Here is a 461,373-nt window from a genome sequence, read left to right on the forward strand (position 1 = left end):
AGCCAAAGCCAAATGCTTGCCTTGTATTCTTGGTAGATATAGATTAACCCGATGACGGTTCCGACCACATCTAACACTTGGTAAGTGTCGGCTTCTTGGAAGTATTGGATAATGTTGCTTAGCATTTAGCTTTCTCTTATTACATAAACAACCTCCCTTCGAGGCTATCGAAGAGAGGTTGTTTCGTTCTTAAAACCTCAATGTAACGTTGCCCATCATCGTAAATCCTGCCATTGGCATGAAGCCAATCTGATAGTAACGCTTGTCGTTTGTGTATTTATACTTTCCGCTTACTGCACTGTAAACCCAGCCACTTGCAGCATAATGGCTGTTGAAAATGTTGTTGAAGTTAAGCCCGAACACCACTTCTTTCAGCCAATTCTGTTTCTTGCCTGTTTTCAAGGCATAGCTGAGGTTTATGTCTGACTGCGAAAAGGCAGGAAGCGAACGGTCTTTATTCTCTGAGTTATCCAAGTATTGGCGACTCACAAAGTTCGTATGCCAAACCAATTGTGCCCCTTTATAGTGAAAATTCATAAAGCCATTGAGAATAGCCGAAGGCGAGAAAGCAAGCGTAGAGTTGTCGTAATGCACTTTCAAAGGATTCTTTTTATTGTCCCAATTGTCCACAAACTCATTGAAATCCTTAATCTTGTTGATGCTCAAAGCTGCATTTCCTTCAAGTGTAAACCACGATGTAGCATTCCAACCTGCCGATAGTTCGGCTCCCATACGGTAGGAATCTTTTACGTTTGTTGTAAGATTTTCGCCTATATCGCTCTGTTCGCCGGTCTGAACAAACTGGTCTTTGTAGCCCATATAGTAGAAATTAGTACCTGCGTACCAGTTGTTGCCCGTGTATTGGTAGCCCAATTCAACATCGAACAAGTGCTCTGCATTTGGTGCAGGATACTTTCCGTTGTCTGTAAAGTTGTTTCGTTCAGGCTCACGGCTTGCGTATGCCATAGAGAAATAAGCCTTATGCCCACCATTGTTATAACTAATGCCTGCCTTTGGGTTCACAAAGTTGTAGCTTTCGTTAATGTTTAGCAACTGGTTTGTGTAAGTACCATTTGCTAATTCGTAGAACTTATCGTTCTTTCCAGTAGCTTTATAGTTCACGTGACGATACTGTACGTCGGCAAACAAACTCCAGTAGGTGTGCAAATAGTAGGTTGCTTTCGCAAAAGCACTATAGTCGTTCTTGTCGCCATCGGAGTCATAGTACTTTAACCCCGTGAAGTTCTGCACCTGACCTTTATTGGAAACGTATGTAAGATAACCGAAATGGTTGCCTCGGAACTGCTGTAAGTTGATGCCACCGAGTACGTCCCACCTGTCGTTCCTGTAGTTTACGTTGTACAGAATGCCGTAAGTGTGTTGGGTTAAGCCTTTCTTTCTTACGAAGTCGCCGCGCTTAATGTTCTTTCCATTCGCATCGGTTGCTGTCAAACCGAACTTGCTGAACTTGTTGTTTGGGCGGAACTCGCTATAATATCCGTATCCGTAAGTGTAGTGCAAGGCGATGTTGTGCGACCAAGAAAGGTTGGGCTTCCATACTGCCGAGAGTATGTTGTGGTTCTGATAGAAGTTGTCGGTCGTCTTCTTCCAATAGCTTCCATCGTCCATTTTGTAGCGTTGTGTCTGGTAGTTTCCATTAGCATCGGTTGGGAAAGTCCATTTGTTGTCGTCGAATACCAAGCTTTCGTAGAGCGGATTAAAGCGTCCCAATCCACGTTTGTACAGGTCTTTGTAGGTTTTAATGTCCTTTCCCATCAGTGTAGCATCGTCGTTTCCCGCCACAACACCACTCCATGCCTGTCCTGTTTTCTCGAAATTGCCTATGTTCTTGTATCTTATCTGGAAGTTATCGCCCACGTATGTCAAGCCACCGTAGTAGGAACCCGACCTGCCTGCCGTACCATGGAGATACCCATCGGTAGCTGTTTCGTGGTAAGAACCATCGAAAACCAAATGATTACCGAGCAATCCCGTTGAGAAACTCACGCCCGTGTTGTATGTATTGTACGTTCCGAACGAGCCACTCACCTCTGCCGAAGGGCGATAGTTGGCCGTTGCCGTTGCCAAAGAGATGGAACCGCCAAACGCTCCGTCGCCATTGGTCGATGTTCCGATGCCTCTTTGAATTTGTACACTACCCATCAGTGCGCCGTAAGAGTTCATATTCGCCCAGAAAACGGTCTGGTCTTCAGGCGAATTGAGCGATACGCCGTCGAGCGTAATATTGATTCGGCTGCCACCTGCACCACGAATGCGCATGGCCGTCGTGCCCGTTCCGAGTCCATTCTCGCCCCAAGCAAATACGCCGGGGGTGTGTGCAAAGAGGAAAGGCAGTTCGCGCCCGGTCTTTGAGAAGTTCGATAGCTCTGTCTTTTTAATGTTTGCAACGGCAAACGGAGCATTCTTCGGTGCTCTGACCCCTGCAACAATCACCTCTTGAAGTTCATGGCTTGTCAAAGTATCAGCCTTTTGAGCTTGTGCACTCACAGCAAATGTCAATGCTGTGAAGACCAATAGTTTTCTCATGTTATGTGTTTTGATATAATAAAACAGAAGGGGAGTATCCCTACGACGGCATTACCCGTATCAGGTTCATGGGTCTATTCTCAGCAAGTCCAAACGAACAAGCACCCCTTAGTTATCATTCTGATAACCGTTGCAAAGTTACTACATTTGCATGGAATAGCCAAAGAAAGGCAGAACAATCGCTTTTTTCGTGGAATTACTGTTCTTTTTACATTTGTCGTAGTGTTTGTTAAGGACAAGTATTGTATTGTCTGGTAGAATATTCCTGCTTGTGTATTACAAAACCTATTATTTTGCATTCCAAAAGCGTAGGTTTTGCACGGTAAAAGCGGCTCTTTTGCACTGCAAAACAGCCGTTTTCGCAACGTCAAAACGCAGTTATCACTTTTTAACGGGATTATCTTTACAAAGTTAAACGGAAGAGCCCTTACGATTTAGATAAAAAAGACACCTCAAGCAAATGGGGTGTCTTTTGTTTTATTGTGGAGTAAAGTTACTTCTTCTTTGGTTTTCTTCTTGCCCAACCTTCCTCTGAGAAATCGGGTATCTCACCTTTTAATTTGGTATCGTGCTGGAAGAACTGTCGCCAATCGCCTGTATCGCCTGTTTCTTGCTGTGTTTGTGCGTTGCCTTTTTGCTTGCTTCCACGTTCTTGGCGGGTGCTATTAGAACGACGCTTGTTAGTCTCTTCGTTGCTTCGCTTGCTTCTTCTTTCGCCGGTGCTGCGGCCGTGTCCGCCTTCTTCGGCATCGTTGCAACGCACTTCACGCTTCTTGTAGGTGGCGCCGTTAAGGGCTTTCATCACCTTGGCAGCGTCTTTCTCCGGAACTTCTATGTAAGAGAACTTGCCCAGTAAATCGATGTGTCCCACTGCTTGGCGACCGTGTACGTTCTTGTTTATGAACTGCATGACTTCGCCGGGGTAGAACCCGTCGTCTTTTCCAAGATTAATGAACAAACGCTTGTAACCAGCTTCAGGAGTGCGTGGCCCCTTTCGGTTGCGCTCTCCACGACTGCTGCGGCTGCCGCGTTCGCTTTTTCGGTCGCCACGTTTGCCCGATGGTTTCTCTATCTCGGGTGCATTGGCGTAGTAATCCAAGAAGCGATTAAAGGTCATACTGATGATTTTCTTGATAATGTCTTCTTTGTCGACGTATTCGAAATGGCGGTTGATTTCCTTCAGGAAAGGTTCTATTTCCTCTTCGTTTACGTCTACTTTCAGAATTTGGTCCATCACCTTGTAGAGTTGTTTACTGCAAATTTCCTTTGCAGAAGGCAGCGTTCCGTCTACAAATTCCTTCTGAATGGTTTTCTCGATTGCCTTCACCTTGTGGCGTTCGCGCGAATGAATAATCGAAATAGACGTACCCTTCTTGCCTGCACGACCTGTACGACCGCTTCGGTGGGTGTAGCTTTCAATGTCGTCGGGCAATCCGTAGTTGATGACGTGGGTCAAATCGTCTACGTCCAACCCACGAGCAGCAACGTCGGTAGCCACGAGGAATTGCACATTGTGCTGGCGGAACTTCTGCATTGTCAGGTCGCGTTGCTGCTGGCTAAGGTCGCCGTGCAAGGCTTCAGCGTTGTATCCGTCACGAATGAGCTTGTCGGCAATCTCCTGTGTCTCCACCTTCGTACGGCAGAAGATAATGGCGAATATGCTTGGATAATAGTCTACGATGCGTTTCAGTGCCAGATACTTGTCTTTTGCGTGTACCATATAATATATATGGTTCACTTTCTCGGCTCCTTCGTTGCGGCTGCCCACTACAATTTCCTTGTAATCGTGCAGATAGCTTTTGGCTATCTTCTCTATTTCCCGGCTCATTGTAGCAGAGAACAACAACGTGTTGCGGTCTGACGGGACGCCCTCGAATATGGCATTGATGCTTTCAGAGAAGCCCATGTTCAGCATTTCGTCAGCTTCGTCGAGCACAACATTGCATACAGCGTCCAATTTAGCAACACCGCGTTTCATCAGGTCGATAAGACGCCCAGGAGTAGCCACAATGATTTGTGCGCCCTTGCGAAGCTGGCGACTTTGCATTTCAATAGATGCACCACCGTAAACTGCGACTACGTGCAGACCGTCGATATACTTGGAGAAATCGGAAAGGTCGTCAGCAATCTGCAAACAGAGTTCGCGTGTCGGACTGAGAATAAGTGCCTGGGGTTCTTTCTGTGTTGGGTCTACTTTCTGCAAGACTGGTATTCCATATGCTGCCGTCTTGCCTGTACCCGTCTGTGCGAGTGCTATAACGTCGTTACCATTACCCAACAAATAAGGGATAACTGCTTCCTGGACTGGCATCGGTTGTTCAAAACCGAGCTCTTCAATGGCGCGGCGAATCTCTTCGCTGACGCCTAATTCTTCAAATGTTTTCAAATTAATCCTTGTTTATAAAAGTCTGAACAGACCACACATTAAAAAATAATGCCACCTAAACACATCATAACTAAGTGTCTAACTCTAAATTCTTATAAGTTTTAGATCTGTAATCCCTCAAACTTCTGTCTATTATTACTCGTTCACACAATTAAGTTGTCAGCCAGCCATAATAGACAACATTCTGTTTGAACGCTGCAAAGGTACTGAAATAATTCGATATATGATGTTTTTGATCGTTTATTATGCTTCTTTTATGTAAAAGTTGTATCTTTGCATCTTACAGATGAACATAGAAGAACATATTAAGGAATGGAGATAATAAAGTTTCGCCCTATACTGAAACAAGTACTATGGGGCGGCAACAAGATAATACCTTTCAAGCAACTCAATGTCGAAATGGACCAAGTAGGCGAGAGTTGGGAAGTGTCTGGCGTGAAAAACAATGAGAGCATTATTGCCAATGGACAATATGAAGGCATGAAACTCAACGACCTGGTGGCTCTGTTGAAAGGCAACCTTGTTGGAAAAGAGAATTATAGGCGTTTCGGCAATGAGTTTCCATTGCTCGTAAAGTTTATCGATGCTAAAAAACAGCTGTCCATACAAGTGCATCCTGACGATGAACACGCTGTAAAGAACGGACTGAAGCGGGGAAAGACAGAGATGTGGTATATTATGGAAAGCGCACCCCATGCAACCTTGTTGAGCGGATTAAAGCACAACATAACTCCCCAGGAGTATAAAACAATGGTGGAAAACGAAACCATAATCGATGCTTTGTGCGAATACAAAGTGCGTGAAGGCGATGTGTTCTATCTGCCTGCAGGGCGCATTCACTCTATAGGCGCAGGCACATTCTTGGCAGAGATACAGGAAGCAAGCGACATTACTTATCGTATTTACGACTTTAAGCGCAAAGACAATGATGGGAATTACCGACAGTTGCACACCGAGAAAGCTGCAGGGTGCATTGATTATAATGTAGAAGACGACTATCGGGCAAAGTATAAGCCTTGCAAGAACAAAGGAATAGAGCTGGTGCGGTGTAAGCATTTCACGACATCAGTCTACGACCTGGACGAACCTATGCAGCTCGACTATAGCCAGCTCGATTCGTTTGTGGTGCTGATGGCACTGTCGGGTAAATGCATACTGAGCACGGGCAGGCAAGATGTGGAACTAAGAGCAGGCGAAACAGTACTTTTGCCTGCAACAACGCAAACAGTGAACGTGTCGGGGACAGTGAAGTTCCTGGAAACTTTCGTTTAAGACTTTGCACAGGTGCACGAAATGCTGAATATCGGATAGAGATTACTTATAACGCAACAACTATGGAAATAATAGACAATGTGAATGGAGAAAGACACCGTCAGGGACGAATTGAGGTAATCTGCGGGAGTATGTTCTCGGGCAAAACGGAAGAGCTAATCCGCAGACTTAGGCGTGCTAAGTTTGCAAGGCAGAAGGTAGAGATATTCAAGCCGGCTATCGATGTGCGCTATTCGGAAGAAGATGTCGTGAGCCACGACAAGAACGCCATTCACTCTACTCCTATCAATTCGTCGGGAAACATATTACTGTTGGCTTCCGACATAGATGTTGTAGGCATAGACGAGGCACAGTTCTTGGACGAAGGACTTGTAGACATTTGCAACCAATTGGCGAACAATGGCGTAAGAGTCATAGTTGCCGGGCTCGATATGGATTACAAAGGCGTTCCGTTCGGACCTATTCCTGCGCTCTGTGCCATTGCCGACCAAGTAACGAAGGTGCACGCCATTTGCGTTAAGTGTGGTGCGCTTGCTTACGCCAGTCATAGATTAGTGCCCGACGAACATAGGGTAATGATAGGCGAACAAGCCGAATATGAGCCCTTGTGCAGGGAATGCTATCAGAAAGCATTGAAAGAAGAAGCGGTAAGGAGAAGCAGGCAGGCTTAAAGGAAGATAAAGAAAAAACTCGATAAAGGAAGTATTATGTTTGACGAGAAGATTACATTCGACAAGTTTATACGTTGGTTCTTGGTTGCGGCTTTAATATTTGCCGTGTTCTATGTGCTGAATTATCTTAGCCACGTACTGTTGCCCTTCTTCATAGCGTGGTTCATTGCCTACCTTTTAAATCCGGTTGTCAAGTTCGTGCAATACAAATTGCGAGTTAAAGTGCGGGCAATCGCTGTCATCATAACAATGCTGTTGGTTGTAACAGGCATCTCATGTGTTGTCTATGCGATAGTTCCGCCTATGATAGACCAGGCAGAAAGGCTGGGCGATGCCGCCAACAAGTACGTGCTGCATACTGCCAACGGTAACCGCATAATGGTAATGGTGCGCGAATGGATACAGGAATATCTGCCGCAGATACGCCATTATCTCAACAGTGCAGATTTTACAGCTACGATAAAGAATTCCATACCAAAGCTGTTTTCGTTCTTAGGGCAGACAGCGAGTATTGTCATCAGCATAATAGCATCGTTTATTACGCTGTTGTATCTGTTCTTTATCCTGCTCGATTACGAGCGCCTGGTCAAAAACTTCATACGCATCTTCCCGAAGGGACAACGACCCTTCTGGACCGACCTGATGCAAGACGTAGAAGTAGAACTGAATAATTATATTCGTGGACAGGGCTTGGTGGGGCTCACCATGGGAATTCTGTTTTGTATCGGCTTTACCATTATCGACTTTCCAATAGCCATCGGCATGGGAATACTGATAGGCGTGCTCACCTTAATACCCTATATGCACGCATTGGCATTCATTCCCATGATATTTCTTTCGCTGATTAAGGCAGTCGATACGGGGCAGAACTTCTGGGTTGTATTCGGAACGGCAACGTTGGTGTTTGCCATTATCCAGCTTATTTGCGACCTAATTGTAACGCCGAAGATAATGGGAAAAGCCATGAACCTGAACCCAGCCATTCTGTTGCTCTCCCTTTCAGTCTGGGGTTCGCTGTTGGGCTTCATTGGCTTGATAATAGCCCTGCCGCTAACCACCCTTATCATTGCCTACTGGAAACGCTATGTAACGAAAGAAGAGAAGGTAGGCGAGGTAGGCATGGACGGCAAATTGCAAGAATAGGGAAAGGTAAACTGCTTTTATTTCCATTAAATATTCAGGGTCAGATTTCTTTTAAAGGTATGAGGAGATGTCTGATCTAAGAATACTGACATACCTACGTGAAATCTTTAGGAAGATGCCTAAAGTGTTTCTTCTATACATCTTTATTATTCAAAATCTAACGTGAGTTCGGCGAATTGCCAATGCACGAGTCCATCGTTTTCCAATCATCAGAATACCGTTGCTCACGGTGCCGGAGAACAGCCGTGTCTATCTGTTCCGTAACGGCATCTGTCGTAACCCCGTAGCGACTGTTGCCGTAACCCCGTAGCGACGATTGCCGTAACTCCGTAGCGACGATTGCCGTAACTCCGTAGCGACAATTGGCGTAACCCCGTTGCGATTTTAGGACTTGTTCGGAAGAGGGCTATTGGCTGAATCCCTATCATCTTTATTTCGTCGGACACACGTTATTTTATATATAAGGCAAACGTTTGTGTGTTTCATATTATTATTGTACTTTTGCACCTAAAAGATTAAATTAAAAGAAATAAAGATGAAAGCATTTGTATTCCCCGGACAGGGCTCGCAGTTTGTAGGTATGGGCAAGGACCTATACGACAACAACCCTTTAGCAAAAGAACTTTTCGATAAAGCCGACGAAATTCTTGGTTTCAAGATAACCGATATAATGTTTGCAGGAACGGACGAACAGTTGAAGCAAACCAACGTAACACAGCCTGCAGTGTTCCTCCACAGTGTTATCTCGGCACTTTGCTTGGGCAACGAATTCAAGCCCGACATGGTGGCAGGACACTCTCTTGGCGAGTTCTCGGCATTGGTAGCAGCAGGCGCATTGTCGTTTGAAGACGGCTTGAAGCTCGTTGCCTTGCGTGCAAACTGCATGCAGAAGGCTTGTGAGTTGAACCCTGGCACCATGGCAGCCATCATAGGCGTAGCCGATGAAAAGGTAGTAGAAATTTGCAAACAAGTTACCGATGGTGGCAAGATGGTTGTTGCAGCCAACTTCAACTGCCCCGGTCAGTTGGTTATATCAGGCTCTAAAGAAGGTATCGACGAAGCTTGCGCACTGTTGAAGGAAGCTGGTGCCAAGCGGGCATTGCCTTTGAAGGTGGGCGGAGCGTTCCATTCGCCCTTCATGCAGTCTGCAAAAGACGAGTTGCAGGCAGGTATCGAGGCTACCAATATCGCATCGCCTAAGTGCGCTGTATATCAGAATGTAGACGCCAAGCCGCACACCGTTGCAGACGAAATAAAGGCAAACCTTATTGCACAGCTTACATCGAGCGTTCGTTGGACAGAAAGCATACAGAACATGATAGCCGATGGTGCAACCGAATTTATTGAATGCGGTCCCGGAAAGGCTCTCCAAGGCATGATAGGCAGAATAGACAAGAACGTGAATGTCCACGGAGTGGAATAACAAAGTGCAGCAACTGCAGTTCACGGCAGTGCTGTTCCTCCCCCAATAGTTTTCATGTAGGGACACAAACTCTTGTATTTCCTGTTGCTTGGCTTGTAGAAGGTCAGCTTAAAAAGCCTAAGGAGGCGTAAGGAAATATGGGGAATTGTGTCCTTTTTATTCTATCAGATATAAGCCAAACCTTATGAAATTAGTAATTTACCAAGTGTTTACACGCACCTTTGGCAACAAGAACAGCAACAGAAAGCCAAACGGTACGCTTGCAGAAAATGGTGTTGGAAAGATGAACGACTTTGATGATGCAACGTTGCAGCAGATAAAATCGCTCGGTGTAAATACCATTTGGTACACTGGCATTATACGCCATGCCACCTGTACCGACTATTCTGCTTTCGGTATTCCACGTCAGACACCGCGTGTTGTTAAGGGTAAGGCTGGTTCGCCCTACGCCATTACCGACTATTACGACATCGACCCCGACATTGCTGATAATGTTGCGGAACGTATGAGCGAGTTTGAAGACTTGGTAAAACGCACCCATAAGGAAGGGTTGAAGGTGATTATCGACTTTGTCCCTAATCATGTGGCGCGCGAATACAAGAGCATGTGCAAGCCAAAGGGCGTGAAGGATTTGGGCGAAACCGACGATATGGGCAAGCATTTCGATGCGAATAACAACTTCTATTATTGTCCTAACGAGCCTTTAGACACGTCGGCTATACCGCTTCCCAATGGTATAGAGGCTGATGATTCAAACAAAATAACGGCTGAATACACTGAGACGGTGGCACGTTGCACAGGTAACGACAGGTTCGATGCACACCCACAAGCCAACGATTGGTACGAAACGGTCAAGCTGAACTACGGTGTTGATTATTGCGATTGGGGCGGACGCAGCACCCATTTTGAACCAATACCCGATACTTGGCACAAGATGACCGACATGTTGCTGTTCTGGGCGGCTAAAGGAATTGATGGTTTCCGCTGCGATATGGCAGAGATGGTGCCCCATGAGTTTTGGAAGTATGCCACCGAAAAGGTAAAAGCGCAATATCCCCACATCATTTTCATTGGCGAAGTGTACGACCCTAACCAGTACAGAACGTATCTTGCAGCAGGCTTCGATTATCTTTACGACAAGGTAGGCATGTACGATTGCTTGCGCGATGTGATGTGCGGGCATCGTCCGGCAAGTGATATTACACGGCAATGGCAGGCTACCGACGACATTCGCGAGCATATATTGTACTTCCTTGAGAACCATGACGAGCAGCGAATAGCGTCCGACTTCTTCTGCGGAAATATGCAAAAAGGTATTCCCGCACTTATTGTTTCAGCCTTGTTCCAGTGTAATCCGGTGATGATTTATGCTGGACAGGAGTTTGGCGAGCGGGGAATGGACGGAGAAGGCTTCTCAGGCGTAGACGGTCGCTCTACCATTTTCGATTATTGGAGCGTAGATGCCATTCGCAAAGGGTTCTTTGAGCGTAGCGAGTTGTCGGCAGAACAACTGCAATTAGAGAAGAATTACCGCACTATATTAACACTCTGCAATAGCGAGAAAGCTGTCAGAGAGGGCAAAACGTTCGACCTTACGTATGCCAACGAGGCTAACGAAAGCTTTGATAGTAGTAGGTTGTTCGCCTTTCTGCGCAGTTCGGGTAATACTACTTTGCTTATCGTAGCCAACTTTGGCGAAACAGAGGCTCATGTTCGTGTGAATATCCCTTCCCATGCGTTCGATTATATGGAGCTGAAAGAGGGCAAGAAAGATATGGTTGATTTACTTTCGGGGAACTATCAGACAGCTACCTTACAACGTGATGGTGCTATCGAGATGATTGTTCCTGCGCTTAGTGGACGAGTTTATAAGTTTTAGATTATGGAATTAGACGACTATACATTCAATGCGCATAACAAAGAGGAGTTCCCTCCTGCCCATACGGCTGAACACCTTCTTAACCAACTTATGGTAAGAATGTTCGGAACAGAACGTAGCAAAAATGCACACATTGAACGTAAGAAGAGCAAAATGACCTTCGTGCTCGAACAAAAGCCAACGCGAAAAGACGAGAAAGCCATAGCGGACGAGATGAATAGGCTGATAGATGCCGACCTTCCTGTTACTTATGAACTTGTGGAACGCACCCATTTGCCCGAAGGCGTAACACTCGAACGTTTGCCGGAAAATGCTTCCGAGAAAATAAGACTCGTCAGGATAGGCGATTACGATGTGTGCCCGTGTATCGGTAAGCATGTCCGTTCTACAAGGCAGATAGGCAAGTTCGAACTTTTGGGTACGAACTGGAACGAGCATGACCATTTGTTTCGTGTGCGGTTTAAAGTAATACCCTAATCCTTTAAATTAATAATTCCCTATGATTAGTAAAGACAGCATAGAGTCTGCCTACTGCTTTTTGCATCAGAAATATCGTGTTTACGAATTTTCTAAAAGCGAAACGCAGCGCGACGACATAGAAATTGCCATTGCATCGTACGTAGAAGAGATGAACAAAGAACTCTATGCACAGCTTGCGAAAGGTAGAGAAGAATTTCTTTGTAACCACACAACTTTTGCTGCTGACATGCAAGAAGCTATTAACGAATTAGAATCACGATTATAAACATGAACTTCGACAAGATACAAGACGATGCACGAAGAGCAGAACTCGTGCGGATTATAGAGCACTCGGTGGAACGATTATCACTTGCTGAACTCGAAGCACTGTACTATGACTTAGTATCAAAAGACTATATTCGATAAGACAACGTGGATAAAACGAACAGAGAAATACTCAATCTTGCGCTTCCGTCAATAGTTAGTAACATTACTGTGCCCCTCCTGGGTCTGGTAGATTTAACCATCGTAGGTCATATAGGCAACGAAAACTACATCGGAGCAATAGCCATAGGTTCTATGATATTCAATATTATGTATTGGATATTGGGCTTTCTGCGCATGGGGACAAGTGGAATGACGTCGCAGGCATACGGCAGAAAGTCTTGGGAGGAGGCACTGCGCGTGTTGCTCCGTGCCTTAACCATAGGTGTAAGTATGGGTATGGTCTTTATTATTTGTCAATCTGCCATAGAATGGGGCATGGTTCGTGCAATGAATACTCCAGAAAGCTCTTTGCCACTGGTTCGTTCTTATTTCCACATTGTAATTTGGGGCGCGCCTGCTATGCTCGGCTTATACGGGCTGACAGGCTGGTTCATTGGTATGCAGAACACCAAAATACCTATGTTTATTGCCATTGTACAAAACATAATTAATATTTTTGCTTCACTGATGTTTGTCTTTGGTTTTGGTTGGAAAATAGAAGGTGTTGCTACAGGTACGCTTATTGCACAATGGAGCGGTTTCCTCATGTCATTATTTTTTGTACGTCGTGGACTTGGAAATAAAACATTCTATGAGTCGTCTGCCATTGTGCAGCTTTCCATTTCGCTTTTTAAGTCTACACTTACTCGCACAGGAGCATGGCGACGCTTCTTCGTTGTAAACCGCGACATATTCCTTCGTACGCTCTGTTTGGTAGCTGTTAATCTCTTCTTCACAAGTGCAGGTGGGAAACAAGGGGCACTGATACTCTCTGTAAATACGTTACTGATGACAATGTTCACTCTCTTTTCGTACTTTATGGACGGCTTCGCTTATGCTGGTGAAGCATTGAGTGGTAAACTCTATGGAGCGAACGACAAATCTGGTTTTCTAAAAATGGTGCATCGCTTGTTTCTATTTGGCGGTGCTATGGTAGTTTTGTTCACGTCTGTTTATGTTTTCGGTGGTATTGACTTTCTGCAACTTCTTACCGACGATGACTTTATTATCTGTTCATCTTTACCTTATCTTGTTTGGGCTTGTCTTATTCCACTTACGGGTGTAGCAGGTTTTATTTATGATGGTATATTTATCGGTATGACCGAAACGAAAGGAATGCTCGTCTCTTCTGCCGTTGCAATGTTTTGTTTCTTTATTTTCTATTATGTGGCTGAACCTTTTTGGGACAACAATGCCTTATGGATTGCTTTTCTTATATTCCTTTCACTCCGTGGAATTTTTCAATTCTTTTGGTCAAAAAAATATCTTTTCAGTCGTTTCCGTTCGTCCAAAGAATAGTCGAACAAAAATTCAACATTAATAAAATAATAAGGAATGGAAGTCAAAATTGTTATTATCCTCAAAATATAATCCTATTTTACTCATAAAGTCACCTTAGTTTACGGTATAATCCACAGATTTTAGGTGTCTACAGTCCATAAAATGTACTCCCCCTCCACTGTAAGTCGTGAGATTTCACGCAACAGAACAGAGACAGGAAAATACGTGTGGGACAAGGCTGATGACATCGCAGTCAGTCGTTCAAGGCGTATACCAGGGACAGGCGTATCTCGGAAGCATTACGGTGACGTGTCAAGCAGCTCATAACGGACGAGCAATGGTCTCCCGGAAAAATATCGGGGCTAGTTGGTAACTGCCGCCATAAGATGACATACCACTGGAGACACTCGAAAGTGAGAGAGACCAAGGCGACCAATATAAAGAATCGTGTAAGCATACATGAGCGTCCAGCAGAAACGGATGGTAAACGTTTTGGCGTCTGTGAAATGGATCTCATTGTTGATAGCAACAATAATGCGATTCTAACGGTGATAGAGAGAAGCGCCAATTTCCTCCTTATGGCAAAAACTTAAGGAGGGAAAGAAGTCTATGCCCCTTGCAAAGACTGTATGGAGGCTTTTACTACCATATAAAGGAGACAATCTAAAAACAATCACGACTGATAACGGAAGTGAGCTTGCCGCCCATGAGTGGATTACAGATAAACTCGGCGTCTCTGTATTCTTTACGGACGCTTATTGTTTATGGCAGAAAGGAGCTGTAGAAAACACCAATAAACTTGTAAGACAATACATTCCAAAAGGAATGAATATAAGTAGGGGAATCGATAAAAAAATTGCTTCTATTCAAGAGAAAATAAACAGAAGACCAAGGGAAAAACTGAACTTTTCGACACCAAAAGATGAGTTCTTCAGGGTTTATTCTTTATTTTGCACTTGCTGGTTGACTCTATAAAATGTTCATAAGGAATGAAAATAAATAAAAACTTCATGAATAATTTGGTGATACAGAAAAAAAGCTATACTTTTGCACTCGCTTTCAGGAAGGAAGTTTGGTAAGATCCGCTAGCTCAGCTGGTAGAGCACAACACTTTTAATGTTGGGGTCATGGGTTCGAGCCCCATGCGGATCACAGAATAAAGAGGGTTTCGGTAACAAGACCCTCTTTATTTTGTGGTATTTCATAATACTATAAGCAGGTTCTAAAAATTATCTTTGATGAATTTTTCTTTTTTTAGGCGAGTAGATTTTGCTTTCTTCTAGAAAGTGCATGGTGGACTATGCACTTTCTAGAAGAAAGCAGAAAAAATGTCGCATAAAAGCCAAAGGACACAAAAAGTTGACTGATTTATAGTAATAGTATGCCTACGTAGAATTTTAGAATATGCTTATAGCTTATTATTTTAATCTTAGTTTATTCTTTATGATTCAAAGATAATTTTCTCTTATTCATCATCTATTGTCTTTAGGTGGCTCACATATTGTAGGTTTGTTGAAGATTAATAATGACAACAAAATAAAGAGAAGAGATTATGAAATTCGAAAAAGGAAAAATTTTCAATGCCAACGAATTGGTAGATTACGCTGATGGTGGTATAGTAAGCAAAGAGTTAATTCATAACGCCTTTCGATGCATTTATTCAAGTAATAGATGGAGAGATAATACTCAATGTGGAGGGTACAGACAACTACATTAAGACTGGAGGAAGCTATTACTTTTGTAGCCAAATGGGGAAGGAAATATCCAATATTATACAATATTGATAAATCTGGGTAAAATCTATACAGAATAATGAGATAGAAGACAAGTATATTCGTTAGTTTTTCGTAGAAAAATAGTAGTTTGTATAACTTCCTTTTGCATAAGGATACTTAGGTTTCAGCCCCTTAGACAACAATGTATACAGCTTATAGGCCTCGGCGTAATATCGAGGGCGAAGACTATCAATAGGATAATATTCCGAAATCAATTGTATAAATTTCGATAGGTTTCTATCCAATAAATAATTATTTAGTTGATAGTGCACAGAACGTGCAGTTGCTTTATTTATGATACAGTCGGGCAATAGCATTGAATGGACTTTACCTGGACGCAGAACATCTTTACCACCAAGTAATCGATATTCGTAAAGACTATCAGGCAGGTGTCCTTCACGTGCAACACAATATATCGTCAGCATTGTTGTGGCAGAGTCTACATTTTGCATCCGTTGTATATTACGTAAAGCAGAGTTATACTGTCGGTTCAACACCAAAGCCTCTATTTTCATTTTTTCATGGAAGATTCTGTCAGAATTGCTATAAAGACCTACCATCAAGAAGAGAAGATTCATTATTCCGAGGTTTATCCACAATAATTGAGAGGCAAAACCAACGTTACGTAGTTCGGGTTCGTACGGCTCATAACGCCGCATACTGAATGCTATTATAAAATATAAAACTAACAGCAATGGGGCAAGCCAAATCCAAGTATCCCATATTGTCGATATTGGACCATTAGAATTTATAGAAGTAAGAATTGTCAGGAAGAGAATAGAGGGGAAATAGGTTGAGGCATGTCCGCGTTTATTAAGTTTCAACACAGAATAAACACAGACTTGGAGGAGCTGTAACACAAATGTTATCAAACCTGCACCCAACCACGACACATAATGTGTTTGTCCATTAGATGCTACAAGTTGAGTATAGGAGAGTATGTCGGTCTGATAGAAATACAAATAACAGAATGTGAAAACACAAAATGTTATAGCACAACATATACGCATTGACCTATTCTTTATCTCCATTGGCATTATTTTTTCTTTCGTAAAACTAATGCACTTCGAGCTGGTATATAGAGTTTCAGCCACCCTTTACCATCTTTCTCATAGAGAGGATCAGCTAAAGTCATGTGCTTAACGTTTTCATCGACAAAACCAAATCCGCCATATTCCCACGAATCTGTATTCAACACTACATTATAAGTTCCATTAGGAACAAGGAAACCATAATCGGAGAATGAATGTGTAGGCGAGAAATTGAAAACAAATATCAGTTGATTACGACTAAACGCCAAGATTTGGTCTGTGTCGTTATGCCATATCTCTTTCAGTGGTGTATCGTTAAAGTGTGGCTCGCTCTTTATAACCTCCAGCATTTTCTTGTCAAAATCGCCAAGATAGTGATAGCAGAGTTCCTTGTTGTCTACCAAATTCCATTGACGGCGTGCGTATTTATAGCTCCAGCCATTGCCCTCTCGGGGGAAATCAATCCATTCTGGGTGTCCGAATTCGTTACCCATAAAGTTTAAATACCCACCATTGATAGTACCGGCAGTAACCAATCGTATCATTTTGTGCAATGCGATACCACGTCTCACCCTATCGTTCTCGTCGCCTTTCTTGAAATGCCAATACATATCGGCGTCTATTAAGCGGAAAATTATAGTCTTGTCGCCAACCAAGGCTTGGTCGTGCGACTCGCAGTAAGATATTGTACGTTCATCGCTACGTCTGTTCTTTACTTCCCAGAATATAGATGAGGGTTTCCATTCCTCGTCAGGCAGTTCCTTTATTGTTTTTATCCAATAGTCAGGAATATTCATTGCCATTCGGTAGTCGAATCCATAACCGCCATCTTTAAACTTTGCAGCCAATCCTGGCATTCCTGAAACTTCTTCGGCAATTGTTATGGCATGGCTGTTAACTTCATGTATTAGGCAGTTTGCTAACGTTAGGTAGCAGATGGCATTGTCGTCTTGATGTCCGTTGAAATAATCGGCGTAGTTGCAAAATGCCTCGCCTAAGCCATGGCTGTAATACAACATGGACGTTACACCATCGAAACGGAAACCATCGAAATGATACTCTTCAAGCCAGAATTTGCAATTAGACAGGAGAAAGTGCAGCACTTCGTTCTTGCCATAATCGAAACAAAGTGAATCCCATGCAGGGTGTTCGTGGCGTTCACCAGGGTAAAAATACTGATTAGGGTCGCCGGCAAGGTTTCCTAATCCTTCTATCTCATTCTTTACAGCGTGCGAATGAACAATGTCCATGATGACTGCCAACCCATTGGAATGTGCCTCGTCGATAAGTTCCTTAAGTTCTTCGGGAGTACCAAAGCGAGAGCTGGGAGCAAAAAAAGAACTTACATGATAGCCAAAACTTCCATAATAAGGGTGTTCTTGAATCGCCATGATTTGAATGGCATTGTAGCCTTCGTCTACAATTCGGGGTAATACATTTTTTCTAAATTCAATGTAAGTACCAACTTTCTCTGCATCTTGCCCCATTCCAATGTGACATTCATAAATAAGAAGTGGAGCTCTGTTTGGTTTAAAGGTTTTATGTTTCCATTGATATTCTTCTTCAGGAAACCATACTTGAGCAGAGAAAATCTTTGTTCCTTCATCTTGAACAACTCGTTGTGCCCATGCGGGAATACGTTCACCTTCTCCTCCATTCCAAAACACATACATCTTAAACAAATCGCCATGGTGTATTTTATCTTCATCAAGTATTAGTTCCCAGTCGCCGGCAGTACCTTCTATCCTTTTGCATTGATATTCTCTGCTGCGCTCCCAATTATTAAAATCGCCTATTAGATACAGATTTGTAGCATTGGGAACCCATTCACGGAATATCCATTTACCATTTGTTTTATGCAATCCGTAGTAATTATATCCATTGGCAAAATCTGAAAGAGTTTGCTTACCTTCAAAAGTTAGTTCCTTAATACGTTCTACAGCATGGTTATGTCTACCACAAATAGCTTCATTGAAAGGAACTAAATAGCTATCATTCTTTACTATACCCATCAATTGTGCGTTATCTTCTGCTCTTTTTGCAGCTGTTATTTTATCCTGAATCTTCATAACCATTTATTTTTACTATTAATTATTGTGTCGGATACCATTCTCGTAATAACCTTGTGCAACTATTTTACCATTGCAATCAGTTTCGGTAAACTTTCCATCACGCATATCATTTCTATAAGAACCTTCAAAACGTATCCCTTTTTTATCTTGTTCTATGGCTGCTCCATTACGTTTTCCATTACGATACATACCACGGAATTTGCTTCCATCTGCATAATGAATTATGATTTGCCCATCCATATAGCCATTACGAAACTGCCCCTCAATAATATCTTTATTCTTTTTGGTAAGTTTTCCTTGTCCACTTTGCAAACCATTTTCCCAATTTCCAACATAAACATCGCCATTCTTCCATATCATAGTTCCAAGTCCAGACTTTGCTCCTTTTAAGAATCGCCCTGTATACTCTTCGCCATTTTTATAATGCAATTTTCCTTGACCTGTTCGTTCGTCATCAAGATAATCACCTTCGTACACATCGCCATTACTAAACTTATATACTCCTTTTCCGTTACGCAGGTCATTCTTCCAATCTCCATTATATTCTTCACCACCACGATAAATATAAATACCTTTACCTTCTTTCATATTATTGTTCCAATCACCTACGTATGCAGTACCATCTTTCCAAACAAAACGGCCGTGCCCATTTTTTACATCATTCTTCCACATTCCATCGTAATATGCACCGTTAGCAAATGTATAACGGCCTATTCCGTTCCGTTTATCCATTACCCATTCCCCATCATACACATCACCATTATAATAACGCATAATTCCATGCCCCTGCTGATAATCCTTATACCAAAGACCATCATACACATTTCCATTCTTAAATGTAAAAACGCCTCTACCATGCTGTTGGTCTTGAAACCATTGCCCAGAATATTTCTCGCCATCTGAAAAGATATAAGTGCCTTCCCCCTGACGCTTACCTTTTACAAATTCACCTTCATAAACGTCACCATTTTTGTATTGAATCTTGTTACGTTCAGGTAATTTGCCTGTTATAACTTTTTCTTTGTTCTGAGTGTCTTTTCGTAAAACTGAGGAGTTTACTTCTCCGTTTTGTGCCACAAGAAAGGAAGGCATAACGGAAAAAAATATCACAATATATAAATTCTTCATTATATTCACAATTACCTTTAATTGCAAAGATACGTTTTTAAAATGGCTTCTCCAAGAATCTAAACTCTTTTTTTATTATTCCTCCAACATGTAACCATTATATACTTGGAATATACCGATAGTACGAAATCTATAATTACATTTGTTTTTAAGTTTAATAATTGTCTATTCATGACATCTACTTTCATTTCTTGATAGGTGAGATGCTGTTCAGAAAAGAGTTTATATACAGCTTCTTTCGCACACCACACTGTTAATAAATCAGACGTTAATGTATATTTTTCGTCCGACCGTAAAAATCTTTGAGCAATCTTTTGTATTCTATCCGAATGGTATTCAATATCAATTCCGACTTGTAAATGCTTTGACAAAAGAATAGCAACAAAACCCTTTGTGTGTGATATACTTATGTTATATCCTTTTATAAAAGGTTTCCCATCTTCATTATGAATTAGAACGACATCGTAGCCCAACATTTGTCTGAGCAATTCAATTTCACCTTGTTTCTCGGCCTCTCTCCCTATCGCTATCTCAAGAACACCTAATACAACATCTTTAGCAGGATAGTTAATACTGCTTCTCATCTCGTAAAATAGTTACCTTTATTTTGCTAATACGAAGATTTTCGATAGCCATTATTTCGAACAGGAAGTTTTTATATTTTAGCTTTTCGTGCAAGATAGGAAACTCTCCTTTTATCTCAAGTAATAATCCCGCCATAGAATCAGCATCACCTTGAATATCTTCAAACATTTCATCATCTATGTCCAATACTTTTGTAAAATCGCCTATAGATGTCTTCCCCTCAAATACGTATTCATTGACTGATAATTTCCGATAAAAAGATTTATCTTCATCAAATTCATCATTTATCTCACCAACAATTTCTTCGAGTATATCTTCTAATGTAACAAGTCCACTAGTACCACCAAATTCATCGACGACAATTGCGATATGCATCTTATTTTCTTGAAATTCACGCAATAAATCATCAATTTTCTTAGTTTCTGGAACGAAGAAAGGAGGACGTATCAAACTTTGCCATCTGAAATTAGTTGGCTTTGTTAAGTATGGGAGAAGATCCTTTATATATAAGATGCCTCGAATGTTATCTTCATTATCTTGGTAAACAGGTATTCGTGAATAGTTATTTTCTACGATACATTTCAAGACCTCGGCATAGTTAGAACGTATATTGAGATCTATAATGTCTTGTCGTGACGTCATAATCTCCTTAACTGTTTTATCAACGAAACGAATGATACCTTCAAGCATATCTTGTTCACCGCTTATTTCATTCTTATTGGTCAATTCCAAGGCTTGCTCTATCTCATCCATAGAAAGTCTTCGTGTCTTTTTTTTCAGAACCTTTTCAGCGAAAGAACTGCTACACATCAGCACATTCTCAATGGACCAAAAGATTCGACGTGCAACTAATATTCCATTAACGGCATAACGGCAAAACTTTAGAGGATTCATACTGCTATACACCTTTGGCATTATTTCTCCAAAGAGTAGAAGAAGAAAGGTAAGAAGAATAGTAGCACAGAGTATTTCAACCCAAGCGACTTTAAATACTACAGTTTCGCGCAATACGAATCCAGACAACATAACTATCGTAACATTTACCAAATTGTTTAGAATCAGAATAGTGGCCAATGTACGTTCACTATCGTCTCGAAGCATTTGAATATTCTTGTCTGCCTTACTTTTTTGTGGATCAAGTTCTTCTATATCATTAGGAGACAAACTGAAGAATGCTATCTCGGAACCACTTGCAAAACCAGAAACATAAAGAAGCAAACAAACTAATATTGCAGCAAAAACAACTCCTACTGTAGGAGTATGAATTTCTACAGAAGAAGTAATAAATGTAACTAAATCATCCATTAAAAATGGTTATTTGAAATTTTCTATTTCTCCCACTGTTGGTAATGAATCTCCATTATCAACACTAAAGATTTCGTTCGTCTTAGATGCCGCTAACCATTCTAAAGAATCTGCATAAATCTCTGTAATTTGCCGACGTATACCTTTCTTATCATCATAGTTTCGGTATCGTACCCGTCCTTCTACATACAGTTTATCACCTTTGTGAATGTATTTCTCTGCATACTTGCTCAAATTTTTGAACAATACAATCTCATGCCAATCAGTATGATCGGGAATCTTTGTTCCATTTGGTAAAGTGTATCCTCGTTCTGTTGTTGCCAAAGAGAAAGATGCTACAGATTGATCTATATCATAATAATGCACTTCTGGCTCTTTCCCCACATATCCTATCAACATTACTTTATTCATAGTAGAGAAAATGATAATTGACAACCACGCAAAGATAGGTTGTTATTTCCACATTCCAAGATATCTGAAATTAAAGTTTTTACCTTTAGCAGATGGAAACTGACTACGCGAATCAACACGGTCTCGCAAGTAATCAACAATACGATTATAACAATCGATACCCGAAATAGACTTACATTGTGCAACAAATATCGTATCTCGATATTCGTATTTGCCAGTTGCGACAATATATACTACACGCTTAAAATTTAAAGTACCTTCGTACCACCCATCACGTTCTTCATTAAGGTGCATTATAGTTGGATTCTCTTTTTTCAAAGCCATCCCCCCCAGCCTGATAGCCTTCTTTTGTTTAAAATCAAGCATCGTCTGAGCTTCGGTCTTTATAATAATAAAGTAGACACGCGGGCGTACCTTATATCTCTTAGGATAGTAAACATCGCTTTCAGCATACAATCGTATATCATCTTCCAACTCCGGTGTAAGTTGAATATCAGGAATTGAAGCCAAAAAATCTAAAGCTTCTTCAACATTATATACTAATGCCTCATTATTGAAATATCTTAAATATAAATTCATTTAGCTGGTGTTAGAATGTTTCTCTAAAAAACAAGAGCGGAAAACGAGACTCGAACTCGCGACCCCAACCTTGGCAAGGTTGTGCTCTACCAACTGAGCTATTTCCGCAGGCAAATAAATATTTCTCATCCAGAGAAATTATATCTATATAAGTGAAGAGGAGGAGACTCGAACTCCCACGAAGCAATTTTCACTACCCCCTCAAAGTAGCGCGTCTACCAATTCCGCCACCTCTCCAAATACATTTATATAAGTAGTAGTGCCCAGAACAGGACTCGAACCTGCACGTTATAAACACACGCACCTGAAACGTGCGCGTCTACCAATTCCGCCACCTGGGCTTTTGAGAACAGGTCTCTATCTACTTACATCAAAATTTCAAACAAGAGCGGAAAACGAGACTCGAACTCGCGACCCCAACCTTGGCAAGGTTGTGCTCTACCAACTGAGCTATTTCCGCAAAACTGACATTTCGCCAAATGCCTTAAATTGTCGGGGCGACAGGATTCGAACCTGCGACCACCTGGTCCCAAACCAGGCGCGCTACCGGGCTGCGCTACACCCCGTTGAAATCTAATAGATGACCTATTTCCGATTTGCGAGTGCAAAGATACTGTATTCTTTTTGTTCCTCCAAATTTTACTACATTTTTTTCGGATTTTTTATGTAATACAATACTCTTACGACTATATCTTGAGCTTTTAGTGTATTAGGAATACAATATTAGATGAGGTTGGGAATATTAACGGACATTCTGAGAACTCATTAATTCCGCACCATTTTTTGTTATAAATCCAATTATTTGGTAGACAAAAAATTCCAAACACTTGACTGTATCAGAACTCTCACATATTTTGTGATTTAAAATTAGAGCAAACACGTGAACATAGTCTTCGATCACCAGGTCATTCCCTGCAAGAGATACGATACCTAATATCCCTACAAGTAAGAAATATGAATATTTTTTTCTGAAAGGATACAATGGATGTCATCTTCATGGTTAAGGGGAGGTATATCTGTATGAACAGAGAGATTTGTCCTATCGAGTTCAATATTCTATTATTTTAGAGCAGCAGAACTTCTATAAAGATCTCTATCCGTATTTGAAATGTATGTGAAGGACCTGTCTGCAGAATTAAGAATATATAGGAAAGCGTATATGGATAAATCTATATTGGTAAGTATTCTTAGCTAATCGTATGGTTTTATGGAGATCGATATATAGAAGAAAGAAAAGTAAGCCGAAAAACTATTCGTTTACTACACCACAATGGGGGCAACGCCCTTTCCTGTGAAGACGGGAGCCGCAGTTTCCGCACTCGTAGGCGTCGCTGCTCTTCTTGAACCAAACCCGAATGCCATAATAAATGTAGACCAAAAGCAGCAAGTATCCTATATAATATAAGGTGAGAACCGAAAAAACAATATAGTTTACCGCACAGATGGCTGCCAAACCACACAGATACATAAAAGCATCGCCCGAACGAAGCAATCGGCAGACATCGTCGAAGGCAGCAATGCCTATCAGCAACATTGCCCAGACAAGCAATAAGAAAATATTTAAAAGTATGGGTTGCGAGAACGGATTGAGCGATGGGTGGAAGTAAAACTCCCGCCACGTTTCAGGAGCAAAGAGCTGAATGCTGGCATAGAAAGTCGCTGACGTCGCTACAATGATAGCCAACAGCGTTGGATAAAAAGAGTTTATATCGTTGAAATGCACAATGTTGGCATTGCGTTTCATAATCTTCCGCATCAGATAACTAACACCAATCAATGAAATAACGACCAAGAAAATAAGCAAGTGGGTGTTTGAAAACAGAGAAATGAACTGCGATATGGGTGTATCGGGGTCTACCTTCTTCAACAGTTGCTTCTCTCTTGCCCAACCAAAGGCGTAATCTTCCGTGGCAACACGCACCCAAACCGAGTCGATACTGTCGTTCGGAAGAATGCGAATATCAGCTACCACCAACGATTTACCCTTCGCTACAGCAAACGAATCGGTTTCAAGGTTGTTCACTACTTCCTCTGGCTGTTGCCTTAAAAGCATCAGGGAGTCTTTGCTTACTACGAAATTGAACCCTTCAGAATAATGATGCTTCACACGGAAAGCAAACGAATCCATCTTTGTCGTAGTGCCAGACCACTCTATGCTATTATCCGTTTGCTTCGTCAAATCAATCGAATCGTGGTTCGGAAGTATGCGCCGAGAAATCTGTGCTTCCTGAATACTGTCGGGAAGACGGAAGTTTGAAGGTGTTTTCTTGTGGTAGCAACTTGTAGAAGCAAGCGAAAGAAGAAGCAACAGAACCACTGCTCCGAAAGAAACATACATCTTTCGGAGGTTCTTTAATGGCTTGCTATGTTCAAATCGTTGTTTCATTCGGTCGTTATTCAGCGTATATATTCATCTGACAGTCCTTGCAATCGAACTCCAAACGGAAACGTCGCTTGTCGCCAAGTTCCAAGAACAGTGGCTCTTTCCACGTTGGTTTCTTGCCACCGTGCACCACGCAATAGCCCAACGAATAGCGAATGCAATGGCGGCACTGCATAATGAGTGCCTCATCGTGCATGGGTTTCGTGTCCATACACTCGAAAGCAGACTTTACGTTCGTTCCCTGTTGCTCGTAAAATGCCCTTGCCGCACGGTTGGAAACGTTATACAAGTAGGGAAAACGCTTGTATTGCGACGGATTTACGTATTGAAAAGCTGCCACATTGGTGCTGTCCGAACCGTGCTTTTTCAGCGTGTCTGCTTCTTCGACAAACAACGATTGGCGTGCAAAACTTTCGATGGCACTGCGCCTTAACTCCGCAAGCACGCTGCTCGGAACGAAATATCGGTCGGCATTATCGTTTATTTCCACTCCCTCGCAAGCATAAATGGTATTGCCCAACTTGGTGAGTTGGCGGACGATGTTGTCGCGCTGTAGCTTCTTAGCCTCCTGATGTTCAAACTGAACGGTAGCCTTTGCTTCTACCTTTGGAACACCGACGCCACTTAAACGAACCGTCAGCGAATAGCCGTCGGGGGTTAATCCAAACTCCATATCAATGGGTAGAAGGCGTACTGCCGACTGTCCGGCAAGTTCTTTCTCGAAGGCTTGGTCTTGGTTTCTATACAAACCCATACCCGCCTTCAAGCCTTGCGGCATCTTGTAAGGGTACAATCGGTTGCCCACAGCCTTGTTCACACGGAATCCTTCCAATGCTTTCACCGTTCGTCCTTCGCGGTTGGCCTGTCGATTGATGAAGCACAGACCGTCGCCATTGGCGAAACTTGCCGTCGTAGAAACATTAAACGAGTCGCGGCGTATTTCCTTTACCTTGCCAACATACTCTCCCAATGCCTTCGGCGTATTGGGCGAGAAGATGCCTTGCTGACGTCCATCGGCAAAATAATGGGTATATCCACGATTGAAAGTTTTGTTAAGGTCGGGTGTGAAGTTGCATTCCACTCTTCCGAACGATGCGCGTCGGAACTCGTCGGGGTGCTTTGCTATAATGGCGTTCAAACGTTGGTTGTATGCCGACACAACATTCTTCACATAATTAATATCCTTCAGTCGCCCTTCTATCTTGAAGGCACACGCTCCCGAACGCATCAATGCCTCAAGATTGTCTATCTGGCTCATATCTTTCAACGAAAGAAGATAACGCTGATGCTCTATCGTCTTGCCGTCGGAATCTTTCAAATCGAATGCCATTCTGCAGAATTGGGCACACGCTCCACGATTGGCTGAACGGTCGAAACAATATTGAGAAGCATAGCAAATGCCACTGTAACTCACACAAAGTGCTCCGTGCACAAAGGCTTCCAGCTCTACTTCTGGCACAGCCGTATGTATATCGGCTATCTCTTGCACCGACAACTCTCGTGCCAATACCACTCGTTCAAAGCCCAAGGAAGCGAGCCAACGCACCTTTTCGGCGGTTCTGCTATCGCACTGTGTACTGGCATGCAGCGATATGTTGGTCTTTAGCTGTTCCTTGCAAGCCTTCAACAGTCCCATATCCTGAATCAACAGAGCATCGACCTTAGCTTTTTCCAATTGGCGAACAAGCTGCAACATATCGTCCATCTCGTTGTCGTAGATGATTGTATTCACCGTTACATGTACCTTTGCACCAAACTGGTGAGCATAATCGCACAACGCTGCTATGTCTTCCACACTATTGCCAGCCGATTGCCTTGCACCAAACTTAGCTGCACCAATATAAACGGCATCTGCACCATGGTCTATTGCTGCTATTCCCCAAGCCAAATTCTTGGCTGGAGCCAACAGTTCTATTGTTCGTGTCTTATTATCCTTGCTCTGCATTCCAATGCGCAAAGATAGCTAATAAATAGGAAAGAAGGCATAAGACTACGGTAAAAAATATAATTTAACGAATACTTTACCCTGCTTTCCAGGAAAAACGTCCGTACTTTTTTCAGAAATGCACAATGTTTTTGCAAATAATTGAATGCCAGACAATTGTATTCATCGCATCAGTCGTTGCCTTTACAGCAGAGGCTATGTGCCGTAAAAATTGTATGTAGTGAATGAATTCTTCCGGCAAATGCTGTTCGACTATAGGATTGCATGTGTGTTTTCTGTAATAAAAATTCAGGCTAATTTTATCGATGGACAAAGGAATGCCAGGTGAAAAACTATTCTGGGAGAATAGCCTCCTTGCTACTTGATAGCTTGTTCAATTCCTTTCTGAAGAAATAATGGTAGAACATGCCAGCTGTAGTTAAACCAAATGGAAACGCATACCATATTCCTTGTATTCCAAAATTAAGTTTTATACCAAGCAGGAAACCCATGGGCAGGCTAATCAGGAAAAAGGCTACGAAGGCTGTAGGCACGAGTGGCTTTACATACGAAAGACCGCGCATTGCATTGCCGTACGCACATTGCAGGCCGTCGCCTATTTGGTAAATCATCAAGGGCCATATCAGTTGTGCTACCATCTGGCAGACATCTTCGTTGTCGGTAAAGATGACTCCCATTCTGTTACGATAGATAAAAACAGGAATGGCAACGATAAAGGCTATCAACATAATGAGATGGAAGCCTGCCGCCGATGACAACTGCACGGCTTTATAGTCGCGTTGCCCCGTGAAATAGCTCACACGTATAGCAACGGCAGCTCCCATGCCATAGTAAACCATATAGAAAAGTTGCGAAATGGAAAGCATGACCTGATGGGCTGCCAGTGCTTCTGTTCCAATCCAGCCTACCATGACAGAGCTTAGGCTGAAAGTTGCCGTCTCCATGCCCATTTGCAGGCTTAAGGGAAAGCCTATCCGGAGAAAGAATATAAGGTCGGCACGATTAATGGACTGTTTAAAGAAGCCGTGGTGATATATCTTGTATCTTTTAGATGTGAAGAATATAATAGTAATTGCGATTGCCATCAGAATGCGTGAAGCCATGGTAGATATTCCTGCTCCGTACAATCCTAATTCGGGAAATCCTGCCTTGCCATATATCAAGACATAATTGCCCACAATGTTGAATACGTTCCCGCCCAGCATAATCCACATTGGGATTTTAGTATCGGTTGTTCCGTCGAACAGCTGTTTGAAGGTATTGAACCAAGAAAAGAAAGGTAGCGATATAAGATTTACAATGAAGTAGGGACGCATTAAGGGAAGTAATTCTTCTGGCTGACCCAATTTTTCAAGATTTAAATAAAGTAAGAACATTGCAGCCACAAGCAAAACTGCTAACAGCGTGTTTACTAATAGAGCATTCTTAAGTATTCCGCCAATCTTGTTGTTCTCTTCCCGCCCATAAAGCGAACCGACAATAGGAGTTAAACCGTATGCAAAGCCCATTCCCAAAACTAAAACCAATACAAACATATTGTTTACGAAGGCAGCAGCACCAAGTTCGGTGGTACTGTGCTGTCCAATCATGAGCGTATCGGCAAGTCCAAGAATAATCGTTCCTATTTGTCCGATAATGATAGGCAGACCTAATTGTGTAAGCGACTTGTAGTGTGTGTAGTAGGGTTTAAGAACTGTGTACATAATTTGTTCCCTGAATGTTTCTGAATAGTTATTTTGTTTTGGCTCTTTTTTCAAATTCAACTCTTATGTTTTTGTATCCCATCGCCTTTAGCATTTTCTCGAATTGTTGTTGTGCGTTGTTTTCTGCTGTGGCTATATTCCCTTTAGTGAAACAACGTTTTAGCATTTTCCGGTAAGCTATGTTATATAGTTTCTCTTTATCGGCTTCCGACCATGAACCACTTTCGAAGAATGGTTGCGTACGTGCCTCGTCTATGAAGTTGCGGTCTAATAATTCAACATTAGGCAATGTAGCAACAACAACAGTGTCGTTCTCCACATGTAGCCATTGTGGCTTGGCTTTGTGTAAATCTATTCCTAAGCGTAATGTCCCATAATAAATACGAACCAATTCGTGATCTACAAAGATGCTTTTCCGTACTGTATCAACAAGTTCTTCGTCGTTGATTGCAAGAAATTCCCATTGTCCTATGCTCTGAATAGATTGAATTTGTTGCGGTGTAACATCTATTCGTTGGTCTACATTCACCGATAAGGAATTTGTATTGGTAATCCATTTCACAAGTGCAATGCCAATTCCAATGAGCACTGCAATGCCAAGCACTTGTAACCAGAAGGTTTTGAATGTTCTCTGCACGAACTTTTGTATCTCGTTACTCATCTTTCTTATTGTTCTGAATAGTTGAATTTTCAATGAATCGTGTAATATCAGCCAATGTAAACTGCTTGCGGAAACTTATGGTAATGTTCTTTTGGTCGTACCCAAGCATTTTCAGCATCGGAATTAGTTGTCTGGCTGCACTCTCTTGTGCATGCTCTATAATTCCCATCTGTCCGATAGAACTAATAATCTGCTTTCTGCCTTGCCGCTCGTAGTTCGTTAGTTCGGCATCGGTGAAGTTATGGCGCATGAACGGCACAAACTCTTTCATTCCTTTGTGGTCTATCTTTGTACTGGTAAGAACAATACGCGGGTCGGGCAGAATAATCGTAATCTTCCCATTGCCGTCTTTCTTCACGTTTTCTTCGTTAAAGTCAGAGAAGTCTATATATGCCTTCACAACAGCATCGAGTGGTATTGCTACACGTCGGTCGCCGAATGGAAGGTTTATGGAAAACTTCTTGTTAAAGAATGTTCCTTCTGCTTTAACTTCGTCGGTGTGCGTTATAATTTTGTGTATTCTATACTCTGAAGTGTACAGACGAGAGCTTTTTTGCACCCGTTCTACCAACATTGGAATTGTATCTATTGCCTTGGAAGCATCTGGTGCTTCGCTTTTCTTGCTGCACGACATGAGCAAGAATAAAGCTAAAATGAAATATGCCAAGCTACTTTTCATAACCGTTAGTTTAGTGGTGCAAAGTTACTATATTTTTGTTGTATAGGCAAATTAAACGATTTGTTTACTTGCCGAAGGCTATTAATATGGAAATAAAAGTGTAGAATAATAAGATATTCACTTTGTCTTTATAATCTTCTTCCTCTTTTTGCTATATTTGCAGGCGCAAATAAAAACTTATGTTTATGAATAATATGAAAGAAGAAACAACCGATGCTATGAAAGAAACAACAGACAAAGTTGTACACGAAAAAGAAATAGGAACAGCCGAAAGCATTGAAACGATTAAAAATGTAATGGAAAGTGCTGAAAGTGCTGATGGTATTGACCGAAGATTGCCACGATTTCTTGCAATTTGGTCTGCCTTATCACTTGTTCTGTATTCAATAAGCTACTTCGTAGGCTCTTGGATAGTTTATTTGTATTGTGCTGCACCTTTAATTGCATGGAGTACGTTCGGCTTTACCTATATTCGAAAGAAGAAAAGACTTGTAACCTACAATGTTGTAGAACGCAGAATGTTAAGCGTATGGACCTTTATTGCTTTAATAACACCCTTTCTCTTAGTGTCTCTTAAATACGAAATCAGCAACTTTTTTCCATTTTCTTTTACAGTCTTCAGCATTGCCTTGGCAGGTTTGTGTCTCAGAATGGTGGAGCGCACAAATAACACAAGTGTAAGTTTGTATATAATATTTGCATACTATGGACTGCTTCACCTAATCGATGGGGATTTCGATTTTAGTTTTCAAGCTAAAATCCTGTCACCTTTATTTCTACTATGTGTACTTATCGATAGTTTTAACAACGTCAGCGATATTTCTTATAAGGGACGGAACAAGAAGCAATAAAACAAACTGAATAGCCAATTATAATGTAACGTGAGTTCGATGAATTCAAAACAATGCAAGTTGTGTATCAATAGTCCTTTGCAGATTTATGCACGGCTTCTTTGGAAACAGACAATAGGCAGCAATAGCCCCTAATAAGTTGACGATGAAATTGTCAAAGCATCTATGTCTGGAGTGTTCCACTTGTGCAATGTTCTTAAGTTCATCATTCACCGTTTCTATAATGGCTCTTTTTCTGAGTAAAAGTCTGTCTGAAACACTCATTAAAGCTCCTTTCATGTTACTTTTCAATTTGGTAATAAGTTGTATTCCGTCAACAAAAAGCCTTTGAAAGAGGTTCTTGCCGATGTATCCCTTGTCACCGACTAGCTTACCATATATAAAATCTATGAATGCTTTGTACTCCAAAGGTTTACGGTCATCAGCATCTCCCGGCGTTATCATAAAGTTGAGAAGCTCTCCTTTCTCATTGCAAATCAAATGCAACTTGAAACCGAAGAACCAACCCATGGAGCATTTTCCTCTTTGAGCTATGCCTTTGAAAACCTTGTGAATATGTATTCTTTGGTTTTTGCAGACACGCAGTGGTGTGCTGTCAACGAAGCTTATGCCCGTACATTTGCCCAACAGGACCTTCTTGATAAACAAGGTTAAGGGTAGGCTACCTCCCTTTCCAATTCTACTAAACGGTTATAAGAAACAACATTGGAAAACAGATGGTGAAGATGCTTGCATACTTTTTCAAGATAGAAATGTTTAAAGCAGCGATAACCGGAGCCGTGGAAAAGAATCATTATCAGCATGACTTCAGCCTTTGACATTGTAGAATTTCGATGATATTTTCTTTTTTCAGTAGCTTTTAACGTATATTTTGCTGTCATTGCATCAAAAAACTTGCAGAAGTCATCTGCCATACAAAAGATTTCAGTAACTTTGTCTTCGGTGATCATAGCGATTTTTGTTTGTAATTGTTTGTATGTTAGCGCCTTAAAGTTACAACAAATTTCGCTAATCACCAAATTTATAGGCACTTACAATTCGTCGAACTCACGTTGCCTTAACTGAAATAGTTTATAATTTCACCGAAAGCTTCTCTCACATCTACCCAAACAAAAAAGCAATAATAATACAGAGGAGCAAGTATTGCGAATACTAAAACATTAAATGCTGCTAAACGCATATCTTTCTCCTTCAATGTTCTCGAACATATAATATAGTTGTTTTAAAACTCCAATAGTCCGTTAAAATTTTGTGGTTTGCGAATCTTTCGTCCTTAAGCTAACAGGAATTGTGGCAGAAAGAAAACATGACAGGTCTCTGAAAAAGAGATGATTAGGTAACAAAATATAACATAATAAAATCGGCTATCTCATTGAATTTCAGTAACTTTATAGATGTAAAAAGAAACATAAAGTTTATGCTGATAACCAACTTGATTAGTCGATATATGAGGCTCTGCAAAGCAGCATTTAGTGCTGAAGATGGAGCAAAGTTAAACAAAAGTATTCAAACAACCGTCATGGAAATGCTTTTTCTTTTGATGGTCATCCCAAGGAGATGCAATTTCACGCAGATGGGACGCTATGGAAAGCGTGTCGAGCAATGTTATCGGCAGACGGTAGACGCAGCGTGAACTGGCTTGAAATGAACATGTGGCTGAGTGCTTTCGCCTTCAAGCAGGGTAAGGGTCGCAATGCCATCGTCATTGATCCAAGCTTCATCAAGAAGGCTGGGAAGCATACCCATACGTGGGTACGTTCTGGTCGGGCTGTGCAGGTGCGGTAAAGCACGGTCTTGAGATCCTCGGCATCGGTGTGATAGACGTGGACTTGCATGAGTGTATGATGCTCAAGGCTGTGCAGGCCACATTGGAAAAAGGGGAGGAGAAAAAAGAGATGAGCCTGTACGACTGGCATGCCAAGGTATTGGAGGACGACAAGGTAACCTTACAGCGTATCTGCAAGGTTCTTGTCGCCGACTCAGCCTTCTCCAAAAGGCCTTTCATCGACAAGGTAATGAAGATGGGATTCCATGTTGTGAGCCGCTTGCGTCACGACGCAGCCTTGTTCTACACATGGGACGGGGAACCCACGGGAAAGCCCGGCCGTCCCCGTGTCAAAGGTGACAAGATTGACGTGAGGAACATCGACATATCCAAAGGCAATGAGCGTGATTTAGGAGAGACCGAAGGCAAAGCCTATGCGCTCAAGGCATGGTGCAAGTCCTTGCACAGGGTCGTGTCGCTTGTCATCCACGAGTTACCTAATGGCAGTCGGCGCTTGTATTTCTGTACGGATGAGAGCATGGACGGACGCGATGTGGTGTAGTACTCCACCACACGTTTCCAAGAGGAGTTTTGCTTTCGCGAGGCAAAGCAGTTCCTAGGTCTTACCGATTGTCAGGCACGCGACAAGAGAAAACTTGAGTTTGCTTTCAGCTCTTCATTGACAGCACTCAATGTGGCGAAAATCATGTGCAAGGAACTTGGTACGTCCATCGGTCGCCTTAAAGCGCAGATGGTCAATGCCTATTACGCACAACGAATTATTGACGTGTTCGAGAAAACCCGAACACGCCATTAAATAAAGAAAGGATAAATGATATATTGAGTTTCGCTGCTGAAGCAGCATAATATTTAACGGACTATTGGTTCTACGAATTGCAATTATTTGTAAATACGGCAAATGTTTGTATCCCGCTTATGGAGTGTGAAAGCGGTCTCAGGCAAGATGAAACAACCAATAAATTTATCGAACTCACGTCAGTTTAAATACTGTACACCATATTATATATAAAACTATACGAACGGTTAAGCGTGGGTTAAGTTGTAAAATAACATCAACCGACGACTCGGGATTTGGCAGAACGATGGAATAGCTGTACCTTTGCACGCATGATAGATACATCTTCATTTCAAGGGAAAACGGCTAGATATTACACCTTAGGGTGCAAGCTTAACTTTTCTGAAACAAGTACTTTCGCTCGTATGCTGCGCGACATGGGCGTACGAGAAGCAAAGAAAGACGAAGTTGCCGATATATGCCTTATAAATACTTGTTCGGTAACAGAAGTTGCCGACCATAAATGTAGACAGGTTATCAACCGTATGGCAAGACAAAACCCTGGTGCTTTTATCGTGGTAACAGGCTGCTACGCACAGTTAGAGAGCGAGCGGGTTGCCAACATTCCGAACGTAAACTTGGTGTTGGGAAGCAATGAGAAGGCAGACTTAATACAATATCTTAGTAATGCATGGAACAACTTCGACGGACAGCCACAACCGGGAAGCTATCATTCGGTAAAGACAAAAGACATTGTGAAATTCCAACCCAGTTGCTCCAGAGGTAACCGCACGCGCTATTTCCTGAAAGTTCAAGATGGCTGCAATTACTTCTGCACTTATTGTACCATACCTTTTGCCCGAGGTTTCTCGCGTAATCCTAATATAAGATCGTTGGTAAAACAAGCAGAGGAAGCTGCAGCAGAAGGAGGAAAAGAGATAGTATTGACGGGTGTAAACATTGGCGACTTTGGCAGAACGACGGGCGAAAGCTTCTTGGATTTGGTGAAAGCCTTGGATAAAGTAGAAGGCATTGAACGCTTCCGGATAAGCTCGCTCGAACCAGACCTTATTGATGACGAACTTATAGAATTTTGTGCACAATCGCGTTCCTTTATGCCGCACTTCCATATACCATTACAAAGTGGGTCAGACAAAGTGTTGAAACTAATGCACCGACGTTACGACACTGCGCTGTTTGCTCACAAAATAAATTTTATAAAGACAATTATGCCCGACGCTTTTATCGGCGTAGACGTAATGGTGGGCTGTCGAGGCGAAGAACCGAAGCTTTTCGAAGAGTGCTACAACTTTATATCGTCGTTGCCCATCACACAACTCCACGTATTCCCTTACTCTGAACGGCCGGGTACATCGGCTCTTTCCATTCCATACGTGGTAGACAATAGGGAAAAGAAACGTCGTGCCCAGCAGTTGTTACAACTGTCCGACAGAATGACACGCAATTTCTATGCGGAACATGTCGGGCGCGAGGCAGAAGTGTTGTTCGAGAAGGCTGTACGAGGGAAAGCAATGCACGGATTTACAAAGAACTATATTCGCGTCGAACTTTCGCCTGCCCAAGTAAAAGAGACATTCGACAATCAGATTATGCGAGTACGTCTTGGCGAATTTAACTTCGATAAATCAGCATTAAAGATAGAACTATTATGAAGGTATCCATTGTTATTTTAAATTGGAATGGCAGGGCTATGTTGCAGAGATATCTACCTTCGGTGGTACGGTATTCGCAAGACGAAGCCGAGGTTATAGTAGCAGACAATGCTTCGACCGATGACTCTCTACAGTGGTTGGCAAACGAGTTTCCGCAAGTAAGAACCATTGTGTTAGACCAGAACTATGGTTTTGCCGGTGGCTATAACAAAGCTTTGAAACAAGTAGAGAGCGAATACTATATATTGCTGAACAACGATGTAGAAGTAACACACCACTGGCTAACAGAACTGATAGAAGAAATGGATGCTCGGGAAATGGTTGCCGCCTGCCAGCCCAAATTGCTTTCGGTTAACAATAAAGATGCTTTTGAATATGCAGGGGCTGCTGGTGGCTTTCTGGATAAATATGGATATCCATATTGTCGAGGAAGAATCTTCGATAAGGTGGAAGAAGACGACGGACAATACGATACAAACTCTGAAATATTCTGGGCAACAGGGGCTTGTCTTATGATTCGTTCTAAAGACTATTGGTCTGTAGGAGGGTTCGACGAACGTTTCTTTGCACATAATGAGGAGATTGACTTATGCTGGCGGTTACAGCTTAAGGGAAGAAAGATATATTGTTTTCCTACAAGTTATGTATTTCACGAAGGTGGAGGAACATTGCCTAAATCGAATTCGAGAAAGACATTCCTGAATTTCCGTAACAATTTAACAATGTTATGGAAGAATCTTCCTGAAGGAGAACTGAAGTCGGTAATGCGCACAAGATGTTTTTTAGACTATATCGCAGCTTTACAAATGCTACTGCTAAAGTCTGATTGGCGCGACTGCTTAGCCATAATAAAGGCAAGAAGAGCTTTCAGGAAATGGAGAAAATCGTTTGAACGTACCCAACAACAAAGTTATGAGGATAAGCGTACCCATTACTCTATTCTATGGCAATACTACGCAAAGAAGAAAGATACATTCGAGAAATTAGAAAAAGAATAGGCGCAAAGAAGTACCACAAAGACATATAAAGAAAGGTTAGCAATGCCCATATTTTATATTTTTTAGCTAATTAGTTTGCAGATTAAATATTTTTAAGTACTTTTGCACATATACAACGGATTAAATTAGTTAGAGGAAAAGTAGTGAGAAGAGTTTATTATATATTGTTTGCATTGTGTATAGCTCTAACAAGTTGCCACATGAAACTAACTTCTGAAGAGGAAGACAATGGTAATATTGTAGAAATAGAACGTTACGACCGCTTAGAATATCGTTATTTGACTACGGGCGATTTCTCTGCTTTGCAACAAATGAACACAGAATACCCAATGGAGACACGCACGCTTATAGAAGATGTTATAGAGCTTGGCAGTGCTACCGATCCTGATATAAATGCCAAGTTCCTAAAGTTTTATCAAGATACTACATTGCAGGCGCTTATTGCTTCTGTAGAGTCGGAATATGCAAATGTCGACGATTTGAACGAACAACTTAGCTCAGGCTTTAAATATTTGAAACATAAATTGCCCAATATAGAGGTACCGCGTATCTATGCGCAAATTTCTGCATTAGACCAAAGTATTGTGGTAGGAAATGGTACAGTAGGCATTTCGCTCGACAAATATTTAGGCGAGGACTTTCCACTCTATCTTAAATACTACACTCCATTGCAAAGACAGCAAATGACGCGCGACCATATTGTTTCCGATTGTCTGTCGTTTTATTTAATGAGCATCTATCAATTGAAAGATTTCGATAAGCGTCCTCAATTAGAGCGCGACCTCCATATAGGAAAGATTCATTGGGTAATAAATCAGGCTTTAGGACATCGTATCTTCAGAACCAAATACGTTGTGGCTGTAGAAAACTATATGCAAGAACACCATAATGTATCGTACGATGAACTTTTAAGAATTACCGACTTCTCTAAGTTTAAGATGTCGTAGTCAGCAGGTGTCCATAGAGACTATGTTGTCAGCCCCATTAAACGTGTTGAAAACTTCAGATATCTCAAACTTGCAAATGAGATGTCTGTCTCGCTCGTTTCAGATATCTGTCCCGCTCAAATGAGATTTCTGTTTTTTCGCTCACACAAAGCCGTTACCTTTTTTGCTTAAAGAATTGTTGCATCAGCTGTTTACATTCTTCTTCACGGACACCCTTTGTTACGATGGTTCGTTTATGAAGTGCTTGCGGAGCAAAGGTCGAATAGCCTCGCTTCTCGTCGCTGCAGCCATAGACAATGCGCTTGATTTGCGACCAACCCAATGCACCGGCGCACATAACGCAAGGTTCTACCGTTACATAGAGCGTACAGTCTTGTAGGTATTTTCCGCCTAATTCATTGGCAGACATTGTTATGGCTTGCATCTCCGCATGTGCAGTAACATCGGTCAAAGCTTCTGTCAGGTTGTGTGCACGTGCAATAATTCGGTCTCTGCACACTATCACGGCACCAACGGGAACTTCTCCTTTTCCGAATGCCTCTTCCGCCAATACCAAGGCACGCCCCATATAAAACTTGTCTTTCTCTATTTGTTCTTCGCTACTCATACATAATTATCTATTGCTTGCAAAATTACGATATTAATTCTATAATTGGGAAAAAAGCTCTACCTTTGTAGTCCGATAAGGATAGACAAACTGTTTATTTATTATTTCAACAACCTATCATTTCCGAATAAGATGGCATTACACAACGAAACAGGTAAATGGGGCGAGCAGTTGGCGTGCGAATATCTTATGCACGAGGGCTACAGAATTGTGGAAAGAGACTGGAAGTGCGGTAAGCGCGATATAGATATTGTTGCTATTGAAAACGATGTTTATGTCTTCGTTGAAGTTAAGACACGTAGAAACGAGCGTTTTGCCAACGCCGATGAGGCTGTAACGCCACAGAAAATACGCTCTGTTTCCATTGCTGCTAACGCATACGTTAAAAGTCATAATCTCAACAGAGAACTACGTTTCGATATTATAACTATTGTAGGCACACCCGACAAATACGAAATTCGCCATGTTAAAGATGCCTTTCTGCCATTTGTATGACAGAAGAATGTGGAACATTAACAATGTATTTACTTCAATGAACATTATCCATAAGATACGAGCAGCTTTCCAAAGGGAAAAGGAGTCTACCACTAACGTTGTACGATTGGAAACCATTGGCAGTACCAACGACTTTCTGAAAACTTATACGCCCCTGGAAGGGGAGCAGATGACTGTGGCTGTGGCTGATTTTCAGACTGCTGGACGTGGGCAAGGAGCGAACTGTTGGGAGAGCGAAGCTGGCAAGAACCTGTTGTTTTCTGTGCTTTTACACCCAGTTGAAGTGCCTGTTGCCTGTCAGTTTCTGTTGTCGGAATATGGCGCATTATCGTTGCGAGAAGCATTGACAGACTATGTGGACAAGGGTAGCATTACGCTGAAATGGCCGAACGACATATATTGGAACGACAAAAAGCTAAGTGGTACGCTGATAGAAACCAAGTTGAGCGGTGGCAGGATAAAAGACTGCGTGTTTGGTGTGGGACTGAACGTGAACCAAACAGAATTTAAAAGCGATGCTCCCAACCCCGTTTCGCTTTGTCAGATTTTAGGCAAAGAGGTGAATAGGGAAGACCTTTTGCAAAAGATTATAGCCTCGTTTGAACGAAACTACGAGTTGATTCGCAGTGCGAACTATGGCGCAATCTCGGCAATGTATCACGAAGCATTGTATCGTTCAAAAGGTTTTTACCCTTACGAAGATGCGGACGGAGTATTTGAAGGGGCTATTGTGGAAGTTGAGGACGACGGACACCTGATACTTCGCGACCGCGAAGGAATGATAAGAAGTTACGAATTTAAAGAAATAAAGTATGGCAAGATTTAAAAGAATTCTCTTGAAGCTTTCAGGCGAGAGCTTAATGGGCAAGCAAGGATACGGCATTGATGCGGAACGCCTTGAAGACTATGCACGCCAAATAAAAGAAATACAGGAAATGGGCGTGCAAATCGGTATCGTTATAGGTGGTGGTAATATCTTCCGTGGACTGACAGGCAGTCAGAAAGGCTTCGACCGAGTAAAGGGCGACCAGATGGGTATGTGTGCAACGGTGATTAATTCGCTCGCATTGAGTTCTGCGCTGGGTGCTTTTGGCGTGAAGTCGAAGGTGATGACGGCAATCCGCATGGAACCTATTGGCGAATTTTACAGCAAATGGAAAGCAGTTGAAGCACTCGAAGATGGTTACGTCTGCATCTTCTCGGCAGGTACGGGCAACCCTTATTTTACTACCGATACGGGTTCGAGCTTGCGTGGCATCGAGATAGAAGCCGACGTAATGCTGAAAGGTACGCGTGTAGATGGCGTTTATACGGCAGACCCAGAGAAAGACCCTACGGCAACGAAGTTTACCGAAATAACTTACGATGAGATATACAATAAGGGTTTGAAGGTAATGGACCTTACTGCCACAACAATGTGCAAGGAAAACAATCTTCCTATCTATGTGTTTAATATGGACATTGTCGGCAACTTGAAGAAAGTAATCGACGGCGAGGACATAGGTACGCTGGTACATAATTAAGCTACAAAAGACAACTAAAAGAGATACGCCTTATACAGGTTGGGTTCTTCGCACAGAATCCAACCTTTTTTCGTATCGTTCAGACGATTAGAGAGCTCCGTAAGGTCGGGTTCTATAAATTATTTTTGTTAGTGCGAGTCCGTCGGTAAATCCCTTCCGAGTAACTGTCAGAACGGCAACGGAGTTACTCCTTTCGTCGCAACGGGGTTACGGCAATTGTCGCAACGGGGTTACGGCAAACACCGCTTTGGAACACCTGTAAACACGGCTACTTGGCGCTGCCGTAACACCTGTTTCTGGTTCAACCGGACCGAAATAGAAAAGGCACCAAGCTGTATCAGCCCGGTGCCTTTGTGCGTTTTTAATTGTATTGCCAATTAAAGCAATGTCTTGAACTTTTCGTCGAGCTTGTCTTTAGATGCAGCTCCCACAAACTTGTCTACCAATTCGCCATTCTTGAAGAATAGGATTGTAGGAATGTTGCGTACTCCATAATCGATGGCAATGTCGTCGTTATCTTCTATGTTGCACTTTCCAACGACAATCTTGCCGTCGTAATCGTTAGCCAATTCGGAGATAACCGGACCTATCATCTTGCAAGGCCCGCACCACGTTGCCCATAAATCAACTACCAATGGCAATTCGCCATTCTTATAACTCTCGAAGTTTTCGGTTGTAATTTCTACTTCCATGTCTTTTAGATTTTTGTTAAACAATTATATTTTAAATACCGTTTATTCTCCAAACACTGTGCCAACTTTCTTGGTTTGTCAGTTTATCTTGTATTCCATATTCTCTTCGCTGGCAATAAAGTCGAGCAATGTGCGGTCTATGTCAATACCTTTGTTGCGATAGTGAAGCGTTACCGAAGCCTGGTCTGCCGTATGCAGTTCAATGTAAAGTTGCGTATCGCCTTCGTTTCGTTCCACCAGCGTAACAAGTTCGGAAACTGTCCGGTCGTCAACTGCCGATGTGTCCATCATTATCGTAAACCGTTCCAGTCGGTGCTTCTTTACGTCGTAGAGCTGTTCCACGTTCTGCACCTTTAGTTCGAACAAGTTGCTGTTGCGATAGCGGGGCTGACATTTTGCCGTTATAAAGATGGTGTAGTTTTCTTTCATCAGTCCGTTCCACCGTGCCCAGTCGTCGCCAAAGAGTGCAAGCTCGCCCGAACTCTTGAAGTCTTGTAGGGTAACGATGCCGAACGGCTTGCCCGTTTTCTGCGAAAAGCGCTCGCTCACGGCAGTTATGATTCCTCCGAACGTAATTTCGTCGCGCTCCGATAGCTTTTCCAAGTCGGCTCCTCGTCCAATCTCTTCAATGTGCGTATTACATATATTCTTCATAATCACGCTGTAATCGTCTAACGGGTGGGCGGAGAGATAAATGCCAATCAGTTCGCGTTCGTAGTTCAGTCTCTCTACACTTGGCCAGCGCACAACCTTCGGAATAGTGGGTTGCGCTATCTCGATTGCATCGTCGCCACCGAAGAGGGAGTTTTGCATTTGCGCCTTTTCTTGTTGAAATAGTTGTCCGTACTTAATTAGCGAATCGAGGAAGCATATGCCTTTGGCATTTACACCAAAATATTCTTCTCGCTGTAACCCGAGCCCATCGAAGCTGCCACTCTTGACTAAGTTCTCGAAGGCCTTTCGGTTTACATTGCTAAGGTCTATGCGTTCAACAAAGTCGAATATGCTTGTGTAAGGTCCATTCTTTTCCCTTTCGTCCACGATTGCCATGGCTGCACCTGTTCCCATTCCCTTGATGGCTGAAAGCCCAAAACGAATGCCCCCTTTCTTGTTCACGCTGAAACCTATCTGACTTTCGTTTACGTCAGGACAAAGAGTTGGAATCTTGAGTGCCTTGCACTCTTCCATCAGTTTCGTTATTTCGGTTATCTGACTGAAGCGGCGTGTCATTAAGGCAGCCATGAACTGTGCGGGATAATGCGCTTTCAGGTAAGCAGTCTGGTAAGCAACCCACGAATAGCAAGTGGCATGCGACTTGTTGAAGGCATAGCTGGCGAACTTTTCCCAGTCGCCCCATATCTTTTCCAACACCTCGGGGTCGTGTCCGTTAGCCTTTCCTTGTGCAAGAAACTTAGGTTTCATCTGGTCTACAATGGCTTTCTTCTTTTTCCCCATTGCCTTGCGCAGGGCATCGCTCTCGCCACGGGTGAAGTTTGCAAGCTGGCGACTCAGCAACATTACTTGCTCCTGGTAGACCGTAATGCCATAAGTGTCTTTCAAATACTTCTCCATGCAGGGAATGTCGTACTTAACCAGCGACGGATCATTCTTGCGTTTGATAAAGTCTGGAATGTAGTCCATAGGTCCCGGGCGATAGAGCGCATTCATTGCGATAAGGTCTTCGAACACAGTTGGGTGCAATTCGCGCAGATACTTCTGCATTCCCGCCGATTCAAACTGGAACGTCCCCACAGTTTGCCCTCGCTGATAAAGCTGATAGGTAAGTTCGTCATCAATCGGAATGTTATCGATATCGATTACATCGCCAGTGGTCTGCTTTATTATTTTGCAGGCTTCTTTAATCTCGGACAGCGTTTTAAGACCGAGGAAGTCCATCTTTATAAGTCCTGTTGTTTCTATGACGTGCCCATCGTATTGCGTTACAGGGACTTTCTTCTCGGGGAAATCGGGGTCGGAAGCCGTAGAGACAGGAACCCAGTCGCTGATAGGGTCGCGGCAAATAATGAACCCACACGCATGAATGCCAGTGCCGCGCACCGTTCCTTCCAGCATCTTCGCATACTTTATGGTATTTCGTTCGCGTGCATCTTCACTCACTTCAGCTTCCTGCAGCAGTGGCGTACAAGCAATGGCATTCGTCAAATTCATCTTCATACCATCGGGAAGACGGTCTGGGATAGCCTTGCAAAGTCGGTTTGAGATTTCTAAAGGCAGACCTTCTACACGTGCAACGTCTTTAATAGAGTTCTTGGTTGCCATTGTAGAGTACGTAATAATGTGTGCACAATTCTCCGCACCATACTTATTAATTACCCATTGCAACACCTTTCCGCGTCCATCATCATCGAAATCGGTATCAATATCGGGCAGATTTACACGGTCGGGATTTAGGAAGCGTTCGAACAGCAAGTCGTATTTTAAGGGATCTATACGTGTTATTCCTAAACAATAAGCCACCACCGAACCTGCTGCCGAGCCACGCCCAGGTCCTACCATTACGTTAAGTTCGTGGCGGGCAGCATTAATGAAGTCTTGAACAATAAGGAAGTAGCCAGGGAATCCCATAGTCTTCATGACGTGTAGCTCAAACGTTATTGCTTTCTGAACGTCTTCCGGGATAGGGTCGCCATAGAGTTTCTTTGCGCCATCGTGCGCTAACTTTGACAGGTAGTCGGCTTCGAATTTGATACGATAAATCTTTTCGTAGCCTCCTAAGCGGTCTATTACAGCTTGTCCGTTCTCTGGAGAAAGTTGATTTTCGCCATTCTCGTCGGTCGTAAACTCGTCGTAAAGTTGTTGTTCGCTAAATCTCTTGCGCCATATCTCTTCTGTTCCGAAGCTCTCAGGGATAGGGAAGAAAGGCATGATAGGACCATTGTCTATGCTATACATCTCTACTTTGTCAAGTATCTCCAAAGTATTGCTTAGCGCATCTGGTAAATCTGAGAACACGTCGTTCATCTCTTCACGCGTCTTAAACCACTCTTGCTTCGAGTAGCGCATTCGCGTGGGAGAATTCAATTCTTCTTGTGTAGAAAGACAAAGTAGGTGGTCGTGAGCCTCAGCAGTCTCTTTATCTTCAAAGTGGCAGTCGTTAGTGCACACATATTTAATACCATATTCCTTTGAAAATTGCAACAGCACACGGTTTACTTTCTGTTGTAAAGGAAAGGCCTCACGGTTAGCCATCAATGTCGGATCTTTCACTTCATGACGTTGTAACTCCAGATAGAAGTCATCGCCGAAAATCTTTTGATACCATTCTACGGCTTCTCGGGCAGCATTTATATCACCTTTTAATATATTACGTGGTATCTCACCTGCCAAACAAGCAGAGCAGACAATTAAGCCTTCATGGTATTTTTCTAAATCAGCACGGTCAGTACGTGGGCGATAATAAAAGCCATCTATCCAGGAACGTGATACCAATTTTATAAGGTTTTTGTAACCCTGATAATTTTTTGCTAATACTATAAGGTGGTAACCAGAGTTGTCGTGCATGTCTTTCACCTTATCTTGCTTACGCCTCCTTGCCACATACATTTCACAACCGAAGATTGGCTTAAAAGGTTCTTCTCCGTTCTTCTTCCGCTTTTTATTGATATTCGCACAATAATCAGAAAATTCTTTTATTCCGAACATCACACCGTGATCGGTAATGGCCATACCTTTCATGCCATTATTAATCGCTTTGTCAACAAGATGAGTTATCTTAGACTGACCATCAAGCACCGAATAAAATGTATGTACGTGTAAATGTACGAAATCTTCCATTGTCTATTATCTTCTATATACTGCTGTTTTCTTTGGGCTTTCAAAGATACTACATATGCACGACATACCAAAAGAATAAGAGTAAAAATTTGTGAGGGTTATAAAAAATATTTATCTTTGCATTCGTTAAAAACCACACTCTCACAGAATGGGAAGAATAAAGAGGAAACTCAAGAAGATAAGATTACATCACGAAGGCACAGACCAGCTTCTATATGGAGGTATCGGCATAGGGCTGATAGCTCTTTTACTATGGTTTGGCATAGATTCTAAGATACCTTTCTGGATATTTAGCGCCATCTTTGGAACTGTCTATTGTATTGTTTTAAACTTTTATCGCTGTCCTATCCGCTATTTTGATGGCGAAGATACCGAGAAGATTGTAGTAGCTCCAGCCGATGGACATATCGTTGTTATAGAGGAAGTAGAAGAGAATAAGTATTTCCACGAACGTCGTATCATGGTCTCCATCTTCATGAGTCTTTGGAACGTACATGCCAATTGGTTTCCTGTAGACGGAACAGTAAAGGCTGTTAAACACTTCAACGGTAACTATCATAAGGCATGGCTGCCAAAAGCAAGTGAGGAAAATGAGCATGCCGACATTATAATCACAACTCCTGATGGCAGAGAAATCCTATGTCGACAGATTGCGGGTGCAGTTGCGCGCCGCATTGTAACTTATGCCAAAGAAAACGAAGAATGTTTTATCGACGAACATTTGGGCTTTATAAAGTTAGGTAGCCGTGTTGATGTCTTCTTGCCAATAGACTCTGAAATCTGTGTAAAGATGGGACAATCTACCGTAGGCGACCAAACAGTTATAGCAAGACTTAGCTAACCAACAAAGATATATTGAATATGGCTATTAAGAAGCACATTCCCAACACTATAACTTGCTGCAATCTTGTATCAGGTTGTGTAGCCATTGCATACGCTTTCAGTGGCAAAATAGAACTGTCATTTACTTGGATTATCATAGGTGCAGTGTTCGACTTCTTCGATGGAATGTCTGCACGCTTGCTAAAGGTAAGTTCTCCGATTGGGAAAGAACTCGACTCGCTTGCCGATATTGTTACGTTTGGTGTGGCTCCATCTACAATTCTTTTCAGCAAACTAAGTGTAATGCCCTATCCAGACTTGCTTGAGCCATTACGCAGCATACTTCCTTTCACTGCATATATTATGGCTGCATTCTCAGCATTGCGCTTGGCAAAGTTCAATCTTGACGAACGACAAGCGCTCGGATTTATCGGATTGCCAACTCCTGCCAATGCTCTTTTCTGGGGTTCGCTTATTATTGGGGCAGGCAATAAAATGGATTCCTCTCCGATTATGTGCCTTTTCATAATTGCAGGAATTTTCTTAAGCTCATGGTTAATGGTTTCCGAAATTCCTATGTTCGCACTTAAATTTAAAGAGTGGAGTTGGAAAAACAATCAGGTTAAATATATTTTCTTGCTGACTTGTATTCCTTTAGTTGCAATATTCGGGATTATAGGGTTTGCCATTATCATTGCCTGGTATGTTGTGGTATCGTACCTTATAAAGAAATAAATATTAATACGTCCTGACTTCGAACTGGATTCATAAATAAGAAACTATGATTCTTTTAAAGTTTATCTTCCTTATATTTATTGCGTTCCTTGTTGTTTTATTCTCTATAGCCTTTAAATTCTATAAGGTTATAACACGTACACGACGTAGATTTCGCCCTGAAAATACGGAAGAAGGAGTAAACATTAACGGTAACACCGTAGTAGACCGTCGTCCGGAGTCTGAGCGCAACAGAAAGATAATAAGCGATGATGAAGGTGAATACGTCGATTTCATAGACAGCGATACCTCTACAGATAATAGTAAGCACTAACAAGGTATTATACAACCGATAGAAAGACAGAATGATATAGATGCCTATCACATCTTTATTGTTCTTTAAAGAAACGCCCAATAAGTTCTTTACGACCATTATTGAGCGTTTTTTGTATACAGCTAATAAATCAATGGGTGTGTCAAAACGCTATGAAAATAGGGATATTGCCAATATACTGGTCGTTAAATATAGTTATCTGTAACTATATTTGCCACTTAGACGGAATTTCATTATCTTTGCGAAATACAATTAATCAATAGTTACCTACTAACATTTAAAGCGATGAAGAAAGTTACGACAAAAGGTATGTTACTGCTAATCTTGCTTTTCTTGGCAGGAATAGTGCAGTTCACACAAGCACAGGAAATTGTTTTGAAAACACAATTAGAGACCAATCCAGCAAAATCAGCATTGTTTAAACTCAAAATCAATGCGCCTAAAGGAAGTACATACAATATAGACTATGGAGACGGAACAGAAGCAATAACGAAAAAAGGTAGCGGATATAATGAATATATGGACCATCATTTTGCCGACATGGCAAAGGTAAAAGAACACGAAGTAAGAATATGGGGAGCCAATTTCACAGAATTTATGGTTATCAGCAACCAGAAAGTAACTGAAATAAACTTAACGGACTGTACAGAATTAATCAATTTCTCGTGTGCAAATAGTAAGTTAAAGAAACTCGATCTATCGAAATGTGAAAAACTGAAGAAAGTAATTTGCAATGCCAACGAAATAGAAAAACTACTTATTCCCAACAATGTTACGTGGTTAGACTTCAAGCTAAACAGGCTCGCACTTGCCGATTTCCCCAAGAAAAACGGTATGTACACCTATGGACCGATGCGTCCTGCCTATCTGTCAGCCGATAAAATAAATGGACTGACAGTAGACCTGACCGACTTCTTAAAATACAACGAGACGACCTCCACCTTTCAATGGTATCGCTATAACGGCAAAGGCAACGATGCCGACCCGGCAATGCTGATCGATCCACAAACCTATAAGGAAAAAAACGGAGTATTCACTTTCAATCAGTCTTTTGAAAAAGAGATTTATTGCGTTGTTGCCAACACTGAACTACCACGCCTGAACAACATTAACGACCATTACGGCATTATGCCGATAAAACTAAATGGCAAACCGAAAGAATTGGAACAAGTACACGCTGCTTTCGTTACCGACAAGTTTACTACCGATGGACTGCCGTTCGAACTAACGTTGTCTGCCCTAAAAGACAACAGTCCATGCAACATAAACTGGGGCGACGGTGTGATTGAGGAACTTGTTTTAAACAAAGAAGCAAAGGTTGTTAAACACAACTTCATCGATGCCAAGGTAGATAAACAACATTTGGTACAGATAGAATGTGTCGATATTGATTTGGTAAAACTTCCCGAAGTATGCGGGCTTATTCGCTTTGAAGCCTGCAATGCCGACAGTCCTGTGAAACGATTGGTACTCGACAATAACCGCATTGCAACGCTCGACCTTACTTACTTCAAGCAATGTGAAGAAATATCTGCCAATGGTTGTTATGCCAACGAAATAAAACTACCTGTAACCGCAACCTTAAGGAAGCTGTCGTTGAACGGAAACAATATCACACAAATTGCGCTTAGTGGATACAAGAAAATGGAAGAACTAAGTTTAGAACGAAACAAACTCACGGAAATAGACATCAGACAGCTCAACAACCTAACGAAAGTAAATATCGAATACAACAAAATCAGCAATTTAAAACTGAACGGCGATTATGCTAAACTATCAGAAATGAAATGTGGGCATAATGCCATTCCAATGTATATGTTGCCCGAAAAGAAGAATATGACCGTGTATATGTATGCTCCACAAGAATCGTACGATATACCAGAAGCACTGATTAACGGATACACTGTAGACCTTTCAAGGTTCAATAACCTGAAGGGCGTAACCGGCAATCCGCAGCCTACGACGTATATGTGGCTCACAACCGACAACTCATCAACACCGATTATAAAAGCATTACACTATGACGAGAAAGACGGTATATTTACTTTCAAGCTTCCGGAGACTACAAAAATGTATTGCAGCATGCAGACTTCAGCATTTCCCGATTTAGCTTCAGAAGCACAGAACTACCATACAAAGCCAATTACAATGAAGGCTGTAACTAACAACATCGGCAATATAGAAGACAATAAAGCTGGAATAAGAATCTGTCAGTTAGCCAATGCTGTAACGGTTTCTGCAAAAAGCGACACAACCATACATATATATAATGTGCAAGGCAAACACATAGCAAGTCGCAGTATAAAAGCCAACGAGTTTGTTACAATACCACTACCTGAAGGAATCTATATTGCAAAGGTACAAGGCATGAAGTATATGAAGTTTATCGTATCATAAAAGATTGTAAGCAGATGTTCAAAAGCGAAGTGAAACTCAAAAGTTGGATAAATAGCTTTTAAGTTTCACTTCTTCTTTTATAAACGAAAGGAAAGACTATACAACTGTAAATGTTTTTCGTAAGTGTACTTATCTTTTAACTTGCTATTTATCAATATATTGCAAAACCTAATGTATTGCATTCCAAAAACAGTTGTTCTGCGTTCCGAAACAGGTTCTTTTACGATGCAAAAGAGCCTGTTTCGGAACGTAAAAAGGTAGTTATCGCTTTTAAATAAAATTATTTTTACAAAACTAAAGATGATAATACGCTGGAGTCGGATAAGCCAATCGTGAAAGGAAAGAGCCATTTAAACGAAAAAGTGCAAAGGTCTATGGAACGAACCTTTGCACTTTTTATTGTCGGGATGACTGGACTCGAACCAGCGACCACTGGTCCCCCAGACCAGCATTCTAAACCTACTGAACTACATCCCGCTTGGAATTAACGATGCAAAATTAGTTACTTTTTGAGAGATTAGCAAACTTTTAGAGTTATTTTTCTGCGTTCCCGACTTTTATTTGTATTTTTGTATAATAAAAAGAGAACTTCTGATAGCCATAAAAAACGGCAGGAATATTTAACGAATAGATAAAATGCAATACAAAATAACACCTCCAACGCATATTGAAGATACCATTCAGCTTCCCGCATCGAAAAGCATCAGCAACCGCGCACTGATTATCCATGCGCTCGCAGGCGGAAACATTATGCCCGAAAACCTTTCTACTTGCGACGACACAGCTGTTATAGCACGTGCTTTTAAAGATAATCCATACGAAATAGACATTATGGCAGCAGGTACGGCAATGCGCTTTATGACTGCCTATCTGTCTGTTACAGAAGGTGAACACGTGCTGACGGGAACCGAACGAATGAAGCAACGCCCTATAAAAATACTGGTTGATGCGCTGCGTTCTCTTGGAGCAGACATTCAATATGTAGGCGAAGAGGGTTTCCCACCATTGCGAATCAAAGGTAAGAGACTGACAGGAGGGAGCATAGAAGTAGCAGGAAACGTTAGTTCGCAATATGTTTCGGCGTTGCTAATGATTGGACCGACATTGGAAAAAGGGCTTGAACTGAAGCTTTTAGGCAATGTGATTTCGCGCCCTTACATCGATCTTACACTGAACGTAATGCACGAATATGGAGCCGACGCAGAGTGGACAGATATAGATACGATTACCATTCGCCCCAAACGCTACGAGGAGCGAAGTTACACGATAGAAAACGATTGGACGTCAGCCAGCTATTGGTATGCCATACTCACCTTGCTGAACGACCGTAAGTCGTACATTCGCTTTACAGGACTAAAGAACGGATCACGTCAAGGAGACTCTGCCATAAAGTACATATTCTCTTTATTAGGTGTAAAAACCTGTTTTGCTGACAAAGAAATGGACGAACTTACAGATGTAACCATCACCCAAAAACCACAGAAATTGCCTCGTTTGGAATACGATTTTAAGAACCAACCCGACTTGGCACAAACGCTAATGGCACTTTGTCCCATTATGAATATCCCCTTTAAGTTCATGGGTTTAAGTAGCTTGAAACTAAAAGAAACCGACCGTATCGAGGCCATGAAAATAGAAATGGCAAAGTTAGGATATGTATTACACGACACAAATGATTCGGAAATGTCGTGGGACGGCGAGCGCTGTGAAGTGTCTGACCCTATCGTAATAGATACCTACAAGGACCATCGTATGGCAATGACCTTCGCCCCATTAAGCATTAAGTTGGGCGAATTATTCATTAATAATCCTGAAGTAGTTTCAAAATCGTATCCTCATTTCTGGAACGATTTGCAAAAGGCAGGATTCATAATAGAGGAAATAAAGTAAAAGCGGAACGAACGGTATATGAACATTATACTAATAGGCATCTTGGTTATAGTAGGAATGGGCGTAATAGTTGGCGCATCAACATTGATTAGCCGACATAACAGTACTGAACCTGATGTTGTTGCACCCGCAGTGGGAGACTGTGCTACTTGCAGCGGCATCAACGACGACTGCGAACAAACGTGCATGATGGAAGCTGCCACGAAGGAAGTGGAATATTACGACGACGAAGAACTCGACCGTTTTAAAGGAAAAGAGTCAAGCGAGTACACCGACGACGAAGCCGAAGAGTTCTCGGAAGTACTCTACACCATGCGTCCCGATGAGGCTAAAGGTTGGAACAGAAGTCTGATTCTTCGTGGAATCAATGTCCCCAACCAGATAAAAGACGATCTAATAACAATGATAGAAGGTTGATAAACAAGAAAACACAATAAGTAATCGGCTTAAAAGACAATAAAAACGGACTTTCGATAGTTTATTAATACGTGAAGTTAAGATACGAAAAATATATTTATATCACATTCATAGTAGTATTTGCTGCCTTGATAGCAAGTTGTTCTACAAAGAATAACACCTCGCAAACACGATGGTGGCACGCTTTCCATGCCAAATACAACACATATTATAATGGTGCACAAGCCTACATTGACGCATCGTTGGAGAAAGAGAATGGCAACAAAGACAACTTCACGGAGCTAATTCCACTTTACACCGTAGGCAACAAGACAAGCAGGGAATTAGGAAAAAGCAACTTTGAGCGTGCCATTGAAAAAGCAGAAAAAGCCATTGCGCGCCACAGCATAAAGAAAAAGCCGGAATGGAACAAATCAAGGCGCAAGACGGAAAAAGACATTGAATGGCTGTCGCGCAGAGAATACAATCCGTTCCTTTGGAAAGCGTGGATGCTAATGGGACGTTCGCAGTTTCATAAAGGAGCTTTTGAAGAGGCTGCCACTACTTTTGCGTATATGAGCAGGCTCTACCGAACACAGCCAGCCATTTATGGCAAGGCGCGTGCGTGGCTCGCAAAGTCGTACATAGAGGCAGGTTGGCTTTACGATGCAGAAGATGTAATCCGCAATATGCAGCGCGATTCAATAGATTGGCGTGCTGTTCGCGAATGGGATTACACCTTTGCCGACTATTACATACACACGGGCGAACTCGAAAAAGCCGTTCCCTACCTGCGCAGGGTCATTAAACAGGAAATGCGACGCAAGCAAAAAGCACGCGAGTGGTATCTTATGGGACAAATTCAGGCTGCTCTTGGCAACAAAGACGCAGCTTACAACGCTTTTCAGCACGTCATTCGTTCCAATCCACCCTACGAGTTGGAGTTTAATGCACGCGTTGCAGCAACCGAAGTAATGGCAGCAGGACAAGCCAAACAAATGGTAAGCCGCCTGAAACGTATGGTTGCTTCCGACAAGAACAAGGAGTATCTCGACCAAGTATATTATGCAATGGGCAATATCTATCTTACCAACAAAGATACAACAAACGCCATTGCGGCCTATGAGCAAGGCAACAAGAAATCTACACGTAGCGGAATAGAGAAAGGAGTATTGCTTTTACGCCTTGGCGACTTGTATTGGGCAAAGGAAAAGTTCAGCGATGCCCGCCGTTGCTATAACGAAGCCCTTGGTTTGTTGGACAAAGACCGCAAAGACTACGAACAATTGTCGGAGCGTGCAAAGGTTCTCGACGAACTGACACCGCACACCGAAGCGGTACACCTGCAAGATTCGCTGCAATATCTTGCGAAATGCCCCGAAACTGAACGCTTTGCAGCTATCGACAGAGTAATAAACGAGCTTAAAAAGAAAGAAAAAGAAGAACGAAACCGCCAAGCTGAACAAGAAGCTGCTCAACAAATGGCGCAGAATGGGGGTATTAATGCCGATAACGATAACCCTCTTAGACGTTCTGCCGTTCCTAACAAACAAGGGCAAGATGCCACGTGGTACTTCTATAACCCTATGGCGGTGCAACAAGGTAAGGCTACTTTCCAACAATTGTGGGGCAAACGCGAGAACATAGACAACTGGCAGCGTATTAATAAAACGGTTGTTGGTAAAATAAACAATACTACAGAACTTACCGATGCACAGCGCGACTCTATCTCAAAGGAGGAAGCAAGGTTGGATTCGATAAGTAATAAAAAGGATTCGGTGCAAAACGACCCGCATCAACGGGCATACTATTTGGCGCAAATACCATTTACAGCTGAGCAATTGGCAGCAAGCAACAAAATACTTGAGGCTGGTTTGCACCATTCTGGTGTGATTTTCAAAGACCGTTTAGATAACCTTCGCTTAGCCGAAAAGGCTCTGCGCCGTGTCAGCGACAACTATCCTGACTACGAACAGATGGACGATGTGTACTACCATCTCTACTTATTGTATATGCGCAAGAGCCAATCTGCCATTGCAAACAGTTACATAGACAAATTAAAAGCAAAATTCCCGAAGAGTCAATGGACGGCTGTGCTTACCGACCCATACTTTAAAGAGAACGCAAAATTTGGCGAACACATTGAAGATTCGCTCTATGCGTCTACCTACGAAGCATTCAAGAACAATCGTTTTGGCGAAGTTACTGCCAATAAACGCATTTCCGACGAACGTTTCCCTATGGGAGCAAACCGCGATAAGTTCTTGTTTATCGGTGGATTGAGCAAGCTTAACCAAGGCGATGTAAATGGTTGCATAAACGAAATGAAGACTGTTGTTGAGAAGTTTCCACAAAGTCGCATCAGCGAAATGGCAGGAATGATTGTCAATGGCGTAGAGGCTGGAAAGAAAATCCGCAACAGTAAATTCGACCTTGGTGATGTTTGGAATTATCGCACCAATGTCTTGAACGATAGCGACAGCATTAAACAAGTGAAGTTCTCGCCAGACAGAGACATCGATTTCAAGTTCCTTTTGGTGTACAACCCCGACTCTTTATCTGAAAACAAGCTGTTGTTTGAAATGGCAAGATTCAATTTCACAAGTTTCTATGTACGCAATTTCGATATAGAAATAGAAGATATTGAAGGTCTGCACCAAATGAAGCTGTCTGGATTCAGAAGTTTCGACGAGGCTTTCCAATATGCACGACAACTCTTTAATAATAAGAATGTAACGGCGCAGCTAAGCAAAGACACGAAAGCCATTATTATTAGCGACAAGAACTTGCAGCTAATTGGGACGTCGTTCAGCTATAAGGATTACGAAGACTTCTATGCAAAACACTTCGCACCATTGCAAGTAACGAAGCGTTACCTGCTTTCTGAACCTGCCGAAGTGGCAACACCACGTGAGAAAGAGCGTGATTTGCAAGAAGAAATAGAAAGCAGGAACCCGACAGAAACCGACCTCAATGCACGCAAACAAGCATTAGAGCCCGTAGATAATGGTATGACGATACCGCTCGAGGAGGAAAAAACGACCGAAAACAAAGGTGTTGCTCCGACCGAAATGGTTGTTCCTATTGAAGAAACCGAAAAGAAGGAGGAGCCAAAGAACGTCATTGACAATACGGAAATGGTAATTCCGACAGAGGAAACTGCAAAGAAAAAAGAACAAAAGAACACTATTGACAATACGGAGATGGTTATTCCAATAGAGGAAACCCCAACTCAGAAGTCGCAACCAAAGCCGATTGAACCTAAGAAAGAGGAGAAACCAGCCAATAAAGACAACCAAAAGGTTGCGCCAATAGACAATAATGTTATGGAAATTCCATTGGATTCTGAAACCGTTTTGCCTAAAGATACAGTCGGTACTCCTACCAACAAGCCGAAGACAGCAAAGGCAAAGGACAGCGAGAAACCATCGGAAAAGAAGAAACAACAGCCTGCAGAGAACACTCAAAAGGCTCAAAAACCTGCTGAAAAGAAAGAACAACCGAAGAAAAGTAATACAGATGGCCCTGTAATATACTTCGACGACGATGTTAAACCTGTGGAAAAGAAAAAGAAAGAACCACAGAAGCAACAGCCACTCGATTACGATTTCGACGATGAATACTACGATTTAGGTGGTTTTTAGTGAAAGCTGAAACATAAGCCAAAAGGTATTCAGGCAGCATTTAAATAAACAAAGAAAGGATACAAGCAAGATATGAGCAACGGACTTTTATTATGGGTAGACGACGAAATAGAACTTCTCAAAGCCCACATCATATTTCTCGAGAAGAAAGGATACGAGGTCGTAACTGTCAGCAACGGTGCCGATGCGATAGAACAATGTCGCACACAAACGTTCGACCTTGTACTTCTTGATGAGCAAATGCCCGGTCTGTCAGGACTTGAAACCCTGCAGAAGATGAAAGAAATACAGCCTGCCACGCCCATTGTCATGGTAACAAAGAGCGAGGAGGAAGATATAATGAACCAAGCCATCGGCGCAAAGATAGCCGATTACTTGATTAAGCCCGTCAATCCCAGTCAGATCTTGCTGACATTAAAAAAGAATATCCACCGCAGAGAGATTGTTACCGAAGTTACACAAACAGGTTATCAGCAGGAATACCAACAGCTTGCAATGCAAATAAGCGACTGCCGAGACTTCAACGATTGGGTAGAGGTCTACAAACGATTGGTGAAATGGGAATTGGAACTTAGCAGTGCAGACAGCAATATGACCGAAATGCTCACTATGCAGAAAGAAGATGCCAACAACGGTTTTGCTAAATACATTGCCAAGAACTATCTCAACTGGGTAGCACCAAACGATGGAAAGGGCAAGGAGAAAGCATCTCGCCCCCTTATGAGCCCCGATATTTTCAAAAGCCGTGTATTTCCGATGATAGACAAAGGCGAGAAAGTCTTTTTAATCGTAATAGATAATCTCCGCGTAGACCAATGGCGCATCTTGTCGGAAGAACTCGCAGAGTTGTTCGATATAGACGAAGACTTTTATATGACGATACTGCCGACGGCAACCCAATACGCTCGCAATGCGATATTCAGCGGGCTTATGCCACTTCAGATTGCCCAAATGTTTCCCGACTTATGGGTAGACGAGGACGAAGAAGAAGGCAAAAACCTGAACGAGAAGCCACTCATTCAAACGCAAATAGACCGCTATCGCCGCCACGATAAGTTCTCTTACCATAAGATTTTCGACTCAAACGGTGCAGAAAAGTTTATGCAGCAACTTAATAATCTGCAACAAAACGACTTGAATGTATTGGTTGTAAACTTCATAGATATGCTTTCTCACGCTCGCACAGAGATGAAAATGATTCGCGAATTGGCGAGCGACGAAAGTGCCTACCGTTCTTTAACACTCAGTTGGTTCAGACACAACGTCCTGTCCGATGTATTCCGAGAGTTGGCAAAGTCTGATTATAAAATCATTCTGACCACCGACCATGGCTCTATCCGTACAACCAAGCCTGTAAAAATCATTGGCGACAGAAACACAAACACCAATCTTCGATACAAATTGGGCAAGAACCTGAACTATAATTCAAAAGAAGTGTTCACCATTAAAGCCCCACAGCAGGCGCAACTTCCTGCTCCAAACCTTAGCACAAGCTATGTTTTTGCAACGGGCAACAGCTTCTTTGCCTATCCGAACAACTACAACTACTATGTGTCGTACTACAAAGACACGTTCCAACACGGTGGAATTTCCATCGAGGAAATGATAGTTCCAATCATAACGCTGACACCCAAAAGCGTCAAGCTTACACAGAACACCAAAAGATAACAAACAATGGAAATCAAAATAGAAAGTCTTGCAACCATTCACGAGGCTGCAAAAAAGTTTATAGACAACATCGGCAACAACAAAGTATTTGCCTTTTACGGTAAAATGGGAGCTGGAAAAACGACCTTCACCAAAGCCATTTGCGAAGTCTTAGGTGTGGAAGACGTTATTACTTCGCCTACTTTCGCCATCGTAAACGAATATACCGACGGCAAGGGCAGCCCTATTTACCATTTCGACTTCTATCGCATCAAGAAGTTGGAAGAAGTCTACGATATGGGCTATGAAGACTATTTTTACAGCGGAAACCTTTGTTTATTGGAGTGGCCAGAGCTTATTGAGGACATTATGCCCGAGGATACCGTTAAAGTACAGATAAAAGAACAGCCTGACGGAACCCGCTTAGTTTCATTTTAACCCATGATGTCAGTCCTCTTTGAACTAAGAACTACTATCTCATCGAGAAAACTTTTCCATCGTTCCCCCTCATTTTTCAAAGTCTCTGATGAATTGTTTTTTACTAACACTGAATAACAGCATACGCACCAAAAGTCCATTATGACTTAATTTTTTTGATAAGTCTTGAATACAATAGTCCGTTAAAATTTTGTGGTTTGCGAATCTTTCGTCCCTAAGCTAACAGGAATTGTGGCAGAAAGAAAACATGACAGGTCTCTGAAAAAGAGATAATTAGGTAACAAAATATAGCATAATAAAATCGGATATCTTATTGATTTTCAGTAACTTTGTGGGTTGAAAAAGAAACATAAAGTTTATGCTGATAACCAACTTGATTAGCCGATATATGAGGCTCTGCAAAGCAGCATTTAGTGCTGAAGATGGAGCAAAGTTAAACAAAAGTATTCAAACAAACAAACGTCATGGAAATGCTTTTTCTTTTGATGGTCATCCCAAGGAAATGTAATTTCACGCAGATGGGACGCTATGGAAAGCGTGTCGAGCAATGCTATCGGCAGACGGCAGAGCGCAGCGTGAACTGGCTCGAAATGAACATGTGGCTGAGTGCTTTCGCCTTCAGGGAGGGTAAGGGTCGCAATACCATCGTCATTGATCCAAGCTTCATCAAGAAGGCTGGGAAGCATACCCCATACGTGGGTATGTTTTGGTCGGGCTGTGCAGGTGCGGTAAAGCACGGTCTTGAGTTCCTCGGCATCGGTGTGATAGACGTGGACTTGCATGAGTGTATGATGCTCAAGGCTGTGCAGCCCACATTGGAAAAAGGGGAGGAGAAAAAAGAGATGAGCCTGTACGACTGGCATGCCAAGGTATTGGGGGACGACAAGGTAACCTTACAGCGTATTTGCAAGGTTCTTGTCGCCGACTCAGCCTTCTCCAAAAGGCCTTTCATCGACAAGGTAATGGAGATGGGATTCCATGTTGTGAGCCGCCTGCTTCATGACGCAGCCTTGTTCTACACATGGGACGGGGAACCCACGGGAAAGCCCGGCCGTCCCCCGTATCAAAGATGACAAGATTGACGTGAGGAACATCGACATATCCAAAGGCAATGAGCGTGATTTAGGAGAGACCGAAGGCAAAGCCTATGCGCTCAAGGCATGGTGCAAGTCCTTGCACAGGGTCGTGTCGCTTGTCATCCACGAGTTACCTAATGGCAGTCGGCGCTTGTGTTTCTGTATGGATGAGAGCATGGACGGACGCAATGTGGTGGAATATTACACCACACGTTTCCAAGAGGAGTTTTGCTTTCGCGAGGCAAAGCAGTTCCTAGGTCTTACCGATTGTCAGGCACGCGACAAGAGAAAATTTGAGTTTGCTTTCAACTCTTCATTGACAGCACTCAATGTGGCGAAAATCATGTGCAAGGAACTTGGCACGTCCATCGGTAGACTTAAAGCGCAGATGGTCAATGCCCACTATGCGCAACGAATTATTGACGTGTTCGAGAGAAACCCGAACACGACATTAAATAAAGAAAGTATTAATGAGATATTTAGTTTCGAGGCTGACGCAGCATAATATTTAACGGACTATTGGTATAAAGCATTTTCAAAAAACGCCTTTTCCACAAGATGGTTCAAGCACTTTAGCTTCCTTTCGCAAGTTCAACATAGAACTGCAATCCCAAGTGTAGGTTTAGCTTAATAATCTATACCTGAAAACACCGAGGGGTTTGGGGCGAGCAGCTCCCATGAGTGGAAAATCAACAAGCAATGCTTAAAAATAAAAAAGAGACCTCTGTCTCCCAAAGATTAATTAATTTTGCATTGCAATGTACAAACAATTAACCTCGGAGCAAAGGTACACAATTTCTGTACTACTCCAAAATAGAACGAAACAAAAAGAGATTGCCAAAGCGATAAATGTAAGTCCAAGTACAGTGTCTCGTGAAATAAGACGTAATAGTGGAGCCAGAGGACGCTATAATTGGGAAACAGCCCAAGCAAATGCAGTACAAACAAAGCGTAAACAGCCAGGCAATCATTCAATCAGTAAGGATGTCATGGAAGAGGCAAAGCATCTTCTTGTTACCGAGCAATGGTCTCCGGAACAAATATCCGGTGTATTGGCCAAGGACGGCAAGTATATTAGCCATGAGACCATATATCGTATGATACGTAAGGACAAGGCAGAAGGAGGAACATTATATAAACACTGTCGTCACAAGCTGAAGCGTCGCGCCAGACCTGTTGGTGGCAGGCGCATATCCATACCCAATAGAACAAGCACCAGTGAGAGACCTGCTGAAGTTGACGGAAAACGCTTTGGAGACTTCGAGATGGACACGATTGTTGGAAGAGGAAATCATGGGGCCATCGTGACACTGATAGAGCGCAGTACAAACATGCTGTTTATGAGAAAACTCAAAAAGGGGAAAAATGCCAAAGACCTGGCACGCACTGTAATACATTTGCTGTCTCCATTCAAAGAGCATGTCAAGTCTATTACAACTGACAACGGTACTGAATTCGCTTGTCATGAAATGATAGGCAAAAGCCTTGGTGTCACCATCTATTTTGCTGGCCCATACGCTTCATGGCAGAAGGGGGCTATAGAAAATGCTAACGGACTGATTAGACAATACGTGTCAAAAACTGAAACATTTGAACATGTCAGCCATCAACAAATCACAAAGTATTCAAAGAAAATTAACATCAGACCAAGAAAGAAATTAGAATTTAAAACACCACATGAGTGCTTTTACGAACAAATTAAGTAAATTTGCACTTACTTGTTGAATTCACGTATTATTGAACGGGATGGAAAAAGTTCATAAAACAAAAATTGCAATTTGGCTAATATGTGCCATTATAGGATTCACTGTAATTCCTATAATACCCGTATTAGTATACGATTTTTCGTGGATTGTAGTGACAATTGTAGCATTAATTCTCTTTTTTGCTCTTTTCTCTCTTTTTGATATCCGCTATACTATCCATAATAACATCCTCTCTGTTAAATGCGGTATGTTATCAACCACCAATTATGACATAAATCAAATAAGAAAAATAAAAGACACAAATTCTATTCTTGCTGCACCGGCAGCCTCGCTAGATCGAATAGCAATATATTTCATCCAACAAAAAACACCTCTTATTATTTCACCAAAAGACAAAAATGGTTTCATAAGGAATCTACAATCTATAAATCCCAATATTGTATATAGTAACGATAAATGAAAATACGAATTACACTTCTATTAAAGGAAAAGTGTATACTCTTAGCATTACAATGATTGGGAATTTTTATATGTTTTCAAAAGACTGTAAAGTAACGTGAGTTCGACGAATTGTAAGTGCCTATAAATTTGGTGATTAGCGAAATTTGTTGTAACTTTAAGGTGCTAACATACAAACAATTACAAACAAAAATCGCTATGATCACCGAAGACAAAGTTACTGAAATCTTTTGTATGGCAGATGACTTCTGCAAGTTTTTTGATGCAATGACAGCAAAATATACGCTAAAAGCTACTGAAAAAAGAAAATATCATCGAAATTCTACAATGTCAAAGGCTGAAGTCATGCTGATAATGATTCTTTTCCACGATTCCGGTTATCGTTGCTTTAAACATTTCGGCGTAATGGACATTTGGTAGGCTGAAACCTCTCAAATGTCCTTTATTTATTACCTTTGCAGCATTTGAAAGCTTATGAATAAAAAACTGTATATTCTGTAACAGTTCAAATGTTAAAAAGAATGGTCATCGGCGTAATGTCCAAATGTACTTTTGCAGGGATTGTGGCAGGCAATTTCAAAGTGGTCAGCGTATAGACAATGTGTGTTTATGGAGTGACTATCTGACCGAGAAGCGAACTATTTCTGAGCTTTCCACTCTTCACAAATGCTCAGAAAGAACCATACGCCGTAGGCTAAGTTCAGTGGCAGACAGCTTCACTCCCATCTATCCTGAATCTGCAACAATAATACTGGACACGACCTACTTCCCCAAGACCTTTGGTGTGATGCTCTTTCAAGATGCCGCATCAGGCAGGATACTTCATCGTAGGTTTGTCAGGAACGAGACCAACAAGGAATACCTTGAGGGACTCAGATGCATTAAGGAGGGTGGAACTCGGATAAAGGCAGTGGTGTGTGATGGACATGTCGGGCTTTTACAAGCTGTAACATCCTGCCCTGTGCAGATGTGTCAATTCCACCAGTTGCAGATAGTCAGAAGGCTTCTTACCAACAATCCGCATTTGCCAGCAGGCATCGAGCTGCTGGCATTAATGAGAAGCATGTTCTCTATTGGGAAAGAAGAATTCACATCAGGCTTTGATAAATGGTGTGACGAATGGAAAGAGTTCCTTGATGAACGAACTCTACTAATCTCAGGCAAGACAACCTATACACATAGAAGGCTGAGAAGTGCAAGGCGTTCGGTAAAGACACACCTTAAATGGCTCTATACGTATGAAGAATATCCTGAATTAGAGATACCCAATACAACAAATCTATTGGAAGGATTCAACTCACAACTTAAAAAGGCACTGCGTAATCATAATGGAATGAAGGAGGTTAATAAAAAGAAGTTCATAGATGGGTTCCTGAATATAAAAAAGTAGGCTGGAATTACCAGCCTACCAAATGTCCATTACTAAAATACGAGAGGTTTTCAGCCTACCAAATGTCCATTACGCCAACATCTATCTTGAAAAAGTATGCAAGCATCTTCGCCATCTGTTTCCAAAAGTTGTTTCTTATAACCGTATAGTAGAATTGGAAAGGGAGGTAGCCGTACCCTTAACCTTGTTTATCAAGAAGGTCCTGTTGGGCAAATGTACGGGCATAAGCTTCGTTGACAGCACACCACTGCGTGTCTGCAAAAAACAAAGAATACATATTCACAAGGTATTCAAAGGCATAGCTCAAAGAGGAAAAAGCTCCATGGGTTGGTTCTTCGGTTTCAAGTTGCATTTGATTTGCAATGAGAAAGGAGAGCTTCTCAACTTTATGATAACGCCGGGAGATGTTGATGACCGTAAACCTTTGGAGTACAAAGCATTCATAGATTTTATATATGGTAAGCTGGTCGGTGACAAGGGATACATCGGCAAGAACCTCTTTCAAAGGCTTTTCGTTGACGGAATACAACTTATTACCAAATTGAAAAGTAACATGGAAGGAGCTTTAATGAGTGTTTCAGACAGACTTTTACTCAGAAAAAGAGCCATTATAGAAACGGTGAATGATGAACTTAAGAACATTGCACAAGTGGAACACTCCAGACATAGATGCTTTGACAATTTCATCGTCAACTTATTAGGGGCTATTGCTGCCTATTGTCTGTTTCCAAAGAAGCCGTGCATAAATCTGCAAAGGACTATTGATACACAACTTGCATTGTTTTGAATTCATCGAACTCACGTTAAGGTAGTTTTTTACTAATATATCTTTGGAAAAAACAAATGAAAAAACGATGAAGACGAAAGAGACAGTTAGAATTCTACCAGATGTAGATACAGATGGAGTGATGGGATTATAGCTGCCTATGAAGAGTTTCTCTTGTATAAATTAATAGTTTTGGATCATTACAAAATAAAGATTCAAAACTATTATTATATTTCATAGAATTTTTAATTATAAATTCAAAATTTTTAATTATAAATTCAAAATTTTTAATTACAATTTTTTATTTTCTAATAATAAATTCTGCGAGTCATAATAATAATCTTCTGAAAGGAGTATGAAAAAAGCATCTCTGTTGTGGAGATGCTTTCTTTTTTGTTGTGGGTAGTGATGGATTCGAACCACCGAAGCTATAAGCAGCAGATTTACAGTCTGCCCCATTTGGCCACTCTGGAAACTACCCTTTAATGTGGGCGTTGACGGATTCGAACCGCCGACCCTCTGCTTGTAAGGCAGATGCTCTAAACCAACTGAGCTAAACGCCCCTGCTTTTTGTAAGCGGGTGCAAAAGTAAGGATATTATTTGAACCTTACAAGTTTTATCAAACTTTTTTCAGAAGTTTGTATTTAGAACTTTAGCTATGCCTTTAAATAGAATCTTTTGGTTGTGCAGATTTAGTGCTTGAAGATTTTTGTCCAGAAGATAAACCTATACCATCGAGTAATTCGTCTACAACCGAACCAGCCATCTCTTTTATTTTATCTTGTGCAGGATCTATAACCTTTTCTTTCAATAATTTCTCAGCATCTTTTTGAAAGTCAGATTGAACATCTATTTTTGTTTTCTTGTAATATTTCTCTGCAGCTAATTTTAGCTGGTCTTTATTTAGCGTAAATATGTGGTTGAGTACACCCACTGAAACTATATAGCTTTTTCCGCCAATGTTGATTTTCCCTACCGAACCAACAAAGTAGTTGTCGACACTCACCAAGTTGTCCATTGCACCATTTATAATTCTCTTTGTAAAAACATCGTTAAACGTTTGCAATGCTTTTGCGGTTAATTCATCGGTAGTATCTGTAACAGCTGAGGTTTCTGCATCGTTTATAGTAGAAGTTACGACATCAGACAATACACGTTTATGGTCATCGGCTGGAGGGCAAGTGAAAATCAAGAGAAAAATAAGTGCCACAAACGAGATAAGAAACCCAACCAGGCACCCATAATGTTTTTTAGGTTTCTCCTGAATAGGTCTTTCTATGTATACATTCTCTATTGGTTGCGCTTCTACGTGGGGAATATCGTTGAAAGGAGTACCGGTTACAACAGGCTCCTCTTCTAATTTATTGATTTTGTCATTTGCATTTCCCATTAGAATGGGACGCAGTTCATCTATTTGCCATGCAGGTTGCCATTCATTCGAATTTGAAGCCATCACCAATGTGGTTGCTTCTACTTTGCGCTCAGCAAGTTCTTTTAAACTATATGGACCTTGTTTCTTGTTATCTACATTAATATAATATTCCATTTCTTACAATCTTATTTTCTTTACATTAAAATTTATAAGTTGCGAAATTATACAATATTTTTAGATAGACAAAATTTTAGTTGCTTTTTATCTGTTAATGATTTCCATTAGATTATAAAAACTATGAACTACAAAAAAAATACACTTTTTCTTTGTCATTATTTGTCTTATTTATTATCTTTGCATATATTTATTTCGAAAAGAACACATATATAACATAATGTTTGAGAATTTAAGCGATAGACTTGAGCGCTCCTTTAAAATATTAAAAGGAGAGGGAAAGATTACAGAAATAAACGTAGCAGAAACGTTGAAAGATGTTCGTCGTGCATTGTTAGATGCCGATGTCAATTATAAAGTTGCAAAATCGTTTACCGACACCGTAAAGCAAAAAGCTTTAGGAATGAACGTTTTGACAGCCGTAAAGCCAGGACAGCTTATGGTGAAAATCGTTCACGATGAGTTGGCAAAATTGATGGGCGGGGAATCTGTCGGGCTAAAAATAGAGAATAAACCAGCCATAATCCTAATGAGTGGATTGCAAGGTTCTGGTAAAACCACGTTTTCTGGTAAATTAGCCAATCTGTTAAAAACAAAAGAACACAAAAAGCCATTGCTTGTAGCTTGCGATGTATATCGTCCGGCTGCTATTCAGCAGTTAAAAGTTGTAGGCGAATCGGTAGACGTTCCTGTATATAGCGAACCCGATAGTAAGAATGTGAATGCTATAGCAGAGAATGCTATTAAGCAAGCAAAAGCCAATGGGAACGATGTCGTTATTATTGATACTGCCGGTCGTTTGGCTGTTGATGCTGAAATGATGAACGAGATAGAAAGCCTGAAAGAACACGTAAGTCCTGATGAGATCTTATTTGTAGTGGATTCTATGACGGGTCAAGATGCGGTAAACACAGCGAAAGAATTCAATGACAGATTGGACTTCGATGGTGTAGTACTTACAAAACTTGATGGTGATACGCGTGGTGGTGCTGCATTGTCTATTCGTACGGTTGTAACAAAGCCAATAAAGTTTATTGGTACTGGTGAGAAAATGGACGCATTAGACGTTTTCCACCCTACAAGAATGGCTGACCGTATATTAGGTATGGGTGATGTCGTTTCGCTTGTAGAACGTGCTCAAGAACAATTTGACGAAGAAGAAGCGAAAAGACTTCAAAAGAAAATACTGAAAAACAAATTCGATTTTAACGATTTCTATAACCAGATACAGCAAATTAAGAAAATGGGTAACCTGAAAGATCTTGCTGCAATGATTCCTGGTGTGGGAAAAGCTATACGTGATGTAGATATTGACGATAATGCCTTTAAAGGAATAGAAGCAATCATACAGAGTATGACACCAAAAGAAAGAACCAGTCCGGAAGTGCTGAATAATTCTCGGCGTCAGCGTATAGCAAAAGGATCAGGTACCAATATACAAGAGGTAAACAGACTCATAAAACAATTTGAACAGACACGTAAAATGATGAAAATGGTTACGGGATCTAAAATGGCAGGAATGATGGGCAAGATGAAAAATATGCCCGGTATGCCAAAGATGCCTAAACTATAAATCAAATACGAATAATATTATAAAACCTACATTCAAGACCTTATGAATTATAAACTTATTGATGGAAAAGCCACCGCAACGGCTATTAAAAAGGAAATTGCGGAAGAAGTACGTAAAATTGTTGAGGCTGGTGGAAAACGACCACACCTTGCAGCTGTACTCGTTGGACACGATGGCGGAAGCGAAACTTATGTAAAAAACAAAGTGTTAGCTTGTGAAGCCTGCGGTTTTAAATCTTCGCTGATTCGTTTTGAAAGCGACGTTACAGAAGAGGAATTGCTCGCATGTGTGGACAAGTTAAATAACGACGATGATGTCGATGGATTTATTATGCAGCTTCCATTGCCAAAACATATCGACGAACAAAAAATAATAATGGCAGTGGACTATCGTAAAGATGTAGATGGATTCCACCCAATTAATGTTGGCAGAATGTCCATTGGCTTACCATGCTTCATATCAGCAACACCATTAGGAATGCTAACCCTACTTCAGCACTATAATATTCCAACATCTGGGAAGAAATGCGTTATCCTCGGAAGAAGCAATATTGTTGGCAAGCCAATGGCACAACTTATGATGCAAAAACAGTTCGGAGATGCTACAGTTACTGTGTGCCATTCACATTCAAAAACATTAAAAGAAGAGTGCTTGGCAGCCGATATTATTATAGCGGCTATTGGTAAACCTGAATTTGTTACAGCCGATATGGTAAAAGAAGGTGCTGTAATACTTGATGTAGGAACAACCCGTGTTCCCGATTCTTCTCGGGCAAGTGGTTTTCGATTGACAGGAGATGTAAAGTTCGATGAAGTTGCACCAAAATGTTCTTATATAACGCCAGTTCCAGGTGGAGTAGGTCCAATGACAATATGTTCTTTAATGAAGAATACACTTGCTGCAGGAAAGAAAGAATACTATAAATAGGAATTTTTCTAATGAAATAGATATAATTAAATAAAAACAACGCGAATAGATTTTGCCTAATAATTTATTATAAAACAACTATAAACGAAAGGAGGATTTTTATGACTGCGGAAGATTTTTTCCGACAGGGCAATGAATACAGAAAGAAAGGCGATTTAAAGAAAGCAATGAATTGTTACTTAGAGGCAATAGAGCTCGACCCAGAGTCTCCTGCCTTAGAAGCAAAGAAAATGTTAGAAGACATTTTCAATTTTTACAACAAGGACGCTTATAATCCTTAAAAATACAAGAACAATGAGCAAGATTAAAGGAGCAATTGTCGTTAACACTGATAGATGTAAAGGCTGTCAATTGTGCATTATTGCCTGTCCTAAAGATGTAATTGACATGGCTCAAAAGCAAGTTAATGCCCATGGATATACATACGTAGAACCTGTACACGCTGATTTATGTGTTGGATGTGCAGCTTGTGCTGTAGTATGTCCTGATGGCTGTATCACTGTATACAAAAAAAGAGTGGAGGAATAAGAATGGCAGAACAAGAAGTAACATTAATGAAAGGCAACGAAGCCATAGCGCACGCTGCAATACGTTGTGGTGCAGATGGATATTTCGGCTATCCTATTACTCCGCAAAGTGAAATAATTGAAACATTAGCACTGTTGAAGCCATGGGAAACAACAGGTATGGTAGTTTTACAAGCTGAAAGCGAAACCTCTTCTATCAATATGATATATGGAGGTGCTGGTGCTGGAAAACGAGTATTAACATCTTCATCTTCACCAGGTGTGGCTTTAATGCAAGAAGGAATAAGCTATATGGCAGGTGCAGAACTTCCTGGTGTTTTTGTTAATGTACAACGTGGAGGACCAGGATTAGGTACAATTCAACCAAGCCAGAGTGATTATTTCCAAGCAACAAGAGGAGGAGGGAATGGAGACTATAATGTCATAGTATTAGCTCCTAATTCTGTTCAGGAAATGGCGGATTTTGTAGATTTAGCTTTTGAATTAGCATTTAAGTATCGTAATCCTGCAATGATTCTTTCTGATGGGGTAATTGGTCAAATGATGGAAAAAGTAATTCTGCCTCCGATTAAACCACGTCGTACAGAAGAAGAAATAGAAAAAGAATGCCCATGGGCAAGTATGGGACGTAAGGGCGGACGTACTCCAAATATCATAACATCTCTCGAACTGAAATCTGAGGTGATGGAAAAAAGAAACCTGCACCTACAAGAGAAATATAAAAAAATAAAAGAAACAGAAACGCGCTTCGAAACAAGTCAATGTGAAGATGCTGATTATCTGATAGTAAGTTTTGGTAGTGCTTCTCGTATAGGAGAAAAGGCTGTGGAATTAGCACGTGAACAGGGTTTAAAGGTTGGATTATTCCGTCCCATAACTCTGTGGCCATTCCCAAGTAAGGAGCTTGTTGAAATCTCTAAAGGAAAGAAAGGTATATTGGTAAGCGAAATTAATGCAGGACAAATGGTTCAAGATGTTAGACTTGCAATTGATGGAACACTACCAGTAGAACATTTTGGAAGATTGGGTGGTATAGTTCCAGAACCGGAAGAGATTGTTAAAGCACTAAAAGATAAACTCGTAAAATAAAAACGGAGGAATGCCCAATGGTAGAAAATAATATAATTTCACCTGAAAATTTGGTATACGAAAAACCCAAACTAATGAATGACACGACAATGCATTATTGTCCAGGTTGTTCACATGGTGTTGTGCATAAGCTTGTCGCAGAGGTTATTGCCGATATGGGTATGGAAGAAAAAACAATTGGCGTAAGTCCAGTCGGTTGTGCTGTATTTGCTTATCGTTATCTTGATATTGATTGGCAAGAGGCTGCGCATGGAAGAGCGCCAGCTGTAGCTACAGCCATTAAACGACTTTGGCCAGACCGTTTGGTTTTTACTTATCAAGGAGATGGAGATTTAGCCTGTATAGGAACAGCTGAAACAATACATGCACTCAATAGAGGAGAAAATATAACAATCGTCTTCATAAATAATGCCATTTATGGTATGACTGGGGGACAAATGGCACCTACAACGCTGTTAGGGCAAAAGACGGCAACTTGTCCCTTTGGTCGAGTTCCAGATATACATGGTTATCCACTTAATATGACAGACTTAGCAAGTCGATTAGATGGAACTTGTTATGTTACTCGTCAAAGTGTTGATACTGTCGCATCTATAAATAAAGCAAAAAAGGCTATTCGTAAAGCTTTCGAAGCGAGTATGCAAGGCAAAGGCAGTTCACTTGTTGAAATTGTAGCTACTTGTAACAGTGGATGGAAACTTAGTCCTGTAAAAGCTAATGAATGGATGCGTGAAAATATGTTCCCACATTATCAAAAGGGAGATCTTAAAGATGAAACGGGAATGTAACTTAATTTAAAGCATTCACATTATGAAGAAAGAAATAATAATTAGCGGTTTTGGAGGACAAGGTGTTCTCTCCATGGGAAAGATACTGGCTTACTCAGGACTTATGGAAGATAAGGAAGTAACATGGATGCCTGCTTACGGACCTGAACAACGTGGCGGAACAGCCAATGTTACAGTAATCGTAAGTGATGAACGTATTTCGTCTCCAATCTTGAGTAAATATGATGTAGCAATTGTGTTAAACCAACCTTCGCTCGAAAAGTTTGAGCCAAAGCTTAAACCAGGTGGAATACTTATATATGATGGCTTCGGAATAGGAACGCCACCTACTCGATCTGATATAAAGGTTTATCGTATTGATGCAATGAACAAGGCAGCCGAGATGAAAAACTCGAAAGTGTTTAACATGATAGTACTCGGTGGATTACTCAAAGTTTGCCCTGTCGTGAGTTTAGATGGTTTAAATAAGGCTTTGTTTAAAACTTTACCTGAGCGTCATCACCATCTTATACCTTTGAATATGGAGGCAGTAGAATCTGGTGGAAGTATCATTCAAGAAATTAAATAATAGGATATATAATTTCAAAAGACGTAAAGGAGATTTGTAGAAGTTCTGCAAATCTCTTTTTCTATGGTCATAATGATATCAAAAGATACCCTATAGAGAATATGCCCCCATCTACTGCCTTAGTTCATGATGGTAAGGGCAAAGAGGAAGATTATTATTCCTCAAATAATCTTACAGATAGAATGAAAATGAGTTTTTTAATATCCTTATAATGTTTAGAACCAGTTTTATTGCTACTTAAAAAATAGATAAATAAATGTAGTTTTTGGCAAATTGACCATGCACGACATAAAAAATTGGTTTTTTACGCACTTTTTGGGGAAAATATTTGGTTATATGCATATTTTTCTATTACTTTGCACCGTAATATAAAATTTTATTTAAAAGGGTATTAATAAATTTTCAGAGAAATGAAAAAGTTAGGTTTATTGTTCGCTGCCTCAATATTCGCAGCATCTGCATCTGCACAGACAGTTGCAGAAAGTAAGACTTTCGACAACATTTACATTGGAATTAATGGTGGTGTCGCTACTAAGACAACTGGACACAAATGGTTGAGTGATTTAAACTCAAATGCCGGTCTCCGTCTTGGTCGTTATTTTACTCCTGTATTTGGTTTAGCTGTTGAGGGAAATGCTTATTTCTCTAACAAACCTTGGCATTCAACTGGTACTGTTGTACGTGCTACAAATGTTAGCTTACTTGGTACTGTAAACTTGAGCAATTGGTTTGGTGGTTACAAGGGTGAACCTCGTGTATTCGAAGTTAGTGCTCTTTACGGTCTTGGCTGGATGCATGTATTCACAAACAACAAACAGTTTGAAAAAGACACAGAATATCAGCGCAATCGTATGACTTCTAAAGCTGCTCTTAACTTTGCATTCAACTTTGGTGCTGAGAAACAATGGCAGATTTATGTTGAGCCATCTATCAACTTTGCTTTCTTGGGTCAAGCTACAAAGAAGATGGATGTTATCGATCCAGCTCATCCAGCAAATCCAAAACGTGTTGATTATGCAGTAGACTATCGTTACAAGGCATCAACTAATGCAGGTCAGCCCGCTTACAATATCAACAATTCATTCGTTCAGTTGAATGCTGGTATCATTTACAAGTTCAAGAACTCTAACGGTACACACAACTTTACAATTGTAACTCCACGTGATCAAGCTGAAATTGATGCACTTAATGCACAGATTAATGAACTTCGTAACCGTAAGCCAGAAGTTATCACTAAAGAAGTTGAAGTTGTTAAGGAAGTACCTGCAGTTAAGGAATTCACAGTTTCTGACCTCGTATTCGTAACATTCGCTCAAGGTAAGTACAATCTGACAAAAGAAGCAAAAGCTGCTCTCGATAATATTAAAGAAGGTAGCCATGTTCAAGTTGTTGGTACTGCTTCTCCAGAAGGTTCTGCAGCACTCAACCAGAAGTTATCTGAAAAACGTGCGACAGTAGTTGCTAACTACCTTTCTGGTCGTGGCGTAATTGTAGACGAAGCTACTGGTAAGGGTGTTCAAGGTGTAACTTCTAACCGTCTTGCAGTTGTTTACGTAAAATAAGCAAATAAATAAAATAATTAAATTTTAGATTACACAATTAATCCTCAGTACGAAAGTACTGGGGATTTTTGTTTTACATAGTGGCTGATAAAACTATCTAAACTATGTATAATAATGGTTGCGATTAAAATCTCCAAATTTTATAATTATAAAAATGAAATCTGTAATTATAAAATAAGATTTTATTATTATATTTTTACTGAAACCTAATTCTCTTTTTGCTGGCTTTTATTTAGCACGAATATATTTTTTATAAAATCATCTTCTCTATTCTTCTATAGTTTCTATGTTAGTGTGATCCATAATCTTGTTTAAATAGATTATTTTTAATTTTTCGTATAAGATTAAATTAATATATACGCTATGCAAATTTTCATAAGAATATCATTATTTTTGCAAGAGTATATAATTAATAGAATATCGGATATGAATAACTTACCAAAGATAGGCAAATATCATTTTGTTGCAGAGCCGTTTCATTGTGATTTCACAAAGCGTTTATTTATTGGGCATTTAGGAAATAATCTTCTAAATGCGGCCGACTTCCATAGTAATGACAGGGGATACGGAGTAAACTATTTAAACACAATAAATAAGACATGGGTACTAAGTAGGCTTTCTATAGAATTAGAGAGAATGCCTGCCATTTATGAAAATTTTATTGTGGAAACCTGGATAGATAGCGTGATGCGTTACTTTACCAATCGTAATTTTAAGATAGCAGACGATGAAGGACGTGTGTATGGATATGGAAAAAGCATTTGGGCTATGATTGATACAGCTACGCGACAACCTGTAGATATTCTGAAAACAAATGGTGAAACCATTTCTAAATATTTAGAAACTGAGTATGTAAATCCGATAAGAAAGTCTCCGAGGGTGAAATTGGATACAGATTTAAAACTTCAGAAGTCTATACTTGCTACTTATAGTGATATTGATATTAATGGACACGTGAATTCGATAAAATATATAGAGCACATATTAGATCTTTTTCCTCTCGACCAGTACAAAAAGTACAGGATAAAGAAGTTCGATATTGCCTATATAATGGAATCGTATAATAATGAGAAGTTAAACTTCTATACCGATATAGATAGTATAACCGAATGTAATAATACAGTGTTTATTAGAGTTACAAAATCGGGTTCTGAAGATGAAAAAGAAGTGTGCCGATGCCAAATCACATTTGGTTAAATAAAAGTGTATAGAAAGGGAAGATAAATATAATAACTTGTCAATATTCATTTGGATTGCATATATGCAAAAGAGAAATGTGTGTTCACAAAAAGTCTTTCAATGAATTTATTATAAAATAATGCGAAAAAATCGCAATAAAGCATTTGGAATTTTTGTATTTCCCCAATTATTCATTATATTTGCAAATAGAATAAATACACATTATTAATCTAAATTTTATGAACGACAACAAAGTTATGGACCGCGCAGCGGACAATATCAGAATTCTTGCAGCTTCCATGGTGGAAAAAGCTAAGTCTGGACACCCTGGAGGAGCTATGGGAGGAGCTGATTTTATAAACGTTCTTTTCTCAGAATATCTGATATTTGACCCAGAACAACCAGATTGGGCAGGTCGAGATAGATTTTTTTTAGATCCTGGACACATGTCTCCAATGTTGTATGCGGCGTTAGCACTTCAAAATAAATTCACAATAAACGAATTGAAGGATTTTCGTCAATGGGGTTCTCCAACTCCGGGACATCCTGAGCGAGATGTTAAACGAGGAATTGAGAATACATCAGGACCATTAGGACAAGGGCATGCTTTTGCTGCAGGAGCTGCTATTGCAGAAAAATTTCTTGAAGCCCGATTAGGCAAAGAAGTTATGCAACATAAAATTTATGCCTATATTTCTGATGGTGGTATTCAGGAAGAAATTTCGCAAGGGGTAGGGCGCATAGCTGGCAATTTAGGTTTGAACAATCTAATAATGTTCTATGATGCCAATAATGTTCAATTGTCTACCAAGTGCGATGAAGTAATGAACGAAGATACTGCTGCTAAATATAAGGCATGGGGTTGGAATGTTCTAACTTGTAATGGCAACAATGTAGATGAAATTAGGAAGGCACTTGATGCAGCATTAACCGAAAAAGAACGCCCGACCCTTATTATAGGAAAAACAATTATGGCTAAAGGTGCACTTATGGCCGATGGGACAAGTTATGAACACAGTATAAAAACACATGGTGCACCACTTGGTGGAGATGCATATATAAATACTGTCAAAAACTTAGGTGGTGATATTGACAATCCGTTTAAGATTTTTCCAGAAGTAGCTGAGCTTTATGCTAACCGTTTAAAAAAGTTGAAAGAAATTGTGGCTAAGCGTCATGCAGATGAGCAAGAATGGGAAAAATCTAATCCTGAAAAGGCTGTTTTATATAAAGAATGGTTTAGTGGTAAAGCACCAAAAATCGATTGGACGGTCATAGAACAAAAGAAAGATATAGCTACACGTGCAGCAAGTGCAACTTGTTTGGGTCTGCTTGCAGAACAAGTTCCTAATATGATATGTTCATCTGCCGACCTTTCTAATTCGGATAAGACTGATGGATTTTTGAAAAAGACGAAAGATATTGTACGCAACGACTTCTCTGGTGCATTCTTTCAGGCAGGTGTTAGTGAATTGACAATGGCATGTATGTGTATTGGCATGATGTTGCATGGTGGAGTTATTACTGCAATGGGAACTTTCTTTGTTTTCTCAGACTATATGAAACCTGCTGTTCGTCTTGCTGCATTAATGCAAATACCAGTGAAATTTATTTGGAGCCATGATGCTTTCCGCGTAGGCGAAGATGGACCAACACATGAACCTGTTGAACAAGAAGCACAAATTAGATTAATGGAAAAGCTTCAGAACCATGCCGGAAAAGATGCTTTACGTGTTTTCCGCCCTGCCGATTCAGAAGAAACAACTATTTGTTGGGAAATGGCTATGGCTAATATAGATACTCCCACAGCTTTAATACTTTCACGCCAGAATGTAACCAATCTTCCTGAAGGTAATAACTACGAATTGGTACGAAAAGGTGCATATATAGTAAAAGGTTCAGATGAGAACTATGATGTAATTCTTGTTGCAAGTGGGTCAGAAGTTTCAACTTGTATTGCTGGAGCTGAACTTTTAAGAGTCGAAGGAGTGAAAGTACGCATTGTAAGTGTTCCATCAGAAGGTTTGTTCCGTCGTCAATCAGAAGAATATCAAGAAAGTGTTCTTCCAAAGAATGCGAGAATTTTCGGTTTGACAGCAGGACATCCTGTAACACTTCAAGGACTGGTTGGTGCAAATGGTACTGTTTATGGTCTGAATAGTTTTGGTTTTTCAGCTCCATACAAAGTTCTTGATGAGAAATTGGGCTTTACTGCTCAGAATGTTTATGAACAAGTTAAATTATTTTTAGCATAATACTAACCGAGCCTTGCAGAATTTCTGTGAGGCTCCTAACGACTTTAACGCTTATGGAAATTAAAACAGTAGGTATTGCCTGCGATCACGCTGGCTTTCCATTAAAAAAATTTGTTATTCAGTATCTTGAAGAACATAAACTGCCTTATAAAGATTTTGGTTGCAACAGCGACTTAAGTTGTGATTATCCAGACTATGCTCACCCACTGGCAGAAGCGCTTTCAAACGGAGAAGTATATCCTGCCATTGCTATTTGTGGTAGTGGTGAAGGTATGACAATTACACTTAATAAGCATGAAGGAGTAAGAGCAGGTTTGGCTTGGAATAAGGATGTTGCAGAACTTATTCGCCAACACAACGATGCAAATGCGCTTGTTTTGCCAGGTCGTTTTGTTGATAATAAGACTGCTGCGAAGATAATGGATGCTTTTTTCAAGGCAACTTTCGAAGGTGGGCGTCATGAACGGCGTGTGCAGAAGATTGATATTGCAAAATAAGAAGCTGTGTTAGTAATTTTAAAAAGAGAGTTTCTTCCAATTAGAAACTCTCTTTTTTATATCATTTATGTTTATAAAGTCATCAGATATTCTTTCTGCTATCTATATGTGAATTATAAGAATCGTCGAAAACTGCATTTACTGTATTAATTTCCAAGAAAGTGGTAACACCACCTTTGCCCATTCTCCCTGAAATATAAGCTATTTTATCGTTAGGTGCTATGTATTTTCTTTGACGTAACATTCGTAAAGCTGCTTTGAAAAGTTCGTGTTTCGACTTTTTCTCTTGTTGATATATTGGGATTAGTCCATAGCTGAGATTCAACCAACGTTGCAATTTATCGTGATAACAAATTGCCAATACAGGATTCGGACCACGAAAAGCTGCTAAATTACGTGCTGTTTTACCAGTGTCGCCATCTGTTATAATGCCTTTTACTCCCAGATGTTCGGTTGCTTCAATAGCACATTTGGCTAAAAACTCTCGTTGTCCCATATCATCGTTCAATGGAATCTTCAAAAATCCTTCACGATGTGCGTCTTTCTCTGCGCGTTCGGCAATAGTTGCCATTGTGCGGCAAGCTTCAATTGGATATTTTCCGTTCGCAGTTTCGCCACTCAACATCAATGCATCGGTGTAACCATAAATAGCATTTGCAATATCGGTTACTTCTGCGCGGGTAGGACGCGGGTTGTTTATCATTGTGTGAAGCATTTGTGTCGCAACAATTACGGGTTTGCGCTTTGCAATACATTTTCTGATTATGCTGCGTTGAATACCAGGAATTTGTTCTATTGGGACTTCTATTCCTAAATCTCCTCGTGCAATCATTATTCCGTACGATGCATCTATAATTTCATCGATATTATCAACACCTTCTTGATTTTCTATCTTCGAAATTATTTTTATATCCGAATTGTGTTCGTCTAAAATATCTTGGACTGCTTTAACATCGGCTGCAGAACGAACAAAAGAGTGGGCGATGAAATCTATGTCGAGGTTGATGGCTAACTTTATGTTTGCAATGTCTTTTTCGGTCAAAGCTGGCAAATCGATATGGACGCCTGGCACATTTACGCTTTTCCGTGCGCCTAACACCCCATCGTTCATCACTTTTGCGGCAAGCATTGGTCCATCGCTTTCAATAATTTCCATATCTATTGCACCATCGTCGAACAATAGGTGGTCGCCAACTTTAACGTCGCTCGCTATATCTTTATAGGAAAGATTTATAAGATCATGAGTAGATTCCACATCCGGGCGTCCGAATATCTTTATTATTTCTCCTGTTTTGTAGGTTATAGGTTCAGCTACACTTGTTGTTCTTACTTCTGGACCTTTCGTATCGATAAGCAAGGCTATGTGAGGTGAAACTGCGCGCGTATTTTTTACGATTTTCTTTATACCGTCTGCCGGTGCATGGGCTGTATTCATACGAACAACATTCATTCCCGAGAAGAATAGTTTACGTAGAAAATCGACCTCACATCTAAAATCGCTGATAGAACATACTATTTTCGTTTGTTTCATATTCCGTGTTGTTTGTTTAGTTAGACATTACCGTAAAAAGGATATACAAAAAGATTGATGCAATAGTTAAGGTGGCTGCAAATATAAGAAAACAAAGTATTGCTTTCTTTCCTATATTGCTAATTTGGAACTTTTGTTTTTTCTTTTCAGCATTTTTGGAGGACAGTAATGGTACAGCAATTGTAGACTCTGTTCCACAGAAAGGGCAATTACACTTTACTGTAACTCCTTCTTCTGCCTGAATACTGTATTCTCGTTTGCAGTTCTTACATTTTACCTGAAAGTAACGTATTGCCATATTTTATCTTGCATCGTCTATTAGAAATTTGTTGCCTACTATTTTTAATTTAACAAGTCGTTGGTCGGTTGTTCCATTTTGCGATAACCGTACTTTGTACCAATCTTTTTCATAATAAGAAACTCTTAAGTTGCGAATTAGCTCGTCTGCATTTTCTAATCCTGAGAGTGTGCCGAATAATCCCCACCAAGCCGATTGTTTATCTAAATCGAAAGCATTTTCGTCGTCTCCGTAAAGAATACGTTTACAGTTATTGGTCAGATACGGCTCGTATTGTGTAACATCTGCCCCGGAAAGTATTGCGTTTAAGTAGAAGGAACGAAGAAAAGTACAAGCCATTGTCTGTATTCGCTTTTGTTTCTGAGCTAAGGCTAATTTTGTCTGCAACATTTCTCGCACCTTCATTACTGAATCACGATGATGTTGCCGCTCAATTCTTACAAGTTCTCTTTGATATTGCTGATACCAACTAAAGGAGAGAAAGGAACCAATCAGGAGTATTGCAAAAAGCAAAGTGAAAATTATTTTTCTCGACCATTTATTGCTCTTGCTTGCAGGTTGTTTTTTCTCCTTGTTCTCGTAGGAGGACTTTTCCTCTTTGTTTTGTGAACTTGTATCCTGGGGTTCAAGGGTTTGTTTTTCTGTTGTAGAAATTTGCTTGTCAGGTATCAGTATAGCCAGTTTCTGTCCACAATATGGACAGACCGAAGTGGTTCGAAGCACATTGTCTACCGAGATTTTAAACTTCTTTCCGCACCTTTTACAAGTTACTTGATAGAGCATTTTTATTTTCTTGCAAATTTAATACTTTTATTTTAGATAATAAAATATTTTTTCTTATTGCCATAAACTTTTTATGTAAACACTTTGGCTGAGTAGTTACGGAAAAACGACAAGAGACCTATATGGATATAGGTGGACACATTTATAACGAATAGATAAATATGTAGAAGTTATGAGTAAAAGTACAAGTATAACAGCGAAGAAGAAAGGTTATTTATCACTGATAAATTTACCATGATATGCTCCTAAAATTTTATAATTAAAATCCACAAGGTTTATAATAACAAAATAAAAATTTATAATTACAGATTTTTATTTTGTTATTATAAATTTTCACAAGCTCTTCAAAGTCCAAAATAATCTATTATCGCGATGTTAAAGATAATTTTGAACTTCTCCATAGAGCCATATCTCTGTAAATCAAACCATAAGAACTGAATTTTTCGTTGTCTTTTTGATATTTCAAGTAGTGAATACTAAATTATAAACACCTACTCGACATGATTACAAAACGTTAAAAAAAGACAATAGCTATGAAATATTTTGAGAAACAAAGAATTATAACTATATTTGTCAATAATAGAGAAAATGCATATTATATTAACCTAACAAAAGAAAAATATGAGAAAGACTTATAAATTTGTGCTGACGCTTTTTGCCATAGTTTATGCACTCAATGTTTCAGCGCAAATTAGTGTAGAGATAAATGTGAAAAATGCTAACAACGAACAACTTGTTGGGTCGGAAATCTCTGTAACTGCAGGCGATTCTACCATATCGTTCGCCATCATGTCTAATCCTAACTATACCATGAAATTACCGTCTGCCGGTTCTTACGAAATATCTGTTGCACATTTGGGGTATGCCCCTTTCAACCTAAACAAGTATTTTTCTAAAGACAGTACTTTGTCGGTAGTATTGGAACCTTGTGCTGTAGATTTAGAGGGGGTAGTTGTTCAAGGAAAAGGACCAAGAAAAATAACCGCTACAGGAGAAGTTTTCCACCTTTCACAAAAAGCTAAAAAAAGTGGTGATCCTTTCCGGGCACTTTCCGAAATACCATTGCTAAATGTAGATATAATTAACCAGAAAGTTACAACAAATGCCGGCGACCCGTTATTGGTCTTAGTAGATGGACACCTGCAAAATTCGGGAATAAGCCCTATAGACCCTAAATTTATAGAGAACGTAGAAATATCCGAAGTTGTAAGTGCAAGATATTTAAAAATGGGCGTGAAGAAAATTATCAATATCAGACTGAAAAAAAACCGTCCACTCTATGCTTATACAGACATACGCACACGGCATGACATTCCTTTACGCGAGGGTTTTGGTGGAGCTAATTTTGAATTTGGAAAAAAGAAATTTGCCGTTTCCGGTTCGGTTTTCTACAATTATCTCCATAAAGACAAATCAGATTTTGAAAGAGAAGAACAATCTCCAAGTGTTTCGCGCATCTTGAAAGGAGAAAAGATAGATGGAAAACATGCATGGGAGAGCAGCGTTATGGCAAAATGGGTTCCAAATAATGCCGATTACTTTTCGTTTGCCATAAAAACGCTCGCACAGAATAGCAGCATTTCCAGAAATTTGGAAGGACAATATATTAAAAACCAGAGTTTCCAACTTAATTCTGACTTCCAAAACAGAGACAAGACAGATGGGGTTCTGGGTGGTATTTACCATGAACACACTTTTAAAAACGAAAGTGTGCTCACCACGTTCTTTCAATATAACTACTGTATTTCTAAAATAAACGAAACACTGAACGAAAACTTTAATAATACTTACCAAGAAACAAATTATGGAGAAAAGACTGCAAGAAACCAATATACACTATCGGTGGACTTTGACACACAAGAGAAATCGTTTGGTGATATAAATATAGGTAACGAACTTGAATATACTCTCGACAAGAATAAAGACGTCTTGGCTATACCACCTGTCTCTGTCAATGTTACCAGATGGAGCAACTACACATATTTAGGCTACACCAATAGCTGGAAGAAATTATTCTATATGGCATCTATAGGTCTGGAGCATTTAGGCGTGAAAGTATTAGAACATACCCACACTTGTTGGCGTCCACGTATATCAACAAGTTTCTCTTTACAATTACCACGTCGACAATCGCTGCGTTTAGCTTACAATTTAGACAACAGTTTGCCTTCGTCAGATATGCTTTTTACCTTCGATAATACTTTAAATCCGATGTTGCATTTAGAAGGCAATCCATATCTCATACCCGAACAGAAGCATAGTCTGAGTTTGTACTACAACAAAGACTTTAAAAACGTCAGAGCCACAATATATGCTTTGCACAAACAAGAGGTAAATATTATAGAACCATATATTTATAGCAACGGTCAGATACAAATACAGTCTTACAAAAACAACGGAACTTACAAAGAAAGTAGAATTGGTGCAAGTGCGCGATATGGCGGAAAAGACCTTACACTATTCTTAGCCGCATCGCATGAATGGAAGAACTTTAACGGTCAAGGTGTAAAAACTTCTGTTGGCATAAATGGATATGTACGTTGGGATTTCGGCAATTTCTTTATTTACTCGCGTCTTGGGTGGAAAAATCGAGATTACACCCCTATTTCAACCATAAAATACGAAAATCCGATAGAAGCACACATACAAATAGCTTGGCAAGCCACAAAACAAGTATATGTATCTGTAGGATTGCCTTACTTCTGGGGAAAGAAAAGTCAGATTACCACAATAGACCAATCTGTTTACAAAAGCTGGCAACGCGATTGTTTCAGAAGTATGAGTTTACGCCCATGGATATTAATTTCATGGACTTTAAGAAAAAATGCAAAAGAAGCTATTCCGAATAAAATGCCCGATCTATAAATATATACTCGTATGCTTTTTCCGAAGTAAAACAAATGGACAGGAAATCAATATTACTGAAATCAGCACTTATAGACCCTGAGCAAACACTTTTGCCCAGGGTTTTATTAAGATTATTGATGTCCGATAAAACTTATAAATAAGCATATTCGGTGCTGTTTTTCTATTCTTATGAATCTATCTGTTAGTGAATTTGCTGATAAAATCGTCTTCCGAAATAATGTCTATTCCAAGTTGTCGTGCCTTTTGGTTCTTGCCCGACGTACTGTTTATATCGTTGTTAATAAGGTAGCTTGTTGATTTCGATACGCTGCCTGTAACTTTTCCGCCTTGACTTTCTATATAGCCCTTCAGCTCGTTTCGGTTCTTGTAATGGTGCACATCGCCTGTGATAACGAAGGTCAATCCGTTGCAAAGAGTTCCCTTCTGGTTTGGTACAGCTTCTTTAATCTGGAGTTCTACGAGCAGATGTTCCACTGTTTCTTTATTCTTTTGGTTCTGGAACCATTTCACAAAACTTGTACTTTTCTCTGGTCCAATACCCGAAATGGTAGAGAATACGGTGAAATCGGTTGTGGTTTGTGCTATCTTGATGAGTTCGGTCAGTGGATATGCCGAAAGTAAACGTGTGCAAACATCTTGTCCAACGAGTGGAATAAACAAGGCATATAGAAAGTTTTTAGCTTCAACCGTTCTTGCTTTCTCTATCGACTTCAGCAAGTTCGACACGCTCTTATTGCCAAATCCTTCCATTGTGCGGAGCTCTTCGGCATGTTCATTTAAGTGGAAAAGGCCGGCATATTCTTTTACCCAACCAAGATTAATGAACTTTTGTACGGTTTGTTCGGAAAGTCCATCGATATTTACACCTTCTTTCGAAACAAAGCGTGCAAATTTCTTTAGTTGTTTTGCAGTGCAGTCTGGGTTGGTGCAATGCAAAGTCTTGGTAGCACTGCTTTCACTTTCTATTATTTCTGTGTCGGCTTTGCATACTGGACAAGTATGTGGAATGGCGAACAAACCAATGGTTTCAATGACGTTGATGACTTTTGGAATAATCTTATTAGATTTTATTACTTCTATTTTTGTACCTTCGCCACCTATTCCGAGACGTTCGCATTCTGATATATTGCAAAGACTTGCCCGTTTGACGGTTGTTCCTTCCAAGCTTACAGGTTTGAAAACTGCAACGGGCGAAATTGTAGAAGCAGCACACGACCATTCAATATATTCCAATTCGGTTGTTGCACTTTCATCTTTCCATTTAAAAGCATAGCCAGCACGCGTTGCATGGTGTCCTGTAATATTGCCAGAAGCAGCATAAATAGTGTCGTCGTACGAGATAACCAAACCATCAACGGGATAGTCGAAAGTGTTTAGCTTATGTGTCCACTCTTGAATTACCTTTTCTAAGTTTTCTATAGTGGGGTTGGATACTTGTTCGTGCTCTACGGTTTTAAAGCCTAAGTTTTCTAAGAAACCCATTCTGCTTCCCCACGATACAATATCCTCATCGGTATGAACCAATGTAAAAGGTATCCAATGAATGTGTCGTGATTTTACTTCTTCTACATTCTTTAATGTCAATGAACCCGAAGCGAGGTTGCGCGGATTAGCATATTCTTCGCCCATTTCCATGTTAAACACATTGAAATCGGTGTAGCTTATAATAGCCTCGCCACGTATGACAATATGTCCTGTGTTCTTTATTCTCGGCAGAATGCCTTCAATTGCACCTGCTAAATGTGTAATATTGGTGCCGATATGACCATCGCCGCGTGTTACGACTTTCGATAATCTACCATTATCGTAGGTAACAACCAAGGTCAGACCGTCTAATTTCCATGAAAGCCAAATAGGTTTTCCTTCTGCCCATTTTGCGAGATCGGCTACGCTTTTTGTCTTTGCAAGTGAAAGAGCCGGATATTCGTGCTCTTCTTTTTCGCCTGCAATGTTGTCGGCACTTACATTAATGGTAGGCGAATCGGGCAGGGTAGTGCCGGTTTCTTCTTCCATACGTTTAAGTTCGTCGAAAGTAGCGTCCCATTCGTGATCCGACATTATTTCAGCCTGACCATTATAATATGTATCTGAAGCCTGATTGAGTTTATCAACAAGCTCACGCATTATAGCTAATTTGTCTTCTTGCATGTCATTCATTTATATATAAAGTAAGAGCCACCGTCGCTCTCGCAAAATCTTTTTATAAGTTGTTGAACGAATTCTGCATTTTGTCTTACCAATGCTTCATTCCCGTCATATCCGTTAATTAGAACCAACAGGTGATTGGTGTTGATGGTTATCTTTGTACGTTCATTATCAGAAGTTGGAGTTCCTACACCGCCAATTCCGTCTCGATATACAGGCAATCCTTGAATATTTATCATTCCACGACCAATGCCCTCATAAGGTTCTCCTTCTTTTCCAATGCCCAATTCGAGCGTATTTCCAACGAACTTGTCAGCATCAAAACCGCCAAGACTGTAGCCATATTTCATAGAAGCAAGATTGATAAGATCTACTAATGTATCTATCTGGTAAAGAGTCTTTCCTTGCAAGATACGTCTGATTAAAGCTTCGGCAGCCGGGCGATAGCGTGAAGGGTCTTTACCACAAATGCGATAAATGCGACGAGTAGCAGCAATACCCGATATTTCTTTTAGTGTTTCAATGGTAAGTTTGTTTTTAAATTCCTCTCCAAGCGTATTTATTTCGTTCCAAAGATCCTGACAATATTGCGAGTTTTTCACTTTTGCTTCAACACAAGCACCAATAAAATTGGGACATACATTCTCTATTTCGTTGCTTACTATTATTTCCATATCTTCTTTATAAGTTTTTTATCGGCAGCTGTCCATTCCAAAGAATCGAATTCTTCTATTCCCAGCCACTTTGCATCGAGATGAACAAAGAGTTTAAAGTTGTAATCGCGTGCCATGCAATCGTAAGCCGTAAGAATAATATTGAAATCAGGATATTCGTAGGTTATGCTTCCTAATTTACCACCAACGTATATGTTCCAGTCCATTTCTTCTTTTATTTCCCTACGCAGTGCATCGTATTCATTCTCATCGGACTTTACTTTTCCACCGGGAAATTCCCAATGTTCGGCAATATAAGTCGGACCGGTTCTTAGTCGTTGCGTGCAAAGAAACTTGTCTTCTTTATGAATAACTGCACAAACAACTTTTATAGTTCTTTTTTCCATCTTGCCATTATTTTGCTACAAATGTACTACAAATAAACTAATATCTAATGACTTTTGCAAAAATATACTGTTAAAGACTTTCCACATCATATCTTTTGTATACCTTTGTGGGCGTTTTTGTGAATACACAATTTAATAATTACTAATAAAAGAATAAGAGGAAATGTCTACTTTAACAATCGCGATTATTGTCGTCTTTGTTCTTGGCTATGCAATGATAGCCATGGAAAGCTTAGTGAAAATAGATAAAGCTGCCATAGCTTTGTTGATGTTTGTATTTTGTTGGACGCTATACATGTTCGATCCTGCTCCATTCGTCCAATTGATGCATGCTGGCAATGTCTCGGAATGGACAGGACACGTAACAGGCTTTGTCAATAAACTCATCATAGACCATTTAGGAGATACTTCCACAACTCTGTTCTTCTTGATGGGGGCAATGACGATTGTTGAAATTGTTGACCAGAATGGCGGTTTCAATTGGGTAAAAGGGGTTATGCGAACAAAGTCTAAACGGGCATTGTTGTGGCGCATAGCCTTCATGACTTTCTTCTTGTCTGCAATTTTAGACAACCTCACCACGAGTATCGTCATGATAATGATACTTCGTAAACTCATTTCAGACAAACAAGACAGAATGGTTTATGCAGCACTGGTCATTGTAGCTGCCAATTCTGGAGGTGCATTCTCTCCAATTGGAGACGTTACAACTATTATGTTGTGGAATGCAGGCACGATAACTGCAGCGGGAGTTATCAGTGAAATATTTATACCATCTGTTGTTTCCATGATAATTCCTGCATTTATTCTGCAATACATGCTAAAGGGCGAGCTGTCCCTTCCAGCTAATTCAGAAGCGGGAACTTCGGAAGTCGGAGAGTTTGGAAGCAAAGAACGAAAGATTGTATTCATAGTTGGAGTTGGTGGCTTGTGCTGTGTTCCCATCTTTAAATCAATTACTCATCTTCCTCCATTTGTAGGGATTATGCTTGTCTTGGGATTATTGTGGACCGTAACCGAATTGTTTTACAGACATTTACATCGTGTAAAGGGCGACGGCGTAAGTTTTGCAAAACGAGTAACAAGCCTTCTTTCTCGTATAGATATGTCGACTATTCTTTTCTTCCTTGGAATTCTGATGGCAGTTGCATGTCTGGAAGAGATTGGCGTGCTGATGAATCTTGGCAAGTCGTTGAATGTAGTATTCGATGGAAATCATTATGCCGTAACAGGGATTATAGGTGTGCTGTCGTCTATAGTGGATAATGTACCTTTAGTTGCAGGAAGTATGGGAATGTACCCAATTCAAGCTATGGGCGACATGGCGGTTGATGGAATATTCTGGCAGTTGCTTGCATATTGTGCTGGTGTTGGAGGCTCGATGCTTATTATCGGCAGTGCAGCAGGTGTCGTAGTTATGGGATTAGAGAAAATAACCTTTGGCTGGTACATGAAGAAGATCACCTGGATAGCCTTTGTTGGTTATATAGCAGGTATTCTTTCTTACTATCTTATTCGTACATTCATATTCAAGACTCCATTGTAAATAACATAAGTCCGGCGAATTATTCGGGCATAGAGTTACTGTGCTTCAAGCATCAGAATGCCGCTGTTTACGGTATCTGAGGACAGTTGCTCATGCCTGTTTCGTAACGGCATTTGTCGTAACCCCGTAGCGATGATTGCCGTAACTCCGTAGCGACGATTGCCGTAACCCCGTAGCGATGATTGCCGTAACCCCGTAGCGATGATTGTCGTAACCCCGTAGCGACGATTGCCGTAACCCCGTAGCGACGATTGCCGTAACTCCGTAGCGACGATTGTCGTAACTCCGTAGCGATTTTAGGAGCTGTTCAGAAGAGGAATATCATCGGTTCCGCATCATTTTAATTTCATCGGACTAACATCAAATGGTAAAGGAAAAAGAAACAGGAGAGAGACCGTCGTCGCAAAGTTAAATTAAACTTCGCTGAAGGTCTTTCTCTCTTTTTATTAATCTGAAGTCTTTCTTTTCTGGATATATCTTTCTATCCAATTCAAAATATCTCTTAACAAAAAAAACTTTTCCTGAAAACACCGCACAAACGAAAAAGATTTGTGTATATTTGCAACGGAAGAATCTATTATCCTTAACGGGAATAGAAATCTCATAACCATTATACAACAACAATTAAAAACAAATCAGATTATGGAAATACCATTTGCCGAATCTTGGAAAATCAAGATGATCGAATCGATTAAGAAAAGTACGCGTGAAGAAAGGGAACAATGGCTAAAAGAAGCACACTACAATGTGTTCCAGCTGAAGGCAGAGCAAGTTTACATTGATTTACTTACCGATAGTGGTACAGGTGCAATGTCCGACAAGCAATGGGCTGCCATGATGTTGGGCGATGAAAGCTATGCAGGAGCCACGTCGTTCTATAAATTCGAAGAAACAGTACGAAGAATCCTTGGAATGAAATATGTTATTCCAACCCATCAAGGACGTGCTGCCGAGAATGTTCTCTTCTCGCATCTTGTAAAAGCAGGCAACGTTATCCCTGGAAATGCACACTTCGATACGACAAAGGGGCATATAGAAAGCAGAAAGGCACATGCAATCGACGTTACAACTGATGATGCAAAAGATACTCAGAAAGAAGTTCCTTTTAAAGGTAACGTCTGTTTGAAGAAACTTGAGAAAGTTTTGCAAGAGAATAAAGGCAATGTCCCATTTATGGTGCTCACTGTTACCAATAACACAGTGGGAGGTCAGCCTGTCAGTATGAAGAATATAAAAGAAACCTGCGCACTCTGTCATAAATACGGCGTACCCGTTGTCATGGATTCCGCTCGATTTGCAGAAAATGCTTATTTCATAAAGATGCGTGAAGAAGGCTATGCCGATAAGACCATCAAAGAGATTGTACTCGAGATGTACAAAGATGCTGATGCTGCTACAATGTCTGCAAAGAAAGATGGCGTAGTAAATATGGGAGGCTTTATTGCTACCAATAACAAAGATTGGTTCGAAGGAGCAAAAATGTTCTGTATCCCAATGGAAGGTTATGTTACTTATGGCGGAATGAGTGGGCGCGATCTTAATGCGTTAGCACAAGGATTAGAAGAAAATACGGAGTTCGACATGCTTCAGACACGTATCCACCAAGTAGAATATTTGGCAAAGAAACTCGATGAATATGGAATTCCTTACCAGCGTCCTGCCGGAGGGCATGCTATCTTTGTAGATGCAAGCAAAGTTCTCACTCACGTTCCAAAAGAAGAATTTCCGGCACAGACATTAACCTGCGAACTTTATCTTGAAGCAGGTATTCGTGGCGTGGAAGTTGGCTATATGCTTGCAGACCGTGACCCTGAAACTGGTGAGAACCGTTTTGGCGGACTCGATCTTCTCCGTTTGGCAATTCCTCGTCGTGTATATACCGACAACCACATGAACGTTGTAGCTGCTGCCTTAAAGAACGTATTCGACCGTAGGGAAAGCATTACCCGTGGTGTCGCAATAGAATGGGAAGCCCCGTTAATGAGGCACTTTACCGTTCAGTTGAAACGCCTGAAGTAATATTTGTTTGTTCAATGTAATATAAGTTTTAATCAACTTAAAGCTAAACGAAAGATTAGGAGATGTCTATCATACTGGAATGATAGTTCTCTGAATAGTTAAAATCTTGGAAATAGTTAAGCCAGAGGGCTGTAATTGTAGCGTAATGGACATTTGGGTAGGCTGAAAAGCTCCAGATGTCCTTTATTTGTTACCTTTGCAGCATTTTAGCCGACAAAGCAAAAGCAAAGGTAGACTACTGGCAAGCTGTAGAAGACGAACGGCAGCGCAACAGCTTTGCGAAGCCGTAGGAATGGATTACGATGCACTGAGCATGTATATCATTAAATCATTACCTTTAACTTTTTTTTGTTTTTCACATTTATAGTTTATACCGAAAAAGCCCTAACTTTGTAGAAATTTAATCAGTATATTGTGACTAAAGACATAGTCAAAGATAAAGTCAGAGGCATACTCGACAGCTATCTTGAGACAAACAACTACAGAAAGACTACGGAAAGATTTGCCATTCTTGATGCGGTCTACGATATGCAAAGACACTTTTCACTCGAAGAGTTAGGAAAGAAGATGTCTAAAGATAACTTTAGGGTTTCGCGCGCAACACTCTACAACACCATGCGGCTCTTTATAGAGTTGCGTTTGGTTGTGCGTCATCGCTTTATAGGGCAGACCAAATATGAGGCTTGCTACAATAACGACGACCACATTCATCGAATATGTACCGTTTGTGGTGCTGTAAAGGAGATAGAATCGACACCGATAACGGAGGCTATTGCCGAAACAAAGTTTACACGTTTTCGCAAGGACGGCTTCTCCTTATATATATATGGCGTCTGCTCACGTTGTCAGGCAAAGCTCTCACGCGAACGTAAAAAAGTAAAAAACAAGATAAAAACTAATGGAAACAGGTAAAGTTGATGTCCTATTGGGATTACAGTGGGGCGACGAAGGAAAGGGAAAGATAGTCGATGTGCTTACACCGCGCTACGATGTTGTGGCACGCTTTCAAGGAGGGCCTAATGCAGGGCACACTTTGGAGTTTGAAGGCGAGAAGTATGTGTTGCGCTCTATTCCCTCTGGCATCTTCCAAGGTGGAAAGATAAACATCATTGGCAATGGAGTTGTGCTTGCGCCAGACTTGTTTATGAAAGAAGCAGAAGACTTGGCTGCATCGGGACACCCACTCTTTGAACGACTTTACATTTCCAAGAAAGCCCACCTTATCATGCCTACCCACAGAATATTGGACAAGGCAAGCGAAGCTGCAAAAGGTAAGGAACTTGTGGGAACCACTGGTAAAGGCATCGGTCCTACCTATACGGACAAGACGAGCAGAAACGGTCTGCGTGTGGGCGATATACTAAACGACTTTGAGAATAAATATTTGAAGCACAAGGAACGCCACCTTAAATTGTTGAGCTCAATGGGTTGGACAGACTTTGAAGGCTTTGAGGAAACCGAAAAGCAATGGTTGGAAGGTGTGGAATATATGAAGAACTTCCGCTTTGTCGATTCGGAACACGAGATAAACCATACACTTCGTGCAGGCAAGCGCATTCTTTGCGAGGGTGCACAAGGCACAATGCTCGATATAGACTTTGGTTCTTATCCTTTCGTTACTTCGTCTAACACCATTTCCGCAGGTGCTTGCACGGGCTTGGGTATAGGGCCAAACAAAATAGGTAACGTGTTTGGCATTATGAAAGCGTACTGCACTCGCGTTGGTTCAGGACCTTTCCCAACCGAACTCTTCGACGAAACAGGCGACAAGCTGTGCGACTTAGGACACGAATATGGTGCCGTTACTGGCAGAAAGCGTCGTTGCGGTTGGATAGACTTGGTGCAACTGCGCTATTCGATAATGGTGAATGGTGTAACAGAGCTCATTATGATGAAGAGCGATGTGCTCGATACATTCAACACTATCAAGGCTTGCGTTGGCTACGAACTGCCAAATGGCGAAACCACCGACAAGTTACCATACGATATCAGCAACGTGAAGCCAATTTACAAAGAACTGAAAGGTTGGAATACAGATATGACACGACTCACAGACGAAGCACAGTTCCCAAAAGAATTTAGCGACTATGTGAAGTTCCTTGAAGACTTCTTGGAAACAAGAATTGGTGTTATCTCAATAGGTCCAGACCGAGAACAAACTATAATAAGAAAATAACGACGATGGCAAATAAACCTTCTATCCCAAAGGGAACGCGCGATTTCGGTCCCGATGAGATGGCAAAACGAAATTATATATTCGATACCATAAAGAGCGTGTATGCGCTTTATGGTTTTCAACAGATAGAAACGCCCGCAATGGAAACGCTCCAAACCCTGATGGGAAAGTACGGAGAAGAGGGCGACAAGTTGCTTTTCAAGATTTTAAATTCAGGCGATTTCCTTAAAAGCACTACCGATGAGGAACTTTTAGCACGCAATCCGTTGAAGTTGCAGACCAAGCTTTCAGAGAAAGGATTGCGCTACGACCTTACTGTTCCCTTTGCACGATATGTTGTAATGCACCGCGAAGAGTTGCAAATGCCTTTCAAACGCTATCAGATACAACCCGTTTGGCGTGCCGACCGACCACAAAAGGGGCGTTATCGTGAATTTTATCAATGCGATGCCGACATTGTTGGTTCAGATTCCTTGCTCAATGAAGTGGAGTTGATGCAGATTATCGACACCGTTTTCACCAAGTTCGGAATCCGAGTACAGATAAAAATAAACAACCGCAAGATACTTTCGGGTATTGCAGAAGTCATTGGCGAGCAGGAAAAGATTGTCCAAATCACAACAGCCATCGACAAACTCGACAAGATAGGGCTTGAGGCAGTGAATGCCGAACTTGAAAAAGAAGGATTGTCAAAGGCTTCCATAGAGAAGCTGCAACCTATAATACAGTTAAGTGGCAGCAACGACGACAAGCTGAACACGATAGCCGAAGTGCTTGCAAATAGCGAAACAGGACTAAAGGGAGTAGAGGAGATAAGATACATTCTTGATGTTTTGAAGCAAATAGAGCTGAAAAATGAAATACAACTCGACTTGACTTTAGCGCGCGGACTGAACTATTATACAGGCGCAATATTTGAAGTGAAGGCTTTGGACGTTGAAATCGGTTCCATTACAGGTGGCGGACGCTACGATAATCTTACGGGAATATTCGGAATGCCTAACCTCTCGGGCGTTGGTTTCAGCTTTGGTGCAGACCGTATCTACGATGTTCTCAACACGTTAGACCTTTATCCGAAAGAAAGTATCAGCGATACCCAACTGCTGTTCATCAACTTTGGCGATAAGGAAACAAGCTACGTGTTGCCGTTTGTGGCGAAAGCACGACAGGCAAATATAAGAACGGAGATTTTTCCCGATGCTGCAAAGATGAAGAAACAAATGGCTTATGCAAATGCAAAGCACATTCCGTTTGTTGTTCTTGCAGGCGATAACGAAATAGAACAAGGCAAAGTTACTTTGAAGAATATGAATACAGGCGAGCAAATACTCGTTTCGCCCGACGATTTAATAGAGAAAGTAACATCAAGCAACCCTTGAGTCAAGGGGCATAAGATTCTGTAGTACGAAAAGTCGCCTGCTGTTTCGTGCTACAGAACTTATAACTTACAGAAATACAAAGAGCCGATTCTCAATAAGAGAGTCGGCTCTTTGTGTTTTGTTAGCTATAATAGCAACAAACGCATTTGAAGGAAAGTGGAAGAAAGATTAAATAGACTCGTAGCCTCTTGTATAGTTTTTCTTCAGCAAGTCTTTCAAAGACAGTTCCTTGCCACCATCGTGTTCGTATGCTTCGCGCATCTCTTCATATCCTTCTTCTTCCTCTTTAGAGTGTGTAAACTCTATTGCTTTGCTTTTTGCTTCTGCTATTGCCCAACCGATTATTGCAATTACGAGTAAGGCAATCAATCCTATTATAGGTGTTGTCATAATGCTACGTTTTTATTATTTATAGTGCAAAAGTACGTTAAGTTTACCAAAACACCAAATTTTCAATAACTTTTTGTACCTTTGTCTCACATTAGAAAGAAACTATAAACGACAAGATGACGAGAAAAGAACGCTATAACTACATATTGGATTATTTCAGGAAGAACGTTGGCGAAGTATCTACCGAATTGATGTTCGGTTCGGCTTTCCAGTTATTATGCGCAACTTTGCTTTCGGCACAATGCACCGACAAACGCATAAATGCCATTACTCCCGCATTGTTTGCCAAGTTTCCCGATGCGAAAGCTATGGCTGCTGCCGAAGTAGAAGACGTTTTCGAGCTTGTGCGCAGCGTTTCTTACCCAAATTCAAAGGCAAAACATTTGATTGAAATGGCACGTATGGTTGTAGATGCATACGGTGGCGAAATACCTTCAGACCCTAATGAATTGGTGAAACTGCCCGGAGTAGGGAGGAAAACCGCAAATGTGTTGCAGGCAGTATGGTTCGGAAAGCCAACTTTGGCAGTAGACACGCACGTCTATCGTGTCAGTCATCGGTTGGGATTGGTGCCTGCCGATGCCAACACACCACGTAAGGTGGAAGACTATCTGATGCGCAATATCCCTCTAAACGAGGTGTCTTCAGCCCACCATTGGATACTCCTGCACGGTCGATATATCTGCAAGAGCCTGCGTCCGATGTGCGAAAAATGCCCATTTGAGTTTTTCTGCCCGAAGAATATGGATAATAGCAAACTAAATAAGTAGACGAAAATGAATACAAAAATAATATTGGCATTTTTAAAGAACATAGCTGCCAACAATAATAGAGAGTGGTTTCAAGAACATAAGTCTGAATATGAAGCCGTAAAAAAGGAGTTTGAGGCAGGCGTTAAAGATGTTATAACAACCTTGACGACAATTGACAGCGAGATAGCCCACCTGAAAGTAAAGGATTGTACCTATCGTTTCTATCGTGATACACGCTTCTCGCCCGATAAGAGTCCGTACAAACGACACTTGGGTGCCTTTATCTGCGCAAAGGGACGAAAGGCTTTGCGAGGTGGCTATTACATTCATTTAGAACCGAACAACTGCTTGGTTGCGGTGGGCTCGTATTGGTTGCCAACCAACATACTAACCTCGTGCCGCAACGAAATAATGGCGAATATCGACCAATGGCGCAAGATTGTCGAAGACGGAAAGTTTATAAAGACTTTCGGTTATCCCAACGACGGACAATGGGAGGACGATGCTGTATCTAAGAAAGGTTTTGGTTTGGCAGCTTTGAAAACAATTCCGAAAGGTTTTCCACGCGACTATGAGTTTGCTCAATATCTTCGTATGAAAGACTATTGCTGCTGGGTGAAAGTCCCCGACAATTTCTTTGAAGGCAACGAATGGAAGGAGAAGCTAATCGAAATAGCTAAAACAGGAAAGCCAATGATGGATATGATGAACAACGTAATAGATGATTACGAGTAAATTAGACGTGTCTGTATCTCATATAATAATCACACAAAATGAGGTCAATAAATATTGTTAATATAACAGACGAGTTCTAAATTTATATGGATTCGTCTGTTTTCGTTAAATGCAATTTAAACGTTTTCGGAATATTATTTGTAATTCTAAGAGAAAAATCTTATATTTGCACACGTATAATAAACTATCGCCCTGAACATATATAGGAATAATGAAAAGAACAGCAAAGATGCTCCGTCATGCTATGCAGTATTTACTAAAATCGAATGTTAGTATAGGTATGATTGATTTGCTTTTTAAGTTACCTTTTTATATATTCAGAAAACATTTTAGATGTTTTAAAGATGTTTACATACCTGTTCCTCGTAGATTTATTGAAGGATTTAGCTTTAATGCAGAAAGATTTTATCCCAATCTCTGTTATAAGAGTTAAAGATATAACCTTTTGTTCTGGCATTGTATATTTAAGAAACATAGTAAATATTAATAACCCTAACGTCCCAGTCTCTGTAAGACGTTCTCTCTAATGGAGAGTTAAGGAGAGACATTGAAAAAATAATGAAAAACAATCTATTAAAAACTACTTGTGCAGTTTTTAGTTTACTGTTTACTGCACTTTTTGCTTTACCGCAACAACTGCATGCGCAGAGTAAAGAAGCTTATGTTGAGAAAAACTTGGACAAGAAAGTGATGACTTTCTATTACGACAATCAGAAAAGTAGTAGGAAAGGTATTGTTTATAGCATCAACGAAAAGCAAAAAACCGACAGTGGAACCGAGATTCCTGCTTGGGCTGGTAATTCTCAAGATGGAGAAAAAACTACAACTACAGTCGTTTTCGATGAGTCGTTTAAAGATTTTCGTCCTGTAAGCACCGATTATTGGTTTGCTCAGTACACAGTATTAAAAGAGTTTAAGGGAATTGAGAACTTAAACACAACAGATGTAACTAACATGTCGCACATGTTTTATCATTGCGATGCTTTACCTTCTGTTGATCTTTCGCACTTTAACACAGCGAAAGTTACCGATATGAATTCTATGTTCTCAGAATGTGCTTCGCTAACTTCGCTCAACCTCTCCACATTCGATACTAAGAATGTTACGGATATGAACTCTATGTTTAATTTCTGCGCTAGCTTAACTTCGCTCAATCTTTCTAAATTTAATACTGAGAAAGTTAAAGACATGCGAGCTATGTTCTTTTGCTGCACTGGATTGACTTCTCTCGATCTTTCTAAGTTCAATACAGAAAACGTAACAGATATGGGGGTAATGTTCTTTTATTGCAAAGGCATTACGTCGCTTAATCTTTCAGGCTTCAACACGGCGAAGGTTACTAACATGAAAGGAATGTTCTCTGGTTGTAGCGGACTTACTTCTTTAGATGTTTCTAAATTCAATACGGAAAATGTAACAACAATGAACGGTATGTTTGCAAGTTGTGTAGCACTTACCAAACTTAATTTATCAAGCTTCAATACAGCGAATGTTACCGATATGAATGGCATGTTTGCAAACTGTTCAGAGCTTGCCGCTTTAGACCTTTCTAATTTTAATACGGCAAACGTAACAGATATGACATCTATGTTCTCTGCTTGTACAGTACTTGCAGAACTAAAAGTTCCGAACTTTAACACGGAAAAAGTTGTTAGCATGTTTGGTATGTTTGCAAATAATAAAGCACTTACTTCGCTCGACCTCTCAAGTTTCAACACTCCAGAAGTAACAACTATGAAAGGTATGTTTTCCGGTTGCTCTGCATTAACTTCACTCAATATATCTAACTTCAATACTGCCAAAGTAACCGATATGTATGGAATGTTCTTCTCGTGCGAAGCACTACCTTCTCTCGATCTTTCCAATTTCGATACCGAAAAAGTAACCGATATGTACGGAATGTTCGCATATTGCAAGGCAATGAAATCGTTGAAGCTATCGAGCTTTGATACAAAGAACGTAAAAAACATGTCGTTTATGTTCTTCTATTGTTCTTCACTTCCAACACTCGATCTTTCCGGGTTCAATACAGAGAATGTAACCGATATGGGGGCTATGTTTAAGTATTGCCTTGAAATGGAAAAGATAGATGTATCTAAGTTCAATACAGAAAAGGTAACGAATATGCGCGGAATGTTCTCTGGCTGCAGAAAAATAACTTCTCTCGATCTTTCTCATTTCAATACGGAGAATGTAACCAACACAAACACAATGTTCTTTTCGTGTGATGCAATTACTTCGCTCAATCTTTCAAGCTTTAAGTTAGAGAAAGTAACCGATATGGGTTCAATGTTCTTTGCTTGCGAAGAAATGAAGACCATTTATTGCAACTACACATGGAAGTGTGCAGAATCTACAAGCATGTTCGCTTATTGTTCAAAGCTGAAAGGTGCTGTAGCTTACGATGAAAATAAAGTTGATGTACAAATGGCTAATCCTGAAACAGGATATTTCACCAAGAAGACACCAAGTGGAATTGAAAAGTCTGTAGATACTACCGATGCTAAGATTGTAGACATCTATTCGCTCGATGGCAAGAAGCACTCAGAATTGCAAAACGGAGTAAATATTGTTAGAATGAACAATGGTAAAATACAAAAAATAATGAAGTAAAAAAATAACAAATAAAGCCACCTCGCTCTTTTGCAAGGTGGCTTTATCATTGTACAGAATTTTAAATAGACGGCAATGATTCATAAAAAGGGACAAAACGACTTGTTATAATCTATCTTTCTCTTTATTGCCAGCACCCTTTCCTTTATATTTAGATTTAATGGTGTTGAAACTATAAGTTAATGTACATTCAATGGAACGAGTATTAGAGAACTTTTCCATCTCAATCTCTCGAACTCCACTATAAAGTGTGAAACAATTTTTACGAGCACTATTAAATATGTCGTTAATCATTAGCTTCATTTTCCAATTTTTCCCCAATTGTTTCATTAAGCCTGCATTAATTTGCCAAGTCTGCGCCATATCCATATTCTCTGCATTGCCTTTACTGCGCCAACTAAGATCAGCATTCAGCATACAAGTTGGTGTTAAAGAAATAATATTATTGAATTTAACAATGCCCATAAATCGATTGAAAGACTTTGTTTCTCCTTTATACATTTCTTTATAGAATGGAACAAACATTCCTACCATTAGAGCTGGATAATAACGCTTGAATTGTGGCGATACTTGCAATCCTATTTGTAATTCTGTCATTTTGTATTCAGAATTCATATTTTTAAATAAAGTAGCATTACCGTTACCATAATTCATTGCAGACGTAACTATCTTATCTGTTGTGTGTGCATAATTAAGCATAAGCATTGCCCAGCTATATTGTATATTGCACGAGATGTTATCTACGTATGATGGACGAAGATTTGGATTGCCACTTTGATAAAGATATTTATTTATATACGATACTCTCCCACCAAGTTGCGAATACAAAGGACGATTATATTTCTTAGTATAACTCAACTGTACCATTCCTCTGTTTATTGGCACCATCATCATTATTGTTGGAAAGAGTTTATTGTAGACACGAGATTGTTCCTCTATTTTTTGTTTGTTTTCATAGTAATTATTGTTTATATGTTCATAACGAACACCAATTTGGAAGTCTATCTTACCCAGTCGTTGCATCATTTCTATATATACGGCTGTGTTCATTTCCTTTATCAATGGGTTATTAGATGGAAGAACATTCCCTATATTCACAAAATTTTCATCACGATGGCTATCAGATATTTCAGTCCCTAAGTTTATTTGCCCTTTCAAAAAGGGGTGAGATAAATGGAACTCTCCAGCTAACATACGAGAAGAAATCTTATCCGTAGAAGTTATCGTCCGATTACTTATATTAAGATGAGTTTCGTTAATATTCTCATTACCTTTCGCATACTTCCATAATACATCAAAGGTAGTGTTTAAAGTCCATTTACCTATCTGATTGGTATAATATGCATCTATATTATGTGTAGTTATTTTGGCATTATTGTAGTCTACTACATTGTTATCATCGTCCAAAATATTGTTTATCCACGATTGTGTATTATATAACGAACAAAAATCCGTCGGATTATGAGAAACTTTATAGAACAATCCAAAAGCATGAACAGGCGAAATGGAATAATTAAATCCTAATCTGCCATCATACACTTTAGAAGTACCCTTTTGGTTCATATCAACATTTTGTGTATATTGCGATGCGAGCCATGTGTTCTGCAAATTGTAACTACTTCCTTTCGATTTTTTCCTCGAATATTCCAAATCGGCGAAGATATCGAGTTTATCAAGACGATAGTTTGCATTGATTATCTCTGAACCATTCAGATAGTCGCAATAGTTTAACTTCGTGGTGCTATCAAAAGCAAGACCTTCACCGGGTGCTCTTTCAGCCGTAATACGTATCACAGCATTGACAGTTGCATTGTAACGAGCACCAGGATTCATAACAACTTCCACCTTTTTAATTTTGTTCGATTTAAGTTGTTCCAACAAATTGTCATTATTCACCTTTCTCCCATTAATATACACTAAGGGCTTTCCTTTTCCGAATACTGCTATACCTTTAGAAGTTGTTACAATTCCAGGTAAACGCCCTAAGACATCGTTGGCATTACCTAAGTTTTCAAGAATGGTTCCTTTTATGGAAGTAACCAAAGCATCGCCTTCTACACGTGTTATCGGCCTGCGCAATGCAACTTCAACTCCTTCTAAGTTTGTTACTGCCGATGAGAGTGTTACAGATAATGGAGTGTTAGGCTTTGCATTTATTATTTGGTCGTTATATCCAATTCGCGAAATCTTTAATAATCCTTTTGATACCTTTGAAAGGTTGAACTTTCCTTCTTCATCTGTCGTTACTCCTGTAACAAACGAAGAATCGTTGGCATTAAGTAAAGCTACATTTGCAAAAGATATAGGCTGCTGTTTATTATCAACAACCTTGCCATAATAATTTTCTTGTGCCTGCATCGAAAGAGTTAATATATATAGAAAGGCTGTAATAAATAAATTTCTTTTTCCCATTACTGTTATTTTTGATTGTTTTGTTTTCTGATGCAAAGGTAAAAAAAAATAAGCCATTCTGTCTTTCTTGTAAAAAAAATCATTATCAGAAATTAAAAAAGTCTCAAAAACAAGAATTGTATAGCAATAATGCGAGGAAGAAAGCTTCTGACAACAAAAACATATATAGAATTGTGGAAACTCTATAGTTTAGGCGAAAAATAAGATTTAGACTAAAAAACAAACAGAGCATGTTGCTCAGCTTACAAGCAAAAATATCTGCAAATATTTTGATTTCTCCTTTTTTGTATGTATCTTTGCATTCGCTTTTGGCCGATATGGCTCAGTTGGTAGAGCAACGCATTCGTAATGCGTAGGTCCCCGGTTCGAGTCCGGGTATCGGCTCTTTGAAAAGAGATGCTACAAAAGCAAAGTTCATAATAACAAAGTTATTAAAATACATACAAGCGGAATTAGCACATCGGTAGTGCACGGGCTTCCCAAGCCTGGGAGGCGGGTTCGATTCCCGTATTCCGCTCATTCCTTTAATTCTTTTCCATTTCACTAATGCCACTAAAAATGTACGGATTAAAAATTAAAAATGTTCTATAAATTCCACGTAGCGGAACATAATTGTTATAACACCATTCACTCTTTGTGTCTTTTGCTTTTATGTGCATATTTCGCTTTCCTTTTCAGTCGCATAGCCCGATATGCTCTTTTGAAGGGAGAGTAAGAACAACTCACCTAAAAATCAAGAATCCAATAAAGGTAATTTATAGAGCCTGCTAAATAAATTAACTCCACTTGAACTGACTTGTATTGCTCCTTTTCTCAATATAGCTAAAATAGGCTTCTTGAATTCTCATTTTTACTCCGTGCCCCTTAGAATATTCTTTTGTAGGGTTTATGTATTATGGCCTATTTTTTTGTGGTTAGTCAAAGAATCCTTGTCTTGATACATTAATTCAACAACGGCATTCTTGTCATTGTCGATAATCCGGAAAAAACTAACGTCCTTTTATTGGATACCAATGTATTCCAATGAATTGCTGCTGATAAAAATAAAGTTTGCTGTGGTACTTTACGAAAATATTGCGTATCTTTGCAATAGTTAATTAAAGAGAAAACAGAAAAAGATAGATGCTGTCAATCGAAGGATTAAAAGTTGAGTTTGGTGTAAAACCACTCTTTCATGATGTCTCTTTTGTTGTAAACGACCGCGACCGTATAGCGTTGGTGGGTAAGAATGGTGCAGGAAAGTCTACAATGCTTAAAATACTTTGTGGTTTACAACGTCCCACAGCAGGTGTTGTGGCTGTTCCGAACGATACGACTATCGGCTATTTGCCGCAGGTAATGAAACTGTCGGACGATACTACGGTAAAGGACGAGACACGTAAGGCATTTGCAGATGCTACCAAAATGAAAGAAGAACTGGAGTGTATGCAACAAGAAATGGCTGAACGTACCGACTACGAAAGCGAAAGTTATACCGAACTGGTAGAGAGGTTTACGCAGGAACACGAACGCTTTATGCTGCTTGGTGGTGAGAATTACGAAGCAGAAATAGAACGTACGCTTGTCGGTTTAGGTTTTGAACGTACCGACTTCGACCGTCCCACATCTGAATTTTCGGGTGGTTGGCGTATGCGAATAGAACTGGCGAAAATACTTTTACGCCACCCTGATGTATTGTTGCTTGATGAGCCAACCAACCATTTGGATATAGAATCAATACAATGGTTAGAGCAGTTTCTTGTTCAAAGTGCAAAAGCTGTGGTGTTGGTGTCTCACGACCGTGCCTTTATAAACAATGTAACGAATCGCACATTAGAGATAACTTGCGGTAGGGTAGAAGACTATAAAGTGAGGTACGATGAATATCTTGTTTTACGTAAGGAACGTAGAGAGCAACAACTGCGTGCATACGAAAATCAACAAAAGGAGATTGCTGATATAAAGGCCTTTATAGATAGATTTCGTTATCAGGCAACAAAAGCAGTTCAGGTGCAACAACGTATAAAGCAGTTGGAAAAGATAGTGCCGATAGAGGTAGACGAGGTGGACAATTCGGCCATGCGCTTAAAATTTCCACCTTGCTTGCGAAGTGGCGATTATCCTATTATCTGCGACAATGTGCGCAAGGAATATCCGTCACGCCTCGTGTTCGAGAAGGTCGACATGACCATTAAGCGAGGCGAAAAAGTTGCTTTCGTAGGTAAGAATGGAGAAGGAAAGTCTACCCTTGTAAAGTGTATCATGAACGAAATCCCCTTCGATGGTAATCTAAAGATAGGGCACAACGTACAGATTGGATATTTCGCACAAAACCAAGCCCAACTCTTAGACGAGAACCTGACTATATTTGAAACCATCGACCAAGTAGCAAAAGGTGAGATGCGATTACGTATCAACGACCTTTTAGGTGCCTTTATGTTTGGTGGAGAAATATCTGAAAAGAAAGTTAAAGTGCTCTCGGGTGGCGAGCGTTCACGCTTGGCAATGATAAGATTATTGCTCGAACCAGTGAATCTCTTAATACTCGACGAACCTACAAACCACTTGGACATAACTTCAAAGGAGGTTCTGAAAGAAGCGATTAAGGCTTTCGACGGGACAGCGATTATCGTCTCGCATGACAGAGAGTTCCTCGATGGCTTGGTAAGCAAGGTATATGAATTTGGTGGAGGCAAGGTGCGTGAGCATTTAGGTGGAATTTACGATTATCTGCGTGCCCATAATGCCGAAACAATACAAGAAAGTTTGAGTAAGACAAGTACGAATACTGTTGCTTCCATATTAGAAAACACTGCCAATGCGAAGCAAGAAGCAGTTGCCCAATCTGCATTGGGTGCAGTATCGTATGCAGAACACAAGGAACAACAAAAGAGAATTAGAAAGACACAGCGTGCTGTAGAAGATTCGGAAAAGAAGATTGCCAAGATGGAAAAGCGCAAAGCTGAACTTGACGAATTGTTGATGTCGGCAGAGAATGCATCAAATATGAAACTCGTTACCGAATACACCGACTTACAACGCCATTTAGACAAGGAGAACGAACAATGGCTTGCACTTTCCGAAGCATTGGAAGCATTGCAGAATGAATAAGAAAGAGAATTTATAATTAAATAATAATTGACGAACCTTGTTCGCCTACATTCACTTTGAACGTGCATTATGCAAGCAAAAGATGATGTGACGAGCGGTTTAAACTAAGAACATTTAAAATGAACATTAAGACAATCTTACCAATGATGATGATTGCTACGGTTCCTATGACTGGATTTGCACAAAACCAAGCAGGAATTAAGGAGAGCAATCTCGACAAATCGGTACGTCCTGCCGACGATTTTTACCAGTTCGCAACAGGCGGTTGGCAGAAAAACAATCCTTTGCCTGCTGCATACTCGCGTTATGGTTCGTTCGACCAGTTGGGCGAAAACAATAACAAGCGTATTAATACCATTCTTACAAGTCTGCTAAAGACGAAAGCAAAAGCAGGAAGTGTGGAGCAAAAGCTGAGCGATTTCTATAAACTTGCTATGGATTCTGTGCGTAGAAACAAAGAAGGCGTTGCGCCTGTAATGCCATTGCTCAGCGAGATGGAGGCTGCGAAAACTTTAAATGCTCTCCACGCTATTCAGTTGAAATATGCAAGTCAGAGCTACGGAATGCCAATAAGGTATGGCTTTGGAGCTGACGAAAAGAATGCGAAGATGAACATTCTAACAATTAACCAGAGCGGACTTACGTTAGGTCAAAAAGATTACTATCTTGATAACGATAAGGCTACAACCGATATACGTAATGCCTTTAAGCAATTCGTGGTAAATATGTTTAAACTCTTTGGTTTCTCACAAGCCCAAGCCGAAACAAAGAGCCAATATATTATGCGTTACGAAACTGCCATTGCGTTAATTTCCAAGAGCAGAACTGAACTTCGCGATTCGAAAGCCAACTACAATAAGATGACCTTGGCAGAGTTTAAAGCGAAATATCCTAATATTCGGTTAGAACAAATGCTGAATGCAGATGGTGTAAAGTCTGATTATATACAAGAGATGGTTGTTGGACAGCCAAAGTTCCTGACAGGCGTAGACAAACTAACTGAAACAGAAACTGCCGACGAGCTTCGTGCTCGAATGGAATGGGAGGTTATTCTTGGTGCTGCAAACTATCTCAGCGATAATGTCCGTGCTGAATACTTTAACTTCTTTAGCAAGACAATGCGTGGAACAAAGCAAGACTATCCACGTTGGAAACGTGCTACGCAGCAAGTAGAAAGTCAGATGGGCGAAGCACTTGGCAAGATATATTGCGAACGCTATTTCCCTGCAAGCAGCAAACAACGTATGGAGCAACTTATTAAGAATCTCCAGACAAGTTTAATTCAACGTATTAAGGACCAAAGCTGGATGAGTGAGGAAACAAAGCAGGCTGCGCTCGATAAGTTGTCTACTTTCTATGTTAAGGTGGGATACCCTAATAAGTGGCAAGACTTAACCCTTCTTACAATCGATCCGACAAAGTCGTATTACGATAATGTTATGAGCTGTCGCAAGTTCTGGCACAAGGTGAATCTTGATGAGACTGCAGGCAAGCCAGTGGATAAGGACAAGTGGTATATGACTCCACAGACGGTAAATGCGTATTACAATCCTACCACCAACGAGATATGCTTCCCTGCTGGCATTCTTCAATACCCATTCTTCGACCCTAAGGCAGACGATGCCTTCAACTACGGAGCCATCGGTGTTGTGATTGGACACGAAATGACACACGGCTTCGACGATAATGGGCGGAACTACGATAAAGATGGAAACATGCGCGACTGGTGGGCAAAAGGCGATGGCGACAAGTTCAAGGCACGCACAACACCATTCGGTCAGTTCTTCAGCAATATCAGTGTGCTGCCCGACCTCAAGGCAAACGGAAATCTTACAATGGGCGAAAATCTTGCCGACCATGGTGGCTTAATGGTTGCTTATAATGCACTGAAGAATGCTATGAAAGGTAAGAAAGCACAAAACATTTATGGCTTTACTCCCGAACAACGTTTCTTCCTTGCATACGCTGGTGTGTGGGCTGCAAATATAACAGAAGCAGAAATACGTAACCGTACCAAGAGCGACCCTCACTCGCTGGGAGAATGGCGCGTGAATGGTGCTTTACCACACATTGATGCCTGGTACGATGCATTCAACGTAAAGCCAGGCGACAAACTTTACTTGCCAAAAGAGCAACGTCTCGACTTATGGTAAGTTATGGATAATAGTCTTTTATGATGTAGACCCCGAAAGTAGATTGATGCTTTCGGGGTTTTTAAGTGTTCACTTTCCGATGCAGAAGTGCTTAAAGATATTGTGCAATGTCTCTTGTGGTGTAATTTGATTGCCTGTAATCTCGGCGAGTATGGAGATGGTGTCTTTCAGGTCTTCAGAAATTAGGTCGCCGCTGAGGTTCATAGCCATTGCATCTTGTACTTGTTGCAGAGATGCGTGTGCACGGGTGAGTGCATCGTAGTGTCGGGCATTGGTAACGATGGTTGTGTTCTCTGTAATCTCTGGCAGGTCGGCTACTTTGTATATTAATGCTTCGAGCTGGCCGATGCCCAAGTTATATTTGCCTGATATGCTGAGTTCGTAATAGTTGAAATCTGCATTGTGCCTTTCTTTCAGTATAGAATTGGTTAGGTCGTCTACTTTGTTATGTACAAGAATTAAATGCTTGTCGGCACATTGAGCGAATATCTCTTCTTTTTCACTATCGGTAGGATTTTTGTCTACAACCCATAACACTATTTGTGCTTTCCGGAGCGTGACGTATGTACGTTCTATGCCTAATTGCTCGACTTGGTCGGTGGTCTTGCGTAGTCCTGCGGTATCAATAAAGTGGAAGTCTACACCACTGATGGCGATAGTATCTTCTATGACATCACGGGTGGTTCCGTGAATATTGCTTACAATGGCACGTTCGTCGTGAAGCAGGCAATTGAGCAGGGTAGACTTTCCTACATTTGTTTTGCCAATGATGGCTACTGGAACACCTGTTTTGAGTGCTTGCCCCATTTTGAAAGAGCGGGCAAGTGCGGTTACTTTGCTGTCTGTTTCCTTGACAAGGGCAATTAGTTCGGTACGGTCGGCAAACTCTAATTCTTCGTGGTCGGAGAAGTCGAGTTCGAGTTCGAGCAGCGAGTTTATTTTGAGTAGCTGACTGCGCAATTTTGAAAGTTCTGATGAGAAGTGCCCTTTCAGTTGCGATAGCGCAAGTTTATGCGAAGCTTTGTTGGTAGATGCTATAAGGTCGGCAACAGCTTCGGTCTGCGAAAGATCCATCTTTCCGTTCAGATAGGCGCGCTGGGTGTATTCGCCAGGTTTTGCTTGTCGGCAATTGTTCTCTATAAGTCTGTGGAGCACTTGTTCCATTATATATGCTGAACCGTGGCACGATATTTCTACTGCATCTTCGCCCGTGTACGAATGGGGAGCTCGCCAGATGGACACAACCACTTCGTCTACGGTTTGCTGTTTCTCGTCGAGTATTTCTCCATAATGCAAGGTATTGGCTGGGGCGTTCAGTATTGTCCGCGAGAAAATGGAGTCGACTATTCTGATGGCATCGCTGCCCGAAACTCTGATTGTTCCTATCGCACCTCCCGGTTGTGTTGCTATTGCACAGATGGTTTCGGAAGGGTTGAGAGGATTGTTGTATGCTTGCATTATGGAGAAAAATAAAAGTATTGTTGTGTGAATGTCTTAGGCGGTGTGTAACCTCTTGCGGCGAAAGGCTTCTGAAGGTTAGATTCTTTCAAGCACTTTCTTTATCAGTCCGTCAATAGTGTTCTTATAGCCAGAGTTGGCTTCTTTCTGCATGCGGTTGGCAATTACCATGCAGCAAGTTACGGCTTTGTGCCCCATGTGTTGTGCCAAACCTGCCAATGCGCTGCTTTCCATCTCGAAGTTTGTTATTTTGTACCTGTTATATTCGAACTTTACTATTTTTTCGTTTAGTTGCGGATCTGCCAGTGGTATGCGCAATCGTCGTCCTTGTGGTCCGAAGAAGCCTCCGCAGGCGATGGTTACACCGCGCACCATATCGTCTTGTGCTATTTGTTCTAACAGTTCTTTATTGGCGTCTGCCACGTATGGATTTCCTAATTGCGGATTCCAGTTTACTTGCTTTTTGAATTCCTTCTCGAAGGCAACATCTAATTTATCGCGATTTGCATAGTAGTTGAGCAATCCGTCGAAGCCTATGCTCTTTTCCGATGCAATGAATGTGCCTATTGGCGTGTTGGGTTGGAGTCCACCGCAGGTTCCGATACGCACTAAGGTTAGTGGCCGTAGTTTGGCGTTTTCTTTTCTTGTTTCAAAGTTAATGTTGGCTAAGGCATCTAACTCGTTGAGAACGATGTCGATGTTGTCGCACCCAATGCCTGTGCTTACAATGGTTATCCGTTTTTTCTTGAAGTTGCCCGTTATGGTTCTGAACTCTCTATTATTGGCTTCGCATTCTACACCGTCGAAATGCGATGCAACCAAGGCAACTCTTCCCGGATCACCTACCAGAATAACTTTGTCTGCCAGCTCTTGTGGTTTTAAGTGAAGGTGGAAAATACTTCCATCTTCGTTAATAATCAACTCTGATGGGGCAAAATAATTCTCTTCCATAATCATAAGATTTAGTAAATGTCTTTTTATTGTGTCCTACAAAGTTACATCTTTTTATAAAGAAAGAAGACTTAATACTTGTTTTTTTCTCTTTTAGTCCGTTTTACTTCGACTGATATGGCGATTACAGTCTTTCCCATATGTCAATTTGCTCGAAGTTTATATATTTAGTACTGTTTGAGTATAGAGTTTCTTGCAAAAGTTTATAAGTTTTTCCTAATAGCCTATAAGCTTTCTTGACTAAGTGTAGTGTTATTCTTCGCAAAGTCCACGAACTTCGTTCTGGTTGTCCGTAAACTTATGCGATAAACGAAAAGGAGTTAAAGATGACTTAAACAGTCGGTCTTTAACTCCTTCTAATATTGTATGTTATGTTTCCTATTCTTTCAGCAGAGTGTTTGCCATGTTAAGTGCTGCTCTTCTGCCGTCGCCCATAGCGAGGATAACTGTGGCACCGCCGCGTACAATGTCGCCGCCTGCATAGATTTCGGGGATAGAACTCTGCATGTCGTCGTTCACTGCGATTGTATTCTTTCGTCCTAATTCCAGCCCTTCGATAGAGTTTGGCACAAGCGGGTTAGGCGACACACCTACTGCAACAACTACTTGGTCGCACTCTATGGTAATGGTCTTGCCGGTAGTTTGTGGTCTGCGGCGTCCGCTTTCGTCCGGTTCTCCAAGTTCCATAACGTCGAGAACAGCCCCACAAACACGTCCGTTTTCATCGGCAAGATATTCTTTCGGGTTGTGCAGCGTAAGGAAGTTGATGCCTTCTTCCTGTGCATGCTTCACTTCTTCTACACGTGCCGGCATTTCTTCCAACGAACGACGGTAGACAAGTGTTACTTCGGCACCAAGGCGTTTTGCTGTGCGGCACGAGTCCATAGCAGTGTTTCCACCACCCACAACAACAACTTTCTTTCCAATAATGATTGGCGTGTCGGTGTCCGGGTTGGCTGCGTCCATTAAGTTTACACGGGTAAGATACTCGTTGCTTGACAGAATGTTGATGCTATTTTCGCCTGGAATACCCATGAAGTTAGGCAAGCCTGCACCCGAACCTACAAAGATTCCCTTGAAACCGTTTTGTTTCAGTTCTTCCACACTGATGGTTTTGCCGACAATCGTGTCGGTTTGGAAATGAACTCCTTGCTTTCTTAAGTTTTCGACTTCCACCTCGACAATCTTGTTTGGCAGGCGGAACTCCGGAATACCGTATTTGAGCACACCGCCAATTTCGTGCAATGCTTCGAAAACGTAAACCTCAAATCCGCGTTTAATCATATCGCCGGCAAAGCTAAGTCCCGAAGGACCTGAGCCAATAACGGCTACTTTCATGCCATTAGAGGGAGCAAGCTCGGGTAACGTAATGTTGCCACTCTCGCGTTCATAGTCGGCGGCAAATCTTTCAAGATAGCCAATAGCCACAGCAGGTTCTTTCATCTTTAAGTGAATGCAACGGCTTTCGCACTGTTTCTCTTGCGGACAGACACGACCGCAAACTGCCGGTAGGGCAGAAGTGTCTTTCAATACGCGTGCAGCATTAAGGAATTGTCCGCGTTCGATGTTCTTGATGAAACTTGGAATGTTGATGTTTACGGGGCAACCTTCCACGCAAGTAGGTTTTGCGCAGTCGAGACAGCGTTGAGCTTCACGCATAGCCATTTCTTTTGTAAGCCCTTTGTTCACCTCTTCCAAACGTGTCGTCGCACGGTAAACAGGGTCAAGCTCCGGCATCTGCACTCTTTCGATGGCTGTACGCTCTTTCGGTTTCATGCTCTTGCGCAATTCTGTACGCCATTCTGCGTTGCGATCGACAAGTTCAGAGAACTCCTGTTTTGTTTCTTCTGCGGGAGTCAATGCTGTCTTTGCTGTGCTTTCAGCAGTTTCTACTTCTATATGATGATGCCCAATCTGGTCTTGCTTCCTTTCCATTTCTTTGCGTTCCACACTTTTAAAGGTGCCCATACGCTTGAACATCTCGTCCCAATCGACAAGGTCGCCATTAAATTCAGGACCATCAATGCAGACGAACTTTGTTTTTCCACCAATGGTAAGACGGCATGCACCACACATACCTGTTCCGTCCACCATAATTGTATTCAATGAAACGTCGTTTGGAATGCCGTATTTCTTTGCCAGCAACGAGGTAAACTTCATCATTACAGGAGGACCGATAGCCAGTACCTTGTCTACTTTTTCACGTTGAAGAACTTCCTCTACACCAACGGTTACAACGCCTTTCTTACCCATACTTCCGTCATCGGTCATGATAATAACCTCGTCAGAGTATTTGGCAACGTCATCAACCATAATCACCAATTCTTTTGTGCGACCTGCCAACACGGAAATTACGCGGTTGCCGGCTTTCTTTAAGGCTGTCAAAATAGGGAGAATGGCTGCGATACCGATACCGCCACCGGCGCAAACCACCGTGCCATAGTTTTCTATGTGCGATGCCTGCCCTAATGGTCCGACAATGTCGAGCACTTCGTCGCCCGGTTCGAGCTGGCACAATTTGGTAGAAGAGAGTCCTACTTCCTGTATTACCATGGTGAGAGTGCCTTTTTCAGGGTCGGCTTTAGCAATGGTATAAGGCACGCGTTCGCTGTTTTTGTCTACGCGTACAATTACGAAGTTACCTGCCCTGCAACTGCGTGCTATGAGCGGTGCTTCTACAACGATGCAAAAAACCTTTTCGGAAAATTGCTCTTTGCTGATAATCTTGTTCATGTTTTAAAGGTTAAGTTGTTTATAGATTCTTATTTATTATAACTCTCTATTGTGTTTATGTCTCTGTTGTTGCCTGAAGCAACCCTAACTTACACTTTCGATTTGTTCTTGTCTGAAGTCGAGTAGGAGTTGTCTCTGACATTAATAGTATTGCCGAGTGAAAGACAGTGCCATCTCAACTTCCGACAAAGAATATTCTTTACGATCTAAGCACAATGATTAGAAGTTTTTGTCGTCGAGCATTTCAAATCCGCAATAAGGTACAAGTACCTTTGGTACTCTTATTCCTACAGAGGTCTGATTGTTTTCCATTATGGCTGCAACAATGCGAGGCAAAGCCAATGCCGAACCATTCAGTGTATGACACAGCTCTATTTTCTTATCTTCAGCACGGCGATAGCGACAATGCAGACGGTTTGCCTGATAACTTTCAAAGTTAGAAACAGAGCTAACCTCCAGCCAACGCTCCTGTGCAGCACTCCATACTTCGAAGTCGTAACAAATAGCAGAGGTAAAGCTCATATCGCCACCGCACAGTCGGAGAATGTGGTAGGGGAGTTCCAGCTTCATCAACAGATGCTCAACATGTTCCAACATTTCGTTCAATGATTGGTAAGAGTGTTGCGGAGTGTCTATGCGCACAATCTCTACCTTGTCGAATTGGTGTAGTCGATTGAGTCCACGTACGTCTTTTCCGTAGCTCCCAGCCTCGCGACGGAAGCATGAAGAGTAGGCGCAACGTTTGATAGGGAGATCTTTCTCGTCGAGTATCTCATCGCGGAAAATATTCGTAACGGGTACTTCTGCCGTTGGAATTAGGTAGAGATCGTCCACTTCTGCATGGTACATTTGTCCTTCCTTATCGGGCAACTGCCCTGTTCCTAATCCTGAAGCCTGGTTGACAACCAATGGAGGTTGTACTTCTAAATATCCACTTTTGCGAGCCTCGTCAAGGAAGAATGCTTCCAAGGCACGTTGGAAACGCGCCATCTTCCCTATGTAAATAGGAAAACCTGCCCCTGTGATTTTAACACCAAGCTCGAAATCAACGAGGTTATACTTCTCGCATAAATCCCAGTGGCAAAGTGCTTTACCCTCGAAAGTTGGCTTTTCGCCACCTTCTTTTACTACAACATTGTCGTTAGCATCTTTACCTTCGGGCACATCTGCATTGGCTATATTGGGGATAGTGAGCAGCAAGTCGGTCATATCGGCTTGTGCTTTCTCCATGTTGGTTTGCAAGTCCTTATCGGCAGCCTTTAGTTCAGCTACCTTATTCTTTATTTCGTTCGCCTCGTCTTTCTTGCCTTCTTTCATTAATCCACCAATTTGTTTTGAAAGAAGATTTTGTTGTTGCTTATTGTTATCGAGCTTTTGTTGGTATTCACGACGCATTCTATCGTATTCCAATACCTTCCCGATGGTCTCTTTGGCATTATCGAAGTGCTTCTTTTCAAGACCTTTTATTACACGTTCAGTTTCCTCACTGATGAGCTTTAATGTAAGCATACGTCTTTGTATATTTTATATTCTATTTTGACAACAAAGTTACAAAAAAATATCTTATCGACAAGGATTTTATTCAAAGTTTCCTAAAGTGTTCATAATAATACTGGAAAGCCAGCAAGACTTGTGTAAAAATATGGAGACAATGCTGTCTTATTTGATAAATGGTTTTCTCTTTTGTTGTTTGTGCCGGCTGATGAGAAAATCCGTAGTTTTGTAAAGATAATTTCTTAAAGACAAATAATTACGCTTTGGTGTTGCGAAAGCTGCCCTTTTGCGATGCAAAACCTATGCTTTTACCGTATAAAACAGCCACTTTTGGAATGCAAAACAATATGTCTTGTAATACGTTGATAAAGAGATTAATACGCAACAGATAGATTTGTGGAAAAGATTTACAATTTTTGACTGCTGTTTTATCTAACTAAAGGTATGTGGATAGCAATGGAGTAGGGAAGTGAAAAGTAGTTTCTATTCAGAAGGTAGAATGTGTCTGTGCTAACCTCAGCTGCTATTGTTATAAACAGAAATCCATTCACAACACCTCAAAAGTGTTATGAATGGATTTCTCTATTGTATGCGCTACCTGTCAGACAGAAAGCGTGTATGTTCTTATTGGCTTACTCTATTACTACCAATGGTTCGTCTTCGAGTACAGCTTGACCAACTTTAACAACGATGGCTGTAACCTTGCCGTCCTTTTCAGCTTCAATGCTGTTTTGCATCTTCATAGCTTCGAGCACAAGAACAGTGTCGCCTGCTTTAACTTCCTGACCTACGGTAACTTCTATTGAAGTAATAGTGCCGGGGAGCGGAGCCTTTATGGCATTTGAAGCATTGAAGTTTGCTGGTGTTGCTGCACCTTCAGCCTCGTTTTCAGTAGTGGGTTTACCTAATTCTACCTTTTTCTTTTCAGGTTCAGCAGGTGCTTCCATCTGAACCTTATATTCCTCACCATTTACCGTGATGTCAGCAACATTGTCGTCGCCAACGCTGTTTATAACGACATTATATTCTTTGCCGTCAATCGTATATTTAAATTCTTTCATTTTGTCTTATGGTTTCTTTGTCATAATCTCGAACTTGGCATTCCACATTGTCTGCTTTGGCTTTATTGTGATAATGCCTGGTTCTACATCGTGAACGTTATTGCCTGCATACTCATAGAGCGCCATGGCAATTGCAGCGTATATATTATTGTTCATTTATAGATGTTTTTTATAAAGGGAACTTACAATTACATTGGCATACAACCATGCTTCTTGGCTGGCAACTCTTGCTTCTTGTTTGCTAATTGTGCAAGACCGCGGCAAATACGGAAACGTGTGTTACGTGGTTCGATAACATCGTCGATGTAGCCATATTGAGCTGCCTGATATGGATTTGCAAACTTTTCGGTGTATTCTTCTTCTTTTTCAGCAATGAATTGTTTAACATCGCCTCCACTCTCCTTTACCTGTTTTACTTCTTTTCCGTAGAGAACTGCAACTGCGCCCGATGCTCCCATAACTGCAATCTCGGAACTTGGCCAAGCAAAATTAAGGTCGGAGCGCAATTGCTTGCAACCCATAACGATGTGAGAGCCACCATAGCTCTTGCGAAGGGTGATGGTTATCTTTGGTACGGTTGCTTCGCCATAAGCGTAAAGCAACTGTGCACCGTGTAAGATAACTGCATTGTATTCCTGGCCGGTACCAGGAAGGAAACCTGGAACATCTACTAATGAAACGATAGGAATATTAAAGGCATCACAAAAACGTACGAAACGTGCACCCTTACGGCTTGCATTGGCATCGAGAACACCTGCGTAAGCAGATGGCTGGTTAGCTACGATACCTACGCTCTGACCGTTGAAGCGTGCAAAACCAGTAATAATGTTTTTCGCGAATTTAGGTTGTACCTCGAAGAATTCTCCATTGTCGGTTATAGCCTTAATCACCTTATACATATCGTATGCCTGATTAGGGTCGTCAGGTATAATTTCGTTCAACAGATCTTCCTTGCGGTCGATAGGGTCGGTGCATTCTACGCATGGAGCTTCCTCACGGTTGTTGGAAGGAATGTAAGAAAGCAGGGTCTTGATGATGTCCATTGCTTCTTCCTCGGTCTTGGCAGTAAAACTTGTTACTCCGCTTTTTGTAGCATGGACACTTGCACCGCCAAGATGTTCTGCATCGATATCTTCTCCCGTTACTGTTTTTACGACTTTCGGTCCGGTAAGGAACATGTAACTTGTATCTTCTTTCATCAAGATGAAGTCGGTGAGCGCTGGAGAATAGACGGCTCCACCTGCACAAGGACCAAGAATGCTTGATATTTGAGGAATGACACCCGAAGCAAGAATGTTACGCTCGAATATTTCTCCGTAACCTGCCAGAGAAGAAATACCTTCCTGAATACGTGCACCACCGGAGTCGTTCATACAGATTACAGGAGCACCATTTGTCATGGCCATATCCATAATCTTGCAAATCTTCTGTGCCATCGTTTCTGACAAAGAGCCGCCATTTACTGTAAAATCTTGTGCGTAGACATATACGAGACGTCCATCAATAGTAGCCGAACCAGCTACTACGCCGTCACCAAAATATTGTTTCTTCTCCATACCGAAGTTATGACAACGATGGAGTTTGAACATGTCATACTCTTCAAAGCTACCTTTGTCTACCAACATTTCAATGCGCTCGCGTGCAGTATATTTACCACGAGCGTGTTGTTTTTCGATAGCTTTTTCGCCACCGCCCAGGCGGGCTTGCTCTCTTTTGGCTACGAGTTCCTTTATTTTTTCTGTTTGTTTACTCATAATGTATTTATTTCTCTTAATAATCTGAACAATATTATGGTGGATTAGTTATCCGCTAAATCGATGCAAAAATACGAAAAAAAGCCCACTTACAATAAATAAGGCTCTTTAAAGTTTGTTAAGGTGTCGTATAGAATTGACAAACATCTTCTAATTATGTTTTTGTATATTTATTATGATGAGACAGGTTTATCCACGAAAATAGTTTGATGGTAATACGTTGAAGCAAAAATCCGTTATTTTCATTTTGATACAAACTGCAAAGTTTAACTATTCATAATCTATAAAAAAGCTAAATCAAGGTATTACAGAGTTAAGGTTGTAGAAAAAACTACAAATTATAGCTTGTTATGGAAAAAGTAATTGGCGATTTAAGAAGATTATTGTAACTTTGTCTCAAAATTGTTTAACATAAATGGCACATAGAAGTTTAGATCAATTAGACAGAAAGATTTTACGCCTTATAGCAGAAGATGCACGTATACCTTTCTTGGAAGTAGCGCGCGAATGTAAGGTTAGTGGTGCAGCAATACACCAACGGATTCAGAAATTAACAAACTTGGGTATACTTAAAGGTTCTCAATTTATAATCGATCCAGAGAAAATAGGTTATGAGACTTGTGCATATTTGGGGCTGAATTTGAAAAATCCAGAAAAATTTGATGATGCAGTAGAAGCTTTAAAGAAAATCCCAGAAGTTGTAGAATGTCATTTTACAACTGGCGAATACGATTTGTTTATTAAACTCTATGCTCGAAACAACCATCATCTTTTAAACATTATTCATAGCAAACTTCAAGCTTTGGGTCTGTCTCGGAGCGTTAGTTTAATTTCATATAATGCTGTGATAGATCGTCCTCTTCCAATCAACAGTCTTGCGGTAGGGGGTGCAATCTGATTTTTCAGAGATTAATACATAATATATCAGGTACTTTTTATCATAAAAATAGTTTGAATAAGCTTTTATATTATTGATAAGGAGTGCTTGAAATATTTCTTTATAATTTATCGTTTTATGAAGAAATATCCAACTTTATGCTTCACCTTTCTTTTTGCGGAATGTGCATAAAGTCTATAAGTTCCACACTTTAATTTTGTTATATTTATTACCTCAGCGTTCGAAGGAATAGAATATATTTTTGCAATAGTAGTACCTACAAGTGATTCTATGCTAAAATAGCTTATATCCATCTCGTTTGTATTTTTCAATAAAGTTAGATTTTTGCCATCGTTTGCGAGTAATTTGCTTTCAATATCTTTAGAGACGAGTTTACTTTGCAATGCGTTGCTCTCGTTTCCATACCTGTCCATCGCAGTAATGGCATAAAATTGTTGTTTTGCTCCTTTATGAATGAAAGAAGTTCCTTGAAACCTTGAAACAATAAGATTATGTGGATTTTTTATGTCTACAGGATAGTTGTTGCTCATATAAATATTATAATAAGGTGAATTTCCCCTCCATTCTATTGTTTTTGTTCCTTGTGTACCAATTGATACTACCAACGAATAGCCTCGACTAAAGTTCGGAGTTTCAGGTTTATTTTTTCTTATCCAAGTTAATGCGGGGGTAAGTGAGGGGGTAGCATTAAATCGTTTTTCAAAGTTATAGATTCCTTGTAAGTTTTCTAACAAGAATTTGGATCTGAAATGTGCATGCCCCATTCCCAACCATCTACTCACATACATTTCTCTACTTAGTTCAGTAAAACTCAAATTGCCTTCTTTGGGATCAAGAAAATAAGTTCCAAGTCCTGAAACGATATCGTGCCCATTAGAGTTTTCCACCCAGTCGGCACAAAATGGATAATAATTATCATCACGCCAATATTGCATCGGGTATAACTGATCCATTATTCTTGTTTTAACCCACAGTTGGGCATCTTGCGAAACACGGTGCTTGGCATTGTAATTTTTTGAAGAATATCTGCTCAAATCATCATATTTGCCAATAGGCGAACAAGAAATCTTGACCCACGGTTTAAGTGCTTTCACTCTTCTATAAACCTCTTTAACAATGTTCGTAACATTTTCTCTACGTGCTTCGGGAGTATCTCCATTTTTATATGTTGGATACGGCCAACCATCGGGATACCTTATATAATCCAAATTAATACCATCAATATCATAATTTTGAGTTATTTCTGCACAAATCTCACCTAAATATCTCGCGAACTTAGGATCACCAGGATTTACATAAGCTCCCGTTGAGAAGTTTTTTATGCCAAATCCTTTCTTTTTCATCTCTTTACAACCTAAAGAATTAGAAGCACCAACTGGCATTGCAGCAATCCATGCATGTATTTCTAATCCGCGCTTATGACATTCTTCAACAGCAAATGCTAATGGGTCGTAGTTGGGAAGTCCGTTCTCTGTACCAGTTAAACATTTGTCCCAAGGTTCAATGTTAGAAGGATATATTGTAGCTGCACGCACGCGAGTTTGCAACAAGACTGTATTAATGTTGGCTGTAACATATTTATCTAAAAGTTCAGTAAGCTCTTCTTTCTGTTTTCGTATACCTTCTTCAGAGTTTGCTAAAGTTTTAGGCCAATCAAGATTACTTAAAGTAGTTAACCAAACTGCGCGAGTCTCACGTTTCCTTATAAAATTTGTGTCCCAATTCGGATATATATCATTTTTTTGTGCAAAACAAATTATTGTAAACCAAATTAATAATAAGAATAATATAAATCTATTTTTATTCATGTCTTCTTAAACTTTGATTATAGCAAAAACCATATCCAATTGTAAATGCACTACAAAGATATATAATAATTTTTGTAATTCAAATAAATCTGTTACCTTTGTCAGTGAAATTCAATAATAAACAAACTTTATATTTTTAACAATCAGATTTATATGATGAAGAAGCTATCATTCCTTTTATTAAGCTTAACATTCTCATTGTGTATTCACGCACAATTCCAGGAAGGTAAGGGCTATATAGGAGCCTCATTGACGGGGTTAAACTTACATTATAATGGACACGATAAGCTTAATGTTGGTCTTGAAGCCAAGATAGGCTATTTGGCATGGGATAATATTATGTTGTTGGCCAATGTAAGTGCTGAACATAATGGCTCGGAAGCAGTCGCAGACCATATTTCTGTCGGTGCAGGAGGTCGTTATTATATTACTCAAAATGGTTTATATTTAGGTGCAGGGTGTAAGTTTTTGCATGCTAACCATAGTTATAACGATATGATGATAGGAGCTGAAGTAGGCTATGCGTTTTTTATAAATCGTTCTGTAACAATTGAACCAGCTTTGTACTATGACCATTCCTTTAAGGATTCAAATTATTCAACAGTAGGACTGAAACTTGGTCTTGGTATCTATCTTTTCGACGACTAAGTTTGTATAACGAAGAGTTAATATGCAGCAATTCCCTTCTCAACTACTTGAAAAAGCTGTTGAAGAATTTTCCAACTTACCAGGGGTAGGCAGAAAGACTGCCCTTCGATTTACTTTGCACTTATTGCGTAAAACAAAAGAAGATGTAGATGATTTCACAGAATCTATTTCTACAATGCGGCATAAAATAAAGTACTGCCATATTTGCCACAATATCTCTGATACCGATACATGTTCTATCTGTACAAATCCACATAGAGACACTTCAACAGTATGTGTTGTAGAGAATGTACAAGATGTACTTGCTATAGAAAACACACAACAATACAATGGATTATATCACGTATTGGGTGGAATAATTTCTCCGATAGAAGGTATTGGTCCAAGCGACTTGGAGATAGATTCACTTGTAGAAAGAGTGAAAGCAGGTGGAATTAATGAAGTTATCCTAGCCTTAGCAAGTACAATGGAAGGGGATACAACAAACTTTTACATATCACGCAAACTGAAAGATTTAGATGTAAAGCTAACAGTAATAGCCCGTGGTATATCTGTTGGGGACGAATTAGAATATACTGATGAAATTACGCTCGGAAGAAGTATTTTAAATAGGACTATAATGAATACTTAAAACTATGAGACAGACACGAAAGACACTTCTAACATTATTAATATTTTTCTTGTTTCTATTAATTGGGATCATTAGCCTATATGAATCAGCAATTCTTTTACCAGGAAAACTTTCTGGAGATAAAAGTATTGTTTATGTACAAATGATTATGCAACTTTCAACATTGGCTCTAATACCAACTGCACTTTATTTGTTTAGGATTCCATATATTAATAAAAATATAACCAGTCCAAATTCGTGGAAAGGATTCTTAAGGTGGAGTTCCGTTCGGCTCTGTCTCCTTTGTATCCCGGCTATATTCAATATTCTTTTCTATTATTTGTATGGAGAAGAAATAGGATTCTTTTATCTCGCATTAATCCTGACAATTAGCATCTTCTTTATATTCCCGACAAATCATAGATGTAAAGAAGAAAGGATATCCAAGAAAGATAAAATGAATATGTAATAGGATAAACCATGAAATTAAGTATCGTAATTGTAAGTTATAATGTAAAATATTATCTTGGACAATGTCTTTTGAGTGTCAAACGTGCCATTGAAGGTATTGATGCCGAAGTTATAGTCGTTGATAACCATTCTAAAGATGGCTCTGTAGAATATATTAAGAAAATATTCCCATGGGTAACTTGTATTTCCTCGTTACATAATTTAGGATTTGCGCGAGCTAATAATCTTGCCATGCAACAAACGAATAGTGACTATGTCCTGTTGTTAAACCCAGATACTTTCATTGGAGAAAATACAATAAACGATACTTTAGGCTTTATGGATAACCATAAAAGCATAGGAGGTTTAGGGGTTACGATGCTTACAACCATTGGGCAACGTGCAAAAGAAAGTCGTAGAGGCTTTCCCTCCCCTTTGGTCTCATTTTATAAAATGATGGGATTATGTGACCGTTTTCCCAATCACCCCAAATTCGGGCATTATTATATGAGTAATATGTCTTGGGATAAACCTGGGAAAATAGAAGTAATTAGTGGTGCTTTCTTTTTAATTCGACATGCTGCATTAGACAAAGTAGGTTTGCTCGATGAAGATTTCTTCATGTATGGTGAAGATATTGACTTAAGCTATAGACTTTTAAAAGGAGGGTTTGAGAATTGGTTCTTCCCTACTAAGATATTACATTATAAAGGAGAAAGTACACAACGTTCAAGTTTTCGATACGTTCATGTCTTTTATGCAGCGATGTTAATCTTTTTTCGCAAGCATTATAGTAGTATGAGTTTCTTGTTAAGCATTCCCATTAAGATAGCAATTTATTTGAAGGCAACAAGTTCTTTGTTTCAAATGCTTTGTAATAAATCTCGCAAACTCTTAGGTTTTATTCCGCATCCACATATAATAGGGCCGAATTATATTTTTATAGGAAATAAAAATAATATTGATCGTTGCAGGGAAATCGTTAAGAATAGAGGGGTTACGGGGAAATATGTTATAGGCAATAAGCATAATCTCCCCAATGGACATCTTGATAAGCAAGAACTGATAGAACCCAAAATCTTGAATTATATAGTTTATGATATGGACGCCTATTCATATGAAGATGTTCTCTCTATTTTTGCTGTCCAACCGCAGAATAATGTCCACATTGGAACTTATAATCGACACACCGATTGCGTCATAACGGAAAATGAAATTCTGAAATAATGGAAATAAAAAAGATAAATCTTCGGGCAATGGAGCCAGAAGATTTAGAGTTTCTTTATGAAATAGAGAATGATGAAAGAATATGGAACATCAGCACAACGAATGTTCCATATAGTCGTTATGTACTTCGAAACTATATAGCTAATGCCAAGAATGACTTCTTTGCAGATAATCAAGTTAGACTAATAATTGAAGATAGTGCAAAACGGAATATAGGAATATTAGATTTGGTTAACTACGACTCCCGACACCAGCGTGCAGAATTAGGGATTGTTATCTTAGAAGAATTTCGTGGTAAAGGATATGCTTATGCAGCTATTCAAAAGACAATTGAACATGCACGGGAATATTTTCACCTTCACCAGATTTATGCGTTCGTCGATGTCAATAATGCAGATTCTATTAAATGTCTTAGATCCGTAGGGTTTCAAGAAGAGGCTTGTCTAAAAGATTGGCTTTTCAAAGAAACAGAATATCATGATGCTTATGTAATGCAATTTTTTTTATAAAAAACAACCATACGTTTGGTTATAATAAATAAAATTACTATCTTTGCACTCGCTAAACAGAAATGTAGTTTGTGCACGTAATTAGGTGCGTTAGTTCAGATGGTTAGAATGCCTGCCTGTCACGCAGGAGGTCACGAGTTCGAGTCTCGTACGCACCGCAACTATTTTTGGTTTAGTACGCATTGGTGCGTTAGTTCAGATGGTTAGAATGCCTGCCTGTCACGCAGGAGGTCACGAGTTCGAGTCTCGTACGCACCGCTTTAAGTGCTCTGAAAATAGCGTCAGGGATTTCTAAGGAAAATTGTAAATATCATAACTTCAAGGAGTTATGATATTTTTGTTTTATATCACTTCATATTCTCAGAGACCAGTAGATTTTTAGTGAGGTAAACATACAACTTCATAAGTCTAAAATGAAAGAAACTCTTGTCCATATTTTCTCTTAGGTTAGCCTTAAAAAGTTTTCTCACAAGCCTTCATCTTGTACAGCCTTAAGTTTCTTGTCAAAATATATGGTACATTCAAGTTTATAAATTTTTAATTTATAGTGGTTTATAGGTAACTATTCAGCGATAATAAACATTGAATATCAAAAACTTATAAACTTAACATTCTGGCAAAAAGGTTCGAAATGACATTCTTTATTAGAATTTGTCTGTATCTATTTATATAACTTGCTGATAATTAATAATAGTTTATACACCTTATCGCTGAATAGTTACGTTTATAGTAAAAGTGAGGGGTAGTTAAGTTGTTAAATTAGTACTGGTGCAATAAAATTGCACGGTAATTAAATATCATCAAAAAGAGATCGTTCTTTGACATATTGATTATGAGATGGAAGAGGGTCTTGCTCCGTTATAAGCTCTTTCAAGTTTACTTTTTCAAGTACTGAAATTCTTATTAAAGTAGCCACCTCTGTTATTGAATATGGGCTTTTGTACTCATGCTTCATCTTGGCAATTAGAAGATATGTGATAATTGCAACCCACAGATGGGTGCTTACCGCATTCTTTGAAAATCCCCATAAAGTCTTGACAACAATATTTTGTTTGATCCATTTGAAGAAGACCTCAATATCCCATCTGTGTCTATAGAGATTTGCAATTTCTAATGCTTCAATCTCAAAGTTATTGGTTATGAATTCGACTTCTTTACCGTTGACTGCATCATAGTAACACACTTTTCGGATATGTTCAGGATATAGCTTTCTGGATTTGCATGTAGTTAGGCGTATTGTAAAATCGCCTCTTACTCCAGTGCTTACATCAAAGTCTTCTTTGTGGTCTACAATCTCATATCGCATGTTGTCTTTTGGACGGCAAATCCAAAATGCACCAGCCTTATGAAATCTGTATAATGCATCAAAGTCCACATATGCCTTATCCATCATATAAAATGCAAGTGGCTCTGGCTCAATCCTATCCAGTTCGTTACTGTCATGCCATTTGCCGTCTGTAATATGAATGCTGGCAGGAATGCTTCCATGTAAATCAAGTAATGTGTGCATTTTAACTGCTCCCTTACTGTATTTACCCAAAGCCCAGGTTGCAAGCACTATGCTTGTTGATATTGTTGTGGAGTCTAAAGCATAAAGTACATTGTCAACAGATACCTCTGACAATTTTGTCTCTGAATACAATGGACGTACTTGTTCAATGAGATATTTGCCCAGTTCCTCGTATATGTGATAGTTGCGGTTCTCATTGGCTCGAGATAACGAAGAATGAGTGACTGTTTTGCGAATTCCTAAATGATACAATATATTATGATGTGCTGTCAGGCACATACATATGTCTCTTAAGGAATCACAGCCAGTAATCTGACCGAACAATAAATGTAACAGATGATTATAGCTGTTTAATTCTCTTGAATGTCTATCACCTTTATATTTCGTGACAAGTTTATCAAACTGGTAACGAGGAACAAAGTCTATGACTTGAGAGAATATGTACTTTCCAATATTCATAATCTTGCAGATTTAGGCTGCAAAATTACTCTTACCATTTCAAATCAAAAAAACTAAGAACGTTATAACTGATTAAATATCAAATCAATATAGAAGTGGCTTCAATTTTATTGCACCACCAGTATTGTTAAATAAACAATGCGTCAGTCCAGGTAAAATTGTCTTATAGGAAAATAGTCTTATAAGACAATTTTGAGAGAATACGCAGCAAGTATAAAATACTCACGCATTTCTCGGCAATTTAATTGTAAGTAAAAAGGCTTTGTGTTGGCATATTAAGAAAATATTATTACTTTTGCATCTGTTCTGAAAAACTGCAATATTAGCATGATACATAAGTCAGATATTCTTGTCATAGGCGGGGGCATAGCCGGAATGAGCTACGCCCTTCGCGTTGCAAATAGCGGTAAGGGCAAGGTTGTATTGGTGTGTAAAACCACGCTCGACGAAGCAAATACAACGAAAGCGCAGGGCGGTATAGCCTCTGTTACCAACTTATCGATAGACAATTTCGAGAAACATATAACCGATACGATGGTGGCTGGCGACTTTATTTCCGACCCGCAGGCGGTGGAACACGTTGTTCGCAATGCCCCTCAAGCTATCAGCGACCTTGTCGGCTGGGGCGTAAACTTCGATAAGAACAACGAAGGCGCATACGATTTACACCGTGAAGGCGGACACAGCGAGTTTCGCATACTTCACCATGCTGACGATACGGGAGCCGAAATACAACGCGGACTTATGGCGGCAGTGCGCAGCAACGAGAATATTACGGTGCTCGAAAACCATTATGCCGTAGAAATCATTACGCAACATCATCTCGGAATTGAAGTAACACGCCGTACACCGAATATAGAATGTTACGGTGCGTACATCTTGAACCCTGCCACGCAGAAGATAGACACCTATTTAAGCAAGGTTACGCTTATGGCAACTGGCGGTTGCGGAGCTGTCTATGGCACAACGTCGAACCCGAGCATAGCCACTGGCGACGGTGTGGCAATGGTGTATAGAGCGAAAGGAACCGTTGCCGATATGGAGTTCGTGCAGTTCCACCCTACGGTGCTTTACAATCCGAAAGAAACCCGTCCTGCTTTCCTGATAACCGAAGCGATGCGTGGTTATGGCGGTATTCTTCGTCTGCCCAATGGCGACGAGTTTATGCAGAAATACGATGAGCGACTTTCGCTCGCTCCCCGCGATGTAGTGGCAAGGGCTATCGACCACGAAATGAAGATACACGGACTTGCCTACGTCTGCCTCGATGTAACGCACAAAGATGCCGACGAAACCCGAAAGCACTTTCCGCACATCTATGCAAAGTGCCTTAGCTTGGGTATAGACATAACCAAGGAGTATATTCCAGTGTGTCCAAGTGCCCACTATATGTGCGGTGGCATAAAGGTAGACCTGAATGGCGAAAGCACCATAAAGCGACTTTATGCGGTTGGCGAATGTGCCTGCACGGGCTTGCATGGGGGCAATCGTCTGGCAAGCAATTCGCTTGTAGAGGCTGCTGTCTATGCTAAATCAGCCGCAGAACACACGCTTGACGTTATCGACGACTATCAATTCAACACCGATATACCCGAATGGGACGATGCTGGCACACTCTCTAACGAAGAACGAGTGCTGATAACGCAGAGCGTAAAGGAAGTGGGCGAGGTCATGAGCAACTATGTTGGCATTGTGCGCAGCAACTTACGCTTGAAAAGAGCTTGGAGCAGACTCGACCTGCTTTACGAAGAAACCGAGCAACTCTTCAAGCAAGTAAAGGCCACAAAGGATATTTGCGAACTGCGAAATATGATAAACGTAGGTTATCTGATAACCCGTCAGGCTATAGCACGCAAGGAAAGCCGTGGCTTACATTATACAATAGACTATCCGAAACACGCCAACGACCCGCAAAAGAAAGATTAACTGTTAGGAAATACAATAAATATTATAAGACATGATTGATAAGAAATGGAGCGAACAGGGCTTTATTGACGAACCGATACCTGCCAATATAGATGTAAAGACCGAAATAAAACGTATGTGTAAAGAGAAGAATGCCGTGATAATGGCACATTATTACACAGACGCAGAAGTGCAGGACTTGGCTGATTTCGTAGGCGACAGCCTTGCCCTTGCGCAGAAAGCAGCCACTACCGATGCCGATATTATCGTAATGTGTGGCGTGCATTTCATGGGCGAAACCAACAAGATACTTTGTCCCGATAAAACTATTCTGGTGCCAGACCTTAACGCTTCTTGTTCGTTGGCAGAGAGTTGCCCAACCGATACATTCGAGAAGTTTGTGAAAGCTCACCCCGACCACACCGTGATAAGCTATGTAAACACTACGGCAGCAACAAAATCGCTCACCGATGTTGTCGTTACCAGTAGCAATGCGTGCCAAGTTGTGGAGTCGTTTCCTAAAGATACAAAGATTATTTTCGGTCCCGACAAGAACCTCGGAGGCTACATCAATAGTATCACAGGTCGCAATATGCTGCTTTGGGACGGTGGTTGCCATGTGCACGAACGCTTTTCTGTGGAAGGCATTAAGCAGCTGAAGCAACAACACCCCGATGCAAAGGTATTGGCACACCCCGAATGTACGGGCGAAGTAGCTGCACTTGCCGACAAGGTGGGCAGCACGGCTGCTTTGCTGAAGTTCAGCATCAACGACGATGCACAAAAGTTCATTGTCGTTACAGAAGTGGGCATACTTCACGAAATGCAGAAGTCTGCACCACAAAAGACCTTCATTCCTGCGCCATCGAACGAAGAACCGCGTGCCTGCAACGAATGCAACTACATGAAACTCATTACAATGAGGAAACTGTACAACTGCATTAAGCACGAATGGCCTACGATAGAGGTAGACCCTAAAATTGCGGAGAAGGCTGTGCGCCCTATCAATAAGATGTTGGAAATATCAAGGAAACTTGGTTTGTAGTACGCTGCAATCCGTTTTCCACCTTATTTATATAATAACGATATGTTACAAGTAGAAGAATTAAACGATAGATTAATCGACCTTGCCTTTAGCGAAGATATTGGCGATGGCGACCATACAACCCTTTGTTGCATACCTGCCGACGCTATGGGCGAAAGCAAATTGCTGATAAAAGAAGAGGGAATATTTGCCGGAGTAGACATTGCAAAGCGTGTTTTCCATCGCTTCGACCCCGAACTCGTGGTGGAAGTGTATATCGAAGACGGCGCACACGTAAAGCCCGGCGATATTGTTATGAGCGTAAAGGGGCGCGAACAAAGTCTTTTGCAGACAGAACGCTTGATGCTCAACATACTCCAGCGTATGAGCGGCATAGCCACAATGACTCACAAATACCAGCAAGCCCTGATTGATGCAGGCACAAAGACACGTGTATTAGACACCCGCAAGACCACTCCGGGTATGCGTATGCTTGAGAAAGAAGCAGTTTATATCGGCGGAGGCACAAACCATCGCATCGGTCTTTTCGATATGATACTCCTAAAAGACAACCATATAGACTTCTGCGGTGGGGTTCACAATGCTATTTCGCGTGCAAAAGCCTATTGCAAGGAGAAAGGCAAGGACTTGAAAATAGAGTGCGAGGTGCGCAACTTCAAAGAACTCGACGAGGCATTGGCAGAAGGCTGCGACCGAATCATGTTCGATAACTTCACACCCGAAGACACTCGAAAGGCAGTAGACATCGTTGCAGGACGCTGCGAAACGGAATCGAGTGGCGGAATAACCTACGAAACCATGATACCATACGCAAAAGCAGGTGTCGATTTCATATCTTTTGGCGCACTCACACATAGCGTAAAGGGATTGGATATGAGTTTTAAAGCTGCAGGAAGCGATAAGCTTGTAGTGAAATAACATATAATAGGTATTAGGAAATTGTGCAAATGGCAATTTCTAATGATAGAAGATGGTAGCGTAGAATGCGGAAACATTTTGCACTACCATCTTTTTTGCGTTTTACTAACTTTGTTTAGGTGTTTTGCTGCGATTTCTTTAATGAATGTAAAATAAAAATATTAAAGTCCGTTTGTTACTTCTTTTCTTGTAGAAAAAGCTGCGCCAAAGCTAACAAACCACTACTTAAAAGTAGGTATTTTGCAAGAACCCCTATTTTTAGGTATTGCACGGAACAAGGAAACTCTCTATCTTTGCAAACGTAAACAAAACAAACGTAACAAAATATCAATACGAATATGAAGAGTACAATAGTAGTTTTCGGTTCATCAACCGGTACATGTGAGAATATTGCAAACACCATTGCAGAGAAATTGGGTGTAGAAGCTATCAACGTTGCAGATTTTTCTGCTGATACCATTGCCAATCACGACAACCTAATCCTTGGTACTTCTACTTGGGGAGCAGGCGAATTGCAGGACGATTGGTACGATGGCATAAACGTTTTGAAGAATGCTGATCTTTCTGGCAAGACTGTAGCAATTTTCGGTTGTGGTGACAGCGAATCTTATTCTGACACGTTCTGCGGTGCAATGAAAGAGATCTACGATGCTGCCCAAGGTGCAAAAATCATAGGAAGTGTACCTACTGAAGGCTACACGTTCGACGATAGCGATGCTGTTGTAGATGGTGAGTTTATTGGTCTTGCACTTGACGATGTTAATGAAGACGATAAGACAGAAGGCAGAATTGATGCTTGGTTAGATAGTATTAAAGGTTCTCTTTAAAGAAAGCCTGATTGTATCTGAACATTCATAGGCATAACATTAGGTATGGCTACTGATATGAAAGTTTTATTGAACCATATTTATGAGTTCAAAAAGGGAGTGCGTCAAATGGTGTTGTATACTTTCAACAAAAAGTACCAAGACTTTGTAGTTGCACGCCTCCACAGTCAGCAGATACCTTATATTATTCAGCCAGTAGGAAACAATAGTTTGAATTTGTTCTTTGGTCGTAAAGAATGTTTAGATGCAATCCGCTTGTTTATCACCAAACCACTGAATCAGCTTTCGCCAGAAGAGGATTTCATTCTCGGGGCAATGTTAGGATATGATATCAGAGTGCAGTGTGAACGTTATTGTGAAAGGAAATGTCGCACATGCAGTCAGGTACAATAAGAAAATAGTAATGGTAGAGACCATGCTATATACTAAATAAAAATCTTGTTCGCGAAATAAAATTATTTCATAATGTTTTTGTATAGGATTAAGGCTGGCTGTGAAGTCAGCCTTTTCTTTTGCCTTTTCTCTTCCACAAATAAGTTTTCATATTCTGTGTTGTCAATTAGGAATCCCCATTTTGTCACATTATTAGAGCAATTTAGGCAGTATGATGTTTTAGAACAAAGTTACCATATTTTCGAGAGAAATACATTCTTTTTGTAAAAATGACCTCTACGGGAATTTATAATAATGTTTTAGCGTTATGGAAGTGGCTGTTTTACGATGTGGAACAACCACTTTTACCATGCAAAACAGGCTCTTTCGGAACGCCAAACAGGCTCTTTTGCATTGCAAAACAATAGGTATTGTAATACATTGGTGAGCAGATAGTTGAGTAATAGCTATGTTTGTAAAAGGTATTTGCATGTTTATTGCCTTGTTTTCGTTCATAAAGTAGGCTTTTTCGATGGGAGTTCTATTATGCATAGTGTGTCTTTGTATACCCACTTGTGGGATATGAACGCATACAACTCGTGGGGTACAAAAGTCCTTTATGTATGTATAAACAAACAGCAAATTGCTCAAAGGAATGTAGCTTAGGCTTCGGTAGTCTGTCGAAGTATCTCATCGCGGCACTCTTCCATAAGCCACTTGGGGGTACTGGTGGCTCCGCAGATGCCAACGGTGTGTACATTCCTGAACCATTCCATGTCTATCTCGTCGGCACTCTCCACTTGGTGCGAGTTAGAATTCACACTTAGACATTCGTGGAACAGAACTTTTCCGTTAGAACTTTTCCGTCCGGCAACGAAGAGAACAAGGTCGTGCTTTGCAGCAAACAACGAAATGTTCGGCATTCGGTTAGCTACCTGCCGGCAAATAGTATCGAAGCTGCGAAATTTGGCGTTCTCGAAAATATGTTCCTGTATATATTCGATGATACGATGAAACTCGTTCAAGCTCTTCGTTGTCTGTGAATAAAGATATATATCGCGGTTGAAATCGAGTTGCTGCACATCTTCAAACTTTTCTATCACAATGGCGTGGCTATGCGTCTGACCCACCAAACCCAATACTTCGGCATGTCCGGGCTTGCCAAAGATAACGATTTGTGATGCGGTTGCTTTCTTCCTATCTTTCAACTCCGTTTCCAAGTCTACCTTTTCAAGGTCGCACGCAACGCTATTGCCGTTTTTTTCGTATTGATTCTTTATGCGTCGCTGCAACGCCAACACCACAGGGCAGGTGGCATCGATTATCTCTATGTTGTTCTTCCGTGCCAACTCGTAGGTTTCGGGAGGCTCGCCGTGTGCCCGAAGCAACACTGTTGCATTGTGAAGTTCGCGCAACTGGTCGTGGTTAATGGTTATCAGCCCACGCTTGGCAAGCCTTTCCACCTCCATACTGTTGTGTACTATATCGCCAAGGCAATACAACTGCCTCCCTTTTTCTAATTCTTCTTCGGCTTTTTTAATAGCAGTCGTAACACCAAAGCAGAAACCGCTGCCCTCATCTATTTCAATTTGAAGCATTATTGCTATTCACTTTTACTTTAATTGCTCCTTCGCGACCTGTATATTCAGGCGCATAGGCGCATTGTGCAGTGCACGTTCCCGACTGGTAAACGCCTTCACGGTCTACAAAATATTCTGTTTCCACAACGTGAGTTCCTTTTGCCATCATGTCGAAATAATAGTTTGTGCAGTAATCTTTCGGTGCTATGTAGTAGCCACCGTATTGGTATCCGCTGGTTTGCGATACAGGCTCAAGACACGCAGGACGCTTGTCGGAAACCTGAACAAAGTCGTAGTCACGGTCTGCCACAATCGTAATGCGTATCACAACCTTATCGCCGACCTTGGCCTGAACGCCATTTGCTGACTTCTTATCGCCGTTTTTCACAAACAATTCGCGCTTTACGGTAAGTCCTGCGTTGCTTGCCTTTATCTCTGTAACAGGCTGGAAGAACTGTGCATAGACTGCTCCCCAGCTTGTTCCACTACTTGTTTTCTCTACGGTGAGCGTGTTTGCAACTTGCTTGCCTTCGCTTTCGTTATGTGAATTGACTGCTACTGGCTGTGTTACCTTCACATATCCCAAGCCTGCAGTAGCCTTTGGAAGTTCCATAACCTTTCCGTCGAGTTTCAAAACGCTCGCTTCACCATTGTCCATTGTCCACTGTCCGTTGTTCATAAATGCCCAAATAGCATTTACAGAGTTTACTGGCGTATCCCAAGCCTGCGTCCGTTTTGACTGTAAAAGCCAACGTTGCAAGTCTTCTACCGTCTGCTTGTCGGTGGGAGCAATCGTCTTGAACGATTCTATCGCAGCCACTTGCGTTGGTATCTTATAGTCGAACCAGCTGTAATAAGCTTTCTTTGTATCGAAATATCTGCCCATTTCTTCCTTGTAAACAGTGTATTCTTTGATGCTTTGCAAGTATTCCTTAGCCTTTTGTATCTGCTTATACTGCTGCAAGATAACCGCCGTATTAGCCTTGCCATATATCGTTAAATCTACAGGTTTCTTTGATAACAGGTCGATAAGATAGGTTATATCTGCTGTTGTCTTGCGTTTTGCCAATGCATTGCTGTACAAATAGTCGCAAAGCGCATCAGATGGGAAGATGTTCTTATATCCTTTGCGTTGCAGACGCTTCATCTCTGCAACACGTCCAGCCACTTCTTTGTCTAAGAAAGCAAATGCAAAACGTAGCATATCTTCGGTTTTCTCATCTTTTTCGCCCATCAACACGTTCAAGCGGGTCAGGGTTTTCACCACTTCAATCGTCATATAGAAGCTACCTGGCATATTCTCCCACCAAGAGAAAGAACCATCTGGGTTTTGTAATTCAGTTAGTGCTTCAATAGTAGACGACAAGTTATACTTTATCTGATTCTCGTCGAAGAAACGCACAAGCATTTGTTTCTGCTCTCTTTCGTTCTTTGCTTCCATTACCCAAGGTGTTTCTTTAAGAGCAAACTCTTTCAAGTCTTGGTTCTTTTCCAACGCTGACATCAATGAGGTTTCACTTCCTTGTTCGCTTCTCCAGCTTTCAATAGTTTGTCGTATCTTAGGAGATGTCTTTAAAACTTTACTTGCTAAGCTGTTGGCATAGTAAGCTGACACCAAGCTAATAGCGTTATGCTCAGTCGCATCTGCAACAAATGGCAAGGCTTGTACCATCAACCAGTTTGGATTATTGGTATATTCAACCGTCAATCGCTGGTCTGTGGTGTTTGTTGGGAACAGTTTTGTAAGGTCAATACTCTTCTCTCCTGCCTTGTTTTGCGTAAACGGATAAGTGTTTACTATGTATTCGCGATTTGGAAGTACTGCCAAATATTGCTGTTCTCCGTCAGAATAATCATCGCCACTGGCAATGATGCGCACAATAAGTATACCATCGTTGGCAACAGAGAGTTTGTTAGCACCTTCTTCCGACAGCAAACTTGCTAATGAGAACGTTGCCGTTGTTGTTCCGTTCGCCTCTAAAGCGTAGTCTTTGCTTTCGGTGTAGAGAATCTTCTCAGTTTCAGCATCAAGTATTTCCATAGTAGCCTTGCCATTGACAGCTTTATCTGACGAATTAAAAATACGTGTCGATAGCATTGCTTCGTCGCCCATACGAACAAAACGAGGCATATTGGGCTGCACCATTACAGTCTTTTTAGCTACCACTTCATCGGTTAGCATACCATAATTTATGTCCTTATCGTGTGCAAGACCGATGAAGCGCCAGGTAGTAAGACTTCCTGGCAACGTGAATTTAATGCTTACATTTCCGTTGGTATCAGTGTTCAGACGTGGATAAAAGAATGCTGTCTCATTAAGATTTTCACGCAATTGGACATTATTAGAACCTCTTTTTCCAGGGACAGAGGTAGAGTCGGCAACAGCATAGGCTACATCAGCCTCCTCACGAACATCGCTATCCTCTTTTATAACGGGTGCAGTGAACTTAACAGTTCCCCTTTCAGCCTTTATCCCAGGAGCCTTTCCTTGTAGCGCTTCATTTAGTTTCATAGGTTCCATCTTTACAAATTCCTTTGTTTCTGCTGCAAAACGGGTTCCTCGAATGAATAGTTGATTAAAACTTAAACCATTTACAAAGCGTGCATCGAATCTTGCAAGAGATAGTGAAGATTCAGTTAACGACTTGTAGTTTGCTACTTCATAGAAGTCTAAGATTGGGAAATTGAAGCTGCTCCACTCTATATAGGCTGGGAGATTATTAGTGTATGAAGAAGAAAAGTCCCACAAGTGCTCTGCAATTTGGTCAAGACTCTTGTCGTAAAGTGTTGCCATAAGCTGCGCCTTTGCTGGCTTTCCGTCGGGATAGCATACATTAAGCGTCCATTCTTCTTTCTGTCCAGGCAACAATAGATTACGGAAGGTAGTCCACTTCACATTTAGATGTCTGTCTGGCATAGGACGTCCAATGTTTTCATTATGCGTGTATAGCTTGCCATTCTTTACCCATGCAAGATTCAAAACAATGCCATCGCCATACGCTTCCTTATATGTTAGCTTCCAAGTGGTAAGACTATTGCTTTGATTAATAGCCCCGCTGTCAATCACTTTATCACCAGAGAAGATGGAATAAACAATGTGTTGGTCGGCATCGGTGGCTCCAAACTGCACATAAACAGGCTTTCCATCACTTGGGAACTTGTTTCCGCTTATATAGAACCAATCGTGTGTCTCTACAACAGGACGCTTGTCGTCCATTGAGAACACTACAAATTCTTGCTCTAATGTATCGTTTTCGCAAATAGCTCGCAACAAATATCGACCTGATTGCAACGGTTTCAGGTCTACAACCTTATTGGCTTCTACTGTTGTATACTTGCCAAATGATGGAGTTTTATCCTTATAAGATGCTATAGCATAGCGCACGTTTCCGTCAATAGCCGTACCTGCAGCATTCAGATAAGAGAACTTAATCTGGCGTAAACTATCTTTCAGCACTTTGTCGGGCATATCGCTTGTTAGCATTGCAGGCTTTGTACCTAATGGTAGCGATGTACTTGCAGAGCGGGTCTCGCCTGCAAGGTCGGTAACATCGGCATCTACATCGAAACTGTAAAACCTTGCTGACTGCCAATTGCTGCGCTTTCTTGTCTTCTTACTATTCTTTTCGTCAGGGAATATAAAGGGTAATGTGATTTCGAAGTCGCCCTTTTCGTCGGTTACGGCTTTACCTTCGTAAACCAAATCCTCATTTTCTGTATCATACCAACACCATAATGCGGCACGACGATTGACAGTGTACAGAACATTTGCACCTTGAACAGGCATACCCGAATAAGTTTTTGCATGTCCTTTCAGTTTTATGGTATCGCCAATAGCGTATTTTTCTTTATATTCGTCTACATCTACCGTGAATGTAGGACGCTTATATTCTTCTACTTTAAAGTTCACAAAGCCACTTCTACTATTTGCATAGATACCGAAGTCGCCTGTAAGTAAGTTTTTAGGTAGTTCGAAATCAGCAGAAGCAGTACCAAACTCATCTGTAACAACCTCTTTCCAAGTTATATCTTCATCGTTTGCGTCTCTTAATATTAGACTTACACTTTTATTTGCAAGCGCTTTACTCTTCAAAGTTTTATTATCTTGACTATAAACAACGACCGAAGCATGCACAGTTTGTCCAGGACGATAAATTTCTCTATCGGTAAATAGGTCGTAAATCTCTTCATACGGAGTTGTAATCTCATATTCATAGTTTGTTCTAAGACCAGAATAGGGACATGCTTTGTCGGTATTTGTAGACACATACACCTCGTCTGGAACACCTTTTAAATAACTGTAGTAAGCTTCTCCGTGTGCATTGGTCTCAACAAATTTTACAGTGGCTGGCTTGCCGTAGGGACCTTCTATTGTCAGTTTTATCTTTGCATTCTGCACAGGTTGTCCTGTTGTTGAATTAACCACGACATATCGTACCTTAGAATTTGGCTGTTTTTCTGCAATTAGATATAGGTTGGTAACATAATACAGCTCATATTGCGGAGCTAATCGCTTGTTTGATGAAGTCAGTTCCAACAAATAGACGCCCTCCTCTAAGCTTGGAAGTTGTAGCGAGTCCTCGATTTCCTCGTAAGGAGCATACGGTGGATAACTACGCTTGACAATTTTCGTGGTAGCAGGCTGTAGTTTTGCTTTTATCTTTGCTAAATCTGGGTGATAGATAGGGGTTAATTTGTTATCGCCCGTCAGTGTAGTGCGTGTTATTTTCAACGTCAAGTCGTTGATATTCCTTACCTTAATGTTTTCTATAGTCCGTTCTTTATGGGGTATCCCCACATTCTTCTCAGTCCACATCTTAACCATTGGCGCAGTGAGACGTTCATGTTCGTTGCGCAGATAGTTTATTCCTTCCCATGTTCCCCAACGTTTCACGGCATCGTCTATATATTCGATGCGCTGCTTTGCACTAATTTCTTCAAAAATAACCAAGTACTTATACTTCGCCACAGCCACGCTCCCACATATGGGCAAATCGCCATAACGTGCTATGAGCGAGTCTAAGGCTGCCTTGTTATTAGCGTCTTTCACATTCAGATAAGCACTGTAACAAGCAGCTTCGCGGTTACCGACTGACGAATAATATTTATCCGCCTTGTCATATTGTTCAGATTCGAACGCAATAACGTGGAGAAGGTCGTTCTTAAATATGGCATCGTTCTTTCCACCTTTTATCAATGGGGCATATTTACTATATTGTACGTCTGCCAACAAGGCTGGATTAGCCATTGCTTTATCGAAATAAGTGGTGCTCGAATTATCTTCTGCATCGTCACTATCGAAGAGTTTGCCTAATGCACAGCAGTAAACGGCGTGCAATATCTTGTCGGTTTCCTCTGTTTTATCACAGAGTTCCTTCAGGCGAGCCTTTTCCGTATCAACCGAATCGGGCGAGATTTGTGTCTGCAAACTTGAGGTTAGCAACTCAGCTGCCAACAAGTTACCGTACGATTTCTCTCTTTGCGCCTTGCCAACAATCTTCTTTAAAACAGTCAATTGTGTCTTGGGCAAGTCTTTTCCCCGTGCTACGTCTACTTGTTTCCACAATTCGCCGTAGCTCTGTGCAGACAGATTGAATGACACCATAAATAATAATGTAAGTACAGTTAATAGTTTTCTCATAACCTTCTTTGCTTTAGAAATAACTAAAAAATACATACGGGCAGTTACTTTGAATGACAGGAACGTAACTAACCACGCTCCTACAACATCTTTGCTCTTTGTTGCACCGCGATTTCTCTGCTTGTAGGAGGCGTGGTTTATCACGTTCCTATCCGCAAGGAGCAAATCTTTAACATGCTACAAAGGTACGCCTTTTATGTTGTAAAAAACGAGAAAGTTGGTTTTTTCATTATGTAAAGTGGTATTTTTAATAGTTTTTTATATCTTTGCCAAAAGAAAATGTCCCACTTACATTGCATTATTGCAATTCTAAAATAACACTATAAACAATGGTATATACAAATATTTTTCTTATTTTAGCTGTAGTGCTATGCGTAATATTATTGGCAAACCGAACAAAAATATTGAAGAGCAGGACGCAGAGACATGTTGATCCACTGCCTTGCAAACCTTTAAGCATTAATGAAGCAGAGAAACTCTATGCCGATGGAGAACTTCTTTGTCGTTCAGGGTATCTGCACTACCAGTTAGACTTTGCTAATGCTATTCCGAAAGAGGAATTGGGAGTTTTCGTTGGTTATGCAAAGGACGATTCGAAACAAAAAGGACGCATCTGTGTTTACGACAATCAACACGTTCAACGTGGATATATAGACGGCCAGAACGAACTCTACTACACGCTTTCGGTTCGTAAGCAGGCATTTGTATATGGTGTTTTGCTACACAACGAAGCCCATGGATACCATGGTGAGGTGTGTATAAGAGTAAAATAAATAAATCTATTTAAATGTTAGTTCGACGAAATTAAAATGATGGGGACCGACGATATGCCTCTTCTGAACAGCGCCTGAAATCGTAACGGAGTTACGACCATTGTCGCAACGGGGTTACGACAGTTGCAGTAACGGAGTTACGACGAATGCCGTTACGGAACAGATAAAAACAGCTGCATTCTGATGCTTTTGAAGCACAATGAATCCATGCGTTGATAATGGCTCAGTAGAAAATAGGTGACGACAAAAGCAAGATTACTTTTGAAGCCAATCATTATTTATCGCTGCACATTATTATATATAACGACATCAGCACACCAGAAGAATGTTTGATGTGCTGATGTCAAAAAGTGCAATCCGTAGCAAATGTGTTTAACAGATTGGAATGAATAGCGAAGCTGGGGAGTTGTTAGAAAGTCCACTTTGCAGCAATTGTTGGAATGGCGTAAAACTTGTTGTGCTTGCCCTTGTTGTTCCAAACAAAATTATTGCTGATTTCAACTTCTGAACCTAAAGAGAGGTTTATGCCCTGCATACCTTTCAGTGTGTTTAAATTAAACCAGAATTGTGGCTCAGATATTAAAATAAGTTTTCCGCTTACATTTGGGTCGTACCATAAGTCGCAGAAACCATTGAAAGAGCATAAGCCTTTTGCAAAACTCAATCCCCAGACTTCGGTAAGCTGGAAACCACTAAATGGGTGCTCGCCTGTAGTTTTATTCTTGAAATAATATTTGTACATAAGCTGCACACTGAAAGTTTTTGAGAAATCTTTATTTGCCCAGTTCCAGGCGCCACCAAGAAGTGCAGCATGTTGAAACCGATTTCCATAATATCCAGTTGCAAGTTCGCCGGTAGCAGCGCCACCATTATATTCTATATGGGCTGCCCAATGCTTGTTTTTAGTAACAGAAAACTCTCGTGCAATTTCCCAATAGGCACCTACCGCCCCATCGTTTTTATAATCGATATCGGTAAACAAAAAGGTAGAGCCCCATTTATCGGGCTTGAACATTTCTACAGTGGTGGTAACAGCAGGGCGATTACTTAAATCGTCAGAGAGATTATGACCAAGGTCATAGTGCAGTTGCACGTTTTGAGCCTGAACACTGCCGAAAGTTGCCATACAAGCGATGGCGAAAGAGAAAATCTTTTTCATAAGTATTTTAGTTTGTGATAGAATTTGCTGCAAAGTTACAAAAAAATCTTAATGCTTACATTCTTTCATTAAAAATATTGCTAACTTTGTGCTTACAATATGAGAATAGACATAATAACGGTATTACCCGAGATGCTTGCAGGCTTTGTGCATGAAAGTATTTTGGCACGGGCAGCAAAGAAAGGATTGGCAGAAATACATTTGCATAATCTTCGTGATTATAGTAAGGACAAATGGCGTCGTGTTGATGATTATCCTTTTGGCGGGCAGGCAGGAATGGTGATGCAGATAGAACCAATAGACCGGTGTATAAGTGCCTTGAAAGCAGAACGCGAATACGACGAAGTAATATTTACATCGCCCGATGGAGAACTGTTTAATCAGAAAATGGCAAACGATTTGTCATTAGGGGGTAACCTTATTATATTGGCAGGACATTATAAAGGAGTGGATCAGCGAGTAAGAGAACATCTGATAACAAAAGAGATTTCGGTAGGCGATTTTGTTCTGACAGGTGGAGAATTACCGGCAGCTATTATAGCAGATGCAGTAGTTCGCATTATTCCAGGTGTGATTGGCGACGAACAAAGTGCATTGTCTGATTGTTTTCAAGACAATATGCTGTCGGCACCTATTTATACTCGCCCAAGGAGTTATAAAGGGTGGGAGGTTCCCGAAATATTGTTGAGTGGACACGAAGCTAAAATAAGTCAATGGGAATTTGACCAGGCCATGGAGAGGACAAGACGTTTGCGCCCCGATTTATTAAGGTAGTCTTATTTATTAATCAACTTCCGAAGGTCTATAGACTTACAGAAGTCTTCACCAATATTAAACCCTTCTTTATAAAGAGCTTCCAGCTTCCCTACATCTTTCTCCATTCTTCCAACTTCAATAGGTTTAATGGGACGCAATACTATTATATCACCTTGTTTTTCGTGTTCGTCAATCATATCTAATTGTTTGTTGTAAGCTTCTATTCTATGACTTAATACTACACGTAAACGCGGATAGTTCTTATAGACGAACCTTGGTATTTTCAAATCTTTACTATTATCGCGCCAACCTTTATTGCGCGTGGAAACAACAACATTTTTGCCATGTCCCATTTCTATGGCACGCATAAGTGGAATAGAATCAATAATTCCACCATCGAGCATGGGCTCCCCATCAACTTCTACAATCTTACTAACGTATGGAAGGCTACTTGAAGCACGTGCAATTTCATTCAGTCTGTGTTTATTGCCATTACGTTCTTGTAAATACTCACTTCTTCCCGTTTTGCAGTTTGTTGTAACCATTTCGAAAGTATAACCCAAATTTATCTTCTCGAAATAGGTATCATAGTCGTAAGGGATAAGCTCGTAAGGAAATCGTTTATAAAGAAGTTCGGGATCGAAAATACAACCTTGTGTAACGAGATGGCGTAATCCTATATAATCGTATTTTGCCAATAAATCAATGTTTGAGGCTCTTGCCCTGCGTGGTTGTCGACTGATATATGAAAGACCGTTACAAGCTCCGGCAGATACCGCAACTGTATATTTAAAATATAAGTCGCATTTCATAAATGCATCTAAAACACCAGAGGTGAACACTCCTCGCATGCCTCCTCCTTCTAATACTAATCCTGTGTTTATGTCGATTTCCATTAAAAAACTTATAAAAACTATGCAAAGATACTGAATTTATGAGAAATATTATTATCTTTGCAGCTAAACTAATATATGAAAGCAATATGTTTAGTAAAGAAACGTACATAGCTCGCCGTGCAGAACTTAAAAAGCTTGTAAAAGACGGCATTATACTCTTGTTTGGAAACAACGAGTCTCCAGTAAATTCACCAGCGAATGGGTATTCACCTTTCCGCCAAGATTCGTCATTCTTATACTATTTCGGACAACAACGCGACGGACTTGTTGGCGTGATAGATATCAATGAAAATAAAGAAATATTGATAGGGAATGATATTGATATTGAAGATATCGTATGGTTTGGAAGTGTTGATTCGGTCAAAGAATTAGCCGCTCAGGTTGGAGTAAATAATTCTGCTCCTATGAGTGAATTGGCTAAAATTTGTGAGAAGGCAAAATCTTCTAATCGAAAGATACATTTCTTACCTCCTTATCGTGCCGATATTAAGATACAAATTTGCGATTTGCTTGGTATCCATCCTAATCAGCAGAACGAAGAAGCAAGCCTTGAGCTTATTAATGCTGTCGTAAAAATGCGTTCTGTTAAGACTGCCGAGGAAATAGAAGAACTTGAGCGTGCTGCTGTTATTGGTTATAAGATGCATACAACTGCAATGCGCATAACGAAACCTGGACTTACTGAAAAGTATGTAGCAGGACAAGTAGAAGGTATAGCTAATTCCTATGGCTCAATGGTATCCTTCCCTGTAATATTTTCACAGCACGGTGAAATTATGCATGGCAATCCTTCTATGGCAAAATTAGAAGATGGTAGACTTGTTTTGTGTGATTGTGGTGGGGAGACGATGAGCCATTATTGCTCTGACAATACACGAACATTCCCTGTAAATGGTAAATTTACACAACGACAACTCGATATATATAATGTGGTTGTAGAAGCACACGATGCAGCTCTTAAACTATCGAGACCAGGAATGAAATATGCTGATGTGCATTTTGCAGTCTGCCGCATTATCTTTGAACGTATGAAGGAGTTAGGTTTAGCAAAGGGAGATACAGATGCAGCTGTGTCTGCCGGAGCACATGCTATGTTCTTGCCCCACGGTTTAGGACACATGATGGGACTTGATGTCCACGATATGGAAGCTTTAGGGCAAATATATGTGGGTTTCGATGCAGAGACTCGTCCTAATCTCGAACAATTTGGTACTAATTGTTTGCGTATGGGACGTCGTTTACAAGAAGGTTTTGTTGTAACTGACGAACCTGGAATTTATTTTATTCCTGCACTTATTGATGAATGGCGTGCTAAAAAACATTGTGCCGAGTTCTTGAATTTCGATAAACTCGATACATATAAGGACTTCGGTGGTATTCGCATAGAAGACGACATACTTGTTACTGCTGATGGATGTCGGTTCATAGGAAAAGACCGTATTCCTTATTATGCAAAGGATATAGAGGCATTTATGAATGCTTAATTCAGAAAATAAATCAATATTATTAACAACTTAAATTTTTAAAAGAGAACCAGAGTATAAACTAACTGGTAGCATTTGAGAATTATGAAAAAGACTTTAGTGCTCGCACTTTTCGCTGTTTTTGCGATTGGTGCTAACGCAGCTCCTAAAAAAGCTGCAAAGAAAGTAGACAACAGTCCTGTCTTTACAGTGATTAAGGAAAATCCTATCACAAGCATTAAGAACCAAAACCGTTCAGGTACGTGCTGGGATTATTCTACATTGAGCTATTTTGAAGCAGAAATCCTGAAAGCAACGGGTAAGACTTACGACCTTTGCGAGAGTTTTGTTGCAAACAAAACTTATATGGATCGTGCTATTCAAGTAGTTCGTATGCATGGTGATGCACAATTTGCCCAGGGTGGTTCTTGCTATGACCCTCTTTATTGTCTTGAGAATTATGGTATTTGCCCAGAAGGAGCAATGCCTTTCCCAGGTTCTTTAACAGGTGATTCTTTATTTAACTTTAATGAATTCTTCTCTGTAATGGAACCATACGTAAATGCTGTGGCACGAAATAAGTCAAACAAGATTTCTAATCAGTGGAAACAAGGTCTCCAGGGAATTATTGATGCTTATCTTGGTAAATGTCCTGAGAAGTTTACATACGATGGTAAAACCTATACTCCAAAGCAGTTTGCTTCAAGTCTCGGTTTGAATTGGAAAAACTACGTAACGATAACATCTTATACTCACCATCCATTCTATACCTCATTTGCTGTTGAGGTACAAGACAACTGGCGTATGCCACAATCTTACAATGTTCCTATGGACGAAATGATGAAGATTATAGACAATGCTGTTATGAATGGCTATTGCGTGGCATGGGGTGGCGATGTTAGTGAACCAGGATTTACACGCGATGGTCTTGCATATATGGTAGATGGAAAGAAGGTTCAGAGCCTCCAAGGTAGTGATATGGCACGTTGGTTGGGTCTTTCTCCTGCAAAGCAACGCAGCCTCATTGATGAACTTGGTGCAAAGGTTCCAGAAGTAACTCCTACACAGAAGATGCGTCAGGACCGTTACGATACATGGGAACTTACCGACGACCATGGCATGCTTATCTTCGGTATTGCCAAAGACCAATTCGGTAAGGAATACTATATGGTCAAGAACTCTTGGGGCGAGACTGGCAAATACAAAGGTATTTGGTATATGACCAAGAACTTCATTGCGGCAAATACAATGGACTACATGGTTAATAAGAATGCCATTCCTTCAGATATTCGTGCAAAGTTGGGCCTGTAATTAAAAGACAGTCATTGCACCTTGTTAAAGCCTCATCAAGGCTTTAATATGGTAATATAGAATTAAAAAAGCGTAAGTCTTTTTGAGGCTTACGCTTTTTTTTGTACCTTTACAAGCAGAAATAAAGACAATAAAGATGCAATTGAAATGGAACTACACACCATCTACATCTGAACAGACTAATGCAGCAATAGAATTAGGCGAGAAACTCAATATAGGTCCAATCCTTGCTTCGTTACTTATAAGGCGTGGGATAACTACAGAGAGTGCAGCAAAGCGATTTTTTCGTCCGCAACTTTCTGACCTTATCGACCCTTTCTTAATGCGAGATATGGATATTGCAGTTGATAGATTGAACGATGCAATGGGGCGTAAAGAGCGTATTATGGTCTACGGGGATTACGATGTAGATGGTTGTACAGCTGTAGCATTGGTGTATAAATTTTTACGACAGTTCTATTCTAATATAGATTACTACATTCCTGACCGCTACGATGAAGGGTATGGTGTGAGTAAGAAAGGAATAGATTTTGCAAAAGAAACAGGGGTAAAGCTTATTATCATACTCGATTGTGGTATAAAAGCTGTTGAAGAGATTAATTATGCAAAGGAACAAGGTATCGATTTTATTATTTGCGACCATCATGTTCCAGATAATAACATGCCTCCGGCTGTAGCTATATTAAATCCGAAACGTGCTGACGACAGCTTCCCATTCAAGGAATTGTGTGGTTGCGGCGTAGGTTTCAAGTTTATGCAAGCCTTTGCAAAGAACAACAACATACCGTTTTCGCGTCTTATTCCGCTGCTCGACTTCTGCGCAGTGAGTATTGCTGCCGACCTCGTTCCCGTTGTAGGCGAAAATCGTATCCTTGCTTTCCATGGCTTAAAGCAACTAAATCAAAATCCCAGTGTAGGATTACAAGCCATAATAGATATATGTGGACTTACGGGAAGAGAAATCTCGATGGGTGATATTATCTTCAAGATAGGTCCACGTATTAATGCCAGCGGTCGTATGGAGAACGGAAAGGAAAGTGTAGATCTGCTTGTGGAACGCGATTTGGCTGCTGCGCTGTCGGAAGCGAAGCACATTGACAAGTACAATGACAAGCGAAAAGATGTGGACAGGCAGATGACAGATGAAGCCAACCAGATTGTTGAGCGGCTTGAGAGCCAGAAACATCAAAACAGCATTGTGCTTTATGACGAGCATTGGAAGAAAGGCGTCATTGGCATTGTAGCTTCTCGCCTCACGGAAATTTACTATCGTCCCACCATAGTCATTACTCGCGAAGGCGATTTAGCCACAGGTTCGGCACGAACTGCAGCAGGTTTCGACCTCTATGCTGCTATAGAAAGTTGCAGCGACTTGCTCATCAACTTTGGCGGTCATACCTATGCGGCAGGTTTAACATTGAGATGGGAGAATGTAAAAGATTTCCGAGATCGTTTTCAAAAGTATGTTGATGAACATATAGAACCTCATCAAACAGAAGCAACATTAGATATTGATGCCATTATAGACTTTAAGGATATTACCAAAAAGTTTCATAGCGACCTAAGACGGTTTGCACCGTTCGGTCCGGAGAACGTGAAACCGTTATTCTGCACGAAGGAAGTATTCGATTTTGGTACCAGCAAAGTTGTTGGTAGAGAGCAAGAACATATTAAGTTAGAGCTTGTTGATTCAAAATCGAACAATGTAATGAATGGCATCGCTTTTGGACAAAGTCGTTCTGCACGCTATATTAAGTCGAAACGTTCATTCGACATCGTTTACACAATCGAAGATAATGTGTTCAAGCGTGGTGCTGTTCAACTTCAGATAGAGGGTATTCGCCCCTCTGAAAACGAATAGGCAGGTAAACTCAGCTGGGCAACAGTCGTGTTATGACTTACAAAGAAATTCTTCATAAATATTGGAATTATCCTGATTTCCGAGGTATTCAGAGCGAAGTTATAGAGAGCATAGGTGCCGGAAAAGACACGCTGGGACTGATGCCTACGGGTGGAGGCAAGTCCATAACGTTCCAAGTACCTGCATTGGCAAAGGAAGGAGTGTGCATTGTCATCACTCCTTTAATCTCGTTGATGAAAGACCAAGTAGACAATCTTTGCCACCGACACATCAAGGCAGCGGCAATACATTCTGGTTTATCACGCGATGAAATAGTCTCAACACTCGAGAATTGTATTTTCGGCGGTATAAAAATACTTTATATTTCTCCTGAACGTATTGGGTCTGAGCTGTTTCAAGCAAAATTAAAACACATGAAGGTCTGCTTTATTACTGTAGACGAGGCTCACTGCATCAGTCAATGGGGGTATGATTTCCGTCCTTCTTATCTTGAAATCATAAATGTCAGAAAACTACTTCCCAATGTCCCTCTGCTTGCACTTACTGCAACGGCTACTCCAGAAGTTGTTAAAGATATTCAGTTGAGATTAGGATTTGCCAAAGAGAACGTGTTTCGAATGAGCTTCGAGCGAAAGAATCTTTCTTATGTTTTGCGCACGACGCAAGAAAAATTCAATGAAATGCTTCATATTTTACAGTCCGTAAATGGTTCTGCCATTGTGTATTGCCGGAGTAGGGAACGTACGAAAGAAGCTGCTGAGTTCTTAGTTAAGAACGGAATCTCTGCTACGTGGTATCATGCAGGATTAGAAAATGTAGATAAAAACAAACGCCAAAATGAGTGGCAAGCTGATGAAATACGTGTTATTGTTGCTACTAATGCTTTTGGAATGGGTATCGATAAAGCTAATGTTCGTTTGGTTATACATCTTGATCCACCTAATTCAATCGAAGCCTATTTCCAAGAAGCGGGGCGAGCAGGTAGAGATGGTGGAAAATCGTATGCAATTTTACTCCATACCCCTGGTAACGATGAGCGTAATTTAAAGAAGCGAGTAAAAGAGAATTTCCCTACAAAAGAGGACATACGTACTATTTACGAACATTTAGCGTACTTCTATCAGATAGGTGTAGATAGTGGGAGAGATACTACTTTCGAGTTTCCCATCGATAAATTCTGCATTTATTTCCATCATTTCCCCATCCAAGTAAATGCCGCTTTGCAGATATTGAAACTTGCAGGGTATATTGATTATAATCCAGATCCAGATACTAAGGCTCGCATTCGTTTCATTTTAGCGCGCGATGAATTATATAGATTAGGAGAACAAACAGGTGAAGAGGAAACAGTAATTTCTGCTTTATTGCGAAATTATCCAGGTTTGTTTACAGATTATCGTTATGTTGATGAAAGCTATATAGCAGATGTGGTCGGGTTGGATAGAAATCAGACTTATCATATACTACAAGACCTCAGTCGGAGACGAATTATAAATTTTATTCCACGTAAGAATATCCCCATAATAAAATATCTCCAAAATCGTGTTGATAGTGAGAAATTAGAAATCCCGAAAGCTATCTACGAAGATAGAAAAGAAAAATTTGAAAAACGTATTGTGGCTATGATAAGTTACATCCAAAACAATTATATATGTCGTAGTCGACAACTCTTACGCTATTTTGGAGAAAAACGAAGCGTAGATTGTGGCTACTGTGATGTTTGTTTAGCCTATAAAGGCGAGGATAAAGAATTGAAAAGAATGTTACGAGCTTCCATATTCAATCTATTATCAGATGGCAAGAAACATCATGTTACCGAATTAAAGTGCATGGACGGTACTGCTTCCGTAACGAATCAAGACACATTGCGAATAGTTTTGAAAGAACTTATTGCCGAAGAATATATATACATGGACGGAAGTTATCTTTATTGGAATTCCAAATAGGCACCTTCTCTTGAATTAAAACAGCTATGACAAATATGACATATATTACTGACAATATTGACAGTAATCCTTCTTTTGATAGAGTCTTACAATATTATGCCATATAATATATCTTATCTTTTCATCATTTTCTTGAGTATCTATCTCTATATAGGGATTCTTTAAATAAGTAGAGGTGGGACTGTGAGAAAAATAACAGAATTCTTTTGCAAGAGTTTCATAATTACCAGGTTTCCACATATTTATGTGTATTTTTTAAAAGAACCTGTTTTGTGAGGTGAAAGGGTGCGTTTTATCGAACAAAACACATCTTTTGGATTGATGAGAACGACTATTTTGCTTTATCAAATAGTTTGTACAATGTTTTCATTGTATTATTTTTATTAGGCATTCTTTTTGGCACAGTTTTCGTATAACCACTGACGAATATACAATAAGAAGTGTTTATGTATACGAGAACATTCAAAAAACTTTAAAATAAATAATTATGAAAATTAAACCATTAGCAGACAGAGTGCTTGTTCTTCCTATCGAGGCAGAGCAGAAAGTAGGTGGAATTATTATTCCCGACACAGCAAAAGAAAAGCCACAGCGTGGCAAGGTGGTTGCTGTTGGTAACGGTACAAAAGACGAAGATATGATTTTGAAGGTCGGCGACGAAGTTTTCTATGGCAAGTATGCCGGTACTGAAATCGAAAACGAGGGTGAGAAGTATCTTATGATGCGACAAAGCGACGTTCTTGCTATCGTAGAATAAGAAACAAAAGCGAGGATTTTCTGTGCATTTACACCTTATTATATATAGAGTGTGGCTGTATGGGAACGTCGCAACAAACAAAACATAGAGAAAAAGAACATATAAAATAAGATAAACAAAATGGCTAAAGATATTAAATTCAACAAAGATGCCCGCGAATTGCTTAAAAGCGGTGTAGACCAACTTGCCGATGCTGTAAAAGTAACATTAGGTCCTAAGGGGAGAAATGTAGTTCTTGGAAAGAAATTCGGTGCTCCTCAAATCACAAAAGATGGTGTTACGGTAGCAAAGGAAATAGAACTTGAAGACAGTTTCGAGAATGCCGGTGCACAGCTCGTTAAGAGTGTGGCAAGCAAGACTGGAGACGATGCCGGCGATGGTACGACAACAGCAACTATCTTGACACAGGCTATCGTTACGGAGGGTTTGAAGAATGTGGCTGCCGGTGCCAATCCAATGGACTTGAAGCGCGGTATCGACAAGGCTGTCAATGAAGTTGTAGGCTTCATTAAGAATAATGCCGAAATTGTTGGCAACAACTACGACAAGATAGAACAGGTGGCAACCGTAAGTGCCAACAATGACCCTGAAATAGGTAAGTTGCTTGCTGATGCTATGCGCAAGGTATCAAAAGACGGTGTCATCACCATTGAAGAAAGCAAGACTCGCGACACCAATATTGACGTTGTTGAGGGTATGCAGTTCGACCATGGCTATCTTTCAGGCTATTTCGTAACAGATACGGACAAGATGGAAGTGCTCATGGAGAATCCATATATCCTTCTTTACGACAAGAAGATTTCTAACGTGAAAGATTTCTTGCCTATCTTGCAGCCTGCTGCCGAGAGTGGTCGTCCATTGTTAGTTATCGCAGAAGATGTCGATTCAGAGGCTTTGACCACATTGGTAGTAAACCGTTTGCGTGGCGGATTGAAGATTTGCGCTGTTAAGGCTCCAGGATTCGGCGACCGTCGCAAGGCTATGCTCGAAGACATAGCTGTACTCACAGGCGGTGTTGTTATCAGCGAAGACAAGGGATTGACACTCGACAAGGCTACACTCGAAATGTTGGGCTCAGCTAAGAAAGTAACTGTTTCTAAGGATTTCACAACAATCGTAGACGGTGCAGGCTCTAAAGAGAGCATTGCAGAACGTGTAAACGCTATCAAGAGCGAAATTGCAAATACAAAGAGCCAGTACGACAAGGAGAAACTTCAGGAACGTTTGGCAAAACTTGCCGGTGGTGTTGCAGTGCTTTATGTGGGTGCTAACTCTGAAGTTGAGATGAAAGAAAAGAAAGACCGTGTAGACGATGCACTCTGTGCAACTCGTGCAGCAACCGAAGAAGGTGTTGTTATAGGTGGTGGTACTACTTATATTCGTGCGCAAGAAGCATTGAAAGACCTCAAAGGTGATAACCCTGACGAGCAGACAGGTATAAATATTGTCTGCCGTGCCATAGAGGAACCGCTTCGTCAGATTGTTTCTAATGCCGGCGGAGAGGGTGCAGTAGTTGTCAATAAAGTACGTGAAGGCAAGGGCGATTTCGGTTACAATGCTTGTTGCGACAAGTACGAAGACTTGCGTGCGGCAGGTGTCATCGACCCAGCCAAGGTGGCTCGTGTTGCTTTGGAGAATGCAGCTTCAATCGCAGGTATGTTCCTCACGACAGAGTGTATTGTTGTTGATAAACCTGAGGAAGCTCCTGCTGCTCCAATGAATCCTGGTATGGGAGGTATGATGTAAGTTGCTTGATAAGCAGAAGAATAAGAGATAGACTGTAATTTCTTCTATTCAGATTTCTCTTAATCAATAAAGATGAAAACCCTGTCAGAAACTTTTAATGGAGTCTGACAGGGTTTATAAATGGTTTTATAATTTTAAATATAAAAAGAGTTTAGATAAAATAATCTAAACTCTTTGTGATTCCGGCGGGATTCAAACCCACAACCTTCTGATCCGTAGTCAGATGCTCTATTCAGTTGAGCTACGGAACCAATCTTCTCATTGCATTTCTCAGAACAATTATATTGCTTCCTTAATTGCGAGTGCAAAGGTACGACTTTTTATTATTACTGCCAAATTATTCTTATATTTTTTCATTATAAAATTAATCTTCATCTCGTAAAACGGGCAATTGGATATGATAATACACAGCCACAAAACGAATTAGGACAATTAGGAGAAATGTTGCAATGACAGTGAAAGTGATACTGAAATTTAATATTAATAGTATGTAATAGAGTATACCACCTGCAACACTTGCGATTGCATAGATTTCTTTTTGGAGGATAACGGGCTCATTATTTAATAGGACATCGCGAATAACACCGCCGGCAACTCCTGTAATACAGCCCATAACAATAGCAACCCAGAAAGGAAATCCGAATGTTAGGGTTTTCTGCATTCCTGCAATTGTAAAGAAAGCTAAACCCAAGGTGTCAAAAACAAACCATGTATTGTTTAGTTTCTTCATACGTTTCCTTAATATTATAGCCAGGAATAAGGCAATGGCAGTAACACACAAATAACGAATGTCGGTTGTCCAGAAAGGTTTAACACCTAATATAGTATCGCGAATAGTTCCGCCACCTATAGCTACTGCAAATCCGCATACATATCCTCCAAACCAGTCGAAATGTTTTTCTGCTGCATGCCTTATACCTGAAATAGCGAAAGCCAATGTTCCTAATCCTTCAATAAGTTCTAAGAGAGCACCAGCGAACTGTGGGTCGTTGAATGTCATAGTTTGTTTTTGTGCGATGTTAAAAAAATAACGTCTTAATTGTTTACAACATTCTGTGGACTACCTGCTATAAACATTCTAATATTTTCAACGCAAATATCCATTAATCGTTGGCGTGCTTCTAACGTAGCCCATGCAATATGTGGTGTAATATAAGCATTTGGCTGTTTTATTAATGGGTTATCTTTGCGTGGAGGTTCCTGTTCCATAACGTCAGCACAATATGCTTTTAGGTGTCCTTCTTCTAATGCATTGGCAACGGCCTCCTCATCAACCAGTGCACCTCGTCCAGTATTTATTAAAATTGTACCAGGTAGCATTTGTGCTAACGCTTCTTTATTGATCATACGTGTGTTTTCTTTTGTTAACGGACAATGGAGTGTAATGATATCTGCAGTATGATAGAGTCCTTCTAATGTAGTTTTACGAACCCATTCTGGCAATTCATTGCTACTTTTGCTTGTATAAGCCGAGATATCCATGCCTAACATGTGTCCGACCCATGCGACTTTTGTTCCAATATGTCCTAATCCAACTATCCCCAATGTTTTTCCAGCAAGTTCGAAGAGAGGTTCGTCCCAATAACAAAATGTTTTTTTTGAACTCCAAATGCCTTTACGTGTTTGACAAGCGTAATGGTCAATATGGGTTGCAACGTTTAATAAATGAGCGAAGACAAACTGTGTAACACTATCGGTACTGTATGCAGGAATATTTGTTACTACAACACCGTGTTCCTTGGCTGCTTGTAAATCAATATTATTATAACCAGTAGCCAATTCTCCGATGTATTTTAGTCTGGGTAATTGTTCGATAATTTGTCTTGTCATATTTATTTTATTGACAAGAACAATCTCTGCATCTTTAGCTCTTTCAATAATTTGATTATCCTCAGAATAATCATAAAATGTGAATTCTCCTAATTCTTTTACGCCGTCCCATGAGATATCTCCAGGGTTAGCTGCATAACCATCTAAATCTACTATTTTCATTTTCTTTTATTTTTTGTATCTGTCTCCCCAACATTGTAATATCCATTGATAGTATTTGTCTTCTTGTGGCGAATGTTGTGGGTGCCAAAAACGTTTGTCTGTAAGCATATCTGGCAAATACTGTTGTTCTATGAAATGTGCTGGATGTTCATGAGGATTTTTATATCCATCATGATAACCCAACGATGCCATTAATTCTGTAGGAGCATTGCATAGTGGAAGTGGAACAGGTTGATTTCCACTGTTACGAACTTCTGCTAACGCTGCACCTATTCCTTGATAAGTTGAATTGCTTTTTGGTGATACAGCTAAGTAAACTGCAACCTCGGCTAAAGTAATTCTGGCTTCAGGCCAACCTATTTTCATCACACTATCGAAAGCCGCATTTGCCAAAAGTAAAGCATTGGGATTGGCTAATCCTATATCTTCTGCTGCACTAATAATCAATCTACGGGCAATAAATTCAGGATCTTCCCCTCCTTCTATCATTCTTGCCATCCAATAGAGTGTGGCATCAGGATCGCTTCCTCGAATCGATTTGATAAAGGCAGAGATAATATTATAGTGCATTTCTCCATCTTTATCGTATGCAAGAGGTGTTTGTTGTAGACATTTTGTAACACGTTCGTTTGTAATAACAATATCGTTATTCTGTTTTGATGCATCAATTGTAAGTTCGAAGATATTTAATAACTTTCTGGCATCACCGCCACTATATCGTAATAAAGCTTCGGTTTCCTTAAGCTCAATGTTCTTTTTTTTGAGATAGGTGTCTTGCGTAATTGCGTTCGTAAGCAATTTAAGCAGCTCTTCTTTATTTAAGCTTTTAAGAACATAAACTTGGCACCTTGATAATAATGGCTTAATAACCTCAAAAGAAGGATTTTCGGTAGTTGCGCCAATAAGTGTAACTATGCCTTTCTCAACAGCTCCAAGCAATGAGTCTTGTTGAGATTTGGAGAAGCGATGTATCTCATCAATAAATAAGATAGGTGAAATTGAATTAAAAAATCTTCCATTTTTAGCTCTTTCTATTACATTACGTACATCTTTTACACCACTCGCAATAGCCGATAAAGTATAAAATGGAGTTTCAAGTTTATTTGCAATAATTTGTGCTAAAGTTGTTTTCCCTACTCCAGGAGGACCCCACAGAATGAATGATGGAACATGCCCTGAATCTATCATATTCCTCAGGACTGCATTTTTCCCCACTAAATGACTTTGCCCAACATATTCATCAAGCGTGTGTGGACGCATTCTTTCTGCTAATGGTTCCATTCTGTTCATTATATATGATGTATGCAAAGATAAGAATTCTATTTTATTTTCACAACCACTTTGATTGATTTTTCGTTACATATATATTTTTACTAAAATTTTCTTGCAGATTTAGTTTTTAGTATTTAATTTTGCACCACTTATCTATAAAAAAGGTTGTAATAAAGAAAAGACATGAAGCAACAAAAAAAATCACTTTCATTGAAGAATTTAACAAAATCTACAGTTTGGAATATTCAAGAGAATGACGTATTCAGATTGTGGTCTCAAGCAGAACGTGATGCAGACCTAAAAGATAATGAAAACCATTATCTCGATATTATTAAAAGCGCTTTTACTATCGAAGAGATAAAAGTAGATAAAATAGAAGTAATAGATAAATATGAAGAACGCGGCTACAAAGTAGGTCAGGTACGATTAGATGACGGCGTTGTCGTAAAATGGGCGATAAAGAAAAAAACTATTAATCGTATTTCAGACCTCACAAAAGACAATATACATCATATTTCAGCAAGAAAACTTATAGAAGTTCTCGAAAGAAATTTCGGTGGTGGCTGGGATAGTTTACCAAAAAATGTACAAGATATTATTTTGAGTGCTTTTGAAGTAACAACAACTACACTGCCAACTACTCGATTGAGACAAAAGGGTGGATTGTATGAAAAGAAGGTTTCGGCAGGATATGAAGTCCTTGAAATAAATAAAGGGGGATGGACAGAAGCAATCTTTGTGAAAGAAATTGCTGAAACTCCAGACGCAGGCGATATAGAACCTGATAATACAAATGAGAGAATTCCTGAAGGGAAAGAAGATGATTTTGATGATGTAGAAGATGATGAATTTCCTAAAGATAATGATGGAGATAATGACGACGAAGACTTCGATGACGATAATTTTATTGAAGAGAGTTATCGAACAACTTTTGAGACTTCCCCAGAAGATTTAGATATACAGGCAGAAGATATAACAGACGACGGCTTTTAAATTTTGAAGCCCATATATTAATGTGTCCGATAATGTATTGTAATAATACTTTTCCCTCCTAATAATTCAATTCAAATCGGTTATTGGAATTGTAGAAGAAGCACTTTTCCAATAACCGATTTGCTTTAATGCCAGTCATAGAAAATTAATATGTTGCAATGTATATATCAGATGCAATATAAGTGTTGAATGATTGGGATATTATTTTTATTAAAATGCAGATGATTTTTAATTATAAAATTAAAAATTATAATTACAAATTTTTATTTTTCTATTAGTACTGGTGCAATAAAATTGCACGGTAATTAAATATCATCAAAAAGAGATCGTTCTTTGACATATTGATTATGAGATGGAAGAGGGTCTTGCTCCGTTATAAGCTCTTTCAAGTTTACTTTTTCAAGTACTGAAATTCTTATTAAAGTAGCCACCTCTGTTATTGAATATGGGCTTTTGTACTCATGCTTCATCTTGGCAATTAGAAGATATGTGATAATTGCAACCCACAGATGGGTGCTTACCGCATTCTTTGAAAATCCCCATAAAGTCTTGACAACAATATTTTGTTTGATCCATTTGAAGAAGACCTCAATATCCCATCTGTGTCTATAGAGATTTGCAATTTCTAATGCTTCAATCTCAAAGTTATTGGTTATGAATTCGACTTCTTTACCGTTGACTGCATCATAGTAACACACTTTTCGGATATGTTCAGGATATAGCTTTCTGGATTTGCATGTAGTTAGGCGTATTGTAAAATCGCCTCTTACTCCAGTGCTTACATCAAAGTCTTCTTTGTGGTCTACAATCTCATATCGCATGTTGTCTTTTGGACGGCAAATCCAAAATGCACCAGCCTTATGAAATCTGTATAATGCATCAAAGTCCACATATGCCTTATCCATCATATAAAATGCAAGTGGCTCTGGCTCAATCCTATCCAGTTCGTTACTGTCATGCCATTTGCCGTCTGTAATATGAATGCTGGCAGGAATGCTTCCATGTAAATCAAGTAATGTGTGCATTTTAACTGCTCCCTTACTGTATTTACCCAAAGCCCAGGTTGCAAGCACTATGCTTGTTGATATTGTTGTGGAGTCTAAAGCATAAAGTACATTGTCAACAGATACCTCTGACAATTTTGTCTCTGAATACAATGGACGTACTTGTTCAATGAGATATTTGCCCAGTTCCTCGTATATGTGATAGTTGCGGTTCTCATTGGCTCGAGATAACGAAGAATGAGTGACTGTTTTGCGAATTCCTAAATGATACAATATATTATGATGTGCTGTCAGGCACATACATATGTCTCTTAAGGAATCACAGCCAGTAATCTGACCGAACAATAAATGTAACAGATGATTATAGCTGTTTAATTCTCTTGAATGTCTATCACCTTTATATTTCGTGACAAGTTTATCAAACTGGTAACGAGGAACAAAGTCTATGACTTGAGAGAATATGTACTTTCCAATATTCATAATCTTGCAGATTTAGGCTGCAAAATTACTCTTACCATTTCAAATCAAAAAAACTAAGAACGTTATAACTGATTAAATATCAAATCAATATAGAAGTGGCTTCAATTTTATTGCACCACTAGTATTTTTCTATTATAAATTTTGAGCGATGCATTCCGTCTTGTCTTTCACACAATAAAATAGATTGATGCGGATGCGGAAAAGTTTTATCGGGCGCAATGAAAGTTTTTCTTTGTTCTCCTTTGTTTTTATGGAATATTTTAGTTTCTATTAGAAAAAACAGTATATTAAGTGGAAGTTCATTAGTTTTTTATTATCTTTGCAAGTTGTAAATTGATTCCTTTCTTACAGGAACAATAAATATAAAAGAATAATCGTGACTGAGACAAAGTACATTTTCGTAACAGGCGGTGTCGTTTCCTCACTTGGGAAGGGAATAATTTCATCGTCTATTGGAAAACTTCTTCAAGCAAGAGGTTACAATATTACTATCCAAAAGTTCGATCCTTATATCAACATAGACCCGGGAACATTAAATCCGTATGAGCATGGAGAATGTTATGTTACAGTTGATGGTATGGAAACAGATCTTGATTTGGGGCATTATGAAAGATTTACAGGCATTCAAACCACAAGAGCCAATTCTATGACTACAGGACGCATTTATAAAAGCGTCATTGATAAAGAAAGACATGGAGATTATCTTGGGAAAACAATTCAAGTTGTACCTCACATCACAGATGAGATAAAACGGAATATCAAGCTGTTAGGGAAAAAATATCATTACGATTTTGTTATTACAGAAATAGGCGGAACGATAGGTGATATAGAATCTGCACCTTTTCTTGAAGCTATTAGACAAATGAAATGGGAATTGGGTAAACGTGCCATTAATTTGCACCTTACATACGTTCCTTATCTCAGTGCTGCTGGTGAACTGAAAACAAAGCCGACACAGCATAGCGTAAAAGAATTGCAAAGCGTAGGTATCCAACCAGATATATTAGTATTACGTACCGATAGACATCTTGATAATGATATCCGAAAAAAGGTGGCAGCTTTCTGTAATGTAGATTTAGACTGCGTTGTACAAAGCGAGAATATGCCAAGCATATACGAAGTTCCTGTGAATATGCAAGCGCAAGGTCTTGATGCTGCTATTTTACGTAAGTGCGGAGAAGAAGTGAAACCTGCTCCAACATTAGGACCATGGAAAAAATTCCTTGATAAATTGCGTAACGCTACGGAAGAAGTGCATATAGGACTTGTAGGAAAATACGACTTACAAGATGCTTATAAGAGTATTCGTGAAGGACTCTTACAAGCAGGAACCTATAATGACCATAAAACCATACTTCATTTTGTGAATTCTGAGCATCTAACAGAAGCAAATGTAGCTGAAAGATTGAAAAATCTTGATGGAGTTGTTGTATGTCCAGGTTTTGGACAACGTGGCATCGAAGGAAAATTAGTAGCTATAAAGTATACCCGAACGAATAATATACCAACCTTCGGTATATGTTTGGGAATGCAAATGATGGTAATAGAGTTCGCACGCAATGTTTTAGGATATAAAGATGCTAATTCGCGCGAAATGGATGAAAAGACAGAACATAATGTTATCGACATTATGGAAGAACAAAAGAATATTACCAATATGGGGGGGACAATGCGCCTTGGTGCTTATGAATGTGTATTGCGACAAAATTCCCGTGTATTTAATATTTATAGGCAAGCATGTATTCATGAACGACACCGTCATCGATATGAATTCAATAATGATTTTGAAAAAGAATTCGAAGAAAATGGAATGATGTGTGTTGGACGCAATCCTGAAAGCGATCTCGTAGAGATTGTGGAAATACCATCTTTAAAATGGTTTATTGGCACACAATTCCACCCAGAATACCAATCTACTGTACTTAAACCGCACCCACTTTTCCTCGATTTTATTAAGACAGCAATAGAAAATAAGAAAAAATAGAAAATGGATAAAAATACTATCACTGGGTTTGTACTCATCGCTCTCGTTCTCTTCGGCTTTGCATGGTGGCAAGCCCCTTCAGATGAAGAAATTGCTCAACAACGTGTTGAATTTGTAAAAGATTCTATTGCAAATGCTCGAAAAATAGCCGAACAGAAAAAGGCAGCTTCTAAAACTGTAAATAAAATAAATGCAGCTGATACAGATACAACTTCTTTATTCTATACAGCAACGAAAGGTGTAGCGAAGGAAATTGTGCTACAAAATTCTAAGATTGCACTTACGTTCGATACAAAGGGCGGAGTTGTAAGAAAAGCAATAATAAAAGGTTATAAAGGACATAATGTTGCAAGTAAAGATCGTAAGAACGATAAAAATTATGTAACCCTCTTTAATGGAGCTGATCAGAATTTGAATTTCATTTTGGCTACTAAAAACCAAAATATTGAAACACAAAATCTTTATTTTACTCCTTCTAACTTGACGGATTCTACGCTTACATTGACAGCTGCAGCAGGTAATGGTAAGACTTTCGTCATGGATTATAAACTAACCAATAATTATATGTTGCGTTTAAGTGTGAAGGCAACAGGAATGAATGGTTTGTTCAATCCTGGAAAAAATCAATTGGTTGTAGACTGGCAAGATAAATGTACACAACAAGAACTTGGACACTCTTTCGAGAATCGCTATGCAACAATCACTTATAAAAAGTCGGAAGGTGGTACTGAACATCTAAGTGAAGCGCAAGAAGATGATAAGAAGACAGAAAATATGCTTGATTGGGTTGCATTTAAAAACCAATTCTTCTCAGCTGTAATAATCTCTAAAGATGGTTTTTCTACGGGAAGTGATCTTAAAAGTACACCTTTGGCGAAGGAAACACACTATCTGAAATTATATCAGGCAAATTTAAATACAACGTTCGATCCCACTGGAGTAAAAGCATCAGAGTTTGAATTTTACTTTGGTCCTAACGATTTCCGTTTATTGCAAGGCATAGATAAAGAAAGTCATTTTGGAAAAGATCTTGAAATGCAACAATTGGTAAACCTTGGCTGGCCTTTATTCCGTATTATCAATCGTTGGTTCACAATCTATGTGTTTGACTGGTTAAGCAAATTCTTCCCTATGGGTGTTGTATTAATCCTCATTACATTGCTTTTGAAGTTTATTACTTATCCAATGGTGAAAAAGAGCTATATGAGTTCTGCAAAAATGCGTGTACTGAAACCAAAGCTTGAAGAAGCAACAAAACAATATAACAAACCTGAAGACCAGATGCAGAAACAACAGGCTATGATGCAAATGTATTCTGAATATGGAGTAAGTCCGTTGTCGGGTTGTTTGCCTATGCTCATTCAGATGCCTATTTGGATTGCGATGTTCAATTTTGTTCCAAATGCAATACAGTTGCGTGGAGAGAGTTTCTTGTGGATAAACGATTTAAGTACATACGATCCTATTATTTCTTGGAATCAAAATCTGTGGTTAATTGGAGACCATCTTTCATTAACCTGTATTCTTTTTTGCTCTGCTAATATTCTTTATTCTTGGTTTACCATGCAGCAACAGAAGGATCAAATGGTTGGTCAACAAGCAGATCAGATGAAGGTGATGCAATATATGATGTTCCTTATGCCTGTGTTCTTCTTCTTTATGTTCAATGATTACTCTTCAGGTTTGAACTTCTATTATTTTGTATCATTGTTTTTCTCTGCTGCCATTATGTGGACCTTGCGCAAGACGACAAACGACGAGAAGTTGCTCGCCATATTGGAAGCCCGACGCGAAGAAAACAAGAAAAATCCGAAGAAAAAGAGCGGATTGGCAGCACGTATGCAGGCTATTCAAGAGATGCAACAGAAACAACAAGCAGAATTAGAACGCAGAAGACAGAACCTAAATAAAAATAAATAACTAAAATTATGAACAAAAATGTTTCAATTGCTATTACAACTGCACTTGTTATGAATTGTGGAATTGTAAATGCCCAAGAAGCGACTAACATCGGAAAGCATAACATAACACTTAGTAAAAATGTTATGACTCCCGAAACATTGTGGGCGATGGGAAGAATTGGAAATGCACAAGCTTCCCCTGATGGCAATAAAATTGTTTACCAAGTAGGTTACTATAGTGTGAAGGAAAATAGAGGACACCAAGTAATCTGTGTAATGGATTCCGATGGAAAGAATGTACGTCAGCTTACAACATCTGCAAAAAGCGAAGTAAGTCCTACATGGTTAGATGACCATACCATAGCTTTTCTTCTCGATGGACAAATTTGGTCTATGAATTCAGACGGTTCTTATCGTAAAAAGCTTTCATCTTCAGATATAGAAATAGAAGGATTCCGCTTCTCTCCAGATAGGAAGAAGGTCCTACTTATAAAGAGTATCCCTTATTATGGTACAATTAAGAAAAATCCTTCCGACCTTCCAAAAGCATCTGGTCGTCTTATAACCGACATGAATTATCGTCATTGGGATCATTATGTAGAAACTATTGCACATCCGTTTGTTGCAGAAATTACTGCCAATGGTATTAGTAAGAACGATGTGGATATTATAGAAGGTGAACCTTACGAAAGTCCGCTTGCTCCATTTGGTGGGATAGAACAATTCGACTGGAGTAAAGATTCGAAACAGATAGCCTATACTTGTAGGAAAAAAGAAGGTGTAAAATATGCTGTATCAACCGATGCTGACATATACCTTTACAATATAGACACAAAAAAAACGGTGAACTTATGTAAACCTGCAGACTATGTTGCGCCAGAAATAAACATGACGAAGTCGCTTCGTAATCAAAAGGTAAATCATCAAGATGGTGATTTCAATGTCGGTTACGACGTTAATCCTAAGTTCTCTCCTGATGGAAAGTATATTGCATGGCAGAGTATGAAGAACGATGGATATGAAAGCGATCGTAATCGTCTTTGTGTTTATGATTTCAGTACGGGGAAGAAAACCTATGTTACAGAGAAATTTGACTCTAACGTAGATGACTATGTTTGGGCTCCAAATTCAAAGGAACTTTATTTTATAGGTGTTTGGCATGGTACTGTAAATGCTTATCAAACTAACTTAAAAGGCGAAATTAAGCAATTAACCGATGGACAGCATAATTATGTCTCAATTGCGCTATTAGGCGATAAGGGAAGGAAATTGTTAGGCTTACGTCAAAGCATAAAACAGGCTACTGAGATATTTTCCATAGTACCTGCAAAGAAAGATAAGCAGAGTGAACAAATACAGTTGAGTTTTGAAAATAAACATATTTATGATCAGCTTGCACTTGGAGAAGTTAAACCACGTTGGGTAAAGACTACTGATGGGAAAGATATGTTGGTATGGATTATCACTCCTCCTCATTTTGACCCGAATAAAAAGTATCCAACTCTTCTTTTCTGTGAGGGAGGTCCACAAAGCCCAGTATCACAATTCTGGAGCTATCGTTGGAATTTCCAGATAATGGCAGCAAACGGATATGTAATTGTTGCACCAAACCGTAGAGGATTGCCTGGGTTTGGTAGTGAATGGAATGAAGAAATTAGTGGAGATTGGACAGGTCAATGTATGAAAGACTATCTATCAGCAATAGACGATGCTGCAAATAATCTTCCATTCGTAGATAAAGATAGATTAGGTGCTGTAGGTGCTTCGTTTGGTGGGTTCTCTGTTTATTATTTGGCAGGGCATCACAACAAACGCTTCAAAGCGTTCATTGCTCACGACGGTGCTTTCAACCTCGAAAGTATGTATACTGATACTGAAGAAGTCTGGTTTAGTAATTGGGAATATGATGATGCATATTGGAATAAGGACCGTACAGCTGCAGCAACACGTACATATGAGAATAGTCCCCATCTTGATGTTGATAAATGGGACACTCCTATTCTTTGCATTCATGGAGAGAAAGATTATCGTATTAATGCAACGCAGGGTATGGGAGCATTCAATGCTGCACGCTTACGTGGTATTCCTGCCGAACTGTTACTCTTCCCAGACGAAAACCATTGGGTATTGAAACCACAGAATGGAATATTATGGCAACGTACTTTCTTCAACTGGCTCGACCGCTGGCTAAAGAAATAAAAACGAAATGAACTTTTATCAATAATAACCTCAATTCCGCAGCATAAAATCTTTTAAGAAATCCAAGTGCCTGAGAAACAAAGTCCTCAAAACACTTGGATATGTCAGAATTTTCACCTAATCTTAGTGCAACAAACATAACAAGTAAGCAAAAATCTGACATGACAAAGGTAGCAATTAAAAACGAGAATATCACTTCTTTCGGAGGAATTTATCACATTATGGATGTTTTTTCAAAGTTGGGCTTTGAAAAACTTACCGAATCCGTGTTGGGCAGACGCGGAAGCAGTGGCAAGGCATTCAGCCATGGAAGCATTTTCGGCTCTCTCTTCTTCAGTTACCTTTGTGGTGGAGAATGCCTTGAGGACATCAATGCGCTTATAGGGCAGTTCAAGCAGAGGCCTGACACGCTATTACCCGGTGCCGACACCGTGGGACGTGGACTGAAGGAGCTTGCCGAAGAGAACATTATCTACAAGAGCGAGACATCAGGCAAGTCTTATAGTTTCAATACTGCAGAGAAGCTGAACACCTTACTTTTACGGATGATACGTAGAATGGGGCTTATAAAGGCGGGCAGTCATGTTGACTTGGACTTTGACCACCAGTTTATTCCATCCCGCAAGTTCGATGCAAAGTATTCCTACAAGCAGGATCATGGTTATTTCCCAGGCTGGGCTTCCATCGGGGGCATCATAGTCGGAGGTGAGAACCGTGACGGGAACACCAATGTGAAATTCCATCAGGAGGACACGCTCCGTCGCATTATGGACCGTGTGACCTCCGAACTTGGTGTTGTGATAGAGCATTTCCGTGCCGACTGCGGGTCGTTCTCGAAGGAAATCATCCAGACCGTAGAGCCGCGCTGCAACACGTTCTATATACGTGCTGCCAACTGCGGCAGCCGGTGTGAGGACTTCCGCCAGCTGGAAGAATGGAAGAGCGTTGAGGTTGGTTATGAGAGGTGCGATGTCACCTCCGTCAGCATGGACGACCTCATCGAAGGAAAGTCATACAGGCTTGTCGTACAGCGTACTCCCTTGAAAGACAAGCACGGCAGGGAACAGACGGATATGTTCGGAGTGATATACACATACCGCTGTATCCTTACCAACAACCGGACATCTACCGAGAAGGACATCATTACATTCTACAATGAACGTGGAGCGAGCGAAAAGAACTTCGACATACAGAACAATGACTTCGGCTGGGCACATCTGCCATTTTCCTTTATGGCTGAGAACATGGTTTTCATGATGGTTACCGCCATGCTGAAAAACTTCTATCTCTATCTCGTCCGTCATATCAGCGAGAAGGTCAAGCCATTGAAAAAGACAAGCAGGCTGAAAGCCTTTATCCTGCATTTTGTCAGTGTACCAGCAAAATGGGTACGAACAGGAAGGCGGAACGTTCTGAACCTATATACAAATAAAGCATACTACTCTGAGGTATTCCTTGAATAAACAGCATGTCTTTGTGGTTCTCACATTCCCCATTGGTTTGGGTGGGGGATTTCATGTCTATGCAAGAACCAAAAATCCCAGAAAATCCCCATATCAATGGATAGAGCCCAAAAATGTCACTTCAATATATAAAAGTACCTCACAAGGAATAATGCTGCGGAATTAAGCGTATATTATGACAGAACAAATTAAAAAAACACTTAGAGATTCTGCTGCTGCACGTTGGACAGCTCTTTTACTCTTATCACTCGCAATGTTCTGTTCCTACATCTTCGTAGACATTTTGTCGCCTATCAAAGACTTGATGCTCTCTCAAAGAGGTTGGGACTCAACAGCATTCGGAACAATGCAAAGTTCTGAAACATTCTTAAATGTATTTGTATTCTTTCTTATCTTCGCAGGTATTATTCTCGATAAGATGGGTGTTCGCTTTACAGCTCTTCTTTCTGGTGCTGTAATGCTTACGGGTGCATGTATTAAGTATTATGCTATCAGCGAAAGCTTCATGAGTAGCCAACTTGAAGTTTGGTTTACTCAACATTTAAATCATATTCCTTTGTTCGAACAGTTGGGAGTATCTCCTTTCTATGAAGGCATGCCTGCTTCTGCAAAGCTCGCAGCCATCGGCTTTATGCTCTTCGGTTGTGGAACGGAAATGGCTGGTATCATGGTTTCGCGTGGTATTGTGAAATGGTTTAAGGGAAAAGAGATGGCGCTCGCAATGGGTTCTGAGATGGCACTTGCTCGTTTGGGTGTTGCTACTTGTATGATTTTCTCACCTTTCTTTGCTAAATTGGGTGGCAATGTAGATGTCTCTCGTTCAGTAGCTTTCGGTGTTGTTCTTATCTGTATTGCTGTAATGATGTTCGTTGCTTACTTCTTTATGGACAAGAAGCTCGATTCTCAAACAGGTGAGGCGGAAGAGCAAGAAGAGCCATTCAAGATTAGCGACCTTGGACAAATTCTTACGAGTATGGGCTTCTGGTTGGTATCTTTGCTTTGCGTGCTTTATTATTCAGCAATCTTCCCATTCCAGAAGTATGCTGTAAACATGTTGCAGTGTAATCTTACTTTCACTCCTGTCGATAAAGAATCTTTCTGGGCTTCAACCGAAGTTACCATTATTCAATATGGTATAATGTTGGTTGTTGCTATCACGGCATTTATGTTCAACTTTATGAAGAATAAGAGTATTAAGTACTCTATACTTTGTGTTTCTATTCTTTCTCTCATTGCCTATTGCTATATGGGTTACATGCGCCAGTCTGCCGAGTCTATCTTTGCAGTGTTCCCATTGTTGGCAGTGGGCATTACACCTATTCTTGGTAGCTATGTAGACCATAAGGGTAAGGCTGCCTCAATGCTTATTTTGGGTGCTTTATTACTCATTAGCTGCCACCTTACATTTGCATTTATCCTTCCAATGTTTAAAGGACATGCCATTGGTGGTGTAATAGTTGCTTATTTAACAATTCTTGTTCTCGGAGCCTCTTTCTCACTTGTTCCTGCTTCGTTGTGGCCAAGTGTTCCAAAGCTTGTCGATCCAAAGATTATAGGTTCTGCTTATGCACTTATCTTCTGGATTCAGAACATTGGTTTGTGGTTGTTCCCATTGGTTATTGGTAAGGTGCTCGACAACTCGAATGTCGGTATTACTGATCCAACGAAGTACGATTACACCAATCCGTTGCTCATGTTGGCCGGTCTTGGTGTTGCTGCATTGGTTATTGGTCTTATTCTTAAGGCTGTAGACAAGAAGAAAGGTCTTGGCTTGGAATTGCCAAACATTACCGAATAAGTATTTCTGAACTCTATAGATAAAAAGATTGGGTTGTATTGGCTCAATCTTTTTTCTTATCAATGTTGTTGATGCCATTTGCTTCCTAACATCATCGGCTACTATATAAAGGAATGCGATGCTCTTTATCAGTGGTAAAAATACGCTTGAAGGTTGTTTGTCTTACTAAATTATTGTATTTTTGCACAGCAATATTAATGTCCTAATTATAAAACGATAGTGTAAAAGAATGAAAATCTACAATCAGCGAGAAGCACAGCAGCGCATCAACCAACTTGCAAGAGCTGACAAACCATTTGTTTTTATTATTAGCTACAACCAGCAACAAGCGTATATAGAAGAGGCAGGACACGTTGATTCTTCTGAAATGCTTTATGCTTTCCCTGCGATAAACAATGTTCCCAAAGACGAATCTATAAATAAAAATCCTGTTGAATGGCGTTTCGAAGCACCCAATAGGGCGGAGTATCAGCGCAGTATAGAATACGTGAAGGCTAACCAGCGTAATGGGAACTGCTATTTGGCAAACTTAACCTGCAAAGTTCCTATCCATACTAACTTGACGATGCGGGATATATTCCTGCTTTCCACCGCCAAATATCGCTGTTGGGTTAAAGACAAGTTCGTATGCTTTTCTCCAGAGATATTCGTCCGCATTGATGGCGAAACGATTCATTCCTTTCCCATGAAAGGCACCATTGCTGCCAGTGTGCCCAATGCAGCCAACGTGTTAATGAACAATGCGAAGGAAGCGGCAGAGCATGCAACCATCGTAGACCTGATACGAAACGACTTAAGCATTGTTGCCACCAAAGTAAGCGTAGAGAAGTATCGATACATCGACAAGCTAACCACAAATAAGGGCGATATTCTGCAGACAAGTTCCGAAATAGTGGGGCAGCTTCTTCCACACTATCGTGCGAACATTGGCGACCTGCTGTTTAGCCTGCTGCCTGCCGGTTCAATTACCGGTGCACCAAAGCCCATGACAACTCGCATAATTGCAGAAGCCGAATGCCATGAGCGTGGATTCTACACGGGAATAATGGGATATTGGGCAAATGGAAATCTTGATAGTGCCGTAATGATACGTTTTATTGATACCGACGGAAAGCAACTCTTCTACAAAGCGGGAGGAGGAATTACGGCACAGAGCAACGATGACGACGAGTATAACGAAATGATAGAAAAGGTATATGTGCCAATTTATTGAGACAATGTGTGTGGAGCAGGGCCGAATAATTAACCTCGGCTACCATCTGGCACGAGTAATGCGCACACGAAAACATTTTTGGAATATGCAGACGCCAATCCCTGTAAACAAGCTTTTAGCCATTGCAGCCACACAGACTGAAAAGGCAAAGCTACGTTTTGAATACGATGGCGACAACATATACAACCTTTCTTGTACACCTTATAATATAAGAAAGGTGGAAACACTTAGGTTAGTAGCCGATGACGACATAGAGTACACCTATAAAAGCACCGACAGAAACGTGCTGAACCTTTTGAAAGCACAAGCTGGCAGAGCTGACGAAATAATTATTGTAAAACGAAACCACATAACCGATACGTCTTATACCAATATTGCTTTTTTCGATGGCACGCAGTGGATAACTCCTTCTACACCTTTACTTAATGGCACACGGCGTGCCCAACTGCTCGATGCAGGACGTCTGATAGAACGAGAAGTGTGTGCCACCGACCTAAGTTCGTTTCAATCTATATCGCTTATCAATGCAATGATGGATTTGAACGAACTTGTATTGCCTATATCAAGCATTGTGGGTTAATGTAAGTTTACTATCTTTTCCTATCTTATAAAATCACTTATATCTTGTTTCTTCCCCATTATTGTTATTACATATAGATTTTTTCTTCTACCTTTGCACTTGTCAATAATCTCACATTGTAGAACAATAAAACTATTGCGATACAGCTCATAGTGTTGCACATAATGTTTAAGAAGAATTATTGGAGTATTTAGCACAATCAGATTAGTAGGTACTTTTTATAAAGGGAATAAAAGCTTAACAAACAAGCGACACTCTTAAAGTAAACTACATAATATAAGAATATGATAAGATTAGTACAACAAATAAAGCAGAACCTTTTTGATGGTTACGACAACAATTGTTGGGATAAAACATTCGTGGTTTGTGGTAAGGAAATAAGGTTACTTGATATATACAACAATCCGTTGTGGAAGTTGAAAGATAGAATAAGTATAAACGACTTTAACACAGTGGTTACTTCGGAAAACTTAAAGTCAGATAATTTTGTTATCGATTCGTATGAAACGTCCGAAGGTTTAAGTACATATTATCTGTTCAATAATACTCTCCTCTATATATTCTCTTTCGTAGAATGGCAACCAACACGGTTCATCTTGAATATAGAAAGTATTTGGGAGATAAGGTAAAATCATTTTATTGCCCCTTTAGAATACAATACTTATAATTCATTTATTATATCTTTCTCCACATTCTAAGAAAGAAGGTTTACACACGAGATATTTTCTAATTCTATTGATATAATAAAAAATCATAATTCTCATTCAAATATTATGATATAACCCCATAATGGTTGTAGTTTTTTGTGATATCTAATTTGCTACTGATAGATATCTGAGAAGAACGCGATAGATATCTAAGACGAGCGTTACAGATATCTGAGATAAGAGTGGCAAAAATCTGACAGCTTTTCTAAACTTCTGAGGTGTTCTATTTGATTTGTGAGTAGAAAGTAGACACTATTTATAATTTCTCCACCCATATTCTACAGAGCCTTTATAATACCTATATAATGCATTCAATCGAACTAAATACTTTGTGTTTTGTCAGAACAGTTCATATATTGTAGATTCGACCTTGTTGTGCAGCCAATCTCTTTGCAAAGTTCTTGTTCGGACAGTTTTTTTTCAGTAATTTTGCACCGTTACATACAAATAGATGGTAATGACCATCAGAACTTAACTTTTAAATTATGGCTTCGCAAAGCCCATCTATGATGATGAAACGAATACAATCGACTCTTTTTGGTGTTTTGGTGTGTGCAACGTCGTTTGCTCAATATGTATCGCCAACAATAAAGGATACAACAAAGGCAGGCATTCTTAAAGATATCAACTATAAGGTGGAGATGCAGGGCAGCTTCTCTAACACTAAAACACCGCTGTGGTTGAATGCCAATAAATATGGACTTAGTTCGCTTGATAAGACAAATGGGTATATTCGTACAGCCGTTTATCGCTCCTTGTCTGCCGATAATGAACGCAAGTGGGGCTTGGGATACGGAGTTGATGTAGCAGTTCCTTTAAATTACACCAGCCATTTCGTAGTACAACAAGCCTATGTTGAAGGGCGTTGGTTGCACGGTACACTTACCATTGGTGCGAAGGAACAGCCAATGGAACTGAAGAATAACAGTCTAAGCTCGGGTTCACAGACGTTGGGCATTAATGCACGCCCGGTTCCGCAAGTTCGTTTGGCACTGTCCGACTATTGGACGCTGCCTTTTGGCAAAGGTTGGTTGCACTTGAAGGGACATATTGCCTACGGAAAAATGACCGACGATAATTGGCAACACGACTTTACCAAGAGGCAGAGCAAATATGCCGACGATGTGCTTTACCATTCCAAGGCAGGTTATCTTAAGCTTGGCAACGACGAAGTGTTTTGTCCTTGGTCGTTAGAGGTAGGTTTGGAAATGGTTTCTATGTTTGGCGGAACAGCCTATCGCCCTGTTGCAGGTGGCGGAATGGAAACTTTAAAAGGCGAGACAGGACTGAAAGCATTCTGGAAAGCATTTATGCCGGGTGGGGCGGATATTGGCGAAACCACGTATCAGAATGCAGAAGGAAACCAGTTGGGGTCGTGGGTAGCCCGTTTAAAGTACGAAGGAGAGATGAACAGCTATGCGCTCTATGCCGATAAATATTTTGAAGACCACTCGGGAATGTTCTTCTTGGACTACGATGGCTATGGAACGGGCAGCGAATGGCAACAGAAGAAGAAACACAGATATCTTACTTATGGCATGAAAGACTGGCTGTTAGGTTTCGAATATCATCGCCGCTCGGACAGTTGGCTGAATGCAGTAGTGTTAGAGTATATCTACTCCAAGTATCAAAGCGGTCCAATCTATCACGACCATACAAAGACCATTGCCGACCATATAGGCGGAAACGACGACTATTACAACCATTACATTTATCCCGGCTATCAGCATTGGGGACAAGCAATGAGCAATCCGCTCTATCGTTCGCCTATCTATAATAAAGACGGTAGGATAGCTTTTACCAATAACAGGTTTGTTGCATACCATCTTGGATTGTCTGGTACGCCCAACCAATATGTCAATTGGCGAATGTTGGCTTCGTGGCAAAAAGGTTTAGGAACCTATACGGAACCTTATTCTAAGGAACGCAGTAACATGAGTCTGTTAGCTGAGATAACTTATAAGCCGCACAGTATATCTGTATCGTGGCTGAACGGGGTGGATATAAAAGCGGCATACGGAATGGACTTCGGCTCCATTCTCGGCGGCATTAATTATGGTTTCCAACTAACAATAACCAAGACGGGTTTGCTTAATTTATAAAGAACGATATGAAGATAAAAAACATACAATTAGTGTTGTGCTCTTTAGTGGCAATGTTCTGTATTTCGGCTTGTTCTCTTGAAAGCGATAGCAAGGCAGCAGGCGATTTGGCAGGAATGTGGCATTGTGTTTACATAGATAAAGGTGCAGCAAGTGCAGATTTGAAAGACCAGAAAGTATATTGGTCGTTCCAGGGAGATTTATTGTTGTTAGAAGACAAGACGGGCAATCATAGTAGAATATTGTTTCGTTTTAGCAAGAATGGCAAAACCTTGGTTCTAAAAGAACCTTATCGTTACGACCGTGAGAATGGCGATGAACTATTAACTACGCCCTCGCTCTTAAACTTCTATGGCATTGACGCTCTGTCCATGACATTCACCATTCAGCAGTCGGAAAATACAATGGCACTTGTAAACAACAATGTAACGTTGCATTTCAAACGGTTCTAATGCACGTCATACTTGTGTTCTACTTGTCTTCTTGAAAAGGCTGTTTGTTGTTGCGCTTGATAATAGGGTTCAGCACAGACACGTTGAGCAGAACAAAAAGTGCAATGTCTATCAGAATAATGATAGTTGGACTTACCCAACAGAATAGCATCGTGTTTAGAATAATAAATGCAATGGCAAGTGTTAAGATTGCAATTAATGCCTGGTGTTGCGTAAGTCCTGCTCGCATAAACTTGTGGTGAATGTGGTTTTTGTCTGGGTGGAATATGCCATGACCGTGCATTATTCTTACAATAATTACACGGCAGACATCGAATATTGGTATAATGAGTAAGGTTATTGAGAGGAGAATAGAACCTTTCCGGTAAGCCATTACGTTTGGATTAACCATACAGAACTTTACAAGCAATACGCCAAGTATATAACCTAAAGTGAGCGAACCTGAGTCGCCCATGAATATTTTCCTATTCTTTTCTAACTTTCCAAAGATGTTATAATAAAGGAAAGGCACTAAGACACCCATCAAGCCGGCTATCAGTATGCAGTAAATCCACATTCCTTCTATGAGGAAACAATAAAAGAATCCTCCTAAAGCTATAAACGACAAGCTGGCAGAAAGTCCGTCAATACCATCTATCAGGTTGATGGCATTCATAATAAATACCAATATAAAGACTGTTAGCGGTGCTCCCACCCAAAAAGATATGCTGTGTATGCCCATGAAACCATACAAGTTATTTATGAAGAGCCACGATATCGGAAGCAGAGACGAGACAAAGATCTGTACAATAAACTTCTTTCTTGCCTTTACGCCAAAGATATCATCGATAAGTCCTGTAACGTAGATAACTGCTAAACCCACTGCAAAATAGGTGGTCCACGGACTAATCTCTATTTTCTTGCCGTTGTAGGCAAACGACCATACAAGCAGCGCAACAATGGTAGCAGCAAGCATGCTGGGCAGAAAGGAAACTCCACCTAATCGCGGAATGGCTTGTCTGTGCACCTTTCGCGAGTCGGGAATGTCGTATAAGTTTCTGTTCTTGCAGAAGTTCAGAATGCGAGGAATGAAGGCAAAGCCGCACGTGATACTTAAGCTGAAAGCAATAAGGCTAACTACTATATAGATGTATATGTTCATGTTACTATTAAAAACTCTTTACAGGTTTAATTACATAACACGTTTTTTCGGCTTTTATTGCCTGTAATATAAAATTAATGGTAAAACATTAAAATATTTTTTAACCTTGTGCGTTATAAGAGCAATAACTGGAAAACAGCAGACAACAAGAATGAAGATATCTATCATAACAGCAACATACAATAGTGCAGCAACTATTGCCGATACAATTAACTCCGTGTTAAGTCAGGATTATTCTGACATAGAGTATTTGGTAATAGATGGAGGTTCGTCTGATGCTACCATAGAAATAGTGAAAGCCAATGCACCCAAGTTCGGTGGGCGTCTCCGTTGGATTTCAGAAAACGACCATGGAATATATGATGCCATGAACAAAGGCATAAGAATGGCAACAGGCGATATTGTGGGTATTCTTAATTCTGATGACTATTACACAAGCAACGATGTATTGTCTACCTATGCAAATACCTTTAAAACAAGCAAGGTAGACGCTGTTTATGGAGACATTCATTTTATACGCGACGGACAACCGCACAAAGTTGCACGCTACTATTCTTCTAAAATATTCCGTCCGACATTGTTAAGATTTGGCTTTATGCCTGCTCACCCTTCTTTCTATGTACGGCGTTCTGTTTACGAACAAGCAGGATTTTACAGTCTTGATTACAAGATAGGAGCAGATTTCGAAATGATGGTACGTTTGTTCAGAAAGTATCGCATAAGCTATAAATACATTCAGAAAGATATGGTAACGATGCGTATGGGAGGTGCAAGTACGAGTGGGGTAGGCAGCCATAAACTTTTACTGAAAGAAGATGCACGAGCTTGCAGAGAGAACCGCATCTATTCTAACACATTCCTAATCTCTCTAAAGTATTTCTATAAGATATTTGAGTTTAAAATTTAGAACTTTTCAAGTTTTTTGCAGGCAGCCACAAGACGATTGTTCTCGATTTCGTTTCTGATGGCTATTCTGATATAATTCATATCTGTAAGCGATTGCTTTTTGTTACAGTCCTTGATTAATATTGCATAATCTTTTAATAAACGTTTTGCAACTTCGGTTGAAGTGTATGGAGGTTTTACCTCGCAGAGGAAGTAGTTAGCTTGCGAAGGAATAACCCTCAACCAACTAATTTCTTTCAACAGTTTGGCAAAGCGATTGCGTTCAGCAACGAGAGACTCGCAAGCTATGTCATAATCGCTACGATACTTATTGAAGATTTGCATATAAAACTCTGCAAAGGAATTGATGTTCCAAATGCTTACATCCTTTTTGATAAAATTGATAACTTCTGTATCTGCACTTGCCAATATTCCTAAGCGTAGTCCAGGTACTCCGTAGGATTTGGAGATACTCTTCATAACAAAAAGATGCTTGTACTTTTCCAGTGTCTGATTGTTGAGGAGCGAATTGTAGTAGTAATCATCAGAGAAATCTACAAACGATTCGTCCACAATAAGTCGTATATTTCTTTTTGCCGTCCACGCTGCAAGTTCCAATACCTCATACTTTGGGATAAAGTTACCCGAGGGATTGTCTGGATTGATAAGCAGCAATGTTTGAATACTTTTGTCTGCAAAAAAATTTTTAAGGTTCAAAGCATTATAAGAATAATCCTTGTTGTCAGGGACATAACTTATTATATCTCCCTTACGATAGCGATTAGGATATTCCTCAAAAGTTGGAAATACAACTCCGATTTTACCTTTCGTGGTCTCTATTAAACTTTTGATGAGTTCAGCAGCTCCATTACCCACAACGATGTACTCTTGGTTTACACCAAAATATTTACCAGCAAGCAATGAATTCACTCCCATTCCCGATGGGTATTCCGTTACAAGAGTATCAAAGTTGGCACGTATCTCATCTAACATCCGCTTAGGTGGGAAATAAGGATTTACAAGATAGCAGAAATCTAATAATTTTGGAAAACGCCAATAACCACCGTAACGTTTATTCATTTTGGTAAGCTGTTCCTCATCATTAGCAAAAATGGTTTCTGCTATATCTTTGTCCTGAATGTCGTCAATCTCATACCATCTCTTATTTCCAATAGGCAGTGCCTTAACATCTTGCGAATTAAGAAAAGCTATTACGCGTAACACTTGTTCATAATACTCATTATTTCCTTGTGCTTCGCAGTAAGCATTTAAGAAAGGAATATATTTGCGAGTAACGAACTCTTTGCTAAACTTATAGATATTTACCGTTTTGTAGTAAGAATTGACATCTCTAAAACTAAATGCTTGCGAATTAATAAAATTGATAATGTTGTATTCATTATCAATCTGCACAACAGTTCCGTCCATCCACGATTCCCATTTAGCCACCAATGCGAGATTAGGATAAGGACTCTCAATTGCCATTCGCAAAATACTCTCCTCATATATTAAGTCAGACTCTAACAGAAGTGTGTCATCTTCCTTCATTTTTTCTTTAGCAAGAGCAAGCGAGTAAATATTATTTGTTTTATCGTAAATAGGGTTATGAATAAATTCAATTTTGAGGAATCTATTGTATCGATTACCTATGTATTTTATAAGATTGTCAGCTCCATATCCCACAACAACTATTACTCGATTTATGTTGAGCGTGGACAATTGTGTTAATGTTCTGTCGATTAGTCGTTCACCATTAATAGGCAGCATACATTTCGTATTGTTCTTAGTGTATTCTCCTAATCGTCTGCCCATTCCAGCTGCTAATATAATTGCTTGCATAAGTTTAATATATAGTTACTTATTTAATGTTGCGTATGCTTTTTGCTTAAAGAAGGCTATTCGTTTTTTACTTTTAATGTCTTGAATAGTTTCTGTTACCATATGTGGCAATAGTGCCTTGATGTATTGAATAGTAAAGGCTTTTATCCTATCCAGCTTGTTCATTTTAAAATTAAACATAGAAATAGGAGTACGCCAATTGTTACCATAAAGAAAGTCTAATAAAGCCTCACTCTCTTTAGGCACAGTGTATAATTCTCCTTGAAACTCCATTTGCATTGTGTTGTTGATATATTTTACTTCGCAAAGTTCACATATACAAGTAGATAGCCTTCTATCTTCTGCATAGGGCGTAAAAAAGTAAATATCAATATATTCTCCATTACGTATTATAGACATAAACCCCCGTCTTTCAAAGCGTGCAACTTCAAAACCGTTTTCCCTCAATATAAAAAGGATATCCTTAAAATGTTCTAAGTCTGAAATAGGCATTACTATATCAATATCTTCGTCATGAGATATAAAATCGTGTTCTCTTACAGCACCTAAAAGTGTACCAAAAAAAAGTATAAAATCTAAGTTATACTTATTACATATACGTTTCAACAATGAGAGATTCTCTTTTGCAATCTCTTTGTTAATGGGTTTTATTCCAGGATAAATAGGTACAAACTTGTATATATAATTACCTTTGGATGTGGAAATATGTAATTTCATATTTTTGTTAATTGTTTTATCGTCTTAACCATTTCTTGAGTTTTGTTTTAAGACAGAAAGGGATAAGTTGTAATATAGAGTTTCTAAATGTATTGTTGTTCTTATAAAAACTATATTCAAAGTCTTCGTAAGGTACAATATATTTAGGATGTTGTAATGGAAAGTCTATTTCACTATTTGTTTTATATTGGTCAGGGATTATAGATACAGTAGTATGTGTGGCACCTTCTCCAAATCCAATATTACTAATAAGGCTTATTTTAGGGTAAATACTTAATTGATTATAGGCTGCCATTGTAAAATACCACTGCCAATCCCAAGCACTGACATAGTTTTGTTCAATGGCCTTAATACGATATTTCCAATAATGCGTATCTTTCCCGTTATACCCATTATTTTTTATGATTGATTCAAAATAAGGACTATTTTTCCATTCCATATTTAAATCCATTTTTTCCCACGCACGCTTCCAAGTAGCCCATCCATTTGTAGATTTGAATCTACTAAACCCATACGAGTCTGGAATATCAACATTTTTAATGTAGTTAGCTGCATCAATCATTGCAATGCGTTCATCATGTTCATATCTGTGTAAAAGCTCTTCTGCAAAAGGGAAAAAAGAACTTTGCAGAACACAGTCGTCTTCTATAATAATACCTTTGTCTTCATTTTTAAAGAACCAGTTAATAGCGGTGTAAACACCCATACAGCAGCCTAAGTTTTTAGCTCTGAATAGTGTCTTAACTTCGCATTGCCAATCTATTTGTTGCAGAATAGCATTTCTGGTCTCCTCTACCAGTATATTTTCTCTTTCTACATTTTTACGTGCACCATCACAAGCTATATACAATTTGTTTGGTTTTACTTGTTTTATTCGCTCAAAACTTTTTAGTGCAGTGTCTTTACGTCGAAATATTATGAATAAAATAGGTATGTTATACATAGTGTTTCAATTATTAAAATACAGATGACTTAATTGCTTCGAGAAACTTATGACCATATTTGAGATCAGGCTCTACGTAGTTACCTTCTCCCCATTCGTTCCACGAACGAAGAAATAGTATCCTATGCTCATCTGGCTTATTTTTTATTACTTCTAATGCTTTTTCAATATGCTTTTTAAAGTTTTCAGGAGTTGAATTGATATAAACTCCTTCGTGTTTTCCTGCTCTCGGAGTTCTATCCCATTGTGGCATAATAGTAGGATATACGTTATCCCAGCTATCTTCGGGGGCAAAGAAATGTTTTGTTACTTTTGCAAAATTATACTTAAACGTGGGAAGCCAGGAGATCTTTTTATGTAAAACAAATTGTACCGTTCGTGTGATTTTGCCTATGGCAAGCATCTCTCCTCTTGATTTTCCGAATGAATTTAACCCATCAAAACCCAATGAGAACATTTGTTTATAAACTTCTGCACTACTTTTAGTATTGGGCAATACTCTTTTTATACTACCATCTTCAAGTCTTTTCATTGTTGAAGTATTGTTGCATATAGCAACAAAATGAATTCCTTTTAATCCATTTTCTTTTGCTAATTCTCTCCAAAGGGTAATGAACCTTTTTATATCTTTAAATGAATACGGATCGAATATCACGAATAAAGGTTTTCCATCAACAGTGATATATCGATGGTCTTTAAAAGCAGGTAATACAGTGTGGAAGTGTTGTTTATAATCCTCTTCACCAGGATATAACTGTTTTGCTATCATTGTAGGCTTACCATTGTTCTGCCATGTCTTTGTTGTCCAATCATGGTTTGCCCAAGCTAAGCAGAAAGGGAAATCAGGTTTGCCGGACTTTAAAACTTCTTGAAAAGGTCGTTCCAATAGTCGCTTGCCATTTCCAAACCAATAATGCCAATAACAAAAGCCTTCTATTCCAGCTTCTTTTGCCATTCGTGCTTGTTGTTCTCTTACTTCGGAGAGACGCAAATCATAAAACCCCAAATCAGCAGGTATTCTTGGTTGATAGTGCCCCTTAAACTGAGGTTTAGCACTTGCGACATTTGTCCATTCTGTAAAACCTTCACCCCATGAAATGTTATTTTCAGGGATAGGGTGAAACTGTGGTAAATAATATGCTATAATCCTTGCTTTCATTATTTTTTTTTATTTTTTAAGAGGAAACTTCTTGAGCAGTGCCTCATGATATTTTAAATAATAATAGAGCATCCCCAGCGCTATTATTCTTAAGTTTCCAGTATCTGAATACGAAAATAAATACATTCCTCCTTGCGCACTTATGCAAACAGTGAAATATAAAAGTAGTAGTTGGTAAAGTTTAACTTTATTATTATTTATCTTGTTCTTCTGAAAAGAATCGATAACGAAGAAATTGAAAACTATAAATATTATCACTGCGAAGAAAGGACCAAAGTCGATGGTGAAATCACCTACAAATGTAGAAAAGACTTCATCGTTTATTTTTAGATTTGAATAAATTTCTCTGCGTTCAACATAATTCATTGAAGTTTTAGAATCGACTAATCGTTTGAAAAGATTGAGGGTTCTATCTCCGTATCTAATTCCATTGTCGTCTAAACCGTGATTGTTAAAATATATATTTCCTTGTCCGATATACCAATTGATGAAAGCAGCAATTCCACCTTTCTCTGAACCAAAGCGACTAATGGTAATAGCAGCTACAGGCAATGTAATGACAACGATGAAAACTATTCCGACTTTCTTTATAAACTTATTGAGTCTTTTTGAAAGATATTGTTTAAACAAAAAATATCCACAAATAATAGTCAGGAAAGCTAATGCAACTCCGCTTCGTTGTCCTCGCATAATAGGTATGACAAGATTAATGATATTAGCAAATAGAAGACCACAAATAATCTTGTAATTCTTTTCTTGCATTGTCATAAAATAAAATAGTAAAAAGATACTTATGTCAGAAAAAGAATTAAAGAGAATAGCTGGTATATTGCGGATAGCTCCACCTGCATTTGACGCATTATCTATTTGCTCCATATAGGCATCTCTACCAGCTTTAGCATCTGTAAAGATTGACATTAAGCCATTTTGGAAATCAGAAATAATTCCTGGTAAATTCAAGATTGCAACGACAATAATGATAATCGCTATGATTTGCAGAATATTCGACTGTGGATATTCTATACAATTAGTTGGATGTATGTGATGATAAATTGCAGGAGATAGAGCTATCATCATCATGGTATATAAGTATAAATATGGGAAAAGTTTCAGGGGTTCATAGTTTGTGAATTGCAATATAGAATCATCATTAATCGTCATAATAGAAAAAAAAGCATAGACGATATACATTACGATGATAAAGCTGCCAGCATCAAAGATCTTATTTTTGCGTTGATACCAAATCAACGTTATTACCCATAGCAGTATGAGAAATGCAGATAGTATATAATTACTTTCAATTACCGACATAAGCGTTTTTTTATAAACGAATTAACGTAACTATATAGAACCTTCTTCTCTGACTTGTTAGTTCCTAACAGTAATGCAAATACAATAAAGAAAGTTGGAGAATACAGGAAAACAAAAAGTATTCGTAGAATATTGCTCTCAATGTTCTGTTGTAGTAGGTAACAGCTTCCAGCTCCCAATGCCAATATTACTACTCCGGGAATAATTAAAGTTGTAATATAAGAGCCTATAGAGAACTGATGATAATATTTGCGTAAACAAAATAGCCTTATAATATGTGCAAGTGCTGATACAGCTATCATTGAAATAAGAGCAAAGTAAGATGGTAAATGCAGTGTAAAGAAGATCCACGAAATGGGTAAGCATAAGAGTGTAATACTCTCAACTTTTAAGTGGTATTCCTTAACTTTGCCTGTTGCTTGAATAATTGTTGTAATCGGATTATTCATTGATAAGCACACTATATAAATAATAATGAGGCGGGCAAATAAAGTGAAGTTGTGATCTGTAATATTCAACCACCAACTCAAAATGTTTGGCATTTCTAAAATGATGGGTGTACCAATAGCTAAAAGAACATAGAGTATAAGTTTGTTGCCAACAGAAAAGAGCTTGTTAAGGTAGATGAAATTTTTCTCAGCATACGCTTTTATCATTGCTGGACGCAAAGGAATGATAATGCTATTGCACAATGCTCCAAAAGCATTATTAATTTGTAAAGCGACACCAAATGCAGCATTTATTGTTGCACCAAAGAAAATATTCAGCAAGATAATATTTCCTTGCTGCATTCCGATATTAGCAACATTGCCAAATAGTGTCCAACCAGAAAAAGAAAGTAACTCTTTATATAGTTTACGGTCAGTGGTTTTGTGGTAATGACATTCTTTATAGTGTGTTTTTCCATACCACATATATATCGTGAAAATAATGATACTGCTAATTAACAGACACATACCATAAAAAGAAAGGTTATCTATCATAAACTTTCCAATAAGTGCGGCTGACCCTAATCTAAGTAAACATTCTATGGTGGATACAATAGCATATACACTTATATTTTCCTGAGCGAATATGGCTGCAGTATATGGAATCTGAAATAAAGAAAAGATAAATGTAAATATGGTAAACTGATACAACCATATAACAGCTACCATTCTTGCAGTTGGGATTACTAATTGGGTGTTAACGAACCATAAGCCAACAGTCTCAAATATGAAGATTATAAGAACAGAAAGCAAGGCAATGATATTAATGCACGATGAATAAATTTCTGTTTGTTTTTGAATATCATTTTTCCCGATATAGAAAGAAAAGAACCTCTGAACAGAAAGTGAGAGTACACCTGTTAAGAACGATGCAATTGTTACTACTCCCGCTATTGTATTGAAGATACCATAATCTTCAATACCTAACCTTCTCATAATTACACGTACAATATAAAGGTTAAGAAGTGTAATAACCAACATGCGAACAAACAAGAATAATGTGTTCGATGCTATGTTTTTTGTTCTTGTTGTTTCTTTTGTATCGGGCATATTGAAGTTAATGCAGTATATCCCTTATGACATAAACTGATAAAATAATAAAAGCAGATATAAACATCTCGAGTACAAATGATACCCTCTTAGGTCCTGAAGGTTTCACAGGGACTTCTGCTCCCTGAATTGTTGTAAAAACAGGTGTACGTTCTTGTAGTTTAGCATCGGCAGCTTTAAGTTGTGCTACAAGAGTAGTATAGGTGTTATACTTCAGTTGCATGTCATTTTCTAAATCATTTTGTTTCAGCTTCACACTTTCCAATACAACATCCATATCGGCATCACTTATTTTACCATATTCCTTACGAACTTTTTCATAGTCTCGTTTGGCTTGATTTACGAGACTTTGATAATGTTCTACATCGTTTCTTAACTTTCTTGTTCTATATTCAATAATATATTTCTGCAACTGTGTCCTTGTAGCATCTGCAAGCATTTTTGCTACCATAGGGTCTTGTGCTACAGTTGCAATACTTATAATACCTGTCTTTTTGTCGGTACTAATTTTTATGTTATCTCTCATTCCTTTCACAAGATCGTTGTCCGACTTTGAAAGTTGGTAAGGATTAAATTTTTCTGGAGCAAAATTATTGGTATTCTTCGGTGCTAACTTCTTTAATACCCATATATATGTTTTTTGCCACCAAGTTATTTTTGTATGATATTTAAGATAATTGTAATAATCAGTATTGAGTTTCTTGTCGATAGTCTGTATTTTTACTTTAAATAGTGCAGTTGCGAAACCATTATCCTTCATCAAATCGGGATACAACAATGGAGAAATGGCATCGGTACTCTTTCCTGTTGGTAAATCGAAGCCAAACGAAGATGCAATATCTCCTAAGGCACCAGCATCTGCCATAGAATTCATTTCTGGTGCCATGGCTGTTTCGCTTGTGTATGTTCTTGGTACACAAAGAATGATATAAGATGATAATGCGATAACAATTGGCAATGTTATAAAGAATAGTTTCTTATGTTCTCTGATTCTTTTAAACACCAATCGTAGATCTATTTGTTTTACCTTTTCTTCGTTTTCCATTAACTCGATATTTTTATATATGGTAGTTATTTAAACTGAACGATTTTTACTTCAAAATATTGGCAAGTGTTGCCAGTACAGCAGCCATACTTGATGTACTTGAGCCGATGGTCATAAGTTCTGCAAGACTCATTCTTGCACGTGATTTGCTCGGAACAATGATTTCACAGCCAGGTCGTACCTTTGCATTGTGTCCAACTTTTGCGAGCGTACCATTCATATATAATATGTAAGTACGGCTCTTTTTTGCATCGGACGAGAATCCGCCGGCTTGATCTATGTAATAAGCTACATTTTTGCCTTCGCGATAGCTTACTGTATTCGGATACATTACTGCACCATTTATTTTTACTGTACCATTATATTGTGGAATAATTATACGGTCGCCTTCACGAAGAATAAGATCGGCGTCACTTCCTGGAGAAGCTAAAGCTTTATCCAATTCGATACCCACAGGATAAGTTTCTGGTATCTGGAACTTTTTCATTAAAGAATCTTGCGTTTGTTGTGAAGCTTGTAAAATACCTGCTGCGTTTGAACTCTTGGCTGCAAGATCAAGGAAACTCTTATTTTCTTGTTCCATTTGCATTTTGTAAACAGCCTCCATGCGCATTTTCTCAATCTTATTTGGTTTACGTTCTAATCTTGCCCCTTGAATATAAGCTAAATTAGTTGCTCCACCTGCTGCTTTAAATATATCTGTTAAACGAGTATTGCGTCCTGTAAGAGAATAATTTCCTTCAAACAAAACTTCTCCTTCAATGCTAACATTCTGCTGTTTTGTAGTACCGGGACTTTTACGAACAAATACCTGATCGAAAGGTGCGAGAATAAATCCAGGCTGACCATCTATAACAAAACCATCTTTTAAACTGAAGGTGAAACTTTGAGCGATAATGGAGTCGGAAGTTGTTGCTTCTGGATTTACTATTCTTCGAGACACATCTACTCTTACTGTAGATGCCGTTTGTTTTAGTCCACCTGCTTGCAAAATGAAATCTTCTAATGTTTCGTTGTCAGCATATTTATATCTACCAGGATATAGCACTTCTCCATGAATAGTCAATATTCGTTCTTCTTGCACGTCTGTTCTTGTTGGTACAAACAAAACATCTTCATTTTGTAGTGGGATATCTGCTGCTTTACCGAGTAAAATTCCTTCTACATCAACAGAAATGACCTCTAAAGTCCGGTCAGCCTTCATACGGTGCATAACTGCATGTGGTCCGAATGCAACTTCTGTTAGTCCTTCTGCTGCTTCAACCAAGTCGCGTACAGTATTTATTTGTCCACCCACTTCATACATGCCTGGACGGAACACCGCACCTTTTATCTCTACCATGTTTTCATATCTTGGTATAACGGAATCTACGCTAACAGAGTCTTCATCGGCAAGTTTAAAACGGTTCATATCAAACTCACTTACATTATATATCGAATATTGACGACCAGTTTTTCTTCTTACACGGACAGATTTTGTATAGGCATCACCAGCAAAACCGCCTGCATAATTAATGAGCGCCCCTAAATTTTCGTTACGTTTCATTTCGTAATACATAGGGCGTTTTACTTTTCCACTTATATTAACAAGAACTTCGTAGGCATCTACAGCAATAACATCGTTATCAGCCAACCGGACGTTTCCTGTTAATTTCCCACGTTTTAAGAAGTCGTATATATCCACAGTGCTTATAAGTCGTCCTTGTCTATAAACCTTAATGTTACGAAGCGTACCAAGGTCTGTAATACCTCCTGCCATATACAAGGCATTAAATACGGTGGTGAAAGCCGACAAAGTATAAGTTCCAGGTGCTTTTACTTCGCCTACTACATTGACCATAATGGTGTGTGTTTGTCCAACTGACAGTCTTATCTTCGAGTTGCTATAACGGTTTCCTAATTTAGCTCTAATTCTATTATTTGCTTGTCTTACGGTCAGTCCGCTTACTTGAATAGGTCCGAAACCTTCTATTGTAACATTTCCATCAGGGGCTACGGTAGTATCATACGATTTCTGTGATGCTCCATAGATATCAATAAATACAGCATCTCCTGGTCCTAAACGATAATTCGCAGGAAGTGCCATGTTCATATTAGGTTCAAACGATAAATATTTATTATTGAATATATCGCGTCCCCAGACTTTCTTCTTCTTTTTCTTTAATTGCTTTAAGAGATTTTTATACATTGTAGCCGTATCTTGCGGCATCCAGTCGTCCATTTCCTCTTGTATTAAGAGAAAGTCCTTATCGTCTTCATCGTATGTGTTAGGGTGATTATTCGTACCGTCTATTCGTTTATCTGAATATTTCTTTGCCTCATTTTCTGAATCTTCGTAATCTTGCATTGTTTTCTCTGCAATCTTTCTCTTATCCATTCCTGGGCGTATCTGTCCATTATTCTTTCTACTTCTGTCAGTACTGCCATCTTTACTTGATGCATTGCCCAATGACGAGTTACCTTTCTTCATTTTTTCGTAGGTATCTCTAACTCTTCTAATTTGAGAAATATCTACACCATTCTGCATCAACTTTGTTACGATTTGTGTTTGTGATGTTCCCTTGTTATGCTCTTTCACTATGAACTCCATGACTTGCGTATCGGTCATGTTTGATTGTGCATAGGTGTTTAATGCACTTAGCATTATGAAGAATAAGAGGACGAATCTTTTCATATCTTTTTAAAATTTATTTCCACTTACGATATTTACGAATGTTTTAATAATTATTTTGAAGTCTAACCATAATGAACGTCTTTCAAAATAACTTATATCCATCTGAAGACGTTTCAGCATTTTCTCCATTGTGTCGGTGTAGCCATTATACAGCGTGGCTTCAGAAGTTAATCCGGGTCTCATATTATAAATAATAGGGTAGAGATCTGTATGCTCCATAATTTTATCTATAAAATATTTACGTTCCGGCCGTGGTCCCACCAAAGACATATCTCCCACCAATACATTCCATAATTGTGGTAATTCGTCAAGATGATGTTCACGAAGAAATTGCTCGAATGGGGTAGAGTTCTTATAATTTGTTTTTGAAGTTAGTTGCGGTATATTACTTTCTGTTTTATTGCTAATTGTACGGAATTTGAGAATAACAAATGGTTTACCCTTATATCCAATACGTGCTTGACGAAAGAATATAGGACCATTCCTCTGACACTTCATTAGGACTGAAATAATTACGAATATAGGAGAAAGTAAAATTAACCCCAAAGCAGACATAACGAAATCTAAGGCTCTCTTTACACCTCGTTGTATGCTACCCATGGCATCGGTTTGTGTTGCTTTACTCATTATTATTCGATTCTTATTTCGGTCTTATTCAAAGTTTTTCTGAACACTCTTTCTTGAAAGAGCATCAAATGTAAGTAGCAATAATTTAGAGTGCCACTTAGATATATAAACTCTGTTTTTTGAAATTTGTTGCAAAGATAATGCTTTTTTCTTAAATACTTTTATTTTTTGTGTATCTTTGCACAAGAAAAAAATCGACATTGCGTAAAATAATCCATATAGATATGGATGCTTTTTTTGCTTCTGTGGAGCAAAGAGATAATCCAGCATTAAAAGGTTTGCCTTTAGTAATATGCCGTGATCTTCCTCGCAGTGTCGTTACTACGGCAAGTTATGAAGCGAGAAAGTATGGAATACATTCTGCCATGTCATTAGCACAAGCAAAAAGTCGTTGTTCTCATCTTGTTATAATTGAACCTCATTTTCAAAAATATAAAGAAATCTCACAGCAAATCCATAATATTTTCCATAACTATACCGATTTAGTAGAGCCTGTTTCTTTAGATGAGGCTTTTCTGGATGTAACTTATAACAAGTATGGAATAAAGTTAGCTGTTGATTTAGCAAAAAAAATAAAAGAAGAGATATTTCATAAGACTAATCTGACTGCTTCTGCAGGTATCAGCTACAATAAGTTATTAGCAAAAATAGCTTCTGATTATCGGAAACCCAATGGTATTTTTACCATACACCCCGACAAGGCTTTGGACTTTGTAGGAAATCTACCTATAACTCAATTTTGGGGAATAGGACCTAAGACTGCAAGAACAATGTATAAGATGGGAATTTACAAAGGTGAACAATTACGTAAAGTCTCACTTGTACATTTAACACAAGTTTTTGGAAAAATGGGTCCCGTGTTCTATAATTTTGCTCGTGGCATAGATAATAGGCTGGTAGAGGCTTTTCATGAACGTAAATCTATAGGATGTGAAGAAACTTTTTTGGAAAACCTGAATACAGAATCTCAAGTAATAATAGCACTATACCATATTGTTATAGAGTTGGTTAAACGAATCAATAAAAGTAATTTTGAAGGACATACTTTATCATTAAAAATTAAATGGGACGCTAAAAATCAAGTTTCACGGAGTATAACAACCGGTAAGTTATTGAAAACGAAAAATGACATTCTACCTTTAGCTAAATATCTTTTACGCCAGACAGGATACCGCCATCGTACAATTCGTCTACTTGGTCTCTCCGTAAGTGGCGATACTTCGGATAAATTGGAGGAAGGATTTTTGAATTTTAAAGAATAGTATCCTTTCTCTACTTTTGTAATGATATGAAGAATAATAGCCATCACTAATACATTAATATGCTCCTAAAAAATTTATAATTAAAATTCACGAGATTTGTAATAACAAAATAAAAGAATATAATTACAGATTTTTATTTTGTTATTAAAGTTTCTTATAAGCTATTTTCAATGCGTAAAAGTTCTATTGTTACGTTGGTAAAGGGAATGAGGATTATGCTCTTATCTATATACACAACATACACAATTAAGCTTTTAACTGTATAAATTTAATCCCTATTGCCTATTTGATGATTAATAAATATTAAAACAAGAATAAGCCTATATAAAAAAGGTAGTTTTTAAAATAAAATCATTATCTTTGCAATCAAACATATAATGTGTATGAAAAGAAGAATATATACTTTTTTATTTGCTATAACCTTTCTAAGTTTTGCTTTGCCAACAACGGTGAAAGCCCATACTTCGTTAGAGATGATAGAACAAGATATCCATAACGTTTCTATTTCTGTTTATGGATCTGTTCTCCGTATTGAGGGCGCAAACGACGAGATGTTACAAATATATAATGTAACAGGGGTATGTGTTATGAGTATTAGAGTAGACGGGCAAGACAAACGCTACAATCTAAGTTTGCCAAAAGGGTGTTATATTGTAAAAGTGGGTAAGGTCGTTCGTAAAATTTCTATACGATAGATCTTGTTTGTAGTGACAATTCTTCGCCTGTGGTGCGCAAAATAGAAGAAGCAAAACTCCTGAAAGCATTAACAGAGCCCCAAACACGTTGTAAGGCATTTACTTTATTGGTAAGCGAGTATAGCAAACCTTTGTATTGGAAAATACGAAGTCTTGTCTTGTCGCACGATGATACAGACGATATTCTTCAAAACACTTTCTTGAAAGCATGGAAAAATATAGAAAGTTTTGAAGGAAAGTCAAAGATATCTACGTGGCTATATAGTATTGCGATTAATGAATCGTTTAGTTTATTGCGTTCCAGAAAAGAAACCGTTGATATAAGTACTTGTAATAATGGTATTAGTAATTCGCTTTTGGCAGATTGTTATTTCGATGGTAACAAAGGGCAAGCTATACTACAAGAAGCCATCTCGACTTTGCCAGAAGTGCAACGAACTGTTTTTATAATGAAATACTATGACGGTTTAAAATACCCCGAAATACATGAAATACTTGGTACAAGTGAAGGAGCTTTAAAGGCATCTTACCATATTGCAGTAAAGAAAATTTTGCAGTACATAAAAGAAAACGAATAAAGTTTTCTGCGGGCAGATTAAACTAAAACACATTAGACACGTCAAACCATCAGTAACAAACAGAACAAGGAGTATTAATTGTGGAAGAGTTGGAAAAAAAAATACTTTTAAAGTTTGGAAACAAACGACCATTTAAGGTTCCTGAAGACTATTTCAACAATTTGGAAATACGAGTGATGTCGCAAATAACAACAAAAGCAACAGAAATCAATGGGGACAAACAACGTGATAGAAAAAACTATTTTACTTCTGCCAGACATTTGCGCCCATTAATAATTGCAGCATCTTTTATCGGACTGATTGTTGTTGGTGTGGCTACACAGAATATTTTTCAAAAACATGATCAGGCAAAGAATATTCATGATACAGATGTTGCTTCAACAGCAACTGCTGCAAAAGATAGGTCTGCAAATACTGAATATTTAGATGCTGCTGCTGAATATATGATGATTGATAAAGATGATGTGTATTCATATTTAGCAGATAATTAATTAATGCAATGAGACCGTATAATATATTGATAATGAAAAGGATATTGATAGTTTTTATAGTATTTGTCAGTGCCACCAATTTGTTAGCACAGCATAAGTTCAATCCTAATAAGTTTAAAGTAGAGATACATCAATATATTGTAACCTCGGCTAACTTAACAGAACAAGAGTCGGCAAAGTTGTTGCCTATTTATGATGAAATGATAAGTAAACAACGTGTGTTGCACAAACAATTGCGTAAACTACAAAATAGTAATCTGCAAAACAATAAGAATGCTAAAAGTGTTATTCTAAAAATAGACGACTTGCTTATACAAATAAAGCAGATAGAAAAAGCTTATCATTTAAAGATGTTGCGTGTAATTCCTGCGATTAAATTAGGCGAAGTATTAAAGGCAGAACGATATTTCCATAAACAATATTTTCGTAATGCTGCACAAAAAAGATAGTTGCTTCTAATCAAACAATAATAAGTAGAATTTATTAATCCATTTAGATTTAATCCATAAAATTTATGATGAAACCATATCGTTTACTCTTTGTAAGAACAACTCTTATTTTGTTTTTACTGTTTATAAGTAATTTTTCTTTCTCTGCGAATCTTCCTAAAAAACGTCAATTCAGAGGTGCCTGGATCCAATGTGTTAATGGTCAGTTTCAAAATCTTGGAACTGAAAAAATGCAACGAACACTTATTTATCAGATGGATAAATTACAGCAATTGGGTGTTAATGCTATAATTTTTCAAGTCCGTGCCGAATGTGATGCACTTTATCCCAGTAAATTTGAACCATGGAGCAAGTTTTTAACAGGAAAACAAGGTAGTGCTCCTTCTCCCTATTGGGATCCTTTACAATGGATGATAGAACAATGTCATAAACGTGGAATGGAACTTCATGCATGGATAAATCCTTATCGGGCAAAAACAAAGGGAACTACACAACTTGCTTCTAATCATATTGCAGTACAACACCCGGAACGGGTTTTTGATTATGATGGATTAAAAATTCTAAATCCAGGTATTCCTGAAAATAGAGATTACATCTGCAACATAGTAACAGATATTCTACAACGTTATGATGTAGACGGCTTACACATTGACGATTATTTCTATCCTTATCCAGTTGCAGGACAACGTATTCCTGATGTAAAAGAATTTAGTCGTTATGGAGGAGGCTTTGGTCGCATTCAAGATTGGCGTCGCGATAATGTAGATATATTTATAAAACAGCTTGGAGAAACTATTCATAAAGTGAAACCTTGGGTCAAATTTGGAGTATCGCCATTTGGAATATACAGAAATGAGAAAAGCGCCCCCAATATAGGAAGTAAAACAAATGGTCTACAAAACTATGATGACCTTTATGCAGATGTTTTGAAATGGGTGAATAACGGCTGGATAGACTATTGTGTCCCGCAAATTTATTGGGAAATAGGAAATAAAGCTGCCGATTACAAGGAACTTATTACATGGTGGGATCGCTACGCCTCAAATCGTCCTTTATATATTGGTGAAGACGTTTTACGTACTGTTAAATACGCAGACCCACAAAATCCAAATTCTCATCAATTACCTGCGAAGCATAAATTGCACGAACAATCTCCAAACGTTCAAGGAACAGTTTTGTGGTATGCAGCAGCTGTAGTAAATAATCCTGGCAATTATGCAAAATTATTGCAGAATAATTATTGGCATTATCTGGCATTGCAGCCATTAATGCCTTTTATAGATGATAAAGCTCCTAAGAAACCACGTTCATTAAAAGTGAGCTGGTTTGATGACGGTTGTTTATTGCATTGGAAAGCTCCGAAAGGGAAAGGCTGGGAAAACGAAGCTTACAAATATGTTGTTTATCGATTTGGACCAGATGAAGAAATTGATTTAGATAATCCTATGAAAATTGTAGCTATAACTTATCAGCCTGCACTTCGATTGAATTATAATGGGGGAGAAACTAAATATACTTACGTAGTTACTGCACTCGATAGAATGAGTAATGAAAGTGTTGGGAAGAAAAAGAAGATAAGACTCTAATTAATGTCAAAGCAACTGCATCAATTCAATCTTTCTTGATTTTGCCTATACGCAGAGTTGTATCTATCTTTTAAAGGCACGTTCTATAAATTCCACGTGAGGAATAATTGTTATAATAATATTCACTCTTTGTGTCTTTTTGCTTTTATGAGGAAAGATAAAGCAGAAGTGATATAAAAAAAGATAAACTTTAAAGATATTGGTCTCTTTTTCATCAGAAAGTTGTACCTTTGTCTCGTATTGATTTATAGAAACTAATTTGTATTATGGTTAAAATCACTTTTCCAGACGGGTCTGTTCGTGAATATGAACAGGGGGTAACTGGACTTCAAATTGCAGAGAGTATTTCACTGGCTCTCGCTCGCAACGTTGTATCTTGCGGGGTTAATGGTGTGACAACTGAGTTAAACCGCCCAATTAATGAGGACGCAACGATAGCTTTGTATAAGTTTGAGGACGAAGAGGGAAAGCATACTTTCTGGCATTCTTCTGCACACTTATTGGCAGAAGCTTTAAAAGAACTTTATCCAGGTATTCAATTCGGATTTGGTCCTGCAATTGAAAATGGTTTTTTCTACGATGTACAACCTGCCAACGGACAAGTTATTTCTGAAAGCGATTTCCCTAAGATTGAACAGAAGATGCTTGAATTGGCAAAAAAAGATTTAAAGATTGTTCGTCGTGATGTTTCTAAAGCAGATGCAATTAAAGAATTTTCTGCTGATGGGCAGGAATATAAAGTTGAGCACATTGTTGAAGATCTTGACGATGGTACAATCTCAACCTATTCGCAAGGTAACTTTACCGATCTCTGTCGTGGTCCTCATCTTATGTCGACAGGTGCAATAAAAGCAGTTAAACTAACAAGTGTGGCTGGAGCATTTTGGCGTGGAGATGCAAAGAGTGATCAATTGACACGTATTTATGGTATTACCTTTCCTAAAAAAAAGATGCTTGACGAGTATCTTGCAATGTTGGAAGAGGCGAAAAAACGTGACCACCGTAAGATAGGTAAGGAAATGGAACTCTTTACATTCTCGGAAAGAGTAGGTAAAGGACTCCCCATTTGGTTACCAAAAGGAACGCAGCTTCGTCTTCGTTTACAAGAAGTGCTTAGGAAGTTACAGCGTCCGTATCATTATCAAGAAGTTATCACACCAGGAATTGGCGGGAAAAATCTTTATGTAACATCAGGACATTATGCCCATTATGGTAAAGATTCATTCCAGCCTATTCAGACACCGGAAGAAGATGAGGAGTATATGCTCAAACCTATGAACTGTCCACATCATTGTGAAGTTTTTTCATATAAACCACGTTCTTATAAAGAATTACCATTACGTATTGCAGAATTTGGAACGGTATTTCGTTATGAAAAAAGTGGAGAATTGCACGGTTTAACCCGTGTGCGTACTTTTACTCAAGACGATGCTCATATTTTTGTTCGCCCAGAACAATTACGGAAAGAATTCGAAGATGTTATTGACATTATCTTAAAAGTATTTGCTACGTTTGGTTTCAACGATTATGAGGCACAAATATCACTTCGCGATCCAGCTGATAAGGAGAAATATATTGGTTCAGATAAAGTATGGGAGGAAAGTGAACGAGCTATAAAGGAAGCCTGCAAGGAAAAAGGATTAAACGCACGAATTGAAATTGGCGAAGCTGCTTTTTATGGCCCTAAACTCGACTTTATGGTTAAAGACGCTATTGGACGTCGTTGGCAATTAGGAACAATTCAAGTAGATTATAATCTGCCTAATCGATTTAAATTGGAATATACAGCAGAAAATAATACGAAAGAAACTCCAGTAATGATTCACCGTGCTCCCTTTGGCTCGTTAGAACGTTTTACAGCTGTTCTTATAGAGCATACAGCAGGACATTTCCCATTGTGGCTGACTCCTGACCAAGTAGCTATTCTGCCTATTTCAGAGAAGTATAATGAATATGCACAAGAAGTAAAACAATACTTTGATGCACATGATGTACGTGCTTTAGTTGATGAACGCAATGAGAAAATAGGACGGAAGATACGCGATAATGAACTAAAACGCATTCCATATATGGTAATCGTTGGAGAAAAAGAAATGGAAGGTGGATTGGTCTCTATGCGTCAGCAAGGTGGTGGAGAACAAGCAACAATGACCAAGAAAGACTTTGTACGTCGCATTCAAGAAGAAGTTGCCGAACAAACGAGAAATTTAAATTAGACACCATTTAAATAATAAGATGAATTTTCAATTTAAATAAAATATGAAATCGAGATATAAATTTCTATAAACTTCATCGAATAATCAATAGAAGTCTACAGAAATATGTATCTCGTTTCATCTTATTACAGAGTCTCATCTTTTTTGTGAAAGAATGAATTTCTGAGGCTCCATTTTACAAATAATATTCAAGAATTTAATTGCAAATAAAGCAAACTACTGCTATCTTTTATAGAATTTATATATAATTCCGTGTAACACAGAAAAAAAGTTGCGTAAAAATTGACTTTGACAAAAAAAATATTTAAATTTGCAAGAGAATCAGCTTAACAGTAACTTATCTAAATTAGCTATTATGGGAAAGTATAATATTACAGGAAAAAAGGAAAAGACTGCAACATACCGTGGTCTAGTAAGTCCAAAATTAATGGAAGAGTTAAAAGATCAAATTCTGAATATAATACTCTTTCAACAGAGGTATCGGGATAAAAACTATTCCGCAAAGCAACTTGCGGAAGATTTAGAAACCAACACAAGATATATCTCTGCGGTTGTGAATGTAAAGTTTAATATGAACTATACATCATTTGTAAATAAATTTAGAATAGAAGAAGCAATGGCTATTCTTTCATCAAAGAAGTATAAAGATTTGAATATGGAAGACATAAGCACGATGGTTGGCTTTGCAAATCGTCAGTCATTTTATGCATCTTTTTATCGAATAAATGGAATGACCCCACGCGAATATAAATTGAAAGCATTACGCCCTAAGAACAAGGAGATTGTTGATGTTGAAACAAAATAAAAGAATAGATGAAGATTCTTTTAATTATTCATCAGAGCGGTTTGGCGACATACAAATGTTACGCTATCGTTTAGATGGATTTGACGATTTTACACTGAAACAAAAACTTTATATTTACTGTTTAGCAAAAGCAACATTATGGGGGCGCGATATAACCTTTCAGCAATTTGGCAAATATAACCTACAGATAAGAAAGGCCTTAGAATGTATTCTCGTCGAAAGATATAAAGAGGATAGTGATGATTTTAAAGGCTTAGAATTGTATTTGAAGAAAGTTTGGTTCGCTAATGGAATCCATCATCATTATGCGATGGAAAAATTTACTCCTACATTTTCACATAGCTATTTCATAGAAGCATTAAATAAGGTTGGAAAAAGCAAATTAGGTCTTAATTCTGAAAAAGCTTTTACTGATTATAAAAATACATTGAGTGAAATAATCTTTAATCCTAAATGTATGCCCAAAAGGGTAAATAAAGCAGGCGGAACAGATGTTATAAAAACGTCATCAAATAACTTTTATGAAAATGTAAATCAGGAAGAAGTAGAACGTTTCTATGCTAATAAAAAAGAAAAAGCTGGAGATAAGCGTCTATCGTTTGGTTTAAACTCAACTTTGGTAAAACATGATAATAAACTCGAAGAGATTGTTTGGAAACTAAATGGACGTTATGGAAAAACTATAAAACAAATTGTTTATTGGTTGAACAAGGCGATAACTTATTGTGAAAACAACGACCAAAAAGAGATAATTCGCTTATTGATAGCTTATTATATCTCTGGCGACCTCGCCGACTTCGATAAATATTCTATTAAATGGGTTACAGAATGTAATGGGCAAATAGATTTTATTAATGGCTTTATTGAAGTTTATGGCGATGCATTAGGTCTGAAAGGTTCGTGGGAAGGCATTGTGCATTATAAAGATTTGGAAGCAACAAGGCGGACACAAATAATCTCGGCTAATGCGCAATGGTTTGAAGACCACTCTCCTGTTGATAATCGTTTTAAGAAAGAAGTTGTAAAGGGTGTAACTGCCAATGTTGTATGTGCAGCAATGCTTGGAGGAGATGAGTACCCTGCATCTGCAATAGGCATAAATCTTCCTAATGCAGATTGGATAAGAGCAGAGTATGGTTCAAAAAGTGTAACTATTTCTAATCTTACACAAGCTTATAATATGGCTGCAAAAGGCAATGGATTTATAGAAGAGTTTGTTGTTGATGCTCAAATACGCAAGTTGATAGAAGCCTATGGTAATCTAACCGATGAACTACATACAGATTTGCACGAATGTTTAGGGCATGGTAGTGGTAAACTACTTTCAGGAATAGATTCAGATTCGTTAAAGAATTACGGTAATACTATAGAAGAAGCAAGAGCCGATTTATTCGGACTTTATTATATAGGCGATAAAAAGTTGTTGGAGTTGGGATTATTGGATTCCGAAGAAGCCTTTAAAGCCCAATATTATACTTATATAATGAATGGACTGATGACACAGTTGGCTCGTATTAAACCTAATAAACAGATTGAAGAAGCACACATGCAAAATCGTGCCTTAATTGCATGGTGGGCTTACGAGATAGGGAGGTCAGAAAATGTGATAGAGTTTGTGAAATTGCCTGATGACACAACAAAAGAGCTTAAAACATTTGTATGCATCAACGATTATGTGGCTTTGCGTCAAATTTTTGCTCAACAACTTACAGAGATTCAGCGAATAAAGAGTATGGGCGATTTCAATGCAGCAAGAAAACTCGTAGAAAGTTATGCGGTAAAAGTAAACAAGGCACTTCACAACGAAGTGCTACAACGTTATGCACAGTTGGATATAGCACCCTATAAAGGTTTTATAAACCCAATTATGAAGTTAGAATACGACCATGACAACCAAATAGTTGATGTAAAATTAGATTATACGGAGACTTATGCTCATCAAATGATGAGATATTCAAAAGATTATAGTTTATGGTAACAGGAAAAACACACGATAAACTGAAGCAGATAAAGCAATCTTTTCACTTGTTTATGAATGGTGTTGCTGCCCAGTCTATGCGTGAAAAGGGGGCAGAATATAAAGTGAATTGGGGAATAGACTTGATTAATCTGCGAAAGATAGCGAAAGAATACGGGAAAGATTACGATTTAGCGATTGCTCTTTGGAAAGAAAATAGTAGAGAGTGCAAGATCCTTGCAACTTACATAATGCCAGCCGAGGAGATGCTCCCAGATGTTGTAGGTGTTTGGTTGGAACAAATACCTACACAAGAAATAGCTGAACTTCTATCGTTCAATTTACTTCGATATCTGAATTTTGCTTCATCTTTGGCATTTCAATGTCTTGCTTCAGATAAAAATTTATATCAGGTGTGTGGCTTTCAGACATTAGCTTGTTTGTTTTCTGATGCTAAAGCACCTGACGAAAGAGGCATGAATGAGTTTCTTGACCAGGCGGAAGTTGCACTCAATGGAACCGATTTTGCAGTGAAACAATCGGCTTATCGGTGTGTGATGCGCTTCTGTGATTTAGGTGATAGTTATCGTGTAATAGCTCAAAAGGCATTAAAAGATTTTTCTATCTAAATGAAATTGATATGATTAGGTCCATTTTTCTCATTATTTCCAATATGATCTAACGATATCTATATTTACCTTTATTTTCGGAGATTTGGCTTTATCATTTCAATCTCTCTCTTTTTAGAATCAATAATTTTAAATGTAAAGAAGATCTAAGATTAGTGTAATGTATTCGCACATATACTTAAATCTTGTATTATCAAAATACATTTGATGGAGAAATTTTTATACAAAATAAGATATTAGTCTTGAAATTATCATTTATCTTTCTATTTTCTTATCTCGTATAAACAATAACCCAACAAAAGTTAATAATCCATTGAGCATTAGTAATTCATACCCAAATTTATAATTCCACAATTGCGAAGCAACATTGTCTAACAAGAAACAGAACAATGGACTTGCTATAGCAATATAAGGTACTAAGTTATCATTCACGCATCTCCGTATTAACAATGCATAAACAAATAATCCGAGAATAGGTCCGTAAGTATAGGAGCACAATATATATACAGCATTAATTAAATTCGTAGAATTTATTGCTTTAAATATCAAAATAAATAGAATAAATACAATCGATACCCCTATATGTACATTTTTACGTAGCTTTTCGTTTGTTGGTTGTTCACAAATATCAACACAAACACTGGTAGTAAGTGAAGTTAGTGCAGAGTCGGCACTCGAGAAACATGCTGCAACCACACCTATTGTAAATAATATCTCTACTCCACTACCCAAAATGCCATTAGCAATAGGATACAACATTAATTCGTCGGGAGAAGTTGGTAAAGGAATACTCTTTTGTTGAAAGAATATCATAAGCAATACACCTAAAGCCATAAACAACAGGTTAGCCGGCAAGAAGGCAAGACCATAAGTACACATATCCTTTTGCGCATCGCGTAAGGACTTACATGTTAGATTCTTCTGCATCATATCCTGATCAAGACCTGTCATAACAACAACAATAAACACACCACTTAGAAATTGTTTCCAGAAATTTTGTGTAGAAACCCAATCATTCCAAACAAATATTTGTGAATGTTCATTATTTACAATAGTATTAAAGGTTTCCACAAGATCCAGATTCAGTGCATCTATAACTTTATATACAATAAGGAATAGAGTTAAAAACATACACAACGTTTGAAAGGAATCAGTAAACACCAAGGTTCTTATCCCACCTTTATGCGTATAAAGCCATATTAACAATACTAAAACAACAACTGTAAGTGGAAAAGGAACTGTGAAATTATCAAGAACAAAACGTTGTAAAATCATACAAACAACATAAAATTTTACAGTTGCTCCAGACATTTTGGATAAAATAAAAAATGAAGCGCCTATTTTGTAGCTTCGTTCGCCTAATCTTTCTTTTAGAAATGAATAGATTGTTATTAAATTTAAACGATAATAAATTGGTAATAGAACAAAAGCCACCAACACATAACCTAAAATAAAACCCATACAAGTTTGGGCATAAGTCATATTTTGTTCAATTACCATTCCAGGAACACTGACAAATGTAACTCCAGAAATACTTGCGCCTATCATACCAAAAGCCACAAGATACCAAGGAGACTGTCGAGTTGCCCTAAAAAAAGTTTCATTATTACCTTTCTTAATTGTTAGTTTACTTATAAGTAATAGAATACAGAAATAGATAAAAATAGTCCCTATAATAATCATACGTAGTATAAAAAGAAGAAAAAAGTTATGATTTTAGTCTATATATAAATTCTTTTTTGTAATTTTGCTAACGGAATTCAGTTATAACGATATTACTCTATAAATTATAAATAGAATATTATTAAAGTAACAAAGATATTTAAATAATACTGTGATACACACGTCCAGCTCGTTCAAAGTATTTATTACTTTCACGAGCTGCTTTTATTTTATTATAATTCGTTGCTGGCTTGTAAAGCTGCACCTATAGCAGTACAATATTCTGAATATTTAGGAATAATAAAATTGACATTATAAAGACGTTCCATCATTGGGAAAAGAATTTTACATTGAGGTAAACGCGAAAGATTACCAATCATTACAAAATTCTTAATCCCACTATTTAACGCACTTAAGATAGATGCAGAGCCTATAGATTGTAATACCAGACATATAAGACCTAATGCAACATCTTCATTTTTTGCATTACCATATGCATTTGCAAAAAGCGAAGCAGTTGCATTCATTGGTAATCCTGGAAGAGGTTTAGAAGAAATGTCACTGATTTGTAGATTTATATTTCCTATGTTCCCTTTCTTTGCTAAATCTGAAATCTGATGAATATCATCGGTATTCAGCAATAAACGAGAAAGTCCACTCAGAGTACCTCCTCCTATCCCTATTCCACCAATATGCCGAATATCATCTTCGTCACACAATACAAGCGAAGTGCCGGTACCCATTGAAACAACAATCATTCGATTTAGATTCGATTCAAATCGAGCACCTAATCCATCGGCTAAAAATTCATCAGCTTTTTCTGTAGGCAAACCGTAAACAGGCTTATCTATATAAGCAGAACCTACACCTGTCAGCATGACTTTTCCTACATCATTCAGTTCTATCTTATTGTCGTATAGATACTTCCCAAAAGCACCATAAAGAGAAGTTACAGGATCTGTAGCTTTTATACGCAAAGGACGTACTACTTCTTTATTTCTTATTCCAACTATCTTTGTCGTCGATATTCCAACATCAATTCCAATAGCAATTTTCATAACACCTTATATATTATTATTGAGCAAAGGTACAAAAAAAGTAGATTGCTAAACACCTTATGAAAGAGTTTTTGCAAAAAAAACGAAAAATATTTCTCTATTTATCTGAAAATGAGTATCTTTGCACACCGTTATGATGAGATAACAAGATAAGTATAAATTTATAGATAAACAGAACAAATGACAAAGGCAGATATCATCAATGGGATTGCGTCTTCCACTGGCATATCTAAGAAAGATGTGTCGGCAGTTGTGGAATCTTTTATGGATGCGATAAAGAACAGCATGTTGGAGAAGAAAGAAAATGTCTATCTCCGTGGTTTTGGAAGCTTCATTATAAAGCATCGAGCAGAGAAAACCGCACGAAACATTTCAAAGAACACAACAATCACTATCCCTGCGCATAACTTCCCCAGTTTCAAACCGGCGAAGACTTTTATTGAGGATATGAAAAAGTAAGAAAAAACGATACAAACAATTTAAACATTTAAAGCTATGCCAAACGGAAAGAAGAAAAAGGGACACAAAATGGCTACGCACAAGCGTAAGAAGAGATTAAGAAAGAACAGACATAAGAGCAAATAAGCCATAACGGCCCGAAGATTTTTATGTAATCTTTCAACAGAACGGGGCATGTCAACGCACAAAAACTCCTTATCCCTTGGAGGCGGAGACACGTCTCGCTTTCTTTAAGTAAGCTCATTATAGAAGCTTATAAAACAGAAGAAAATGACAAGCGAAATAATAATTGATGCCCAACCGAAAGAGATTTCGATTGCATTGCTTGAGGATAAACGATTGGTTGAATACCAACGCGAACCAAGAGAGGCCAATTTCTCCGTTGGAAACATCTACATTGCGAAAGTTAAAAAACTTATGCCAGGACTTAATGCCTGCTTTGTAGATGTTGGCTATGAACGCGACGCATTTCTTCATTATCTTGATTTAGGAAGTCAGTTCAACTCCTTTGCCAAATATCTCAAACAGGTACAAAGCGATAGAAAAAAACTTTATCCTATTCAAAAAGCCAGTAAACAACCCGACTTACAAAAAGATAGCAGTATTCAGAATATACTTCAGGTAGGTCAGGAAGTAATGGTACAAATAGTAAAAGAACCCATTTCTACAAAGGGACCACGCCTGACAGGTGAAATTTCTTTTGCAGGGCGCTATATTGTGCTCATTCCTTTCGGAGATAAAGTAAACGTTTCTACCAAAATAAAAAGTGGAGAAGAACGTGCTCGCTTAAAGCAACTTATACAAAGCATTCGCCCTAAGAATTTTGGAGTAATTGTTCGTACTGTGGCTCAAGGAAAAAGGGTGGCAGAACTCGACGCTGAGATGAAGCTTTTGTATGGAAGATGGCAAGATGCCATAACAAAAGTACAAAAATCTCAGGAGCGACCACAGCTCGTTTTTGAAGAAAAAGGCCGTGCAGTAGGCATGCTTCGCGATCTTTTCAATCCAACCTACGAGAATATTTATGTAAACGACGAAGAAATATGTAACGCCGTAAAAAACTATGTTACTCTCATTGCTCCTGAAAAAGCAAACATAGTAAAGAAGTATACAGGAAAAGTTCCTATCTTCGACAATTTCAATGTAACAAAACAAATTAAGTCGAGCTTTGGGAAAACAATAAATTACGGACACGGATGCTACATTATCGTTGAACATACCGAAGCCATGCACGTTGTTGACGTGAATAGTGGGAACAGAACGAAGGAAAAAGAACAAGAACAAAATGCTCTCGATACAAATCTTGGTGCAGCCGACGAAATAGCTCGTCAACTTCGACTAAGAGATATGGGGGGAATTATTGTTGTTGACTTTATTGACATGAACTTGGCGGAAGACCGACAGATGCTTTACGAACGCATGTGCAAAGCGATGCAAAAAGATCGTGCTCGGCATAACATTTTACCATTGAGCAAATTCGGTTTGATGCAGATAACACGCCAAAGAGTCCGTCCTGCTATGGATGTTGATGTTGCAGAAGACTGTCCAACTTGTTTTGGAACCGGCAAGATACGCTCAAGTCTACTATTTACCGACTTGCTTGAACGCAAGATTGAACAGCTCGTAGAGAAGATTGGCATAAAGAAGTTCTATCTACATGTGCATCCATATGTTGCTGCTTATATCAACAAGGGCATAGTTTCCATAAAAATGAGGTGGCAATTAAAATACGGCTTGGGCGTCAGAATAGTCCCATCACAAAAACTAGCTTTCATGCAGTACGAATTTTACGACAACAAACGTCAGTTTATTGACATGAAGGACAAGAACGACAAACTGTAAAAGCAGTTTTAAGTTACAAGACTACTTGCAGAGTACTAAAAAGATAATGAAAGAACCATAAAAGAAGATGTTGTATCGCAATGATGCAACATCTTTTTTATTCTGACAGTATTGTATAGTATGTTCAGATAAAGGAAAAACTACAACTATGTTGACAAATAAAAGACACAATTTGCTGTCGTTATAGCCCAGAATAGCAAGTTGTGCCCCTACTTTTAATTTATCCTTAAGGCATAACTAAATGTTTTTTCTCTTTCTCGCCGCTTCGTAGCTCTATTCGTTTCAGCTTCTTATAGATGTCTTGTTTTGCATGGGCAGATCTTGGCAGTAAGCCTGCATTGCAAATATTCCATATTATTTTCCCATTCGTAAGCTTTATACGAAGTACATACACAGCAACTTTTTTATCTATTACATCAAAGTAAAAACGGTAAGGCATCCATTTCAGGTCTTGTTCCGTTAATTGATTAACTTTTTTCTCTATCCAGCGATTTTTGCTCTCTTGTATTTCCTTTGCATAATGATTGGCAATAACAACCGAATCGTTTCTGTATCTTATAAGAATATTGTCGTCGGCATCTAACAAGTTATCAAAACAGATTGTTCGCCACGTTGTAATTTGCAGTATGGAAAATTATCATTTAAAAAAATAATTTTGTAATTATGGTTTTAAAAATCATAATTATAAATCGCCACAGTTTTTATTATAAACAGTGTAACAGTAAAGTGGTTTCAGATAAGATGAAACAACCAATATATAATCTTAATGGTCTGTTTTATAATTGTGTAAGATTATTATCCAATCATTGTTACATTATACTTTGGTAAAAAATATAGCTTTAATGTGATTTAGTATGATTAAACACAGCAGATTGTCAATATTTCTATGTAAATTTGCGGAAACCAAAAATCATAAAAGATGAACACATACACGAAATATATTGCACAAACGCTCAATTTGTCTGAGAAGATTGTTGCGGCAACATTAAATTTACTGGACGAAGGTTGCACCATTCCTTTCATTGCAAGATACCGAAAGGAGCGCACAGGAAATCTTGACGAACTGCAAATTACGCATATTGCGGAAATGAATGAGCGTCTGGCAGAAACCGACAAACGCAAGGGAACTATTCTGAAAACAATAGGCGAACAAGGAAAACTTACCAAGGAACTGGAGAGCAGGATAGTGAATTGCTGGGACAATGCAGTGTTGGAAGATTTGTATTTGCCTTTTAAACCAAAGCGAAGAACCAAAGCGCAGATTGCGCGCGAGCAAGGACTTGAACCACTGGCAACGCTGCTGCTGATGCAAAGAGAGCAGAACCCAACGGCTGCAAGCAAACGTTTTGTGAGGGGTGACGTGGAGAACGAGACTGTTGCACTGCAAGGCGCAAAGGATATTATTGCCGAAATGGTAAGCGAAAATCAGCAGGCACGCAATACAGTGCGAAGTACTTACAAACGCGAAGCCGTGATTTCTTCGAGGGTGATAAAGAAAGTAGAAGATACGGACGAGGCACAGAGGTTTTCAGACTACTTCAATTTCTCCGAGCCATTGCGACGTTGCAACAGCCATCGGCTATTGGCTATGAGGCGAGGCGAAGCCGCAGGAATATTGCGTGTAGGCATTTCGATTGATGGGGAAGAATGCATTGAACGCCTGAGGCGACAGTTCGTACACGGTAGGGGAGCTTGTCAGGCTTTAGTAGCTGAAGCCGTTGAAGATAGTTTCAAGCGTTTAATCAACCCAAGTATAGAAAACGAGTTTGCAGGACTAAGCAAAGAGCGGGCCGACAAGGAAGCTATTGAGGTGTTTTCCGCGAATTTGCGCCAGCTGTTGCTGGCTGCCCCACTCGGTCAGAAGCGTGTTCTGGCACTTGATCCTGGTTTTGCCAATGGTTGCAAAATAGCATGTTTAGACGCACAGGGTAATTTGTTGCATCATGAAATTATTTATCCGCATCCACCAAAACGACTCTACGCACAGGCTACAGTAGCTATGTTGCGAATGATAAACCAATACCACATTGAAGCAATTGCAATAGGAAACGGAACAGCAAGCCGTGAATCGAAAGAATTCATAACCGACTGCCTGGCACACTTATCCGAAGAAGGGAAAGATACACCGAAAGTGTTTGTTGTAAGCGAAGACGGAGCATCAATCTATTCTGCTTCTTCCATTGCACGAGAGGAATTTCCGAATGAAGACGTAACGACACGAGGAGCTGTTTCCATAGGACGAAGATTAATAGACCCATTAGCCGAATTGGTGAAAATAGACCCGAAAAGCATTGGCGTGGGGCAATATCAGCACGATGTAGACCAGACAAAGCTAAGACATTCGTTAGATCGAACCGTGGAAAATTGTGTAAACCAAGTAGGAGTAAACCTTAATACTGCCTCGAAACACCTTCTAATGTATGTCAGCGGATTAGGAGCCTTGTTAGCACAGAATATTGTTGATTATAGAAAAGAGCATGGTGCTTTCACTTCGCGCACGCAATTGAAGAAAGTACCTCGTCTCGGAGCAGTAGCATTCCAGCAAAGTGCAGGTTTCTTGCGAATACCAAATGCGAAGAATCCACTCGACAACTCGGCTGTACACCCCGAAAGCTATCACATTGTTGAGGCTATGGCAAAAGACCAAGGCTGCAACGTTAGTGAACTCATCAACAACAAAGAAAGGATTAAGCACATCGATTTAAGGCACTATGTCTCAACAGAAGTAGGTCTGCCAACACTGAACGATATTCTGCAAGAGTTGGAGAAACCTGGGCGCGACCCACGCGAACAGTTGGAAGAGTTTGAGTTCGACACTTCTGTTCATACAATCGACGACCTTAAAGAAGGAATGGAATTGTCTGGAATCGTAACAAACATCACCAACTTTGGTGTCTTTGTGGATATAGGTATTCACCAAGATGGTCTTATTCATATCTCGCAGTTAAGCAATAAGTTTGTTTCCGACCCCAATGCTATTGTACATTTGCATCAACGCGTGCGTGTCAAAGTTAAACAAGTAGACTTTAAGCGAAACAGAATAGGATTGAGTATGAAGAATGTAGAACAATAACACACGTTTTTAAACCATCGGAACAATAAACTAAAAAAAGGTTGCAAATCTTTCTACTTGCAACCTTTTCTATTTAGTCTATAAGTATTAATTACTTAACCTTCTCTACAATTGCCTTGAATGCTTCAGGACTATTGGCAGCGAGGTCAGCAAGAACCTTACGATTTATTTCTATGTTTGCTTTATGCAGTGCACCCATCAACTGGCTATAGCTCATATCGTAAAGACGCGCTGCTGCATTTATACGTTGAATCCAAAGAGCACGGAATGTACGTTTCTTGTTACGACGATCACGGTAGGCATAAGTCAAACCTTTCTCATAGGTATTCTTAGCGACGGTCCAAACGTTCTTGCGTGCACCGTAGTATCCTTTTGTCTTCTTAAGAATTCTTGTTCTTCTTGCTTTAGAAGCAACATGATTTACTGATCTTGGCATAGTTTTTCTTTCCTTTTAATTTGTTTGACTAATGTTTATTAACGTAGATTTAACAGGTCTCGCACCTGTTTCATGTTGCTACTGTCCACAAGAGTACTGTGTACAAGATTTCTCTTTTGTTTCTTTGTCTTCTTAGTCAAGATGTGACTGTGGTAAGCATGATTACGCTTTACCTTGCCCGTACCTGTGAAGCTAAATCTTTTCTTTGCTCCAGAGTTTGTTTTCTGTTTTGGCATTTTTCTTAATTGTTAAAATTATTATTTATATTCATCTGTGGCAACGTATATACCAGGACGTTACGCACAGGCACTATCTGCACCTTATTCCAAAGATGCATCAAGTTTTTCTTATTCATTCTTAAGTTTGTCAAGCGCAGCAAATCCATTCTTCGCATTGGCAAAAAGATTGTTATCAACATTCCCTTTGCTTTCTATATTGCCATTTTCATTCTTACTTGTCTCAATTTTTTTAGCTGCACCAGCGGCTTCTTCACGATCTCTACGCTGTTGACTCTTCTTTGTTATACCAGCTTTCTTCGGAGATAGATAAAGAAACATCTTTTTTCCTTCAAGCTTAGGCAATTGTTCTACTTTTGCAAGCTCTTCCAAATCGTTGGCGAAACGTAATAACAAGACTTCACCTTGTTCCTTAAATAGAATCGAACGTCCACGAAAGAATACATATGCCCGGACTTTATTACCTTCGTTAAGGAACTCTTGTGCATGCTTCAACTTAAATTGGTAATCGTGCTCATCAGTCTGAGGTCCGAAACGTATTTCTTTAATGTCTTGCTTTACCTGCTTTTGTTTCATCTCTTTCTGATGTTTCTTCTGCTGGTAAAGGAATTTTGAATAGTCAATGATACGACAAACAGGAGGCTGTGCGTTAGGAGATATTTCAACAAGGTCTACACCTTCTTTACGAGCAATGTCTAATGCCTGACGAGTAGACATTACTTCTGCATTACCTTCACTTACCACACGTACTTCTCGTGCATGAATTTGTTCATTCACACGGTACTGAAACTTCATTTTGTCATTTTTCATTCAACTATAATATAGTTTTATATTTCAATTAAACGCCTGCAAAGTTACTGATTTTACAATGACTAACCAAATTTTACCCTACTTTTATTTCTTATTACAATTATATTTCGTTTCATTTCGAAGAAATATTTATTTTTTAAGAGCTAAGTTGTAATTATAATATTTTTTTACTCCCGTAATATCTTCAACTACTTCTATAAATGGGGGGAAGATAATATCTTCGTGCTTCATTATACCTTTTGTTTCTAATATCTGTAATCCTTTATATGGATGTGTAAAGGTATCCAATTCGAAGAACTGTCCTTTCCAAATGAATGTCTGACGAATTTTATGGATAGTTTGCCGATAAGGATCAGCCTGCCTAAGTAATGATTCATACAAGTTATTGTCAATTTGTCGTTCAGTCTCAACCTGTTCATTATTAGACAATGTCTTCTTTGTTGTATGAACATTGACAGAGAGTCCATTTAGAACTCGTCGTCTCAATCGAACTTCACTACATGGTTCAGAAGTCAGATAGGTCTGTGTTATCTCACTTATTATAGCCTCTGGAATATCACCTTTCAGTCGTATAATATATTTTCGCTCTTCAACAGCTTGCCGAGGGATTTCCAGTACATCAGAAATCTCCTGTAACACTCTTTCGAGTTTGGTCTCAAAATCTTCATGATTATTTATTACACGTAGATGTGGGTGTTCAGACCAAGCATTTATAACTTTTTTATCAAGTACGCGCGCTAATTCGATACCTTCTGTTCGTTTTTTATTTGTGGCGGTTGTGTAAAATTGTTCAGCCCCATCTGCCGCACTTACCAAGTGTAAAACTGCATCATAACGAGAACGCAACTTTTCGTTATTCGTATTTACGTCGGATATTATCTGATTCCAAAGCGATGGCTTCATATAAGCAGAGATATCCATCGCACCTCGGTCGCATACAATAAGAACAGGCTGCTTTATAGTTCTTGACATATGCTGGAATTTATCTTCTAAAGCTATTTGCATCTCCAAAGTAGCTTTTTCTCCTTCATAAAAAAGATCCTTATTGTTGGTAAGATAGTCCATTCCTGCTTGTAGGAATAAGGTTGGAAGTTCAGGAATTATAAACACTTTGTAACCAATACTAGAAAAGTGTTCCATTATTTTAACTAAAGCGGTTGTTTTACCAGCACAAGGTCCGCCTGTTAGTACAATTGTCTTCATAAACAAAAAATCCCTAACACCTTAAAAAAGATGAAAGGGATAATTCTATGATATATTTCAAGTAAATCCACGCAAACTCTCTATCGAGAATTTATTTTATTCAGCTGTTGAAATTTCCTCTTCCACTACATCAACCTCTTCTGTAGGAGTATCAATAGTTTCTTCAACCTCTTTCACTTTAGGTTCTGGTTGATTTTCTGCTACAACAATGACAGGCAATTTAACCTCTACATCCTTAAAGAAATGGATTGTTGCTTCGAAAGTTCCAACTTTCTTTATATCACGCATCGTGATAATCTTACGATCAATTTCAATACCTTTCTTGGCCAATTCCTCGGCTACAATTGCCGTATTCACTGAACCATAAGTTACACCTGTAGCAGAAACTTTAGCAGCAATTACTAATTCTATGCCTTCAAGTTGTGCAGCACGCTTTTCTGCCTCAGCCTTTTTTGCAGCAATCTTTGCAGCTTGTTGCTTCAAATTCTCGGCTAATTGCTTTTTAGCAGAAGATGATGCAATTACACCTTTTCCTGTTGGAATAAGGTAGTTACGACCATATCCACCTTTTACATTTACGATATCGTTCTTATAACCAAGTCCTATAATATCTTCTTTCAGTATGATTTCCATATCTTTAGCCTCCTTTTTATTTCATCAAATCGGTTACGTATGGAAGCAAGGCAATCTGACGAGCACGCTTAACAGCTTGTGCTACACGACGCTGATACTTCAAAGATGTACCTGTGATACGACGAGGAAGAATCTTCCCTTGTTCGTTTAAGAATTTTTTAAGAAACTCTCCATCCTTGTAGTCGATATATTTTATACCACTCTTTTTAAAACGACAATACTTCTTTTTCTTTGTATCAATTGATGGAGCGGTCAAATAGCGGATTTCTGTCTTTTTCTGTTCTGCCATAATTAAGCCTCCTTTACTGCTGCCCATTTTGCACGACGTTTCTCAGCGTATGCTGCAGAATATTTATCTTGCTTGATGGTTATAAAACGAATAACTTTCTCGTCACGGCGGAATCCTGTTTCGAGAGTTCTTACAACTGAAGGGTCAGCATTAAACTCCAACATAGCGTAGAAACCTGATGATTTCTTCTGAATGTTGTAAGCCAATTTTTTAAGACCCCAAATCTCCTCGTTCAAGATTTCAGCTCCATTATCTGTGAGCAGTTTCTTGAATTTAGCGACCGCTTCCTTCATCTGTTCATCAGACAAAACGGGAGTCAAAATGAAAACGGTTTCGTATTGATTCATTCTACTTGTTAAATAATTAATTTATAAAAAACATACACCTCGTATTTCGAAATGCGGTGCAAAAGTACTGTTTTTTTATGAAGTAACCAAATGTTTTTCGTACTTTTGTATTCTATGAAAGGATATGTCAAATATTTAGGATTAATTTCGGTATTGGCAGGGCTTGCATTGTTTGCCATTCACATTATATTTAATATAAAAGGAAACAGCCTGCTTTTTTCTGGGTTAGCCTTGGTAATAGTTGGTGCTATCGCTCATGTGGAACTGGAAAAGCGTATATGATGATGCACAAGAATCAAGTAAAAAGCTCAAAGGAGATTATCCATTGAGCTTTTTCTTTATTTATTCTTCGTCTGGTACGATAAGTTTATATCCTTTGCCATGAATGTTTATAATTTCTATTTGGTCATCTGCTTTCAGATGTTTACGTAATTTAGTAATATAGACATCCATTGAGCGTGCATTGAAGTAGTTGTCGTCTATCCAGATTGTTTTTAAAGCATAATCACGTTGCAGTATTTCATTGGAGTGTGCACAAAGCAAAGCCAACAATTCATTTTCTTTCGTTGTTAGTTTTGTTGCTTTTTCGGGATCATTATCAAGGGTAAGTAACTGCTTTTGTGTATCAAAAGTAAAACGGCCAATTTGATAAAGCGTTGATTCTTTTGTTCTCTTACCTCGTACGCGGCGAAGAATGGCTTCAATACGGAATACCAATTCTTCCATTGAGAAAGGTTTCGTTATATAATCATCTGCTCCTATCTTAAAACCAGCAAGAATATCTTCTTTCAGCTGCTTGGCTGTCAAGAATATTATTGGGATTTCTGCATTTGTTTGGCGAATTTCTTGTGCCAATGTAAATCCGTCTTTCTTAGGCATCATTACATCGAGTACACAGATGTCATATTTGTTTTTTAGGAAAGTCTTATATCCAACTTCTCCATCAGGACACAAATCTGCTTGATAACCCTTAGCTTGTAAATACTCACTCAACAGTGTTCCGAGATTCTCATCATCTTCACACAACAAAATTTTGAACTTTTCTTCCATATTGTTTCTCCTTTATTAAAATATTATCATACTTATTTATCTAATAACACAGGTAATATAATCGTAAATTTTGTTCCTTTCCCATATTCACTATCTACTTTTATCTCACCTTCGTGTAAGTCTATCATTCTTTTAACGTAGGCTAATCCTAATCCGAATCCCTTTACATTATGTAGATTGCCTGTATGTACACGATAGAATTTCTCAAAGATTTTCTTTAAATTTTCTTTCTTTATTCCTTGTCCTGTATCTCGTATTGTTAAATAAAGATGGTCATTTGTATTCCAAGTTCTCAAATACACATTCAGTGGCTGGTCAGCTTTTGCATATTTGACAGCATTGTCCAACAGATTGAATATCACATTCTGAAAGTGCATTTCGTCTACATACATTTTGGAATCTATTGCATCTATTTCCGTATAAACCTTCCCTCCTGTATGTTCTACGCGCAATGTAAACGAATGAGCAATGGTCTCAACCATCTCATTTAAATCTACATACTTCTTTTTCAATACAGCTTTCTTACTATCGTACATACTCATCTGAAGAACTTTCTCTACCAAGAAGCGTAGCCGTTTCGTCTCATCAGTTATTACTCCACCAAGATGTTCTATCATTTTAGGCGACTTGACCAGTCCTTTATCGTTCATCATCTGTGCAGCTAAAGAGATACTTGCTATTGGTGTCTTTAGCTCATGCGTCATGTTATTTATAAAATCATTCTTTATTTCCGAATACTTCTTCTGTCTGAATATTATGACAATTGTAAAAATAAACGTTACCAATAATACCATTGTAAAGATGATAGATGGAATCATAAAACGTACACTTGAGAATATATAGCTATTCATGTCAGGAAAATGTACTTTTACTACGCCCATTCTGTTTGGAGGGTCATTCCGAAAAAGAACTTGCGAATAACTGTTGCCTTCTCCATCGCTAATGTAGTCCGGACATCTGTAAACTTCACGTCCATCTTGTGTATATACGGAGAAATGATATGGAATATTAATTCCATTATTCATCATTTCTGCTTTTAAATCTTGATCGAGCATCTTAAAGTTTATTCGCTCGTTCAAAGGCTTGTCTGATGCGGAATAAAGAATATTATAAACAACTTCTTCTAATAAGGCCTTTTGATAAACATAACGATTTCTCACAACTTCTTGCATTCTACGTTTAGTTGCAGAAATAGTTCCTGTATCGTTGCGCAGAATTGTTGCTTTTGAACGCAAAGAGGGATTGCTTTGCGCTAATTTTACTTCGAACGAAGAATAAGAATCGTCAGTGTCAATTGTTTTCTGTCTTCCGCCTCCATCTACTACCTCTTTCTTTTGCTGAGAAGAATCGAGCCGTGCGCTCTTCAATTCGTTATTATTCACATCTTTCTCTAAGAACCTTAATGTTTCGTTAAGTTCCATATTACGCGATGCTTGATAAAGAGCACGGTTAACAGATTCGTCGAATTGCTCTTTCTTCATCTCCGCCATATCTTCAATATAATTGAGTTGGAGCAGAAGAAGGGCAAGGAACGAAAGTCCCATTATTATAGCAATTGTCCAAATCGTTTTCTTATTCATAATTTTTCGTACACATTTGCATATTTATTTCCATGCAGTCCCAATCTTACGTTATGTAATATTAGACGGAACAAAGATACTATATCCATTAATAAATTAACAATAGAAAGTTAATTATTATGGGATATTTCATTTATTTTAAATGTATATACCAATTCTAATTGACATTTATCTACTAAAAATCAATAGAGTATATGCCAAGATAGGGAAACAGTTTAGGTGATAACTCAAAAATGACATACTTTTATTGCGTTAGTAATATTAAATCCAGTCAAAATGTTTACCTTTGCACGCAAATAATTATATAGTATGGTAAAATCAAGACGTAATAAGCACAATCGTAAAAATATAGAAGTTATAGGTAGCATTATTGTTATTGGTGTCTTATCTATCTGTTTTCTCCTTTTCTCTTCAATGTCGAACAGTGGAGAAACGAAATATATATTTATCAACCACAACGACAATATAGACTCTGTCTACCATAAATTAGAGAAGGTTTCTACCAAGCATAGTTTATGGACATTCAAACTACTTGCTACTTTGTTTTCGTATAAAGATCATATCCGACCAGGTAGATACACAATAGGAAAATCGGGGGCTTTAATGACGTTCCGTAACTTCAGGAACGGGAAGCAATCTTCAATCCCGATTACTTTGCGGTCTGTACGAACACTTGGAGACTTAGCTACAGACGTAAGTAGGAAACTTACGTTTTCGAGAAAGGAACTAATGGACTCGCTAACTTCAGAATCTGTGTGCAGAAAGTATGGTTACACTCCAAAGAATATAATTGCCATGTTTATTCCAAACACATACGATTTCTATTGGAACACTACTGTATCCGACTTCTTAGAGAAGATGTATAAGGAGAATAAACGCTTCTGGAATTTCGACCGTACAAAGAAAGCTGAAAACGATGGGCTAAATAAAGAAGAGGTTATGACACTTGCAAGTATTGTAGACGAAGAGACCTCTAATGAAAGTGAGATGCCTAAAATAGCAGGAATGTATATCAATCGTCTGCGAAGGAACATGCCTTTGCAAGCCGACCCGACAGTAAAGTTTGCACTTGGTAAATTCGAAGCTCATCGCATTTACCATAAATGGTTAAACTATGACAGTCCTTATAATACATATAAATATAAAGGACTTCCTCCCGGCCCAATTCGCATTCCTACAGTTGCTGCCATCGATGCTGTTTTAAACTATGTGCACCATAACTATTTATATATGTGTGCCAAGGAAGATTTCAGTGGAACGCACAACTTTGCAGAAACTTACGAGGAACATTCCGTAAATGCTGCAAAATATGCCAAGGCGTTAACTGACAGAGGTATAGAATAGAGGAATATGTATTTAAAACTATCGCTTTGTACAAGATAAAAAATCAGTCGACTGAAATTGAGGAAATAGTTGACTGATTTTTTATAAGAAGACATCATAGACTTCCTAACATTTATCTACATAGTCGTCCCTTAAAAATGTCCTGTTATAATGATTTACAGTTAATTACCTTCGTATCTATTTGTATGTTCCTGGGTACTGTCTTGAAAAGTGTGTAAGCCCACATTTTCTTTATCTTTGAATAAAGTAAAAAATAACAGAAGATGGAACTTACACAATTACAAATTTCGGAAATTATTTCCAACTACACAGGCAGTAGCGAGCTTTTTAGACACTACCTTTATTCCACGCAGTATCAGCAATAGAGTGTGTATGGCAAAGAGGGCGTCTGCTCCTTTGTCTGCTCTAAAAGTTCCTGGTATCTTCTGATTTATTTTGAGTTTTCAGATTCCTCTTTCGCTTGCATTGTTATCAGAAGGTATCATGGGTTCTTCTAAGAAGTTGAAGATATAAATCCCTACATTATTATAAAGTGCTCCTTTAGCATAAAACGTTAATAAATAAATGTTTTGCTTTGCAATCCAATATCTTTTCGTAACTTTGCAAATACAAAATACTATTACAAGAAAGATATGGAATATAAAAAGACTGGCATTGAAGGTGTTTGGGTTATAGAACCAAAAGTGTTTAGTGATAACCGTGGATACTTTTACGAAGTGTGGAAACAAGCAGACTTTGACGAGCATATTGGATATCACGTAGAGTTCATTCAAGATAACGAATCGAAATCAAACTTTGGTGTACTCCGTGGGCTTCATTATCAAAAAGGCGAATACTCACAAGCTAAATTAGTACGTGTGCTAAAAGGAAGAGTGCTTGATGTGGCTGTAGACTTACGAAAAGATTCACCTACGCTGGGCAAATACGTCATGGTTGAGCTGTCGGAAGAGAACAAACGCCAGTTCTTTATGCCGCGCGGGTTTGCACATGGTTTCCTTGTACTATCAGATGAAGCTGTATTTACTTATAAGGTAGATAATATTTATGCTCCACAAAGTGAAGTAAGTCTTAGATGGAATGATGAGACTATCGGAATAAACTGGCCTATCGATATGAAAGAAGTTGTTACTTCCGATAAAGACTTGAACCGGGCTGTTGCCTGGGATAAGGCTGTCCTCTTTTAATGGCTAATAAAACGGATAATGAAACAAAACAGTTTCTGCTTAATCTTTCTTTGTCTGCTTCTTGCTGGGTGTTTCGGTAATTCCAAACAAGGCGAACCTGTTGTTGAAGATACGAAGGCAAAAGAACTGTTTCAAGGTCTTTGGGTGTCTGACGATAATGGCGAACCGGCTTTGCTTGCCAAAGGCGACAGTGTCTTTTATCCCGATTCGGGCAGCATACCCGTGCGTTTTTGGATTTACAAAGACTCCTTCTATCTGAAAGGACAGAGCAGGAATGAATACAAGATAGAGAAACAATCGGAAAATTCCTTCACCTTTATAAATGATAACGGCGAAGAAGTGCGCCTCGTGAAGAGTAGGGACAAAGACCTGCGTGCATCGTTCGGCTATCATGTATATGCAATGAACACGTTCCTGCATGCAGAAACCGATACGGTGGTAAGAACAGACTTAGGCTATTTCAATATTAAGATATCGGTTGCAACAACCTCCGATAAGATTATAAAGTCTACTTATAATGAAAATGGCATAGAGGTAGACAATGCATACCTCGATAATGCTGCCTCTCTTGTAATTTCTAATCAGAAGAAAACAGTCTACTCACACGAGTTTAGAAAACAGGAGTTTGCTTCACTTATCGATAAGGCTTTTTTAGAGAAGAGTATCTTGCGCAGGTTCGAGTTCAACCATGCCGATGCCAAGGCTCTATATTTCGATGCAGTCATCGGTATTCCAGATGCCTCTACAAGTTATGTCATTGCGGTCAAGATAACGGCAGATGGCAAATTGGCTATGAAAATGAGGTAGACAAATAGCGGAGAAGACTATTCGGAACTCCCACCTATGCCCCATATAAAATAAATGAATTATGAAAGATAAAAGAAACATTCAGGAAGAACAAATTTTAGTTAGAGTTACAGGACAAGATAGACCAGGACTAACTGCATCGATAATGGGAATATTGGCAAAGTACGATGCACGGATTCTCGATATTGGTCAGGCAGATATTCATGCAACGCTTTCACTCGGAATTCTTATCAGAACAAACGAGGACAATTCGGGTAAAGTAATGAAAGATTTACTTTTTAAAGCTACTGAATTGGGAGTAAACATCGGGTTCTCGCCCATTGCAGACGACGAATACGAAAACTGGGTAAACCAACAAGGAAAGAACCGATATATCTTAACAATTATAGGTCGCTCGCTTTCAGCAGAAAATATAGAAGCTACTACAAAGGTGATTGCCATTCAAGGTATGAACATTGACTCTATTGTGCGTCTTACGGGTCGTCAGAGCATAAAGAGGGAAAGTCATAATGTTCGTGCTTGTATAGAATTTTCACTTCGTGGTACGCCTAACGATTATGTCCAGATGCAAGCAGATTTAATGAAGATGAGTCAGGAGCAAGGCATTGACTTCTCCTTGCAGAAAGATAATATGTATAGACGTATGCGTCGCCTTATATGCTTTGATATGGACTCTACTCTTATTCAGACTGAGTGTATCGACGAATTGGCAAAGAGAGCAGGAGTAGGCAACGAAGTAAAAAGAATTACTGAACGTGCAATGCGCGGAGAAATAGATTTCAAAGAGAGCTTTAAGGAACGTGTTGCACTGCTTAAAGGACTTGATGCGAGTGTAATGCAAGATATTGCAGACAGCTTTCCAATAACCGAAGGAGTGGATCGTTTAATGATGGTCTTAAAGAATTGTGGCTATAAAATCGCTATTCTTAGTGGAGGATTTACATTCTTTGGTGAATTCTTACAACGAAAGTACAATATTGATTATGTCTATGCCAACGAATTAGAAATAGATGAAAACAATAAATTAACGGGAAACTTCGTAGGCGAAATAGTAGATGGGCGCAGAAAAGCTGAACTATTGAAACTTATTGCGCAGGTAGAAAAGGTAAACTTAGAGCAAACTATTGCTGTAGGCGATGGAGCTAACGACCTACCGATGCTTGCAGAAGCAGGATTAGGAATAGCATTCCATGCAAAACCACGCGTACGAGAAAATGCCGACCAAAACATTAGCACAATCGGACTCGATGGTGTACTCTACTTCTTAGGATTCAAGGACAGTTATCTGGGAGAGGCTGGTAGATTGTAAATCGACTTCTCTACTAAACGGCAACCCATATATGAAGGTGTATTAAAGTTAAATCTTTGGTACACTTTTTTAGTTCTTCCCCTTATCTATTAGACAATTTGAGATATTGTCTCCTACATCTACCTTATTTCAAGTTAATAAACAAAATTAGACTAAATCAAACAAATAGTTGTAAAAGATTTATATACTGGGTTTTATGAAAATAAAATAAGGCGTAATGGACATTTGGTAGGCTGAAACCTCACAGAACGCTTTTATTTACTACCTTTGCAGCATTTGAAAACCTATGAATAAAAAAACTGTATATTCTGCAACAGCTCAAATGTTAAAAAGAATGGTCATCGACGTAATGTTCAGATGTATCTTTGCAGGGATTGTGGTAGGCAATTCCAAGGTGGTTTACGTATGGATAATGTGTCTCTCTGGAATGACTATCTTGCTGCAAATGGAACAATTTCAGACCTATCCATTCTTTATAAATGCTCAGAACGAACCATACGACGTAGGTTAAGTTTAGTGGTGGATAGTTTTACTGCTACTTACCCCAAATCTGCAGTAATAATAATAGATACAACTTACTTTTCCAAGACATTTGGCGTGATGCTTTTCCAGGACGCATCATCAGGTAAAATACTTTATCGCAAGTTTGTTAAGAACGAAACTAATAAGGATTATCTTGATGGACTTCGGTATATTGCGAAGCGTGGAACTACAATAAAAGCAGTGGTATGTGATGGACACATGGGACTTTTACAAGCTATAAGTTTCTGTCCCGTACAAATGTGTCAGTTCCACCAATTCCAAATAGTTAGAAGGCTTCTTACTAACAATCCACATTTACCTGCAGGCGTTGAACTATTAACTTTAATGAGAAGTATGTTCTCTTTGGGAAAAGAAGAGTTTATAACAGCTTTTGAGAAATGGTGTGAACAATGGAAAGAGTTTCTAGACGAACGAACTCTTCTAATCTCTGGCAAGACGACCTATACACATAGAAGACTGAGAACTGCAAGACGTTCTGTTAAGACTCATCTTAAATGGCTCTATACGTATGAGGATTATACAGAATTACAAATTCCTAATACAACAAATCTATTGGAAGGATTTAACTCACAGCTTAAAAGGGCACTACATAATCATAATGGATTGAATAAAGCTAACAAGAAGAAGTTTATAGATGGATTCATAAATACAAAAAGTAGGCTGGAATGAACAGCCTACCAAATGTCCATTACTAAAACACGTGAGGTTTTCAGCCTACCAAATGTCCATTACGCCTAAAATAATGTGGATTCAACGAAATTATCGGTTGTCTCATCTTACCTGAAACCATCTTTATACCCCTATAAGTGGGGTATCAGCATTGCCCTATTTACAAATAATTGCAAATCGACGAACTCACCTTAAGAAAGATGGAAAAAATGACGTATCGAAACAATCTATTCGATACGTCATTCCAATTATATTGATTTTCCTACTTCGCTACTTTCTCAAGTTTGCCCATTACTGCAAACATGAAGATGGCAGAAAGGACACAGAGCACGATGAACACGCTCCATACAACCGTTAATGGAAGGTCGCCCCAAAGGAAACCACCAACACTAACGAGGAGGTTACCTAAGGCTGTTGCTACGAACCAGCCGCCCATCATTGCACCCTTGTACTTTGGAGGAGCAACCTTTGATACGAATGAGATACCCATAGGGCTGAGCAACAACTCACCGAAAGTAAGAACAAGGTAAGTACCGATGAGCCAGTTCGGAGATGCAAATGTCTTTGCACCTTCTGCAGCTGCCTTCTGTACATCAGGAGAGTTAAGTCCCATAGAAGCGAGCAACATCACCAAGAAGCCGCAACCAGCAATCAGCATACCGTAAGCTATTTTGCGAGGAGCTGACGGTTCTTTACCCTTGCGGGCAAGTGCGCCAAAGATAGCCATGCTGACAGGTGTGAGGGCTACAACATAGAATGGGTTGAACTGCTGGAAAATAGGAGCACTGACAGCCACACTGCCTTCCACAGCACTGTATTTATAAGCTATTACAGCCAATGCAGCGAGGATAACGAGTGCTGAAATTCCTTTAGCTTTACCCGTCTTGGCACCGAAGAATGCAAATCCAGCATAAACAATGACAATCACCATAAAGAGGTTAATCACATCAAACACCATGCTCTGAGCACCTTCTGCGGTAGGTTGTACAAACTCGTCGGCAAAGTAAGTAAGAGTAAGACCGTTCTGGTGGAATGCCATCCAGAAGAAGATTACAACAGCAAAAACAAGGCAGAGTGCTATGATACGTTCTTTTGTCTCAGCAGGCGAAAGCTCTTCTGCTGTAGCAGCACCAGCTTTTTCAACTTTTTTCTTAGCACTACCCTCTAAATGTTTAAACCCTGGACGGAAAGCATAATAGATTGCAATAGAAAGGATTAGTGAGACGCAAGCAACGGCAAATGCCAAATGATAAGCAGAGTTAGGATCCATGTGTAATGATTTTACTCCCCAATCATGAATTTTCACAGCAGCAGTAGGAGCAAACAATGCACCTATATTAATTGCCATATAGAAAATGGAGAAACCTGAATCGCGTTTACTTTCCATTCCCTGAGCATCGTAAAGATTACCCACCATTACTTGTAAGTTTCCTTTAAACAAGCCAGTACCCAACGAAATTAAAAGCAGGGCAGCTAGCATACTAGAGAAAGCAACTGTGCTCGTTCCCAATGGAATGGCTAAACAAAGGTATCCAATGAACATAATCATAATACCAGTCGTAACCATCTTACCATAACCGAACTTGTCTGCCATAATACCACCAACCAGTGGTAAGAAGTAGACTAATCCAAGAAAGGTGCTATAAATAGCTCCTGCTGTACCAGGCTCGAGGCCGAAGTTTCCTCTAAGGAAAAGGGCAAAGACTGCAATCATGGTGTAGTAACCAAATCGCTCTCCTGTGTTGGCTAAAGCCAATGCATAAAGACTTTTAGGTTGTCCTTCGAACATAATTTTAAAGTTTTAATTTTGTTATTAATTGATTTTATTTGTTGTTTTTACTTTTTGTTATATCGAACAGATATGTTGTTTTGACAATTATATTGCTGTTGTTGGATTTTCCAAAGAAATCTTGTTTTGTATTGCCGTATATATTGCCCAAGCCATAGTAATAGCGTGCCTCTATGAGGAAATGTCCTAAGTGGCGAATACTCCATTCTGCACCTAAACCAGCTGCAATACCGTAGTCGAATTTCCTTTCTACGGGCATGGATTCTTGTTTTACAATGGTGTTGCTTCTTCCAGTGCCGTCTTTCGATAGGTTTGGTGTTTCGTAGTTCTTAGCTGTTGTTTCGTTCAGTAAGATACCAATCTGCGGTCCTGCCTGAACAAAGAAATTAAAACCATCTTGTTCTCGTCCCCACGCTAAATGTGCAAAAACAGGTATTTGCAAATAATTTAACGTCCGTGAGTACTTCTCTATAGAACCATTCACATTGATAACCGACTTATCTGAAGAAGTTCGTATATCTTGTTTCCAACCTGCCGAAACATAGTTTATTTCGCCATAGATTGAACAGATAGTGTTGAAATACTTTTCGCATACATATCTTAAACTTAATCCAGCAGTAATACCACCATGCAGAGACTGTGATACTTTAGGATCGAATCCTACATTTGATAATGCATAGCCAGCATTACCACCTATGGAGAAATTATTACGGTAGTCTCCCACCTGTGCATTTATCAATAGTGGGAAAAGTATAAGCAATGCTGTTATTACCCCTCTGTTCATAGCTTTTAACTGTTTCTATTCTTTTATTAAGGTATTAAAAACTAATAAACTAAGTTCTCCATAGTCTTATTAGTTTTAAAGTGTACCAACTGAAAATGCTTATTGATATACCCACCATTCCCGATGCGTTCAAAATTATATCTTGTTTGTAATGGAGCGTAATTAACCTCGGTATTCGTTCCTTTAAAGTTTTTGCCTTTATTTCTAATACCTCTAATGAAGAATTGTGCCTGATCATATCCAACAATTGCAAAACGAGGGATATATGAATTCTTCATTGGTTCATCATATTTGTTGATATATTGCTTTTCTAACGCTTCGGTTCTCTTTGCTACCTTATTATAATAATAGGTAGATGGAATGTAGACATCGTATTTAAAATAATTGTCAATGTTATAATCCTGATACATGAACCATTCGTTATAGCCATACATCGAGATATTAATATTTGGATTAGCCTTTCTTAATAGGTCTAACTTTTCAAAGACTTTATTCAGGTAAGGACTTTTCTCAGAGTTTATAATAACCACATTAGGCTGAGATGTACTGAATTGTTTCGCAAAATCAACTTGTGGAGTATTTAAGTTCGTAATACTATAACGTATCTTCGCTAATTCAAGTTGTTTCCTTAAACCGTTAGTAAAGATTCCTACTTGACTATCAATATCATTACAATTAATAAAGACAGGATGATGTGTTTTCTGAAAACGTTCAAAGAAACAAGCAATTGCCTTCCTGTTCAAACGGCTATTATCTTGATACACTTGAAATATACAAGGATTGGTTTCAACTTCTTTTGATTCGATAGAAAAAGGTATTACCATTTTTATATTGTTGTGTTGGCAAAAATCGCCCAAAGTTTTTACCTGGTTAGAATAAAGTGGTCCAAAAATAATATCTAAAGTTGGAGCATTCTTATCGAGTAATGTCGTTGTAATATTGGATTCTTTTGGCACATTCCATGCATGAACATCAGTATTTATACCTTCTTGCTTCATTTGTTCTAAGGCAAGTAGAATACCTCTATAATACTCTACCATTCTTAGTCCATCACCATCTTCTCTATGTAAAGGTAACATTACTCCTATTCGGATTACATTAGTTCCTGTTGCTGTGGAATTAACTATTATGGACTTTTTCTTATCGTTTGTGCTGTTTGCTACATTAGATATGTATTTTTTGTCATTCTCTTTAGCATAGGGAACAAAGATCCAGCTTCCTTTTTTAAGCTCGTATCCTTCCTGCTTCATTTCTGGGTTTGCATCGATAAGTTCTTGAATACTAACTCCATAATCTTTCGCTATTCCGAATATCGTTTCTTTCTTCTTTACTTTATGAATATCTCTCCATATAGTAGTTTGTGCAGAGATCTGAATAGTGAGAAATAAAGTAAACAATAAGAATAAGTATCTATAATAGTGCTTCATAATTTGTATATTTCTGAATTTAAAACTTTGCAAAGATAACAAAAACTATTTACTATTTGCTTTTTGTCGATAGAATTTTTGTATTTTTGCAGAAATAAGAAGATTATGCAGCCATATTTTAATAAAATATCTTTAATAGTGGTTTTATTTTTACTCGCCACTAATGTATTCTCTCAATCTTGCGAACCTTATGGGACGTATATTGGAGAAAATGGGAGGCCTGAGACGATAAATTCGACACAAGGATTTTCTGGTTCAGCTCCACTATCTGTCAATTTTGTAGCAAATCCTACTATAAATTTGCCCAATGGTACTCATTTCGAATGGCATTTCTTAGAGCAAGGTAAACGAAATAATGCTTTTTTAATTCGTTATGAACAAGATACACAATATACTTTTACGACAGCAGGTTCATTTCGAGTTTGTTTATACGAAATCTTAGATAACGATACCGTAAATATTTATGACCCTATAACCATATCTATAAGTGAGAGTGAGCTTTCTTTTCCTAATGCCTTTTCTCCTAATGGTGATGGAATAAACGATGTCTATAAAGCCAAGAAAGGTTTTAAAAGTATTGTGGATTTCCATGCAATTATCTTTAACAGATGGGGACAAAAACTTTTTGAATGGAGAGATCCTAATGAAGGCTGGGATGGAACTTTCAATGGAAAGCCTGTTGCACAAGGAGTTTATTTTGTAAATGTGAAGGCAACGGGGGCAGATGGGAGGAAATTCCATATTAAGAAAGATGTAAATTTATTGCGTGGATACAATGAGACTACTACTCAAACGAACTAAATAGTAGTCTTATAAATTAACTAATACAGACTAATGGTAAACGATAAGATAGAGGTATTTGGGGCACGTGTACATAATTTAAAAGATATAGACGTATCAATGCCTCACAATGCATTGATTGTTTTTACAGGATTATCAGGTTCAGGCAAAAGTTCTTTAGCCTTTGATACTATATTTGCCGAAGGACAAAGACGCTATATTGAGACTTTCTCTGCTTATGCTCGAAACTTTCTGGGCAATATGGAGCGCCCAGATGTAGACAAAATTACTGGATTATCGCCAGTTATTTCTATTGAGCAAAAAACTACAAATAAAAATCCGCGTTCAACAGTTGGTACTACAACAGAGATATATGATTATCTTCGTTTGCTATATGCCCGTGCAGGAATAGCCTATTCATATATGAGCAATGAGCCAATGGTAAAGTATACTGAAGAGCGTGTTGTTGATATGATCCTTCATAACTATTCCAATAAAAGCATCTACGTACTTGCTCCATTGGTTAGAAATCGTAAAGGACATTATCGCGAACTGTTTGAGCAAATGCGACGTAAGGGGTATCTTTATATTCGTGTTGATGGAGAAATATTGGAAATTACACGCGGAATGAAGGTGGACAGATACAAGAATCATAACATCGAAGTTGTAATTGATAGACTAAAATTAGGGGCTGCGACTGATGAAACGCTTAAAGAACGTTTGTCCAAAACAGTCTCAGTTGCCATGAAACAAGGCGACTCTCTTATTATGATTATGGAGAAGGAAAGCGGTATAACGAAATATCTCTCCAAACGCTTGATGGATCCAATTACAGGAATAGCTTATAAAGAGCCTGCCCCTAATATATTTTCCTTTAATTCTCCAGAGGGAGCCTGCCCGCATTGTAAAGGATTAGGGAAGATAAGTGAGATTGATTTAGGAAAAGTTATTCCTGACGACAGTCAAAGTATTTATGGAGGTGCTATCGTTCCTTTAGGGAAATATAAAAATCAAATGATATTCTGGCAGATAGCTGCTATTTTAGAAAAATATGATTGCACCTTGAAAACACCAATAAAGGATATTCCTAAGGATATTCTTGAAGAGATTCTTTATGGTTCCTTAGAGAAGGTTCGCATTTCAAAAGAGCTTGTTCATACCAATTCCGACTATTTTTCTTCTTTCGATGGTGTTATAAAATATTTACGTTCGGTAATGGAAAACGATGAAACTGCTGCAGGAAAGAAATGGGCTGACCAATTTATCGCCGAACGAGAATGCCCTGAATGTAAAGGACAACGCCTTAATCGTGAAGCTCGTTCGTATAGAATATGGAATAAAAATATTGCGGAACTTTCTGCAATGGATATCGCTGACCTAAAGATATGGGTTGAGAAAGTGGAACAACATCTTAACGAAAAACAACAACTTGTAGCAAAAGAAATACTAAAAGAAATTCGCAAGCGTATAGATTTCTTGCTCAATGTTGGCCTTAACTATCTATCTTTAGATAGACAAAGTGCAACTCTTTCGGGAGGAGAAAGCCAACGTATAAGATTGGCTACACAGATTGGCTCCCAGCTCGTAAATGTTCTTTATATTCTCGACGAGCCTTCTATCGGGTTACATCAGCGTGATAACGACCGTTTAATAAAATCGTTGTGCGACTTGCGTAATCTCGGAAACACTGTAATAGTTGTGGAACACGACGAAGAAATGATGCGTGCAGCCGATTGGATAATAGACATCGGACCAAAGGCTGGGAAGAATGGGGGAGAAGTTGTCTATCAGGGGACATATAAGCAAATGCTCGGCACGCACACACTTACTGCTCAATATCTTAATGGCGAACGAGTAATTCCAATTCCAAAGGAACATCGCAAAGGAAATGGCAAGTCGTTACGGTTGTATGGTTGTAAGGGGAATAACTTAAAGAATGTAGATGCCGAGTTCCCACTTGGTAAACTTATAGTTGTTACGGGTGTGTCTGGCTCTGGAAAGAGTACGTTAATCAACGAGACATTGCAACCAATACTATCGCAGCATTTCTATCGTTCATTGAAAGCTCCCATGGCGTATGCCAAGATAGAAGGAATAGACAATGTAGACAAGGTTGTGAATGTAGACCAAAGCCCTATTGGGCGCACTCCGCGCAGTAACCCAGCTACTTATACTGGTGTGTTTTCAGAAATTCGCAATTTATTTGTTAATCTTCCCGAAGCCCAAATACGTGGTTATAAACCTGGACGTTTCTCGTTTAATGTAAAAGGTGGACGTTGCGAAAGTTGTGGCGGTAATGGTTATCGCACAATAGAAATGAACTTCTTGCCAGATGTATTGGTTCCATGCGAGGTGTGCCATGGGAAACGTTATAACCGAGAGACTCTCGAAGTCCGTTTTAAAGGAAAGTCAATCGCAGATGTTCTTGACATGACAGTGAATACCGCTGTAGAGTTCTTCGAGAATGTTCCGCTTATTCTTCCCAAGATAAAAGCCTTGCAAGATGTCGGCTTAGGTTACATTAAGTTGGGACAAAGCTCTACAACCCTTTCGGGAGGTGAAAGCCAACGTGTAAAGCTTGCAACCGAACTGTCTAAACGCGATACCAGAAAAACACTATATATTCTCGACGAGCCTACTACCGGATTGCATTTCGAAGACATCAGGGTGCTCATGGGCGTATTGCAGAAGCTGGTTGACAGGGGTAATACTGTTATAATTATTGAGCATAATCTTGATGTAATAAAGCAGGCAGATTACATTATTGACATGGGACCCGACGGAGGACGTGGAGGAGGACAGATTGTTGCAACAGGAACTCCGGCAGAAGTAGCAAAAGCATCTGAAAGCTACACTGCACCATTTATCAGGAAAATTCCTGATATTAAATAAGCTATATGACTGTATTTCTCGAACATTAGTCAGTAATCACTTTATCAGTATGCAGTAATCATTTTGCCAGTCATTAATATTTAGTTTTATCATCTTTTAATGTCCACATTCTGAAAGCGTTGATGGCTTCGTTGCGGAGCAAAATCTCGGAAGGCTTCTTGCGATATTGTGGTTCTATGGCTATTTCTTCATAGATAAAATCGTCGTCGAAACCAATTTCAGCGGCATCTTTACGGTCGTTTGCATAGAAAATCTTACTAAGGCGTGCCCAGTAAATTGCTCCAAGACACATTGGACAAGGTTCACACGAGGTATATATCACACAATTTGCAAGTTCGAATGTATTCAGTATCTTGCATGCATTACGTATCGCACAAACCTCTGCATGGGCAGTAGGGTCGTTGTTAATAGTAACTTTATTGCTCCCCTCTGCAATTATTTCGCCGTCTTTCGCAATTACAGCTCCAAACGGACCACCACCATTTCGTACACTGTTTTCTGATAGTTCAATGGCTCTGCGCATTAATTCTTCTTTTGTCATAGTTTCTTTGTCTTTACAAATCAAAATAGTTTAAATTACTTTCTCTCTTATTCTCGTTTAGTAGGTCTGAATATCTCGTTATATAATTTATCGAAAACCTTTCTCAAATCTACTTGTTGGTCTATTAGTTCACGTATGAATTCCAATTTCTTTGCATTGGGTGAGTTGGGAATCCAAAGGCGTATGTAACCTTTTCTACCATATTTTTCGTTGATGTGGTTATAGAAGCGTTTCCATTGCTCATCTTTATTTTTCTCTGGATAGTTTTCTAATCCGTATAAAACTGCACGCGAGAAAACAATATTGGAATCAAGTTCGCGGTCGGCTTCTGCAACAATCTTTCCGTAAATGCTGCGCGGAACACGCGAGCTGCTGGCACGATGGTCTTCTACAGCTTCTTTCATGATGCGTATTTGTTCTGGCGAAAACCACTTCTTTAATCGTGCATCAGCTGCTAAAATCTTGCCACTTGTTATGTGATGAATTGCACGAGGTCCCTCCATTCCCAAGTCGTGATAGGCAGCCGAAACATACACCATATTAGGATTGGCACCAGTAGCCGGGACAAGAGTAAGCGCATTCTTGATTACTCGTTGCACATGCCCAAGTCCATGCGATTTTCCGAAGGCGTTGTATCGTGGCAAAATTTGTTGTTCAACAAATTCCATAAGGTCTAAATCAACTCTGTTGTCCATCGTTTTTAATCACTTTGTCAGAAGTATTCCTATTGTTGTCAAGAGTCCGTAAACGAACATATTGCGGGCTGTCAGTCCCAAAACCTTGTTCAACTCTTTGCCATACTTTATTCTTTTCATTTCTTTCCATGTCCTTGTGTGGAGTAAAAGATAGAAAAATAGCAAGAAAATGCTAAGTATGTTCATTGCGTTGCTGGCAAAAAAGAAGACTATCGCCATAAGCCATACACCCAGTATGCCTAACCAAAGATACAGTTGTTCGGCTTTCTTCTCGCCAATGCGCACAATAAGTGTGTATTTGTTGGCTTGCTTATCGTTGTCACGGTCGCGATAATTGTTCACAACGAGTAAGGTGTCTATGATTAAACCGCAGGCAATAGAAGCTGTAAATACCTGCCAAGTAACGGTCTGCGTACCTTTAGGCAATATCACGTAATAGGTAAGACAAACTGGCACAATACCAAAAAATACAAGTACAAGCAAGTCGCCTAAGCCTAAATAAGACAGCTTTATGGTGTAAAGAAAGCAAAATGCAGCACAAAGCAGTCCGATGATAATCATTTCCCAGCCACCATAATATATAAGTGGAAACCCAACAATGCAAGCCAACATAGTCGTAACAATAAGTCCTTTTCGCATTGCATGTAGTGTTATCCAGCCTTCGCTGCAGGCACGTTTAGGACCAAGTCGTATTTCGCTATTGTCGTTTCCTTTCAGACAGTCGAAATAATCGTTCACAAAGTTGGCATTTATCTGCATAATGAAAGCAAAGAAGATACATAAAATAGCAGGAACGACTTGGAAATGAATCCAACCTATATCAATAAAAGCAAAAGCAATACCTATCATTATAGGTACACTTGCCCCCGTAAGTGTTTTAGGGCGCGCTGCAAGAATCCAAGCGTTTAACGAGTTCACCTTAACATTTGTCTCCAATCTTGATAGTAAATCTTGTGTTTCCGACATTTGTTTAGTTGATTAATTAAAGAAGTCCCAACTTATTCCAAAACGTAAAATTCTCTGATTGAGTGGATAGTGAGGAGTAAAGAAATAGTCGCCCCCATCTCCGCTATTAACATGCGACATCATTATGAAGAAACGTGTATGCTGCAACTTAAAGTTGGCGTATGCATTTAAAATAGGATAATTACCTATCTTTGTTCTGCTGTCTTGCGTCTCTTGTATTCCAAACGAACCGATTCCTGGAATATATTCGGGTGCATAATATTTTGTAAAGTATCTTACATCAATACCAAGGTCACAATTTAATACCCTTGCAATCTTAAATCGAATAAAGAGGTTACTGTACGCATTAAGTGCAGGAACAGGAAGAACGGCATCGTTGCTGGACTTCTGGTAGGTAATTAAGTTCTGCCAATTTATAATTCCAAACTTAAAGTCCTGTTGCAACTGAAGCGTGAGCAAACTAATTGCACCACTATGTTGCCTGACGTTTACTTGGTTGTTTTTTACAAGATAATTATTGCCACTTGCTACACGATCGTTTTGCAGGCCAAAATAAGTATAGTCCTTTAGCATGTCGTATCCAACACGCAGATGAGTTTTAGACTTTTTCAATGTAAATGCACCTAACAAACGAGAATGGATTTGCTGGTCAAGATTATTGTCCCACCAAAAATGCCGCGAATGAAACATATTCATATAGAATGTTGGAGCTGTTCTATGAAAGAAAGCTGTAGCTGCAAATTGCACAGTATCGCCCAAAAGTGGGAAATTAAGGTCTGCATTGCCATCTATTTTGAGTTGTCCTGCTCTGTCGCCTGCTATCCATGCTTCTGCATTTATGTTATAATGTAATGTTTTTCCGTTAGTCTTTAGCAACTGTCCACCAACAGAAATATCATTTTTGTTTATTTTTTCATACCCTCCAAACAAGGGATTGGTTGATGAAGGTATAGTTGCAGTTTGTAGTATAGGCAATTCGTAGTGACGTAATTCGTGTGAAATGAATGCTTTTAATCCAGCTTTGGCCCATTTATTAAACCCTTCTAACAATGCTATTGCAAAAGTGTTATGGAACGACCAATGTTTTGTCTGGTCATAAATAGAATCGTTTGCAGTTACTGTATTGTAATAATAATTGTTTGCATAGTAGGAATTTGGTGTCTCGTAGGCTTGATAAATTCTTCTAAAATTATCGAAACGCACTGTATGAACAAAACTTGTTACAGGCACATACTCATTTTTCAGCCATTTATTTGTCGAATCATTCCTGGCTACATCTTTTTGTTGCAAGTCATCAAAGCTAAGACCTTTCGGTTGTTTTCTCTTATTAACAGTATCGTTCAACACAGTATGACTTGCAGTATTATTAGATTTTTCCTTATCCTTTATACGCGCATTAAATTCTTCTTCATTAAAGGTCTCACCATTTTGTTTAGCCTCTTTTATGGCTTTCTTTCGCGCATCATTAACTTCTTGTGCTTTCTTCGATTTAATGGCAAACTCTTTAGCTTTTATTTCTTCCTTCGTCATTGGAACTTTTCTGTAGAATCCCAAACTATAACGATGATTAAAGAAGATGTGTTCGTTGTCGTTTCTATTCCAGTTCTTTGATAGGACTGTTGGAATTTCATTTGTTTCAAACGACTCATTAAACATGTCAGGATGGGTAATATATGCATCGTTAGTTATGCCTCCATTCTCTGAAACCTTTTGATGATTTAGGGATAGAAGAAGGTTTGCCTGATACTTTTCGCCAGAAAAAGAGCCCCATAATGTGTAATTAATGAGTGAAGTACTCTGATTACTATAATAACCACGCCCATAAAGATAATCGAACTTAAAGCCAAAGCCCCACTCTTTACCTGCATTTACAGCAAACAAGGCTTTGAATTGATCTTCTCCATTAGTACGGTTTCCTGCCGTACTATAAGAAAGATTGGTAATTGGCGAGAGAGTAGAAGTAAAAAGAAACTTTGAAGGCGGCACGATAAACTTGTCATACGGTGCTAAAAAGATAAACTCTGGTGGTGTAACTCTTTCTATAAATATGCGATTCAACCGCGGAGAACCTAAATTCCCTAATGAGTTATATTCCCCTCTTAGTCCTGTGGTAAAGAAAGAGTTCATAAACATTTCCGACAAGGTATCTGGTTGAGCTATTTGTCTATCTCCAAAGCGTTCATCAATAGTCCATACTTTTAATCCACGGGGTATTTCCTTATGTTGGCTTTGTATAGAGTCGGAGACACCAAATTTCTTATCACGTTTGAGATTGTCTGTTGTAAACGTCCCGTTGTCTGATGTGTCATTATAATCTTGAGAATAGGAAGCTAATGACATTATAAAGAGAGTAATAAGCAGGAAGGTATATCGTTTCATTGATTAAACAGTCGAAGTACTGCTTCAGCGAACTTAAAAACCATTGAAGACAAAATTATGATAATTCCAATAGTCTGGTCTGTTAAAGCAAAATAGAATATAACGCCAATAACAGCACCTACCATAAAGATGATATTAAGCCATTGACGCAGTGCTGAAACTTTGTTTTTATTTTCTCTTAGTGGACGTCTACGATGAGACGGACGCACCAAATTGCTTTCGTTTTCTTCTGTCATAATATTTCTTTATATATAGTTCCATTATTATTAGCTTCAGTCTCACATAAATTAGAGAAAGAAGTGATAAATGTAAAGAACATTTGTTTAAAAGAATCCTATTTAATTAGTTATAACAAATAATTTGTACAGCAAAGTTATAAAAAAATACTTGATTGATGCTTACTTATAAGACATTTAACGTTCGTTTGTAATTTTAGTTAGTATTCTGAATTTATAGAATTAGGCGTAATGGACATTTGGTAGGCTGAAAACCTCTCGTATTTTAGTAATGGACATTTGGTAGGCTGGTAATTCCAGCCTACTTTTTTATATTCAGGAACCCATCTATGAACTTCTTTTTATTAACCTCCTTCATTCCATTATGATTACGCAGTGCCTTTTTAAGTTGTGAGTTGAATCCTTCCAATAGATTTGTTGTATTGGGTATCTCTAATTCAGGATATTCTTCATACGTATAGAGCCATTTAAGGTGTGTCTTTACCGAACGCCTTGCACTTCTCAGCCTTCTATGTGTATAGGTTGTCTTGCCTGAGATTAGTAGAGTTCGTTCATCAAGGAACTCTTTCCATTCGTCACACCATTTATCAAAGCCTGATGTGAATTCTTCTTTCCCAATAGAGAACATGCTTCTCATTAATGCCAGCAGCTCGATGCCTGCTGGCAAATGCGGATTGTTGGTAAGAAGCCTTCTGACTATCTGCAACTGGTGGAATTGACACATCTGCACAGGGCAGGATGTTACAGCTTGTAAAAGCCCGACATGTCCATCACACACCACTGCCTTTATCCGAGTTCCACCCTCCTTAATGCATCTGAGTCCCTCAAGGTATTCCTTGTTGGTCTCGTTCCTGACAAACCTACGATGAAGTATCCTGCCTGATGCGGCATCTTGAAAGAGCATCACACCAAAGGTCTTGGGGAAGTAGGTCGTGTCCAGTATTATTGTTGCAGATTCAGGATAGATGGGAGTGAAGCTGTCTGCCACTGAACTTAGCCTACGGCGTATGGTTCTTTCTGAGCATTTGTGAAGAGTGGAAAGCTCAGAAATAGTTCGCTTCTCGGTCAGATAGTCACTCCATAAACACACATTGTCTATACGCTGACCACTTTGAAATTGCCTGCCACAATCCCTGCAAAAGTACATTTGGACATTACGCCGATGACCATTCTTTTTAACATTTGAACTGTTACAGAATATACAGTTTTTTATTCATAAGCTTTCAAATGCTGCAAAGGTAATAAATAAAGGACATTTGAGAGGTTTCAGCCTACCAAATGTCCATTACGCCTAGAATTATGAAATTTTTGTTTAGTTGTTAATTCCATAGGAGGGGAAGTGCCATTGAAAAACATGATACTTAACCTCGGTAATATATACATATATGAGAACAATTTGTCTTCGAAAATAACTCGTCCAAGATTTATAATAAGAAAATAAAAAATTGTAATTACAAAATAAAATTTTATAATTACAATTTTCTTGCATTTTAATTAAAAAGTTCTTTAAACTTTAGGAGAGAAGCAACGCATCAAGTGAAAAATTAAAAGTTTGGATAGAGATGGAAGTTGCGCATATTCTTTCCTAAAACTTATTTTTGTTCCAATTCTGCTTGTAAGCGTAATATTTCATCGCGATATTGTGCAGCTTGCAAGAAATCAAGATTCTTTGCAGCTTCTTTCATTAAAGCTGTTGTGTTCTGAATACTCTTTTCGAGCTGCACCTTTGTCATTTTCATTATGATAGGATCTGCCACCATAGGTAATTCTTCTGATGGAATATCGTATTTTTGCAGCTTCATTTTTTCGTTCGCAATATTTGTACCCATCGAAATATTCTTTGTTGGCAAAATCTCCTTTATTGAACGTTTAATTTGCGTAGGAGTAATATGATGTTGTGCATTATATTCTAATTGTTTCTCACGTCTTCGTAGAGTTTCATCAATAGTCTTCTGCATACTTTCCGTTATACTATCTGCATACATAATAACTTTTCCATTTACATTTCGGGCAGCTCTACCTGCTGTTTGCGTAAGACTTCTATGACTACGAAGAAATCCTTCTTTGTCAGCATCAAGAATAGCCACTAATGAAACTTCTGGTAGGTCCAAACCTTCGCGCAAAAGATTTACTCCAACTAAAACATCATAAACTCCACTACGTAAATCGTTTATAATCTTTATTCTATCTAAGTTTACAACGTTACTGTGAATATATGCCGCCTTTATATCATGATTTAATAAATACTCGGTTAATTCTTCTGCCATTCTTTTTGTAAGAGTCGTAACAAGAATACGTTCATGTTTTTCTGCTCTTTTCAAAATTTCCTCCATTAAATCATCAATTTGATTTGTTGATGGACGAACTTCTATTTCTGGATCGAGCAATCCTGTCGGGCGAATGACTTGCTCAACAATAACACCCTCAGATTCTTTTAGTTCGAAATTGGCAGGAGTAGCTGATACGTAAATTACTTGGTGAATAAGATTGTGAAATTCTTCGAACTTCAACGGACGGTTATCAAATGCTGCAGGTAAACGAAAACCAAATTCTACCAAGTTTCTTTTCCGTGCTCTATCGCCACCATACATTGCAGATATTTGAGGAACACTGACATGGCTTTCATCAATGATAATAAGATTATCTTTAGGGAAGAAGTCCAGCAAACAATAAGGACGTTGTCCAGCTTCTCTGCCATCAAAATAACGAGAATAATTTTCAATTCCCGAACAATGGCCTAATTCTTTCATCATTTCAATGTCATATTCTACACGCTCTTTAATACGTTGAGCCTTAATACTATCGCCAGATTCATTAAAGAAATCAATTTGCTTTACTAAATCATCTTGTATTTGTCTAATAGCAATTTCTGTTTGTTCTTTTGAAGTTACAAAAAGGTTGGCTGGATAAATCTCATACTCATCGAAAGTTCCCAAACGGTGATAAGAAATAGAATCTACTTCTTCTATTGCGTCTATTTCATCGTCCCACCAGGTAACCCTTAATATATTGTCGCTATAAGCCATTGCTATATCAACTGTATCGCCTTTTACTCGGAAATTTCCTCGCTGTAAATCAATATCATTCCTAACATACAGGGCATCTACCAAACGGCGCAAGAAAATGTTACGGTCGAGAAATTCTCCCTTTTTTATCTTTATAACATTATTACGCATAGCAACGGGACCTCCCATGCCATAGATACAAGAAACCGAAGACACTACAATTACATCTTTTCTGCCTGATAACAATGCCGAAACTGCAGAAAGACGAAGTTTGTCAATTTCATCATTGATGGCTAAGTCCTTTTCTATATATGTATCTGTAGAAGGCATATAAGCTTCTGGCTGATAATAATCGTAGTATGAAACATAATACTCAACTGCATTTTGAGGAAAGAAATCCTTCATTTCCTCAAAGAGTTGGGCAGCCAGAGTCTTGTTGTGCGATAAAATAAGGGTGGGCTTGTTCACATTCGCAATAACATTTGCCATGGTGAAAGTTTTTCCAGAACCAGTTACCCCCAATAAGACTTGACTTTTATCGCCGCGTTTTAGTCCTTCCGTTAATTCTTTTATAGCCTCTGGTTGATCACCAGTAGGTTTGTATTTTGATGTTAGTTTAAAGTCCATTAGTAAATACAAAGTTAATAAAAAACAATAGACTATCAATAATTAAAAGTATTTTTTTGCTAAAAAAGTAATATCGTCTTTGTTTATTATGAAATTATATGTAACTTTGCAATTCAAAATTTATTTATGAAGAAGAATATTCTCATTAGTTTTATTCTGACACTCCTCCTTGTGAGTTGTGCACAGGAATATAATCAAGTGTATAAAAGTACGGATTACTCATATAAATATGAGTATGCAAAAGAATGCTTTGTACGCGGGAAATATAGTTCTGCAGTACCATTGTTGCAAGATTTGGTAACCATTCAAAAAGGTACGGATAATGCACAAGAATGTCTTTATATGTTAGCCATGGCAGAATATGGACTACATGATTATGAAGCTGCATCAGAAGCATTTAAGAAATATTATCAAACATATCCACGAGGATATTATGCTGAAATGGCTTCGTTTTATATTGGGCAAAGCTTATTTGAAGGCACTCCGGAAGCTCGTTTAGATCAAACCCCAACGGTAGCAGCGATTGCTGCTTTCCAAGATTACTTAGATTTATATCCCAATGGTAAAATGAAGGGAACTGCCCAGCAACGATTATTTACTTTGCAAGATAAACTGATTCGTAAAGAATACTTAAATGCAAAGTTATATTATAATCTGGGTTCATACTTTGGCAATTGTGGAAATGATGGTGGTAACAATTATGAAGCTTGTATCATTACTGCTCAAAATGCATTAAATGATTATCCATATTCTGCATTACGTGAAAATTTTGCTACACTTATTATGAAAAGTAAATATGAGTTAGCACAAATGAGCGTTGAAGAGAAGAAGTTGCAACGCTATCAAGATGCAGAAGACGAATGTTACGGATTTATAAATGAATATCCCGATTCGAAAGAACGTGGTACAGCCGAGAAATACATTGAAAAATGTAAAGAATTCATTGCGAAAGCACAATAAAGAATTAATAAGCATAAAAAATAAACATAAGTAATAAGTAAATGGATTACAAGAAATCTAAGGCACCAGTAAATACCATTACTCGTGATGTGGTTGAACTTTGGGCAGAGACTGATAACATATATGAAAGTGTTGCAATCATAGCCAAACGTGCTAATCAAATCTCAGTTGAGATTAAGCAAGATCTTAGTAAGAAACTTGCGGAATTTGCTTCTTATAGCGATTCTTTAGAAGAAGTCTTTGAGAATCGTGAGCAGATAGAAATTAGTCGGTATTATGAGAAGCTTCCTAAACCTACATTGTTAGCAACTCAAGAATTTTTGGAGGGTAATATTTATTGGCGTGATCCTTCAAAAGATAATATAGAAGGCGAAGAATTTCAAGCATGATACAGAGAAAACAGACTATCTTTCTTTTCTTGTCATTTGTTATACTCATTATTTGTCTTTGTATGCCCATAGGCTCTATAGACGCTAATGGAATGCTCCCAGCAAATAAAATGACAAATCTATGGATAGTAAGTGCAAATGGAGTGAAAGATTTTAAGGTGTGGCCATTGTTTGCAATCTTGCTCGCAACGCTTCCCTTGCATTTATTTACAATTATAGATTATAAGAAAAGAAAGCGACAGGCAGCGTTCTGTGTTTTTATTATATTGCTTATAGTTCTATGGTTCCTTGCATATTTGCTAATCAGTCAAATTATATTAGGCGACCTTAAATACCATATTGATTTTACTTCGTTTTTACCTTGTATCTCTATTGTTCTGTTAATATTGGCAAGACGGGCTATTAAAGCAGACGAGGCGCTTGTTCGTGCTGCCGATAGAATAAGGTAATCGGAGAAATCCACACATAAAAACTTATTATCCGAAATGGTAATAAGTTTTTTATCGTATTTAGATTTTGGTGCTTAAAGGGAAAATCCGTAAATTTGCAAACAATGCTAAGAATTGACCGACATATCGAAATATTATTATTGGAGAATGATTGTATCATTGTTCCTGGACTTGGTGGCTTTGTTGCCTATTACAGCGAGGCTTCCTATGATGAAACTGAGAATCTCTATCTTCCGCCTTGTCGTATCGTCGGATTCAATCCTGTGTTAAAAATGAACGACTCCCTGCTGGCACAATCATATATCGAAACCTACGATTTAAGTTATCCGGAAGCAGTTCGGGAAATTGAATTAGAAGTAAATCATATACTTGACAATTTAGCAGAAGTTGGATATTTTGAAATAGGCGGACTTGGAACTCTTAAACGCGAAGGGGTTGATAAAATAGCATTCGAACCTGACGAAGGAGGCTTATTGACACCTAAATATTATGCACTTAGTTGTTTCGAATTAAGAAAGTTCAATGACTTAGCAGATGCTTTACCCAAGAATAATCCAGTAGACAAGTTAGGAAAGAAACCACATACTTTCTATATCGACACAGACAATGACGGCGAAAAGAAATTAAATGTCAGCATCAAACTGATAAAAGATGTTGCGGTTGCCGCATTCTTAATTTCGTTTGTTTTTATTGTTGGATTTACAGCAGAAAAACATTCTAAGATTGTGCCGCAAGAGATTAAAAGTGGCATATTGTGCAACATTTTTAATCCAAACGGCTTAAATAAGAACCGACAAAATATTCATGTTTCCAATAAACCTGTAAAAAACAAGACTTCTGCCCTGGCTCCACAATTTTATTGGAGTCTGGTTCTTGCAAGCCATGTAACAGAAAGCAATGCAAATGCTTTTATGAAGAAACTCCGCCATGATGGCTTTAAAGAGGCACACATTTATAAAGGTTCAGGAGGCCTAAAAGTTATATATGGGCGATATAAAAGTGCTCAATTAGCAGCAGACAAACTGGCAAATCTTAGAGGAAATAGAAATTTTGGACAAGCCTGGATTTTAAAAATAGAAAACGAAATATGAAAAAAATACGTTGTCCAAAATGCAAGAACTTCATAATCTTTGACGAGACAAAATATACAGTAGGACAAAGACTCTCTTTCTGTTGTCCTGCCTGCAGAAAACAGTTTGGAATTAAATACGGAGCTTCTTCAAATAAAAATACTCAAGCCCTTGATGAACCCTCCGAAGAGATTAATAGCAATTCTTACGAATATGGTTCTTTGTATGTTATTGAAAATGTCTTTCATTACAAACAAATATTGCCATTACAGTTGGGAAAGAATATTATCGGGCGTTATATGAAAGGAAATCCTATTAATTGCCCAATTGAAACCGATGATCCAAGTATCGATATGACGCATTGCTGCATTAATGTAACAAGAAATAAGAAAGGAGTGTTAGAGTATGAGTTAAAAGACGGTCCTTCGTATACAGGGACATTTGTTGATAATGAAATTTTAGAAGATAACGAACGGCGGAAGATTTCAAACGGAACTCTTTTTACTATTGGAGCAACAAGTATAATTCTCCGCACAAAAGAAGAATAGCAAAATTTATCTACAATTTCTTTTGAATAATGTTTTAGCATTTGCATTTTATGGGCAGATTCCTAAAAAATAAACTTTGATGGATTTTTATTTTAGGCGAGTAGATTTTGCCTTCTTCTTGAAAAGCATGGCGGGTTATGATGCCTACATAGATTTCTTAAAAAATCCTTATATAATTGAAAATCGCTAAAATACCAATAAGCGACAGCTTGGTTCCTGACGCAGCGCATACATGAGACTTTCACAAAATGAACTGTTTGTTGGCGGAAGGGACAAGAACCGTTATTGGAATAAAAGCAAAGAAATGCCAAGGCAGATTTTTTGTAGATAAAGTTCCTGTATTAGATATGCTTGGACGTGGTGGTAGGGTTATTTACACAGTAGTTCGAAATACATCTTACAAACAACTTATCGCCCCAATACTTAGAAGTGAAAAAAGAAATGTTATACTCTATATGATATGGTGAATGGGTGGGGTATAGAACAGACGTTTATTGTGGTGAGGCTATATCTAAATGTTTGAGGAAAAGAAATTCAATAGTTTACAAAAATAAGTCGGGAAGTTCTTGGTATTATGAAAAGTTTTATTAACTTTGTGCCAAATTTGAATACTACGATTTATACAAGGCAGAAATAAAGGTATGGCAAACGTTAAAACAATAGGTATTTTGACCTCGGGTGGCGATGCCCCAGGTATGAATGCTGCTGTCAGAGCCGTTACACGTGCTGGAATTTATTATGGCTTTTCCATCAAAGGAATTTATCGAGGATATGATGGGTTGCTTGCAGGAGAAATACAAACATTTACAACAGAAAATGTCAGTGGTATTATTTGTGAAGGTGGAACAATTTTGAAAACTGCCCGTTCTAAGGCTTTTATGACCAAGGAAGGAAGGAAGAAAGCCTATGAGAATATTGTAAAAGAGGGAATAGATGCGCTTGTCGTAATTGGAGGTAATGGCTCTTTGACAGGGGCTATGCTTTTTGCACAAGAATACGATTTTTGTTGTATAGGTCTACCAGGGACAATAGACAATGACCTCTACGGAACTGACAGTACAATCGGTTATGATACTACATTGAATACCATTATAGAATGTGTAGACAGGATACGCGATACGGCTGAAAGCCACGAACGTATCTTTTTCGTAGAAGTTATGGGGCGCGATGCAGGTTTTCTTGCACAAAACTCTGCGATAGCAAGTGGTGCCGAGGCTGCAATTATCCCAGAAGACTCAACCGATGTAGATCAATTATCTCAATTTATGGAACGTGGTATTCGAAAATCAAAGCGGAGTTGTATTGTCATAGTCTCAGAAAGTCCAAAGTGCGGTGCAATGTATTATGCTAATCGTGTAAAAAAGGAATTTCCAGGCTTCGATGTAAGGGTTTCAATACTCGGACATTTGCAAAGAGGTGGACGACCTTCTGCAAGAGATAGAATTTTAGCAAGCCGGACAGGTTATGGTGCCATAGAAGCTATTATGCAAGGACAACGAAATATCATGATAGGAATTCACAACGACTCTGTTGTTTATATCCCTCTTTCCGAAGCAATTCGATCTGATAAACCTTTTGATAAGAAATTAATTAAGGTTTTAGATGTACTCAGTATATAATAAATGTAGTTAGATTAAACAATAAATAAAAATAAACATATGTCACAGATTAATGGACGCATTTCTCAAATTATTGGGCCAGTTATAGACGTTTACTTTGATGTAAAAGGAGAAGATCCGGAAAAAGTTCTTCCACGAATCTATGATGCTCTTCGCGTAAAGAGACCTGATAATGAAGACGACTTAATAATAGAGGTGCACCAACACATCGGTGAAGACACTGTACGATGTGTAGCAATGGATAATACCGAAGGACTACAACGCGATTTAGAAGTTATTCCAACAGGAAGTCCTATTGTTATGCCAGCGGGTGAACAAATTAAGGGTCGAATGATGAACGTTATAGGTAAACCCATTGATGGAATGGATTCCCTTAATATGAAAGGTGCTTATCCTATTCATCGTGAACCACCTAAATTTGATGATTTGTCTACACAAAAAGAAATGTTGGCGACAGGAATCAAAGTTATCGATCTACTTGAGCCATATATGAAAGGTGGTAAGATTGGATTGTTTGGTGGCGCTGGTGTTGGTAAGACTGTACTTATTATGGAACTTATCAATAATATAGCAAAAGGACATAACGGATATTCAGTATTTGCTGGTGTAGGTGAACGAACTCGTGAAGGAAACGACCTAATTCGGGATATGCTTGAGTCGGGCGTTATTCGTTATGGTGAGAAGTTCCGAAAGGCTATGGACGAGGGAAAATGGGATCTCTCACTTATCGATAAAGAAGAATTAAAGAAGTCACAAGCTACACTTGTGTACGGTCAAATGAATGAACCCCCTGGTGCACGTGCATCAGTTGCTCTTTCTGGTCTTACTGTAGCAGAAGAATTCCGTGATCATGGAGGTAAAGATGGCGAGGCTGCGGATATAATGTTCTTTATAGATAATATCTTCCGTTTTACACAGGCAGGATCTGAAGTTTCTGCACTTTTAGGACGTATGCCTTCTGCTGTTGGATATCAGCCGACACTTGCCAGCGAAATGGGAACAATGCAGGAACGTATTACTTCTACTAAAAAAGGTTCTATTACATCTGTACAGGCTGTATATGTACCTGCAGATGACTTGACTGACCCTGCTCCTGCAACAACATTCACACACTTGGATGCAACTACCGAACTGAGCCGTAAAATTACCGAGTTGGGTATTTATCCTGCTGTAGATCCTTTAGGAAGTACATCACGTATTCTTGATCCATTAGTCGTTGGCAAAGAACATTATGAATGTGCACAGCGCGTAAAACAACTATTGCAGCATTATAACGAGCTACAAGATATCATTGCTATCTTGGGTATGGACGAATTATCTGACGAAGATAGATTGGTTGTAAACAGAGCACGTCGTGTACAACGTTTCTTATCTCAACCATTTACTGTTGCAGAACAGTTTACTGGGATACCTGGTGTGATGGTACCAATTGAGGAAACTATCAAAGGATTCAACGCTATCTTGAATGGAGAAGTTGATGATCTACCTGAACAAGCTTTCCTTAATGTCGGAACTATCGAAGATGCAAAAGAAAAGGCTAAAAAACTTCTTGAAGCAGCTAAGACTAATTAATATAACGGACAGAAATAGGCTACAATGTTATTTTTAACGATTATATCGCCCGAAAGAATCCTTTTTAGAGGAGAGGTAGAGAATGTCTTGGTTCCGGGTGAAATGGGAGAATTCGAAATCCTTACAAATCACGCTCCTATTATTTCAACATTATTAGAAGGGCGTGTCATTTACACCATTGGTTCTGAGAAGAAGTTGATTACAATAACTGGTGGCTTTGTAGAGGTTAAGAGGAATGAAGTTAATCTTTGCGTTGAGTTATAACTTTTAATCGATGATATTGACATATCTCCTTAAACATATTTGGTTCTATGAATATTGCTAAAATCGAAAAGAATTATAATAAAATAAATCTTTGGCTTATAGTAGTATTTACTTTGATAGGTTTAACAATGGCTCAGGTCTTGTTGCAATCGAATATGATAACCCCATTGATAATTAGCTCAATATTCTTCATAATAACAAACAAGATATACGGTAAAGCATGGAAATATTTTGCAACTAATTCTCCAATGGTCTTAGGAAAATTCTATCTCATAGGGTCTATGTTGAGAATGTTTCTTGCAGTCATCGTAGCTTTTATCGGAATACTTATCTTTCGTGGAAATAATGAAAAGGTTCTTACGTTTGTGATCGTGTTCTCATCTTACTATATATCGACAATGTTTTTGGATTGTGTATATTTCTTTTGCATTGAAAAAAATAATAAAACAAATAATAAGACAATATGAAATTTACTAAGCGAGTACTTCTCTTGTTATTCTTATTTACTGCACCTATATTGACATTTGCACGAGATATGTCGAAGAAAGAAAATGTAGATGTGAAAGAGATATTGTGGGGACACATAAAGGACTCTTACGAATGGCATATCACAGACTTAGGCTCTGAAGGCAATTTTCACCCATTAGTAATCCACCTCCCTATAATAGTTAAATCATCTACAGGGTGGCATATCTTTAGCAGTAGTATGTTCTCAGAAGAAAGAGATGCCAATGGAGATAGGCCAGGTCCTTATAACCTTGTTATCAAAAATGGAAATGATAAGGCGAATCCTAATCTAATTGTAGAGAAGATAGGAGGCAAAGAAATACGTCCTGTTGATATTTCTATAACGAAAGTAGTTTGCACTGTCTTTATAGATGGAATATTGCTTCTTCTTGTAATATTAATACCAGCATATTGGTGTCGTAAGCATAAGATAGACGACCCTGCTCCAAGAGGGTTTATTGGTTTAATGCATATGTTCATTATGAATATCTACGACGAAGTTATAAAGCCTTGTTTAGGTGATGACACGCCAAAGTATGCTCCTTGGCTACTTACATGTTTCTTCTTTATCTTCTTTGCAAATCTTATGGGATTAGTCCCATTCCCCCCAGGAGGAGGCAATTTAACAGGTAATATAACTTGTACATTCTTCTTGGGAACATGCACTTTTCTTATCACTAACTTCACAGGAACAAAAGAATATTGGAAGGAAATATTTTGGCCGGATGTTCCTACTTGGATGAAATTCCCAATACCATTAATGCCAATTATTGAGCTCTTTGGTATATTCACAAAACCTCTAGCCTTAATTGTCCGACTTTTTGCCAATATGTTTGCAGGACACGCAATAGCACTATGTTTTTGTGCCATCATATTTATAATGTTTAGTATTTCCAATAATGCCTTAGTAAATTGGAGTGCAGGAACTAGTATGTCGATCATTGGTGTACTTCTAAGTATATTTATGATGTTGCTTGAGATTCTTGTTAGTTATATTCAGGCATTAGTGTTCACTATGTTGAGTGCCGTATTCATTTCACAGGCACATGTAAAAGAGCATAAAGCTTAATAAAAAGGATATAATATAAATAAAAATAGAATACAAATAAAATTAATAATAAATTAAAAATTAAAGATTATGTTATCATTATTATTAGCAGATGTTGCTATCGCAAAATTAGGAGCTGCCATTGGTGCAGGTTTAGTTGCTATCGGAACTGGTTTAGGAATTGGACGTATTGGCGGTCAAGCAATGGATGCCATGGCACGTCAGCCAGAGAAAATAGGTGATCTCCGTTCTTCTATGATTATTGCCGCAGCTCTGATAGAAGGTGTAGCCTTCTTGGCCGTAATTGTATCAATCCTTGCAATCGTAATGTAATTATGGATAATACGTGTAATCCACGTAATATCTGATTAAGTTTAGAAAGAATAAAACCAGCGTATGGATTTATTAGTTCCCAATAGTGGACTACTTTTCTGGTTGACTCTCGTCTTCCTTGTTGTAGCATTTATTGTTATAAAGTTTGGTTTCCCTGTTATTATCAATATGGTAAACGAACGTAAGGAATATATTGATGAAAGTCTTCGTAGGGCACATGTAGCCAATGAAAAGTTATCTAATATTCAAAAAGAAGGTGAATCCGTCATACAACAAGCACGTGAAAAGCAAGCGCTTCTATTAAGAGAAGCGACTGCTACACGTGATATTATAGTCGGGAAAGCACAAGATAAAGCGAATGAAGAGAGTACACGTATCATTGCAGAGGCGAGATTAGAAATTGCTAATGAGAAGCAAAATGCTTTTAACGATATTCGTGGACAAGTAGCAGAACTTAGTGTTAAAGTTGCAGAGAAAATTCTTCGAGAACAACTTTCTGACGAAAAGAAACAGATGGAGTTGATAGAGAAATTGCTGGATAATGTTTCTTCCCAGTAACTAAACGATTAGAACTATGGATATTGGGACAATCTCTGTTCGCTATGCACGTGCGCTTCTAAAAGGGGCTACAATGGCTCAGCAAGAAGATAAAGTTTATGAGGAGATGCAAAAGTTATTCAGTAGCTATACTGAATTTCCACAATTACACTTTACAATGGATAACCCAATGCTGTCTAAAGAAAAGAAGCAAGAGTTATTAGAGATTGCAAGTGGCAACGATGTTAGTGCTCTCTTAAAGACCTTTTTTGTTCTTGTTTTAAAAGAGAAACGCGAAGGAATTTTACAATTCATCGCAAGCTCTTATATGACGCTATATAGGAAACAGAAGAATATTATTCAGGGAAAACTTATAACTGCAGTTCCAGTTTCCCCTATCATTGAAGAGAAAATGAAAAAATTGGTACGTTCAAACGTAGGTGGAAACGTAGAATTCAATGCAACAATAGAACCTGATATAATTGGTGGCTTCATTCTTGAATACGATACATATAGAATGGATGCAAGCGTGAAGACAAAATTAAATTCAGTCCTCACACAATTAAAGAAATAGAAATAAAATATGTCGAATAAGATAAAACCAAGTGAAGTGTCTGATGTCCTTTTGAAGGCACTCCAGAGCGTTAATGCAGAAGAGAAGTTTGATGAGGTTGGTACAGTGCTGACTGTCAGCGATGGTGTTGCTCGTATTTATGGTCTTCGTAACGCTGAGGCAAATGAACTTTTAGAGTTTGAAGATGGCACAATGGCCATTGTCATGAACTTAGAAGAGGATAATGTCGGCTGTATTCTCCTTGGCGCAACTACAGATATTAAAGAAGGGCAAACGGTTAAGCGTACGCATCGCATAGCCTCTATTCGTGTTAATGATAATTTTTTAGGACGTGTTGTAAATCCTCTTGGTCAAGCTATCGATGGTAAAGGCGATATTGATCTGTCAGAAGCATTTGAAATGCCATTAGATCGTAAAGCACCTGGTGTTATATATCGTCAACCAGTAAAAGAGCCACTACAGACAGGTTTGAAAGCTGTCGATTCGATGATTCCTATTGGACGCGGTCAGCGTGAGCTCATTATCGGTGATCGTCAGACAGGAAAAACTGCTATTGCCGTTGATACGATTATAAATCAAAAATCAGCGTACGAAAAAGGAAATCCCGTATATTGCATTTATGTTGCGATTGGTCAAAAGGCCTCTACCGTAGCAAATCTTGTTCAAATATTACGCGACAATGGTGCCTTGCCTTATACAATTATTGTAAGTGCTACGGCTGCCGATCCTGCTGCTATGCAGTATTATGCTCCTTTTGCGGGTGCTGCGATAGGCGAATATTTCCGCGACCGTGGATACTCGGCACTTGTAGTTTATGATGACTTGTCAAAGCAGGCAGTTGCTTATCGCGAAGTTTCGTTGATTCTTCGACGTCCTTCTGGACGTGAGGCCTATCCAGGCGATGTTTTCTATCTACATTCTCGCCTGTTAGAGCGTGCTGCACGAATTAACAATCAACAGGAAATTGCAGAGCAAATGAACGACCTTCCTGAATGTATGAAAGGGAAAGTTAAAGGTGGAGGTTCGCTAACTGCTCTTCCAATTATAGAAACACAGGCAGGAGATGTTTCAGCCTACATACCTACTAATGTAATTTCCATTACTGACGGACAAATATATTTAGAGACCGATTTGTTCAACCAAGGTTTCCGCCCTGCTATTAATGTTGGTATTTCTGTCTCTCGTGTAGGTGGATCTGCACAAGTGAAAAGTATGAAGAAAGTTGCAGGAACGTTAAAGATTGATATGGCTCAGTACCGCGAGTTGGAAGCATTCTCAAAGTTCTCTTCAGACATGGATAAGGTTACTGCTATGACCTTGGACAGAGGCCGAAAGAACAACCAATTACTGATACAAGCACAATATTCACCAATGCCAGTCGGCGAACAGATTGCAATTCTTTATTGCGGTGTCCATGGTTTGTTGCATGCTGTTCCCGTAGAGAAAGTTTGTGAATGTCAGAACCAATTCTTAGAAGATATGCGTAATGTGCATAAAGATATCATAGACAACCTTGCTTCTGGCGAACTTCGCGATGATGATGTCAAGACCATCGAAGAAGTAATGAGTAACATAACTGCGCAATATAAATAGAATCAAGTAAATGCCATCTTTAAAAGAAATAAAGAATCGAATTGCCAGTGTCAATAGCACTCGTAAAATTACGAGTGCTATGAAGATGGTAGCTTCAAGCAAACTTCACCATGCCCAGGTTGCAATAGAGAATATGCTTCCGTACGAAAGTTTGCTCGAACATATTTTGAAAGCGTTTTTAGTATCAACGCCCGACACGAGCACTCCATTTAGCGAGAACCGAGAAATCAAGCGGATTGCTCTGCTTGTTTTCTCTTCTAACAGTTCTCTGTGTGGCGGATTTAATACGAATATTATTAAAATGCTCCAAAGCACCGTGAACGACTATCTGGCAAAGGGTATAGCAAAAGACAATATCATTATCTATCCAATTGGACGCAAGGTAGCAGAAAAGGTTACCAAGATGGGACTTAAAAGTGCAGGAACCTTTTTAGAACTTGCCGAGAAGCCTAATTCTGAAGAATGTAGAGCCATTGCTGTTGAGATTGAGAAGATGTGGCTTGACAATGATATTGACAGAGTGGAAATGATTTATCACCACTTTAAGAGTGCAGGAAGTCAGATTCTTACACGCAAGACCTACCTGCCAATAGATTTGGAGACGGAGTTGAGCCTCGATAAGGAACGCGATTTAACTTCGAACATCGCAACAAAGAAAGCACAAGAATATCTAAAGAAGCATGGACGGAATGCACACTCTGAAGACAAAGAAGAAATAATAAGACCACTGAACGATGATTTTATTGTAGAACCAGACCTAAAAACAGTCTTAACTTCTTTGATTCCAAAGTTGCTCCACTTAATGGTATACACAGCCTTATTAGATAATAATGCATCAGAACATGCAGCCCGGATGGTAGCTATGCAATCAGCAACCGACAATGCAGATGAATTGCTTCGTGGTCTGAAATTACAGTATAATAAATCTCGTCAAGCTGCAATTACTTCTGAATTGCTTGATATTGTAGGAGGTTCTATTAACAATTAATTTTCCTTATCATATAAAACCCTCACCAGTTATTGGTGAGGGTTTTGTGTTTTAGTTAGTTCATTATTGATACTACCCATCTATCTCATTTTTACCCGGAAAGGTTCATTAGGCTTCCAATCTGCCGATTTCAGGTAAGACTTTTTCCCAGCCGAGACCATAAGGTTATGATTGGTAATAGCAAAGCCCAAGAATAAAGTGCTATTGAAAAGGTGTGCTTTTCTTGTTTGCCAAGATAGGATAGGGGAAAACAATATCCCACTGCTGCAAGTGCGGGCAGTGGGATTTTGTGTATGTTTATAGCGCATATTCTTCGCCATTGAGGAATACTCGGCGAATAATAGGTGTGGTGTATGCGTAAGGGATAAAGTCGATTGACGGAATAGGGTCGGTAATGTAGAAGTTGGCTACCTTACCCACGGTGATAGAGCCGTACTCTTCGCTCAGTCCCATTGCGTAAGCAGAGTTGATGGTTGCTGCATTGATGGCTTCGGCAGGCATCAGGCGCATCTTGATACACGCCAATGATACGGCAAACTTCATATCACCCGATGGTGTAGAACCTGGGTTGTAGTCGGAAGCAATTGCCATTGGGAGTCCTGCGTCAATCATCTTTCTGCCTGGTGCGAATGGCATATTCAGGAAGAACGATGTTCCGGGCAAAGCGGTTGGCATAGTTTCAGCGTCTTTTAGCAGTTCTATATCGTGGTCGTCCATCGCTTCAAGGTGGTCTACGGAGAGGGCGTTGCATTCAACACCTACTTCTACACCGCCTGAAACAGCAAGTTCTTCGCCGTGAATTTTACCGCGTAGACCATATTTTGCACCCGCTTGGAGCAGGCGTCGCGTTTCGTCTGGAGTGAAGAAACCTTCGTCGCAGAACACGTCTATGAAGTCGGCAAGACCTTCTTCTGCCACGGCAGGCAACATATCGTTGATGATGTGGTCTACATATTCGGCTTGGCGACCGGCATATTCACGACCGACAGCGTGCGCACCGAGGAAGTTGGCAACGACCTTGACAGGAGCAGTCTCCTTTATGCGACGAATAACACGCAGCATCTTCAGCTCGTCTTCAAGATTCAAGCCGTAGCCGCTCTTTATTTCCATCGCACCCGTACCTTTGCGAATAACTTCGTCTACTCGCTTCATTGCCTGTTCGTAGAGTTCCTCTTCCGAAAGTTCGTGCAGGCGGTCGGCAGAATTGAGGATACCGCCACCACGCTTTGCAATTTCTGCATAGCTTAAGCCACGGATTTTATCTACAAATTCGCCTTCTCTGCTGCCAGCATAAACAACGTGTGTGTGGGAATCGCAGAACGAAGGCATAACGGTTCCGCCTTCTGCATCTATAACCAATGTGCTGCGTCCTACTTGCGGCGTGTCAATGCGTGGGCCGTAAGAAACGATGCGACCGTTTTCTACATAAAGGTAAGCATTTTCAATGGTGTCTAGTTGGGACATTTCAGCCCCTCGCAGGCATCGTTTACCTTCGTGTCCGATGCCTGCCAGTATGCCGATATTTGTTACTAAGAGTTTCATTTGCGGAGGAAATCTACTGACTTAGCAATGTGTGGTGCCATGAATTGGTCGTTTTCAACGAATGGCACAACCTTACGATAAGCCTCGAAGATAGCTTCGATGGCAGGAGAAGACTTCAATGGGCGACGGAATTCGAGTGCCTGTGCCGCATTGAGAAGCTCGATAGCGAGTACACGCTCTGTATTCAGCACTACTTGATAGAGCTTTGTAGCTGCGTTCGCACCCATGCTGACGTGGTCTTCTTGTCCTTGTGAAGAAGGAATGCTATCGGCAGAAGCAGGTGTACAGTACATCTTGCTCTGGCTAACGATAGAAGCAGCAGTGTATTGTGGAATCATGAAACCACTGTTCACGCCTGGTTTAGCTACCAAGAAACTTGGAAGGTCGCGTGTGCCAGATACGAGTTTGTAGATACGACGCTCTGAAATGTTGCTGAGTTCGCAAAGTGCAATGGCAAGGAAGTCCATTGGTTGCGCGATAGGTTCGCCGTGGAAGTTGCCCGCAGAGATAACGAGGTCTTCGTCTGGACAAACGGTTGGGTTGTCGGTAGCTGCGTTTACTTCAATGTCGATTACAGATTTCACGTAGCGTATGGTGTCTTTTGATGCGCCGTGAACCTGTGGCATACAACGGAAAGAGTAAGGGTCTTGCACGTTTACCTTTGGCTGCTTGATGAGTTCGCTGCCTTCGAGCAACTCACGAATGCGGGCAGCTGTTTCAATTTGTCCTTGGTGAGGACGAACAGCATGTACGGCGTGTGTGAATGGTTCGATACGACCATCGTAAGCTTCGAGCGACATTGTACCAATCTTGTCTGCCCAATCGCTCAGTCGTTCTGCTTGGAGCAAGCACCAAACAGCAAATGAGTTCATGTTCTGTGTACCGTTGAGCAATGCCAAACCTTCTTTTGAAACGAGCTGGATAGGTTGCCAGTTCATCTTCTTCAGCATTTCCTCGCCTGAAACAACCTCACCGTTCATTTCTACACTGCCAATACCCAAGAGTGGCAAGCATAGGTGAGCCAACGGAACGAGGTCGCCCGATGCACCGAGTGAGCCTTGCATATAAACAACAGGGTAAATATCGTTGTTGAAGAAATCAATCAGACGCTCTACTGTTGCCAATTGGCAGCCAGAAAAACCGTAGCTTAGCGACTGAATCTTGAGCAGCAACATAATCTTTACGATTTCGTTTGGCACACGGTCGCCAACACCACAGGCGTGCGACATCATAAGGTTCTTCTGAAGGTCAGAGAGTTGTTGCTTGTCGATAGAGATTTTGCACAACGAACCGAAGCCCGTTGTAACGCCATAGATAGGCTTGTCTGATGATTCTATCTTCTTGTCCAAGTATTCACGGCAACGAACAATGCGGTTGCGTGCGTCGTCAGAAAGTTCGAGTTTAATGTTGTTTTCAATGATTTCACCAATTCTTTCAATAGAGAGGTGTTCTGCACTTATCTTATGTGTCATAATTGTATTTAAAAGTTTAAGGTATTGTTTTTAAAATTAAAATTCACAGATAAGGACATGCCCTATCTGTGAATACGTTGTTTTTTTACTTGTATGCTTCGTTGATAATATCGTCATCAACAAGGTTTGGAAGCGTTACGGTCAAGCCTGGAGTACGTTCCATTTCGCGCTTGATGGCGTCGATTGAACCCTTGTTGCGTGCCCAGCTGCGACGAGAAATACCATTATTCACGTCCCAAAGGAGCATCTGACGAATGTGGCGAGCTGAATCTTCACTGCCATCGATAACCATTCCGAAGCCACCGTTGATAACTTCGCCCCAGCCGACGCCACCACCGTTGTGGATTGAAACCCATGTTGCACCACGGAAAGAATCTCCGATAACGTTCTGAACAGCCATATCAGCGCAGAATTGTGAGCCGTCGTAGATGTTGCTTGTTTCGCGGAATGGAGAGTCGGTACCTGATACGTCGTGGTGGTCGCGCCCCAAAACTACCGGGCGGCTGATTTCCCCTCGCTTGATAGCTTCGTTGAATGCCAAGGCAATCTTTATACGACCTTCAGAGTCAGCATAGAGAATACGAGCCTGAGAGCCTACAACGAGCTTGTTCTTGCCTGCTTCCTTAATCCAGTGGATATTGTCGTCCAATTGTCCGATAATGTCGGGAGTTGCAGTCTTGCGTATTTCTTCGAGAACTTCTGTTGCGATACGGTCGGTTGTCTCCAAGTCTTTAGGGTCGCCAGATGAACAAACCCAACGGAAAGGACCGAAACCATAGTCGAAGAACATAGGTCCCATAATGTCCTGAACGTATGAAGGATAACGGAATTTACCGTTCTCGCCCATAATATCAGCACCTGCACGGCTTGACTCCAATAGGAAGGCATTGCCGTAATCGAAGAAGTACATGCCTTTGGCAGTGAGTTTGTTGATTGCAGCAACCTGACGACGCAATGACGCTTGTACTTTTTCCTTGAACAATTCAGGCTCTTCTGCCATCATGCGTTTGCTTTCTTCCAGCGAAACACCTACTGGATAGTAGCCACCAGCCCAAGGGTTGTGGAGTGAAGTCTGGTCAGAACCAAGGTCTACATGGATATTTTCTTCTGCCAAACGTTCCCAAAGGTCTACCACGTTGCCCACGTATGCCATTGAAACCACTCGCTTCTCTTCGACAGCCTTGCGGATTGCAGGAATCAACTCATCAAGATTTTCGTGCAATTCGTCTACCCAACCTTGCTCATGACGCTTGCGAGCAGCCAACGGATTGATTTCTGCCGTTACGCTGACAACACCTGCTATGTTACCAGCCTTAGGCTGTGCACCTGACATGCCACCAAGACCAGCTGTAACAAACAACTTCATATTGTCGCCACCCACCTTGCGTGCAGCGTTCAACACGGTGATGGTTGTTCCGTGAACGATACCCTGAGGGCCGATATACATATACGAACCCGCTGTCATCTGACCGTATTGGCTTACGCCGAGTGCGTTGTCGCGTTCCCAATCGTCTGGTTTAGAGTAATTCGGAATAACCATTCCGTTGGTAACAACTACACGTGGAGCATTCTTGTGTGATGGGAAAAGACCGAGCGGATGCCCAGAATACATAACAAGTGTTTGCTCGTCGGTCATCTCACTCAAGTATTTCATAACCAAACGGTATTGTGCCCAGTTTTGGAAAACAGCACCATTGCCACCGTATGTAATCAATTCGTGAGGGTGTTGAGCCACAGCCTTGTCAAGGTTGTTCTGGATCATCATCATGATAGCAGCAGCCTGATGCGACTTGTGTGGGTATTCGTCAATAGGACGAGCGTACATTTCGTATGTAGGGCGGAAGCGATACATATATATGCGTCCGTATGTTTCTAACTCATTGGCAAATTCTGGTGCCAATGTAGCGTGGAACTTCTTCGGGAAGTAGCGCAATGCGTTACGAAGTGCAAGTTTCTTTTCTTCTGAAGTAAGAATGTCCTTGCGCTTTGGAGCATGGTTAATAGAAGTGTCGTATGCCTGAGGCTCTGGAAGCGTTTCAGGTATACCGGCACGAATGTCTGCTATAAATTCTTCTTTAGTCATTTTGTTTTGGTTTTTATAATTTCTCTTCTACTATCTTCATTATTTCGGCTTCGAGTTCGTTTGCTTTCTTAATGAGTTCGTTCGCCTCGCCTACGAGCTTGTCAGCAGTTTCGCGATCCTTCAGTCCAGAGGCATTAATCTTAACGTTCAAGCCTGCACCCAAGACGGCAGCACGAGCTGCAAGAACGCCTACACCGGCATCGGAAACACTGTTAGGATTGCCTTCTTCTGCCATAGCCTTGCAGAGTTCAAACACCTTGAACGATGCTTGCATAGTGTGCAAAGGTACTTGTGTTGCGAACAAAGTGGCAGCTTGGATAGCAGCAGAGCGTGCAGCTTTCTCTTCTTCCGTCTTCTTTGGAAGACCAAATGCCTCCATAATGCGGTTGAAAGCCTCGGTATCTTCGTCTACAAGTGTCATAAGTTCTGCCTGAATCTTCTGTCCCTTGTCTGCCCAGTTGCTGAACTCTTCCCAGCGAGCGTCCCAACCAGCCTTGTGGCTTGAGAGGTTGGCAACCATTGTGCCCAGTGCTGCACCTAAAGCACCCATATATGCAGAGATGGTACCACCGCCCGGAGCTGGCGATTCGCGCGATGTTTCATCGGCAAAGCCTTTTACAGTAAGGTCGATAAGTTTCTTCGACTTGTTCTCGTCTTCCAAAAGATATTCTATAACCTTTTCGCGTGGATTGAATTCCTTCAGGTCGTCCAAGCCCATAGACTTGATGGCAATCTGCAAGATGTCTTCTTCAGGAATACCCGTAGAGCGATTTTGCTTTCTTAAGAAATACTTACCAGCATCGATCAATGTACGTTTTGGAATCAAACCAACGATTTCCGTTCCTGTAACACGAATGCCACGATTTTGTGCACAACGGCAAACCTCGTCGAAAGCAACGTGCAATGGTGTAACGTTAATGTTGGTGATATTCATTGAAACCTGTGCGATGCCGTACTCGTCGATGAACCAACCAATCGCCTTTGTGCCCTTCAGCGTGCCTGGAATCATGATAGTCTTTCCGTTTTCGTCCTTCATTGGCTTGCCCACAGGTGAGCCACCTTCACGCTTTGGACGACCTTTCTCGCGTACATCGAATGCAATTGCATTGGCACGACGGGTAGAAGTAGTGTTTAAGTTGAAGTTTGTAGCAATTAAGAAATCACGAGCGCCCACCGCAGTACAGCCGGTACGTGCTACGCCTTCGTCCCAAGGACGTGCGCCAAAGTCGGGTGCTTCTGCTTCAACTGTCATTCTTTCTGCCAATCCTTCATACTCTCCCTTACGGCAAATAGCAAGGTTACGGCGTTCAGGAGTTCTTGCAGCAGCTTCGTAGCAATAGCAAGGTATTTGTAATTCGTTAGCAATCCTTTCAGCTAATTTACGTGCTAACACTGCACATTCCTCAAGTGTAATACCTGATACTGGGATTAATGGGCAAACATCAGTAGCTCCCATGCGAGGGTGAGCACCATGATGATGGCGCATATCAATGAGCTGAGCAGCCTTCTTCACACATTGAAATGCAGCTTCTAATACTGTGTCAGGAGCACCAACAAAAGTGATTACTGTACGGTTTGTAGCTTCTCCCGGGTCTACATCAAGCAGTTTCACACCCTTTACACGTTCGATTTCGTCTGTTACTTGCTTAATGATAGCCTTGTTACGTCCCTCACTAATATTAGGAACACATTCAATGATTTGTTTTTCTTGTACCATTTCTATTTTGTATATTAAATTTTTTAGGCATATTTCTTTGGGGTGTAAAAGTAAGAATAAGGTGGCAAACTACAAAATATTTAGCCTTAAACTATTCAAAAAAATGCAGTTTTACGGCAATATGTAATGAGATATTCCCCTATTTTGTAGAAAAAGAATTATTTTCTCTTACATTATGCTTTGTCAGCATCTAATTTTAATTTGCTTATATGTATGTTAAAATAGTGTCAAAAGTAAGATTTCTTTTCTAAAAAATCTCTTTTTCAAAAAAAAGAACTATTTTTGCAATAGTCATATATGATAAGTTTATATAAATAGATTTGTCTAAAGTTTAAAACGATGAGATACCTAAGTTTTACAATAATAGCTTGTTTTTTCTTTCTTGTGCTGTCCGCACAAGATATAAAAACCTTTGAGTTACGAAATCGGACAGGTATGAAAGCCGTAGTAAGTAACTATGGTGCACGTATTATGAGGCTTGAGGTGCGTAATTGGAATGGAAGGTTAGAACCCGTAATAAAAGGTTATAAACACATGTCTAATTATAGAGACGACACGAAACTTGGTGCAACGCTCATGAGTTTTGGCGGAGACGTTTCCTCTGTCTTGGCTGATAAGGTCTGGGAAACCGTTAAAACCGATTGCCAAACAGTAACTTTCCGTTGTGTTACAGACATTAAAGATGGTGGACATGATGGAAAGTTAAATGTTTCAGTAACTTATACATTATCTGATCAGAATGCGCTTGACATTGATTATAGCATGGTTTCTACGATTCCGACATATTACAACCTTACTAATGGCATCGTTTTTAACTTGTCAGGCGACCTTACCCGCTCTATTCTGAAGCAACATTTGTGGATAGATTCGTATAAAACAAACATATTGGATACAAATCACCAACTTACAAATGAGCAACAAAATGTGCGTAATACTCCATTAGACTTCAATCAGCCAAGAGAGTTAGGCGAACGTATCGGATATTTGCAAAATGGCTATAACCATATCTTTCAATTACGACATCATTCTAACGAACAAAGTCCTGATGCCATTCTTTTCGATGAACAGAGCGGAAGAGTGATGACTGTTTATACCATTGAACCAATTTTGCATATAAATTCTTATGGCAAACAAAGCACTGGCATTTCGTTCCAACCCATTCATGGGGAATATGATGATAGTAAGAAAGAAATAAAAGCTATGCTTTCTCCTGGCGAAGTTTATCGTTCTGCAACAGTGTTCACCTTTACAACCGACCCTCCGTTGATAATGAGAAAAGAGCATATTGGTAAATAGATTTGTAGAAAAGATTAAATACTTTTAATTTATTTGGCTGTTAAATATCAAAAATCTAATTTTGCACCGTATGAAGAAGATATTTGTCGCAATCATAGCAGTATTCCTTAGTTTAGGAATGAATGCACAAGGCACAAGCAATAGCAACTCTGATACCTCTGATGTTGCACCTATTGTTCCTTCACATCTTAAAGGAGCAAGGAAAGCAACGAAGGTAGAGAAAGAATATGCACGTCATTTAGCAGAAGAACGTGACCAGCAACAAGCCGTGACAAGTTCGTCACAGTTCAACGAATACGATAATTCCGAAGCATACAACGATATGTATTATCCTTATTGGAACTATGGTTTTGGGGGCGATTCGTGGCGATTACACAAAGGTTTGAATGTTAATCTCAGTGCATCTGTGTTTGCCAATCTTGGTCATGGCTATTCTCATGGAGCTGGTTTCACGCAAGACGTGTCGTTAATGTACGTAACCGACTTATCGCCAAAAGCTGCTTTAGCCGTAGGCGGATATATTAATAATGTAACATATAGAGGTTCCAACTATACCACGGCTGGTATTAATGCTTTGTTCAACTATAGGTTTAACGACAATTGGAGTGCCTACCTCTTTGTTCAGAAGGCTTTCAATTCGGGCAACTTCAACCCTTGGGTCTTCGGCTATGGCGGTTACGATGGCTATGTTGCCAGATTTTCACCAATGTATTATGGTCTTGGATATTCACCATATTTTGGCGACGGCTACGGTATGGCAGCACGAAAGTTTATGGATCGGATTGGTGGCGGTGTTACATATCAGTGGGGTGAGCACAAACAAAACTCGCTTTCTATAAGCGTAGAGTACGATCGCCTACCCAACCAAGATAGTGGCTTGTACGATTTTAACCGATACAGTTATCCGGTTAGATAAATATAATAATGTGTAGGCTATTATAAGCCAAGTGGATTGTACGAAAACGAATAGCCGCTTTCTATGATAGAATAAATGTTCTCTGGAGGTTTATTTTGTAAAAGAAAATAATATGGAATGCCCTATTAGGGCTTGAGGCTTTTCAAAAACCATTGTTTTGCTATACAAAAGGCACTGTTTTGTCTCACAAAACGGTGCCTTTTGCGATATAAAACAGTGCCTTTTGTAAAGTGCTATGGTAGAGAACGTTATACGATTATTATTTTCCGATGAGATATTTACATCTTTTTAGAACCTGTCATAAAGGTGTAAGAATAGCACCTGACTGCTGTTTTTGCAAAAAGAAAGGTTGTTTTCTTTGTTTTTTTTATTTTATTTGTCTAATTATTAGTACTTTTGCAAATCAAAAAGAGTGCAGATTCCTAATTGCTGTCTCGCAGCAGGAAAGTAGAGAAGACTAAGTTTGTATCTTGTTGCCCATAACATTTCCCTACTGTACGAGAGTTGCGATTATCCCTGCACCCATTTGTTTGCAAAGATACAATCATTATTTGTTTGCTGCAATACTAAATTTTTGGTATTTTGAAATACCTACTTTTGGCTATTGTGCAAATCACGAAAATGTTGTTACTTTGCATAGATATTGCAATAAGATGACAACGGCCATCTGTCGTTTTTCTCGATTGCAGATACTCTTATACAAAGATATTGAATAAAAAAACGACCTAGATGAAAAATCATAAGATGTATGAAGCTGAGGATAAGATGATTTCTCTTATCAGCGATAATTACGACCTGCTTCAGGCCTTAGGCAGTTTTGGAATTAACTTAGGCTTCGGAGATAAAACAGTTCGCGAGGTCTGCGATAGTCAGAATGTTGATACCTATACATTTTTGTCTATCGTGAATTTCACAATGAATGGTTATAAGGATTATGATGATGCCGATAGATTGTCTATACCTACTTTAGTAAAGTACCTAAAGGCTTTCCATACCTACTATTTGGATTTCCAGTTGCCATTCATTCGTAAGAAACTTGTAGATTCGTTGGACGAGAACGACAATTTAGCCCGCCTTATTCTAAAATTGTATGATGAGTATGCGCACGACATTCGTAACCATATGCAATACGAAGAGAAGACGGTTTTCCCCTATGTCGATTCATTGTTGTCGGGTCAGACAAATAATAATTATGACATAGAGACCTTCTCTAAACACCATAAACAGACCGACGTAAAATTGCACGAGCTTAAAAACATCATTATTAAATATCTCCCTTCAGATGCACATCGTAACAGTCAGCTTACGGCAACATTATATGATATCTACCGTTGTGAGGATTGGCTCGACCAGCATGCCGATGTTGAAGAAGAAATATTTATCCCTGCCATTCGTCATTTAGAAATGAAGAGTAAGCAGAACGATGTGTCTGTTAAAATATCAAGCATGCTTAGCAAGCAGCCTGATATGGGAGAGACACTGAGCGACCGCGAAAAAGATGTAATCATTTGTGTTGTCCAGGGAATGACAAATAAAGAAATTGCTAACCATTTGTGTATTTCAACAAATACTGTCATAACACATCGTAGAAACATAGCGCGTAAATTGCAGATACACTCTCCGGCAGGTCTCACTATCTATGCTATCGTAAATAATCTGGTAGATATAGGTGCGGTAAACCTTTAGTGGATACCTATTTTGTTGGGAAGGTAACATAAACTCGTTATTGCTTAAAGAATAATATAATTATTTTGCTCTTATGGATATGAATAAAATAATGAACGGGCGTCCACGTATTGCAGTTCTTGATCCGAATACGCTTGCTGTTCTTGGGTTGAAGAATATCCTTCAGAATGTTCTTCCCATAATGGAAGTTGATACATTCTCCTCTTTCGATGAATTCCTTACAGCTGATCCCGATTCGTTTTTTCATTATTTTGCAGCACAGACCGTTGTCTTAGAGCACAGAGCGTTTTTTACTGAACGCAAGCAAAAGACCATTCTACTAACAGTCTCAAAGGATTCTAATTCTCAGTTGTCTGGTTTCCATACTATATGTGTAAGCACCAATGAGGAAGAATTAGTGCGTAATCTGCTTATGATAGAGCAATATGGACATGCAGGAGGGAAGAATTTCCCCGAGATGCCCCAGGTCTTGAAGAATAAAATACTGAGTAATCGAGAGATTGAAGTTCTCTCTTTAGTGGTACAAGGTTTCATTAATAAGGAAATTGCAACTAAGCTCAACATTAGCTTAACTACGGTTATTACACATCGAAAGAATATTATGGAAAAGTTAGGAATGAAGAGCGTGTCTGCATTGACAATCTATGCAGTTATGCATGGATATGTGGATATAAGTAAAATCTGATGGTTTGGGATTAGAGGAATGGAGAGAGAAAGTAACCTAACTTGCCTTTCAACTTCTGCCAAGGAGTTCTCCATTTGTTCCATTTCTCTTCTGTTAGTTTGAAACACTTCTTTTTCTGATTTTCAAAAATAGTATCCAGTTCTTTTGTTATGCCCTTGTCTATGACAACCGCATTAACCTCTCTGTCCCATCTTAGGCTTCTGGAATTTAAGTTTGCTGAACCTATTGTGCAGAATTTTCCATCTACGAGTATTATTTTTGTATGATGGAAGCCTGGTTCGAACAGCCAAATTGTGCAACCATCTTTCATAAGTTTATGTGCATTATAGTAACTACAATCGGGCGTTAATGGTATATCGCTTTTGACACTTAGCATTATTTCGACTTTCACTCCACGTTTTGCAGCGTTCTTTAATGCTGTTCTTAACTTCGGACTGAGTGTAAAATATGGGTTTATAATCTTTATACTATCTTTTGCATCGTTGATGGCTTTCTCGTAAAAGAACCGGATTATATCTTTCGACACATGTGGCTCACGGTTAATAATACCCACCATTTGATGCCCGGCAGATTTACAAGTGTCTGCCTTTAACCCCTTTATATAATTCGCATTGCTTATTCCACGGTAATACTTAGCACCATGTACGTTTTGCCCAGAGACCTTATTCCACATTTGCAGGAATATTTTCTGTAACGTGTTTACAGCATCTCCTTCTATTCTGCAATGCATATCGTGCCATTCGCCAACAGCTTTTGTTCCTTTTATATAGTAGTCTGCAACATTCATGCCACCAGTATAACCAATTTTTCCATCAATAACGACTATCTTGCGGTGGTCTCTGTTAAATATGTCTTGTATCCATGGGAAAGCCATTGGCTTGAATTCATATATTTCAATGCCTTTCTTTCTAATCTCTTTTAAATGTCTTTTACGCATCGGACGGTTGTTGCTGGCATTGCCGAACCCATCGAATATCGCTCTGACCTCTATTCCTTCTTTTGCTTTCTTCGCAAGACGCGTAATCAGTTCGTTGTTTATGGAGTCGTTTCTGAAGTTGAAATACTCTAAATGAATGCTTGAATGGGCTTGGTCAATAGCTTTAAATAGGTCATCAAACTTCTCTTGACCAGTGGTTAAAAGCGTTACAGAGTTATTATTACTGAACTGTATACCTTTTGTTCTGAGTTGTTTTACAATCAGAGAGTCCGAGTGAGTCTGTTGTAAATATTGTGTATAAATTATGGGTATTGTTGTTGTGGCTTGCCCAATTATGCTAAACCATAACAATAAAAGGGTAAGTAGAAGTGAATATTTTTCTATCTTTCTCACGTTATCCGTCTGTTGTATTTCTCTTTATCCCTCTATTTTATTGTTCTCTTCACACCCTACTGTGTTCTTCTTTGCTCCGATATGCAACTATTAAAGCATACAACTGTAATGATCAACTACGCCTAATAGTCTTTGTTCCTTATCGCAAACCAATACTGTATGTATTTTGTATTTGTGCATAATGCTTTGTATTTCGGTAATTTTAGTATTCGGGAGAACTGTCTTGGGAGTTCTTGTCATTATGTCTTCTACGGTATGATCGAAGAATTTAGCCTGCCATTTCTCCATTGCACGGCGTATATCACCATCGGTAATCAGCCCAATAACCTTGTTTTTCTCCACAGAAACGCCCAAGCCTAACTTGCCGTTGCTGACGTGAATGATGGCTTCTCCCAAGTGCATCTCCTTTGGAATGATGGGCAAATCCTCTGAACGCATGACGTCTTGAGCCGTTGTCAGCAGGCGTTTGCCCAATTCTCCGCCGGGGTGGAACTGTGCAAAATCTTTCGGTCGGAACTTCCTGACTTCCATTAAGGCAATTGCAAGTGCATCGCCCATAACCAAAGCGGCTGTAGTGGAGCTTGTCGGAGCAAGATTTAGTGGGCATGCCTCCTTCTCGACCCATACCTTTATGTGTGTCGTTGCATATTTAGCCAACAGTGAATTTGGATTTGCGCTCATGCCTATGATAGGAATATTCATGTGCAGAACCATTGGAATAAAACGTAGAAGCTCGTCCGTCTGTCCTGAATTGGACAGTGCCAAGACCACATCGCCCCTTGCCATGGCACCCAAATCGCCATGAAAGACATCTAATGGATTGGCGAAGAAAGCAGGAGTGCCCGTAGACGAAAGGGTTGCAGCTATCTTGGCACCAATATTTCCGCTTTTTCCTACTCCTGTAACAATGACTTTTCCTTTGCAATGGTACATCAAGTCCACAGCTTTATCGAAGTTTTCGTCCAACTGTCCTATCAGTGCCAAGGTTGCATTTGCCTCGTCCTTTATGCACTGTATTGCGTAATCTCTGACATTCTTCATTTTGTTTGTTCTCTCTTCGCTTTATTGTAGTTGTCCGATTAGGTCGTCTAATTTTGCTAATTCCAACATATTGGCAGCATCGCTCAAACCTTTGTCTGGGTCGGGGTGCACTTCGAAGAAGTATCCATTTGCTCCAAAAGCTTTGGCTGCCAATGCCATTGAAGGCACAAACTTACGGTCGCCGACAGTCTTTCCATTGCCTGCACTTGGTCGTTGAACACTGTGTGTGCAATCCATAATCACTGTTTCGCTAAACGCTTGCATGTCTGGAATGTTCCGGAAATCCACGACAAGGTTGTTATAACCAAAGCTATTGCCGCGTTCTGTAAGCCATACTTCTTTTGCTCCGCTGTCTACGCATTTCTCTACTGGATATTTCATATCTCTTCCGCTTAGGAATTGTGCTTTCTTAATATTCACAATCTTCCCTGTTTTAGCGGCTGCAACCAGTAAATCGGTTTGTCTGCATAGAAAGGCTGGTATCTGAATGACGTCTACAACCTTGCCAACTTTTTCTGCCTGATAGCTTTCATGAATGTCAGTGAGTAGCTTTAAACCGTATTTATCTTTTATTTCTTGCAGCATTACAAGTCCTTTCACCATTCCTGGTCCGCGAAAAGCATTCAGACTGGTACGGTTTGCCTTGTCGAAACTGGCTTTAAAGATAATGTCGATGCCATATTTCTTGTTCAGGCGCACTAGTTCTGCAGCGACAGTGTCCAGGAGTTCTTGGCTTTCAATGACGCAAGGCCCTGCAATATAGATATTTTTATTAGTCATTTATAGGCGAAATGAAGTGTGATATATAAAGAATGTTGCCTTCAAAGCAGTTTTATGCTGCAAAGGTATATATAATAAGGTGAATATGCAAACCATCGGTCTAACTTTATTGACGTGAGTTCGATGAATTGCAATTGTTTGTAAATAGGGTAATGTTTATATCCCACGAGTGATATACAAACGTGTATGAAAGCGGTTTCAGACAACGTGAAACAACCAATAAATTCGTCAGTCTAACTTTATTAAGACTTTATAATACGGTGAGCGTATTTAGTATTGAAGTTTTTTGTACTTTTGCAGGCAAAACAGGACGTATGATATTAATTGCAGATAGCGGTAGTACAAAAACCGATTGGATAATATGGACTGGCGATGAAGGTAGCGACAAAGTGATTTCGACGCAGGGAATAAATCCTTTTCACCAATCGGTTGATGAGATAGAACTCATTGTAAGGAATGAAGTGTTGCCTCTATTGGTTTCTGTCTTAGATTGTATAGATGCAGCAAATTTAATTAAGTCTGTTGCATTCTATGGGGCAGGTTGTACTGAAAGCGTATCGCCCAAGATGCAAGACTGCTTGTCTGGTATCTTTGCAGAAGCCAACATTGAAGTTGCCGGCGACTTGCTTGGTGCAGCTCGGGCATTGTGTGGCAATAGCCTCGGCATAACTTGTATATTGGGAACAGGTTCGAACAGTTGTTTTTACGACGGCGAGAAGATAGTAGAGAATGTCCCTCCGCTTGGCTATATCTTGGGCGACGAGGGTAGCGGAGCCGCATTGGGCAAGCTCTTTATGAACGGAATATTCAAGGGCGACCTGCCTGCGGCTATTCGGGATCTGTATCTTCGTGAAGAAAATATTACTTATACGGAAGTCATAGAAAGGGTCTATCGCAAGCCGTTAGCCAATAGATTTCTTGCTTCCACTTCGAAATTCATCTGCCGACATTTAGATATGCCCGAATTAAAAGTATTGGTACAACAGAACTTCGAGTTCTTCTTTGAGCGCAATGTGTGCAAGTATGCCTGCTATGGAGTAAAGAAAGTATCTGCGACAGGCAGCATAGCTTACCATTTTCGCAATGCTTTCGAGGCAGCAGCAGCAAGATATGGCTTCGTAGTAGATAGGGTAGAGCGGTCGCCTATCCACGGAATGTTAGCTTATCATAAGAATAGGTGCCAGTAACCGCACAATGTAGCCACTGTATTTGTTCGGCTAATACGTCGTTCCGAAAGATATTCCACCTATCGTTTGGTGATTATTCATAAAATTAGTATTTTTGGCTCGCAATACAACAAGAGTCGTATTGCAGGTAAAAGATGATTGTTTAAATACTTGGAGAAGGCTTGTCCGACATTTAATTGTATAGAACTTTAGAAACAAATGACAATATGAAAAAAGTAATTGCTTGTTTTGTAATCTTCGCAACTATCCTGTTTGCTTGTCCGTTGGGTAGCGTTGCGCAAAACAATACTGCGACTCAACAGAAACCAAATGCAGTAAATACCGTTAGTAAAGATGCACAAGGTAGCGACGCACTCGATGAACTTGAAGCAGAATCCAATGTGCCTCAAGCACAGAAAGCATCTGCCGACAATATGGGTTTCCACCAGTTGCTAAAACAAAAGTTTATTGATGGTAATGCAGGCTTTATGTCGCTTGTAGCTTTGGCTTTGGTTTTAGGTTTGGCTTTTTGCATAGAACGCATTATCTATCTTAGTCTTTCAGAAATTGATGCCAAGCGTTTTATGGGAAAACTAACCGACCTGATTGTTGCTAACGACATAGAACAAGCAAAAGAACTTAGCCGAAACACGCGCGGTCCGGTAGCTTCTATCTGCTATCAAGGTTTGTTGCGTATAGATAGTTCTATCGAGGATATAGAACGCAGCGTAGCTTCATACGGCAGTGTGCAGAGTGCTAACTTAGAGAAAGGTTGTTCGTGGGTAACACTTTTCATAGCAATGGCACCATCGTTAGGTTTCCTTGGTACGGTGATTGGAATGGTAATGGCTTTCGACCAGATACAAATTGCAGGCGACATTAGTCCTACCATTGTGGCTTCGGGAATGAAAGTGGCACTTATAACCACCATTTTTGGTATTATTGTAGCTTTGGTTCTACAGATATTCTACAACTACATACTTTCTAAGATAGAACATCTGACGGCTCAGATGGAAGAGTCTGCCATATCGTTGTTAGATGCCATTGTTGTGTATAAACTGAAGCGATAGACTATGAACGTGAAAAATAAACTTTCTAAATGGGCAGAAGAACGAATATCGCAACGCATTCTGTACGTCTTAATAGGCGTTATTGCACTTGTGTTCGTGCTGTTCTTCTCGGTAGGCTTCTATACTCCATTTGCTGGCGACCCTTCTTTCAATGCTCCACTGTTCACCGATGTGCTTCTTATATTTATGTGGATTCTCTTCGGGTTGGCAGTTCTCACAATGGTCGTGTCGTTAATTCGTACTGCACGAACAATGTCTGTTAAGCAGCGTGTGGTGAATGGTATTCCTACTTACAAAATATCCATAGCCGTGTTTGGTACAACACTTTTGTGCCTTGTGTTGTCGTTTGTCTTCGGTTCTTCTCGTCCTATGCTTATAAATGGCGCAAACTATACCAATACATTCTGGTTGAAGGTTTCCGATATGTTTGTTACATCATCAATTGTGTTGCTTCTTGTTGCAATAGCTGTAACAGCTTTTGGTGCGACACGCTATTATAGAAAGAAAAATAAAAACGCCAATGTTTAAACGTGCTAAACGAAAAGTTCCAGGCTTAAACACCTCTTCTACAGCCGACATATCGTTTATGTTGTTGATACTCTTCCTGGTTACCACGTCGATGGAGGTAGATGAGGGATTGGAACGCACGCTTCCACCGATAGAGAAGAAGCAGAAAGAAATCCAATCTATGGTAGACGAACGTTTGGTGTTGCACTTTCAGATACTTGATAACAACAAGTTGCTGCTAAACAATAAGCCTATAGCATTGGCTACTGTAAGGAAGACTGTAGCCAACTTTGTTGCACCTAAGGGTAAAGAGCACATTATTCAGCTTCAGGCAGATTCACACGCTTCGTATAATGCTTATTTCTCGCTTCAGAACGAAATAGTTGCAGCCTATAACGATTTGCGCAATAAGCGAGCCGAACAGTTGTATGGCAAACTCTATCAACTTTGTTCTGTCGAACAACAAGAACAGATTGCCGACGAAATACCGCAACGCATATCAGAGGTCTATGCTACAGAGAATGCAAAAACACAGAAAGGAGGCAACCAATGAGCATCTATCGACGTCGTAAACACGACATTCCGGAACTGAACACAGCTTCGTTGCCCGACCTTATTTTTACCATTCTGTTCTTCTTTATGCTCGTTACCCACATGCGTAAAACTACTGTTAAGGTGAAATATCAGGTACCGCAGGGAACAGAACTGACCAAGTTGGTGAAGAAATCTGCCATATCCTATATATATATAGGTACACCCACCGATGCTACTGGCGAGGCTTTGGGCGACAGTATATGTGTGCAGCTGAACGACAAGATTATTGATTTGAAAGATATAAAAGGTTATCTTGCAAAAGAACGGCAAACCATGTCGGCAACTGATAGAAAGCAAATGAGTGCCAGCGTGCGTGCCGACAAGAACTCACCAATGGGAATGATAAACGATATTAAGCAGAGTTTGCGCGAAAGCAATGTACTGAAAGTAAACTTTGCTGCAACATTTAAGAAACATAATACCACTACATCTTATTAGTGCAAATTGCACGAGAGCATACGCTTTAGTATATGAATACTATGGCACGAGTGAAAAACCGATAAAGCAAACAAGGAAAAACTCGTGTTGGAAAAATCCCAGATACGAGTATAAATAAACATTTATAACAACCCTGCCGGGGGAGCTACAATTTTGCATTTGACGATATTATATATCGTGGGGCACAAAAGTACATTTCGTGGGGCACGAAAGTATATATTGTGGGGCACGAAAGTACATTTTATCGATATTAACAATTGGAGATTCCGGCTTAACAAAATTTAGCTATGCCATTTTATAAGAAAATTAAAATGAAAGTAAACGACAAATATACCCATAAGCTGTTGCCGTAGGCGCAGTGTTTATAACTGCACTTGCAGCAATACCCTCGTTTCTTTACGGAACGAGGGTGCTTGTTTTTTACAGATACTTGTACCTTTAATAATCGCCTTTCTTATAAGTCTGGTCGAACAAGATGGTTTTGGCGTCTTTGCCCGAACGGTAAGTAAAGCGGAAGTTAAAGCCAGCCTCTTTGTACGGTTTAGAAGCCATGTCGGCTTTAACACCAGCCAACAAAGTTTGTTGGAGCAATTGTTTGTGTGCGGCAATATTCATCTTGTTGTCTGCTTCATTCAGGAACGAATAGCAATAATGAATAGTGCGTGTGTCGGGTTCGTACACCATGCTGTCCATTCGTGTGTCTGAAACGACAGGGGTGGGGCAGTGCTTCTGTGTGTATTCCTTACATTCTTTCGCTGCTCTGTCTTCTAAACTCTCTTGACAGCTTGTAAGCAAGAAGCAGCCAATGGCAATGAAAAACAATTTGGTAAACTTCATAATTCTATTGTGTTATATGTATTAACGTGCGCAAAGGTAGGGCTTTTTGTGCAATTTTATGATTGGTTCTTTTGTTTTTCTCGCTTTTATTCTTAAATTTGCATACCAAAAGACGACAATCTTAATGAATCAGATAAGAAATTTCTGCATTATAGCACATATAGACCACGGTAAGTCTACACTTGCCGACCGTTTGTTAGAATACACAAAAACTATCAAAGTAACAGAAGGGCAGATGCTCGACGACATGGATTTAGAGCGCGAACGCGGTATAACCATTAAGAGCCATGCCATACAGATGGATTATGAACAAGACGGACAAAAATATGTTTTAAACCTTATAGATACTCCGGGACACGTGGACTTTTCTTACGAGGTGTCAAGAAGCATTGCAGCGTGCGAAGGTGCGTTGCTTATAGTAGACTCTACGCAAGGTGTTCAGGCACAAACCATATCAAATTTGTATATGGCTATTGACAACAATCTTGAGATTATACCAGTAATCAACAAGATTGATATGCCCAACGCAATGCCCGAAGAGGTGGAAGACGAAATAGTAGACCTTATAGGTTGCGAACGTAGCGACATTATTAGGGCGAGTGGAAAAACTGGCGAAGGTGTGCCAGAAATATTACGAGCCATAGTAGAGCGTATACCAGCACCCAAAGGCGACACAAAAGCACCTTTGCAAGCACTTATATTCGATTCTATCTTTAATTCGTTCCGTGGCATTATAACCTTATGCAAAGTAATGAATGGAACTATTCGCAAAGGCGACAAGGTGAAGTTTGTGCAGACAGGAATGGAATACGACGCCGATGAGGTGGGAGTTCTGAAGATGGAAATGAAGCCCAAGAGCGAATTAACAACAGGCGAAGTAGGATACATTATATCGGGAATAAAAAATGCACGCGAAGTAAAAGTGGGCGATACTGTAACACACGTGAGCAGTCCGTGCGATAAAGCCATAGAAGGGTTCCAGTTAGTAAAACCAATGGTGTTTGCTGGTGTTTATCCTATAGACCCTAACGATTACGAGAACTTACGCGCATCGCTCGAGAAACTACAACTAAACGATGCCTCGCTAACATTCTCTCCAGAAAGCTCGCAAGCATTAGGCTTTGGATTTCGCTGCGGTTTCTTAGGGTTGTTGCACATGGAGATAATACAAGAGCGATTGGACCGTGAGTTCAATATGGACGTTATAACCACTGTGCCCAACGTAAGCTATATGGTGTACGACAAGTTAGGCGAATGCAAGGAAGTGCACAATCCATCAGGTTTGCCCGAGCCAACAATGATAGACCATATAGAAGAACCCTATATAAAAGCCTCTATTATAACATCGAGCGAATATATCGGACCAATAATGACGCTTTGTCTTGATAAGCGCGGCGAATTGGTAAGTCAGAACTACGTCAGTGGCAACCGCTTGGAACTGATATTTATGATTCCATTAGGCGAAATAGTTATCGATTTCTACGATAAGTTAAAGAGCATTTCCAAAGGATACGCTTCTTTCGATTATCATATCGATTCGTTCCGTCCATCTAAACTGGCAAAGCTCGATATACTTTTGAATGGTGAACCTGTAGACGCTCTATCTACGCTTACACACGAAAGCAATGCCATAACGTTTGGTAGACGAATGTGCGAGAAACTAAAAGAACTGATACCACGCCAGCAATTCGATATAGCAATACAAGCAGCTATCGGCGGAAAAATTGTAGCACGCGAAACAGTGAAGCAAGTTCGGAAAGATGTTACGGCGAAATGCTACGGTGGCGATGTCAGTCGTAAGCGTAAACTGTTAGAAAAACAAAAGAAAGGCAAGAAACGTATGAAGCAAGTGGGCAATGTACAAGTGCCCCAAAAAGCATTCTTAGCCGTATTAAAGTTAGATTAAAACCAATAAGGAAGCATAGAAATGAAAGAAATCTTTGAAACCAGAGATATTGCACGCGAGTTAGCCCGAAAGTACAGCACAATGACTCACGAGGAACTGGATACGCTCGAAAGCGTTCTTGTTCCAATGAAGTTTGCTAAAGGTGAGATGATATTGAGCGAAGGCGAGGTGTGTGAAAACATCTATTACATTGGACACGGACTTATTCGGCAGTTCTATTTTAAAAACGGAAAGCAGATAACAGAACATTTAGGTGAAGACAGAACCATCTTTATGTGTATTGAAAGCCTTTTCCGAGAGGAACCTACAAAGCTGCAGGTAGAAGCTATAGAACCTACCACAGTGTATGCATTGCCCAAACAACGGCTCGAACAAGTAGCATTGCACAACGTGAACATACAAATACTCTATCGCAAGATATTGGAAGAGAGTCTGATAATTTCGCAAGTACACGCCGACCTTGTGCGTTTTGAAACAGCACAAGATCGCTATAAGAAAATGTGCAAATTATGTCCGCAAGTTATCTTGCGTGCACCATTAGTCTATATTGCCAGCTATTTACAAATGACACCAGAGACTCTCAGTCGTGTTCGCGCAGCTACATTGCTTGAATAAACTTGTTCTTTTAAAGAATTATAGTAAAAACGATGGTGCATAAAATCTACTCCTGTTTAATTGTTATGTGTTTCACTTTAGCTGTATCTGCTCAAGTGAATGGAAGCATGTCTTCTGCAAAGCAAGCCAATAATAGCATATCCTCTGTGAAGAAGAACAATCGCACCTCCTTAGATGGTGTGTATAATGCTTATATGGATTCGTTGCTTTCAACAGAAAGTAGGATCTTTGCACAAACAAATAGGAGGGGAGAGGAGTATAAAGGAGATGTTTTCCAGTTAGCACGGCTGTTTCTGCCTATTACATATTATAGGAATATAGTAGACAATGCGTTCTCTTTGAAAAAGAATGACGCTTATAGCCGACAACTCTTAGATATCTATTTGCATTCACCATCGTTGGTAAGTACTACAGTCGACGAGCTTCGAGGAAAGCAAACAACAACAGTAGAAGTTGAAACACCTATACAACGTGAGATTGAGATAGTAGATAAGGTTGCCCCAACACCTGTAGAGTCCACTTTCTCGCCTGTCGAAGTACTTATTAGAAAGCCAGACTTTTGGACTTATAAGGGCGACTATTCGCTGCAGTTGTTGCAGAACTATGTTTCGGGTAATTGGTACAAAGGAGGCGAAAGCAACTATTCGGTGTTGTCTTCTGCAATATTCGAGGCTAATTATAATAATAAGCAGAAAGTGAAATGGGACAATCGGTTAGAGCTGAAGTTTGGTATTCAAAGTACTAAGTCGGATACTTTGCATAGTTTCAAAACAACCGAAGATCTTATACGCCTCACTTCTAAATTCGGGTTGCAAGCCTCTAAGAAATGGTATTATTCTGTTCAGTTTGTAGGTAATACACAATTTACGCATTCTTATCGTTCCAATGACCCTTTGTTGTATTCAGACTTTTTAGCCCCTTTAAATATAAATGTGTCGTTGGGTATGGATTATACCATCGATTGGTTAGAACATAAGCTAAAGGGAAATGTGCATTTGGCTCCATTGGCTTATAATATAAAGTATACACGTATAAAAAGTTTGGCAGACCGATTAGGTATAGAAAATGGTAGGCATGCACGCCACGATTTCGGTTCGGAACTATCTGTTGAGTTTGTGTGGCAGCTGATGGAGGCTCTTTCTTGGAAGACACGCCTCTATTCGTATACAACCTACAAGCGGACAGAAATAGAATGGGAGAATACAATAAGGTTACAGTTCAATCGGTTTATAGGTGCACAATTGTTTATCTACCCTCGATTTGATGATGGTGTAACACGCGATGGTCGTCATGGCTATTTGCAGATGCGAGAGTTTGCCTCTATCGGATTTCAATACAGCTTTTAATTAACGTTAGTTCGACGAAATTGCAATTGTTTGTAAATAGGACTATGTTTGTATCCCATTTATGGAGTGCGAAAGCGGTTTCAGACAAGATGAAACAACCAATAAATTCGTCAAACTAACGTTAATTAGTGTTATTGAAAAACCATAGATTCATTTCTATAGCCTATGGCTTTTAGCCATATCTTCATAAAATCCTGTGGTCGGGGCTTGTTCTAATGGACCTATTAGATATTAGATATTTGATGCCTTTAACCCAAATCGCTCATTTGGGGTCAGACTCCGTTTTAAAGTTAACTAAAAAGTGCGAGATGTACGTTGCTCTGAGCTGTTGATTTGTGCCATGGCTTCAACTTTTTTATTAAACAGGCGTAAAATACCAATAATTTTTGTAAGTTTGCATTGAATATAATAAAATCCCAAAAAGAGATACGATGTTAATAAATTATTGTAAAGTTAATATTTTCCAAGACGAAAAGCAGGTTCTTAAAGATGTAAACTTCCAAGTTGGAGAAGGTGAATTTATCTATATCATAGGTAAGGTAGGGTCAGGAAAAAGTTCTTTGTTAAAAACCATTTATTGTGAACTTGATATTTATGCAGAAGATGCAGAAACTGCAAATGTTCTGGGACAATCTTTATTAACATTGAAACGTAAGAATATTCCTGCTCTCAGGAAGCAAATGGGAATTATTTTCCAAGATTTCCAATTACTTCACGATAGAAATGTTTCTAAAAATCTTGAATTTGTGCTGAAGGCAACAGGTTGGAAAGATAAAGAAGCCATTTGCCAACGTATAAATGAAGTACTCGAAGATGTTGGTATGCTGGATAAAAAGGAAAAAATGCCAAGCGAGCTTTCTGGTGGTGAGCAACAACGCATTGCAATTGCGCGAGCTTTATTGAATCGCCCGAAAATTATTATTGCCGATGAGCCTACTGGAAATCTCGATCCGGAAACGGCTACTAATATTGTTGGTATTCTAAAGCGTGCTTCTCAAGATGGTACAGCTGTAATTATGTCTACACATAATATTCATCTTTTAAATCAATTCCCTGGTAAAGTGTTTAGATGTAGAGATGGTGAATTTAAGTTAGTGACAGATAATGACGAAACGAAAGATTTAGATGAGAATGATAAGTCTTCAGATACAAGAATAGTACCACTTGATTTCGTTGATGATGAAGAAGTGAATGCAGAATAAAATAACGAACAGACTATTGTTATGAAAGTAATGAAATTTGGTGGCACCTCTGTTGGTTCTCCTGCGAGAATGAAAGAAGTTGTAGACTTAGTACTTAGAGATAAAAAACCTGTATTTGTTGTTCTTTCTGCAATGAGTGGCACAACAAATACTCTTATAGAGATAGCCGATTATTTATATAAAAAAAATCATGAAGGTGCAAATGAAATAATCAACCGGTTAGAACAAAAATATCTATCATATATTGATGAACTTTATTCAACCGATGAATATAAAGAAAAAACTTATAAGTTCTTTCAGAAAGAATTTAATTATCTAAGATCCTTTACAAACGATATCTTTACCTCTTTTGAGGAAAAAAGCATTGTTGCCCGCGGAGAGATTCTGTCTACCAACATGGTGGTAAACTACCTGCAAGAAAGAGGAATAAAGGCGATATTGCTTAATGCACTCGACTTCATGCGAACAGATAAAAATTCGGAACCAGATGCCATTTATATAAACGAGAAACTTTCTGATATAATGGCAACTAATAAAGGTTACCAGGTTTATATAACTCAGGGGTTTATCTGTAAAAATGCTTATGGCGAAGTAGATAATTTGCAGCGGGGAGGGTCTGATTATACAGCCTCATTAATAGGCGCAGCTATAAATGCTGAGGAGATACAAATTTGGACAGATATAGATGGTATGCACAACAATGACCCTCGTGTTGTTGAAAAAACGGAAACTGTTCGACAGTTGAACTTCGAAGAGGCATCAGAACTCGCTTATTTTGGTGCAAAAATATTGCATCCAACTTGTGTCCAACCTGCAAAATATGCAGGAATACCAGTCAGATTGAAAAATACAATGGATCCGGAAGCAGATGGAACTATTATAAATAACATAATGGAACGTGGCAAAATTAAAGCTATTGCTGCGAAAGACAATATAGTTGTTATAAAAGTCCGTTCAAGCAGAATGTTTGGTTCTCCCGGATTTCTACGTAAAGTGTTCGAAGTTTTTGAAAGTTATCAAGTTTCTACCGATCTTATTGCAACAAGTGAAGTTGGAGTTTCTGTTGCAATTGAAGATACGACCCATTTGGAAGAAATTACTGATGAGCTAAAAACTTGTGGCACTGTTACTCTCGATACTAATATGTGTATTGTTTGTGTGGTGGGCGATTTAACTTGGAAGAATATTGGTTTTGAAATAAAGATAGCTAATGCATTAAAAGAGATCCCGGTTAGAATGATTAGTTATGGTGGAAGTAATTATAACATATCATTCTTAATCAGAGCGGAAGATAAAAAATACGTACTCCAATCTATCTCTACAGCCTTATTTAATTAGCAGATAATGTTTATACTTGATACATATACTATTATATTCTCATCAGTGTTGCTTTTTGCAGCATTGTTATCCTCTGTTATCAGTCCTCTTTTCAGGAGACCAAGACTTTCTGAGTCATATAATAAGGAAGATATTGCTGAAGAAACGACAGAAGAATATATTACATCTGCACAACCGATAGAGAAAGAAGTAGAAAAAGTAATAGAACCATCTATTTCTATAATTCTTACACCAAACGATGATGCTTTGGCCTTATCAAAGAATTTAAATAAATATCTGAATCAAGATTATAAAGACTTTGAAATAATCGTTGTTGCACCAAAAGGTGATGTTGAAACTGAAGATATTTTAAAGACCTACGCCAATAATCCGCGGATCTATGTAACCTTCATACCTTCTACTTCGAAATATATGAGTAGAAAGAAATTAGCTATTACACTTGGAGCAAAAGCTGCGAAATACGAATGGTTGCTTATTTGTGATATATTCTGTGTCCCACAATCAGAGTATTGGCTTTCTGCTTTAGCACGAAACTGTAATGAAAATGTTAATATCGTAGCTGGATATACAAACTATGATGATGATTCTCCTGATTTTTGGCGGTTTGAACATTTTTATATGTCCTGTTATCTTATGCGTGAAGCACAAAAAGGAACTGCGTATGCTTGGAATTCGAATGCTTTATTGTTTAAGAAAGATGAATTTCTTGCCAAAGAAGGCTTTAGAGGAAATTTAAAATACGTTCGTGGTGAATTTGACTTCATCGTTAATAAATATGCACGGAAAGGTTCGACTGCTATAGAAAATTCAATGGAAGGAACACTTATAGAAGAAACGCCAACTTGTAAACATTGGATAAATAAGCATCTTTACTATTTAGAAGATAGGAGACACTTAAAGAGAAGTATAAGGCATCGCTTACCTTTCTATATAGATCAAATGGCAGTCTATTTCAATTATCTTCTTATAATTGTATGTTCGCTTTATGCTATCTATACATCAAACTGGATAATTTGTATTGTTTCAATTCTATCGTTCATTGTAACTCTATCGTTGCGAATATTTATTGGAAAGAAGACACTGTCGTTATTCAATATTGTTATTCCTGCTTGGAAAATTATTCCCTATGAATTACGGATAGTATGGCAAAACCTTGGTTACAGAATAAAATATTGGCAAGCCAATAAATACGACTTTATTTCTCATAAACTATAATGAAAGTACTGCATCTTACATATAAAATAAAGAGAGGAGAACTTCTTTCTGACTATTTAACAATATTGATTGAAAATGAAAGAGCACAGTCAGTAAAGGTAGAAATGGCTACAACAAAGAAGGAGTTTAGTAAGATGCTTTTGAGTTTCAATCCGGACATAGTACATATTCATACTTGTTGGAATTGGTGTGCTTTTGCATGTGCTAAGAAAGCATTGCATTCAGGATGCGCATTGATTTTTTCTCCTTACGGAGAGTTATCTCCTCTGACAATGGAATTAGAGGAACCTATACGTAAAAAATTTCGTTCGTTTGTTTATCAACGCCAAATTGTGCAAAAATCTGATGCAGTCCTAACTTTATCAAAACACGAAGAAAACGATGTAATCCAACTTGATTGGAATCAGCGTACAGATATTGTCCCATCGTGTTTACTTACCAGTTTTGTCTCAGCTGATGCAATGGCTGCAGATATGATACGGTTCTATACGAAAGTTATAGATACAAGGTATAGAAAGTATATGGACAAGATTGAATGGCAATGCTTGTGCGCTCTGTTGCATACAGGATTACAGCAAGACTCTGCAAATAAGATTTTACCAAGTGATTGTCTTCTAAAATTACGCAGACTCACTCCACAACAATGGCAACGGATACTTATTTGTGCTGACGATGAATTCGTGCGTGATTATGTTAATATTGGGATAGAACGCTTGCAGCTTGCTGTCCCCAACATAAATACTTCCAGAATTTTGCGGTATAATCCTAATATGCCGAAAACAGAAAACATGCTTGATAGCCTGAAGATAGAGACAAATAACTTCATTACAAAGAATCGTTATGAAAGTGTAAAGGCAGAAGAGGGGGAAACAATAAAACAAATTATCACAATGTTTGCGAATGCAAAAGTGTTATTGCAACAAAAGAAATTTAGTTTGCTTCATTTGGCGCAGCTATATCGAATTATACGCTTTGAAGATTATGACGAAGATCAGCTTATGATAGTTTTACGGCGTATGCATTTAATTAAATTTGCTCGACGCATAATGTATATTCTATCAACATATTTGTACTTGGAAGATGGTTATATTCCTTTTGCTTCTCTGAATGATAAGAAAGTTAGACCGATAATAGAATGTATAATAAATAAAAATAAGTACTAATCACCTAATTATTAATAAAAAATTGGCTATGACAAATAAAACCTATGATTTAAAGAAAGATGAACGCTACCTGCAATTATTATCACAATCGTTTCCAACAATTGCAGATGCAAGTACTGAAATAATAAACTTGCAAGCTATTTTGAATTTACCAAAAGGTACGGAGCATTTTCTGGCTGACATTCACGGAGAGCACGAAGCTTTCCAACATGTATTGAAGAATGCATCGGGAAATATTAAAAGAAAAGTGAACGAACTTTTTGGTGATACGTTACGTGAATCTGAAAAACGCGATCTTTGTACACTGATTTATTATCCTGAACAGAAAATAGAATTCGTAAAGAAAGTTGAGGCAGATATAGAAGATTGGTATCATATTGTAATTCATCGTCTTGTTAAGATATGTCGAGATGTATCAAGCAAATACACAAGATCGAAAGTTCGCAAATCTCTACCAGTGGAGTTTTCATATATTATTCAAGAACTTTTGCACGAGAGTTCCGCCGATAAAGATAAGACAGATTATGTCAGTACGATTATTTCTACTATAATATCAACAGGCAGAGCCGATGATTTTATAACAACCATTTGTAATGTCATTCAGCGTCTGGCAATTGATAGCCTTCATATTCTTGGCGATATATACGATCGTGGTCCAGGTGCACATGTTGTTATGGATATCCTGAAGAATTATCATACCTGGGACATTACTTGGGGAAATCATGATATATTATGGGCTGGGGCATGTGCAGGTAATGATGCTTGTATTTGCAATGTGATAAGAATAGCATTGCGATACGACAATATGGATACTATAGAAGATGGTTATGGCATAAACCTTATGCAATTGGCTACATTTGCGATGGATGTTTATGGCGATGACCCATGTGTCGAGTTTATGCCAAAGGTAAAACAGCCTGATACTGTCGACGAAAAGAATATCTTGCTCATAGCGCATATGCATAAGGCTATTAGTGTAATTCAGTTTAAGATTGAAGCACAGTTAATAAAGAAGTATCCACATTGGAAAATGAATCATCGTTTACTTTATGAAATGATTGACTATAAGAAGGGAACTATCAAGCTGGAAGGCAAAGAATATAAACTAACGTCTTGTAACTTTCCTACGATAGATCCTAAAAATCCAGAAATGCTGACACAAGAGGAACAAGCACTAATGGAAAGGCTGCATCATTCGTTTACCGTAAGCGAGAAATTGCGCGAACACATTTTACTCCAACTGCGCCACGGATGCATGTATAAAGTAGTAAACAACAATTTGCTTTATCATGCTTCAATTCCATTAAATGAAGATGGAACATTGCGCAAAGTCGAAATAGAACCTAAAAAGTTTGCCAAGGGAAAAGATTTGCTACATAAATTAGGAACGCTAATAAGATGTGCCTTTCAGACACAAACTGATGCAGAAAATAACAAGGAGCGTGAATATGCAATCGATTACTTCCTTTATCTATGGTGTGGTCCTGATAGTCCATTATTCGATAAAGCAGCAATGACCACTTTCGAACGCTACTTTATTAAGGAGAAAGAGACTCATCATGAAGAAAAAGGTTTCTACTTCAAATTCAGGGAACGTGAGGACATTGCCGATTTAATCATGGAGGAATTTGGTGTAAACAGTGCAACTGGGCACATTATCAACGGACATGTTCCTGTTCATGTAAACAAAGGTGAGAAACCAATTAAAGCTAATGGAAAGCTAATGGTTATTGATGGAGGTTTCTCAGAAGCTTATCATAAAGAAACAGGAATTGCAGGCTACACACTCATTTACCATTCTCGTGGTTTTGAGCTTGTTCAGCATGAACCTTTTGCATCAGAAGAAGATGCTATTAAACGTGGGATCGATATCGTGGGTACAACCCAGATAGTAGAATTGAACCAGCGCCGTTTGAAAGTGGCAGATATGGATAAGGGTACAGAATTGAAGCTCCAAATCGAAGCCTTGGAAGAACTGCTATATGCTTATCGCCACGGTTTCTTGTCGGAAAGTGAAAGGAAGAATCCTCCGAAAATGTAGATAAACCATTTCTAAAAAGCTCCTAAGTTTTTTCAAAAGCTCTAAAGTTTTTCATCAAGAACTTAGGAGTTTTTCAATTAGTAAAATGCAATGAAAAAGTTATTGAAAACTTTAGCTCTGCTGGCATTCATAGTGTTTTCTCTAAACTGCCAGGCACGAAAAAAAACTCATTCTGGTATTCCTAAATGGATTGTATCTAAGACAAAGGGGACGAAGGTTGCCAGGATTAATGCCGATTTCTCAGCGATATTGACTGATGACCGAGTACAATTTATTGGTTTTATCGGCTCTGACTATCAGAACCTCAAGGTATCTTTACAGAAGGTTTCCAAGCAGGACAATACACGATACAATGTTTCTGGAATATCTGTTGTAAGGGGAAACCGTTGTCATTTCAAGGGAACAATCAGTATAATAGCCAACAGAGAGTTCGTGAAGCCAACTTATGGGATTGATGATTCCATGAAAGGAAAGTTCAAAAGACGTGGCTGTTGCATTGCAAAATACAACTTGAAAGAGAATGTGGACGAGAAAGGTGGTGGCTGTTTCACGGGCTACCTGCTTTTCTTTTGGTACGAAACGAAGCAGGGTACTATTATGTATGACGATATAGACGACTATTCCGATTCGTATTGCAATAATCTTTATTCAGGAACATGGCAGAGTTATAAGACGAAAAAGCGTAAGCCGTGTGCGTGGGGGCAATACAGGATCCCAAATAGTGGCGACCTTGATATAGGTGCAGCCGAGTTTTCTGTCAATCCGAAATATTTGCAAAATGGTTGGCAGGAAAGTGATGAAAGTCCAAGTTTTCCATAACGTTATCACTGGAAAGTAACGATTTCTTAATAGTGATTCATAAAATACGTACCAAATTCTCGGTTTCAGCAAATGTTTAAAGCGAAGTTTCTTCTCTATTTTCAGCTCTGGAATACAATGCAATCTACACCGCTTTTGGTAGAAGGTTATTCGCCCGACGATCTGTGTTCTAACACTGCTACTCCTTCTTGATAGCGGTCGTATTGTTCCTCTATAATTTTCTTAAAACCTTTAAGCCCGAAATAGTTGTTGCGCTTTATAAATGCCATGAAGCCTTTATCGTAATAGAGAGAAGCTCCGAACGAATTGCAATCGCATGGAGTTCCAATACATTTCTCGTACATCAGTCCGTAATAATATCCTACGTATGCAGCAATCTTGTATCGTTCCTCTATTGTTAAGTCTTTGTAATTGGGCTTGTATTTAATATCTAAAACCTCATCGAGATATTGGTCTACTATACAAAAGTAATTGTTTTCTTCGTTTGCATGGCGTAACATATATTTTAATAGTCCTTCATGAATAAGCAACTTCTTGTTTATTCCTTTTCCTGCAAACAATTCCTTGTAATCGTCAGTAAACGGAATCATGTCTTTCCTCTTTATAACCTTGTCTATCATCATCTTGTTGATTGCGTCCGACTTGTCGTAGCCGTAATCTTCGAACAGATTCTCTAAGAAGTTGTCGTTTTTCTTCAACCAATTGAATGCAACCTTACTGTCGTGGAAGATAAATTCGTTGATATAGTATGTTGGATCGAAATATTCGTGATCATACTCTAACTTGCCTTTCTTTGCGTAGTATTCTGAGTCTTCTCCGTCAATTTCTCCCATACCTTCCACTCCTACTACCTGACCGATGGAGGGGAATGTCATTAGAAAGTTATACTTGGGGAAGAAGATAGTTTTATACCAAAAGAAAGTTGGTTGTTCGTAACTTTCAGCAGCAAAGCTCAACTTTTGTTCTGCTCGTCCGGTTGGATTTCCGTCTTTATAGATATATCTGCGGAAACCATATTTGCTAAGTGTAGCGTTGTCTGCCGTTATATCTATGTTGAAGTATTTCTTAATGGCACGTTGTGCTTCCTCTGTGCTGACCGGCTGAAAACCGAACTTTAAGAGTGCGTCGTAACACAGTTCGGCTGCAATATCAACATATTTCTCTTGCTTGGCAGGTGGCATTACCATGATTCCATCTAATCCTACGTCGATAAAGTCTAAGTAAAACTGCCTTATTTGCTTCTCGTAGAAACGCAGCAGATTCTTCTTGCCTTGTTTTTTGTCAGCTGGTTTCGTGGCTTGAACTACTTTCGTTGTTCTTGTCTGCTTCTCTTGCTTTTTACAGCTGCTTCCTATTATTATCAGGAGCAGTGCAATCAGATAGTACTGTACTTGTCTTATGCTTTTCTTCATTCTATCTTAGTTTTTATGTTCCAATGTTTTATATGATAGAACCAATAAGGAATAGTTTTCATTTAGAGATTTGTTTCTTCTTCGTCTTCTTTGTAGAGGCTTCCACTCGTTTGTAGCTTACGTCCTTTAGCGTGAAGTATTGCTTCGAAGGTGTAAGTCGCACAACGGGTTTTGTGATGTGAATAATAGGTCTAAATTCTTCTTTACCTTTCTCCACGATCTTGCTTTTAAACGAAGGAGAAAGCGTGCCGATGTCGCCATATTCTACAATGTCGCCGTTTTCTACATGCTGTTTTGCTATTTCGGCAGCAAGTCGCAGCACGGCTTCTACTTCTGCTCCCGTGAATGTGGTGGCATATGCCACTTCGTTGCAGAAGTTGCGGTGAGCTATACGCTTGCGACCTGTGGGACGTGCCTGAAGTACTATCTTTCCAGCCATCTTTCCGATGACTGCCTTGCGCTCGGTGAGCGAGTAAGTTAATGGTCTGTTTGCCATAGTCTTTCTGTATAAAATTTATCCCTTCTGATATGCTTTTTCGTAAACCGTCAGAGTGAAGGATTGTCTCTGCCGTCGAAGTGTTTCTAATGTTTCTGACTGCAAAATTACATAGAAATGATGTCATTTCCAAATTAATATAACATTATTTTCAGAAAAATATGATGTCATATCTTGAAAAATATGATGTCATATTTTATAGAGCATGACGTCATATATCATGAAATATGATATCATATTTTTCTAAATATGATGACAGTATCCTCAATAAATTGTGGAAAAACACTTAATAAGTGATAGGGGTGTGCCGTCTTTTGTAGAGAAATACATTTTGCAGAGTGAACTTCGCTGCGCTGTTCTGACACGAAAAAAGGGCGTGCCAAAAAACAAGATTGGCACGCCCTATAGGCTATCTCTGAAGTTTATTCTTTATGTTTTGTTACTGTCTGTTCTGTTTCTCCTTACATAATCAACATAGGTGTAGGCTGGGGTGTCGGCAGTTGCGGGTCGTTCTTCCTTGGTTTCTATCTGCCATGTTCCGTCGTCGTATTCGGGGAAGAAGACGTCGGCGTGGGGCGGAACGGCATCTATTTCGGTCAGATACAGTCGGTTGGCAACCGCCAGACCTTCTTTGTAGAGGCTTGCTCCGCCTATGATGAAGGCTTCTTCGTTGTCGGCTATGTGCTTCAGGGCTTCGCTGAGCGAGGTGTAGACATCGCAACCGGGAAAATTGGTTTCGGTGCGGCTCAGTACGATGTTTCTGCGATTGGGCAATGCGCCTTTCGGAAGCGAGTGGAATGTGCGCCGCCCCATGATGACGGTGTGCCCTGTGGTGAGCTGTCTGAACCTGCGCAGGTCTTCTTTGATGAAGTAGACCATGTCGCCGTTGTAGCCGATGGCGCGGTTTCTTGCCACTGCTGCTATGATGTTTATCTTCATGTTCGTTGTGTTCTTTTGTATGATTTATACCGATACTTCGGCTGCTATGTGCGGATATGGGTTGTAGTCGGTCAGTTCGAAGTCTTCGTATCTGAATTCGAAGATGCTTTTCACGTCCGGATTTATTTTCATTTTCGGCAGTGGGCGCGGCGTGCGTGTAAGTTGCAGCTTTGCTTGTTCCAGGTGGTTCAGGTACAAGTGTGTGTCGCCCGTTGTGTGTATGAAGTCGCCTGCTTCGAACCCTGTAACCTGCGCCATCAACTGCAGCAGCAACGCGTAGGAAGCGATGTTGAACGGCACGCCGAGAAATGTATCTGCCGAACGCTGGTAGAGCTGAAGTGAGAGTTTGCCGTTGGCTACATAGAACTGGAACAAACAATGGCAAGGAGGCAGTGCCATATCGTCTACTTCTGCTGGGTTCCAAGCCGTAACAAGCATACGGCGGGAGTTCGGATTGTTGTGCAACGTGTCTACAACCTGTTGAATTTGGTCGATAGTTCCCCCTTTATAGTCTGGCCACGACCGCCATTGATGTCCATAGACAGGCCCAAGCTCGCCGTTTTCGTCTGCCCATTCGTTCCATATTCTTACCCCATGTTCTTGCAGGAACTTCACGTTTGTATCGCCTTTCAAGAACCATAGCAACTCGTAGATAATGCTTTTCAGGTGAAGTTTCTTCGTTGTGAGAAGCGGAAAGCCGTCCTTCAGGTTGAAACGCATTTGGTGTCCGAACACAGACAGTGTGCCTGTTCCTGTGCGGTCGCCTTTCTGCACACCTTCGGTTACGATGCGATGGAGTAGGTCGAGATATTGTTTCATGCTGTTGTCTATATTAGAATGATTTGTTCATTGGGAATATGGCTGCTTTTAATGCGCCATTTTTGTGGATAAAGATTGTTGGCACGGTTGCCGAGATTATTGGCGAAACCGAGCGCATAGCCACGATATACAAGCGTAACGATGCCTTTGGGAGCAGTTGTTGGCAGCACGATGGCTTCGTGGCGCAGATATTTTATCGCCGTGTCGTAGTCTATTTCTACATCAGCAAAGGCACTTCTGTCGCCATTTTCCGAGAGTGCCAGACTGTGGTCGGGTATTATTTTCTTGCCTTTCGTAGTGCCTTGCTTTACTCCGTGTGCCATAACTTTCAGCTTCTTGTTGGCTTCTGCTACAAGTTTCTCTGCATTTGGCTCAAGGTTTGTGCTTGTTCCACCTTTTTTTATAATGGCCATGAACAAGCCTTCGCCCTGTGTAAAACCTGGAATGAACCGATAAACAGGGAATGGTTCGCCTGCTTTCAAAGGGTTTTCAATGAGCGACCCCGTTATGTTCCAAGTCTTTTCTGTTGGTACTTCCAATAGTTCTGCGTCGTATTCGCTCAATATCCACGCTATGTTTTCTTCGTTTTCGTGCGCGTTGAACGTACAAGTGGAATAGATAAGCAGTCCTCCTGGCTTCAGGTTGTCCCATATATCTGCTATAATGGTGCGTTGTAGTTGCCAACAGTTTGCTACATTTTGTTCGCTCCATTCAGCGATAGCCTGTGGGTCTTTGCGAAACATACCTTCGCCAGAGCAAGGTACATCGGCTACAATCACGTCGAAAGCGAGTTTTGTTTTCTTGTAATCTCTTGGGTAATTGTTGGTAACAACCACGTCAGAGTGCCCGAACTTCTGCACATTTTCTGCTAAAATCTGTGCACGTTTATTTATTGGCTCGTTGGAAAATACGATGCTGCCTTCTGCAATTGCCGTCCGTGCGCAGGTGGTTTTGCCTCCGGGGGCTGCACAAAGGTCGAGTAGGGCAACAGGTCTTTTTACCAAATAGCGCAAGACATGCGAGAGAAACATCGACGAAGCCTCTTGAACATAATATGCTCCTGCATGGAATAGCGGGTCGAACGTAAAGTTGGGGCGTGCATTCAGATAGAAACCTTCCTTGCACCAAGGCACGGGAATGGGCGCAAAGCTATCGGTTACTTTTGTTGTTTTGCTCGTTTTAAAAGGGTTTAGACGTATGCTGACGGAAGAAGGCTGCTGCAATCCTTTGCAAAAAGCGTTGTAGCGTTCCTCTCCAAACAGTTTTTTTGTGTAAACTTCAAAAGCCGTTGGCAAAGTAGTTCCAACGACTTCTTGGTTTAAAATGGTTTCAATAGCTTGCTTATTCTCGCTCATTATTATCTCTGTTCAGATGCTTATTGAAAATCGAAATAAACATCGCCTTCGTCTTCCAAACGTTCTTTTTCTTTTGGTTTCGGCGGATTCTTTAGGTTACCTTTCTCATCGAACATACCATAAGTGGTGCGCAGAACTATAAATTCTGTGCGACGATTCATTTGGTTTGCCGTTTCTTGCTTGTCTTTTGGCAATGCATTTATAAACTCTTCTGTTAGTACATCGCCTTCTTTCAGCCATGGATACTTCTCTGCAACTTTCTTACGAATAGTCTTTGGTTTCTCTTTTCCATACCCAACAGGCGACAGGCGTTCGGCTGCAATGCCTTTCTTAATAAGGTAGGTAATCACTGCGTCAGCACGGCGTTGCGATAAACGCTTGTTGTAATCTGCCGAACCTTTATAGTCTGTATGGGCTGAAAGCTCGATAGTAATATTCGGATTCTCTTCAAGAAGCTTCACAAGTTTGTCCAATGCTGCTTCCGATTCGGGTCGAAGTGTAGCTTTATCGAAATCGTAGAAGATGTTGTCAATCAATACAGGTACACGAATGCTTGCCAATGGAAATTGTAACGTGTACTCTTTCGATACCGTAACGGGTTCAACCTTCAGTTCTTCTTTATGATTCAAGTAGCCTTGGCAAGTGGCTAAAACAATGTAATTCACGTTCGGACGAATTTCCTGCTCAAACGAGCCATCTCCTTTTACCGACAATTTTAAGTTCGTACCATCATCGCCCACTAAGAAAACTTGAGCTGCAGGAAGTTCGTAGCCTTCCATTTCGTACACCCAACCCTTTATTGTTTGTATAACTTCGGGCAACTCAAAGCTATAAATGTGGTCCCAACCACGAGCATCTCCACGGTTAGATGAGAAGAAACCGCGGTTGTGTTTCCCTTCAAAAGTCATACCGAAATCATCTCCTTGCGAGTTTAATGGGAAGCCTGGGTGCTCTAAGTGGTAGCGTCTGTCTTTGCCAACTTTGGCAATAAATATATCTAAACCGCCCAAACCGCCATGTCCGTCTGACGAGAAATACAAATCACCATTAGGGCGGAACGTGGGGAACATTTCGTTGCCGGGTGTGTTAATGGGTGCACCAAGATTTTCAACTCCACCAGTTGTACCACCTATGAGGCGAACTCGCCAAATATCGAGTCCTCCTTTACCGCCTGGCATATCGCTGACAAAGTAGAGCCAGTTGCCGTCTGGTGATAGAGCGGGGTGTGCAAAGCTTGATAAGGTGTCTCGGGTAATCTCCAACTTCTTGGGCTTTCCCCACGCTGCATCAGAGCGATTGCTTACCGCTATTTGTGCAAAGCGAGGATAAGTAGGGTCGGTAAGACATTGTGTGATATACATTTCCCGTCCGTCGACCGAGAAAGCGGGTGTTCCTTCATCAGCTTCAGAGTTCAATCCGCTTTCTATCGTGTGTGGAATCCCCCATTTTCCTTTCTCGTCTTTCTCACTAACGAAAATGTCGCCAGGCTTTACGCCTGTTATACCGCTTACTTCATCGCCTTGCGCATCATTGCGAGTGGAGGTAAAATAGAGTTGATTGTATTGGTCTCCGAACAGCATTGGCGAGTAGTCCTGCCTGCGCGAGTTGAACTTATCCATCTTTTTCACGATGTAATAAGAGCCTTTTTCCTTTATCTTAGGTGCAGTAGTAGCAGCTGTCAAACCCTCTTTGGCAATTTCATTATCAGGTATTGAGTCCAAAGCTATATTGTATTCCTTTATCGCTTCTGGGTAAGCACCAGCTTTCATAAGGTTGGCAGCCAGCTTCAAGTGAGTATCTTTATCGTCTTGTTTGTATCTGATAACATTCCGATAGGCTGCAATGGCTCTTTGCGATGAACTGATTCGGTCGTAACATAATGCCATTTTTGCAGCTAACCGTCCTCTTTGCGCGCGGTCCTTTGCAGGCGTACGCTGATAAGCGGTTTTGAATTGTGTTGCAGCATCGTAATATTCACCAATGGCAAGAAACTTTTCACCTTTCTTTATGTTTCTGTCAATACCGCAACTGTGCAGGAACAGAATTGTAAACCATAGCAGGAACAATCCAAAGACCTGCGTATTGCAATGCTTTTGGAACTGTATTTTATTGTTTGTAAATCGGTGTTTCTTCATACTTATATAAAACGTAGCAATGGTAAATATATTGCGATAAGTAGTCTCCCTGTCCTTATTCGCATTATGTTCTTTGTACCACTTCTCCGATTTTTCTGTTGGAGTTGTCGGCAAGCACATCGTTTACGATGTTCGATATTTGTTCTTTCAGCTCGTTAATGAACTGCCCGGCATCGTATTTCTTGTGTTCGATGTCGCGCAACTTCTTCTCCCAGATACCAGTAAGTTCGGCGGAGGTAAGCAGTTTCTCGTGAATAGTATCTATAAGTGCAATTCCTGTTTCGGTTGCAATTAGGTTCTTGCGTTGCCTACGAATATAATTGCGCTTGAAAAGCGTTTCAATAATACCCGCACGAGACGACGGACGCCCAATTCCATTTTCCTTTAATGCTGCTCTTAGTTCCTCATCGTCTACCAATTTGCCCGCTGTTTCCATCGCTCGAAGCAATGAAGCTTCTGTGTAATGCTTTGGTGGAACCGTCTGTTTTTCAGTTAGAGTAGGAGCGTGTTCTCCTTTCTCTCCTTTAACGAATGTTGGAAGGATTTTTTCTGCTGCTTCATTCTTCTCGCTTGATTCCTCTATGACTTGCTTTTCGGTATTCTGCTTGTAAACCATTCGCCAGCCTTCGTCGAGTATTTCTTTACCCGATGCTTTAAATTCTATTTCGTCTACCTTGCCGAGAACCGTAGTTGTAGAAAACTTACAATCGGGATAGAACACAGAAATGAAACGCCTTGCAATAAGGTCGTACACATTTCGTTCTGCATCGTTTAATCCTTGAGGAATTACATTGGTAGGTATAATGGCGTGGTGGTCGGTTACTTTCGATGAATCGAATACACGTTTACTTTTAGGAAGCGGCTTCCCTCCTAAGGGTTTCACCAAATCTGCGTATGGTTTCTTTGCCGCAAAGGTGGCTTGAAACAACGCATTCATTATTTGTGGACACTCTTTGTAAACATCGTCTGTAAGATGTTGCGTATCGACACGAGGGTATGTGGTGTATTTACGTTCGTAAAGACTTTGAATGGTATTGAGAGTCATCTCGGCAGAGTACCCGAACTTGCGGTTACAGTCTACTTGCAAAGAAGTTAAATCGTAAAGTTGCTTGGGTTGTTCGGTGCCTTTTTTCTTTGTTACGCCGGTTACTTCAAAAGGCTTGTTTTCGATTAATGAAAAGGCTTCTTGTCCTTCTTCTTTCGATGTGAATTTGCCTTTTGTAGCTGTAAACTGTGTTTCTCGATAGATAGTAGCCAATACCCAGTAAGGTTCTGGCTTGAAATTGTCTATTTCTTTCTGCCGTTCTACAATCAAAGCCAATGTCGGCGTCTGCACACGTCCTATGGAAAGCACTTGTGCGTTCTTGCCAAAACGGTTGTTTCCATACTTTAATGTGTAAAGACGGGTAGCATTCATACCCAGCAACCAGTCGCCGATGGCACGCGAAAGTCCTGCCAAATAAAGCGGTTCATAGTCTTTTTGGTCTTTCAAATTGGCAAATCCGTTGCGTATAGCCTCATCGGTCATTGACGAAATCCACAGTCGTTTAACAGGACAAGCCACCTTTGCCTTTTGCATTACCCAACGTTGAATGAGTTCTCCTTCTTGTCCGGCATCGCCACAGTTTATAATTTCTTCTGCGTTTTTATACAGACGCTCGATAACAGCAAACTGTTTTTTTATTCCTTCGTCGTCTATCAGCTTTATTCCAAATCTTGCAGGAACCATAGGAAGTGCTGCCAGGCTCCAATGTTTCCAATTCACAGCATAGTCGTTAGGCTCTTTTAGTTCGCACAGATGTCCGAAGGTCCAAGTTACTTGATAACCATTACCTTCCATATATCCGTCTTTAGAACTTGTTGCTCCAAGTATTCGGGCAATGTCACGTGCCACACTTGGTTTTTCGGCAATGCAAACTTTCATACAGTTTTCAAGTTAAAGCTTAGTCTATTATTTCAGCATCTTCAATATTCTCACTCGTAGGTATTTCTGTTCCATTTACAACTTTAGATTCTTCAATTTTTTTATATGCCCGCTTCATTTGGTTTATCTTAATAGTATTTACCAATTCAACCACGCCATAGAACATCAAGCACCAACCAATAATCTTAAATGGCAAAGTAGCAGCTTCTATCGGTTGAGCTATAATGTATATGCCAATGCACAAAGTTATTGATGGGAAAAGCCAAAACAATATAGGAACGCGTGCAAATTGTCGTGAACTTGCGAGATTCATGAATTGATTGACTGCACCTAATATTAAAATTGTAGCAAAGACATAAGCCACCCAGGTAATAAATTCATCTGGCATTAAGGTTAAGATTACTCCTAACACTGTACAACCACCCCCCACGATAGGGAAAATAGGACCATCAGACTTTTTATTGCCTTTGTCGTTCTGCGTTGATGAGGCTTTTAATGCTTTCTCTCGTTCAAAATAATAGACGGTACACGAAATTATACCCGAGATGAAAAACATAATTCCTGCAGCAATTGTTATCCAGGTCATTGTCTCCGACCTATACTTTACTAATAATACACCGATAACAATGGCAACAACTGCACGAATAATAGAACTTTGGATTAATCTCATATTTTTTAGTTTTATCAGAATGAAAGAACTATTGTGTCCTCTCTTCATTTGTTTTGTGCAAATGTACGAAATAATTTAAACTCTATTGCTTAAATATCAAGTTTTTATTATTTTTGCATTGGAAACGAGGTATAGTATATGACTACAATTTATTTAGTAAGGCATGGTGAGACTGTCGATAATGCACGACATATAATGCAAGGACAGACACATGGGCAATTAAATGAGAATGGAATAAACCAGGCAAAAGAATTAAGAAAGAAGCTCGCCGATATACACTTCGATGCATATGTGTCAAGTGATTTACAACGTTGTATTGAAACTTGTAACTGGATTGTTGGAGAGGAAAATGCATCGCATATTGTTAGCACGCAACTTTTACGAGAACGTGATTGGGGAAGCTTTACTGGAAGATATATTCCTGAGCTGGCAAATTTAAATGATCCATCAAAATGGCCTGACGATATAGAAACGTTGGAAGAGTTAAAGCAACGCGCAACACGTTTCTTAGAATGGGTAAAATATAAATATCCTAACAAGACTGTTTTAGCTGTAGGACATGGTATTATAAATAAAGCTATCCAAAGTGTGTTTTATAATAAGCCGATGAATGAGATTGCAGTTATGAAGAATGCAGATGTGCGAATATTGCAGATCAAATAATTCATTTGTTTGTATCATATTCATGTACTTTATTGTACATCGTAGAATAAAAAATAAGAGAGCCCCCATATCACATGGAAGCATCTCTCCGTAAAGTAATCTTCTAATTGTTCTTAATACTGCGACTGTCTTTTGCGTCGCTAAACGAATCTTATAACCTATCAATCATTTATATATATTATATGAGTTATAGTAAGTGGTAAGACCTATCTATGTCCACCAAAACGTGAATTTCCATTGAATGAACTACCAAATCCTCTGCCAGGTATATTAAATGGGCGACTGTTATTTCTTGATGGAGTAAACGATCTGTTTGGTGCCGGACGAACAGAAGTTCCTCCAAAACTTCTACTGCCACCAAAGGTACTTACACCTATATCATTTCCAAAACGATTTGCTCCTCTTGACACAGTTGTTCGTGTAGAACTCCTCCGTGGAGTATTATCGAGACTATTGTTCTTATTATTGCCAAAGTTTCTTTCTTGTTGATTGCCGAAGCTCCGAGTTCTATCTGTCTGTGGAATATTATTATTTACATATTGATATCCTTGTCTGTATATTCCGCGTTGATAGTTGTCGCGCATACCTAAATATCGTCCTCTATCGTTATAACTTACGTATCTGCGACCATTATACCAGCTACGACCTTCATTCATTTGCCAGCTATGTCCGCCTCTATAAACGGCATAAATGCGTGGGCGACCGAAATAGAAATAATCACGACGTGGATATCTTGCATAAACACTAAGATGCCAATAACCTGCGTCCCACCATAATGGGCGATAGAAATAAGACGCTTCTACAAAAGAACGATATTGCCAATCCAACAAGATATAGCTTAAATCGAGATTTCTATGTGTCCAATATATGCCAAAGAGATCATCTGTTGTCTTTATACTCATTAAATAGTCCAAGTTCACTTCGAATGCAGCCTCGTATTGTTCTTCAGTCAGATTAAGTTCGTATGCCATCTTATCTGTCAAGAACAATGCTTGCGAACGAGCATGCTCGTAGCTCATTGAATATACCGAGCCAATTATTGTGAACAGCGCTATAAAAACTAATATATATTTCTTCATACTCTCTTTCTTCTATCGTTACATAGCTTGGTAATACCTATGCTTTGATGATGCAAAGGAACAAACTTTTACTTGTTCGAAGAAAGGATTTCCCCTAATCAATAGGGGATTTTCCCTAAACCTGAAGTAATCTTACCTTTAAATATGAAATATGAATGAACTCTATGCAATTTATTGTCATCATATTTTCATTGTATTTCGCTGAATAGAACCGCTTAAACTACGAATAATTATATTTTTAAAATTTGTAATTACAAAAAAGAAAGTTATAATATAAAAGTCAGAAGAATATAATTACATGTAAAATAATACTAAAATTATTAGTAAACGATTAATTAAAAGATGTACTGTTTTCACATATCAATTATAAGTCGTAACTTTGCAGCTATGAGCAAGAAAAGATATATTTTTGTTTTCTTATGGATATTCTCATTTATAGGAGTCAAGGCGCAATATAACATACAATGCGAGGATACATGCGACCATGTGCATGGTTTGGATATGAGCCATTATCAAGGGGACGTGTGGTGGGAGACCGTAGCTACAAATAGTAATCATAAGTTGAATTATGTTTATTTGAAGGCAACTGAAGGAAGTTCACTGATAGATCAAAGATATTATGAGAATATACAAGCTGCCAAACGTAACGGCATGAATGTGGGTTCTTATCATTTTTACCGTCCACAAGTTTCACAAATTGAACAGTTGCAGAACTTTCGGGCACAGTGTCGCCCGCAAGATCAAGACTTAATTCCTATGGTGGATATAGAGACGACTGGCGGACTGAGTGATTATGCGTTGCAGGATAGCTTGTTGAAATTCTTAGATTTAATGACGAAAGAATATGGTGTCCGTCCATTGGTCTATACATATACGAACTTCTATAATCGTCATCTTATGGGTTCATTAACAGGGTATAAACTTTTTATTGCGCAGTATACAGCTCGGGAACCAGTATTAAATGACGGTCGCGATATTTTTGCATGGCAGTATACAGGTAAAGGATATATTAATGGTGTACGAGGCTATGTAGATAAAAGTCGATTAATGGGACGACATAGTATGCGAGAAATTCGGTTTCCACGACGAAGAACGAATATACGTTATTATTAATAAGAGTAATCGATATAGAAGAATTGATTTACTGACAGTATCGTAATTTAAAAATAAAGTAGCAATGATTATAAAATGTCCTGAATGTGGACATCAAGTCAGCGATAAGGCACCAGTTTGTCCAAGTTGTGGAGTAGAGATTGCAGGACATCTCGTCAAATGCTCCTATTGTGGAGAAACATACTTAAAAGAAGATGTGGTTTGTCCGAACTGTCATCGTTCCGGAACAACAAATAGCAATGAGAATGAAGACGATATAAAAGAGAATGTCGTAGCGGAGGAGACTAAGAATAACGAACAAGAGTTCCAGGAAAAGTCTCTGCCAACAGAACTTGTTGTCTCTGCTGAACCTGTAGTAGAAGAAGCTCGTCCGAACTCTGTCCAAGAAACTTTAACGGAAGAACCACTTTCTAAGGAGAAAGGAATACCGGCTGATGGCAATGTTGTACGCCCTGAAGTAAGAAATAGTCACACGCCTCTTTTTGTCTCTTTACTTATCGCACTCGCAATATGTGCCACGCTTCTGTTTTTCTATAAAAGAGGTAATGACAATCATGAGGCTGATGAATATAAAATAGCACTGAAAAGCAATAACCGCCAGGTAATGGAACAATATCTGGAAGATTATCCTGACGCGCCATTAATGCATATAAATAGCATAAAAGGTTTACTGAAGCAGACACAGCAAAGTAACGATGAATGGGCTCATGCCAATCAGCAGAATACCATAGCATCGTACAAGGCGTATCTTGAAGCTCACCCTAATACGCCTTATAAGAATGAAATTCGGAAAAGAATAGAAGAACTTTATTGGAACGAAGTTGTAAGTTCAAACACGGAAGCAGCCTATTTGGGGTACAGAGAGAAATATCCTAATGGAATTCATGCTAAGGAAGCCGATGAGAAATTAAAGGTAATGCTCGACAATACATCTTCTCCCGACGAAGAAAAGGCTGCAGCAACTCTTGTACGGCAGTTCTTACAAGGAATAAACAGTAAGAGTACCTCTAAGATACAAGAAGTAACGGCATCTTCATTCAGTTTCCTTGGTGGAGATGGCGCAACTGTAGCAGACGTATCCAAATACATGCGTGAAAAGCTCTACCAAGCTGATGTAAAGAATATAACATGGAAACTTGGAACGCCTTTGAATGCGACAACCGATAAATCGGAAGACGGTTCCGTTGTACAGAAGATAACTATTCCTGCTCGTTTAGAAATAGAACGTGAAGGAGGAAAAGGTACAAATAAGTTTACGATTAAGGCACAAATGAAAAATGGGAAAATAACTGCCATTAATTGGATACAACAAAAATGATAGAAGGCAAAAGGAGTGAAGGTTAGTCATAAAATATGATATAGTCGGCTGATTGTTTGGTAACTTGAAAAGAAAGATGTAATTTTGCAGCGCTATTACGAGATGATAGCATAAAATTCAAACCTAATTATAAAATTAAAACAAATTATGGCAACAAAAATCAGATTGCAACGCGGAGGTCGTAAAGGCTATGCCGTTTACAGAATTGTAATTGCAGACGTTCGTGCACCACGTGATGGTAAATTTACTGAAAAGATTGGAACTTATAACCCTAACACCAATCCTGCCACAGTAGATTTGAATTTCGATCGCGCTTTATATTGGGTCGAGACAGGCGCACAACCTACCGACACTGTTCGTAACTTGCTTAGAGGAGAAGGTGTTTATATGATGAAGCATCTTCGTGGCGGTGTTAAGAAAGGCGCATTCGACGAAGCAACATGTCAACAAAAGTTTGATGCATGGAAGAAAGTGAAGGACGCTTCTAAAGAAACATTGGAGAAAAAGACTGCCGATGCCAAGAAGGCAAGTGCAGCAAAGAATCTCGAAGAAGAGAAAAAGGTTAATGAAGCTATTGCGAAGAAAATAGCAGAGAAGAAAGCAGCTGCAAAGGCTGCAGAAGAAGCTGCAAAAGCTGCAGAAACAGAGGCTGCTCAAACTGAAGCAACAGAAACAGAAGCACCTGCTGAAGCCTAATCCATTCAGCGCAACTAAAAGACTGTAAATCTTGTATTCAGGATTTACAGTCTTTTTTATATGTATGCCCGACATGAGCATTGTCTGACGAGTGTAGCTCCTGGGCAAGTCCTCTTTTGCTCCACCTTTTGGTTCTTCACAATTACTTGTAAGAAGTTTCTCATTCTGCAGGGCATTCTCCTGTGTAAGGCATTGTCAATCCTGAAGCATTAGTATCTGTAAATGGCAGTTGATATGCTTATATAGATGTTTATTAACTCATTATAAAGCGTCAATTAATACCCTTATTAGGATATTGACTGATACCCTTATTAGGGTATTGATAGATATCCTTGTTAGGGTATTGATGAACACTCTTGTTAGGGTATTGCCTGATACCCTTGTTAGGGTATTAAGTATAGGGTACAATAAACAAGTAGTGCCATCGTTATATAGGTATAACCATAAACTCTGTTAAAGTATGATAGTATTTGAAGTAAAGTCGAGAAAACAACCAATTGGTAAGCGAAAGGGACAGACTGTTTATTTCGCCAGTGCTTCATCACAGCAACACCTTACGAATAAAAATGTTGTGGCACAAATAGTACGCGAGACATCGCTCTCGGAAGGCGATATAAGCAACGCCCTTATCAGTCTTGCTACTGTGGTACGCGAGGCTCTCAGGTCCGGGTTAAGTGTAGATTTAGCCGACCTTGGTTCGTTTCGTCTTATCGTACCGGCGAGCATGGTAGACAGTGAAGACGAGGTTACTACTGAAACTTTGAAAACACCTAAGATTATCTTCACGCCAAAAAGGGCTATGCGTGATGCTGCCAAATCTGTGGAGCTTCGCATTATGAAGAAGAAGAGGAAAGTAAGTAAAAGAGACAAAGGAGAAGAAGGACTGTAGTGTAGCTTTTCGTCTATATTTAAGGAACAGAAGTTTGTCTTCTAAACTAAACGAAGTTGTTCAGCAGCGTTGCGATTTGTTCTGCATCACCTAACGACATTGTTTGGTTGCAAGGAATGGAAAGTTCTTCCCGATGGATACGTTCTGTCAGTGGGAATGAAAGAGCATTCCATTCCTTGTATGCTTTTTGTTTGTGGGGTGGAATGGGATAGTGTATCATCGTCTGCACACCATTCTTCTTTAAATATTCTTGCAGTCTGTCGCGTTCAGTGCAGAGTATTGGGAATATATGATAGACGTTATCACGGTTTAAAGCTGTAGGAATGGTGATGCACTCGTTCTTTATATGCTGTTCAAAGTAATGGGCGATTTCTTTTCTGTGTGCATTATCTTCATCGAGATACTTTAGTTTCACGCTGAGCACGGCAGCTTGTATTTCGTCCATACGGCTGTTTCTGCCTTGATAGTCGAATACGTATTTGTGGCTCGAACCATAATTGCCAAGTGTACGGACTGCTTCGGCGAGCTCCAAGTCGTTAGTGGTTACAGCACCTGCGTCGCCCAATGCGCCAAGATTCTTGCCTGGATAGAAACTGTGGGCAGCGGCATCGCCAAGGCTTCCTGTATGTTTGCCGTTGTAGGTACAGCCGTGTGCCTGCGCATTGTCTTCTATCAGCTTTATTTTATGTTGCTTGCAAATATTGCTAATCTTTTCTGTATAAGCACAACGACCATATAAATGCACGAGCATAATGGCACGCGTGCGGGGCGTAATTGCTGCCTCTATGCGGTTGTCGTCTATTTCCAGCGTTGTAATATCGGGTTCTACGAGTACGGGTGTAAGGTTGTTTTCGGTTATTGCCAATATGGTGGCAATGTAAGTGTTGGCAGGTACGATTATTTCTTCGCCATCGTGAAGTTGCCCAAGTTCTTTGTATGCACGTAGAATAAGGTGCAATGCGTCAAGTCCGTTACCACAACTGATGCAGTGTTGTGTACCAATGTAGGTGCGGTAATGCTCTTCAAAACGTTGAACAGCAGTGCCATTAAGATACCAACCCGATGCCACGACGTCCGAAATCGCCTTGTTTATTTCGTCTTCGTGCATCGCCGTGATGCGTTTGAGTGATAAATATTCTATCATAAGACTTATATTTTCCATTCGTAAGTGTCGTAACAGACACCTCGTCCGCCAAATCCTTCTTTCTGATGGATAAGCTGTTGGTTCAGCACAGTGCCACTTGCTCCAGTACTTTTGCCAAAGTCGAAATAGCCGTTTCTGCCCTTATACACTTTGTTTATTATATGGTCGAACAGCAAGTCCAGTGCTCCCATTTTCTTCCCGTCGGGCGATGCCGAGATGTATTGTGTATGAACAACGTTCGGTGTCTCGTAAATGAGCGTGCCTCCTAATGGCTCGCCGTCGGTTGTTGTAGCCATATAAAGTTTTATTTCCTTTGGGAAGCGACCCTTTAAGAGCTGTAATTCCGCTAAGGAATGTACAGGGTGAGCATTGTATTTGGCAGTTAGATTGTTGTTGAGGATATTCCAGAATGCTGCTAAATCCTGACTCTCTCCTACGAGAATGCCGTTTCTGATAGCTTTCCGAATACCGCTTTTGCGGCTTTCGGTAAACTTTCGTACATCGTGGAGGCTGAACGACGATGAAATATCGCGGCTGACGAGTTGTGCGTGGCATACATTGGTAAGTGCGTAGAGGTCTTCTTCGGCAGGAATACGGTGGTAAATCCAAGGAATGGCTTTGTAAACCACTTGCTTTATACCCATTTCCTTGAGCAAAATGTCCAGTTCTGAAAAGATATTGCATACCTTTCCAGCCGTCATTCTCTCCGTAGTGAGTAATCCGCCATAGGTAAGTCCCTGATGAGAATATAAGATGTCGCCTTTCCGATTGGCAGATAATGCAGCAGCGATGCGCCCTTTCTCCATTATAAGAAACGAACAGTCGGCAAACCTATCAGCGTGATAGTCCATATAGTTGCGATTGAAAAGAAATGTGCCTTGCTTAGAAATGGTTACAAATTCGTTCCATTTCTCTGCATCATCAAGGTTATATTGTTTAATTTCAATCATATGAACCAGTCTTTTATTATTTTTCTTATTTGGTTTTACTGATGAATTTTAAGTACTCATCGTATTCCCTGATGTAGTCGTCTTCGTCAAATGGATCTTCAGCGAGTACCAAACAGACTGCACCAGAGGAGAAATCTTCGAGTGTTCGCCATGTGTCTGTATTCACAAGTAAGCCTTGGTAGGGGTGATTGAGCAAGAACGACTCTTTTTCAGTGCCGTTATCAAGTGTGACGGTGAAAGAACCGTTTGCTGCAATAATAAACTCACGGCAATGTTTGTGCGAGTGTCCACCACGATTCTCGCCCCCTGGCACATCGTAGACCCAATAAACGCGCGAAATATTGAAAGGAATGTCTTTCATTTCTTCTGCTACGGTAAGGTTGCCACGGTGGTCTAATCGTTTAGGCAGTTCTATTATCTTCCCTATTTTTGACATACTTGTGAGTTTGAAAACTTCCCCTGACCTGTTTGAGAGGGCAGGGAAAGATTTTATTTATCGGTTTCCGTACATCTTTTCGTAGTACTTCTGATAGTCGCCGCTGGTTACTTCTTCAATCCAAGACTGGTTTTCCAAGTTCCATTTTATGGTTTTCACAATACCATCGGCAAATTTCGTTTCAGGATACCAACCCAATTCATTCTTAATCTTCGTTGGGTCAATGGCATAACGTGCGTCATGACCGAGTCGGTCAGCTACGTGGGTAATCAAATCGTTGTTAATCCACGAGATGTCGATGTCGCCATTCTCGTCTTTAACCTGCTTTTTCAGAACTTTGCGAAGTTCTTTATCTTCTGCCATCATATCGTGAATGGTTTTGATAGTGAGCTTAACAATGTCAATATTCTTCATTTCGTTGTGTCCACCAACGTTGTAAACCTGTCCTACATGACCTTCACGAACCACCATGTCAATAGCTTTGCAGTGGTCTTCTACGTACAGCCAGTCGCGGACATTTAGGCCTTCTCCATATACTGGAAGCGCTTTGCCAGCAAGAATGTTGTTGATAATTAATGGAATTAACTTCTCAGGGAAGTGGTAAGGTCCATAGTTGTTCGAGCAACGTGTAATGCTGACGGGCATGTGATACGTATCATGGTATGCCATAACAAACAGGTCGGCACTGGTTTTACTTGCCGAATATGGGCTGTGAGGGCATAGCGGAGTTTCTTCCGTGAAGTAACTTTCAGTACCAAGCGAGCCATAAACCTCGTCGGTAGATACCTGATGATAACGTTTTCCTTCTTTCCACGTAGGGTAACCCTGTTCGTCTTTGCCCGTAACCCATGCACGGCGAGCAGCGTCCATGAGGTTCTGGGTACCCAATATGTTTACATTCAAGAACAGTTGTGGGTCTTCTATCGAGCGGTCTACATGACTTTCGGCAGCGAAATTCACAAGATAGTCAATGTCGTTTTCAGCAAACAGCTTATCAACCAATTCTCTGTCGCGTATGTCGCCTTTCACAAAGACGCATCGTTTGTTGTCTATGTCATCTTTAATTGTACCAAGATTGCCAGCGTAAGTTAATGCGTCAAGTACGATAATCTTAATATCTTCGTTCACATACTTTTTGTGAAGCAGATACTTAATGTAGTTTGCGCCGATAAAACCAGCAGCACCAGTTACCAAATAAGTTTTCATAAGTTGTTAATATTTTGTTTTTAATCAAATTATTTCTATCTGTTTGATAATGTAATAACTTCACAATCGCTCATTTTATTGCCCTCAATGGTAAGTCTTACAATGGTTCTCTCCTTGTGAAATCCCTGCAAGCCCGCTGCACCTGGGTTAATGTGGAGCAAATTTAATGTTTTGTCGTGCATTATCTTCAATATATGCGAGTGCCCGTCTACGAAGAGATTAGGTGGCGAATAGTAGAGCGTGTTACGTATAGAATGGTCGTATCTGCCAGGATAACCGCCTATATGCTTTAGCAGGACATCAACGTCTTCGCACTTGAAACGCAGTATTTCCAGATATCGGGTACGAATATCGTAGCCATCGCAGTTGCCATAGACTGCCCGAAAGATAGGTTTCATAGCCTCGAACTTGTCTGCCACCTCTAACGAACCAATGTCGCCGGCATGCCAAATCTCATCGCAGTCTTTCAGGTAGAACTCGTATTTCTCGTCCCAATAGGCGTGTGTGTCGCTTATAATGCCAATTCTCTTCATACGGAATTTACTCTATTGACAGCTTCTTTCGTACGAAGCCAGCTATGAAGTCTTTTGTTTCTTCGAGTCCCAGTATGCTTGCGTCCACACAAAGGTCGTAGCTTTCTGCGTGTCCCCATACTTTTCCTGTATAGTAATTGTAATATTTGGCACGTTCGCTTTCTTTATTTTCAATTACTTTCAACGCTTCCTGCGTTGTGCAGCCAAGGCGTTCGCTTACGTGTTTCGCCCTGAAATTGATGTTTGCAGTAATGAAAATGTTGATAGCATCAGGATTTTCGCGTAGCACATAGTCCGCCGTTCTGCCTACAAATACGCATCGTGGATTTTCTTCTGCAGCTTTTCGTATCACATCGCTTTGGAATTGGTAAAGCCCTTCTTGTGAAAAATCGTTTTTATAGAAGTCGTTATTGCCCAAGAGCGGTAGATGGACATGGAAGTGCGATTTAAGAAATCCTCTCTGTTCGTCGTTCTTCTCAAAGAACTTTTCAGAGAAACCACTCTCCTTGGCTGCAAGGTTCAGAATTTCCTTGTCGTAGAACTGGCAATTAAACTCTTCTGCAAGGGCTTTTGCTATGCAGCGTCCGCCACTTCCGAGCTGTCGCCCAACGTTGATTATCAATTTCTTTTCCATAAACGAGAATATATATTGACCAATTTTTATTTCACCTTTCTTTTTTGAATCGTCGTAGGAAGACAAGCATTATCGTTACTGCCACTACCACGGCGATAAAGTCGCTGGTTGGCATTGATGCCCAAACACCGTTGATGCCATAGAAGTTTGGCAGTATGGCAAGTAGGGGCAGCAAGAACAGAAGCTGTCTTGAAAGCGACAAGAAGATACTAATCTTGACCTTTCCGATACATTGGAAGAAGTTCGTGATAACCATCTGGGACCCAATAAGCGGGAACATCATCATGATAATGTGTATCGCCTTGATGGAACCTTTAATGAGTTCCGGGTCTGTTGTAAACATTCGGGCACAATGGTAAGGTGCAAACATTGCCAAAGACCACCCTGTCAGCATGATGCAAACTGCCGTGATAATGGATAACTTCACCACTCGCATCATTCTGTCGTATTGCTGCGCACCGTAGTTGTAGCCTGCAATGGGCTGCATACCTTGGTTGAGTCCGATAACAAACATTACGAAAATCATTGCTATGCTGTTGGCGATGCCGTATGCTCCTACCGCCATGTCGCCACCAAATCTTACCAGCTGATTGTTTATGAAGATGACAATCACACAGGCGCAGGCATTCATCAGGAAAGGAGAGATACCTATTGAAATAATGTTTCTTACGAGATTGCTTTTCAACTTGTATATGCCTCGCTTCAAGTGCAACAGTTCGCTTTTATTGGTGAACAGCTTCATTTGCCAGCAGAGTGCTAAAACCTGCGATATAATGGTAGCGAAAGCTGCGCCTTTAATGCCCCAATGCCACCAGAGAATGAACACAACGTCGAGCAGAATGTTCATACCAACGGTGAAGATAGTGGCAAACATCGCCATTCGCGGCTTCGATGCTGCCCGCAACACAGCGTTCATGCCGAAATACATGTGCGAAAACACGTTGCCTGCGAGTATCACTCGCATGAAGTCGCGTGCATATGGAAGGGTAGCATCGCTTGCACCGAAGAAGCGCAAGATAGGGTCGAGAAACAAAAGACAGATGCCTCCGAATGCCAAGCCTACGATAAGGTTCAGGGTGATGGTGTTGCCAAGAATGTTTTCTGCCGACTCATAGTCTTTCTGTCCTAACTTCACGCTAATGGTTGTAGATGCCCCCACACCTACTGCGGCACCGAATGCCGCTGCAAGGTTCATGAAAGGAAACGTAATGGCAAGTCCAGAAATCGCCATCGGACCTACTACTTGTCCGATAAATACGCGGTCGATAATATTGTAGAGCGACGCTGCCGTCATCGCTATGATGGCAGGCAAGGCATATTGTGCCAGCAGCTTGCCCACTGGCTTTGTTCCAAGCTCTAATGTTGCTTTCTTATTATCCATTCTAAGAAATTATATATGCTTGCAAAAGTACTAAAAAAGTCTGACATAACTTATTATAGAGCAATATCTTTTACTCCTTAATCTTATCTGTACGCTAATCTCAAACAATAGATGATAAATCACTGTAAATAAATCTGTGCAATAATCTTCTTCTTTACTTCTCTCCAATTTGCTGTTCTTCTACATATATTCAGTGCAGGCTCGGTGATAGGGCACTTCCGAATACCTGTCAAAATAGCAACGGAGTTACTCCAATCGTCGCAACGGGGTTACGGCAGTTGTCGCTTCGGGGTTACGGCAATCGTCGCTTCGGGGTTACGGCAATCGTCGCTTCGGGGTTACGACAATCGTCGCTTCGGGGTTACGACAAACATCTTTGCGGAACACCAGTAAATACGGCTGTTTGCTGATGCTGTGGATATCTGTATTTTGATGTTTAAGACACGATGCCTCGTGTATTGATATGTTCATTTGTCTCTGCGCTGTTATTAACCAAAAGAAACAAAATTGAAATGGACAATTAGATATGTTAGCTCTTTATTTTGCACCTTATATAATTGGATTTAGACAGTATTGTGTATGTGTGTAATGGTTTGTAAAAGCAAAAAAGCTTTATCTGGCAGTCATAAATTTCGATAAACGTGCCTTATTATCAGATAAAATCACGATATTTGCAAGCCAAATACCCATTTGTGGTCCAATGTTTACTTTGGCAAAATACTTTATTCGATTAAAAATTCATACAATAATAACAATGAAGAAACATCTATTTTTCTTAATGTTCATGGTGCTTTTGAGCACCACGACAAATGCACAAAAGAAGTATTCGGTTTACGGAGTAGGGTTCTACAATCAAGAGAACCTTTTCGATTATACACACGATGAGGGTAAGAAGGACATGGACTTTACTCCCAACGGTAGGTATAAATGGAATAAAATGAAGTATGAGAGCAAGTTGCACAATATGTCTAAAGTGCTCGCAGAGATGGGCACAGATGTTCTTCCTAACGTTGGGTGTGCTATTATCGGATTGGCGGAAGTGGAAAATGAACACGTATTAAAAGACCTTACAGCGCAACCATCTCTTGCTGCTCGTGATTATAAATACATTCATATTGAAGGACCTGACCAGCGCGGTATTGATTGTGCTTTACTCTATAACCCTAAACTTTTTACGATACACAATGTAAAATTAGTTCCTTATGTTTACGAAAGCTCGACTGTCGATCGCCGTCCGACTCGTGGCTTTCTTACCGTAAGTGGAACTTTGGCTGAAGAGCACGTTGCGGTTATTGTCTGTCATTGGCCCAGTCGTGGTGCAGGTTCATATTTCCGCGAGTTAGCAGGCAAACAGGTAAAATCATTAAAGGATTCGCTTCTGAACGACGATCCTAATGTAAAGGTACTTGTAATGGGCGACATGAACGATGACCCAACCAATAAGAGTATGGCAGAATGTTTATCTGCAAAACCAGACATTAGCGAGGTTGGTGCAGATGACCTTTATAACCCTTGGTACAATATCTTAGTGAAAGAGAATACGGGAACTTTGAAATATCAAGGTAGGTGGAATTTGTTTGATCAAATCGTATTGACACCGAATTTCTTGGATAAAGACAATCAAAAGGATTATTCTACCTTAAAGTTTTGGAAGAATCAGATTTTCCGTCGTGATTATCTATTTCAGGAAGCAGGTAACCATAAAGGCAATATAAAACGAACTACGGACGGTGGTGTCTGGCTCGATGGTTATTCAGACCACTTGCCTGTCGTGCTTTACTTAATAAAAGAGCAGAAATAAAATGGAAATAGAAACTCATCCATTTGAACCATGGCTACCTTCCAATGCTAAATTATTGATGCTCGGAACATTTCCTCCTGCTCCTAAAAGATGGGCTATGGAATGGTATTATCCAAATTACACAAACGATATGTGGCGAATATTTGGAATTGTCTTCTTTGAAGATAAGCTGCATTTTATAGACGAGGCAAATAAGACCTATAAACTGAAAGAGTTAAAACGATTTTTAAAGGAGAAAGGAGTTGCAATCTTTGATACGGCTCTACGAATCCGTAGAACAACTGGGACGGCTTCCGATAAGGATTTGGAGATAGTAGAAACTGCTGACCTTGACAGTATGCTGCGTTCATTACCAGAATGTAAGTCTGTATTGGCTGCAGGGCAACTTGCTACGAAAGTTTTTACCGAACATTACAATATAGATGCCTGGAAGATGAAAATGGGAGAGTATAGACCGTTTGAATTTGAAGGTAGAATGTTAAAATTATATCGTGAGCCAAGTAGCAGCCGTGCCTATCCCATGCGTGTTGAAGAAAAGGCTGCTTATTATAAACAGATGTTTAAAGACACAGAAATACTCTAAATTTATGTCAGAGAAGATAACAATAATCGGAATTGCAGGAGGAACGGGTTCAGGAAAGACTACAGTTGTAAGAAAGGTTGTGGAAGCCTTACCTCCACACCATGTAGCCGTTGTGCCATTAGATTCCTATTATAATGATACCACTGAACTTACGGAGCAAGAACGTAGAGCTATAAATTTTGATCATCCAGATGCGTTCGACTGGAAGCTGCTTATTAAACAGATAAACGATTTGCGCAATGGACTTGCCATAGAACAACCTACTTACAGTTATTTAGCTTGTAATCGTCTGCCTGAGACCATTCATGTAGAGCCGAAACCTGTAATTATTATCGAGGGAATAATGACCCTTCTGAATAAGAAACTGCGCGATATCATGGATTTGAAAGTCTTTGTAGATTGCGATTCTGATGAGCGTCTTATACGTAATATAGAACGTGATATATTAGAACGAGGACGTAACGTATCAATGGTAATAGAAAGGTATCGGAAAGTTTTGAAACCAATGCATGAACAGTTTATAGAACCAACTAAACGTTATGCAGATATTATTATTCCCCAAGGTGGAGAAAATACGAAGGGGATCAATATTCTATGTAGTTATATCCATGGGTTAGTTCCGCAAATAGAAAGATAAGAAAGTCTCTGTCTTCTTGCTTTTATGCGTTATCTCGTAATTGTGTTTTCTTGATAGCGTATAGTTATTCTTCAGGCATTTTATTATAATCGAAAGTGCCTCCGTAGCTATCTATTAGTTTCTGAGCGTATTCGTCAGCATTTTCATCAAAATTTTTCACAGCAACGGCTCCTAACGAATATCTTTTATATAATTCAAATCTGGAGAAAACTTTATTCTCTCCTATAATATTTTGCTTTATGTCGACCAGCTGGTTATAAATTGATGCGTATATTGCAACCTTTGGAGACATTTCCATTAAGTTTTTTGTCTCCTCAATAGCTAAATCTACTATTTCTTTGTAGTATTTTTTTGTTCTCTTTTTATGTAGCCGAATGTACATAATTCTTTCCTTAAATAACGTCCTTTCTATGATAACGTAGAACCTCTCGCAAGATTATAATTATAAGATAAAAATTTATAATTAAAACTTTTCGATTTTATAATAACAACTTTGCAGTTTTATAATTATAAATTTTATAGCTTCTTTTTGGTTTTTTAGGAAAACTTCTATTTAAGATAGAAGTTTTCTGTTATTTCTTTGTACCATTCCGACTTGTTGCCTGTATTGTCTTGCAAGCATTTTGTTGTAAAAAAATACTCTCCTGGGGCTTTGCCTAATTCTACTAAGATGCGTTTTGGTTGCTTGGAAGGAGTGGTTTTTATCAGTACTTTCCTTATAACTGAATAGCCATTTAGAATAGCTTCAGGCTCTACGATACGATAGGATTCAATTGGAAGTATTAATGAAAAATGGCCATCGGGTGTGAGCAATTGGTATGTGCATTTCATCAAATCATTGAAAGGTAAAGCATCTGTGTGTCGTGCAATAGTTCTGTTATCATCGTTATTTTTTAATGAGTCTGCAAAATAGGGGGGATTACAAACAACAGAGTCATACTTTTCTCCGCTTTCTGAATATGTTTTCAGTGAACAATGCTTCACTGTTATTTGTTTGGCAAAGGGTGAGCACAGTACATTTTCTTTCGCTTGTACGACAGCACTGGCATCGATTTCGATGGCATCGATGTGGGCATCGGGAAACCGTTGTGCCATCATCAGCGCAATCAGTCCGGTTCCTGTACCAATATCGAGAATATTTTTTCCGCCCATGGCCCAGCTTCCTAATAAAACCCCATCGGTACCAACTTTCATGGCACACTTGTCTTGCTCAATATGGAACTGCTTGAAAGTGAAGTCCATTTAAATATTAAGTTTTCGTAAAATGGTTTTGTTTAGAGCCTGGACCCTTCTGCTCTGTCTGTTTAAATTTGAACGAATTAAATCGATATTCGAGAACAATAGGGAAAAAGAAGTCTGTATCATGTTGGGCTTCCGCTTGTATTTGTGATCCGTCGGATTGACAACAACCTTAATTCCGCGTGGTATAATCTTAATGTCAATATCCGTCCCCGCCATTGTAGGATCGCCATCGAAGTGTATTACGCCTTCTTTCTTTCTTTGGATATGAATATGCTTTGCCTTGAATGTTTTTATTTTGGAATTCTTGTCGAGTGTCTTGTTAAACATTTCAATTGCCACCTGCGGTGCATCGAGAATATTGAAAGGTTCCATAATAATAATATCTAACAATCCGTCGCTCATTGAAGCTTGTGGAGCGATATAGGCATTGTTACCGTATTGTGAAGCATTTGCTACCGAAATAAGGAATGCTTTGTAATTATGAGCCCCTTCATTATCTTCAATATGGTATGTCTCGGGCTTGTATTTTAAACCTTCTTCCAAGACTTTCTGAACGTATGTTATAACGCCGCGTTTGCCTGCTTCAGCAAACTTCATTGAAATAAAAGCGTCAAATCCCATTCCACAAGTACAGAAGAATGGCATGTCGTTAATCATTCCATAATCTAAATCGTGGATACACGCTTGGTTTAATATCTGGAGACTCCTTTTTACATTTACCGGAATATCTAAATGTCGTGCCAATCCATTGCCAGATCCTGCTGGAATAATGCCCATTGCAGTATTTGTATTGATGAGTGCCTTGCCTACTTCGTTTACGGTTCCGTCTCCTCCAACTGCAACGACAATAGTAAAATTATCTTTTACAGCTTGTTGTGCTAATTTAGTAGCGTGTCCTGCATATTCTGTATTTACAATCTGATAATTGAATAACTTTTTATCAATACAGTTATCAATTATTTCAGGAAGAGATTCTTTTTTGCTTACTCCCGATTTAGGATTTATAATGAATAAAACTTTCAACTTCATATATTACTCTTTGTTTCCTTGAGAGAATCAATTGACAAAAGTACATATTAATCAATATTCTTCTATTGTTTTATAGTGAAAAAACTTTAATTTGTTAATCCATTAATAATTAATGCAATATTTCAACAAAAAATTGTATCTTTGCAGCCTAAAGAAAAAGTAGTTTTATGCTACACCTAATTTATATATGGGACAGTTACAAGAAAAATACAAGAGTTACCGTGATCCGCAGAAGTTCATGAAAATGGGTGTGTATCCATATTTCCGCGAAATCACAAGTAAGCAAGGCACTGAGGTAACCGATATAGACGGACATCATATTTTGATGTTTGGTTCTAATGCTTACACTGGTTTAACGAACGATCCAAGAGTCATCGAAGCAGGTAAAAAGGCTTTGGATAAGTATGGATCTGGTTGTGCTGGCAGTAGATTTCTGAATGGAACACTCGATTTACACGTACAGTTGGAGAAAGAACTTGCAGAGTATATGCACAAAGAAGATGTTCTTTGTTTCTCAACAGGGTTTTCTGTAAATTCGGGTGTCTTGGCATCGGTAGTAGGACGTGGTGATTATATTATCTGCGACGACCGCGACCACGCAAGTATTGTAGATGGAAGGCGTTTGAGTTTTGCCACACAGCTACATTATAAGCATAATGATATGGAAGATCTTGAGCGAGTATTGCAAAAAATACCTCAAGAGGCGATAAAGCTTATCGTTGTTGACGGTGTCTTCTCTATGGAAGGAGATCTTGCAAATCTTCCAGAGATTGTAAGATTAAAACACAAGTATAATTGTTCTGTAATGGTCGATGAGGCTCACGGATTGGGTGTTTTCGGTAAGCAGGGTAGAGGAGTTTGCGACTATTTTGGTTTGACAGATGATGTAGACCTTATTATGGGAACATTCTCAAAGAGCTTAGCTTCTATAGGAGGTTTCATTGCTTCAGATAAAGATACCATAAATTTCTTGCGGCATACGTGCAGAACTTACATTTTCTCTGCAAGTAATACGCCTGCTGCAACAGCTGCGGCATTAGAAGCTTTGCACATCATTCAAGCTGAACCGGAACGTCAGGAACATTTGTGGGAAGTTACAAATTATGCATTGCAGCGTTTTCGTGAGGAAGGTTTTGAGATAGGTGATACTGCCAGTCCTATAATTCCACTTTATGTACGCGATATTCAAAAAACATTTATTGTTACAAAATTGGCTTATGATGCAGGTGTTTTCATCAATCCAGTTATACCACCTGCGTGTGCACCACAAGATACACTCGTAAGATTTGCACTTATGGCAACACATACAAAGGAACAAGTTGAGCGTGGTGTTGTAATTCTAAAGAAGATTTTCCAGGAACAAAACATCATTAAATAATGTAGTAAACAATTCACAACGTTTCCTAAATAAAAGAAGGCTTGTAATCGTTGATAGTATCGATTACAAGCCTTTTACTTTATAACAAATTATTGCGTCGGCAATTATTTGCAGATAATTGTAAGTCGTTTTCGGCTTAGCCCAAATCGGTGGTGTAAAAACCCTGAAGTTATAAGTACAGGGCACCTATAACAACTGATAAGTTCTATTAGTCTTATTTCAAGTTTTTTACAAACCATTCTGTTATTTGTCGGAAGAGATGGTTGCGTGTATTGCCACCGAAAATACTGTGGTTACGATTCGTATAGAAGTTTTCTTTGAAGTCTTTGTCGGCTTGTACCAATGCTTCTGAATACTCGTAAGCATTCTGAATATGCACATTATCGTCGGCAATACCGTGACAGATGAGCAGTTTGGCATTCATTTTCGATGCACGTTCAATAGGATTTACAGCGTAGCCGTCAGGATTCTCCTGCGGTGTGCGCATATATCGCTCGGTATAAACGGTGTCATACCAACGCCAATTGGTAGGTGGCGCAACAGAAACACCCGCTTTAAAGGCGTTGCGACCTTCGCTCAAGCTCATCAAAGTGTTGAAACCGCCAAAGCTCCAACCCCATATTCCAATATTATCGGCATCAACGTAGGGTTGCTTTGCTATCCAAAGTGCAGCCTCAACTTGGTCTTTCGATTCCAAATCGCCCAACTTCAGATAGGTGCATTTCTCAAATTCAGAGCCACGGGCACCTGTTCCACGTCCATCTACACAAGCAACGATAAAGCCTTGCTGCGTGAGATATGCCTCGTAGATGCCACCAGCACCCATTGAACCAAGTGCCCAGCGGTCTACAACCTGCTGGCTGCCAGGGCCACTGTATTGGAAGAAGATGACAGGATACTTCTTAGTAGGGGCGAAATTCTTAGGTTTTACTATCCAGCCGTTCAGCTGAACACCTTCAGAAGTAGTGAATTTGAAGAAGTCGCGAGCAGGCAAATCGTACTTTGCCATATCCTTTATGAGCTTATCGTTGTTGAGAACTTCGCGCACAACCTTTCCCTTGTTGTTGTAGATTGCGTATGAATAAGGAGTATTGCGGTCGCTCCAATTATTCAGGAAGTACTTATAATCGCCAGAGAACACAGCAGAGTTCCAGCCCTCTTTCGTTGTCAGACACGTTACTTTTCCGTGTTTGTCAGCCACATATACCTCGCGTTGCATCGGTGTCTTTGCAGCAGCTTGGAAGTAAGTCTCACCTGTTTTCTCGTCAAAGCCGTAAACTTCTATGACATCATACTTGCCCTTCTCAATCTGACGAATGAATTTTCCGTCAATGGTGTAGAGGTATAAGTGCATATAACCGTCGCGGTCGGAAGGGAAAAGTATGTAATCGTTCATCACGAGAATACCTCCCATCGCATCTTCCTTCACATATTTGTTGGCTTTCTCTTTGATTAGCAAGCTACATTCGCCCGTAGTTGGGTTGGCTTTATAGAGATTTAGCTCGTCTTGATGGCGGTTCATCGTATAAATAACAATGCGGTCGGCAAACTTCGTAGGCTTTATGCGTGGAATATAACCATCGGCATCGAGTGGCAAATTGTAGGTAAGTGTCTTGCCAGACTCCAACGAATAAGCGTGAACGGACACTTTAGAGTTGTCTTCGCCAGCCTTTGGATACTTGTAAGAATAATCGCCAGGATAAACCTCGTAGTTCTTAAATGCAGGCTTTGCACCTTCGAACATTTGCAACGAATAGGTTTTCACCTTCGATTCGTCGTAACGTATCCAGCTCAAAGTCTTGCTGTCGGCACTCCAAGCCAAGGCATTGTTGAACCCGAACTCCTCTTCGTTCACCCAATCGGGCAATCCGTTGATTATTTCGTTGAACTTACCGTCGGTCGTTATCTGCTTTTCAGTCGTTCCATCAGTTACGAAGATATTGTTGCTGCGCACAAATGCGATATTCTTTCCATTTGGTGAGAAGGTCGGAATTTGCTGCGGACCACCCTCAGACAGTTTTTTCAGCGACTTGCTCTTTACATTATATAGAAGGAAATCTGCCGTAAAGGAACGGCGATAAATTCGTTTTGTATCCGTTTGAATAAGGATAAACTGTCCGTTGTCTGTGATTTCATAATCTTCTATCGACTTTAGATTGGAATCATGGTACTTGGTAAAGTCGAAAAGCACACCTGTTTCTTTACCCGTAACAAAAGAATAGGTTACTATTTTCTTTCTATCCGCAGAGATTTGCGCATAGTCCGACGTCCCTTTCAATGGGTTAATGCCAGAAATAGTCTTCGCTGCGAAAGCACCTTTCGTTATATCTTCCAACTTAAGAGGCTCACCTGCAAACGCATGAATAGACGTTGCTATTAACGCTGCACACATAAGAAGTATTTTTTTCATTGTATATTAAATTGATTTAGTGCAGCAAAAGTACAAAAAAAGAAGTAAATTTGCAAAACAATGGAACAATACTATCATGATTTTGGTACTTGGATAAGAAATCAACTGCCTTTCCGAGTGCAAAAGATTTCAATAGACGCTGGCTTTACTTGTCCTAATCGGGACGGCAGAATAGGTATCGGTGGCTGCATTTTCTGCGATAACAAGAGCTTCAATCCGTCGTATTGCAGCCACAAAAAGAGCGTAACAGAACAGTTGGAAGACGGGAAACGCTTCTTTGCACAGAAATATCCAGAAATGAAATACTTAGCTTATTTCCAAGCATATACAAACACATACGATACAGTAGACAAGCTAAAACAGCTTTACGAAGAAGCTTTGAAAGTGGAAGATGTTGTAGGAATTGTGATTGGAACACGTCCCGACTGTGTCAGCAGTGAATTATTGGACTATTTGGAGGAACTGAACAAGCGGACATTCCTAATCGTAGAATACGGCATTGAAAGTTGCAACGACGACACACTGCGCTACATTAACCGAGGGCACGACTTTGCCTGCACACGCAAAGCAGTAGAAGAAACTGCCAAAAGGGGCATCTATGTGGGTGGACATGTTATTATGGGACTGCCCGGCGAAGATGCTTCAGAAAGCCTGAGACAGGCTCCTATCATATCGTCGCTGCCTCTGACGATGCTCAAAATACACCAAATGCAGATTATAAAAGGTACAAGATTAGCGAAGATATACAAAGAAAGGCCTTTCCATTTATATACCATTGAGGAATATATCGACCTTATTACCCAATACATCGGACTGCTTAGAAGCGACTTAGTATTGGAAAGGTTTGTTACACAAAGTCCGCCCGAGATGCTGATTGCACCCAAATGGGGATTGAAGAATTATGAATTTACAAACCTATTGAATAATAGATTGAGAGAAATGAGATTATAATCAGTATTATAACGAGTTACAACACAGTGCCATATTCACGTGTAAAACGTGGTATTGCGTATGAATATATAAGATGGAACTATCAATACAAGGAAATGATTTTGTAAGTACGGCATAGCATACTCAGCTTTTGTGAGCTTTATAAAGATAATTTATGAATAGCAAATCAAGTTTCTTAAAAAAGACATAGTATAATTTCTATTACTCAATAAAAAAGCGTAATTTTGCCTAAAACAATATTTTTCTAAATCATTTTGAGCCTATTGGGTTCTCCGAATTTTACTAACATGAGAAAGAACTTTCTATTTTTACTCGCAGCAGTTCTGTGTTGGAACAGTAGCAGCATTGCAAACAGTTTTTACAATCCTCCTAAACGGAATGTAAAAACAGCACAAACACCCGCAACTAATTATTTGAATTTCCTGTATAAGTATATGGCTTTGCCCGACAAAACCGATTACAGCAAAGCCTTTTACGAGGAAAACGTTGCGCTGTCGTTGCGGGCACGCCGTGAAATGCCTTGGGGAAAGACTGTTCCCGAACGCGAGTTCAAGCACTTTGTGTTACCTGTTCGTGTGAACAACGAGAACTTGGACGATAGCCGGAAAGTGTTTTATGCAGAACTGAAGAACCGTGTAAAGAACCTGTCTATGCAAGATGCCATTCTCGAAGTGAACCATTGGTGCCACGAAAAAGTAACCTATCGCCCGACCGATGGGCGCACAAGCAGTCCCTTGGCTTCAGTTTGCACGGCATACGGAAGGTGTGGTGAAGAGAGCACTTTCCTTGTAGCAGCACTCAGATCAGTGGGTATTCCTGCCCGACAGGTATATACTCCACGCTGGGCACACACCGACGACAACCACGCATGGGTGGAAGCGTGGGCAGATGGCAAGTGGTTTTTCCTCGGAGCATGCGAGCCGGAGCCTATCCTAAACTTGGGTTGGTTCAACGAAAGTGCCTCTCGTGGCATGCTCATGCACACGAAAGTGTTCGGCGATTATGATGGTCCTGAAGAGGTAATGAGCAGGACTCCGCTCTATACGGAAATAAATGTAATCAGCAATTATGCACCTACGGCAGAGGTAAAAGTGGTTGTTGTAGACGAGAAAGGCAGGCGGGTGAAAGGTGCAAAAGTGGAATTTAAGCTCTACAACTATGCCGAATTTTACTCTGTGGCACGAAAAACGACCGATGATAACGGCGTGGCTACACTCACAGCGGGTAAGGGCGACATGATAGTCTGGGCGTCTAAAGATGGCAAGGTTGGCATCGACAAAGTTTCGTTTGGCAAGACCAAGGAGCTGCGCCTGGTGTTAAAGCGCGACGGATTGCCTCAAACAAAGACTTGGGACATAACTCCGCCACCTGTAAGCACGGTTCTACCGAATGTTACCGCTGCACAACGGGCAGAGAATACAAGGCGTTTGGCGCACGAAGACTCTATCCGTCAGGCATACGAAGCTACGATGAAAGACAGGTCGCGAGGCAATTATGCCACCATTCAGACTTTCTTGCGCGAGGCAAAGAACAAGGAAATGGCAAAGCGTCTGTTAGATGTTATCTCGGAAAAAGACCTCCGCGACGTGCAATTGACGGTACTGAAAGACCACGAAGTTGCCAAGACCGACACTTCGGAACTTTACTGCAAGTACGTAATGAACCCCCGTGTGGAGATAGAATGGCTGTCGCCTTATCGCCATTTCTTGGCTAAAAAGATGGCAGGCATAAGGTCTCCGCAGGCTCTTATAGCCTGGTGTAAGTCGAATATTGCCATCGACGAGACACACAACCCACAGCGATTGCGCATGTTGCCCATGAGTGTCTGGCGCGAAAGGAAGACCGACAAGTTGGGCAGGGCTATCTTCTTTGTGGCTGCTGCCCGCAGTTTAGGCTTCCCGGCTCGTATCAATGAAATCAACGGAAAGCTGCAATACAATGCCAACGGAGCTTGGATAGATGTAGAATTTGACGGTAAACAGGCGGAAAAGAGCGTGCCCAAGGGAGCGTTGTTGTTGGAATACAAGCCCACAAAGTATAACGACAACCCTAAATACTACAGTCATTTCACGTTAAGTAAAATAGAAAACGGCGTTGCACAGCTTCTTACTTATCCTGAAACAGCTACATGGAAAGACGATTTTTCTAAAGGAACAGACCTGGAAGAGGGTACCTATATGCTTATAACAGGTACGCGCATGGCAAGCGGACAGGTGCTGGCTGAAACCTATTTGTTCACGATAAAGGCAGGCAAGGAAACACGTTTGACGTTTACTATGCGCGAAGACGACAATGCAGTACAGGTAATAGGCAGCTTCTATGCAGAAGATATTTACCACGATAGGGCTACCAACAGCGACAAGAGCTTGCTGTCTACGGCAGGCAGAGGCTACTATATGGTAGGCATTGTTGCCCCGAACCAAGAACCAACCAACCACACCTTGCGCGACATCAGCACCTATAAGGCACAATTCGAGAAGTGGGGACGCAAGATGATCTTCCTTTTTGAAGATGCCGACAACCTGTCCCGTTTCAACTTTAAGGAGTTCGACAACCTGCCTTCCAATGTTGTCTGGGGCACTGATGTAGACAAGAAGATTGTGAACGAAATACGTGAACAGCTAAAGCTAAAGAGCCCGTCGCTCCCCATCTTCCTGATTTGCGACAGCTTCAATCGGGTTGTGTATGTCCAGCAAGGCTATACTATTAATATAGGTGAGCAGATTTTGAAAGTCATCGGGAAGCTATAAGTTGTAGCTACACAATTAAATTGATTAAAAGAGAAACTCCTATCTTGTTATCCAACAGCAAGATAGGAGTTTTAGTTGTATGTTTAGATAAATTTATACCCAGTCTTTATATATTTCCTGATTACTTTATGAGACCGTAAAGTAGTAATACCGATTACTTATCTTTTATGTCGAAAAAACACAATTTAGATGTAAATATTCTTTAAAAGAATAGCTATCGTCTAATCATCATGTTATCAGCACTTTACAAAAGAGGTTCTTTTACGTCTTAAAAGTGCCTCTTTTACACGGCAAAAGCGACTGTTTCGCATCGCAAAACAGCCGCTTTTGTATTGCCAAACCGAAAGGTTCACTTTTTAACAAAACTATCTTTACAAAAACGAGGAGATTTTTCTGTGCTTGCTTTCAACATTTAAAAGAATCCCATTACTTCAATAACTTTTGGCTGGGGCTACTTTATTTGTTGAAGAATTTGTGCAACTACCTCGGTAAGCGTCTCCTTTCTGCCACTTTCTACTACGCCCGATGCCGACCCATGAATCTCGGCTGCTCCTGTTTCTGCGAGTATCTTTTTTGCATTCAGTGGGGTTACGCCACCGCCGGGCAAGATGGTCATACGTCCTTCTGTGTGTTTTATATATTCTTTCAGTGCGGGTATGCCTGTCTCGGCAGTGGGAGCTTGCCCCGATGTAAGCACACGTGTGCAGTGTAGGGCTGCAAGTTCGTCAAGTGCTTTCAATGGATTTCTGCAGACATCGAAAGCACGATGGAAAGTAAAGGGTTTTCCTTCACAGGCGTCAATCAGTCGGCGCGTGGTCGCAATGTCTATATCTCCATCTGCAGTTAATGCACCACAGACTATTGCGTCAGTATATGAAAGTATTTCTTTAATATCAGTCTCCATCACTTTTATTTCTCCTTCATTATAACAGAAATCTCCTTCACGCACTCTTATAAGTGTATGAATGGTGAGTTTTGGAAACATTTTGCGTACTGTTTTTATGAGTCCCAACGATGGTGTCAGTCCGTCGAGCGATAGGGCAGAGCATAGTTCTATGCGTTGTGCTCCGCCCTTTACGGCGTTTATGACACTTTGCAGGCTTTCTGTGCAAACTTCTAATATCGGCATAATCGTTATTTTTCTATTTCTATAATATAGTCTACGACGTTCCTATGGCTTCCAATGTGGGTGGTAAGCGTTTTTGTCTTCTTGTCATAATGGAACGAAAGTGGCTGTCGGGAAGCGAAATCTATGACGCGTTTAGGCTTTACCGACAATGCACACGAAATGGTTTTAGCATCTTGTTCCAACACGTGCAGATAGGTTTTCTTGCCCTTTGATGTACTTACACCCCAGTCGGCTTCTGCAACATCGCCTGCCATGGTTTCGTAAATGGTTTCTCCATACTGCTGCATCCACTTGCCAATGCCTTGCAAACGGTCGAGTGCAAGCGCAGGAAGTTCGCCGTTTGGCTGTGGACCAATGTTGAGCAAGAGGTTGCTTCCCTTAGCTGCCGAGCGCACAAGGAGTTCTATGAGCTGGGAGGTTGATTTATAGTTAATGTCCGAAACCTTGTATCCCCACATGCCATTCATGGTCTGGCAGGCTTCGAGGGGTAGGCGACTGATGGCCTGACCGGACAGTCCAGCCTTGTTTTCGCCGGGCAAATCGCGTTCGAACATCTGGAAATCTTCTCCATCAATCGGAGTAATGTGATGGTTATTACCTATTAGACAAGCTGGCTGAATGCTGTGAATGTAGCGATAAAACTCCTCCATGCGCCAGTCGAACGGAATGCTGTCGCTGTCGTGATCCCAATAACCGTCCAACCAAATGGCACCCACTTTGCCGTAGTTGTGGAGCAATTCGCTTACTTGTCCCTTCATAAAGTTGAAGTAAGTGCCATAGTTTGGCTTCAGTTTTCTGCCAGTATAGAGCCCCGTCCGACCAATGGGATAGTCCTCGCGTATCCAGTCGAGAATGGAATAATATATGTGCAGGTCTATGTTTTGTTTGTGGCAGGCATTGGCAAGCTCTTTCAGTACATCGCGTTTGAAGGGTGTTGCATCTACGATGTTGTAGTTGCTTTCCTTTGTTTTGAACATTGAGAAACTGTCGTGGTGGCGCGATGTGAAAGTAATATACTTTGCTCCGGAGGCTTTGATGGCACTTATCCATGCGTCGGCATCAAAGTATGATGGATAAAAAGCCGATGCAGCCTTGGCATATTCGTCTTTGTTTATCTTGTTGTTCAAGTACCATTCGCCTTGTGCAAAGGTGCTGTAAATGCCCCAATGCAGGAATATGCCGAAGCGGAAGCCTTCGAACCGTTTGCGCGCAGCAAGGTTTTCGGCAGTGGGAATATACTTTTGTGGCACACTTTCAGTGGTTGTTGCCCTATTGTTGCTTTCCTGTTGTTGACTGTTTGTCTGTGCAAAGATAGGTATTGCCAGTGCAATGCCTAATAACGATGTGGTAATTATTCTTTTCATTATGTATTTCTTATGATTGTGCAAATATACTTAAAATGTTTGAAATGCATGCAATGATTATGTCTCTTTATACTTTATAGTATGACCTTACGAAGTATTGATTAGCTCAAAAAATAGGGAAAAACCTATATTAAGTTAGGGAAAATCCGTATATTTGCACACTAAGATGTGGTATTTTTGCATCAGATGAAAAATGAAATAAAGGGAAAACAAATAAAAGGGAGGTAATAATATGAAAAAGTTAGTTCTATTTTCAGTTATGGCTTTTGCTCTGCCAACCATCTTGTTGGCGCAAGACGATGTATATTTCACACCGTCGAAGGAGTCTATTCGTGAATATAAGGCAGCTAAAGTTGCTCGACGAGATGCTTATTATAGTGGTATAAACAAGTCGGACAGTGAGTATAACCGCAGAGTTTCTTTAGATAAAGTTTATAGGAAGATAGGTAAAGACTCATTAGGGAATGACATCGTTCAGGTAAAAGACCAGAATGGAACTTGTCAAGTAGACACAGTTTATCAGTTCGATCGTTATTTTGAAGATGCGGACAATGACTTTACGTACAGTCGTCGCATGGGTCGCTTCGATGATTTCTATGGTTATTACGATCCTTGGTACTATGGATATTCAGGCTTTGGCTTCCGTGCTTCGTTCGGTTATTGGGATCCTTGGTACATGAGCTATTATGATCCTTGGTACTATGGTTATTATGATCCTTGGTGGTATTACGGCTATCGTAGCAGATGGTACGACCCTTGGGGATATGGTTATTATGGTTGGGGATATCCATACTATTACTATGGTTATGCAAGACCAGGTTTCGGATACAGTTATCCTTCGGGACATACCGGCACAGCCAATCATTGGAGCGGACGTGGAGGCAGGTTCGGGAACAATAATTCGGTTTATTACGGACAGATGAACAGTGCAGGTCCAACACGCTCATTCGGCAGTATGAATGCCCGCAGCGGACAGTTTGGAAGGTCGGATGGTCGAGTTGTTATAGAAAGAGACAATTCTTTGTATAACAGAGGAGCCAATTTTGGAAATTCTTCCCGGAACAGTAGGTTTGAGAGTACCATCAGACGAGATTCTTACAACCGTGACAATTCATTCAACGTAGAACGCAATAGACCGCGAACTTATGAATCACGCCCTTCAAATACATTCAATGGAGGAAACTTTGGAGGCTCACGTTCGGGTGGTGGCACCTTCGGTGGTGGTAGCTTTGGCAGCTCCCGTTCGGGTGGCGGAAGCTTTGGCGGACACAGATAAGTTTTGCTTCTATAGTAAAAGAGTTTGTTTAAATAGGTAAATAACAAGAAGATAGTTATGAAAATACAGTATTATTTGCTGGCAGCAACGTTGTTTTCGTTGCCGGCAGCAGCACAAGAGACATACGAGAATGCCAATTTAACGAGTAGCGACCTTAACGGAACAGCACGTTATGTAGGTATGGGTGGAGCCATGGAGGCTCTGGGTGCGGATATTTCTACCATCAGCAGCAACCCTGCAGGTATTGGCTTGTTCCGTCGCAGTCAGTTTTCTGTGAGTGGTGGACTACTTATGCAGAGTAAAGGTAAGGAGTTTGGCGATGGAAAGAAGACAAACACCAGCTTCGACCAGATAGGTTTTGTTTATACAACACGTGCCCCTCGTGGTTCAAACATAAACTTCGGATTTAATTATAGCAAGAGCAAGAATTTCGATTTCCTGCTGAATGCAAGTGGGAAGTTGGGTAATGGTTCTCAAAACAACCAGTCTTACTTGAAACACGTGCTTGGTTCTGAAAGCTATGGAGGCTTCGATGTACGTCAGAAGGATAATGCTTATATAGGTTTTGCCAACCCACGAAGTAGCAATGTGTCTTGGACGTGGAATCAATTAGACTATTTGTACTTCAACACATTGTTGCCAGATGCCAACACTGCAGGCAAGTTTAATAGTTATCTGGCTGACTCTTACACATTCGACAAGGCTAATACGGGTTATGTAGGCAACTACGATTTCAATATTAGTGGCAGCCTTCACGACCAAGTCTACCTTGGTTTGACATTCGGATTGAAAGATGTGCATTACGATTCGGAGAGCAGATACTACGAGAAATTGTCTAATGGTGTAGGCAATGTAACGGTGCGAGACACCCGACGCATTACTGGTACGGGGTTCGATCTTACCGCCGGTATCATCGTTCGCCCTGTAGCCGACTCTCCTTTCCGTATTGGTGCCTATGTCAAGACACCTACATGGTACGATTTAACCACATCAAATGTAACTCGTATCGACAGAGTTACCAACACAGGAGGTAAGAACGATTGGGGTGAAGTGCCTAACAGCTACGATTATAAGCTATGGACACCCTGGAAATTCGGCTTCTCTCTCGGGCATACAGTAGGCAACTATCTTGCACTCGGTTTGACATACGAATATGAAGACCATTCTACTCTTGACACTCGAATAAACGATGGTGGTTATTATAGCGACTATTATGGTTCTTATTACGAGACTTCTTCATCAGACAAGGCAATGAACAAGCATACCAAACAAGCGCTAAAGGGTGTAAGTACATTGAAGATTGGTGCCGAATATAAGCCAGCAAGCAACTTGGCACTGCGTTTAGGCTATAATTATGTAAGTCCGAAGTACGATAAAGATGCACAGAGAGATCCTACAATTGTATCTCCAGGAAGTGCCTATTCTTCATCAACAGACTTTGTCAATTGGGAGTCTACCAACAGATTTACACTCGGTGTAGGCTATCAGATAAATAAATTCAACATCGATTTAGCTTATCAATACAGCGCACAGAAGGGAACCTTCTATCCATTCTCTACGATGAACTTCGCTATACGCGACACTGCAACGGGCACTACAACATCGTATTCTAACCAAGCAGCAGGAACAAAGGTAGACAATAATAGAGGACAGCTTCTGCTAACAGTGGGTTATCGCCTTTAATGTAAGTGCATTATATAATATTAGAAGAGGAGAATGTATGTCAATACATTCTCCTCTTTTTATTATGGTATATCGGCGTCAATCATAGGAAGAAATTATACGAGAAGATGCTACCTTTATTAAAAAAGCCCTAATCGCAACTTGCGATTAGGGCTTTTCCTTTATTTAATTATGGACAACATCGTGTCTCGTTCTATTTTACCAATATCTTTATGGTAGAGCCATCAGATAATTTTACGATATTCAGACCACGTTGTGGAGCACTGATTCTGCGACCGTCTATGGTATAGCGTGCTACTTCCTTCAGTTCGCCCTTGTTCTCAGATATACCTTCGATACCAGCAGGATCGTTAGACAAGTTGAATTTAGCAGCATTTTCAATCTTGCCATCATTGCGTATAATCATTGCGATGACTGCGAGCTTGTTATAGCCTGCCTTCTTGATGGCTTCTGCAATAATAGCCTTTTTCGGTAGCTTAAGCTTGTAGGTGTTGGTTACGACTTTGCCTTCCTGCAGTGGCTCGAGCTTTGCTTTGTTGTTGCCTGAAATATAAGAGCTGGTGAGCAGTACGTCGTCGTAAGTCAATGTAACCCTACTATTGCCATACTTGCCTCCCTTGCAGAACGGAATGAGGTATGAGTCCTTGATACCCCATTGACTGGCGGTTCTTGAGGCGTAATTGTTGCTTTGCTTCCATGAAGAAGCTGTTCCGGTAAGTTCGTCGCCAATAAGGGCATAGGCTATTTCGTACGTTCCGTTTATCAAAGGTTCGATGGTTGCCGTAGCGGTTACTTCGGTGCAATCGTCATTCAGCTTGCCTGTAACCGATACTCCTACCGCTGCAACGCGTGCAAGAGCTTCCTCGAAGTCGTCACAAATGCTGTTTCCCTTACCATAGAAAGGATCTATAACATCGTCGCGTTCTATCTTGCAGGTAGGTGCGCCGCCAAATTTAATCTTTGCATAGTCGGAGGTGTACATTGGGTCGGTATCGTTGAATTGGTGTATGGCAATACCCACGAAGCTTTCGCCGAACTTGTCGCGCAGCTTCTTCATACCTGCCCAACCGCGTGGACACCAGCCACAGCCAGTACCTGTCATTTCTTCTACAACGACGCCTCGCTTCACTTCCTTGCTGACAGTGGTCAGCTTGCAAGTTACGGACTTGTTGCTTGCCTCGTTAGGTTTTCCGTTTACCTTGGTAATGGTGATGGTCTTCGTGGTTGTTCCCGTCTTGGCATCGGCTGCAAGAGGAAGTTCGATAGTGAACTGACCTCCAAACGTATTGAACGATGGGTTGATGTCAATATGCTGTTCTGCACCCACAGTACCATCGGTAGCTATAGTATAGTCGATGCTGCTGACGCCGGCACTTCCACCATTGGTTACGGTGAGCTTGCCTTTGGCTACCTTGTTCTTCACTATGACAACGTCTGGTAATGTATTGGGAGCTACCGAATTCTTGGCAAAATTACCCTCTATGAGTATCTGAAGAGCCAGTCTGCCAAGACCTTCGCCCGAGAGGTCTGACCACTTGTCTACAGATGTCGAGGTACGAAGGAAGAGGCTGTTGGGTGTTTTATCGTCTCCACATGTAAGGACGGGATACTGTGTTACTTCGTTCGAAGCACTGGTAATGGTGAAAGTGTAACCCACGTAGACGCCTTCAGAGCCTATAACGTATGGTGTAGTCAGTGCAACGTCATTGGAAATTCCTTCTTTATTGCCGTTCTCATCGCCAGCTTTCAGAGACGATTGGTCTACGTTCTGAACATAGTCCGCCTTGCTGATGTCTTCGGGCAGTTTCTTTGAAATCCACACTTTTATGTTGCTCGTCTTTTGCTTATCGCGCAGATAGAAGCGAATGGCTTTGATGGTCTTTCCCACAACAGCGACATTGCCAGAGGTAATGAAGAATGCTGCATCGTAAGTCTCGGCTTTTCTCACTCCAAGTCCGGCACGGTGTTCGCTGTCAGAGCTGTATCCCCACCATACTTGATTGGCAGCGGGGTCTATCTTCTTGACTGGTGCCTTGTAATAAGTGGACAACTGTGCGTTTCCCACTGTACCTGGGTCTCGCTGTAATACTCTTGTTTGCGCATGGGCTGCAATACTCAGTACAGCTGCAAAGGTTAAAAATAATAGTTTTCTCATATTTACAAAAATTTAAGTTAATGTTCCGTATTCGCTTATTACAGCGTTGTTTAATACGGTTTTTTGTCTTTATTCTGCGATAATGGCACAACCTTAATAGATAGTTTCGACCTCTTTATTTTCTATTTTGAATTGTTACCTTTTATCAGTACAAATTTACAGAATTATTTTGAATGTACTATTTCATTATTATAAAAATTTACCAAAAAGGTTTAATAAATCTTTTGAGCAGTTCTTTATAGGGATTTCCCTATTGCAAAATAGAGAAAAAGCATTCCAACAGTTTACTATGTTCCTTAAATTTGCGGTATTGAAAAGGATAGAAACATAAAAAGTTATAATTATGAAACAGATTACTAAGTTTTTGATGGTGCTTGCATTGGTGGCTGTTCCCGTAGGATTTACAAGTTGTGATGACGACGAAGAATATTGTTACTACTATAACGACCTCGTAACAGAGGCTGTTCGGAACTATTGGTATACATATCCCAGTGGGGCTGATTACTATACGACAAGAAATTGGTTCTTGTATTACTATCCGTCGGCTACGGCAGTAGAATTTGCCGAGTTTATGAATGCAGTAAATTACGGCAGTGTAAATGACCCGCTAATGGCAGAAGCCCAGATGCTTTCAGGTGAATGGGCAGGCAAGATGACCATCGCTTTCGACGAGAATGGGAAGCGGCTTTCACAAACTTTCTATGCTAATATGAAGTTCTTCCAGTACGAAACGTCTAAGAACTCGCTGAGTGGGCATGGTACGGAGGTAGATACTGGGGCTGACGGTTCTACACAGACACTTGACTTCTCTTGGTCCGTAGACAAGAACGGCGACATATACATCAAGTACACTAAGTCTGGTACAATCTTCCGCATGGATGCTCATTCTTCACAGAAGGGCTTCCACCTTGGTTATGAAAAGGCAAAAGGTTACGATACCTTCTACGGTTACGGTATCAGTACGAATACTACAGATGAGTTTTATATAGATTTGGCACGCCAAGCAACCAACAATGCTAAGGGCAGAATGGTGAATTCGCGCACTGCAACAGAAGATGTTACGTGTCGAGTGTTTGGTAAAGCAGTGCGAAACAGTGGTCCTGCTTATTCAGCCAAAGCTGTTAGCGGATTGAGAGAACGATAAAATTTCTCAACTAAAGGACAGATTTCTTGCGAAGATAATTTTTGGAACCTGCTATCAACGGGGATGTAGGATTTTTCTTTAGCTCCGTTTTGTTTTAAAATGGAGTCCTACAAACCAACAACTTGAGTCTGACGGCATTCTGAAGTATCTAAATTCCAGGCGTAACTTTTATTAAAAAGCCCTAATTGCAGGTTGCGATTAGAGCTTTTTCCTTATTTAATTATAGAAACATCGTGTCTCGTTCTATTTTATCAATATCTTTATAGTAGAGCCATCAGATAATTTTACGATATTGAGACCACGTTGTGGTACACTAATTTTACGACCATCAATGGTATAACGGGCAACTTCTCTAAGTTCACCATTATTTTCAGAAATACCTCCAATCCCTACAGGATCAGACAAATAGAATTTTGCGGCATTATCAATCTTACCTTCGTTATTAATAATCATAGCAATCACAGCGAGTTTATTATAACCTGTCCTTGTAATAGCCTCTTTTAAAAGCTTTTTATTTGGCAATTTAAATGTATAAGTATTGGTTACAACATGATTGGTCTTAAGCGGTTCAAGCTTTGCATTGTTATTATGGTTTGAGTTATAAGAACTGGAGAGTAAAACGTCGTCGTAAACTAATGTAACTTTAGCTGCACTATATTTACCGCCTTTACAGAATAGTGCAAGATAAGGATCATTGGCAACATTAGCAGCTGCATACTTACTGTAATTGTTGCTTTGTTGCCAAGAGTTTTCTGTCCCCGTAAGTCCATCGCCAATTAGAGCGTATGCAATTTCATATGTTCCGTTTACCAAAGGCTCGATAGTTGCAGTTGCAGTTACTTCTGTTTTATCTGCGTTTAATTCTCCTGTTACCGATACACCAACTGTAGCAATGCGTGCTAATGCTTCTTTAAAATCTACACAGATATCTTCATCGGAACCATAGAATGGGTCCATAACATCATTACGGTCTATCTTGCAGGTTGGAGCTTCACCAAAATTAAGTTTTGCGTAATTTCTACAGTACATGACATCTGTCTCGTTATATTGGTGTATAGCAATACCTACAAAGCTATCAGCGAATTTATCGCGTAACTTCTTCATTCCAGCCCAACCACGTGGACACCAGCCACAGCCAGTTCCTGTATTTTCTTCTATAACTACACCTCTCTTTACTTGTTTGTTAACGGTAGTAAGTTTACAAGTTGTTGATTTATTCTCGGACTCGTTCGTTTTACCATTTACTTTTGTTATAGTAATAGTCTTTTCAGCAATTCCCGTATTCGCATCAGCTGCAAGAGGTAAACTAATTGTACATTGTGCACCCATTGTTCTTACTGGTGAATTGATAACAAGATGTTGTTCTGCATTTGGTATACCATTGGTGGTAATTGTGTAGTCAATACTGTTTATACCTTCAGTACCAGCATTAAATAAGACGAGCTTACTCTTTCCTGTAGTATTTTTTACAACAACAAGGTTTTGTAATGAACTTGGAGATACAGAGTTGTGTGCGAAATCCCCTTCGATAAGGACTTGTAATGCTAACTGTCCAAAACCTTCTTCAGCCAAATTCGTCCATTCTGTTGCAGTCTTTGAAGTACGTATAAAAAAACTATTCGGCTCTGGCCCACTATAGTTTACAATTGGAAACTTTGTTGTTCCTTCAGAAGCATCTGTAATCGTAACAGTGTAACCTATATATATACCATTGTTGCCAATAATATATGGAGTAGTTAGTTTTACATCATTTACCATTCCTTGCATATTTTCTCCTTCATCGCCAGCATTTTAGAGATGCTTGATCTACACTCTGGATATAATCTGCATTATTAATATTGTCGGGTAAACTTTTTGAAATCCAAATCTTCACATTATTTGTATGTACTTTGTCGCGTAGATAGAAGCGGATAGCTTTAATGGCTTTCCCCATAATAATAGAATTGCCTGGAGCAATAAAAAGAGCAGCATCGTATGTCTCAGTTTTCGAAACGCCTACGGCATTACGTTCTTCGTTTTCTGGCTGATAACCCCACCATACCTGATTTGCAGATGGTTCAATCTTCCTGATTGACACTTTATCTGAACCTGCTCTCTGTGAGATAGATAAATGTGCATTACTTGTTGTTTTCAAGTTTCGCTGAAATACACTCGTTTGTGCATAGACCGAAAAACTTAGTGCTACTGCAAAGGTTAAAAATAAAATTCTTTTCATATTTACAAAAGTTTAAGTTAATGGCCGACTTGAAAGTACGGCATTGTTGAATTAATTTATAATGCTTGTATTTTACGACAACAACATGATCATTGAGAGATTGTTTTTTATACTTCCTCAATATTGGATATATCTTTTTCCATTGGTTACAAAGGTAATAAATTGTTCATATTCCAACAAATATTTCATCTCTTTGTTTTCCAATGTAAAGACTGAAGAGGCAACTGTAGACTCTTTACCACCATAAAAATACCTGAAAATACCTCAGCACCTCATATTCTACACCTTTATTATATATTGTTTTCCAAACTTTTTGTATCTTTGCAACCCTAAAGCGATACATTTAGACCAGAAAATCATTAACAAATTAAAGAAATGAAACCAACATTATTACTTCTTGCAGCTGGCATGGGCAGCCGCTATGGTGGCTTAAAGCAGCTGGACGGACTTGGACCGAACGGCGAAACCATTATGGATTACTCCATATACGACGCCATAAAAGCCGGGTTCGGAAAGATAGTATTTATCATTCGCAAGGATTTCGAGGCTCAATTCAGAGAGAAAGTGCTGTCTAAATATGAGGGACACATACCTTCCGAGATTGTATTTCAAAGCGTTGATGCGCTGCCCGAGGGCTTTACAGTGCCCGAGGGGAGGGGAAAGCCATGGGGAACCAACCATGCCGTGCTAATGGCAAAGGCTGTTGTGCACGAACCTTTCTGTGTTATTAACTGCGACGACTTCTACAATCGCGATGCCTTCATGGTGATAGGGAAGTTTCTTGCCAACCTTCCTGAAGGCTCAAGGAACAAGTATGCCATGGTAGGCTTCCGTGTTGGCAACACCCTTAGCGAGAACGGAACAGTGTCGCGCGGACTGTGCAGCACGAACGAACAGGGACATCTGACCACCGTTGTGGAACGGACGAAGATAGAACGGCGCGATGGCAAGGTGCAATATATGGACGAAGACGGCAGCTGGACCACCGTTCCGGACAACACGCCCACCTCCATGAATGTGTGGGGATTTACTCCCGACTACTTCGAATACAGCGAAAGCTACTTCAAGGAATTTCTTTCCGACCCCAAGAACATTGAAAACAAAAAGTCGGAATACTACATACCAATGATGGTAAACAAACTCATTAATGACGGAACAGCCACCGTAGACGTGCTCGACACCACGAGTACATGGTTCGGCGTAACCTATCCGGCAGACAGGGACGGCGTCGTGGCACGCATAAGACAGCTTGTAGACGAAGGCATCTACCCCAAAAAGCTCTTCTAAACGCAAAAAAACTTCAGGCTATTTCGATGCATCAACGTATCGAAATAGCATACGCACAAGAACAACATAGAGACAAATGAACATCAGATTACTGGGCGATGCAGAAGCTAAACAGTTGCAGCAAATTGTAACCGAGGCAGAACACATCGTCATTTGTGCACATAAATCGCCCGATGGAGATGCCATAGGCTCTTCGTTGGCGTGGAAATTGTACCTGAACCAGATAGGTAAGACGGATGTAACGCTATGCATGCCAGATGCATATCCCGACTTCCTGCAATGGCTTCCAGGCGCAAGTACCGTGCTGCGATACGACAAGCACCCTGAAAAAGTACAACAGGCATTCGACAGGGCAGATCTTGTCTGCTGCTTGGACTTCAACCAATATGCACGCGTTGAGGCGATGCAAGCCACCCTTGAGGGCTGTCAGGCAAAGCGAATACTCATAGACCACCACTTGGAACCACAGACCGACAACGCAATAACCGTATCGCGACCTGACATGTCGAGTACAAGCGAAATGATATTCTACATCATCAGTCAGTTAGAAGGATACGACAGCATGACGAAAGAATGTGCACAGTGCATTTATTGCGGCATGATGACCGACACCGGAGGCTTCACCTACAACTCTACACGCCCCGAAATATACTTCGTAATCGGACAATTGCTGTCGAAAGGCATCGATAAGGACAGCATATACAACCGGGTCTTCCATAACTATTCGGTGAATGCGCTGCGCTTCCGTGCCCATATCATAGCCAGTAAGATGAAAGTTGTAAACGAATTGCATGCCGCTTACTTCATGGTAACCAGGGAAGACATGTGCCGTTTCCACTTTGTAAAAGGCGATTTGGAAGGTGTGGTGAACTCGCCGCTACAGATTAAGGGGCTGAAACTAAGCATATCGTTGCGCGAAGACACCGAACGCCCCAACCTTGTATTAGTAAGTCTGCGGTCAAGCAACGGGTTCCACTGCCAGCCAATGGCGGTCCGATACTTCAATGGGGGCGGACACGCCGATGCTTCAGGCGGAAAGCTCTACTGTTCTGTACCCGAAGCCGAACAAATAGTGCTGAAAGCATTGCTCGCTTTCCAGGACGAACTGAAGCGAAAATAAGAGAACTGAAATCCAATTTCAAAAAAAACGGGCAATCACTTGCTATATCCAAATAAATCATTTACCTTTGCAACCGAATTGAAAACATAAGGTTTCGGTTCTGAAACCTTTACCTCCACAATATCAAAATTTCGATATAACATATATAATACTTTATGTTTAGTAAAGAAGAATTATTAGAAAAGGATATTCCCGAGCTGGCGAATATCGCAAAAGACCTTGGAGCGGACTATAAAAAATCTGACGATAAAGAGGCCATTATCTATGCCATATTGGACAGACAGGCCGTTAACGCCGGCATATCGCACCCTTTGGGAGCAACAAAGCGTAAGCGTACGAGGATAACAAAGAAGGAAACGGACAAAGTTTACACCGTACACGGAAAAGAAGGAGAAAACTTTGACCTGCAAAAAAATAAGGTGCAAAACACTGCCTTGCCAAGTTTGTTTAAAGACTTGCCCGACACACAGACTGCCGGAAAGCAAGAAACCGAAACAGAAAAACCTGCGGAAACTCCTAAAAAACGTGGACGCAAGAAGAAGGAAGAAACACAGGCACAGGCTGACACCGCTGCTGAAAAAACTCCGGAAAACAACGTAAAAGAGGAAAAACCTGCAGAAACAGCAACCGAAACAACAACCGACATTCCTGCAGAGGCACCTGTTGAAACAGCAACAAAACCTGTTGCACAACCTGTAGAAGAAATTGCTGAGACAGAAACACCCGCCAACGATACAACGGAAATGGTGATACCGGAAGCCGAATTTGTATCGCAAAACGGACAAACACCCGAAAACGAGAACACGGAGAACCTTCTTGAACAGCTCCAGGCAAAGGTAAACGCACGCAACGAGCAAATGGAAGAAGCAGAAAATACGGTTAAAGACGGTGTGTGGGAGGGCGACCCAGGCGATGGGACAGACTTTATAACAGTGGTAGACATACCCGTGGAAGACCAAGGTATGGTGCCTTCTTACGACATGTTCGACCGTCCTAACATTCCAGCCGATGCCAACCATGCATCATACTACAACGAATCGACTACACAGCAGGACGTTGCACCAACCTACGACTTTAACAATATCATTAAGGCAAATGGCGTTTTGGAAGTTATGCCCGACGGTTATGGTTTCTTGCGGTCCAGCGATTACAACTACTTATCGTCGCCCGACGACGTGTATGTGCCTGCAAACCAGATTAAACAGAACGGTTTGAAGACGGGCGATGTGGTGGAATGCCACGTAAGACCACCCCATGAAGGAGAGAAATACTTCCCACTTACCTCGATAGACATGATAAACGGGCGTGCACCGGCAGAAGTTCGAGACCGTGTTTCGTTCGAACATCTGACACCATTGTTCCCCGACGAGAAGTTCACACTGTGTGGCGACCCACGCACAACAAACCTTTCGACTCGCGTGGTAGACCTTTTCTCACCGATTGGAAAGGGACAACGTGCGCTGATTGTGGCTCAGCCAAAGACAGGTAAGACTATATTAATGAAGGATATAGCCAATGCCATAGCAGCAAACCACCCTGAAGCATACCTCATGATGCTGCTTATAGACGAGCGTCCGGAGGAAGTTACCGACATGGCACGTACGGTTAATGCCGAAGTAATAGCATCTACGTTCGATGAACCAGCCGAACGCCATGTGAAAATAGCAGGCATTGTACTGGAAAAAGCAAAGCGAATGGTAGAGTGTGGGCACGATGTCGTTATCTTCCTCGACTCCATTACACGTCTCGCACGTGCCTATAACACAGTCGCCCCAGCCTCCGGCAAGGTGCTGACGGGTGGTGTTGATGCCAACGCATTGCAGAAACCGAAACGCTTTTTCGGTGCCGCCCGTAACATAGAAGGTGGAGGTTCGCTCACCATTATAGCAACAGCGCTCATCGATACAGGTTCTAAGATGGACGAAGTCATATTCGAAGAGTTCAAGGGAACGGGTAACATGGAGTTGCAACTCGACCGTTCTCTCAGCAACAAACGTATCTTCCCATCTGTCAATCTCGTTGCTTCGAGCACACGTCGCGATGATTTACTGCAGGACAAGACCACTATCGACCGCATGTGGATACTCCGTAAGTACATCGCAGACATGAATCCGATAGAGGCAATGAACTCTATTCACGACCGAATGTTGCATACTCGCGATAACAACGAGTTCTTGTTATCAATGAATGGATAAACCTATCAATCATTTATAAATACTTCTTGAAAAGTCATTCCTGTGAAGGAGTGGCTTTTTTTATATTCTTTAGTATCTTAATTCAAACTCTTTTATTTCCTCATTTGCATCTTTCCATCTCGTCAATCTGTGTCTTAAATGTGTGAATAGTGCAAACGTTTGAATTCATAAAGGCTCTATTTATTGGATATTTCCAAAGACTTTGTCGGTTAAATACGATATATTTGCAGAGATAATAGTATTAGTAGTGATAGTATGATTGATAACTCTGAATGCCAATAGCCTTTGAATAAGCATGAGAGATATATGCTTTTTTTGACTATATGCTTGTTTATGGCATTGTATTTAGGTATCAGTTATTACGACTAAACATTTTTATTGTTTTAGAGTAAAGTCCCATTTGCTGTTTGAAGCAAGTGGGACTTTCAATTCATATAACTTGTTTGTTGTTGTATAAGACTAAAAAAACAATGTTCCGAATATGTTTATCATACGTTCGGAACACGTCAGTTATGTGTTGATATCACGTTTTTTGCAGGGCTAAAAGGGTTACTTTAGTTCCTTTTTGACCTCTTCGAGCGCTGCAATCCAGTTTGTGTCGAGCGAGAATTGGGTGGGGTAGTCATCACGATTGTAGTATGCCAATACCACTTCGTCGTCCTTGTCGCCATACAGAGGGTGGTTTATGCTGGCATCACGGAATATCTTTCTCACACGATTTTTCTCTTTTTCGTTTCCTGCCTTGGCATAATTCTTCAGGTAAAGGTTCACAAAGTCGTACATATAGTATGCCATTGAGTCCAACTGAGAGTTTAAATGAGCAATCTCTTTGCCTGTCAATTCCTTGTCAGATGCCGACAACGCCTCCAGCGTTTTGGTCTTTAAGTAAGATATTGCATCTACTTTGAACGATGCAATCTTACGTATTTCGGTATCTTCAGACTTGTCGGAAGCTACCTTATACGAGCTTCTGTAAATCTGATCGTACACTCGTTGGGGCGTCTGGGCATAAGTAGTGGCAGTGAACAAGATGGCTACAAGTGCCATGGTTGCTTTCTTTAATTTAATCATTGCTATCAAGTTTAATTGTTATCTTTATTATCCAATAATGTTATTGTCGTCTTTCAACATTGCCGTCTCCGTTGTCTGACAATGTCGGGATAGTCCGTTTATATTCGTCAGCTATTATTTCGTTGTGCAAAATTACGACTCTTCTGCCGTAAAATCGTGCAGAACGTTTAATTTTTATATAGTTTTATGTTATTTATTACTAATGCGCGACTTGTTTTTAAGGGCAAAATCTTTCCACGAACCATAGTGTTTGGCATCAGAATTGGGGCGATTAGACTGCAGAAAGTGGCAGTAGGCAGCACCGAGAGCATCGGTTGCGTCCATGAACTGCGGCATTTCGCTGTCCTGCAAGTGCAGCAAGCGTTGCAACATGCCGGCTACTTGGTCTTTGGAAGCCGAGCCGTTGCCTGTTATAGCCATCTTAATCTTCAGCGGAGCATACTCATGTATGGGCACTTCGCGCTGTATTGCTGCTGCAATGGCTACCCCTTGAGCTCGTCCTAACTTCAGCATCGACTGTATGTTCTTGCCAAAAAAAGGTGCTTCTATTGCCATTTCATCGGGCAGATACTCTTCTATTATGCCCGTAACACGTTCAAAAACCTTGCCCAAGCGCAGGTACACGTCTTTCTCTTTGCGCATATCGATAACGCCCATCACCACCATTTCAGCCTTATTGCCTTGTGTCCGTATCACGCCATAGCCCATGACGTTTGTCCCTGGGTCTATGCCGAGAATGATTTTCGATGGATGTTGCTGCGCTGTCGTCATATTTCTATCGGTCCATATAGGGATTGTGAGCAAGCTCGTAGCCTATTGTTGTCTGCTCTCCGTGCCCCGGATACACTACGGTGTCGTCGGGCAGCTGCGACAATTCCCTTAAACTGCTAATCAGTTGGAACATACTTCCACCCTCAAAGTCGGTCCGTCCCACGCTGCCACGGAAGAGCGTGTCGCCCGTAAACGCCACATTTTCTTCTTTGCAATAGAAAGTTACACCTCCCGGAGTGTGTCCCGGACAGTCTATAACCGTCAGTTCGTGATGCCCAAACCTAATCGTTTCGCCTGCTTTAAAGGTGTGTTCAACAGGCGGGAAGTCGTAGTTTAGCTGCATTCCGAACATATTCCGCGCCTGTTCCTTGAGCGAACGCAATGCAGGAGCGTCTTTTTCGGACACCTCCGGCAGCAGTCCGAACTCATCGTTTATCGTGTTTATGCCGAAATTATGGTCGAGATGGGCATGCGTAGCCAGCAAGTGGACGGGTTTAAGATGGTTGTCTTGAATGAAGTCTACTATTGTCTGGCGTTCTTCTTCATAGAAAGCACCGCAGTCAATGATGACACATTCCAGACTGTCGTCCCATATAATATAGGTGTTTTCTTCTATCATGTTGAACACAAAACGCTTTATTTGTATCATATAAATGTCTTTTTTGAGTCTTATAATCTACTTTAATAGCCGCTTATTAACAGGCTAAACGCAAGGGACATATATTAAATTCTTTTCTTCGAACCACGGTTCTTCAAACCATTGCGACAGCTTTTCTTGTACAACAATCTTCTTAAAGGGTTTCAATTCCTCGTCAAGCGTTCCTCCTTTCAGTACTATTATGCCGTTCTCAAAGGCATTATGGTTGTCCTTCGCTATGTTTTTGCGTACAATTTTCATCATATCGGATAGTGGCATTACTGCTCTCGATACAATAAAGTCGAACTTTCCCCTCTCTTCTTCGCCGCGCTTGTGTTGCAGAAGCACGTTTTCCAAACCTATGGCATTGGCAATTTCGGTGGCAACCTTAATCTTTTTGCCCGTTCCATCTATCATTTTAAAGTTCGCATTGGGGAACATTATTGCCAGCGGAATGCCCGGAAAGCCGCCGCCGGTACCCAAATCGAGTACATTTGTGTCGTCTCTGAAGTTTATGAACTTGGCTATTGCAAGCGAATGCAGCACATGGTGTTCATACAAATTGGTTATATCCTTGCGCGAAATGACGTTTATTTTTGCGTTCCAATCGGCATACAGGTCGTACAAAGCGTCGAATTGCTCGCGTTGTCGAGCTGTTATGTTGGGAAAATATTTAGTAATAAGGTCTGCCATATCTATGTTCTTCGTTAATTTTCTATTGTAACTCGCACCTCTTTAGGGTTTATTTCACCCGGCGAATATATAAAAGTTGTAGAGTCGTCGGACAGAATAAAATTGTTAGAAGGGTAGGGTTTGATGCCTACGAAATATCCTTTGGCTTGCGCTTGCGCCAAATCGTCGTTGTCCCAATCGTTGTTTTTTGCCATTTTTTCGATGATTTTCTTCGTCAAAGTCTCGTTGTAATCGTCTCCAAACACTTCTTTCAACGTTATCTGCCTGCCAGTTTGCGGGTCGATATTGAAGCAAAGAGAATATTTTGAGGTGGTTTCGCCCGTCTTAATGGCAATGTTCGACAGGTAAACCACGTAGTCTCCCTTGCCGGGAAGTATGCGTGTGTCTATGTTAAGCGCCCAATTTAGCTGACTGGCGGCATGTTCGCGGTCCTTCAACCAGCGTGCCAACTCCAGATATTCCTTACCATAGTTCTGTGCCAACCGCGGTATTACCTGCTGCGGAGCAAGTTTTTCGTAGCTTGTAGCGAAGTAATTAGGCTGCAAAGTGCCCATTCTGAGCAACGAATCGTTGGCAACGGCATACTGTTTACCCTTTAAGAAGGCGTAACTTATATGTATTTGGCACGCAGCATCCTTATTGAACCGAATGGTAGTGTCCATTGTAACCTTGTCGGTGGGCACAACCAGCTTTGCTTTTGCTTTCTTTTGTGTACAGCTTGCTGCCATAATGCAAGCCGATAACAAGACTAAAACAGATATAAAACTCTTCTTTGCCATATTGAAAGGCAAAGTTACAAAAAACTTTCGTAACTTTGCACAACGAAAACAACAATATAATGAAAATGATAAAGGCGTGTCTTTTCGATTTAGATGGAGTGGTGTTTGACACCGAACCACTTTATACAGAGTTCTGGAAAAGTATCTTTAACGAGTTTTATCCAACCGAACAAGATTTGGAATTAAAGATAAAAGGACAGACCCTAACCCAAATTTACAATCGCTATTTTGCAGGACAGCCCAACCGACAGGCAGAGATAACACGCCGAGCGGACGAATATGAACGCCAAATGCAGTACACGTATGTAGACGGTTTGACCGACTTTGTGCAACAGTTGAAGCAAAGTGGTGTAAAAACAGCAATAGTAACGAGTTCCAATAAAGCCAAGATGGAAAACGTGTACCACCAACACCCCATGTTCAAACAACTTTTCGATGCTGTGTTTACGGCTGAAGACTTCCACGAAAGTAAGCCTTCGCCTGATGGATATCTCACCGCTGCACATGCATTAGGCGTAGATCCAGCCGACTGCATAGTGTTCGAGGATAGCTTTAACGGACTTCGTGCAGGTGTTGCAGCCAAGGCACGAGTGGTTGGACTGGCTACTACAAACCCGGCAGAAAGCATTAAAGAGTTTACGAAAGAAGTAATACCAAACTTCGTTGGCTATGAACTAACGGAACAATAACGAGGCATATACAACATAATGGGCTATTTATCAACAGACAAGAAGAAGATAACTGCAGTAACACTTCGGCAGATGAAGGGTGCAGGAGAGAAGATTGCGCAGATTACGGCATATGATTATACAACGGCAAAAATATTCGACGAATCCGGCATAGACAGCATACTGGTTGGCGATTCGGCTTCGAACGTAATGTGTGGAAACGACAACACGTTGCCCATAACCATCGAAGCAATGATTTATCATGCCAAGGCAGTGGCAAAAGCGTGTGCCCATGCCTTTGTAGTATGCGACATGCCGTTTGGTAGTTATCAGGTTAATAGCGACGAAGGAGTGCGCAATGCCATTCGCATAATGAAGGAAAGCGGTGTAGATGCCGTGAAATTAGAAGGGGGCAGCGAGGTTGTTGCCACTGTAAAGGCTATTATTGCAGCAGGCATACCTGTAGTAGGGCATCTCGGACTGACCCCCCAGAGCGTGCATAAGTTCGGTGGTTACGGCTTAAGGGCAAAGAACGAGGCAGAAGCAACCAAGCTGTTGGACGATGCCAAGCTGTTGGACGAAGCTGGCGTGTGCGCTTTGGTGTTGGAGAAAGTGCCACAAGCATTAGCCGCCGAGGTGTCGAAGCAAATCAAGACGCCCACCATTGGCATTGGAGCAGGCAGCGGAACCGACGGACAAGTACTGGTTTATGCCGACGCTATGGGTATGACGCAAGGTTTTAAGCCCAAATTCTTACGACATTTTGCCGATGTAAGGAAGTGTATGGCCGATGGAATTGCCGATTATATGAGGTGTGTGAAGGCACAAACATTCCCGAACAACGACGAGTCGTATTAGGATTTGCTATGCCATAGCCTCAGTTCTGTCTTGGAAAGCGGCGGAGAAACTCCATCAATATAAACTTGAACGCACAGCTGCAACATCGCTGTTGCATACAGCTATAAGGCTGTCGGCAGACTGATGATACGGCAAATATGAGACAGTAAAAATATTCTGCGATTTTAAAACCCACCCTTTTGCACGCCAAAACCCACTGTTTTGCATCGTAAAAGGGTGGGTTTTACATTGCGAAACCCGCTCTTCTGCAATATGGCATGTAGAAGAACTAAGCCGAATTACAATATTTTATATATTTTATAGAAACACTTTATACGTGTATTTGTTTTATTTTGCTACCTTTGCAACCAATATATAAGGAAACAGAAATATAGCAAATGAAGAAGATTATCTTTCTACTTGCACTCGTGTTAGGTGCAATTTGCATAAGTTCGTGCCGCGACCATGACACTTACGACGACCAGTTGAAACGCGAACGCAAGTCTATTAATGCGTTTATAGTAAAGCATAAGATAAACGTTATCTCGGAAGTTCAGTTCGAAAAACAAGGTTCTAAGACCGACATATCAAAGAATCAGTACGTCCTTCTTAAAAATTCCGGCGTGTATATGCAAATAGCTTACGAGGGAACGGGCGAGAAATTGAAAGACGGAGAGACGGCAACCGTGCTTTGCAGGTTCGACGAAATCAACGTGCCGGGCGACACGTTGCAGCTCACTAACAGGAATTTGCGTTGGGACGGAGTGGTAGACAAGATGATGGTTACACGAATCAGCGGGACGTTTACGGCTTCGTTCGACAAGGCTTCGAGCGTCATGGCACGCATTTACAAAACTGTGTCCGTCCCGAAAGGCTGGCTTGTGCCGCTGCCTTACATTAAATTGGGGCGCATTAAAAGTGCTACCGACAAGTTGGCACACGTGCGTCTCATAGTCCCATCGGCTCAAGGGCAAGCCTTAGCCAACAAACAAGTGTACGCTTGCTTCTACGATATAACCTTCCAAAGGGGTGCTTAACAACAGAAAACAATACATGCCACGGCTCGTACCAACGTTGTCGTGGCTTTAAACTTATACAGAAGATGACACTTATAAAGTCTATTTCAGGCATTCGGGGTACCATTGGCGGACCGACGGGCGACACTTTGAACCCGCTTGACATTGTTAAATTCACATCGGCTTACGCTACTTACATTGCAAGACAGCACCCGGGAAAGAAGCTGAAGATTGTTGTCGGACGCGATGCACGCATCTCCGGCGAGATGGTAAAGAACGTAGTGTGCGGCACGCTCATGGGTATTGGCGCCGATGTAGTGAACATTGGCTTGGCAACTACACCGACTACGGAGCTTGCCGTGCGCATGGAAGGTGCCGATGGTGGCATTATTATAACGGCATCGCACAATCCACGCCAGTGGAACGCACTGAAATTGCTAAACAACGAGGGCGAATTCTTGACGGCTGCAGACGGTGCTGCCGTGCTCGACATAGCAGAAAAGGAAGATTTCAACTATGCCGACGTAGACCAACTTGGACACTACAGGGAGGACAACTCGTTCGACCAACGCCACATCAACGCAGTGAAAGCACTCGAATTGGCAGACTTGGAAGCCATTAAAGCCCGCAAGTTCCGTGTCTGTGTAGACACAATCAACTCTGTCGGAGGCGTTATCCTGCCCAAATTGCTCGACCAAATCGGTGTGGAATATACACTGCTGAACGGCGAACCTACGGGCGACTTCGCCCATAACCCCGAACCGATAGAACGAAACCTCGGTGGAATCATGACAGAAATGAAGAAAGGAGGCTACGACCTCGGCATTGTCGTAGACCCGGACGTGGACCGTCTGGCATTCATACGGGAAGATGGCATCATGTTTGGCGAGGAGTACACGTTGGTAAGTGTGGCAGATTACATTCTCGACCACGTAAAAGGAAACACCGTCAGCAACCTTTCTTCTACGCGAGCCTTGCGCGATGTAACCGAGAAACACGGCGGAAAGTACTATGCCGCAGCCGTTGGCGAGGTGAATGTAACTACCAAAATGAAGGAGGTAGGTGCTGTTATAGGCGGCGAAGGCAACGGCGGCGTCATCTATCCGGAGAGCCATTACGGTCGCGATGCACTTGTTGGAATCGTTCTTTTCCTTAGTTCGCTGGCGCAAAAGGGCTTGAAGGCAAGCGAACTGCGCAAGACTTTCCCTGAGTATTTCATAGCAAAGAACCGCATAGACCTTACTCCCGAGACCGACGTAGATGCTATTTTGACCAAGGTTAAGCAGCTTTATGGCAACGAAAAGGACGTACAGGTAACCGACATTGACGGTGTTAAGCTCGACTTTCCTACATCGTGGGTACACCTCCGCAAGTCGAACACCGAGCCAATCATACGTGTTTACAGCGAAGCAGGCAGCATTGAGGAAGCCGATGCATTAGGCAAGAAGCTCATGCAGGTAGTGTACGACATGCAATAACCCCAACCGACATGATAATAAAGACTTCAGAATTCAGCATATCTTCGCCCTCAATAGCGAGGTGTCCCAACGATACGAAGAATGAATATGCATTCATCGGTCGGTCGAACGTCGGCAAGTCGAGCCTGATAAACATGCTTTGCAACCACAAGGGGCTTGCCAAGACATCGGCAAAGCCTGGCAAGACATTGCTTATCAACCACTTCATCATCAACAAGGAGTGGTACATTGTAGACCTCCCAGGCTACGGCTATGCCAAGAGTTCAAAGACTGTGCGCAACAAGCTCGAGCAGATGATTGCGCAATACATCTTGCAACGCAAGCAGCTCGTGAACGTATTCGTGCTCATCGACATACGCCACGAGCAGCAAAAAATAGACCGTGAGTTCGTAGACTGGTTGGGACAGAGCAACATTCCTTTCTCCATCGTCTTCACAAAAGCCGACAAACTGTCGGAGGGAAAGGCGAAGGCGAATGCTGAAGCATGGATGGAGAAGTTGGAAGACACATGGGAAGTTACTCCGCCATACTTCATTACGTCGGCTGAGAAGAAGACTGGCAGAGAGGAAATACTCGACTATATCGAAGGAATAAACACGGAATTGGCAAACGGAACGGCGAAATAGGCTATGGCGCAGATACCTTATTTAGACGTTCAGAAGCTGTCGAAACGTTTCGGAGCGCAGGTCTTGTTCGACGAAATATCCTTCTCCATTGCAGAAGGACAGCACGTTGGACTGATAGCGAAGAACGGAACGGGCAAGTCTACCCTGCTTTCCATACTCACGGGACGGGAGGGATACGAGTCGGGAAGCATTGTCTACCGTAACGACTTGCGCGTCAGCTGCCTGGAACAAAGCCCGAAGTTCAACCCCGAAGAGTCGGTTCTCGACGCTTGTTTCAACCATAAGGGCGACCCGGACAAGGTATTGAAAGCCAAACAAATACTGACAACGCTCAAGATAACCGACCTAAACCAGCCCATGGGGCAGCTTAGCGGCGGACAGCAGAAGCGTGTGGCACTGGCAAACGTGCTGATACTGGAACCCGATTTGCTCATTCTCGACGAGCCAACCAACCACCTCGACCTCGAAATGATAGTGTGGTTAGAAGGCTTTTTGGCACGAGGGAACAAGACCTTGCTTATGGTTACGCACGACAGATACTTCTTGGACAACGTGTGCAACATCATTCTCGAACTCGACAACCACACCATCTACACCTATCGGGGCAACTATTCGTTTTATTTAGAGAAGCGACAGGAACGCATTGCCAACACGCGGGCAGAAATTGCACGCGCCAACAACCTCTACCGCACCGAGTTAGAGTGGATGCGCAGGCAGCCGCAGGCACGCGGACACAAGGCGCGCTACCGTGAAGAAGCCTTCTACGAACTGCAGGCAAAGGCACTGCAACGCATCGAAGAGAGGCAAATCCGCCTGAAAGCATCGAATGTTTACATCGGCAGCAAGATATTTGAGTGCCAGTATGTATCGAAGGCGTTCGGCGAAAAAGTCATACTGAAAGACTTCTACTACAACTTTGCCCGCTTCGAAAAGATGGGAATCGTGGGCAACAACGGCACGGGCAAGTCTACATTCATCAAGATGCTGCTCGGATTGGTACGCCCCGACAGTGGCAAATTCGACATCGGCGAAACCGTCAGCTTCGGTTACTTCTCGCAAGACGGACTGAAATTCAGAGACGACCAGAAGGTTATCGACATCATAACCGACATTGCCGACTACATAGACCTTGGCGGTGGTCGCCACATGACGGCGTCGCAGTTCCTCAACTACTTCCTTTTCACGCCCGAAATGCAGCACAACTACGTGGCAAAACTGTCGGGTGGCGAAAAGCGCAAGCTCTATCTGTGCACTGTACTGATGCACAATCCGAACTTCCTGATACTCGACGAGCCTACCAACGACCTTGATATTCAGACGCTTCAGATACTCGAAGAATACCTGCAAGACTTCCCCGGCTGTGTCATAATAGTATCGCACGACCGCTATTTCATGGATAAGGTGGTGGACCATCTGCTCGTTTTCAAAGGCGATGGACAGGTACAGGACTTCCCCGGCAACTATACGCAGTACCGAGAATACCAAGCCCTGAAGAGCAAAGAAACCATTGAAGAAAACAAGACAAAGGAAAAGAAGACCGCCACACAGCGCAACTACCACAACGAAACGCGCAAGCGAATGAGCTACAAGGAAAAACGAGAATACGAAATGCTTTCTGCCGACATAGAAAAGCTTACTAACGAGATTGAGCAGATGGAGCAACAGCTCTGTTCGGGCACGCTCGCTGTAGACCGTCTTACCGAAATCAGCATACTTTTACCAAGGAAGAAGGACGAGTTAGACGTAAAGGAACTGCGCTGGCTCGAGCTTTCCGAATTGGAATAGCACTGCTTTGCCATAACCAAAGGAGTTATGCCTTTATCGAATACATAGCAGGTTAGGGCAGGAAAATAGGGTAGGCAAGATGCCGGTGAGCAGATAGAAGATGCCAGAAGGCATTGCAATGAATACAAAATAATAGATGGTCGGCTTAAGGGCCGGTTGGATTAAAGACCGAAAGAACTTATATGGATTTGTAAAACAGGCTCTTTTGCGATGCAAAAGAGCCTGTTTGGGAATACAAGACAGACCCTTTTGCAACGTGTTGAGAGTAAGCGGGTTACACAAGTGCTGTTTTCAAGTGTTACAGAAGTGTCTTTCAGCGTAAGTTATAAAGGTACGGCGCCAGCCGATTAACAGGTAAATGGCAAAACATTTTTGCCGTATCCGATAGGCAGTACCACGTTTGTCAGGAAATAACAATAGCCATAAAACATTCTATTTGCGTAACGGCAAGAGAATGAAATAGAGAGAAAAAGAGAGCGCAACCCCAAAAAGGAAGTTGCGCTTTTCTAATTCCAAGATAAGATTAATGCTGTTAGAAGGTTGTGTTAGGTGTACCATATCTCGCCTCCCAAAAGTCCCTTATCTATCGTATTTGTACTGTTGTAATGGTTGTTATCCATTTTCTGCTCATTTCTGCTAACGTTTTCCTCCGTTTTATAGTCGTCGTACAACTCATAATGATTTAAGCTTTTCATATAAACTCCTTTCTTTTATAATACAGATGTTAAGTCGTTACAAATATAACGATATTGTTTGATATTAGCAAATATGTACGAATGAATTCCAATAAATTTCATATTTTTTATACAAAAGACCATACAATGAGCAGCTTTCTTTACAATTGTTTGTCAATAATAGGAAAATAGAACAATAATAGTGTGCGAGCCGACAGCTGTCAACCTGAAAAAAATATTGCTTTTTTGAAATATTTATCGTGTTTTTCCTTTTCTTTCAGAAATTATTTCTACCTTTGCGGAAGATTACACATAAACGTGATTAACCATAAGACTCCGAACATAGCAGGGCAATACATGCTATGAAGCAACCGACAGGCAAAATCTACAACAGACTGAAACAGACCAACGGGGAATATGCAAGTACCTAAGGGATTGAGTTGTGTGTTCCACAATATGGTGAAAATACTGGCACTATAGTGCTGAAACAGATAAAACGCAGTGTTTTGCAATCGGGAACGTTGTAGAAAAAAGCGACCAAAGCTGTACATTGGAACCGAGAACATTGCGCAACATAACAAAAGAATGCTGTGCGGTAAACTAAAAAAAATTCGTGGTTCCAATACTTATGAAGTGTAGCACAGCTTCTTTTTATTTATGTTTTCTTTTTGAAAGTAGGGTAGGAGTGTTTCTGAAATTAATTGATAACCTTACTCTAATTAATAGGAAATCTCTTTTTAATCAATTATCAACCTATATAATAAGGTGTATTTTCTTCTTCTGTGATTAGTCAAAGCATGGCATTTATGCAATGATATACGAAAAAGAGACAGGCACCATGAGCGGTGTCTGTCTCCTTCAATGTCTTTTTCAGCATGTGCCAATGTGATGATGGCACTACTCTACTTTTGTTTAGAGGGCGAACTTGTAGCCAAGTGTAATCTGAATTACGGAGTTCTTGTCGTCGCTGCCCTTGGCAATCTTTGTCAATCCCCAGTTGTAACGGGCGTCAAGCTGGAAGTTTGCATACTCGTAAGAGACACCAACAGGAATGGAAAAGTCCACGCTCTTGGCATCAATGTCGCCAGATGTCTTTACAGTATGACCGGCAACAGTTTCCTTGTTGTCGTATTTACTGCTTACTTTGAAGCCCGGCTGTAAGCCTAACTTAACTGCCAAGCCCTTAGTAACGTACACATTGGCAAGGATAGGCACGTTAATGTAGTCCAATTTGCCTTTGATTGAGTAGTCAATTCTATTCTCTGACCAGTCTCTTTTATAGCCCTGCTGAGAGTAAATGGCACCTGCTGAGAGAGAAAGGAGGTCTGTAACCTGATATTCTGCCTCCAAACCGGCTGCCGAACCTACGCGTGGGTCAGTGTCTTTTGCGTCTGTTACGTTGGCAAAATTGGTACCAACCTTTGGTTGAAGTGTGATTGAACCTACTGCATGTTGTGCGTATGCACCTACGGAAGCGAGCATGATAGCCGCTGATAAAATAGCCTTTTTCATTTTGTTCTAATGTTTTATTCGTTTAATATAATTGAATACGGATGCAAATGTACACCTTTTTTTCGTTTGACATCAAATATTTTAATTGAAAAAAAGGATATAAATGGTAAAAATTGATAAAGGTTAAGTATTGCGTTTTCGTCTTAATCGTTAAGCATCAATGGTATAGTTGTAGTGCAAAACTATAGAAAAAGGAAAACGCCTGCCAGCTCCAAGCGAGCAAGCAGGCGTTTTTATGTGTGTTTTTTTAGAGGGAGTGCCTGTTATCTTACGTTCTTTAATATGGCGAGCAAGTGGTCCCAGACCATCTGGGCGGTAGGTATGAGCAAACGTTCGTCGGGTGTATGCACGAAACGAAGGGTAGGCCCAACACTCATCATGTCTACGTTTGGATACTTTTCTGATATGAGTCCACATTCCAGACCGGCGTGAATGCCAAGCACCTTAGGTTCTTTCCCGAAGAGTTTTTTGTATTCTTCCACTGCAACCTCTACGAGCTTAGAGTTCGGATTCATCTTCCAGCCGGGATAAGCATCATGTGGACGCACTTCTGCACCAGCCATTTCAAAACATGCCTTGATGGTGTTTGCCATGTTTGTAAGCGCACTTGGAACGTTGGAACGCTGCGATGCAATGACAGTTGCGGTGTTTTCATCGGTCCTTACCACGGCTATGTTGCTCGAAGTTTCTACCATATAGGCGATAGCTTCGTCCTGACAGTTAGCCAACGGACCGTTATCAACTGCCTGAACAGCCATGATGAGACGGCGGGCAACCTCTTTTTCGATGACGGGGCGAGCCTCTGTGCTCTTCATTCCCCACACGGCGTTAGGGTCAGATACGTGGTATTCCTCTTCGACCCCCTTGGTAAAGACATTCCAGTCTGCCATTACTTCTTCCTTTTTGTCGGCTGGAACAGCGAAGATAACCTTGCCATCGCGGGGTATTGCATTGTCTAATTTGCCCGAATTCCACTCTGCAAGGAGCACGTCCATCTTGCTTTGCTCCATGTAGAGGAAGCGTCCGAGAAGTTTGATGGCATTGGCGCGCTTCTTGTTAATGTCGTCTCCGGAGTGTCCTCCAATCAGTCCTTTGACGCTTGCCTCCATAAAGAAGAAGCCGGAAGGTGCCTCTTCGCGCTTGAATTTAAACACGCTGTCGGTAGTAACGCCACCTGCACAGCTGACAAAAATCTGTCCTTCGTCTTCCGAATCGAGGTTTATCAGGTAGTCTCCGGTAAGCCAACCCGGTTCCAAACCGAACGCACCGGTCAGTCCTGTCTCCTCGTCCACCGTGAAAAGACACTCTATCTTGCCGTGCTCAATGTCGTCAGAGTCGAGTATTGCCAATTCGTAAGCCACGCCAATGCCATCGTCTGCGCCCAAGGTTGTGCCTTTTGCTTTCAGCCATTCGCCGTCCACGTAGGTCTGAATGGCATCTTTATGGAAGTCGAAATCCAAGTCTACGAGCTTGTCGCAGACCATGTCTATATGGCTTTGCAGTATGATTGTGGGTGCATTTTCCATACCCTTGGTTGCAGGTTTGGTAATAAGCACGTTGCCGGTCTTGTCTACCTTGGTGTCCAGATTGTGGCTTTTGCCAAACTCCACAAGATATTCTATCATCTTTTCCTCGTGCTTTGATGGGCGAGGAATCTGGTTGATTTTTGCGAATTGCTCGAAAACACGAGCTGGTTTTAATTCCATGTTTGTCATTTTTAATAGTATTTGTTTTGTTATATTCGTGATTTATGTTACCTTTGCCAGGAATATTAGATGCAAAGATAGGTAAAATGGTCGAGACTTTACTATTGAGTGTGTTAATAATTGCTATTGCAATGCTCTTGCTTTCGGTAAGAGTGCTGCTGAAAAAAGGTGCAAGTTTCCAGTCGCAACATATACATGACAACAAGTATATGCGCGAAAAGGGAATACACTGCGTCATTGACCAGGACCGGGAGGCACGGGCTTCCAACAAGGCTTATTAGGCTTTGGCAGGACGCTCTGCTATGTATAACGTATTAATGTTAATAAAAAATAAAGATGAAAAGTACTTTAAGCGCATTGGCTGCAGCAGTAATGGCATTCGGAATAATGTCCTGCAACAATCAGCCACAAGGCAACGACACGAAAGAAACCGCCAGACCGGCAGCTGCAACAGCTTCTGCAGGTTCGCAACAGATAGCCTACGTGGAGATAGACTCTATTATGGGGCAATACAAATACTGGAAAGAAGTTACCAAGATACTCGAAGCCAAGGAGAAGAACATACAGAAAACACTTGCCGGAAAACAGCAGGCATTGCAGCAGGCAGCCGCCAACTTCCAACAAAATGTACAGGCTAACAAGTTCACACAGGTACAAGCACAACAGATTCAGGCTGGTATTCAGAGACAAGCCGCCGATGCTGAAGCCTTGCAACAACGCTTAGGAGCAGAGTATCAGAAGGAAGTTGCCAAGTACAACAAGGCGCTTTCGGACAGCGTACACAACTATCTGAAGACCTATAATAAGGATAAGAGGTATGTAATGATACTTGCTAAGAGTGGCGACAACATACTTTATGCTGACGATGCCTGCAATATTACAACAGATGTAGTGCAGGGAATGAACAAAGCATACACAGGATTAAAGAAATAAAAGGTTATATAAATTTTTCATAATTGACGTTCCTGGACTGTAGTGAGTACAGAAAGGGAGAATAATCGTTGTTTAGATAAAATGTAGATCAACTATCTTTATTTGAACATTTAGTGTGAGATGTGTCATGATAGGCACATCTCTTTTTCTGTGTAAGGTCTCTTATATCCTCAAGCCAAGGTGTTTCCAAGTTTCTTTGGATATTCTTCTGAAAGGAAGAAACAGAAGCAAGACAAAGCATGCGTTTGATTTTGAATGCTTACCTGTCTGTATGTTGCGAATTGTTGGGTGTCGTTTGAGGCTATAAACAATATAAACGTAGCCCACCAAGGAGCTACGCATACAAAATTAACAAATATAACTTATGAAAAAAATCGTTTTATTTTGTTCGGTATTGCGGACGAAGTTCCACCTTCGGGACTTTCATTGTGTCGCCTGCTGACATGGTTGTGGCATTGTTTAATACCTGGAAATAAGCCACCATGTCAGGTCCGAGAGCCCTTCGACTGTACGATTGCATGGTCTGTCCTCTCTTTAAAACCACCGTCTTCTCTATGCCAATAATGTCGTAAGCACCGTATCGAATGCGCCTGTCGCTGCTCAACTGCCTGAACTTATCAGCTTTATCAACCACCGGTTGTGCAACCTTTGCAACTGGTTTCTCTATTTTGACAGTTGGTTTCTTCGCTGCTTTCTTTGTCTTAACAGCCAAGCTATATTTTGTTTGGGCGCGAACAACCTCCTTGTTGTCGCGAAGTGCGGCATCCTTTCCGAACTTATAACCGAAGAAATACATCACTGCAACGATGCCAACAGCTATATAAACCCACAGCATCCAATTTATTTTCTTGGTTTTTTCAGCAGAAGAGGCGGCTGCTTTGGGCATTTCAGAAACCGTTTCAGGTTGTTTCTCGAGTACTGTTTCTGATTGTACTTTAACTGTTTCAGATTGCTTTTCAACAGCTTCTGCCTCTACCTCCATGAATATTTCCTTTTCTTCAACGATCTCTTTCTGTCCTTCTTCCCTTTCCTCTGCTACTTCTTCTTTTGGTTCAATAGCTGCCATCGGGACTTCAGCCGATAGTTGTGGCATTTCTTCAGAAGGCTTTTCATCGCTGATTTCGGTAGTTATTGCTTCTTTTGTTTCTTTCTTTTCTTCGTCAGAAACAACGGTTTCGCTGTCAGAAACAGTGGTTTCATCGGCTTTTTCTTTCTTTTCTTCGTCATCAGGCTTGCTTTCTAAGTCGGCAAAATCCACCCCATCGTTCAATACGACCGTTTCAAACAGTGCAAAAGGCTTGTTTACAAGTTCCTTCATAGTAGTGTCGGGCGTAAACGAAACCTTGTCGTGTCCTTCTATCAAGACACGCTCTCCCGTGTTTACATTTACGCTTTCGCGTGGCTTCACAGCTTGCACTTTAAACGTGCCAAGTCCTTTTACCTTCACGAGCTTGTCGGTTTTGAGTCCTTCGTTCATGACATCGAACATGGAAGAAACGAACTTTTCTGCCTCCTTTACAGTTATCTTGTGCTTTTTTGCCACTGCATCGGCAATGAGTTGTAGTGCTGTCTTGGCCATTATTCAGCCCCTCCTTTCTTCAGTTTTTCTTTAATCGAAGCCGCCGCACGGAAGTTTAACACTAATTTAGGGGGTACAAGCATTCGTAATCCAGTGGAAGGATTAACCATAATTCGTTCAAGTCGCTTTTTAACTTCGAATGTACCGAACCCTGAAACCAGTATGGGCTCGCCCGATTCAAAGTTGTCGCCCATTGCTTGCAAGGCGGTTTTCACAAGCTTTTGCGTCTCGTCTTGTGTGCGTCCCACCTTGTCTGCCAATGCACTTATAAATTCTTTGTTGTTCATCTTTGGGTTGTTTGCTTCTTAATTTGCACGATATTTCTATACGTCTGCCACACTTCCGTAGAGGTCGAACTCATCGGCTGCACTTATTTTCGCCCAGTAGAAGTTGCCTATAACAAGTGTCTGGTCGGCTTTTATTAGCACTTCGGGGTCTACATCGGGCGAGCAGAATTCGCTTCTACCTATATAATAGTCGCCCTCTTTGCGGTCTATAATCACCTTTAGGGTCTGTCCTATCTTCTCTGCCTCTACTTCTGCCGATATTTCTTGCTGCAAAGCCATCAGCCTATCGAGCCTTTGCTGCTTCACTTCGGGCGGAACGTCGTCGTCATAGTGTAGTGCGCTGTACGTTCCTTCCTCGTGCGAGTAGGCGAATGCGCCCATACGTTCGAACCGTGCCCACCTTACAAAGTCCATTAACTCGTTGAAATCTTCTTCGGTTTCGCCCGGGAAGCCCACCATCAGTGTGGTTCGTATGTGTAGTCCCGGCACTTTTTCGCGCAAAGTCTGTATGAAATGTATTGTATCTTGCTTTGTAACGTGGCGTTGCATGCGCGATAGCATATGGTCGGAAACGTGTTGAAGAGCCACGTCAAGATACTTGCAGACCTGCGGTTTGTTGCGGATTACATCGAGCAAGTCCCACGGAAACTGGTTCGGATAGGCGTAATGGAGGCGTATCCATTCCACTCCTGGAATGTCTGCCATGCGCGAAACAAGCTCGGTAATGTGGTGTTTGCCGTCCAAGTCTACCCCATAGTAGGTTAGTTCTTGCTCAATCACCTGGAATTCCTTTACTCCGTTGGCAGCCAATTCTGCCACTTCGTTCAGTATATCGTCCATTTTTCTGGAGCGATGCCTGCCCGTTATCAGCGGAATGGCGCAGTAGGCACAATGACGGTCGCACCCTTCGGCAATTTTTATATAGGCATAGTGGGGCGGCGTTGTAAGGTGCCGGCGTCCGTCGCAGGCTGGTATTTCGGCTTTCCCAAGGTCGGCAATGAGTTGTTTGAAGTTGAATTTGCCATAGAATTTGTCGACTTCTGGAATTTCTTTCTGTAGTTCTTCCTTGTATCTTTGCGACAAACAGCCCATAACGTAAAGTTGTCTGAGCTGCCCATTCTCCTTTCTGTTCACAAATTCGAGTATCGTATTGATGCTTTCTTCCTTTGCAGCTTCGATGAAACCGCAGGTGTTTATTACGGCTATTTCGCCTTCCGGAGTATCCGAGTCGTGCACGCAGTCGAAGCCGTTGGCTTCAAACTGTTTCATGAGAAGCTCGGAATCGACAAGATTTTTCGAGCAACCCATGGTGATAATATCAATCTGATTCTTCTTCATTCAATTGTGTTCCCACGCACAGGAACTTTGTTTTCTTTCCCCGAATACACTGTAAGACACCGCTTATTCTTGCTTAAACAAGCTGTCTACAAACTGTTCTTTGTTGAATAACTGCAGGTCTTCCATGCCTTCGCCCAAGCCAATGTATCGCACGGGCACTTTCAATTGGTCGCTAATGCCTATCACTACACCGCCCTTAGCGGTTCCGTCGAGTTTGGTAATGGCTAAAGAGGTGATTTGTGTAACCGATGCGAACTGCTTAGCTTGCTCGAATGCGTTCTGCCCCGTGCTTCCATCGAGCACCAACATGACGTCGTCGGGAGCCTCGGGCAATACTTTTTTCATTACGTCTTTTATCTTTTTAAGCTCGTTCATCAAGCCAACCTTGTTGTGTAGGCGACCAGCCGTGTCGATGATAACCACATCAGCACCGTTTGCCTTGGCACTTTGGAGCGTGTCGAACGCTACACTTGCGGGGTCGGAACCCATTTGTTGCTTAATGACAGGAACACCTACGCGGTCGCCCCAAATCTGTATTTGCTCTACGGCAGCAGCCCGGAAAGTGTCGGCAGCGCCCAGATATACTTTCTTGCCAGCCTTTTTAAACTGATAGGCGAGCTTGCCAATAGTGGTTGTCTTGCCCACTCCGTTTACGCCAACCACCAGAATAACATATGGTTTATGGCTGGTTGGAAGGTCCCAGTCTTCGGCATTCTCGGTGTTGTTCTCGGTTAAAAGCGCTGCAATTTCGGTTCTTAGAACATTGTTTAGTTCCGAGGTAGAAACGTATTTGTCGCGTGCAATGCGTTCTTCGATGCGCTCAATAATCTTCACGGTAGTATTAACGCCTACGTCCGACGTTATAAGGATCTCCTCTAAATTGTCTAAAACCTCGTCGTCTACCTTCGATTTGCCTGCTATGGCACGCGTTATCTTGGAGAAAACACTTTGCTTTGTGGTCTCAAGACCCTTGTCGAGCACTTCCTTTTTCTTCTTATTGAAAAGTCCAAAAAATCCCATAATTAGCTAATTTGTGGCAAAGTTACCAAAAAACGACTGAAGAAACAAATAATAAGAGTGAGAATGATACATAGGGACATACAATAACGTCTGTCACTATATATATTTTTATTTCCTCGTTTCGCTTATTTTGCCACACGTCTGCACAGTTATAATAATAGCAAGGAACAGCAATAATAGTTTTAAAGACAATGTTTTGGATAAATAAACAGAAATGTCTATCTTTGCAAAGCGGCGAAATTCTACTGCAAGAATATTCTTGTAAAAGAGTAGCAATACACAAATTAAGAACTTAAAGAGCTATGGAATTCGAGCAATACGAACAGAAACTTACAGCGGAAGATCTTGCAGCATTTGAGCAGCAATATAATATCACACTTCCAAAGGCTTTCAAAGAGCATTATTTACAATACAACGGAGGTTACCCTCCTTATGAAAATGTAAAAGGGACAAAGCACCTTTTCACTATCAATAGCTTCTATCCAATTAAATACGGTGTACTTCCTATCGAGAAAATCATAAGCGATTACGAAAAGAGCGGTATTGTTTTCGATGACAAAATACCTTTTGCTTACGACAATGGGGGCAATATTTACCTTATTTCGGTAGCACAAAACACGTATGGATACATATATATTGTAGAAACGGAATGTGCAGAAGACAAAGTATTTGTTTTAGTTTCAGAATCCTTTACCGACTTTCTTAATTCGTTCCACTAATCCAAAAAATGACTGATGCGGCGATTCGAAATCTCCATTTAAATTCAAATAAAGAGTTGGAAACGCTGCATTAGACACTATAAAAGGAACGAACATACTACTTTCATAAAGTATCCCCGCCTCTTTTCTGTGAATTCCGATTTGGCTCAATAGAAAATAGATGAGGATACTTTGAAAAAGGGCAGAAAGGAGCGGTTGAAAATACGAACAAGCTCATCAGGCAATAATATCCCAAAGCAGGCAAACTTCGATGATTTCACGGACAAAAAGATTGCAATGATACAGAAGAAAATAAACAAAAGACCAAGACAGAAACTCAATTTTCAAACACACAAATGCGAGTTCTACAAAAGAATATTATAATTTTGCACTTGCTGGCTAACTCTACTCCGCCTTCTCAATATAAAAAGAAATTAAAAAAATATAGAAAATACTTTTTTAGATTCCCATTTTTTCTTATCTTTGCGACATATTGGAAAAGCATATAAGAACAAGAGGCATAAACTAACTAAAGATAAAGAACAATTTAGTAGAATGGAATAACATATTTCATAGCCTAAAAATAAACGCAATGCATTTTCTAAGGAGTTAAAGTTTAGGATATGACCTATGATGTTTATCCGTTCTAAGAACTCTTTTCATTTACTATTCTGTAAAAGCCTGTTGGAAGGCATAATATGTATTTATTGGTTCGCTAAACCTTATATAGTATTAACTTTATTTTAAATTTTAATAGCTTATGATTAAAAGATTATTTTCCAGTGTATTAACAATGGCTATTGTCAGTACTGTTTTCGCACAAAACAATGTACTTTGCACTCGGCTAACGGCACCAGCCAAGGATACTAAAAAAAGTGTCTATTATCTAAAACCTGAAGGTGTACTTTTTGAAGCTACACCTAAAAGTGGAAAAATGACTGGTACAAGTTATCTCTACGTTCCCGGTTATAGTAAAACAAGATTTGTTCCGGTCGTACCAGAAAGCACAAAATATTTCTGGCATCAGAATGTTTACGATATGAATGGGAATTGTAACACATTCGATAGAACAGGAAAGACAGGCAACCTATATACCACCGATGCTGATGGTAGTTTCAACCTAACTACAAGATTTAATGGAGCTGATGCTCTTCCTACTATTGTTTGTGAAACGGATAGTTTTACTCTTTCTGAAGAAAATCCTCATTGGGGACCATTAGACTACGACCTTCCTGCAGTAATGTATTGGTATCCAAGAATTAAAAGTGGAACTTTAACAGGAACAGAAAGTCATATTCGCCCATTGCAATTCACCGATGACAAAGTTAACAACTTCTATCTTGGAGGAATGGATAATGGATATCTTTTCGGCTCTGGTACAATCTCAGGAGGACAATATATTTCACGTGGTGTACAACAAATATTGGAAAAGCCTATATCTCCACTCTGGGTAGAAGATGTTTTTCTACCTGTTATATCTAAAAGTAGTACTCCTTTGCCAAATGGGACAGAGCTAACAATGCTTATTACCAATGTTGAAACAGATGCACAAGGTAAGAAGAAACCAGGAAATGAGACTCTCGCAGAACTTAAGTGTACGGCTTCCGATATGGAAGTAAACGATCCTATTAGCGATGCCAATGGAACGACTTATAACAAATTCGCTGCAGTATTTACACGTGAGGGGAAAGGATTCCTTATAGACAAAGAATTTGCTGTTATTGTTCGTGGTTTCGAACAGCCAGGTGTAGATATGGGATTGTCTGGTGCAGGAATTCCTTATTATAACAAAGTATTAAGTCCTGCACTTTGCCTGATAAAAACTAAAGATGGCAAAAACAAGGCAGCAAACATTTATGCCGACAATAACATAGCACTAAGCGTTACATTCTCTGCAAAATTCGATTATGCTAATGGATATGTAGACGCAGGCATGGAGACTTCTTATAATTATGGACTTGTCCAGATGAATAATGAAGGAACAGAAGGGCAAACTACATGTACTCAAGGTCTTGTGTTCCCAGGTGCTGTCGCTCAGTTAAATGGAATGTGGTATGACGAAGATAAGAAAGAACAGTATACATTATCAGGAATAGACAGCTGGATAAAAAGTTATGCTATAGATGAGGACAGTTATCGCGAATATGGTTTAACTGTAATTAAATTTACTTGTGAGCCACTTCCTTCTAATGTAGCTGGACGTAAATGTGATATTCTAATTCATGGTAAAGGTGTTGTTTCCGACAAACCTATTACGGTTGTACAAGGAGATGTAACTGCAGCAATCAATAATGTTCATTTATCTACCACGACAAAAGAATATCCTAATTATAACGTTGCAGGACAACGTGTAGAAAAAAACTATAAGGGTATTATTATTCGAAATGGTAAAAAACAATTCAATAAGTAATTGAATGTAATCTTATAAACTACACAGGAAAAGATTAATAATTAATATAAAACTATCTATTATGAAGAATAAAATTTATGCTTTAATTCTTGGAGGTATATTTGCATTAGCAGGAAGTCCTCTAATAGGTATAGCTCAAACGGCATCTACAGCAAGTCCATTCACTGTTACAAAAGGAAAACCATATAAAGAGAATTGGGGAAATACCAAGGTAATTCTCAAAAAGAAGATTTGGACAGTAGAAGATAAAAATAATGATAACAATACATGGGAAGATTTAGATGCAGGAGCACCAGCATATAATGGAGCAAATGCAACGAAAGACGCAGACGACTGGCTTGTTTCTCCACCTTTACATCTAACAGCTGGTCAAACATATGCACTTGAAGCTGGAGCAGTTGTGGGAGGATATTCAGGAACTGGGCAAAGAATGAACATAGCTTATGGAACTGGCGACGATCCTACAACATATAGCGAAATCGTTCCAACTACTCCTGTTTCTGGAACAGCTTTCGGAACACCTACTACTTTAAAAACAACGTTTACCCCTACGGAAACAGGAGACTATCGTATAGGTTTCCATGCAGTAAGCGACAGACCAGGATATATTATCATGCGTCCTGTAAAAGTTGAAGAGGCGACATCAACCTCTGGAACTCCAATTGCTATTTCTGATCTAAAATTAGAAACAGGTCAAAATGGAGAACAAATGGTAAAAGTTTCATTTACAACTCCAACAAAAGATATAATGGGACGAGACCTAACGTCTATAACTTCGGCTGCAATATATCGTGATGGTTCTACATCACCTATACATAAAATAGAAAATCCTGCTATTGGACAGAAGATAGAATGGACAGATGACAATGTAGCCATAGGACAACATTCATACGAAGTTTACACTTATGTTGGTGATTTAAAAAGTGCTAAAGCTGAAGCTAAAATTTATGTTGGCAGCGAACTTGTACCAGGAAAAGTTAAAAATGTAATTGCATACGATAATCTTAACGGAACTATTACATTAAAATGGGACGCAGTTAAAATCGGAGCTAATGGAGGTTACATAGATCCTACTACTGTAAAATATGGAATTTTTGAAGGTATTTACGAAACCCCTATTGCACAAGATATTACTGGAACAGAAGTTACGATTAAGGATATTCCTACAAATGGAACTCAAGGGAGCAAGTTCTATCAGGTAGTCGCATATACTGACACAGAACATATTGGCAATGGTGGATTTGCAGATCCATTCTTCTATGGAACACCATATGATTTTCCTTTCCACGAATCATGGCCTTATGGAACGTGGGAGAAAGGTCCATGGAGTGCAAGCTATAACGATACAAAAAAACATTTCAAAATCTCTCGAGATTTCTCTGCAGATGATGATGAAGGCTCTTTATTATTCACACCTGAAAGAGCAGGCGATGCTGCTACAATAGTAGGTCCAAAGATGGATTTAGGAAAAGCGACAAAACCACGCCTTTCATTTCAATTCTATGCTTATCCTGGTAGTAAGAGCAAACTACAAGTATACTTGGATGTAAATGGACAACACAGAAAACTTGCTTCAGAAATAGATTATTCTACATTAACAGGCAATGCCGGTTGGCGTACAGTTAATGTTGATTGTGCCGATGCGGAGTTTAAAAAAGAAAATGGTTATGGACGTGTACTTATTCACGCCATATCTGATGGAGAGAACATTATGGTTGATGATGTAAATGTCAATGACGCTATTAACTATAATGTTATGACGAATGTTAAAACCCCACTCCATGCACAAGCTGGCGAACAAGCAGAGATTATTGTTCATGTTCGCAATATTGGTTTAAAAGAGGCTGAAGGTTTCCAAGTTAAACTTCATTCAAATAATGGAACGGCAATAGCGACCGAAAGTGGGACAATAGCTCCAGGCGAAACTCAAGAATATACATTCCATTATGTAGTGCCTTTCGATAACAAAGAATTCCAAGTTTGGGCTGAGTCTGATTGGGCTGCTGATGAAAACCAAGGAAATAATATTTCTGATAAGAAAACTATAAAGATAGTTACAGCTCCATATCCAGCAATCAACAATCTTAAAGCAAGCAAAGATGGCAGTAAAGTTAAACTTGAATGGACAGCTCCAGTAGTAGAAAATTGCGTTATTACAGAGAGTTTCGAAACCTATGCCCCATTCCTCATTAAAGAAATAGACCCATGGACACTTTACGATGCAGATGAATGCCGCACAAATACTTTCGGCGGAATTACATTCCCTGGCAATGGACTTCCTTTTGCATACACAGTGTTCAATTGTGATGGTACTACACACGGAATGGACGATGCAACTACCCAAATGTTTAAACAACGTTTTAGCGGACACGATAGTGAACAATCAATGATGAGCTTCGGAAATTTAGGTGATGCAACAACAGGAAACAACGATTGGCTTATTTCTCCAGAACTTTCAGGCAAACCGCAAACAATAAGCTTCTTCACGAAAGCCCCACAATGCGATTATGCAAACTACGGTCCGGAAGATTTTTATGTAGCTTATTCTACAAGTGGTAAAGATGTTAATGACTTCAAGAAGATACACACCGACAATGCTGCAGACAATATTAATTGGAAGAAAGTTTCTGTAAAACTTCCTGAAGGTGCAAAATACTTCGCAATCGTCCATACTTCAACAGTACCTCAATCTTCATATGGATTTGAACCGGCAGGTCTACTAATTGACGATATTACATACGAAAGTGCACCACTACAAATTGTTGGTTATAATGTTTATCGCGATAATAAACTTATTGCTAAGAACACAAGTATGAATGAGGTAACAGCATTCGATACAGATGGTACTGACAATGACAAGTATTATGTAGTTACATTATATAATGTAGGTAAATCCAGTCCATCTAATGTTGCATCTGTTGTGTCTACAGATATAAATAATGTAACGACAAACGCAACTTCTGATAATACGACCTTTATATATACAACATCTGGTGTTCTGGTTGGGAATAATGTATCAACACTCCCTGCAGGCATCTACATTGTAAAACAAGGTAATAAGAAAAATAAAATTGTTGTGAGATAAGATTTATTGGTGATTTTCGTATTTATGAGATAATATGTAGAAAGATTAATTTTTTATATATAACCAATAACGTTATATGATCGGCTTGATTTCCTAATTGAATCAAGCCGATTTTTTATTGATTGATGTCCGATAAAATTTATAAATGAGCATATTCCCCCTCCCAATACAGCAAAACGATTTTTGTGGAACTTTCCGTTAGTTTTTATCAGATGCTGATGACTCGGTGTGCCAATGCTTTTCGCAAAATGTCATTAGAAAAAGAATATGACGCGTATCCAAAATAAATACAACATCATATTCTGCGAGGTTAGTCGCCCGTCTATTTTTTGTCCAATCGGGACTTACTATATAATTAAGGTGGAACCGATTAGCGTAAAATAGGCTTTGTTACGCCTGTCTATTCATTAAAATTCGCTGGTAAAGTGGAATTTGATATCTTCGAAATCTTGCTGCGCCATACTGAGAACATAGCCCGAATCGGCAAGGAACACGTCTCGCCCCTCAATGTCTTTTGCCATGTATTGGTATTTTCGCTTCTTGAAATTTTCGAGTGCTTCGGCATTTTCTGCCTCAATCCAGCAAGCTTTATGCAGGTGTACAGGCTCCCATCTGCACTTGGCGTTGTATTCGTGTTCCAAACGATATTGTATGACTTCGAACTGAAGTTGCCCCACAGTACCCACAATTCTGCGATTGTTGAACTGGTTGATGAATAGCTGTGCCACACCTTCATTCATCAGCTGTTCCAATCCCTTCTGGAATTGCTTGGCTTTCATAGGGTCGTCGTTCTCGATGTATTTAAACAATTCAGGCGAAAAACTGGGTAGTCCGCGGAAGTGCAATTGTTCGCCTTCGGTAAGCGTATCGCCTATTTTAAACAAACCTCCGGTATCGGGCAGCCCGACAATATCGCCGGGATAAGCCTCGTCTACCGTGCTCTTGCGTTGCGCCATAAATTGTGTGGGCGAAGAGAAACGGAGCGTTTTGCCGTTCCGTACATGGAGATAAGGCTGATTGCGCTCGAATTTTCCCGAACAAATCTTGCAGAAAGCAATACAACTGCGGTGGTTAGGGTCGATGTTGGCAGTGATTTTGAAAATAAATCCCGTGAACTTCTTCTCTTCTGGCTCTACCAATCGTTCTTCTGCCATCGTGGGTTTGGGGCTTGGCGCTATACGTACAAAACAATTCAGCAGTTCTTGCACACCGAAATTATTCAGCGCCGAACCGAAAAACACGGGTGCAACCTTGGCTTCGCGATAGGCTTCGAGGTTAAACTCGGGGTAGACTCCATCAACCAATTCTATGTCGGCACACAATTGTACGGCAGCGTCGTCGCCAATATAAGCTGCCAAATCGTTATCGTCTAACTTGGTTTCCACCGTTTCGGTAACACGTTGTTTGTTCGGAGTAAATAGGTTTAAGTTCTGCTCAAAGATGTTGTAAACACCTTTGAAGCGCTGTCCTTGTCCGATTGGCCAAGAGAGCGGGCGGACACTTATTTGCAATTCCTCTTCAAGTTCGTCGAGTAAATCGAAAGGGTCGCGACCTTCACGGTCCATTTTATTGATGAAAATGATGACGGGCGTGTTGCGCATACGGCAAACCTCCATCAGTTTTCGGGTTTGCGTCTCAACACCTTTTGCAGAATCTACCACTATAATGGCAGAATCTACGGCAGTTAATGTTCGGTAAGTGTCTTCGGCAAAGTCTTGGTGTCCAGGCGTATCGAGAATATTCACCTTATAACCTTCGTAATCGAACTCCATAACCGAGGTGGAAACCGAGATGCCACGTTGTTTTTCAATATCCATCCAGTCAGAAGTTGCCGTCTTCTTTATCTTGTTGCTCTTAACGGCTCCTGCAACTTGTATCTGTCCGCCAAACAAAAGGAACTTCTCTGTAAGTGTAGTCTTACCGGCGTCAGGGTGAGAAATAATGGCAAAAGTTCTTCTGCGTTCTATTTCATTCATAGGAATATTATTCATTGTCGTTTTCGAATACAGTAATTTTTAAGCCTCTTTCTTCAAGTTTTCCATACATTTCTCTAAACTGTCTTCCCAATACGGAACGTTTGTGCCGAAGATTTCCTTAATCTTTGTTTTATCAAACACCGAATAGGCGGGGCGTTTCACAGGCGACGGAAACTCGTTGCTATGACACGGCTGAATGTTGCAGTTGGTATTGCCGGCAAGTTTTGCAATCTGCTTTGCAAAGTCGTACCAGCTGCAAACACCTTCATTGGAGAAATGATATATACCCGTGTTGCCTTCGTATTTTCTGTTTTCAACAATGTCGAAGATGGCATTGGCTAAATCTACTGCGTAAGTTGGCGTACCACATTGGTCGAACACAACCTTCAGTTCGGGCTTGGTGGCGGTAAGATTCATCATCGTCTTTACGAAGTTTTTGCCAAATTCACCATAGAGCCACGCCGTTCTTATAATGATGTGTTTGCCTCCCACGGCTTGAATTTTCTCTTCGCCATGAAGCTTTGTCAGTCCGTAAACACCAGTTGGCGTGCCTTTCTGGTCTTCTTTGCAAGGAGTGTTGTATGGGTCTCCGCCAAAAACATAATCGGTGCTGATGTGTACCAATAGTCCATCAACCTCTTTCATAGCCTTTGCCAAGTTTTCTGGAGCAGTGGCATTCAGTGTTTCTACAATGTTGCCGGCAGTTTCGGCAGCATCAACGTTGGTCCATGCAGCGCAATTTATGATACATTCTATATTATGTTTCTTTACAGTTTTACGTATATCTTCGATGTTTGTAATATCAAGTTTTTGATAACCATCGCATACATCAGTAAAAATATAATGGTCTTTGCTGTTCTTTGCTACCAACTGAATGGTGTTGCCTAACATTCCGTTGGCACCTGTTACTAATATGTTCATGTCTTTATTCTTAATCTTCAAATTGTAATCCTTCGGTCTTATCTTTCTGATAATAGTCAGAAAGCATACCTATGAGTGTTGTCATTTCCTTCACAGCCGTTTCTGTTTCCCTACTAATTTCTTTCTTTTGCAGTCTAAGCATCATAACACCATAGAGAACATCAAAGCAAGTTTCAATCTCGCTATGCCCAAGATTGGCTGCAATCTCCTTTAGGTTTGCTTCGTTCTTGCGTGCCATTCTGTCGGCAACTTGCTTTGTTTTTCCACGAAGTTCTACAATAAAAGGCAACACGCGGTAATATTCTGCGGAATAGAATGGGAATTTAGAAGAAGTAAGTAACTGTGCATGGAGTTCATTGAGCGATTGCATTATCACCTTGTTTATTTGCAGATGTCCATTTTCTCTACACCCTTCTTGGTTCATCATTCTTAAAAGATCTCCAAACCAATCTTCTTCTTCATCTTTTTGTGCGTCAGTATAATTGAATTTATCAATATACTCTTTACGAATCTTCGTCAAAGAACATTGGTAGGCGCGTATAATGTCCTCTATTTGCCACATGTATAGTAAATACTCGGCAATACTTTTCTTTCGTAGTTCTTTAGCAACAAGCATAAAATATTAATAATAAGAAGGTAAATGATACAGATTGAATATCGTACCTATTAGCATTATAAGTGAGAAAATAATTACTACCGAGCCAATAATCTTGTTTATTATCAAAATGCCATTCATATTGAATATGTCATGTATCTTGTTCACAAGCCAGGTAAGACCATACCACCAAATTAATGCCCCTAAAGGGATAGAAGCTAAACCTATTCCCATTTCAATGGGACGGGACGGTTGAATGAAAGCAAATTGTGCGAAAGTTGCAACAAACAGGAAGATGATTAGCGGGTTAGAGAAAGTAACAAGGAAGGCTGTTAGTCCATTATGGAAGAGAGTTCCTTTCGTCTTACCACCTTTTCGCATTTTCTTTGTAGGGTCGGAAACAAAACAATAAATACCGAAAAGCATCAGAATGATACTTCCCGATATCTGCAATATAAACTGATTTGTTGGATCCTGTAATGGTTCCATAATAAAGCTCATACCGAGCCCAACTGTCAATGCATAAATAATATCGCTAATGGCAGCACCAACGCCAGTTATAAATCCATACCATCTCCCCTTATTCAAAGTCCGCTGAATACATAAAATGCCTACAGGACCCATTGGCGCAGACGCAATGACACCGATTAATATACCCTTAAATATAAAATCGAGTATGTCTAATTGGATTAGGAGAAGCATATTCATAATTTGTCTGCAAAATTGCGAAAATTATATGGAATGAGCAAATTTACTTATTAAAAGTTTGTCATATTCCACTTTTTTAATAACTTTGTCCCACGAATTAAACTAAATATAATATATAAAAAATGGATGTACAAGAGCCGAAATCATTCGTTATAGGGTTGGATTTGGGAGGCACAAATTCTGTTTTTGGAATAGTAGACCAACGTGGTCAAGTGCTCTCTACTACATCTATAAAAACTCAGAGTTATAAAACTGTTGAAGATTTTGTAGATGCAGGAATTGAAGTTTTAAAACCTATTATTACTAAAGTTGGTGGTATTAGTCAAATACAAGCGATGGGCATTGGAGCTCCCAATGGTAATTTTTATCGTGGTACTATAGAACATGCTGCTAATTTAGTTTGGGGACATGAAGGTGTAGTTCCATTAGCAGATATGTTCTCTGAACGTTTGGACATTCCTGTTGGATTGACAAATGATGCCAATGCTGCAGCAATAGGTGAAATGCAATACGGAGTAGCAAGAGGTATGAAGAACTTTATAATGATTACTCTTGGAACAGGCGTAGGTTCTGGTATTGTTGTTAATGGGCAAATGGTTTATGGTTCTGATGGTTTTGCAGGAGAATTAGGACATACCACAATGGTACGCGATGATAGTGCCCGTCTTTGTGGTTGTGGCAGGAAAGGTTGTTTGGAGGCTTATTGCTCTGCTACAGGAGTTGCACGAACTGCTCGTGAATTACTTCAGAAATCAAATGAGCCATCATTGCTTCGTGAGATAGATCATAAAGAAATAACATCGCTCGATGTTTCGATTGCTGCTGGAAAAGGCGATAAAATGGCATTAGATATCTTTGCTTTTACAGGAGATATGCTTGGAGCTGCATGTGCAGATTTTGCCGCTTTTACTTCTCCGGAAGCTTTTGTTTTCTTTGGAGGTCTAACCAAAGCTGGCGATTTGCTAATGAATCCTATTAAAGAAGCATATCAGAAATATGTATTGCCAATTTATAAAGATAATGTAAAGTTCCTTGTAAGTTCGCTTGACGATGCTGCAGCAGCGGTTTTAGGAGCGTCAGCCATTGGTTGGGAAATGTAATTGCAGATCTTTAAGTACGGTACAACTGTCCGTAACTCAAAGAAGATTATAAGAAAAGTATAAACTTTTGATTTAATAGACCTTGACAATATTTAATCAAGGTCTATTTCATTTTGTCTGAGTTGAGAATTGTTATTTGTTTGCCATCGATTTTAATAGCGCCATTATCTTCAAACTCAGAAAGACATCGCAACAATGAGAACTTTTGTATTCCAAATGTATCAGCAATCTCTTGTCGACTATTGATTAGTTTTATAGTACGACTTTGTTGTTCTCTTGCTGCTTTCATTAAAAAATAAGCTACTTTTTCTCGAACAGTAAAAAGAGAAACCATGCGAAGTTTCTGGGTAAGAAAGACGTCGATTGAAGAAAGAAGTTGAATGAAATTCATACGCATACGCTCGTTTGAATCAATCAAATATTTAAGTTCCGATGGCTTCATACGCATAATTGTTGTATGTTGTGTTGTCTCCACACTAACAGGCATAGCATTATTTTTAGCAAAAATAAAGGCAGGAGCTATCAAAATACAAGCCTTTAAACGATCTATCTGGACTTGTTTTCCAGATAAACCTGTCATTCGTGATATTAATTCGCCTTTAAGAATAAAATCAGCATACTTACATGGCATACCAGCAAGCGTATATATTTCTTTCGCAGGGTACTCCACTATCTTATAATTTATTGTTTGTAGTACATCTTTTATCTCTTTAGCGGTTAATCCATTGAAAAAAGGACTATTGGCGAGTGTCTCGTACATTGATACTTCCATTATTATTTATTTTATGAGATAACGTATTGTATGACTCTTTATTGTCATAATAATAAAAATCCCTCGATAAGATATCGAGGGACTTAATCAATTTTAGAAAATGTATTTTTGTATATCTTCTTCTACTGTTCCATTGCCAGCAAGTCCAAAGTTTTCTACTAAAACCTTTAGAACATTTTCTGATACGAAGGCAGGAAGTGTAGGACCAATATGTATATTCTTTACTCCAAGGGAGAGAAGTGCAAGAAGTACGATAACAGCTTTCTGTTCATACCATGCAATGTTGAAGAAAATTGGTAAATCGTTGATATCATTAGCTCCAAAAATTTCTTTCAGTTTGAGTGCAACCACTGCCCAAGAGTAAGAATCGTTACATTGTCCTGCATCTAAAACGCGTGGAATTCCATTGATATCTCCAAGATTTAATTTGTTGTATTTGTATTTAGCACAGCCACTGGTAAGAATTACTACATCTTTTGGTAATGCTTTAGCAAACTCTTCATAATAATTACGGCTCTTCATACGACCATCGCAACCACTCATAACAACAAATTTCCGAATGGCGCCACTTTTAACAGCCTCTACTATTTTATCTGCAAGAGCAAATACTTGTGCATGTGCAAATCCACCTACAATCTCACCTTTCTCAATTTCTTGTGGAGCTTCACAAGTTTTTGCCAGTGCAATGACTTCCGAGAAGTCTTTCTTTCCATCTTTACCAGCAACAATGTGTTTCCAGCCGGGATAACCTGTAGCATTGGTTGTAAATACCCTATCGGCATAACTTGCATTCTTTGCAGGTGGGACTATACAGTTCGTTGTGAAAATAACAGGTCCATTGAAAGTTGTAAATTCTTCCTTTTGTTTCCACCACGCATTACCATAGTTTCCTACAAGATGTTTGTATTTTTTAAGGCGAGGATAATAGTGGGCTGGCAACATTTCGCTGTGAGTATAAACGTCAACTCCTGTTCCCTCGGCCTGAATTAATAGTTCCTCTATGTCTTTAAGGTCGTGTCCTGAGATAAGAATACCAGGATTTTTACCCACACCGATATTAACCTTTGTAAGTTCAGGGTTGCCGTATGCACCTGTATTTGCCTTGTCGAGCAATGCCATCGCATCTACACCGTATTTACCTGTTTCGAGAACAAGGCTAAGAAGCGTATCCATATCCGCATTAGGATTACTAATCTCAGAAAGAGCTTTGCACATAAATGCTATAATCTCATCGTTCGTTTCGTCCAAGCGAGAAGCATGATCATAATATGCAGACATACCTTTAAGACCAAGTATTGTTAATTCTTTTAATGAACGGAGATCTGGATTTTCGTTTCGAAGAACTCCTTCACGTATTCCTTCTTCTGAATAATCAGACTTTTCACCTCCCCAATGAACTTCTTGATAATCAGGAAGTGATATATTTTTGATAGATGCTTCCTTTATTAATTTTTTCTTAAGAATCAAACCGGCATCTACTTTGTTTAGAATACTTTGGTCGTCAAAGTTCGCATTTGTTATTGTTGCAAACAATGAATCAACAACGTAATCTGCAACTTCCTTTGATGGTTTTCCACCCAAAGCATGTTGAATTGTGCCTACACCACGTACAACGCTAATTAATAAATCTTGCCATTTTGAAGTTTCTGCTTCTTTACCGCATACACCTTTAATGGTACAACCTGTTCCTTTTGCTGTTTCCTGACATTGAAAACAGAACATTTTATTTTCACTCATAATGTTTTTAAAAATTTTTGATGCAAAGGTACCTTCTTTAAATTTTTAATGTAGGTAACATTTGTGCCTAATGAATGTTAAAATGATGTTAAATTATATATGCCTACAATGTTATTATTTTCAGTTAGTTATACTGTCGAAGAAAATTATAATTAATTTTTTCAGATTTTTAATTACAAAATACTGGTGGTGCAATAAAATTGAAGCCACTTCTATATTGATTTGATATTTAATCAGTTATAACGTTCTTAGTTTTTTTGATTTGAAATGGTAAGAGTAATTTTGCAGCCTAAATCTGCAAGATTATGAATATTGGAAAGTACATATTCTCTCAAGTCATAGACTTTGTTCCTCGTTACCAGTTTGATAAACTTGTCACGAAATATAAAGGTGATAGACATTCAAGAGAATTAAACAGCTATAATCATCTGTTACATTTATTGTTCGGTCAGATTACTGGCTGTGATTCCTTAAGAGACATATGTATGTGCCTGACAGCACATCATAATATATTGTATCATTTAGGAATTCGCAAAACAGTCACTCATTCTTCGTTATCTCGAGCCAATGAGAACCGCAACTATCACATATACGAGGAACTGGGCAAATATCTCATTGAACAAGTACGTCCATTGTATTCAGAGACAAAATTGTCAGAGGTATCTGTTGACAATGTACTTTATGCTTTAGACTCCACAACAATATCAACAAGCATAGTGCTTGCAACCTGGGCTTTGGGTAAATACAGTAAGGGAGCAGTTAAAATGCACACATTACTTGATTTACATGGAAGCATTCCTGCCAGCATTCATATTACAGACGGCAAATGGCATGACAGTAACGAACTGGATAGGATTGAGCCAGAGCCACTTGCATTTTATATGATGGATAAGGCATATGTGGACTTTGATGCATTATACAGATTTCATAAGGCTGGTGCATTTTGGATTTGCCGTCCAAAAGACAACATGCGATATGAGATTGTAGACCACAAAGAAGACTTTGATGTAAGCACTGGAGTAAGAGGCGATTTTACAATACGCCTAACTACATGCAAATCCAGAAAGCTATATCCTGAACATATCCGAAAAGTGTGTTACTATGATGCAGTCAACGGTAAAGAAGTCGAATTCATAACCAATAACTTTGAGATTGAAGCATTAGAAATTGCAAATCTCTATAGACACAGATGGGATATTGAGGTCTTCTTCAAATGGATCAAACAAAATATTGTTGTCAAGACTTTATGGGGATTTTCAAAGAATGCGGTAAGCACCCATCTGTGGGTTGCAATTATCACATATCTTCTAATTGCCAAGATGAAGCATGAGTACAAAAGCCCATATTCAATAACAGAGGTGGCTACTTTAATAAGAATTTCAGTACTTGAAAAAGTAAACTTGAAAGAGCTTATAACGGAGCAAGACCCTCTTCCATCTCATAATCAATATGTCAAAGAACGATCTCTTTTTGATGATATTTAATTACCGTGCAATTTTATTGCACCAGTACTAATTACAAAATAAAAATTTATAATTAAAACTTCCTGCGAATTTAATTATAACTTAGAAAATAGTTTATATCGCATAATATGGTTAGTGCTGGTAATATCGTTTTTGTAATTTTTAGAAGATTCTGAATGGGATAATTTATTGAGATTTTTTATTCGCCATAATGTGCAATGAACATTTCATTCAAAAAATCTATTACCGCAAAAGTCTCAATGTTTAGAAAGTAAGGAAGAAATATGTTTTTTGCTCAAATTGTATGCTAAATTAAAAAATACATTGTACAGAGAAAGTAATTATTATTTTTTTTATTAAGCCAAGAAAGTTTGTGGAGGCGATAATAATAAAATCGTATGAATTAATTTTGAATAGAGATAGAAGAAATATGCGATTATTTCTCCCAAAATTTTGTGTATCCAAAAAACTTCCTTATATTTGCATCGCAAGAAAATAAAGGGTTTCTTAACCTAAATCAAACAATCGCTGGACAATGATAGACTATCAGAGGACGGCACAAAAAATAAATTTCTAAAGCAATTATGGAGAATAAAAGAACATGCCTTTATGACAAGCATGTAGCATTAGGAGCTTTGATTTCACCATTTGGTGGTTTCGATATGCCTATTCAGTATTCAAGTATTATCGATGAGCACAATGCAGTAAGAAAGCATTGTGGTGTTTTTGATGTGTCTCATATGGGCGAACTTGTTGTTTCGGGCAACGAAGCAGAGAAATTTGTCAATTATATCTTCACTAACGACGTTACGGGCTTGGCCGTTGGCAAAGTGCTTTATGGTATGTTCTGTATGGAAGATGGTGGGGTTGTAGACGATACTTGTATTTGCAAAGTAGGCGAAAATGAGTTTATCTTAACTGTAAATGCTGCTAACATAGAAAAAGACTACGAATGGCTAAAGAAACATACAAAAGGTTTCGACGTAAAACTTGTTAACGATAGCGAGAAATATGGACAGCTTGCTATTCAAGGACCAGAAGCAGAGAAGATTATACAAGAAAAACTGGGTATTCCTTGCTCTGATTTGAAGTTTTACGAAGTTAAGAAGTTGAAGCACGAGGGCGAAGATATTATTATCTCCCGCACGGGTTATACAGGTGAAGATGGTTTTGAACTTTATGGAGCTCCTGCATATATAGTAAAGATGTGGGATAAATTAATGGAAGCAGGCGTAACTCCTTGTGGCCTTGGATGTCGCGATACATTACGTTTCGAAGCCGGTATGCCACTTTACGGACATGAACTGTCTGAAACAATAACACCTGTTATGGCAGGTCTTTCTATGTTTGTAAAATTCGATAAAGAAAAATTCCTTGGTAAAGAAGCATTATTAAAACAGAAAACAGAAGGCGTAACAAAACGTCTCCGTGGTTTGTGGTTAGACGATAATGCAATACCACGTAATGGCTATAAAGTATTTAAAGATGGCAAGGAAGTGGGTGAGATAACAACAGGTTATAAACTTATTTCTGTTGAAAGAAGTTGTGCAGTGGCATTGGTCGATGCTGATATAAAGATGGAAGACCGTGTAGAAGTTCAAATACGCAAGAAATTCTTCCCGGCAACAGTAGGTAAGAAAAAGTTCTACGACCCACATTATGTAAAGTAAACAGTTAAAATGAGAGTGTTTCAGCATTGCTGCATTCCCACCTTATGTATATAGAAACTTAAAATTAATAAAACAGTAAAAGATAAAATGGCAAAAGTTATTGAAGGACTCTACTACGCAGAGTCACATGAGTATGTAAAAGTTGAAGGCGACATTGCTTATATTGGTATTACAGACTATGCACAGCATGCACTTGGCAACGTGGTTTACGTTGATATGCCTGAAGCCGAAGATGAATTTGAAGCCGAAGAAGGTTTTGGAGCAGTAGAGAGTGTGAAAGCTGCGTCTGACCTTAATGCACCAGTATCTTTTAAAGTGTTAGAAGTAAACGAAGCACTTGAAGATCAACCAGAACTTATTAATCAGGATCCTTATAAAAACTGGATTCTTAAAGTGGAACTTACAGACAAATCTGAACTTGATAATCTTATGGATGCAAAGAGCTACGAAGAGTTCTGCGCAAAATAGTTTATAAGAAAACAAAAGTTATTAACATATAGCTGTTTTCCTTCTCAAAGTAAGTCCTTGTGGAAGAAAACAGCTATTTATAGTGATGAAAGCTAATCGTTTAAATGCTATAGACATGAATTTCAAATTCTTTCCACATACTGAAAAAGACACACAGGCAATGCTCGACAAGGTGGGCGTGAAAAATATTCAGGATCTTTTTGCAGGTATTCCCGAAGTACTGCGATTTAAAGAAGATTACGATATTCCCGAGGCAAAGAGCGAAATCGAAATAAGAAACTTCTTCAAAAAGTTAGCAGATAAGAACCAACAGCTGACTTGTTTTGCTGGTGCAGGCGTGTACGACCACTATGCACCAAGTGCAATTCCACAAATTGTAGGTCGTTCAGAATATCTTACTTCATATACTCCATATCAAGCAGAGATATCACAGGGAACATTGCACTATATCTTTGAATTCCAAAGCATGATAGCAGAACTTACTAATATGGACGTTGCCAATGCCTCAATGTATGATGGTTCTACTGCTACTGCTGAAGCAATGATGGTGGCTGCTGCTCAATCAAGCAAGCGCAATACTGTCTTATATTCTGAAACAATCAATCCACAGATTGTCGGAGTGCTTAGAACATACGCACATTTCAATGGCGTAAACCTTGTTTCGGTTGCCAGCGAGAATGGTGTAACATCTAAGAAAGACTTGGAAACGAAAATCGCAGAGGGTGGTGTAGCAGGCGTCATTGTTCAGCAACCAAACTATTATGGTATTGCTGAAGACTTCACAGGCTTTGCCGACATCTGCCACGACAATAAGGCATTGTTCATTGTAAACAGTGTTGCAGCTGACCTTTCTATTCTTAAGACTCCAGGCGAGTGGGGGGCAGACTTTGCAGTAGGCGATGTTCAGAGCCTTGGTTTGCCTATGGCGTTCGGTGGTCCATACGCTGGTTATATGAGCTGTACGCAGAAAATGATGCGTAAGATGCCTGGTCGTATCGTCGGACAGACAAAAGATTCACGCGGACAGCGTGTATTTGTACTTACTTTGCAAGCTCGCGAGCAGCACATTCGTCGTCAAAAGGCAACATCGAATATCTGTTCTAACCAAAGTTTAATGACACTTTATGTTACCATCTATATGTCTATGATGGGCAAGCAGGGTGTCAAGGAAGCTGCACAGATAAGCCTTGATGCGGCCCATTATCTATGTGATAAGATGGTGGCTACTGGTAAAGCACAGTTGGTTTATAATCAGCCATTCTTCAATGAGTTTTTGGTGAAAATTGAAAATCGTGATGCTTTCTACGATAAAGCAATTGAAAAAGGAATCCTGCCAGGTGTAAAGGTTGGCGACGACCAGCTCCTTGTTGCTGTAACAGAAAAGCGTACGAAAGAAGAGATGGAAGCACTTGTTGCACTTCTCTAACCTAATGAACTTTAAGCAAAGTTTTACAAACACTTAAATTATTGAAGAAATGAACAATAGATTATATGGCAATTTAATATTTGAGCTTTCTCAACCGGGTTGCAAAGCTTATAGCCTACCTAAAAACGAATTTGGAAGCTACGACCTTCCAAGCAATTTGAAGCGTGAAAAAGACGCAGAACTTCCTGAGTGCGATGAGCTAACAGTCGTACGCCACTATACAAACCATAGCGGAAACAATTTTGGCGTAGACAATGGATTCTATCCTTTAGGGTCTTGTACGATGAAGTACAACCCTACTATCAATGAAGAAATAGCTGCCATGCCAGGTTTTACTGCTATTCACCCACTGCAGCCCATCAGTACTGTACAGGGTGCATTGGAGGTTAATTACGGCTTGGCAAAAGTTCTTTCAAGCATTTCTGGTCTTGTTGACTTCACAGTAAATCCATTTGCAGGTGCACAAGGAGAGCTTACAGGGCTTATGATTATCCGTTCTTACCACGAAAAACGTGGCGATACAAAGCGTAAGAAGATTATCATTCCTGACTCTGCACACGGTACAAACCCAGCTTCGGCAGCAGTTTGTGGGCTTGATATAGTAGAAGTTAAGAGCACAGCTGATGGTCTTGTCGATGTTGAACACCTGAAACCATTGCTTGGCGACGATATAGCAGGTATGATGATGACCAATCCTAACACACTCGGCTTGTTTGAAAAGAACATTCCCGAGATTGCCAAAATGGTCCACGAGTGTGGCGGTTTGATGTATTACGATGGAGCAAACCTTAACCCACTGTTGGGTGTTGCGCGTCCTGGCGATATGGGATTTGATGTAATGCACATCAATATCCACAAGACCTTCTCTACTCCTCACGGCGGTGGCGGTCCTGGTGGTGGTCCTGTTGGTGTAAGAGCAGACCTTGTAGAGTTCTTGCCAAAGCCACACGTTGTGAAAACAGATGCAGGTTTCGACCTTGATTTGCCAGAAACAACTGCTGAATACAACCTTAACAATATGCATGTTGGTCAGTTTATGGGCAACTTCCTTGTGTCTTTGCGCGCTTATACTTACATCTTGACACTGGGCAAGGAGAACTTGAAGATGGTGGGTCCTTACGCTACACTCAATGCAAACTATATTAAGGAATGCTTGAAGGACGACTACGAACTGCCAATCGAAGGCATTTGCATGCATGAATTTGTATTCGACGGACTCAAAGATAAGAGCACTGGGGTTACTACGATGGACGTTGCAAAACGTTTGCTCGACTATGGCTACCATGCTCCAACTATCTATTTCCCATTGCTCTTCCACGAAGCAATGATGATTGAGCCTACAGAAAACGAAAGCAAGAAAACGCTTGATGGTTTCATAGATATTATGCATACTATCGCACGTGAAGCGCGCGAAACTCCACAGGAAGTTTTGGAAGCACCACACAATACACCTATCGGTCGTGTTGATGACGTGTTGGCTGCGAAAGAGCCAATCCTTAACTACCGTCAGGCAATGATGAAACAATAATCTTATAGAGATTTTATATTATGGAAAAGACTGATTTAATTATAATCGGTGCTGGACCTGGAGGTTATCATACCGCCGTGCATGCGGCAAAAGATGGCCTCAAGGTTACTATCATCGAGAAACGAAATCCAGGAGGTACGTGTCTGAACGAGGGCTGTATACCAACGAAGAGCTTTGCTCACGATGCTGACCTGTATCGTAACCCTTTGTTGTCTTGCGTGGGTGGCGGCAGTGTTAATTTCGCTCGCATACAAGAGCGTAAGAACAATGTTATCGCTCAACTTAGTGAAGGCGTAAAGAGTTTGATGTCGATGCCAGGCATTACCTATATTGAAGGTGAAGCAAAGTTTGTGGATAAGAAAGTAATCGAAGTGAACGGCACACAGATGACAGCCGATAATATTATTATCGCCACAGGTTCGCATGCTCGTTTGCTTCCATTTATCCCTGCTTTCGACACCCCTGAAGGTGAGCCGTTGAAAGACAAGGTTATGACTTCTACCGAGTTACTTGATATAGACCACGTGCCACAGACAATGGCAATCATTGGTGCGGGTGTTATCGGACTTGAATTGGCTTCTGCTTTTGAAACCTTCGGCAGTTCGGTTACAGTTATCGAGTTCTTAAAAGAATGTTTGCCTACTATCGATTCTGATATTGCAAAGCGTTTGCGCAAGACATTAGAAAAACGAGGCATCAATTTCAATATGAATAGCGGTGTGAAGAGCATCGTTGCTACCGACGACAAGAAGCAAGCGATTGTTACTTTTGAACAAAAGGGACAAGAAAAGCAAGTGGTTGCCGATGTTGTGCTTGTTGCAACAGGACGTGCTGCCAACGTTGAAGGGCTCGGACTTGAAGCAGCGGGTATCAACTGCATTAAGCAAGGTATTGAAACCAACGAACATTACGAAACCAATGTCCCTGGTGTTTATGCCGTTGGCGATGTTAATGGTAAGCAGATGCTTGCCCATGCTGCAAGTTTCCAAGGCACACACGTTATTAATCGCATACTTGGGAAAGAGGATAAGATACGCTTCGACATTATGCCGGCAGCAGTATTTACCTATCCTGAAGCAGGTTCGGTAGGACTGTCGGAAGATGTTTGCAAGAAAGAAGGCATTCACTACACCGTTAAGAAAGGTTTCTACCGCTCTAATGGTAAGGCATTGGCAATGGAAGAAACCGAAGGTATGGTGAAGGTAATGGCAGACGAGAATGGAAAAATACTTGGTTGCCACGTCTTTGGTGCCCACTCTGCCGACATCGCACAAGAGGTAGCCGTTCTTATGAACAACGATGCAACACTCGCCGACCTTGCCGATATGATTCATATACACCCAACCATTGGCGAGGTGCTTTATGAAACAATAATTTAGTGCAAATATTTGGTACATTGAAAAAAAGTACTACCTTTGTACTTAGAAAGGAAAAGCTATAGTCGTATCGATTCGATTGGGATAGTCATCAAATAAATCTGAAAACCGAGAAGACTTCTCTTGACAATGGCGGGCCACATAAAACGCATTTCAGCGACTAAACCTTAGGGTCAGTGGATTACAAAAGCAGAGAGTTCTCTTATCATAGATACTCGGACTTTTCATCACATCATCGATGCGACTTTCTCATAATCCTCTCAAGACGAGGACTACAAAAAGGTGGAGTTCCAAAGGAGTTCCACCTTCTTTTTGTAGGTAAAGGCATTCCTGCAAAGTTTAATAAAGTTTTTAATAAAAAGGAATTATGTTCTCTGGAATTGTAGAAGAAATGGCACAAGTAGTTGCCATTGAACGTTATCAAGAAAATATAGACTTCGTTTTAAAGTGTTCGTTTACAAGCGAATTGAAAATAGACCAAAGCATTGCACACAATGGTGTGTGCCTCACGGTGGTTCGTCTGCAAGGCGAAACCTATACTGTAACCGCTATGAAAGAAACTTTGGACAGGTCGAACCTTGCTTTGCTGAAAGTAGGCGACCGTGTAAACGTAGAGCGTTCCATGCTGATGAATGGTCGTTTAGACGGTCATATCGTTCAAGGACACGTAGATGAGACTGCTCGTTGCGTTGCTATGGAAAATGCAAATGGCAGTACCTATTTCACCTTTGAGTACAAGGACGATGTGGAAATGGCACAGCGAGGCTACTTTACGGTAGATAAAGGCTCGGTTACAGTCAATGGCGTATCGCTGACAGTGTGCGAACCTACTGCCAATACCTTCAAAGTGGCAATTATTCCCTACACGCTTGAAAATACAAACTTTGCCGATATACAAGTTGGCTCGGTTGTAAACCTCGAGTTCGACATACTTGGCAAGTATATAGCAAGGCTCAATAGCTTGTCAAAGTAGACATTTCGTAAAAGTAAAAACCTATGTCCTGAAATCCGAAATATAGTTTTTTATATACAAGTTATGTATTCTTATAAGGTTGTTGTACCTTTGTTTTATGTATAACTAATTTGATTAGATTAATGAAAAGTAATTTTTATTTAAAGAGAATGAGACAGCTCGCATTTATTGTGTTGTTTAGCAGTCTCCCATTAGTATCCGTGGCACAGACGTCTTCACCCAAGAAAGGAAAATGCAAGGGGTGTGTAACGCAGTCATGCACATCTTCCTGCAAAAAAACTTGCGAGAAAAAGGAACAATGCGATACTTCTCTCCCCTCACCTTCAACCTTTACGAACAATGTTATAGCATGGATTGATCGGCGAGTGAAATACCCTGTGGAGGCAGCAATGAATGGCCTTCAGGGTAAAGTGATGGTCCGTTTCGATGTAGAAACCGACGGAACTGTGAGCAACGTATTGGTCACTCATAGCGTAGACCCTCTGTTGGACCGTGAGGCTATTCGTGTTATTAGTGAGATGCCCAAGTGGAAACCGGCTGTTGTAGATGGGAAAGCTGTGAAGAAAGAAATGATTTTGCCTGTTGAATTCAGACTGATTGACAGGAGATAGACAGTGCTGTAGGAACTGCTATCGGGTAAGTCGGCAGATAAAAGGATGTGCAAATATTTTTTCACACGGTATATCTTGCCTAACATCCTTGTTATTAACGTATTATAACACCTATTGTTTTGCATTCCAAAAGCGGCTGTTTTGCAAGGTAAAAGCGTATGTATTACCGTGCAAAACAGCCGCTTTCGCAATGCCAAATCGAAATTATCATTTTTAGATAGAAATGTCTTTACAAGTTAAAGGAGTTTTCTCTTCTTTATTTCTCTTGCGTGTTGTTCTATCAGCAGAGTTTTAAGACTTGCCCAAAAGGTTTCCGTAGTATTCATTTATTTTTATTCAATACCCATCAGTTCGCGCCAGCCGCCAAAGGTGAAATGTATATAGTCGGTAATGATTTGGTTTATTTCAGTCTCGGTTAGGTCGTTGTGGGTAACAATACATCTAATTACACCTGCCCACAAATCGCAGAGAATGCGAGTGAAGTGTGGCGATATATCCGAATTGATATGTGGAAACAGGCTTTTTATACGGGCAAGATAAGTCATTCCGTCGGTATATGTTACCTCCAACAGTTGGTCGAAATAGTCTTCGAGCGATGTACCGGCAGTTTCAAATATAAGCAAGCGCAGTTCTTTCCGAAAGGGAACAATCAACGAAGATACCTGTTGGCGCATTATCTCATGGTAGAGTTCATGGTGGAATATGTCGAGCGTTACGTATTCTTCGCCGCCGGTTTTGCTGCGATAATCCTTGAAAGCCTTGAAGAGTGGGGCAAGCACGGCCTTCAGCAGGTCGTCCTTGCCCTTATAGTAATTATACACATTGCCTACTGCTACTCCGGCTTTGTCGGCTATGTTCTTTATGGACGTATGTCTCACACCGTTTTTCATGAACTCGCTGCGTGCAACGATGAGTATCCGGTTGCGTATCTCGTCTTTCTGTATTTGCATAGATTTGTAGCCTTTAGTGAGCAATATACATGGATTGGTTGCATTATTCTGCAAAGCTGTGGAAGAAACTTGGATTTCCCTTTACCTGCATAATTGGTCCTGCTACCTTCTTTGTCGTAGGGTCGTAGGTATAGAAACCATTAGCTTTCTTATTGGAACTGCCGAATACAATCAGGTTCTTGTGCTTGGAAATAGCGATACCTTGTGGGTTGGAAATATCCATTCCCTTGATCGTTTCCATCGTCTTTTGCTTCAAATCGACTACAACGGGCATGTTGGTAAAGCTTATGTAAGGATTTTCAATACCCTTTGAATCAAGGGCAAACGAATTGATATAGGTATAAACTTTCCCGTTACCTGCGTAGTAAAATGTAGAGAAGAAGTCGGCAAACTTCGTTGGCAGTCCTTTTACTTCTGTTTTATCGAGGCGTATGCAGTAGTCGGGGTCTATCTCGGTAGTGCCGTTCTTGATACGTGCAATACCCCCGTGGAACTGTGGAATGAAGCCGAACGAACCGATACAGTTGATGTAGATGTCGTTGTTTTCGTCTATAAAGATTGAGCCCGGGTCGATGGGGCGTGTGGCAAAGCTCATTCCCAGCGAGGTGTTTACAATGTGTTTCTCCACCTTATCGGTCTTTGTGTCTATTACTGCAAGTTCTATATTGTTGCGCGCCGGCATGTATTGAGCGTTCATTTGGTTGAGCCCGACGAAGAGTTTACCGTCTCTTATGACCATTGATGCAGGCGAGACGTTTGTATCTGCCTGCTTAAGACCATTCAAATCAATCTCCGCAATGCGTGTCATCGTGGTAGGGTTGAACACTATTATGGTGCCTAAGCCTTGCAAACTGATGTATGCTTTTTCGCTGTTAAGCTCGACAACACAACAAGCGGCAGCTTTTGGAGGAATTTGCATTGTTCCTTTTTTCTGCCATTTGCCATCGGCGTATAATCTGTAACAAGCAATCTCAGCTTTTGTATTGCCCATGTAGTCTGGCAGGACATAGATGTTTCCCGATTTTGCAACTATTGGAACAGTACCAAAACCAACAGGTATAGCATTGCTGTTGTCGTAGTTGCCCGGCACCATATCGGGGAGACTCTGCATGTAAACACTGCCGCTATTTCCCTCGGGGTTGGTGATGCCTGTGGCAAAGATAATTCCCTTGAAGGCCTTTTCAGTTGGTTTGTTGGGCGTGGGTGTGGGTTCGTCGTTGTGGCTGCATGAGCTTACGAATGCCATCATTGCGATGGCGGGAAGGATAAATCTTAAATTTCTCATTGTTTTATATGTTTATTAATTAATTATTTAAATAGGTATCTCACCTTTATTCCTATGTAGCGACCTGGTAAGGGGCGGTTTAATTCAGAAACAATACGACGGTCGGTAAGGTTTTTAACCTTGAAAGTAATTGTCCAACGGTCGTTGCAGAAGCTGTGTTCCAAGGCTGCGTCCATTGTCATTGAGGTTGGAATTTTGCGTTCTTGGTACTTACTTACCTCAAAATCGTAAAAGTATTGGTGTATATACGAGGCGTCGAAGAGCAGGCGTGTGTTTTGTCCACTGCCACCAAAGAGGTTTTCCTTGTGCAGTTCGGCACCGAAGTTCGCCAGCAGATAGGGCACGTTGGGAATGCGCATGTTGCGTGTAGGGTTCTCTACCTCGGTTCCTGGGATTGTTTTTCGGACGTCGCGAAGGTCTTGATAGGTTCCGTTTGCATAGAGATAAAGCAGTGGGCAGATGTCGCCCTTGGCTTCCAGCTCTATTCCTTTCGTACGTACACTGCCGAAGTTTCGGTAGCGCGCCATGGTTGGAATCATGTCGGGAGTGAAGCGTATCATATCTTCCAATTGATTGTAGAAGCCGTTCAGCTCTACTTCTATAAGTCCTCCATCTGTCTTTATGTGGCGATAGAGAAGTCCGAGGTTTACTCCTGATGTGCGTTCGGGCTTCAATGCCGGCGAGGCGAGTATGGAATAGCCGTTGCCTATGAGCTCCTCGCTTGTAGGTATGCGCACTTCCGAGTTGAAAGAAGCCTTCAGCATCAGGTCATTTGTAAATTTATAGCGTATGGCATCGCTGAATCCAATGTAGTTCTTGGACGTTCTCACAGGCTGCGGCTCCTTTACAGAGTAGATGTCAATGCTGCGGGAGTGTGACGAAAACAGGAAGTCCTTCAGTGTAAGGGCATTCTGGAAGCGTCCGTTGAAGAGCGTCAGGTCGTACGAAAGTCCTACGGTCATCGTCTTCATCTTGCTCGGGAAGTTGGCACGGAAGCCCAACGACTTATCCATCAGCGAGTCGTTAGGGTGCAGGGAGTTATGGTCTGCGTAAATGTTCAGGTTCAATGCGTGGTGCATATCAATGGTGTAGCCCATGTTGCACTTAACTATTAGCTCGTTAGAACGATTATCTCCATCGGAAGCAAAGTTATTTTGCTCGCCTCCGAATGGTGATACCGGGGGAAGAACTCTGCCGTCCCAATCGTAACGATGCATGGCTTTGTCGCATAAACCATATTTGCCTATTACATATCCCGCATCGAAATCAAAATCTAAACCATCTAAAAAGAAGTTCTTACGTTTCAGTGTCAATGCCGTAACATAGCTGGTTGAATGGTTATAAGCCTCACGCACATTGAGGTCTATGCCCTGTATTTCCTGTCGCGTTCGTGTCAATACCAGTTCCCATTTTACTTCATCGAACCACCATTTGGTAGCCTTTACCGACATTCCTCCCATTATTTTCTTGAAACGGTCGTGGTCTCGCTCAACAATACGCCCATCAAGGTTTGCCAAAGCCATTTTATAGTTGTTCTTGGCATACGATATTACGCCTCCGATGCCAAATTGTAAGCCACTTTTACGGTCGGTACGTTTCAATATAGTCGATAATTGGTGTGTGTTGAACGAACCGACTTCATAGGAGAAGTCAAAGTAAACAGGTGGATATTCTTTTGTTACAACATTGACTGCGCCACCTAATGCTGACCCACCAAACTTGTAAGGGACAATACCTTTATATACTTCTATGCGTTCAATTATACTTGTAGGAATATCATTCAAAGCTACGAAGTTGCTGAGTTGCGACATCTGTGTATCGTCAATGAACATTCCCATTCGCTTCCCCTCTAATCCACGGACTGATATTCGTGATGCGCTTCCCATGCCACCGGTATTCCTTATGGTAACGCCTACGGTGCGGGCGAGTACATCGTTGATATTGGAGGCTGTGCCCTGCAGTTGCCGCTGCCCGATAACAGATATGGGCATGGCTGACTCTCTTAGCTTTCGCATCTCGCTGTGGGTGGTTACCGTTACTCCGCCCAGTACGGTTTCCACCGACCTCATGCGTATGTTGCAACACACACTGTCGCGCAGTGCTACATCGCATCGTTCTGTTCTGTAGCCCAAATACTGGCAGGTCAGTTGCGCCCGCTTCAGCCCCTGCAGGTTCAGTGTATAGCGCCCGTCGGCATCCGACGCTGTTCCTTTGTTGCCTTTTGCTGCCGACACCCATGCCCCGGCAATGGGTTCGCCTGTCTGTCCGTCGGTAACCTGTCCGTACACGATGGCTGTCTGTGCCGGAATGGCGAGCGTGCCGAGTAGGAAGAGCAACGCTATGCAGACGAACTTCCTGCTTTGTAGTGCGCTGGAAATCCTTTCTGTTTTTTCCAATATCCTTCTTTTTGTTCTTTCTTTGTCCATATTAGATACAGGGTTTAAAAACGAATAATATTCACGAATATTCAAAAATAAAGTGCGCTGCCGGTATGACGGACAGCGCACTTTGCTTGTTTGTGGGCATTGTGCCCACCTTTTATATTTTCTTTTCCTTAGTGTCATCTAAAGCTTTTACACATTCAAAACAGATTATTTGCGTGCAAAGATAAAGCTAATATTGCAATTTGCCAATACCTAAAAATAGGTAATTCGTAGTTTCGGGCTCGGTGTCAGTGTTGTGTGTCAAGACTCTTTCTGCACATTTCTACCCATAGTAGAAAGTACTAAGTGCATATCTATTTTGTCAGAATATATGCCAGGAAGATTCATCAATGGAAATTCTGGAAACACAAGAAAGAAAAATGAATAAAAAACAAAGAAAAGATGAGAGAACTTACACACTTTTTAGGACACTACCCACTACCGAAATCGGTAAAAGGTCATGGACTATCGACAGAGAGGCCTATAACAATACTGCAGAAAGAATAGTGGAAGGGACAAAGAAGAGGGCATATCGAAAGTCCTATTCGGTATGCCCTCGCAACTAATAAAGCTGTTTATTTATTTCTTGGGGCAACCCGTCCAAGGCTTCAGCTGCTTGAAGAAGTCGTTGCCTTTGTCGTCTACAAGGATAAATGCGGGGAAGTCTTCAACTGTAATCTTATAAACGGCTTCCATACCGAGTTCAGGATATTCCACACATTCTATGCTCTTGATGCTGCTTTGCGAAAGTACGGCAGCCACACCGCCGATAGTTCCGAGATAGAAACCGCCGTGCTTCTTGCAGGCATCGGTAACTACTTGCGTACGATTACCTTTGGCTATCATTACGAGCGAGCCTCCATTGGCTTGGAATTCATCGACGTATGGATCCATACGGTTGGCAGTTGTCGGTCCCATAGAGCCGCAGGGGTATCCCTTTGGTGTCTTTGCAGGACCTGCATACAGCACTGGATAGTCTTTGATGTACTGTGGCAACGGTTCGCCGGCATCGAGGCGAGCCTTGAGTTTTGCGTGTGCAATGTCGCGCGCCACGATAATTGTACCTTTCAGACTCACACGAGTAGAGACAGGATATTTGGTAAGTTCGGCACGAACAGCATCGATGCCCTTGTCCAAGTCGATTTCTATGCCCTTCGCACCTTCGCCTGGCTTGCGGTATTCTTCAGGAATAAGCTCGCCTGGGTTGGTGTCCATCTTCTCCAACCAAATACCGTCTTTGTTGATTTTGCCCTTTATGTTGCGGTCGGCAGAACAAGATACGCCCATACCAATAGGCACGCTGGCACCGTGGCGTGGCAGACGAATGATGCGAATGTCGTGTGCAAGATACTTGCCACCGAACTGCGCACCGAGTCCAATCTTATGTGCTTCCTCGAGAATCTTCTTTTCAAGCTCGATGTCGCGGAACGCACGACCTGTTTCGTCGCCTGTTGTAGGGAGCGTATCGTAATATTTGATGCTGCCAAGCTTGACCGTGAGCAAATTCTTCTCGGCTGACGTGCCACCGATAACAAAGCAAATGTGGTACGGAGGGCAAGCTGCTGTGCCAAGACTCTTCATCTTTTCTACCAAGAAAGGTATGAGTGTGCCTTCGTTTTGAATGGTAGCTTTGGTCATTGGGTAGAAGTAGGTCTTGTTGGCAGAGCCACCACCCTTTGCCACCATCACGAATTTGTATTCGGCACCTTCGGTTGCTTCGATGTCAATCTGTGCAGGAAGGTTGCATTTGGTATTCACTTCGTCGAACATTGTAAGTGGAGCATTCTGCGAATAGCGTAGGTTTTCTTGTGTGAACGTGTTGAAAACACCAAGCGAAAGTGCTTCCTCGTCCTCGAAACCAGTCCATATCTGCTGACCTTTTTCACCGTGGATAATCGCTGTACCAGTGTCCTGACAGAAAGGCAGGACACCCTTTGCAGCCGTTTCGGCATTGCGGAGGAACTGAAGCGCAACATACTTGTCATTTTCAGAAGCCTCGTCGTCTTTAAGAATGGCAGCTACTTGCTCGTTATGTTCGCGACGGAGAAGGAACTCGCAATCGTGGAAAGCCTCTTGCGCCAATAGGGTCAGTGCCTCTGGGGCTACCTTCACAATCTCTTTTCCTTCAAATTTAGCGACTGTAATTCCCTCTTTAGAGAGCAGTCTGTACTCTGTTTCATCTTTTCCCAATTGGAACATTGGGGCATACTTGAATTCAGCCATAGTCTTTAAAATAACCTGACACCATTATATATAAGACTCTCTTGTCTTACAATTCATGGTGTCAGGTTTCTATTAATGTTTTAATAATGTTTTTGTTTTGGTCTTGCAGTTCAGGATTTATCCAGCTTGCAAGACGTTATCTTGATTTAATAACCAAAGATTTCTTCTGTTGTAACACGCTTGACAGGCGCAATCTTCTCCAAAGCCTTAATATCGAGTTCCTTTTCGTTGCCAAGAATAAGATACTTGAAGGTCTTGTTTGCCATATTGGTCTTCTCGAAGTTGATGAGGTCATTGAGCGTTACGCTTGGCAGGTCTTTGTAAATCTTCTCGCTCAAACTGTAATCCAAGCCCATCTTCTGTGCAGCCATATAAGCTGAAAGAATAGAGAACTTGGTTGTACGAGCCGATGCAAGGCTCTTCAAGAGGTTCTGTTTCGCCAAATCGAAGTTGGCTTGGCGCACAGGAACATTGTTGAGAAGCTCGTTGAACTGTGCAACGCAGTCCATCATCTTATCGTTCTGTGTGATAATGAATGTATTGAAGTACTCTTTATCGCCCAAACGACTTGGCATATGATAGCGCGCACTTGCTGTGTAGGCCAATGCACGAGCCTCGCGCATTTCTTGGAAAACGATGGCATTCATACCGCCTCCGAAGTACTCGTTGAAGACCGCAATCTTTGCTGCATCGTTCGGATTCCACTCTTTGTTCTCGTTGTGGAACTGAACCATGTAGATGTTTTTGGCATCATAAGGTGCGATAAGAATTTCGTTCTTAGGCGTTGTCTGCAAAACATAACGCTTTTCCTTGGGCAATGGGGCAAACTTCTTGGTAGTCTTGAAAGTCTTAGCCAAAAGATTATCAATATCTTTTATAGAAGAAGGACCATAGTAGAGCACTGTTTGCTTGTAGTTCTTCAGTTTCTTCAGCGAATCCAACAACTTCTGTGGATCCATGCTCTTGAGTTGTTGTTCGCTCAACATATTGCGTGTAGAGTTATATGGACCATACATACCATAATCTTGTAAAGCTCTAAAGTTGCCTCTCTGGTCAGCTTTCTTATCTTTTCGCGATTTAATCAGCAAATCTACGGCAGCAGCATAAGCTTCCTTGTCCACCTTTGCATTATCAATCACGTCGTTGATAAGTGCCAAAGCCTTTGGAAGATTTTCGTTTAAGCCTGTCAGATAGAAGTAAGTCTCGTCATCAGTCTGACCGATGTCGTAGTCGCAGGCAAGTTTATACAACTCTTGCTTAATCTGCGCATTGGTCATTTTATCAGTGCCAAGATAGTCGATGTACATCTTAGCATAGCCTGGCAGTAAATCGCTCTCTTCTCCGAAAGGAATTTCCAAGTAGAGTGTGAAGAGGTCGTCCTGTGTATTTTGCTTATAAAGGATAGGCCAACCCTTCTTTGTTGTAGACTTGGTAAGGTCTTTCTTAAAATCAACAAATACAGGCTTGATAGGCTCTACCTTATGATTGACAATTTCCTGCAAGAATGCAGAATGTTTATCGTTGTTTGTTGGGATTGGTGTAATCTTTGGCTTGTCTACCTTTTGAATGGTAGTATCGGTGCCTTGAACCTTGTAAATGACTGCATAGCCATTGTCAAAGAAATGATTTGCAAAGCTAACGATTTCTGCTTTTGTCATCTTTGAAACACGGTCGAGCTTACCTACTTCCTGTTTCCAATCAATATTGTTAATAAAAGCATCTACAAAAGCCTTGGCACGGAACTGGTTGTTGTCGAGGCTCTTATAGTAGCTGCGCTTGTAATTGTTAATAACAGAAGGCAATAAGTCGTCAGAGAAATTGCCCTTCTTCAACTTTTCTATTTCAGCAAGCAGCAAGTCGCGAACTTCTTTCAAGGTTTGTCCCTTCTTAGGAGTACCTATTGCCATAAACATAGAGTAATCTGTAAGGTCAGAGAAACCAGCACCTGCTGATTGAACCTTCATTGTCTGGTTCAAATCTAAGTCGTAAAGACCAGCACGACCGTTGCTGAGCAATTCGCCGATGATATTCAGCGTATCGCATTGCAAAGAGTTTCCCTTATCGGCTCTCCAACCCAAGTAAACCTTTTCTGCTTCCAACCCGACCACTGTTGTATCAACAGGGGCTGTAAACTTGGGTTGAGCACCATATTGAGGTGCACTTAGTGTTTCGCTTCTTTTCCAATTACCGAAATATTTCTCTATTATTGCCACCGTTTGTTCAGGATTTAGGTCGCCAGACATACAGATTGCAATGTTGTTTGGCACGTAGTAGCGGTGGTAATAGTTCATAATGTTCGTGATAGAAGGATTTTTCAGGTGCTCGCCTCTACCGATTGTGGTCTGTGTACCGTATGGGTGAGTAGGGAAAAGCTTTGCCATCAAAGCGGTAAATAGCTTTCTGCCATCGCTTGTCAAACCCATATTGTACTCTTCATATACAGCTTCAAGTTCTGTATGGAAGCCACGAATGACCATATTCTGAAAGCGATCGCCTTGCACTTTCGCCCAAGATTCAATCTCGTTGCTTGGTATATTCTCCACATAACAAGTAACATCGTTAGATGTATAAGCGTTTGTTCCCTGACTTCCGATAGCTGCCATAAGCTTGTCGTACTCGTTAGGAATGTTGTATTGTGCAGCTATTTGAGAAACAGAGTCAATCTTGTGATACCAAACCTTGCGCTTTGCAGGGTCTGTCATATGGCGATACTCTTCATAAAGTTTCTCAATTTGCTTTAGATAAGGGCGTTCTGCCTCGTAGTTGGAAGTACCAAACTTATCCGTTCCTTTAAACATAATGTGTTCAAGGTAGTGTGCCAAGCCTGTTGTTTCAGCAGGGTCGTTGCGGCTACCCGTACGCACAGCAATGTAAGTCTGAATGCGTGGCTTCTCTTTATTTACACTGATGTAGACTTTCAACCCGTTGTCGAGGGTGTAGATGCGTGTCTTCATCGGGTCGTTGGGTACGCTTTCGTAGGTACGTGTCTGTGCTTTTATGCCTACAACACCAAGTAGCAGGAGCAAAGACAAACCTATTTTTCCAAAAGAAAGGTTTTTAAGCATAATGTTTTATTTATATTTTAATTAATTTATTATCGAATTATAATTCTCCTGTTCGAGCTTTTCAAGGAAATCTTCCAATACTTCTTTGTCTACGTCGCCCATACTATATTCTTTCTCTGCATCTTTGCGAATCTCGCTAATCCACGTTTTCAATGCATCGTTATAGTCGCTTACGATTTGTGCTTCGATATCTTCAGTAACTTCTTTGCTATCGTAATAACTTTTAATAAGGAAGCGTGTCCAGTCCCAAGCGTATCTGTAATAGTTGGAGTTTATTTCCTTGAAACGGTCGTTCACGTCTTCAATGGTCTCCAAACTGCCACTTTTAATATCTTCGAGTATACGTTGCTCTTCAAAATCGGGCAGAAGCAAGCCACCCAAATCGCTCCATGCGTTTATCGAATCTAGTTCTAATGGCTTGTCGAGTATGCCCAAATGCTTGGCTTTCCTCAGCATCTCTCCCATATAAATATGGAGAGCAATGTCGTAAAGCTGAATACCCTTGTTCAATCTCGATGCTTTTATGGTGTAACCACTATATATATAGCAGTCGGAAGTTGCACCACTTGCCTTTTTCAGTGCTCTCAACGTATTTCTTCCACGAACTATTTCGTTTGCAGTGAAAGGCGATAACCACTCGAAATTGATGACACTCTTCTGCGAACCTTGTGGACGCAAGTCGCGTTTATACCATTTCTTGATGTCGCGATACAGCCCGACGGTTGCAATATTACGTGCTGGAACGATGCAAGGCTTATCATTGTAAGCGATAATATACGAAAATGGCAGTGTCTTCGTGTTAGGGTGATTGGTTATTTTGCCGAAACAAACAGAGAAAGCACCTATTGTTGCAGGCATAACAATGTGGCTGCCGCTTGCAGTCTTGCACCCTCTTTCCAACGTTCCATAGTGCAATGGTCCCAACTTGTAAGCGTGGTTGGAGAAGTTTGTGCCAGAACCAGCATTGTAGAACGAATACAGTCCACCGATAAGAAGTGTACTCTTATGATGCGAAACGGAGAAAGGACCGCAGAAAGCAGCACACGCTTCGCCGTTTGCCATATATGAATTGGCAAAGAAAACGCTTTGCGAAGCTGTAAAACCATTGGCAATATGGCAGGTCTCGCCTATAAAGCAATCTTGTATTTTCGCGCTGTTGCTGATGCTCGACCCTTCACTGATGATAGAGTTCTCGCAAATAACGCCTGTACCGATATACACATTTGCATGCGCAGAACTAAGAATGGTACAATCGCAAAGCCTGCTTGCCCCCGAAATCTCACAATCGTTATGTATGATTGTATTTGTTATTTCTTTCGAGTTCACTATCTTTACATTGTTTCCTATGGTGCTAACAGCAGGTGTAAGGCGTGCAATCTCTTCCGAAACCAATCGGCGAATGGCATTCTTAAGGTCTTTATCCTTAAAGTGTTTCACCATAAGAGCAGCAAATTGGCTGCTTAGTTCGGGGAACATAATGATGTTTCCGTCGCCCGCTTCGTTCAATACAGATATAACATTGCCTTGCCCGTAGGTTGCGCCTTCGGTTGTTTCCATTACCGAAACGTTGGCAATCAGACAATCGTCGCCTATCGTGTAATTGTGAATGTAGTTCCCAATCTTCTCTATCAGGCAGTTGTTGCCTACGGTTACGTTTCTTAAAGTGGCGTCGTTGATGCCCGAATGCTTGAAGAAACCTTTTGAAACCTCAACATTCTTCTCGAAAGCACCGAGCCGAATATCGCCGTATAAAATGACACGATGCAGAAATTTGGGTTGAAAACCGTCTTCGTCTACTTCTATTTTGCTCCAATCTTCAGCCCAACAGTTGTTGTTCTCAAGAATAAAAATCTCGTTGTCGGTTAATGCTCTGTATGCCATATCTATGAAACAATGAATGAAACGTAAATGCTATTGTACACCTTCTTCTACATCAGTGTTGTATAAGAAGTCGTTGTAAGGATACTTTTGCACGTGAAGTTCTTTCACTTTCTTGTATAAAACATCTCTGAACTCGTCGATGTTTTCTTTCTCTTTTGCCGAAATAAACAAGCAATCGTCGTTCAGCTTTGCCATCCACGTGCGTTTCAGTTCTTCGAGCGACACGTTTTTCTTGGTCATTGGTGTCAGGTCGTCGTCTTCTTTCTCCTCCCAAGTATAGTTGTCTATCTTGTTGAAGATTATCATTGACGGCTTTTCGGCACACTCCAAATCTTTCAAAGTTTCTGTTACGACTTGTATTTGCTCCTCGAAGTCGGGGTGAGAAATATCTACAACGTGCAGCAACAGGTCAGCTTCGCGCACCTCATCGAGGGTTGATTTAAACGAATCAACCAAGTCGGTCGGCAATTTGCGTATAAATCCTACGGTGTCTGCCAAGAGGAAAGGCAGGTTTAGCAGCACTACCTTACGCACTGTCGTATCTAATGTGGCAAACAACTTGTTTTCGGCAAACACTTCGCTTTTGGCTAACATATTCATAATGGTCGATTTGCCCACGTTGGTATAGCCTACCAACGCTACACGAATGAGACGTCTGCGGTTCTTTCGCTGCGTTATTTTCTGCTTGTCAATTTCTACCAAGCGTTGCTTCAGTAGGGTCATACGTTGCAAAATAATACGGCGGTCCATTTCCAACTGAGTTTCACCCGGACCGCGCAAACCTACCGAACCTTTGCCACCGCCCGAACCCGAACCGCCACCCTGTCGTTCAAGGTGCGTCCAGAGGCGTTGCAAGCGTGGCAACATATAGCGATATTGTGCCAGTTCTACCTGTGTCTTGGCGTTGGAAGTCTGTGCACGCATGGCAAATATATCGAGAATGAGAGAAGTTCTGTCGAGAATCTTTACTTGCAGTTCGTTTTCGATGTTCCTCAACTGTTTAGCCGACAACTCGTCGTCGAAGATTACCATACCGATAGGTTCATCTTCGTCTTCCTTTGTCTTGATGTATTCTTTTATTTCTGCAAGTTTTCCCTTACCCACATACGACGTCATGTTAGGTCCGCCAACACGCTGTGTGAAGCGTTTCACGGTAACGGCACCTGCAGTATGGGCAAGAAACTCCAATTCGTCTAAGTATTCTTTGGTCTTGGCCTCGTCCTGCTCTTGCGTTATCAGTCCTACAAGTATGGCAGTTTCGGCTTTGACTTCCGATATAACAAATTCTTTCATTCAAAAAACAGTACTATATATAATGTGGCTACAAAGTTAATAAAAAGTTAAGAGTTCATAAGAAGCGTTTGAACGTTTTTTATTCGCAATTGTTATTTTTTATAAATAATGTGTTGTTTATCGTGTCTTTATGTAGGAATAACGTAATTTTGCAACCTAAAAGGACATAACAGGGACTACAATATCGTTGATACAGAAAAGTGTGCGTACCTTTGTGTTAGCTGTACAAAAGCACTTTCAAAACTCTGTACTGCCCCTTACAGAAACCCAAAATGAAGATAACAATAGCACTTGGCTCGAATACCGAGCAACAACAGCATATAAAGGAAGCCATTGAAAGACTGAAAACTGTGTTTTCGGATATAACTTTCACGCAACCGCAGTGGACCGACCCCATTGGCGTCGTATCGGACAGATACTTGAATTGCTTGGCTAACTTCACCACATCGCTTTCATTGCAACAACTCGTGCAACAGCTGAAAGACATTGAAACGGCAATGGGGGACAAGCACGAAAACCACGAACAAGGCATTGTGCTGATAGACTTAGATGTTATTAAATATGGAGATAGGGAGGTTAAGAAGATTGCCTGGCTGCAATAACCCACACGGAAATAACTTTTTAGCAGCGTTTAGGCAGCATCTGTGTTGCCTTTTGGCTTTTCTGTGCTTGTCGATTCTGTCGGCATCGGCACAGAGTTCCGACCCCGACCCTGTGCAATTGGACAAGGCGGTGGCTTATTTCAATTCAGGTAAATATCACGAAGCATTGCTTATTTTCCAACAGTTAGACAAGCGATACAAGCTGAACGACCGCTTTCGTGCCTATATTGGTCTGTGCTATTACAACGAATGGGAGTATAAAAGTGCAACGAAGTATCTTGACGAGGTGATACCACGCCTTGCCGTACTTGCTCCGCACGAGCGGTCGGTGTATTATTTTGCCGATGCCGAGAGCCATTTCCAGTTGCAGGAATACAAGGCAGCCATTCCTTTCTACGAGCAGACACTTGCTGTTTGCTACGACAACGAGAAAGGGGAAATATACTATCGGCTCGGCTTGTGCTATATGTTTGGCGAGGAATGGGAGAAAGCACGCGACGCTTATGTGCTTTCCGAAACGTTTTTCCGCAAGCATCGCACCGCAACCGATGTGGAAGCCCGATTGGCTCAGGTAGTAAATATGCGCAAAGGGTGCCAAGCCAAGATTGACGAAAAGTTGGCTGCCGACAGCATTGCCCGTGCAAAGGCGGTGGAAGACAGCCTGCGCGCCATTGCAGCAAGTATTCCTTTGGATTCTGTCATCACCGAAAAGCCGACAGATACCATTTCTTCAAAACCTATCGTAACAACACCGATAGTAGACGAGAAAAAGAAAACGCCAGTGCCACCGATAGACGATAAGCCTGAAAAACAAAAGAAAAAACAAGAAAACGTTGCACCTATCAACCTCGAAGATTTGTATAAAGATAAGGTGAAAGTGGAGGAATAGATTTATAAGAAAACATTTAATGTAGGTGCTGAAATAACCTTTATAAGGTTTTCAGTACCTGCCTTAAATAAAGATAATATCCGAAATATAGAACAAACAGTTTCTTTTACTTCAGCAACCATGCCATACCCAAACCTACATTGGCGTATTTTGATGGCTCGTTAAGATTGATGTCGCCATACAAATTTACTTGAAGTCGTGGCGAAACCATATATGCAGCTCCAATTTCGCTCATACAATTGAAGTGGCTGGCACGCCCTGGCTTTGCCCAATCGTCCTGCTTTCGAGAGTTATACAGGTTGTAACTCTCTATGAAGAAACTCAGTTTATTGGTAGCTTGGTAGTTCAGACAGACACCGAAGAAGATGTTGGGATTGTCCGTATCACCGCTCCACTCGGCACCAATATCGTAGCCTAAACTGAAAGAATTGCTGAGTTCGTTCTCAAAAAGCAAGTGTGTCTGTATGCCAACGTGTTGCGGAAGATAGTGGGAACGACTGCTGCCAGGAAGAAGTAACGTTCCGAGGAATGACACCTTGGGCAGCGCACCATTGCTGTCAGTTATCTTAATCTTGGTTCCAATGGCTGCTGCTGAAATTCCTGTGTAGTTGTTTTCGCGCGTATGTGTTGTACTCTCGTCTATCTGAAGACGAAGTTCGGCATTAGGAGTTACACCCATTCGGAAGGTGGAAGTGTTGATAACCCACGTGCGTTCGTGCGCTCCGTTTCTGCGGTTCCATTCGTGCGAGAAACCTGTTTCCCAGTCAATATTCCATAAAGGCATAATGTCTGGCCCAGTGGTTGCCCCAGGACAATCGGGCGAGAAAGTGTTGACTTCCTGTGCGTTCACTCCGACAGCAGGGAGGAACAGCAACAACAGGCAGATAATAATCTTGTCGTTTGTTTTCTTTTTCATCTTATACTATTATTGTGTTGGGTGCAAAATTATATCAATGCTCCAATGAAGCATACCAATTGCTCAATAAATTCTATTGCTTTATTGCCCTTCTTTATTCTATTTATTTTGCAAATATAAACGTTTCTTCCTATATATTCTAACTTTTAAGAGGAAACTTCATTTTATAAAATATACTTTAAGGCAACGGCATATTCCCAAAAATATTCGTACATTTGAAGAATAATTCAGTAAGAACACATTATTGACCAAACAAAAAAGGTGGAATTGATAAGTATTATAAAGAAATGGACGCTGCCAGTAGCCATTGCTACAGGTGCTATCGTTTACTTGCTGTTTGCTTTTATACCCCTACTATCTCCTGCTTCAGCAGTTTTCGAGCCGATATTCGACTTTCTGTTGCCCATTTGTATGTTTTTAATGCTCTACGTTACGTTCTGCAAGGTAGATTTCCGTAGGCTCATTCCTGTACAATGGCATCTTTGGATAGGCGTGTTTCAGGTGTTGTTTGTTCTTATAGCCGTAGGTTTTATACTCTTCTTCAAGCTGCAAGGCAACGGCTTGATACTTATGGAGTCGGTGTTGGCGTGCATTATCTGCCCTTGTGCATCTGCGGCAGCCATCGTTACACAGAAGTTGGGTGGTAACATAGAGGATATGACGACCTACACTTTCCTATCCAATTTCATCTGTGCAGCCCTCATTCCCACTTGTTTTCCACTGATAGAACCCAATGTGAACGTTGGTTTCGCCGAGTCTTTCCTCGTTATTCTCAACCGTGTTTGTCTCATTCTGGTTGCTCCGATGGTGGTAGCTTACTTCACGAAGCATTGGCGCATATTGAGACCGCTTTACAATTGGATTGTCAGTGTGCGCAATCTCGGCTTTTATTTCTGGGCTTTCACGCTCACCATCGTAACGGGAACCACCGTGAAAAATATCGTTCACGCCAATACCACCGTCCTTTTTCTTGTCTTCATTGCCCTCGTGAGCCTGCTGCTCTGCTTGATGCAGTTTGCCGTCGGCAGATTTATTGGCCGTTTTTTCGATAGCACCATCGAGGCAGGACAAGCCTTGGGACAGAAGAATACCACCTTTGCCATTTGGATAACCCTTACTTATCTTAATCCGTTGTCATCTGTAGGACCAGGCTGCTACATACTTTGGCAGAACATCATCAACAGTATTGAACTGTGGTATTACGATAGACAATCGAAGAAGCGTGAAGGCTGATGCGCATTTGCAGCGAAATGTCTCCATAAATTCCCCCGAATAGTTTTTAAGGCGTCTGAACAAGTACAATGGTGTGTAAACAAAAGACAGATAGTTTTTCTCTTTTTTGTGCCATGAAGTTGTGGAACATCTTGCATTTCCCACCTTGTTTTCAGGCTTTAAAATGGTGATGTTCCCGTCTGTTTTATCCTCCTTTCTAACTTGTTAATGCAGAATATATTATCATATTTTTCTGAACATGACGACATATATTTTTTGATGGCTCATGATATATCTTATTTCTGCACGTCAGTATCTCGTTTTTCAGACGACATTTCGCTAAAAAATTATTCAAAAACTGGAATAAAAATGATGTATGAAAACAAAAAGAAAGGGCTGAATGCCGTCCGCACTCAGTCCTTTCTTCTTTAAAGATAATAGTTCCATTGGAATACGCTACGTTGTTTAACGCTATTCCATGAATGTTGATTGTTTATTTTACCAAATCTACAAGGGTCTGGACGATGCGTTCGGCTGAACGGCCGTCCCATCTGTCGGGGATAGTTGCAGCCTTCCACTTGCCTCCAACCATATTGGAAACTGCAGTGCGAAGTTTCTGCGCATCTTCGCCAACAAGTACATTCGTGCCTTGCTTCACGGTTTCAATGTGTTCGGTATAGCTGTTCAGCGTAGCACACGGAACATTGGTAAAGGTGGCTTCTTCGGCAACATTGCCCGAATCGGTTATAATTCCTGCTGCGTTCGACAACAAATAGCTGAACTCCAAGTAGCCCAAAGGCTGAACAAAGCATAGATTTGCGTGCTTTGCAGCATTGAGCGAACGTACGATTTTCGCTGCGTTCTCGCGCAACGGAGCAACAATAGGCATATTGCCTGCGGCTTCCAACATAGCTTTCAGCATACGTTCTAAGTTGGCTTTGTCGTTCATCAGCGCCTTACGGTTGAGTGTGAATACCATATACTGCTTTGGTTTCAACTGTAATTTACTCACTGAAGCTATATTCTCCAACGATAAGTCCCCCATTCTGCTGCGATTAAAGCGTATATTATCAATTAGAATATTACCAACCATATAAACTCGAGAAAGTTCTGCGCCTTCTTTGTTGGCAATGCTGTTGTTGCTCAGACCTGCGGTGAAAAGCACGTCCGACAGTCCATCGATAACCAAACGGTTTATTTCTTTCGGCATATTTATATCGAACGAGCGAGTTCCTGCAGCAATGTGAGCCAAGGCTATGCCCTGCTTTTTTGCCACAATAGCCGCAGCCATAGTCGATGCAAGGTCGTCTACAACCACAACAACGTGTGTGGTATTCTGCTGCAAATATTGCTCAAACTTCGACATTACCTGCCCCGTGAGTTCGTTCAGGTTCTCGCATTCCACACCGAGATATACATCGGGTCGTGGAATTTGAAGGTCGTCGAACAAGCTATCCTCCAATGTAGGGTCGGTTTTGCTACCCGCATAAACCAACGAGTAAGCAATGTTTCTGCCGTCCCAGCCTTCGTTTTGCCTCTTCTTGATAATTCTAATAATGGGCGCAACCTTCATAAAATTAGGGCGTGCGCCACAGAAAATACAGATTTTAAGTTCGCTATCTGTTCTTGTCATTTGCGTTTTTATTATCCTTTAAACATTTCTTTTATACCGCCAATAGAGCCCATAACGCCTGTTGCTTCGTATGGAAGGTAAACCGTCTTTTGGTTTTCGTTCTTCGCAAGTTCTTCCATCATCTGGATATACTTCTGTGCAATGAGGTAATTTGCAGGATTTGTGCTTTGCCCGACAGCGTCCGTGATTTTCTGAATTGCCACAGCTTCGGCTTCTGCAACACGTATTCGCGCTTCTGCCTGACCCTCTGCAATGAGTATAGCCTGTTGTCTGTCAGCCTCGGCACGGTTGATTCGCGATGTCTTTTCACCTTCCGACTGGAGTATGGCTGCTTGTTTTTCACCCTCACTGGTGAGAATTGTCGCACGTTTATTACGTTCTGCCTGCATCTGTTTCTCCATTGCTTGCAGCACACTCTCTGGTGGTGTGATGTCTTGAAGCTCTACACGGTTCACCTTGATACCCCATTTGTTGGTTGCATCGTCGAGAACTGAACGCAGCTTGGTGTTTATGGTGTCGCGCGAAGTAAGCGTTTGGTCGAGTTCCATCTCACCAATGATGTTACGAAGCGTAGTTTGTGTCAGCTTTTCGATAGCATTTGGCAGGTTGTTTATTTCGTACACAGCTTTGAAAGGATCCATAATTTGGAAATAAAGCAGCGCATTGATTTGCATCTGAATATTGTCTTTCGTGATAACATTCTGACGGTCGAAATCGTAAACCTGCTCACGTAGGTCTATAACGTTCGTGTAGACATAGCGTCCGCGGCGCACTGCCACCATTTCTTTCGCTCTATCGATAAACGGAATGATGATATTGATACCCGGTTGCAAAGTTGCAAAGTATCGTCCTAAGCGTTCAATGATGCGTGTTTCACTCTGTGGGATTATAACGATTGCCTTTTGGGCAAAGAGGATTGCCAATACAACGATGGCAATCAATACATAAGTTCCAATGCTCATGATTGTTCTGTGATTTAGTTATTAATAAAAGGAATATTACTCTACCGTTTTCACGGTTATGATTATCGAATCCAAACTTACAACACTTACCCTTGTGCCTTCTGCAATAGCTACTCCGCCCACGGCAGTAGCTTTCCACGAGTCGCCATCAATCTCTACTCTTCCGTATCCGTCTGGTGTTATGGGTTCTGTTACCTTGCCCATTCTGCCTATAATGGCATCGGCATTGCTGAGTCTGATATCTTTGTTCTTATTCAGATATTTCAGTGCGAATGGTCGAACAAAGAAGATGCTTAATGCACTAACCACAGCAAAAACAATAACTTGCAGTGCATAACTGTCGCTGAAAGTCGAAACAATAGCAGCCACAACGCCCCCTATGGCAAAACATATAATGAAGAAATCGCCATTGGTCAATTCCAACACAAGGCACAACAGACTTACTAAAAGCCATGCCAGCCAAAGATTTTCTAAGAAGTATTGTATCATAGCGCAATGCTTTTAAAATGCTTTTAATTAAAATGTAAAGTTAATACTTTAGAACGAAACCAACAACTTTTTAGTAAAGAATTGGTAAGGAAAATGAAAAGAGGGAGCAAAAACTCCCTCTTTCTTGTATTTCCATCAGTTTCTTTTGTACATTTCGCTTACTTCTTATCTTGTGTTTCCTGCACTTTTCTGAGCTTTCTGCGGTATATCCAAGCAACGCCTTTATCGTCTAAAGTTATTGTTTTGTCTATTTCTGTTGGCCAACTATCCTTCCCAATACGTGTTTCAGTGTGTGTATGTGCTATTCGGTCGGTTTCTTCTAAGGTTGTATCAGGTTCGTCTTCAATAATAGTATTAGTCGAGTCCCATTCTGTAGAATCCCAGTCCGCAGTATCGGCATAAACCGTATCTGTCTCACAATCGTAATCGTCGGCAGCAACAGTATCTTCATCAACGCTATCAACCGCAACACTATCAGCCCAATCGTTTTCCAAATCGCTGTCGTAGATAGGTGTAGTATATTCGTCGAAGTCAGTAATAGATGTCCATTCGCCTTGTTTGTTCCTACTTGTCTGCGATGCAAAATAGGTCATATTCCTATTTGTTCCATCAAGTGGTCGTCCTTTAGTTATGTTTCCTTCGGTCAGCGGATTGGCAAAAGTCTGAATTAAATCAAGCAAACTCGGTGCATATAAGGCATAAAGATAGGTTAAGAACTGTATATTGGGCTTCCCCATAAGGTTCAAAGCCTGTGTTGCATATCTATTGTAGCTGTATATGGGGTCCGCTACTTCTGAAGGATTCTCGCCATAAATCAGCTTTATCAGGGTCTCTGATAATTCTGCCGACATCTCTTCCGAATTGCTTACAATATACGATTTCATATCGGAGGTAAAGGTAAGAATAAGCGGACGCTTCTTCAAAATATTGAGTAAACCATAATAAAACAGACTGTCAGAAGCCGATTCTACTTTCTTTTTTGTATAATTGGCATTCTCCAACAGATCTACTTGCATGGTTGTTGTGAATGGAGAGACATCTAAAATCGTTAAACGAACTTTGCACGAGAGATAGGGTTCACGCCTTGTTATTCCATCAAAAAGGTTATCATTTTCTTTCGTAATAGGACTGAAGTCGAGCATTGTGTTTATCGAATCGGGGGTACCGCTCTGCGTTTGTTCCAGCGTAAACTCGTAAACGGCAGACTGTCCTTTCTTAAACTTAGGGCTATAGCCGTTGTTCTTCTGTGCCCATAAGCCGTTGGCTACAAGCAATGTAATGATGGTTAATACTATTCGCATCTTATTTCGTTGTTGTTTTATTGCTTTCATCTTGTCTGTTTCTTTAGTCATTGCGTCGCCTTACTACCTGATAAATTGCACCAACACCATTTGGATAGTTAATGATGATTGTGTTCTCATACTTCTCCAACCAGCTTTTCCTATCCATTTTCACATCTATTATATTTTGAACCTTGCACAATTCTCTTCCGTCTTCAGCAAATGAAAGTGAGTCTTCGTCGTCTGCTACAAGTGTATCTACATCGACAGAATCCATTTCCACAGAGTCTGCAAAGGCTGTATCCATATCGGTTGTATCTATATCGTTGTATGGTTCGTACAAACTTGAGTACGTGTCCACATTCATTTTAAGGCTTATTTCTCTGTCTTTACCTTTCGTAACATCGCTAACGAACTTAAACGAGCCTTCTTTTTCCTTCAGTTCACCTTCTTCCCGATGTCCGTCTTCGCAGCGCAGGCGATAGACTTCAGTAAAAGTATTAAAGCCCGGAACGAACATAGACAAGAACGTTTCTATGCCCCTCATTCTCACCATCTCTGCAATCAGAGCCTCATCGCTTCGCTTATCTTCGCCTTCAAAAACGGAAAGTTTCCGCCTGCGCCCTTCATTAAAAGCTTGTCTATATAACTCATCGGCGTTGATAACTTTCCATTCGCCTAATCTTTTCGACATCATCAGACGCAGTTTGAGACTCTTTACCAAGCCAATTACATCTAAGAGCTTTTGTGTTCCTTCCTCTTTTGTAATGACATGAGGCAAGCCTACATCAAGAATTTTTAGCTCCATGATATATGCGTAGGGTGTTGCTTCGAGTACTTTCAGTGAGAATTTACCCGAAATACTGTCGCCCGTAGGAAGCATTCTTGCAAGGTCTATCAGGCTAAAGCCTCCTATCGAAGATGTAAATGGCGAATTTAATTCCATGCCATCAACAGTAGTATTATCATAGTTTCGCCTATATGTCTTCGTCCATAAATGCTCGTAAGTTACGGTCTGCCCTTTCTTAAAATCGGGCAAATAAGTTTGTTTGATTTGTGCTGATGCCCAAAGGGCTGTGAGCAACAACAGTAACACTGTGGCGGTTCTACGCATATTCTGATGATTTAATGAATTATAATTATTGTTATAACCTTTATTTTTTAATGCGCAAAGTTATTTATTCTTACTTAAATAAACAAACAACATAGTATTATTTTTGCAAAAAGAAGTAAAAACAACGATTATAGCAAAAAAAGTTTGTACTTTCGCAGTCGAAACAAATAGGATAGGCCGGATAGCAGCAAAGTCTTTCATTTGTATTTTAAAGGAAAAGAAGAAATGAGACAGATTAAGTTTTTATTAGTTACAATTGTAATTGCCACACTTGCCGCATGCGGAACTACATCAACAGTGCCACTTACGGGTCGCAGACACACCATAAGCGTGTCCGACGCAGAAATTCTTAGCTTGAGTAAGACTCAATATGCAAAGTTTATGGCAAGTGCCAAGAAGTCTACTAACACTCGAAATACGCAAATGGTAGTAAGAGTTGGACGTCGATTGGCTAATGCTGTAGAAAACTATTTACGCAATAATGGTTATGCAAATGAAATAAAGAACTTCCAATGGGAGTTTAATCTTATTCAAGACAAGCAAGCAAATGCTTTCTGTATGCCAGGCGGGAAAATTGTTGTTTACGAAGGTTTACTGCCTTATACACAGAACGAAGCGAGCCTTGCCATCGTGTTGGGACACGAGATTGCACACGCAGTAGCAAAGCATAGTGCCGAGCAGATAACAAAACAACAGAACCAAAGTATTGGAACTTCTATATTAGGAACAGTCTTAAACTCTGCAGTTGGCAACGGTACGGGCGACATTGTCAATTCGATAGCCTCTACGGGCTTTTCTCTTCTAAATTTAAAATACAGTAGAAAGAATGAGCAAGAAGCCGACTACATGGGGCTTATATTTGCAGCAATGGCTGGTTACGACCCACAAAACGCCATACCTTTCTGGCAACGCATGGCTGCTTCATCGCAAGGAGCGCCTATGGAATTTATGAGTAGCCACCCTTCTGACGCAACCCGCATTAGGAATATACAGAAATGGATTCCCGAGGCAATGAAGTATTATCAGGCAAGCCTAAGGAGGGTAAAACGAAATGCATGAATATGACATTGTTATGGACTTCATTAGGAAGACTGTATATTTGTTAGGTACAGCATTATACAAAATAAATCATGTACAAAACGAAATATTACACAGGAAGATAAATAATACATTTCTGGCGTTTAACGTGCATAATTACTTGTTCTTTTGAAAGTGTGTTTTCTCGCCATAACACTGCTCAAACAAGTTTGTATTGCCCATTTGGCTTAGCAAAAACGTCCCTTGCTGTGTTAATCGCATTGGAAAATGTCCCTTGTATAGACTTTTTCTCTTACGTCGTCCAATGCACTGTTGTATCGGTTGGCAATGATTTCGTCGCATTCCGTCTTGAATTTTTGCAAGTCGTTCACCACCAAACTGCCAAAGAAGGTTGTGCCATCTTCGAGTGTAGGTTCGTAAATAAGCACCTTTGCGCCTTTTGCCTTTATGCGCTTCATAACTCCTTGAATAGAGCTTTGACGGAAATTATCGCTGTTCGACTTCATCGTCAATCGGTAGACGCCTATCACACATTCCTTTTCTACCGTTGGATTGTAGTTTCCCTGTTCGTTATAATCGTAATATCCAGCTTTGTTCAACACTTGGTCGGCAATGAAATCCTTGCGTGTACGGTTGCTTTCCACAATGGCTTGAATCAGGTTTTCAGGCACATTTGAATAGTTTGCCAACAGTTGCTTCGTGTCTTTTGGCAAGCAATAGCCACCATAACCGAACGATGGATTGTTGTAGAACGAGCCTATGCGGGGGTCGAGGCACACACCTTGTATTATATTGGCTGTGTTTAAGCCTTTCACTTCTGCGTATGTGTCGAGTTCGTTGAAGTAGCTTACACGCAAAGCCAAGTAGGTATTGGCAAACAATTTCACAGCTTCGGCTTCGGTCAATCCCATAAAAAGCGTTGGAATATCCTCTTTTATGGCACCCTCTTTCAAGAGTTCGGCAAACTCGTGTGCTGCTTTGTCCAATCGTTCGTCGTTCTCTGGGCGTGCAACAATAATGCGGCTGGGATATAGATTATCGTAGAGTGCCTTGCTTTCGCGTAGGAATTCGGGTGCAAAAATAATGTTTTCGCAGTTGTATTTCTGTCTTACGCTCTCGGTGTAACCCACTGGAATGGTTGATTTTATCACCATAATAGCGTTAGAGTTTACGCGTATTACTTGTTCAATCACCTCTTCAACGTGTGTCGTGTCAAAGTAGTTGCGCACTGGGTTGTAGTTCGTTGGCGTGGCAATCACGACAAAATCGGCATCACGATAAGCTGTTTCTCCGTCTAAGGTAGCCGTGAGGTGCAAGTCTTTTTCTGCTAAATATTGCTCAATGTAGTCGTCCTGAATAGGCGATAGCTTATTATTAATAAGGTCTACCTTTTTTTTTATAACGTCTACTGCCACCACGTTATGATGCTGGCTCAGCAGTGTTGCAATGCTCAGACCTACATATCCTGTTCCGGCAACTGCTATTTTATATTTCTTTTCCATACGAAGCGTTTTTTCAAATTCCTTGCAAAGATAACCATTTTTCTCACAAATGCGTGCCCATACTTATTTCACCTTCTTATCTAAGTCGCTCGTTCGCTTTAAGAAACCTGCCACGATGAATGGTAAAACATTCACGATGGCAACGATAACGAAGAAGCGTTGGTAACCCAAATATTCTTGTAGAATGCCTGTAAACCAGCCTGACGCCATTAGTGAAAAGGCTGCTGCTGCACTTGCCAAGGAAAATCGGAAGATGGAATATTTGCCTTGTGAGCAATAAAGAAGCACAAGTATGTAAGGCGTAATGCCGAAACCAAAGCCAAATTGCTCTATTGCCACGCAGATATTGATAATGGAAAGGGTGGAAACAAAGTTGTAGCTGAGGTAGATATACAGCATCTTGGGCAATGTAATGGCGCACACCATAAGCCAAAGGTTGCTCCACAGTCCTCTCTTTTGTATGGCATAGCGACCTAAAATGCTGCCTCCAATAGCGGCAAAGGCACCCACCGAGCCTTGTACAAGCCCTAATTCTTGTGGCGAAAGGCTCAATCCGCCGTTGCTTCCTGGGTCGATTAAGAACAAGGGAGCTATGCGGAAGAACATTCCTTCGGGTATTAAGAACAGCAACAGAAACGAAAGCAACGCCACATAGTTGGGCAATTGCATAAAAGTAGTTTTAGTTTCCAACCACCATCGCCTTGTCAGTCCGCTGCGAATGGGTATCGACGGTTTGTCTTGGGGGCGTGGTAACACGATTGTATGATAGATAAAGAGCAGCAAGAAGGTTATCGCCAAGAAGTAAAAGGTAGTTACCCACGATTTTTCAACGACTCTGTTCAACACCTCTAAGTTGCCTGCCAGCATCAACGGAATGCCCATTCCTACCACAATTGCCATCAGTAAGAACACAGAATGTACACTGCTGAGGCTTGGTAGCTTACGCGACATGCTGAGTTTATAGAATCTTGCCACTGCCACATCGTGTATTACGGCGGCACACGCCGTTGTAAAGATGAACAGCATAGACGCTATTTCCCAATAAGGAGTGGTAATCGACTGTGAGATACCGAACATCGAAACTGCCATCAGCAGTTCCATTGCCAACACCCAAAGCCGTTTTGTGGCATAGCCTGTAACGAATCTGCCTAACAGTGGACGCATAATGAAAGGAACAAACGCCCACGATGTAATCAGCGTAATGGTGCTATTCGACTGCCCCATGCGATTGAAGAACACCAACGACACAAGAAACACAATGACATAGGGCAACCCTCGTGTGAAATACACGGTGGGTAGCCATAGCCAAGCCTTTGTGTTTGTTTGCTCGTTTGTATTCATTTCGGTTCTTTCAGCTTTTATCTTGTCTTATTGGTGAAGCACTATTAATAGGCTTTTGTTATTTCCGCACCTTTATAATAGTGCAGTAATATTTCTTCGTACGGATAGCCTTGCTTGCCCATCATAGCAGCACCGATTTGGCAAAGTCCTACGCCGTGCCCCCAGCCAGCTCCTTTTATGATGAATTTCTGGGGTACACCGTCTTTTATATCTGCCTTTTCAACGATGAATGCCGAACTGTATAGATGGCTTTTGCTAAGTGCACGCCTTATTTCAAGCTCTTTTCCAATGATGAGGGTGCGCTCTTTGCCTACTATTTTCAGTCGGTAAATGCGCCCGCTCTTGCCCCTTGATAGTGGAACAAGGTCGATAATGTCGCCAAACTGTACTTCTAATTTCTCCTCTAAGAGTTGTTTTAATTCTGCTTGCGAGTAAGTTTGGCTCCACCGATAGAAGTCTGTTGTCTCTTGGTCGAAGTCGTTCAGCACCTGCGAGAGTACCTTTTGGTCGGTCGTATTGCAGAAAGCGTCGGGCGACGATAGTATCCACTGACGCGCAACAGCCTCATCGGTGAGGTCGGGTAGGGGTGTTGAGTCAGGCAGAGTGTCGGACAGAGCTTGCAAATAAGGCTTTTTAATGTTCTCCCAGCAATATTGAAACTCTTCGACAGCACCGCCACAGCACTTGCTGTATCGCGCATCGCAAATCTCTCCGTGGCTTGTCAGTATCTCTCCTGCTGTCTGTTGAATGGCTTCCACAACGTGTTTGTTGGCGGCTTTCGTTATGCCTTGGTAACGTTGACAATGGTCGTCGGCACACACATCAAATTGTTTGTGGTCTTCGCGGTCGTACCAACGCACAATCTCCTCATTGGTTTTGAAGAACGAGGGTTGCTTTTCAACGTTGTTGTTTTCTGCTTTTCGCTGTTCAATTTGTGCCAAAAGCCAACTGCGCGATATAACAGCGTGGGCTTTTAGTAGTTCCAACGACGAAGTTGCACGCATTTCCGAAGAGATGACACTGGTAAGATAAGTCTCAACAGGCAACTCGTTGATGGCGCAGATATTGTTGTCTTCCACTATGAAACGCAACTTTCCCAAGAATGTTTGTGCCTCTTTTCGCTCCCAATGGAAGTTTACTCCGATGGTAACATCTTCGAGTGTGAACGACGATTGAGCATCGGTTGGCTCGAAAAGCAGTTCATCGTACAATGTGTTTTCCCACAAAATACGACCTTCCGACAGCTCTACAACCTGCTTTCCAAATCGCTGCGAACCGCAAACGGTATAGGGCGCATTGAGCGAAAAAAGCAGTTTGCTTGCGCTCACGATACCTACCGAAACAATTGGCTCTTCTTTTCTGTTGCTCGTTTCCATTCTTTTTTTGTTGTTATATCCCTTTGTTTCTTATTTTTTCGGTTACTTCCTGCATTGCTTCGGTGGGAAGAACAACTTCTTTCATCACCTCCATTAGCAGTCTTTCGTCTATTCGTTCAAAGTCGGTTTGGCGTGGAAGAATGAGCAAGCCGCCCATATCCAACGCACCAGGACTAATCAGATACTGCTCGTAGCCCTCCTTTGAATAGCAATCGGGGCGGTGTTTGCGACGTGGAAACACAACAGACACCGTGTCTAACCCCTCTTTCCATACAACGATGTTCATCATTGGTTCCACCTCGTTAGCCTGTTGGGGCAGCGAATTGTACACAATGCTGAACAGTTGTGCATCGTTTTCAACGCTACGGCTTTTGATTGCAATGGCAGGATAGGCGAAATCGACAATTTCAAAGATGCCCTCCGCCTCGTTGATGCTTAATAACGGCTGTGCAGTAGCATCGAGCTTGCTCCACATTTCCTGCACGGGCAGCATACCATTCGTGCCTCCTTGGAAGTGAAGATGGTCGGGTGCGCTTGCGCCACATTTAGGACCGTTATAGAAGAACATAAGTTTTGGATACTTGTCGCTGAGTTTGTGTAAGTCGGCGTAATGTTCTTGTATAAGCTGCAGCTGGTGTTGGCGTGCTGCAATGGTGAAATGAACAGGCAGAATAGGGAAGGGATTCACCAGAATGTCGAACGTCTCACCGAACGAAACGCTGGTCTGAACCTTCGGACGGTTATCCTTGCAAAGGAAACAAGGGCGTTTGGCAATGGTTGCCTTGTCTGTTTTTGCTCCTGCACTCACTATTCTTGCAGGGTTGAACTGCACCTTTAAACCACCGTCGAATTGCTTTGTCTTCACCAATTGTAAATCACTGAACCGCTGTTTGGCATCTTCCCACTGGTTCAGTTGGTTGTAAAAAAAGGCTCTAAATTCTTTGCGCCCTCCTCTTCGCCTTGTTTGTTGAGTTGCTGACGCGCTGTCAGTTCTATTGTTCGTAAGCGGTCTTTATACAAGTTGTTGGCATTGATGCGGTCGATGCTTAACGCTGCATCGCTGTTTCCGCCCCAACGACGGCACAGATAGAGCTCTTCGTAAATGCGTCCGATGCGGAACCGGCGACTGAAAGCCAAGCCCATGGCGTAGTCTTCGCCGTAACTGGTGTTCGGGAACTGCACTTCGCGTGCCAAAGGTGTGTAGAACGCACGCGGCGCACCTAAGCCGTTGATGCGAAGCGCATTGTTGCAGCCGTTGTCTTCCGTCCACTCTGCGTGGTCTATCAGCCCCGGAGGAAGTGTGTTAAGGTCGAAATCGCACATACAGTACGAGCCTATTATCATTGCCGCCTGCTGTTCGTGGAAGGCGTCTACAATCTTTTGCAACGTCTGTTCCGATGAATAGAGGTCGTCGCTGTCCAGTTGTACGGCGAACCTACCGCAATGTTCGCTGTTCACGGCATAGTTCCAACAGCCGCCAATGCCAAGGTCGGTGCGGTTGGGAACAAGGTGTACCAACCTGTCATCGGTCTTTGCAATGTCCGAAAGTATGGCTGTCGTCTTGTCAGATGAATGATTGTCTACAACAATAACATTGTATTTGAAATCTGTTTTCTGCGCCAATGCCGATGTAACAGCGTCTCGAATGGTCTTTTCACGATTGAAAACGGGGATTATGACAGATGCTTCAACGCTGAAATCGCCGCTTGTAAAGTCGGGCTGTCTGTATTTCTTGGTGTCCACCAACCCACCTATAGTGCGCAAATGTGCTGTTGCAGCGCGTTCCATTTCTATCTGTACCTCACGATTACGGGGATTTACGTAGTCGAATTGCTTCTCTCCGCTTCGGCGCAGGTCGTCTTCTTCCTCTGTGTAAAGGTATTCGTCCAAGTGGAAAATCTTACCTTTTCTGCTTAGATATAAGCGCAAATCGTACCAGCCAGCAAACTTATAGTCAGCCTTTTCTGCTTGTTCAGCGTATGTACGGAGCAACTTCGCATCAATGAGAACCAACGAACCGAAGTCGAAATCGTCGCGAAGGCTGCCTGCTTGATAGTCAATGACAGGGTGGCGCATCACCTTTCCTGCCTCAACAGAATAGTGATCGGCATACACTAAGGCTGCTTTCGTGTCGGCAGCTACACGCACAAGTCGTGTTAAAGCGTGGTAGCCCAGAGTTATGGGCGAAGTTTTCATATAGAAAAGCACGTAGTCGGCAGTAGCATTTTGTGCCATTTTCAACATTGTTTCCGTGGAAAGAGTATTTCCAACTTGTATGTAGCCAATGCTTTCAGCCGTTTTCTCGCTAACCTTCGTACTGTCGGAAGTGAGCATAAAAACCTTTGCCACTTCGTTTTCGTTTATGAATTGCGTTGCATATTGTTGTGCTTGCTGTGCGTTTTCGCAAGGAACAAAGCAATCTATTTTATTCTTTATATCCATTAGGTTGGTTGTTTTCGGGTAAGATAATCTTATGCAAAGATAACGAAAAGGAGTGAGAAAGACGAAAGAAACGGTTAAAATTCTGTTGAATATCGGCACAAATAAAATGTAGTAGGAGGATTATGGCTGTTCGCTGAAATTCTTTTTACCTTCTATAAACTTAGGTCTGAACTTCCTGATGTGGAGGTTCAGACCTATATAATATAAGGAGGAAAAAGATTGTAAAGGTGTAAATATTTTTCACAAGCGTATCTATTGTGTAACTAACTGTACATCAATGTATTGTAAAACCTATTGTTTTGCATTCCAAAAGCGGCTGTTTTGCACGGTAAAAGTGTAGGTTTTGCGTTGCAAAAGAGCCGCTTTCGCAACGTTAAAGCGCAGTTATCACTTTTTAAGAGAATTATCTTTACAAAATCAAAGCTATTTCCGATTGTAACAATCGCAATCGGCTTGGTGGTCGTTTATGATGCCTATGGCTTGCAGGTAGCTGTAAATAATGACTGAACCAACATACTTAAAGCCACGTTTTTTCAAGTCTTTAGCCACCTTGTCGCTCAATGCGTTGCGGGTGCAGAGGCGTTTTTGGTGAGAGGGATAGACCATTGTCTTTCCTTTTGAGAACTGCCAGATGTACTTGTCGAACGAGCCAAACTCTTCTATAACGCTAAGAAAGGCCTGCGCATTGGCAATCATTGCTTCTATTTTGCGTTGGCTTTTCAGCATATTCTCGGTGTTAAGAATGTGCTGAACATCGTCAGCGGTGAAGCGAGCCACCTGCTTGAAGTCGAAATTGGCAAAGCAAAGACAGAATGTTTCTTGTTTTTTCAGCATCAGCAACCACGACAATCCGCACGACATACATTCCATTACAAGATACATAAAGAGCATTTTATCGTCGTGAACGGGTACGCCCCAACGTTCGTCGTGGTATTTTTGAAGTAATGGGTGTGTATCAGCCCAAGCGCATCGTGCCATATTTTATAAGATGTTTTATTGTTGAATGCTCGACAAATACGCACTTGCCATTTCGGCGCAACGCTCTCCGTCGATACCAGCACTGACGATTCCACCTGCATATCCCGCACCTTCGCCACAAGGGAACAAGCCTTGAAGGCGCACGTGCATGAAAGTTTCGCGGTCGCGGAGAATGCGTATGGGCGAACTGGTGCGTGTTTCCGTGGCTATCATTACAGCCTCGTTGGTAAGGAAACCGTGTGCTTGCTTGCCGAAATTCTTGAATGCCTGTTGCAGGCGAGTGGTGATATTGTCGGGCAACCAAAAGTGTAACGGACTGGAAATGAGCCCCGGCGCATAGCTCGAAGCAGGCAAATCGTACGACAAACGCTTGTTCACAAAGTCTGCCATACGCTGTGCGGGAGCGGTTTGGCGCATATTGCCCTGTTGCCAAGTGTCTTTTTCCAACTGTTCTTGAAAGTGCATCATACGCAATAAGTCGTCGCCCTCGATGTCTTCAGGATTGATTTGAACCACCATTCCAGCGTTCGACCACTTCGTTCCGCGGTTGGCTGGGCTCATTCCGTTGGTTACAATCTGTTGCGGTCCTGTTGCAGACGGAATGACGAAACCACCCGGACACATACAGAAAGAATAGACGCCACGCCCTTCTACCTGCGTTACAAAAGCATATTCGGCTGCTGGAAGATATTTTCCACGACCGTTTTTATTGTGGTATTGTATCTGGTCGATGAGTTCTGCAGGGTGTTCCAAACGCACACCGACGGCGATTCCCTTCGCTTCCATTTCGATGCTTGCCTCTTGGCAGTGCTGGTAAACATCGCGCGCCGAGTGCCCTGTGGCAAGAATAACGGCTCCTTTGAATGTCTTTTCCTGTTGTCCGCCCCCGTAAGTAGACACGGCTTTCACGCCAACAACCTTGTTGCCGTCGGTTTCCAACGCTACCATTTTTGTTTGGAAATGCACTTCTCCGCCACAAGCGAGAATGGTGTTGCGCATATTTTCAATTACTTTGGGCAGCTTGTCGGTACCGATGTGCGGGTGGGCATCGGCAAGAATGCTTGTAGATGCGCCGTGTTGGCAGAACACGTTGAGTATTTTCTCCACCGAACCACGCTTCTTGCTGCGTGTGTAAAGCTTGCCGTCAGAGTAAGCTCCTGCACCTCCTTCGCCGAAACAGTAGTTCGATTCAGGGTCTACGGTATGAGTACGGGATATTTGCGCAAGGTCTTTTTTGCGCTCACGCACATCTTTTCCACGTTCAAGAACAATGGGGCGCAAACCTAATTCCACCAATCTTAAGGCAGCAAACAGTCCGCCTGGCCCTGCTCCAACAACGATGACACGAGGCGCGTGGCTTACATCGGGATACTCTGTCTTCACAAAAGCGTCGTCGTGTGGCACTTCGTTGATGTAGACCCTTACTTTCAGGTTCACAAAAATATCACGGTGGCGAGCATCAATAGAGCGTTTCAGTGTGTGCACGTGGTTGATGGTGCGTGCGTCAATGCCTTTGTCTTTCGCAATAAACGCTTTTATGTTCTCCTCGTTGTATGCCACTTGGGGCATCACACGTATTTGATATTCTTGTATCATAATTCAGTTGGGGTTGGTTTTGTTGGGGTGTCGTTGCTTGACTTGTCGGTTATCAGTAGACACGAGGACCGAAAATGGCAGTTCCTACTCTAATCATCGTGCTGCGACAGTCTATTGCTATCTCGTAATCGCTGCTCATTCCCCACGACCGTTCCTTAAATTCGGGGTCGTCGGCAAAGTGCTTTGCTTTTACTTCGTCGAAGAAATCGGCAGCTTGGGTCATTTCTTTTCTGATTTGTTCGGTATCGTCTGTGTTCGATGCCATCATCATTAAGCCCGATATATGCACGTGTTTTAGCTCGCGCCACTCGCCTTCTTCCAATAGATTACGGCAGTCGTCAAGGCTGAATCCATACTTGGAAACCTCTTCGGCGATGTGCAATTCCAACAATACATTGATGATACGGTCGTGCTTTGCTGCCTGTTTGTTGATTTCTTTCAGCAGTTTCATTGAGTCCACTGCCTCAATCATAGAGATGTAAGGCGCAATGTACTTCACCTTGTTGGTCTGCAAATGCCCTATGAAGTGCCATTCAATGTCTGTCGGCAGCGTCTTTGCTTTGGCAGAAAGCTCCTGTTCGTGGCTCTCGCCAAATACACGTTGCCCCTCGTTGTAGGCTGCTTCGATGTATTCGTTAGGGTGAAACTTGCTGATGGCAATCAAGCGAACGCCATCGGGTAAGCCGTCCTTCACTTTGTGTAAGTTAGTTGCTACATCATACATAGTTCGGTTGTTTTATGGTATTCTACGCTCTCTTGTTATTCGTATTCAGGCTTTGCGTCAGACGCTTTCGATGCTGCCTTGTGCTCAAACACGTCCATTATCTTTGTATCGGCAATGGAAACGATGTCGTAATCAATCATTGTCTTGCCCATAACCTCGTCTACGTGCTTCACTGCTCCATTGACAGAGTGAGCCTGAACAAGGTAGGTAATGGTGGAACGCTTTTCCTTTTCGGTCCTTTCATCAATGGTAATGAATGCCAAGCGAGCCTTGAACCATTTGTCGTCGCTGTCGGCATCGCTGAAGAAAATCTCACCGTAAGCAGCTGGGGTAATCGCTTTCACGTCAAATTCGCCATTGATATAGTGCGACATTTCTTCTGTTATGGCACTCTCTGCTTCAGAAAAGCTAAGTGCTTCAACTGTGTAAGTCTCTGTAACCTTTTTGTTCTGACCATCTTCCATGGTCTTATCGTAACGCACCTTGGTCTCAAACCAAGAAGTAGTTTTGCTTCTCATTGTCTCTTTTGTTGTTTATCGGGCACTCTAAAGCGTAACCGCAAAGAATGAACCGTGTCGTTTATACTTAAATGCAAAAGTACTAAAAAAGTCTGGCTTAATGGATTTTTAATGCCATTAAAACGAAAAAAAGTTCTATCTTTGCATTCGTTTATTAAGCAAAAGAACAATAAAATACAAGCAAATGAACTTTCCTTTATTTATAGCACGAAAGATAAACGGCAACGAAGACAAAGGTAGAAAGGTATCTAAACCCGCCATTCGCATTGCTACGCTTGGTGTTGCAATCGGTCTTGCTGTAATGATAGTGTCTGTTTGTGTTGTTCTTGGTTTCAAACATACTATCCGTGATAAGGTCGTAGGCTTTGGCAGCCATATCACGGTGGCTAATTTCAATTCCTTTCAGCGTTCAGAGAATTACCCCATTGTAGTGAACGACAGTCTGAAGCGTGCCTTGATGCAAACGCAAGGTGTGCGCCACGTGCAGCGTTATGCCTACACACAGGGCATCTTAAAGACCGATGACGACTTCCTTGGTGTAATGCTGAAAGGTGTGGGAAGCGATTTTGACTCTACCTTTATACATCAAAATATGGTTGCGGGCAGCATTCCAGCGTTCTCAGATGTAAAGAGTCAGCAGAAAATATTGCTTTCAAAAGCCATTGCAGAGAAGCTTGATTTGAAGGTGGGGGATAGGATTTATGCCTACTTTGTGAACGAACAGGGAGTGCGTACTCGCCGTTTTACCATTTCGGGCATCTACGAAACCAACTTGAAACAGTTCGATTCGCAGATTTGTTTCACCGATTTGTATACTACAAACAAGCTGAATGGCTGGCAGACAGAGCAGTGTAGCGGGGCAGAAGTGCAGGTAAACGACTTTGAACAGCTCGATGCCGTCGCCTTGAACATATTGAATAAGGTGAAAGGAAAGACCGACCGATATGGCGACAGTTATTCGACAGCCACGATAATGGAGCAAAATCTGCAGATATTCTCGTGGCTCGACCTTATGGATTTGAACGTTTGGATAATCCTCGCACTTATGGTTTCAGTTGCAGGAGTAACGATGATTTCGGGTTTGCTCATCATTATCTTGGAGCGCACGCAGATGATTGGTATTATGAAAGCAATGGGAACAAAGAACGCCCAGATACGCCACATCTTCCTATGGTTTGCTACTTTCATCATTGGAAAAGGCTTGCTGTGGGGCAATCTCGTGGGTTTAGGACTGGTATTCTTGCAGAAATACACTGGTCTTGTTACGCTCGACCCTAAGACATACTATGTCAGCACTGTCCCAGTCGAACTCAATGTGCTGCTTATATTGGCTTTAAACCTTGCCACCTTATTAATATGTGTCTTTGTTCTCATTGCGCCAAGCTATCTGATTAGCCACATTCACCCTGCCAAAACGATGCATTACGAATAACGGAAAGCCCACTTTGTTGCATTAAAGAAGTTGCACAAATTAACAGAAAAAGTGCAATTGCTGCACATATATTTTTGAAATGTGCAAAAAAATGAATACCTTTGCACTGTTTAAAGACATTTATAATGCAACAGATTCCAAGTTTTAACGAATTAATAGAGAAGAGTGTCATTGAACATTGGGACTTAGATGCTCTGACAGACTATAAGGGAAAGACGCTTCAATATCATGATGTTGCTCGTAAAATAGAGAAGATACACATCATGTTTGAGGCAAGTGGAGTGCAAAAAGGCGATAGAATCGCTCTTTGCGGACGTAACTCTTCAATGTGGGCTGCTGCTTTCTTGGCAACGCTTACATACGGAGCAGTAGCGGTACCCGTTCTGCACGAGTTTACGCCAGAACAGATACACAACATTGTGAACCACTCTGAATCGAAGATACTCTTTGTGGGCGATGTCGTTGCTACGGAAATTGACGCTACAAAGATGCCAGCACTCGAAGGCATTATCTATCTTCCCGACCTCTCGCTCACGTTGAGCCGTACCGAAAAGCTTACATATGCACGCGAACATCTCAACGAAATGTTTGGAAAGAAGTACCCAAAGTATTTCCGCCCCGAGCATGTTCACTACTATCGTGAACAAAGTCCAGACGAGTTGGCACTTATCAATTACACCAGCGGAACCACAGGAAACTCGAAGGGTGTAATGATTCCTTATCGTGCAATGTGGAGCAATGCCGACTTTGCACGCAGCGTATTGGGCTCAACCGTTAAGCCAGGCAGCCATATTATCAGCATTTTGCCAATGGCACACATGTACGGTATGGCTTTCGAACTTATCTTCGAGTTTATTGCAGGTGCCCATGTCTTCTACCTGACACGTATGCCTTCGCCTGCAATCATCGCACAAGCACTTGCCGAAGTGAAGCCTGCGCTTATGATAGCCGTACCGCTCATTATCGAGAAGATTATTCGCAAGCGTGTGTTCCCAAAGATTCAGACCAACCGCATGAAGCTGTTGCTGAACACACCTGTAATTCAGAAGAAGGTAAAAGAGAAGATTTGCGAACAGGTAATGCAAGCTTTCGGTGGTAATATCTATCAGGTTATCATCGGTGGAGCAGCCTTGAACCGCGAAATAGAAATGTTTTTGAAAGACATAAACTTCCCATTCACGGTGGGTTACGGTGCTACCGAGTGTGCGCCAATCATCGGTTACAGCGATTGGAAAGAGTTTGTGCCAACATCGTGTGGTAAGCCTGCCTTGCACCAAGAAGTGCGCATCGACAGTGTAGACCCAGAAAACGTGCCGGGAGAAATCCTCACGAAGGGTCCTAACGTGTTGCTTGGCTACTACAAGAACGAAGAAGCTACCCGCCAAGTACTCGATGCCGATGGCTGGTTCCATACTGGCGACCTCGGAACAATGGACGCCGACCAGAACATTTATATAAAGGGACGTTCCAAGAATATGCTTTTGGGCAGCAATGGACAAAACATTTATCCTGAGGAAATTGAAGATAAGCTCAACTCGTTACCGCTCGTAAGCGAGTGTCTTGTGGTGCAACGTGGCGAAAAGCTCGTAGGTTTGGTTTATCCAGACCTTGAAGAAGCAAAGGAACTTGGGCTCAACGATGCCGATATAAAGAACTTAATGGAAGAAAACAAGAAGCAGTTGAACGAATTGACACCTGCTTATTGTAAGCTTTCAGATATAGAGATATTGAACGAAGAGTTTATAAAAACGCCAAAACGTTCTATTAAGCGTTACTTGTACAAGTAGTCTTGGCACAGCAATGATATTAGAAACCCTCTTCCAGCGTGTAGTTGGAAGAGGATTTTTGTATACCTTATCATCTTGGCAGAATAAACTTACACACTTTTAAGGACACTACCAGCAATATATAATAATAGATTATCATCAGTATGATAACAGACTTTTGCCAGTGAAATAAAAAAGGCAACCAAGCATCGTTACTTAGCTGCCTCAACAAAAATTATTCTTATGAAAAGAGTGTGTAAAGATTTTCTTTTTGTTTATTGGTTGTTTTATATTACTGTACGTATCACCTTTTTATTGCTTGGAGAATCTTCTTAGGAATCTCTTTCGTAATAAGTGCAATGTTTTCTTTTCTGCTAAGATTAAATAGATGATAATAATGGGACAGTTTTATATTCGTTTGTTCAATATAATACTTTATCCCTGACCTTACTTTTGTTGTACGACCATATTTCCCAAAGTTTCCTCTCTTATACACAACGTTAAGAATGTATTTCTTTCTTTTATAATCTTTCTTCGTCAGTGTATAGGGAAATTCTGCTTCCGGCAAACCTATCTCGTCTACGAGGACTGTTCCAATTGCAGTGAATGCCTTGAGGAAATCTAATCGTGTTAGTATTTCTATAAGCTTTGCCTTGTCAATACAATTCTTTCTGTCTCCTTCTTGTTCAGCCATTGCAGCTATGTGGCACAATATTGCAACATCGCAGAATTGGCGAAGCCCCACACCTAATTCTATAAGGTGATGGAACAGATGAAGAAAAGTATAAGCAAGATTTAGTGTTGGATTTAAAGTTGGGATTTTTTTATTATCAATGAATGTATAACTCAACGGCTCGGAGTTTATCAGATTGTCGAAATATTGTTGATTTTCTGTATTGGCAAACTTGTAAAGTGTAAAATGTAGTTCGAATAAGGTTTTATTAAATAGGAAAGTATAATGCTGTTCCGATTCATCACGTTTCGGTTCTACATTTAATTCTTTATGCAAAATACTAAGTAATCTTTCTAAATCTTCTGCAAAACAGTAGAAATCAATATCTCCACCTACTCGATGGAGTGGGCGGGGGTAGGAGTTTGCTATTGTTTGCCCTTTTACAACAAAGAACTTTATATTGTGTTTCTCTAATAACTCGGTAAGGAATATTAGATTTTTATTAAGGAGTAGATTTGCTTTCTTGGTGTTTTCCAAATTTCCAAATGCAACCAAAGCTTCTTGCTGTGGAAGTTTTACGTTGTTGTTGATAAGTGAAGAATATACCAACCCATTTACAGTCTGCATATTTGCAATATTCTGTAAAGCAGAGAAATCTTTTTTATCTATTGACGAAAAGCTAAGCTGTTCGCCCCATAGTTCATTATGTATTAACTCCTTTAGCAGTTTAGTATCGCTCATAAACATTTTATAGTATCATATATTATACTATTTTTGATTTTAAGTATTCGATATGCAAGTAATAATACTTTTTCATAAAGATAATATAGATGGTGCAAAGAAGCGTTAGAATGATGAGACTATAGATCCATTTATTAGTTTCTAAGAAGATTAAGCCACAACTAATTAACAACTGTGTAAACATATATATAAAAGACACTAATATATGAGGAATTTTTAATTCATTTGCCATCAATTGGAACAGATGCTTTCGATGGGCTTTACCCAAATTTTCTTTGAGAATGATACGATGGCAAATAGTTAGAGATGTATCTATTCCATAAATGGCCATTAGCATTATCCAATAAAAATCTTTAGTCTGTAAAATCAATTTTCCAATGATGAAGATAAGAATAAAAGCAACTGATATAGAACCAACATCTCCAGCAAAACATTTTGCAGTTTTTCTAAAATTGAAAAAACAAAACACAAATAAACTTATTCCGAATACTAATACTAAATGCTGATCTATGAAATTCATCTTGGAATTTAAATAAATTAAAGGTGCAAGCACTGCCAATCCATAACCTCCAGTAATTCCATTTATACCATCCATAAAATTAAAAGCATTGATAATGCCTGTACAGAGAACGACAGTTAAAACGATCATCCACCAACTATCAACATTTAAAATTCCCCATTGATATGCTATCATAAATGTTGCAACTAAATGTATTGAAAAGCGAATCCGATTTGAGACAGAATGCACATCATCAATAAAACTTATAATGCTAATAAGTAGAAGTGAGATTATAAACCATAGACTACTTAAACCAAAAAATATACAATAGAGAACAATAGATAATGGAAATATTACACCACCACCACGTAATGTTATTCTACTAGACGACCCTCTAAGATTAGGTTTGTCAATAATATTGAACTTTTCTGCTATACGAAAATAAGTAAGTTCTAGAAGGATTAATAATATTGTGATAATAAAATATATCATTGAATAGAATAATTACTTGTTTTGGAATGATAGGATAGTGTTAGTTAAGCCTTCTTCTATCGAGATTGGTAATTTAGAAAGACCTAATGCTCTTTTAATTTTTTGGTTGCTAACAACATAATTTTCAGTTAATTTGGTTAGACGTTCTGTGTTTAAAGGAAGGTTTATTAAATCACCTATTTCTGCTAAAAACAATATTAGCCATTTTGGCAAGTACCAAATATGTACTTTCTTTTTATTAACCTTACAGATAATATTTATTAATTCATTTGTTGAGATAGCATTGTCATCGGAAATATTATATATCCCAGAATTTACTTTAGTATCCAATAATGAATTTACGATGTAACAAACATTTGAAATAGAGGCAAAAGAACGCCTATTCTCAAATTTACCAAGTGGCCATGGGATATTTTTATTCACTACTTGATAAAGAAGATTTAAGTTTCCTTTATTGCCAGGACCATGCATCATACAAGGCCGAAGAATATAAACATCTTTGTTGTCTATAGTTTTCGAGAGGATATACTTTTCAGCTTCATACTTACTTTTACCATATGCACCAATAGGAGTTGCTGTCACATCTTCTGTCAGAATACCGTTCTCTATATAGTCTGCTACTGCTTTTACAGAACTAAAGAAAATAAATTTTCTTGCTTTAGAAGATAAAAAAAAGTTGAATATTTCTTTTGTTAAATCTCTGTTTACTTTAAAATAAACCTCTTCTCCGTCTATTTTTTTCAAATCATGTGCTTTACCAGCTAAATGAATTATAGCTTCAACTTCTGGTATCTTTTTTGAATAAAGGTCTTTCCAGGTATATTCGTCTCTTCTACCCAAAGTAAATACAGTATGACCCTTTTTTTCAAGATATGGTTTTAAGTTTTTACCAACAAATCCTGTAGCACCTGTTATGAGTATTTTCATATTAATATAATTTTTCTATTTCTTTCCAAACAATATGATTCTCGAAATTATTACGCACCCATGTTCGTGCTTTTTTACCATCTATGCTCGTTCCTCCATTATGGATATGACAGATTGCTGCAGCAAGTTGATTAACATCGTGTTCTACAAACAAACCAGTTAATCCTTCTTGGATAGAGTCACAACAACCTGTGGCACGTGTGGTTATAACAGGCACTTCCATTGATTGAGCTTCCAATACTCCTGTTGGAAATCCTTCACGATAAGAGGCAAGTACATATACATTCATCATCGAATAGAAATACTCCATATCTGAGTTTTGGAAATCTGTCCATACAATCTGAGAATCGCTCTTAATATCCTGCTGGATATCATCAGGAAGGGCATCACGTACTTCGAACATACCAACTAAGAGAAGTTTATAATGAGGATTATCTTTTTTTACGTTACGGAAAGCCCTAACTAATTCTATGATTCCTTTATCACGCACCAAACGTCCAGAATATCCAATAACCCAATCATTATTATCAATTCCCCACTTTTCTTTCATAGTAGCAAGTTTATTGGGGTCTATGTTAGCTGGATTGAATTTCCCTTCTGTATCAATGCCACAACATGTACCTTTATGGAGGATAAGTTGTTTATATAGAGGTGCCAAACGGTCTTCTATTGAGTGTTGCAGAACAGATGGAGATACACAAACTATCTTCGTAGCACATAAAGAAGCAAGCCGATCCACACTCATAAGAATAAATCGCTTCAGCCCATGTGATGTTTGATAAACAAGCCCATGCCTAAAGTATATTCTGTTTGGAACACGCATTAACCACCCTGCTACCATAGAAAGCAATCCACCCTTAGGTGTGTGTCCCACAATTATACCTATTTGCTTTTCCTTTATATATCGACAAATACCTATTATCGTTTTGAAATCCTGTAGAATATTTATTGATCTTAGAACTGGTAACACCCGATAATTAAAGCCATTCTCTTTAGCATAATCATCTAAATATTCAGACGCAGAGCACACTACATGGAAACGAAATCCTCTATTCCTAAAATATTTAAATTGTCCTCCGACAAAATAAGGGAGGACAAAATAGATATTCACTACATGAAGTATATTTTTATTGTTGTATTTCATTATGTTTATTTATTCATTTCTGAAATTCACTTACATTGGTATATATATTGTTATATCCCCAAACCGTCTTACTAATATCAAATTCCAATGCTCGATTATAACAGCGGTTGGCAACTTCATCATAATATTCCTCGCTTTCTGCTAATTGTTTAATCTTATTAGCCAAAGCCTTGGCATCTTCATGCGGAAAAAGAATACCATATCCTTTTGTAACCTCTCGTAAGCCATTTACATCAGAGGCTATAAAAGGTTTATGCGCACTCATACCTTCCACATTACTAAGACTCAAGCCTTCCCAGTGAGAAGACATAACGATAATATCTGCAGCCTTCAAAACATTTGGTATATCTGTTCTTAATCCAAGAAACCGGACTCTGTCATCTACGCCTAACGACTCAGACAACTGTCGAACTTCTTCCATACGTTCGCCAACACCAGCAAACCAAACTTCAAATTTATTTTTATTCAAAGAGGATAGGGCTTTAACAACAGTGTCTTGGTCTTTAGCATCTCTAAAACCAGCAACCATTAAAATCGCTTTCCTATTTTCTTTAAGTGTTAGAAATTCATTATTAGGAGTAGCATTACAGATGGCGTAAACGTCCACACCATTATTAATAGTGGAAATATGCTTATAGCAAGGTTTTGTTTTATCTATCCAATCACCTCCCATATATTCCCTCAACTTTTCTTCTGCAACTCGACTTATGCAAATTACATGGTTGTATTGTCCATACATCCAACTTTCAATCGGAGCATACCACTTCCATTCACGTTTGCGATTAGAAGTTGTATGTTCTGTAGATACAAGTTTTCTGTTGCGATATAAGTTGGCAATTGCAACAAATAACTGTGGTGAAGAATTGTGTGTATGAACAATATCATATCCTTTCATTATCTTCATCAGCTTTAATATATAAAGTGGATTGTATACACTATGCCCCAATGCATATATCTTCGTTTGTGGACTTTCCACTTTCAATCTTTGCATTAATGGTGTTTCCGTACCATTAAAGATACATAAATCCACAGTATGTCCTAATGTGCACAATCTTGGAATCAAGTTAACAACCAATGTTTCTGCACCTCCTATTTCTAAAGATGTAATAACTTGGAGAACCTTCATCTGTTTATATTAAATTAAAACGTTTAAGCATCTTACGAATCCAAATTCTATCGAATCCAAGGGCATCTGTAACGGTAACACCTTTATACGAGTTAAAAGTATGGCAGCCTATATTTAATCTTGGGTGTACAGAATATATTCTTCTGATTTCTTTAAAACTAAAATCTGTTATATCTGTTTCCTGAAGTGTTACTGCATGCCCATATTGGAAATTACACTCTTGAGTTGGACGTATAAGTTTATTTTTATAGTAAAAGAAACTTCCAGACATACGTGCTATATTTTCCTTGAAAGAAATTTCTTTTAGAAACTCAAACAGTTTCTCTTTATAAGACCATTTATATATATGTAAAATATTTCCATTAGGATTTTCTCTTGGTGTGCAGAATAAATATAAGTGCTCGTTGATTTTAATAGGAACAGCATCTTCAACAGCTTCATCTAATACACCACATAAGCGTATTATTTTATTCGATTCTGGGAAAAACTTATATATGTATAAATGTCCGCTTTCTCCATTTTCAGGCAATAAATAAACATAAGGTTCTGCTGAACTTTCATAATCGGTGTCAATACCTTTTATAAAATCCTCTAAGTTACTATCTTTTCTTATAATTAGAGGAAAAGAGAGGTGCGTTAGTAATTCTAAAATTACATCACATTTTAAAAGAACATTTGTTATTCTATCAATTGTAAGTTTAGAAATACGCCCTCTATTGATAGGCCTATAGAATTCTTCAACTAATAAAATAATTTCTTTTTCTGTTACTTCTAAAACAAATGGGTCAGCAAACCAAGAGTTATTATATTTATGGATTATCCATTTTACATCAATCGCATCGCCATTAATAATATCCTCAATAGAATTCTGAATAAATCCCACATTCCAACGTTCGTCGGTAAGTTTCTTTATCTGTGTTTTGAGAAACATTTATGATTCTTCCTTTATTGCTTTACTTATAATTAGTAAGATTGAGTTTTCTATGTTTTTACAGATATTATTTACCAGCAATGAAAGTGTAGGATAATTCTTCTTTTTTTATACTTTAAGAGGGGAGAAAAAGTCCTTATTATGTAAAAGAAAACTCCTAAAAAAATGTAAGCCACACTCTCGTAATTCAAAAGCGGCTGTTTTGTGCGGTAAAACAGCCGCTTTTACCGTGTAAAAGAGCCACTTTTAAAGTACAAAACAATAGGTTTTGTAATATTTTGACATACAGTTAGTTAGACTAAAACCACGCCTGTAAAAAACATTTACAAACTTGAAGCGATATTTACACCTATAACTTATTTCTTTTTAATTCTTATACGGTCTTTAATATGGAACAACCAACCTATTGGAGATAGTCCTATCCAAAAAGGATTTATTCTTTTTCTTATTTTCGATTTATCCTCAATACAGAAATAAAACCTCCAATAGTTTATGACATTTCTTATTTTTTTATATATAGATATATTAAATTCGTTGTATTCAGCATAAGTCCAAGTTGTTAATATTGGACTATTCATTCTAATCTTAGTAATATTTGCTGATAAACCATTTTCTTGATACTCTGCTGTGTATATGAATTTATCAAAATAATGGAAAAGATATTTATGAGAAATTAGTAACCATTCTAAATCTTCTGGACAGAATCTTTCGTTTTCTATTTCTGGAAATGGTATTTCTTTTAAGACAGAGGTTCTAAAAACCTCTTTCATATCTTGATTTATTCTCCATTTGTTTCCAAATTCAGTAAAAGTACATTCTTCTGTCGTGAAAGGAATTTCTGTTATAGAATTACTTTCATTAATGAAATTATCAAAACCAACAATTGCACCTATTTCCTTTTTATCTTTTATCTTAGCAAATTCATTGGCAACTATTTCAATAGAGTTGTTTGGTAATAAATCATCAGAGTCTGCTATAAAAAATAATTCTCCTTTCGCTTCTTTTACACCTTGATTTGTTGCAGTATGTTTTCCCCCATTCTCTTTATAGAAATATCGAATTGGAAAAATATTCCTTTGCTCTATTATTATTTTCTCTATAACTTCTTTTGTATTGTCGGTACTCCCATCATCAACAATAACCCACTCAAAATCTTTGTTAGTTTGCTCTTGTAGGCTTTTATGCAACCTTGGAAGCAGTTTTGCCCTGTTATAGGTTGGAGTGAATACGGTTATCAGCATATTCTCTTTTATCATTATTGTTGCTTAGACAAATAGGAGATTATTATATTCCATACAGCTATTCGCACTTTATCTAATAGGATAGAAATAAAAAAAATGCCTAAAATGAGCAATGTAGTGGAAATAAGAAAACATTCTATACTTTCTGTTACCGAAAAGTTATTTATAATTTTCCCATAATAAGGACGCAAAAGTAATTCATTAGCATGTAAAAGATAAACAGAGAAACATGATATTCCCACCCAATTAATAGTTTTACTTTTTATAGATATTCGACTAAAAATAATTACTAATAACAATGATTCCAATAAAACTAAAGGATTGGTATAAGTAAATAGTCTTCCTGCTATTGGAATTCCTAATCGAGTTACGACAAAAGCTAAGGTTGCGATAAATAATACAATACTAATGTAAACCGTTATATATAGCTTCTGACTTATTTTATTTATGTCTGGTAAAAGGTATTGTCTTGTATACTTTGCTGCAAGATAAAGAAAGAAAAAAGATACTGCAGAATACCCTCCTCCGATCCACTGTACGCCATCAATGCTAAGCCATCCATAAATAGTTTGAAATATGAAGAAGGCAATAAGGAAATAACCAAGTTGCTTTTGTGAAGCCCTTTCCGCAAACGTATTTAAGATAGGAGAAAATAAATATAGTCCGATATATGCTTTGACAAACCAATAGTCAGAACTATGAAACATAAAGAAAGTAAGAAGTGCATCTGTATTTGTAATTAGATTAGAAGAATAAATATAAAGCCCTATGAAAATAATACTTGTAAAGAAAAAAACTTGAAAGATAAACTCTGAAAACCTTTTTAAATTTACCTTTATACCAAACCAACCTGATAGTAAAACAAAAATATTTACACATGCAGTAGAAAACGATTGAGACAGAAAGATGCCAAAAGAGCTATAAGGAATACTTATAGAATCTTCATGAGTAGGAACACCTAAAGCTAAGAATGTTGCATGAGTAATCATGACAAGTAACATTGCTATGATTCTGAGTAATTCAAAGTTACTCTCTCGTTTTTGGGGGGAATTTTCTTTCATAGTTTATCGATAGAATTTATCCATATCGTATTTAAGATCATATTCATACCTTTCATAAATCCATTCTGCAGCTGTATGTCCAGGAGTGAGGAAAGTTTTGTATGGACACATATTAAAAGACCATTCAATAGTTATTCGTAAAAATAGAACTAAACTAACTGCCATTATATACAAGTCGAAACGATAACGTTTACCATATTGGGTCATTGATAACTGAGTTAATGAAAGTATTAAACCATATATGAAATACCAACTTAAGCGTCCACCATTATCAGAACGAATAAACAATAATAAAACAGCACAAAATGCTAAGGCTATGTTGTATAAAACAATACTTTGTTTGGTATCTGGTAGATATTTATAAGACTTTATCAGAAAAAAGAGAAAAAATCCCGCCTCTAAGATATAGGCTATTCGTGCATCTCCTTGAACTGCATAATCAGCATGCGCTGCACGAGTTGATATATCATCAAAAAGATTATAAAGGTTACTTGTTATTCCTGTTACACCAATAATAAAGCATACAGACATTAATAATAATATACGTGCTTTTGGGTATTTTTTATTTGCAATGAAATACATGGGGAAGAAAATAATAGCAGAATTATGGAATGAAAACGCTGCAATGATAATAGCACAGTACTTTAAAAACTTTCTTTCGATGATATACCTAATAGACAGTCCTATAATAGCAGCAGCGAACATTTGCCGAAGATATGTAAAGGAGAAATAAAATACCAATGCCATAAACAAAATAGATGCCAAGGGATAATTTTTAGCATACTTTCTGAAACTATGCAAGATAATGGCATACATGCAGATGGTATAGAGGAAAATAAAAATATATCTGTTGCTTGTTATATGGGCTATTGCCCAGTTAAGTCCTATATAGCCAAATTCAGTATTATATGCTTGATAAATACTGGAAGATGTTATTGGAATACCTATTTTTAACTGGTCTGCCAAATTGTCGAAAAGATCGCCATAGATATAACGATCATAACCGCCTAGCATATCTCCCAATCCAACAAATATAGCTAATGAAATAAAAAAGAATAAAAAGGGTTTATAAGAAACCTGTTTATTATTTTTATAATAGAAGTATAAGATAACAGGAATAAGAAAAAGAATGATATATATAATCATATTAGTGTATCATTTGAAGGAATAAATCAGTGAAATATTTGCCTTTATTAGAAGAATCCAAATAACTCTTTTGATACCTTTTCTCTGTTATGTTCGGTTAGTACACACTTTCTTCCTTCAGCAGCAATTGCTTCATATTTTGTTCTTTCATGAGGAATTTCTTTTAGTACTGATATCAATTGTATAGCATCTTTATATATCACACACGATTTATTGTTTTCGACGGCAATATTTTCCATTGCATATGGTGTTCCTATTACGAGAAGTCCATTTGCAAGTGCGTCCAAAACTTTCCCTTTTGTTCCTGTTCCGACAGATAATGGATTTATTTGGATATCATGCTTAACGATTTCTTCTATATAGTCTGGAGCAAATTCTATTAGATTCGCTTCATAACCAAACTTTCTAAGTTCGTTTACTTTTGCAGACCAGCCTTTCCCCAATATTGTTAGTTCATAATGTTCCTTAAAGAACTCTTTATCAGCATTATCAAGATTCTGAAGCATAGAGAAGAACTCGTTAGATGCTTCATACGAATACAAGTCATATCTTCCTGCAATCAACAAACGGATTTTAGGCTGATGAAATCTTATTTCTCGCTTAGGGTTTTCTATTTCATAATGAGGATGACGTAAAAAATGAGCATCTATAGTAGGGTTTATACGTTTCACAAACTCTGCATCTGCATCACCAACAAAATGATATTTGATATTTTTGCTATTGTCATAACAACTCTCCATACGGTAGTATTTAATATAATTCATAACAACACGAAAATATTCTGCATAATGCGATAAAGTAAACGGCCGTCCTATCCTTCGATACCAATGTAAACAATAACTATCTGGTGTCGTGTGAATTCGTTTGAAATTTTTAAACTGTGAAAGTATACCAGAGAATTCTTGACAATACCCCCATACCACATCAGGATGACTATTACAAATTTCTTCAACAATATACCTTGGTAAACGAATATAATAACTTATAGGAAACCTGAGTAAGATTCGTATAAACGTTAGATGTAATTGAAGAATAAACTTATACCACCAAGGCTGTTTCACAAGCTTAATTTTGATATTTAATTCATTCTCAACCTCCTTTATAGTCTCATCAGAAAGATTATTCTGATTATAAGAATAAACAGTTATCTCTATATCAGAAGGTCTCTTTATCATTAAGTGATATGGATGTCCCGATGGACCACCCATATTCTCTTTATAAGGAGTTACTGGGGATATGAATACTATCTTCATATATGTTATCTATTAAATATATCACACACACAGTTTAAAAGAGATGAAGGTGTATTGCTCTCCACTAAAAACACCTTGGCACAATTGGCATTCTTGCCAGCCTCTATATCACTTTGACAATCGCCTATCATTATAGATTTTCCCAAATCTATATTCAGGTCTTGAGCAGCACGATGAAAGAGTCCAGCCTTAGGTTTACGACAATCACATTCAAACTTCAACTCTGCACGTTCACCTTCAAATCCTTTATCAGGATGGTGAGGGCAATAATAAATAGCATCAACGAAAGCACCTTCATATCCAAGTAATGTCTCAAGCTTATTATGTATAATATCTAACTCTTCAAATGTACATTCTCCACGTGCTATAACAGGTTGATTAGTGATAATAATGGCAAGATAGCCCGATTGGTTGATTAGCTTGATGGCTTCTGCAGCACCAGGAATCAATTCCATTTGTTCAGGACTTTTTAAGAATCCAATATGCTTGTTTATAGTTCCATCACGATCAATGAAGACGGCTTTCTGTTTATTTTTAAGGTTTCTTGCATATACTCTTCCCTCATTAATATCCTTCTCTGTTTCTGCGAAACGTTCAGGAGTCCCCATATCCTTGATATATTCAGGAGTATCGTATGCAAAAATCTTTCCACTATTGATATTAGGGCGCAACACATCCCGATCTAAATCAATCTTTTCAGGGAGTGAAAGGTCTTGAGCAGCATATAGTTCTCTTACAGCTTGTAAAAGTTGAGGCGATATAATCTCTATTCCTGCATTTACACGATTCTTATAAAATCCTTGTTTATCTTCTTTTACAATCCATGATATAACTTTATTTGTCGTATGTGGAACTTCACCTGAAATAGTTGGTAAAGTTTCTGTGACCAAGATACTACTGTCATGAGGATGCCCATTAGGATGAGAGATTAGGCTTGCCCAAGATGAATGTTCTTTATGGAATTGGATGAAACGATTAAAATCTATATTAATCATAATATCCCCACACATTAATAAGAAATCTTCATTGAGATTCATCTTAAATAAAGCACCAGCTGTTCCTAAAGGGTGGTTTTCCGTGAAATAACTAATGTTTACACCAAACTTTTTGCCATCACCGAAGAATTCTTTTATTTTTTCTCCAAGATAACCAATAACAAGGGTAATATCTGTCAATCCACTATCCTTAAGATTCTCAATTTGCCATTGCAATATGGGTTTATTACAAACTTCTATTAGAGGTTTTGGCACATCAGCTCTCACAGAAGCGATACGCGTTCCCTTGCCTCCTGCCATTATTACGACTTTCATACGCTTACTTTCCAAAGAAATATTCTTCTAACATTAAACAAATGCAATGATAAATAGGAAGGTGGAGTTCTTGTATTTTATATGTTTCTGTTTCTGGCACATGAATACAAACATCACAATATTTCTCAAGTTTGTTCTGTTGAGCTCCTGTTAAACCTATTAATGACATTCCTTGTGCTTTGGCAACAACTGCTGCATACAATACATTCTGACTATTACCTGAAGTGGAAATACCAAGGAAACAATCGTCTTTTTGGGCATATCCGTAAACCTGCTGTGCAAATACCAATACTGGTTGACAATCATTCATAAAGGCCGTAGATAAAGCTGTATGAGTGGTAAGGGCAATAGAAGGTAATGCGCCTTGTAGATTTTCTGCAAGGACATTTCCTAAATCATTATCAACTTGTGTGAATTTTTTGGACAATTCTGCTGGTAGTTTCCTCGGTAACGTAAAACCTTTCATAAGTTCACCTACTATATGCTCAGAATCGGCTGCTGAGCCTCCATTACCACAAATCAATAACTTATGGTGTTGTGAGTAACATTTCCGTAATATTTCATATGCTTGGATTATATCATTCTTGCATACATTCAGTTTTGGATAAGAACCAAGCAATGAGTTTATGTATTTATATTGTTTTTCCGACATAATAAAGTTATAATCTATATTCTTTTATATCATCAGTTGGATATATTCTCCAACCATGTGCACCACCATCTGTAAAAGAAAATGGCATAATAAATCCGTCAAGTTCTGATAATGCTTTCTCAACGGTCTTTTTTTTAATGGGATCTACAATAAACATTATAAATCCGCCACCACCTGCACCACTGACCTTGCCAGCCAAAGCCCCTTCTTTTAAGGCTACTTCCATAGCTTGCTCTATTACAGAATTGGTAACTTGCGAAGATTGTTTTTTCTTATTTTCCCATGCTGTTTTAAGAAGATGGGCCATAGAAAGGATATCGCCTTTCAACAAAGCGCGCTTCATATCGTTCGCACCCTGCTTGATTTCGTGCATTGCAGAAATGATATTCTGTTTTTGAGATGCCGTATTTTTTCTTTGGTCATCAATTATCTTTGCACTACTGCGACTTGCTCCTGTAAAATATAAAATAGTAGAAGCTTCTAACTCATCAATTATCCAACGTTTAATCTTTAATGGATTGACAATTACTAAATCATTTGACAGGAATTCCATATAATTAAAGCCACCAAAAGCAGCTGCATATTGGTCTTGTTTCCCGCCAGATAATTTCAAATCAATACGTTCTATTTCATAAGCCAAACGAGAAATCTCATAATCTCCTAAAGGAAGTGACAGCCATTCCACAAACGCTTTAAGAATACAAACAACCATTGTGGAGGATGTTCCTAAACCTGAGCCTGCAGGTGCATCGTTATAGGTTGTAATCTTAAATGATAATGGATTTAAATTGAAATCTCGAATAATTCTATTGTAAACACCTTTAACAAGAGTTGCATTACCATCAATTTCAAGCTTTTTAGACAAGGGATAATCCCCTATGAAATTATTATCATAAGAATTAATAACAATACGATTATCATCAGTTTCTTCTATTGTGCAATATGCATACAAATTTATAGTTGCATTCAAAACCAATCCACCATATGTATCACTATATGGAGAAACATCTGAACCACCGCCAGCAAGTCCTAAACGCAATGGTGCCTTACTTCGTATAATCATAATTTATTAATTTAAATACTATGAAACTATTATATAATATGTAGCATTTTTAGAAATACAAGTATAGGATCAAAAAATCTTGCTCAAAAGTGTAAATTCTTTATTTCTTTTTCTTTATACCGTATTTCTTATTTAAGAACCACGAAAGACCGAAACAACAGATAAAGATAGAAATCAATGGCCACAAGGCTATTGCAATATATTTAGTATGCGTTATAAGTTCTAAGATTTTATAAAATGGAAGTGTAAACCATACCATCTGAAATAAATAGATTTCATAAGAATACTTACCAAAAGATTTGAAATAAGAAATAATCTTATATCGATTTAATCGTAAATATGAATACTTTAAAATGAACATTAAAGGAATTAACCAAAAGAATTGAAACCAATGATGAATATTCCAACCTGTATCATATACCAATGGCTCTACATTTGGAGTTTTATAATAAAATAGACATACAAATAATGCACTTACCCCCCCCGCGAAGCAAGTCTTAAAATTGAGAGTATATCCCTTAAAAGCAAGCATATAACCTAAAGGGATTAATATCAAATATCTCCCAAGAAACAACCTATAAAAGGGCTCTGCGGTTAAATATGAGAAAACTATCTCCACCAATAAAGATATTAAAATAAAAATAGCAAAGATACGTTTAAAAGAATTCTTATAAAGGAAGTTGGGAAACAATGGTAGAATGAAAGCGAATTGTAAATATATCCAAAAATAATATGAACCAGGACCATTTCCTCCGCTTATAATAAATTCTTTAAAGAAAGAGTATAAATTTATGTCCCCATCAAGAAATCTTCTTACAAGTAGATAAACTAAAAGAAACAATTGAACTAATACAAATGGCTTAATAATCCGATACCAAGTTTTAGCCATATTAGGATAAGTAATATTAGATCTCTTTTTATAAGCATGGAAAACCTGCACTAACAAAAATAAAGGAACACACATAGATATCCACAGGCAACCTAAAGAAACTTTTAATACCGATACTGGAGTGCTATGCAGAATAATAACAGACAATATACTAAATCCTTTTATATAATCTATAAACGGATCATATTCACTCTTTTTAAATGAGAATATTCTATTTTCCATTAAGAATTATCCAATATCTATTTTATAAATGTACCTTATAATATATCCAGGCAAGTAAATAAGTGATAGGATTCATATATTTTTTAAGAATATATAAATGACTCCTCATACCATATTGTTTTCTTGCAGTATTGCCAGAACTTTCTCCCTCAAGATGAATTATTTTCGGTGAAGTAATAATCATTCTTTTATATCCTTTCTTCATCATGCGATATTGTAATTCGCCTTCTTCTCCATAGAGAAAAATATTCTCATCAAATATTCCAGCTTCGTCAATTGCAGATCGTGGGATAAACATATCAGCACCACTAATACATTCAACTTCCTTATCAGTATAATCTGGCTCATAATTATGGGGGGAGAACATTCGCCTAAAGAATTCTTTTATTGTAAACGCAGGAAAATAAAAGAAAGAATTTCTATAAGTACCATCATTTCCTTGTAGATAACATCCATAAATAATTCTTGAATTATGTGACTTAGCATATTTGAAAAATTCACCAATAGCATTATTCAACAATAGTGTATCAGAATTGAGCAAAAAGAAATAATCTCCATTAGCAACCTCTATACCTCGATTATTACCATAGCCGAATCCACCATTCTTTTTTGAATAAATATATTTTATTCTTGAATCTCTCTCAAATTTCTCCTTCGAGCCATCTGTAGAAGCATTATCTACGACAATTATCTCATAAGAAACACAATATGTATGCTTTATGATACTTTTAATACAGGCAGAGGTTAAATCGCAAGTATTATAATTAACTATAATAACAGAAACATCCATTTTCATTAGAATATTTTAAAGAGTTTACGAGAATATCGAAATACCAGAAATGCCTCTATGAAAGAAGAAAACATACTAATATATGCTGTATATAATGCTGAATATCTCGTCAATAATAAAGATAGGATTAGGTGAATAACAGATACTCCTACTGTCATAAACATCAATTCTTTTGTCTTTTTATAATAGAACAAAAAATTACAGAACTGCAGATATACACACTGAAAGAATGTACTTAAACAAAGAGGTAATAGATAAATAACTGATTCACCATAATTGGGAAATAGAATGGGAATAAGTAAACAGCATACGCCAAATACCACTAAAGTAATCCCAGCATAAAATACTAATAATAGAACAGTTTGTTTTCTAAGTTTTTCTCGAACAGAGAAGTCATTTTGAGAAAGGTACTTATAAATGTATACGGAGTTTGATTTATTAAAAGCTGCTCCAACCGAGTAAATAATAAATGCAAAGTTGATAGCAAAACTAAATAATCCTACAGCCGTAGTCCCGAAATGTGCATTAATAATATAACGGTCCATTCCCTGACGTAGAAAACCATTTATACTGTGAGGAATTAAAGGAATACCAAACAACAAAGTTTCCTTGTATATAGCTTTTGTAGGTGAAAGACGTCTTATATACCCTTTGTTAATTAAGTTTACTAACCCCATAACTAAAAATATTGTAGCAGCGATTAGATTTGCCTCTATACGCCCTATCCAATCTTGATTAAAGCCGATTACAAGTAAAAGAGAAAAGACGATATTCACAATTGTAGATAAAGTAGTTAGGAAGCCATACTTTAGGCTTTTTTCTTCTAACCTGTATATATCTAGTAATAAATTATACACAACAGTTGATGCACAAATATAAATACATATTATTTGTAGCATTGGTTGGATATTCGTGATATTAGTTACAAAGTTTGAAAAGATCCCGACGATCAACAGCAATATGGCAGAAACAGTTAATGTAGAATTCAGAACAACACTGATATATTTTGATAAGATCTCACGTGAGACCTTAAAATATTTAATGCTTACGATTCCCGAGGTACATAGACAAATTACATAACTAACAACACTGACTGTTGTATAAAAGAGATTTAACTTCCCATAAGATGATGGAAATATATAACGTGATAATATAATGAGCAGAAAGAAATTTAATCCTTGATTCAAAAAAGAGAAAAAAGCAAAGATACTTCCACTCTGTACATTTTTATTATATAATATTCTATGAACGATATTATTCATCGTTATTTATTCCCTGTTAAAAGATTATCTAAGTTCTTCTTTTCGTAGGCATCAATGTAAGAATCTTTTGTTCTATTGATTATTTGGATATGCATATAATCTGCAAAATCTCTAAGATACATATGTCCTGTAAAAGTTGCTAACTGTGACTCTAAGAAATCTCGGAGTTTGATTGGATTTCCTTCGTAATCCAACCATACATGCTCTGTGTTACCGTAATAATGTCTATCTATCAAAACAACTTCATTGTGTTCATTCACTTTTATATCATTCATCCATGAATGTTCAACACCCAAAAGATTAATTTCTTTATAACCATTTAAAATAGCAGTGTAAATAGCAGCAATACTAACATTTGTACCATTCGGGGATACTAGTCCTTTCTTATACAGCCACATCTTTAAAAAATTTGCACTGCGTGTTTCTGGTTCCCAGTTGTTGTTTGCATACCTACACACCGTCACATGCCCATTTCGTTCAAATTCTTTCTTCATTTGATTGGGAAAGTTATAAGGAATAAAAATCTGAATATCCCAATTGATGCGTTGAATATTCTCCCATGCTTTCTTGATCTTCTCAAGTTTAGGTTGCATCCAAAAAATCATATCAACCATTACTAACATCTTAGGCTTTAAGATGAAAAAAAGATCTGTATTAACACTTAAATTAACAGCACAGAAATCATAATCCTTCAACTTGTCTATATGCTCCCCTATAAGAGAAAAACTTGGACCATTACCTAATAAACATAGCCTCTTATTCTGCTTTGTTCTTTTAAATTCATTCCTAAAATATTGAAACTGAATCTGATAGAACAGAGGCCTACCTAAAAGACTTAAATAATCTGTTAAGTGCGCAATGATAATATGTACTATATGTCTGAATAGTTGTAACATATTTTATTCATAAAATAATTAAATTAAGAATACTGATAAATACTACATTTAACGTTGTGTCATTATTGCTTTCGCCAGAATTAAATCCAATGGACCATCTATGTCTATAGAGTCTTCTTTTGTCATAATATATGCTAAGCTCTTAGCACCAAAGAAATGCTTTCGAACAAGATAACATGCTGGTTTTGCAATAAAAATAGCTCCATTAGGAGAGTAATCTTTATATCCTTGTCTTCGATAATTAGAGAAGTCTGTATCAAAGAATTTCAGACTTTCATCCTTCTCTATGCGATTTACAAGCACTTTTGCATGTTCGGCCTCTTTCATAGAGACTAAGAAATCAAACTGATTGTATTTTAAATCAAACTTTTCGATAGCTTCTGTAATATGTTTCGCATTACGTAAAGGTGAAGTGGGTTGCAGAAGGACGAAATAATCATAAGTTTCTATTACTCTATGTTTTATGATATCTTCTAAAACCATATATGTTGTGGCTTTGTCATCAGATAGATTTTCTCCCCTCATCAGAATATCTGCACCACATTGACGAGAAATTTGAGCATAAAGTTCTGAATCTGTAGACACTATGACTTTATTAAAAAGATTAGTATTAAGCGCGGCCTCTATCGAATAAGATATAAGAGGTTTTCCACAGAGCTCAATAATATTCTTATCCTTCAAACCTTTTGAACCAGAACGTGCTGGGATGATAGCTATTCTTTTCACACTTATAATTTTATATACTTAATGGTCTAATATCATAAAACATCTTATACTTAGTTTTTTTTTGGTGAAGTATATCCATTGTCGTACGATAATATAATTCTGCTGAATTTTCTTTATAGTATGGAGTATCTGTTATAGCTTCATCTTTATGTGCTATGGCAAATTCAATAGCTTGTGTTATTTCATTGGATCTACAACGGACATCCAAGATACTTTTACTTTTTACACGTCCTGTTTGACGTTCACCAATATTAATGGTATAACTCCCAAGTGAAGGTGCTTCTATAATGCCACTACTTGAATTGCCAATCAATGCTATTGATCTTTTCACAAGATAATGATAAGTATCAGGATGTAGATTACTATAGAAAACGCAAGTATTATGTTTTTCACAAAACTTCTTAACACGTTTGATTATCTGATCAGCATAAGTATCTGCATTTGAGCCAATAAACGCAAAATGATAACTATTAGTAAATGGCTCTATAGCTGAAAAAACCTCATTAATTTGTTTCTGAGGAGAAACTTCATTCAAAGTCTCAGGATGGAATAGAACAACAAAACAGACTTGGCTATTGATAAGTTCTGTAGGAACATTCTTCATATTAATATAAAGACTATTTTCAGCACCAAGTGCACCAAGATAGTATACATTCTCAGGGTTCTCACCAAGTTGTATAACACGCATTTTATATTCTAAAGTACTTGTAAAGTGCCATGTTGCCATCTTAGTAATAGAGTGACGAATAAATTCATCATAATTTGCCATAGTTAGTTCGCCACCATGTAAATGTAGAATTGGAACACGATGCATAGCAGCAGCTATGGAGACACTATAGATTTCATATCGGTCTCCAAGTATTATCAATAAATCAGGTTTGTTATTGGAGAAATAATTACTAAAATCCTCTAAGGTCTTAGCCATAATACGACATGTCTCATCAAACGAAGCCATCTTCGGTTCTACAAAATCCTTGTAGTCTATACGAAATCCATCCTGCTCTATAATATCTACGGCACTACCAAATTCGGCAGATAAAAGTGCACCTGTTGCAAGTATATAAAATTCTATCTCTGAATCATTATTCAACTTAGTTATATAATTACGAACAATGCCATAGTCAGCCCGAGAACCCGTAGCAAAAGCAACTTTATACTTCCTCATAATCTTGTTTCTATTAGAAATCTATCATCTCGTCCTCATCAAAATCACGAACAGCAAAAGTACCTATCACATTATACCATTCCATAGGACTGATTCCATTACCTGGGCGTTTACAGGTTAGATTATGTTCGCTAAAAATTTCACCTTTCTTTATCTTTTTACGAGCCACTATTGATTTTCTTGCAATACTTATATTACGCTCTTCAGATTCGGTAACTTTCTTTCCTCCCTCGCCAGCTATAACTTCTATACGACGAACATTATGACATAACTCCTTAAGTTCTTCAGGAGTAGCAGAAGCTTTGTGGTCTGGGCCTGGGAAATTCTTATCTAATGTAAAATGTTTCTCAATAAGTACTATATTCTTCATACAAGCACCAATAGCAGCTACATAACCAATAGAGTGGTCAGAAAAACCTATTTTTATACCAGGGAATTCTTTGTGCAATGTATCAATAGCACTAAGGTTTACATCCTTATCAGGAGTTGGATACTCTGTGTTGCAATGAAGGATTATTAATTTCTTAGGATCTTCGTATTTATGAATAATATCAACAGCCTGATGTATTTCATTAATAGTACACATACCTGTTGATAATATTATTCTTTTCTCATCTATTTTAATTTTGGCAATACGTTCTAAAAAAGGTAAGTTTGTAACCTCTCCTGAAGGAATCTTCCATATCTTTTGGCCGTTCTTTTCTAAAAAATTTATGGAATCCATATCAAAAGGGGTTGAGAATGTATCTAGTCCAAGACTCAAAGCATAATCACGTAACTTAATAAACTCATTATAAGGAAGTTCTAATTTGCGTGTCATTTCTAACTGATTTTCATCAGTTCCTGTCGTATTTTTTTGATAATCAGCTTTAGGTGCATATTTAGTTATTAACTCAGATGCCTTGAATGTTTGAAATTTTACGGCATCAACACCACAAGATTTGGCTTCTTCAACCATACGTTTTGCCAACTTAGGATTACCACAATGGTTGCAACCGATTTCTGCAATTATATAGATACGTTTCATTTTAATTGTACTTATGGTTATTTGATTTTATTTCTTTTGCAGGAATACCAACCACTACAGTATACTCTTTTACATCTTCAATAACAACTGCGCCCGAACCAACTAATGACCATTTTCCTACAGTAATCTGTCCATTAATTACTGTACCAGATCCAATAAAGCTACCATTTTCGCAAATAACATCACCATTTAAAGTAGAATTTGTGGAGATATTTACATGATCCCTGATACAGCAACCATGTTCCACAAGGGCACGCGTATTAATTACACAGTTATCACCGACAGAACTTCCGTGATTAAGTATTGCTAATTTACCAATGAAACAGCCTTCTCCAATAACTGCTGTAGGAGAAACAAGTGCAGACTTATCGATAACATTTATGAGTGAAAGGTTACGTTTTTTTAGTTTGTCGAACCATACTTTCCTTTTAGCGTTATTCCCAATCGCAACAAAATAAACATACTGTTCAGGATTGTCAACACAGTCTATCGTATTACCTAGTACAGGATATCCTTGATGATTTGTTCCTTTCTCTTTAACATCATCAATATACCCTACCATTTTAAAGTTCATATAATCAACAGAGTCCAATACAGATTTTGCATAACCACCTGCACCAACTATAATTAATTTCTTCATTTTTATCTTTTTAACAGAAAACAATATCCTCTCCCATCACATATTATTACTTTATATAGAAGAACTGATTATCAAAACATTAACTTATTTGATTTATAATATACTGCCATTACTCATATCATATCACATCTTATTCTCATTCCCACTCGAATGGTTTGGCGTGCGCACCACTTGCTCCGCCTTCTTCTGGATTAATATTTATTTCTAAATCTCCTTTTTTGTTTACACCACTATTCTTAGATGGTGAAGTTGTGAGAAAATGAGAGTTTATTATATGTATTGTTGTTGAAGTTGGTTGTTCGTATACTTTTGTGTGCTCCATTTATTGGTAAGGATTTTATGGTTTTAAGATTAATGGACATATAGTTTTTTACCGTTTTTGATATATATGCCTGATTTTAAATTATGGGTAGAATGTACTTGTCTACCGTCTAACGTGTAAATTCTCTCTTGTGTTGTAGATGGAATATTCTTTGTATTGGGCAAAGTTATCGTTGTTGTTCCATCTATTGATATGCCATATTGTGACTGTTTTGCTTGCGATGCATCTTTTATTCTGAAGAATGCTCGCATTCCTTTTATCTTGTTGTCGTCTTTAAGTGGTTTATAGAGATACTCTTTATCGCCAAGGAAAAGTTCATTTCCATCTGTTTTTAATTCGGTTGGACTATATGCTCCTACGAAAGTATAAGTTCCAGTATTATCGGTTATTTCTTTTGGCTCAACGGCAGTAATAACAACATTACGGAATATTGGATTTACAACATCTTTCGTTGGCTTTATGATATATGGTACTCCTGCTTTTATTGCTGTAGTATCTTTAAAAAGCATTGTAGTACCATTTACTTTCCCTGTAAATTCTCTCAACTCTGGATTATTTAAATACAATTTTACAGAGTCTTCATCAACATCGAATGGTAAGCAGAATGTATTCCAATAATCTTTTGAAAGAGTACGTGTAACCTGAATGATATTATTCTTTATGTTCTTATCACTCGTGATAGTTGTTGAATTATCTTTCTCGTGATTAATTCCATTTACGATCTCGATACTTTCTATCGCAATAAAGTATTTTGTCTGCTCGTCAAATTTGATTTCTATCTCTAAGTTATTATCACATTCAATATTTTGTATCGAAAAAGTTAAATGTGAGTCATCATTATAATTATATTCCTTATGAAAGGGAATTGTTTTATTATTTATGTGAACTTCTGCATTTAATGACTGCTTTATTTTACTATTTGTACTAGTTTCTGAATTGATTATTAATTTATATATCTTTGATTTTAGAGAATCTATTCTCAATTTTAAATAGGACGCTCTATCGTCAATATTTTTATTACTTTTCTTAGATTTTCCAACCTTAAGACAAGTAAAGCCATAATCTAGAGGACTTATTTCACCATCAGTTTCAATATACCACAATCGGTCATTTATTTTTGCAGAACTTGTATTGCATTTCTTTTTATTTCTTTTCTCTTTTTTCTGATTTTTATAAAACTCTTCTGTTTTAAAATCATAATATTGAGCGTAAGACTTGTTAAATACAAGTGTGCATACAATGAGAAGTAAGAATAGCTTTAAATATTTCCTATTACAAATTTCCTCGTGTTGTTTCGATGGTATCATATAATTTAATTCCACATTATTATATTATATAAAGGTATTAATTCTCTAAGGAGTGCTGATACCATTTATATAGTTTCTCCACGCCTTCTTCTATTTCAACTTTATGTTTCCAACCTAACGAATGAAGCTTATCTACATTGATAAGTTTTCGTGGCGTACCATCGGGCTTTGTTTCGTCCCAGACAATTTCGCCCGTAAAGTTTGCTGTCTTTGCCACTAATGCAGACAAATCTTTTATAGTTAGCTCTTTACCAGTACCAATATTGATGTGACAATTCCTAATTTCTCCTAATGATGGTATTGCTCCCCCACGTCCTTCACTGTTATTTCTGTTTACTTCTCCGTCAGCTTTCACACCATAGAAAACGCTTGAGTATTTTTCTATGCCAATGATGTCCTTAAAGTCTACATTAAGCAACAGAAAAACTGAGGCGTCAGCCATATCTTCGCTCCAAAGGAATTCGCGCAAAGGAGTCCCCGTTCCCCAGAGTGTTACCTCATTGTTTTCAATTCCATAGAAAGCTAAAGCCTGTAAGATACGTTTCTTTGAAGAATTGCCATCTACATTCTCGTTCCCAATTTGTTCAGCGAGTTTAGAAACAGGATTAATAGGTCGTTTATTCATATCCACTTTTATGGCGTCCCAATTTCCTTCGTGAATAAGTTTTGCAAGATAAACCTTGCGCATCATTGCCGGCATTACGTGACTATTCTCTAAATGGAAATTATCGTTAGGTCCATAAAGGTTAGTTGGCATTACAGCAATATAATTTGTCCCATATTGCAGGTTATAGCTTTCACACATTTTTAGTCCGGCAATCTTTGCAATGGCATATTCTTCGTTGCTGTATTCCAATGGTGAAGTAAGCAGAGCATCTTCTTTCATAGGTTGCGGTGCATCTTTAGGATAAATGCAGGTAGAACCTAAGAATAAAAGTTTTTTCACCTTATATTTATATGCGCACGAGATGACATTACATTGCATTTTCATATTTTGCATTATGAAATCGGCACGATAAAGGCTATTTGCCATTATTCCTCCAACGAATGCAGCTGCTAAAACTACGGCATCTGGTCTTTCTTGTGCGAAGAAGTCTTCCACAGCTTGCTGGTTGGTAAGGTCGAGTTCACAATGGGTACAACCAATAAGATTGTTGTATCCACGTGCTTTCAGATTATTCCAAATAGCAGAACCAACTAAGCCTCTATGCCCAGCAATATATATTTTTGATGATTTTTCTAACATCTTTATGTCGTGTTATTTATGGATTATCTATGAAGTAATTCTTGAAAATTCCCATCTTCGTATACTGATAGTGGATTTGTAGTTTCGTTATGCTTCTCATAAGAAATTCTACGATGGGAATTTTGCAATCTGCTACAAATAACTATGCTTGCGTGAGAATGTGTTATAGTGTTTAATTTATTTTGTTTTTTAGAAAACGAAACCTTCCTCCCTTTTTACTAAAAGGTTGGAACAATCGTCCTCTAACACATTTCTCCGCCTATAGGCTTTTAGTACCCGCAGAGTTATTTAGTCAGATTTTTTTATTATATCGTTTGCAAAGATACATATTTTATTTAATATTGGCAATAGACACTAATAGAATTTTATAGAGAGAGCAGCTTTACGGACATTCTATAAATTCTGTGCCTTCTCCTAATATGAGTCACTAAAACCATTAAACACCATCAGTGTAAACTATAGAAACGAGGGCACTGTAAATGATTAAAACTCGATTATGGTGCAAAAGTGCCTATTTTACAACGCAAATCCTACTCTTTTGGAATGCAAAACAATAGGTTTTGCAATATACTGACAGTAAGGATGTTATCTAATATAGATATCCTTATGAAAAATGTTCATACCTCTATCCTTCTGTTTTCGGCGTATGAAGCAAGGAACGGAAGAGTGGGAGAGGAGTTTCTCTCTGTTCGGTAATGGATATTTCTTTGCTAAGTTCCCATTACTTTACATGAATGCAAGCGCTACCTTACCAGAAGCAGTAAAGCGAGTCTATATTATAGGCATGTTCTAAAAATTTCCACGTAAGCATACCAGTACAGTAAAATCCGTCAAAAGTAAATTTAGAACCCACCTACAATAATGTGTATTTTGTGCGATAAGAACGTAGTTTCAGACTACTTATTGCTTCTTCTTTATTTTCTCTATGTACGCATCAATGGCAGCAACTGCCGTGATGTTTACAATGTCGCGAACGGAACATTCGAAGTCGGTGAAGTGGATAGGTTTGTTCAACCCCATTTGGATTGGCCCAATCACTTCGGTTTCTGGACTAAAGCCTTGCAGCAGCTTGTAGGCACTGTTGGCTGAAGCAAGATTAGGGAAAATAAGCGTGTTTACGCTTTTACCTTTCAAGCGTGTGAAAGGATATTTCTCGTCGCGCAACTTCTTGTCTAATGCGAAGTTTATCTGCATTTCGCCGTCTATTAACCAGTCGGGGTGCGTCTCTTGTGTTATGGCCAATGCCTCGCGCACTTGTTGTGGTGAGCCTCCCTCGTCGCTACCAAAGTTAGAGAACGATACCATTGCCATAACAGGGTCGTCGTTGAAGAATTTTACAGAGTGGTGGGCAAGGCGCGTTATGTCTACCAGTGCTTCGGCGTTTGGCATACGGTTTATCAGCGTATCGGCAATGTAGTATATGCCACGCTTGGTATTCAGAATGTGCATTGTGCCGAAGTGTTTGTATTCTGGACGAATGCCAATAACATCTTTTGCAATCTTTATGGTATCGCTGTATTTCGTGTAGAGTCCTGTAATCATAGCATCAGCATCGCCACTTTCAACCATCGCCATACCAAAGTAGTTTCGTTCGTACATTTTGTCGTAAGCCTCATCGAAAGTGTAACCTTCGCGTGCACGCTTCTCCGCCAAGTGCTTTGCGTAATTGGCTCTGCGTCGCTGTTCCTTGTCGGCACGCATATCAATGAGTTCAATGCCAGTCAGGTCGAGCTTCAGTCGGTTCGCTATGCGTTTAATGCGGTCGGGGTGTCCCAACAAAATAGGTTGGCAAATTCCTTCTTGCTTTGCTTGTACAGCAGCCTTCAGCATATTCTGGTGTACACCTTCGGCAAATACAACTCGTTGTGGGTGGCGTGCAGCAGTTGCGTGTAAATAGCGAGTAAGTTTGGTTTCTTGTCCAAGCATTTGCATCAGGCGGTCTTTGTATGCATCAAAGTCTTTAATAGGCGTTCTTGCCACACCGCTATCCATTGCAGCCTTTGCCACAGCAGCACTCACCACGGTAATCAGTCGTGGGTCTACAGGTTTCGGTATAAAGTATTTTGGTCCAAACGTGAGTTCGTTCACGTGGTACACTTCGTTCACAACATCAGGTACAGGTTGCTTAGCCAGTTCGGCAATGGCGTGCACGGCAGCGAGCTTCATTTCTTCGTTTATGGCTTTAGCGTGCACATCAAGAGCACCTCTAAAGATATAGGGGAAACCAATAACGTTGTTAATCTGGTTTGGATAATCGGACCGTCCAGTAGACATAATAACGTCTGGTCGTGCCTCTATCGCATCTTCGTACGAAATCTCAGGCACGGGGTTAGCCAGTGCAAATACGATAGGATTACTGTTCATAGACTGTATCATCTCTTTCGAAAGGATATTGCCCTTTGAGAGTCCTACAAAAACATCAGCACCTTTTATGGCTTCCTCTAACGTGTGTGCATCTTTACGATTGGTAGCGAATAGCTTCTTTTGTTCTGTTAGGTTCGGTCGGTCGGCAGTAATAACTCCGTGCGAATCTAGCATAAGTATGTTCTCTTTCTTTAAGCCTAAAGCTACATATAGTTTCGTACACGAGATGGCTGCAGCACCCGCTCCATTTACAACAAGTCGAACCTTTGTTATGTCTTTTCCAGCAACTTCGAGCGCATTTTTCAGACCTGCGGCAGATATAATGGCTGTGCCGTGCTGGTCGTCGTGCATCACCGGAATGTCTAACGTGCGTTTTAGTCTCTCTTCAATAGCAAAACATTCAGGAGCCTTTATATCCTCAAGATTAATTCCACCAAACGTAGGAGCTATCTTTTCAACAGTTTCACAGAATTTGTCGGGATCAGTTTCATTAATCTCAATATCGAAAACATCAATGCCACCATAAATCTTAAATAGCAACCCTTTACCCTCCATAACGGGTTTTCCACTCATAGCACCAATGTTGCCCAGTCCTAAAACTGCAGTTCCGTTTGTTATAACTGCAACAAGGTTTCCTTTATCGGTATATTTGTAAACGTTGTCTGGGTTTTCCTGAATTTCTAAGCAAGGGTATGCAACTCCAGGCGAATAGGCAAGACTTAAATCGGTTTGTGTACTATGAGCTTTTGTAGGGATAACTTCTATCTTTCCAGGACGGCCATTCTCATGATACGCAAGTGCCGCCTCTTTTGTTATTTTAACCATAATAAGATTTTAATACTGACTTAAATTTACACGCAAAAAGCGTATGGTTGCGCAAAGTTACGAAATAAAAACAATAAAGATAGTATTAGTGATATTATTTTTGTATTTTTGTATTGCTTAATAAACGATAGCAATGATAATAGAAAATGAATATAAGAAAGAGCTAAAAGCGAGGATACTTTCATTAGCTTCTACGATGTTTTTTCAGAATGGCATTCGTAAAGTGAAAATGAACGATATAGCAGCATGTTTGAAAATATCGAAACGAACACTTTATGAAGTATATCAGAATAAAGAAGACCTGCTTTATGAAGTTGTGGTGATGAATGATAAGCGCAAAAAGGAAGAGATAGAGAAGTTTGATAAACCTGGTCTCAACGTTATCAACATTGTTATGCATGTATTAAGACTGCAGACCGAAGAGTTTAACAGAGTTAATCCATTATTCTATGAAGAATTGGGACGATATCCTAAGTTACGAATCTATTTTGCTGATCGGGAAAATAAGGAGCACGAACAACTTGTCGATTTTATAGAACGTGGAGTTGATGAGGGGTATTTCCTGTCCAATATAGATATAAACCTATATAGTAGTCTTACTGCTGCCTCCGGCGATTACATAATGGCGAACTTTCTATACAATAAGTGCAACTACAAAGAGATATTAAAGACTTTTATTCTGTTATACATAAGAAGTATTTGTACCGAAAAAGGGATAAAGCTATTGGATAAAGAGATGGCAGACTTCTTCCAATAACACCACATACAAGTTTCCACGTAAAAGTTTAAGTATAATGAGATATCTACAGATTACGTTCAAGATAACACCAGATACAGAATTGGCACGCGAGCTTTTAGTTGCAATGGCAGGTGAAGTTGGCTGCGATTCGTTTTCGGAAGAAGAGAACGTAGTGAAAGGCTACTGTCTTGAAAGCGTATTTGATGAGCAAACTTTAAAAGAAGCTATTTCCAACTTTATTCTGCCTGATATACAAATAGAATATAAGGTAGAAGAGGCGGAGGATAAAAATTGGAATGAAGAATGGGAGAAGGAAGGCTTTGCCCCCATTATTATTAACAACAACTGCCTCATCTGTAGTGTAAAAGAGAAAGATCCATATGCGTTGGTGGCAGATACAGAAGGCAGTGAACCTTTAATTATAAGGATAGACCCCAAACAGGCTTTCGGTTCAGGGACGCATGAAACAACACAAATGATAGTATCTCAACTATTAGATATAGATCTAAAAGGGAAGAATGTACTGGATTGTGGCTGTGGGACTGGAATTCTGTCAATAGTTGCAGCCAAATGTGGAGCAAAAAAAGTTTGTGGATACGACATCGATGAATGGAGTGTGAGGAATTCAACAGAGAATGCAATAACCAATGATGTAGTAATTGAAGTAAAAGAAGGAGATAAGCAAGTTATTGAGGAACTCTCTGAAACGAAATTCGACATTGTCATTGCAAATATAAATCGCAATATATTGCTGGCGGATATGCCTTCTTTTGTAGAAGCGATGAAACCAAAAGGATACTTAATATTAAGTGGCTTTTATGAAGAAGACGTAGCCTTATTGGAAGAGAAGGCTATTAGTCTTGGACTGAGAAAGAGTCAACAGAGGTCGAATCACAGATGGGTGTGTCTGACATTTCAACCAGATTAGTTTCGGGAATGAGCAGTTGCATAAGGTTATAATAAGAACCATTAAAGATATTTAAGTCCACGTAACCTTTTATTCCAGGTAGTTTACCTGCATCCGTATGTTGCCAAAAAAGCCATTTCCCCGGGTATTCCATCTTGTGGACATAGTAATGGGCAATCCAATAAGGGTAGTCATCGAAACGAGAATCGGATAGATATTGATCTTTAAACTTATAATAGGTATAGATAATAGGTTTTACATGGAATTTATCTTCTACAATATGTAACCATGTCAGAATGTTTTGTTGGAACTCTTCCGTACTGATGTTGGTTGGCTTTGTCTCTATGTCAAGTACAGGGGGCAGGTCGCCTGCTTCCAAAGGTGTCATTGCCAAATAGAAATAAGCTTGACGACGAGGAGAAGAACTGTTACTCCAGAAATGGTAAGCACCACGGATAAGTCCCGATTCTTTTGCATTGATGAAGTTTATGCGGAAGTTTCTGTCTACATGGCTATCACCCTCTGTAGATTTCATAAAGACGAAACGAACTGGTGATTGTTCTATAAGTGCGTTACGAAGACGTGCCCAATTAACAGTCCCTTGGTGATGGCTAATATCAACACCATGTATTTCATAACCATCGGGATAATCGGGATCTCCATATATTGCACGCCAACGAAATCCAGAAGGAGCAACTAAAAATAAATAAAGGCAGAGACAATATACTAAAGCAATGAGTATTCCTCCAGCCCACCATACCCATTTAGGCATCTTACGCAATTTAGCACAAAGCGGGCCGATTGTTTTAGGAATATTCATTACTTGACTTTTATGTCATTGTTTCTTATTTAATATACAAAGACATCTTTACCTTGTTCCAATGCTAATGTTCGTGTAGTCTGATCACAAACATCAGATGGTCCCCAATACTGGACAGGCCCTGGGTAAATGTAGCTTGTCTCCGTTGCCCACCTGGTACGTAACTTTGCAAATTCCTTAAAAGGAGCCCCCTCGAGATCAACCAAAGCCTTACGAATAACGGGTTTCAATTCACCATTACGGCGTTCTATATTCATCATCATAGTTATAGGCACACCACCGGCTATCCAGTCTTCGGCTTTTTCAGTCGTATTCTTGACAATTGCCATATAACCTGTTTTTCCATTAGCAATAAGTTGGGCTGCTGAAGTCCCGAGTGCATAACAGTAATCTGCATCAAAGTTTGATGGAGCTGCACAGCGTCCCTCATAACCTAAAAAGTGATGTATAGTTGCAAAGTGTCCATTATATTTGCCTTGTTTTGCCCATTTATTAAGTTTCATCTCTACCATATCAGAGATAAGTCTCTCTGTCTCAATAAGTGAAACTTGAACATTTCCATGGGGATCTCTATCTAAAGACAATTGTCTTGCGACTCCATCAGGAAGAGTCTCAAACGTTGCTTTATTCTCTTCAGAAAGGTGTTCTATAATATAAGCTCGTTGCTTCTCAATGTCGAGATCTTTATAATCGTTTCCATGTTTTGCCAGCAAATCGTTCAGTTCTCCAATGAGTCTGCCGATTGAAGGAATAAACTCAATAAGTCCTTCAGGAATTAAGACCACTCCATAATTTCGTCCATCTTGTGCACGACGAGCAACAACCTTAGCAATATCTTCAATTATATCATTCAAAGATAAATCTTTTGTTTCTATTTCCTCAGATATTAAACATATATTAGGTTGTGTTTGTAAAGCACATTCAAGTGCAATATGAGATGCAGAACGTCCCATTAATTTAATGAAGTGCCAATACTTACGTGCTGAATTGCAGTCGCGCGCAATATTTCCAATCAGTTCAGAATAAGTCTTGGTAGCTGTATCGAAACCAAACGATGTTTCTATTTGGTCGTTCTTCAAGTCGCCATCAATTGTTTTCGGACAGCCAATAACCTGTACTCCATACTTTTTGGCTGCATAATACTCTGCGAGTACACAGGCATTCGTATTTGAGTCGTCGCCACCTACTATGACAAGTGCCTTTATATCAAGCTCGCGAATTATCTCCAATCCTTTTTCAAATTGCTCTTCTTTCTCCAATTTGGTGCGTCCAGAACCTATCAAATCGAAGCCGCCCGTATTTCTATATTTGTTCATAAGTATGTCGGTAATCTCGATATAGTTGTGGTCTACCAAACCACCAGGTCCCATAAGGAAACCAAACAGACGGTTTTCAGGGTTTAATTTCTTCAGTTCATCGTACAAACCAGAAATCACATTGTGTCCGCCTGGAGCCTGTCCGCCTGATAAAATCACTCCGACATTTATTCTAACAGAATCTTGTTTCTCAGCTGGTACGAACTCAACAAGAGGCATACCATACGTATTTGGAAATAATTTCTTTATCTCATCGTGGTTATCTACGCTTTGGGTAGGTTCTCCTTCTTTAATCTTTACAGCACCTTTAAGAGCTTTTGGTAGTTTTGGCTGATAGCTTGCACGTTCCTTTTGTAAAGCACTTGTTTCCATCTTCTAATCTTTTAAAACAGTTATTATTGAAACAATCTATATTATTTGCAAAAGTAATGTTTTAAATTGACAATTAGGAATAAATAATGATAAAATAAAAAAATAACACTAATTTTCTTGATACATATTTGTTTTTGCTGTTTTTTTATATTATCTTTGAATCATAAAAGTGAGTTTACGGATAGATAATTCTACAAAAAATGGGAAATAAAAGAAATCTAAAGCGCACAATAAACTATATTTGTGGCGATTTATTTACAGAAGTCATAGCTGCATCGCTCTATGGCGACAATGTGAACAAAGAAAATATAGAAGCCCTTTTGACTTCTATCATTCTTTTGCGCAATAATTACGTAGGTCGCATTTCACACATTGAACCAGGAATGAAGGCAAAAGACTACTTCAAAGATTTGAGAGAGAAGTTCGATGCAGAAGCAAATGAAATAATTGACCAAATCTGCAACTTAGTATAATATGCTGAAAAAACTTGCTTCATGGCTTCTTTACAAGCGTATGAAATGGAAAAAGGAAGTAACTATCGACTTCCCTGACAAGTTTATTATATGCCTTGCTCCACACACCAGTAACTGGGACTTCCTTATCGGACTGCTTTACAGCAGGGCTGAAGGCATAAAGAGCAACTTCTTAATGAAGAAAGAGTGGTTCTTTTGGCCTTTGGGAATATTGTTTAAAAGAATGGGAGGCATACCTGTTTTCAGAAGCAAGCACACCAGTATGACCGACCATTTAGCTGAACATGCGGTAAAAGCAAAATCTTTTGGATTGTGTATTACTCCTGAAGGTACACGTTCATTAAACCCCGAATGGAAGAAAGGCTTTTATTATATAGCATTAAAAGCTAATATTCCTATCTTTCTTTATGGGTTGGACTACAAACAAAAGACCATTGTATGCAACCAATCTATTGTGCCAAGTGGAGATATTGAGGAGGATATGAAAACTATCAAACTGTATTTTAAAGACTTCAAAGGCAAACACCCAGAGTTGTTTACCATAGGAGAAATAAAAGAATGATGAAGAAACTTTTGACTCTCATACTATGTACTACATTTGTTTGGAACGGATTTGCCCAAACAAATAAAACAGTATGGGGGAAGTCTGAATATAAAGGAAAGCCATGGGTAGAGAACGTTTCTCGTCCAAACACTATAACAGAAGGATTGAATGGCAGACATTTTTCGATTTGGTCATCGCATGGACGTTATTACGATGCAAATAAAGGGGGTTGGAAATGGCAACGCCCTAATCTTTTCGGAACCACAGAAGACTTATACACGCAAACCATTGTAATTCCCTACCTTTTTCCTATGCTGGAAAATGCAGGTGCTGTTGTTGTTTCACCTCGCGAACGCGATTGGCAGAAACAAGAAGTTATAGTGGACAACGATAACCCAAGAGCGAACGGTAAAGCTACTTATCAGGAAGTAAACAATAAAAAGAAATGGGGAACTGCTATTGGTTCAGGCTTCGCATTTCATCAAGGGACATACGCAGACGGCGAAAATCCATTTGTAGCAGGCTCTGTCCGTCAAATAAAATCAAGGAAACGAAACAGCAAACTTAGTCATATTTCCTATCAGCCTATTATCCCCGAAGACGGAAACTACGCTGTTTATGTAAGCTACAAGACTGTTAAGAAGAGCATAGATGACGCTGAATATATTGTTTTTCATAAAGGACAAGAAACTCGTTTCCACGTAAATCAACAAATGGGAGGCGGCACGTGGGTATATCTCGGCACGTTTGCATTCGACAAAGGTTGCAATATCTACAACCGTGTAGTACTGACTAACCACAGCAAGCGCAGAGGTTTTGTTACCGCAGACGCTGTTCGATTTGGTGGCGGTATGGGAAACATTGTTCGAGGAGGACAAGTCAGTGGTTTGCCCCGCACGCTTGAAGGAGCAAGATACTACACCCAATGGGCTGGTGCACCTCGCAATGTAGTCAGTAAAAGCAACGGAACCAACGATTACAACGACGATATAAACACACGTTCGCTTTATACCAACTGGCTTGCAGGCGGTTCTCCCTATATTCCTAATAAGGAAGGACTGAAGGTTCCAATAGAATTGACGTTGGGCGTGCATAGCGATGCTGGTGTGAAAGCTGACGGAACTACGGTTGGAACATTGTCTATTTGTACTACACAACAAGGAAATCCTACATTGGGGACAGGACTTTCACGCAATGCTTCTCAAGTTTTTGCCAACCAACTCGTAACAAATGCAAAGCGAGACATCGAAGGTACATTCAAGAAAGTATGGAACACGCGTGGCGTAAAAGACGCTAATTACAGCGAAACACGCTTGCCCGAAGTCCCATCGGCAATTATAGAGACACTTTCGCATCAGAATTTTGGCGATATGAGGTTAGGACAAGACCCTAATTTTAAGTTCACGCTTGCACGTTCCATTTACAAAAGCATTCTCCGCCACACGGCATCGCTTCATAAAAGACCATACATCGTTCAACCATTAGCCCCCGACGACTTTAGAATAGAATATGTTTCAAAAGACAAGGTGCGCTTGAAGTGGAACGGAGTAAACGACCCTTTAGAGCCAACGGCAAAGCCAACATCGTACAATATATATATGGCAACGGGCACAAGCGGTTTCGACAACGGTATAAATGTTAATGGTAATTCATACGAAATAACATTAGAACCAAACGTATTGTACAACTTCAGGGTTACAGCGTGCAACCACGGAGGAGAGAGTTTCCCTACAGAAGTATTGTCGGCATACCATAAAGAAGGTGCAAAACAGACCATCTTGATAGTGAATGGCTTCCATCGTCTTTCTTCACCTGCCATTATTGACAATGATACAGAGCAAGGTTTCAACCTCGAAGCTGACCCGGGAGTAAGCTACGGCGTAACTGCGGGCTGGAATGGCAGACAAAGCAACTTCGATAGAACGCAGTTTGGCAAGGAAGGCCCTTCGGCCTTAGGCTTTGGAGGCGACGAACTTGCAGGACTATTCATAGCAGGCAACAGCTTCGATTATGTGAAAACGCACGCCGAAGCAATTGCAACCAGTGGCAAATATAACATTGTGAGTTGTTCAAGCAAAGCAATTGAGAACGGCTATATCAAACTTGAAAAGTATGCTCTCATAGACTTGGCGTTGGGATTAGAGAAAAACGACGGGCACAGCCTTTACTTTTACAAGGCTCTCCGCCCTAACATGCAAACCCAAATAGCAAATTATCTAAACCGTGGTGGCAGAGTTTTTGCAAACGGTGCATACCTTGCTACCGATATGACGAGCAGCAACGAGCAGGAATGGCTTGCCAGATTCTTCAAGATTTCAGCTGTGGGAAGCAACCAAAACAATTACAATTCCACCGTCATTGGCTTAGGTTCACAATTCGATATATACAGAACTATGAACGAACAGCACTACGGTGCTTATTCGCCCGACATACTTCAGCCTTCAGGTTCTGCATTTAGCGTAATGACGTATGCCGACAACACAAGCGCAGCAGTAGCCTATAAAGGTACCGACTTCCGTACTTTCGTTATGGCATTTCCATTCGAATGTATCAAGAACAGAGAGGTACGCAATAGGATTATGCGAGGCATCATCGCCTACTTGTTGAATTAACAAGGTGTGAATACCGAAGTTGAACATAAATAAAAACGAAGGATTATGCACAAAATTCAAGCAAATACATCTGGCACAAGAAGCATAGAGGTCAGCAACACGCACCTTGCAACCTTAGAAAAATATTCGTTGCTATCCAATCTTATCGATTCTAACGGAGTGGTAGACGAAGTTGTGCTCGATAAACTGAAATTGAATGTACGCAGTTTGTTGGAGTCAGAGGCAGGGAAAGACAAAGAACTGCTCGACCTATGCTTAGATGTGATTTACCATCAGAATATGAAAGCATTGGGTTTGAAGAATCTTGTAGACCTTTACAAACAATATAGCAAAGAACAGAAGTCTGAAGAACAACCCAAAGAAGGGCAAATCGAAGGAAGCACATCATAGGGTTTTCCAACCCACTTTTTAGGTGTTCAGAAAAATATGACGTCATATTTTTTATTCTGTCCTATCATATAGAATTATCGTATAAATTTTAACGGGTTTTCCATAGGGCAAACAGAAACTTAAATAGAGGTAACGTAATTTGAGTAACAATAAACCAACAAGAAGGCAGAACAAAGCGACACAAGCCCAAAACACAAAGCCTTCGCGAAAAGATTCAAGCACAGGAGAACAAAAGAACAAGGAGCGCGAAGTTCGAACAACACCCTCACGCTTTATGCTCACCGACTTTCTGCCTACTACGAAGAAAGAGGTGGAGCTAAGGAAATGGAACGAATTAGACGTCATTCTGTTTTCTGCCGATGCCTATATAGACCACCCAGCCTTTGGTGCTGCCGTCATTGGGCGCACCTTGGAAGCCGCAGGCTACCGTGTTGCCATTGTTCCGCAACCCGACTGGCACGGCGATTTCCGAGATTTCAAGAAGTTAGGGCGTCCACGTTTATACTTTGGCATCTCTGCCGGTGCAATGGATTCTATGGTAAACAAGTACACCGCCAACAAACGTTTACGCTCCGAAGATGCCTATTCACCCGACGGACGCCACGACCTGCGCCCCGAATACCCTTCCATAGTGTATTCTAAAATCCTTCGCCAACTTTATCCTGACGTGCCTATCGTATTGGGAGGCATCGAAGCATCGTTGCGCCGACTGAGCCATTACGACTATTGGAAAGACAGCCTTCGCAAGAGTGTGCTATGCGATTCGGGTGCCGATGTCATTATTTATGGTATGGGCGAAAAGCAAATCGTCAGCATTGCGCAAGAATTGGAGAGTGGCAGAAACATCAAGGACATCAAGGAAATACCGCAAATAGCCTATCTTTGCAAGAAAGCAGATATACCAGAAGGCATCAAGGCGGACGACATTGTGCTGCACTCGCACGAAGAATGCCTGCACAACAAGAAGTTTCAGTCGGAAAACTTCAGACACATTGAAGAGGAATCGAACAAGAAACACGCTCAACGCATATTGCAGGAAGTAGACGGACAATACATCGTGGTAAACCCTCCCTATCCCACAATGAGTACGGCGGAGGTAGATGCGGCTTACGATTTGCCTTACACACGAGAGCCACACCCCAAATACAAGGGCAAGGTGATACCTGCTTACGAAATGATTAAGTTCAGTGTGAACATTCACCGAGGCTGTTTCGGCGGTTGCGCATTCTGCACAATATCCGCTCATCAAGGTAAATTCATAGCAAGCCGCTCGAAGGAAAGTATTCTGAAAGAAGTGAAACAGGTGATACAGATGCCCGATTTCAAAGGCTATCTGTCAGACTTAGGCGGGCCTTCTGCCAATATGTACGGTATGGCAGGAAAGAACCAAAAGGCTTGCGAACATTGCAAACGACCCAGTTGCATACACCCGGAAATATGTCCGAACCTGAATACAGACCATTCCAAACTGCTCGAAATTTACAGAGCAGTAGACGCGTTGCCTGGCATTAAGAAAAGTTTTATTGGCTCGGGAGTGCGCTACGACTTGCTGCTGCACGACAGCAAAGACGAGAAAGCCAACCAATCGGCACGTGAATATACACGCGAATTGATTAAGAAGCACGTAAGCGGACGACTTAAAATTGCACCAGAGCACACGTCAGACCGTGTTCTACAACTTATGCGCAAGCCTTCGTTCAAGCAGTTTTACCAATTCAAACGCATATTCGACAGAATAAACAAGGAAGAAAACCTGCGCCAGCAAATTATTCCTTACTTTATTTCGTCGCACCCTGGCTGCAAGGAAGAAGATATGGCAGAACTTGCAGTGATTACAAAAGACCTTGACTTTCACTTGGAACAGGTGCAAGACTTCACGCCAACGCCTATGACGGTTTCCACCGAAGCGTGGTATTCGGGCTACGACCCCTACACGCTGGAACCAATATTCTCGGCAAAGACTCCTCGAGAGAAGCTGGCACAGCGTCAATTCTTCTTTTGGTACAAGCCCGAAGAGCGAAAAAACATTGAACGCGAACTGAAACGGATAGGCAGAAGCGACCTTATAGGAAAGCTATACGACAACAAACCTTTCCACGGAAGGGTGAACTACGACCCTAAAGCCATAGGAAGCAGCCCTGCCGACGACAAAAGAAGTCGCCGTAAGAAGCCGTACAAGCAAAACGACAATTGGAACAAGGGGAAGAAGAACAGAAGATAATTAAAAGAGAAATACTGTCTGTTTCACTACAAACAGGCATACTACAATAGAATACAAAGACAATGAAAGAATTTGAAACGTATATTTTCGACTTGGACGGTACGCTCCTCGAAACATTGAAAGACTTAGCTGCAAGTACCAACTACGCTTTACGAACGCACAATATGCCCGAACATTCGATAGAAGATGTTAGAATGTTTGTGGGCAACGGCGTAAAAAAACTAATGGAAAGGGCAATTCCAAACGGCATCGAAAATCCACAGTTCGAAGACGTTTACGCTACATTCCGCCAACATTATCTGGAACACAACCTCGACACCACCAAACCATACGAGGGTATTCCCGAACTACTTGCCGAACTGAAGGCACGTGGAAAGAAACTCGCCATTGTGAGCAACAAGTTTTATGCTGCCACACAAGAACTTGCCCGACACTTCTTTCCCGACACCATCGAAGTGGCTATTGGCGAGCGAGAAAATATAAAGAAGAAGCCAGCACCCGACACCGTGATAGAAGCCTTGCGCCAATTAGGAGCATCGAAAGAAACAGCGGTGTATATTGGCGACAGCGATGTAGACATTATGACTGCCAAAAACTGCGATATGCCTTGTGCCAGCGTGCTGTGGGGCTTCCGCGACAAAGAGTTCTTGATGGAACACGGAGCAACTTTCTTCGTTGAGAAGCCTTGTCAGCTACTTCCCGATTAGCCAGCATTGTCCTTATAATTATATGGAGGAATGTATTGGAATAGGTGATTCTGATGCATTCCGACTTTAGCTGTAGTTCCTTTAAATTTGGTTGAGTGCTTTTAAACTAATGTCACCAGGTTCTTGAAAAACAAAATCCTGCAACAGTATTTTTTGGAACCTATCGTCAAAAATATGGAGTTTTTGTTTGGGAGATATCTTTTTTGTGCCTATATTTGTACCAATGAAAACAAAATGGAAAATAACAAAGAATAATTTTTTAATAGGTTTTATGGCTGCAACAGCTTTCTTGGCAGTTGTCAGACTTATTTTTCCTTCCGTGGCTAAACCGTCTTATGCAGTTAAAGAAAAAACTTCACTAAAAGACACAACATGCACATATCCAAACGTGTATGGAAATAACAAGCTTGCAAACGAAACTAAAATAGCTGCTCAAAATTTTGTACCGAGTAATGGTTTAACACAGTTTTTCGATGCAAACGGGAAAGAAATAAAGCACCGTATTATTGGTGTAGTAAACTACGATGAGAGCTTTCCCGACTCACAACATGTACAACTGGAATCGGCAATGAAGTATGCTGTAAAGGCAGTTATAAACAGAGAAGATGCAGAGTTGCGCAAAAAAGAACTTGTATATATAGGTAGCAATCCTTTCTTCGATGTAAAACGTTTGTCGAGCAGCATTCCGTATCTTGTACCAACAGCCTCTGTCTTGCTTCAAGACATTGGGCGCAACTTCTTCGACAGCCTTCAAGTGAAGAATATTCCACTTACAAAGCTATTGGTTACAAGCGTTTTGCGAACCAAAGAAGACGTAGAAAGACTGAGACGTTACAACCACAATGCAACCGAAAATAGTTGCCACCTTTATGGAACAACGTTCGATATAGCCTACAATAAGTATTCGCCTATAACTCGTCGTGTACGTGATGACACGTTGAAGTGGGTTCTTAGTGAAGTCCTAAATGACCTACGTAAACAAGGACGCTGTCATATTAAATACGAAAAACACCAAGGTTGCTTTCATATAACAGTTCGATAAAGGTTTCTTTATAAAATAGAATTGCGCATACTTGAGTGGTTATCTTCTCTTGTGTGCGCATTTTTTTTATCGCATTTATTTTTCTTCTTCTGTCAGTTCGTCTAAGTTTATGGTTGGTTTAAGCAGACCCGAACGCATCAAGATACTCGATATTTCTGCATCATCAGCTCGCCTATAAATAGAATAGGCATATCGAGGCTTTCCGTTGGGGAAGAATCCCATGGGCTGAAGTATTTCCATTGAGCCTTCTGATAATGCAATAATATCCATGTATGCAAAGTCTTTTATGATTAGGCGATTAATTTTTGCATCATATTTATAATCGTATTCATAACTTACAGTTTTGCCATTAGCTGACGAAAACATGATTGTATGACATTTTCCATTCTTAAAATAATAATTTATAGGACTATGCCCGAGTAAAGAACGATAATAGTCCTGAGTATCTAAGTGTCCATTTTCTAAAACGATGTGTGTAGAAACCCACATAAATCCCCCGAATCCAATAAGATTCTGGAATTCTTCTTCTGATATTTTCTGCTTATTTTTAACAGTACATTCACCTTTTTTATTAAAAACAAACTTCGCATTGGAGCTAAGATTAATAACCTGCATATTAGACTGTTGTTTAGGGGTTTTACATGCAGAAAGACTCATTACGACTGCAGATGACACAATTGCTAATGATAGTTTTTTCCGTATCGCTTTCTTATTCATAGTTATGTTTATTGTTTCTTATGTTATTTGCCATCTTAAATTAGTAGGGGAGAGGCTGCATTGTTACTTTTTCCTCATTCCCGAAAACCAATGTGTAGAATACTCTACATTTGCAAATATACGGTAAAAAAATGATTTAAGCAGTAAAAAAGAGAAAATTATCCGGAACTTTAAATATTTATTTATAGATAAAGTTAATATCTTTTAAATACGAATAAATATCCTATATACATCACAAGATTATTCCCGAATTCTTTAATTTTGCCATAAAAAAGAATTACGGCTATGAGAACTATTCTTAAAAGTGGCATCTCTATCTCAACAATTCTATGCGCGTTGTTTGGCTTTATCGCCTGCAGTTCTTCCAAGACAGCAACGGTAGATGTAAATGCCACCCAGTTTGATGAATTAATAGAAAGCGGTAAAGTACAGCTTGTCGATGTTCGTACCGAAAATGAATATAAGGAAGGACACATAAAAGGTGCACAGAACATAGATGTTCTGAAAGATACATTTGCTGTACAAGCTAACCAAAAACTTAAGAAAAAGAAACCAGTGGCTGTTTATTGCCGTTCTGGAAAGCGTTCAGCAAGAGCTTGTAAAATACTAAAGATGTCTGGATTTAAAACCTACAATTTGTTAGGTGGTATTTTAAAATGGAAGTCCGAGGGAAGAAGCATTGTACGATGACACTTTAAATAATCTGGTTCAACGGTCTTGAATGGTTCTTTCTTTTATTTATCATAATCCACATTAGTTTATAAAATGATGGAATCTGGACCGCCAGAGAATTGTAAACATTCTTCCCGAACACGACTCTTGCGCAACTACCTCACAGTCAGCACGCTGCGATACCTGCTGTCTGGCATTGTGAAAGCGGTTCTTTTGCACGGTAAAAGCGGTTGTTTTGCATCACAAGACAGGCACTTTTGCAACACCAAAGCTCCGTTGTTGCTTTTTAAAGGAATTATCCTTACAAAACGGCGTCGCGGCCGATGCATTCCGCTGAAATAGGATTCTGCTGACTGCAGTTAGGAATAAAGGTCTTTAATGTCTGCCGTTCTATTATTTATAAGTTGCCTCCGATAGTATCAATAATCTTCATTTATAGCCGAAAGATAACGGCGAAACAAGAAATAATATGTATCTTTGCAGTGTTTTGCAATGCATTCAAAAGCTTTGTTTTATAAAAGCAATATATGGGAATATTTATTAGCAATATCCTTGCAGGTTTCTTTATAGTTGGTTCAGCATTCTTTGTAGTATGGCTTGTCTACTACATGCAATTCCATTTTACCTCTGTCCGTACCCTGCCAAGTATGGCAACACTGCCTACTCGATCTGTCGTTGGAATTTTATTGAGTGCCATTCCTGTCTTTGTTTCTGTATTCTTATTACTTAAATTCGATACAGAAATCCAACAAATCTTGTTTGACAGTAACACCACAACATTTTTCGTATCAGGTCTTTACATTGTATTATTCCTGTGGATTAGCTGGATCTGTTTCGTGTTTAGGCATGAGAAGCGAATTTGGAAGCATCAAAATCCCAAGCATTGTCGTTTAGTACTGCAAACCATTAATAAATCAACAAAAGTCGAAGGCATTGCTATTCGTAGCATCGACGGTATCAAAAATGGTCGAGGAGTTGGTTTTTCATGGTTCAATGGCTATTTAGTTGCTGCAGGTATACATGAGATAGAATTTGAGTTTTATACGTATAAGAAATTCCATAGTCATTCTGTAAAAGACCCAATCTATACAAAAAATATCACAATGGACTTCCTGCCTGATGCTATCTACAATGTTGAAGCACGAGCAGACTGCCGCAAATTCCGTATTTCGCGCGTTATGGGCTGGAACCGTTGATTAGGTATCGGACTACCATAAAACCAATTGCAAGGTGTCTGCATATTCATCTTCAGGAACATGTGCATAGTGCGGATTTGCCAATAACTAAAGTAAAGAATGTTAAGAAACAGCGATTTCTAAGACAAATCAGCACTTATTTAATAAAAAAACATTATCTTTGAAAAATAAATGGTACTAATTCGGAATTAAGAAACAGCGGGTTTAGAACTACTCGAAAATTTCTATACGACTATAGTTGTATTTATATAAAAGTCATAACATCTTAAAACCACTTTATTATGAAAAAGGTATTTTACAGTCTGATATGTCTTATTGCATTATCAGCATGTTCATCAGAGAATGTTGCCCTCGATGCGCTGAAAGTCTACGATGTTGCGAACTCGTCTTGCAAGACAACGTTGTCTAAGGAAGAGACACGCAGTGATTTCTATGAAGAGAATATTTCAAAGCCAACAACGCTCAATATAGAATTGGGAAAAGACGGCATTGCCCAGTGTTCATTCGAAGACGTGGAAGCCAACTGTGCGGTAAGAAACATTTATGTAAACGTTGCCAATCAGGACAATCAGATTATTTTGGTTGTCTATCACAACGCTCTCGAGGCATCTGCCGATTGTATCTGCAAGTACGACGTGAGCTTCAAGATGAGCAAACTACTGTCGGGCAGTTACCAGCTGAAAGTATATTGTGCAGGTCCGAATATGAAGTATGATGAAAGATATATTGTATACAATGGACAGATTAACATCGCAAAGAACAAAAAGACCAGCATTACCTTCAGTGGACCACTGACATTACCCGAGAATTAAAGTCCTTTCCTGAAAGTCTCATGCCGTGGCATGATTTGTCAATAGCGTTTCTATACTTTGCATCTCTCCATCTTTGCTTGTTATAATAAGAACTTAGCAGTGGAGAGATGTAAAAAGAATGCGGGAATACGGACTTTACGAGCTTTCTATTTCAACTTCTCTGCAAGGTGTTTTCCCGTTAAGCTATTCTTATTGCGGGCTATTTCTTCAGGAGTACCGCATGCAACGAGCTTACCACCATTATCGCCTCCGTCAGGTCCGATGTCGAGAATGTAGTCCGCACACTTTATTACATCAAGGTTATGCTCTATGACAAGCACTGAATGTCCCTTTGTTATCAGGGCATCGAAGGCTCTTAACAGACGCTTTATGTCGTGGAAGTGCAGTCCCGTAGTAGGCTCGTCGAAGATGAACAGCGTGGGTTCCTGCCGTTCCTTCCCTATAAAATAGGCGAGTTTCACGCGTTGGTTCTCACCTCCCGAAAGCGTAGAAGAACTCTGTCCTAACTTAATATAGCCCAATCCCACATCTTCCAATGGTTGCAAGCGAGCAACAATTGTTTTCTGCTTATTGGCAGTAAAGAACTGTATTGCTTCAGAAACCGTCATGTCCAACACGTCGTTAATGTTCTTTCCAGCAAAGGTAACGTCAAGAATTTCCCGCTTAAAGCGTTTGCCATGACATTCCTCACATTCCAAAACCAAGTCTGCCATGAACTGCATTTCAATGGTTATCACTCCTGCGCCTTTACATTCTTCGCACCGCCCACCATCTGCATTGAACGAGAAGAATTGGGGAGTAAAGCCCATCTGTTTTGAGAGTTGCTGTTCGGAAAAAAGCTTTCTTATTTCGTCGTATGCCTTAACATAGGTTGCAGGATTGGAACGCGAACTCTTCCCTATCGGGTTTTGGTCTACAAATTCCACGTGCGCTATCTGCTCCAAATCGCCTGTAAGCGAAGCATATTCACCGGGCAAATCGGTTACTTCATCGAGGCGACGCTTCAATGCAGGATAGAGTGTTCCCTTTATAAGCGACGACTTTCCACTTCCGCTGACACCCGTTACAACTGTAAAGACATTGAGCGGTATTTTGGCATCTAACCCTTTCAGATTGTTCATTCGACAACCTTTTATTTCAATAGAAAGGTTCCAGGGACGGCGACTCTGCGGAACTTCAATGGTATCTGCACTTGTAAGGTATTTTATTGTGTACGAATCGGGGTTAGCTTTCAACAATTCTGCTTTGTTTGCATCATTGATTTCGGGCACAATACCATCATATACGATGTGCCCACCCAATCGTCCTGCATCGGGACCAACATCAATCAGATAGTCTGCCGAACGTATTATATCTTCGTCATGCTCCACTACGATTACTGTATTTCCGATGGCTTGCAGTTCTTTCAAGACGTGGATAAGGCGGTCGGTATCGCGACTATGCAGTCCGATGCTTGGTTCGTCCAAGATATAAAGCGAGCCTACCAACGACGAACCTAACGATGTTGTAAGATTGATGCGCTGACTTTCGCCGCCACTAAGCGTGTTCGACTGCCGATTTAGTGTAAGGTAGCCAAGTCCGACATCAACGAGAAACTGAATACGATTGGTTATTTCCAACATCAACCGTTTGCTAATGTTTCGCTCTTGCTCCGTCAGTTCTATATTATCAAACCATTCTTTCAGGTTCTTAATGGGCATTTCCACCAAGTCGGTGATAGCTTTCCCTGCTATTTTCACCCATGTTGCTTCTTTCTTTAAGCGCTGTCCATGGCAATCGGGACAGATTGTTCTGCCTCTGTACCGACTTAAAAGAACACGATACTGTATCTTATATTGATTGTCTTTCACCATCTGGAAGAAGGAATCAATACAAATACGGTCAGGAAGCGGATTGTCTGCTTCGCTCGGAAGTCCGTGCCAGAGTTGATCTTTCTCCATCCGCGATAATTCAAAATAGGGTTTGAAGATAGGGAAATTATCCCTTGCAGCCCGACGACAGAACTCATCGTGCCATACTTTCATCTTCTCACCATGCCAACATTGCACACAACCCTCGTAAACAGAAAGCGAACTGTTTGGTATCACCAAGCGTTCGTCAATTCCTATGATACGTCCAAAGCCTTCGCAAGTAGGACAAGCACCCAATGGTGAATTGAACGAAAACATATTATCGTTAGGGTCTTCAAACTTGATACCGTCAGCCTCAAAGCGTGTAGAAAAGTCGTAAGACAGTTTTGATGGAAAGAACAGCAGCCGTAACATACCATCGCCTTCATAAAAGGCAGTTTCGCAAGAGTCGGTAAGGCGCGAGATAGTTTCCTTGCTGTTGTCTACCGACAGGCGGTCGATAACGAGATAGATGTTTGTTTCCTTTTCAATCGCTTCATCGTCATGGACTTCTATCCAGTCTTCAATGCGATTAATGTCGCCATCTACATAAATGCGTGCATAGCCTTCCTGCACTTCCATCTCAAGCTGTCCCTTGATACTTCTGCCTTCCCGAACGTGCAACGGTGCAAGAATGCAGAACTTTGTGCCTGCTGAATAGCCCTGAACCTTTGCTATAACATCTTCCACGGTGTGTCGCTTCACCTCTTCTCCCGTCTTCGGGCTATAGGTTCTGCCTATCCGCGCATAAAGCAATCGAAGGTATTCGTATATCTCCGTCGAAGTACCGACTGTAGAACGAGGATTTCGTGCTATCACTTTCTGCTCGATGGCAATGGCAGGAGGCAAGCCTTTGATGAAGTCTACTTCGGGCTTTGCCATACGCCCCAAGAACTGACGGGCGTACGCCGACAAGCTCTCAACATACCTGCGCTGACCTTCTGCATAAAGCGTATCGAAAGCCAACGACGACTTACCGGAACCAGAAACACCTGCTATGACCACGAACTTCCCACGTGGAATTTTCACGTTTACGTTCGCTAAGTTATTCACTCTGGCACCTTTTACTTCTATATAGCCATCTTCTTGTTTGTTCTTTTTATTCATCTGCTTTGGCAAGTCTATCTTTTTTGCCGCACAAAAATACAAAAAACTTTTGGTATCTTCCTTAAAATCCCGTATATTTGCACTATGTTCATTCCGAAATAAAGTAACTGCGGTTACATATAACAAGGAACAAAGAGAGACAAACGCAATGCCTGACTTACATAATGACAAGGAGAGATAGATATGAAAGAACAAAACAACACTATACACAACTTTGCCGACCCCGTTGAAGAACGGCAGATTAGACATTTCGCCTGCAAGGAAATGGGCAGACAAATACACCGTTACATCAAAGGAATGCGCGGTTCGAAGGCACAAATGCTACGTTTTGAAGAATCATTGGAGAACCTCACGTTGGAAGAAAGAGAGAAAGCGATAGCACTTTATTTGGATTTAAACCGCAAGGCGCTGAAAGGTCTCGACATGAAAATGGTGCTGGTGCGTTCGGTTGCCAACTATTCCGACACTTTCGAATATCTTCTTACGTTGGTAAATGACAAGCGCAAGATGGCAAACTATCTGAACTTGCTGAAAGATACCTACATTCAGTACCACCAAGTAGTTGAGAAAGATGGCAAATTTGGCATCGTTGATTATCGCGGAAACACCATACTAAGTCCGAAGTATGAATTTGTCCGCACTTGCTACGTGTATGTTGATGACTTGCGCACCATGCCCGTCATAGCACAGTTAGACGGCAAAATGGGGCTTGTGCTGCCTGACGGGAAAGAAACATTGGTTACTCCTTTCAAGTACGACCGCATTTCGCTCAGAGAAGAACCTCCCTACTTTGAAGCCGAATACGATGGCAAAAAAATACTTCTGACAACCGATGGTGTAGAAAAGTAAAGTACACTGATAATAACAACACTGATGTTCGACGAATTTATTGGCTGTTTCATCTTGTCTGAGATCGCTTTTGCACTCCATAAGTAGGGAACAAATAAGCCCTATTTACAAACAATTGCAATTCGTCGAACTCACATTATTGACAACTATTAGTGCGAAATCCTATCTAATACGACTTCTAAAGCCTTATTGCTTTCAACTTCTATATCAGGCAATGCACCGTGTATATTGTTTTCATCAGCACCGAAAAGCCAAAAACGTTTGAAAGAAATGCTGAGTTGTAATTTGGAATGGGGCAATACATAACCCACCACATCGCCATAGGAAATATTCATTCCACCTGCTTCTTCGCCTACAAGTGTACCGATTTTAAAAGCCTTGAAAGTCCAAGCAAAACTTGCTGCTGCTGAAAAAGAATGATGATTGACAAGTACCCATACTTTCCCGCTGAAGCGTTGCGCAGCATCGGCTTGCGGTTGGGTCATCTTATCAATTATATAGAAGTTTACTCCTTGTTCGTATTTTCGGCGTGCTAACCTTTGCGTAATTGGTGTTACCTTCGTCCAAACCTTTTCGTACTGCATAAATGGCGTTTTTGCAATGTATGAAAGTAAAGTATCACCTGCCATTGAAGTTCCTCCGCCATTATCGCGAATATCGATTATCAGGTTCTCAATATGGCGTGTATTCAAGTCTGCCACCATCTTACGGCATACATCTGCAAGTTCTTGCGCATTCATAAAGTGAGGAACAGTCATTAAAGCAGCTTTTTTATTGATAATGCGGTAACTCGCAAAATCATTCTGTGGTACTTCTTTCATACCACGTTTCATCTCCTTTTGCTTCTCTTCTAACGAAACGCTATACATCTTTCGGTTAACAATTTTGCCATTCTCAATGTATTGTATGTCATATTCAGCAGCATTATACAACATATAGAACCAAGCAAGAAACCCATTGTTCACATTTGTTAGCTTAAAGAAAGTCCGTTCACCTGACGCATAAGGTAGCATTTTTTCAATCATTTCCTTGCTGCTTACCCCATTAATAGAAACTATCTTCGCTCCTTCAGGAACGCCGAACAAGGTTCCGCGTGTAGTAATCGTAGAATCGTTGGCATCAACTGAAACCATTAAAGGAAAACGCGGCATATCTTTTTCGAAAGCATCTTTGTAAGGAAAGTAAAGTGCTGTATGTCCATCGCCAACGGCAGCCACTAAGGGCGCAACACTCCGATAGAAGTCGAGCGTGGTCAGACTATCTGGGAATGCTTGCTTGATGGCATTCGCTTGTGAAAGGAATGCGGTAGGTGTACACACAGAGAACACATTGGGGTGCACCTCACACAACATATAAACTAAACTATCTAAGTCGTCAATGGCTTGCTGTCTGCTCAGTTTTCCATTGTCTGTGCTACCAGCATTCATTGTGCCGATAAATGTTTGCACGAATGTAAGAATTAAGAAAAAACGCTTCATTTCAATACTATTATTATATGTTTAAATTCAAATACGACTTTAACGCCTGCACGTGGTCTGCCAATGCCTGTATTCCTTGTGGCGTTATACGGCAAACGGTTTGGGGAACTTTGCCCTTGTAGCCTTTCTTCACCTTTATATACTTCGCCTTTTCCAACTTGTCTATCTGCACACTTATGTTGCCCGATGTAGCCTTCGTGGCGTTCTTTATGTAAGTGAAGTCGGCACTGTCGGCACTCATCAGTATCGACATAATTGCCAAACGCAATTCGTTGTTCAGCAAAGGGTCGAGGGGGAGGAAATCGTTATCTGCCATTGCTGAACTTTAAATATAAACCCGGAATCAATAGTGTGAACACGGCTGTAACAGCTACGCACAGTAATTCGTTCACACCCTGATTGACAAGCGAGAAGTAAGAACATGCTGCACATGCCACCGCACCGATGACAGAGATAAACAAACGATTAATCACCAGCCCAGTAACGGCAACCGACAAGCCCATAAACAGAATGATGGTTGGCGTCATCGGTATGATTTGCCTTACGGAGATGCCGCCAAAGGTTATCGCACATATATTGATAGCCCACAAAACAAACACCGATATTCCGAATACACCCCACATGTAGCCAATGGTACGGCTGACGATGGTGTCGGGAACAGACCAAGAACGGTTGAAATAGTACTGGTATATGCCACCTATCAGCGTCATCAATATCCAAAGCAAATGCCAACTGCCGCCGCCTTCGCCCTTTGGTGTGTTCGTTATGAGCAACCAAATGATGAGAGAAGTAGATAATACCAATCCGCCCCAAACAAGCAACGGCTGTGCCGAAGCCTTGGCAACGTCTCTCCTACTCTGCTCTATCGTTCTCTCAATGAGTTTCAGACTCTCTGCTGCTGTTAATTCTTTTTCTTTCATAATCATAGTTTTATATTGTTGTTTTTATTGAAATCGTTCAAGCGTTCCGCCTCGCCATTGTCGTCGCGCTTCAGCTTTCTGCCACCTTTTCCTTTGCCGAAGTTGTAAGTAAGCGTAAGTTGAATGTTCCTACTGTTGCTTCCTTGCATCGTATCGTAGAAGTTGGAATAGCGGCTGTGCGCTTCAATGAATCCATATTGCTTGTTGAATACATTCTTCACTGCCAACGACAAATTTACTCTTGGCTTGAAAGCTTTCGACAACAGTAGGTCTACACGCTGATAAGACCTAATCATAGAGTTGCCCGAATGCAAGCGCGAAGTGGCGTTTAACGATACTTCCACATTGAAATTGTGCGGCAGTCGGAAAGTTGCCTTCGTGTTGTTCATATATAGGAAATGTCCTTTTATGCTTTCGCCCTTCGTTATCTGAATGGTTTGATAGCACAGAAGCGTATTGAAGTTTATGTTGAACCAATAGCAAGGCTGGAAAGGCAAGCTAAGATAAGCGTACCAATGGTTTTCCTGATGGTGGTTGATGTAAGTAACGTAACTGCCCATAGGGTTGTCTGGTGTTTCAAAAGAAAACTCTCTAATCAGGTCGCTGTGCATATCAACCCCCAACGTCAGCGAATACACATTGTTGTAAACGAGCGTCGAACGAAGGCTGTTTACGTATTCAGGGCGCAAGGCAACATTGCCTATCGCATAGGTAAACAACGATGTCTGCGTTTTCGTAGGGTTCTGCTGACTGAACAATGGGCGGGCTATCTTTCGAGAATACGATGCGATAACTTTCCATTTGCCGTACTCGTCTATATCATAGCCTATCGAAACGTAAGGGAACAAGTCGCTGTAATTTCGCTTTATGTTCGTCGGAAACTCTTTGGTGGCTACATATTCATATCGCAGTCCCACTTCGTAATTCAGTTTCTTGTAAGCAGCTGCAAACTGTGCATAGCCTGCAAATATGCGTTCTTTCTGCTCAAAAGCGGCATTGCTGTTGTCGTTCTGGTCTGATGAAACACCACCATACAGCGTATTGTTGTCTGCCGATATGGCATTGTGTTTCACTCCAAACAATAGATTGCTGTTCTTTGTAAACTGTTTGAACACGGATAAATCTATTGCCAATACCTTATATATAGATGCCGTGTTGCTCGAATCGCACGTGTTTTCAAACAGATTTACATTATCACCACGCAACCGTCTGACATCATACGAACTTGATAACTTTACTTTTGAGCCTTCATTATCTACCTTGTATGATACATCTGCTTGGAGAGAATGCAAATGATTTCGTAGCTTTTGCGTGTAAGTGCTCAATACATCGTGCATACTTATCTCTGGTGTCTGCATAGATGTGCGGTCGTTGGTTGTTCTTTTCAAACGGTTCAGCGTGAACGCATACTCTGTTCCGATATTCCAACGAGTGCTTAAATCGGCAAATCCGCCTACTCTCCAATAATAGTCTCTCGCTGGAATACGATTGTTACTCATAGAATTATAATCGTATGAAGGCAGGTTGAAAACTCGCTTTATACGCCCTTCGCCATTATTCTTGGCAGTAATGGGGTTGGAAAACGAAGCATACAGGTTTACTTTGTTCCATCTTGAAAACACCGAAACGGATGCAGTGTTGCGGAAGAATGTGTTGGCAACGTTCAAACGGTTTTCTATCGAGCCATTCACTCCGTTATCTTTCTGCTTCCGAAGAACAATATTAATCACTCCGCCCTGCACGTTGGCATCTTGCGAAGCATCAGCAACCGTCTGGACTTCCACCTTGCTGATATCCGAAGAACGCAGACTTTGCAAGTAGCTTATCAATGCTGCACCTTCCATTCGTATTTCGTGCCCATTGAGAAGAACCTTCACTTTCCCTCTGCCATCTATGCTAATACCGCTCTCGGTTACTGCCACATGAGGAACAGATGCCAACACTTCGTCCATTGTCTTGTTTTCGTCTTCACGCATTTGCACGATTATTTTGTTGCCTTTATTCATTGTTCTGCTTGCAACAACAGTAACTTCCTGCAACAAATGCTGCTTCGATACATTAACAGTATCAGCGAACGAGACGAACACAGAGAGCATAATATTCAAAAATAGCATAGCCGTTTCATTCTTTTATTAAATGTTTTCAAACATCTTTCTTTCAAGACACCCTTCCAATGGTTTTATTGAAGATAGGTAACTTTTGCAGTAAGCACGCCTTTCTTCAAATCTTTTTCAGTGAAAATCTGCTGTATAAATCCTTCCGTTGGGCGGCCGTATTCGTCCCTATCCAACTGTTTGTTCCCGTTTGCGTCAATAAAGGCACTTACTTTAAACTTACTCCACTCGGGCATTTCAAGTGTTATTTCCATCTTGTGCCCACTCACTGCTTGCATCAACATTACAGGCTTAGCAGCATTATCGGTCGCATCTAAAGTTTCTACCATTATTAAAAGCGTCCCTTCTGTTTCTCTAATCCCGTTAATGGATAACGTTACGGTTTTACCGCTACACAATGCGCATACGGCAAAAGTAATGATAGATAATAGTAATCGTTTCATAATTGGTTTCCTTTAATTTATTAATTACGCTGCAAATATAATGTAGTTTATAATATAAACCAAATATAACGACTGATTACAAGATAGTTATAACTTTATTTAACATACAAAAACAATAAGAGGACACACCGTTTAAACGATGTATCCTCTTGTTATTTATGTTGTTTCTGGCTACTTCTGAAGATTAGTAGTCAAGCTTTTACTTTACCAAATACTATATATTAAACAAGGTATTGGTTTGATATACTTTCGTTGTTCACAACACGACGGATTGTTTCTGCAAACATATCGGCAACCGAAATCTGCTTAACCTTTGAACATCTGTCGGTGTATGGAATAGAATCGGTAAATACAATCTCTTCTATTGCAGATGCTTCTACTCGTTCGTTGGCTGGTCCGCTCATCACACAGTGCGATGCGCAAGCACGTACACTCTTCGCTCCCGCTTCCTTCATAATATCAGCAGCCTTCGTCATAGTGCCTGCAGTGTCTACCATATCGTCTACAATAACAACGTTCTTGTCCTTTACATCACCGATAATCTGCATTGTTGCAACCTCATTGGCACGTGCACGTGTTTTGTTGCAAAGCACTAATGGACAGCCAAGATACTTTGCGTATGTGTTTGCACGCTTAGAACCACCAACATCAGGACTGGCTATTACCATATCTTTCAAGCGCAGGCTCTGCAAATATGGAAGTAACACACCGCTTGCATAGAGGTGATCCACAGGTACATCGAAGAATCCTTGAATCTGGTCTGCGTGTAAATCCATTGTAATAAGACGGTCAATACCGGCTACACTGAGCAAGTCGGCAACTAATTTTGCACCGATACTCACACGTGGTTTGTCTTTTCTATCCTGACGCGCCCAACCAAAATAAGGAATAACAGCAATAATGTTGCGGGCAGATGCACGCTTTGCAGCATCAATCATCAAGAGCAGCTCCATTAGATTGTCAGAGTTAGGGAATGTACTTTGTACAAGATATACGTCTTTTCCACGAATACTCTGTTCGTAAGAAACCACAAACTCTCCATCAGAGAAGCGTGTCATTAACGAATTGCCTAAAGGACAACCCAAACTTGCACAAATTTTTTCTGCCAAGTATCTCGTCTTTGTTCCCGAGAATACTAAAAAAGAGTTTTCTTCACTCATTTCTATTAGTTGTTAAATATAGGTGTTATATTGATTATTCTATTGCTTGTTGAAGTTTCTGAAAGTACTTTATGATACCTTTAAAATCGATGTCGGCATGCAAATCGAACTGATTCCAAAACTCTCTGCCTACAACGACTCCTCCAAATCCATATTGCTTTATGTCAGGAACCCGTTCCAGGGTTATTCCTCCCATAGCATAAACACGTTTCCCAAGCAGTCCCTGGTCTTTCAGTTCGTTCAGTTCCAAATCGGAAAACGTATGCTCTTCAACTGTTACATTGCAATCATCACCGTACATATTACCTAAAAACACATAGTCTGAGTTCTTCTTCATCTCTTTCAACCACATAGAGTTCCGGCATGTTCTTCCAATTTGTCCTTTATAACCGATAGGTGGTACGGCATTCTCCGTATCGAGATGAATACCTGCCAACTGTTTTTCTGCTTTAAGATAATAATGTTGATGGATTGTGATATATTTATGATAGATTTTCGGAATAAGCGACAGCAAACGTTCTAAATAGAGGGCAGATTTCTCATTCTTCGAGATATGGAGATTGTCAAGTCCTTCCTCGAAGAGTGCAGTCAATATTTTATCTTCTTCCACAAAGTATGTGGATTTAGTCATAACGACCAGTTTCATACCCAGCAATTTGATGCAAAGGTAAATATTATTTCCGAGTTTTACAAACTTTTCTGTATATTTGCAAAATGAAAATAAACACAACTACATTCGAGGAACTGCATCGCCCCGTCTATATATTAGAGGAAGCGAAGCTGCGCAACAACCTGTCGCTTATATCGTCCATAGCAAAAGAGGCTGATATTGAAATTATCTTGGCTTTCAAAGCCTATGCCCTTTGGAAGACATTCCCTATTTTCCGCGAATATATTAATGCCACAACAGCATCGTCGCTCTACGAAACCAAGTTGGGCTACAACGAGTTTGGCGCACCTACACATACCTTCTCGCCTGCTTATACCGATTATGAAATAGACGAAATTGCACAATGCTCATCGCATTTGGTGTTCAATTCGCTCTCCCAGTTCAATCGTTTCCACCTGCAATCAAAGCAAGCCAACAGCAACATAAGTATCGGATTGCGCGTCAATCCAGAATATTCTGAAGTAGAAACATTACTTTATAACCCCTGCGCAGCAGGCACTCGCTTTGGTGTTTCAGCCGACAAACTACCCCAACAGCTACCTGCCGACATTGAAGGCTTCCACATTCACTGCCACTGCGAAAGCGGCAGCGATGTCTTCGAACGTACACTGCAACATATTGAGGACAAGTTTTCGCAATGGTTCAAGCAGATTAAATGGATAAATTTCGGTGGCGGACACCTTATGACACGCAAGGGTTACGACATAAAACGATTAGTCAGCATACTGCAAAAGTTCAAAACGAAGTATCCACATCTTAAAGTAATATTAGAACCAGGTAGTGCATTTGCTTGGCAAACAGGTTCTCTCGTATCGCAAGTTGTAGATATAGTAGAAGACAAGGGCATAAGCACAGCCATATTAAACGTCAGTTTTACTTGCCATATGCCCGACTGTTTGGAAATGCCCTACTACCCCGATGTGCGTACAGCCAAGCACGTTAAGGATAGCGAACAGCACGCAAAGAACGTTTATCGTCTGGGAGGAAACAGCTGTTTGAGTGGCGATTGGATGGGATATTGGCGGTTTGACCATGAGCTACAAGTGGGCGAAAATATTATTTTCGAGGATATGCTGCACTACACAACCGTTAAAACCAATATGTTCAACGGTATCACCCACCCCGACATTGCCTTGTTGAAACAAAATGGAGAACTGGAAACGCTGCGCAACTTTACTTACAGCGACTATAAGCAACGTATGGATTAAGGCGAAGTAAATGCTATTTTCTCATAAAAATATCTGCCAAAATACTGAAATCAAATGCTATGGCATATATTTTGCATAATCAGAAAATAATCAGAAATTAAAAACATAAAGCAGGAGACTAAAAATGGCATTCATAGACTATTATAAAATATTAGGTGTAAAGAAAGACATACCACAGAAAGATGTCCGCGCAGCTTATCGCAAACGCGCAAAACAGTTTCACCCCGACCTTCACCCTAACGACCCGAAAGCAAAGGCGAAGTTCCAGGCACTGTCAGAAGCCTACGAAGTAATCGGCGACCCAGATAAACGCGCCAAATACGATAAATATGGTGAACAATGGCGCAATGCTGACGCTTTTGAACAATCAGGAGGCGGAGAACAAGGTTATAGTAATTATAATACAGCTTTCGACGGATTCGATTTTAGCGGAATGGGCGGCGGATTCAGTAGTTTCTTCCAGGATTTGTTCGGAGGGGGAGCAGGAAGTAGCTTCAATAGACGGACAAGTTACCGAAAACCAGCTCCAAGAGACAGAGAAGTTGAACTCGGTATAGATTTATATACAGCTTTATTAGGGGGCGAAGTTGTTGTTATGTTGCCCGAGGGACGGAAAATCAAACTGAAAGTAAAACCTTATACTCAAGATGGCACTAAGGTTAGAATAAAGGGCAAAGACGGTTCGGTTGACACAATATTGACTTATAGGGTTAAACTACCGACTTCTCTAACCGAGAACCAGAAAGAACATTTACGTCAGATGCGTGATAATGCTTAAGATTTGTACTAAACCTTATCAAATAAAAGCACATCTCAAAACCTATTGTTTTGCGTTCCCAAAACGGTTGTTTTGCACGGCGAAAGCATAGGTTTTGCGATGTGAAACAGGCACTTTTTGTGTGTAAAAGTGTAATTGTCTCTTTTTAAGAGGATTAGCTTTACAAAACAAAATATATCTTCCAAGGCTGGCTTGCAACTCTCAAGAGAAGTTTTAAAGATACTGCAAGATGCCACTTATCTTGCTTACGGTAACAAGATGTTTGTGTTCGTACTCGTCGGCATGCTCATGTTGCCACAATATTTTAGACGGTATATGGATAGCATAACCGCCTAACTCCAAGACAGGTGCTATATCGGAACGGAACGAATTGCCCACCATGACAAGTTCACTGACGGAACAATCGAAACGTCTGCAGAGCATTTCATATTCCTTCTGCGTTTTGTCAGACACCACAACGATGGCATCGAAGAAGGCTTCCAAGCCCGAACGCTTCAGCTTGTTCTCTTGATCCAACAGCTCTCCCTTGGTAAAAACCACCATCTTATAATCTTTTCGTGCGCTGCTCAAGGTGCTAAGTACAGTTCGTACACCTTCTAAAGGAGTGGCAGGCATATTCAACAAGCCTTTTCCGAAGTCTAAAATCCGGGCTATCTTGTCGGTTGGAAGGTTGCCATTGCTCATCGAAACCGCATTCTCGATAAGCGAAAGCACGAAAGCCTTGCTGCCATAACCCAGCAAAGGCATATTAACGGTTTCGGTTTTGAACAGCTCGGAAGAAACTTCTGCGGGCGTTCCGTAATCGCTCAATATATTTTGGTATTCCTTTTCCGCAGCATCGAAATGCGACTGACAGTCCCACAAGGTATCGTCAGCATCAAAAGCAAGCAGTTTTATCTTATCTTTTCCAATCATTCCGCAAATTTAATAAATAAAAAACGAAAAACATTCTACATTTATTATTTACTCGAGGGGTTGTTTGAAAAAATATAGTATCTTTGTATCTCTAAAAGAATTAATCTCTCCTAACATAGATGACACTTCAACAATTAGAATACGTTATGGCTGTTTACCGATGCAAACATTTTGCAAAGGCTGCCGACTACTGCAACGTTACCCAGCCTACGCTGAGTTCGATGATACAGAAATTAGAAGAAGAACTGGGCGTAAAGATATTCGACCGAAGCAAGCAACCCATCAAACCGACTACCGAAGGAATGCTCATCATAGAGCGGGCATGGAGCATTCTCGTGCGGGCAAAGCAGCTGAAAGAGGTTGTAGAGGAAGAGCGACATTCGCTTTCAGGGACTTTTCACATAGCCGTACTGCCCACCATAGCCCCCTACCTTATCCCGCGCTTCCTTCCGCAGTTCATGAACGAATACCCCGCGCTGGATATTCGCATCACGGAAATGAAGACAGAAGACATACACAGGGCACTGAAACACGGCGATATAGACGCCGGAATCGTTGCACAGGTAGAAGGACAGGAAGATTTCGACAGCCAGCAACTCTATTTTGAGAAGTTCTTCGTCTATGTATCGAAAGGCGATGCCTTGTTCAACAACAAGGCAATCCGCACATCCGATTTAACGGGCGAATACCTTTGGCTGCTCGACGAGGGGCATTGCTTCCGCGAACAACTCGTAAAATTCTGCCACTTAAAGTCGGCTGCGAAAAGCAAAAAGGCTTACAACCTTGGCAGTATCGAAACTTTCATGCGCATCGTAGAGAGCGGAAAGGGCGTAACATTCATTCCGGAGCTTGCGCTCGAACAGCTTACCGAAGTGCAAGAAGAATTAGTGCGTCCCTTCGCCCACCCCATTCCCACACGCGACATCATTTTACTCACACAGAAAAACTTCCTTCGTACCTCGCTGCGACAACTCGTCATAGACAAGATTCGTGCCTCTGTTCCAGCAGGTATGCTACGAATGAACAAGACACAGCAGGCACTATAAAGTCTATCAAGACCTTCCATTGGGACGCGTTTAATCACCTAAAAGCTCTTAGATTGTTCAGTGCAGATAGCAATATGAACAATAGCAGGCAAACAAGAACTGCACTCGTGTTATTTAGTGTGAAATGTTTGCCACTCTCATTTCTTTTTTATAATTTTGAAGTCGAAAACGTAATAAGACGTCAGAAATCACCCCTACAAGTGTGGAAGGGCAGTCTTGAAAGAAGGATAACATTCGGTTTGCCATCTGAGAAAACAAATCGGTTACCCTTGCGGCAAGCAAAAAGGAAAAAGAGATAAAGAACATTTTTTAATAATACATTTACAAAAGTAAAATTATGAAGATTGAAAAAGTACACGCTCGTGAGATTATCGACTCACGTGGCAATCCTACCGTTGAAGTTGAAGTAACACTCGAAAATGGTGTAATGGGTCGTGCAAGCGTACCATCAGGTGCATCTACAGGTGAGAACGAGGCACTCGAACTTCGCGATGGCGACAAGAAACGTTTTGGCGGTAAGGGTGTTTTGAAGGCAGTAGAGAACGTAAACGATATTATTGCGCCCGAATTGAAAGGTTTCCGCGTAACCGACCAACGCGCAATCGACTATATGATGTTGGCACTCGATGGTACTCCTACCAAGAGTAAGCTTGGCGCTAACGCTATTCTCGGCGTTTCTTTGGCAGTAGCACAGACAGCAGCCAAGGCTCTGGATATGCCTTTGTACCGCTATATCGGTGGTGTCAATGCCTATACATTGCCTGTTCCAATGATGAACATCATCAATGGCGGTGCACACTCTGATGCTCCTATCGCATTCCAGGAGTTTATGATACGCCCTGTCGGTGCTGACAACATTCGTGAAGCATTGCGAATGGGTGCCGAAATCTTCCATACATTGCAGAAGAACCTTAAGAAACGTGGTCTTTCAACAGCCGTTGGCGACGAAGGTGGCTTCGCTCCCAAGTTCGAAGGTATCAAAGATGCACTCGATTCAATTATGCAAGCTATCAAAGATGCAGGCTACGAACCTGGCAAAGACGTCAAGATAGCCATGGACTGCGCCGCTTCTGAATTCGCAACATTAGAGAATGGCAAGTGGTTCTACGACTACAGCAAGCTCAAGAACGGTATGCCAAAAGATCCTAACGGCAAGAAACTCACAGCCGACGAGCAGATTGCATACTTGGAAGAACTCATTACAGAATACCCTATCGACTCTATTGAGGACGGTCTCGACGAAAACGACTGGGAAAACTGGGTTAAACTTACCGCTAAGATTGGTGATCGCTGCCAGTTAGTAGGCGACGACTTGTTCGTTACCAACGTCAAGTTCCTCGAAAAGGGTATCAAGATGGGTGCAGCAAACTCAATCCTTATCAAGGTTAATCAGATTGGTTCTCTGACTGAAACACTCGAAGCTATAGAGATGGCGCACCGTGCTGGCTACACAACAGTTACTTCTCACCGTTCTGGTGAAACAGAAGACACCACCATTGCAGACATTGCTGTGGCAACAAATTCTGGTCAGATTAAGACTGGTTCAATGTCTCGTACAGACCGTATGGCTAAATACAACCAGCTTATCCGTATCGAAGAAGAGCTCGGTTGTACTGCAAAATACGGTTACAAGAAGATTAAATAATATCTTTTTAATACGCAACAACAAAGGGATAGACGAACGGTCTATCCCTTTGTTCGTTATATACCGGAGTAGAAAAGAACAAGATATTATATTGTTTACACTAAAAAAGAATATAGAAAACATTGTTTTAAAATATAAAACATTGATAATTAGATAATTAAAGTACTGTATAGATATTTTCAATTGCCCGATAGAGATTATCTGTTGGACACTATTTTATATGTGTCTACCTTTGCATCGTAAAACAAAACAACAGACAAAGAGATTGAAAGTTTAAATTAATAACAACAACTATCGATGTGCCGACGGTGCCAGACCGAAAGCCATTGAAAACAAAACAACAGAAAAATGGAAACAATTATCAATGCTACAGCTCCTGAATTTAAGGTTCAGGCATTCCAAAACGGTGAGTTCAAAACAGTATCAAATGAGGATATTAAAGGCAAGTGGGCTATTTTCTTCTTCTATCCGGCTGACTTTACATTTGTATGTCCTACCGAACTTGTAGACCTCGCAGACAAATACGAAGAATTGAAGGGTATGGGTGTTGAGGTATTTTCAGTAAGCTGCGATACTCATTTCGTACACAAGGCGTGGGCAGATGCTTCTGACAGCATCAAGAAGATTAAGTACACAATGCTCGCCGACCCTCTCGCAGTATTGGCAAAAGGCTTCGGTGTCTACAAAGAAGACGAAGGCGTGGCTTATCGCGGTACATTCCTCGTAAATCCCGAAGGCAAGATTAAGTTGGCTGAAATACAAGACAACTCTATCGGTCGTAATGCTGACGAGCTTGTTCGCAAGGTTAAGGCTGCACAGTTCGTAGCTTCTCACCCAGGCGAAGTTTGCCCTGCAAAGTGGAAAGAAGGTGCCGAGACTTTGAAACCAAGCATCGACCTTGTAGGCAAAATCTAAGCAAACGGCTGACAGAAAAGATTTTTCACTATACAAAACATTATGGATAGTCTCTCACTCTCCTATCAGCCTTTCCTCAAAAGGATAAAAAGGCAGGATAGGAAAGTAGGAGACTTTTTCTTTAAACTGCCGACAAGACTAAGAAGATTGCATTCTATAACAAACGATACAGACTAATTTAAAAAGCAGAAATATGTTAGATAAAAATATATCAGACCAGGTAAGAGGCATATTTGCATCGCTTAAATCGCAGATAACCTTTGCGGCGACAAGCAGAAAAGACGACGAGAAGAAAGCCGGACTACTGGAATTTCTCAACGATATAGCCTCAACATCAGAAAAATTGTCGGTTAGCTTCACTGAAAAAGAGAACACGCAGCTCAGTTTCAAACTACTGAAAGATGGTAACGAAACGGGTATTACATTCCGTGGAATACCAAACGGACACGAATTCACATCGCTCCTTCTGGCTGTTCTCAACACCGACGGACAGGGCAAGAACTTCCCCGACGAAGCAATACAGCGCAGAATAAAATCGCTGAAAGGCAAAATCGTACTGAAGACATACGTTTCGCTTACGTGTACCAACTGCCCTGACGTTGTACAGGCACTCAACCTCATGTCGCTCATCAACCCCAACATCAGACACGAAATGGTAGACGGCGGTATCTACCAGCAGGAAATAAGCGACCTAAACATACAAGGAGTACCCGCTGTGTACTGCAACAACGAGTCGTTGCACATCGGACGGGGCGACCTTGGCATACTTTTGCAAGAGTTGGAAGACATGGTGGGCAGCGAAACTCTTGAAAACGGAGAGGCAACAGAGCACGAATACGATGTAATTGTCGTGGGTGGCGGTCCTGCCGGTGCATCGGCAGCAATCTATTCTGCACGCAAAGGTTTGAAGGTGGGCTTGGTTGCAGAACGAATTGGCGGACAAGTAAACGACACAACAGCCATTCAGAACCTTATTTCTGTGCCTAATACAAACGGAACACAACTTGCTGCCGACTTAAAAGCGCACCTTTCTGACTACTCAATCGAGCTTTTCGAGCACCGGAAAATTGCAAGCGTAAGTTTGAAAGAGAAGATAAAAAGCATCAAGGTGAAAGGTGGAGAAGTGTTCAAAGCCCCTGCCGTAATCATCGCAACGGGTGCAAACTGGCGCAGACTGAATGTCGGAGACGAAGCTAAATACATCGGACACGGCATACACTTCTGCCAACATTGCGACGGACCTTTCTATAAAGGCAAGAACGTTGCCGTGATTGGTGGTGGAAACTCTGGCTTGGAAGCTGCCATCGACCTTGCGGGCATCTGCAATAAAGTAACGGTTTTTGAGTTTGGCGATACTCTTCGTGCCGATACCGTATTGCAGGAAAAAGCTAAGCAGATAGAAAATATGAGCATTTTCACCAATGCACAAACAACCAACGTGAAGGGCGACGGTACGAAACTGACAGCACTGACCGTTAAAAACCGCCTGACAGAGGAAGAGAAAGACTACGAATTTGATGGCGTTTTCGTGCAAATTGGTCTTGCAC

387 protein-coding genes, 14 tRNA genes, 8 pseudogenes and 1 riboswitch (2 of these 410 only partly in view) are annotated in these 461,373 nt (G+C 40.0%); of the genes and pseudogenes, 212 read left to right on the forward strand and 197 right to left on the reverse strand.

Annotated elements, in window-relative coordinates; translation table 11 throughout:
• The 3 genes from pnuC to RDV52_RS07205 form a co-directional block, all read right to left on the reverse strand.
• Positions 1-125, reverse strand: partial view of a nicotinamide riboside transporter PnuC gene (gene pnuC, locus RDV52_RS07195; RefSeq protein ID WP_004363111.1) — the 5' end (the start) only. Its footprint begins 499 nt before the window's first position; 125 of the gene's 624 nt are visible here — the first part of the coding sequence; it begins with the start codon at positions 123-125; its stop codon lies off the left edge, out of view.
• A 64-nt stretch (positions 126-189) separates the two neighbouring features.
• A complete protein-coding gene (locus RDV52_RS07200) occupies positions 190-2,547 on the reverse strand; it encodes a TonB-dependent receptor (protein ID WP_004366288.1) in 2,358 nt (785 codons plus the stop codon).
• A gap of 20 nt (positions 2,548-2,567) precedes the next feature.
• Positions 2,568-2,666, reverse strand: a riboswitch (TPP riboswitch).
• A gap of 374 nt (positions 2,667-3,040) precedes the next feature.
• Positions 3,041-4,933, reverse strand: a complete 1,893-nt coding sequence (locus RDV52_RS07205; protein ID WP_004366287.1) for a DEAD/DEAH box helicase — start codon at positions 4,931-4,933, stop codon at positions 3,041-3,043.
• Between the two features lie 312 nt (positions 4,934-5,245).
• Between RDV52_RS07205 and RDV52_RS07210 the strand changes: the two genes are divergently transcribed.
• The 3 genes from RDV52_RS07210 (at position 5,246) to RDV52_RS07220 (ending at position 8,019) form a co-directional block, all read left to right on the forward strand.
• A complete protein-coding gene (locus RDV52_RS07210) occupies positions 5,246-6,205 on the forward strand; it encodes a type I phosphomannose isomerase catalytic subunit (RefSeq protein ID WP_004366286.1) in 960 nt (319 codons plus the stop codon).
• Between the two features lie 62 nt (positions 6,206-6,267).
• Positions 6,268-6,876, forward strand: coding sequence for a thymidine kinase (locus RDV52_RS07215; protein WP_004363118.1), 609 nt, complete (start codon positions 6,268-6,270; stop codon positions 6,874-6,876).
• Between the two features lie 36 nt (positions 6,877-6,912).
• A complete protein-coding gene (locus tag RDV52_RS07220; protein ID WP_004363120.1) occupies positions 6,913-8,019 on the forward strand; it encodes an AI-2E family transporter in 1,107 nt (368 codons plus the stop codon).
• Between the two features lie 224 nt (positions 8,020-8,243).
• On the opposite strand, the gene RDV52_RS07225 is transcribed toward RDV52_RS07220, so the two are convergent.
• Positions 8,244-8,447: a hypothetical protein gene (locus RDV52_RS07225; RefSeq protein ID WP_155812037.1), complete on the reverse strand. Its 204-nt coding sequence runs from the start codon at positions 8,445-8,447 to the stop codon at positions 8,244-8,246.
• A 107-nt stretch (positions 8,448-8,554) separates the two neighbouring features.
• Here RDV52_RS07225 and fabD point away from each other — a divergent pair, with 107 nt between their 5' ends.
• The 9 genes and pseudogenes from fabD to RDV52_RS07270 all read left to right on the forward strand — a co-directional run bounded on the left by fabD (position 8,555) and on the right by RDV52_RS07270 (position 15,331).
• A complete protein-coding gene (fabD, locus tag RDV52_RS07230) occupies positions 8,555-9,442 on the forward strand; it encodes an ACP S-malonyltransferase (protein ID WP_004363123.1) in 888 nt (295 codons plus the stop codon).
• 184 nt (positions 9,443-9,626) lie between these two features.
• Complete coding sequence (locus RDV52_RS07235) at positions 9,627-11,321, forward strand: alpha-amylase family protein (protein WP_004366285.1); 1,695 nt, start codon at positions 9,627-9,629, stop codon at positions 11,319-11,321.
• A 3-nt stretch (positions 11,322-11,324) separates the two neighbouring features.
• Positions 11,325-11,798, forward strand: a complete 474-nt coding sequence (locus RDV52_RS07240) for an alanyl-tRNA editing protein (RefSeq protein WP_004366284.1) — start codon at positions 11,325-11,327, stop codon at positions 11,796-11,798.
• Positions 11,799-11,820: 22 nt separating this feature from the next.
• Positions 11,821-12,066, forward strand: coding sequence for a hypothetical protein (locus RDV52_RS07245; RefSeq protein WP_004366283.1), 246 nt, complete (start codon positions 11,821-11,823; stop codon positions 12,064-12,066).
• A 2-nt stretch (positions 12,067-12,068) separates the two neighbouring features.
• On the forward strand, positions 12,069-12,206 hold the full coding sequence (locus RDV52_RS07250; RefSeq protein ID WP_004363128.1) for a hypothetical protein: 138 nt from the start codon (positions 12,069-12,071) through the stop codon (positions 12,204-12,206).
• A 6-nt stretch (positions 12,207-12,212) separates the two neighbouring features.
• Entirely contained in the window at positions 12,213-13,565 is a 1,353-nt protein-coding gene (locus RDV52_RS07255) for an MATE family efflux transporter (RefSeq protein ID WP_004366282.1), read from the forward strand.
• A gap of 150 nt (positions 13,566-13,715) precedes the next feature.
• A pseudogene (locus RDV52_RS11270) lies at positions 13,716-14,522 on the forward strand (IS30 family transposase); the annotation flags it as partial.
• 104 nt (positions 14,523-14,626) lie between these two features.
• Positions 14,627-14,699, forward strand: a tRNA-Lys gene (locus tag RDV52_RS07265).
• Positions 14,700-15,099: 400 nt separating this feature from the next.
• Positions 15,100-15,331, forward strand: a pseudogene (locus RDV52_RS07270) (cupin domain-containing protein).
• A 53-nt stretch (positions 15,332-15,384) separates the two neighbouring features.
• On the opposite strand, the gene RDV52_RS07275 reads toward RDV52_RS07270, so the two are convergent.
• From RDV52_RS07275 to RDV52_RS07355, 17 genes are all read right to left on the reverse strand, one after another.
• Positions 15,385-16,359, reverse strand: a complete 975-nt coding sequence (locus RDV52_RS07275) for a hypothetical protein (RefSeq protein ID WP_004366279.1) — start codon at positions 16,357-16,359, stop codon at positions 15,385-15,387.
• Complete coding sequence (locus RDV52_RS07280) at positions 16,359-18,422, reverse strand: alpha amylase C-terminal domain-containing protein (RefSeq protein WP_040557026.1); 2,064 nt, start codon at positions 18,420-18,422, stop codon at positions 16,359-16,361. Before RDV52_RS07280 ends, RDV52_RS07275 begins: the two co-directional genes overlap by 1 nt.
• Positions 18,423-18,440: 18 nt before the next feature.
• Complete coding sequence (locus RDV52_RS07285; protein ID WP_040556806.1) at positions 18,441-19,553, reverse strand: MORN repeat-containing protein; 1,113 nt, start codon at positions 19,551-19,553, stop codon at positions 18,441-18,443.
• Between the two features lie 59 nt (positions 19,554-19,612).
• Positions 19,613-20,137 carry a 4'-phosphopantetheinyl transferase family protein gene (locus tag RDV52_RS07290; protein WP_004366276.1) on the reverse strand — a complete coding sequence of 175 codons (525 nt, stop codon included), beginning with the start codon at positions 20,135-20,137 and terminating at the stop codon, positions 19,613-19,615.
• A complete protein-coding gene (gene gldE / locus RDV52_RS07295) occupies positions 20,121-21,443 on the reverse strand; it encodes a gliding motility-associated protein GldE (protein ID WP_004364619.1) in 1,323 nt (440 codons plus the stop codon). Before gldE ends, RDV52_RS07290 begins: the two co-directional genes overlap by 17 nt.
• A gap of 9 nt (positions 21,444-21,452) precedes the next feature.
• A complete protein-coding gene (locus RDV52_RS07300; protein WP_004366275.1) occupies positions 21,453-21,854 on the reverse strand; it encodes a single-stranded DNA-binding protein in 402 nt (133 codons plus the stop codon).
• A gap of 42 nt (positions 21,855-21,896) precedes the next feature.
• A complete protein-coding gene (locus RDV52_RS07305; RefSeq protein ID WP_004364616.1) occupies positions 21,897-22,433 on the reverse strand; it encodes a hypothetical protein in 537 nt (178 codons plus the stop codon).
• A 35-nt stretch (positions 22,434-22,468) separates the two neighbouring features.
• Positions 22,469-22,541 (reverse strand) — tRNA-Gly (locus RDV52_RS07310).
• Between the two features lie 45 nt (positions 22,542-22,586).
• A tRNA-Leu gene (locus tag RDV52_RS07315) sits at positions 22,587-22,670 on the reverse strand.
• Positions 22,671-22,693: 23 nt separating this feature from the next.
• Positions 22,694-22,774 (reverse strand) — tRNA-Leu (locus tag RDV52_RS07320).
• A gap of 46 nt (positions 22,775-22,820) precedes the next feature.
• Positions 22,821-22,893, reverse strand: a tRNA-Gly gene (locus RDV52_RS07325).
• A 32-nt stretch (positions 22,894-22,925) separates the two neighbouring features.
• Positions 22,926-22,999, reverse strand: a tRNA-Pro gene (locus RDV52_RS07330).
• 683 nt (positions 23,000-23,682) lie between these two features.
• Positions 23,683-24,819: a hypothetical protein gene (locus tag RDV52_RS07335; protein ID WP_004366274.1), complete on the reverse strand. Its 1,137-nt coding sequence runs from the start codon at positions 24,817-24,819 to the stop codon at positions 23,683-23,685.
• Positions 24,820-24,826: 7 nt separating this feature from the next.
• Positions 24,827-26,761, reverse strand: a complete 1,935-nt coding sequence (locus tag RDV52_RS07340) for a peptidase U32 family protein (protein WP_004366273.1) — start codon at positions 26,759-26,761, stop codon at positions 24,827-24,829.
• Between the two features lie 332 nt (positions 26,762-27,093).
• Positions 27,094-28,464 (reverse strand): MATE family efflux transporter, encoded by a 1,371-nt coding sequence (locus tag RDV52_RS07345; RefSeq protein ID WP_040557025.1) that lies wholly within the window; start codon positions 28,462-28,464, stop codon positions 27,094-27,096.
• Positions 28,465-28,492: 28 nt separating this feature from the next.
• A complete protein-coding gene (locus tag RDV52_RS07350; protein WP_004366271.1) occupies positions 28,493-29,125 on the reverse strand; it encodes a DUF4230 domain-containing protein in 633 nt (210 codons plus the stop codon).
• Positions 29,118-29,804 (reverse strand): DUF4230 domain-containing protein, encoded by a 687-nt coding sequence (locus RDV52_RS07355; RefSeq protein WP_004366270.1) that lies wholly within the window; start codon positions 29,802-29,804, stop codon positions 29,118-29,120. Before RDV52_RS07355 ends, RDV52_RS07350 begins: the two co-directional genes overlap by 8 nt.
• Before the next feature lie 185 nt (positions 29,805-29,989).
• Here RDV52_RS07355 and RDV52_RS07360 point away from each other — a divergent pair, with 185 nt between their 5' ends.
• On the forward strand, positions 29,990-30,655 hold the full coding sequence (locus RDV52_RS07360; protein ID WP_223381153.1) for a hypothetical protein: 666 nt from the start codon (positions 29,990-29,992) through the stop codon (positions 30,653-30,655).
• A 45-nt stretch (positions 30,656-30,700) separates the two neighbouring features.
• Here the strand turns inward: RDV52_RS07360 and RDV52_RS07365 are convergent.
• A pseudogene (locus RDV52_RS07365) lies at positions 30,701-31,605 on the reverse strand (IS982 family transposase).
• A gap of 497 nt (positions 31,606-32,102) precedes the next feature.
• On the opposite strand from RDV52_RS07365, the gene RDV52_RS07370 reads away from it, so the two are divergent.
• The 6 genes from RDV52_RS07370 (at position 32,103) to RDV52_RS07395 (ending at position 36,834) form a co-directional block, all read left to right on the forward strand.
• Complete coding sequence (locus RDV52_RS07370) at positions 32,103-32,288, forward strand: hypothetical protein (RefSeq protein WP_223381152.1); 186 nt, start codon at positions 32,103-32,105, stop codon at positions 32,286-32,288.
• Between the two features lie 208 nt (positions 32,289-32,496).
• A complete protein-coding gene (locus RDV52_RS07375) occupies positions 32,497-32,982 on the forward strand; it encodes a transposase (RefSeq protein ID WP_223381151.1) in 486 nt (161 codons plus the stop codon).
• Between the two features lie 132 nt (positions 32,983-33,114).
• Positions 33,115-33,237, forward strand: a complete 123-nt coding sequence (locus tag RDV52_RS07380) for a hypothetical protein (protein ID WP_004366266.1) — start codon at positions 33,115-33,117, stop codon at positions 33,235-33,237.
• Between the two features lie 311 nt (positions 33,238-33,548).
• A complete protein-coding gene (mtaB, locus tag RDV52_RS07385; protein ID WP_004366265.1) occupies positions 33,549-34,889 on the forward strand; it encodes a tRNA (N(6)-L-threonylcarbamoyladenosine(37)-C(2))-methylthiotransferase MtaB in 1,341 nt (446 codons plus the stop codon).
• Complete coding sequence (locus RDV52_RS07390) at positions 34,886-35,887, forward strand: glycosyltransferase family 2 protein (protein WP_004366264.1); 1,002 nt, start codon at positions 34,886-34,888, stop codon at positions 35,885-35,887. The genes mtaB and RDV52_RS07390 overlap by 4 nt, the downstream gene beginning before the upstream one ends.
• A gap of 143 nt (positions 35,888-36,030) precedes the next feature.
• Positions 36,031-36,834, forward strand: coding sequence for a gliding motility protein GldB-related protein (locus RDV52_RS07395; RefSeq protein ID WP_040556803.1), 804 nt, complete (start codon positions 36,031-36,033; stop codon positions 36,832-36,834).
• A gap of 154 nt (positions 36,835-36,988) precedes the next feature.
• On the opposite strand, the gene RDV52_RS07400 is transcribed toward RDV52_RS07395, so the two are convergent.
• The gene (locus RDV52_RS07400; protein WP_004361996.1) at positions 36,989-37,441 is read right to left on the reverse strand and encodes a nucleoside deaminase; all 453 of its coding nucleotides are present in this window, start codon (positions 37,439-37,441) and stop codon (positions 36,989-36,991) included.
• Between the two features lie 132 nt (positions 37,442-37,573).
• On the opposite strand from RDV52_RS07400, the gene RDV52_RS07405 reads away from it, so the two are divergent.
• Genes RDV52_RS07405 through pyrH form a run of 3 tightly spaced genes read left to right on the forward strand, consistent with a single transcriptional unit; the run spans position 37,574 to position 39,459 of the window.
• A complete protein-coding gene (locus tag RDV52_RS07405) occupies positions 37,574-37,936 on the forward strand; it encodes a YraN family protein (protein WP_004361995.1) in 363 nt (120 codons plus the stop codon).
• Between the two features lie 7 nt (positions 37,937-37,943).
• Positions 37,944-38,762 carry a biotin--[acetyl-CoA-carboxylase] ligase gene (locus RDV52_RS07410; protein ID WP_004366262.1) on the forward strand — a complete coding sequence of 273 codons (819 nt, stop codon included), beginning with the start codon at positions 37,944-37,946 and terminating at the stop codon, positions 38,760-38,762.
• On the forward strand, positions 38,749-39,459 hold the full coding sequence (gene pyrH, locus RDV52_RS07415) for a UMP kinase (protein ID WP_004366261.1): 711 nt from the start codon (positions 38,749-38,751) through the stop codon (positions 39,457-39,459). Before RDV52_RS07410 ends, pyrH begins: the two co-directional genes overlap by 14 nt.
• A gap of 377 nt (positions 39,460-39,836) precedes the next feature.
• On the opposite strand, the gene trxA is transcribed toward pyrH, so the two are convergent.
• Positions 39,837-40,151, reverse strand: a complete 315-nt coding sequence (trxA, locus tag RDV52_RS07420; protein WP_004361992.1) for a thioredoxin — start codon at positions 40,149-40,151, stop codon at positions 39,837-39,839.
• A gap of 78 nt (positions 40,152-40,229) precedes the next feature.
• A complete protein-coding gene (gene dnaE / locus RDV52_RS07425; protein ID WP_004366260.1) occupies positions 40,230-43,946 on the reverse strand; it encodes a DNA polymerase III subunit alpha in 3,717 nt (1,238 codons plus the stop codon).
• Between the two features lie 148 nt (positions 43,947-44,094).
• Here dnaE and RDV52_RS07430 point away from each other — a divergent pair, with 148 nt between their 5' ends.
• The 4 genes from RDV52_RS07430 (at position 44,095) to RDV52_RS07445 (ending at position 48,213) form a co-directional block, all read left to right on the forward strand.
• The gene (locus RDV52_RS07430) at positions 44,095-44,787 is read left to right on the forward strand and encodes a phosphatidylserine decarboxylase family protein (RefSeq protein ID WP_004366259.1); all 693 of its coding nucleotides are present in this window, start codon (positions 44,095-44,097) and stop codon (positions 44,785-44,787) included.
• A gap of 20 nt (positions 44,788-44,807) precedes the next feature.
• Positions 44,808-45,503: a CDP-diacylglycerol--serine O-phosphatidyltransferase gene (pssA, locus tag RDV52_RS07435; protein ID WP_004366258.1), complete on the forward strand. Its 696-nt coding sequence runs from the start codon at positions 44,808-44,810 to the stop codon at positions 45,501-45,503.
• Between the two features lie 46 nt (positions 45,504-45,549).
• Complete coding sequence (locus RDV52_RS07440) at positions 45,550-45,816, forward strand: DUF4834 family protein (RefSeq protein WP_004366257.1); 267 nt, start codon at positions 45,550-45,552, stop codon at positions 45,814-45,816.
• A gap of 285 nt (positions 45,817-46,101) precedes the next feature.
• On the forward strand, positions 46,102-48,213 hold the full coding sequence (locus RDV52_RS07445) for a DUF6383 domain-containing protein (protein ID WP_004366255.1): 2,112 nt from the start codon (positions 46,102-46,104) through the stop codon (positions 48,211-48,213).
• A 402-nt stretch (positions 48,214-48,615) separates the two neighbouring features.
• Here RDV52_RS07445 and RDV52_RS07450 read toward each other — a convergent pair.
• A tRNA-Pro gene (locus RDV52_RS07450) sits at positions 48,616-48,690 on the reverse strand.
• A 159-nt stretch (positions 48,691-48,849) separates the two neighbouring features.
• Between RDV52_RS07450 and RDV52_RS07455 the strand changes: the two genes are divergently transcribed.
• From RDV52_RS07455 to RDV52_RS07510, 12 genes and pseudogenes are all read left to right on the forward strand, one after another.
• A complete protein-coding gene (locus RDV52_RS07455; RefSeq protein ID WP_004366252.1) occupies positions 48,850-50,103 on the forward strand; it encodes a 3-phosphoshikimate 1-carboxyvinyltransferase in 1,254 nt (417 codons plus the stop codon).
• Between the two features lie 18 nt (positions 50,104-50,121).
• The gene (locus tag RDV52_RS07460) at positions 50,122-50,520 is read left to right on the forward strand and encodes a hypothetical protein (protein WP_004366251.1); all 399 of its coding nucleotides are present in this window, start codon (positions 50,122-50,124) and stop codon (positions 50,518-50,520) included.
• Between the two features lie 71 nt (positions 50,521-50,591).
• On the forward strand, positions 50,592-54,143 hold the full coding sequence (gene porW / locus RDV52_RS07465; protein WP_004366250.1) for a type IX secretion system periplasmic lipoprotein PorW/SprE: 3,552 nt from the start codon (positions 50,592-50,594) through the stop codon (positions 54,141-54,143).
• Positions 54,144-54,215: 72 nt separating this feature from the next.
• Positions 54,216-55,811 carry a T9SS response regulator signal transducer PorX gene (porX, locus tag RDV52_RS07470; protein WP_004366249.1) on the forward strand — a complete coding sequence of 532 codons (1,596 nt, stop codon included), beginning with the start codon at positions 54,216-54,218 and terminating at the stop codon, positions 55,809-55,811.
• Between the two features lie 6 nt (positions 55,812-55,817).
• Positions 55,818-56,228 (forward strand): tRNA (adenosine(37)-N6)-threonylcarbamoyltransferase complex ATPase subunit type 1 TsaE, encoded by a 411-nt coding sequence (gene tsaE, locus RDV52_RS07475; RefSeq protein ID WP_004366248.1) that lies wholly within the window; start codon positions 55,818-55,820, stop codon positions 56,226-56,228.
• Positions 56,229-56,713: 485 nt separating this feature from the next.
• Entirely contained in the window at positions 56,714-57,301 is a 588-nt protein-coding gene (locus tag RDV52_RS07480) for a transposase (protein ID WP_223381150.1), read from the forward strand.
• Positions 57,302-57,311: 10 nt separating this feature from the next.
• Positions 57,312-57,809, forward strand: coding sequence for a hypothetical protein (locus RDV52_RS07485; RefSeq protein ID WP_004366245.1), 498 nt, complete (start codon positions 57,312-57,314; stop codon positions 57,807-57,809).
• Between the two features lie 253 nt (positions 57,810-58,062).
• Entirely contained in the window at positions 58,063-59,010 is a 948-nt protein-coding gene (locus RDV52_RS07490; protein ID WP_115098566.1) for an IS30 family transposase, read from the forward strand.
• A gap of 40 nt (positions 59,011-59,050) precedes the next feature.
• Positions 59,051-59,470 (forward strand): PH domain-containing protein, encoded by a 420-nt coding sequence (locus RDV52_RS07495; RefSeq protein ID WP_115098565.1) that lies wholly within the window; start codon positions 59,051-59,053, stop codon positions 59,468-59,470.
• Between the two features lie 197 nt (positions 59,471-59,667).
• Positions 59,668-59,868 (forward strand): annotated as a pseudogene (locus RDV52_RS07500) (IS982 family transposase); the annotation flags it as partial.
• 91 nt (positions 59,869-59,959) lie between these two features.
• A complete protein-coding gene (locus RDV52_RS07505; RefSeq protein WP_458693518.1) occupies positions 59,960-60,859 on the forward strand; it encodes an IS256 family transposase, variant Zn-binding type in 900 nt (299 codons plus the stop codon).
• 76 nt (positions 60,860-60,935) lie between these two features.
• Positions 60,936-61,646, forward strand: a pseudogene (locus RDV52_RS07510) (IS982 family transposase); the annotation flags it as partial.
• Between the two features lie 378 nt (positions 61,647-62,024).
• On the opposite strand, the gene RDV52_RS07515 reads toward RDV52_RS07510, so the two are convergent.
• From RDV52_RS07515 to RDV52_RS07525, 3 genes are all read right to left on the reverse strand, one after another.
• Positions 62,025-62,106 (reverse strand) — tRNA-Tyr (locus tag RDV52_RS07515).
• Positions 62,107-62,113: 7 nt separating this feature from the next.
• A tRNA-Val gene (locus RDV52_RS07520) sits at positions 62,114-62,188 on the reverse strand.
• 102 nt (positions 62,189-62,290) lie between these two features.
• Positions 62,291-63,172: a DUF4339 domain-containing protein gene (locus tag RDV52_RS07525; RefSeq protein ID WP_004366243.1), complete on the reverse strand. Its 882-nt coding sequence runs from the start codon at positions 63,170-63,172 to the stop codon at positions 62,291-62,293.
• A gap of 220 nt (positions 63,173-63,392) precedes the next feature.
• Here RDV52_RS07525 and ffh point away from each other — a divergent pair, with 220 nt between their 5' ends.
• The 11 genes from ffh (at position 63,393) to RDV52_RS07580 (ending at position 74,137) form a co-directional block, all read left to right on the forward strand.
• The gene (ffh, locus tag RDV52_RS07530) at positions 63,393-64,745 is read left to right on the forward strand and encodes a signal recognition particle protein (RefSeq protein ID WP_004366242.1); all 1,353 of its coding nucleotides are present in this window, start codon (positions 63,393-63,395) and stop codon (positions 64,743-64,745) included.
• Between the two features lie 42 nt (positions 64,746-64,787).
• Positions 64,788-65,672 carry a bifunctional methylenetetrahydrofolate dehydrogenase/methenyltetrahydrofolate cyclohydrolase FolD gene (folD, locus tag RDV52_RS07535; protein ID WP_004364444.1) on the forward strand — a complete coding sequence of 295 codons (885 nt, stop codon included), beginning with the start codon at positions 64,788-64,790 and terminating at the stop codon, positions 65,670-65,672.
• A 101-nt stretch (positions 65,673-65,773) separates the two neighbouring features.
• A complete protein-coding gene (locus RDV52_RS07540; RefSeq protein ID WP_004364445.1) occupies positions 65,774-65,953 on the forward strand; it encodes a tetratricopeptide repeat protein in 180 nt (59 codons plus the stop codon).
• Positions 65,954-65,966: 13 nt separating this feature from the next.
• Complete coding sequence (locus RDV52_RS07545) at positions 65,967-66,200, forward strand: 4Fe-4S dicluster domain-containing protein (RefSeq protein WP_004364446.1); 234 nt, start codon at positions 65,967-65,969, stop codon at positions 66,198-66,200.
• 2 nt (positions 66,201-66,202) lie between these two features.
• Positions 66,203-67,288, forward strand: coding sequence for a 3-methyl-2-oxobutanoate dehydrogenase subunit VorB (locus RDV52_RS07550; protein ID WP_004366241.1), 1,086 nt, complete (start codon positions 66,203-66,205; stop codon positions 67,286-67,288).
• Positions 67,289-67,305: 17 nt separating this feature from the next.
• Positions 67,306-68,076, forward strand: a complete 771-nt coding sequence (locus RDV52_RS07555) for a thiamine pyrophosphate-dependent enzyme (RefSeq protein WP_004364448.1) — start codon at positions 67,306-67,308, stop codon at positions 68,074-68,076.
• A 22-nt stretch (positions 68,077-68,098) separates the two neighbouring features.
• The gene (locus RDV52_RS07560; protein WP_004364449.1) at positions 68,099-68,644 is read left to right on the forward strand and encodes a 2-oxoacid:acceptor oxidoreductase family protein; all 546 of its coding nucleotides are present in this window, start codon (positions 68,099-68,101) and stop codon (positions 68,642-68,644) included.
• 410 nt (positions 68,645-69,054) lie between these two features.
• Positions 69,055-70,206: an OmpA family protein gene (locus tag RDV52_RS07565; protein ID WP_004366240.1), complete on the forward strand. Its 1,152-nt coding sequence runs from the start codon at positions 69,055-69,057 to the stop codon at positions 70,204-70,206.
• Positions 70,207-70,632: 426 nt separating this feature from the next.
• The gene (locus RDV52_RS07570) at positions 70,633-71,403 is read left to right on the forward strand and encodes an acyl-[acyl-carrier-protein] thioesterase (protein WP_370445860.1); all 771 of its coding nucleotides are present in this window, start codon (positions 70,633-70,635) and stop codon (positions 71,401-71,403) included.
• A 221-nt stretch (positions 71,404-71,624) separates the two neighbouring features.
• Positions 71,625-73,640, forward strand: a complete 2,016-nt coding sequence (locus RDV52_RS07575; protein WP_004366238.1) for a transketolase family protein — start codon at positions 71,625-71,627, stop codon at positions 73,638-73,640.
• 53 nt (positions 73,641-73,693) lie between these two features.
• Complete coding sequence (locus tag RDV52_RS07580) at positions 73,694-74,137, forward strand: RpiB/LacA/LacB family sugar-phosphate isomerase (protein WP_004366237.1); 444 nt, start codon at positions 73,694-73,696, stop codon at positions 74,135-74,137.
• 82 nt (positions 74,138-74,219) lie between these two features.
• Here the strand turns inward: RDV52_RS07580 and pyk are convergent, their stop codons facing one another.
• Together pyk and RDV52_RS07590 are read right to left on the reverse strand one after the other, a co-directional pair.
• Positions 74,220-75,668: a pyruvate kinase gene (gene pyk, locus RDV52_RS07585; protein ID WP_004364454.1), complete on the reverse strand. Its 1,449-nt coding sequence runs from the start codon at positions 75,666-75,668 to the stop codon at positions 74,220-74,222.
• Positions 75,669-75,969: 301 nt separating this feature from the next.
• Positions 75,970-76,749 carry a hypothetical protein gene (locus RDV52_RS07590; protein ID WP_004366236.1) on the reverse strand — a complete coding sequence of 260 codons (780 nt, stop codon included), beginning with the start codon at positions 76,747-76,749 and terminating at the stop codon, positions 75,970-75,972.
• Positions 76,750-77,370: 621 nt separating this feature from the next.
• Here RDV52_RS07590 and RDV52_RS07595 point away from each other — a divergent pair.
• Positions 77,371-79,614 (forward strand): TonB-dependent receptor, encoded by a 2,244-nt coding sequence (locus RDV52_RS07595; RefSeq protein WP_004366235.1) that lies wholly within the window; start codon positions 77,371-77,373, stop codon positions 79,612-79,614.
• Positions 79,615-79,791: 177 nt separating this feature from the next.
• Here the strand turns inward: RDV52_RS07595 and ligA are convergent, their stop codons facing one another.
• From ligA to RDV52_RS07610, 3 genes are read right to left on the reverse strand one after another with little or no spacing between them, the layout of a single operon-like run.
• Positions 79,792-81,765 (reverse strand): NAD-dependent DNA ligase LigA, encoded by a 1,974-nt coding sequence (gene ligA, locus RDV52_RS07600; RefSeq protein WP_040557023.1) that lies wholly within the window; start codon positions 81,763-81,765, stop codon positions 79,792-79,794.
• 5 nt (positions 81,766-81,770) lie between these two features.
• Positions 81,771-82,436, reverse strand: a complete 666-nt coding sequence (locus RDV52_RS07605; RefSeq protein ID WP_004366233.1) for a B3/B4 domain-containing protein — start codon at positions 82,434-82,436, stop codon at positions 81,771-81,773.
• Positions 82,427-82,822 carry a (deoxy)nucleoside triphosphate pyrophosphohydrolase gene (locus tag RDV52_RS07610; protein ID WP_004364461.1) on the reverse strand — a complete coding sequence of 132 codons (396 nt, stop codon included), beginning with the start codon at positions 82,820-82,822 and terminating at the stop codon, positions 82,427-82,429. The genes RDV52_RS07605 and RDV52_RS07610 overlap by 10 nt, the downstream gene beginning before the upstream one ends.
• A gap of 163 nt (positions 82,823-82,985) precedes the next feature.
• Between RDV52_RS07610 and nhaD the strand changes: the two genes are divergently transcribed.
• The 5 genes from nhaD to hisS all read left to right on the forward strand — a co-directional run bounded on the left by nhaD (position 82,986) and on the right by hisS (position 89,942).
• Entirely contained in the window at positions 82,986-84,368 is a 1,383-nt protein-coding gene (gene nhaD, locus RDV52_RS07615) for a sodium:proton antiporter NhaD (RefSeq protein ID WP_004362699.1), read from the forward strand.
• 642 nt (positions 84,369-85,010) lie between these two features.
• Positions 85,011-86,387: a tryptophanase gene (locus tag RDV52_RS07620; RefSeq protein WP_004362700.1), complete on the forward strand. Its 1,377-nt coding sequence runs from the start codon at positions 85,011-85,013 to the stop codon at positions 86,385-86,387.
• Between the two features lie 414 nt (positions 86,388-86,801).
• Complete coding sequence (locus tag RDV52_RS07625; RefSeq protein WP_004362701.1) at positions 86,802-87,299, forward strand: Fur family transcriptional regulator; 498 nt, start codon at positions 86,802-86,804, stop codon at positions 87,297-87,299.
• Complete coding sequence (locus RDV52_RS07630) at positions 87,286-88,563, forward strand: adenylosuccinate synthase (protein WP_004362702.1); 1,278 nt, start codon at positions 87,286-87,288, stop codon at positions 88,561-88,563. The genes RDV52_RS07625 and RDV52_RS07630 overlap by 14 nt, the downstream gene beginning before the upstream one ends.
• 5 nt (positions 88,564-88,568) lie before the next feature.
• Positions 88,569-89,942: a histidine--tRNA ligase gene (gene hisS / locus RDV52_RS07635; protein ID WP_004366230.1), complete on the forward strand. Its 1,374-nt coding sequence runs from the start codon at positions 88,569-88,571 to the stop codon at positions 89,940-89,942.
• A gap of 168 nt (positions 89,943-90,110) precedes the next feature.
• On the opposite strand, the gene RDV52_RS07640 is transcribed toward hisS, so the two are convergent.
• Positions 90,111-90,332 (reverse strand): hypothetical protein, encoded by a 222-nt coding sequence (locus RDV52_RS07640; RefSeq protein ID WP_004362704.1) that lies wholly within the window; start codon positions 90,330-90,332, stop codon positions 90,111-90,113.
• Between the two features lie 116 nt (positions 90,333-90,448).
• On the opposite strand from RDV52_RS07640, the gene nth reads away from it, so the two are divergent.
• From nth to RDV52_RS07655, 3 genes are all read left to right on the forward strand, one after another.
• Entirely contained in the window at positions 90,449-91,102 is a 654-nt protein-coding gene (gene nth, locus RDV52_RS07645) for an endonuclease III (RefSeq protein WP_004366229.1), read from the forward strand.
• Positions 91,103-91,108: 6 nt separating this feature from the next.
• The gene (locus tag RDV52_RS07650) at positions 91,109-91,819 is read left to right on the forward strand and encodes a DUF2461 domain-containing protein (protein WP_004366228.1); all 711 of its coding nucleotides are present in this window, start codon (positions 91,109-91,111) and stop codon (positions 91,817-91,819) included.
• A gap of 558 nt (positions 91,820-92,377) precedes the next feature.
• Positions 92,378-94,432 (forward strand): BspA family leucine-rich repeat surface protein, encoded by a 2,055-nt coding sequence (locus RDV52_RS07655; protein WP_004366226.1) that lies wholly within the window; start codon positions 92,378-92,380, stop codon positions 94,430-94,432.
• Positions 94,433-94,537: 105 nt separating this feature from the next.
• Here the strand turns inward: RDV52_RS07655 and RDV52_RS07660 are convergent, their stop codons facing one another.
• Positions 94,538-96,844, reverse strand: coding sequence for an outer membrane beta-barrel family protein (locus RDV52_RS07660; RefSeq protein ID WP_115098563.1), 2,307 nt, complete (start codon positions 96,842-96,844; stop codon positions 94,538-94,540).
• A gap of 311 nt (positions 96,845-97,155) precedes the next feature.
• Here RDV52_RS07660 and RDV52_RS07665 point away from each other — a divergent pair.
• From RDV52_RS07665 to RDV52_RS07680, 4 genes are all read left to right on the forward strand, one after another.
• Positions 97,156-97,228, forward strand: a tRNA-Thr gene (locus RDV52_RS07665).
• 62 nt (positions 97,229-97,290) lie between these two features.
• Positions 97,291-97,361, forward strand: a tRNA-Gly gene (locus RDV52_RS07670).
• A gap of 605 nt (positions 97,362-97,966) precedes the next feature.
• Positions 97,967-99,934, forward strand: coding sequence for an ABC-F family ATP-binding cassette domain-containing protein (locus RDV52_RS07675; protein WP_004366222.1), 1,968 nt, complete (start codon positions 97,967-97,969; stop codon positions 99,932-99,934).
• A 119-nt stretch (positions 99,935-100,053) separates the two neighbouring features.
• The gene (locus RDV52_RS07680) at positions 100,054-102,087 is read left to right on the forward strand and encodes a M13 family metallopeptidase (RefSeq protein ID WP_004366221.1); all 2,034 of its coding nucleotides are present in this window, start codon (positions 100,054-100,056) and stop codon (positions 102,085-102,087) included.
• A 69-nt stretch (positions 102,088-102,156) separates the two neighbouring features.
• On the opposite strand, the gene mnmE is transcribed toward RDV52_RS07680, so the two are convergent.
• The 7 genes from mnmE to RDV52_RS07715 form a co-directional block, all read right to left on the reverse strand.
• Positions 102,157-103,545 carry a tRNA uridine-5-carboxymethylaminomethyl(34) synthesis GTPase MnmE gene (gene mnmE / locus RDV52_RS07685; RefSeq protein ID WP_004366220.1) on the reverse strand — a complete coding sequence of 463 codons (1,389 nt, stop codon included), beginning with the start codon at positions 103,543-103,545 and terminating at the stop codon, positions 102,157-102,159.
• Between the two features lie 78 nt (positions 103,546-103,623).
• A complete protein-coding gene (locus tag RDV52_RS07690; RefSeq protein WP_040557022.1) occupies positions 103,624-104,496 on the reverse strand; it encodes a nucleoside phosphorylase in 873 nt (290 codons plus the stop codon).
• A gap of 378 nt (positions 104,497-104,874) precedes the next feature.
• Positions 104,875-107,229 carry a bifunctional dihydroorotate dehydrogenase B NAD binding subunit/NADPH-dependent glutamate synthase gene (locus RDV52_RS07695; protein WP_004366218.1) on the reverse strand — a complete coding sequence of 785 codons (2,355 nt, stop codon included), beginning with the start codon at positions 107,227-107,229 and terminating at the stop codon, positions 104,875-104,877.
• A 219-nt stretch (positions 107,230-107,448) separates the two neighbouring features.
• Complete coding sequence (gene serS, locus RDV52_RS07700) at positions 107,449-108,738, reverse strand: serine--tRNA ligase (protein WP_004362716.1); 1,290 nt, start codon at positions 108,736-108,738, stop codon at positions 107,449-107,451.
• Between the two features lie 617 nt (positions 108,739-109,355).
• Positions 109,356-109,784 (reverse strand): biotin carboxyl carrier domain-containing protein, encoded by a 429-nt coding sequence (locus RDV52_RS07705; RefSeq protein WP_004366216.1) that lies wholly within the window; start codon positions 109,782-109,784, stop codon positions 109,356-109,358.
• Positions 109,785-109,790: 6 nt separating this feature from the next.
• Positions 109,791-109,940 (reverse strand): hypothetical protein, encoded by a 150-nt coding sequence (locus RDV52_RS07710; RefSeq protein ID WP_004362718.1) that lies wholly within the window; start codon positions 109,938-109,940, stop codon positions 109,791-109,793.
• A gap of 32 nt (positions 109,941-109,972) precedes the next feature.
• Complete coding sequence (locus RDV52_RS07715; protein ID WP_004366214.1) at positions 109,973-111,538, reverse strand: acyl-CoA carboxylase subunit beta; 1,566 nt, start codon at positions 111,536-111,538, stop codon at positions 109,973-109,975.
• Between the two features lie 415 nt (positions 111,539-111,953).
• On the opposite strand from RDV52_RS07715, the gene RDV52_RS07720 reads away from it, so the two are divergent.
• On the forward strand, positions 111,954-112,436 hold the full coding sequence (locus RDV52_RS07720) for an Lrp/AsnC family transcriptional regulator (protein WP_004366212.1): 483 nt from the start codon (positions 111,954-111,956) through the stop codon (positions 112,434-112,436).
• Positions 112,437-112,543: 107 nt separating this feature from the next.
• Here RDV52_RS07720 and RDV52_RS07725 read toward each other — a convergent pair whose 3' ends face one another.
• The gene (locus RDV52_RS07725; protein ID WP_004366210.1) at positions 112,544-114,244 is read right to left on the reverse strand and encodes a glycoside hydrolase family 10 protein; all 1,701 of its coding nucleotides are present in this window, start codon (positions 114,242-114,244) and stop codon (positions 112,544-112,546) included.
• A gap of 153 nt (positions 114,245-114,397) precedes the next feature.
• Here RDV52_RS07725 and RDV52_RS07730 point away from each other — a divergent pair, with 153 nt between their 5' ends.
• The 6 genes from RDV52_RS07730 to RDV52_RS07755 all read left to right on the forward strand — a co-directional run bounded on the left by RDV52_RS07730 (position 114,398) and on the right by RDV52_RS07755 (position 117,946).
• Positions 114,398-114,892, forward strand: coding sequence for a hypothetical protein (locus tag RDV52_RS07730; RefSeq protein WP_004362722.1), 495 nt, complete (start codon positions 114,398-114,400; stop codon positions 114,890-114,892).
• A gap of 22 nt (positions 114,893-114,914) precedes the next feature.
• A complete protein-coding gene (gene recR / locus RDV52_RS07735) occupies positions 114,915-115,523 on the forward strand; it encodes a recombination mediator RecR (protein ID WP_004362723.1) in 609 nt (202 codons plus the stop codon).
• A 459-nt stretch (positions 115,524-115,982) separates the two neighbouring features.
• The gene (locus RDV52_RS07740) at positions 115,983-117,179 is read left to right on the forward strand and encodes a glycosyltransferase family 2 protein (protein WP_004366205.1); all 1,197 of its coding nucleotides are present in this window, start codon (positions 115,983-115,985) and stop codon (positions 117,177-117,179) included.
• Positions 117,179-117,688, forward strand: a complete 510-nt coding sequence (locus RDV52_RS07745; protein ID WP_004366203.1) for a GNAT family N-acetyltransferase — start codon at positions 117,179-117,181, stop codon at positions 117,686-117,688. The genes RDV52_RS07740 and RDV52_RS07745 overlap by 1 nt, the downstream gene beginning before the upstream one ends.
• An 84-nt stretch (positions 117,689-117,772) precedes the next feature.
• Positions 117,773-117,846, forward strand: a tRNA-Asp gene (locus tag RDV52_RS07750).
• A gap of 26 nt (positions 117,847-117,872) precedes the next feature.
• A tRNA-Asp gene (locus RDV52_RS07755) sits at positions 117,873-117,946 on the forward strand.
• A 532-nt stretch (positions 117,947-118,478) separates the two neighbouring features.
• On the opposite strand, the gene RDV52_RS07760 is transcribed toward RDV52_RS07755, so the two are convergent.
• On the reverse strand, positions 118,479-119,657 hold the full coding sequence (locus RDV52_RS07760; protein WP_115098550.1) for an IS4 family transposase: 1,179 nt from the start codon (positions 119,655-119,657) through the stop codon (positions 118,479-118,481).
• 327 nt (positions 119,658-119,984) lie between these two features.
• Here RDV52_RS07760 and nadB point away from each other — a divergent pair, with 327 nt between their 5' ends.
• From nadB to RDV52_RS07785, 5 genes are all read left to right on the forward strand, one after another.
• A complete protein-coding gene (gene nadB / locus RDV52_RS07765) occupies positions 119,985-121,583 on the forward strand; it encodes an L-aspartate oxidase (RefSeq protein WP_004366201.1) in 1,599 nt (532 codons plus the stop codon).
• Positions 121,584-121,614: 31 nt separating this feature from the next.
• On the forward strand, positions 121,615-122,607 hold the full coding sequence (nadA, locus tag RDV52_RS07770; protein ID WP_004366199.1) for a quinolinate synthase NadA: 993 nt from the start codon (positions 121,615-121,617) through the stop codon (positions 122,605-122,607).
• A gap of 42 nt (positions 122,608-122,649) precedes the next feature.
• Entirely contained in the window at positions 122,650-123,525 is an 876-nt protein-coding gene (nadC, locus tag RDV52_RS07775) for a carboxylating nicotinate-nucleotide diphosphorylase (protein WP_004362728.1), read from the forward strand.
• 338 nt (positions 123,526-123,863) lie between these two features.
• Positions 123,864-124,352, forward strand: coding sequence for a flavodoxin FldA (gene fldA, locus RDV52_RS07780; RefSeq protein ID WP_004362729.1), 489 nt, complete (start codon positions 123,864-123,866; stop codon positions 124,350-124,352).
• A gap of 45 nt (positions 124,353-124,397) precedes the next feature.
• Positions 124,398-124,745, forward strand: a complete 348-nt coding sequence (locus tag RDV52_RS07785; protein ID WP_004362730.1) for a DUF2023 family protein — start codon at positions 124,398-124,400, stop codon at positions 124,743-124,745.
• A gap of 641 nt (positions 124,746-125,386) precedes the next feature.
• Here RDV52_RS07785 and RDV52_RS07790 read toward each other — a convergent pair.
• Complete coding sequence (locus RDV52_RS07790) at positions 125,387-126,322, reverse strand: 4-hydroxy-3-methylbut-2-enyl diphosphate reductase (RefSeq protein WP_004366195.1); 936 nt, start codon at positions 126,320-126,322, stop codon at positions 125,387-125,389.
• Positions 126,309-131,945, reverse strand: coding sequence for an alpha-2-macroglobulin family protein (locus tag RDV52_RS07795; protein WP_040557021.1), 5,637 nt, complete (start codon positions 131,943-131,945; stop codon positions 126,309-126,311). Before RDV52_RS07795 ends, RDV52_RS07790 begins: the two co-directional genes overlap by 14 nt.
• Before the next feature lie 329 nt (positions 131,946-132,274).
• Here RDV52_RS07795 and RDV52_RS07800 point away from each other — a divergent pair, with 329 nt between their 5' ends.
• Positions 132,275-132,718 (forward strand): hypothetical protein, encoded by a 444-nt coding sequence (locus RDV52_RS07800; protein ID WP_004366192.1) that lies wholly within the window; start codon positions 132,275-132,277, stop codon positions 132,716-132,718.
• Between the two features lie 409 nt (positions 132,719-133,127).
• Here RDV52_RS07800 and RDV52_RS07805 read toward each other — a convergent pair whose 3' ends face one another.
• Positions 133,128-133,877, reverse strand: coding sequence for a nucleoside-specific channel-forming Tsx family protein (locus RDV52_RS07805; protein WP_004362736.1), 750 nt, complete (start codon positions 133,875-133,877; stop codon positions 133,128-133,130).
• 99 nt (positions 133,878-133,976) lie between these two features.
• On the opposite strand from RDV52_RS07805, the gene trmD reads away from it, so the two are divergent.
• Positions 133,977-134,651 carry a tRNA (guanosine(37)-N1)-methyltransferase TrmD gene (gene trmD / locus RDV52_RS07810; protein ID WP_004362737.1) on the forward strand — a complete coding sequence of 225 codons (675 nt, stop codon included), beginning with the start codon at positions 133,977-133,979 and terminating at the stop codon, positions 134,649-134,651.
• Positions 134,652-134,653: 2 nt separating this feature from the next.
• Here the strand turns inward: trmD and RDV52_RS07815 are convergent, their stop codons facing one another.
• A complete protein-coding gene (locus RDV52_RS07815; protein ID WP_004362738.1) occupies positions 134,654-135,529 on the reverse strand; it encodes a patatin-like phospholipase family protein in 876 nt (291 codons plus the stop codon).
• A gap of 86 nt (positions 135,530-135,615) precedes the next feature.
• Here RDV52_RS07815 and RDV52_RS07820 point away from each other — a divergent pair, with 86 nt between their 5' ends.
• From RDV52_RS07820 to groL, 6 genes are all read left to right on the forward strand, one after another.
• On the forward strand, positions 135,616-137,013 hold the full coding sequence (locus tag RDV52_RS07820; protein ID WP_040556790.1) for an aminopeptidase P family protein: 1,398 nt from the start codon (positions 135,616-135,618) through the stop codon (positions 137,011-137,013).
• Positions 137,014-137,097: 84 nt separating this feature from the next.
• A complete protein-coding gene (locus tag RDV52_RS07825; RefSeq protein WP_004362740.1) occupies positions 137,098-138,303 on the forward strand; it encodes a C1 family peptidase in 1,206 nt (401 codons plus the stop codon).
• A 136-nt stretch (positions 138,304-138,439) separates the two neighbouring features.
• Positions 138,440-140,164 (forward strand): single-stranded-DNA-specific exonuclease RecJ, encoded by a 1,725-nt coding sequence (gene recJ / locus RDV52_RS07830; RefSeq protein WP_172606448.1) that lies wholly within the window; start codon positions 138,440-138,442, stop codon positions 140,162-140,164.
• A 32-nt stretch (positions 140,165-140,196) separates the two neighbouring features.
• On the forward strand, positions 140,197-142,110 hold the full coding sequence (locus tag RDV52_RS07835) for a RecQ family ATP-dependent DNA helicase (protein WP_004366186.1): 1,914 nt from the start codon (positions 140,197-140,199) through the stop codon (positions 142,108-142,110).
• 487 nt (positions 142,111-142,597) lie between these two features.
• On the forward strand, positions 142,598-142,867 hold the full coding sequence (locus tag RDV52_RS07840; protein WP_004362744.1) for a co-chaperone GroES: 270 nt from the start codon (positions 142,598-142,600) through the stop codon (positions 142,865-142,867).
• Positions 142,868-142,987: 120 nt separating this feature from the next.
• Positions 142,988-144,613, forward strand: coding sequence for a chaperonin GroEL (gene groL / locus RDV52_RS07845; protein ID WP_004366183.1), 1,626 nt, complete (start codon positions 142,988-142,990; stop codon positions 144,611-144,613).
• Between the two features lie 177 nt (positions 144,614-144,790).
• Here the strand turns inward: groL and RDV52_RS07850 are convergent.
• The 4 genes from RDV52_RS07850 to RDV52_RS07865 form a co-directional block, all read right to left on the reverse strand.
• Positions 144,791-144,864: transfer RNA gene (locus tag RDV52_RS07850), tRNA-Arg, on the reverse strand.
• A 113-nt stretch (positions 144,865-144,977) separates the two neighbouring features.
• Positions 144,978-145,613 (reverse strand): trimeric intracellular cation channel family protein, encoded by a 636-nt coding sequence (locus tag RDV52_RS07855; protein WP_004365184.1) that lies wholly within the window; start codon positions 145,611-145,613, stop codon positions 144,978-144,980.
• Positions 145,614-145,648: 35 nt separating this feature from the next.
• Positions 145,649-146,605, reverse strand: coding sequence for a D-2-hydroxyacid dehydrogenase (locus tag RDV52_RS07860; RefSeq protein ID WP_004366182.1), 957 nt, complete (start codon positions 146,603-146,605; stop codon positions 145,649-145,651).
• Positions 146,606-146,611: 6 nt separating this feature from the next.
• The gene (locus RDV52_RS07865) at positions 146,612-147,886 is read right to left on the reverse strand and encodes a replication-associated recombination protein A (RefSeq protein WP_040556787.1); all 1,275 of its coding nucleotides are present in this window, start codon (positions 147,884-147,886) and stop codon (positions 146,612-146,614) included.
• Between the two features lie 174 nt (positions 147,887-148,060).
• Here RDV52_RS07865 and RDV52_RS07870 point away from each other — a divergent pair, with 174 nt between their 5' ends.
• Entirely contained in the window at positions 148,061-148,870 is an 810-nt protein-coding gene (locus RDV52_RS07870) for a hypothetical protein (protein WP_004366180.1), read from the forward strand.
• 305 nt (positions 148,871-149,175) lie between these two features.
• On the opposite strand, the gene RDV52_RS07875 is transcribed toward RDV52_RS07870, so the two are convergent.
• A complete protein-coding gene (locus tag RDV52_RS07875; RefSeq protein WP_115098550.1) occupies positions 149,176-150,354 on the reverse strand; it encodes an IS4 family transposase in 1,179 nt (392 codons plus the stop codon).
• Positions 150,355-150,730: 376 nt separating this feature from the next.
• Here RDV52_RS07875 and RDV52_RS07880 point away from each other — a divergent pair, with 376 nt between their 5' ends.
• The 10 genes from RDV52_RS07880 to RDV52_RS07925 all read left to right on the forward strand — a co-directional run bounded on the left by RDV52_RS07880 (position 150,731) and on the right by RDV52_RS07925 (position 164,753).
• A complete protein-coding gene (locus RDV52_RS07880; RefSeq protein ID WP_004363449.1) occupies positions 150,731-152,338 on the forward strand; it encodes a CTP synthase in 1,608 nt (535 codons plus the stop codon).
• A 3-nt stretch (positions 152,339-152,341) separates the two neighbouring features.
• Positions 152,342-154,258 carry a membrane protein insertase YidC gene (gene yidC / locus RDV52_RS07885; RefSeq protein ID WP_004366179.1) on the forward strand — a complete coding sequence of 639 codons (1,917 nt, stop codon included), beginning with the start codon at positions 152,342-152,344 and terminating at the stop codon, positions 154,256-154,258.
• Positions 154,259-154,266: 8 nt separating this feature from the next.
• On the forward strand, positions 154,267-156,438 hold the full coding sequence (locus RDV52_RS07890) for a S9 family peptidase (RefSeq protein ID WP_004366178.1): 2,172 nt from the start codon (positions 154,267-154,269) through the stop codon (positions 156,436-156,438).
• A gap of 161 nt (positions 156,439-156,599) precedes the next feature.
• Positions 156,600-157,901: an IS1380 family transposase gene (locus RDV52_RS07895; RefSeq protein WP_115098567.1), complete on the forward strand. Its 1,302-nt coding sequence runs from the start codon at positions 156,600-156,602 to the stop codon at positions 157,899-157,901.
• Between the two features lie 175 nt (positions 157,902-158,076).
• Complete coding sequence (locus RDV52_RS07900) at positions 158,077-159,699, forward strand: MFS transporter (protein WP_115098562.1); 1,623 nt, start codon at positions 158,077-158,079, stop codon at positions 159,697-159,699.
• 229 nt (positions 159,700-159,928) lie between these two features.
• On the forward strand, positions 159,929-160,912 hold the full coding sequence (locus RDV52_RS07905; RefSeq protein ID WP_004366176.1) for an aminodeoxychorismate synthase component I: 984 nt from the start codon (positions 159,929-159,931) through the stop codon (positions 160,910-160,912).
• Positions 160,896-161,492 carry an aminotransferase class IV gene (locus RDV52_RS07910; RefSeq protein WP_004366175.1) on the forward strand — a complete coding sequence of 199 codons (597 nt, stop codon included), beginning with the start codon at positions 160,896-160,898 and terminating at the stop codon, positions 161,490-161,492. The genes RDV52_RS07905 and RDV52_RS07910 overlap by 17 nt, the downstream gene beginning before the upstream one ends.
• A 284-nt stretch (positions 161,493-161,776) precedes the next feature.
• Positions 161,777-162,121, forward strand: coding sequence for a hypothetical protein (locus RDV52_RS07915; RefSeq protein ID WP_004366174.1), 345 nt, complete (start codon positions 161,777-161,779; stop codon positions 162,119-162,121).
• A gap of 563 nt (positions 162,122-162,684) precedes the next feature.
• Complete coding sequence (locus tag RDV52_RS07920; RefSeq protein ID WP_040556784.1) at positions 162,685-164,301, forward strand: capsule assembly Wzi family protein; 1,617 nt, start codon at positions 162,685-162,687, stop codon at positions 164,299-164,301.
• A gap of 8 nt (positions 164,302-164,309) precedes the next feature.
• Positions 164,310-164,753 (forward strand): lipocalin-like domain-containing protein, encoded by a 444-nt coding sequence (locus RDV52_RS07925; RefSeq protein WP_004366172.1) that lies wholly within the window; start codon positions 164,310-164,312, stop codon positions 164,751-164,753.
• Between the two features lie 19 nt (positions 164,754-164,772).
• On the opposite strand, the gene RDV52_RS07930 is transcribed toward RDV52_RS07925, so the two are convergent.
• Positions 164,773-165,894: an MraY family glycosyltransferase gene (locus tag RDV52_RS07930; protein ID WP_004366171.1), complete on the reverse strand. Its 1,122-nt coding sequence runs from the start codon at positions 165,892-165,894 to the stop codon at positions 164,773-164,775.
• A gap of 151 nt (positions 165,895-166,045) precedes the next feature.
• On the opposite strand from RDV52_RS07930, the gene RDV52_RS07935 reads away from it, so the two are divergent.
• Complete coding sequence (locus RDV52_RS07935; protein WP_004366170.1) at positions 166,046-166,801, forward strand: glycosyltransferase family 2 protein; 756 nt, start codon at positions 166,046-166,048, stop codon at positions 166,799-166,801.
• On the opposite strand, the gene RDV52_RS07940 is transcribed toward RDV52_RS07935, so the two are convergent.
• From RDV52_RS07940 to RDV52_RS07980, 9 genes are read right to left on the reverse strand one after another with little or no spacing between them, the layout of a single operon-like run.
• The gene (locus tag RDV52_RS07940; RefSeq protein ID WP_004366169.1) at positions 166,798-168,618 is read right to left on the reverse strand and encodes an aminotransferase class I/II-fold pyridoxal phosphate-dependent enzyme; all 1,821 of its coding nucleotides are present in this window, start codon (positions 168,616-168,618) and stop codon (positions 166,798-166,800) included. The two genes, RDV52_RS07935 and RDV52_RS07940, sit on opposite strands and share 4 nt — an antisense overlap.
• 15 nt (positions 168,619-168,633) lie before the next feature.
• On the reverse strand, positions 168,634-169,335 hold the full coding sequence (locus RDV52_RS07945) for a LicD family protein (RefSeq protein ID WP_004366168.1): 702 nt from the start codon (positions 169,333-169,335) through the stop codon (positions 168,634-168,636).
• 16 nt (positions 169,336-169,351) lie between these two features.
• A complete protein-coding gene (locus RDV52_RS07950) occupies positions 169,352-170,278 on the reverse strand; it encodes a hypothetical protein (protein WP_004366167.1) in 927 nt (308 codons plus the stop codon).
• 13 nt (positions 170,279-170,291) lie between these two features.
• On the reverse strand, positions 170,292-171,437 hold the full coding sequence (locus RDV52_RS07955) for a glycosyltransferase WbsX family protein (RefSeq protein WP_004366166.1): 1,146 nt from the start codon (positions 171,435-171,437) through the stop codon (positions 170,292-170,294).
• A 9-nt stretch (positions 171,438-171,446) separates the two neighbouring features.
• Positions 171,447-172,748, reverse strand: a complete 1,302-nt coding sequence (locus RDV52_RS07960) for an O-antigen polymerase (RefSeq protein WP_004366165.1) — start codon at positions 172,746-172,748, stop codon at positions 171,447-171,449.
• Complete coding sequence (locus RDV52_RS07965; protein ID WP_004366164.1) at positions 172,739-174,286, reverse strand: oligosaccharide flippase family protein; 1,548 nt, start codon at positions 174,284-174,286, stop codon at positions 172,739-172,741. Before RDV52_RS07965 ends, RDV52_RS07960 begins: the two co-directional genes overlap by 10 nt.
• 7 nt (positions 174,287-174,293) lie before the next feature.
• Positions 174,294-175,331: a GumC domain-containing protein gene (locus tag RDV52_RS07970; protein WP_004366163.1), complete on the reverse strand. Its 1,038-nt coding sequence runs from the start codon at positions 175,329-175,331 to the stop codon at positions 174,294-174,296.
• Between the two features lie 46 nt (positions 175,332-175,377).
• The gene (locus RDV52_RS07975; protein WP_004366162.1) at positions 175,378-178,005 is read right to left on the reverse strand and encodes an SLBB domain-containing protein; all 2,628 of its coding nucleotides are present in this window, start codon (positions 178,003-178,005) and stop codon (positions 175,378-175,380) included.
• 6 nt (positions 178,006-178,011) lie between these two features.
• Positions 178,012-178,632, reverse strand: coding sequence for a sugar transferase (locus RDV52_RS07980; protein ID WP_004366161.1), 621 nt, complete (start codon positions 178,630-178,632; stop codon positions 178,012-178,014).
• A gap of 200 nt (positions 178,633-178,832) precedes the next feature.
• On the opposite strand from RDV52_RS07980, the gene dinB reads away from it, so the two are divergent.
• From dinB to RDV52_RS08030, 10 genes are all read left to right on the forward strand, one after another.
• Complete coding sequence (gene dinB, locus RDV52_RS07985) at positions 178,833-179,894, forward strand: DNA polymerase IV (RefSeq protein WP_004366159.1); 1,062 nt, start codon at positions 178,833-178,835, stop codon at positions 179,892-179,894.
• A gap of 383 nt (positions 179,895-180,277) precedes the next feature.
• A complete protein-coding gene (locus RDV52_RS07990; RefSeq protein WP_004366158.1) occupies positions 180,278-180,589 on the forward strand; it encodes a T9SS type A sorting domain-containing protein in 312 nt (103 codons plus the stop codon).
• Between the two features lie 29 nt (positions 180,590-180,618).
• Entirely contained in the window at positions 180,619-181,167 is a 549-nt protein-coding gene (locus RDV52_RS07995) for an RNA polymerase sigma factor (protein ID WP_004366157.1), read from the forward strand.
• Between the two features lie 80 nt (positions 181,168-181,247).
• Positions 181,248-181,658 (forward strand): hypothetical protein, encoded by a 411-nt coding sequence (locus RDV52_RS08000; RefSeq protein WP_004366156.1) that lies wholly within the window; start codon positions 181,248-181,250, stop codon positions 181,656-181,658.
• Between the two features lie 32 nt (positions 181,659-181,690).
• Positions 181,691-182,107, forward strand: coding sequence for a hypothetical protein (locus RDV52_RS08005; RefSeq protein ID WP_223381149.1), 417 nt, complete (start codon positions 181,691-181,693; stop codon positions 182,105-182,107).
• A 68-nt stretch (positions 182,108-182,175) separates the two neighbouring features.
• Positions 182,176-183,693 (forward strand): glycoside hydrolase family 10 protein, encoded by a 1,518-nt coding sequence (locus RDV52_RS08010; protein ID WP_040557020.1) that lies wholly within the window; start codon positions 182,176-182,178, stop codon positions 183,691-183,693.
• A gap of 266 nt (positions 183,694-183,959) precedes the next feature.
• A complete protein-coding gene (gene thrS / locus RDV52_RS08015; RefSeq protein ID WP_004366153.1) occupies positions 183,960-185,909 on the forward strand; it encodes a threonine--tRNA ligase in 1,950 nt (649 codons plus the stop codon).
• A gap of 355 nt (positions 185,910-186,264) precedes the next feature.
• Positions 186,265-186,714 carry a helix-turn-helix domain-containing protein gene (locus RDV52_RS08020; protein ID WP_004366152.1) on the forward strand — a complete coding sequence of 150 codons (450 nt, stop codon included), beginning with the start codon at positions 186,265-186,267 and terminating at the stop codon, positions 186,712-186,714.
• Complete coding sequence (locus tag RDV52_RS08025) at positions 186,698-188,692, forward strand: dipeptidyl-peptidase 3 family protein (RefSeq protein ID WP_004366151.1); 1,995 nt, start codon at positions 186,698-186,700, stop codon at positions 188,690-188,692. Before RDV52_RS08020 ends, RDV52_RS08025 begins: the two co-directional genes overlap by 17 nt.
• The gene (locus tag RDV52_RS08030; RefSeq protein ID WP_004366150.1) at positions 188,686-189,300 is read left to right on the forward strand and encodes a DNA alkylation repair protein; all 615 of its coding nucleotides are present in this window, start codon (positions 188,686-188,688) and stop codon (positions 189,298-189,300) included. The genes RDV52_RS08025 and RDV52_RS08030 overlap by 7 nt, the downstream gene beginning before the upstream one ends.
• 255 nt (positions 189,301-189,555) lie before the next feature.
• Here the strand turns inward: RDV52_RS08030 and RDV52_RS08035 are convergent, their stop codons facing one another.
• The gene (locus RDV52_RS08035) at positions 189,556-190,983 is read right to left on the reverse strand and encodes a sodium:solute symporter (protein ID WP_004363411.1); all 1,428 of its coding nucleotides are present in this window, start codon (positions 190,981-190,983) and stop codon (positions 189,556-189,558) included.
• Positions 190,984-191,195: 212 nt separating this feature from the next.
• A complete protein-coding gene (gene coaW, locus RDV52_RS08040; RefSeq protein WP_004363410.1) occupies positions 191,196-192,020 on the reverse strand; it encodes a type II pantothenate kinase in 825 nt (274 codons plus the stop codon).
• Between the two features lie 180 nt (positions 192,021-192,200).
• Here coaW and RDV52_RS08045 point away from each other — a divergent pair, with 180 nt between their 5' ends.
• Both RDV52_RS08045 and RDV52_RS08050 read left to right on the forward strand, forming a co-directional pair.
• Positions 192,201-192,479, forward strand: a complete 279-nt coding sequence (locus RDV52_RS08045; protein WP_004363409.1) for an HU family DNA-binding protein — start codon at positions 192,201-192,203, stop codon at positions 192,477-192,479.
• 270 nt (positions 192,480-192,749) lie between these two features.
• Entirely contained in the window at positions 192,750-194,321 is a 1,572-nt protein-coding gene (locus RDV52_RS08050) for an Rne/Rng family ribonuclease (protein WP_004366149.1), read from the forward strand.
• Positions 194,322-194,547: 226 nt separating this feature from the next.
• Here the strand turns inward: RDV52_RS08050 and RDV52_RS08055 are convergent, their stop codons facing one another.
• Positions 194,548-194,907, reverse strand: coding sequence for a hypothetical protein (locus RDV52_RS08055; protein ID WP_004366147.1), 360 nt, complete (start codon positions 194,905-194,907; stop codon positions 194,548-194,550).
• Positions 194,908-195,240: 333 nt separating this feature from the next.
• Here RDV52_RS08055 and RDV52_RS08060 point away from each other — a divergent pair, with 333 nt between their 5' ends.
• Entirely contained in the window at positions 195,241-197,394 is a 2,154-nt protein-coding gene (locus RDV52_RS08060) for a Tex family protein (protein WP_004366146.1), read from the forward strand.
• Positions 197,395-197,485: 91 nt separating this feature from the next.
• Here RDV52_RS08060 and rplT read toward each other — a convergent pair whose 3' ends face one another.
• The 9 genes from rplT to RDV52_RS08105 all read right to left on the reverse strand — a co-directional run bounded on the left by rplT (position 197,486) and on the right by RDV52_RS08105 (position 203,978).
• Positions 197,486-197,830 carry a 50S ribosomal protein L20 gene (gene rplT, locus RDV52_RS08065; RefSeq protein ID WP_004364853.1) on the reverse strand — a complete coding sequence of 115 codons (345 nt, stop codon included), beginning with the start codon at positions 197,828-197,830 and terminating at the stop codon, positions 197,486-197,488.
• 38 nt (positions 197,831-197,868) lie between these two features.
• On the reverse strand, positions 197,869-198,066 hold the full coding sequence (gene rpmI / locus RDV52_RS08070; protein WP_004364852.1) for a 50S ribosomal protein L35: 198 nt from the start codon (positions 198,064-198,066) through the stop codon (positions 197,869-197,871).
• A gap of 111 nt (positions 198,067-198,177) precedes the next feature.
• The gene (gene infC, locus RDV52_RS08075; RefSeq protein ID WP_004366145.1) at positions 198,178-198,876 is read right to left on the reverse strand and encodes a translation initiation factor IF-3; all 699 of its coding nucleotides are present in this window, start codon (positions 198,874-198,876) and stop codon (positions 198,178-198,180) included.
• A gap of 129 nt (positions 198,877-199,005) precedes the next feature.
• Complete coding sequence (locus tag RDV52_RS08080; RefSeq protein WP_004366144.1) at positions 199,006-200,079, reverse strand: AAA family ATPase; 1,074 nt, start codon at positions 200,077-200,079, stop codon at positions 199,006-199,008.
• 96 nt (positions 200,080-200,175) lie between these two features.
• Positions 200,176-200,712: a 50S ribosomal protein L9 gene (gene rplI, locus RDV52_RS08085; protein WP_004366143.1), complete on the reverse strand. Its 537-nt coding sequence runs from the start codon at positions 200,710-200,712 to the stop codon at positions 200,176-200,178.
• Positions 200,713-200,728: 16 nt separating this feature from the next.
• A complete protein-coding gene (rpsR, locus tag RDV52_RS08090) occupies positions 200,729-201,001 on the reverse strand; it encodes a 30S ribosomal protein S18 (RefSeq protein WP_004364847.1) in 273 nt (90 codons plus the stop codon).
• 2 nt (positions 201,002-201,003) lie between these two features.
• Positions 201,004-201,348: a 30S ribosomal protein S6 gene (gene rpsF, locus RDV52_RS08095; protein WP_004364846.1), complete on the reverse strand. Its 345-nt coding sequence runs from the start codon at positions 201,346-201,348 to the stop codon at positions 201,004-201,006.
• Positions 201,349-201,690: 342 nt separating this feature from the next.
• Positions 201,691-202,398 carry a response regulator transcription factor RprY gene (gene rprY / locus RDV52_RS08100; RefSeq protein WP_004364844.1) on the reverse strand — a complete coding sequence of 236 codons (708 nt, stop codon included), beginning with the start codon at positions 202,396-202,398 and terminating at the stop codon, positions 201,691-201,693.
• Between the two features lie 32 nt (positions 202,399-202,430).
• A complete protein-coding gene (locus RDV52_RS08105; RefSeq protein WP_004366141.1) occupies positions 202,431-203,978 on the reverse strand; it encodes a sensor histidine kinase in 1,548 nt (515 codons plus the stop codon).
• 309 nt (positions 203,979-204,287) lie between these two features.
• On the opposite strand from RDV52_RS08105, the gene mltG reads away from it, so the two are divergent.
• Complete coding sequence (gene mltG / locus RDV52_RS08110; protein ID WP_004366140.1) at positions 204,288-205,322, forward strand: endolytic transglycosylase MltG; 1,035 nt, start codon at positions 204,288-204,290, stop codon at positions 205,320-205,322.
• A 327-nt stretch (positions 205,323-205,649) separates the two neighbouring features.
• Here the strand turns inward: mltG and RDV52_RS11275 are convergent.
• Positions 205,650-205,834, reverse strand: a pseudogene (locus tag RDV52_RS11275) (IS66 family transposase); the annotation flags it as partial.
• Between the two features lie 120 nt (positions 205,835-205,954).
• On the opposite strand from RDV52_RS11275, the gene rfbC reads away from it, so the two are divergent.
• From rfbC to RDV52_RS08135, 5 genes and pseudogenes are all read left to right on the forward strand, one after another.
• On the forward strand, positions 205,955-206,506 hold the full coding sequence (gene rfbC, locus RDV52_RS08115) for a dTDP-4-dehydrorhamnose 3,5-epimerase (protein WP_040556778.1): 552 nt from the start codon (positions 205,955-205,957) through the stop codon (positions 206,504-206,506).
• An 18-nt stretch (positions 206,507-206,524) separates the two neighbouring features.
• On the forward strand, positions 206,525-207,313 hold the full coding sequence (locus RDV52_RS08120; RefSeq protein WP_004366138.1) for a DUF4738 domain-containing protein: 789 nt from the start codon (positions 206,525-206,527) through the stop codon (positions 207,311-207,313).
• Positions 207,314-207,374: 61 nt separating this feature from the next.
• A complete protein-coding gene (gene serB, locus RDV52_RS08125) occupies positions 207,375-208,622 on the forward strand; it encodes a phosphoserine phosphatase SerB (RefSeq protein ID WP_004364395.1) in 1,248 nt (415 codons plus the stop codon).
• 303 nt (positions 208,623-208,925) lie between these two features.
• A pseudogene (locus tag RDV52_RS11280) lies at positions 208,926-208,973 on the forward strand (hypothetical protein); the annotation flags it as partial.
• A 6-nt stretch (positions 208,974-208,979) separates the two neighbouring features.
• Complete coding sequence (locus RDV52_RS08135; protein ID WP_040557427.1) at positions 208,980-209,834, forward strand: IS256 family transposase, variant Zn-binding type; 855 nt, start codon at positions 208,980-208,982, stop codon at positions 209,832-209,834.
• A 262-nt stretch (positions 209,835-210,096) separates the two neighbouring features.
• Here the strand turns inward: RDV52_RS08135 and RDV52_RS08140 are convergent, their stop codons facing one another.
• The 3 genes from RDV52_RS08140 to RDV52_RS08150 are packed head-to-tail and all read right to left on the reverse strand — an operon-like array spanning position 210,097 to position 213,834.
• Positions 210,097-211,623, reverse strand: coding sequence for a peptide MFS transporter (locus RDV52_RS08140; RefSeq protein WP_004366137.1), 1,527 nt, complete (start codon positions 211,621-211,623; stop codon positions 210,097-210,099).
• Between the two features lie 34 nt (positions 211,624-211,657).
• Entirely contained in the window at positions 211,658-212,407 is a 750-nt protein-coding gene (locus RDV52_RS08145; protein WP_004366136.1) for a porin family protein, read from the reverse strand.
• A 41-nt stretch (positions 212,408-212,448) separates the two neighbouring features.
• Positions 212,449-213,834 (reverse strand): LysM peptidoglycan-binding domain-containing protein, encoded by a 1,386-nt coding sequence (locus RDV52_RS08150; RefSeq protein WP_004366135.1) that lies wholly within the window; start codon positions 213,832-213,834, stop codon positions 212,449-212,451.
• 105 nt (positions 213,835-213,939) lie between these two features.
• On the opposite strand from RDV52_RS08150, the gene RDV52_RS08155 reads away from it, so the two are divergent.
• Positions 213,940-214,635, forward strand: a complete 696-nt coding sequence (locus tag RDV52_RS08155; protein ID WP_004366134.1) for a gliding motility-associated C-terminal domain-containing protein — start codon at positions 213,940-213,942, stop codon at positions 214,633-214,635.
• 33 nt (positions 214,636-214,668) lie between these two features.
• On the forward strand, positions 214,669-217,506 hold the full coding sequence (gene uvrA, locus RDV52_RS08160) for an excinuclease ABC subunit UvrA (protein ID WP_004366133.1): 2,838 nt from the start codon (positions 214,669-214,671) through the stop codon (positions 217,504-217,506).
• Positions 217,507-217,579: 73 nt separating this feature from the next.
• Here uvrA (RDV52_RS08160) and RDV52_RS08165 read toward each other — a convergent pair whose 3' ends face one another.
• The 7 genes from RDV52_RS08165 to uvrB form a co-directional block, all read right to left on the reverse strand.
• On the reverse strand, positions 217,580-218,047 hold the full coding sequence (locus RDV52_RS08165; protein ID WP_004364389.1) for a nucleoside deaminase: 468 nt from the start codon (positions 218,045-218,047) through the stop codon (positions 217,580-217,582).
• Positions 218,048-218,094: 47 nt separating this feature from the next.
• The gene (locus tag RDV52_RS08170; RefSeq protein WP_004366132.1) at positions 218,095-218,742 is read right to left on the reverse strand and encodes an HD domain-containing protein; all 648 of its coding nucleotides are present in this window, start codon (positions 218,740-218,742) and stop codon (positions 218,095-218,097) included.
• Positions 218,743-218,751: 9 nt separating this feature from the next.
• Entirely contained in the window at positions 218,752-219,708 is a 957-nt protein-coding gene (menA, locus tag RDV52_RS08175) for a 1,4-dihydroxy-2-naphthoate octaprenyltransferase (RefSeq protein ID WP_004366131.1), read from the reverse strand.
• Between the two features lie 12 nt (positions 219,709-219,720).
• A complete protein-coding gene (locus RDV52_RS08180) occupies positions 219,721-222,087 on the reverse strand; it encodes a putative porin (protein WP_004366130.1) in 2,367 nt (788 codons plus the stop codon).
• A complete protein-coding gene (locus RDV52_RS08185) occupies positions 222,084-222,323 on the reverse strand; it encodes a hypothetical protein (protein WP_004366129.1) in 240 nt (79 codons plus the stop codon). Before RDV52_RS08185 ends, RDV52_RS08180 begins: the two co-directional genes overlap by 4 nt.
• A gap of 301 nt (positions 222,324-222,624) precedes the next feature.
• Positions 222,625-223,524, reverse strand: coding sequence for an IS256 family transposase, variant Zn-binding type (locus RDV52_RS08190; RefSeq protein ID WP_458693518.1), 900 nt, complete (start codon positions 223,522-223,524; stop codon positions 222,625-222,627).
• 391 nt (positions 223,525-223,915) lie between these two features.
• Positions 223,916-225,955 carry an excinuclease ABC subunit UvrB gene (gene uvrB / locus RDV52_RS08195; RefSeq protein WP_004366128.1) on the reverse strand — a complete coding sequence of 680 codons (2,040 nt, stop codon included), beginning with the start codon at positions 225,953-225,955 and terminating at the stop codon, positions 223,916-223,918.
• 126 nt (positions 225,956-226,081) lie between these two features.
• Here uvrB and RDV52_RS08200 point away from each other — a divergent pair, with 126 nt between their 5' ends.
• From RDV52_RS08200 to RDV52_RS08265, 14 genes are all read left to right on the forward strand, one after another.
• Positions 226,082-226,915: an outer membrane protein assembly factor BamD gene (locus RDV52_RS08200; protein WP_004362151.1), complete on the forward strand. Its 834-nt coding sequence runs from the start codon at positions 226,082-226,084 to the stop codon at positions 226,913-226,915.
• Positions 226,916-226,956: 41 nt separating this feature from the next.
• Positions 226,957-227,304: a DNA-directed RNA polymerase subunit omega gene (locus RDV52_RS08205; protein WP_004362153.1), complete on the forward strand. Its 348-nt coding sequence runs from the start codon at positions 226,957-226,959 to the stop codon at positions 227,302-227,304.
• A complete protein-coding gene (locus RDV52_RS08210; RefSeq protein ID WP_004366127.1) occupies positions 227,301-227,753 on the forward strand; it encodes a DUF4293 domain-containing protein in 453 nt (150 codons plus the stop codon). The genes RDV52_RS08205 and RDV52_RS08210 overlap by 4 nt, the downstream gene beginning before the upstream one ends.
• Before the next feature lie 104 nt (positions 227,754-227,857).
• A complete protein-coding gene (locus RDV52_RS08215) occupies positions 227,858-228,844 on the forward strand; it encodes an HU domain-containing protein (protein ID WP_004366126.1) in 987 nt (328 codons plus the stop codon).
• On the forward strand, positions 228,841-229,371 hold the full coding sequence (locus RDV52_RS08220) for an FHA domain-containing protein (protein WP_004362158.1): 531 nt from the start codon (positions 228,841-228,843) through the stop codon (positions 229,369-229,371). The genes RDV52_RS08215 and RDV52_RS08220 overlap by 4 nt, the downstream gene beginning before the upstream one ends.
• Positions 229,372-230,012: 641 nt before the next feature.
• Positions 230,013-230,990 carry a 6-phosphofructokinase gene (pfkA, locus tag RDV52_RS08225; protein ID WP_004362160.1) on the forward strand — a complete coding sequence of 326 codons (978 nt, stop codon included), beginning with the start codon at positions 230,013-230,015 and terminating at the stop codon, positions 230,988-230,990.
• Between the two features lie 39 nt (positions 230,991-231,029).
• On the forward strand, positions 231,030-232,562 hold the full coding sequence (atpD, locus tag RDV52_RS08230; RefSeq protein WP_004362162.1) for a F0F1 ATP synthase subunit beta: 1,533 nt from the start codon (positions 231,030-231,032) through the stop codon (positions 232,560-232,562).
• Positions 232,563-232,586: 24 nt separating this feature from the next.
• Entirely contained in the window at positions 232,587-232,826 is a 240-nt protein-coding gene (locus tag RDV52_RS08235; protein ID WP_004366124.1) for a F0F1 ATP synthase subunit epsilon, read from the forward strand.
• 463 nt (positions 232,827-233,289) lie between these two features.
• Positions 233,290-234,402 (forward strand): F0F1 ATP synthase subunit A, encoded by a 1,113-nt coding sequence (atpB, locus tag RDV52_RS08240; RefSeq protein WP_004366123.1) that lies wholly within the window; start codon positions 233,290-233,292, stop codon positions 234,400-234,402.
• Positions 234,403-234,471: 69 nt separating this feature from the next.
• Positions 234,472-234,714, forward strand: coding sequence for an ATP synthase F0 subunit C (gene atpE, locus RDV52_RS08245; protein ID WP_004362169.1), 243 nt, complete (start codon positions 234,472-234,474; stop codon positions 234,712-234,714).
• A 63-nt stretch (positions 234,715-234,777) separates the two neighbouring features.
• Positions 234,778-235,272, forward strand: coding sequence for a F0F1 ATP synthase subunit B (gene atpF, locus RDV52_RS08250; RefSeq protein WP_004362171.1), 495 nt, complete (start codon positions 234,778-234,780; stop codon positions 235,270-235,272).
• Between the two features lie 16 nt (positions 235,273-235,288).
• Positions 235,289-235,825 carry a F0F1 ATP synthase subunit delta gene (locus RDV52_RS08255; RefSeq protein ID WP_004366122.1) on the forward strand — a complete coding sequence of 179 codons (537 nt, stop codon included), beginning with the start codon at positions 235,289-235,291 and terminating at the stop codon, positions 235,823-235,825.
• Positions 235,826-235,834: 9 nt separating this feature from the next.
• Positions 235,835-237,418: a F0F1 ATP synthase subunit alpha gene (atpA, locus tag RDV52_RS08260; RefSeq protein ID WP_004366121.1), complete on the forward strand. Its 1,584-nt coding sequence runs from the start codon at positions 235,835-235,837 to the stop codon at positions 237,416-237,418.
• Positions 237,419-237,428: 10 nt separating this feature from the next.
• Positions 237,429-238,406 (forward strand): F0F1 ATP synthase subunit gamma, encoded by a 978-nt coding sequence (locus RDV52_RS08265; RefSeq protein WP_004362177.1) that lies wholly within the window; start codon positions 237,429-237,431, stop codon positions 238,404-238,406.
• Positions 238,407-238,703: 297 nt separating this feature from the next.
• On the opposite strand, the gene hutI is transcribed toward RDV52_RS08265, so the two are convergent.
• From hutI to ftcD, 4 genes are all read right to left on the reverse strand, one after another.
• A complete protein-coding gene (gene hutI, locus RDV52_RS08270) occupies positions 238,704-239,948 on the reverse strand; it encodes an imidazolonepropionase (protein WP_004366119.1) in 1,245 nt (414 codons plus the stop codon).
• Positions 239,945-241,420, reverse strand: a complete 1,476-nt coding sequence (hutH, locus tag RDV52_RS08275; RefSeq protein ID WP_004366117.1) for a histidine ammonia-lyase — start codon at positions 241,418-241,420, stop codon at positions 239,945-239,947. The genes hutI and hutH overlap by 4 nt, the downstream gene beginning before the upstream one ends.
• Positions 241,421-241,505: 85 nt before the next feature.
• On the reverse strand, positions 241,506-243,503 hold the full coding sequence (locus RDV52_RS08280; RefSeq protein WP_004362183.1) for a urocanate hydratase: 1,998 nt from the start codon (positions 243,501-243,503) through the stop codon (positions 241,506-241,508).
• Positions 243,504-243,516: 13 nt separating this feature from the next.
• The gene (ftcD, locus tag RDV52_RS08285; RefSeq protein ID WP_004366115.1) at positions 243,517-245,220 is read right to left on the reverse strand and encodes a glutamate formimidoyltransferase; all 1,704 of its coding nucleotides are present in this window, start codon (positions 245,218-245,220) and stop codon (positions 243,517-243,519) included.
• A gap of 339 nt (positions 245,221-245,559) precedes the next feature.
• Between ftcD and RDV52_RS08290 the strand changes: the two genes are divergently transcribed.
• The 4 genes from RDV52_RS08290 (at position 245,560) to RDV52_RS08305 (ending at position 249,803) form a co-directional block, all read left to right on the forward strand.
• Positions 245,560-246,516: an aldose epimerase family protein gene (locus RDV52_RS08290; protein ID WP_004362186.1), complete on the forward strand. Its 957-nt coding sequence runs from the start codon at positions 245,560-245,562 to the stop codon at positions 246,514-246,516.
• A 70-nt stretch (positions 246,517-246,586) separates the two neighbouring features.
• On the forward strand, positions 246,587-247,432 hold the full coding sequence (locus RDV52_RS08295; RefSeq protein ID WP_004366113.1) for a hypothetical protein: 846 nt from the start codon (positions 246,587-246,589) through the stop codon (positions 247,430-247,432).
• A 729-nt stretch (positions 247,433-248,161) separates the two neighbouring features.
• Positions 248,162-249,118, forward strand: coding sequence for a helix-turn-helix transcriptional regulator (locus RDV52_RS08300; protein ID WP_004362189.1), 957 nt, complete (start codon positions 248,162-248,164; stop codon positions 249,116-249,118).
• Positions 249,119-249,191: 73 nt separating this feature from the next.
• On the forward strand, positions 249,192-249,803 hold the full coding sequence (locus RDV52_RS08305) for a response regulator transcription factor (RefSeq protein WP_004362190.1): 612 nt from the start codon (positions 249,192-249,194) through the stop codon (positions 249,801-249,803).
• Between the two features lie 10 nt (positions 249,804-249,813).
• Here RDV52_RS08305 and cls read toward each other — a convergent pair whose 3' ends face one another.
• From cls to kdsA, 3 genes are all read right to left on the reverse strand, one after another.
• Entirely contained in the window at positions 249,814-251,133 is a 1,320-nt protein-coding gene (gene cls / locus RDV52_RS08310) for a cardiolipin synthase (RefSeq protein WP_004366109.1), read from the reverse strand.
• A gap of 90 nt (positions 251,134-251,223) precedes the next feature.
• Positions 251,224-252,174 (reverse strand): KpsF/GutQ family sugar-phosphate isomerase, encoded by a 951-nt coding sequence (locus tag RDV52_RS08315; protein ID WP_004362192.1) that lies wholly within the window; start codon positions 252,172-252,174, stop codon positions 251,224-251,226.
• Between the two features lie 21 nt (positions 252,175-252,195).
• Positions 252,196-252,954, reverse strand: coding sequence for a 3-deoxy-8-phosphooctulonate synthase (kdsA, locus tag RDV52_RS08320; RefSeq protein WP_004362193.1), 759 nt, complete (start codon positions 252,952-252,954; stop codon positions 252,196-252,198).
• Between the two features lie 314 nt (positions 252,955-253,268).
• Between kdsA and RDV52_RS08325 the strand changes: the two genes are divergently transcribed.
• From RDV52_RS08325 to RDV52_RS08345, 5 genes are all read left to right on the forward strand, one after another.
• The gene (locus RDV52_RS08325; RefSeq protein ID WP_004366107.1) at positions 253,269-254,141 is read left to right on the forward strand and encodes a hypothetical protein; all 873 of its coding nucleotides are present in this window, start codon (positions 253,269-253,271) and stop codon (positions 254,139-254,141) included.
• 206 nt (positions 254,142-254,347) lie between these two features.
• Entirely contained in the window at positions 254,348-255,190 is an 843-nt protein-coding gene (locus RDV52_RS08330; protein WP_004366106.1) for a MotA/TolQ/ExbB proton channel family protein, read from the forward strand.
• A 3-nt stretch (positions 255,191-255,193) separates the two neighbouring features.
• On the forward strand, positions 255,194-255,718 hold the full coding sequence (locus RDV52_RS08335; protein WP_004366105.1) for a membrane protein: 525 nt from the start codon (positions 255,194-255,196) through the stop codon (positions 255,716-255,718).
• Positions 255,711-256,250: an ExbD/TolR family protein gene (locus tag RDV52_RS08340; RefSeq protein ID WP_004366104.1), complete on the forward strand. Its 540-nt coding sequence runs from the start codon at positions 255,711-255,713 to the stop codon at positions 256,248-256,250. Before RDV52_RS08335 ends, RDV52_RS08340 begins: the two co-directional genes overlap by 8 nt.
• A complete protein-coding gene (locus RDV52_RS08345) occupies positions 256,247-256,729 on the forward strand; it encodes an ExbD/TolR family protein (protein WP_004366103.1) in 483 nt (160 codons plus the stop codon). The genes RDV52_RS08340 and RDV52_RS08345 overlap by 4 nt, the downstream gene beginning before the upstream one ends.
• A 438-nt stretch (positions 256,730-257,167) precedes the next feature.
• Here the strand turns inward: RDV52_RS08345 and RDV52_RS08350 are convergent, their stop codons facing one another.
• Positions 257,168-257,566 (reverse strand): hypothetical protein, encoded by a 399-nt coding sequence (locus RDV52_RS08350; protein ID WP_004366102.1) that lies wholly within the window; start codon positions 257,564-257,566, stop codon positions 257,168-257,170.
• A 124-nt stretch (positions 257,567-257,690) separates the two neighbouring features.
• Between RDV52_RS08350 and lepA the strand changes: the two genes are divergently transcribed.
• The 9 genes from lepA to RDV52_RS08395 all read left to right on the forward strand — a co-directional run bounded on the left by lepA (position 257,691) and on the right by RDV52_RS08395 (position 269,211).
• Complete coding sequence (gene lepA / locus RDV52_RS08355; protein ID WP_040557018.1) at positions 257,691-259,472, forward strand: translation elongation factor 4; 1,782 nt, start codon at positions 257,691-257,693, stop codon at positions 259,470-259,472.
• A gap of 21 nt (positions 259,473-259,493) precedes the next feature.
• Entirely contained in the window at positions 259,494-260,087 is a 594-nt protein-coding gene (locus tag RDV52_RS08360; RefSeq protein ID WP_004366100.1) for a Crp/Fnr family transcriptional regulator, read from the forward strand.
• 32 nt (positions 260,088-260,119) lie between these two features.
• Positions 260,120-261,433 carry a DUF3078 domain-containing protein gene (locus RDV52_RS08365; protein WP_115098559.1) on the forward strand — a complete coding sequence of 438 codons (1,314 nt, stop codon included), beginning with the start codon at positions 260,120-260,122 and terminating at the stop codon, positions 261,431-261,433.
• Between the two features lie 431 nt (positions 261,434-261,864).
• Complete coding sequence (locus RDV52_RS08370; RefSeq protein ID WP_004366097.1) at positions 261,865-262,635, forward strand: cell division ATP-binding protein FtsE; 771 nt, start codon at positions 261,865-261,867, stop codon at positions 262,633-262,635.
• A gap of 21 nt (positions 262,636-262,656) precedes the next feature.
• Positions 262,657-263,973 carry an aspartate kinase gene (locus RDV52_RS08375; protein WP_004366096.1) on the forward strand — a complete coding sequence of 439 codons (1,317 nt, stop codon included), beginning with the start codon at positions 262,657-262,659 and terminating at the stop codon, positions 263,971-263,973.
• 6 nt (positions 263,974-263,979) lie between these two features.
• The gene (locus tag RDV52_RS08380; RefSeq protein WP_004366095.1) at positions 263,980-265,188 is read left to right on the forward strand and encodes a glycosyltransferase; all 1,209 of its coding nucleotides are present in this window, start codon (positions 263,980-263,982) and stop codon (positions 265,186-265,188) included.
• Positions 265,188-266,351 carry a glycosyltransferase family 4 protein gene (locus tag RDV52_RS08385; protein WP_004366094.1) on the forward strand — a complete coding sequence of 388 codons (1,164 nt, stop codon included), beginning with the start codon at positions 265,188-265,190 and terminating at the stop codon, positions 266,349-266,351. The genes RDV52_RS08380 and RDV52_RS08385 overlap by 1 nt, the downstream gene beginning before the upstream one ends.
• A gap of 28 nt (positions 266,352-266,379) precedes the next feature.
• The gene (locus RDV52_RS08390) at positions 266,380-268,392 is read left to right on the forward strand and encodes a fructose-bisphosphatase class III (protein WP_004366093.1); all 2,013 of its coding nucleotides are present in this window, start codon (positions 266,380-266,382) and stop codon (positions 268,390-268,392) included.
• A gap of 90 nt (positions 268,393-268,482) precedes the next feature.
• A complete protein-coding gene (locus tag RDV52_RS08395) occupies positions 268,483-269,211 on the forward strand; it encodes a hypothetical protein (protein WP_004366092.1) in 729 nt (242 codons plus the stop codon).
• A gap of 146 nt (positions 269,212-269,357) precedes the next feature.
• Here the strand turns inward: RDV52_RS08395 and RDV52_RS08400 are convergent, their stop codons facing one another.
• From RDV52_RS08400 to RDV52_RS08435, 8 genes are all read right to left on the reverse strand, one after another.
• Positions 269,358-270,623: a hypothetical protein gene (locus tag RDV52_RS08400; protein ID WP_004366091.1), complete on the reverse strand. Its 1,266-nt coding sequence runs from the start codon at positions 270,621-270,623 to the stop codon at positions 269,358-269,360.
• A 58-nt stretch (positions 270,624-270,681) separates the two neighbouring features.
• Positions 270,682-271,119: an HU family DNA-binding protein gene (locus RDV52_RS08405; RefSeq protein ID WP_004362211.1), complete on the reverse strand. Its 438-nt coding sequence runs from the start codon at positions 271,117-271,119 to the stop codon at positions 270,682-270,684.
• Between the two features lie 429 nt (positions 271,120-271,548).
• Positions 271,549-272,058: a dihydrofolate reductase gene (locus tag RDV52_RS08410; protein ID WP_004366090.1), complete on the reverse strand. Its 510-nt coding sequence runs from the start codon at positions 272,056-272,058 to the stop codon at positions 271,549-271,551.
• A 24-nt stretch (positions 272,059-272,082) separates the two neighbouring features.
• Entirely contained in the window at positions 272,083-272,877 is a 795-nt protein-coding gene (locus RDV52_RS08415; protein WP_004366089.1) for a thymidylate synthase, read from the reverse strand.
• A gap of 8 nt (positions 272,878-272,885) precedes the next feature.
• Positions 272,886-274,232 carry a methyltransferase RsmF C-terminal domain-like protein gene (locus RDV52_RS08420; RefSeq protein WP_004366088.1) on the reverse strand — a complete coding sequence of 449 codons (1,347 nt, stop codon included), beginning with the start codon at positions 274,230-274,232 and terminating at the stop codon, positions 272,886-272,888.
• A gap of 20 nt (positions 274,233-274,252) precedes the next feature.
• Positions 274,253-276,367 (reverse strand): PorE family type IX secretion system protein, encoded by a 2,115-nt coding sequence (gene porE, locus RDV52_RS08425; RefSeq protein ID WP_223381148.1) that lies wholly within the window; start codon positions 276,365-276,367, stop codon positions 274,253-274,255.
• Positions 276,368-276,431: 64 nt separating this feature from the next.
• Positions 276,432-278,291 (reverse strand): DNA topoisomerase 3, encoded by a 1,860-nt coding sequence (locus tag RDV52_RS08430; protein WP_004366086.1) that lies wholly within the window; start codon positions 278,289-278,291, stop codon positions 276,432-276,434.
• 19 nt (positions 278,292-278,310) lie between these two features.
• Entirely contained in the window at positions 278,311-278,961 is a 651-nt protein-coding gene (locus tag RDV52_RS08435; RefSeq protein ID WP_040557017.1) for an HdeD family acid-resistance protein, read from the reverse strand.
• A gap of 138 nt (positions 278,962-279,099) precedes the next feature.
• Between RDV52_RS08435 and RDV52_RS08440 the strand changes: the two genes are divergently transcribed.
• Positions 279,100-279,624 carry a histidine phosphatase family protein gene (locus RDV52_RS08440; protein ID WP_004366084.1) on the forward strand — a complete coding sequence of 175 codons (525 nt, stop codon included), beginning with the start codon at positions 279,100-279,102 and terminating at the stop codon, positions 279,622-279,624.
• A 206-nt stretch (positions 279,625-279,830) separates the two neighbouring features.
• Here the strand turns inward: RDV52_RS08440 and RDV52_RS08445 are convergent, their stop codons facing one another.
• A complete protein-coding gene (locus tag RDV52_RS08445) occupies positions 279,831-280,703 on the reverse strand; it encodes a hypothetical protein (RefSeq protein WP_004362219.1) in 873 nt (290 codons plus the stop codon).
• A gap of 387 nt (positions 280,704-281,090) precedes the next feature.
• Here RDV52_RS08445 and RDV52_RS08450 point away from each other — a divergent pair, with 387 nt between their 5' ends.
• The 4 genes from RDV52_RS08450 (at position 281,091) to RDV52_RS08465 (ending at position 284,719) form a co-directional block, all read left to right on the forward strand.
• Complete coding sequence (locus RDV52_RS08450) at positions 281,091-281,816, forward strand: glycoside hydrolase family 25 protein (protein ID WP_004366083.1); 726 nt, start codon at positions 281,091-281,093, stop codon at positions 281,814-281,816.
• Positions 281,817-281,880: 64 nt separating this feature from the next.
• The gene (locus RDV52_RS08455) at positions 281,881-283,134 is read left to right on the forward strand and encodes a zinc ribbon domain-containing protein (protein WP_004366082.1); all 1,254 of its coding nucleotides are present in this window, start codon (positions 281,881-281,883) and stop codon (positions 283,132-283,134) included.
• Between the two features lie 147 nt (positions 283,135-283,281).
• The gene (locus RDV52_RS08460; protein ID WP_004362222.1) at positions 283,282-283,830 is read left to right on the forward strand and encodes a 30S ribosomal protein S16; all 549 of its coding nucleotides are present in this window, start codon (positions 283,282-283,284) and stop codon (positions 283,828-283,830) included.
• 460 nt (positions 283,831-284,290) lie between these two features.
• On the forward strand, positions 284,291-284,719 hold the full coding sequence (locus RDV52_RS08465) for an HU family DNA-binding protein (protein WP_004366081.1): 429 nt from the start codon (positions 284,291-284,293) through the stop codon (positions 284,717-284,719).
• Positions 284,720-284,765: 46 nt separating this feature from the next.
• Here RDV52_RS08465 and RDV52_RS08470 read toward each other — a convergent pair whose 3' ends face one another.
• The 8 genes from RDV52_RS08470 to RDV52_RS08505 form a co-directional block, all read right to left on the reverse strand.
• Positions 284,766-285,863 carry a DegT/DnrJ/EryC1/StrS family aminotransferase gene (locus RDV52_RS08470; protein WP_050793648.1) on the reverse strand — a complete coding sequence of 366 codons (1,098 nt, stop codon included), beginning with the start codon at positions 285,861-285,863 and terminating at the stop codon, positions 284,766-284,768.
• 5 nt (positions 285,864-285,868) lie between these two features.
• A complete protein-coding gene (locus RDV52_RS08475) occupies positions 285,869-286,813 on the reverse strand; it encodes a GNAT family N-acetyltransferase (protein WP_004366079.1) in 945 nt (314 codons plus the stop codon).
• Between the two features lie 25 nt (positions 286,814-286,838).
• Positions 286,839-287,249, reverse strand: a complete 411-nt coding sequence (locus RDV52_RS08480) for a sugar 3,4-ketoisomerase (RefSeq protein ID WP_004366078.1) — start codon at positions 287,247-287,249, stop codon at positions 286,839-286,841.
• A gap of 57 nt (positions 287,250-287,306) precedes the next feature.
• Positions 287,307-288,455: a dTDP-glucose 4,6-dehydratase gene (gene rfbB / locus RDV52_RS08485; RefSeq protein ID WP_004366077.1), complete on the reverse strand. Its 1,149-nt coding sequence runs from the start codon at positions 288,453-288,455 to the stop codon at positions 287,307-287,309.
• A 35-nt stretch (positions 288,456-288,490) separates the two neighbouring features.
• Positions 288,491-288,988: a metallophosphoesterase family protein gene (locus RDV52_RS08490; RefSeq protein WP_004366076.1), complete on the reverse strand. Its 498-nt coding sequence runs from the start codon at positions 288,986-288,988 to the stop codon at positions 288,491-288,493.
• 7 nt (positions 288,989-288,995) lie between these two features.
• On the reverse strand, positions 288,996-289,622 hold the full coding sequence (locus tag RDV52_RS08495) for a cytidylate kinase-like family protein (RefSeq protein ID WP_040557015.1): 627 nt from the start codon (positions 289,620-289,622) through the stop codon (positions 288,996-288,998).
• Between the two features lie 31 nt (positions 289,623-289,653).
• Positions 289,654-291,003, reverse strand: a complete 1,350-nt coding sequence (locus tag RDV52_RS08500) for an MATE family efflux transporter (protein WP_004366074.1) — start codon at positions 291,001-291,003, stop codon at positions 289,654-289,656.
• A 315-nt stretch (positions 291,004-291,318) separates the two neighbouring features.
• Positions 291,319-291,474, reverse strand: coding sequence for a hypothetical protein (locus RDV52_RS08505; protein ID WP_155812036.1), 156 nt, complete (start codon positions 291,472-291,474; stop codon positions 291,319-291,321).
• A gap of 283 nt (positions 291,475-291,757) precedes the next feature.
• Between RDV52_RS08505 and RDV52_RS08510 the strand changes: the two genes are divergently transcribed.
• Genes RDV52_RS08510 through udk form a run of 3 tightly spaced genes read left to right on the forward strand, consistent with a single transcriptional unit; the run spans position 291,758 to position 294,024 of the window.
• Positions 291,758-292,804, forward strand: coding sequence for an endonuclease/exonuclease/phosphatase family protein (locus RDV52_RS08510; protein ID WP_040557013.1), 1,047 nt, complete (start codon positions 291,758-291,760; stop codon positions 292,802-292,804).
• Between the two features lies 1 nt (position 292,805).
• On the forward strand, positions 292,806-293,387 hold the full coding sequence (locus RDV52_RS08515; protein WP_004366072.1) for a uracil-DNA glycosylase family protein: 582 nt from the start codon (positions 292,806-292,808) through the stop codon (positions 293,385-293,387).
• 4 nt (positions 293,388-293,391) lie between these two features.
• Positions 293,392-294,024: a uridine kinase gene (gene udk, locus RDV52_RS08520; RefSeq protein ID WP_004362233.1), complete on the forward strand. Its 633-nt coding sequence runs from the start codon at positions 293,392-293,394 to the stop codon at positions 294,022-294,024.
• Positions 294,025-294,088: 64 nt separating this feature from the next.
• On the opposite strand, the gene RDV52_RS08525 is transcribed toward udk, so the two are convergent.
• The 3 genes from RDV52_RS08525 to RDV52_RS08535 all read right to left on the reverse strand — a co-directional run bounded on the left by RDV52_RS08525 (position 294,089) and on the right by RDV52_RS08535 (position 296,295).
• On the reverse strand, positions 294,089-294,406 hold the full coding sequence (locus RDV52_RS08525; RefSeq protein ID WP_004366071.1) for an immunity protein Tsi6 family protein: 318 nt from the start codon (positions 294,404-294,406) through the stop codon (positions 294,089-294,091).
• Between the two features lie 167 nt (positions 294,407-294,573).
• A complete protein-coding gene (locus tag RDV52_RS08530) occupies positions 294,574-295,266 on the reverse strand; it encodes a tRNA1(Val) (adenine(37)-N6)-methyltransferase (RefSeq protein WP_004366070.1) in 693 nt (230 codons plus the stop codon).
• Complete coding sequence (locus tag RDV52_RS08535) at positions 295,267-296,295, reverse strand: diacylglycerol/lipid kinase family protein (RefSeq protein WP_004366069.1); 1,029 nt, start codon at positions 296,293-296,295, stop codon at positions 295,267-295,269.
• 187 nt (positions 296,296-296,482) lie between these two features.
• Here RDV52_RS08535 and spt point away from each other — a divergent pair, with 187 nt between their 5' ends.
• On the forward strand, positions 296,483-297,673 hold the full coding sequence (spt, locus tag RDV52_RS08540) for a serine palmitoyltransferase (RefSeq protein ID WP_004362237.1): 1,191 nt from the start codon (positions 296,483-296,485) through the stop codon (positions 297,671-297,673).
• Between the two features lie 214 nt (positions 297,674-297,887).
• Here the strand turns inward: spt and RDV52_RS08545 are convergent, their stop codons facing one another.
• Positions 297,888-300,083: a S9 family peptidase gene (locus RDV52_RS08545; RefSeq protein WP_004366068.1), complete on the reverse strand. Its 2,196-nt coding sequence runs from the start codon at positions 300,081-300,083 to the stop codon at positions 297,888-297,890.
• Between the two features lie 60 nt (positions 300,084-300,143).
• Between RDV52_RS08545 and RDV52_RS08550 the strand changes: the two genes are divergently transcribed.
• Positions 300,144-301,034 (forward strand): TIGR01212 family radical SAM protein, encoded by an 891-nt coding sequence (locus RDV52_RS08550; RefSeq protein WP_004366067.1) that lies wholly within the window; start codon positions 300,144-300,146, stop codon positions 301,032-301,034.
• A 287-nt stretch (positions 301,035-301,321) separates the two neighbouring features.
• The gene (locus tag RDV52_RS08555) at positions 301,322-303,784 is read left to right on the forward strand and encodes a transglutaminase domain-containing protein (RefSeq protein WP_004366066.1); all 2,463 of its coding nucleotides are present in this window, start codon (positions 301,322-301,324) and stop codon (positions 303,782-303,784) included.
• 451 nt (positions 303,785-304,235) lie between these two features.
• Here RDV52_RS08555 and RDV52_RS08560 read toward each other — a convergent pair whose 3' ends face one another.
• Together RDV52_RS08560 and RDV52_RS08565 are read right to left on the reverse strand one after the other, a co-directional pair.
• The gene (locus RDV52_RS08560) at positions 304,236-304,913 is read right to left on the reverse strand and encodes a copper homeostasis protein CutC (protein WP_004366065.1); all 678 of its coding nucleotides are present in this window, start codon (positions 304,911-304,913) and stop codon (positions 304,236-304,238) included.
• 5 nt (positions 304,914-304,918) lie between these two features.
• Positions 304,919-306,277, reverse strand: coding sequence for an alpha-L-fucosidase (locus RDV52_RS08565; protein ID WP_004366064.1), 1,359 nt, complete (start codon positions 306,275-306,277; stop codon positions 304,919-304,921).
• Positions 306,278-306,509: 232 nt separating this feature from the next.
• Between RDV52_RS08565 and RDV52_RS08570 the strand changes: the two genes are divergently transcribed.
• Positions 306,510-307,553 carry a hypothetical protein gene (locus RDV52_RS08570; RefSeq protein ID WP_004366063.1) on the forward strand — a complete coding sequence of 348 codons (1,044 nt, stop codon included), beginning with the start codon at positions 306,510-306,512 and terminating at the stop codon, positions 307,551-307,553.
• Positions 307,554-307,610: 57 nt separating this feature from the next.
• Positions 307,611-309,236: an OmpP1/FadL family transporter gene (locus RDV52_RS08575; RefSeq protein ID WP_004362244.1), complete on the forward strand. Its 1,626-nt coding sequence runs from the start codon at positions 307,611-307,613 to the stop codon at positions 309,234-309,236.
• A 193-nt stretch (positions 309,237-309,429) separates the two neighbouring features.
• Here RDV52_RS08575 and RDV52_RS08580 read toward each other — a convergent pair whose 3' ends face one another.
• A complete protein-coding gene (locus RDV52_RS08580) occupies positions 309,430-311,391 on the reverse strand; it encodes a hypothetical protein (RefSeq protein ID WP_004366062.1) in 1,962 nt (653 codons plus the stop codon).
• A 343-nt stretch (positions 311,392-311,734) separates the two neighbouring features.
• On the opposite strand from RDV52_RS08580, the gene RDV52_RS08585 reads away from it, so the two are divergent.
• Positions 311,735-312,535 (forward strand): hypothetical protein, encoded by an 801-nt coding sequence (locus RDV52_RS08585; RefSeq protein WP_004366060.1) that lies wholly within the window; start codon positions 311,735-311,737, stop codon positions 312,533-312,535.
• A 243-nt stretch (positions 312,536-312,778) separates the two neighbouring features.
• Here the strand turns inward: RDV52_RS08585 and RDV52_RS08590 are convergent, their stop codons facing one another.
• Both RDV52_RS08590 and RDV52_RS08595 read right to left on the reverse strand, forming a co-directional pair.
• Positions 312,779-314,302, reverse strand: a complete 1,524-nt coding sequence (locus RDV52_RS08590) for a hypothetical protein (protein WP_004366059.1) — start codon at positions 314,300-314,302, stop codon at positions 312,779-312,781.
• Positions 314,303-314,312: 10 nt separating this feature from the next.
• Positions 314,313-314,750 (reverse strand): hypothetical protein, encoded by a 438-nt coding sequence (locus RDV52_RS08595; protein ID WP_004366058.1) that lies wholly within the window; start codon positions 314,748-314,750, stop codon positions 314,313-314,315.
• A 375-nt stretch (positions 314,751-315,125) separates the two neighbouring features.
• Here RDV52_RS08595 and RDV52_RS08600 point away from each other — a divergent pair, with 375 nt between their 5' ends.
• The 3 genes from RDV52_RS08600 to rho all read left to right on the forward strand — a co-directional run bounded on the left by RDV52_RS08600 (position 315,126) and on the right by rho (position 319,352).
• Positions 315,126-316,037 carry a glycosyltransferase family protein gene (locus RDV52_RS08600; RefSeq protein WP_004366056.1) on the forward strand — a complete coding sequence of 304 codons (912 nt, stop codon included), beginning with the start codon at positions 315,126-315,128 and terminating at the stop codon, positions 316,035-316,037.
• Between the two features lie 76 nt (positions 316,038-316,113).
• A complete protein-coding gene (locus tag RDV52_RS08605; RefSeq protein ID WP_004366055.1) occupies positions 316,114-317,157 on the forward strand; it encodes a DHH family phosphoesterase in 1,044 nt (347 codons plus the stop codon).
• A 155-nt stretch (positions 317,158-317,312) separates the two neighbouring features.
• Complete coding sequence (gene rho / locus RDV52_RS08610; RefSeq protein ID WP_004366054.1) at positions 317,313-319,352, forward strand: transcription termination factor Rho; 2,040 nt, start codon at positions 317,313-317,315, stop codon at positions 319,350-319,352.
• A gap of 549 nt (positions 319,353-319,901) precedes the next feature.
• Here the strand turns inward: rho and RDV52_RS08615 are convergent.
• The 5 genes from RDV52_RS08615 to RDV52_RS08635 form a co-directional block, all read right to left on the reverse strand.
• Complete coding sequence (locus tag RDV52_RS08615) at positions 319,902-320,423, reverse strand: hypothetical protein (RefSeq protein WP_004363552.1); 522 nt, start codon at positions 320,421-320,423, stop codon at positions 319,902-319,904.
• 189 nt (positions 320,424-320,612) lie between these two features.
• Positions 320,613-321,194 (reverse strand): crossover junction endodeoxyribonuclease RuvC, encoded by a 582-nt coding sequence (gene ruvC, locus RDV52_RS08620; protein WP_004366053.1) that lies wholly within the window; start codon positions 321,192-321,194, stop codon positions 320,613-320,615.
• Positions 321,195-321,198: 4 nt separating this feature from the next.
• Positions 321,199-321,843, reverse strand: coding sequence for an MBL fold metallo-hydrolase (locus RDV52_RS08625; protein ID WP_004366052.1), 645 nt, complete (start codon positions 321,841-321,843; stop codon positions 321,199-321,201).
• A gap of 54 nt (positions 321,844-321,897) precedes the next feature.
• On the reverse strand, positions 321,898-322,524 hold the full coding sequence (gene rsmG / locus RDV52_RS08630; RefSeq protein ID WP_004366051.1) for a 16S rRNA (guanine(527)-N(7))-methyltransferase RsmG: 627 nt from the start codon (positions 322,522-322,524) through the stop codon (positions 321,898-321,900).
• A gap of 14 nt (positions 322,525-322,538) precedes the next feature.
• A complete protein-coding gene (locus RDV52_RS08635) occupies positions 322,539-323,252 on the reverse strand; it encodes an RsiV family protein (protein ID WP_223381147.1) in 714 nt (237 codons plus the stop codon).
• 110 nt (positions 323,253-323,362) lie between these two features.
• Here RDV52_RS08635 and RDV52_RS08640 point away from each other — a divergent pair, with 110 nt between their 5' ends.
• The 6 genes from RDV52_RS08640 to RDV52_RS08665 all read left to right on the forward strand — a co-directional run bounded on the left by RDV52_RS08640 (position 323,363) and on the right by RDV52_RS08665 (position 329,713).
• Positions 323,363-323,992, forward strand: coding sequence for an HAD family hydrolase (locus RDV52_RS08640; RefSeq protein ID WP_004366049.1), 630 nt, complete (start codon positions 323,363-323,365; stop codon positions 323,990-323,992).
• 18 nt (positions 323,993-324,010) lie between these two features.
• Positions 324,011-324,829 (forward strand): 3-methyl-2-oxobutanoate hydroxymethyltransferase, encoded by an 819-nt coding sequence (panB, locus tag RDV52_RS08645; RefSeq protein ID WP_004366048.1) that lies wholly within the window; start codon positions 324,011-324,013, stop codon positions 324,827-324,829.
• A gap of 377 nt (positions 324,830-325,206) precedes the next feature.
• Entirely contained in the window at positions 325,207-325,845 is a 639-nt protein-coding gene (locus tag RDV52_RS08650; RefSeq protein ID WP_004366045.1) for a DUF4827 domain-containing protein, read from the forward strand.
• A gap of 65 nt (positions 325,846-325,910) precedes the next feature.
• Positions 325,911-327,302 carry a phosphoglucosamine mutase gene (gene glmM / locus RDV52_RS08655; protein ID WP_040556763.1) on the forward strand — a complete coding sequence of 464 codons (1,392 nt, stop codon included), beginning with the start codon at positions 325,911-325,913 and terminating at the stop codon, positions 327,300-327,302.
• An 11-nt stretch (positions 327,303-327,313) separates the two neighbouring features.
• Positions 327,314-327,928 carry a ribosome biogenesis GTP-binding protein YihA/YsxC gene (yihA, locus tag RDV52_RS08660; protein WP_004363537.1) on the forward strand — a complete coding sequence of 205 codons (615 nt, stop codon included), beginning with the start codon at positions 327,314-327,316 and terminating at the stop codon, positions 327,926-327,928.
• Positions 327,929-327,931: 3 nt separating this feature from the next.
• The gene (locus tag RDV52_RS08665; RefSeq protein WP_004366040.1) at positions 327,932-329,713 is read left to right on the forward strand and encodes an ABC-F family ATP-binding cassette domain-containing protein; all 1,782 of its coding nucleotides are present in this window, start codon (positions 327,932-327,934) and stop codon (positions 329,711-329,713) included.
• A 545-nt stretch (positions 329,714-330,258) separates the two neighbouring features.
• Here the strand turns inward: RDV52_RS08665 and RDV52_RS08670 are convergent.
• From RDV52_RS08670 to RDV52_RS08680, 3 genes are all read right to left on the reverse strand, one after another.
• A complete protein-coding gene (locus tag RDV52_RS08670; protein ID WP_004366035.1) occupies positions 330,259-330,408 on the reverse strand; it encodes a hypothetical protein in 150 nt (49 codons plus the stop codon).
• Positions 330,409-331,299: 891 nt separating this feature from the next.
• Positions 331,300-331,899: a porin family protein gene (locus RDV52_RS08675; protein ID WP_004366033.1), complete on the reverse strand. Its 600-nt coding sequence runs from the start codon at positions 331,897-331,899 to the stop codon at positions 331,300-331,302.
• Positions 331,900-332,162: 263 nt separating this feature from the next.
• Complete coding sequence (locus RDV52_RS08680) at positions 332,163-333,614, reverse strand: aminoacyl-histidine dipeptidase (protein ID WP_004366031.1); 1,452 nt, start codon at positions 333,612-333,614, stop codon at positions 332,163-332,165.
• A gap of 77 nt (positions 333,615-333,691) precedes the next feature.
• Here RDV52_RS08680 and RDV52_RS08685 point away from each other — a divergent pair, with 77 nt between their 5' ends.
• Together RDV52_RS08685 and RDV52_RS08690 are read left to right on the forward strand one after the other, a co-directional pair.
• Positions 333,692-333,886, forward strand: a complete 195-nt coding sequence (locus tag RDV52_RS08685) for a hypothetical protein (RefSeq protein ID WP_172606447.1) — start codon at positions 333,692-333,694, stop codon at positions 333,884-333,886.
• Positions 333,887-333,941: 55 nt separating this feature from the next.
• Entirely contained in the window at positions 333,942-334,538 is a 597-nt protein-coding gene (locus tag RDV52_RS08690) for an OmpH/Skp family outer membrane protein (RefSeq protein WP_004363530.1), read from the forward strand.
• 379 nt (positions 334,539-334,917) lie between these two features.
• Here RDV52_RS08690 and RDV52_RS08695 read toward each other — a convergent pair whose 3' ends face one another.
• From RDV52_RS08695 to ftsY, 4 genes are all read right to left on the reverse strand, one after another.
• On the reverse strand, positions 334,918-336,117 hold the full coding sequence (locus RDV52_RS08695) for an HU family DNA-binding protein (protein ID WP_004366027.1): 1,200 nt from the start codon (positions 336,115-336,117) through the stop codon (positions 334,918-334,920).
• On the reverse strand, positions 336,117-336,404 hold the full coding sequence (locus tag RDV52_RS08700; protein ID WP_004366026.1) for an HU family DNA-binding protein: 288 nt from the start codon (positions 336,402-336,404) through the stop codon (positions 336,117-336,119). Before RDV52_RS08700 ends, RDV52_RS08695 begins: the two co-directional genes overlap by 1 nt.
• A gap of 36 nt (positions 336,405-336,440) precedes the next feature.
• Complete coding sequence (gene rimO / locus RDV52_RS08705) at positions 336,441-337,742, reverse strand: 30S ribosomal protein S12 methylthiotransferase RimO (RefSeq protein WP_004363527.1); 1,302 nt, start codon at positions 337,740-337,742, stop codon at positions 336,441-336,443.
• Positions 337,743-337,805: 63 nt separating this feature from the next.
• Positions 337,806-338,762, reverse strand: coding sequence for a signal recognition particle-docking protein FtsY (gene ftsY, locus RDV52_RS08710; protein WP_004363526.1), 957 nt, complete (start codon positions 338,760-338,762; stop codon positions 337,806-337,808).
• Positions 338,763-339,064: 302 nt separating this feature from the next.
• On the opposite strand from ftsY, the gene RDV52_RS08715 reads away from it, so the two are divergent.
• The 4 genes and pseudogenes from RDV52_RS08715 (at position 339,065) to RDV52_RS08730 (ending at position 344,955) form a co-directional block, all read left to right on the forward strand.
• Positions 339,065-339,481 (forward strand): SMI1/KNR4 family protein, encoded by a 417-nt coding sequence (locus RDV52_RS08715; protein ID WP_004366024.1) that lies wholly within the window; start codon positions 339,065-339,067, stop codon positions 339,479-339,481.
• A 182-nt stretch (positions 339,482-339,663) separates the two neighbouring features.
• A pseudogene (locus RDV52_RS08720) lies at positions 339,664-339,844 on the forward strand (IS30 family transposase); the annotation flags it as partial.
• Between the two features lie 376 nt (positions 339,845-340,220).
• On the forward strand, positions 340,221-341,870 hold the full coding sequence (locus RDV52_RS08725) for a hypothetical protein (RefSeq protein WP_223381146.1): 1,650 nt from the start codon (positions 340,221-340,223) through the stop codon (positions 341,868-341,870).
• A 61-nt stretch (positions 341,871-341,931) separates the two neighbouring features.
• Positions 341,932-344,955 carry a choice-of-anchor J domain-containing protein gene (locus tag RDV52_RS08730; protein ID WP_004366021.1) on the forward strand — a complete coding sequence of 1,008 codons (3,024 nt, stop codon included), beginning with the start codon at positions 341,932-341,934 and terminating at the stop codon, positions 344,953-344,955.
• Between the two features lie 407 nt (positions 344,956-345,362).
• Here RDV52_RS08730 and RDV52_RS08735 read toward each other — a convergent pair whose 3' ends face one another.
• The 4 genes from RDV52_RS08735 to RDV52_RS08750 are packed head-to-tail and all read right to left on the reverse strand — an operon-like array spanning position 345,363 to position 349,155.
• Entirely contained in the window at positions 345,363-346,931 is a 1,569-nt protein-coding gene (locus RDV52_RS08735; RefSeq protein ID WP_040557007.1) for a peptide chain release factor 3, read from the reverse strand.
• A gap of 39 nt (positions 346,932-346,970) precedes the next feature.
• Positions 346,971-347,852 (reverse strand): dTDP-4-dehydrorhamnose reductase, encoded by an 882-nt coding sequence (rfbD, locus tag RDV52_RS08740; protein WP_040557004.1) that lies wholly within the window; start codon positions 347,850-347,852, stop codon positions 346,971-346,973.
• Positions 347,853-347,862: 10 nt separating this feature from the next.
• Complete coding sequence (locus tag RDV52_RS08745; protein ID WP_004366018.1) at positions 347,863-348,468, reverse strand: DUF4924 family protein; 606 nt, start codon at positions 348,466-348,468, stop codon at positions 347,863-347,865.
• A gap of 6 nt (positions 348,469-348,474) precedes the next feature.
• Positions 348,475-349,155 (reverse strand): LysE family translocator, encoded by a 681-nt coding sequence (locus RDV52_RS08750; protein WP_004366017.1) that lies wholly within the window; start codon positions 349,153-349,155, stop codon positions 348,475-348,477.
• A gap of 122 nt (positions 349,156-349,277) precedes the next feature.
• On the opposite strand from RDV52_RS08750, the gene RDV52_RS08755 reads away from it, so the two are divergent.
• Positions 349,278-350,255 carry an ROK family protein gene (locus tag RDV52_RS08755; protein ID WP_004366016.1) on the forward strand — a complete coding sequence of 326 codons (978 nt, stop codon included), beginning with the start codon at positions 349,278-349,280 and terminating at the stop codon, positions 350,253-350,255.
• 103 nt (positions 350,256-350,358) lie between these two features.
• Here the strand turns inward: RDV52_RS08755 and RDV52_RS08760 are convergent, their stop codons facing one another.
• Positions 350,359-351,027, reverse strand: coding sequence for a Crp/Fnr family transcriptional regulator (locus tag RDV52_RS08760; RefSeq protein WP_004366015.1), 669 nt, complete (start codon positions 351,025-351,027; stop codon positions 350,359-350,361).
• Positions 351,028-351,120: 93 nt separating this feature from the next.
• A complete protein-coding gene (hcp, locus tag RDV52_RS08765) occupies positions 351,121-352,764 on the reverse strand; it encodes a hydroxylamine reductase (protein WP_004366014.1) in 1,644 nt (547 codons plus the stop codon).
• Between the two features lie 305 nt (positions 352,765-353,069).
• Here hcp and RDV52_RS08770 point away from each other — a divergent pair, with 305 nt between their 5' ends.
• The 8 genes from RDV52_RS08770 to RDV52_RS08805 all read left to right on the forward strand — a co-directional run bounded on the left by RDV52_RS08770 (position 353,070) and on the right by RDV52_RS08805 (position 362,279).
• Positions 353,070-354,248 (forward strand): IS4 family transposase, encoded by a 1,179-nt coding sequence (locus tag RDV52_RS08770; RefSeq protein ID WP_115098550.1) that lies wholly within the window; start codon positions 353,070-353,072, stop codon positions 354,246-354,248.
• 563 nt (positions 354,249-354,811) lie between these two features.
• Positions 354,812-355,897 carry a glycine cleavage system aminomethyltransferase GcvT gene (gene gcvT, locus RDV52_RS08775; RefSeq protein WP_004363515.1) on the forward strand — a complete coding sequence of 362 codons (1,086 nt, stop codon included), beginning with the start codon at positions 354,812-354,814 and terminating at the stop codon, positions 355,895-355,897.
• Between the two features lie 87 nt (positions 355,898-355,984).
• Positions 355,985-356,365 (forward strand): glycine cleavage system protein GcvH, encoded by a 381-nt coding sequence (gene gcvH / locus RDV52_RS08780; protein ID WP_004366013.1) that lies wholly within the window; start codon positions 355,985-355,987, stop codon positions 356,363-356,365.
• A 115-nt stretch (positions 356,366-356,480) separates the two neighbouring features.
• Positions 356,481-357,791 (forward strand): aminomethyl-transferring glycine dehydrogenase subunit GcvPA, encoded by a 1,311-nt coding sequence (gcvPA, locus tag RDV52_RS08785; RefSeq protein WP_040557002.1) that lies wholly within the window; start codon positions 356,481-356,483, stop codon positions 357,789-357,791.
• Between the two features lie 49 nt (positions 357,792-357,840).
• Complete coding sequence (gene gcvPB / locus RDV52_RS08790) at positions 357,841-359,319, forward strand: aminomethyl-transferring glycine dehydrogenase subunit GcvPB (protein WP_004366011.1); 1,479 nt, start codon at positions 357,841-357,843, stop codon at positions 359,317-359,319.
• A gap of 20 nt (positions 359,320-359,339) precedes the next feature.
• Positions 359,340-360,698 carry a dihydrolipoyl dehydrogenase gene (gene lpdA / locus RDV52_RS08795; RefSeq protein WP_004366010.1) on the forward strand — a complete coding sequence of 453 codons (1,359 nt, stop codon included), beginning with the start codon at positions 359,340-359,342 and terminating at the stop codon, positions 360,696-360,698.
• A gap of 364 nt (positions 360,699-361,062) precedes the next feature.
• Complete coding sequence (locus tag RDV52_RS08800; protein ID WP_004366008.1) at positions 361,063-361,668, forward strand: riboflavin synthase; 606 nt, start codon at positions 361,063-361,065, stop codon at positions 361,666-361,668.
• A 149-nt stretch (positions 361,669-361,817) separates the two neighbouring features.
• Positions 361,818-362,279, forward strand: a complete 462-nt coding sequence (locus RDV52_RS08805; RefSeq protein WP_223381145.1) for an energy transducer TonB — start codon at positions 361,818-361,820, stop codon at positions 362,277-362,279.
• 332 nt (positions 362,280-362,611) lie between these two features.
• On the opposite strand, the gene RDV52_RS08810 is transcribed toward RDV52_RS08805, so the two are convergent.
• Genes RDV52_RS08810 through RDV52_RS08820 form a run of 3 tightly spaced genes read right to left on the reverse strand, consistent with a single transcriptional unit; the run spans position 362,612 to position 366,940 of the window.
• Positions 362,612-363,229 carry a TetR/AcrR family transcriptional regulator gene (locus RDV52_RS08810; protein WP_004366005.1) on the reverse strand — a complete coding sequence of 206 codons (618 nt, stop codon included), beginning with the start codon at positions 363,227-363,229 and terminating at the stop codon, positions 362,612-362,614.
• Between the two features lie 43 nt (positions 363,230-363,272).
• Entirely contained in the window at positions 363,273-364,514 is a 1,242-nt protein-coding gene (locus RDV52_RS08815) for a hypothetical protein (RefSeq protein ID WP_004366004.1), read from the reverse strand.
• 23 nt (positions 364,515-364,537) lie between these two features.
• Entirely contained in the window at positions 364,538-366,940 is a 2,403-nt protein-coding gene (locus RDV52_RS08820) for a TonB-dependent receptor (protein WP_004366003.1), read from the reverse strand.
• A 347-nt stretch (positions 366,941-367,287) separates the two neighbouring features.
• Here RDV52_RS08820 and RDV52_RS08825 point away from each other — a divergent pair, with 347 nt between their 5' ends.
• Positions 367,288-367,503, forward strand: a complete 216-nt coding sequence (locus RDV52_RS08825; RefSeq protein ID WP_004366001.1) for a hypothetical protein — start codon at positions 367,288-367,290, stop codon at positions 367,501-367,503.
• Between the two features lie 13 nt (positions 367,504-367,516).
• On the opposite strand, the gene RDV52_RS08830 is transcribed toward RDV52_RS08825, so the two are convergent.
• The 4 genes from RDV52_RS08830 to hflX all read right to left on the reverse strand — a co-directional run bounded on the left by RDV52_RS08830 (position 367,517) and on the right by hflX (position 375,399).
• Complete coding sequence (locus RDV52_RS08830) at positions 367,517-369,160, reverse strand: fumarate hydratase (RefSeq protein WP_004366000.1); 1,644 nt, start codon at positions 369,158-369,160, stop codon at positions 367,517-367,519.
• Between the two features lie 146 nt (positions 369,161-369,306).
• Positions 369,307-372,225, reverse strand: coding sequence for a M16 family metallopeptidase (locus tag RDV52_RS08835; RefSeq protein WP_004365999.1), 2,919 nt, complete (start codon positions 372,223-372,225; stop codon positions 369,307-369,309).
• Positions 372,226-372,246: 21 nt separating this feature from the next.
• Positions 372,247-374,106 (reverse strand): DUF4954 family protein, encoded by a 1,860-nt coding sequence (locus RDV52_RS08840; RefSeq protein WP_004365998.1) that lies wholly within the window; start codon positions 374,104-374,106, stop codon positions 372,247-372,249.
• 30 nt (positions 374,107-374,136) lie between these two features.
• On the reverse strand, positions 374,137-375,399 hold the full coding sequence (gene hflX / locus RDV52_RS08845; protein ID WP_004365997.1) for a GTPase HflX: 1,263 nt from the start codon (positions 375,397-375,399) through the stop codon (positions 374,137-374,139).
• A 272-nt stretch (positions 375,400-375,671) separates the two neighbouring features.
• Here hflX and RDV52_RS08850 point away from each other — a divergent pair, with 272 nt between their 5' ends.
• Both RDV52_RS08850 and RDV52_RS08855 read left to right on the forward strand, forming a co-directional pair.
• Positions 375,672-376,001 (forward strand): 2-amino-4-hydroxy-6-hydroxymethyldihydropteridine diphosphokinase, encoded by a 330-nt coding sequence (locus RDV52_RS08850; RefSeq protein WP_004365996.1) that lies wholly within the window; start codon positions 375,672-375,674, stop codon positions 375,999-376,001.
• Between the two features lie 52 nt (positions 376,002-376,053).
• Positions 376,054-376,890, forward strand: a complete 837-nt coding sequence (locus RDV52_RS08855; protein WP_223381144.1) for a tetratricopeptide repeat protein — start codon at positions 376,054-376,056, stop codon at positions 376,888-376,890.
• A 106-nt stretch (positions 376,891-376,996) separates the two neighbouring features.
• On the opposite strand, the gene RDV52_RS08860 is transcribed toward RDV52_RS08855, so the two are convergent.
• Positions 376,997-377,806, reverse strand: a complete 810-nt coding sequence (locus RDV52_RS08860) for a transporter (RefSeq protein WP_004365994.1) — start codon at positions 377,804-377,806, stop codon at positions 376,997-376,999.
• 261 nt (positions 377,807-378,067) lie between these two features.
• Here RDV52_RS08860 and RDV52_RS08865 point away from each other — a divergent pair, with 261 nt between their 5' ends.
• Positions 378,068-379,039 carry a transporter gene (locus tag RDV52_RS08865; RefSeq protein ID WP_004365993.1) on the forward strand — a complete coding sequence of 324 codons (972 nt, stop codon included), beginning with the start codon at positions 378,068-378,070 and terminating at the stop codon, positions 379,037-379,039.
• Between the two features lie 472 nt (positions 379,040-379,511).
• On the opposite strand, the gene RDV52_RS08870 is transcribed toward RDV52_RS08865, so the two are convergent.
• The 5 genes from RDV52_RS08870 to RDV52_RS08890 all read right to left on the reverse strand — a co-directional run bounded on the left by RDV52_RS08870 (position 379,512) and on the right by RDV52_RS08890 (position 384,496).
• The gene (locus RDV52_RS08870; protein ID WP_004365991.1) at positions 379,512-380,651 is read right to left on the reverse strand and encodes a UDP-N-acetyl glucosamine 2-epimerase; all 1,140 of its coding nucleotides are present in this window, start codon (positions 380,649-380,651) and stop codon (positions 379,512-379,514) included.
• A gap of 11 nt (positions 380,652-380,662) precedes the next feature.
• Complete coding sequence (locus RDV52_RS08875) at positions 380,663-381,613, reverse strand: SPFH domain-containing protein (protein ID WP_004365990.1); 951 nt, start codon at positions 381,611-381,613, stop codon at positions 380,663-380,665.
• A gap of 36 nt (positions 381,614-381,649) precedes the next feature.
• Complete coding sequence (locus tag RDV52_RS08880; protein WP_004362639.1) at positions 381,650-382,102, reverse strand: NfeD family protein; 453 nt, start codon at positions 382,100-382,102, stop codon at positions 381,650-381,652.
• Between the two features lie 158 nt (positions 382,103-382,260).
• The gene (locus RDV52_RS08885; RefSeq protein ID WP_004365989.1) at positions 382,261-383,454 is read right to left on the reverse strand and encodes a hypothetical protein; all 1,194 of its coding nucleotides are present in this window, start codon (positions 383,452-383,454) and stop codon (positions 382,261-382,263) included.
• Positions 383,447-384,496, reverse strand: coding sequence for a hypothetical protein (locus tag RDV52_RS08890; protein ID WP_004365988.1), 1,050 nt, complete (start codon positions 384,494-384,496; stop codon positions 383,447-383,449). The genes RDV52_RS08885 and RDV52_RS08890 overlap by 8 nt, the downstream gene beginning before the upstream one ends.
• A 225-nt stretch (positions 384,497-384,721) precedes the next feature.
• On the opposite strand from RDV52_RS08890, the gene RDV52_RS08895 reads away from it, so the two are divergent.
• Entirely contained in the window at positions 384,722-385,555 is an 834-nt protein-coding gene (locus tag RDV52_RS08895; protein WP_023926412.1) for a M48 family metallopeptidase, read from the forward strand.
• A gap of 230 nt (positions 385,556-385,785) precedes the next feature.
• On the opposite strand, the gene RDV52_RS08900 is transcribed toward RDV52_RS08895, so the two are convergent.
• From RDV52_RS08900 to RDV52_RS08940, 9 genes are all read right to left on the reverse strand, one after another.
• Complete coding sequence (locus RDV52_RS08900; RefSeq protein WP_004365986.1) at positions 385,786-387,036, reverse strand: nucleotide sugar dehydrogenase; 1,251 nt, start codon at positions 387,034-387,036, stop codon at positions 385,786-385,788.
• Positions 387,037-387,099: 63 nt separating this feature from the next.
• The gene (locus RDV52_RS08905) at positions 387,100-388,377 is read right to left on the reverse strand and encodes an MFS transporter (RefSeq protein ID WP_004365985.1); all 1,278 of its coding nucleotides are present in this window, start codon (positions 388,375-388,377) and stop codon (positions 387,100-387,102) included.
• Between the two features lie 44 nt (positions 388,378-388,421).
• The gene (locus RDV52_RS08910) at positions 388,422-389,753 is read right to left on the reverse strand and encodes a SpoIID/LytB domain-containing protein (protein WP_004365984.1); all 1,332 of its coding nucleotides are present in this window, start codon (positions 389,751-389,753) and stop codon (positions 388,422-388,424) included.
• Positions 389,754-389,766: 13 nt separating this feature from the next.
• Positions 389,767-390,621, reverse strand: coding sequence for a DUF4922 domain-containing protein (locus RDV52_RS08915; protein ID WP_256593298.1), 855 nt, complete (start codon positions 390,619-390,621; stop codon positions 389,767-389,769).
• Between the two features lie 41 nt (positions 390,622-390,662).
• Positions 390,663-392,195 (reverse strand): glycosyltransferase family 2 protein, encoded by a 1,533-nt coding sequence (locus RDV52_RS08920; RefSeq protein ID WP_004365981.1) that lies wholly within the window; start codon positions 392,193-392,195, stop codon positions 390,663-390,665.
• A 423-nt stretch (positions 392,196-392,618) separates the two neighbouring features.
• Positions 392,619-393,173, reverse strand: coding sequence for a DNA-3-methyladenine glycosylase I (locus RDV52_RS08925; protein ID WP_004365979.1), 555 nt, complete (start codon positions 393,171-393,173; stop codon positions 392,619-392,621).
• Positions 393,174-393,188: 15 nt separating this feature from the next.
• Entirely contained in the window at positions 393,189-394,769 is a 1,581-nt protein-coding gene (locus tag RDV52_RS08930; protein WP_004365977.1) for an NAD(P)/FAD-dependent oxidoreductase, read from the reverse strand.
• Between the two features lie 52 nt (positions 394,770-394,821).
• Positions 394,822-395,493 (reverse strand): YggS family pyridoxal phosphate-dependent enzyme, encoded by a 672-nt coding sequence (locus RDV52_RS08935; protein ID WP_004365976.1) that lies wholly within the window; start codon positions 395,491-395,493, stop codon positions 394,822-394,824.
• A gap of 35 nt (positions 395,494-395,528) precedes the next feature.
• A complete protein-coding gene (locus RDV52_RS08940) occupies positions 395,529-396,011 on the reverse strand; it encodes a DUF4494 domain-containing protein (protein WP_004365974.1) in 483 nt (160 codons plus the stop codon).
• Positions 396,012-396,195: 184 nt separating this feature from the next.
• Between RDV52_RS08940 and RDV52_RS08945 the strand changes: the two genes are divergently transcribed.
• Together RDV52_RS08945 and RDV52_RS08950 are read left to right on the forward strand one after the other, a co-directional pair.
• Positions 396,196-397,443, forward strand: coding sequence for an ABC transporter permease (locus RDV52_RS08945; RefSeq protein WP_004365971.1), 1,248 nt, complete (start codon positions 396,196-396,198; stop codon positions 397,441-397,443).
• 125 nt (positions 397,444-397,568) lie between these two features.
• Positions 397,569-399,230 carry an AMP-binding protein gene (locus RDV52_RS08950; protein ID WP_004365970.1) on the forward strand — a complete coding sequence of 554 codons (1,662 nt, stop codon included), beginning with the start codon at positions 397,569-397,571 and terminating at the stop codon, positions 399,228-399,230.
• A 283-nt stretch (positions 399,231-399,513) separates the two neighbouring features.
• Here the strand turns inward: RDV52_RS08950 and RDV52_RS08955 are convergent, their stop codons facing one another.
• The 23 genes from RDV52_RS08955 to RDV52_RS09065 all read right to left on the reverse strand — a co-directional run bounded on the left by RDV52_RS08955 (position 399,514) and on the right by RDV52_RS09065 (position 423,960).
• Positions 399,514-400,623: a nucleotidyltransferase domain-containing protein gene (locus RDV52_RS08955; RefSeq protein ID WP_040556999.1), complete on the reverse strand. Its 1,110-nt coding sequence runs from the start codon at positions 400,621-400,623 to the stop codon at positions 399,514-399,516.
• Positions 400,624-400,645: 22 nt separating this feature from the next.
• Positions 400,646-401,614, reverse strand: coding sequence for a UDP-GlcNAc--UDP-phosphate GlcNAc-1-phosphate transferase (locus tag RDV52_RS08960; RefSeq protein WP_004365967.1), 969 nt, complete (start codon positions 401,612-401,614; stop codon positions 400,646-400,648).
• A gap of 12 nt (positions 401,615-401,626) precedes the next feature.
• Positions 401,627-402,541 (reverse strand): NAD-dependent epimerase/dehydratase family protein, encoded by a 915-nt coding sequence (locus RDV52_RS08965; protein WP_004365966.1) that lies wholly within the window; start codon positions 402,539-402,541, stop codon positions 401,627-401,629.
• Between the two features lies 1 nt (position 402,542).
• Positions 402,543-403,685, reverse strand: coding sequence for a glycosyltransferase family 4 protein (locus tag RDV52_RS08970; protein WP_004365965.1), 1,143 nt, complete (start codon positions 403,683-403,685; stop codon positions 402,543-402,545).
• Positions 403,686-403,698: 13 nt separating this feature from the next.
• On the reverse strand, positions 403,699-404,811 hold the full coding sequence (locus RDV52_RS08975; protein WP_004365964.1) for a glycosyltransferase: 1,113 nt from the start codon (positions 404,809-404,811) through the stop codon (positions 403,699-403,701).
• Positions 404,812-404,815: 4 nt separating this feature from the next.
• Positions 404,816-405,742, reverse strand: a complete 927-nt coding sequence (locus RDV52_RS08980; protein WP_004365963.1) for a glucosamine inositolphosphorylceramide transferase family protein — start codon at positions 405,740-405,742, stop codon at positions 404,816-404,818.
• 356 nt (positions 405,743-406,098) lie between these two features.
• A complete protein-coding gene (locus RDV52_RS08985; RefSeq protein WP_004365962.1) occupies positions 406,099-406,998 on the reverse strand; it encodes a glycosyltransferase family 2 protein in 900 nt (299 codons plus the stop codon).
• Complete coding sequence (locus RDV52_RS08990; RefSeq protein WP_004365961.1) at positions 406,998-408,044, reverse strand: acyltransferase family protein; 1,047 nt, start codon at positions 408,042-408,044, stop codon at positions 406,998-407,000. The genes RDV52_RS08985 and RDV52_RS08990 overlap by 1 nt, the downstream gene beginning before the upstream one ends.
• Positions 408,045-408,047: 3 nt before the next feature.
• Complete coding sequence (locus tag RDV52_RS08995) at positions 408,048-409,190, reverse strand: EpsG family protein (protein WP_004365959.1); 1,143 nt, start codon at positions 409,188-409,190, stop codon at positions 408,048-408,050.
• Between the two features lie 47 nt (positions 409,191-409,237).
• The gene (locus RDV52_RS09000; protein ID WP_004365958.1) at positions 409,238-410,443 is read right to left on the reverse strand and encodes a glycosyltransferase; all 1,206 of its coding nucleotides are present in this window, start codon (positions 410,441-410,443) and stop codon (positions 409,238-409,240) included.
• Between the two features lie 5 nt (positions 410,444-410,448).
• Complete coding sequence (locus RDV52_RS09005) at positions 410,449-411,753, reverse strand: HAD-IIIA family hydrolase (RefSeq protein ID WP_004365957.1); 1,305 nt, start codon at positions 411,751-411,753, stop codon at positions 410,449-410,451.
• 4 nt (positions 411,754-411,757) lie between these two features.
• Positions 411,758-412,405 (reverse strand): D-sedoheptulose-7-phosphate isomerase, encoded by a 648-nt coding sequence (locus RDV52_RS09010; protein ID WP_004365956.1) that lies wholly within the window; start codon positions 412,403-412,405, stop codon positions 411,758-411,760.
• Between the two features lie 7 nt (positions 412,406-412,412).
• On the reverse strand, positions 412,413-413,468 hold the full coding sequence (locus tag RDV52_RS09015) for a GHMP family kinase ATP-binding protein (protein WP_004365955.1): 1,056 nt from the start codon (positions 413,466-413,468) through the stop codon (positions 412,413-412,415).
• A gap of 100 nt (positions 413,469-413,568) precedes the next feature.
• On the reverse strand, positions 413,569-414,579 hold the full coding sequence (locus RDV52_RS09020) for an acyltransferase family protein (protein ID WP_004365954.1): 1,011 nt from the start codon (positions 414,577-414,579) through the stop codon (positions 413,569-413,571).
• Between the two features lie 22 nt (positions 414,580-414,601).
• Positions 414,602-415,369 carry a glycosyltransferase family 2 protein gene (locus RDV52_RS09025; RefSeq protein ID WP_040556993.1) on the reverse strand — a complete coding sequence of 256 codons (768 nt, stop codon included), beginning with the start codon at positions 415,367-415,369 and terminating at the stop codon, positions 414,602-414,604.
• Between the two features lie 5 nt (positions 415,370-415,374).
• Positions 415,375-416,631, reverse strand: a complete 1,257-nt coding sequence (locus RDV52_RS09030) for a lipopolysaccharide biosynthesis protein (protein WP_004365951.1) — start codon at positions 416,629-416,631, stop codon at positions 415,375-415,377.
• Positions 416,632-416,633: 2 nt separating this feature from the next.
• Positions 416,634-417,527, reverse strand: a complete 894-nt coding sequence (locus tag RDV52_RS09035; RefSeq protein WP_004365949.1) for a hypothetical protein — start codon at positions 417,525-417,527, stop codon at positions 416,634-416,636.
• A 48-nt stretch (positions 417,528-417,575) separates the two neighbouring features.
• Positions 417,576-418,253, reverse strand: a complete 678-nt coding sequence (locus tag RDV52_RS09040; RefSeq protein ID WP_004365948.1) for an acylneuraminate cytidylyltransferase family protein — start codon at positions 418,251-418,253, stop codon at positions 417,576-417,578.
• A 10-nt stretch (positions 418,254-418,263) separates the two neighbouring features.
• Positions 418,264-419,418, reverse strand: a complete 1,155-nt coding sequence (gene neuC, locus RDV52_RS09045; RefSeq protein WP_115098557.1) for a UDP-N-acetylglucosamine 2-epimerase — start codon at positions 419,416-419,418, stop codon at positions 418,264-418,266.
• 13 nt (positions 419,419-419,431) lie between these two features.
• Positions 419,432-420,445, reverse strand: a complete 1,014-nt coding sequence (gene neuB / locus RDV52_RS09050) for an N-acetylneuraminate synthase (RefSeq protein ID WP_004365944.1) — start codon at positions 420,443-420,445, stop codon at positions 419,432-419,434.
• A 1-nt stretch (position 420,446) separates the two neighbouring features.
• Entirely contained in the window at positions 420,447-421,085 is a 639-nt protein-coding gene (locus RDV52_RS09055) for an acetyltransferase (RefSeq protein ID WP_004365943.1), read from the reverse strand.
• Positions 421,086-421,436: 351 nt separating this feature from the next.
• Positions 421,437-422,714, reverse strand: a complete 1,278-nt coding sequence (locus tag RDV52_RS09060) for a hypothetical protein (protein WP_004365940.1) — start codon at positions 422,712-422,714, stop codon at positions 421,437-421,439.
• A gap of 37 nt (positions 422,715-422,751) precedes the next feature.
• Positions 422,752-423,960, reverse strand: a complete 1,209-nt coding sequence (locus RDV52_RS09065; protein WP_004365939.1) for a GDP-L-fucose synthase family protein — start codon at positions 423,958-423,960, stop codon at positions 422,752-422,754.
• 646 nt (positions 423,961-424,606) lie between these two features.
• On the opposite strand from RDV52_RS09065, the gene RDV52_RS09070 reads away from it, so the two are divergent.
• The gene (locus tag RDV52_RS09070) at positions 424,607-424,753 is read left to right on the forward strand and encodes a hypothetical protein (RefSeq protein ID WP_004365937.1); all 147 of its coding nucleotides are present in this window, start codon (positions 424,607-424,609) and stop codon (positions 424,751-424,753) included.
• A 107-nt stretch (positions 424,754-424,860) separates the two neighbouring features.
• Here the strand turns inward: RDV52_RS09070 and RDV52_RS09075 are convergent, their stop codons facing one another.
• Entirely contained in the window at positions 424,861-427,149 is a 2,289-nt protein-coding gene (locus RDV52_RS09075; protein WP_004365936.1) for an NADP-dependent malic enzyme, read from the reverse strand.
• Between the two features lie 133 nt (positions 427,150-427,282).
• Between RDV52_RS09075 and RDV52_RS09080 the strand changes: the two genes are divergently transcribed.
• Together RDV52_RS09080 and prmA are read left to right on the forward strand one after the other, a co-directional pair.
• Positions 427,283-427,906 carry a TetR/AcrR family transcriptional regulator gene (locus RDV52_RS09080; protein WP_004365935.1) on the forward strand — a complete coding sequence of 208 codons (624 nt, stop codon included), beginning with the start codon at positions 427,283-427,285 and terminating at the stop codon, positions 427,904-427,906.
• Positions 427,907-427,943: 37 nt separating this feature from the next.
• Positions 427,944-428,816, forward strand: coding sequence for a 50S ribosomal protein L11 methyltransferase (gene prmA / locus RDV52_RS09085; RefSeq protein WP_004365934.1), 873 nt, complete (start codon positions 427,944-427,946; stop codon positions 428,814-428,816).
• On the opposite strand, the gene RDV52_RS09090 is transcribed toward prmA, so the two are convergent.
• Together RDV52_RS09090 and RDV52_RS09095 are read right to left on the reverse strand one after the other, a co-directional pair.
• Complete coding sequence (locus RDV52_RS09090) at positions 428,743-429,615, reverse strand: glycoside hydrolase family 25 protein (RefSeq protein ID WP_004365933.1); 873 nt, start codon at positions 429,613-429,615, stop codon at positions 428,743-428,745. The two genes, prmA and RDV52_RS09090, sit on opposite strands and share 74 nt — an antisense overlap.
• 29 nt (positions 429,616-429,644) lie before the next feature.
• Entirely contained in the window at positions 429,645-431,303 is a 1,659-nt protein-coding gene (locus tag RDV52_RS09095) for a diphosphate--fructose-6-phosphate 1-phosphotransferase (protein WP_004365932.1), read from the reverse strand.
• A 200-nt stretch (positions 431,304-431,503) separates the two neighbouring features.
• Between RDV52_RS09095 and RDV52_RS09100 the strand changes: the two genes are divergently transcribed.
• From RDV52_RS09100 to RDV52_RS09130, 7 genes are all read left to right on the forward strand, one after another.
• Positions 431,504-431,776 (forward strand): hypothetical protein, encoded by a 273-nt coding sequence (locus tag RDV52_RS09100; RefSeq protein ID WP_004365931.1) that lies wholly within the window; start codon positions 431,504-431,506, stop codon positions 431,774-431,776.
• Position 431,777: 1 nt separating this feature from the next.
• A complete protein-coding gene (locus RDV52_RS09105; RefSeq protein WP_004365930.1) occupies positions 431,778-432,338 on the forward strand; it encodes a 1-acyl-sn-glycerol-3-phosphate acyltransferase in 561 nt (186 codons plus the stop codon).
• Entirely contained in the window at positions 432,335-434,932 is a 2,598-nt protein-coding gene (locus RDV52_RS09110) for a golvesin C-terminal-like domain-containing protein (protein ID WP_004365929.1), read from the forward strand. The genes RDV52_RS09105 and RDV52_RS09110 overlap by 4 nt, the downstream gene beginning before the upstream one ends.
• A gap of 45 nt (positions 434,933-434,977) precedes the next feature.
• On the forward strand, positions 434,978-435,322 hold the full coding sequence (locus RDV52_RS09115) for a hypothetical protein (protein ID WP_004362690.1): 345 nt from the start codon (positions 434,978-434,980) through the stop codon (positions 435,320-435,322).
• A 139-nt stretch (positions 435,323-435,461) separates the two neighbouring features.
• Positions 435,462-437,543: a YgiQ family radical SAM protein gene (locus tag RDV52_RS09120; protein ID WP_004365928.1), complete on the forward strand. Its 2,082-nt coding sequence runs from the start codon at positions 435,462-435,464 to the stop codon at positions 437,541-437,543.
• A gap of 62 nt (positions 437,544-437,605) precedes the next feature.
• Positions 437,606-438,250 (forward strand): HAD family hydrolase, encoded by a 645-nt coding sequence (locus RDV52_RS09125; RefSeq protein ID WP_004365927.1) that lies wholly within the window; start codon positions 437,606-437,608, stop codon positions 438,248-438,250.
• A 223-nt stretch (positions 438,251-438,473) separates the two neighbouring features.
• Positions 438,474-439,292: a DUF5715 family protein gene (locus RDV52_RS09130; protein ID WP_004365926.1), complete on the forward strand. Its 819-nt coding sequence runs from the start codon at positions 438,474-438,476 to the stop codon at positions 439,290-439,292.
• A 75-nt stretch (positions 439,293-439,367) separates the two neighbouring features.
• On the opposite strand, the gene RDV52_RS09135 is transcribed toward RDV52_RS09130, so the two are convergent.
• Positions 439,368-440,009, reverse strand: a complete 642-nt coding sequence (locus tag RDV52_RS09135; RefSeq protein ID WP_004365925.1) for a hypothetical protein — start codon at positions 440,007-440,009, stop codon at positions 439,368-439,370.
• Between the two features lie 285 nt (positions 440,010-440,294).
• Here RDV52_RS09135 and RDV52_RS09140 point away from each other — a divergent pair, with 285 nt between their 5' ends.
• From RDV52_RS09140 to RDV52_RS09150, 3 genes are all read left to right on the forward strand, one after another.
• The gene (locus RDV52_RS09140; RefSeq protein ID WP_004362696.1) at positions 440,295-440,699 is read left to right on the forward strand and encodes a rhodanese-like domain-containing protein; all 405 of its coding nucleotides are present in this window, start codon (positions 440,295-440,297) and stop codon (positions 440,697-440,699) included.
• Positions 440,700-441,208: 509 nt separating this feature from the next.
• A complete protein-coding gene (locus tag RDV52_RS09145) occupies positions 441,209-441,877 on the forward strand; it encodes a hypothetical protein (RefSeq protein WP_004365922.1) in 669 nt (222 codons plus the stop codon).
• A 281-nt stretch (positions 441,878-442,158) separates the two neighbouring features.
• The gene (locus tag RDV52_RS09150) at positions 442,159-442,689 is read left to right on the forward strand and encodes a hypothetical protein (protein WP_004365921.1); all 531 of its coding nucleotides are present in this window, start codon (positions 442,159-442,161) and stop codon (positions 442,687-442,689) included.
• Positions 442,690-442,835: 146 nt separating this feature from the next.
• Here the strand turns inward: RDV52_RS09150 and uvrA (RDV52_RS09155) are convergent, their stop codons facing one another.
• Positions 442,836-445,685: an excinuclease ABC subunit UvrA gene (uvrA, locus tag RDV52_RS09155; RefSeq protein ID WP_040556986.1), complete on the reverse strand. Its 2,850-nt coding sequence runs from the start codon at positions 445,683-445,685 to the stop codon at positions 442,836-442,838.
• A 183-nt stretch (positions 445,686-445,868) separates the two neighbouring features.
• On the opposite strand from uvrA (RDV52_RS09155), the gene RDV52_RS09160 reads away from it, so the two are divergent.
• Positions 445,869-446,534, forward strand: a complete 666-nt coding sequence (locus tag RDV52_RS09160) for a hypothetical protein (RefSeq protein ID WP_004365917.1) — start codon at positions 445,869-445,871, stop codon at positions 446,532-446,534.
• A gap of 149 nt (positions 446,535-446,683) precedes the next feature.
• Here the strand turns inward: RDV52_RS09160 and RDV52_RS09165 are convergent, their stop codons facing one another.
• From RDV52_RS09165 to RDV52_RS09195, 7 genes are all read right to left on the reverse strand, one after another.
• Complete coding sequence (locus RDV52_RS09165) at positions 446,684-448,012, reverse strand: S41 family peptidase (RefSeq protein ID WP_004365914.1); 1,329 nt, start codon at positions 448,010-448,012, stop codon at positions 446,684-446,686.
• Positions 448,013-448,025: 13 nt separating this feature from the next.
• Positions 448,026-448,328 (reverse strand): winged helix-turn-helix domain-containing protein, encoded by a 303-nt coding sequence (locus tag RDV52_RS09170; protein WP_004365912.1) that lies wholly within the window; start codon positions 448,326-448,328, stop codon positions 448,026-448,028.
• A complete protein-coding gene (locus RDV52_RS09175) occupies positions 448,318-448,938 on the reverse strand; it encodes a hypothetical protein (protein WP_004365910.1) in 621 nt (206 codons plus the stop codon). The genes RDV52_RS09170 and RDV52_RS09175 overlap by 11 nt, the downstream gene beginning before the upstream one ends.
• Positions 448,935-451,046 (reverse strand): outer membrane beta-barrel family protein, encoded by a 2,112-nt coding sequence (locus RDV52_RS09180; RefSeq protein WP_004365908.1) that lies wholly within the window; start codon positions 451,044-451,046, stop codon positions 448,935-448,937. The genes RDV52_RS09175 and RDV52_RS09180 overlap by 4 nt, the downstream gene beginning before the upstream one ends.
• A gap of 65 nt (positions 451,047-451,111) precedes the next feature.
• Positions 451,112-451,489 carry a DUF2141 domain-containing protein gene (locus RDV52_RS09185; RefSeq protein ID WP_004365906.1) on the reverse strand — a complete coding sequence of 126 codons (378 nt, stop codon included), beginning with the start codon at positions 451,487-451,489 and terminating at the stop codon, positions 451,112-451,114.
• A gap of 221 nt (positions 451,490-451,710) precedes the next feature.
• Positions 451,711-452,649, reverse strand: coding sequence for a ribose-phosphate pyrophosphokinase (locus RDV52_RS09190; RefSeq protein ID WP_004364728.1), 939 nt, complete (start codon positions 452,647-452,649; stop codon positions 451,711-451,713).
• Between the two features lie 34 nt (positions 452,650-452,683).
• Positions 452,684-453,295: a thiamine phosphate synthase gene (locus RDV52_RS09195; RefSeq protein ID WP_004364726.1), complete on the reverse strand. Its 612-nt coding sequence runs from the start codon at positions 453,293-453,295 to the stop codon at positions 452,684-452,686.
• A 68-nt stretch (positions 453,296-453,363) separates the two neighbouring features.
• Between RDV52_RS09195 and nspC the strand changes: the two genes are divergently transcribed.
• Entirely contained in the window at positions 453,364-454,527 is a 1,164-nt protein-coding gene (gene nspC / locus RDV52_RS09200) for a carboxynorspermidine decarboxylase (protein ID WP_004365903.1), read from the forward strand.
• A 124-nt stretch (positions 454,528-454,651) separates the two neighbouring features.
• Positions 454,652-455,305: a DnaJ domain-containing protein gene (locus RDV52_RS09205; RefSeq protein WP_004364723.1), complete on the forward strand. Its 654-nt coding sequence runs from the start codon at positions 454,652-454,654 to the stop codon at positions 455,303-455,305.
• Positions 455,306-455,518: 213 nt separating this feature from the next.
• On the opposite strand, the gene RDV52_RS09210 is transcribed toward RDV52_RS09205, so the two are convergent.
• Complete coding sequence (locus RDV52_RS09210) at positions 455,519-456,220, reverse strand: HAD family hydrolase (RefSeq protein ID WP_004365901.1); 702 nt, start codon at positions 456,218-456,220, stop codon at positions 455,519-455,521.
• A 119-nt stretch (positions 456,221-456,339) separates the two neighbouring features.
• On the opposite strand from RDV52_RS09210, the gene RDV52_RS09215 reads away from it, so the two are divergent.
• From RDV52_RS09215 to ahpF, 4 genes are all read left to right on the forward strand, one after another.
• Positions 456,340-457,266 (forward strand): hydrogen peroxide-inducible genes activator, encoded by a 927-nt coding sequence (locus tag RDV52_RS09215; RefSeq protein ID WP_004365900.1) that lies wholly within the window; start codon positions 456,340-456,342, stop codon positions 457,264-457,266.
• A gap of 337 nt (positions 457,267-457,603) precedes the next feature.
• Positions 457,604-458,911, forward strand: a complete 1,308-nt coding sequence (gene eno / locus RDV52_RS09220; RefSeq protein ID WP_004365898.1) for a phosphopyruvate hydratase — start codon at positions 457,604-457,606, stop codon at positions 458,909-458,911.
• A 348-nt stretch (positions 458,912-459,259) separates the two neighbouring features.
• Positions 459,260-459,826, forward strand: coding sequence for an alkyl hydroperoxide reductase subunit C (gene ahpC, locus RDV52_RS09225; RefSeq protein WP_004365897.1), 567 nt, complete (start codon positions 459,260-459,262; stop codon positions 459,824-459,826).
• A 193-nt stretch (positions 459,827-460,019) separates the two neighbouring features.
• Positions 460,020-461,373, forward strand: partial view of an alkyl hydroperoxide reductase subunit F gene (gene ahpF, locus RDV52_RS09230; RefSeq protein ID WP_004365896.1) — the 5' portion only. It continues 206 nt past the right edge of the window; the window shows 1,354 of its 1,560 coding nt (coding positions 1-1,354); it begins with the start codon at positions 460,020-460,022; its stop codon lies beyond the right edge, outside the window.

This window comes from Prevotella nigrescens, assembly GCF_031191185.1.
Lineage (GTDB): Bacteria > Bacteroidota > Bacteroidia > Bacteroidales > Bacteroidaceae > Prevotella > Prevotella nigrescens.

Coding starts and splice junctions, on each gene's coding strand:
- serS (WP_004362716.1), bottom strand. CDS start 108,738: ATGCTTACATTAAAGCTCATCAGTGAGGAAACTGAACGTGTAATAAAA.
- hcp (WP_004366014.1), bottom strand. CDS start 352,764: ATGAGTGAAAATAAAATGTTCTGTTTTCAATGTCAGGAAACAGCAAAA.
- hisS (WP_004366230.1), top strand. CDS start 88,569: ATGGCAAATAAACCTTCTATCCCAAAGGGAACGCGCGATTTCGGTCCC.
- RDV52_RS08305 (WP_004362190.1), top strand. CDS start 249,192: ATGGATATGAATAAAATAATGAACGGGCGTCCACGTATTGCAGTTCTT.
- RDV52_RS07360 (WP_223381153.1), top strand. CDS start 29,990: ATGAATAATATGAAAGAAGAAACAACCGATGCTATGAAAGAAACAACA.
- RDV52_RS09150 (WP_004365921.1), top strand. CDS start 442,159: ATGAAAAAGGTATTTTACAGTCTGATATGTCTTATTGCATTATCAGCA.
- RDV52_RS08035 (WP_004363411.1), bottom strand. CDS start 190,983: ATGATTATTATAGGGACTATTTTTATCTATTTCTGTATTCTATTACTT.
- RDV52_RS07440 (WP_004366257.1), top strand. CDS start 45,550: ATGATTCTTTTAAAGTTTATCTTCCTTATATTTATTGCGTTCCTTGTT.
- RDV52_RS07225 (WP_155812037.1), bottom strand. CDS start 8,447: ATGATAGGGATTCAGCCAATAGCCCTCTTCCGAACAAGTCCTAAAATC.
- RDV52_RS07235 (WP_004366285.1), top strand. CDS start 9,627: ATGAAATTAGTAATTTACCAAGTGTTTACACGCACCTTTGGCAACAAG.
- RDV52_RS08745 (WP_004366018.1), bottom strand. CDS start 348,468: ATGCTTGTTGCTAAAGAACTACGAAAGAAAAGTATTGCCGAGTATTTA.
- pyk (WP_004364454.1), bottom strand. CDS start 75,668: ATGAAACAAACGAAAATAGTATGTTCTATCAGCGATTTTAGATGTGAG.
- RDV52_RS08530 (WP_004366070.1), bottom strand. CDS start 295,266: ATGGACTTCACTTTCAAGCAGTTCCATATTGAGCAAGACAAGTGTGCC.
- RDV52_RS09060 (WP_004365940.1), bottom strand. CDS start 422,714: ATGATACCATCGAAACAACACGAGGAAATTTGTAATAGGAAATATTTA.
- rsmG (WP_004366051.1), bottom strand. CDS start 322,524: ATGGCAGACCTTATTACTAAATATTTTCCCAACATAACAGCTCGACAA.
- RDV52_RS08030 (WP_004366150.1), top strand. CDS start 188,686: ATGGTAACAGGAAAAACACACGATAAACTGAAGCAGATAAAGCAATCT.
- RDV52_RS07290 (WP_004366276.1), bottom strand. CDS start 20,137: ATGAGAAGCAGTATTAACTATCCTGCTAAAGATGTTGTATTAGGTGTT.
- RDV52_RS08280 (WP_004362183.1), bottom strand. CDS start 243,503: ATGACTAAAGAAGAATTTATAGCAGACATTCGTGCCGGTATACCTGAA.
- RDV52_RS07710 (WP_004362718.1), bottom strand. CDS start 109,940: ATGAACAATAATATATACGCTGCAATTGCCATGGCGCTCTATGAGTAT.
- RDV52_RS08965 (WP_004365966.1), bottom strand. CDS start 402,541: ATGAAAATACTCATAACAGGTGCTACAGGATTTGTTGGTAAAAACTTA.
- RDV52_RS08945 (WP_004365971.1), top strand. CDS start 396,196: ATGAACTTTCCTTTATTTATAGCACGAAAGATAAACGGCAACGAAGAC.
- rplI (WP_004366143.1), bottom strand. CDS start 200,712: ATGGAAATCATACTGAAAGAAGATATTATAGGACTTGGTTATAAGAAC.
- RDV52_RS07305 (WP_004364616.1), bottom strand. CDS start 22,433: ATGAATTTATATTTAAGATATTTCAATAATGAGGCATTAGTATATAAT.
- RDV52_RS07955 (WP_004366166.1), bottom strand. CDS start 171,437: ATGAAAGCAAGGATTATAGCATATTATTTACCACAGTTTCACCCTATC.
- folD (WP_004364444.1), top strand. CDS start 64,788: ATGAATTATAAACTTATTGATGGAAAAGCCACCGCAACGGCTATTAAA.
- RDV52_RS07815 (WP_004362738.1), bottom strand. CDS start 135,529: ATGGAAATCGACATAAACACAGGATTAGTATTAGAAGGAGGAGGCATG.
- atpA (WP_004366121.1), top strand. CDS start 235,835: ATGTCGAATAAGATAAAACCAAGTGAAGTGTCTGATGTCCTTTTGAAG.
- RDV52_RS09195 (WP_004364726.1), bottom strand. CDS start 453,295: ATGAAACTGGTCGTTATGACTAAATCCACATACTTTGTGGAAGAAGAT.
- RDV52_RS08755 (WP_004366016.1), top strand. CDS start 349,278: ATGGATGTACAAGAGCCGAAATCATTCGTTATAGGGTTGGATTTGGGA.
- RDV52_RS08045 (WP_004363409.1), top strand. CDS start 192,201: ATGACAAAGGCAGATATCATCAATGGGATTGCGTCTTCCACTGGCATA.
- eno (WP_004365898.1), top strand. CDS start 457,604: ATGAAGATTGAAAAAGTACACGCTCGTGAGATTATCGACTCACGTGGC.
- RDV52_RS08405 (WP_004362211.1), bottom strand. CDS start 271,119: ATGGCAAACAGACCATTAACTTACTCGCTCACCGAGCGCAAGGCAGTC.
- RDV52_RS08140 (WP_004366137.1), bottom strand. CDS start 211,623: ATGTTCGAAGGACAACCTAAAAGTCTTTATGCATTGGCTTTAGCCAAC.
- RDV52_RS07455 (WP_004366252.1), top strand. CDS start 48,850: ATGCAATACAAAATAACACCTCCAACGCATATTGAAGATACCATTCAG.
- RDV52_RS07390 (WP_004366264.1), top strand. CDS start 34,886: ATGAAGGTATCCATTGTTATTTTAAATTGGAATGGCAGGGCTATGTTG.
- lpdA (WP_004366010.1), top strand. CDS start 359,340: ATGGAAAAGACTGATTTAATTATAATCGGTGCTGGACCTGGAGGTTAT.
- RDV52_RS07570 (WP_370445860.1), top strand. CDS start 70,633: ATGAATAACTTACCAAAGATAGGCAAATATCATTTTGTTGCAGAGCCG.
- RDV52_RS07480 (WP_223381150.1), top strand. CDS start 56,714: ATGGTCATCCCAAGGAAATGTAATTTCACGCAGATGGGACGCTATGGA.
- atpF (WP_004362171.1), top strand. CDS start 234,778: ATGGATTTATTAGTTCCCAATAGTGGACTACTTTTCTGGTTGACTCTC.
- neuC (WP_115098557.1), bottom strand. CDS start 419,418: ATGAGGAAGTATAAAGTTGCTTTTGCTACGGGTTCTCGGGCTGACTAT.
- RDV52_RS07340 (WP_004366273.1), bottom strand. CDS start 26,761: ATGCAGAGCAAGGATAATAAGACACGAACAATAGAACTGTTGGCTCCA.
- RDV52_RS08180 (WP_004366130.1), bottom strand. CDS start 222,087: ATGAAACGATATACCTTCCTGCTTATTACTCTCTTTATAATGTCATTA.
- RDV52_RS08380 (WP_004366095.1), top strand. CDS start 263,980: ATGTTTATACTTGATACATATACTATTATATTCTCATCAGTGTTGCTT.
- recJ (WP_172606448.1), top strand. CDS start 138,440: ATGCAATTGAAATGGAACTACACACCATCTACATCTGAACAGACTAAT.
- RDV52_RS08365 (WP_115098559.1), top strand. CDS start 260,120: ATGGTGCATAAAATCTACTCCTGTTTAATTGTTATGTGTTTCACTTTA.
- RDV52_RS08430 (WP_004366086.1), bottom strand. CDS start 278,291: ATGAAAGTTTGCATTGCCGAAAAACCAAGTGTGGCACGTGACATTGCC.
- RDV52_RS08680 (WP_004366031.1), bottom strand. CDS start 333,614: ATGACAAACATGGAATTAAAACCAGCTCGTGTTTTCGAGCAATTCGCA.
- rpsR (WP_004364847.1), bottom strand. CDS start 201,001: ATGGCAGAACAGAAAAAGACAGAAATCCGCTATTTGACCGCTCCATCA.
- uvrA (WP_004366133.1), top strand. CDS start 214,669: ATGGTAAACGATAAGATAGAGGTATTTGGGGCACGTGTACATAATTTA.
- RDV52_RS08330 (WP_004366106.1), top strand. CDS start 254,348: ATGAAAAAAGTAATTGCTTGTTTTGTAATCTTCGCAACTATCCTGTTT.
- RDV52_RS07460 (WP_004366251.1), top strand. CDS start 50,122: ATGAACATTATACTAATAGGCATCTTGGTTATAGTAGGAATGGGCGTA.
- RDV52_RS07805 (WP_004362736.1), bottom strand. CDS start 133,877: ATGAAAAAGATTTTCTCTTTCGCCATCGCTTGTATGGCAACTTTCGGC.
- RDV52_RS08500 (WP_004366074.1), bottom strand. CDS start 291,003: ATGGATAATAAGAAAGCAACATTAGAGCTTGGAACAAAGCCAGTGGGC.
- RDV52_RS09095 (WP_004365932.1), bottom strand. CDS start 431,303: ATGGAAACAAGTGCTTTACAAAAGGAACGTGCAAGCTATCAGCCAAAA.
- RDV52_RS08805 (WP_223381145.1), top strand. CDS start 361,818: ATGAGACAGCTCGCATTTATTGTGTTGTTTAGCAGTCTCCCATTAGTA.
- RDV52_RS09025 (WP_040556993.1), bottom strand. CDS start 415,369: ATGGATGTTTCTGTTATTATAGTTAATTATAATACTTGCGATTTAACC.
- RDV52_RS07835 (WP_004366186.1), top strand. CDS start 140,197: ATGACTTACAAAGAAATTCTTCATAAATATTGGAATTATCCTGATTTC.
- RDV52_RS08335 (WP_004366105.1), top strand. CDS start 255,194: ATGAACGTGAAAAATAAACTTTCTAAATGGGCAGAAGAACGAATATCG.
- RDV52_RS09100 (WP_004365931.1), top strand. CDS start 431,504: ATGGGAAATAAAAGAAATCTAAAGCGCACAATAAACTATATTTGTGGC.
- RDV52_RS08835 (WP_004365999.1), bottom strand. CDS start 372,225: ATGCTTAAAAACCTTTCTTTTGGAAAAATAGGTTTGTCTTTGCTCCTG.
- lepA (WP_040557018.1), top strand. CDS start 257,691: ATGAATCAGATAAGAAATTTCTGCATTATAGCACATATAGACCACGGT.
- RDV52_RS07930 (WP_004366171.1), bottom strand. CDS start 165,894: ATGAACATATACATCTATATAGTAGTTAGCCTTATTGCTTTCAGCTTA.
- RDV52_RS09170 (WP_004365912.1), bottom strand. CDS start 448,328: ATGGCAGATAACGATTTCCTCCCCCTCGACCCTTTGCTGAACAACGAA.
- RDV52_RS08150 (WP_004366135.1), bottom strand. CDS start 213,834: ATGAAGCACTATTATAGATACTTATTCTTATTGTTTACTTTATTTCTC.
- atpE (WP_004362169.1), top strand. CDS start 234,472: ATGTTATCATTATTATTAGCAGATGTTGCTATCGCAAAATTAGGAGCT.
- RDV52_RS07445 (WP_004366255.1), top strand. CDS start 46,102: ATGAAGAAAGTTACGACAAAAGGTATGTTACTGCTAATCTTGCTTTTC.
- RDV52_RS07980 (WP_004366161.1), bottom strand. CDS start 178,632: ATGAGTAAAGCAACACAAACCGATGCCATGGGTAGCATACAACGAGGT.
- RDV52_RS08810 (WP_004366005.1), bottom strand. CDS start 363,229: ATGCAAATACAGAAAGACGAGATACGCAACCGGATACTCATCGTTGCA.
- RDV52_RS08550 (WP_004366067.1), top strand. CDS start 300,144: ATGGAACAATACTATCATGATTTTGGTACTTGGATAAGAAATCAACTG.
- RDV52_RS07935 (WP_004366170.1), top strand. CDS start 166,046: ATGAAGATATCTATCATAACAGCAACATACAATAGTGCAGCAACTATT.
- RDV52_RS08890 (WP_004365988.1), bottom strand. CDS start 384,496: ATGCGTAGAACCGCCACAGTGTTACTGTTGTTGCTCACAGCCCTTTGG.
- RDV52_RS08650 (WP_004366045.1), top strand. CDS start 325,207: ATGAAGAAGATTATCTTTCTACTTGCACTCGTGTTAGGTGCAATTTGC.
- RDV52_RS07590 (WP_004366236.1), bottom strand. CDS start 76,749: ATGCTCTATCAAGTAACTTGTAAAAGGTGCGGAAAGAAGTTTAAAATC.
- RDV52_RS08970 (WP_004365965.1), bottom strand. CDS start 403,685: ATGAAATACAACAATAAAAATATACTTCATGTAGTGAATATCTATTTT.
- RDV52_RS08700 (WP_004366026.1), bottom strand. CDS start 336,404: ATGAACAACAAAGAATTTATAAGTGCATTGGCAGACAAGGTGGGACGC.
- RDV52_RS08450 (WP_004366083.1), top strand. CDS start 281,091: ATGAGCAAGAAAAGATATATTTTTGTTTTCTTATGGATATTCTCATTT.
- RDV52_RS07355 (WP_004366270.1), bottom strand. CDS start 29,804: ATGAAAAGTAGCTTGGCATATTTCATTTTAGCTTTATTCTTGCTCATG.
- RDV52_RS08570 (WP_004366063.1), top strand. CDS start 306,510: ATGAAAAAGTTAGTTCTATTTTCAGTTATGGCTTTTGCTCTGCCAACC.
- RDV52_RS08050 (WP_004366149.1), top strand. CDS start 192,750: ATGACAAGCGAAATAATAATTGATGCCCAACCGAAAGAGATTTCGATT.
- spt (WP_004362237.1), top strand. CDS start 296,483: ATGGGACAGTTACAAGAAAAATACAAGAGTTACCGTGATCCGCAGAAG.
- panB (WP_004366048.1), top strand. CDS start 324,011: ATGGGCTATTTATCAACAGACAAGAAGAAGATAACTGCAGTAACACTT.
- ruvC (WP_004366053.1), bottom strand. CDS start 321,194: ATGACGACAGCGCAGCAACATCCATCGAAAATCATTCTCGGCATAGAC.
- RDV52_RS08640 (WP_004366049.1), top strand. CDS start 323,363: ATGAAAATGATAAAGGCGTGTCTTTTCGATTTAGATGGAGTGGTGTTT.
- RDV52_RS08800 (WP_004366008.1), top strand. CDS start 361,063: ATGTTCTCTGGAATTGTAGAAGAAATGGCACAAGTAGTTGCCATTGAA.
- glmM (WP_040556763.1), top strand. CDS start 325,911: ATGACACTTATAAAGTCTATTTCAGGCATTCGGGGTACCATTGGCGGA.
- prmA (WP_004365934.1), top strand. CDS start 427,944: ATGAGATATCTACAGATTACGTTCAAGATAACACCAGATACAGAATTG.
- hutI (WP_004366119.1), bottom strand. CDS start 239,948: ATGAAACTCTTAGTAACAAATATCGGCATACTGGCAGGCATCGGACAC.
- pfkA (WP_004362160.1), top strand. CDS start 230,013: ATGGCAAACGTTAAAACAATAGGTATTTTGACCTCGGGTGGCGATGCC.
- RDV52_RS08905 (WP_004365985.1), bottom strand. CDS start 388,377: ATGAATACAAACGAGCAAACAAACACAAAGGCTTGGCTATGGCTACCC.
- nth (WP_004366229.1), top strand. CDS start 90,449: ATGACGAGAAAAGAACGCTATAACTACATATTGGATTATTTCAGGAAG.
- rpsF (WP_004364846.1), bottom strand. CDS start 201,348: ATGAATCAATACGAAACCGTTTTCATTTTGACTCCCGTTTTGTCTGAT.
- RDV52_RS07620 (WP_004362700.1), top strand. CDS start 85,011: ATGGAAATACCATTTGCCGAATCTTGGAAAATCAAGATGATCGAATCG.
- uvrA (WP_040556986.1), bottom strand. CDS start 445,685: ATGAATAAAAAGAACAAACAAGAAGATGGCTATATAGAAGTAAAAGGT.
- thrS (WP_004366153.1), top strand. CDS start 183,960: ATGGTTAAAATCACTTTTCCAGACGGGTCTGTTCGTGAATATGAACAG.
- RDV52_RS08605 (WP_004366055.1), top strand. CDS start 316,114: ATGAACATCAGATTACTGGGCGATGCAGAAGCTAAACAGTTGCAGCAA.
- RDV52_RS07345 (WP_040557025.1), bottom strand. CDS start 28,464: ATGTACACAGTTCTTAAACCCTACTACACACACTACAAGTCGCTTACA.
- RDV52_RS08955 (WP_040556999.1), bottom strand. CDS start 400,623: ATGAGCGATACTAAACTGCTAAAGGAGTTAATACATAATGAACTATGG.
- RDV52_RS08300 (WP_004362189.1), top strand. CDS start 248,162: ATGAAAAATCATAAGATGTATGAAGCTGAGGATAAGATGATTTCTCTT.
- RDV52_RS08490 (WP_004366076.1), bottom strand. CDS start 288,988: ATGAAGAGAATTGGCATTATAAGCGACACACACGCCTATTGGGACGAG.
- RDV52_RS09115 (WP_004362690.1), top strand. CDS start 434,978: ATGCACAAAATTCAAGCAAATACATCTGGCACAAGAAGCATAGAGGTC.
- RDV52_RS08470 (WP_050793648.1), bottom strand. CDS start 285,863: ATGATAGAATATTTATCACTCAAACGCATCACGGCGATGCACGAAGAC.
- RDV52_RS07870 (WP_004366180.1), top strand. CDS start 148,061: ATGAAGCAACAAAAAAAATCACTTTCATTGAAGAATTTAACAAAATCT.
- RDV52_RS08750 (WP_004366017.1), bottom strand. CDS start 349,155: ATGAATATGCTTCTCCTAATCCAATTAGACATACTCGATTTTATATTT.
- RDV52_RS08910 (WP_004365984.1), bottom strand. CDS start 389,753: ATGGAAACGAGCAACAGAAAAGAAGAGCCAATTGTTTCGGTAGGTATC.
- RDV52_RS07740 (WP_004366205.1), top strand. CDS start 115,983: ATGAAATTAAGTATCGTAATTGTAAGTTATAATGTAAAATATTATCTT.
- RDV52_RS09210 (WP_004365901.1), bottom strand. CDS start 456,220: ATGATTGGAAAAGATAAGATAAAACTGCTTGCTTTTGATGCTGACGAT.
- RDV52_RS07860 (WP_004366182.1), bottom strand. CDS start 146,605: ATGAAAATAGTAGATTTAGATGGTTATGCAGCTAACCCTGGAGATATC.
- RDV52_RS08325 (WP_004366107.1), top strand. CDS start 253,269: ATGATATTAATTGCAGATAGCGGTAGTACAAAAACCGATTGGATAATA.
- RDV52_RS08025 (WP_004366151.1), top strand. CDS start 186,698: ATGTTGAAACAAAATAAAAGAATAGATGAAGATTCTTTTAATTATTCA.
- porX (WP_004366249.1), top strand. CDS start 54,216: ATGAGCAACGGACTTTTATTATGGGTAGACGACGAAATAGAACTTCTC.
- RDV52_RS08420 (WP_004366088.1), bottom strand. CDS start 274,232: ATGAGCGAGAATAAGCAAGCTATTGAAACCATTTTAAACCAAGAAGTC.
- RDV52_RS07925 (WP_004366172.1), top strand. CDS start 164,310: ATGAAGATAAAAAACATACAATTAGTGTTGTGCTCTTTAGTGGCAATG.
- yidC (WP_004366179.1), top strand. CDS start 152,342: ATGGATAAAAATACTATCACTGGGTTTGTACTCATCGCTCTCGTTCTC.
- RDV52_RS08715 (WP_004366024.1), top strand. CDS start 339,065: ATGGAATTCGAGCAATACGAACAGAAACTTACAGCGGAAGATCTTGCA.
- uvrB (WP_004366128.1), bottom strand. CDS start 225,955: ATGGACTTTAAACTAACATCAAAATACAAACCTACTGGTGATCAACCA.
- RDV52_RS09205 (WP_004364723.1), top strand. CDS start 454,652: ATGGCATTCATAGACTATTATAAAATATTAGGTGTAAAGAAAGACATA.
- RDV52_RS08580 (WP_004366062.1), bottom strand. CDS start 311,391: ATGAGAAAACTATTATTTTTAACCTTTGCAGCTGTACTGAGTATTGCA.
- RDV52_RS08995 (WP_004365959.1), bottom strand. CDS start 409,190: ATGATTATATATATCATTCTTTTTCTTATTCCTGTTATCTTATACTTC.
- RDV52_RS07715 (WP_004366214.1), bottom strand. CDS start 111,538: ATGAGTAAACAAACAGAAAAAATAAAGGAACTCGTAGCCAAAAGAGAG.
- RDV52_RS07680 (WP_004366221.1), top strand. CDS start 100,054: ATGAACATTAAGACAATCTTACCAATGATGATGATTGCTACGGTTCCT.
- RDV52_RS08020 (WP_004366152.1), top strand. CDS start 186,265: ATGGGAAAGTATAATATTACAGGAAAAAAGGAAAAGACTGCAACATAC.
- RDV52_RS08815 (WP_004366004.1), bottom strand. CDS start 364,514: ATGAGAAATTTAAGATTTATCCTTCCCGCCATCGCAATGATGGCATTC.
- RDV52_RS08575 (WP_004362244.1), top strand. CDS start 307,611: ATGAAAATACAGTATTATTTGCTGGCAGCAACGTTGTTTTCGTTGCCG.
- RDV52_RS08120 (WP_004366138.1), top strand. CDS start 206,525: ATGAAACAAAACAGTTTCTGCTTAATCTTTCTTTGTCTGCTTCTTGCT.
- RDV52_RS07975 (WP_004366162.1), bottom strand. CDS start 178,005: ATGAAAAGATTCGTCCTCTTATTCTTCATAATGCTAAGTGCATTAAAC.
- RDV52_RS07965 (WP_004366164.1), bottom strand. CDS start 174,286: ATGCCCGATACAAAAGAAACAACAAGAACAAAAAACATAGCATCGAAC.
- RDV52_RS08860 (WP_004365994.1), bottom strand. CDS start 377,806: ATGAAAAAGAAAACAAACGACAAGATTATTATCTGCCTGTTGTTGCTG.
- RDV52_RS08885 (WP_004365989.1), bottom strand. CDS start 383,454: ATGACTAAAGAAACAGACAAGATGAAAGCAATAAAACAACAACGAAAT.
- nspC (WP_004365903.1), top strand. CDS start 453,364: ATGAAAATAAACACAACTACATTCGAGGAACTGCATCGCCCCGTCTAT.
- RDV52_RS07675 (WP_004366222.1), top strand. CDS start 97,967: ATGCTGTCAATCGAAGGATTAAAAGTTGAGTTTGGTGTAAAACCACTC.
- RDV52_RS08840 (WP_004365998.1), bottom strand. CDS start 374,106: ATGGCATACAGAGCATTAACCGACAACGAGATTTTTATTCTTGAGAAC.
- RDV52_RS07945 (WP_004366168.1), bottom strand. CDS start 169,335: ATGAAATTACATATTTCCACATCCAAAGGTAATTATATATACAAGTTT.
- RDV52_RS07240 (WP_004366284.1), top strand. CDS start 11,325: ATGGAATTAGACGACTATACATTCAATGCGCATAACAAAGAGGAGTTC.
- RDV52_RS07905 (WP_004366176.1), top strand. CDS start 159,929: ATGAAAATCTACAATCAGCGAGAAGCACAGCAGCGCATCAACCAACTT.
- RDV52_RS08185 (WP_004366129.1), bottom strand. CDS start 222,323: ATGACAGAAGAAAACGAAAGCAATTTGGTGCGTCCGTCTCATCGTAGA.
- RDV52_RS08725 (WP_223381146.1), top strand. CDS start 340,221: ATGATTAAAAGATTATTTTCCAGTGTATTAACAATGGCTATTGTCAGT.
- RDV52_RS07865 (WP_040556787.1), bottom strand. CDS start 147,886: ATGGAACCATTAGCAGAAAGAATGCGTCCACACACGCTTGATGAATAT.
- RDV52_RS07725 (WP_004366210.1), bottom strand. CDS start 114,244: ATGAATAAAAATAGATTTATATTATTCTTATTATTAATTTGGTTTACA.
- RDV52_RS09145 (WP_004365922.1), top strand. CDS start 441,209: ATGGGAATATTTATTAGCAATATCCTTGCAGGTTTCTTTATAGTTGGT.
- rpmI (WP_004364852.1), bottom strand. CDS start 198,066: ATGCCAAAACAGAAAACAAACTCTGGAGCAAAGAAAAGATTTAGCTTC.
- RDV52_RS08585 (WP_004366060.1), top strand. CDS start 311,735: ATGAAACAGATTACTAAGTTTTTGATGGTGCTTGCATTGGTGGCTGTT.
- RDV52_RS08625 (WP_004366052.1), bottom strand. CDS start 321,843: ATGATACAAATAAAGCGTTTTGTGTTCAACATGATAGAAGAAAACACC.
- RDV52_RS08545 (WP_004366068.1), bottom strand. CDS start 300,083: ATGAAAAAAATACTTCTTATGTGTGCAGCGTTAATAGCAACGTCTATT.
- RDV52_RS09190 (WP_004364728.1), bottom strand. CDS start 452,649: ATGAGTGAAGAAAACTCTTTTTTAGTATTCTCGGGAACAAAGACGAGA.
- tsaE (WP_004366248.1), top strand. CDS start 55,818: ATGGAAATCAAAATAGAAAGTCTTGCAACCATTCACGAGGCTGCAAAA.
- RDV52_RS07820 (WP_040556790.1), top strand. CDS start 135,616: ATGTTTAGTAAAGAAACGTACATAGCTCGCCGTGCAGAACTTAAAAAG.
- RDV52_RS09035 (WP_004365949.1), bottom strand. CDS start 417,527: ATGTTACAACTATTCAGACATATAGTACATATTATCATTGCGCACTTA.
- RDV52_RS09105 (WP_004365930.1), top strand. CDS start 431,778: ATGCTGAAAAAACTTGCTTCATGGCTTCTTTACAAGCGTATGAAATGG.
- RDV52_RS09125 (WP_004365927.1), top strand. CDS start 437,606: ATGAAAGAATTTGAAACGTATATTTTCGACTTGGACGGTACGCTCCTC.
- RDV52_RS07575 (WP_004366238.1), top strand. CDS start 71,625: ATGAACGACAACAAAGTTATGGACCGCGCAGCGGACAATATCAGAATT.
- hflX (WP_004365997.1), bottom strand. CDS start 375,399: ATGAAAGAATTTGTTATATCGGAAGTCAAAGCCGAAACTGCCATACTT.
- mltG (WP_004366140.1), top strand. CDS start 204,288: ATGGTAAAATCAAGACGTAATAAGCACAATCGTAAAAATATAGAAGTT.
- RDV52_RS09015 (WP_004365955.1), bottom strand. CDS start 413,468: ATGATTATACGAAGTAAGGCACCATTGCGTTTAGGACTTGCTGGCGGT.
- RDV52_RS07800 (WP_004366192.1), top strand. CDS start 132,275: ATGGTATATACAAATATTTTTCTTATTTTAGCTGTAGTGCTATGCGTA.
- RDV52_RS09055 (WP_004365943.1), bottom strand. CDS start 421,085: ATGAAGAAATTAATTATAGTTGGTGCAGGTGGTTATGCAAAATCTGTA.
- nadB (WP_004366201.1), top strand. CDS start 119,985: ATGATACATAAGTCAGATATTCTTGTCATAGGCGGGGGCATAGCCGGA.
- RDV52_RS07640 (WP_004362704.1), bottom strand. CDS start 90,332: ATGACAACACCTATAATAGGATTGATTGCCTTACTCGTAATTGCAATA.
- RDV52_RS07730 (WP_004362722.1), top strand. CDS start 114,398: ATGATGAAGAAGCTATCATTCCTTTTATTAAGCTTAACATTCTCATTG.
- RDV52_RS08345 (WP_004366103.1), top strand. CDS start 256,247: ATGAGCATCTATCGACGTCGTAAACACGACATTCCGGAACTGAACACA.
- RDV52_RS08895 (WP_023926412.1), top strand. CDS start 384,722: ATGAGACAGATTAAGTTTTTATTAGTTACAATTGTAATTGCCACACTT.
- RDV52_RS08010 (WP_040557020.1), top strand. CDS start 182,176: ATGAAACCATATCGTTTACTCTTTGTAAGAACAACTCTTATTTTGTTT.
- RDV52_RS09075 (WP_004365936.1), bottom strand. CDS start 427,149: ATGGTTAAAATAACAAAAGAGGCGGCACTTGCGTATCATGAGAATGGC.
- atpD (WP_004362162.1), top strand. CDS start 231,030: ATGTCACAGATTAATGGACGCATTTCTCAAATTATTGGGCCAGTTATA.
- RDV52_RS08730 (WP_004366021.1), top strand. CDS start 341,932: ATGAAGAATAAAATTTATGCTTTAATTCTTGGAGGTATATTTGCATTA.
- RDV52_RS07960 (WP_004366165.1), bottom strand. CDS start 172,748: ATGTCGGTAATTGAAAGTAATTATATACTATCTGCATTTCTCATACTG.
- RDV52_RS08265 (WP_004362177.1), top strand. CDS start 237,429: ATGCCATCTTTAAAAGAAATAAAGAATCGAATTGCCAGTGTCAATAGC.
- RDV52_RS08315 (WP_004362192.1), bottom strand. CDS start 252,174: ATGAAGAATGTCAGAGATTACGCAATACAGTGCATAAAGGACGAGGCA.
- RDV52_RS08060 (WP_004366146.1), top strand. CDS start 195,241: ATGAACACATACACGAAATATATTGCACAAACGCTCAATTTGTCTGAG.
- RDV52_RS08080 (WP_004366144.1), bottom strand. CDS start 200,079: ATGAAGACAATTGTACTAACAGGCGGACCTTGTGCTGGTAAAACAACC.
- ffh (WP_004366242.1), top strand. CDS start 63,393: ATGTTTGAGAATTTAAGCGATAGACTTGAGCGCTCCTTTAAAATATTA.
- RDV52_RS07285 (WP_040556806.1), bottom strand. CDS start 19,553: ATGAAGAATTTATATATTGTGATATTTTTTTCCGTTATGCCTTCCTTT.
- RDV52_RS07300 (WP_004366275.1), bottom strand. CDS start 21,854: ATGAATAAAGTAATGTTGATAGGATATGTGGGGAAAGAGCCAGAAGTG.
- RDV52_RS09180 (WP_004365908.1), bottom strand. CDS start 451,046: ATGCTATTTTTGAATATTATGCTCTCTGTGTTCGTCTCGTTCGCTGAT.
- RDV52_RS07950 (WP_004366167.1), bottom strand. CDS start 170,278: ATGTATAACATACCTATTTTATTCATAATATTTCGACGTAAAGACACT.
- RDV52_RS08920 (WP_004365981.1), bottom strand. CDS start 392,195: ATGGATATAAAGAATAAAATAGATTGCTTTGTTCCTTGCGAAAACGCA.
- RDV52_RS08950 (WP_004365970.1), top strand. CDS start 397,569: ATGCAACAGATTCCAAGTTTTAACGAATTAATAGAGAAGAGTGTCATT.
- RDV52_RS07895 (WP_115098567.1), top strand. CDS start 156,600: ATGACAAAGGTAGCAATTAAAAACGAGAATATCACTTCTTTCGGAGGA.
- RDV52_RS08555 (WP_004366066.1), top strand. CDS start 301,322: ATGAGAAAGAACTTTCTATTTTTACTCGCAGCAGTTCTGTGTTGGAAC.
- RDV52_RS07595 (WP_004366235.1), top strand. CDS start 77,371: ATGAGAAAGACTTATAAATTTGTGCTGACGCTTTTTGCCATAGTTTAT.
- rfbD (WP_040557004.1), bottom strand. CDS start 347,852: ATGAACATATTAGTAACAGGTGCCAACGGAATGTTAGGCAACACCATT.
- RDV52_RS08505 (WP_155812036.1), bottom strand. CDS start 291,474: ATGAACATATCAATACACGAGGCATCGTGTCTTAAACATCAAAATACA.
- RDV52_RS08665 (WP_004366040.1), top strand. CDS start 327,932: ATGGCGCAGATACCTTATTTAGACGTTCAGAAGCTGTCGAAACGTTTC.
- RDV52_RS08395 (WP_004366092.1), top strand. CDS start 268,483: ATGAAAAAGTTATTGAAAACTTTAGCTCTGCTGGCATTCATAGTGTTT.
- RDV52_RS09005 (WP_004365957.1), bottom strand. CDS start 411,753: ATGAAAGTCGTAATAATGGCAGGAGGCAAGGGAACGCGTATCGCTTCT.
- RDV52_RS07540 (WP_004364445.1), top strand. CDS start 65,774: ATGACTGCGGAAGATTTTTTCCGACAGGGCAATGAATACAGAAAGAAA.
- gcvT (WP_004363515.1), top strand. CDS start 354,812: ATGGAGAATAAAAGAACATGCCTTTATGACAAGCATGTAGCATTAGGA.
- pyrH (WP_004366261.1), top strand. CDS start 38,749: ATGGCAAGATTTAAAAGAATTCTCTTGAAGCTTTCAGGCGAGAGCTTA.
- coaW (WP_004363410.1), bottom strand. CDS start 192,020: ATGAAAATTGCTATTGGAATTGATGTTGGAATATCGACGACAAAGATA.
- RDV52_RS07280 (WP_040557026.1), bottom strand. CDS start 18,422: ATGAAGATTCAGGATAAAATAACAGCTGCAAAAAGAGCAGAAGATAAC.
- RDV52_RS08295 (WP_004366113.1), top strand. CDS start 246,587: ATGAAGAAGATATTTGTCGCAATCATAGCAGTATTCCTTAGTTTAGGA.
- RDV52_RS08235 (WP_004366124.1), top strand. CDS start 232,587: ATGTTATTTTTAACGATTATATCGCCCGAAAGAATCCTTTTTAGAGGA.
- trxA (WP_004361992.1), bottom strand. CDS start 40,151: ATGGAAGTAGAAATTACAACCGAAAACTTCGAGAGTTATAAGAATGGC.
- ligA (WP_040557023.1), bottom strand. CDS start 81,765: ATGCAAGAAGACAAATTAGCTATAATGCGTGAGCTTGTTGATAAACTC.
- RDV52_RS08200 (WP_004362151.1), top strand. CDS start 226,082: ATGAAGAAGAATATTCTCATTAGTTTTATTCTGACACTCCTCCTTGTG.
- RDV52_RS08985 (WP_004365962.1), bottom strand. CDS start 406,998: ATGATAAAAGAGAATATGCTGATAACCGTATTCACTCCAACCTATAAC.
- rprY (WP_004364844.1), bottom strand. CDS start 202,398: ATGGAAGAAAAGTTCAAAATTTTGTTGTGTGAAGATGATGAGAATCTC.
- RDV52_RS07705 (WP_004366216.1), bottom strand. CDS start 109,784: ATGAAAGAATTTAAATATACGATTGACGGCAAAGAATATAATGTCGTT.
- RDV52_RS08290 (WP_004362186.1), top strand. CDS start 245,560: ATGAGATACCTAAGTTTTACAATAATAGCTTGTTTTTTCTTTCTTGTG.
- RDV52_RS08735 (WP_040557007.1), bottom strand. CDS start 346,931: ATGAATGAAATAGAACGCAGAAGAACTTTTGCCATTATTTCTCACCCT.
- nadC (WP_004362728.1), top strand. CDS start 122,650: ATGTTACAAGTAGAAGAATTAAACGATAGATTAATCGACCTTGCCTTT.
- RDV52_RS07605 (WP_004366233.1), bottom strand. CDS start 82,436: ATGGAAATAATAGTAAGCAACGAAATAGAGAATGTATGTCCCAATTTT.
- RDV52_RS08615 (WP_004363552.1), bottom strand. CDS start 320,423: ATGATTAAATTAAAGAAAGCAACCATGGCACTTGTAGCCATCTTGTTC.
- RDV52_RS08390 (WP_004366093.1), top strand. CDS start 266,380: ATGACAAATAAAACCTATGATTTAAAGAAAGATGAACGCTACCTGCAA.
- RDV52_RS07200 (WP_004366288.1), bottom strand. CDS start 2,547: ATGAGAAAACTATTGGTCTTCACAGCATTGACATTTGCTGTGAGTGCA.
- RDV52_RS07795 (WP_040557021.1), bottom strand. CDS start 131,945: ATGAGAAAACTATTAACTGTACTTACATTATTATTTATGGTGTCATTC.
- kdsA (WP_004362193.1), bottom strand. CDS start 252,954: ATGACTAATAAAAATATCTATATTGCAGGGCCTTGCGTCATTGAAAGC.
- RDV52_RS07545 (WP_004364446.1), top strand. CDS start 65,967: ATGAGCAAGATTAAAGGAGCAATTGTCGTTAACACTGATAGATGTAAA.
- RDV52_RS07490 (WP_115098566.1), top strand. CDS start 58,063: ATGTACAAACAATTAACCTCGGAGCAAAGGTACACAATTTCTGTACTA.
- RDV52_RS07785 (WP_004362730.1), top strand. CDS start 124,398: ATGGCTACTGATATGAAAGTTTTATTGAACCATATTTATGAGTTCAAA.
- RDV52_RS08435 (WP_040557017.1), bottom strand. CDS start 278,961: ATGAGATTAATCCAAAGTTCTATTATTCGTGCAGTTGTTGCCATTGTT.
- rho (WP_004366054.1), top strand. CDS start 317,313: ATGTTTAGTAAAGAAGAATTATTAGAAAAGGATATTCCCGAGCTGGCG.
- RDV52_RS07370 (WP_223381152.1), top strand. CDS start 32,103: ATGAGGCTCTGCAAAGCAGCATTTAGTGCTGAAGATGGAGCAAAGTTA.
- RDV52_RS08760 (WP_004366015.1), bottom strand. CDS start 351,027: ATGGAAGTATCAATGTACGAGACACTCGCCAATAGTCCTTTTTTCAAT.
- RDV52_RS08410 (WP_004366090.1), bottom strand. CDS start 272,058: ATGAAGATAAACATCATAGCAGCAGTGGCAAGAAACCGCGCCATCGGC.
- RDV52_RS08495 (WP_040557015.1), bottom strand. CDS start 289,622: ATGGAAAAGAAATTGATAATCAACGTTGGGCGACAGCTCGGAAGTGGC.
- RDV52_RS09185 (WP_004365906.1), bottom strand. CDS start 451,489: ATGAAACGATTACTATTATCTATCATTACTTTTGCCGTATGCGCATTG.
- RDV52_RS08465 (WP_004366081.1), top strand. CDS start 284,291: ATGATAGTATTTGAAGTAAAGTCGAGAAAACAACCAATTGGTAAGCGA.
- gcvH (WP_004366013.1), top strand. CDS start 355,985: ATGGCAAAAGTTATTGAAGGACTCTACTACGCAGAGTCACATGAGTAT.
- RDV52_RS07890 (WP_004366178.1), top strand. CDS start 154,267: ATGAACAAAAATGTTTCAATTGCTATTACAACTGCACTTGTTATGAAT.
- RDV52_RS08005 (WP_223381149.1), top strand. CDS start 181,691: ATGAAAAGGATATTGATAGTTTTTATAGTATTTGTCAGTGCCACCAAT.
- RDV52_RS08340 (WP_004366104.1), top strand. CDS start 255,711: ATGTTTAAACGTGCTAAACGAAAAGTTCCAGGCTTAAACACCTCTTCT.
- RDV52_RS07745 (WP_004366203.1), top strand. CDS start 117,179: ATGGAAATAAAAAAGATAAATCTTCGGGCAATGGAGCCAGAAGATTTA.
- infC (WP_004366145.1), bottom strand. CDS start 198,876: ATGAAAAATGACAAAATGAAGTTTCAGTACCGTGTGAATGAACAAATT.
- RDV52_RS09020 (WP_004365954.1), bottom strand. CDS start 414,579: ATGGAAAATAGAATATTCTCATTTAAAAAGAGTGAATATGATCCGTTT.
- RDV52_RS08875 (WP_004365990.1), bottom strand. CDS start 381,613: ATGAGCATTGGAACTTATGTATTGATTGCCATCGTTGTATTGGCAATC.
- RDV52_RS08105 (WP_004366141.1), bottom strand. CDS start 203,978: ATGAATAAGAAAACGATTTGGACAATTGCTATAATAATGGGACTTTCG.
- gcvPA (WP_040557002.1), top strand. CDS start 356,481: ATGAATTTCAAATTCTTTCCACATACTGAAAAAGACACACAGGCAATG.
- RDV52_RS07760 (WP_115098550.1), bottom strand. CDS start 119,657: ATGAATATTGGAAAGTACATATTCTCTCAAGTCATAGACTTTGTTCCT.
- fabD (WP_004363123.1), top strand. CDS start 8,555: ATGAAAGCATTTGTATTCCCCGGACAGGGCTCGCAGTTTGTAGGTATG.
- RDV52_RS08455 (WP_004366082.1), top strand. CDS start 281,881: ATGATTATAAAATGTCCTGAATGTGGACATCAAGTCAGCGATAAGGCA.
- RDV52_RS09160 (WP_004365917.1), top strand. CDS start 445,869: ATGAAAGAACAAAACAACACTATACACAACTTTGCCGACCCCGTTGAA.
- atpB (WP_004366123.1), top strand. CDS start 233,290: ATGAAATTTACTAAGCGAGTACTTCTCTTGTTATTCTTATTTACTGCA.
- RDV52_RS07580 (WP_004366237.1), top strand. CDS start 73,694: ATGGAAATTAAAACAGTAGGTATTGCCTGCGATCACGCTGGCTTTCCA.
- RDV52_RS07650 (WP_004366228.1), top strand. CDS start 91,109: ATGAATACAAAAATAATATTGGCATTTTTAAAGAACATAGCTGCCAAC.
- RDV52_RS08930 (WP_004365977.1), bottom strand. CDS start 394,769: ATGATACAAGAATATCAAATACGTGTGATGCCCCAAGTGGCATACAAC.
- RDV52_RS07940 (WP_004366169.1), bottom strand. CDS start 168,618: ATGCAAGCAATTATATTAGCAGCTGGAATGGGCAGACGATTAGGAGAA.
- RDV52_RS07220 (WP_004363120.1), top strand. CDS start 6,913: ATGTTTGACGAGAAGATTACATTCGACAAGTTTATACGTTGGTTCTTG.
- RDV52_RS07655 (WP_004366226.1), top strand. CDS start 92,378: ATGAAAAACAATCTATTAAAAACTACTTGTGCAGTTTTTAGTTTACTG.
- RDV52_RS07565 (WP_004366240.1), top strand. CDS start 69,055: ATGAAAAAGTTAGGTTTATTGTTCGCTGCCTCAATATTCGCAGCATCT.
- groL (WP_004366183.1), top strand. CDS start 142,988: ATGGCTAAAGATATTAAATTCAACAAAGATGCCCGCGAATTGCTTAAA.
- RDV52_RS08850 (WP_004365996.1), top strand. CDS start 375,672: ATGAAGATAACAATAGCACTTGGCTCGAATACCGAGCAACAACAGCAT.
- RDV52_RS08595 (WP_004366058.1), bottom strand. CDS start 314,750: ATGAAAAGAATTTTATTTTTAACCTTTGCAGTAGCACTAAGTTTTTCG.
- RDV52_RS07690 (WP_040557022.1), bottom strand. CDS start 104,496: ATGGAAGAGAATTATTTTGCCCCATCAGAGTTGATTATTAACGAAGAT.
- RDV52_RS08525 (WP_004366071.1), bottom strand. CDS start 294,406: ATGTACATTCGGCTACATAAAAAGAGAACAAAAAAATACTACAAAGAA.
- RDV52_RS08210 (WP_004366127.1), top strand. CDS start 227,301: ATGATACAGAGAAAACAGACTATCTTTCTTTTCTTGTCATTTGTTATA.
- ftcD (WP_004366115.1), bottom strand. CDS start 245,220: ATGGTACAAGAAAAACAAATCATTGAATGTGTTCCTAATATTAGTGAG.
- RDV52_RS08925 (WP_004365979.1), bottom strand. CDS start 393,173: ATGGCACGATGCGCTTGGGCTGATACACACCCATTACTTCAAAAATAC.
- RDV52_RS09215 (WP_004365900.1), top strand. CDS start 456,340: ATGACACTTCAACAATTAGAATACGTTATGGCTGTTTACCGATGCAAA.
- RDV52_RS07375 (WP_223381151.1), top strand. CDS start 32,497: ATGATGCTCAAGGCTGTGCAGGCCACATTGGAAAAAGGGGAGGAGAAA.
- RDV52_RS07610 (WP_004364461.1), bottom strand. CDS start 82,822: ATGGAAAAAAGAACTATAAAAGTTGTTTGTGCAGTTATTCATAAAGAA.
- RDV52_RS08375 (WP_004366096.1), top strand. CDS start 262,657: ATGAAAGTAATGAAATTTGGTGGCACCTCTGTTGGTTCTCCTGCGAGA.
- RDV52_RS08590 (WP_004366059.1), bottom strand. CDS start 314,302: ATGCAAGGAATGGTAAATGATGTAAAACTAACTACTCCATATATTATT.
- RDV52_RS08990 (WP_004365961.1), bottom strand. CDS start 408,044: ATGAAAGAAAATTCCCCCCAAAAACGAGAGAGTAACTTTGAATTACTC.
- RDV52_RS07335 (WP_004366274.1), bottom strand. CDS start 24,819: ATGAAACAACGATTTGAACATAGCAAGCCATTAAAGAACCTCCGAAAG.
- RDV52_RS08685 (WP_172606447.1), top strand. CDS start 333,692: ATGGTCGAGACTTTACTATTGAGTGTGTTAATAATTGCTATTGCAATG.
- RDV52_RS08460 (WP_004362222.1), top strand. CDS start 283,282: ATGGCAACAAAAATCAGATTGCAACGCGGAGGTCGTAAAGGCTATGCC.
- RDV52_RS07720 (WP_004366212.1), top strand. CDS start 111,954: ATGGCACATAGAAGTTTAGATCAATTAGACAGAAAGATTTTACGCCTT.
- RDV52_RS08830 (WP_004366000.1), bottom strand. CDS start 369,160: ATGGCTGAATTCAAGTATGCCCCAATGTTCCAATTGGGAAAAGATGAA.
- RDV52_RS07915 (WP_004366174.1), top strand. CDS start 161,777: ATGATAAGATTAGTACAACAAATAAAGCAGAACCTTTTTGATGGTTAC.
- RDV52_RS07910 (WP_004366175.1), top strand. CDS start 160,896: ATGTGCCAATTTATTGAGACAATGTGTGTGGAGCAGGGCCGAATAATT.
- ahpC (WP_004365897.1), top strand. CDS start 459,260: ATGGAAACAATTATCAATGCTACAGCTCCTGAATTTAAGGTTCAGGCA.
- RDV52_RS07215 (WP_004363118.1), top strand. CDS start 6,268: ATGGAAATAATAGACAATGTGAATGGAGAAAGACACCGTCAGGGACGA.
- RDV52_RS08255 (WP_004366122.1), top strand. CDS start 235,289: ATGGATATTGGGACAATCTCTGTTCGCTATGCACGTGCGCTTCTAAAA.
- RDV52_RS08980 (WP_004365963.1), bottom strand. CDS start 405,742: ATGTTTCTCAAAACACAGATAAAGAAACTTACCGACGAACGTTGGAAT.
- RDV52_RS08215 (WP_004366126.1), top strand. CDS start 227,858: ATGCTAAGAATTGACCGACATATCGAAATATTATTATTGGAGAATGAT.
- porE (WP_223381148.1), bottom strand. CDS start 276,367: ATGAAGAAACACCGATTTACAAACAATAAAATACAGTTCCAAAAGCAT.
- RDV52_RS08600 (WP_004366056.1), top strand. CDS start 315,126: ATGAAACCAACATTATTACTTCTTGCAGCTGGCATGGGCAGCCGCTAT.
- RDV52_RS08535 (WP_004366069.1), bottom strand. CDS start 296,295: ATGAAGTTGAAAGTTTTATTCATTATAAATCCTAAATCGGGAGTAAGC.
- RDV52_RS08440 (WP_004366084.1), top strand. CDS start 279,100: ATGACTACAATTTATTTAGTAAGGCATGGTGAGACTGTCGATAATGCA.
- mtaB (WP_004366265.1), top strand. CDS start 33,549: ATGATAGATACATCTTCATTTCAAGGGAAAACGGCTAGATATTACACC.
- menA (WP_004366131.1), bottom strand. CDS start 219,708: ATGTCGGAAACACAAGATTTACTATCAAGATTGGAGACAAATGTTAAG.
- RDV52_RS07405 (WP_004361995.1), top strand. CDS start 37,574: ATGGCATTACACAACGAAACAGGTAAATGGGGCGAGCAGTTGGCGTGC.
- gcvPB (WP_004366011.1), top strand. CDS start 357,841: ATGAACAATAGATTATATGGCAATTTAATATTTGAGCTTTCTCAACCG.
- RDV52_RS07695 (WP_004366218.1), bottom strand. CDS start 107,229: ATGAACAAGATTATCAGCAAAGAGCAATTTTCCGAAAAGGTTTTTTGC.
- udk (WP_004362233.1), top strand. CDS start 293,392: ATGTCAGAGAAGATAACAATAATCGGAATTGCAGGAGGAACGGGTTCA.
- nadA (WP_004366199.1), top strand. CDS start 121,615: ATGATTGATAAGAAATGGAGCGAACAGGGCTTTATTGACGAACCGATA.
- RDV52_RS08770 (WP_115098550.1), top strand. CDS start 353,070: ATGAATATTGGAAAGTACATATTCTCTCAAGTCATAGACTTTGTTCCT.
- RDV52_RS08880 (WP_004362639.1), bottom strand. CDS start 382,102: ATGATACAATACTTCTTAGAAAATCTTTGGCTGGCATGGCTTTTAGTA.
- RDV52_RS07400 (WP_004361996.1), bottom strand. CDS start 37,441: ATGAGTAGCGAAGAACAAATAGAGAAAGACAAGTTTTATATGGGGCGT.
- recR (WP_004362723.1), top strand. CDS start 114,915: ATGCAGCAATTCCCTTCTCAACTACTTGAAAAAGCTGTTGAAGAATTT.
- RDV52_RS07970 (WP_004366163.1), bottom strand. CDS start 175,331: ATGGAAAACGAAGAAAAGGTAAAACAAATAGATCTACGATTGGTGTTT.
- RDV52_RS08515 (WP_004366072.1), top strand. CDS start 292,806: ATGGAAATAGAAACTCATCCATTTGAACCATGGCTACCTTCCAATGCT.
- RDV52_RS08145 (WP_004366136.1), bottom strand. CDS start 212,407: ATGAACAGAGGGGTAATAACAGCATTGCTTATACTTTTCCCACTATTG.
- serB (WP_004364395.1), top strand. CDS start 207,375: ATGAAAGATAAAAGAAACATTCAGGAAGAACAAATTTTAGTTAGAGTT.
- RDV52_RS07430 (WP_004366259.1), top strand. CDS start 44,095: ATGGGAAGAATAAAGAGGAAACTCAAGAAGATAAGATTACATCACGAA.
- RDV52_RS08940 (WP_004365974.1), bottom strand. CDS start 396,011: ATGAGAAGCAAAACTACTTCTTGGTTTGAGACCAAGGTGCGTTACGAT.
- fldA (WP_004362729.1), top strand. CDS start 123,864: ATGAAGAGTACAATAGTAGTTTTCGGTTCATCAACCGGTACATGTGAG.
- rfbC (WP_040556778.1), top strand. CDS start 205,955: ATGGAATATAAAAAGACTGGCATTGAAGGTGTTTGGGTTATAGAACCA.
- RDV52_RS09070 (WP_004365937.1), top strand. CDS start 424,607: ATGAAGCAAGGAACGGAAGAGTGGGAGAGGAGTTTCTCTCTGTTCGGT.
- RDV52_RS07410 (WP_004366262.1), top strand. CDS start 37,944: ATGTGGAACATTAACAATGTATTTACTTCAATGAACATTATCCATAAG.
- RDV52_RS08820 (WP_004366003.1), bottom strand. CDS start 366,940: ATGGACAAAGAAAGAACAAAAAGAAGGATATTGGAAAAAACAGAAAGG.
- RDV52_RS07275 (WP_004366279.1), bottom strand. CDS start 16,359: ATGCCAATGGAGATAAAGAATAGGTCAATGCGTATATGTTGTGCTATA.
- RDV52_RS08385 (WP_004366094.1), top strand. CDS start 265,188: ATGAAAGTACTGCATCTTACATATAAAATAAAGAGAGGAGAACTTCTT.
- RDV52_RS09000 (WP_004365958.1), bottom strand. CDS start 410,443: ATGAAGATAGTATTCATATCCCCAGTAACTCCTTATAAAGAGAATATG.
- RDV52_RS09175 (WP_004365910.1), bottom strand. CDS start 448,938: ATGATTATGAAAGAAAAAGAATTAACAGCAGCAGAGAGTCTGAAACTC.
- RDV52_RS08690 (WP_004363530.1), top strand. CDS start 333,942: ATGAAAAGTACTTTAAGCGCATTGGCTGCAGCAGTAATGGCATTCGGA.
- RDV52_RS07855 (WP_004365184.1), bottom strand. CDS start 145,613: ATGACATTCAACGACCCACAGTTCGCTGGTGCTCTCTTAGAACTTATT.
- RDV52_RS09135 (WP_004365925.1), bottom strand. CDS start 440,009: ATGAATAAGAAAGCGATACGGAAAAAACTATCATTAGCAATTGTGTCA.
- RDV52_RS08960 (WP_004365967.1), bottom strand. CDS start 401,614: ATGATATATTTTATTATCACAATATTATTAATCCTTCTAGAACTTACT.
- RDV52_RS08565 (WP_004366064.1), bottom strand. CDS start 306,277: ATGAAAAGAATAATTACCACATCGTTATTAGGCATTGCACTGGCAATA.
- RDV52_RS09065 (WP_004365939.1), bottom strand. CDS start 423,960: ATGTTAGAAAAATCATCAAAAATATATATTGCTGGGCATAGAGGCTTA.
- RDV52_RS08695 (WP_004366027.1), bottom strand. CDS start 336,117: ATGGCCAAGACAGCACTACAACTCATTGCCGATGCAGTGGCAAAAAAG.
- RDV52_RS08975 (WP_004365964.1), bottom strand. CDS start 404,811: ATGAAGGTTCTCCAAGTTATTACATCTTTAGAAATAGGAGGTGCAGAA.
- RDV52_RS07350 (WP_004366271.1), bottom strand. CDS start 29,125: ATGAGTAACGAGATACAAAAGTTCGTGCAGAGAACATTCAAAACCTTC.
- RDV52_RS07790 (WP_004366195.1), bottom strand. CDS start 126,322: ATGCTTCAAATTGAAATAGATGAGGGCAGCGGTTTCTGCTTTGGTGTT.
- RDV52_RS07900 (WP_115098562.1), top strand. CDS start 158,077: ATGACAGAACAAATTAAAAAAACACTTAGAGATTCTGCTGCTGCACGT.
- RDV52_RS08670 (WP_004366035.1), bottom strand. CDS start 330,408: ATGAAAAGCTTAAATCATTATGAGTTGTACGACGACTATAAAACGGAG.
- RDV52_RS07525 (WP_004366243.1), bottom strand. CDS start 63,172: ATGGAATATTATATTAATGTAGATAACAAGAAACAAGGTCCATATAGT.
- pssA (WP_004366258.1), top strand. CDS start 44,808: ATGGCTATTAAGAAGCACATTCCCAACACTATAACTTGCTGCAATCTT.
- RDV52_RS09140 (WP_004362696.1), top strand. CDS start 440,295: ATGAGAACTATTCTTAAAAGTGGCATCTCTATCTCAACAATTCTATGC.
- rfbB (WP_004366077.1), bottom strand. CDS start 288,455: ATGAAAACTTATTTGGTAACTGGTGCTGCTGGTTTTATCGGCGCAAAC.
- RDV52_RS09030 (WP_004365951.1), bottom strand. CDS start 416,631: ATGAATAATATCGTTCATAGAATATTATATAATAAAAATGTACAGAGT.
- RDV52_RS08445 (WP_004362219.1), bottom strand. CDS start 280,703: ATGAAGAAATATATATTAGTTTTTATAGCGCTGTTCACAATAATTGGC.
- RDV52_RS08935 (WP_004365976.1), bottom strand. CDS start 395,493: ATGTATGATGTAGCAACTAACTTACACAAAGTGAAGGACGGCTTACCC.
- RDV52_RS08350 (WP_004366102.1), bottom strand. CDS start 257,566: ATGAAGTTTACCAAATTGTTTTTCATTGCCATTGGCTGCTTCTTGCTT.
- RDV52_RS08900 (WP_004365986.1), bottom strand. CDS start 387,036: ATGGAAAAGAAATATAAAATAGCAGTTGCCGGAACAGGATATGTAGGT.
- RDV52_RS07250 (WP_004363128.1), top strand. CDS start 12,069: ATGAACTTCGACAAGATACAAGACGATGCACGAAGAGCAGAACTCGTG.
- RDV52_RS07990 (WP_004366158.1), top strand. CDS start 180,278: ATGAAAAGAAGAATATATACTTTTTTATTTGCTATAACCTTTCTAAGT.
- RDV52_RS08400 (WP_004366091.1), bottom strand. CDS start 270,623: ATGAAGAAAAGCATAAGACAAGTACAGTACTATCTGATTGCACTGCTC.
- RDV52_RS08370 (WP_004366097.1), top strand. CDS start 261,865: ATGTTAATAAATTATTGTAAAGTTAATATTTTCCAAGACGAAAAGCAG.
- RDV52_RS08560 (WP_004366065.1), bottom strand. CDS start 304,913: ATGCCGATATTAGAAGTTTGCACAGAAAGCCTGCAAAGTGTCATAAAC.
- mnmE (WP_004366220.1), bottom strand. CDS start 103,545: ATGCAAGCATACAACAATCCTCTCAACCCTTCCGAAACCATCTGTGCA.
- RDV52_RS08135 (WP_040557427.1), top strand. CDS start 208,980: ATGTATCTTTGCAGGGATTGTGGTAGGCAATTCCAAGGTGGTTTACGT.
- RDV52_RS08220 (WP_004362158.1), top strand. CDS start 228,841: ATGAAAAAAATACGTTGTCCAAAATGCAAGAACTTCATAATCTTTGAC.
- RDV52_RS08170 (WP_004366132.1), bottom strand. CDS start 218,742: ATGGACAACAGAGTTGATTTAGACCTTATGGAATTTGTTGAACAACAA.
- RDV52_RS08415 (WP_004366089.1), bottom strand. CDS start 272,877: ATGAAACAATATCTCGACCTACTCCATCGCATCGTAACCGAAGGTGTG.
- neuB (WP_004365944.1), bottom strand. CDS start 420,445: ATGAAACGTATCTATATAATTGCAGAAATCGGTTGCAACCATTGTGGT.
- RDV52_RS07550 (WP_004366241.1), top strand. CDS start 66,203: ATGGCAGAACAAGAAGTAACATTAATGAAAGGCAACGAAGCCATAGCG.
- RDV52_RS07560 (WP_004364449.1), top strand. CDS start 68,099: ATGAAGAAAGAAATAATAATTAGCGGTTTTGGAGGACAAGGTGTTCTC.
- rimO (WP_004363527.1), bottom strand. CDS start 337,742: ATGAAGAAGAATCAGATTGATATTATCACCATGGGTTGCTCGAAAAAT.
- rplT (WP_004364853.1), bottom strand. CDS start 197,830: ATGCCAAGATCAGTAAATCATGTTGCTTCTAAAGCAAGAAGAACAAGA.
- RDV52_RS08635 (WP_223381147.1), bottom strand. CDS start 323,252: ATGGCAGCAAGCTGTACACAAAAGAAAGCAAAAGCAAAGCTGGTTGTG.
- dnaE (WP_004366260.1), bottom strand. CDS start 43,946: ATGGAAGATTTCGTACATTTACACGTACATACATTTTATTCGGTGCTT.
- RDV52_RS09010 (WP_004365956.1), bottom strand. CDS start 412,405: ATGTCGGAAAAACAATATAAATACATAAACTCATTGCTTGGTTCTTAT.
- gldE (WP_004364619.1), bottom strand. CDS start 21,443: ATGGATGATTTAGTTACATTTATTACTTCTTCTGTAGAAATTCATACT.
- RDV52_RS07630 (WP_004362702.1), top strand. CDS start 87,286: ATGGAAACAGGTAAAGTTGATGTCCTATTGGGATTACAGTGGGGCGAC.
- RDV52_RS08825 (WP_004366001.1), top strand. CDS start 367,288: ATGGAAATTCTGGAAACACAAGAAAGAAAAATGAATAAAAAACAAAGA.
- RDV52_RS09080 (WP_004365935.1), top strand. CDS start 427,283: ATGATAATAGAAAATGAATATAAGAAAGAGCTAAAAGCGAGGATACTT.
- RDV52_RS09110 (WP_004365929.1), top strand. CDS start 432,335: ATGATGAAGAAACTTTTGACTCTCATACTATGTACTACATTTGTTTGG.
- RDV52_RS07825 (WP_004362740.1), top strand. CDS start 137,098: ATGAAAAAGACTTTAGTGCTCGCACTTTTCGCTGTTTTTGCGATTGGT.
- RDV52_RS07210 (WP_004366286.1), top strand. CDS start 5,246: ATGGAGATAATAAAGTTTCGCCCTATACTGAAACAAGTACTATGGGGC.
- RDV52_RS08675 (WP_004366033.1), bottom strand. CDS start 331,899: ATGAAAAAGGCTATTTTATCAGCGGCTATCATGCTCGCTTCCGTAGGT.
- yihA (WP_004363537.1), top strand. CDS start 327,314: ATGATAATAAAGACTTCAGAATTCAGCATATCTTCGCCCTCAATAGCG.
- nhaD (WP_004362699.1), top strand. CDS start 82,986: ATGTCTACTTTAACAATCGCGATTATTGTCGTCTTTGTTCTTGGCTAT.
- RDV52_RS07555 (WP_004364448.1), top strand. CDS start 67,306: ATGGTAGAAAATAATATAATTTCACCTGAAAATTTGGTATACGAAAAA.
- RDV52_RS09130 (WP_004365926.1), top strand. CDS start 438,474: ATGAAAACAAAATGGAAAATAACAAAGAATAATTTTTTAATAGGTTTT.
- RDV52_RS07495 (WP_115098565.1), top strand. CDS start 59,051: ATGGAAAAAGTTCATAAAACAAAAATTGCAATTTGGCTAATATGTGCC.
- RDV52_RS08360 (WP_004366100.1), top strand. CDS start 259,494: ATGAAAGAAATCTTTGAAACCAGAGATATTGCACGCGAGTTAGCCCGA.
- RDV52_RS07920 (WP_040556784.1), top strand. CDS start 162,685: ATGGCTTCGCAAAGCCCATCTATGATGATGAAACGAATACAATCGACT.
- RDV52_RS08205 (WP_004362153.1), top strand. CDS start 226,957: ATGGATTACAAGAAATCTAAGGCACCAGTAAATACCATTACTCGTGAT.
- RDV52_RS07245 (WP_004366283.1), top strand. CDS start 11,821: ATGATTAGTAAAGACAGCATAGAGTCTGCCTACTGCTTTTTGCATCAG.
- hutH (WP_004366117.1), bottom strand. CDS start 241,420: ATGACACATAAGATAAGTGCAGAACACCTCTCTATTGAAAGAATTGGT.
- RDV52_RS07840 (WP_004362744.1), top strand. CDS start 142,598: ATGAAAATTAAACCATTAGCAGACAGAGTGCTTGTTCTTCCTATCGAG.
- RDV52_RS08870 (WP_004365991.1), bottom strand. CDS start 380,651: ATGACAAGAACAGATAGCGAACTTAAAATCTGTATTTTCTGTGGCGCA.
- RDV52_RS08165 (WP_004364389.1), bottom strand. CDS start 218,047: ATGACAAAAGAAGAATTAATGCGCAGAGCCATTGAACTATCAGAAAAC.
- RDV52_RS07660 (WP_115098563.1), bottom strand. CDS start 96,844: ATGGGAAAAAGAAATTTATTTATTACAGCCTTTCTATATATATTAACT.
- RDV52_RS08480 (WP_004366078.1), bottom strand. CDS start 287,249: ATGTCAAAAATAGGGAAGATAATAGAACTGCCTAAACGATTAGACCAC.
- RDV52_RS07875 (WP_115098550.1), bottom strand. CDS start 150,354: ATGAATATTGGAAAGTACATATTCTCTCAAGTCATAGACTTTGTTCCT.
- RDV52_RS08510 (WP_040557013.1), top strand. CDS start 291,758: ATGAAGAAACATCTATTTTTCTTAATGTTCATGGTGCTTTTGAGCACC.
- ftsY (WP_004363526.1), bottom strand. CDS start 338,762: ATGGGATTTTTTGGACTTTTCAATAAGAAGAAAAAGGAAGTGCTCGAC.
- RDV52_RS08155 (WP_004366134.1), top strand. CDS start 213,940: ATGCAGCCATATTTTAATAAAATATCTTTAATAGTGGTTTTATTTTTA.
- trmD (WP_004362737.1), top strand. CDS start 133,977: ATGAGAATAGACATAATAACGGTATTACCCGAGATGCTTGCAGGCTTT.
- RDV52_RS08475 (WP_004366079.1), bottom strand. CDS start 286,813: ATGATTGAAATTAAACAATATAACCTTGATGATGCAGAGAAATGGAAC.
- RDV52_RS09165 (WP_004365914.1), bottom strand. CDS start 448,012: ATGAAGCGTTTTTTCTTAATTCTTACATTCGTGCAAACATTTATCGGC.
- RDV52_RS09090 (WP_004365933.1), bottom strand. CDS start 429,615: ATGAATATTCCTAAAACAATCGGCCCGCTTTGTGCTAAATTGCGTAAG.